The sequence below is a fragment of the Micrococcus sp. HOU01 genome, assembly GCF_035609305.1.
GTDB classification, from domain to species: Bacteria; Actinomycetota; Actinomycetes; order Actinomycetales; family Micrococcaceae; genus Micrococcus; species Micrococcus luteus.
In genome coordinates this window covers 340,141-790,340 of the sequence record NZ_CP141211.1, presented here as the reverse complement: position 1 = coordinate 790,340, position 450,200 = coordinate 340,141, and the positions used below count along the sequence as shown (strand labels likewise).

Here is a 450,200-nt window from a genome sequence, read left to right as displayed (position 1 = left end):
GTGCCACGATCCTGGGCGCCGCCCCCGAGGCGGTCTGCACCATCTGGGACGTGTTCCCGCTGCCCGCCGCCTGAGGGTGACGGTCGTCGTCAGCCCGCACCCTGGGCGTGGGCCTGGGCCTGGGCCTGGGCCTGGACGACCTTCGCGCCCTCTTCGCGCAGCTCGACCTTGCGGACCTTGCCGGAGACGGTCATGGGGAAGGCGTCGAGCACGCGGACGTAGGCCGGGATCTTGAAGTGCGCGATCCGGCCCGTGGCGAACTCGCGGACGGCGTCCACGGTGAGCGGCTCGACGCCGTCCTTCATGATCACGCAGGCCATGAGCTGCTCGCCGTACTTCTCGTCCGGCACGCCCACCACCTGGACGTCCTGGATGTCCGGGTGGGTGTAGAGGAACTCCTCCACCTCGCGCGGGGAGATGTTCTCGCCGCCGCGGATCACGAGGTCCTTGATGCGGCCCTCGATGCGCACGGAGCCGTCCTCGTCCATGGAGGCGAGGTCGCCGGAGTGCATCCAGCCGTCGGCGTCCAGCACCTCGGCGGTCTTCTCGGGGGCGTCCCAGTAGCCGAGCATCACGGAGTAGCCGCGGGTGCACAGCTCGCCCGTGGCCCCGCGCGGGACGACCTCACCGGTGGCGGGGTCCACGATCTTCGTCTCCACGTGGGGCATGGTGCGGCCGACGGTCTGGGTGCGCACCTCCAGGGAGTCGTCGCGGCGGGTCATGGTGGACACGGGCGCGGTCTCCGTCATGCCGTAGCAGATGGCGACCTCGGACATGTGGAACCGGTCGATGACCTTCTTCATCACCTCGACGGGGCACGTGGAGCCGGCCATCACGCCGGTGCGCAGCGTCGTCAGGTCCAGCTCGTCCGCCTCGGGCCGGGCGAGCATGGCGATGAACATCGCCGGCACGCCGTACAGGCTCGTCGCGCCGGTGGCGGCCACGGCCCGCAGCGCCGAGACCGGCTCGAAGCTGCGCGCCGGGATGACGGCGAGCGAGCCATGGGAGACGGTGGCGATCACGCCGATCACCATGCCGAAGCAGTGGAAGAACGGCACCGGGATCACCACGGTGTCCTCCTCCGTGTAGCCCAGCAGCTCGCCGATGTGGAAGCCGTTGTTCAGCACGTTGCGATGCGTCAGCGTGACGCCCTTGGGGAAGCCGGTGGTGCCCGAGGTGTACTGCAGGTTCACGGGGTCCGCCGGCCGGGTGGCGGCCTCGCGCGCGGCCAGGTCCTCGTCCGAGACCCGCGCGGCCCCGGCCAGGAAGGCGGCCCACGTGCCCTCGGCCACGGGATCGGCGGCGTGCAGGCCGGCCACGTCACCGTCCTGCACGTGGGCGTAGGCGTCCTCGCCGCTCCCGGCCGGCAGCATGATCAGCTGCCGCAGGTGCGGCGCCGACTCACGGGTCACGGCCCGCGCGGTGGCGGGCGGGTCCATGCGTGCGTCCGCGCAGGCCACCACCAGCCCGCGCATGTCGCACTGCTCGACCACGTACGTCAGCTCGTGGGCGCGGTACGCCGGGTTGAGGTTCACGAGGATGACGCCGGCGCGTGCCGCGCCGTAGAGCAGCGAGACCCACTCGGCGACGTTGGGGCTCCACATCCCGATCCGGTCCCCCGCCTCGTAGCCCGCAGCCATGAGCGCCTTGGCCACCGTCACGGACTCCTCCCGCAGCTGCCCGTAGGTCCAGGTGCGTCCGGTGGCAGGGTCCCCGTCCGGTCCACACTCCAGGAGGGCAGCGCGGTCGGCGAACCGGCGGGCGGTGTCGTCGAGGTTCTGGGCCAGGGTCTGCTCGAGCAGCTCGACGTCGGTCGGTCCCTGGGTGAAGGACTCGGGGGCGGTGGACTCGGTCATCGGGCGCTCCTCGCGGACGGTCGGGCGACGCCGCACGGCGTCACGATGCACGGCCGTGCCGCCGCCGGACCGCGGAGGGCATCGGGTGTGACACGGACCACAGGCAGGCTACGTCGCCTGGCGGGAGGCCGCCACCTCCCGGGGCGGGGACGCGGGGTGTGCCACGGCCCCGGACGGCAGAAGACCCCGGGACCGTACGGTCCCGGGGTCTTCGTTCCGGTGGCAGATACTGGATTCGAACCAGTGAAGGCAGTGCCAGCTGATTTACAGTCAGCCCCCTTTGGCCGCTCGGGAAATCTGCCCTGCCACCCGGCGGCTGCCGGACGTCTCGAGGACGACCGCACCGGTCGGGCGAGAGTCCACTGTACAGCATCTCCGCGCCACGCCGCCAATCGACCCGGGACCGCGTCCGTCGTCCCCGGTAGGCTGGCCCGCAGAGCGCCCGCGCGGCCCGTCAGTGGCCGTCGTCGACGGGCGCACCCCGTCCGCAGACCCTGAAGGAGAGCACCCGTGGCCAGCGATTCCACGTTCGACGTCGTCAGCAAGGTGGACAGCCAGGAGGTGTCCAACGCCCTGAACCAGGCGCAGAAGGAGATCGCCCAGCGCTACGACTTCAAGGGCGTCGGCGCCGAGATCGACTTCTCCGGCGAGAAGATCCTCATGAAGGCCTCCTCCGAGGAGCGCGTCAAGGCCGTCAAGGACGTGTTCGAGTCCAAGCTCGTCAAGCGCGGCATCTCCCTCAAGTCCCTCGACGCCGGCGCCCCGTTCGCCTCCGGCAAGGAGTACCGCATCGAGGCGGCCATGAAGGAGGGCATCGACCAGCCCACCGCGAAGAAGATCACCAAGCTGATCCGCGACGAGGGCCCCAAGTCCGTCAAGGCCCAGATCCAGGGGGACGAGCTGCGCGTGTCCTCCAAGTCCCGCGACGACCTGCAGTCGGTCATCGCGATGCTCAAGGACTTCGAGGACGCGGACCTGCAGTTCGTGAACTTCCGCTGATCCGCACGCCGTCTCCCCTCCGAGCCCACCAGGAGTCCCCATGCTGTACCTGATCGACCCTCGCGGGGCCGTGTGGTCCGCCGACACCACGATCGGCCGGGCGCGGGCCCGGGCCCGCGTGGACGGCCGCCCGGTCGACGACCTGAAGTTCACCAAGGCCGCCATGCTCCTGACCTTCGACAACCATGTGGACCTCGCGCTGCGCCACGGCGTCGCCGCCCCGCGCGGCCTCCTCCTCGACCACGGGTTCGTGGCCCAGGTGCTCGCCCCCGCGAACCTGAAGGCCCAGCGCGCCAACCAGGACGCGATCGCCGAGCAGCTCGCGGTGGTGGAGCGTCGCACGGAGGACGTCGGATCGCTGCGCTCCCACCGGCACGCGGCCGCCTACGAGGGCGCGGACCAGGATCTGGAGCGCCGCATCACGAAGGCGGAGGAGGCGGCCCGCGAGACGCTCCAGGCGGCCCCGGACGAGGACCTCGTCCGCCATTGGACGCGCCTGGGCGGCGCGGTGCCGGCCACGCTCCAGGCCGACCGCGACCGCTGACCCGCCGGCCGCCGTCGTCGTGGTGCCTCCCGCGGACGGCGGCGCAGGCCGCCGCGAGCCAGACGTTTCGGCGGTCTCGCGGCCCGATCTGCAGCAGAATCATCTGGCTCACGAGCAGAAACGTCTGGCTCGGTGCCTCTCGGCGCTCGTTGGCTCGCAGCCTCCCGCCTCGTCACCGCCACGGAACCCCGCGCCCGCTCAGGGCGTGGGGTTCCGTGCGTCGTAGCGCAGGAAGCCGGGCTGCCACCGCATCAGCGCGCTCACGCCGAGCATGCACAGCACACCGCCGGCCAGCAGGGTCGGCCCCTCCCCCAGGCCCACGGAGGCGCCGCCGGTGAGCAGCTCGCCCAGGCGCGGCCCGCCCGCCGCCACGACGACGAACACGCCCTGCAGCCGGCCGCGCAGGTGGTCCGGGGTCGCGGACTGCAGGATCGAGCCGCGGAAGACGCCGGAGAGCGAGTCCGCGGCCCCGCCCACCGCCATGCACAGCGCGGCGAGGGCGAACGCGAGCGTGAGGCGGGGATCGCCGTCGGGCAGGGACTGCGCCCACCACACCACGCCGCCGAACGCGGCCACCGCCGCGCCCCACACGAGGATCGAGACGTACACGCCCCAGCCCTGCGCATGCAGGCGTGTGAACGGCGCGGAGAACAGCCCCGCGAGGAACGCGCCCGCCGCCATCGCGGCCAGCAGCACCCCGACGGCGGCCTCACCGCCGCCGAGCACCACGGCGCCGATGGCGGGCAGCAGGGCGCGCGGGAACGCCGTCGTCATGGCCACGATGTCCGCCAGGAAGGTCATCCGCAGGTTCGGTCGCGAGCCGAGGAAGCGCAGGCCCTCGACCACCGAGGCCAGGCCCCAGCGCGCCCCCGAGGCGGGCGCGGCCTCGCCCCGCTGCGGCGGCAGGGACGGCAGCCGCCACACGGCGTACAGGGCGGCGAGGAAGGTGACGACGTCGATCGAGTAGGTCCACGCGTAGCCGACCGCCGCCACGAGCACGCCGCCCAGCACGGGGCCGACCATCAGGGCCACGGAGAACGTCATCATGTTCAGCGCGTTCGCCGCCGGCACGAGCGGCAGGCCCACGAGCGCGGGGATGATCGCGCCGCGGGTGGGCTGGTTGATGCCGGACGCGCCGGAGTGCAGGGCCACGAGGGCGTACAGCACCGGCACCGACTCGAGCCCGGCCCAGGCCTGCGCGGCGATGCCGACCGTGGTCAGCCACATGACGGCCGACGAGGTCAGTGCGACGCGGCGGCGGTCGTGCCGGTCCGCGATCGCGCCGCCGTACAGGCCCGCGACCACGAGCGGCACGAGCGCGGCGAGGCCGAGCAGGCCCACCGCGAACGAGGAGCCGGTCAGGGCGAACACCTCGAGGGACACCGCCACGAGCGTGAGCTGCGTGCCCACGTACGCGAGCGTGTTGCCGAGCCACAGCCGCCGGTAGGCGGGTGAGACCCGCAGCGGGGTGATGTCGACGAGGAGGCGGGCCACCCCGGAAGCCTAGCGCCGGGGCGGCCAGGGCCCGCCCCGGATCAGACGGTCGGGACGGAGGCCCCGTCGCGGGAGATGCGGGTCATCTCCTCCCGGTCCACGACCTTCACCCGCTCCCGCGCCACCGGACCGGCCTCCGTGGCCCGCGCACCCAGGGACTTCTCATGGTCATCCAGAGCATGCCAACCAGCCCACGTCGTGTACGGCACCTCACGGGACTCGAGCAGCTCGATCACCGACTCCTCCGACGGCTCCTGAGCCCTCCACAGCCCCGGCTCGTCCTCGATCAGATGCTTGATCGTCTCCAGAGAGTCACCCTTCGTGTGCCCGATCAACCCCACCGGACCCCGCTTGATCCACCCCGAGGCATACAGCCCCGGCACCGGAGCGCCATCCGCGTCCAGCACACGACCCTCCGCGTTCGGGATCACCCCGCGCACCTCATCGAACTCCACCCCCTCCACCGGGGACCCGAAATACCCCACCGCCCGGTAGACCGCCTGCACCGGGTAGTCCACGGTCTCCCCCGTCGGGCGGACCCCACCGGAACCGTCCAACTCCATCCGGCGCATCCGCAGACCGTCCACCCGGCCGTCCCCGTCCTCGTCCAGGAACTGCTCCGGGGCCTGCAGGAAATGCAGATGCAGCCGACGCGAGGCGCTCTGCTGACGATCCTCCTGCTCCATCAGCCAGTTCGTCAGCGTCCCGACCATGGTGCGGACCTGGTTGTTCTCCTCGATCGCCTTCTCCGAGGCCGCATCGAAGTCGAAGTCCTCCTCGTACAACACGATGTCCACATCCCGGGAATGCGCCAGCTCCCGCAGCTCCAACGGGGTGAACTTCACCTGCGCCGGCCCACGCCGACCGAACACGTGCACATCCGTGACCGGCGAGGCGGCCAGGTCCCGGTACACGTTGTCCGGGATCTCGGTGGGCAACAGGTCCTCGGCATGCTTGGACAGGATCCGGGCCACATCCAGGGCCACGTTCCCGTTGCCGATCACCGCCACCTGCGTGGCCTCCAACGGCCAATGCCGCGGCACATCCGGGTGCCCGTCATACCAGGACGCGAAGTCCGCGCCACCGAACGAGCCGGCCAACTCCACCCCGGGCACGTCCAGGGCCGCGTCCCGCACAGCCCCGGTGGAGAACACGATCGCGTCGTAATGCCGACGCAGATCCGCCAGGCTCAGGTCCGTGCCGTAGTCCACGTTGCCCAGGAAACGGATGTCGCCGCGGTCCATGACCTTGTGCAGGGCGGTGACGATGCCCTTGATGCGCGGATGGTCCGGGGCCACCCCGTAACGGATCAGACCGAACGGGGCCGGGTACCGGTCGAACAGGTCGATGCTGACACGGAAGTCCCGCTCCTCCTTGGTCAGGATGTCCGCCGTGTACACCCCGGCGGGTCCGGCACCGATGATGGCGATGCGCAACGGGCGGTCAGGGCGAACGGTCACGGCGGGTGGGTCCTTTTCGACGACGGCGGGGCGCGCCGGCAGGACGCAGGGCGGGGCCCGGCGCCGGCGCGCGGGATCGACCCCCCAGTCTACCGCCGTGACCGGGAGGAACCTGGGTGAGAGTGCTCACCCGGACCGTACAGTGGTCCGCGTGAGCCCCTCCTCCCCCGCTGCCCGGCCCGGCGCGACCCCCGACGGCGCCGCCCCCGACACCGGTGCCCTGCCCACCGTCTCCCCTGCCCCGGACGACAACCCGCGCGGGCTGGCCCTAGGCTTCACCGCCTACTTCGTGTGGGGCCTGCTGCCGCTCTACATGGCGATGCTCGCGCCCGCCGGGACCCTGGAGATCGTGGTGGTGCGCATCGGCTTCGCCCTGATCTTCTGCCTGCTGCTGCTGACCGTGATGCGCCGCCTGCGCGAGCTGGGGACGGCGCTGGCCACGCCCGGCCGCTGGGGCACCACGGGTCTGGCCGCCGGGATCATCGCGGTGAACTGGCTGCTGTACGCGGTCTCGGTCACCACGGGCAACGTGCTCCAGGCCTCGCTGGGCTACTTCATGAACCCGCTGGTGAACGTCCTGCTCGGCGTGCTCTTCCTCGGGGAGCGGCTGCGGCGGGGCCAGTGGGTGGCCGTCGGGATCGCGGTGGCCGCCGTCGTCGTGATGTCCGCGGCGATGGGGCAGGTGCCGTGGATCGCGCTCGGGCTGGCCACCTCGTTCGGGCTCTACGGCTTCGTGAAGAAGCGCTTCCCCTCCCCCGTGCACGCAGTGACCGCGATGACCGCCGAGACCGTGGTGCTGATCCCCGTGTTCGTGGTGGGCAGCGTGCTGCTGGCGCAGGCCGGGCTGCTCACCACGGTCACCGAGGGGCCCGGCCACTTCTGGCTCATGGCCGGGCTCGGCGTGCTCACCGCCGTTCCGCTCATCCTGTTCTCGGCGGCGGCCCGCTCCCTGACGCTGACCACGCTCGGGATGCTGCAGTACACGGCGCCCATCCTGCAGTTCCTCGTGGCGGTCACGGTGCTCGGCGAGCAGATGCCCGCGGCCCGCTGGGCGGGCTTCGGGCTGATCTGGCTGTCCCTGGCGGTGTTCACCGTGGACCAGCTGAACGCCTCCCGCCTGCAGCGTCGGGCGGTCCGGGCCGGGCGGGGCGCGCACGCCTAGACTGACGACATGCCCGCCAAGCCCCCCGCCCCCGTGTACCTCCCGGCCTTCCAGCGGCTCGTCCCGGACCTGCTGGGCGACGCCTGGGCCGAGGACGACGGCCTCTCCCCGGCCGACGTCGACGCCCGACTGGCCCAGTCCCCCGCGGCGGAGCAGCTCGGTGCCGGGCTCATGATCCCGGCCGCCCTGCGCGAGTTCTACCTCGCCCTGGGCAACTGCGGCGACCTCATGGAGACGGACCACTACGTGTGGGACCCCGAGGACCTCGAGGTGCGGGACGGCTTCCTCATGTTCCTGGAGGACGCGGACGAGACGGTCGTGTGGGGCCTGCCGGTGGACAACCTGGCGCTGCCGGACCCGCTGGTGTGGCGGCGCTCCGCCGGTGCCGACGCGCCCGAGGGCGAGTGGCAGGACGAGGGCGGCACCTTCAGCGAGTTCCTGACGGACCTGCTCGCGTGGACCTTCGAGGACCCCGAGGACGACGGCGAGGGGCTGGACCGATGACCACGCCCGCCCCGGTCTCCCACGCCCCGGACGACTACGTCTGCCCGTTCTGCGGGCTCGTGGCCGGCGACGTCTCCGACCCGGGCAACCGCTGCGAGCTCGGGGACACCGTCTACCAGGACGAGGACCTGCTCGTGCTGATCGCCGTGGACGGGTTCGGCGACCACGAGGGCCACGCCATGGTCTGCCCGGCCGAGCACTACGAGAACCTCTACGACCTGCCCCCGCGCGTGCTGCAGCGCATCGCCCTGATGGCCCAGCAGGTGGCGCTGGCCATGAAGCGCGCGTGGGCCCCGGACGGGGTCTCCACGCGCCAGCACAACGAGCCCGCCGGCAACCAGCACGTGTGGCACTACCACCTGCACGTGTTCCCCCGCTTCGAGGAGGACATGCTCTACCGGCAGCTGCGCCACCCGGTGGCCCCGGAGGTCCGCGCCGGCAAGGCGCGGGAGCTCGCGGCCGCGCTGGACCCCGCCCCGACCCGCCTGGACTGAGCGGCCGCCCCGGATCGAGGCGGCGACGCCGCCGACCGCGGCGTCAGGCCGAGCGCCCGACCACGTAGTCGGCGAACGCCTCGAGCGCCGCCTTCACGGCGGAGTCCGGCAGCGGGGCGAGCGCCTGCTTGGCCTGCTCCGCCCAGCCGCGGGTGATCGCCCACGCCTCGTCGATGGCGGGGTGGCCCGTGAGCGCGGCGACGGCGGCGGCCAGCTGCTCGTCGGTGTCGAGCGGCCCGTCCACGAGCGCGCGCACCCGGCGGGCGTCCTCGGCCTCCGGCCCCTCGCCCTGCGCGGCGCGGGCCAGCAGCAGCGTGGTCAGGGTGGGCACGCGCTCGCGCAGGTCCGTGCCGGGGACCTTGCCGATCCGCTCGGCGTCGCCGGTGAGGTCGATCAGGTCGTCGGCGAGCTGGAAGGCCAGGCCCACCTTCTCGCCGTATGCGCGCATCACCTGGACGGCGGCCTCGTCGGCCCCGCCCAGCAGCGCGCCGAGCATGCCCGCCGCGGCGATCAGCGAGCCGGTCTTGCCGGAGAGCACCGCGTAGTAGTGCTCGATCGGATCCGCGCCCTCGGCCGGGCCGCGGGTCTCCCACAGCTGGCCCTGCACGAGGCGTTCGAAGGTGTCCGCCTGGATCTGCACGGGCCGCGGGCCGAGCTCGGCCATGAGCTGGGAGGCGCGGGCGAAGATCAGGTCGCCGGCCAGGATCGCCGCCGAGTTTCCCCACAGTCGGTGGGCGGCGGGGGCGCCGCGGCGCACGGGGGCCTCGTCCATCACGTCGTCGTGGTACAGCGTGGCCAGGTGCGTCAGCTCCATCACGACGGCGGCCTGGCGGGCGGGCGCGTCCACGTCGGCGACCTCGCCGGAGGCCAGGGCGGGGTCGCCCAGGAGGGAGGCGAGCACCGTCAGGACCGGACGGACCCGCTTGCCGCCGGCGGCCAGCAGGTGGTGGGCGGCGGTGTCGGAGAAGAGGTTGTCGAAGCCGAGGGCGCTGTCCAGCTGCTCCTCGACCTGCTCGAGCGCGGTCAGCACGACCTCCAGGACACGGCCGTGCTCGGCGAGGGGTTCGAAGCCGGAGGGCAGGGCGAAGCCGGGGTCTGCGGTGGTCACCGGGCAAGCCTACCCAACGGCGCGCCGCCCGCGGTCGTCAGCGCGGGGGTGAGCGCCTCGAGCACGCGGACGGCCCGGTCGACGGCGTCGCCGCCCCGCGCGTCCACCGTGTTGCCCATGACCTTCACCGCGGCCCGCAGCAGCGGGGGTGCGGCCATCCCGGCGCCCAGCGCCGCCTTCATCACGCGCGGATCGCCGATCAGGCGGGCGAACCGGGCGCCGAGGGCGAAGTGGCGGCCCCACAGGTGCTGGGTGATCACCGGGTAACGGGACAGGATCGCGTCCGCGGCGCCGTCGGTCCCGGCCGCGTGCGCCTGCACCGCCAGCTCCGCGGCGAGGCGGGCCGCCTCCATCGCGAACCCGATGCCCTCGCCGTTGAACGGGGACACCATGCCGGCCGCGTCGCCCACCAGGAGCATGCCCGGCACGTGCTGCGGGGTGCGGTTGAACGCCATCGGCAGGGCCGCGCCGAGGATCCGCGAGGTGCGCGTCTGCTCGGCGATCCCCCAGTCCGCGGTGAGCGCCCCGGTCCAGGACTTCAGCAGCCCGCGGTAGTCCAGCTTCCCGAACTGCGGGGAGGTGTCCAGGATGCCCAGGCCCACGTTCACGGTGCCGTCCGCGAGCGGGAACAGCCAGCCGTAGCCGGGCAGCGGGTTGCCCTCGGCATCCGGCAGGCGCAGCCAGGACTCCATCCACTCCCCCCGGTCGCCGGGCGGGGCGGGGATCGCCCCGTCGACGGCGGCGCCGGCGGTGTAGTAGGCCCGCACGGCCACGCCCATGGGCCGGTCCTCGCGGCGGTGCAGGCCCGCGGAGACGGCGGCGCGGGCGGAGACGCCGTCGCACGCGAGCACGATCGGTGCGGTGAAGCGGGCGGTCTCCCCGGTCTTGCGGCCGTTCGGCGCGATCAGCTCCGCGTCCAGCCCGACCACGCGTCCGGCCTCGTCCCGCACGACGCCGGTGACGGCGTGCCGCTCGCGGACCTCGGCGCCGCGGGTGCGCGCCAGGTCCGCCAGGAGGGCGTCGAAATCGCGTCGGGTGCGCGTGAGCGCGTAGTCCGGCCAGGTCTGGGTGGGCGCCCACGGCACGTCCACGCTGCGCTCGCCCGCGCGCAGCCGCAGGCCGCGGATGACGCGCCAGCCGCCGTCGTCGCCGGGCTCACCCCGGTGGGGCACGCCGAGCAGCTGCAGCTCCCGGACCGCCTGCGGGGTCAGGCCGTCGCCGCAGACCTTCTCACGCGGGTGCGCGGTCTTCTCGAGCACCACCACGTCCAGCCCCGCCGCGGCGAGGTGGGCGGCGGCGGTGGCGCCGGCGGGGCCGCAGCCGGAGATCAGCACGTCGGCACGGCGCACGACGGCGGGGGTCGAGGCGGGCGCGGGCGACGTCGGCGTGCCGGTCACTGGGGGGCCTCCTCGGCGGCGAGCTCGGCGGTGGGCGGGGCGGGGGCCGGGCAGGCGTCCGGCGCGGGGTCCGGGACGGGGCACGCGGGCGGGAACGTGGCGCGCACCGCCGCGGCCAGGGCGGCGGCGACGCGCGGGCGGTCGGCGCGGTCGCAGCGGACCTCGAGCAGACGCCGGCCGCGCACCGGGTCGGACAGGGCCCGGACGAGGTCGACGCGGTCGGTGACCCGCGTGTGCGGGACGCCGTACGCGGCGGCCAGGGCGGCCAGGTCCACGCCGTGCGGGGTGCCGAAGAGCCGTTCGATGGGGTCCGCCATGCCGGGCGCCTCGGCCACGGCCCCGTGTTCGAGGCTCGCGAAGATCGCCCCGCCGTCGTCGTTGACGACCACGAGGTCGAGGTCCGGCTCGGTCTCGGTGGGGCCCACGAGCAGGCCGCCCGCCTCGTGCAGGGCGGTGAGGTCGCCGAGCAGGGCCACGGTCCGCCGTCCGCGCGCCAGTGCGACGCCCGCGGCCGTGGAGACGGTCCCGTCGATCCCGGCGAGCCCGCGGTTGGCGTACACCTCCGCGTCCGGCGCCGAGGGGGGCCGCCAGGTCAGGTCCACGTCCCGGATCACCGAGGACGAGCCCAGCACGAGCGGACCCCGGACCATGGCGGCGCTCACGTGCGCCACCGTCTGCGGGCTGAGCCGGTCGCCGGCGTCGGTGGTGACGAGCACGTCCTCCACGGCGGCCTGGGCGCGCATCGAGGCGTGCTGCCACGCGGCGAGCCAGCCGGGCTCGCCCTGCCCGGCGAAGGCGGCGAGCTCCTCGAGGGTCTCCACGGGCGTCTCCCGGCGCCGGCCCGGCTCGAACCACGGTGCGGGCTCGGGGGCGTGCAGGGCCGTGGCGACGTCGGGGCGGGCCAGCAGCGCGTTGACCGTCCGGGTGAGCGTGGGCCGGCCGAACAGCACGACCCGTTCGATGCGGGCGGCCAGGGGGTGTGCGTCCGCGTCGCGCCCGCCGGCCGCGCCCAGCAGGAGCGGGTACGCGGCGATGGCGTTGGCGGAGAACCGCGCGTTCGAGGACGGCTCGGCCAGCAGGGGCAGGCCCAGGGACAGCGCGAAGGCCGCGGCCGCGGGGCCGGCACCGTGGCAGGCCAGCACGACGGTGCGCCGCTGGTCCAGGCGGGCGACGTCCAGCTCGGGCAGCCCCGAGAGCACCGCCCCGGGCGCCCGGTAGGCCGACGCGGCGGCGGCCGGGCTCGCGCCGGTCGGGGCGACGGCCGGAGCAGGGGTGTGCGGCGCCGCGGCGGCGGCGCCCATGGCGGCCGCCTCCTCAGGGCTCGGCACGAGCGGGTCGCGGAAGTGCAGGTTCAGGTGGACGGGTCCGGCCGGGGCCTCGGCCATCGTCACCGGACCGGGCGCGCCGTCGTCGGAACCGGTCTCGGCGACGACCCCCTCGGCCGCCAGCAGGGCCCGGCGCACGGTGGCCCGCACATGGCGCAGATGCTGCTCGGCGTCCACGCCGTCGGCCGCGTCGCAGCCGAGGGAGGCGGCATGGCGGACGTGCGTGCCGAACACGTCCCTCTGGTCCGTGGTCTGGTTCGCGCCGGTGCCGTGCAGCTCGGGCGGACGATCCGCGGTCAGCGCGATCACGCGCGTGCCGGCGTGGAAGGACTCCATCAGGGCGGGCACCAGGTTCCCGACGGCGGTGCCCGACGTGGTCAGCACGCCCACCGGGCGCCCCGAGGCCAGCGAGAGCCCGTGGGCGAGGAAGCCGGCCGAGCGCTCGTCCACCCGCACGTGCAGGCGGACCTCGCCGGCGTGCTCGAGGGCCGCGAGCGCGTAGGCCAGCGGGGCGGAGCGGGAGCCGGGGCAGACCACCGCGTCCCGCATGCCGGCGTCGATCAGGGCGGTGGCGACGGCGCGCGCCACGGAGAGGGAGTCGACGGAGGTCATGGTGGCCACCAGTCTAGGCCCGGGCGCGGGCGGGCCCCGGACGCGGCGAGGCCGCCACGGTGACGCGGTGGCGCCGGCCGTGACGGCCTCGTCGAGGGTCCGCGCGGAGGCGGGGGTCAGCCCTTCGGGCCCTTGCCGTTGCCGTTGCCCTTGCCCTTGCCGTTGTTGCCCTTGCCCTTGTTGCCCTTCTCCTTGCCGGCGCCCTTGCCGATGCCGTTGTTCCCGGTGGCGTTGAACACCTGGACGACGCTCGGACGCGGGGCCGCGACCTTGTCGCCCACCTGGACCGGGCCGGTCGGGCTCAGGAAGTCCGGGAAGGAGGAGGTGTGCGCGCCCCAGGTGCCGTCCTCGCCCGGGTGCTGGACGTTGACGAACACGGAGTTGTCGCGGTCGTGGATCACGGGGCCGCAGGTCTCGGCGTCGCGCGGGACGGCGAGGAACTGCTGGACGCGGCCGCGCTCGGCGCCGTCGAGGGTGACCTTGTGCAGCGCGTCGGCGTAGCCGATGGTGCCGGGCTGGCCGTCGGTGGAGATCCAGAGGTTGCCCTCGGAGTCGAACGCCAGGTTGTCCGGGCAGGAGATCGGGGAGACCTTCTCCTTCGGGTAGCCGGCGAAGTAGGCCGAGGAGGAGACCGCCGGGTCGCCGGCGAGCAGCAGGATGACCCAGGTGAAGGCGGTGGAGGTGTGATCCCCGCCCTGCTCGGTGATCTCGATGACGTGGCCGTCGCGGTTGCCGATGACCGGGTTGGCCTCGTCCACGGCGGTGCGCTTGGTGTTGTTGGTCAGGGCCGCGTAGACCTTGCCGGTGACCGGGTTGGTCTCGACGTCCTCCGGGCGGTCCATCTTGGTGGCGCCCATCTTGTCTGCCGCGAGGCGGGTGTAGACGAGGACCTCGGCCAGGGACATGCCCGGGACGAAGGACGTCTTCTCGTCGGCCAGGGCGATCCACTCTCCGGAGCCGTCGAAGGCGCCGTCCGAGGGCAGGGTGCCCCTGCCGTCGATCTGGGCGGCCGGGGAGTCGCCGGAGAACCTGGCCACGTAGAGGGTGCCCTTGTCCATCAGGCGCATGTTGTGCTTCTTGTCGCCCTCGCGGACCTTCTCGGCCGAGACGAACTTGTACAGGTAGTCGTGGCGCTCGTCGTCGCCGGAGTAGACCACGGCGTGGCCGGACGGGGAGATCACGGCGGTGCCGGCCTCGTGCTTGAAGCGGCCCAGGAGGGTGTGCTTCACGGGCGTGGAGGTGGGGTCCTCGGGGTCGATCTCGACAACCCAGCCGAAGCGGTTGGCCTCGTTCTCGTAGCCGGGCTTGGTCAGGTCGAAGCGGTCGTGGACCTTCTCCCAGCCGCGGCGGGTGGCGGAGGTGGAGATGCCGTAGCGCTTCTCCTCGGCGGTGCCGCGGCCCTTGAAGTACTGGTTGAAGTTCTCCTCGCCGGAGAGCACGGTGCCCCACGGGGTGGTGCCGCCGGCGCAGTTGTTCAGGGTGCCCAGCACGCGGGTGCCGGTCGGGTCCTCGACGGTCGTGAGCAGCGCGTGGCCGGCGGCCGGGCCGCGGACCTCGAACTCGGTGGTGCCGGTGATGCGGCGGTTGCGGCGGCCGCCGCGGACGTACTCCCACTGGGCGCCGCGCTTGGCACGCTTGAGGTCCACGATGGACAGGCCGTGGGCCTGGAGGCCGACGTTGACGACGTCCTCGAAGTTCGAGGCGATGTACTCCGGGGAGAACATGATGTTCTCGTTGGTGTACTCGTGGTTGGAGACGAGGTAGCCGGAGCGGTCGTTGCCGCCGTCGGTGATGATGTTCAGGTAGTCGTTGTTGTAGCCGAACTGGGCGGCCTGCGACGCACCGGTCTGGTGCTCGATGTCGAACTCCGGGGAGTCGGCGAACAGCGGGTCGCCCCAGCGGATCACGGTGCCCCAGTCGTAGCCCTCCGGCACGGTCATGGTGTCCACGGTGCGGGTCACCGGGGCGATGGGCTCGAAGGGGAGCTTGCCGCCGCCGGTCGGGCGCCGGCCGTTGTCTGCGAGCGCCTCGGGGGCCTGGGCCACCTGGGAGCCGATGACGACGGCGGCGGCGAGGCCGGTGCCGCCGACCAGGGCGGAGCGGCGCGAGATGGCGGTCTCCGCGATCTGCTGGAAGGTCGGGTTCGCCGAGGTGTTGGGCACCGGGTGGGCGCACGCGTTGCCGCACTTGAGCTCGCACGTGACGGCGGAGCGGTTGCCACGGGTGTGGCCGGCCATGGGGAGGAGGCGCTTCAGCATGACGGGGTCCTTCGCGTCGTGGGGATGGTTCGGGGTCCGGTGCCGGGCCGGAGGCGACCCCGGGGGTGAGGCCGGCCGGGGCTGCCATCACCTTGGCCCCTCGCTCCGAGCGGCGAGCCACGCCCAGGTGGCCGCGAGTTGAACTCTTCCCGGCCGCCGGATTTCGTCCCGTTGACGTGCTGTAATCCGGCTCACATTCCCCGCGTCGACGGGGACCGGGCGGGCCCGTCAGCCCTGCGCGGCCAGCACCGCGTGGGCCGCGCGCAGGCGGTCGGCCCACCACGCCTGCCGCGCCCCGTCCGCCCGGACGCGGTCGAGCAGCTCCGGGTCGGGGGCGGGGGCCCGCTCCCCCGGTGCCGGGAGGGCCCCCGCGCGTGGGCGCCAGGCCGGGGCGACGACGTCGTGCTCGAAGAGGGCCGCGGTGCCGAGCCCGCATGCGTGCGGCAGGGACGGCAGGCAGGCGGCGAGCGCGGCGCCGCCGGCAATGCCCACGGAGGTGTCCAGCGCTGAGGAGACCACCGCGGGCAGCCCCGCGGCCGCCACGATCGCCGCGGCCCGGCGCACGCCCCCGAGCGGCTGGACCTTCACCACGATCAGGTCCGCGGCGCCGGCGGCCGCGACGGCGAGGGGGTCCTCGGCCTTGCGGACCGCCTCGTCCGCGGCGATCGGGGTGGGGACGCCCCGGGCGCGCAGCTCCGCGCGGACCTCCGCGAGGTCGGTGATGCCGGGCACGGGCTGCTCGGCGTACTCGAGGCCGACGTCGGCCAGCTCGGTGAGCACGTCCACGGCTTCGGCGGGCGTCCAGCCGGCATTGGCGTCGACGCGGACCTGCGCGTGGGGCAGCAGCGCGCGCACGCGCCGCACGCGGGCCAGGTCGGCCTCGCGGCCGCCGGGGACGAGCCCGCCCTCGGGGCCGTGTTCCGCCACCTTGACCTTGACCGCGGTGATGCCGTCGCCGTAGCGGGCCAGGACGGCCTCGACGTCGTCCGCGGCCACCGCGGGCACGGTGGCGTTGACGGGGACCGTCTCGCGGACCGGGGCGGGCCAGCCCTGCCAGCCGGCCTCGATCGCGGCGGCCAGCCACGCGGCGCACTCGTGCGGACCGTACTCCGGGAACGGGGAGAACTCGGCCCAGCCCGCCGGGCCGCGCAGCAGCAGGGCGTGGCGCAGGTCCGTGCCGCGGAACCTCACGCGCATCGGCAGGGCGACCGCGACGGCGTCGGCCAGCAGCTCCTCGACGCTCGGCAGGGCGGGACCGCCCGGCGCGCCGGGCAGCGGGGGCAGGGCGGGGGCGGTGCTCATGCGGCCAGTGTAGGAAGGGCGCTCGGCTCCCGTTCCGACGGGCGCCGGCGGGGTGGGACTGTCTGTGTCGGCGCCGACGCTCAGACGGCGCGGAGGTAGCCGAGGGCTCGGGCCAGGTCCACGGCGCGGTCGTGGGCGCCGAGCACCCCCTCCAGGCCGGCGACGACGGCGGCCGTCACCTCCTCGGTGAGATGCCAGTCGGCGGTGAACGGGTCGTCGAAGCGCGCCCACGCCGTGCCCACGGCCGCGAGCGCGCGGGTCATCTCGGTGAGGTCCCGGAAGACCGGTCGCGGCTCGTCCAGGCGGTCCTCCCAGCCCTCGTCTCCCGGGGCCATGAGCACCTGGCCGGTGGAGGCCGCGTGGATGAACGGGTCGGCGCCCTGCTTGGCCACCACGGTCCAGTCGTCGTTCCAGTCCACCAGCAGCGCACCGGTTCGGGGGTTCCACCGGTAGCCGGCCTGCTCGTCCCACAGGCGGTCCAGCGGGAAGAACATCACGGGCAGGCCGAGGGTGTCGATCTCCAGCCACTCCGGTCCCACGTAGCGGTAGAAGTCGGCCAGGTCCGGGGCGAGGGGCTCCTCGGCGGCCCACTCGATGGGCTCCTGCGGGCTGCAGCCGGCCGAAGGGGGCCAGGGCGTCCCGGGCGGCCAGCAGGTCCTCGGCCGAGAGACGGGGCCGGGGGCCCGGCTCGGCACCCGGGCCGGGGGCCGAGCCGGTGGAGTCGCGGAGGGCCGGGCGATGTCCGTGGGCGGGGGGCACGCGGGTCATGGCCCCAGGCTAGGCAGGCGGCTCAGAGGCGCGGAGGACGGGACGGCGACGGGGGCGTGACCGTCCGATGAAGCCTGCATGACGGCTGCGCGTCCGACACAATGGAACCCATGCCCCCCACCGCCCGCGCCCCCCGCCGCCTCCCCTCGTGGACGTGGTGGCTGGCGCTGGCCGCGTGCGTGGCCGGCGTCGTGCTGGTCTACGCCGCCCTGGTGTGGTCCTCCGCCGGCCAGGTGCTCGAGTACCAGGTGTTCCGCGCCGTCGAGGAGCGCTACGCGGACACCGTGCCGGACGTGACCTCCCAGGTGGTGCGGATCCTGCCGCTCGCGTTGGCGGTCGGCATGGCGCTGGCCTCGCTCGGCGCGCTCGCCGTGGCCCGGTGGCGGCGGCGGGGGCTGCTCGCCCTCCTCGTGCTGGCCGGGTCCAACCTCACCACGCAGCTGCTCAAGGCGGCGCTTCCGCGGCCCGAGCACGCCGACGGGGTCCCGTGGTCCGGCGGCAACTCACTGCCCTCGGGCCACATGACGCTCGCGACGGGCGCCGCGGTGGCCGCGCTGCTGCTCGTGCCCGCCCGGTGGCGACCTCTCACCACCGTCCTCGGCGCCGTGGTGAGCTCCTGCACCGGCGCCGTCGCCTACACGGAGGCCTGGCACCGGCCGTCGGACATGGCCGCCGCGGCGCTCGTTTCCGCCGCCTGGGGCCTGCTCGCCGTGCCGTTCGCCCGGTACGACGGCGCACCGCGGCCCGTACCGCGCGGCGCCCGCGGCGTGGAGGCCACGCTCTGGTCCCTGGGCGTCGCGGGCCTGGCGGCCGGGCTGACGCTGCTGGCCCTCACCCTCGACACCCCCGCGACCAGCGGCGCCGGCCCCCACCCGGCGGCCGAGCCGGCCGGGATCCTGCTCAGCGCCTCCCCCGCGGTCCTGCTGTGGGGCGCGCTCGGCACGGCCTTTCGCCGCGGCCGCGCGGACTGACCCCTCCCCGCACGCTCACCGCACCCCCACCACGCGACGAGCCCTGCGATGTGGCGGCCATCCGCGAGGTATGGCCGCCACATCGCAGGGCTCGTCCGGGGTCGGGGCGGGCGGGGATCGTCCGGATCAGATCCGGGCGAGGGCCGCCGTCGGGTCGTGGAGGCAGTCCGCCACGAACGTGAGGAACGCGCTCGCGGTGGCGCCGTCGGTGACGCGGTGGTCGAAGGTCACGGTCATCTCGGTGACCTTGCGGACCACGATCTCCCCGTCCACGACCCACGGGCGGTCGATGATCCGGCCGATGCCGAGCATCCCGGCCTCGGGCACGTTGATGATCGGCGTGGCGCCGTCCGTGCCCAGCGGGCCGTAGTTGTTCAGCGTGAACGTGCCGCGGGTGAGCTCGGCCGGGGCGGCCCTGCCCGCGCGGGCGCGGCTGACGGTGTCGTTGATCGCGGCGGTGAGCTCGTCCGCGGACAGCTTCTCCGCGTGCTCGACGGACGGCACCATGAGGCCGCGGTCGGTCTGCACGGCCAGGCCGAGGTGGACGCCGTCGACCTCCACGATCTCGTCCTGGCCGTCCGCCCCGGCCTCGATGCGCGCGTTCATCACCGGGTACCGGCGCAGGCCGGCCAGGGTGAAGCGGGCAATCAGGCCGAGCAGCGAGGGCGCGTTCTCCGGGTCCTTCGCCTTGAGCGCGGCCCGCAGCTCGAGCAGGGCGGTGACGTCGACGTCCAGCCACGCCGTGACCTCCGGGACCTCGCGGCGCGAGCGGGAGAGCTGGTCCGCGATCACCTTGCGCACCCCCGAGATCGGGGTGCGGGCGACGACGGCCAGGCCGGTCCGCCCGTCCACGGCGCCCGGCTGCGCGGTGGCCGCGGCCGCCGGGGCGGCGGCCGACGGGGCCGGGGTCGGGGCGGTCTGCGGCGCGGAGCCCTCGGCCGCGGCGAGCACGTCGGCGCGGGTGATCAGGCCGTCCGGGCCCGTGCCGGTCAGCGCGGCCACGTCCACGCCCTTCTCGCGGGCGAGCTTGCGGACGATCGGGGAGGTCACGCGCGGGGCGCCGGCCCCGGCCGTGGGGGCCGGTGTCGGGCGGGCGGCGCCGCGGCCGCGCTTGGACGGACGGCTGCGGGAGGTGGCCCTGTGGCCGGAGGTGCCGTAGCCGATGAGCACGGCGCCGGAGGCCTCGTCGTCGGAGCCGGCGACGTCGCCGTCGCCGCCGCGGGCCTTGTCCGGCTTCGGCTGGACGCCGGCCATCTCCTCCTCGCGGTAGCTCAGCGCGCCCGGGCGGGCGGCCTCGGCCGCCGCCGCACCGGTCGACGGCGGGACGGCGAGGGTCTCGGTGCCGGCGACGGGCGCGGAGCCCTCACCGGACTCGCCGGCCGCGCCGATGGTGATCAGCGGGCTGCCGACGTCCATGGTCTCGCCCTCGGCGCCGTGCAGGGTCAGCACGGTGCCGGCGTACGGGCTCGGCACCTCGACGAGGGCCTTGGCGGTCTCGACCTCGACCATGGGCTGGTCGACGGCCACGGTGTCGCCCTCGGCGACGAGCCAGCGGACGATGTCGGCCTCGGTCAGGCCCTCGCCCAGGTCGGGCAGCAGGAAGGTGTTGCTCATGCGCGGGCCTCCTCGGCGTCCAGGTCCCAGTTCAGGTCGTCGATCGCGTCCAGGTCCCAGTTCAGGTCGTCGATCGCGTCCAGGATGCGGTCGATGTTCGGCAGGTGGTGCTCCTCGAGCTTCGGCGCGGGGAACGGGATGTCGAAGCCGGTCACGCGGCCCACGGGCGCCGCCAGCGAGTGGAAGCAGCGCTGCTGGATCCGGGCCACCAGCTCGGAGGCCACGGACGCGAAGCCCTGCGGCTCGGCGACGACGACGGCGCGGCCGGTCTTGGCGACCGAGGCGGCCATCGTGTCCTCGTCCAGCGGGTTCACGGTGCGCAGGTCCACGACCTCCACCGAGAGCCCCTCCTCCGCGGCCGCGTGGGCGGCGGCGAGGCAGGTGGGGACGGAGGGGCCGTAGGAGACGAGGGTGACGTCCGTGCCCTCGCGGACGACGGCGGCGCGCGCCCAGGCCTCGCCGTGCTCCTTCTTGTCCTCGACGCGGGCCCAGCCCTCCTCGAACTCGGCGCGCAGCTGATCGAGGTCGAGCTCGGCCTTGGTCCAGTACATCTTCTTGGGCTCCATGAAGACCACCGGGTCGTCCAGGCGGATGGCCGAGCGCAGCATCATGTACGCGTCCTTCACCGAGGCCGGGGTGTACACCTTCAGGCCCGGGGTGTGCGCGTAGTAGGACTCGGAGGAGTCGCAGTGGTGCTCCACGCCGCCGATGCCGCCGCCGTAGGGGATGCGGATGGTGATCGGCATGGGCGTGGCGCCCTTGGTGCGGTTGCGCATCTTGGCCACGTGCGAGGCGATCTGCTCGAAGGCCGGGTACGCGAACGCGTCGAACTGCATCTCGATCACGGGGCGGGCGCCGCCGAGGGCCATGCCCACGGCCATGCCCGCGATGCCGGACTCGGCCAGCGGGGTGTCGAAGCAGCGCTCCTCGCCGAAGCGCGCGGTCAGCCCGTCCGTGATGCGGAAGACGCCGCCGAGGGTGCCGACGTCCTCGCCGAACACCACCACCATGTCGTCGGCGGCCATCTCGTCGGCCAGCGCCGCGTTGAGCGCGGCGGCGAAGGTCAGGGTCGCCATGCTCAGGCCTCCTGGTTCTCGGAACGGGACAGCTCCTCGGCCAGCTGCGCGCGCTGGGCCGCGAGCTGCGGGGTCTGCACGGAGTAGACGTGGTCGAACAGCTCGAGCGGATCGAGCTCCGTCTCGGCGTTCATGGCGTCACGCAGCTGCTGCGCGACGTCCTCGGCGTCGCGGGCGATCTGGGCCGAGACCTCCTCGGTGAGGACACCGGTGGACTCGAGGTAGGCGGTCATGCGGCGCAGCGGGTCGCGCGCCTCCCACTCCTTCACCTCGGCCTCGTCGCGGTAGCGCGAGGGGTTGTCCGTGTTGGTGTGCGCCTGCATGCGGTAGGTGTCCGCCTCCACGAGGAAGGGGCCCTGGCCCTGCCGGCACAGCTCCACGGCGCGGCCCAGCACGGCCAGCAGGGCGCCGAGGTCGTTGCCGTCCACGCGCTCGCCGGCCAGGCCGTAGCCCACGGCCTTGTGGGCCAGGGACGGGGCGGCCGACTGCTTGGCGAACGGCACGGAGATGGCGAACTTGTTGTTCTGCACGAAGAAGATCACCGGCAGCTTGAACACGGCCGCGAAGTTCAGCGCCTCGTGGAAGTCGCCCTCGGAGGTGCCGCCGTCGCCGACCATGGCCAGGCACACGACCTCCTCGCCGCGCAGGCGGGCGGCCTTGGCCATCCCGACGGCGTGCAGCATCTGGGTGGTCAGGGGCGTGGACTGGATGGAGACGTGGTGCTTCTGGGGGTCGTAGCCCTGATGCCAGGTGCCCTGGTAGGCCACCATCACCTCGAGCGGCGGGACGCCGCGGGCGATCACGGCCACGGTGTCGCGGTAGGTCGGGAACAGCCAGTCGTCCTCGCCCAGGCAGACGGCGGCGGCGACCTCGGAGGCCTCCTGGCCGTGCGAAGACGGGTAGACGGCCATGCGGCCCTGGCGCACCAGGGCGTAGGCCTGGTCGTTGACGCGGCGGCCGATGACGAGGTGGCGGTAGGCGGCCAGCAGCTCGTCGTCGGAGGGCAGGGGATACTCGTGGCCGGGCTCGGTGCCCTGCTCCTCCGGGGCCAGCAGGGTGCCGTCCTCGCCGATCAGCTGGATGCGGCGGGCGGCGGGGAGCAGGTACTCCTCGAGGGAGATGCCGAAGGCGGCGCCGGCGTTCGGGCGGGTCTCGGCCTCGTCGGTCCGGGCGGCCCCGGGCACGGCGGGGGTGGGGTCACTCATGGCGGGTCCTCTCGATCTGTGGCCTTCAGTGTGCCCAAGAGGGTCAATGTGTCGCGCGCTCACTCGGGATCACGAGACGATCCGGTGCAAATCAGGCACTCCATCGGACAAACTGCTATTGTGACTCGTGCCACGCAGACGGTCCGCCGCCGCGTGGCCGACCCCATCCGCCCCGCCCCAGGAGGAGCCATGGCCGCCGAGCCGCTGGACCGCGTGGACCGCGCGATCGTCCGCGAACTGACGCAGGACGGGCGGATGTCCGTCGCGGCCCTGGCCGAGCGCGTGCACATCTCCCGCGCGCACTGCTACTCGCGCCTGAACCGCCTGCAGGACGCAGGCGTGATCACAGGCTTCACCGTGCGGGTCGACCCCGTCAAGGTCGGCTTCGGGGCCTCCGCCCACGTGACCATGAAGCTGCGTCAGCACGACTGGCGAGAGCTGCGCGCCACGCTCCTGGCCATCCCCGAGGTCTCCCACGTCTCCCTCGTGGGCGGGAACATGGACGTGATCCTGCTGGTCCGCGCGCGGGACACCGCCGACCTGCGCCGCGTGATCTTCGACGAACTGCAGACCCTGCCGAGCGTCGTCGACACGCAGACGTACATGGTCTTCGACGACCAGGCCTCCGGGCAGACCATCCCCCCGGACGAGACCGCCGACTGAGCCGACGGTCCGGCGCCCCGGTCAGCGCGAGCGCACGACGACGGGCGGCGGGTCCGCCACAGCCCCCGGCCCGCGCGGCAGCACCGCGGCGAACACGACCGCTCCGACACCGCAGACGACCGCGAGGGAGCCGACGCCGACGGCCAGCCCGGCCGCGGCGGTCGCCCCGGAGAGCAGCAGCGGCCCGGCGAGCATCCCCGCGTCGGACATCGAGCGCCACAGACCGAGGAACGGGGCGCGCGCGTTCGGCGGCGAGTGGTCCGCCCCGAGGGTCATCACGATCCCCGCGCCGAAGCCGTTGCCGATGCCCAGCAGCACCGCCGCCGCCGCGAACGCCGTCGGCTCCCGGGTGAGGCTGATCGCCAGGAACCCCGCCCCCAGCAGGGTCAGGCACGGCACCGCCACAGCGCGCCGGCCGAAGCGGTCCATGAGCCGACCCGAGGGGTAGAAGAGCAGCAGGTCCGCCGCGCCGGCCAGGCCGAAGACGAGCGACGCCGTCGCCGCGTCCAGGCCCAGGTGCGTGGCCCACAGCGGGATGACGGCGTTGCGCGCCGCGCGGGCGGCGGAGACGGCCACGACACCGAAGCCGGCCGTGAGCAACGCCCCGCGCCGGGCGCGCGCCACGTCCAGCAGCCGGGGTCGACCGGCCGGGCCGGGCTCCTCCCCCGCCGCCGGATCGGACGCCGGCACCGGCTGATCCCGGATCCGCAGGCACAGCAGGGCGCCGACGGCCATGGCCGCGGCGGCCGCGGCGAACGCGCCGTCCAGCCCGAGCGGGGCCTGCGCGGCGGCCCCCAGGAACGGGCCCAGGAACGTCCCGATCCGCACGGTCCCGCCGAGCGTGGACATCGCGCGGGCCCGGTGCGTGGCCGGCACCGCCACCGCCAGGTACGCCTGGCGGGCCAGGTTGAACCCGGCCCCGGCCATGCCCACGGCGAGCACCGCGGCCAGGAACAGCGCCAACCGCCCCGGTTCGGCCACCCCCGCCGCCGACGGCCCGGAGGACACCCCGGCCGTCGTCGCCCAGGCCAGACCCGCGCCGACCGTGCCGAGCCCGGCGGAGACGACCATGGTGACCCGCTCCCCCGCCCGGGCCGCGAGCGCCGAGGCCGGCCCGTTGGCCACGAGCGAGCCGAGCCCCACCAGCAGCACGACGGCAGCCGCCCGCGCCGCGTCCAGGCCGAGGGCCAGCGCCGCCACCGCGAGCGCGGGCGTCATGGCGCCCAGGCCGACGGCGTAGACGGTGGAGGGGGCGTAGATCTGCACGGCGTCGCGCAGCGCCTCCCGGGTGCGGGCGGCGGAGGCGGAGCGGGGACGCATGCCCGCGAGCGTAGCGGGACGGCACGCGCGCGATCGTCGTGGGACCGGGTCACTACGCTGGTGCCATGGCCTCCCGCACCGCCTCTCCACCGCCCTCGCCCGCCCCGTCGCCCGCCGCTGCCCGCGGCGCCCTGGACCGGTATTTCCGCATCACCGAGCGCGGCTCGTCGGTGGGCCAGGAGTTCCGCGGCGGCCTCGCCACGTTCCTGGCGATGAGCTACATCGTGGTGCTGAACCCGCTGATCCTGTCCGGGCCCGACTCGGCCGGGAACACCCTGGGCATCCCCGCCGTGGCCGCCGTGACTGCGCTCGTGGCGGGCGTCATGACCATCGTCATGGGCGTGTGGGCGCGGCACCCGTTCGCGGTGGCCGCGGGCCTGGGCGTCTCCGCGTTCGTCTCCATCACCATCGCCACGACGCCGGGACTCACCTGGCCCCAGCTGATGGGCCTCGTCACCCTCGCCGGTCTCGTGATGCTGCTGCTCGTGGTGACCGGCTTCCGCCGTGCCGTGTTCGACGCGGTCCCGGAGGCGCTGAAGTCCGGCATCGTGGTGGGCATCGGCCTGTTCATCGCGCTGATCGGCCTGGTCAACGCCGGGTTCGTGCGGCGGCTGCCGGACGCCGCCGACACCACGGTCCCGGTGGGCCTGGGCACGGGCGGCGAGCTCGAGGGCTGGCCCGTGCTGGTCTTCGTCGTCGGGCTGCTGCTGACCGCGGTCCTCGTGATCCGCAAGGTGCGCGGCGCCATCCTGATCGGCATCGTCGTGGCGACGATCCTCGCCAACGTGCTGGAGGCCGTGTTCCACATCGGCCCCTCCGTGGACGCCGACGGGAACGCCGTGCCCACCGGCTGGTCCCTGATCGCCCCCTCCCTGCCCGAGTGGACCGCCCCGGACCTGCACCTGCTCGGCAGCGTGGACCTGTTCGGCGCCTTCACCTCCGTGGGCGGGCTGATGGCCTCCCTGCTCGTGTTCGCGATCCTGCTCTCCGTGTTCTTCGACGCGATGGGCGTCTCCGTGGGCCTGGCCCGCGAGGCCGGCACCGTGAACCCGGACGGCTCCATCCCCGACCTGAACCGGGTGCTCGCCGCGGACGCGCTCGCGGTCACCGTGGGCGGCGGCGCCTCCGGCTCGGCGCACCAGATCTTCGTGGAGTCCGGCACCGGCATCGGCGAGGGCGCCCGGACCGGCCTGGCCTCCGTGTTCACCGGCCTGTTCTTCCTCGCGGCCGTGTTCCTCTCCCCGCTCATCCACCTCGTGCCGTTCGAGGCCGTGGCCCCCGCGCTCGTGGTGGTCGGGTTCATGATGTGCCAGCACGTGGTGCAGATCGACTGGTCCGACCCGGGCGCGGCCTTCCCCGCGTTCCTCACGTTCATCCTCATGCCGTTCACCTACTCGATCGTCAACGGCATCGGCGCCGGCGTGGTGGCCTACGCGGTGATCCGCACGGGCCAGGGCCGCGGCCGCGAGGTGCACCCGCTGCTGTGGTTCGTGGCGCTCGCGTTCGTCGCGTACTTCGGGCTCGGCGTGGTCCGGGCGGCGCTCGGCCTGAACTGACCCGCCACCCCCGACGGCGGTGCACCGGACCGGTGCGCCGCCGTCGTCGTGTGCGGCGCGGGGTGTCGGCCCCGCCCCGCGCGGCGTGATGGGATGGGCCGCATGCCCCAGACCACTTCGCACGCCCCCGTCCCGCCGTCCGCCTCCGCCGAGCCCGTGACCCGCCGCCACCACGGCCACACGTTCCAGGACGACTTCGAGTGGCTGCGCGGCAAGGCGGAGCCCCGCGTGCTCGAGCACCTGGCCGCCGAGAACGCGTACACCGAGGCCGTGACCGCGGACCAGGCGCCGCTGCGCGAGGCGATCGTCGGCGAGATCAAGGCCCGCACGGTGGAGACGGACCGCTCCGTGCCCGCCCGCCGGGACGGGTGGTGGTACTTCGTGCGCACCCGCGAGGGCGCCGAGTACCCGATCCACTGCCGCGTACCCGCACGCGACACCGGCGACCTCGAGGCCGACTGGACCCCGCCCGTCATCACCCCGGACGCCGCCCTGCCGGGCGAGCAGGTGATCCTGGACGGCAACGCCGAGGCCGAGGGCCACCCGTTCTTCGCGCTCGGCGGCCTGCACATCAGCCCGGACGCCACCCGGGTGGCCTACGCCGTGGACCACACCGGCGACGAGCGCTTCACCCTGCGCGTGCGCGAGATCGCCACGGGCGAGGACCTGCCGGACGCGGTCGAGAACGTGGCCCACGGCGTCCGCTTCGACCGCTCGGGCACCCGCGTGTTCTACACCGTGTGGGACGACTCGTGGCGGCCGTACCAGGTCAAGGCCCACGTGCTCGGCACCGACCCGGCCGAGGACGTGATCCTGCACGAGGAGGCCGACCCGGGCATGTGGACCGGCTTCGAGGGCGTGGCCGACCGCACCCAGCTGCTGATCGGCGTCGGCAACTCGGAGGTCTCCGAGACCCTCGTGGTCGACCTGCCGGAGGACCCCGCCGCACCCCTGCCCGCCCCGCGCGTGCTGATCCCCCGCGCGTGGCGGATGCTCGCCGACGTCGAGCCCGTCACCGACGCCGACGGCGTCCGCCGGCTGCTCGTGGTCCACGACCGCGCCCTGGACGACGACGGCGCCCCCGTCGCCGCGCCCAACGGGATGCTCTCGGTGGTCGCCGAGGCGGACGTCGCCGACCGCGGCGCCTGGCGCACGGTCGTCCCGCACCGCGAGGACGTGAAGGTCGACGGTGTCATGGTCACCCTGACCCACGCCGCCCTGGCCGTGCGCCGGGAGACGACCCCGCGCGTCGTCGTCACCGAACTGGACGCCGTGCTGGCCGGGCAGGCCGCGCACTGGCGCGAGCCCGCGTTCGACGAGGAGCTCTACGCGTGCCATCTGTCCGCGACGGCGGCCGAGTCCCCGTTCCTGCGGCTGGCCTACACGTCCTGGATCACGCCCGCGCGCGTGCTGGACGTCTCGGCGGCGACAGGCGAGGTGCACCTGCGCCGCGAGACGGAGGTGCCCGGCTACGACCCGGCCGACTACGTGGCCGAGCGCGTGTGGGCGCCGGCCTCCGAGCCGTCGTCGGTGACCGGGGAGGACGTGCGGATCCCCGTCACCGTGATCCGGCACCGCGACGTGAAGCCGGACGGGACGGCCCCGTGCGTGGTGTACGGCTACGGCTCCTACGAGATGTCCATGGACCCCGTGCTGGGTGTGGCCCGGCTGTCCCTGCTGGACCGGGGCGTGGTGTTCGCGGTCGCGCACGTGCGCGGCGGCGGCGAACTGGGCCGGCGCTGGTACGAGGACGGCAAGAAGCTGGCCAAGCGGCACTCCTTCACGGACTTCGTGGACGCCACCCGGCACCTCGTGGACCTCGGCTGGGCGGACCCGGCGCGCGTGGCCTGCATGGGCGGCTCGGCCGGCGGCCTGCTCATGGGCGCGGTGCTGAACCTCGCGCCGGAGCTGTACCGGGCGTGCCTGGCGGTGGTGCCGTTCGTGGACGCGCTCACCACCATCCTCGACCCGGAGCTGCCGCTGTCCGCGCTCGAGTGGGAGGAGTGGGGCAACCCGATCGAGGACGCGGCCGTGTACGCGGCCATGCGCGCCTACACCCCGTACGAGAACGTGCGGGCGGTGGACTACCCGGCGATCGCGGCCGTGACGAGCCTGAACGACACCCGCGTGCACTACGTCGAGCCGGCCAAGTGGGTGGCCCAGCTGCGGCGGACGGTGACGAGCGACCAGGCCACGCCCCTGGCCGAGGGCGGCGCCCCGATCCTGCTGCGCACCGAGATGGACGGCGGCCACGGCGGCGCGTCCGGCCGGTACCAGGGCTGGGAGGACACCGCGTGGGAGTACGCGTTCCTGCTCACGGCGCTGGGGGCCGTCGAGCGGCTGGACTGACGGGGCGGACGGTCAAGCCTCGGCCGCGCCGCGGGCGTCCTCCAGGGCGTCCACGGCGCGGATCAGGCCCAGGTGGGAGAACGCCTGCGGGAAGTTGCCCGCCATCCGGTCCAGCTCGTCGTCGTACTCCTCGGCCATGAGCAGCAGGTCGTTGGCACAGTCGTCCAGGCGGGCCATGAGGCGCTCCGCGTCCTCGACGCGGCCGGATCGGGCGTACTGCTCCACGAGCCAGAAGGCGCACATGATGAACGGCGCCTCCTCGCCCGGCAGCCCGTCCATGCCGGTGGCGCGGTACCGCATCACCAGGCCGGTCTGGGTGACGAGGTCCTCCTCCACGCGGGCCACCGTGGCGAGCATGTGCGGATCGTCGTGGGGCACGAAGCCGGTGTGGGGGATCTGCAGCAGGGAGGCGTCCGTCTCCGTGGAGCCGTAGGTCTGCCGGAAGGCGCCGTCCTCGTCCACGCCCTCGGTGAGGATCTCCTCCCGCAGCTCCTCCCGCGCCCGCTCCCAGGCCTCGAGCTCGTCGTCGCGGGCCGGCAGCCCGTGGTCCCGGGCGGCGTGCAGGGCCTGGTCCAGGGCGGCCCACATCATCACGCGGCCGTGCGTGAAGAACGCGGGCTCGCCCCGCATCTCCCACAGGCCGTGCTCCTTCGTGTCCCGGTGCGCCAGCAGGCGCTCCACGAGCCGCTTCTGCAGCGTCCAGGACCACGGGTCCTCCCCCACGCCCGCGTCCCGCAGCTTCCCGAGGGCGAGCATCACCGTGCCGATCACGTCCGCCTGCCACTGGTCCGCGGCCCCGTTGCCCACGTGCACGGGGCGCGAGCCCTCGTAGCCGGGCAGGTGCTCGAGGTCCCGCTCGGGCATGCGGCGCCCGCCGGAGAGCGTGTACATGATCTGCACGTCCTGCGGGTCGCCGGCGATCGCGCGCAGCAGCCAGTCCCGCCAGGCCTTGGCGTCCTCCGTGTGGTTGTGGGCCATGAGCGCCTCGAGGGTGAGGGCGGTGTCCCGCAGCCACACGTAGCGGTAGTCCCAGTTGCGCACGCCCCCGATGTCCTCCGGCAGGCTCGCGGTGGGGGCGGCCACGATGCCGCCCGTGTCCCGGTGGGTCAGGCCCTTGAGCACCAGCAGGGAGCGGGCCACCCGGTCGGCGCGCGGGCCGGTGGCCTCCAGCTCGCCCAGCCACTCCACCCAGCCGGCCACGGTGGCCTCGAGGGCCCGCTCCGCGTTCGGGGCGGCCGGCGCCATGAACCACGAGGGGTACCAGGCGAGCGTCCATGCGGCGGACCCGCCCTCCTCCAGCGGGGTGCTGCCGCGGTGGCTCAGCCCGTCCGGGCTCAGGTCCGGCCCGTGCACGGCCAGGGCGTCGCCGCCGGCGACCACCGCGAGGAAGGACTCCCCCGCCGGGTCGGTCTGCCGGGACACCCACGGGGTCACCTCGCCGTAGTCCAGCCGGACGTGGAGCCGCTGCTCCACGCTCACGCGGCCGGCGGTGCAGCGCACGAGCCGCACCAGGTCCGCCCGGGCCTGTTCGCCCTCGCCCGTCGAGGCGAGCGCGCCGCCGTCGTCGTCCACCGCCACGCCGGAGCCGCGATGGCTGGTCAGCGGCATGAACTCGAGGACCTCCGCCTCCCCCTCGGGGCCGCGCCAGCGCGTGCGCAGCACGAGCGTGCCGGGCAGGTAGGCGCGCTCCACGACCTCGCCGTCGGCGATCCGCAGGCTCCACTGCCCGTGCTCCGGCTCGCCCAGCAGGGAGGTGAATACGGACGGGGCGTCGAACCGGGGCAGGCACAGCCACGTCACGTCCCCCTCGCGGGTGACGAGCGCCCCCGAGTGCTGGTTGGACAGGTACGCGTGGTCCTCGATGAGCGGCGGGCGGCGGGGGGTCGTCGTGGTCATGCCCTCCAGTCCATCATCCGCGACGCGCGGCGGGCCAGGGCTGAGGCCGCGCCCGGCCCGGCGGGCATGGACGGGCACGCATGGACGGGCACGCATGGACTGGATCGGCGGGCCGACGGGAGACTGGCCGGGACCGCCCGCCGCCGACGCCGAAGGACACCCATGACCTCCCCCGCCGACCGCGACGATGTCGCCCTGATCATCCTGGGCGCCACCGGTGACCTCACCTCGCGCCTGCTGCTGCCCGGCCTGGCCGGTGCGCTGGCCGCCCACGACCTGCCGCGGGTGACGCTCGTGGGCTCCTCCCACAGCGAGCACAGCACGGACGAGTGGCGCTCGATCGTGCGCGAGGGCCTCGCGGGCGCCGCCCTGGACGAGGACGAGGTCGAGGACCTCGTCGCGCGCGCCGCGTGGCACACCGCCGACGCCACGGACGCCGACGACCTGCGCGCCCTGTTCGAGACGGCCCGCGAGGCCGCCGGCCCGGACGCCGCGCCCGTGCTGTACTTCGCCCTCGGCCCCGGCATCACGCGGGAGGCCGTGGGCGCGCTCGCCGGCTTGGAAGACCTGCCGGACGGGCTGCGCCTGGCCCTGGAGAAGCCGTTCGGCGAGGACGAGGAGAGCGCCCGCGAGCTCAACGCGGTGCTGGCCGACGTCGTCGAGGAGGACCGCGTGTTCCGCGTGGACCACTTCCTGGGCGAGTCCATGGTCACCGCGCTGCTCGGGCTGCGCACCGCGAACCGGCTGCTGGGGCGCGTGTGGGGCGGGCGTGACGTGGAGCGGGTCGACGTGGTGGTGGACGAGACGATCGCGCTCGAGGGGCGCGCCGAGTTCTACGACGGCACCGGCGCGCTAAAGGACATGGTCCAGTCGCACCTGCTGCAGGTGCTGGCCATGGCGGCGCTCGAGCCGCCGGAGCGGCTGCGTCCGCAGGAACTGCACGACGCCGTCGTCGAGGTCCTGCGCGCCACCCGGGTGTGGCAGGACGACCCCGTGGCCGCCTCCCGCCGCGCCCGCTACACCGCCGGCGAGGTGGACGGCGAGCGGATCCCCGCCTACGCGGAGGAGGAGGGCGTGGACCCCGGGCTGCGGACCGAGACGCTGGCCGAGGTCACCCTCGCCGTGGACACCGAGCGGTGGCGCGGCGTGCCGTTCCGGCTGCGCTCCGGCAAGGCGCTGGGCCGGAAGCGGTGGGAGGTGGCGCTGACCCTGCGGGCGCCCGAGGACGTGCCGGAGGGCCTCTCGCCCGCGGAGGGCCGGGACCGGATCGTGGTGGGCCTGGACCCGCGCGAGGTGCGGATCGAGCTCGCCGTGGACGGGGCCGACACCCCGTTCGACGCCGAGCGGCGCACCCTCGCCGCCGACCTGGGCGAGGAGCAGGTGGACGCCTACGGGGAGGTGCTGCGCGGCATCCTCACCGGGCAGACGCTGCTGAGCGTGCGCGGCGACGCCGCCGAGGAGTGCTGGCGGATCCTGGCGCCGGTGCTCGCCGCGTGGGAGGCCGAGGAGGTGCCGCTGGACGAGTACCCGGCCGGGTCGGCGGGGCCGGCGGGCTGGGGGTGAGGGGCGGGGCCGAGAGGCGCCGTGGCACCGATATGACCCTTCTCAGCGCTCTTCAGTCCCTGAGAAGGGCCGTTCCGGTGCCGAGGATGCTGCGCGGCTGAGCTCCCGTTCCTCGAACGAGAGCGCCGCTGGGGGCTCCCGTTTCCCGAACGAAGGCGCGGGGTGGCGGGCCGCCGGTACTGTTCTGGGCATGAGCGAGCAGCACCGCCTGGACCGTGACCGCCTCCCCGAGCAGGTCTCCGACATCTTCGACCCCGTGCGCTGGCGCGTGGTCGAGGGCTTCGACTTCGAGGACCTGACCTACCACCGCCAGGTGGAGCGCGACGACGACGGCCGCTGGGTGCGCGACCTGCCCACGGTTCGCATCGCCTTCGACCGCCCCGAGGTCCGCAACGCGTTCCGGCCCGGCACCGTGGACGAGCTCTACCGCGCCCTCGACCACGCCCGCATGACCCCGGACGTGGGCACGGTGCTGCTCACCGGCAACGGCCCCTCCCCCAAGGACGGCGGCCACGCGTTCTGCTCCGGCGGGGACCAGCGCATCCGCGGCCGCGACGGCTACCGCTACGCCGAGGGGGAGACGGCCGAGACCATCGACCCGGCCCGCGCCGGACGCCTCCACATCCTCGAGGTCCAGCGCCTGATGCGCACCTCCCCCAAGGCGATCATCGCCGTCGTGAACGGCTGGGCGGCCGGCGGCGGCCACTCGCTCCACGTGGTCGCGGACCTGACCCTGGCCTCCCGCGAGCACGGGAAGTTCAAGCAGACGGACGCCACCGTGGGCTCCTTCGACGCCGGCTACGGCTCGGCCCTGCTCGCCCGGCAGGTGGGCCAGAAGCGCGCCCGCGAGATCTTCTTCACCGCCCGCGAGTACTCGGCCGAGGAGATGGTGGCCATGGGCGCGGTGAACGAGGCCGTGGACCACGAGCGCCTCGAGGAGGTCGCCCTCGAGTACGCCGCGGACATCAACCGTCAGTCCCCGCAGGCCCTGCGCATGCTCAAGTTCGCGTTCAACCTGGCCGACGACGGCATGGCAGGCCAGCAGGTGTTCGCCGGCGAGGCCACCCGCATGGCGTACATGACGGACGAGGCCGTGGAGGGCCGGGACGCGTTCCTGCAGAAGCGCGACCCGGACTGGTCCGCCTTCCCGTACCACTTCTGACCGACCACCACGGCAGGACGGAGACCCGCCCATGCTCGCACTGCTCAACGACCAGCCCATCCTCGTCCTCATGGCCACGGTCGCCCTGGGCGCCGCCGTCGGCACCATCCCCCTGGGCAAGATCAGCCTCGGCGCCTCGGGAGCACTGTTCGTGGGCCTGCTCGTCGGGGCGGTGCTGCCCGACGTCGGCGACCGGCTGGCCCTGTTCCAGAGCTTCGGCCTGGCCCTGTTCGCCTACCTGATCGGGCTCGGCGCCGGCAAGGTGTTCTTCCGGGACCTGCGCCGCAACCTGCCCCTGATGCTGGCCGCCGTCGTCGTGGTGATCCTCACCGCCTTCACGGTGCACCCCCTGGCCGCGCTGCTCAACCTGGACCTGCCGACGGCGATCGGCGTGTGGACGGGTTCGCTCACCGCGACGCCGGCGATGGCGCTGGCGAACCAGCTCACCGGCGGGCAGGCCCCGGCCGTGGGCTATGGGCTGTCCTACCTGGTGGGCGTGGTCGGCACCATCATCGCGATCACCGTGCTCGCCGCCCGCCCGTGGAGCAGTTCCCCGCGCGATCCGGCGCCGGTGACCGACGGCAAGCTGCGCTTCACCGCTGCGGTCGCCACCTCCGCGCTCGCCGTGCGGGAGATCCCCGGGATCTCCGAGGGGCTGGTGCGCGTGGTGGCGCTGCGCCGCGGCGGCGTGGCCCGGATCGCCGGCTCCGCCGACCGGATCGAACCCGGGGACGAGGTCGTCCTGGACGGCACGGAGAAGAACATCGACGCGGCCGTGCAGGCCTTCGGCCGCCGCACCGACGCCGACCCGGCGCAGGTGATGAACCCGCTGCAGACCTCCATGGTCATCGTCACGGCCCGCGCCCTGGCCGATCGCCGCCTGGGCACGCTGTCCCTGCGCGAGCGCTTCGGCACCGACGTCGCCCGGCTGCGGCGCGACGACGTCGAGTCGCTGCCCACCCCCCAGACCGAGCTCAAGGTCGGCGATCGGGTGCTCATCGTGACCACCGCGCCGCGGATGGAGGCGGTGCGCGACTTCTTCGGCAACTCGACGCGCGGGCTCTCGGACCTGGACTGGATCTCCCTGGGCACGGGCATGGCGCTGGGCTACCTGCTGGGCATGGTGACGATCCCGCTTCCGGGCGGGGCCTCCTTCTCCCTCGGCCCGGCGGCCGGGTGCATCCTCGTCGGCCTCGCCCTCGGTGCGATCGGCCGAACGGGACCCACGGTGTGGGAGCCGTCCACGGAGATCGCGCTGACGCTGCGGCAGTTCGGCCTCATGCTCTTCCTGGGCGTGGTGGGCCTGGCCGCCGGCCCGGCGTTCATCGAGACGGTGTTCACCCGGGTCGGCGGGCTGGCCATCCTGATGTCCGCCGTGCTCACCGCGCTGACCGCGGCCCTGCTCATCGCCGCGGCACGGCTGCTGGGGCAGTCCGTGGATCGCACCTTCGGGGCGTTGGCGGGCATCACGGGCCAGCCGGCGATCCTGGACTACGCGCTCTCCCGGTCCACCGACGCCCGCGTGACCGAGGGGTACGCCCAGCTGTTCGCACTGATCATGGTGGTCAAGATCGCCACCGTGCCGTTCCTGCTCTGACCGGCCGGGCGGATCCGATCCGCGGGGCGGATCCGTCCGACCGCCGGGCCTCCTACACTCGGGGCCATGCCCGCCACCGCCGACGCCCTCGCTCGCGCCACGGACGCCCTCGCCGCGGCCTTCGACGGCGGCGCCCCCGTCGAGCTGACCGCCGACGGCGCCGCGCTCCCCCGGCCCGAGGCCCGCGACCCGCGCCGCTGCGGGGACCCGGACGCCGTCGCCGTGGTGCGCACCTCCGGGTCCACGGGCACGCCGAAGCAGATCGTCCTGACCGGCGCGGCCCTGCGCGCCTCGGCCGCGGCCACGGCCCGGCGGCTCGGCGGTGAGGGGGCGTGGCTGCTGGCCCTCGGCGTGCACTACGTGGCCGGGCTCGCCGTGCTCTCCCGCTCGATCGCGGCCGGGACCGCGCCCGTGGCCCTGCCACCGGGCCCGTTCACGCCCGCGGCGTTCGCCGCCGGGGCGGCCGCCCTGCCCGATGACGCCGGCCCCCGGCTCGTCTCGCTCGTCCCCACCCAGCTCGCCCGCCTCCTCGCGGCCGACGCCGACCCGGCCGGGCGGGCGGCCCTGCGCTCCTTCGACCGCGTGCTCGTGGGCGGCGCCCGGCTCGATCCCGCGCTGCGGGCCGCGGCCGAGGCGGCGGGGGTGCGTCTCACCGCCACCTACGGCATGGCCGAGACGTGCGGCGGCTGCGTCTACGACGGCGTGCCGCTGCCCGGCGTCGCCGTCGTGGTGGCCCCGGAGGACCCCGGCGCCCCGCCGCGCGTGCGCCTGGCCGGGCCCATGGTGGCGGCCGGCTACCTCGACGACCCCGCCCGCACCGCCGCACACTTCGTCACCGCCGCGGACGGCGCCCGCGCCTTCCTGACCGAGGACACGGGCGTGCTCTCCCCCACCGACGACGGCGGCGTGCGGCTGGCCGTGACCGGTCGCCTGGACGACGTGGTCATCACGGGCGGGGTGAAGGTGTCCGCGGCGGCGGTGACCGCGGTGCTCGAGGCGCACCCGGGCGTCGCGGCGGCCCACGTGGCCGGCGTGCCGGATTCCGAGTGGGGCGCCCGGCTGTGCGCCGCCGTCGTGCCCGCCCACCCGACCGCGGCCCCCGACGAGGCCGTCCTGCGCGCCCACGTGCGCGAGGCGCTGGGTGCGGCCGCGGTGCCCAAGACGTGGCTCCTCCTCGACGCCCTGCCGCTGCTCTCCACCGGCAAGACCGACCGGCAGGCCCTGGCCGCCCGGTTCACCGCCGGCTGAGCGCCGCCCCGCCCGCGTGGGAGAATGACCCGGGCCCGACCGACGTCGGGCCCCGGCCGCGCGCCGCCGTCGACCCGGCCCGCCGCGCGCCGCTGCCCACCCCGCTCCCCAGGAGGAACCCCCGCCCATGGCCGCCACGCTCTCCCAGTGGGTCGCCGCCGCGCGCCTGCGCACGCTGCCCATGGCGATCGCCCCCGTGATCGTCGGTTCGGCCGCCGCCGCGGAGCTCGGCTCCTTCCACCTCGGCGCGGCGCTGCTGGCCCTCGTGGTGTCGCTCGCGCTGCAGATCGGCGTGAACTACGCCAACGACTACTCGGACGGGATCCGCGGCACCGACGACGAGCGCGTCGGCCCCTTCCGGCTCACCGTCTCCGGGCTCGTGCCCGCGGTCCAGGTGAAGCAGGCGGCCTTCGCGTTCTTCGGCCTCGCCGGGCTGGCCGGCCTGGGGCTCATCCTGCTCTCGGGGCACTGGTGGTTCCTGCTGGTCGGCGTCGCCTGCGTGCTGGCCGCGTGGTTCTACACCGGCGGGAAGCGGCCGTACGGATACCTCGGCCTCGGTGAGGTGTTCGTGTTCGTGTTCTTCGGGCTGGTGGCCGTCCTCGGCACCACGTACACCCAGGCCGACGCCGTCAGCGGCCTGGCCTGGGCCGGCGCGATCGGCTGCGGGCTGATCTCCACGGCCCTGCTCATGGTCAACAACATCCGGGACATCCCCACGGACCGCGAGGTCGGGAAGATGACGCTGGCCGCCCGCCTGGGCGACGGACCCGCGCGGGCGTCCTACGGCGTCATGCTGGCCGTCGCCCTGCTGCTGCCGCTGTTCTGGGTGGCGGTGCACCCGGGACTGCTGCTCGTGCCGATCGGCGGCCTGCTCGCGATCCGGCCGATCCGCACGGTGCTGCGCGCCGACGACCGCCGGGCGCTGATCCCGGTGCTGCGCGCGACCGGCGTGATCGGGATCGTCTACGCGATCACGTTCACCCTCGGCGCGCTGCTCTGAGCCGCACGGGATGACGGCGGCGGCGGCGGCATCCGCCCCGTCGCCCTGCGGGGCTCACTCGCGGAACCGGCCCTCGGTGTAGGCGTCCTCGGCGTCCGCGTCGGCGGTCTCGGTGCGGCCCCGGCGGCCCGGGCGGCCCTCCCACGCGGCGGACAGGTCCTCGGTGGCCCCCGTGCGCAGGCGGCCGAGGAAGAGGTAGCTGACCGCGAACGTCAGGATCGTGGCCGCGATCACCCCGAAGATCATCCCGAGGTCCATCACGTAGTAGAACAGCGCCCACAGGGCGACGAAGACGACCACGCGGACCAGACCGTAGAAGAAGATGCGCACCGGTCCATCCTACGAGGACGGACGCCCCGCCCGCCGACCCCCCCAGCCCGCGCCTAGACTGGAGGGATGGGCCGCTTCATCATCCCCGCCGCGATCATCCTCGCGGGCCTGACCCTCTACGCGCTGTTCGAGGCGCTGCTGACCCCCGCCCGCGAGGTGCGCAGCCTCCCGAAGGCGGCGTGGGTGGCGGTCATCGTGCTCGTGCCGCTCGTGGGGCCGCTGCTGTGGCTGCTGCTCGGACGCGCCCGACCGGCCGGCGCGGGCGGGCGCACCGCTCCCCGGCCCACCGGGGCCCCGGACGACGACGAGGCGTTCCTGCGCAGCCTGCGCGTGCAGCGCCGCCAGGACGCCCGCGAGCAGGACCTGGACCGCCGCGAGGCCGAGCTGCGGGCCCGCGAGGAGGAGCTGCGCCGTCGTCGGGAGCAGGGCGACGACGACGCCGACCCGGACGGCGACGGCCCGCGCGCCTGAGGGGCCCCGCCGGACTCAGCCGGGCAGACCCGCGTACGAGTGCAGGCCCGGGAAATACGTGTTGACGATCGTGTAGTTGAACACGATGCACAGGAAGCCCACGATGCTCAGCCACGCGGCGCGGGCACCGGTCCAGCCGCGGGTGGCGCGGGCGTGCAGGTACGCCGCGTACACCACCCAGATCACGAAGGTCCAGACCTCCTTGGTGTCCCAGTTCCAGTAGCGGCCCCACGCGGCCTCGGCCCAGATCGCACCGGCGATCAGCGTGAAGGTCCACATGACGAAGCCGACGGCGTTGAGGCGGTAGGACCAGTTCTCCAGCCCCTGCGCGGCCGGCACGAGGCGCAGGAACGCCCACGAGCGCTCGCCCGCCGCAGCGCGCTTCTCCGCGCGGTCCTGCAGCAGCTGCAGCACGGACATCGCGGCGGTCAGCGCGAACAGCGAGCTGGCCAGCACGGCGATGGACACGTGGATGACGAGCCACGGCGTCTGCAGCGGCGGCTGGAGGTGGCCCACCGGCGTCGGGAAGCCCATGGTGGCCGCGCACATCATCGCCACGACGATGCCGGTGACGAACGTGCCCACGAAGCGCAGATCCTTGCGCAAGAGGAACAGCAGGTAGACGGTCGTGATCACGAGCGCGCCCGTGGTCATGAACTCGTACAGGTTGCCCCACGGCACCCGGGAGGCGGCGAGGCCGCGGGCGACGACGGCGAACGCGTGCAGCGCCCAGCCGACGGCCAGCACGGCCACGGCCACGTTGGCGACCGGGCGGCGGCCGCCGCCCGTGTAGTCCATGTCCTCGTCCACGAGGTTGTCGTCCGCGTCGACGCCGGGCTCGGCGGCGGCCGGCCGGGCCGTGTCGGAGTCGCTCGCGCCGACCGCCGTGGACCCGCCGACGGCGGCCCCCACGGTCTCGCGGTCCGGAGCGGTGCGCACCTGCCCGCGCTGGGCCGCGAGGTCGGCCTCGAGGCGGCGGATGGTGGCCGAGGCGGTGGCCATGTCGATGGTGAACAGGATGAACGCCGCCGCGTACACGAGCGCGGCGATGAGCATGAAGAGGTCGCTGTACAGCGCCAGCTGCTCGTTCACGGGGGCCGTGGGGTTGAACACTGTCAGTCTCCTGATCGGGCGTCGGCGGGGCCGGCGGGGGTCTCGGGGGTGGTGGGGGTGGACTGGGGGGCGGCACCGGCCGCGGCGTCGTCGGCCGTCTCGGTGGCGGCGACGATGGGCCACCACTTCTCCATGGCGGCGCGCAGGGCCACGTGCTCCTCGTGGAGGCCGAACTCCTCGCCGCGGGCGAGCAGCGCGTACTCCACGCGGGTGCGGCCGTCGTCGTCGGTGCGGGCGCGCACCCACACGCGGCGGCGGCGGACGAACAGACTGATCGCCAGGCCGAGCAGGGCGGTGCCGGCGAACACGCCGACGCCCCACTTGCCCGGGTCGTAGTGGATGTCCAGGCCGACGTAGCGGCGGACGCCGTCGAAGCTGATGGAGCCCTTGCCCTCGGGCAGCTCGTACGTCTGGCCCGGGCTGAGCACGATGCCGCCGTTCTCGTTGGTGCGGCTGTTGAGCTCGGTGAGGGATGCGGTGTCCAGCACGTACACGTTCTGCGGGCGGCCGGTGTCCAGGCCGAGGTCCCCGTAGTACGAGTTCAGCTGCAGCTCCGGGTTGAGCAGCTCGGGGTCCGCGGAGAACGCGGCGCCTTCCTCGTCCTCCACCGCCGAGGGCAGGAAGAAGCCGACGAAGCCCAGCTGGTCCGGCCGCGCGTCGGGGACCTTGATGGTGGCCTGCGAGCCGTAGTTATTGTCGAACACGCGGGTGACCACGGGGCCCTGGAAGGCCACGTCCCCGGCGCCGTCGCGGATGGTCACCACGGGCGCGTAGCCGTTGCCCACGAGGTAGACGCGCACGCCGTCGATGTCCAGCGGCTGGTTGACCTTGAGGATCTGGCGCTGGAGCTCGCCGCCGGAGCCCTCTCGGACGTCCATGACGGCGGTGTAGTCCAGCGGCTGGCCGTAGTGGGTCTCGGACTCGCGGTCGAACACGGCGTCGAAGGAGTCGAGGGTGAGGGAGAACGGCTGGAGGTCGTCCGCGCTGAAGTAGGTGCCGGGGGTGAAGGAGTCGTAGGCCACGAGGTTGTTGGCGAAGCCCTCGCCCTCCACGATGATCTTCTGCCCGCCGTACTTGGTCATGCCGCCGTAGGCCATGAACACGAGTACGCCGATCAGCGAGACGTGGAACAGGATGTTGCCGATCTCGCGCAGGTATCCGCGCTCGGCGCCCACGGACGCGCCGCCGGCCTCGGGGCGGTGCTCCACGCGGTAGCGGCGCTTGCGCAGCCACGCCTGGGCTCTGGCCACGGCCTCCTCGGGGCTCGGGCCGCCCTCCTCGAGGACGACGACGCCGGAGGCCGGCAGGCGCGTCAGGTTGCGGGGGGTGCGGGCCGGGGGCTGGCGCAGGGCCTTGGCGTGCTGGATGGCGCGCGGCCACACGCAGCCCACGAGGGAGACGAACAGCAGCAGGTAGATGGCCGAGAACCAGACGGAGTTGTAGACGTCGAAGAACTGCAGGGCGTCCAGGACGGGGCCCCACACGGGGTTGTCCTCGATCCACTGGTCCACGATCTCGGGGCCGGCACGGCGCTGGGGCACGAGGGAGCCGGGCACGGCGGCGACGGCGAGCAGGAGCAGCAGCATGAGCGCGGTGCTCATGCTGGTCAGCTGGGTCCAGATCCAGCGCAGGGTGCCCGCCAGGCCGAGGCGCGGCAGGGTGACGGGCTCGGAGCGCGTCCGGGCGGCCTTGGAGCTCACAGGGGCATCTCCCATTCGTTGGCGAACCACAGCTGCAGCTGCGTGGTCCAGGCGGTCCAGACGCCGGTGACCATGAGCAGGCCCAGCGCGATCAGCAGGGCGCCGCCGAGGCGCATGATCAGCACGCGGTGCCGGCGGAAGAACCCGAGGGCCCGCATGCCGCGCTCCATGCCGAGGGCCATGAGCACGAACGGCAGGCCCAGGCCGAGGCAGTAGAGGAAGGCGAGCAGGGCGCCGCGGCCCACGGAGCCGGAGCTGGCCGTGGACATGGCCAGGACGGCGGCCATGGTGGGGCCGATGCACGGCGCCCAGCCCAGGCCGAAGGTCATGCCCAGCAGGGGCGCGCCGACCAGGCCGGCGGCGGGCTTGAAGTGGACGCGGCGCTCCTGCTGAAGCCGGCCGCCGCCGCCGAGGAACACGAGGCCCATGAGCATCACGAGCACGCCGAGCACGGGGGTGACCCAGGCGCCGTCGCGCCGCAGCCAGACCATGGCCTGGGTGAACACCACGGTGATGCCCACGAACACCACGGCGAACCCGAGCACGAACAGCACGGAGCCGAGCACGAGGCGCCCGCGGCGGCGGCTGGTGAGCACGTCCCCGCCGAGGCCGGTGACGTACCCGAGGTAGCCGGGCACGAGCGGCAGCACGCACGGGGAGAGGAAGGAGATGAGCCCGGCGAGCAGGGCGATCGGGGCCGCGAGCAGCAGTGAGCCGTCGAGGGCGATATCGGCGAAGGGGTTGCTCTGCATGGACACGGCGGCCGGGTCAGGCCGCGGCCTCGTCCACCACGGTGGTGAGCAGGGCGCGCAGGGTGGACTCCTCCACGGCGCCGAGCACGCGGGCGGCCACGCGGCCCTCGACGTCCAGGACGAGGGTGGAGGGCACGGCCTGCGGGGGCACGTAGTCGGTCATGTTCAGGAGCACGTCCCCGCGGGCGTCCTCGATGGACGGGTAGGGGATCTCGAAGGTGCGCTCGAAGGCCTGCGCGGTGGTGACGGTGTCCCGGACGTTCACGCCGAGGAACCGCACCCCCTGCGGGGCGAACTGCTCGTGCAGGGAGACGAGGTGGGGGGCCTCGACGCGGCACGGCGCGCAGGCGGCGTACCAGAAGTTCAGCAGGGCGGGGGTGCCGCGCAGGCTCGCGCCGGTCACGGGGGTGCCGTCGAAGAGCTCGGCGGCGAACTCCACGGGGGCGCCGCGCTCGGCGGGGGCGATCTCCAGGACGGAGCCGTCGCCGGCGATGTAGTTCTTGCCGTCCGCGTTGCCCGCCTGCCGCGCGAGCGAGTCGTCACCGCCCGAGCAGGCCGCGAGGACGGGCGCGAGGCCGATCAGCGAGAGGCCGGTCAGCAGGGTGCGGCGGGACGGACGGGGCGGGGTGTGCATGGCGTGACTGCCCTCCAGGGGATGCGCGGCGCTGGATTCCGGGGACCTTGGAAGTCTACTGTCCGCCCCGCATTCTGACTGAACCCTGGACGTCACACCCGCGGCCCGTGGGAGGGGCGGGGTCCGGCTCAGGCCCCGGGCAGGGAGGAGGCGTCCTTGAGCAGGGCCTGGTTGGGCTCGTGGTACTCGACGCGCGGCAGCGCGCGGCCCTCCTCGAACACGAGGGAGGTCACGGAGGTCAGGGAGCACTCGCGGCGGCGCGGGTCGTGCCACAGGGGCCGGCCCTCGACGGCCAGGCGCGTCACCCAGATGGGCAGCTGGTGAGAGACGAGCACCGCCTCGGCGCCGGGTCCGCCGGCGGCCTCGGCCTCGTCCCGCACCCGGTCGACGACGGCGAGCATGCGGGCCGCCTGCTGGCGGTAGGGCTCGCCCCAGGAGGGGCGCAGCGGGTTGCGCAGCTTGGGCCACAGGCGCGGATTCCGCTTGAGCGAGGCGGCGACCTGGGACATGCCCTCGAAGTCGTTCTCGGCCTCGATGAGGTCCGGCTCGGTGGCCAGCGGGCGCCCGAGGGCGGCGGCGATCGGCTCGGCGGTCTGCTGGGCGCGGGTCAGCGGGGAGGCCGCGACGACGTCGGGCCGGCGGCCCGTCTGCTCCGCGCGCTCGAGGAACCACGCGGCGACGCCGTCGGCCATCTGCCGGCCGAGCTCCGAGAGCCCGAACTCCGGCAGGCGGCCGTAGAGGACACGATCGGGGTTGTGGACTTCTCCGTGGCGGACCAGGTGGACGGTGGCGAGCGTCTGCATGGGGCCAGTCTGGCAGAGGCGGACCGGTGGCGCCGGCGGTAGCGTGGGGCACAGCTCGGCGCGACCGCGCCGCCACCCCCGTCCGCACCGAGACGCCGCGAGCGTCGGCGTCGCTAGGAGGCCCCATGTCCGGCACCTCGCCCACCGATCCCCACGGCAGCCAGAACCCGTACGGCACCGACCCCTACGGCGCCGCCCCGCAGGGGCCGACCCCGGGCTCCTCCGACCCGGCGGGCGCGAGCCCGTACGGCCAGGACCCCTACGGCGCACCGCCGGCGGCTCCGTACGGCGCCCCGGGCCAGGCGGGGATGCCCCAGGCCCCCTCTCCCCACGGCCCCGCCGGCTGGCAGTCTCCCGGCCCGGTCGAGCTGCCCCCGCGGCCGCGCTCCCTGACGGCCGCGTTCTGGCTGATCGTCTCGGGCGGCCTCCTGCTGCTGGCGACAACCCTGCTGGCGGCCTTCGCCATCACCCAGCCGGAGGGCCAGGCCGCGATCCAGCAGGAGCTGGACCGGTCCGTCGAACAGATGGATCTGCCCGCCGACCAGGCGGAGCAGATGCGCACCATGATGGACGGGATGCTCCCGGCCCTCGCCACGACGGCGGCCGTGTTCGGCGTGCTCGCGTTCCTCGTCTACCTGTGGGTGGCGTTCGCGATCCGCGGCGGCTCGCGCGCCGCGCGCATCGTCGGAACGGTGCTGGCGACCCTGTCCGTGCTGGTGCTGGTCTCCAACGCGGTGATGGGGGCGTTCAGCCCACTGGACCTGGTGTGGGTGGGCCTCGGCGTCGCCGGCATCGTGCTCGCCTACCGCCCGGACGCCACGGAGTACATGCGGCTGAAGGCCTGGCAGCGCTTCGCGCGCCGCTGAGCCCGCTCAGGCCCGCGGGGCGTCCAGGAGCCGAGCCAGACGGGCCGGGTCCACGCGCCAGAAGTCGCGCTGGACGCCGTCGACGAACAGCACGGGCACCTCGTCCGCGAACCGCTCGAGCAGGGCCGGGTGCGCGGCGCCGTCGACGGCCTCCCAGGCCTCGCCCCGCGCGTCGCACACCTGCGCCACCGTGGCCTCGGCCTCGACGCACAGGTGACAGCCGGGCTTCACGAGCAGCTGGACGCGGGCGGTGGCGGCGGGCAGGTCGGCGGTCATGGCCCCCACTCTACGGATCGCCGTCCACGACGAAGCCGCCGTCCCCTCGGAAGGGGACGGCGGCTTCGTCTCGTCAGCGCCCGGAGGGCGCGGGCGTCACTTCTTGTTGCGACGCTGGTGACGGGTCTTGCGAAGCAGCTTGCGGTGCTTCTTCTTCGACATGCGCTTGCGGCGCTTCTTGATCACAGATCCCATGGGGACTCCTTGAATCGGGGCGAGGGTCGGCGGTCGTGGGACCGCAGGCATCCGGGGCGCCGGACACGCCGACCCGCATTCCACCGGATGTGGAACGCCTGGAAACGTTCTCGGCCACAATACCGGCCGCACGGGCCGCGGTCGAACCGGGACGCGGGCCGGCTCAGTCGAACCAGGGGTCCAGCCCGTGCAGCGGGAACACCTCGCGGCGCGTGGCCATGATCGACTGGTCCACCGGGTCGGCCGGGTCATAACCCACCTCCCACGAGCGCCACCACACGTCCGCGTCCTCGCCCATCACGGTGGGGATCCGCTCGGCGTCGTCCCCCACGTGCACGGACATGTCCCCGGTCAGCTCGTCCGCGGTGAGGGCCCGGACGTGCTCGATCCAGGCGGCGGGGATCTCCCTCTTCACCGGGATCGGGGTCTGCAGGACGGCGGCGGTCAGGTGGGTCCACGCGCGCGGCACCACCCGCAGCGGGTTGTAGCCGCCGCCTCCGGTGGCCAACCACCGGCCGTGCGCGAACCGGTCGGCCCAGTCGCCGACGTCGAACGCGAGCTGGCGCTGGCCGTCCACGGTCAGCCGCAGGTCGGCGAGCGGGTCCGTGAGGTGGCCGTCGCAGCCGTGCTGGCTGACCAGCACGTCCGGGGCGAACGCCTGCAGCAGCGGCGGGACCACGGCGTGGGCGGCGCGCAGGAAGCCGGCGTCGCCGGTGCGCGGGGGCAGCGCGACGTTCACCGCCGTGCCCTGGGCGGCCGAGCCGCCGATCTCATTGGCGAAGCCCGTGCCCGGGAACAGGCTGATGCCCGTCTCGTGCAGGGAGATGGTGAGCACGCGGGGGTCGTCGTAGAAGATCGACTGCGTGCCGTCGCCGTGGTGCGCGTCCACGTCGACGTAGGCCACGCGCTCCGCGCCGAGGTCCAGCAGGCGCTGGATGGCCACGGCGCAGTCGTTGTAGATGCAGAACCCGGACGCCGAGGACCGGGCGGCGTGGTGCATGCCACCGGCGAAGTTCACGGCGCGGTCCACCTCGCCGGACCAGATCGCCTCCGCGGCGACGAGGGAGCCGCCCGCGATCCGGGCGGCGGACTCGTGCAGGTCCGGGAACACGGGACAGTCCTCGGTGCCCAGGCCGAAGCGGCCGTCCTCGGCCGACGACGTCGCCGCGGCCCGGCGCACGGCGGCGACATACTCGGGGTCGTGGACGAGGGCGAGCTGCTCGTCCGTGGCCACGGGCGGCTCCATGATCCGCACGTGGGGGGCGTCCAGCAGGCCGAACGCCTCCACGAGCCGGTGCGTGAGGTCCAGCCGCAGGGGCGCCATCGGGTGCTCCGCGCTGAACCGGTAGCGGAGCAGGCTGGAGTCCCACACCACAGCGGCGGGGGTGGGAGCGGGAGGGGTGGACGTGGTGCTCATCACGGTCCAGCCTAGGGCTCCGGGCGACACGGTGGCGACGATCGCCTCGGATGTCCTGCCCGCGTGACGCGCGGGCCACGGGGCGCGCGATACTGGGAACCGGTCCGTTCCCCGTCCCCCCGCGCAGGAGGTGCCCCGTGGCAGGTCTCCGTCCGACTCCGCGCGCCCGCCGCCACGGCGGCGTGCGCCGGCCCGGCGGCCTCCCCCGGCCCGGCCAGGCCTCCACGCTGGAGTCCTCGACCGACCTGCGCACGGTGCTGCGGCGCTCGGGCCGCGCCGTCAGCTCGGTGGTGGGCGGCTCCCCGGCCCGCGCCGCCCTCTCCGCCTTCGCCCTCATGGCCCTGGTGTTCACCGGGCTCCTCGCCCTGCCGTGGGCCGCGGCGGACGGCCACGCCACCCCCCTGCACGACGCCATGTTCACCGCGGTCTCCGCCTTCTCCGTGACCGGTCTGACCACCGTCAACACGGCCGTGCACTGGTCCCCCGCGGGCCAGGTGATCATCCTCGTGGCCATCCAGATCGGCGGCCTGGGCATCCTCTCGATGGCCTCGCTGCTCACGCTGGCCGTCTCCCGGCATCTGGGTCTGAGGTCGAAGCTGGCGACGCAGCAGGCGGGCATGACCTCCGGGAATCTCGGCGAGGTCGGCCGGCTGCTGCGCGTCGTCGTCGTGACGGTGCTGACCGCCGAGGCCACGCTGGCGTTCTTCCTCGTGCCGCGGTTCGCGGCCATCTCCGGCTCGTGGCTCACCGGCCTGTGGCACGGGGTCTTCTACTCGGTCAGCGCCTTCAACAACGCCGGGTTCACCCTCCACGTGGACGGCCTGCCGGAGATCATGCACGACCCGGTGATCATCACGGTGCTCGGCGTCGGCGTGTTCCTGGGTGCGCTCGGCTTCCCCGTGGTCATGGTGCTGCTGGAGAAGGGGTGGCGATTCCGGGAGTGGAACCTGCACACCAAGCTCACGGTCGAGGTGACGCTGGCCCTGCTGGTGCTCGGCGCCGTCGCCCTCTTCTTCTTCGAGGCGGGCAACCCGGCGACCCAGGCCGGCATGGGCTTCTGGCAGCGGGTCGGGCACTCCCTGTTCGGCTCCATGATGACCCGCTCCGGAGGCTTCGCGATCGACGACACGAACGCGCACCAGCCCGAGTCCCTGCTGCTCATGGACGCGCTGATGTTCGTGGGCGGTGGGTCCGCCTCCACCGCGGGCGGCATCAAGGTGACCACGCTGGCGATCATGTTCCTCGCGATCGTGGCGGAGGCGCGCGGCGACCGCGAGGTGACGGCGCACGGCCGCACGATCGCCCCCGAGTCCCTGCGCGTGGCCATCGCGGTGCTCGCACTCGGGGCCACCCTCGTGCTCGTGGCCACTCTGGCGCTGGTGCACATCACCGACGAGTCCCTCCAGCGGCCCCTGTTCGAGGTGATCTCCGCGTTCGGCACGTGCGGGCTCTCCGTGGGCGTCTCCGCGGAGAGCCCACCGGCCGGCAAGTACGTCCTGACGGCCATGATGTTCGCGGGCCGCGTTGGTACGATCACGTTCGCCGCCGCCCTGGCCCTGCGCCAGCGGCGCGTGCTCTACCGCTACCCCGTCGAGAGGCCGATCATTGGCTGACGCCCCGCAGCGCACCGATCCCAACGCCCCCGTGCTCGTCGTGGGGCTGGGCCGCTTCGGCGCCGCCACGGCGGAGGAGCTCGTCGCGCAGGGCCGCGAGGTGCTCGCCGTCGAGCGGGACCCCGTCCTCGTGCAGCGCTTCGCCCCCTCGCTCACCCACGTGGTGGAGGCGGACGCCACCGACTCCGAGGCCCTGCGCCAGCTCGGCGCGCAGGACTTCGCGACGGCGGTGGTCGGCGTGGGCACCTCCATCGAGGCATCGGTGCTCATCACCGTGAACCTCGTGGACCTGGAGATCCCCCACATCTGGGTGAAGGCGATCAGCGAGGCGCACGGCACGATCCTCAAGCGGATCGGGGCGAACCACGTGATCTTCCCGGAGCACGACGCCGGTGTGCGCGCCGCCCACCTCGTGAACGGGCGCATGCTCGACTTCATCGAGTTCGACGACGACTTCGCGATCGTGAAGATGTACCCGCCGGCCGAGTGCGTGGGCTTCACGCTCGCCGAGTCCCACGTGCGATCCAAGTACGGCGTGACCGTGGTGGGTGTGAAGACCCCGGGCGAGGACTTCACCTACGCCCAGCCGGACACCCGGGTGGGCCCGCGCGACACCCTCATCGTCTCCGGGCACACGGACCTCATCGACCGGTTCGCGGCCCGGCCCTGAGGCACACCGGAGCCGTCAGGCCCCGAACTCCTCGGCCATCTCCTTGTCGCGCTGCGCGGCCGCGTCCATGGCACGGTTCACGAGGTCGCCCATGCCGCCGTCCAGGAACGCCTCCACGGCCTTCTCGGTGGTGCCGTTCGGGCTCATCACGGCCTTGCGCAGAGCCTCGGCCCTGGCCCCCTCCTGCTGGAGCATGATGCCCGCGCCCTTGACGGTGGCCGCGGCCATGGCCTCGGCGGCGGCGGCGTCCAGTCCCATCTCCGCACCGTGGGCGGCGATCAGCTCGGCCAGCAGGAACACGTAGGCCGGGGCGGAGCCGGCGGTGGCCACCACGGCGGAGAGCTGCTCCTCGGCCACCGGGACCACCAGGCCGGAGCCCTCGAAGAGAGCGCGCACGGCGGTGGTCTGCTCCTCGGTGACGCCCGGCCCGGGGGCCATGCCGACGACGCCGGAGCCCACCGTCAGGGGCGTGTTCGGCATGGTCCGCACGATCGGCTGCCCCGCCGGCAGCACGGCGGCCATGGTGGCGGAGGTGACGCCGGCTGCCACGGACACCACCACGGTCTCGGGGCGCAGCGACGGCGCCAGGTCCGTGAGGGTGGCGACCATGTCCTTCGGCTTCACGCCCACCAGGACGATGTCCGCCTCGGCGACCGCGGCATGGTTGGCGCGTTCGTCCCGCTCCTGGGAGGTCACGGTGACGCCGTGCTGCGCGGCGGCCTTCTCGGCGGACGCGGCGGAGCGGGTGGTGGCGGTGACGTCCTCGGCGCGCACGGCGCCGGCGTCGAGGGCTCCGGCGAGGATCGCGCCGGTCATGGTGCCCAGGCCCAGGATGGTCAGCTTCATGGTCGGTCCGTCTCCTTCGTGGTCGGGCGCAGGGCGCCGTCGTCGTGGTGGTCGGTCTCGCCGGCGGCCAGGTGCTCGCGCGCGAAGGCGAGCGAGGCGGCGAGCTTCTCCTCCCGCTGTCCCGCGTACTCCACGCCGCGGGTGCCCACCTCCACGCACACCGCACCGGCCAGGCCCACGGTCGCCAGGTGGCGCAGGGTCTCGGCCACGCGCTGCGTGCCCTCGCCGGGGACCAGGTGGTCGTCCTTGCCGGAGTCGTCGCCGTCGGTGAGGTGGACGTGCCGCAGCCGCGGGCCGAGCTCGCGGACGGCCGCCAGGGAGTCCGCCCGCGCGATGGCCGCGTGGGAGAAGTCCCAGCAGATGTGCTCGTACGGCTCGGGCAGCGGGTTCCAGTGCGGCAGGTACATCTTGGCCTCGCGGCCGTAGGCCCGCCACGGGTACATGTTCTCCACGGCGATCACGACGCCGGTCTCCGCCATGAGCTCGTGGATGCCCTCGGCGAAGCGCACCGCGTACGTGCCCTGCCAGCGGAACGGCGGATGGGCCACCACGGTGGCCGCGCCCACGGCCTGCGCCAGCTCCACGGAGCGGCGGATCTTGGACCACGCGGAGCCCCAGACCTGCTGCGTGAACAGCAGGGTGGGCGCGTGGATGGAGTCGATGGGCATCCCGTGCCGCTCGGACAGCCGCGCCAGCCGCCGCGCGTCCTGGCTCCACGCGTTGTGCGTGACCATGACCTCCACGCCGTCGTAGCCGAGGTCCTCGGCGGTGGCGAACACGTCCTGGGTGCCCAGGGGGAACACGGACGAGGAGGACAGGGTCACGGGGATGTCCGCGCCGAAGCGCGCCGCGGGGGCCAGGTGCGCGGTGGAGTCCGCCATGGTCAGCGCACCCCCAGGCTCAGCCCCGGCAGGAGGGTGTCCGGGTTGAGGTTCACGTGGCCGACACCGGGCAGGCCGTCCCGGGTGAGGTGGCCCTCGAGCATGAGCGCGTCGAGGCGGTTGAGGATCAGGCCCTCGCGCAGCGCCCACGGGCAGATCTCGAGCTGGGCGATGCCGAACGTGCGCATGGCCGTCAGCGCGACGATCGCCCCCGCGAACACCTGGTGCGCGCGCACGTCCGAGACGCCGGGCAGCTCCGCCCGCTCCGCGACGGTCATCGCCGCGAGGCGGTTCACCCACAGGTGCAGGTTGTCCGCGCGCAGGTGCCGCTTCACGAAGGGGCCCGCCGCCGACGGCGCCGCCCCGGTGATCCGGGCGAGGGAGCGGAACGTCTTCGAGGTGGCGGTGACCACCACGGGCGACTCGATGCGCGGGAAGGCCGTATACGCCTCCTCGAGTCGCTTCTCCACGTGCTTGCGGAGCTTCTTCACCGCCTTGGGGCTGGGCGGGTCCTCGAGCACCCAGTCGCGGGTGAGGCGGCCGGCGCCCAGCGGCAGGGACAGGGCGTGCGAGGGCAGCTCGTCCTGGCCGTAGGCGATCTCGAAGGAGCCGCCGCCGATGTCGAAGTTCAGGATGGAGCCGGCGCCCCAGCCCTGCCAGCGGCGCACGGCGAAGTACGTCATGGCCGACTCCTGGTCCCCCGTGAGCTCGGAGAGGTGCACACCGGTCTCGGCCTGCACGCGGGCCAGCACGGCGGCGCCGTTCGCGGACTCGCGGATCGCCGAGGTGCAGAACGAGATCATGTCCTCCGCCCGATGCTCCTCCGCGAACGCGGCGGCCTCACGGACGAAGTCCACGAGCTCCCGCTGTCCCTCCTCCGTGATCGCCCCGTCGGCGTCCTGGTAGCGGATCAGCGGAAGGGAGCGCTTGTGCTCCGCGTAGGCGACGGGGCGGGCCCCCGGGTGGGCGTCCACGAGCAGCAGGTGGACGGTGTTGGACCCGATGTCCAGGACGCCGAGGCGCATGGCGCTCAGGCCTTCTTCCGCGCGGTGGTCTTCTTGGCCGGGGCCTTGCGGGCCGCCGGCTTCTTGGCACCGCCGCGGGTGGCCGGGCCCTTGGCACGCTTGTCCGCGAGCAGCTGGTAGGCCTCCTCCGCCGTGAGCTCCTCGGGCTGACGGCCGCGCGGGACGGTGATGTTGGTGACCCCGTCCGTGACGTACGGGCCGAAGCGGCCCTCCTTCACGGTGACCTTCTTGCCGGAGACCGGGTCCTCGCCGAACTCGGCCAGCGGCGGCTTGGCGGCCCCGCGGCCACGCTGCTTCGGCTGGGCGTAGATCTCGAGGGCCTGCTCCTGCGTGATGCTGAAGATCTGGTCCTCGGACTCGAGCGAGCGCGAGTCCGAGCCCTTCTTCAGGTAGGGCCCGAAGCGGCCGTTCTGGGCGGTGATGACCTCGCCCTCGGCGTCCGCGCCCACGACGCGCGGCAGGGACATCAGCTGCAGCGCCTGCTCGAGGGTCACGGTGTCCACGGACATGCTCGTGAAGAGGGAGCCGGTGCGGGGCTTCTCCTTGGCCGGCTTCTTCTTCGGCTTGGGCTTGCCGTTCTTGTAGTACTCGGTGGGCTGGGCGTCGAGCCAGGCCTGCAGCTCCTCCTCGGTCATCTCCGGGATGACCTCGGTGACGTAGGGCCCGTAGCGCCCGTCCCTGGCGACGACGGTCCGGCCCGTCTCCGGGTCCGTGCCGAGCTCGCGCTCGGAGGGCTGGGCGGTGGCGAACAGCTCCTCGGCCTTGGCCGGGGTGAGCTCGTCCGGGGCCAGGTCCTCGGGGACGTTGGCGCGCGGCGGGGTGGCGCCCGCCTCCGCGTCGGCCGGCAGCGACCGCTCCAGGTACGGGCCGTACTGGCCCACCCGCAGGGTGATGTCCTCGGTGATCGGCAGCGAGTTCACGGCTCGCGCGTCGATCTCGCCGAGGTTGTCCACCACGTGCTTGAGGCCCTCGACGCCCTTCTCCGTCTCCGCGGCGGGGGCCCCGAAGTAGAAGGTCTGCAGCCAGGCCTCGCGGCCGAGCTCGCCCGCGGCGATCCGGTCGAGGTCGTCCTCCATGCGGGCCGTGAAGTCGTAGTCCACGTACTTCGCGAAGTAGTCCTCGAGCAGTCCGATCACCGCGAACGCGGTCCACGACGGGACGAGCGCGGTGCCGCGCTTGGACACGTAACCGCGGTCCATGATCGTGGAGATCGTCGGGGCGTACGTGGAGGGCCGCCCGATCTCGCGGCGCTCCAGCTCGGCGACGATCGACGCCTCGGTGTAGCGGGCCGGCGGGGAGGTCTCGTGCCCGGTGGCCTCGATCGGGTCACCGGTGAGGCGCTCGCCCTGGGCCACCTGCGGCAGGCGGCGGTCCTTGGCCTCCGCGTTCTCGCCGTCGACCTCGGCGTCCCGGCCCTCCTCGTACGCGTCGAGGAAGCCCTTGAACGTGATGACGGTGCCCGAGGCGCTGAACTGCGCGAGGCGGCCGTCCTGCGCGGTGGCCGAGAGCCGCAGCGTGGCGGTGTAGCCCTTGGCATCGGCCATCTGCGAGGCCACGGTGCGCTTCCAGATCAGCTCGTACAGGCGGAACTCGTCCGGGCGCAGCTCGGCCTTGACCTGGGCCGGGGTCCGGAAGGAGTCCCCCGCGGGCCGGATGGCCTCGTGGGCCTCCTGCGCGGTCTCGTTGCGCTTGGCGTAGACGCGCGGCTGGGCCTGGCACGGCGTCCGCCCCGTAGAGCTCGGTGGCCTGGCGCCGGGCGGCCTGCACGGCTTCCTGCGAGAGGTTCACCGAGTCCGTGCGCATGTACGTGATGTAGCCGTTCTTGTACAGGCGCTGGGCCACCTGCATGGAGACGCGGGAGCTCATGCGGAGCTTGCGGGCGGCCTCCTGTTGCAGCGTGGAGGTGGTGAAGGGGGCGGCCGGGCGGCGGGTGTACGGCTTGTCCTCCACCGAGTCGACCGTGAAGTCCGCCCCGCGCAGACCCTCGGCCAGCGAGCGGGCGCCGGCCTCGTCCAGGTGGGTCACCTTCTTGCCGGCGGAGGCCTTGAGCCGCCCGGCGTCGTCGAAGTCGCGGCCCGTGGCCACGCGCTCGCCGTCCACCGTGCTGAGGCGGGCCGTGAACGAGCTGCCCACGGCGTCCGCGGCCTGCGCGCCCTCGGCCACCGTGAAGGTGCCCTCCACGCCCCAGTAGTGGGCGGAGACGAAGGCCATGCGCTCCCGCTCGCGCTCGACGACGAGGCGGGTGGCCACCGACTGCACGCGGCCCGCCGAGAGCCCGCGCGAGACCTTGCGCCACAGCACCGGCGAGAGCTCGTAGCCGAACAGGCGGTCGAGGATGCGGCGCGTCTCCTGGGCGTCCACGAGGGCCGTGTCCAGCTCACGGATGTTCTCCAGACCGCGGCGCACACCCTCCTGGGTGATCTCCCCGAAGGTCATCCGGTACACCGGCACCGTGGGCTTGAGGGTGTCCAGCAGGTGCCAGGCGATGGCCTCGCCCTCCCGGTCCGCATCCGTGGCGAGGTAGAGGGCCTCGGCGTCCTTGAGCTCGCGCTTGAGCTCCGCGACCTTCTTCTTCTTGTCCGGGTGCACCACGTAGTACGGGGTGAAGCCGTGCTCCGTGTCCACGGCGAACTTCCCGAACGGGCCCTTCTTCATGTCCGCCGGCAGGTCCGAGGGCTTGGGCAGGTCGCGGATGTGCCCCACGGAGGAGTCCACCACCCAGCCGGAGCCCACCGCGTTGAGGTACTTCGCGATGGACTTGCTCTTGGCCGGGGACTCCACGATGACCAGCTTCTTGCCCTCGGGCACGGGAGCGGTCACGGAAGCGGGGGGAGTGGACAACGGGTCCTCCTGGGACGGGATTGCTGCGGGTCCGGGCCGACGCGAGCCGACCCGCGTCCACCGCGGGCGGACGTCCCCACATCGTAGGGCGCGTTGACCACGATAACGCCCGGAGCCTGACAGGCCCCTGGGCGGGCCCGTCCGCCGGACACGGGCTCGGGTCCTCCTGTCCGCCTCCGGACACTCAGCCTATGCTCAGGCCATGCATCCTCGTCGGTCCCGCGCCACGTCCCACACGGTCCAGGGTGCTGCCCAAGTCGCCCAGTCCGCACGCTCCGGCCTCAGGCCTGTGGGTCCGGAGAAGGACAAGTCGGGCTCGGGCAAGTACTGCCACTACCACGGCAACAACCGCAAGCCCGAAGGCATCCACGCGTTCTACGGCGTGGCCGGGCAGGGGACGTGTTGACCGCCCCGGGGTCGACGGCGGACCTCGTCCGCCGCTGGGAGTCCGCGGCCCGGCCAAACCCCACGGCGACGGACGTGGGCTCCCTGCTGGAGGAGTGCTACCGCGCGAGACCTCTGGCACGCGAGATCCTCTCGGGCGGCCATCTGCAGCACGACGAGGAGCTGCGCAACCACACGGAGAAGGTCCTGTGGACGGTCACGGACACCGTCACCCTGCTGCACTTCGCCCGGCACGCCTTCGGCTCCCTCGACGCGTATCTCCTGCACCTCGAGTCGGAGCGGGAGGACGCGGACGCGGCAGCCGAGTGGGACGAGGGCGCCGAGCGTGCCGACGTCGCCTACTGGACAGGGCTGGAGAGTCAGGTCCCCGAGGAGGACCACCCCTACGGGCTGGTCCTCACCCAGCACGCACTGGGTCAGCGCGTCACCGCGATCCTCGAGGTCGAGGACGGGGCAGTGACCGGCTTCAAGGTGGAGGGCGTGCTCGGGCAGATGGTGGACGAGCACCTCGAGGGACTCGTGGGCTTCCCCGAGCCGGACCCGGACTTCGGCGAGGCCGTGCCGGTGATGCGCCGCGGGGATCCCGACGACGAGATGTTCGTGCGCCATCTGCGCCACGCTGCGCGGCTCGGCTTGATCTGAGGTGTGGGCCGGGCCGTCCGCTCAGCCCTCCACGAGGAACCCGTCCTCGTACAGCTCCCGCAGCGCGGCCAGCAGGCCGGCCCGGCCGACGTCGTCCAGCTCCAGCAGCGCGGCGACCGCGCCCACCAGCTGCCCAACGGACAGCTCGCCGTCGGAGGCGGACAGCACGCCCGCCGTCGCGGTGTCCAGGCGCGCCACGCGCCGGAACCCGGAGCCCTGCCGGGCCAGGATCACCTCGGGGTGCTCCGCCCCGAACCGCTGGTGGCGTTCCTCCGTGACGTCCGCGGCCACGCGCAGGTGCAGGCCGCGCAGCGCGGCCAGGGCCGGGTCCCCGACGGCGTCCCCCGCCCCGGCGCCGGCGGCGAGCCGGTCCCGGCGGGCGACGGCGGCGGCCCACGCGGTGCCGAGGGCCTCGTCCACGGGCTGGGTCAGCTCCTCGGCGACCACCCACGCCCGGCCCTGGGAGCCGTCCGCGGCGGGCCGACGCAGCCACACGTGGCCGAAGCCCACGCCCGCGACCCCGCGCGCGGCGAAGTCGTCCAGGTACCCGCGGTAGGCGGCCTCGTAGGCGGGCGGGTCGAGCTCGAGCGAGGAGTCCTGCAGCCACGTCTCCGCGTAGCCCGCGGGGTCCTGCCGGTCGCGCTGGAGCAACCAGGCCTGCATCCCCGGCGCCACCCACGAACGCGGGCGCGCGTCCCACGGTGCGGTGTCGGCGTCGGCGGTGTCACCCGCCGGGATCTCCCAGTTGGCGAGCAGCTGCGCGGTGCCGCCCTCGGCGAGCACGTCCGGCAGGGCCGCGATCAGCTCCGCGACGATCCGGTCGCCCTCGCGGCCGCCGTCGCGGTAGGTCAGCACGGGCGCGTCCGGGTCCGTGCGCGGGGTGATCACGAACGGCGGGTTCGAGACCACGAGGTCGAACCGCTCCCCCGCCACCGGCGCCAGCAGATCGCCGGCCGCCAGCCGGACCCGGTCCTCAAGCCGCTCCCGGTCGAGGCCGAGCACGTCCGCGTTGAGCAGCAGGTTGAACCGGGTGAACGCCAGGGCGCGCTCGGAGAGGTCCGTGGCGGTGACGTGGTCGGCGTGGGCGAGCAGGTGCAGGGTCTGGATCCCGCAGCCCACCCCCACGTCGAGGGCGCGGGCCACGGGACGGCGCTGCGTGGCGCCGGCGAGCGTGAGGGAGGCCCGGCCGACGCCGAGCACGTGCTCGGGAGGCAGCGGGCCGCGCCGCTGCAGGGCCGTCAGGTCCGAGGCGATCCACATCCGGCCCGGCTCGTCCGCCTCGTACGGCGAGAGGTCCACCGCGCCGCGCACGCGCCCGTCCGGCCCCTCGACGACGAGCCCGGCCGCCACGGCCCCGGCCAGGCCGAGGCGGGGCAGCGCGGCGTCGAGGTCGGCGGCGGGGACGGGGTCGCCGAGCAGCCAGGCCCCGACGGCGGCGGCGAGGCCCCGCGTGCCATACCGGTCGCCGGGGCCGGCTGCGTCGTCGGGCCGGCCGGGGCCCGCCAGGTGACCGGCGACGACGCGGCGGGCGGCCTCGGCGTGCTCGCGGTCCAGGGCGAGCGTGGCCACGGGTCCGAGCAGCCCCTCGACGGCGGCGGTGGTGAACGGCAGGGCCGCCAGATCCGCGGCGAGGGCCACGGCCGTGGCCGGGGTCAGCCGCGGGGCGGGGGGCGACGGGGGTGTCGGGACGGGACTCATGCCTCGGTCCTCTCAGCGGGGTGGGGGCGGTGGGCGCAGACAGGACAGCGGTGCTCGGGGTCGTCGGCGGCGCAGGCCGCACAGCGGACCTCGAGCGTGGTGCAGGCCGGGTCGGCGCAGTTGCGCAGCGCCGAGGTCGGTGCCTCGCACGCGACGCACCGGCCGATGGTCTCGGCGTCGGCGGTGAAGCGGGTGGACAGGCGCCGGTCGAACACGGCCAGCTCGCCCCGCCACAGTCCGGCGTCGCCACGGGCCTCGCCGTAGCGGACGATGCCGCCGTCGAGCTGGTAGACCTCGGCGAAGCCGCGGTCCTTGAGCAGGGCCGAGAGGACCTCGCAGCGCACGCCGCCCGTGCAGTAGGTGATCAGCGGCGCGTCCTTGAGGTGGTCCAGGGCCCCGGAGTCGACGGCGGCGAGCAGGTCGCGGGTGGTGTGCGCGTCCGGGACCACGGCCCCGTCGAAGCGGCCGATGGCCGCCTCGACCGTGTTGCGGCCGTCGAGGAAGCGCACGGGGTTGGCGGTGCCGGCGCGCTCGGCGACGAGCGCGTCCACCTGGGCGGGGGTGAGCCGCTCCCCCGTGCCGACGACGCCGCCCGCGTCCACGGTGACGCGCTCGGGGGCCCCGAACGCGACGAGCTCGGGCTTGAGCTTGACGGAGAGGCGGGGGAAGTCCGCCGCCGAGCCGTCCGACCACTTCACCTCGAGATCCCGGAACGCCGGATGCTCCCGCGTGCCGCGCACGTAGCGCTTGACCGCGTCGACCGGCCCGCCGACGGTCCCGTTGATCCCCTGCGGCGACACGATGATCCGGCCGGTCAGGCCGAGGGACGCGGCGAGCGTGCGCTGCCACAGCCGCACCGCCTCGGGGTCGGCGAGCGGGGTGAACCGGTAGTACAGCGCGATGCGGGAGAGGGCGGCGGTGCTCATCGAGGTCCAGGCTAGTGCGCGACCCCGGACGTGACGGCCGTGAGGGACGGGCGGGGCCTGGCCCGCACCGGCCTCACGCCTTACCCTTCAGACATGACTGAGCATCTGGATCCGGCACTGGTCGACATCTGGTTCGCGGCCTGGTCGCGATCGCGCGGCTACCGCGTCAGCCAGGAGGCGGGGCGACGCGCGGCCCTGCGCACCCCCCGCCCCGCCCACATGATCCCCGGCGGCTCCGGTCGCGCCACGGTGGATGTGCCGGCCACGTGGGAGCACGTGGTGGTGAACCCCTCCCGCGCGGAGCTGGAGGACCTGCGCGAGGCGGTGCGGGACCAGGAGCAGATCCTGCTCACCGTGTTCGGCGACGCCGGCGAGGACCCCAAGGCCATGGGTCTGAAGGCCCAGGCCGAGCCGGAGCGCTTCATGACCATGGACATGGACCCCGAGCTGCAGGACGTGGAGCCCCCGCTGCTGCCCGAGGGCTATGAGGCCCGCGTGGACCAGCCGATGGAGGGCAGTCGTCGCCTGCGCATCCTGGCCGTCGGCGCCTCGACCGCGCCGGAGGGCGAGGAGGAGCTCGCCGCCCTCGGCTGGGTCACCGAGGAGGACGGCACCGCCGTCTACGACCGGATCTGGACGTCCCCGAACCACCGTCGTCGCGGCCTCGGCTCCCTCGTGATGCGCTATCTCACCTCCGAGGTCATGAGCGAGGGTGAGATCAGCCGCGGCCTGCTCGTCGCCTCCCCGGACGGGCAGAAGCTGTACCGCCACCTGGCCTGGACCGACCTCGGCCCCGTGTCCATCTGGGGTCGCGGCCTGGCCGAGGACAACCCCACCGCCGAGCACACCGGCACCATGGGGGCGTGACCGGCCACCTCCCGGAGCACGATCCCTGGGCGGATCCCGCGGGCGGCTGGGGGCCGCCCGGCACGGCGGACGCCGCGCCGCCCGTCGACGACGCCGCCCCGGACTCCTCCGGACCGGAGCCGCAGCCCGTCGGTGAGATGGTGGCCGACGTCGTGGCCGGGCTGTCCGTCACGGCACCCGGCGACCTGCGCCCGGACATCCCGGCGGGGGCCGGACTTCGTGCGGCGCTGGGCCGGACCGGGCTGCCCGAGCAGATCCGCCACGTCACCGAGCTGCCCGCACGGCAGGCCCGGCACACGGACTGGCCCGCGGACGCTCCGGAGGGCCTGGTCAGGGCGTTCGCGGCGCGCGGCGTCGAGCGGCCGTGGCTGCACCAGGTGCGGGCCGCGGCCCTGGCCGGCGCGGGGACGCACACCGTGCTCGCCACGGGCACGGCGTCGGGCAAGTCGCTGGGCTACCAGCTGGCGATCGGCACCCGGCTGGCCGCCGACCCCCGGGCCACCGCGCTCTACCTCGCCCCCACCAAGGCCCTCGCGGCGGACCAGCTGACCTCCTGGCGCGCCCTCGAGCGGGACGGCGCCCCGGGGCTGCGCGCGGCCCCCTACGACGGCGACACCGCACCGCAGGACCGGATCTGGGCCCGCGAGCACGCCAGCGTGCTCATGACCAACCCGGACATGCTCCACGTGGGGATCCTGCCGCACCACGAGCGGTGGGCCGCGTTCTTCCGGAACCTGGCGTTCGTGGTGGTGGACGAGTCGCACACCTACCGGGGCGTCTTCGGCTCGCAGGTGGGCATCCTGCTGCGCCGGCTGCGGCGCATCGCCGCCCACTACCGCGGGGACCGGCCGGAGACCGTGTTCATCGGGGCGTCGGCGACGTCGGCGGATCCGGCCGGGCACTTCGCCCGGCTGATCGGGGCGCCGGCCACGGCCGTCACCGAGGACGCGTCCCGGCACGGGTCGGTCACGGTGGCATTCTGGGAGCCGGAGCTGACGGACCGCCGGGGCGAGAACGGCGCGCCCGTCCGCCGCTCGGCCATGGCCGCCGCCGCCGACCTGGTCACCGACCTGGCCCTGCAGCAGGTCCGCACGCTGGCGTTCATCCGCTCGCGGCGCGGGGCCGAGGCCATCGCGAGCGCGGCCAAGCGGCAGCTCGAGGAGGTCGAGCCGGGGCTCGGCACCCGGATCGCGGCCTACCGCTCGGGCTACCTGCCCGAGGAGCGGCGGGAGCTGGAGGCGGACCTGCGCTCGGGTCGGCTGCTGGGCATGGCCTCGACGCCGGCGCTGGAGATGGGCATCGACGTCGCGGGGCTGGACGCCGTGGTGGTGGCCGGCTGGCCGGGCACCCGAGCGTCGTTCTTCCAGCAGATCGGCCGCGCCGGGCGCGGCGGCCAGGACGCGCTCGCGTTCTTCGTGGCCTCGGACGACCCCCTGGACACGTTCGTGGTGGACCACCCGGAGGCCGTGTTCGACCTGGGCGTGGAGGACACCGTGGTGGACCCGGAGAACCCACACCTGCTCGGCCCGCAGCTGTGCGCGGCCGCCGCGGAGCTGCCGATCACGCCCGAGGCGTTCGGCTGGTTCGGGGAGCCGGAGCGCGTGCGCGCCCTGTTGGACGTGCTGGTCGAGCAGGGGCTGCTGCGCCGTCGGCCGGCCGGTGGTTCTGGACGCACCCCGAGCACGCCGCCGGCATGGTCTCCCTGCGGGACGACGGCGGCGGCCCCATGGACATCATCGACGCCGAGTCCGGCGCCCTGCTGGGCACGATGGACTCGCCCCAGACCCACTACCAGGCGCATCCCGGCGCGGTGTACGTGCACCAGGACCGCACGTACCTCGTGGAGGAGCTGGACGAGGACGCGCACGCGGTGGTCGTCACACGCGCCTGGCCGGACTTCACCACGCAGGCCCGGGACGTCACGGAGATCGAGATCGTGGCGGTGCACCGCCGCCTGGACGCGCGCGAGGGCACCCTGCGCTGGTGCCTCGGGGACGTGCAGGTCCGCACCCAGGTGGTGTCCTTCCAGCGCAAGGCCCTGGTCTCCGGGGAGGTGCTCGGCGAGGAGCCCCTCGACCTGCCGGCACGGGACCTGTTCACCTCCGCGGTGTGGTTCCAGGCGGCCTCGGACGAGCTCATCGCCGCGGGGCTGACCACGGATCGCCTGCCCGGCGCCCTGCACGCGGCCGAGCACGCGATGATCGGCATGATGCCGCTCGTCGCCTCGAACAACCGCTGGGACATCGGCGGCGTCTCGATGGTCCTGCACCCGGACACCGGCTCCCCCGCCGTGTTCGTCTACGACGGCCGGCCCGGCGGGGCGGGCTTCGCCGAGCGCGGCTTCGAGCAGGCGCGTCGCTGGGTCGAGGCGACGGCGGGGGCCATCGCGGCGTGCGAGTGCGCGGAGGGCTGCCCGTCCTGTGTGCAGTCCCCCAAGTGCGGCAACCGCAACAGCCCACTGGACAAGGCCGGTGCGCTGACCGTCCTGCGGTTCCTGATGGACCACGCCGATCACCTCGTCCCGGCGGACGCCTCGACCGACGGCTCGGGCGGCGCCTCCTCCGGCGGGGCCACGGACGCGGCGCCCGGGGCCTGAAACCGCGGCGGGCCCGCGACGGCGTCGGCCGTGGCCGCCGGCAGCGGGGCGCGGGTGAGCTCGACCGCGACGCGCACGGTCCCGTCCTCGCGCACCTCGCACGCCACGACGGCGGCCCCGTTGCGTTCGGCGGTCCGCCCGGCCAGCGCGCACGGCTCGTGGTCGGAGAGCCCGCGCCGGGCGTCGGAGGCGGCGAGCGCCGCCAGATCGGCGGCCCCGGCCACCCGGGCGCCGGTGACCGAGGCCTGCCCCAGCGCCGCGACCGCCAGCAGCAGCCCCGCCCCCAGGGCGGCGGTGCCCAGGACGGACACGGTGCCCGAGCCGCGTTCGCCCCGCGCGGGCGCCCTCCCGCGGGTCATGACCGGTCCTCCGGCGAAGCGGCGGGCGTTCCGGGCCGCTGGTCGGGGGCGGCGGCGTGCGCGGTGAGGGTGAGGGCCTCGGCCCAGGCGAGCGGCCCGGGGCCGGGCTGGACGACCTCGACGGTCACCCAGCCGCCCTCGACGGTGTGCGAGAGCGAGGCGTCGTCGCCGGCCATGCGTGCCACGGCGTCTCGGGCCACCGCCTCGTCGTCGCCCCGGGCGAGGATGCGGGCGGCCGACGCCGCCGCGTCCTGACCCCGCACCCGCTGCACCGCGGCGGCGCCGGCCAGCAGGACGGATACGAGCACGAATGCGATCACGGGCAGCAGCACCGCGTACTCGGCGGTGACGGCCCCGGTCTCGCCGCCCCGGAGCGCCCGGGGCCGCCCCGCCGTCCGGGCGCCCGTGCGGCGCGCGGACGGCGGGGCGGAGGTCGGGTGCTCAGTCACGCTGGAGCGCCCCGGTGACGAGGTCCACGAGCAGCGACTGCACGTCCGGGCTGGTGAGCACGACGGCCAGCACACCCGCGAAGCCCACGGCGGCGAGGGTGAGGATGCCGTACTCGGCCGTGATCGCGCCGGTCTCCTCGCCCGCAGCGTCGACGACGCGGGCGAGGCGGTCGCGGTCGCTGGGGCGGGTGACGGCGGGCTGGGCGGTGTGGGAGCGGTGGGTCATGGTGGTCCTCCTGGAGTGGGCCCCGCGGTGCGGGGCGGTGGTGACGGCCCGGCCGGGCCGCTGGTCCCAGGCTGGCCCGCTCCGGGGCCCGCGCGCCGGGGGCGATGCGGATCCGGGGATGGGCCGGGGCGATCGGGGCCCTGTGCAGGACCGGACGCCCCGGCGTCGCCACGGCCTCAGCCCGGTCCCGCCCCGAGCAGGGCCATGACGACGGGCACCACGCCCCAGCACACGAAGGCGGGCAGCAGGCACAGCCCCAGCGGCATCACCAGGCGCACGGCGAGCTCCTCGGCCGCCCGTTCGTCGGCCCGCCGGGTCTGCTGACGGACGGCGGCGGCAGTCTCGGCCAGCGTGCGGGCGCCGGCCATCCCGGACCGGTGCAGCGGTCGCAGTCGGGCGGCGGTCTCGATCCACACCGGGTCCGTGTCGAGGCCCGCCCACGCCTCGTCCCAGTCCCGGCCCCAGAGCAGCAGCGCCGCCGTGGCCCGCAGGCCGCGGGCGCCCGGCAGGGTCCGGCCGAGGTCGTCCAGCGCGGCGGGCAGGGATCGGCCGGCGCTGAGCAGCGCCGCCAGCACGTCCAGCACGACGGCGGCGCCCACGGCCGCCGGCTCGCGCGCGGCCGAACGCAGCAGCAGGCGCGTCCAGGACCGCCCGGCCAGCCAGAACAGCAGCCCCACCGCGGCGACCACGGCGCCGACGGGCGAGCGGACCAGGTCCCACGGGGAGGTGCCGAGCAGCCACGCGAGGCCGAGGCCGCCCAGGGGCAGCCACTGCAGCAGTCGGGACGTCGCGCCCGGCCCCGCCGCGGCCGAGCGGCGGGCCCGGGCCGCGTCCACGTCCGCCTCAAGGCTGTGGGCCAGCCGCCGGGCCACGGCTGCGGGAGCCGCGCCAGCCCGTTCCCCGGCCGCGAGCGCCGCGTCGACCAGCGCCCAGCCCGGGTCCGGCGGCCATGTCCGCCAGGACCGGGTCCCGCCACGGCCGGTCGCCGCCTCCCCGGTGGGCGCATGCGACGCCGGCACATCCCAGGCCAGCGCCTCGGCCCGGCGTCGGACACGGTGATGGGCACAGCACACGGTCCCCGCCTCGCCCGAGCCCGACCCGCAGGCGGGCAGGGTGCGCGCGGTCTCCCGCCAGGCCTGCTCCTCGGTCAGGCCGGCCGCGACGAGGGCGGCCCAGCGGCGCAGCACGCCGACGAGCACCTCCGTCTCCTCCTCCGGCGTCGCCCGCCCCGCCCGCCAGGGCAGCAGCGCCACGGCACGCCCAGCGCGGGACCTCCGTGCCTGCCCGGTCGCCGTCGTCGTGCTCACCGGCCGCTCCGCCCCGCCAGCCGGGCCGCGAGCGCGGGCACGCCGGGTCCTTCGACGGTCCGCCCGCCCGTCGCCTCCGTCCCGGGCCGCCACGTGAGGGCGGGCAGCAGGGCGAACCCGTCGGCGCGCGGGTCCGGGACGGCGAGCTCGACGGGGTGCCGCCCGTGGCCGTCGCGGGCGATGTGCAGCACGGCGTCCACGCCGGCGCGGGCCTGCGCGGCCACCGTCTCGGGCCGCCAGCCGGCCAGGGAGGCCATGGCCGTCAGGCGGGCGGGCACCTCGGCGGCGGCGTTGGCGTGCAGGGTGCCCCACGCGCCCTGGTGGCCGGTGTTCAGGGCGGTGAGGACGTCGGCCACCTCGGCGCCGCGGCACTCGCCGACCACGAGCCGGTCCGGCCGCATCCGCAGCGCGTGGCGGACGAGCTCGGCCAGTCCGACCTCGCCGGCGCCCTCCGCGTTGGCGGCGCGGCACTGCAGGGCGACCACGTGCGGGTGATCGGGCGCGGCCTCGGCCGTGTCCTCCACGACGACGATCCGTTCGTCCCCCGGCACCCGGCCGAGGGCGGCGGAGAGCAGCGTGGTCTTGCCCGCCCCGGTCGCGCCGCTGACCAGGACGGTGGCGCGGTCGCGCACGAGCGCCTCGAGGGCGTCGGCCCAGAGGGCGCCGTCCGGCCAGCCGTCGGCCAGCGCGGCCAGCGACGGCGTCGTCGCGGCCGGGATCCGCAGGCTCAGCAGGGTGCCGCCGCCGCTGACCGGGGGCAGGACCGCGTGAACGCGCACGCCGCCCACGCGGGCGTCGGCCAGCGGCACCGCCGCGTCGAGGCGGCGGCCGGCCCGGTGCAGCAGCCGCACCGCGAGCGCACGGGCGGTCGCGGGGTCGAGCCGATCGGGGCGGCGGACGAGGCCCTCGTCCCCGTCGGTCCACACCGCGCCCGCGCCGTCCACGAGCACGTCGGTCACGCCCGGCGTGCGCACCCAGGGTGCGAGCGGGCCGAAGCCGTCGAGCTCATCGACCAGCGCCGCCACGCGCGGGTTGTCGATCGGCGCGTCGAGGGCCTCGGCGATCAGCGGGGCCAGCGGCGGCTCCGCCCCGTCCGCGGCCGAGGCACGGGCCTCGGCCACGCGTCGGCGCACGACGGCGGCGTCCAGCCCGTCGGGGCCCGCTGCGGGTGCGGCGAGCGGCGGCGCGGCGACCTGCGTGCGTCCCGGCTCGGCCGGGCCGGTGCGGGGCCACGGGAACCGCCGGCCGCCCTCGGGCGGGGCGGGGCGGCGTCGTCGGCCCCGGGGCGGGCGGGCCGGGGCGGCGGGGACGAACGGGCGCATGGCGGGCCTCCTGCGGGTCGGGGCGGCCGCCGCGGTCCGCGGCCGCCGGCCCGTCCAGTCCACCGTCCCGCCCGGGTGCCCGCGCCCCCGGCCCCGCCGCTGGGGACACGGGCCCGCCCTCCGGCGCCTGTGCAGGAGCGGACGGCGGCGCGCAACCGTCAGTCGCGCAGGATCCGGTGGGTCCGCGCGTCGCGCACGCGGGAGTCGTCCCACGGCACGTCCCAGCCCAGCAGCGCCAGCACGCGGTCGAGCAGCGCCGCCGTGAACCCCCACACCAGGCGCTCGCCCACGAGGAAGCCCGGCGTCTCGCCGCGGCGGCCGCCGGGCCGGGCCACGCGGCACCGGTTCGCGGGGTCCACCAGGTCCGCGACCGGCATCCGGAACACGGCCGCGGCCTCGGCCTGGTCGACCACCGCCACGCGACTGGGGTCCCGCCACCACCCGAGCACCGGGTGCACCACGTGCCCGGAGACCACCACCGGCACCGCCGGCAGCACGCCCAGGACCTCCACGCCGGCCGGGTCCAGGCCGGTCTCCTCCTGCGCCTCGCGCAGGGCCGTGGCCACGACGTCGGCGTCCTCGGGGTCGACGCGACCGCCGGGGAACGCGATCTGCCCGGCGTGCTGGCGCAGGGTGGCGGCGCGCTGGGTCAGCAGCACGTCCACGTGCGGGTGCACGCGCCCGGCGTCGTGACGGGCGGGGACGTCGTCGAGGGCGCCGAACAGGATCAGCACGGCGGAGGGGCGCGGATCGCCGGACCGGGGCCAGTCGAAGCCCCACATCGGCACGGCCTCGGGCGGGACCGTCGTGAGCGACGCCGGGTCGTGGTGACCGGGCGCCTCCGCAGGGAGTGCTCCCCACCGGGCCACGAGGTCCGCCAGCTGGTCCCGCGCGCCCGCCAGGGACGCGTCGGACATCCCGACGGCGTCGCGGGAGGTCGGGCGGGGGCTCGCGGGGGTCTCAGGCATGGCCCCCACGCTAGTCGCCGGTCGTAGCCTCGGGGCATGACGGCTCCCCTGACCTCGCCCCCGGCGGCCACCGCGTCTCCGGATCCGGTGGACGTCGCGGTGATCGGCGCGGGCCAGGCCGGGCTGGCGGCCGGCTACTTCCTGGCCCGGGCCGCGCGGGACGTCGACCGCGGGCGCCGGCCGGGCCCGCCGCCGTCGTTCGTCCTGCTCGACGCGTCCGCCGAGCCCGGCGGCGCGTGGCCCAACCACTGGGACTCGCTGCGCCTGTTCTCCCCCGCCGCGCACTCCTCCCTGTCGGGCCGGCCCATGCCGCCCTCGCCCGGCCCCGGCACCCCGGACGCCGGGCACGTCGTCGCGTACCTGGCCGACTACGAGGACCGCTACGGGCTGCCGGTGCGCCGGGGCGTGCGCGTCGCGGCGGTGACGCACGACGCCGCCGGGTCCCCGCCGTTCACCCTGCGGCTCGAGGACGGCACCACCCTGGGCGCCCGCGCGGTGGTCTCCGCGACCGGCTCGTTCACCCGCCCTTTCGTGCCGGTCCTCCCGGGGGCCGATCGCTTCGGCGGCACGCAGCGGCACTCCGCCGCGTACCGCTCCCCCGACGCGTTCACCGGGCGGCGCGTCCTCGTGGTGGGCGGCGGCAACTCGGGCGCTCAGATCGCGGCGGACCTGCTGCTGGCGGGTGTCGCCACCACGTGGGCCACCCGGCGTCCGCCGCGGTTCATGCCGGACGACGTGGACGGGCGGGTGCTCTTCGATCGGGCCTCAGCGCGCGTGCTGGGCCGCTCCGAGGCGCGCGTGGGCGACCTCGGGGACATCGTCATGGTGCCCTCGGTGATCCGCGCCCGCGACGAGGCCGGGCTCCACGCGGTCCCCGCGCCCACCGCGCTCACGCCGGACGGCGTCCGCTGGGACCACGACGCCGGCGCGAGCCACGGCTGGCCCGCCGCCAGCCGCGCCGCGGCCCGGGTGCGCGGCGCCGAGCACCCGGTGGACGACGTCGTCTGGTGCACGGGCTTCCGGGCGGACCTGCGCCATCTGCGGGGCCTCGAGCTGACCCGCCGCCCCTCCGGGGCGCCGGCGACGGAGCATGCGCTGCCGACCGCCTCGGTGGACGTGCCGGGACTGCACCTGCTCGGCTACGACAACTGGTGCGGCGCCGCCTCGGCCACGCTCGCGGGCGTGGGGGTGCACGCGCGCCGCGCCGTCGACGCGATCCTCACGGGCCTCACCGCAGGCTGAGCGGGCGGGCAGGCCGGGCGCTCAGGCCTCCAGCCCGTGGCCGAGGGCGCGCAGCTCCCGGCGCGTCCGCCCCGCGCGCAGGAGCTCGAGCAGCTCCTCCCGGCCGGGCTTGAGCTCGTAGGCCAGCAGGGCGCGCGCCCGCTCGGGGTCGGTCTCCCCCTCGCCGTAGGACGGGCACCAGCGGGCGATCGGGCACGCCCCGCACGCCGGGCGGCGCGCGTGGCACACGCGGCGGCCGTGGAAGATCAGCCGGTGGGAGAGCATCGTCCAGTCCCGGCGCGGGAACAGGGCGCCCACGGCGTGCTCGACCTTCACCGGGTCGGTCTCGTCCGTGAACCCCAGGCGCCGGGCGAGCCGGCCGAAGTGCGTGTCCACGGTGATCCCGGGCTGGCCGAAGGCGTTGCCGAGCACCACGAATGCGGTCTTGCGCCCCACCCCGGGCAGCGCCACGAGGTCCTCGAGTCGGGCGGGGACCTCGCCGTCATGCCGGGCCACGAGCTCCTGGGACAGCCGCAGGATCGCGGAGGCCTTGTTCCGGTAGAACCCCGTGGAGCGCACGAGCTCCTGCAGCTCGGGCTCGGTGGCCGCGGCCATCGCGTGGGCGTCCGGGAAGCGGGCGAACAGCGCCGGCGTGGCCGCGTTGACCCGCACGTCGGTGGTCTGGGCGGACAGCACCGTGGCCACGAGCAGCTCGAAGGGCGTCTCGAAGTCCAGCTCGGCGACGGCGTACGGGTACGTCTCGGCCAGGATCCGGTTGATCCGCCGTGCCCGGCGCACCAGGGCCAGCCGGGTCTCCCCGGTCGGCGTGTCCGTCGGCTCCGTCTCCATCCGCGCGTCCTCCCGCCCTCGTGCGATCCGCTCAGGTCCGACCATCCTAGGGAGCGGGGCGCGTGCCGACGTCCGCACCGGGTCCGGCCCCCGCTTCCGGGCGCGATGCGACACACAGGACTCGAGGATTTGTGGCGGCGGGGCCGCGCGCGGCATGCTGAGGCGGGAGATTAGTGTGGGACGCGTCACATCCGCGCCGCGCACCGACCGCACCACCCGAAAGGACCCCGTCGATGGACGAGCAGATCCCCACGTTCCCGCCCCCGGCCGAGTTCGCCGCCCAGGCGGTGGCCGGAGCCGACCTGTACGAGGAGGCCGCCGAGGACCGCCTGGCCTACTGGGCCCGCCGCGCCCGCGAGATCCTGCACTGGGAGCAGGACTTCACCGACGTCCTGGACTGGTCCGACGCGCCCTTCGCGAAGTGGTTCGTCGGCGGCACCACCAACGCCGCGTACAACGCCCTGGACCGCCACGTCGAGGCCGGCCACGGCGACCGCGTGGCCATCCACTTCGAGGGCGAGCCCGGCGACACCCGGACCTACACCTACGCCGACCTGGCCGCCGAGGTCCGGCGCGCCGCCAACGCGTTCGAGTCCCTCGGCGTGACCAAGGGCGACCGCGTGGCCGTCTACCTGCCGATGATCCCCGAGGCCGTCATCACGATGCTCGCGTGCGCGCGCATCGGCGCGGTCCACTCCGTGGTGTTCGGCGGCTTCTCCTCCGACGCCCTGCGCTCCCGCGTGGACGACGCCGAGGCCAAGCTCGTCGTCACGGCCGACGGCTCCTTCCGCCGCGGCAAGCCCTCCATGCTCAAGCCCGCCGTGGACCAGGCCCTCTCCGCGCCCGGCCACACGGCCGAGCACGTGCTCGTGGTCCGCCGCAACGAGGCCGAGGTCGAGATGACCGAGGGCCGCGACCTGTGGTGGCACGACGTCGTGGACGCCCAGTCCGACGAGCACGAGCTCGTGTGGCACGACGCCGAGCACCCGCTCTACATCCTGTACACCTCCGGCACCACCGGGAAGCCGAAGGGCATCCTGCACACCACCGGCGGCTACCTCGTGCAGGCCGCGGCCACCCATCACGACACCTTCGACCTGCACCCGGAGTCGGACGTCTTCTGGTGCACCGCCGACGTCGGCTGGGTCACCGGGCACTCCTACGTCGCCTATGCGCCGCTGGTCAACGGCGCCACCCAGGTGATCTACGAGGGCACCCCGGACTCCCCGCACCAGGGCCGCTGGTGGGAGATCGTGCAGAAGTACGGCGTGAGCATCCTCTACACGGCGCCGACGGCGATCCGCACGTTCATGAAGTGGGGCCGGCACATCCCGGACGAGTACAACCTCTCCAGCCTGCGCGTGCTCGGCTCCGTGGGCGAGGCCATCAACCCGGAGGCCTGGCGCTGGTACCACGAGGTCATCGGCGCCGGCCGCTGCCCCATCGTGGACACCTGGTGGCAGACCGAGACGGGCGCCCACATGCTCACCCCGCTGCCCGGCGTGACCACCCTCAAGCCCGGTTCCGCCCAGAGGCCGGTGCCCGGCGTCGTGCTGGAGGTCGTGGACGAGCTCGGCGAGCCCTTGACGGACACGAGCGCGGGCTTCCTCGTGGTGCGCGAGCCGTGGCCGTCCATGCTGCGCGGCATCTGGGGAAACCCGGAGCGCTTCAAGGAGACCTACTGGTCCCGCTTCCCCGGCATGTACTTCGCCGGCGACGGCGCCCGCTACGACGAGGACGGCGACGTCTGGCTGCTGGGCCGCGTGGACGACGTCATGAACGTCTCCGGCCACCGCCTGTCCACCACCGAGATCGAGTCCTCCCTCGTGGCGCACCCGTCCGTGGCCGAGTCCGCGGTGGTCGGCGCGAAGGATGAGACCACGGGCGAGGCGGTCGTCGCGTTCGTCCTGCTCACCGAGGACGCCGCCGCGGCCGACCGCGACGTCGCCGAGGTCGAGGAGGAGCTGCGGCAGCACGTGGGCAAGGACATCGGCCCCATCGCCAAGCCCAAGCGCGTGCTCGTGGTCCCCGAGCTGCCCAAGACGCGCTCCGGCAAGATCATGCGCCGCCTGCTCAAGGACGTGGCCGAGGGCCGCGACCCGGGTGACTCCACCACGCTGGCCGACCCCGCGGTCATGCAGCGCATCGTGGAGACGCTCGCCCCGAAGGCCTGAGCCGGCACGACGACGCCGCCCCGGTCCGCACGCTGCGTGCGGTCCGGGGCGGCGTCGTCGGTGGGCGGGCCCGGCTCAGGCGCGGGCGGCCGCGTCCCGGCGGACCAGCTCCACGGCCTCGTCGGGCGTGTAGCCGAGGCGTCCGAGCAGGGTGTCGAGACAGCGGCGCACGGCCTGGTGCGCGGCGTCGGCGCGGGCGTCCGCCGAGGCGGCCACGAACGTGCCCGCGCGGCCCTGGGTGCGGATGGTGCCGTGCGCCTCGAGCTCCTTGTAGGCCCGGGCCACGGTGCCCGGCGCCACGCCGAGCTCGGCGGCGAGCGCGCGCACGGGCGGCAGTCGGTCCCCGCGGGCCAGGGATCCGGAGGCGACGCCGGCCAGGACCGCGTCCACGATCTGCCGGTAGGGCGGGGCCGGCAGGCTCCCGTCCACCGCCACGACCGGCAGGGAGGCGGAGACCACGCCCGCGGCCCCGCCGGCGACCGAGGCCGCGGACGGGGCCGCTGCGGACGGACCGGTGGTCCTCATCGACTCACCGGTGCCGTGCGTCGAGACGGTCGCCCTCGCGCTCCCAGGCGGCGGGGGCCAGCTCGTCCTCGATGGCGAGGTCACCCGAGGAGTCGTCCGGGTGGCGGAGCAGGTGGACGGCGGAGACCGCGAGGCCGCCCCACACCAGGAGGATGGCCAGGGACATCATGACGATCGCTGCGGTGCTCATCGGTCAGAGCTCCTTCCGGGTGGCGGCCGCGGGCACCACCGGCAGGGCGCCGGTGGGGACGGTGCCCTCGGGCACGGCGTTGTGCGGGATGAGGTCGCCGTGGATCTCGCTGTCCAGGTCCTCGGCGTAGAGGTTGGACTTGCGGGACCACGGGATCAGGGAGAGCAGGATCGCCAGGGCGACGGAGCCGAGCGCGATGCCCCAGCCGAAGACGCCGAGGAAGTCGCCCGGGTAGCCCTCGTAGCCCTCCGCGATCACCTTCATGATCCAGGAGAGCCAGATGTAGGCGAGCACGATCGGCATGAGCACGCCGATCAGCAGCACGTACCCGCGGCCGACCTTGAAGGAGGAGACGGCGTTGAGGTGCGCCGTGATGCGACGGACCGAGCCCAGCGCGCCGGTGACCAGGAGCACCGACAGGAGCGCCGCGCCGACGATGCCGAAGTTGTTGGCAAACGCGTCCATGGTGTCCAGCATCTGCAGGCCCGTGGTGGTGGAGAACAGGGCGAGGGAGACCACCCCGGACAGGCCGATCACGACGATCGTGGCCGTCCAGCGGCCCCAGCCGAGCTTGTCCTTCACGGCGGAGATGACGACCTCGAGGATCGAGATCAGCGAGGTGAAGCCGGCGACCACGAGCGAGCCGAAGAACAGCACGCCGATCAGGGCGCCGAGCGGGGCCTGCGAGATCAGGGTGGGGAACGCGATGAACGCCAGGCCGATGCCGCTGCCGGCCACCTCGGACACGGACACCCCGGAGGCCTGCGCCATGAAGCCCAGGGCGGAGAACACACCGATGCCGGCCAGGATCTCGAAGCCCGAGTTGGAGAAGCCGACCACCAGGCCGGAGCCGGTGAGGTTCGTGCGGCGGTTGAGGTAGGAGGCGTAGGTGATCATGATGCCGAAGCCGACGGACAGCGAGAAGAAGATCTGGCCGTAGGCGGCGATCCAGACGCCCGGGTCCGCCAGCGCGGCCCAGTTCGGCGTGAACAGGGCGTCCAGGCCCTGGGCGGCGCCCGGCAGGGTGAGGGCGATGCCGACGAGGATCAGGAACATCACGACGAGCAGCGGGATGCCGACCATCGAGGCCAGGGCCACCCCCCGGCGCACGCCGAAGCCCATGATGAGCAGCGTGATCACCCAGACGGCGAGCATGGGCCAGAAGACGCCCGAGACGAAGTCGAAGGACGGGGACGGGTTGTCGGCCACCTGCAGGAAGTCGCCCATGAGGAAGGTCTCCGGGTCGTCACCCCACCGCCGGTCCACGGAGAACCAGGTGTACATGATCGCCCAGCCGATGATCGCGGCGTAGTAGATCCCGATGACGACGCAGATGAGCACCTGCCACCAGCCGACGGTCTCGGTCCACCGGGACAGGCGCCGGAACGCCAGCGGCGCGGAGCCGCGGAAGCGGTGGCCGATCGCGTAGTCGAAGAACAGCAGCGGGATCCCCGCGGTGAGCAGCGCGATCAGGTAGGGGATGACGAACGCGCCGCCGCCGTTCTCATAGGCGACGTAGGGGAAGCGCCAGATGTTGCCGAGGCCCACGGCGGAGCCGATGGCCGCCAGGATGAAGGCCCACCGGCCGGTGAACTCCTCCCGGGTGCGCTTCGGCGCCGGCGCGGGCGCGGAGACGGTGCTGGACATGCAGGACCTCCGAGGGTCGGGAAAACTCGAGTGTGACGACGGCCACAATAGTCGACGTGGGCCGTTGCCGGACAGTCCGGTCCGGAATGCGGGCGTCAGGCGCGTGGCGCGGCGCCGGCTCAGCCGCCCGGGACGCAGTCCCCCGAGGGGACCGTGGCCGTCATCCCCGGGGCCGCGGCGACGACGGGGGCGATGGTGTCCGCCGTCAGGGCGTAGCCGACGGCGTCCGAGCCCGGGGCCCGGGCGAACACCAGACCGGCCAGGTTCCCGGCCGCGTCCACCACCGGGCCGCCCGAGTAGCCGTGGCGGATGTCCGCCGCGAGGGTGTAGACGTCCACCATGCTCGCGGCCCCGGTCAGGACGTCGCCGAGCGGCACCTCGCCGACGGCCTGCACGGTCGCGGGGGTGGAGGCGAACGGGCCGCCGTCGGGATAGCCCAGGACGGAGGCCGACGCGCCGCCCGTCAGCTCGGCGCCGACCGGCATGACGGGCAGGTCCGCGTCGTCGACCGCCAGGACGGCGAGGTCGTGCACCGTGTCCAGGTGGACGATCCGCGCCTCATGCACGCCGCGGGCGCGGTCCGTCACGGTGGGGGCGTCCACGCCGAGGACCACGTGCGCGTTCGTGAGCACGCGGTCCGGGGCCACGGCCACGCCCGAGCCGCTCTGCACCTGGCTGCACTGCGCGGCCGTGCCGGTCAGCCGGACGACGGCGGCCGACGCCGAGGAGGCGGCGGGAGTCGAGGGGGCGGCCGTCGACGCCGACGAGGCGGGGGCGGTCGTCGCGGCCGACGGCGCGGCGGACGTCGGGGGCGGGGCGGACGTGGCGGTGTCGGACGGGGAGGAGGCGGCCGAGGGCAGAGCCGGCGTCGCGGCCGGGGCCGGGGCGGCACGGATGCCGTCGTCGGACTCCGGGACGGGGGCGGGCAGCTCGAGCTCCGGCAGCACGTCCAGGTCGGCGACGGCGGAGCGCGAGCGGGCGGCCCAGGCCAGGAGCGAGTCGGGCATCACGGTGTCCAGCGCCGTGATCACCTGCGAGCGGTTCACCTCACGGGTGACCGCGGTGGAGCCGGAGGCCGCGATGGAGAACGCCACGAGCCAGAGGACGAGGGCGCCCGCGAGACCGGCGGCGAGCGCGCCGAGCAGGCGGTCGACGAGTCGCAGGGCCGGCAGGTTCACGCGCAGCCGGATCGCCTCGCCGATTGCGGCGCCCACGTACTGGCCCGCCGCCACGAGCAGGACGAGGGTGGCGATCAGCGCGGCCCACCGCCACTGCGGCGCGGTGACGAACTCCGCCACCTCCGGCAGGGCGTAGAACGCGATCGCGGCGCCGCCGACCAGGCCGACGAGGTTGCCCAGCACCACCCACAGGCCGCGACGGTGACCCTGGACCAGGAGCATCGCGAGCGCGACGATGAGCAGGACGTCCAGCCACGTCAGACCCAGCGGCATGGGCGACCTCCTTCGGATGTGACGGCACCGGCCACGCACGGGGACGGCCCGCGCACCCGGTGGAGGATCCAGGGTATCGGCCCGCACTGGGGTATGGGGCACAATGGACGCCAGTGAACCGGGCGGCTCCTCCGCCGCGGTGTGAGGAACTGGCCACAGAGAGGACACGCACACATGGATCTCGAGGTTCTGCGGAAGGCTCCGCTGTTCACCAACCTGGACGACGAGGTGTTCGCCATCCTCACCTCGGAGCTGACCGAGGTGGAGCTCTCCCGCGGCGCGTCCGCGTTCCACGAGGGCGACCAGGGCGATCAGCTGTACGTGATCATGTCCGGCAAGATCAAGCTCGGCCGCACCGCCTCGGACGGCCGCGAGAACCTCGTGGCCGTGCTCGGCCCCGGCGAGATCTTCGGCGAGATGGCCCTGTTCAACCCCGCCCCGCGCAACGCCACCGCCACCGCGGTGTCCGCCACGCGCCTGGCCGGTCTGCGCCACGAGAACCTGCGCCGCGCCATCGCCTCGTCGCCGGATGTGTCGGTCCAGCTGCTCCAGGCCCTGGCCCAGCGCCTGTCCAAGACCAACGAGTCCCTGGCGGACCTGGTGTTCTCGGACGTGCCGGGCCGCGTGGCCAAGGCGCTCCTGGACCTCGCGGACCGCTTCGGCCTGCCGGCCGCGGACGGCCTGCTGGTGGCGCACGACCTCACGCAGGAGGAGCTCGCCCAGCTGGTGGGCGCGTCCCGCGAGACCGTGAACAAGGCCCTGGCCGAGTTCGTCCAGCGCGGCTGGATCCGCCTGGAGAACCGCGCCGTGGTGATCCTGGACCTGCAGCGTCTGCGCCAGCGTTCGCGCTGACGCCCCCGCCGCCGTGGAGCGGGCCACCCCGGTCAGTCCCGGGTGGCCCGCTCCACGCGCATCCGGGAGGTGCCGTCGTCGCCGGCCTCGGTGACCAGGTGGTATTCCGGCACGGGGTCGCGCCGGGCACAGGGCGTGACGGAGAGCAGGAAGGCGGCGGCCGTCCGGTGCGCCGCGACCCGACGCACCATCACCTGCGTCAGTGGGGTCGCCACCTGGTCGAAGGGCGCCGTGCCCTCCGCCCCGGCGGGTCCGGGCAGCCGCAGCGGGCCGGCGAGCGCGCGACGCGCGGGCACCCACGCCTGGAGTTCGGGACCGGGTTCCTCTGCTGTCGGCGCGGACTGCAGCGGTGGGGTCGTCGTAGCGAACACGGCCGTGTCGAAGCGTCGGTGGACGTGGGGCGCGGATTGCCAGCGCATGACGGGGCGCAGCAGGTCGGTGCGCAGTCCGAGGCCGCGCGCGGCCAGCAGGCGGGGCAGGCTCTCCGAGCCCTCCTCGAGCGAGCTGCGGCCCCCGCCCCAGGTCTCGATGCGCGCCGTGGCCACGACGTCCGTGTCGGAGCGGCCGGCGAGGAGCACTCCGGCCTCGTCGTGGAGCTCGCGGACGGCGGCCACCACGTGCTGCCGCGCACGCCGCCGGTCCGTGGTCCCGAACGTGCGGGCCCACTGGGAGGGCTCGGGCCCGTACCACGGGCAGGAGTCGGCGTCGGACTCGATGAGCGCGCCGCCGGGCAGGCCCACGCGGCCGAGCGGGGTGCGTCCCGCGCGGTGGCGGAGGAAGACCTCCGGGCCGTCGTCGCCGTCGCGCACCAGGACGACGGACGACGCGGGCCGGGCCGGGCGGACCTGGCGGAAGCGCCGGTCCAGCCACTGGCGGGTGAGGTCCTCCTCCTGCCCCGGGACCGGCAGCAGCATGCCGGCCGGGTCAGCGGACACGGACGGTGATCTCCACCTCGACGGGAGCGTCCATGGGCAGCACGGCCACGCCGACGGCGGAGCGCGCGTGGCGGCCGACCTCGCCGAAGATCTCGGCCAGCACGTCCGAGGCGCCGTTCACCACGCCGGGCTGACCGGTGAACGCGGGGTCGGAGGCCACGAAGCCGACGACCTTGACGACCTGGGCGACCCGGTCCAGGTCGCCCACCAGCTCGTGCACCGCGGCCACCGCGTTCACGGCGCACGCCCGCGCGAGCTCCTGGGCGCGTTCGGGGGTGACCTCCGCGCCCACCTTGCCGGTGGCGGGCAGGGCGCCGGCCACGAAGGGGAGCTGGCCGGAGGTCAGCACGAGGTCGCCGTCCCGCAGGGCCGGGACGTAGGAGCCGACCGGCGCGGCGACGGCGGGTCGGTCGATGCCGAGCGCCGCGAGACGGGCCGCGACGACGCCGTCGCCCCAGGTGGGGGCCGAGGACTGCTCCGTCACGTTCACGCCGCCTTCGGACGCTTGAGGTAGGCCACGGGGTTGTTCCCCTCGGGGCCCGGGATCACCGTGACGAGCTCCCAGCCGTCCTCGCCCCACTGGTCGAGGATCTGCTTGGTCGCGTGGATGAGGAGGGGGATCGTGGCGTACTCCCACTGCGTCTGCTGAGTCATGGGACCCACCCTAGCCACCGGCGCGGACCCCGGAAGAGGTCCCAGGCGCCCGCGCTACACTCGCGCCCATGGCCTCCCGCACGACCCGCTTCCCCGCGCCCTCGAGCGCCCTCGGCCGCCTCCTCGCCTTCGCGGGCCTCTCGGCGGTGGCCGGCCTGCTCGTGGCGGCCCTCCTGCTGCCCGTCGCGGGCCTGGCCGGTGTCGCCGCCGCGTCGGGCCGGGAGATGCTGGACGAGTTGCCGGACGAGCTGCCCACGGAGCCGGTCTCCGTCCCGTCGCGCATCCTCTCGGAGGACGGTGAGGAGATCGCCGTCTTCTACGAGGAGAACCGCACCCCGGTCCCGCTGGACGAGATCTCGGAGCACATGCAGCACGCGATCGTGGCCATCGAGGACGAGCGCTTCTACGATCACGACGGCGTGGACGCGCGCGGCCTCATCCGCGCGACCGTGAACAACGCCACCTCCGACTCCACGCAGGGCGCCTCCACCCTCACCCAGCAGTTCGTGAACAACATGCTGGTGAACGTGCAGCAGATCCGCGGCGACTCCCGCCTCACGCTCTCCGGCTCCAAGAACATCGCGGACAAGGTCAAGGAGATCAAGCTCGCGGTCGCCGTCGAGAAGCAGATGTCGAAGGACGAGATCCTCGAGGGCTACCTCAACATCGTGCTGTTCTCCGGCCGTGCCTACGGGGTCGAGGCCGCCTCGCAGTACGTGTTCGGCAAGTCCGCCGCCGACCTGGAGAGCTGGGAGGCCGCCACGCTGGCCGGCATGGTCCAGTCCCCCACCCGGTTCAACCCGGCCCGCAATCCGGAGGAGACGACGGAGCGGCGCAACCTCGTGCTGAACGCGATGAAGGACAACGGCTACCTCTCCCAGGAGGAGTACGACCACGCCGTCGCCCAGCCGATGGAGGTGGTCATGGAGTCCCGTCCCTCGGGCTGCCTCTACGCCAAGTTCGGCACGTACTTCTGCGACTACGTGGAGCGGCAGATCCTCGCCGACCCCACGTTCGGCTCGGACGTCCAGTCCCGCCAGGCCCTGCTGCACCGCGGCGGACTCACCATCCGCACGACGATCGACTCGACGCTCCAGAAGGAGACCGAGAAGAACCTGCGCGCCTCGGTGCCCAACAACGAGTCGCTGGGCGCCGGCCATGCGCTCACCTCGGTGGAGGCCGGCACCGGCAACATCCGCACCATGGCCCAGAACACCGAGTACGCCATCCAGGACGAGCTCGGCCACACCTCGCTGAACTTCAACGTGGACAAGCAGTGGGGCGGCGGCCAGGGCTTCCAGGCCGGCTCCACGCTCAAGCCCTTCGTGGCCCTGACGTGGCTGCGCAACGGCAACCGCCTGGTCGACTCCGTGGACGCCTCCCGGAACGTCTACCCCACGGGCACGCGCTTCGCGGCCTCGTGCCGCCCGGGCGGCTACACCACGGTCGGCGGCACCTGGCAGTTCAAGAACGTGATCCCCGACATGCTGCGGCAGGTGCGCGTGGACGAGGGCCTCTTCTGGTCGGTGAACACGCCGACCGTCGCCACCGCGTACCAGCTGGATCTGTGCGACATCACGAGCCTCACCACCCAGCTGGGCATCACCCGCGCCCTGGACAGCTCCCCGCTGCAGCCGGACAACCCGTCCTTCCTGCTCGGCAAGGACTCGGTGGCACCGCTCTCTCTGGCCGGCGCGTACGCCGCCATCGCCGCGAACGGCCTGTACTGCGAGCCGCGCGCCATCCTGGAGGTCACGGACACCGCCGGCAACCAGTACGACGTCGCCGACCCGCAGTGCGATCAGGTCATCGACCCGGACCACGTCCGGGAGCTGATGCCGGTCCTGCGCCACATCGGCGGCTTCAACATCGCCGAGGAGGGCGCCGGCTACGAGTTCGGCGGCAAGACGGGCACGAACGACAACGTGTCCTCCACGTGGTTCGTCGGATTCACCAGCAAGCTGGCCACCGCCGTGTGGACCGGCCGCTACAACAACCTGAAGTCCATGACGGGCGAGACCGTCAACGGCGAGGTCCGCAACCCGTTCTACTCGACCTCCATCAACGGCCCGTCCTGGGTCGAGTACAACCAGTTGGCCAAGGAGAAGTTCCCGCCGGGTGAACTGCCCGAGTGGGACGGCCCGCAGTCGGAGGACCCGGGCGAGGCCGGCGAGCACCCGGACGGACGCCAGTTCACCATATACAACCTGGACCGGGGCGGGCCGCAGCCCCAGGCGGTCCCGGGCTTCTGACCGCGATGCGCCCCGCCGCCTCCCCCGCCCGGCGCATGTTCCGCGCCGCAGCGCCTGCCGCCGCCGGGCTGGCCGCGACGGCGGGCCTCGGCCTGGCCTGGGGCCTCGCCGAGGCCGAGGCCCGGACGGTGCGCACGCACCGACTGGCCGTGCTGCCGGCCGGGTCGGCGCCGCTGCGGGTGCTGCACCTCTCGGACATCCACCTGCTGCCCCGGCACCGGGCCAAGCGGGCGTGGCTGCGCGGATTGGATGCACTCGAGCCGGACCTCGTGGTCAACACGGGTGACAACGTGTCCGCCGCGGCGTCGGTGCCGCTCGTGCTCGACGCGCTCGGGCCGCTGCTGGCGCGGCCCGGCGTGTTCGTGCCCGGCTCCAACGACTACTACGCGCCCAAGGCGGCCAACCCCCTCCGGTACTTCGCGGGCCCCTCGCGCATGGACGCGGACCGGCCCCGGCTTCCCTCCGACGTCCTGTTCGGCGCGTTCCGCGCCGCCGGCTGGGCCGACCTGACGAACCGGGGCGCCGCTCTGGCCGTGCCGACCCGCGCCGGGACCACGCTCGAGGTCCTCGCCGCCGGCACCGACGACCCGCACCTCGGTCTGGACGCCTGGGCCGGCTTCCCCGGCGCCGCACCCGACGACGGCGCCGGGCGGCCCGGCGGCGACGGGCGGTTCCGGCTGGGCGTCACCCACGCCCCGTACCGCCGCGTGCTGGACGCCATGACCGCCGACGGCGCCGACCTGCTGCTCGCCGGCCACGCCCACGGCGGGCAGGTGTGCGCGCCGTTCCTCGGCGCGCTCGTCACCAACTGCGACCTGCCGCGCCGACAGGCCTCCGGGGTCTCGACGTGGACGGCCGCGGGGCGGACCGTCCCCCTCGAGGTGTCAGCCGGCCTGGGGACCGCGCCGTCCGCGCCCGTGCGGTTCGCGTGCCGGCCCGAGGCCGTGGTGCTGGACCTGGTCCCGCGGGGCTGAGCCGCCTGCCCCGTCCGGGGCCGCGGGTACAGTGGAACCCCGTGACCCGCACCACCTCTCCCGACGCCTCGTCCCTGCGTGACGCCCTGGGCGGGATCGCACCGTACCTCGAGGGCGTGCGGGCGCGCTGGGTGCTCGGGCTCGCCTCGGCCATGGCGGCGGGCCTCGTGGCCCTGGCCATCCCGCAGGTCATCCACCTGCTCGTGGACACCGTGTTCACGGAGACCGTGCTCGCCCGGCCCTCCTCCCCCGACTCCCGCGCGGACGTGTGGCGGGCCGCCGGCCTGCTCACCGTGCTCGGCCTCGCCGAGGCCGCGTTCATCGGCCTGCGCCGGTACTTCATCCTCCCGCCGGCCGCCGGGGTGGAGAACCGGGCGCGCATCGCCCTGTTCGAACGGCTCCAGCGCCTGCCGGTGGCGTTCCACGACGCATGGCCCTCGGGGCAGCTGCTCTCCCGGGCCCAGGGCGACCTCTCGCTGCTGCGGCGGTGGATCGCATTCGGCTCAGTCATGCTCGTGGTGGACGTGGTGACCATCACCGTCGGCCTCGTCCTGCTGTTCCTGCTGTCCTGGCAGCTGGCCCTGCTCTACCTCGCCGCGGCCGTGCCGATCATGTGGGCGTCGTTCGGGTTCCGCAACGACTTCCGCGCCGCGTCCCGGCTCTCCCAGGACCAGGCCGGGGACCTCGCCACGTCCGTCGAGGAGTCGGTGCACGGCATCCGCGTCCTCAAGGCGTTCGGCCGCGGCGCGCACGCCCTCGACGGCTTCCGCGGGCGCGCCCGCACGCTGCAGGGCACCGAGGTGCACAAGGCGTCCGTGCTGGCTCGGTTCATCGCGCTCATCGTGGCCCTGCCGGAGACGGTGCTGGGCCTGGGCCTCGCCCTGGGCCTGTGGCTTGTGGCGACCGGGGAGCTGACGGTGGGCGCGCTCGCCGCCTACTTCGCCACCGCGGCCGTGCTGGCCGGGCCGGTCGAGTCGGTGGGCCAGCTGATGGGCATGACCCTCTCGGCCCGCACGGCGATCGACCGCCACGTGGACGTCCTCGCCACGCCCGTGGACATCGCCTCGCCCACCGGGGAGGCCGCCGTCGTGCCCCCGGCCACCGGCGCGCTCGCGTTCCGCGGGGTGCGCTTCCGCTGGCCGGACGCGGACCCGGGGCGCGGGGAGCGCGACCTGCTCGACGGCGTCGACCTCGAGCTGGTGCCCGGCGAGACGATGGCCCTGGTCGGCGCGACCGGCGCCGGCAAGTCGACGCTGCTGCAGCTGGTCCCCCGGCTGCTCGACGTCACGGCGGGCTCCGTCTGCGTGGACGGGGTGGACGTGCGCCGGATGCCGCTCGAGGAGCTGCGCCGGCGGGTGTCCGTGGCGTTCGAGGACGCCACGCTGTTCTCCGCGACCATCCGGCAGAACGTGCTGCTCGGCGCCCCGGCGGACGTGCTCGCGGACGGCCTCCACTCCCCCGCGGCGGACGCCCTGCTCGACCTCGCGCTCGAGACCGCGCAGGCGGGCTTCGTGGCGGAACTGGCGGACGGCGTCGAGACCGAGATCGGCGAGGAGGGCCTCAGCCTCTCCGGCGGACAGCGCCAGCGGATCGCCCTCGCCCGCGCGATCGCGGCGCGCCCGGACGTGCTCGTGCTGGACGACCCCCTCTCCGCCCTCGACGTGCGCACCGAGGAGGCCGTGACCGCGCGCCTGCGCGAGGTCCTCGACGGGACGACCACCCTGATCGTGGCGCATCGTCCCTCCACCGTGGCCCTGGCGGACCGGGTCGCGGTGCTGGCGGACGGGCGGATCGAGGACGTGGGGACGCACCCCGAACTGCTGGCCCGCAGCGCCGTGTACCGGCACATCATCTCGAGCCGACCGGAGGAGCAGGCATGAGCGCCGCCGACGTGAGCCGCGTGCGCGGCGTGGGGGACGAAGAGGACCTCGACTACACCCGCGCGGAGCGCCGCCACATCCGGCGCCGGTCCTTCCGGCTGCTCGGCGAGCTCGCGCGGCCGGTCCGGGGGACGCTGCTGCTCACCGCGGTCTTCGTGCTCGTGTCCAACGCGGCGCGGGCGGCCGGGCCGCTGATCATCGCCTGGGCGATCGACGCGGAGCTGCCGCGCGTCGTCGAGGCCGTGCGGGCCGGCGAGTCCGTCTGGCCCATCCTCGTCCCCGTGGGCGGGGCGTACGTGGCGGCGGCCCTCGTCTCCGGCGGCCTCCTGGGGGCGTACACGTGGCTCACCGCGAGGGCGAGCCAGGCCATGCTGCTGAGCCTGCGGCTGCGCGTGTTCCGGCACACGCAGCGGCTGAGCCTCGGCTTCCACGAGCGGTACACGTCCGGGCGGGTGATCTCGCGGCAGACCTCGGACCTGGAGGCGCTGCGGGAGCTGCTGGACCAGGGCGTGTCCTCGCTCGTGTCCGGGCTGATGTTCATGTCGTTCACCGCGGCGTCCATCCTGCTGCTGGACCCGCCGTCGTTCCTCGTGCTGCTGGGTGCGGCCGTGCCGGTGGCGATCGTGACGCGCTGGTACCAGGTGCGGTCCGAGGAGGCGTACCGGCGGTCGCGGGTGTCCTCGGCGCGGTCGATCGTGCACTTCGTGGAGACCATGACCGGCATCCGCGCGGTCCAGGCCTTCCGGCGGGAACGGGACAACGACGCGCGGTACCGCGACTTGGCCACGGCCTACCGGGACGACATGGTGGCCACGCTCAACCTGTTCGGCATCCTGCAGCCGGTGCTCGTGGCGACGGGCAACCTGACGGTGGCGGCGCTGCTCGTGACCGGGGGCCTGCGCGTGCTCGACGGCGACCTCGAGGTGGGGGTGCTCGTGGCGCTCCTGCTGGCCGGGCGGCGCGTGTTCCAGCCCATGGAGATGGTGGCGATGTTCTACTCGTCGCTGCAGTCCGCGACGGCGGCGCTCGAGAAGGTCTCCGGCCTGCTCGAGGAGGAGCCCACCGTGGTGGAGGCCGCCGAGCCAACGCCGCTGCCCGGGGCCGACGCACCGGGGACGGGCGTGGCGTCCGGGCGGGTGGAGTTCCGGGACGCGGTGTTCAGCTACGGGCCGGACCGGGTGGTGCTGCCGGAGTTCGACCTCGTGATCCCGGCCGGGCAGACCGTGGCCGTGGTGGGCCAGACGGGTGCGGGCAAGTCGACGCTGGCCAAGCTCATCGCCCGGTTCTACGACGCCTCTGCCGGCTCGCTGACGCTGGACGGGGTGGAGCTGCGCGAGCTCAGCCAGGCGGATCTGCGGCGCAACGTGGTGATGGTGACCCAGGAGGCGTTCCTGTTCTCCGGGTCGATCGCGGAGAACATCGCCCTCGGCCGGCCCGACGCCACCGAGGCCGAGATCCAGGCGGCCGCCCGGGCGGTGGGGGCGCACGACTTCATCCTGGGGCTGCCCGAGGGCTACGCGACCGACGTCGCCAAGCGCGGCGGGCGGCTGAGCGCGGGACAGCGGCAGCTCGTGTCGTTCGCGCGGGCGTTCCTCGCGGACCCCGCCGTGCTGATCCTGGACGAGGCGACGTCGTCGCTGGACCTACCGAGCGAGCGGCTCGTGCAGGCCGGGCTGGAGCGGCTGCTGGGAAACCGGACGGCGCTGATCATCGCCCACCGGCTCAGCACCGTCGAGACCGCCGACCGGGTGCTCGTGATGCACGACGGCCGGATCGTCGAGGACGGCAGCCCCGCCGAGCTCGTGGCGGCCGACGGCCGGTTCGCGGCGCTGCACCGGTCCTGGGAGGACTCGCTCGCCTGATGGGCCCCGGCCCGGGCACTTTCGAACGTAAGAGAGGGCCTATCCCACGTTCGAAAGTGCCCATTCGCCCGATTTCACGTTCGAAAGTTCTGCGGGGCGGGGCCGGAGGTGGAGGCCGCCCGCACGGCCCGGTCGTGGCGGACGACGGCGGCCACCACGGTTCGGAAGTCCTCGGCCAGGTCGGCGCCCATCACCGTGATGGACAGGTGGCCGGCCTCCTGCCAGAGACGGTCCCGCCGTGCGTCGCGTCGCTGCTGCTCCGGCGTGCGGTGGTGGCCGCCGTCGTAGTGGAGGGCCACGCGGGACCGTTCGACCACCATGTCCGCGTCGGTCCGCTCCCCTGCCGGTGAGACCAGCTGCGCCTGGAGGCGCGGCTCGGGGAGCCCGGCGTCGAGGAGCGCCAGCCGCAGCCGCGTCTCCGGAGGCGAGTCCGCCCCCACCCGGATCAGCGCCAGCGCAGCCCGGGCCACCCGCACGCCCTTGAACCGGCCCGCCCGCTCCAGCGCCGCGGAGAGCCGCGACGCCGTCGTGCGCGGCGGGAGTCGGGTCCCGTCGGCCCACGGACGGTTCACCAGCGCGTCCCCCGCGACGACGGCGTCCGCCACCTGATCCGGCCGCAGCAGGGAGCAGAGGTCCACCCACGTCCGCTCGAGCGAGGTGACCGGGACCCCGTGCACCTCCACGCGGTCCTCGGCCGGCACCGTGCGTCCGTGGCAGGCGACGCCCGCGCGCCCTGTCCGACCCGTGCGGTGCGGCCGGGCTCACGTGCACCCGCATGTCCTCCTCGACCCACCACGGCAGGACGAGCCCGTGCAGCCGCGCCGCCGTCAGATGCGAGGTGACCCCACGGGTCAGAGCCACCACGACGGCGGCCTCCTCCGGCGGCAGGGCCGCCACGGGGCGGGGGTATCCGAGCGCGTCCCACGACCCCGGCACGTCGACAACCGCGCGGTGTGCCCCGTGGGTGACCTGGCGCAGGTCGAGGCTGCGCAGCCGGTCGGAGGAGAGGCGGTCCAGGGCTTCGCGCCGGGTGAAGACGCGGCCGGCGAGGGCCGGCGGAAGGGGTGCGGGGCGGCGGGGCATGCGGCCAGGATGCGGGCGCCGTCGTCGTGGGCGGGCGTCCGGCCCCCTCCTGTGCGGGGCCGGGCCCCTGTGCAGGACCCGCCCCGCCCCACCCCACCCCGGACTTTCGAACGTGAAATCGGGCGAATGGGGACTTTCGAACGTGAGATAGGGCCTATCCCACGTTCGAAAGCACGGGTCAGGCGTCGAAGGGGCGACCCGTCAGGCGCTCGTACGCCTCCACGTAGCGGTCGCGGGTCCTGGCCACGACGTCGGCGGGCAGCGCCGGCGGGGCCTCCCCGCTGGTCTTGTCCCAGCCGGAGTCGGGGCCCGTGAGCCAGTCGCGGACGAACTGCTTGTCGAAGCTCGCCTGGGTGCGGCCGGGCTCGTAGTCCTCGGCGTCCCAGAACCGGGAGGAGTCCGGGGTGAGGACCTCGTCGCCCAGCACCACCTGGCCGGTGGCGGGGTCCACGCCGAACTCGACCTTCGTGTCCGCCAGGATGATGCCGGCCTCGCGGGCGATCGCCTCGGCGCGGGCGTACAGGTCCAGGGTGAGGAACCGCAGGCGCTCGGCGGCCTCGGTGCCCACGCGCTCGACCATCTGCTCGAACGTGATGTTCTCGTCGTGCTCGCCGACCTCGGCCTTCGCGGACGGCGTGAAGATCGGCGGGTCGAGCCGCGAGCCGTCCACGAGCCCGGCGGGCAGCGGCAGGCCGGCCACCGTGCCCGACGCGCGGTACTCGGCCAGGCCGGAGCCGGTCAGGTAGCCGCGGGCGATGCACTCCACGGGGAACATGTCCAGGCGCTTGACGATCATCGCCCGCCCGGCCACGGCTGCGGGCACGTCCGTGCTCACCACGTGGTGCTCGACCGGCTCGGCGTGGGCCCCGTTGTAGCCCTCGGCCAGCTTCTCGAACCACCACAGGGTCAGCCGGGTGAGGATGGCGCCCTTGTCCGGGATCGGCGGCTCCAGCACGTGGTCGTAGGCGCTGATCCGGTCAGAGGCCACCACGAGCAGCGTCGCGGACCGTCCCGGCTCGGCGTCGGCGGGCTCGTACAGGTCCCGCACCTTGCCCGAGTAGACGTGCCGCCAGCCCGGCAGCTCGAGGGCCTCGGCCCCCGTGAACCCCACGCGCTCCCCGCTCACTTCGCTCCCTCCGTCCCGGGCACGGTGATCTCGCCGCGCTCGGCCTTGAGTCCGATGTCCGTGCGCCACTGGGCGCCGTCGAACCGGATGCGCTCGACGCCCGCGTAGGCGCGCTCGCGCGCTTGGGCCAGGTCCGCCCCGCGCCCGACGACGGCCAGCACCCGGCCGCCCGCCGTCACCACGTCCTCACCGGACACCGCGGTGCCCGCGTGGATCACGTGCACGCCCTCGAGGCCGGCCGCGTCGGCCAGCCCGGTGATCACGTCGCCCTTCGAGGAGGAGGCCGGGTAGCCGGCCGAGGCCATGACCACGTCCACGGCGACGTCGTCGCTCCACTCGAGTCGACGGTCCGCGCCGAGCCGGCCGGCCGCGGCGTCGGCGAGCAGCCCGCCCAGGGGCGTCTCGAGGCGGGCGAGCACGGCCTGGGTCTCGGGGTCGCCGAAGCGCACGTTGAACTCGATGACCTCCACGCCCTCGGCGGTCACGGCCAGGCCGCAGAACAGCACGCCCGTGAACGGGGTGCCGCGGCGGGCCATCTCGGCGAGCACGGGGCGGGCCACGCGGTCCATGACCTCGTCCGTGAAGCCCTCGGGCAGCCACGGCAGCGGCGTGTACGCGCCCATGCCGCCGGTGTTGGGGCCGGCGTCGCCGTCGTGGATGCGCTTGAAGTCCTGGGCGGGGGTGAGGGCGACGGCGGCCTCGCCGTCGCAGATCACGAAGAGGGAGACCTCGGGGCCGTCCAGGAAGTCCTCGATCACCACGGTGCCGCCGGCGGCGAAGCAGGCCTCGGCGTGGGCGAGGGCCTCGGCGCGGTCGGAGGTGACCACGACGCCCTTGCCCGCGGCCAGACCGTCGTCCTTGACGACGTGCGGGGCGCCGAACTCGTCGAGGGCGGCGGCGGCCTCCGCGGCGGTGGTGCACACGCGGGAGCCGGCGGTGGGCACGCCCGCGGCGGCCATGACCTCCTTGGCGAAGGCCTTGGACGCCTCGAGCTGCGTGGCGGCCTGCGAGGGGCCGAACACGGCGAACCCGGCCTCGCGCAGGGCGTCGGAGACGCCGGCGGCCAGCGGGGCCTCGGGACCGACGACGACGAGGTCCGCCGCCAGCTCGCGCGCGAGCTCCACGACGGCGGCCGGGTCGGTGGCCTCGACGGCGTGGAGGGTGGCCAGGTCGGCCATGCCGGCGTTGCCGGGCGCCGCGTGGAGGGCGCTGACCTGCGGATCACGGGAGAGGGCGGTGAGCAGCGCGTGTTCGCGGCCGCCGTTGCCGAGCACAAGGGTCTTCACGAGCCTCAAGCCTACGCGGTGGCCCTGGCCCGGCCTGGCCCGTGGCCCCTACGGTGGAGCGCATGACGATGCCTCCCCTCCACCACGGTCAGCCCGGCGACGACGGTGACCCCCGTGACCCACGCCACCGGCCCGGTGCGGGGCTGGGACCCGGGCTGCGCACGGCCTGGACGTTCGTCGGCGTGATGTTCACGTGCGCCCTGATCGTCTTCTGGACGCTGCGGGGGCTCGGCGTCGAGCGCGGCGACCTCAGCCTGCCCGCCGCGCTCGGCGTGCTGGCGCTGGCGGCCGTCGCCGCGGCGGTGATCACCCGGTACGTGCGGCGCCGCTGAGCGGGGCTGGGCCCTCCAGGGTCGGCCGCCCCGGCCTGTCCGTCAGCGGATGATGCGCCGTCGCCGGGCCTCGTCGACGGCGCGGGTGCGGTTGTCCACGCCGAGCTTCTGGAAGATGTGCACCAGGTGCGTCTTCACGGTGGCCTCGGAGATGAACAGCTCCTTCGCGGCCACCTTGTTCGTGGCGCCCCGCGCGATCAGCTCGAGCAGCTGGATCTCCCGCTCGGACAGCACCTCGGAGCCGCCGGACATGCGCCCCATCAGCGTGGCCGCGACCTGCGGGGCCAGCGCCTTGCGTCCCGCCGCCGCCTGCCGCACCGCCGAGGCGATCTCCTCGCTCGGGGCGTCCTTGAGCAGGTAGCCGGCGGCGCCCGCGTTCACGGCCGCCAGGATGTCCGCCTCGGTGTCGAAGGTCGTCAGGATCAGCACCTGCACCCCCGGCCACCGCTCCCGCACCGCGCGGGTGGCGGTCACGCCGTCCATGCCCGCACCCATCTGCAGGTCCATCAGCACGACGTCCACCGCGGGCTCGCCCGCCTCCAGGACGCCGATCGCCTCCGCCCCGTCGGCGGCCTCGGCCACCACGCTCAGGTCCGGGTGTGCCTCGACGACGGCCCGCACCCCCGCCCGCACCACGGGGTGGTCGTCCACCAGCATCACGCGCACGCTCATGCGGTCTCCTCGCTCTCGGTCTGCTCGGGATCAGCGCTCCGGCCGGCCCCGGCGGCGGCCAGCGGCACCCGCAGCGCCACCACGGTGCCCTCGCCGGGGGCCGACTCGACGGTGGCCTCGCCGCCCACCGCAGCGAGACGCTCGCGCACGCTCGCCAGTCCCACGCCGGTCCCCGCCCCCGGGTCGGCGCCGGAGGCTCCGGCCCGGGTGCGGGCCGCGACGACGGCCGGGTCGAACCCCGCGCCGTCGTCGGCCACGTCCACCGTCAGCTCGTCGCCGAGGTAGCCCAGCGTGACGCGGGCGCGATGGGCGCCCGCGTGGGCGCCGACGTTCGCCAGGGAGGCCTGCACGGCTCGCAGCACGGCGGTCTCCACGGCCTCGGCGACCGCGACCGGCTCGCCCACGACCTCGACGTCCGCGGCCACGGGCGTCCCCGCGGCGGCCTGCCGGTCGGCGAACCCGGCGACCGCGCGCTCGAGCGCCTCGACGAGGGACGGGGCCCCGGTGCCGCGCAGGTCGCGGACGAAGCGGCGGGACTCGGCGAGATTCTCGGCGGCCGTGGCGCGCACGGTCTCCATGCGCTGCCGGGCCAGGGCGGGGTCGGCGGCGTCGAGCGCGTCCTGGGCCGCGCGTGAGACCAGCACGATCGAGGCCAGCCCCTGGGTGAGGGTGTCGTGGATCTCGCGGGCGAGCCGCTCCCGCTCGGCGCTCACCCCCGCCCGGTGCTCGGTGCGCGCGAGCTCGGCCTGCGCGGCGCGCAGCTGCTCGGCCACGGCACGCTGGCGCTCGGACTCGGCGTGCAGGGCGCGGTACGCCCCGGAGAGCACGACGGCCACGGCGGCGCCCACCAGCGGGCCGATCACGGCCGGCACCCGCACGCCGCCGGCGCCCGCCGCCATCCCGGCCACCACGACGGCGGCCATCGCCACCACCAGGGCGGGCCCGACCACGTGGCGCACCCACGCCTGCCGGGTCACCCGGTCGACCACGTGCAGGACGACGAAGAAGAGGGGGAAGGCGACCCACGCGAAGTCGCCGTGGTGGGCCACGAGCAGGCCCCACAGCAGCAGCACCAGGGCCAGCCAGGCGACCGCCGGACCGCGGCCGACGTCGTCGCCCCGGGCCCACCGGCGCCGCTCCAGCACGGTCCCGGCCAGGTAGACGCCCGCCAGCGCGGCGGTCAGCAGCACCAGGGTGGTGGCCGGGAACGGACCGGACGCCTCCGGGGACCGGTCCGCGAGCGCGCGCGCCAGCCCCACGGTGAGCAGCGCGGCGAACGTGACGTGCAGGGCCACGCGCAGGCCGGCGAGCACGGCGGTGGTGCCGGTCTCGGTGGGCGCGGGGGGCACGGCGGCGCGGGGTGCGACGGACATGGCTCCACCCTAGGGCGCGCCCCGGACGCGACAACGGCCCGATGCCCCGGGGCCGCGCCGCCGGGATCACCCATTCGGTTGACCGAGTCCAACCGCCGTGGGCGATGTGGCGACCCCTCCCCGCGCGAGACCGTGGAGGCAACCTCAGGACAGACCTCGTCAGGAAAGGACGCGCCCCGTGTTCCTCGCACTCCGCGACCTCCGCTTCGCCACCGGACGGTTCGCCCTCATGGGCTCCGTGGTGGCCCTCATCAGCCTGCTGCTCGTCATGCTCTCCGGCCTCACGGCCGGCCTGGGCGGGCAGAACACCGCCGCGATCGACCGCCTCGGCGAGCAGGGCGTGCAGCGTCTGGCCTTCGGCGGCGCGGCGGACCAGGAGCCCACCGCGTCGTTCACCCAGTCCGAGTTCACCGTGGCCCAGCGCGACGCGTGGGCGGCCACGGACGGCGTGGCCTCCGTCGAGCCGCTCGGCGTGAGCCAGGGTCGGGCCATCGGCCTCGAGCACCCCGTGGACACAGACCCGCAGGGTCGCGCGGACGTGTCCGGCGAGCCCACCACCGGCGTGGCCACCACCGCGTTCATCGGTCTCACCCCGGGCGGCTCCGACGCGCCGGCCGGCGTCGAGCCCGGGCAGATCGTGCTCAGCCAGGACGTGGCCGACTCCCTCCACGCCCAAACGGGTGACGCCGTCGCGGTCTCCGGCTCCGTCTACACCGTGGCCGACGTCGTGCCGACCGAGTACTACTCCCACTCCCCCGTGACGTGGCTGGCGCTCGAGGACTGGAACGCCATCTCGCACACCGCCGACGACGCGGTGCTCGGCACCGCCGGCCTGGTGCGCTTCGCCGCCGACGCCGATCTCGATGCCGTGGCCGCCGCCGGCGACCACGCCGCGGGCACCGTCGCCGAGACCGTGAAGGGCTCCTACGCCGCCCTGCCCAGCTACCGGTCCGAGAACGGCTCCCTGATGACCATGCAGGGCTTCCTGTACGGCATCTCGGCGCTCGTGGTGATCGCGTTCCTGTCCATCTGGACGGTGCAGCGCACCCGCGACATCGCGGTGCTCAAGGCCCTCGGCGGCTCGAACGGCTGGGTGCTGAAGGACTCGCTCGCGCAGGCCGCGTTCGTGCTCGTCGGCGGCGTGGCCGTGGGCACCGGGCTGGCCACCGTGATCGGCGCGTTCGCGGGGCGGGCCGTCCCGTTCGAGCTCTCGTGGGCCACCACCGCGGTGCCCGCCGCCGGGGTCCTCGTGCTCGGCATGCTCGCCGCCGTCGTGGCGGTCTACCGCGTCACCCGGATCGACCCGCTGGTCGCCCTCGGCGGCAACTGACCGCCCCGACGACGGCGCCGCCCGGCGCCGTCGTCCCCCTCGGCTCCGCCTCGCCCCCGCTTGGAGAAAGGACCTCCCCATGACCACCCTCACCGCCCCGCAGGCCGACCTCGACGCCCTCCGCACCCCGGCCGCCGCGGCCGCCCACCGCGTCGCCGGCGAGCGCCCTGTCGCCGCGTCCGACGCCACCCCCGCGCTGTCCGTGCGCGACCTCGTGCTGGAGTACCCGGACGGCGAGCGCGGCGTTCTGCGCGCCCTGGACGAGGTGAGCCTGGACCTGCTCCCCGGCACCTTCACCGCGATGGTCGGCCCGTCCGGCTCGGGCAAGTCCTCCCTGCTGGCGGTGGCCGCGGGCCTCGTGACGCCCACCTCCGGCAGCGTGTCCGTGGCCGGTCGCGAGATGGCCGGGCTGTCCCGGAAGGAGCGCACCGCGCTGCGCGGCCAGGAGATCGGCATGATCTTCCAGCAGCCGAACCTCATCCCGTCCCTCACCGCGGCCGAGCAGCTCGAGCTGACCGTGCACCTGGACCGCGACGCCACCCGCGCCGACCGCAGGGCCGCCAAGGCCCGGGCCCTGGAGCTGCTCGAGCGTGTGGATCTGGCCGACCAGGCCGGCAAGCGCCCGCACCAGCTCTCGGGCGGCCAGCGGCAGCGCGTGAACATCGTGCGCGCGCTCATGGTCTCCCCGACGCTGCTGCTCGTGGACGAGCCCACCTCCGCGCTGGACCGTGAGCGCTCGGCCGCCGTCGTAGACCTGCTGGGCACGCTGACCCGCGAGGAGCAGGTGGCGACGCTCATGGTCACGCACAACCACGAGTTCCTCTCCGCCACGGACCGCACCCTGACCATGGTGGACGGGCGGCTCTCCGCGGAGTGAGCCGGTGAAGGAGAATCCTGTCAGTCACCGCCCATGGCCGAGAGGCGGGAGATCACGTCGACGATGAGGGCGACGCGGTCCACCGAGTCCACGACTCGACCTCCTGGCAGGACCTGGAAGGGCACAGGGACACCCAGGGCTCCCTCGTCCGGGGCGGGGTTCTCCCCTCGTCTGGTGAGCGGCCGCTGGAGCTGGACGACGGACTCCGGCCTGAGCCGGGACGGCTCGTCCAAATCAATCTGGAGCCCCGCGTCCCGGACCCGGATTCGGCCGGCTCCGGGAACCTCCAGCCACCTGGGGCCCGACGCATAGCCTGTGAACCACGGTTCACCCTCCGGGAAGGGCCAGTCCGGGACCGAGGCCAGCGCAGCGCTGAGGTATGCGTCGCGATAGTTGCTGTTGAGCTGAGTACGCCTCAGGGCGCAGACCTGATACTCGCTGCCGTCCTCGAGCTCGAACAGGCCGGACTCGCCCCTTCGCATCGCGGGATAGCGCGCCAGATAGTCATGGAGTCGCAGTCGGCCGTCGGCCACAGCCCGCTCCCACCTCGCCTCGGCAACGGACATGAGTCTCTTCCCGATATCGTCGCCGTTGGCCGCGTCGATCTCGTCGAGGACCTCCCCCATGGCCTCACGCAGGTTCGCAGTGTCGTCCCGCGATGCATATTGGAACAGTTCGCGCCACACTGCGGCCCGCCCCTGAGCGGAGGTCCCGCCTCGACGGCGTGATCCGCGGCGCCACAGGTCCATCGTCTCGAAGCCGACGGCCAAGAGAGCACCGTGGAATTCTTCGACGGCATCGGGATCGAAGCATCGAATGAACGCCTCGGCACGCCGCGGAAGGGTGCTCGGGTCCAGGTCGAACGCCGTAAGTGAGCCACGGAGGAGCGGATGGTTCTCAAGCCGCACCACGGTCGGCTCGATGTGAGGGCACTCCCTGAGCAGACGCCGTTTCGCCAGCTCGTCCTGCCGGTCCGCATCCCATCCGAGCATCGTGGCTTCGGACAGGTCGCCGGAGCGGACGAACTCCTCCACCTCTCGGAGGAGCTGAGGGAACTCCTCGGCACGGTTCTCTCGCTGGCCCAGCAGGTTCCGTAGGACTCGTATGCGGTCCGGGAATGACCCGGTCTTCTCCCCCCGGTGTACGAGGACTGCGTGGAGCATGAGCGTGTCCGCGATGGACACCGCCCGATCACCTCGGGCTCGGGTCTCCCAGCTTCGATAGCGGCGACAGACCGTGTGGAAGAGGTCCTCGTCGCCGTCTGTCACGAAGAGTCTGACGCGGTCGTCGACGTCGTCCGATGTCGTGAACATCCGCCTGAAGAAGGAACCGGGGTCCTCATCCGACCAGGTGTCGAAGAGGTGGAAGAGGTACTCACGGTGCCGTTCCGCATCAGGACTGTCGACCAGGACCTGACGCAGGCGGTCGTCCAGCCGTGTGCCGACGGCGGCGGTCTCGCGGCCCGTCGGGTAGCCGCTCACGGCATCGCGCCAACGGCAGATGTCATGGACGAACTCGAGGAGCCGGACGAACTCGTCGTCGATCAGCTCGTCGTCGCCCCGGTAGACCCACAGGAGGTCGCTCCAGGCCCCATCGGACTTGTCGGCGAACTCCCCGGCCCGACCGGACGGCTCGAGCATTCGTTGAAGGACGGCCTTGACGTTCTCGAACTCCGTGAGCGGCTTCCCCCGTGAGTTCATCTTGATGTACAACTCGTCGCCCTGCAGATCGCCGAGTTCATGGCCCGCGTCCCCTTCTCTCCCGATCTGGAGGAGCCGGAACGAGACAGCGGGAGAGTCCCGCCGTGCCAGGCGTCGCCAGACGTCCGCGGCAGGCAGCCCCAGCAGCCGGGCCTCGATCTCCTCGAGGACCACGAGCATCGACTGGACGGTGGCGTCGTGACGCCAGGCATGGAGATGCCAGGGCTGGTCCTCGATCCACTGTCGAAGTCCCGGGCCCCCTCCCCATTCGAGGTCGGCTCCGTGCCGGGCGATTCGATGAGTGAACATGCGAGCCGAGTCGCGGGTGTCATAGCCGAAGTCCGCCCACGCAGACTCCTGTGTCAATTCGCCGGCGCGGACGGCCGCCACCCAGTGCAGGAGGAACAGGGCCGTCAGCCGTTGTTGACCGTCAAGAGGGGACAGGACGCCGTCACGGACCGAGCCGTAGACGAAATCCAGCGAGACGGGGCCCGTCAGACCGGTCGCTGCACCACAGACCGAATCGAGGAAGTCCTGACGGATCCGTGTCGCCACGGGGTCCCGCCGCCCCTGCGCGTAGTCGCGCTGGATCTGAGGGATGACGACGGCCCGGAGGCCGGCACCCCCATCGGTGACAGCGTCGAAGAGGGCCAGGTAGCTCAGGGGCGCGGTGGCGGGATGGGTCATGAGGCCTCCTCCGCGAGATACGGGCGCAACGTGGTCCGGATGGTCGCGAGGTACTCTTGGCGGTCGTTCGGACCCCACAGGTGGGGCCTCGCGTCAGAGCTGTACGCCTTCAGGAAGACGTTCCGAGTCGCGGGCGGGATGAACGCGCCTTCCCGCTCGAGGGTGAGCAGGCGATGGCGCTTGACGCCGAAGAGCGCATTGCTCAAGGCGCTGTTCGCGGACTGGCTGAGCAGTGCGAGGTTCTCGAGCGTGTGGACGTCGGTCGCGCCCAAGAGCTCCACCACTCGGTCCTCCAGCTGTTCGAACTCGCGTCTGCGGAGTTCCGCGCTGTCCAGAGCGACACCGATGTCTTCCACCAGCCTGGCGGCGGCCGCGTGGCCCAACTCGTCTCGACGACGCGCGACTTCATCGGCGTGCTCGAGAAGCCATTGGCGCCACTGTTCCTGTCGGACCAGCCCCTCGGCGTTCTGCGCGTCGATGTGCTCCACCGACCAGGCCGTCCTGGCATGGGCGGCGAACGGGTAACGCGCCGTCTCGTCCGCCGCACGCCGCACGGTCTCGATGTTGAAGAGCAACAGCACCCGCTCCACCGAGGTGCCCCTACCGCCGTATTTGAGATCCGCCAGCCCGTCCGTCGTCACACCGATGCGTTGCCTGATCATCGCCTCGACGAGGCGTCGCACCTCAGATCGAGGGCGTCCCGCCATGGTCGCGACCAGCTCGGCGAGGGAGGTTCCCGTCGTCGTCAGGAACCCGATCTGGTGGTAGAAGTCGCGGTCCTCGAACCAGTCGACAACTCGACTGTGAAGATCCAGGACCTCATCCCAGAATCCGTCAGGTGTCGCCGCGATGCGGTGCCGCAATCGCTCGAACGTCGTGAACCGGGCGGTCACCGGGTCCGCATCGTCGGTCACGGCACTGTCCATGACTGCCATTGCGTCCAGCAGCAATTCGAGGTGCGCCGCCTGGGTCGGACGCCCACCGCTCACGAAGGCCCAGCGCGCTGGGTCCCGGAGATCAACTTCGATCGCGTCCCACTGTCGAGCCGCCACCGCCGCCCGACCGCCGGCTGGGGAAGACGCCGTCGTCTCGTCCATTCCCCGGAGCCCGGTCAGGACCGCCGCCTTCACGAGCTCCGCACTGGTCAGCGGTATCCGACCCATGTTGAGTCGACGGAAGAGCTCCAGGGCGTCCTCTTCTGGGGGGATCTCGTACCAGATCACCTTCACCCGCTCGCCCAGACGCTGATAGACGTCGATGGCGCTGAGCAACGGGTTCGGCCGGTTCTCGAACCATTTCCTGATCGCCTGCTCGGCCCGAGCCATGTGGAAGAAGTCGATGTTCCGGCCTGCCTCTGTCAGCGCAGGGTCCCGAAGGAACTCTGCGCTCCCGGGACGTGTCTCATAGGAGAGGGTGTAGGGCACGTCGTCCGCCGCGGGGAGGAACTTCCGGGCGATGTGCTGCAGCAGAAGGAAGAGCGTCGTCAGCCGTTGCTGACCGTCGACGACCTCGAAACGATCGTCCTCACTCCGTCGGACGACGATGGGCTGGAGGTAGTAGGCCGGCCCGTCGAAACCGCTGACGTCGAACAGGAGTTGGTTCACTTCGACCTCCGTCCACCGGTAGCCGCGCTGATAGGCCGGGATCGTGAATGCGCCCGAAATCTGTGTGATGGTGCGCGACTCGAACACGACGCCGGGAGGGGTGAGAGCCATAGGGCGAGGCTACCGTCGCCTCCTCTCACCCTCCACGCGACCAGCCCCCGCGACCCCCGATGACAAGACCGCGCCGGCCCCGGACGCCCGGCGCGTCCGGGGTCCTCGCTACCCTGGACGGCATGACCCACGCCACCGTCGCCCCCGCGGGTGAGACCTTCGCCCTGTCCGACGCCGTCGAGCTCGTGGAGACCGTCCGCAACGGCTTCGTCGAGTCCCGGACGGCGGGCGCCGCCGTCGTGACCGGCCCCGACGGGCGGGTGCTGGCCGGGCTCGGCCCCGCGGACGCGCTGATCTACCCGCGCTCCACGCTGAAGCCGTTCCAGGCCGTCGCGTCGCTGCGCCACGGGGCGGCGCTGGAGGGTGAGGCCCTGTCCATCGCGTGCGGCTCGCACCGGGGCACGCTCCGGCACCAGGCGCTGGCCGAGCGCATGCTCGCGGACGCCGGCCTCGACGCGTCCGCCCTGCGGTGCCCGCCGGCCTGGCCCGCGGACACCTCCGAGGTGGTCGCCCAGGTCCGCCGCGACGGCGAGGCCGCCGCCACCCCGCTGGCCTTCAACTGCTCCGGCAAGCACGCCGGCTTCCTCGCGGCGTGCGCGGCGTCCGGGCACGACGTCGCCACGTACCTCGACCCGGCGCACCCGCTGCAGCGCGAGGTGGACGCGGTGATCGCCGAGTACTGCGGCGAGCCGGTGGCCCACACCGGTGTGGACGGCTGCGGCGCCCCCGCCGCCGTCGTCTCGCTGGCGGGCCTGGCCCGCGGCATCGGGCGGGTCGCCGCGGCGCCCGGCCGCGCCGACGCGGACCCGCACGCGGCCGCCGTCGCCACGGCGATGCTCGAGCACCCGTGGGCCGTCCACGGGGAGACGAGCTCCAACACCGTGGTGATGCGCGAGCTCGGCCTGCTCGCCAAGGCGGGCGCGGACGGCGTGCTCGTCATGGCCGCGCCGGACGGCACGGCCGTGGCCGTCAAGGCGCTCGACGGCGGCACGCGGGCCGGCGACCTGGTCGCGCTCGCGCTGCTGGCCCGGTTCGCCCCGGACCACGTGGACCGGGCGACGCTGCCGGACGTGCTGGCCGCCGTCGTGCCCCCGGTGCTCGGTCGGGGGGAGCCGGTCGGCGAGATCCGCCTGGCCGCGCCGGTGCGGGACCTCGTGGGGGACGTCCTGCCGGCCTTCGAGGCGCGGGCGTGACCACCGGTTCCGTGCCCCGCCGCCGGGTGCCCGTCGTCGAGGGTCATGCGGCGCTGCTGTCGTGGGCGCGCGCCCACGCGGAGGACCCCGCGGCGGCCGCCGCGCTGCCGCGCCCCACGCGGGCCATGGCGGTGCGCTTCGCGCTCGAGGAGCTCGCGACCCGCGTGCCCGGGAACTCGGTGGAGGTGCGCGTGCCGCCCTTCGGCGTCGCCCAGTGCCTCCCCGGGCCCCGGCACACACGCGGCACCCCGCCCAACGTCGTGGAGATGGACGCCGTGACATGGCTGTCCCTGGCGACGGGGCTGACGACCTGGGAGGATGCGACGGCGTCCGGGGGCGTGCGCGCCTCGGGCGTGCGGGCCGACCTCGGCGCGCACCTGCCGCTCGTGCGGCCGTGAGCGAGGGGTGTCCGGCAGTCCTCTCGGCGGCACCGACCGTTCGAACGGCGGCACCGTTCTTCGTCGCGGTATGCCGCTGTGCCGATCCCGCCGCGGGCACGCGCGACTGGCCCCAGCGGCCGACTCGATAGACTGGCGCGCATGACCTCCGCCCCCGAGCCGACCCCCGATCAGCGCGCCTACACCGTCCGTCGCGCCCCCCGGCTGACCGCGGTGCTTGCGGTGGCGCTCGCGCTCGGCCTGCTGATCGCCCTCGTGATCACCACCGCGGTCCATGCCTCCCCCACCCCGCCCGCGGACCCGTACTCCGGCATCCCGCTCTCCTTCTCGGAGACGTTCGGCTTCGCGGCCCTGCTGAGCATGCTGGGCACCGGCGTGCTCGGACTGGTCGTGTGGCTGCTGCTGGACCGCCGCTCCCGGTCGACCGCGCGCACCGTGGTCCTCGAGCGCACCGACAACCCGGCCATGGCGGACGTCCGCCTGGACCGCGTGGACGCGGGCACCCCGCCCGCCCGCACCACGCCCACCGAAAGGACCCCCGAGCAGTGATCGCACCGCGCACCCGACGAGGCGACGGCCGCCTGACCGCCGCCCTCGACCCCCAGGACCAGGGGCCGCAGGACGAATGCGGCGTGTTCGGCGTGTGGGCGCCGGGCGAGGAGGTCGCGAAGCTGGCCTATTACGGCCTCTACGCGCTCCAGCACCGCGGCCAGGAGTCCGCGGGCATCGCCGTCTCGGACGGCGGGCGCATCGCCGTCTACAAGGACATCGGCCTGGTCTCCCAGGTGTTCGACGAGGCCACGCTCACCGCGCTGAGCGGCCACATCGCCGTCGGCCACTGCCGCTACTCCACCACCGGCGTGAACAAGTGGGCCAACGCCCAGCCCACCCTGGGCGCCACCGCCGACGACGGCACGGTCGCCCTGGCGCACAACGGCAACCTCGTGAACTCCGCCGAGCTGCTGCGCATGGTGCACGCCGAGGAGGGCCGCCACACCCACGGTGAGATGAAGCAGGGCAACACCACGGACACCGCCCTGGTCACGGCCCTGTTGCACGGCGCCCCCGGGCACCGCCTCGAGGAGACCGCCCTCGAGCTGCTGCCGAAGATCCGCGGCGCCTACTGCTTCGTGTTCATGGACGAGCGCACCCTCTACGCCGCCCGCGACCCGCAGGGCGTGCGCCCGCTCGTGCTCGGCCGCCTCGAGCGCGGCTGGGTGGTGGCCTCCGAGCAGTCGGCCCTTGCCACCGTCGGCGCCTCGTTCATCCGGGAGGTCGAGCCCGGTGAGATGATCGCGATCGACGACGAGGGCATCCGCTCCACCCGCTTCGCCGAGTCGAAGCCGGCCGGCTGCGTGTTCGAGTACGTCTACCTCGCCCGGCCGGACGCCACGATCGCCGGGCGCTCCGTGTACGAGTCCCGCGTGGAGATGGGCCGCCGCCTCGCGCTCGAGCAGCCGGTCGAGGCCGACGTCGTGATCCCCGTGCCCGAGTCCGGCACGCCCGCCGCCGTGGGCTACGCGGACGCCTCGGGCCTGCCGTTCCGCCAGGGCTTCGTGAAGAACGCCTACGTGGGCCGCACCTTCATCCAGCCGTCCCAGACGCTGCGCCAGCTCGGCATCCGCCTCAAGCTCAACGTCCAGTCCACCGTGGTGGCCGGCAAGCGCGTCGTGGTGGTGGACGACTCGATCGTGCGCGGCAACACCCAGCGCGCCGTCGTGCGGATGCTCAGAGAGGCCGGCGCCGCCGAGGTGCACGTGAAGATCTCCTCCCCTCCCGTGAAGTGGCCCTGCTTCTACGGCATCGACTTCGCCACCCGCGCCGAACTCATCGCCAACGGCGCCGCGGTGGACCAGATCGCCGCGTCCATCGGCGCCGACTCGCTGGCCTACATCAGCGAGGAGGGCATGATCGAGGCCACCGGGCAGCCGCGCGAGCGCCTGTGCACCGCCTGCTTCACCGGCGACTACCCGATCCCACTGGCCGACGAGGGCGAACGCGGCAAGGGCCTGCTGGAGCCGGTCGCCGTGTCGCCCGCGTCCACCGTGATGCTGGACGAGGACGGCGAGACCACCACCGTGACCGCCACGGGCTGCGAGCCCGGCCCGGACGCCGACGACGAGAAGCTGCTCACCGAGACGGACAGGATCCCGCTGTGACCCCGAACCAGACCCCCTCCTCCGCCGCCCCGATCACCTACGCCTCGGCCGGCGTCGACGTGGAGGCCGGCGACCGCGCCGTCGAGCTGATGAAGGACGCCGTGAAGGCCACCCACACCCCCGAGGTCATGGGCGGCATCGGCGGCTTCGCCGGCATGTGGGACGCCTCCGCGCTGCTGCAGTACCGCAAGCCGCTGCTGACCACGTCCACGGACGGCGTCGGCACGAAGGTGGCGATCGCGCAGGCGATGGACAAGCACGACACCATCGGCCAGGACCTCGTGGGCATGGTCGTGGACGACATCGTGGTGGTCGGCGCCCAGCCCCTGTTCATGACCGACTACATCGCATGCGGCAGGGTCGTGCCCGAGCGCATCGCGGACATCGTGCGCGGCGTGGCCGAGGGCTGCCGCCTGGCCGACACCGCGCTCGTGGGCGGCGAGACCGCCGAGCACCCGGGCCTGCTGGCCGCGGACGAGTACGACGTGGCGGGCGCGGCCACCGGCGTGGTCGAGGCGGACATGGTCCTGGGCGCGGAGCGGGTGCAGTCCGGCGACGTCGTGATCGGCATGGCCTCCTCCGGCATCCACTCGAACGGCTACTCGCTCGTGCGCCGCGTGGTGAACACCGCGGGCTGGTCCCTCGACCGCGAGGTCACCGAGCTCGGCCGCACCCTCGGCGAGGAGCTGCTCGAGCCGACCCGCATCTACTCCCGCGCCTGCCTCGACCTGGTGCAGCGCCTCAACGGCCACGACGGCGGCTCGGACCTGCCGGTGCGCGCGTTCAGCCACGTGACCGGCGGCGGCCTGGCCGCGAACCTGGCGCGCGTGCTCCCGCAGGGCCTCATGGCGACCGTCGAGCGCGACACCTGGTCCCTGCCGCCCGTGTTCCGTCTGGTGGGCGAGCTCGGCCGCGTCCCGCAGTCCGACCTCGAGCGCACCCTCAACCTCGGCGTGGGCATGGTGGCCGTGGTGGACCCGGAGGTGGCCGCGAAGTCGACCTCCGTGCTCGTGGACGCCGGCATCGACGCGTGGGAGATGGGCACCATCGGCGCCCTCACCGACGACGCGGCGGCCGCAGGCCTGGACTTCGTGCAGGGCGCCAAGGGCGTCGACGGCGGCGCCGTGCTGATGCGCGGCCAGTACGCCGCCTGACCCCCACGGGGCGTTTTCGTTCGGGAAACGGCGGCCTCCGGAGCGTTTTCGTTTGGGAAACGGCGGTTCACGACGCGAAGATCCGCCCGCCGAGCCGGGCCCGGTGCGCCTGCACCTCGGCGACGACGCGCCGGAAGTCGTCCCGCGCGTCGTCCACCGTGGCCCAGACCTGCGTCCAGCCCGCGCGCGCCCACCCCTCGTCCCTCCACGCGTCCACGGCGAGCTGCGCCGGGTCGAGGTGGTGGCCGCCGTCGTAGTGGACCAGCAAGCGCCACTGCCGCCACCCCAGATCCGCGTCCGGCGACCGGGCCCGGCCCGGGTGCAGCACCAGCTGGAGCTCCGGCTCGGGCAGGCCGGCGTGGAGCAGGGCCAGTCGCAGGGCTGTCTCCTGCGGGGAGTCCGCGCCCACCCGCACCAGCTCGAGGGCGGCACGGGCGGTGCGCACTCCCTTGAACCGCCCGGCACGCAGGAGCGCGGACCGCAGGGCCGCCGTCGTGGTCCGTGGTGAGCGGCGCCCCTCCGGCGACCAGGGCCGGTGGACGAGGGCGTCCCCGGCCACCACGACGGGCTCGAGCATGCCTGGACGGAGCAGTGCGGCCAGATCCGCCCAGGATCGCTCCAGGCTCGTCAGGCGGATCCCGTGAAGGACGGTGACGTCCGCGGCCGGGACGAGGCGGGCATGCGAGGTGATCTCCGGTCGGACGCTCGCCCCGCGCGGGTGCGGCCGTGACACGTGCACCGTGCCGTCCTCCGCCAGGAACGGCGGCAGCGGCACGCGGTGCAGGAGCAGCGCCGTGAGGTGGGAGGCCACTCCCCCGCTCGCCTCCACGATCGCGGCCGTCTCCTCCGGCGCGAAGGGAGCGGGGGCCTCGGCGTAGCCGAGCTCCGCCCACGAGCCGAGGTGGTCAGACCGGAGCCGATGGACCCCATGCGTCACGCGCCGCACATCACCGCCGCGGACCAGTCGCTCCGAGACCCCGGCCGCGCGCAGGTCGCCACGGGTGAACGGCCGGCCGGTCTCGACGATGTCCGACAAAGGCTGAGATGACGTGGCCATGCCCGTGACGATGGCTCAACCCGGCCGACCCCGCCCGCTCAGGAGCACCCACCGTGGACGACGACGTCGGCGGCGCCACCTGTGCAGGAGTCGTGCGTGGCCCCGGGCCACCCGGTGTCCACACCCCCGGCGCCCGCCATTTCCCGAACGAAAGCACCCCGGCGCCCGCCGTTTCCCGAACGAAAACGCCGGCGGGGGTCAGAGGCGGGCGTCGAGCCAGGCCAGCGCGTCGGCGACCGGGGCGCGCCAGCGCCAGCGGGCCTTGGGGTCGGCGCGGGTGGGGCCGAGGTTGATCAGCCCCGTCGCATGCCCGGCCCGCTCGGCCCGCAGCACGAACCGGTAGCCGCTCATCACGGCCAGCGAGGTGCCGACGGCGAGCACCGTGCCGCCGTCGTCGGCCATCGCCTCCGCGGCCGCGCGTCGCGCCGCGGGCACGGACTCGCCGAAGTACACGACGTCCGGCTTGAGCTTCACGGACCCGCACACCCGGCAGCCGACCATCGTGAACTCATCCACCCAGTGCTGGTCGAGGGAGACGTCCCCGTCGGGGTTCACGGCGTCCGGGTCGATCGCCACGCGCTCGAGGTAACCCGGATTGGCGGCCTCGAGCCGCAGGTCCAGGTCACGGCGGGATTCGGTGGCCCCGCAGTTCAGGCAGGCCACGCGCGCCAGGTCCCCGTGGAGCTCGATCAGCCGGTCCTCCGCCATGCCCGCCGCGCGTCCAGCCTCGGCGTGCAGCCCGTCCACGTTCTGGGTCAGGACGCCGGCGATGCGCCCCTCGTCCGCCCAGCGCGCGAGGATGCGGTGCGCCTCGTTCGGCCGGGCCTGGTCCATGCGACGCCAGCCCACGAACGAGCGCGCCCAGTAGCGGTGGCGGGCGGCCGGGTCGTCCCGGAACTCCTGGTACGTCATCGGCCGGTGGCGGTGCAGGGACCCGTTCGGCCCCCGGTAGTCCGGGATGCCGGAGTCCGTGGACACGCCGGCCCCGGTGATCACGAGCGGGCGGGACTCCTCCATCAGACGCAGCAGACCCCGAGACGCCGTCTCGGGGTCCTGCAGCGGTGCTGTCTCATCCACCACCCTGGCGATCGACCGCAGGGCGGCCTGATGCCCGTCCAGGGCCGGATGCCATGCGGGCGTCATCGCGCCCGCGCGTCGTCGTCCTCGTCCTCCGCGTAGAGGTCCGCGTACGGATCCTCGTACTCGGGCTCCTGGTCCTGCTCCGGGCCGCGCGTGCGTCCGCCCGTGAGCTCTCGCTCCAGTGCCGAGAGGTCTGTTCCGGGAGAGAAGTACTTCATCTCCCGTGCCTGCTTCGTGGCCTTCGCCTTCTGACGGCCGCGCCCCATGAGCGTGACCCCCTTCGCATCTCTCGCCGCCTCGGATCTGTGGCGCACAGGGGCCCGCCGAGGTCTTCACTGGTCAATACGGTTCGTGCGGACAAGGATACATGACCCGCTGGACGGCCTGTGGACGACGACGGCCGGCCCGGTCCGGCGGGGCGTGCAGTGGCGCCGGGTGCGGCGCGGGTCGATCGGTGCTGAGTCCCTGCTCGGCGCACAGCTCGACCGCGACGGCCACGCGCACCAGCCCGAGGGCAGCAACGGCCGCTCGGACTACGCGCCGTTCGTGGACGCGGGCATCGCCTCGACGGGCCTGCTCTCGATCCGCGACGACAACTACCACACGCCCCAGGACGACATCGACAACGTCTCCATCACCACGCTGACCCACACGGCCCGCGCGGTGGCGAACCTGATCGGCACCCTCCAGCAGGACGCCGACGCCCTCGGCACCCGCTGACCCGAGCGGCTCCGTCCGTCTCACAGATGCCGTCGGGGGCGGTTTCGGGTGGTATCCAGGCCGGATACCACCCGAAACCGCCCCGACGTGCCAGAGGGAGGAGGAACACGGCCCGTCGGTCCCGGCGTCAGCCCTTCCGGGCCACGGTGAGGCCGTTCTCGCCCTCGGCGCGGTCCACGACGACGGTGTCCCCCTCCGTGATCTCGCCGGCCAGCAGGGCGCGGGCCAGCTGGTCGCCGATCTCGCGCTGCACCAGGCGGCGCAGCGGGCGGGCGCCGTAGGCCGGGTCGAACCCGGTCTCGGCGAGCCACGCCTTGGCGGCGTCGGACACCTCGAGGGTGAGGCGGCGGTCCGTCAGGCGCGCCTGCAGGGACTCGACCTGCAGGTCCACGATCCGCGTCAGCTCGGCCACGGTGAGCGCGTCGAACAGCACGATCTCGTCCAGGCGGTTGAGGAACTCGGGCTTGAACGCCCCGCGCACCACGGACATCACGGACTCGCGCTTGGCGGCCTCATCCAGGGTCGGGTCCACGAGGAACTGCGAGCCCAGGTTCGAGGTGAGGATCAGGATCACGTTGCGGAAGTCCACGGTGCGGCCCTGGCCGTCGGTGAGGCGGCCGTCGTCGAGCACCTGGAGCAGGATGTCGAAGACCTCGGGATGGGCCTTCTCCACCTCGTCCAGCAGCACCACCGAGTACGGCCGGCGCCGCACGGCCTCCGTGAGCTGGCCGCCCTCGTCGTAGCCGACGTAGCCCGGAGGGGCGCCGACCAGGCGGGAGACGGAGTGCTTCTCCGCGTACTCGGACATGTCGATCCGCACCATGGCGCGCTCGTCGTCGAAGAGGAACTCCGCGAGCGCCTTGGCGAGCTCGGTCTTGCCCACGCCCGTGGGGCCCAGGAACAGGAACGAGCCGGTGGGCCGATTCGGGTCCGCGATGCCGGCCCGCGAGCGGCGCACCGCGTCCGCGACGGCGACGACGGCGTCCCGCTGCCCGATCAGCCGCTCGCCGAGGTGCTCCTCCATGGTGAGCAGCTTCTCGGACTCGGCGGTGAGCATGCGACCCGCGGGGATGCCGGTCCACGCGGAGACCACTTCGGCGATGTCGTCCGCCGTGACCTCCTCGGAGACCATCGGCTCGGTGGCCGAGCGGTCGGCCTCGCGGGCGGCGCGGTCCGCCTCCTCGAGCTGCTTCTCCAGCGCGGGGATCTCGCCGTACAGCAGGCGGGAGGCCTCGGCGAGGTCGCCGTCGCGCTGGGCCTTCTCGGCCAGCGAGCGCAGCTCGTCCACCTTGGCGCGCAGGTCACCGGCCTCGTTCAGGGTGGCCTTCTCCGCGTCCCAGCGGGCGGTGAGGGCGGTGAGCTCCTCCTCGCGGTCCGCCTTCTCGGCACGCAGGGCCTCGAGCCGCTCGACGGATGCCGGGTCCGTCTCGCCCTCGAGGGCGAGCTCCTCCATGGTCAGGCGGTCCACCTGGCGGCGCAGGACGTCGATCTCCTCGGGGGCGGAGTCGATCTCCATGCGCAGGCGCGAGGCGGCCTCGTCCACGAGGTCGATGGCCTTGTCGGGCAGCTGGCGGCCGGTGATGTACCGGTCGGACAGCGCGGCCGCGGCCACGAGCGCGGAGTCGGCGATGGCCACCTTGTGGTGGGCCTCGTAGCGCTCCTTGAGCCCGCGCAGGATGGCGATCGTGTCGTCCACGCTGGGCTCGCCCACGTAGACCTGCTGGAAGCGGCGCTCCAGGGCGGGGTCCTTCTCGATGTTCTCGCGGTACTCGTCCAGGGTGGTCGCGCCGATCAGGCGCAGCTCGCCGCGGGCCAGCATGGGCTTGAGCATGTTGCCCGCGTCCATGGCGCCCTCGGACGCGCCCGCGCCCACGACGGTGTGGATCTCGTCGATGAACGTGACAACCTGACCCTCGGCGGCCTTGATCTCCTCGAGGACGGCCTTCAGGCGCTCCTCGAACTCGCCGCGGTACTTGGCGCCGGCGACCATGGCGCCCAGGTCCAGGCTGATCAGCGTCTTGCCGCGCAGGGACTCGGGGACGTCCCCGGCCACCATCCGCTGGGCCAGGCCCTCGACGACGGCGGTCTTGCCGACGCCGGGCTCGCCGATGAGCACGGGGTTGTTCTTGGTGCGGCGCGAGAGCACCTGGACCACGCGGCGGATCTCGGCGTCGCGGCCGATCACCGGGTCGAGCTTGCCGGAGCGGGCGAGCTCGGTGAGGTCCGTGCCGTACTTCTCCAGGGACTGGAAGGTGTTCTCCGGGTCCTGAGTGGTGACGCGGGAGTCGCCGCGCACCTGGGTCAGGGCGGCGGCGAGCGCCTCGAGGCTCGCCCCGTTCGAGCGCAGTGCCTCACCGGCCTCGCCGGAGTCCGCTGCCACGCCGAGCAGCAGGTGCTCGGTGGAGACGAACTCGTCCGAGCGCTGCTCGGCCTGGGTGCGCGCGTTCTGCACGACCTGCAGGGCGGCGCGCGAGAACTGGGGCTGGGCCACCGTGCTGCCCTGGGTGGAGGGCAGGCGTCGGATGGCCGAGGAGGCCGCCGTGGAGACGGCGTCGGGGTCGGCCCCGGCGGCCTTGAGGACGGCCACGGCGACGGACTCCCGCTGGTCCATCAGGGCCTTCAGCAGGTGGGCCGGCTCGACCTGGGGGTTGCCGGCGGTGGAGGCGTTCATGGCCGCGGCCGAGAGCGCCTCCTGGCTCTTGGTGGTGAACTTGGCATCCATGGGCTACTGGCTCCTTCTCTCCCGTGTCCCGGGGTGTCGGACAACCGTCGACCGCAGGCCGTTCCCGCCGCAGACGAAGTTGAGTCTATATAGCTCAACCCTCCACGCACCAGGGCTATTCCCCCTCGCGCCGGTACGTTGGTGCCATGGCCGGCTCCCGAGCGGCGCCCCGGCGCCTCCGCACGTACACCCGACCGCGGGTGTCCCTGCTGTACGTCCTGCGCCGCACCCTGCACCGGCTCCTCGAGCTGCAGGTCTGGGACGTGGCCGCCGCCATGACCTTCTTCGGGGCGCTGTCCCTGCTGCCCACCGTGGTCGCCCTGCTCTCCGTGGTCTCGCTGCTGGGCGTCGAGGAGGAGACCGTGGACGCCGCGGCGCACCTGGCCGCCGAGATCTGGCCGTCGCTGACGCCCGACGTCGTCCGCGAGTGGATCCTGACCCTCGGCTCGGCCGGGCCCGGCACCGGCGCCGTCGTCCTGGGGGCCGTCGGCACCGTGGTGTCCGCCTCGGGCGCCGTCGCCGCGTTCCACCGGGCCATGCACCGCATCCACGACACCCGCGAGGGCCGGCCCTTCCTCCACTTCCGCCTCGTGGTCTTCGTCGAGACCCTCGCCCTCATGCTCGGCGCCGTGCTGATCACGATCCTGGTGGTCGTCGGCGGGGACCTCTCCCAGCGCCTCGGCCAGGCCGTCGGCCTGCCGGAGGAGACGGTCCAGACGTGGAACGTGGTGAAGTGGCCGGTCATCCTCGTGGTGATCGCCCTGATCGTGACCCTCGCCTACCGCCTGGGTCCCAACGTCCGGCAGCCCCGCTACCGCCCGCTCTCGCTCGGCGCCGTGGCCGTGGTGGTCCTGCTCTTCGGCGCCACCGTGGCCCTGGGCTGGATCACGGACCGGTTCGGCCAGTTCGCCGTGGTCGGGCGGATCAACTCCGCGATCGGCGTGCTCGCCCTCGCGTGGGTGGCGTGCATCGTGCTGTTGGCCGGGGCCGCCTTCGACGCGGAGGTGCTGCGTGCCCGCCAGCTGGCCGTCGGCATCGACGCCTCCGTCGAGATCCAGCTGGCGACGCGGCACACCGCGGTGCTCGAGGACTCCGAACGGTACGAGGCCCGCAACCGCCGCCTGGCCCGGCTCGTAGCCGACGCCGTGCGCGCCGGCGAGGACCTCACGATCGAGGCCACACCCCTGCTCTCCGAGGAGGGGCGCCTCCTCGCGGTCGAGTCGGGACGGCGAGGCCCGGAGGACGTCAGCTCGGGCAGCCCGTTCCACGCGGACCCGGTGTCCGACGACGGCGCCCGCCTCGAGCCGACGCCCCGGCCCGACGACTGAGAGGTCAGCGCTCCCGCTTCTCGAACGCCTCGACCTGGGCACGCAGCGTCTCGGCCGCGATCTCCTCGTCGAGGCCCACCATGCCGAGGTACACGAGCTCGTCCCCGTCCGTGACGCCGCCGACGGTCATGGTGAACACGGCCGTGTCCATGCCCGAGTTCCCCAGGGCGATGTGGACCGCGTCCGGCACGCCGGGCACCTTCGTGAAGGCCGCCTCGACGCCGTCCGGGTCGCCGAACGTGCCGCACGTGTCGGCCAGCTCGCCGAAGGGCGCCAGCAGATCGGTGCCGTCGTCGGTGACCGCGACCATGCCGAACGCCCCGGCCTGGGAGCCGGCCAGGCCGGTGACGGCGTCCGGGTCCACCTCGTACTGGGCCAGCGCACCGCCGAGCCCGGGCGCCTGCTGCGTGTTGATCTGCTCGATGAGGTCCGCGCAGGCGCCCGTGGGGGTGACGCCCGTCAGGCTCAGGCTGGTGCTGATCGGCTCCCCGCCGCCGCCGGCCTGGGTCTCCATGTCCGTGAACACGCCGTCGGGCGCGGTCTCGGGGGTGAGCAGGACGTCCTCGAGCGCCTCCACGCGCTCCTCCTGCTCGGCCGTGAGGCCCGAGCCGGCCCCCGTCGGGGCGGACTCGGACGCGTCGGCCGAGGAGGACGAGGCCTCGCCGCCTCCCCCACCGCAGCCGACGAGCGCGAGGGCGCCCACGGCGAGCAGGGACAGGGGGGCAGCGGGGCGAGCGGGGGCGGCGGTGCGGAGCATGAGAGACCTCTCAGACCGGGTGACGACGATGTGACCAGCCTGACAATCTCCACAGCGCAAGGCCAGTCTTCGTCTGCCGAGGCGGGCCGCGGCAGGGCCACCGGTCGATCGGCTCGCTCCGCGGGGACGAGTTGTCTCCCGGCGCCCGCGACGGCCCCCGACGCACTACGATGACCACCAATCACGGCGGAACACGTCACTCTGCCGGCTCCCTCCGACCCGCACGCCCGTCCTCCCGACGGCGGCCCAGAAGGCACTCCATGACCCGCATCCACTCCCGCCTCCTCGGCGCCGTGGGGCTCACCGCGTCGGCGGCGCTGCTCACCGGCTGCGCCGTCCTCGGCGGCGACGCCGGATCCGCCGGCATCGTGTCCGACGACGACCTGAGCACCTCGTACGGCCTCGTCCAGCCCGGCGTCCTGACGGTCTGCTCCGACATCCCCTACCCGCCCTTCGAGTTCGAGGAGAACGGTGAGCTGACCGGCTACGACATCCAGCTGGTCGAGGCGGTGGCGGAGGAGCTGGGTCTCGGGGTGAACGTGATCGACTCCTCCTTCGAGGCCATCGAGTCGGGTGCCTCGCTCACCGGCTGCGACGTGAACGCCTCGTCGATCTCCATCACCGAGGCCCGCCAGCGCGTCATGGCCTTCACCCTCCCCTACCTCGACGACGACCTCGTCCTGGTCGCGAAGAAGGGCTCCGGCATCACCGACGTCGACTCCGCGAAGGGCCGTCGGATCGGCGTGCAGGCCGCGACCACCGGCGACGAGTACGCCCAGCAGAACGGCCTGAGCCCCGTGCACTTCGAGGACGGCGGCATGCAGATCCAGGCCCTCCAGGCCGGCACCGTGGACGCCGCCCTGGGCAACCAGTCCGTGCTGCTCTACTCCCTCAAGGACGACGATCGCTTCGAGGTGGTCGAGTCGCTGCCCACGGGCGAGCAGCTCGGCATGGCGGTCGGCCCGCAGAAGGCGCAGCTCGGCTCCGCCGTGAACCGCGCGCTGCAGGAGCTGCGCAACGACGGCACCGTGGCCGAGCTCCAGGAGCGCTGGTTCGGTCAGGCACAGGAGGACTACCGATGAGCACGCAGGCCCCCGTCTCGCCGGCACCGGCCCTGAAGCCCGGCCGCGCGCGCCGCCGTCGTCGGCTGTCCCTGATCATCCAGGCGGCCGTCTTCGTCCTCGCCCTCGTCGTCCTGGCCGTCCTCATCGACTGGGGCGCGCTCGCCGAGAACGTCCTGAACTTCCCCGCCGTGGCCCCGATGTTCCCCAACGTGATCCTCGTGGGGCTGGGCAACACGCTGTTCTACACGGTCACCTCGTTCGTCGTCGGCCTGCTGGGCGGCATCGTGCTCGCGCTCATGCGTTTGAGCTCGTTCGGCCCGTACCGGTGGCTGGCCACCGCCTACGTGGAGTTCTTCCGCGGCGTCCCCGCGCTGCTGGTGTTCCTCGCCTTCGGCTACGGGGTGCCCTTCGCGTTCGGGGTGTCCTGGCCGATCCCCGTCGTCGTGATGGCGGCCCTGGGCATGGTCTCGGCCGCCTACATCGCCGAGACCCTGCGTGCCGGCCTGCAGGCCGTGCCCCGCGGCCAGATGGAGGCGGCCCGGTCCCTCGGCATGCCGACGTGGCGGGCCATGGTCACCATCGTGATCCCCCAGGCGTTCCGCATCGTGCTGCCGCCGCTCACCAATGAGGTCATCCTCCTGACCAAGGATTCCTCGCTGGTCTACGTGCTCGGCCTGGCCGCGCACGAGTACGAGCTCACCAAGTTCGGCCGCGACGGCATCTCCGCCCTCGACGCCGGCATGACGCCGATCCTCGTGGCCGGCCTGTTCTACCTCGTGATCACCGTGCCGCTGTCCCTGCTGGCCCGCCGGTTCGAGGCCCGTTCGACCAAGAAGGGGCACTGAGATGGCCCAGCAGAACCCCATCACCGGATCCTTCGGCGCGGTGGCCGCCGCGGACGCCGCCGGCGTGCATGTGGCCGGCCTCAACAAGTCCTTCGGCGCCAACCACGTGCTGCGCGGCATCGACCTCGAGGTCGCCCCTGGCGAGGTCGTGTGCCTGATCGGCCCGTCCGGCTCGGGCAAGTCCACCCTCCTGCGCTGCGTGAACCTGCTGGAGAAGCCCGACTCGGGCGTCGTCACGGTCGGTGAGTTCACGGTCACGGACGAGGACGTGGACCTGGACGTGCTGCGCCGCCACGTGGGCATGGTGTTCCAGCAGTTCAACCTGTTCCCGCACCTGTCCGTGCTGGAGAACTGCACCGTGGCCCAGCTCAAGGTGCTCAAGCGGGGCAAGGCCGAGGCGGCGGACATCGCCCGTCGGCAGCTGGCCCGCGTGGGCCTGGCCGAGCTCGAGGACCGCTACCCGGACCAGCTCTCCGGCGGCCAGCAGCAGCGCGTGGCGATCGCCCGTGCGCTGGCCATGGACCCGCAGCTGATGCTCTTCGACGAGCCCACCTCGGCCCTCGACCCCGAGACCGTCGGCGACGTCCTGGCGATCATGCGTCAGCTGGCCCGCGACGGCATGACCATGCTCGTGGTCACCCACGAGATGGGCTTCGCCCGTGAGGTGGCCGACCGGGTCGTGTTCATGGACGGCGGCGTCGTGGTGGAGGCCGGCCCGGCCGCCGCGGTGATCTCCGACCCCCAGCAGCCGCGCACCCAGGACTTCCTGCGCCGCGTGCTGCACCCCACCGAGATCGACCTCTGAGCCTGCCCGCCCGGTGGGCGGGCACATGCGTGAGGGGCCCCGCCCGGACCATGGTCCGGGCGGGGCCCCTCACGCGTGCGGCGGAGGCGTCAGGCCTTCTTGCGCAGCTTCTTCAGCTCGTCACGGGCCTCGCGCAGCGCGGCGACCTGCTCCTCACGGGCGGCGTGGATCGCGGCGACCTTCTCGTCCTGGGCGTCGCGGATGGCCTGCACCTTGGCGTCGCGGGCGCCCTCGATGCGGGCGGCGCGCTTCTTGGCGGCCTTGCGGCGTTTGCCGGGGCGGTTGGCCACGGAGTCGGCGGTGATGGCCAGGCCGGAGCCGACCAGGAAGATGTCCTTGGCGACGCCGGTGCCCTCCTGGGACGGACGCACACCGTCGGCCTCGGTCATCTCCGGGGTGTTCAGGTACATCGAGAACAGGCCGCCGGAGAACGCGGTCAGGGCGGAGCCGGCGAGCCAGCCCGGGACGAACGGGGCCAGCAGGGCCGAGCCCACGCCGATCTCCGTGGTCACGAGGAACTTCTTGAACTGCTCCGGCGACAGGTTGGCCAGCGCGGGCAGGCCGCGGGCGCCCATGTCGCGCAGGCCCTGGGCCTGCTCCGCGGAGATGCCGCGCTTGTTCAGGCCGGAGTTCAGGATGAACGCGCCGGAGGCCAGGCGCAGCGGAATCTGGACGATGCTCATGGAGTCTTCCTTCCAGTAGGGCCCGCGGCACGCACGTGGAGTGGGGTGTGGCGCGAACGGTCGGTGAGCGGTCTGCACCTCCGACAGTACCAACGGCAGCCCGCTCCCGCCCGCCCGGAGGCGCGGCTGTGCGCGCAGAGCGGACGACGTCGGCGCCTCCACCACGTCGCGGAGGCGGTCGATGATGGACAATGGGGCGCATGCTCCCCCTCGTCGCACCCCTGACCGTGGCCGCCGCCGCGCCCACCGACTACGGCTGGCTCGGCAACATCGTCGTGGACATCATGGAGGCGGTCGGCCCGATCGGCGTCGGCCTGGCCGTCTTCGCGGAGAACATCTTCCCGCCCATCCCGTCCGAGGTGATCCTGCCCCTGGCAGGCTTCACCGCGGCCGGCGGCGCCTTCAGCCCGCATGCCGCGCTGGTCTGGGCGACGGTCGGCTCGATCGTCGGAGCGCTGGCCCTCTACGGCCTCGGCGCGTGGCTCGGCCGCCACCGCATGTACCGCCTCGCGGACCGCATGCCGCTGGTGGACATGGAGGACGTGGCCAAGACCGAGCGCTGGTTCATCCGATACGGCTACTGGACCGTGTTCCTGGGCCGCATGGTCCCCGTGTTCCGCTCCCTGATCTCCATCCCCGCGGGCATCGAGCGGATGAACCTCGCGAAGTTCACCCTGTTCACGGCGCTGGGCTCCCTGATCTGGAACGCGATCTTCGTCTACGGCGGCTACGCGCTCGGGGAGCGGTTCCACGTCGTCTCCGAGTACGCGGACGTCTTCTCCAACATCGTCCTGGTCCTGATCCTGGCCTTCCTCGCGATCTGGGTGGTCCTGCGCCTGCGCCGTGACGCCCGCCGCCGGAACGACCCGGACTGGCGCCCGCCGACCGCGGATGAGATGGCCGCCCGCGTCGAGGCCATCCTGGAGTCCTCCGACCACCGGAAGTGAATCGCATGCACCCCGTCCTGCCCTCCCCCCGCCGTGGCCGCGCGGCCCTCGGCCTGGCCGCCGTCGCCCTGGTGGCGCTGAGCGCCTGTGCTCGCACCGAGCCGCAGCCCGAGCCTGCGCCCGCCACGACGGCGGCCTCCGCCCTGCCGTCCATGGACATGGCCCCGTTCACGGTCGAGGTCCCCTCACACGACCTCGAGCGGGTGCCGGAGGCGAGCGTCGCCGTGCTCGAGGGCGAGGACCCGGACCACCACGGGGCGTGGCTGCAGGTGTCCGGGGCGCCGGCCTGGACGGACGCCATGGCCGGGGCCGTGCGCGACCAGATCGACCAGTACCGCCGGGACACCGACCCGAGCGCGGACCCGCGCCTGGAGATCCAGCCGCAGCTCGCCGTCGTGGCCGAGGACATCGCCGCGGCCCGCCTGCTCGCCACGGAGCGGCGCGGCACGGACTCCGTGTCCACCTCGCACGTGATCTGGTACTCGGCCCGCGAGGACCGCGTGCTCGAGACCGCCGATCTCTTCACCCCCGACGGCTGGGACGCGTTCCGCGCCGAGGTGCGCCAGCGCATGGCCAACGACCCGGACGTGATCGGCTCGCGCCTGGACTCGGCGGTCGACGCCCCGGAGCAGGTGGAGAACCGTCGCGTCTGGGACGCGGTGGTCTTCCTGCCGGACGGCAGCCTGATGCTCGAGGCGGACCAGGCGTCCATGGCGCCGGCCGCCGCGGGCGTGCTGACGGTGCGGATCCCTCGGGACACGGCGACCGCCTGGCTGTCCGACCTGGGCCACGTCGCCGCGGACGCCGCCTCCGCCCCCGCCGACCTGCGTCTGCCGGACCGCTCCACCCCGACCCCCGAGGAGCAGCAGCCGGAGCCCGCCCCCGAGCCGGAGCCCGAGACGTCCTCGTGGACGGAGGAGGCCACCGGCGCACCCGTGCCGCCCCCGTCCGCGCCCGCCGACACGGCGGCCCCGACGCCCAGCGTGACCACCCCGGTGCCGAGCAGCACGGCCCCGTCCTCCTCGGCCCCCGCGCCCACCCGCTCGGCCACGCCGTCCTCCCCGTCGTCTCCCCCCACCTCGTCCTCGCCGTCGGGCACGGGATCCGGCAGTCCGACGCCGAGCACCCCCGACCCGACGCCGACCTCCGCGACGCCGACCCCGACGTCCCCGACCCCGACGTCCCCGAGCCCGTCCGGTCCGTCCACGAGCGCGTCCGGTCCGTCCACGAGCGCGCCGGCCACGGACCCTGCGCCGGACCCGACCGAGTCCGCACCCGAGCCGACCGCCACCACGGCCTCCGCGTCCGCGTCGCCCACGTCGGGGGACCGCTCCAGCAGCACCCCCTGACCCCGGCGCCGGGCGCCGTCGTCGGCCGCGGTCTGCACCGTCGACGCGCGGCCGTGGCAGGATCGGGGCGATGACTGAGCACCTCCCCCACCCCCGCCCGGACGCACCCGGCCCCGACGCCGTGCCGCCGCCCGCCGAGCGCGTCCACGCGCACGACCACAATCGGGACAAGGACCCCGCCCTCGTCCGACGGGAGCCGGTCTCCTTCGTCCGACGTGGTGCGCGCCTGAACGCGGGGCGGCAGGCCGTGTGGGACCGCCAGGCGGAGCGGGTCCTCGTGGACGTGCCTCGCGGCCGCGGCGCCACCTCGGTGGACGGCCAGGCCCGACTGGACTGGGCGGGGGTGTTCGGGCGCGAGGCCCCCCTGCTGGTCGACATCGGCTCCGGGCTGGGCGAGTCAACGGCGCAGGCCGCCGCCGACCGGCCGGACTGGAACGTGCTCGCCGTCGAGGTCTACGTGCCCGGCCTGGCCGCGCTCATGACGCGCGTGGAGCAGCAGGGCCTGGAGAACGTCCGCGCCGTGGAGGCCAACGCCCCCGAGCTGCTGGACGCCCTGCTCACGCCCGGCTCCGTCTCCGAGGTGTGGGTGTTCTTCCCGGACCCGTGGCACAAGAAGCGGCACCACAAGCGCCGCCTGGTCTCCCCCGCCTTCGCGGACCGCGTGGCGCGGGTGCTCACCCCCGGCGGGGTGCTGCGGCTGGCGACGGACTGGTCGGGCTACGCCGTGCAGATGCGCGAGGTGCTCGAGGCGCACCCGGAGTTCGAGAACCTCTTCCCCGGGCGCGCCGCGGGCGAGGGCTCCCCGCTCACGCGGGTGCGCCGCGAGGGCAGGGAGACCGAGGTGGGGGCCCAGCCGCTGCCCTCGGGATGGGAGAGCGCGGCCGAGGAGGAGCGCCCGCTGCGGGCCGGCCTGGGTGAGGCGCGGGCCGGCGCGGCGGCCGCGGACCCCGTGGACCACGCGGGCGGCTGGGCGCCCCGGTTCGAGGGCCGACCGATCACGAGCTTCGAGGCGAAGTCCCAGCGGGCCGGACGCCTCGTGTTCGACCTGGCGTACCGCCGCCGCTGAGCACGGGGCCCGACGGGGCCGCTCAGGCCGGGGCGACCGGCCCGGCCGGGTCGGCGCCGTCCGGGACGGGCGGCACCGGCAGGCCGGCGGTCACCCGCGCGGTCGCCGCGAGCGTCACGGACCCGGCGTCCCGGTAGCCCCTCGGGGCGTCCCCGGGGGCCGTCGGCGACCAGCGGGCCGTGCGGTGGCCGCGGACGGCGGCCCCCGCCAGGCCGGGCCGCGGGGCCACCGGCAGCACGGCGGCGTCCGTCCAGTCCCGACGACGGCCGACCGCGCGGCCGACCCGGGCGAGGAGATCGCCCGGGGCCAGGGCGCGGAACGTCCGCCCGGACCGCAGGCCGAGGTGCGCGGCCCGGGCTGCCAGGGCGGCGGGCAGGCCGACCGCGCCCGAGACCACGAGGGCCTCGACGGGACGCTCGGCCGGCCACGGGGCGTCGGCGTCGTCGGGCTGCAGGCCCCGGTCCGCGAGCAGGCGCAGGGCGTGCGCGGCCACGAGCGAGCCGTACGAGTGGGCCTCCACGGCCCCGTGCACGGCGGTCCCGCGGGCGCGCAGGGCCGGGGCGGCGTCGTCGTCCTCCCCCGGCCCGTGGCGCAGGAACTCCCACCAGGCCCGGACATCCGCGGCGAGCATCGCGCCGCCGCGCCGGCCGGGGCCGTCGAGCACCACCCGCCAGGGTGTGGGCGCGGGGTAGCCGAGCCACGCGATGACGACGGGGCGGGGTGCGCCGGCGGCGCGCTGGGCGGCGGCGAGGTGGGCGGCCTCCCGGGCCGTCCCCCACATGGCCGTCTGGGGGCGGATGCCCATGCCGGAGACGAGCCAGGTCAGATGCGTGGCGGTCGCGGGGTCCCCCGCGGCGACCACCGCGCGCGGACCGTCCGGGCCGTCGAGGACGTAGTCCAGCAGATGCCGGGCGGGCAGGTGCGGGTCCATGCCCTCCGGCTTGAGGGCGTGGACGATCCCGTCCAGGGCGCTGCGGGCCTGCCGGCCGAGGCCGTCGCGCCGGGCCATGTCGGCGCGCAGCCGCTCCTGCACGCGGGACCGCGCGGCCGCCCCGAACGACGCCCGGCTCAGTCCTGCTCGGACTGCCACGTGGGCACCCGTCGGAGGCGGGCGCCGCCGGAGGGCAGCCTCCGCAGGCCGCTCGGGCGGGCCTCGCCCGCGGTGTCCGCCCCGGCCCGTGCCGCGGCGTGACGGCGGGCGGCCATCCGGTCGGCGTAGCGGGCCGAGACGTCGCCGCCGGAGCCCACGGTGAAGACGCGGGCCAGGCGGGAGGCGTGGTGGAGGCGGTCCACCTGGGCAGCCAGCTCGACCACGGTGTCCTGCAGCTGCTCGACCTCGCGCTGCAGCGCGATCACGCGGCGGATGCCCTCCAGCGAGATGCCTTCACGGCTCAGGGTCTGCACGGTCTGCAGCCGCTCGACGTCGGCGAGGGAGTAGCGGCGGTGCCGTCCGTCCTGGCGGGCGGGGACCACGAGGCCGAGCCGGTCGTACTGGCGCAGGGTCTGCGGATGCATGTCCGCCATCTCGGCGGCCACGGAGATCACGAAGACCGGGGCGTGCCGGTCGGGACCCCCCTCGCGGCCCCGGTCCGCACGGGCGGCGCCGTCGCGGGCGCTCACCAGGCTGCCTTCCGGGCCAGCTCCCGCCGCGGATCGTCGCCGGCAGTGGCGGACTGCAGGGCCTCGACGGCGGCGCGGGCGTCGTCGTTGAGCGTGGTGGGCACGGTGACGCGCAGCTCCACGAGCAGGTCACCCGTCGTCTTCCCGCGCTCGACACCGCGGCCCTTCAGGCGCAGCACGCGGCCACACTGGGAGCCCGCCGGCACCTTCACCTTCACGGGGCGCTCCAGCGTCGGCACCTCGATCGTGGCGCCGAGGGCGGCCTCGGGGAAGGTGATCGGCACGGTGATCCGCAGGTCGTCCCCGTCCCGGCGGAAGAACTCGTGCTCGCGCACGTGCACGGTGACCAGCAGGTCGCCGCGGCCGGCCGGGCCGGGCGAGCCCTTGCCGCGGGCACGGACCTTCTGGCCGTCGCGGATGCCCTTCGGGATCTTCACCTCGATCGTCTCGCCGTCCGGGCCGCGCAGGGACACCGTGGTGCCCTGAATCGAGCCGCGGAAGGAGATCGTGGTGGTGGCGGTGCGGTCCGCGCCCTTCGTGGGGCGCGGCCGTGCGTAGCCGGCGTCGCCGAAGCCGCCGGGGCCGAAGCCGCCGGGCTGGCCGGCGGCGCCACTGAACATCCCGCTGAACAGGTCGGACAGGTCGGGCTCGGACTGCGTGGCGCGGGGGCCGCCCCCGCCGCCGAACATGCCGCCGAAGACGTCCTCGAAGCCTCCGCCGCCGGCACCGCCCGGGGCGGAGAACCGGGCCCCGCCGCCCATCGCGCGGATCGCGTCGTATTCCTGCCGCTCCTGGGGGTCGCTCAGGACGGCGTACGCCTCCGAGATCTCCTTGAACTTCTTCTCGGCCGCCTCGTCCCCGGGGTTCTGGTCCGGGTGGTACATGCGGGCGAGCTTGCGGTAGGCCTTCTTCACGTCCGCGTCGGAGGCGTCCTTGGACACCCCCAGGGTCGCGTAGAAGTCCTTGTCCATCCAATCCTGCGAGGCCATGGTGCCTCCTCTCGTGTGCATCGGTCAGGGGGGTCGGCCGGCGGCGGGGTGGGCCGCCGGCCGACGGGGTCACTCGTCTCCGGCGGAGACCATCACCTGGGCGGCGCGCAGCACGCGGCCGTCCCGGAGATAGCCGTTGCGGAAGACCTGGACCACGTGGTCCGCGGGCACCTCTGCGTGCGGCTGGCGCATCACGGCCTCGTGCACGGCCGGGTCGAACTCGACGCCGGCCAGCGCCTCCTGGTCGTGGCGCTCGAGGCCGAGGCCGGCCAGGGCGGTGTCGAGCTTGGTCGCGATCGCGGCGAACGGACCGTCCGTCAGGTCGCCGGCGGCGCGGGCGGCGTCGATGTCGTCGAGCACCGGCAGCAGCGCGGTCACGGCCTTGACCACACCGGCGTCCCTGGCCAGGTCGCGGTCGCGGTCCACGCGACGCTTGTAGTTCACGAACTCGGCCTGCAGCCGGCGCAGGTCGGTCTCGAGCTCGGCCTCGCGGTCCGAGGCCGCGGGCTGCGGCGCCTCGGTCCCGGCCTGCGCGCCGGCCTCGTCGAGGATGCGCTCGGCCTGGGCGAGGGCGTCGCCGTCCTCGGCCTGCTCGGCCGCGCTCTCGGCGGAGACCCGGGGCTCACCGGTCTCGGGGTCGATGCGGCGACGGTCGTTGAACACGATGGGCTCCTCCTCGGAGCCGCGCTCGGCATCGGAGGAGCCGTGCGGACGCTGCTGGTCGGCGCTCATGGTGTGTCCTTTCGAAGCGGGTGGGCGCGGCGGGTCCGCCGCGCGGGGGGGTGGTGCGGGAAGGCCGGCGGGCCGGCCCGGCAGGGGCGCTGCCGGGCCGGCCCGCCGGCGTCGTGGGCCTCCGGGCGGGGCGGGCGTGGACGCCCGCCCCGGCACCGGGGTGTCAGGCCTTCTTCTCGTCGTCCTCGTCGACCACCTCGGCGTCGACGATGTCCTCGTCGTCGTCCTGCGGGGCGGCGGACTCGGCGCCGGCGTCGGCCGACTCCGCGCCCTGCTGGGCGTAGAGGGCTTCGCCGATCTTGACCTGGGAGGCCTGGAGCTTCTTGAACGCGGCGGCGACCTCGTCGTCGTTGTCCTGCTTCTCCAGGGCGGCCTTCAGGGCGTCGACGTCGGCCTGCACCTCGGTCTTGACGTCCTCGGGCAGCTTGTCCGCGTTGTCCTGCAGGAGCTTGTCCACGGAGTACGCGGACTGCTCCGCCTGGTTGCGGCGGTCGGCGGCCTCACGGCGCTTCCTGTCCTCGTCCGCGTGGGCCTCGGCGTCCTTGACCATGCGGTCGATGTCCTCCTTGGACAGCGAGGAGCCGCCCGTGATGGTCATCGACTGCTCGGTGCCAGTGCCCTTGTCCTTCGCGGAGACGTGCACGATGCCGTTCGCGTCGATGTCGAAGGTGACCTCGATCTGGGGCATGCCGCGCGGGGCCGGGGCGATGCCGGTCAGCTCGAAGGTGCCCAGCGCCTTGTTGTCCCGGGTGAACTCGCGCTCGCCCTGGAAGACCTGGATGGACACGGAGGGCTGGTTGTCCTCGGCCGTGGTGAACGTCTCGGAGCGCTTGGTCGGGATGGCCGTGTTGCGCTCGATGAGCTTGGCCATCACACCGCCCTTGGTCTCGATGCCCAGCGACAGCGGGGTCACGTCGATCAGGAGCACGTCCTTGCGCTCGCCGGCGAGCACGCCGGCCTGCACCGCGGCGCCGATGGCGACGACCTCGTCCGGGTTCACGCTCTTGTTGGGCTCCTTGCCGCCGGTCAGCTCCTTCACCAGGTCGGAGACGGCGGGCATGCGAGTCGAGCCGCCGACGAGGACCACGTGGTCGATGTCGGAGACCTTGACGCCGGCCTCCTTGATGACGTCCTCGAACGGCTTGCGGGTGCGCTCGAGCAGGTCCTTGGTGAGGTCCTGGAACTTGGCGCGGGAGAGGTGCTCGTCCAGGTGCACCGGGCCCTCGGGGGTCACGGACAGGTACTGCAGCGAGATGTTGGTGGAGGTGGCCGAGGAGAGCTCCTTCTTGGCCTGCTCCGCGGCCTCCTTCAGGCGCTGCAGGGCGATCTTGTCCTTGGACAGGTCCGCGCCCTTGGACTTGGCCTGCTGGAGCAGCCAGTCCACGATCCGCTGGTCCCAGTCGTCGCCGCCGAGGCGGTTGTCGCCTGCGGTGGCGCGCACCTGGATGGTGGCGAAGTTGTCCTCGTCCTTGGCGACCTCGAGCAGGGACACGTCGAAGGTGCCGCCGCCCAGGTCGAAGACCAGGATGAGCTCGTCCTCCTTGCCCTTCTCCAGGCCGTAGGCCAGGGCGGCCGCGGTGGGCTCGTTGATGATGCGCTTGACGTTCAGGCCCGCGATCTCGCCGGCCTCCTTGGTGGCCTGGCGCTCGGCGTCGTTGAAGTAGGCGGGCACGGTGATCACCGCGTCGGTGACCTTCTCGCCCAGGTACTCCTCGGCGTCGTGCTTGAGCTTCATCAGCGTGCGGGCCGAGATCTCCTGCGGGGTGTACTTCTTGCCGTCCACCTCGGTGGTCCAGTCGGTGCCCATGTGGCGCTTGATGGACGCGAAGGTGCGCTCCGGGTTGTTGACGGCCTGGCGCTTAGCGACCTCGCCGACCAGGACGTCCCCGCCCTTGGAGAACGCGACGACGGACGGGGTGGTGCGGGCGCCCTCGGCGTTCGCGATGACGACCGGGTCGCCACCCTCGAGGACGGCAACCACGGAGTTGGTGGTGCCAAGATCGATACCCACTGCTCGCGACATCATGTGTCCTTTCGTCGACTGCTGCTCGAGGTGACCGCGGCCGACCGGTGCCGGCCGCCCTTGAGCGTTCTGGACTCAACCTGCCACCGGGGCGGAAGGTCTGTCAAGAAACCTGAGTCACCTCGACTCATGTTCTGGTGTCGTGCAGTGCAACCACACCCCCGTGCGCTTCATTCCCGCCCGTCGGTGATCCTCGTCACACCCTCCGTGAATCCCCCTCTCAGGCATCTCGCGGGCGCCCTGCCGAGCCCCTCTCGGTGCCGGCGCACAGGTGCTGACTAGACTTCTGGAAATCGGACCCGCAACCCAGGAGTGACACGTGCTCATCCTCTCGAGTCGCATGCGACCCAAAGAGCAGTTCGAGGGATACGCCTTCGTCGGCACGGACTACGTGCACGGGCCCGCGGGCATGACTGCGTATCGCGCGCGCACCGGCCGCACCGTCGGCCCCGGCGAGGACGGCTGCTACGTGGTCGCACGCCGGGCGGGCAGGCTCTTCGGCCGCCGTTTCGAGGTGGGCACGGACGCCAGCGGTCTGGGCCGTCTCTTCCTTTACCGCAGCGGCGACGATTGGGCGCTCGGCTCCTCCTACAGCGGGCTGGTGGAGCACCTGCGCACCGAGGGCATGACGCTCACGCCCCGGCTCGGCAGGCTCCGTCCGTTCGCCCTCCGCCAGACGCTGACCATGCAGCTGTCCATCTTCCAGACCCCGTTCGACGAGATCCGACTCCTGCCGGTCGGCACCGTCGTGGTGATCCGCGGCAGCGTCCTCTCCCTCGAGCGCGCCCCCGAGCTCCAGCCGCTCGAGTACGAGGCGGCGCTCCAGGAGTACCTCGACGTCTGGCGCGGGCGCACCCGCGCCCTGCTCGCGGACCCGCGGGTCACCTTCACCGCGGACCTCAGCGGCGGCGTGGACTCCCGCACGGTGTTCGCGTTCCTCCTCGAGTCCGGCCTGTTCCGCACGGACTCGGACCGGTTCTGGCTGCACTCGGGCGTCAACCAGAAGGAGGATCTGGCCGTCGCAAAGGGGATCGCCGAGGCCCACGGCCTGACGGTGAACGGCCCCAAGCCGCCCACCCGCACCCTGGTGTCCGGGTCCCGCGCCTACCGCCACTGGCGGGAGAACAGCCTCGGCGTGTACACCCCGGTCTACATGTCGTCGACGTTCCAGAACCCGTTCGAGGTGCATGCACACGGCGGCGGTGGCGGCACCATCAAGCAGTACTACCGGCATGCCGAGCCGCTGCGCCTGCTGGAGCCGTTCAAGGAGAAGATGCCCGCCGCCGACTTCGCCCTCTGGCAGGAGGAGATGGCCACCACGCAGGAGCAACTGAAGCAGACCGCCCCGGGCGTCGTGCCGAGCATCCAACACTACCTCGAGTTCCGGAACCGCTTCCACTTCGGCCACATCCCGAAGGCCCGCCCGCTGTTCATGCCGCTCAACTCGAAGTACGCGATCCGGGCCCTCACCTCCCTCCCCCAGGACGTGCGCCGCCGCTTCTACTTCGACGTCATGGAGTCCCTCGCCCCCGGGCTCAAGGACGTGGACTACGACAACGCCCGCAAGGCACCCACCGCGCAGGAGCTCGAGAGCCTGCTCGTCCTGCCCGCCTCGGACCGGCTCGCCGCCGGCACGGCCTACGGCGACGACACGGTCGAGACAGCCGACCCGGACGATCCCCTGTCCGCCGGCTTCCAGCGCTGGCTGCAGGACATCGACCGGGCCGCCGCCCGCCCGGAGGTGCGTCGCTTCATCATGGGCCGTGCCATGGCGCGCACAGACCGCACAGTGGAGGCCCTGCGCGCGCTGGGCAAGCCCTTCCACTCCCACTCCGGTCACTCCGTGGCGCTGTCCCACCTGCTGATGGTGGACTTCACCCTCGGCGACTGACCGACGCCCCACGCCCGCCGTGTCGGGACGACGACGGCCCGCACCTCGGCGGAGGAGGTGCGGGCCGTCGTCGGGAAGGGTCCGGGACCGACCAGGTCAGGCGGCCTTGGCCGGCCACCAGACCTTCGGGCCGATGTCCCACACGAGGGCCGGGATCAGCAGCGTGCGCACCACCAGGGTGTCCAGCAGCACGCCGAAGGCCACGATGAACGCCAACTGCACCATGAACATCAGCGGGATCACCGCGAGCGCGGCGAAGGTGGCCGCCAGCACGACGCCGGCCGAGGTGATGACCCCGCCCGTGACGGTGAGGGCGCGCAGCACGCCCGCCCGCGTGCCGTGCCGCGGGGTCTCCTCCCGCGCCCGGGTCATCAGGAAGATCGTGTAGTCGATCCCGAGCGCCACGAGGAAGACGAAGCCGTACAGCGGCACGGTGGGGTCGGCGTCCTCGAAGCCGAACACGTGCCGGAACACGAGGGCCGAGACGCCCAGGGCCGCACCGAAGCTGACCACGGTGGCCGCCACGAGCAGCACGGGCGCCAGGAGCGAGCGCAGCAGCACCGCGAGGATGACCAGCAGCATCGCGAGGATCAGCGGGATGACGACCCGCAGGTCGCGCTGCGTGGTGACGTTCGTGTCCAACGCCTGGGCCGCCGGGCCGCCCACGAGGATCTCGCCCGAGGTGGGGAGATCCGCGAGCCGGTCGCGCAGGCGGGCCACGGTCTGCTGCGCGGCGAGGGACTCGCCCGGGTCCGCCAGGGTGGCCGAGACCAGCACGCGGCCGTCCACCACGCGAGGCTGCGGCTCCGGCGCGGACGCGGCGCCCGTCCCGCCCTCCGCCTCGAGCGCGCTCGGGGGCGGGACCGCGGCGGTCCCGGGGGCGTCCGCGGTGACCTCCGCCTCGGCCACGCCGGGGTCCTCCGCGACGGCGGCGAGCACCGCCTCGGCGTCCCCGGCCGGCGCGAGGATCTGGGCGGGAGCGCCCGCGCCGGCGTCGAAGTGCTCGCTCAGCAGGGCCTGGGCCTGCCGGGCGTCGGAGTCGCCGAGCAGCACGTCCTCCTGGGCGACGCCGTCCGCGCGCAGCTGCAGCAGGCCGCCGCAGAGGGCGAGGAGCCCGACTGTCGTGGCGACCCAGACGGGGCGGGGCCGGCGCGCGACAACGGTGCCCACCCGCGTCCACACCCCGTGGTCCTCCTCGAGGCCGGCGATGGGCCGGCCCGCGCCGTCGCGCGGCGGGGTGAAGGCCCGGCCCCGGGCGGCGCGGCGCTCCGTGCGACGGCGCGCGCGCTCGGGGGACGGGATCGTGGGCCAGAAGGCGGCACGCCCGGTCAGCCGCAGCAGCGCCGGCAGCAGGGTCAGGGCGGCGAGCCACGCGAAGGCCACACCCGTGGCGGCCACGGGGCCGAGGGAGCGCGTCGAGTTGAGGTCCGAGGCCATCAGGATCAGCAGGGCGAGGGCCACGGTGGAGGCGGACGCGGTGATCGCGCCGAAGGACCCGCGCACGGCGGCCCGCAGCGCCTCCCCGACCTCCGCGCGGACCAGCAGCTCCTCGCGGTGCCGGGCCACGAGCAGGAGGCAGTAGTCCGTGGCCGCGCCGATCACGAGGATCGAGAGGATGCCCTGGGCCTGGCCGTTGAGCTGGATCCAGCCCGCCAGGGCCATCCCGTAGACGGCCACGATCGCGCCGCAGAGCGCGGCCACGGCCGTCAGGAGCACGAGGACCGGCAGCAGGACGGAGCGGTAGACCGCCACGAGGATCACGAACACCACCACGAGCGCCACGAGCAGCAGCAGCCCGTCGATCCCCGCGAACGCGCCGCCCAGCTCCGCGACCAGGCCCGCCGGACCGCCCACGTGCCACTCGGTGTCCGCGGCCACGGTCCCGGCGAGGGCGGGGGCGGCGGCCGCCGGGTCCGCCACGACCTCCCGCAGGTCGGCCACCACGTCGGCCACGGGTCGCTCAGCCCCGGCCGAGGAGTCGACGAAGGCCAGGAACTGCACCGCCGCACCGTCTTCGGAGGGGATCGGACCGGCGACGTCGACCACGCCCGGCACCTCGCCCAACAGGCCCGCGAGGTCCGCGAGCGCGGGGAAGGCGGCCGCGGGGTCCGCGGTGCTCGCCGGGCCCACGACGACGGCGGGCACGGCCTCACCGTCCTGGAACGCCGCCGCCTCCTCCCCCGCGCGGGTGGACTCGGCCGACGCCGGCAGGAAGGTGGCCTGGTTGTTCGAGGAGACGTCGCCGATCGCGCCGAACACGGGGCCGCCCAGGCCGAGCACGGCGAACCAGACCACGGCGAGCGCCGCGGCCAGGCCCAGCCGCAGCCCCCGAGAGGGACGCCCCGGCGCGGCGGGGGTGCGGAAGGCGGACAGGTCGGGCGCGGTGGGCATGCCCCCGAGCGTAGGGGATGGTTCGATGATCAAACAACCATGGGGGCTGGCTAGACTCCCGGCCATGACCACGCAGCCCCCCTCCGCCCCCGCGGAGCATCTCGCCGTGGTCCACGCGCTGCGCGTCTTCAGCGAGAGCGCGGAGCACGCCGTCGACGAGGCCGGCCGCGGCGTCGGCCTGCATCGCACGGACCTCAGAGCCCTCGCGTACCTGATGGCCCGCGCGGCGGCCGGTGAGCCCGTCACCGCCTCGGACCTCGGCGCCCACCTGCACCTCACCCGGGCCTCGGCCACCGCCCTCGTGGACCGCCTGGCCGCCGCGGGCCACGTCCGCCGCCGCCGGGACGAGGGCGACCGGCGGCGCGTGCTGGTGGAGCACACGGACACGGCCCGCCGCGACGGGCAGCGCGCGTTCCAACCGATGTCCCAGCGGCTGAGCGCCGCCCTCGAGGGGTTCTCCGTCGCGGAGCTGCGGGCCGCGGTGCGGGTGCTCGAGGCGGCCACCGCCGCGCTGACGGACCCCACCCCGGAGGACCCGTGACCCGACCGGCGCTCATCGGCCTGGACGGCCGCTCGGGGTCGGGCAAGACCGTCCTCGCCGCCGCGCTCGCGGCCCGGATCGCGCCGTTCGCGCGCGTCGAGGTGATCGAGATCGAGTCCATGTACCAGGGCTGGGACGGGCTGGCCGCCGCGGTGGGCGACGACGGCCCCTACCCGGCCGTCGTGCGCGCGCTGCGGGAGCGGGGCACGGCGACCTGGACCACGTGGGACTGGCACCGCGCCGCCCCCGGTCCGCCGCGGCGGACCGCGCCGGCCGACGTCGTGGTGTGCGAGGGCGTGGGTGCGCTCAGCACCGCCGCCCGACCGCTGCTCGACCTGGCGGTGTGGCTCGAGCTCGAGACCCCCGCGCGGCGCACGCGGGCGCTGGCCCGGGACGGTGAGACCTTCGCCCCGCACTGGGACCGCTGGGCCGCACAGGAGGAGGACTACCTGGCCCGGCACGCCCCGCGCGCCGCGGCGGACCTGGTCCTGCGCCTGCCCTCCGCCTGACGGGGGCGCCGCCCGGACCGGAGCGGTTCGCTCCGCTTAGGTGTAGCATCGGAGGCGGCGCGCCGCGTCCGGCCGCGTCCCACCCCAGCGCAAGGAGACCTCCCCTTCCCATGGCGACACTGCTCTACCGTCTCGGCCTCGGCGCCGCCCGCCGCCCCCTCCTCGTGATCCTCGCCTGGGTGCTCGCCCTGGCCCTCGCCGTCGGCGGGTTCCTCGCCTTCGGCGGCACGCTCTCCTCCACCGTCACCATCCCCGGCACCCCCACCGCCCAGGTCACGGACCGTCTCAAGGAGGAGTTCCCCGAAGCCTCCCGCGGCAGGGGCCAGGTTGTGTTCACCACCGAGGACGGCTCCCCCCTGACCGACGCCCAGCGCGAGCAGATCACCGCCCTGCTGGACGACGTCGCCGAGCAGCCGGCCGTGGAGGGCGTCGTGGACCCGTTCGAGGCCCAGGCCCAGCAGGACGACGCCCGCACCCGGCTGGACGAGGGCCGCACCGAGCTGGCCGACGGCGAGCAGCGCCTCGCGGACGGACGCCAGGAGATCGAGGACGGCCGGGCCGAGCTCGAGCGTCGCACGGCCGAGGCCGACGCGGGCGAGCAGCGCCTGGCCGAGGCCGCCGCCCAGCTGGAGGAGGGGCAGGCGAAGCTCGACGCCGCGCGCGCCGACCTCGAGGAGCGTGGCCTGGACGCCCTGCCGGCCGAGGCCCTGGCCCCGCTCCGGGAGGCCGAGCAGCAGGTGGCCGAAGGCCAGGAGCAGCTCGACGCCGGCCGCGCCGAGCTCGAGGAGCAGGCGGAGCGCCTCGAGGCCGGCCAGGCCAAGCTCGACGCACAGCGTCAGGAGCTCGAGGCCGCGCAGGCCGAGCTCGACGCCCGGTGGGCCGAGCTCGAGGCCGGGCAGGCCGAGCTCGACGCCCAGGCCGAGCAGCTGGCCGCGGGCCGCGCCGAGCTCGAGCAGGCCCGGGACGCCGCGCTGGCCGAGGCCGAGGCCGCCGGCATCCCGGCGGAGCAGGTCGCCGCGCAGTTCGCCGACCAGGAGGCGCAGCTCGCCGCCGGCGAGGCACAGCTGGCGGCCGGTCAGGACCAGGCCGACGCCGCCCGCGCGCAGCTGGAGGCCGCCCAGGCCGAGGCCGACGCGGGCGCCGAACAGCTCGCGGCCGCCCAGGCGGAGGCCGACGACGGCGCCGCCCGACTCACCGCCGGCCTGCAGCAGCTGCAGGAGTCCGAGGCCGAGCTCGAGGCCGGCCGCGAGCAGGTGGCCGCGGGACGGCAGCAGGCCCTGGACGCGGCCGAGGCCGAGCTCGACGCGCAGCAGCAGAAGATCGACGAGGGCCGGGCCGAGTACGAGCGCGGCGTCGCCGAGCTCGAGGACGGCCGGGCCCAGCTGGCCGCCGGCGCGGAGCGCCTGGACCAGGCCGAGGCCGACCTCGCCGACGGCCGCGCCGAGCTGGACGACGGCCGCGTCGAGGCCGAGCGCGGCGAGCGCACCCTGGCCCTCGCGGAGGACTTCCGCACCGTGTCCGAGGACGGCAGCACCGCCGTCGGGATCGTCACCTTCACCACGCCGACCCCGGACGTCACCGCCGAGGACAAGGAGGCGGTCACCGGCGCCCTCACCGGCGCGGACATCGACGGCGTCGCCGTGCATCCCTCCCAGGAGCTCAACGCCACCGTGTCCTCCCTGCTCGGCCCGGGCGAGGTCGTGGGCCTCGTGGTCGCCGCGATCGTGCTGGTGGTCATGCTCGGCACCCTCGTGGGCGCGGGTCTGCCGCTGGTCAACGCGCTGGTGGGCGTGGGCGTGGGCGCCGCCGGGGCGCTCGCGTTCTCCTCCGCCGTGGAGATGATCTCCGTGACCCCGGTGCTCGGGGTGATGCTGGGCCTGGCCGTGGGCATCGACTACGCGCTGTTCATCGTCAACCGGCACCGCCAGGAGCTGCGTCGCGGCACGGGCCTGCACGAGTCGATCGCGCTGGCCAACGGCACCTCCGGCAACGCCGTGGTGTTTGCCGGCATCACCGTGATCGTCGCCCTCGTGGGCCTGAACGTCACCGGCATCCCGTTCCTGGGCCTGATGGGCACCGTGGGCGCGGTCTGCGTGGCCGTGGCCGTGCTGGTGGCCGTCACCCTGACCCCGGCCCTGCTCTCCCTGGCCGGGATGCGGATCCTCTCGAAGAAGGAGCGGGCCCGCCTCGCCGACGAGGGTCCCGCCTCCGTCGCCGAGGGCTCCGCCGCCGTGCGCCGCGCCGGGCGCCGCTCGACCATGTCCACCCCGGCCGCGATCGCCTCGGCCCTGGCGGCCGTCGCCCTGCTGGTGCTCGTGGCCCTGCCGGTCGGCTCGATGCGCCTGGGCCTGCCGGACGGCGGGTCCGAGCCGGAGGGCTCCGACTCGCAGGTTGCGTACGAGCTCACCGCCGAGAAGTTCGGCGAGGGCTACAACGGCCCGCTCGTGGTGACCGTGGACCTGCCCGCCGGCCTGGACGAGGACGCGGCCGAGGACGCCCGCCTGGCGGTGGGCGAGCAGCTCGCCGGCCTCGAGCACGCGCACGCCGTGGTGCCCGCGGGCTTCAACGAGGACCGCACCGTCACCATGTTCCAGGTGCTGCCCGAGGAGGGCCCGAACGCCGTCTCCACCGAGGAGCTGGTGCGCGACCTGCGCGCCACCGAGCCGGCCGGCGAGGCCTCCAACCTCGGCGTGGCCGGCATGACCAGCGGGTTCATCGACGTCTCGGAGAAGCTCTCCGACGCCCTGCCCCTCTACCTGGGCGTGGTGGTGGGCCTGTCCCTGCTGATCATGGTGCTGGTGTTCCGCTCGATCCTGGTGCCGCTGATCGCCACCGGCGGGTTCGTGCTCTCCATGTTCGCCGCCATGGGCGGCGTGGTGGCCATCTACCAGTGGGGCTGGCTCGGCTCGGTGTTCGGGGTCCACAACCCCGGCCCCGTGCTCAGCTTCCTGCCGACCATCATGATCGGCGTGCTGTTCGGCCTGGCCATGGACTACCAGCTGTTCATCGCCTCCGGCATGCGCGAGGCCTACGCCCACGGCCTGCCCGCCCGCCAGGCCGTGCTGACCGGCCTGCGCTCGGGCCGGGCCGTCGTGATCGCCGCGGCGATCATCATGATCTCCGTGTTCGGCGGGTTCATCTTCGCCCACGACGCGATGATCCGCCCGATGGGCTTCGGCCTGGCCTTCGGCGTGCTGCTGGACGCGTTCGTGGTGCGCCTGCTCCTGATGCCGGCGCTGATGCACCTGCTCGGCGAGAAGGCGTGGTGGCTGCCGCGCTGGCTCGACCGGATCATGCCGGACGTGGACGTGGAGGGCGCCCAGCTCGAGCGCGCCCACGCCCCGGCGCAGCCCTCCGTCCCCGCCCCGGACGGCGGCGCCCACCGGGCCTGACCGCCCCCGACTGATGCCCGCCCCCGGCCCCGATCGGCCGGGGGCGGGCGTCTATCCTGGGCGGATGCGTCCCACCGCCTTCTCCCCCGCCGCCGGCTCGCCCGTCCTCGTCCTGCTCGAGACGGACGCGGACGGCGCCCCCGCCCCGCGGCTCGCGGACCCGGCCGTCCCGCACCTGAGCGTCACGGACCAGGGGGTCACGCGCGGCGACGGCATCTTCGAGACGGCGCTCGCCGTCGCCGACGGGCTCGGGACCCTGCGCATGCGCAAGCTCGGAGCCCACCTCGGCCGGCTGGCCGCGTCCGCCGCCGCCCTGCAGCTGGCCGCCCCCGAGGCGGCGGCGTGGGAGGCCGCCGTCGCGCTCGGCCTGCGGGCGTTCACCGAGGCCAACGACGTCGCGCCCGGGGACCGTCTCGCCGTGCGCCTGACCGTCACCCGCGGCCCGGACGCGGCTCCCGGCGCGGTGCCCACGCCCACCGCGTGGGCGCTGCTGAGCCCGGCCCCGGCGATCCAGGACGAGGAGCGGCAGCGGGGGCTGCGGGTGCTGCTGCTGGACCGCGGCATCGACTCGCAGGCCCCCGAGCGCTCCCCGTGGCTGCTCACCGGCGCGAAGACCCTCTCCTACGCCGTGAACATGGCCGCCCTGCGCTACGCCCGCGCGCACGGCGCCGACGACGTCGTCTTCACCAGCGCGGACGGCTACCTGCTCGAGGGCCCCACCTCCACGGTGCTGATCGTGCGCACCGGGGAGGACGGCGTCCGCCGCCTCCTCACCCCGCTGCGCCAGAAGGGCATCCTCGCCGGCACGTCGCAGGCCGTGATCTTCGCGGCCGCCCACGCGGACGGCTGGGAGCTCGGCTACGGCCCGCTCGTCCCGGCGGACCTCCAGGGCGCCGAGGGCGTCTGGCTCGTCTCCTCGGTGCGCGGCGTCCTGCCGGTGCGCGCCGTCGACGGCGTCGAGATCCCCGTGGACCACGAGCTCACCGGCATGCTGCAGGCCCATCTGGACGCCGACGGCGACCCCGGCCGGCACGTCAGCGGCGACCCGGTGCCCACCGCGGGCTAGGCTGGGGACCGGCCCGTCCGGCGTCGTCGGCCGCGGCCGCAACCGCACGTGAGATCCCCGACCACGGAAGGCGCACCATGAACACGCTCGCCCAGAAGGCCCTGTCCGCCGGCATCACGCTGGTCGGCGGCATCGTCGGCTCCCGCGTGGTGGCGGGCGGCTGGCGGCTCGTCACCGGCCACAGCGCCCCGAACGACGCGGCCGACGAGACGCTGCCCCTCATCGAGGCCCTGTCCTTCGCGTTCATCTCCGCGGGCGTCGCGGCGCTGCTGAAGGTCGCCGGCCAGCGCGGCGCCGGCGCCGCGATCCGCAAGGTGTCCGAGTCCACCGCGCACCGCGTGGACCACGAGGTCTGAGCCGCCCCGCCACCACCACGACGACGGCCGCCGCCCGGAGGGATCCGGACGGCGGCCGTCGTGCTATGCGGGGTGGTGTCAGCGGCGCCCGCGCGGCCGGGCGCCGGCGCGGCGCGGCCCGGGGTCCGCCGGGGGCTCGGCGCGACGGACGACGGCGGCCAGCTCGTCCCGGTGCAACAGCTCACGGCGGGCGTGCTTGGTGCGGTAGCCCGTACGGCCCACCAGGTGGGAGGCCACCGGGGCCGTGACCATCTGGGTGACCCACGCCAGCAACAGCACGGGCAGCCACACCCACGACCGCCACTCGATCGCCAGCCCGGCGAGCATGAGCAGCAGGCCGAGGACCTGCGGCTTGGCGGCGGCGTGCATGCGGGCCAGCAGGTCCGGGAGCACGAACAGGCCCACGCCGGCCACCAGGGAGAAGAAGGCACCGCTGACGAGCAGGAACGCGGCCAGCCAGTCCAGGAGCGTGGCGGTGTCGGTCATCGGCCCTCCTCCCCGCCCGGCACGTCCGTGGTGCCGGGCACGCGCGCCTGGTCCTCGAGCGAGTGGTCCGGGCGCCGGTCCTCCGCGAAGCGCGCCACCGTCACCGAGCCGACGAAGCCGACGGTGGCGGCCAGCACCACGAGGACCACGTGGTGGGTGTGGCGGTGCACGGCCATCTCCAGGACGAGCATCCCGGAGAACACCACGAGCAGCACGTCCGTGGCGACCGCCCGGTCCAGCAGCGAGGGGCCGCGCACGATCCGGTAGAGCGCACCGACGGCGCCGACCACGAGCAGCGCCCCGCCGGCCCACGTGGCCAGGTCCATGGGGTCCATCAGGCCTCCTCCTTCGGGGGGCGGGCGGCGGGGGGCGCCGAACTCGGGAAGCGGCGGACCAGCTCGAGGTCCTCACGCGTGCCGACGGCGCGGATGATGCCCGCCTCCACGTCGAGGGCCTTGGCGCGGAAGCCCGCCACGTCCTCGTCCGTGGTCGCGTCGAGCACGTGCAGGTACAGGACGGAGCGGACCCGGTCCACGTCCAGCACGATCGAGCCCGGCACCAGGGCCAGGGCGTGGCTGACGAGCGTGATGATGAGGTCGTCGTGGCTGCGCAGCGGGACGCCCACGATCGAGCCGCGGGCGCGGCGGCCACGCAGCAGCACCGTCCCGGCCACGTTGACTGAGGCGCGCACGACGTCGACGAGGAACCGCACCGTGAACACGAGGGACCACCAGGGGTTCAGACGGCCGCTGAACGGGATGCTCGGCATCGGGAAGAGCCCGATGATCAGCAGCGCGAAGGCGAGGCCGGTCAGGGCCACGTGCGGAGCGAAGTCCTGCCACAGGGCGCACCACACGGCCACCATCACGAGGATCAGCGGCCACTGGGCCACGATGCCCCGGATCCGGTCGGGGCGCACCACGCCGCGGCGGGCGGAGTCACTTCCGGGCATCGTGCACCTCCGTCGGGTCGACGCTGAGGGTGGCCGCGGCCCGCTCGGCCGCGGCGTCGTCGAGCACCGCCGCGATGTAGGGCGAGCGGTCGAGCATGTCCGTGGCGGCCTCGTCGGCCAGCGCGAACAGCGGACCGGCGGCCACCGTGAACACCAGCGTCAGGCCCACGAGCGCCGTGGTGGGCAGCACGAGGCCCGGCTCGAGCGGGCGGGGGCGCTCGCCACGGGCGACGGCCCGCTCGTAGGCGGCCACGAGCTGGGCGGGCGGGTGCTCCACGTCCTCGACGCGGCGCCAGAACGCGCGGGTCCACACGCGCACCACCACGAGCAGGGTCAGCAGGGACACGAGCAGGGACACGCCCACCAGCGTGTAGGCCAGGGGCGTGGCCTGCTCGACGCCGCCGCGCAGCAGGCCGACCTTGCCGAGGAAGCCGGAGAACGGCGGGATGCCGCCGAGGTTGAGCGCGGGCACGAGGAACAGGACGCTCACGAACGGGGAGACCTTCGCCAGGGACCCGAGGCGGTCGATGTTCGCGGTGCCGGCGCGGTTCTCGATCAGGCCCGTGACGAGGAAGAGCGCGGTCTGCACGGTGATGTGATGGGCCACGTAGTACACGGTGGCCGCCAGCCCCGCCTCCGTGGCCAGGCCCAGGCCGAAGATCATGTAGCCGATGTGGGAGACGAGGATGAAGGACAGGATGCGCTTGATGTCCGTCTGGGCCAGCGCGCCGAGGATGCCCACCACCATGGTCAGCGCGGCCACCACGAGCAGGAGCGCGTTGACGTGCTCCCCCGGGAAGAGCAGCGTCTCGGTGCGGATCATCGCGTACACGCCCACCTTGGTGAGCAGGCCCGCGAACACCGCGGTCACCGGGGCGGGCGCGGTGGGGTACGAGTCCGGCAGCCAGAAGGACAGCGGGAACACGGCCGCCTTGATGCCGAAGCCCACCAGGAGCAGCACGTGCAGGACCATCTGCACGTCGGTGGGCAGCTCGCCCAGCTTCACGGCCAGGTCCGCCATGTTCACGGTGCCGGTGGCCGCGTAGATCATCGCGATCGCGATCAGGAACACCACCGAGGAGAGCACGGAGACCACCACGTAGGTGACGCCCGCGCGGATGCGCTGGGCGGTGCCCCCCATGGTCAGCAGCACGTAGGAGGACGTCAGGAGGATCTCGAAGCCCACGTAGAGGTTGAACAGGTCGCCGGCGAGGAACGCGTTGGACACGCCCGCCACGAGGATCAGGAACGTGGGGTGGAAGATCGAGACCGGCCCACCCTCGTCCCGGTTGATCAGCCCCTGCGCCGAGGCGTACAGCAGCACCGCCAGGGTGATCAGCGCCGACACCACGAGCATGAGGGCCGAGAGCCGATCCACCACGAGGCTGATGCCCAGCGGGGCCGGCCAGCCGCCGAGGTGGACGGCCGCGACCCCGGTGTCCCAGACCGCGGCCAGCAGCAGCGCGTCCAGCACGAGGGTGAGCACGAGCGCGGAGACCGTGACGGTGATCTGCGCGCGGGGGCGGCGCACGAGCATGAAGGTCACGGCCGCGCCCAGCACGGGCAGCATGACGGCCAGCGGGGCCAGGTCGGTCAGGGGGACGGAACCGATGCTCATGCGCGCTCCCCGCCCTCGGGACGGCGGCCGCGGGACGCTGCCCCGGATCCGGTGGGCGCCTGGGGGGCGGGCGTGGCGTGCTGCACCTGGGGCCGTGCCTCCGTCGCGTGCTCGTAGTGGGCGTTGGGGTCCGCGGCGTCGTCCAGGAACTCGGAGGACTCCTCCACGAGCTCCGCGTCGTCCTCCGCGTCCCAGGCGGGCATCCGGGCGATCTTGACGTCCTCCGCGTCCACCTCGACCTCGTCCTCGCGGACGAGCAGCCACGAGCGGTAGATCATGGCGGTCAGGAACGCGACCACGGCGAAGCCGATCACGATCGCGGTGAGGATCAGCGCCTGCGGCAGCGTGTCCGCGTACTCGTGCGGGTCCCGTCCGCGCACGAACAGCGGGGCCAGGCCCGTGCCGCCCGAGGAGAGGAACAGCAGCATGATGGCGCCGTTGTTGATCAGCACGATGCCGAGCAGGATGCGCGTCAGGCTGCGCTCGAGCACCAGGTAGATCCCCCCGGCGAACATCACGCCCATCGCCAGGAGCAGGGCCAGGTCGACGGTCATCATCGGGCGGCCTCCGGGGCGTCGGGGGTGGACGGGGTGGGCATGCGCGGATGACGACGGCGGGCCGCGGCGCGCAGGCGGGCGCGGCGGGCCTCCTCGCCCCGGCGGTCCACCTCACCGCCGAGCGAGCGCAGCACGTCGATCACGAGCCCGACCACCACGAGGTACACGCCGATGTCGAACGCCGTGGCCGAGACCAGCTTGAGGGCGTCGCCGAACAGCGGCAGGTCGGTGAACTCCACCACATAGGACTGCAGGATCTGCCCGCCGAAGAAGAGCGGGGCGATCCCGGTGAGCGTGGCGATCGCCAGGCCCAGGCCGATCATGGGCCCGGCCGGGATCACGGAGGCCTCCTGCAGCTCGTACCGGCCGCCGGCGAGGAAGCGCAGCGTGAGGGCCAGGCCTGCGAGCAGGCCGCCGGCGAAGCCGCCGCCGGGGGTGTTGTGCCCGGCCAGCAGCAGGTAGACGGAGAGCAGCATCATGATCGGGAACATGAAGCGGGTGACGACCTCGAGGATGATCGAGCGCCGCTCGGGGGCCATCGTGTGGCCGGCCACGAGCCACTGGCCCTTGCGATCGTCCACAGCGAAGCTGCGCACGACGGACAGCTCGCGGGCCCCGAGCGAGGAGTCGGCGCCGAAGTCGCCGACGGAGCCGGGGGCGACGTCGTCGATGCTGCGGGTGCGCCCGTCGCGGTGCTGCAGGAAGATCAGGGAGGCCACGCCGGTGGCCGCGGCGGCCAGCACCGTGATCTCGCCCCACGTGTCCCACGCGCGGATGTCCACGAGGGTGACGTTCACGGCGTTCGTGCCGTAGCCGTCCGTGTAGGCGAGCTCCGGCATGGGCAGCGAGATCCGCTCCGCCGTGCGGGCGGCCAGCGCGGTGGCGGCGATCCACATCATGGTCAGCGCGAACCCGACGGCCACGGCCAGGCGGCCCAGCCGCCGCGAGCCGGTGCGGCGGTCGTACCAGTCCGGCGGCAGCACGCGCAGGCCCAGGATGAGGGTGACCAGGATGATGGTCTCCACGAGCACCTGGGTGATCGCGAGGTCCGGGGCGCCGCGCATCGCGAACAGGGCGGCGGCGCCGTAGCCGGTCACGGACACCAGCATGATCGCCTTGAAGCGGCGGCGCGCGCGGACGGCGAACACGGTGGCGACGGCGATCATCAGCACCACGACCAGCTGCGCCGGGGTCTGGAACCAGGCGACGTCCGCGGAGAGGAACGAGGTGGCCAGCGTGCGCTCGCTGCGCCCCACGGGGAAGAGCAGGAACGCGGCCGGCAGCAGGAACGCGGTGGCCAGGATGATGCCCAGGTAGCGGCGCAGGGAGCCGGTCTGGGTGCGCCCCGTGACCCAGATGGCGACCTCGTCGAGGGCGCCGGTGATCTTCCGGTACGTGCGCAGGGCGTCGACCGGGAACTCGACGCGGCGCTGGAACGCCTCGACTCCCGGCCGGCCGAGGGCGAGCAGCGCGCCGAGCACCCAGACCCCCGCGGAGAGGGCGAGGATGGGCGTCCAGCCGTGCCACAGGGCCAGGTAGGCCGGCGCCTCCTCCGGGTCCAGCGGCGGCAGGGAGCCCGTGTGGGCGGTGATGATCCCCTCCACCGGGCCGGGCAGGAAGGCGAGCACCAGGCCGGCGAGCGCGAGCAGCGCGGCCGGGGCCAGCTCGAGGGTGGTGACGCGGGTGTGGAAGCGCGTGACGGGGACCGCGGCCCCCTCCTCGTCCCGCTTGGCGGCGAACGAGCCCCACAGGAACCGCCACGTGTAGGCGAAGGTGAGCACCGAGCCCACGGTCATGAGCACGAGCGGCGTCCAGCCCCACACGCCGCCGTGGGCGGCCCCGTGGGCGGCCAGCGACTCGAGCACGGACTCCTTGGCCACGAAGCCGAACAGCGGGGGCAGCCCGGCCATGGACAGCCCCGCCGCCACGGCGACGGCGGCCAGGACCGGATGGCGGCGCCCGATGCCGGAGAGCTGGCGCAGGTCGCGGGTGCCGGTCTCATGGTCGATGATGCCGACGATCATGAACAGCGGCGCCTTGAACACCGCGTGGGCCAGGAGCATGGCGAGCCCGGCCATCGCCGCGTCCCGGGTGCCCAGGCCGTTGGCCACCATGAGGAAGCCGAGCTGGGAGACCGTGCCGTAGGCGAGCACGAGCTTGACGTCCGTCTGCCGCAGGGCGCGCCAGCCGCCGAGCACCAGGGTCCACAGGCCGACGCCGAGCACCAGGACCTGCCAGGACGTGAGGTCGTGGAACTCCGGGGCCAGGCGGGCCACGAGGAACACGCCGGCCTTCACCATGGCCGCCGCGTGCAGGTACGCGGACACGGGGGTGGGCGCGGCCATGGCGGCCGGGAGCCAGAAGTGGAACGGCGCCTGGGCCGACTTGGTCAGGGCGCCGATCAGCACGAGCGCGACGGCGACCTCGAGCAGCCCGCGCATCCCGGGGTCCGCCATGAGGGCCGGGGCCGCCTCGAGCACGCCGGAGATCCGCCAGGAGCCGGAGACGTGGGCCAGCATGATGAGGCCGGCGAGCATGGCCAGGCCGCCGAACGTGGTGACGATCAGGGCGGTGATGGCGGAGCGGCGGGCGAAGATGCGGTGGCCCGAGTAGCCGATCAGCAGGAAGGACAGGACGGACGTGATCTCCCAGAAGGTGTAGAGCACCATCAGGTTGTCCGTGGTGACGAGCCCGAACATCGCGCCGGCGAACGCCAGCAGCTGCCCGCCGAACACCGCGTTGCGCGGCTCGTGCTCCCGGAAGTAGCGGGCGCAGTAGGCCAGGACCAGCGCGCCGACTCCCAGCACGATCAGGGACATGAACGCGGCCAGCATGTCCATGCGGAACGCGAGCTCGATCTCGAGGTACGGCACCCACGGCACGGCGCGGTCCAGGCGCGCCGCCGAGGCCGGGACCGGCCTGGCGTCGAGCGCCTCCTGCAGCGCGAACACGTGCGGCAGCTGAGTGAGCAGCCAGACGAAGCCCGCCGCGGGAGCGGCGGCGAGCAGATAGAACCCCTGACGTCCCGTCCACCGGAAGAGCACCGGGGCGGCGAGCGCGACGACGAAGAGCGCGGTCAGGATGACGAGCATGCGGTCCCTTCGTCAGGCACGGGCGAGGGTCCGGTCCAGCCTAACGGAGGGATGCGCCCCACCCGGGGTCAGCGGACCGATTCCGCGCTCCGCGTGATCGGCTCCGTGACCCGGGCGAACAGCAGCCCACCGGCCACGAGCACGACGGCGATCACGGGGATGACCACCCGGTTGTCCGGGTGCAGGGCGAGCGCGAGCGTGACGAGCGCGGGCGTGATGAACCCGACCGCGCGGCCCGTGGTGGCGTACAGCCCGAACACCTCGCCAGCCGTCCGCGGCGTGGTGAGCCGGCCCAGGAACGCGCGCGAGGCCGACTGCACCGGGCCCACGAACAGGCACAGCGCCAGCCCGCCGACCCAGAACGCGAGGGTGCCCGAGGCGAAGAACAGCGCCCCGGCCACGAGGACCATGGCGGCCAGCGAACCGAGGATCACCCGGCGCGGACCGACCGCGTCGTCGAGCCGCCCGCCCACGAAGGCGCCCAGGGCGGCCACCACGTTGGCCGCGATCGCGAACAGGATCACGTCCGAGGTCGCCAGCCCGTAGACCGTGGTGCCCAGGATGGCGCCGTAGACGAACACCGCGCCCACGCCGTCGCGGAACACCGCCGAGGCCACGAGGAACCACAGCGTGTTCCGATCCTCGCGCCACATCCGGGCCAGCGTGGCCCCCAGCTCGCGGTAGGAGCCCAGCACCGACTCACGGCGCGGCCCGCCGTCCGCCGCCGGGGCGGGGGCCGGGTCCGGCACGGCCACCAGCACGGGGATCGCGAACACGAGGAACCACGCGGCGGCCACGAGCGCGACCACCCGGATGTTCAGCGCCGCGTCCTCCGTGACGCCGAACCAGTGCGCGTCACCCGAGACGAAGCCCACGAACACGATCAGCAGCAGCAGGATGCCGCCGAGATACCCCGCGCCCCAGCCGATGCCCGAGATCCGGCCGATCGTGGCCGGCGTCGAGATGTGCACGAGGATCGCGTTGACCTGCACCTCCGCGAACTCGAAGAACACCGTGCCCAGGGCGATCAGGGTGACGCCCAGCAGAAGGGAGGACTCCTCCGGGGTGACCCAGAAGCAAGCTGCGGTGCACGCGATCACGGCGCCCGTGGTCAGCGCCAGCCCCCGCCGGCGCCGTCCCGCGCCGTCCGCCCGACGCCCCAGCACGGGCGCGGTGACCGCGATGACGACGCCGGCCACCGCCATCGCCGTCGAGAGCCAGGCCGTGCCCCGCTCGTCCGGCCCGAACGCGTCCGAGGCCAGGTAGGTGCCGAACACGAAGGTGACCATGACCGCGTTGAACGCGGCCGAGCCCCAGTCCCACAGCGCCCACGCGGCCACCTGGCGGCGCGGGGCGGCGGAGGCGACCGGCGGGAGCGCGACGTCGGTCATCGCTCGATGCGGGTGAGGTGGAAGTCCCGGTGCGCCCGGGAGGCCGTGGGCCCGCGCTGACCCTGGTACCGGTTCTGGTTGGCCCCGGTGCCGTACGGCGACTGGGCCGACGAGGAGAGCCGGAAGAAGCACAGCTGGCCGATCTTCATCCCCGGCCACAGCGTGATGGGCAGCGTGGCCACGTTGGACAGCTCGAGCGTGACGTGCCCGGAGAACCCGGGGTCGATGAACCCGGCGGTCGAGTGCGTCAGCAGGCCCAGCCGCCCCAGCGAGGACTTGCCCTCGAGGCGGGCGGCGAGGTCGTCCGGCAGCGTGACCTGCTCATAGGTGGAGCCGAGCACGAACTCCCCCGGATGCAGGATGAACGCCTCGTCCGGGTCCACCTCCACCAGCCGGGTCAGCTCGTCCTGCTCCTGGCGCGGGTCGATGTGCGCGTACCGGTGGTTGTCGAAGAGCCGGAAGAACCGGTCCAGGCGCACGTCCACGGACGCGGGCTGGACCATCGCCGGGTCGAGGGGGTCCAGGCCCACGCGCCCGGAGTCGAGCTCGGCGCGGATGTCGCGGTCGGAGAGCAGCACGGCTCAGTCCATTCGCACGACGACGGCCAGCGGGGTGCGCTCGCGGCCCTGGCCCAGCGGGTTGTCCGCGAAGGCGGCCTCGAGGACGGCGGCGGAGGCCTCCGTGTCCCGGCCGAGGGCGTTGCGGCCGATGTCGTTGGCGTCCATCACGACGGTGCCGGCGAAGGATGCCTTCGCCCAGGCCGGGATGTCCGCCGCCCGGATCATCGCCGAGACCTCGGCGGCCACCCGGTCCGGCTCGGCCGGCGGCAGCTTGGCCGAGACGTTGGCCGGGAACGTGGAGTAGGTGGTGGGCCCGTCGATCGCGCGGACGTTGCCGCCCACCACGTTGTAGAACACACCGCGCTTGCCGGCGACCTTGCCGGCGGCGCCGGCCGCCGCGGAGAGCACGATGCGCGGCAGGCCCGCCTCCTGGATGGCCAGCTGCATGGTGGTGGGATCGCCCAGGCCGATGCCCGCGGGCGTGCGGGTGACCAGGCGGGAGAGGACGCGGGCGGCCACGGAGGGGCGGACCTCCCACGTGTAGTAGGAGCGACCCTGGGTGATGGCCACGATCTTCTCGGACACGGAGAAGTGCCACGGGGCGTCCTGCGGCATCGCGTCCGCGGGCAGGTCGCGGAAGAAGTCCTCGATCTCGCCGCGCAGGTAGGCCTGCAGGTCCGTGTCCCGGTCCACCAGGCCGGTCTGCACCGGGAAGCGGCGGTAGCGGCGGCCGTCCTCGGCGGAGACCAGGTCGAGCTCCTTGCCCGGGTTCGGCTCGTGGTCCGGTTTGGCCGGTGCCGGGGCGGTGGGGGCCTCGTCGACCGCGGTGGCGGGGCCGGCCGGGGCGGCGTCCGCGTCCACCGCGTCGCGCAGCCAGAGCTCGAGGTTGAGCAGGCGCCAGAAGCGCTCGGGGTCGTGCAGGCGCGGGTGGGCGAGGAAGTCCTCGAAGAGCGCGCGGACGGTGGGCGCGTCGGCGTACGGGCGGGCGGCGAACGAGTCGGAGGCGAACACCTCGCGGACCGGCTCGCGCAGGGCGAGCAGCAGGCCGGCCGCGGCGTCGTCGTCCGCGTGGCGGGCCGGCGGGAGGACGGCGTCCACCAGGCCGGCGAGCCGCCCGCGCGGCACGCCGCGATCGGCGGGGCGCTCGTCCGCGTGGGCGTCGACGAAGGCCGAGTTCAGCAGCGCCTCGACGGGCACGTCGGCGCGCTCGCGGGAGTCGGCCAGGCGTGCGGCGACGTCGCGGCGGGTCGCGGTCAGGGTGCGCGCGGCACCGCGCAGGCCGCGGGGCGCGTCGGCGGCCGAAGGCGTCGGGGCGGGGCGGCCGCACACGTGCGCGGTCGAGGCCAGGGGGCCGCCGTGGGCGCGGATCGCGGCGCGGACCGACTCGAGGTCGGCGACCGGGGACGGCGTCGCGGCGGGGGCCAGCGGTGCGGGCCGGGGACCGCCGACGAGGAAGGGGCGGTCCGCCTCCCCGAACGCGAGGTAGCGGTACACCGCCGCGTCGTCGGGGCGGGCGGGGACCTGGGCCGCGTCGGCCGTGGTGTCGCGCATGGGACGTCCTTCCGGGACAGGGGCTGCCGGACGCGTCCGGCCGCGGCCGGGCGCGGTTCGGACTCTACCAGCGGCCCCCGGCGCGCTTTCGTTCGGGAAACGGCGGCCCCTGGTGCGCTTTCGTTCGGGAAACGGCGTGGCCGGCCGCTGGCGCGCGGGTGCGGCCCTGACCATCCGCGGGGAGTTCTCCATCGTGATCGCCGGGCCGGTGCTCACGCGGTACGCGGACGCGTTCGGTCGCTCGCGCGCCCGGGCGGCGACGCGGCGGGTGCGGGCGCGCGAGGTCGCCGCAGCGGACCCGGTGCACTGACGTACGGGTCCGCGGGGCTCGATGACGACGCGGGGCCGGTGCACCGGCCGGGCTGGTGTATGGTGGTGCCCGCGCCGCAGGCGGAAGCTGAGCGGTTGCGCGGGCGTAGCTCAATGGTAGAGCGCTTGCTTCCCAAGCAAGATACGCGGGTTCGATTCCCGTCGCCCGCTCCACACCACGACGACGGCCCCGGGCCCCTCACGCGAGGGACCCGGGGCCGTGTCGGTCCACGTCGCCCCGCCACGGCCGCACCGGGAACGCGAGACGTCGGAATGCGGCCACATTCCGGCGTCATGGCGACCGCTGGCGTTCCAGGTCGACGTGCGGGGTCCCGCTCCCCTCAACGGCCCGCGCGGATCTCGCGCAGCCGGCGTTCCAGGTCGACCGGCAGGTCCGCGGCGAAGCGCGGGTCGAGGTCGGGCCCGGCGTCCGCCAGTCGGTAGACGCCGTCGGCGCGGGCGAGGAACCCGTAGTCCACGAGTTCGCGACGCAGCGTGGCCACGTCCTCGTGGGCGGGGCGCAGCAGGTCGTTGACCTCGGCCTCCGCGTAGGCGCGGCCCGCTCTGAAGCGACGCAACAGCTCGAGAAGGACGGCCACCCGCGGCTTGCGACGCGCAGGGATGGAGCGCAGCCGGTCCCCGTCGAAGAAGCGGGCAAGCACGGTCGCGTGGTAGCGCTCGGCGGACTGCCACTCGTCAGCGAGGGCCGCCGCCGCGGCGGTGTACCGCTCACCGGTGACGGCCATGCGGGCACGGATCAGGGTCTTGAGGTCGGACTGACGGGTCATGGTGCATCCTCGCCGGCGCGCTCCCGGCCATGCCGCGCCGCGGGTCGGGGACGACGTCCGTCGCGTGCGGTGGGCCCGAGGATCCGCTCCCCTTCGCGCCGGGCCGCCGGGCCCTGCCGCGCGGGGCCGGGCCGCGTGGCGCGCTCGGCGGTGGGCGCCGCCGTCGTGATCCAGGCTAGCCGAAGCCCGCCGCGTAGGATCGCGCCATGCACCTGACCCCGCCGCGGACCGCCCCACCCCGACCCGTGGAGGCCCGTCCGTGACCCAGGTGCTCTCCGGCTTCGCGGTCGTGTGGGTGATCATCCTCGTGGGCGTCCTGGTGGGGCGCACGGGGGTGCTCGGCGAGCACGGCCGCACCGTGCTCTCCCGTGCGGCGTTCTTCATCGGCAACCCGGCCCTGCTGTTCGTCACGCTCTCCCGCGCGGACGTGGGCGCCGTGCTGGGCCCCCAGCTGTGGGTGGCCACGCTGTCCGCGTTCACCGCGGCCGCACTGTACCTCGCGGTGACGGTCCCGCTGCTGAAGGGCAGGTCGGCCTCGGAGCGGATCATGTCCGCGCTCAGCGCCTCGCTCGTGAACTCGGCGAACCTCGGCATCCCCATCGCGGCCTACGTCCTCGGCGACGCCGCCCTGGCCGCCCCGGCGCTCATCTTCCAGCTGGCGATCTACACGCCGCTCTACGTGGCCGCGATGGACGCCGCCACCGCGCGCGAGGCCCGACGACGCACGACGGCGGGCCGGCGCCGGGCGGTGCGCCGCTCCCCCGGGCGCGCCGTGGCCGACCAGGTCCGCCACACGGTCACCAACCCCCTGATCCTGGGCTCGGTGGCCGGCCTGGTCTTCTCCCTCACCGGCTGGTCGTTGCAGGGCCCCCTCATGGAGTCCGTGGAGCTCATCGGCGGACTGTCCATCCCGGCGATGCTCCTGGCGTTCGGCATGTCGCTGGTCGGCTCGCGGCCGCTCGAGCGGGCCGGCGGGCGACGCGCGGACGTGCTGCTCGCCTCGGCGGTGAAGCTGGTGGTGCATCCGCTGCTGGCCTGGCTGCTCGCGCAGTTCGTGTTCGGTCTGGATGCGCGGCACGTGTTCGTCGCCGTCGTCCTGGCCTCCCTGCCCACCGCACAGAACGTGTTCGTCACCGCCGTCCGCTACGACACGGGCCTGCGCGTCTCGAAGGACACGATCCTGGTCACCACGATCGTCGCGATCCCGGCGATGATCGCCGTCGCCCTGCTGCTGGCCTGAGGCCGACGACGGCGGCGCCCGGCCCGGTGCCACGCGCCGGGCGCCTCGCCGCGGCTCAGACGTCCCGGCGGATCAGCTCGTCCAGCCCCGTGGGCGAGAGCAGGTACGGAGCGACCTCGAGCACGGTGCGCGCCCCCGTCTCCCCCTGGGCCTTCAGGCGCGCGGCGGCACGGCCGTAGGCGACCTGCGCGGCGGCGGTGAAGTCGGGGTTGGACTCCAGCTCCAGCACGAACTCGACCGCGCTGCGCGAGCCGCCGAGGTCGCCCGAGGTGACGACGTGGCCGCCGTGCGGCATGCCCTGGTGGTCGCGCTCGAACTCCTCCTCGGAGATGAAGTGCACGGTGGTCTCGTACGGGGCGAAGTAGTCCGGCATCGTGGTGATGGCCTCGGTGATGGCCGCGTGGTCGGCCTCGTCGGCCACCACGTAGCACTCACGCACGTGCGCGGAGGCGCCGGTGATCTCGGCGCCCCGACCGGCGCGGGCCTCGGCGATCGCCTCCTCGCTGGGGATCGTGTACTGCACGCCGCGCCGGACGCCGGGGACCCGCCGGACGGCGTCGGAATGGCCCTGCGAGAGGCCCTTGCCCCAGAACGTGTTCTGCTGCGGCTGCGGGAACAGCGCCGCGCCCAGCACCCGATTCACCGAGAACAGGCCCGGGTCCCAGCCGGTGGAGATCATCGCCACGTGCCCGCCCTCCCGGGCCGCGGCGTCCATCTCGGCGCGGTGCCGCGGGATGAGCTGGTGGTTGTCGTAGGTGTCCACGGTGGTGAAGTGCCGCGCGTAGCCGGCCGCCTGCTCGGGGATGTCCGTGGCGCTGCCGAGGCAGAGGAACAGCACGTCGATCTCCCCGGCGTGCTCGGCGGCCCGCTCCGCCGGGAGCACGGGCGTGTCCGTGTCCAGGCCGGTGCGGCGCGAGAAGATGCCCACCAGCTCCATGTCCGGCTGGAGCTTCACGAGCTTCTCCACACTGCGGCCGAGGTTCCCGTATCCGACGATGCCGGCGCGGATGGTCATGTGCGTCCTCCTGGTGGGGTCGTGGTCAGGTCGGTCCCGCCAGCCTAGGCCCGGCGCCGCGGGGCGCCGAGTCCGCCCGCCGGACCGCGCAGCAGGAGCACGACGACGGCGACCAGCCCCGCCAACGCCAGCATGCTGACCACGTAGATCGGCCAGGCCCACGGGCTGTGGTCGCCCCCGCCGATGCCGTAGGTGTCCGCGAGCGCCATGCCCGGCCCGAACGAGGCCATGAAGTAGGCCGGAGACGCGGCGACGAGCGAGGCGAGGCCCAGGGCGAGGACCGCCAGCGGGTCGACCTCCTCGCGACGCCACGTGAGGAACCACAGGATCGCGGCCACACCGAGCCCGGCCGCCAGGATCACGGCCGGGAGGACGAAGGGGACGCCGAGCTGGCCCGCCGCGCTCAGGTCCGCGTAGATCCTCCCGAGGCCGCGGTCGCCGGGCGCGGCGGCCAACGGGTTGAGGACGAACACCTGCAGGGCCGCGAGCGCCGCGGCGGCGGCGATGACGCCCGGGACCACCGCGCCCGCGGCGAGCCGCACCCAGCCGGGCCGGTCGGGCAGGGCGAAGGGCGCCGTCGTCGGGCGGGGCCGGGCGGGGCGGGAGGACGCGGCGGGGCGACGGGCGGAAGGGGACATGCGGCCAGGCTAACCGCTCGCCTCCGCTGCAGACACGAGAGCCTCCGGCGCCATTTCGTCAACGACAGCGGCTGTGGAGGCTCCTGCGCCCCCGCCGTCTCGTCGACGAGCGCGGCGGGTGAGGTCAGCGCACGCCGGCGCCGGAGAGGGTCTTGGCCCAGGCCTCGATGGCGTCCCAGTCGCGGAAGTCGCCGTAGTGCTCGTTGCGGGAGAGCTTGAGCTTGAGCTTCTCCAGCCGGCCCAGGCGCTCCTCGACGAGCGCCCCGCGGAAGTACGCCACCTCGCGCGGGCCGTAGGACTCGAGCTTCTCCCGCACCGGCCGGGCCAGCTCGGGCGCGCCGCCCGAGGCCAGGATCACGAACGGCAGGTCCGCCAGCTCGGCCCGACGGGTGTCGAGGAACGCCCGCGCGTCGGCGGCGAGCGAGCCCGTGTAGACCGGGGCCGCGACGATCACCGCGTCCGCCGTGGTCAGCCACGCGGCGGCGCCCTCGACGTCCTCCACCACGGTCGGGACGGCCTGCGACGTGCGCAGCACTTCCGCGACACGCTCGGCGATCTCTCGCGTGGATCCGTGGGCGGACGAGGTGACGATGAGCGTGGTCATGGTGGGGCGCAGCCTTCGGGGTCGGGGGCGAACGACGCGCTCAGTGTATCCCGCGCAGGTCCAGGTCCAGGCGGGTCTCGGCGCCCTCCGGGGCCCGGTCCGGGGTGTGCACCGTGACCGGGATGCCCCAGTCCTGCTGGTACAGGTGGCAGGCGGCGTGGTCCGGGATGGGCTGCCCCTTCTCCCCGTCGCACGCGGCGGCCCGGGCGGTGATGTGCAGGACGCCCTCCTCGACCTCGGGGTTCAGCCGCAGCGTCCGGTGCAGCCCCGTGGACGTGCCGGCGCCCTCGAGCAGCAGCTCCTCCGGGGACGAGGAGACCTTCAGCTGCGTGGGATCGCCCCAGCGGTTGTCCAGCTTCTGCCCCGTGGGCGCGGCGAAGCCGATCGTCAGGTCCAGGTCGCCGGCCACCACCGGGGTGCGGGGACGCTGCGTCTGCCGCGCGCCCTCGTCCACGGTGAGGAACTCCTCCGGCACCGCCAGCCGCGTGAGCCGGTGGGCGTTGGACTCGACCACCACGATCGCGGTGTCGTTCCCGTCCGCGTCGTGCTCCACGAGCACGTCCGAGGGCTCGAGCAGCCCGCGCGCCACCGTGGTCACCGTGGCCGGGACCGCCCGGCCCGCGGCGTCCTCGCCGGCCGGCGCGTACCGGCGGATCGCGCCGTTGTACGTGTCGGCGATCAGCACGGAGCCGTCCGGCAGGGCCGTGACGCCCAGCGCGTGCTGCAGGCGCGCGCGGTCCGCCTCCCCGTCCACGTGGCCGAAGTCGAACAGGCCCGCCCCGACGGCGGTCCCGACCTCGCGGCGCCCGTCCTCCCCGGTCCGCACCCAGCGCACCGCGGAGGTCTCCGAGTCCGCGACCCACAGCGTGCCGTCCGCGCCCACGGACAGCCCCGAGGGCTGCGCGAACCAGGCCCGTCCGGCGTCGCCGTCCAGCAGGCCCTCGAGCGCCGTGCCCGCGTGCACCGCGAGCGCGCCCGTGACGGGGTCGAAGTCGAAGAGCTGGTGCGTGCCGGCCATCGCGATCACCACACGCCCCAGGGCGGGGTGCCACACGACGTCCCACGGGGAGGACAGCGAGATCGCGGTCGGCTCCCCGGGCAGGTCCGCGAGGTCGACGGCGACGTCCCCCTCGTCGTCGACGGCGGCGGCCTCCTTGGCGCGCTCGGAGTCGATGAGCTTCTGCACGCCGTTGCCGGCGAGGGTGCTGACGTGCCCGTCCGACAGGCGCAGGCCCCGCAGCCGGTGGTTGACCGAGTCCGCCACGACGACGTCGTAGCCGACGCGCTGGGCGACGTCCTCGGGCAGCAGCGCCAGGCCCTGCGGCTCGTTGAACAGCGCCTGGTCCGGCCCGCCGTCCGCGTGGCCCTTCTCTCCGGGCGTGGGGAATGCGAGCTCGGCCTGACCCGCGTCCGCCGTGGCGGGGTCCCCGCCGCCGAACGCGCGGAGCACCGTGGTCAGGTCCTCGGCGACCTCCAGGAGGCGGTGGTGGCCGGTGTCCGAGACGAGGAACGTGCCCGGGCGGGAGCCGCGGCCCCCGAGGGACACGGCCTTGCCGGGGAACGACAGGTCCCGGGCCACGGGCGCGGGCGGGACGTAGGGGCCCGAGCCGCGGTGCAGCGTGCCCTTGGCCTCGTGCTCGGCCACGAGCTCGCGCACGAGGCCATAGAGCCCGGCCACGTGCCCCTCGCCGGACAGGTGCGCGGCGATGTAGCCCTCCGGGTCCACCACCACGAGGGTGGGCCACGCGCGCGCCGAGTACGCCTGCCACGTGGTCAGCTCGGGGTTGTCCAGCACGGGGTGCTCGATGGCGTAGCGCTCCACGGCGGCCGCGAGCGCGTCCGGGTCCGCCTCGTGCTCGAACTTGGGCGAGTGCACGCCCACCGTGACGAGCACGTCCGCGAACTCCTCCTCGAGCGGGCGCAGCTCGTCCAGGACGTGCAGGCAGTTGATGCAGCAGAACGTCCAGAAGTCGAGGAGCACGACCTTGCCGCGCAGGTCCTCGAGGGCCACCTGCTCGCCGCCGGTGTTCAGCCAGCCGCGGCCCACGAGCTCGGACGCGCGCACCCGGGTGGCCGCGCGCGGCACGGCGGCGGGGGCGTCAGCGGTCGGGGCGGGGTTCGGGGTCTGCGGTGCGGTCATGTCCACCATCATGACGCACGCCCCGGACGCGTCAGCCGTGAGCGGACGCCGGCGGCGTTACAGGGGGAAAGACGACGCCGCCGGGCGGGTCCGGCTCAGTCGGCGGCCAGGGCGGCGGCCAGCATCTCCTCGGCGATGAGGGTGAACTCCTTGCGCCCGGCCTCGGGCCGGCCCACGAAGGAGACCATCACCACGGCGTCGGAGGTGACGGCGGTGAGCACCTGGGCCGTGAGCTGGGGCTCGGACTCCGGGGCCACGGTCCGCTCCCACACGAGGGCGGACTGCGCGGGGGTGCCCTCGGACAGCGGCGCGTCGGAGACCTCGAGGCGGTAGTCGACGGTCGCGTCCCCCTCCTGCACGGTCATGGTCATCTCGCGGCAGTCGGCGCGCAGGGCGTTGACGGTCTGGAGGTGCCGCTCGACGTCCTGGCGGCCCTGGCCCGTGAGCCGGGCGACCTCCACGGTGCCCGTGCCCGTGAAGGTGTCGGCGCCGACGTCCACCCGCGTGGCCTCGGCCGCGTCGAGGGTGATCGGAGAGAAGTCCAGGGCGGTCAGCGGCGCCTTGCACTGCGCCGGCTGCACGGTGGTCCGGTCCGCGTCCGCACGCCGGTCCCGGGAGTCCTCGCGGGCCGCGTCGATCTCCTCCGCCGTGGCGGCCCGCTGCCGGACGAAGCCGAACGTGGCCGCACGCTCGGCCGCGGCCTCCGCCATGCGCTCGTCCTGACGGTCGCCCAGGCCGAGCCCCTCCGGGGCCGCCGACTCCGTGGGCGCCGCGGTGCCGGCGTCGCCGTGGACTCCGTCCGCGGGCGCGGACGCGGCGGCCGGATCGCCGTCCCCGGCACCGCAGCCCGTCAGGGCGAGCAGACCGGCGGCGACGGCGGCCACGAGACGCAGCCGACCACGCCGGGGCGCGGCCGGGCGGCCGAGGGGAGGGAGGAGGTCAGCGGACATCACGGGCCTCCTCGGGGCCGGTGGAGGAGTCGCGGGCCACGGGCTCGGCGCCGCTCGGGGCGTCGGTGGCGGGGGTGCCGTGCATGCGGGCATACATCTCGTTCCAGCGGCGCAGCTCCGCGTCGCCGTCGCGGTCGGCCTGCCGGTCCAGCCGGACCGCGTTCTTGCGGTCGCTGCGATACCAGAGCACGGCCACCATCACCGCCATCATCACGGTGGGGAACTCGCCGATGCCCCACATCACCGCGCCGCCGATCCGCTGGTCCTCGAGGGCAGTGGGGCCCCAGTCGCGGCCCATGTTGCCGAACCAGGACGCCTGCATCAGGCCGGTGGAGGTGGTCATGGCCACGCCGATGAAGGCGTGGAAGATCATCGTGGCCATCAGGAGCACGAGCCGCAGGGCGTACGGGGGCCGGCGCGGCAGCGGATCCGAGCCGATCATGACCAGGGCGAACAGGAACCCGGTCAGCAGGAAGTGGACGTTCATGAACTCGTGGCCCACGTGGGTCTGCAGCGAGAACCGGAAGAAGTCCGTGTAGTAGAACACCAGGATCGAGCCGGCGAAGTTGACCCCCGCCACGATCGGGTTCGTGATGAACCGGCCCCACGGGGAGTGCACGATCCACAGGATCCACTCGCGCGGGCCGCGCGTCCCGTCCGTGCGGGACGGCAGGGCCCGCAGCGCCAGGGTGATCGGCGCGCCCAGGACGAGGAAGACGGGGCTGAGCATCGTCAGCGTCATGTGGCCCACCATGTGCGCGCTGAACAGGACGCGGCCGTACACGGCCGGGGACCCGGAGGTCGCCCACAGCAGCACGGCCAGGCCCGCGAGCCACGCGACGGTGCGCAGCACGGGCCAGCGGTCGCCGCGGCGGCGCAGCTGCCACACGGAGCGCAGGTACCAGAGGGTCAGGAACGCGATGATCGCGACCCACAGCCAGTCGAACCGCCACATCGTGATCCACCGGGCGCCCTCGAGGGCCGGCGGCAGCTCGTAGCCGGTGAGGATGCGGGCCGGGGAGGCGTCCGGCGCGAGCTCCTCCGGCACGGGCGGGGCCGTCCGGGAGAGCACGGAGGAGACGCCCATGACGGCGCCCATGATCACGGCCTCCACGGCGATGAGCTGCCACAGCAGGCGACGCGCGGGGGCGGGGCTGGGACGGTCCGGGCCGGCGTCGAGGCGGGGGATCACCCACCGGCGGTGCAGCAGGCCGATCAGGCCGAGGCCCAGGGCCGCCAGGAACTTGGCCGACACGAGGATGCCGTAGGGGCTCAGCAGCTGGGCCGGATCGTCCATGCGGATCGACGCGTTGACCACGCCGGACAGCGCCACCGTGACCAGGCCCAGCCCGGCGAGCACGGAGTAGCGGGTCAGGACCGTGTGCAGCAGGGGCGCCGGGCCCTGCCGGCGCAGGCTGCGGCCCCGCCCCTGCGCCCCGTTGGGCCCCACGAGGGTGTCCGAGATCGCGACGAGCACGAGCAGTCCGCCCACCCACACGACGACGCCGAGCAGGTGCAGGCCGATCGAGTTCACGGCGCCGGTGTGGTCGTCACCGCCCGCCGCGTGCCCGATCAGGGCCAGGGGCACGAGGGCGAGCATCGCCAGGATGCCGGTCCAGAACAGGCCGTTGTGGGAGCGGACGGCGATCGCCAACGTGGTCACGACGGCGGCGATCACGGTGACCCAGAACCACGCCTGGCCCACCGAGATGCCGACCACGTAGGCCGCCAGGCCGTCCGTGAAGCCCTGCCCCGCAGTGACGGGGATGCCGGCGAGATCCGAGTAGGACAGCACGCCGACGGCCAGCGCGGCCACCGTCCACACGCCGGCGCTGACGGCGGCGATCCGCATCACGCGGGTGAACGCGGGGTGCTCGGGCAGCGGTGCGGCGTCCGCGTCCTCGCGCCGCTGCCGGGCGGAGCGGTGCCACCGTTCCGTGCCCGCCGCGTGCGGCGGCAGGACCCCGGCCGCGAAGATCAGCGCCGCGATGGTCAGGGACATCGCCAGGTTGGAGACGAGCTCCCCCACGGGCACGCCCCAGCGGGTGATCCACCCCGGGTCGGAGAGCTGGCGTGCGGCGGTGACCCCGGTCAGCCAGCCGGCGGCGGCGAGGCCGGCGGCTCCCGCGGCGGCCACGAGCACCCAGATCCACCGGGGCACACCGACCGGCCCCGACGGACCGGGGCGGGCGGCGTCGTCGTTCTCGGCGGGGTGGCTGCCCCGGGCGGGGGCGGTGGCGGCGGACATGGGGTCCATCCTCTCAAAGCGTGCGGACGCCCGGCGACGACGGGAGCGGCCCCGCCGTCGTCGGGCCCCTGGGTCAGGCGAACAGGGCGTCGCCCACGAACCCGCCCTCGGCGCAGCCGGGCGGGATCGCGAAGACCGCCGAGCCGACGGGCACGGTCCACAGGTTCAGGTGGTCCGACTCGGCGAGCCGGGCCTGGACGGGGACGAACTGTCGGTCCACGTCCGCCTGGTAGGCGGCGAAGATCAGGCCGGAGCCCGCCTCCAGCGCCCCGCGCGGGTTGTCGTAGTTGTAGCTGCGACGCAGCATCCCGTACTCGGGCTCCTCCCCGCGGGCCCGCCGCAGGTGCGCGATGTCCGAGATGACCGGGAAGCCCGTGGGGCCGACGGCGTCGAAGTCCGGCTCGTCGTGCTCCTGCTCCCCCGTGAGGGGGGCGCCGGTGCCGAGGCGACGGCCGATGACCTTCTCCTTGGCCGGGCGGTCGAGCTCGTCCCACGTGTCCATGAGCATCTCGATGCGCCGGATCACCACGGACGTGCCGTCCGCGATCCACGGGGTGACGCCCACCTGCTCGGCGCCCACGCCCCACACCACGCGGTCGAGGTGCGGGGTGCCCGCCGCCGGGTTGCCGGTGCCGTCCACCTGCCCGAAGAGGTTGCGCATCGTGGTGCCGGTGGGGTGGGCGCCGCGGGCGGAGCGGAAGCCCTCCTGCACCCAGCGCTCGGTGGCGAACGGCCGGGCCGCCTTGAGGAGCATGCGCCGGGCGTGGGCCACGGACATCCGGTTGTCGCCGCAGATCTGCAGCAGCAGGTCGCCGTCGCTGAACGCGGGGTCCAGGCGGTCGATCTGCTCGAACGCTGGCAGCGGGCGCAGCCAGGCCGGGGCCCGGTCCGGGGCCACGCGGCGGACGAGCTCGGGGCCGAAGCCGAACGTCACGGTGAGCCGCGCGGGGGCGGCGGCGAGCTCCGGCTCGGTGTCGGCGATCGTGGCGCGGCCCTGGGTCAGGCGCGCCGCGTCGTCGGTGAGCAGGCGCAGCATCCGCTCGATGCGCACCCGGTCCGCGTCCTCGCGCAGGTCGAGGGCGAGGAAGACGGCGTGGGCCTGGGCGGGGGTGTCGACGCCGGCCTGGCGCGGCCCGTGGAACGGCACGGTGTCCGTGCCCACGGGCGAGCTGACGGCCACCCGGGCGGCCTGGCCGCCGGGCTCGGCCCAGCCGGCCCGGCCGACGTCGCCCTCGATGCCGGTGTCGCCCATGACCTCGGACGGCGAGGCCCCCGCCCCGGGCGCGGTAGACGCGCCCGGGGCGGTCGAGGCCGACGCGTGGCCGGCGCCATAGCCGAGTGCCGTGCCCAGCAGGCCGCCGCCCACCGCGCCCGCCCCGAGGAGCAGGCCGCGGCGGGAGGGGCCCCCCGGGGCCGGGCGGGCGCCCTCGCGCCCGCCCGACCCGTGGTGGTTGTCCGGCCGGCCGGCGGGGTCAGTGGTCGGCATGGTCCTCCGATTCGTGGGACTCGCCACCGTGGTACGACTCGTTGGCGCCGGTGAAGGGCCGGACCACGGAGGTGACCTCGAGGGTGGAGCCGTCCTCCAGCTCGAGGTCGTAGGTCACGTCCTCACCCGGCTCGATCGGGTCGGTCAGGCCCAGGAACATCACGTGGTTGCCGCCCGGGGCGAGCTCGAAGCTCCCTCCGGCGGGCACGGTGAAGCCGTCGGGGCTCCGCTGCATCACCATCTGGCCGTCCTCGCCGGAGACCATCTCGTGGAGCTCGACCGTCTCACCCAGCTCCGAGCGGACGCCGACGACGTGCAGGTCCTGGTCCGAGGAGTTCTCGAGCATGCCGAAGGAGCCGGTCATGCCCTCCTCGGTGGCCTTCGTCCAGGGGTCGGTGATCGTGAGGCCGGCGGCCTGGCCGTCCGCGGTGGACGCGGCCGACGAGGAATCCGAAACCGGGGCGGCGCCCGTGGCCGGCGCGACGCTCGAGGCATCCGACGCGCTCGGGGCGGAGCCGGCCTCGTCTCCGGCGCAGGCCGTCAGGCCGAGGGCGGCAACGGCGAGCACGGCGGCGGCGCCGAGGCGGCGAGGGGCGCGGGGGGAGGAGGTGGTCATGTCTGTGGGGTTCCTTGTCAGGCGGGCGCGCGACGACGCGCGGGGCGTGCGGGCGCGCGAGGGCGGGGCCGGTCCCCTCGTGGGGCCGGCCGGGGGTCAGAGGTCAGCGGCCGTCGTCGAGGTGGCCGAGCGCGCGGGCGCGGCGGCCCATCAGGAGGAAGGCCACCACGAGCACGGCCAGGCCGGCGATGCCGGCGACCCACACCCAGGCGGGCAGCGCGTCGGAGTCCGCGGGCTGCGCGGCGTCGGAGGCGTCCGCCTGCGCGGTCGCCTCGGCCGAGACGGCGTCGCCCTGGCCTGCCGCGGCCTCCGGGGAGGCGGCGATCGAGGCCCCGGAGACGGCGGAGCCGCAGCCCTGGGGCGCGGTGCCGGCGGCCGGTGCGGCCGGGTTGTCCACCGCGAAGTCGAACGAGCGCTCCTCGGAGTGCCCGTCCGAGTAGACGACGCGGTAGGCGACCTCGTAGTCGCCGTTGGGCAGCCCCTCGCACAGCGGCGCGGAGAAGGTGGGGCCGTCCACGGTGCCGGCGGCGGACTGCCACTGGTTGCGGTCGGCGTCGCGGACCTGCAGGAGGTTCTGGATGCCCTCGCCGTCGATCAGGTCGCCGCTGAAGGTCAGCGAGACCTCCGACGGCGCCGTCGTGACGGTCTCGTCGACGGCGGGGGCGGTGCGGATGAGCTCGTCGTGCGCGGCCGCGGGGGCAGCCCCGGCGACGACGAGGGCGGGCAGCAGGGCGAGTCCGGCGGCGGCGCGAGCGGCGCGGCGGACAGGGGTGGTCTGGTGATGCATGGTGGTGTCCTCACGGGTCTGCCGCGGTCCCGGACGGGAGTCGCGGGCGGACCGTTCCGAAGGGTTGTCGGGCGCGGTCGGGCCTCGAGACGCGGACGGAGCCGGCGTCCTCAGGCCGCGAGGGCGAACGGCGGGCCGCGCCGCCCCGGAGAGCTGAGGAGGGCGAGGGACGTCGCCGGACGGAGCGCCGGCGGGACGGGGACCCGGACGCGGGCCGGCGTCGGCAGGGGGCCGTGCGCGGCCGGCGGCGGGCAGACGGCGGCCACCACGCGTTCGGCGATGGTGAGCACGAGGGCCTCGCCGCGCCGCAGCACCAGCACGGTGAGGACCGCGGCGATCACGTGGGCTGCGAGCATGCGCAGGTCGGTCAGGTGGCCGGTGGGGGCGCTGGACAGGGCCTCCCCCGGCGCCAGGAGGGCCCCAGCGCCGGGACGGGCGTGGCCGAGGTGGGCGGGGTCGACGCCGGCGGCCGGCGCCACGGCGTGGCCGCCGGCGGCGAGCCCGTAGAGCACGTGGAACAGCCCCTGGGCGATCGCGACGGCGGCGGCGGTGCGCCACAGCGAGAGGGCGCGGCCCGCCAGGGCGGTGCAGAGCGGGGCGGCGAGGACGGCCGCGAAGGCGACCACGCCGACCTCGGGGAACCCGTGACCGGGCTCGGCGGCGGTGTGGAACAGCGCGGCCAGGGCGGTCATCGCCAGGGCCCCGGCCCAGCCCCGGACCAGACGGGCCGGCCCACGCACGACGCGCGGAGGGGCGTCCTCGAGGCCGGACGGGGCCCACGGAGCGGCGGCGACGGCGCTGCGCATGCCACGACTCCTCTCCGCACGGCCCCGGCCCACGTCGGCCGGACGATCGTCCGCCCATCCTACGCGCCCGCAGACGACGACGGGCGCCCCACCCGAGGGTGGGACGCCCGTCCTGCGGCCTGCGGCGTGGGTCCGGGGACCCGCACCGCGACCGGGATCACTCGGAGGCGGCGGCCTTGAGCTTGGAGCCGGCGGTCACCTTCACGGAGTGGCCGGCCGGGATGGTGATCTCCTCGCCGGTGCGCGGGTTGCGGCCGGTGCGCTCCTTGCGCTCGGTGCGCTCCACGGCCAGCCAGCCCGGGATCGAGACCTTCTCGCCCTTCTTGACCTGGGCGGTGAACACCTCGAAGAGGGCGTCCAGCACATCGCTGACGGCGGCCTGGGTGTTGCCGGAGCGCTCGGCGACGGCGGCGACGAGTTCCTTGCGGTTCATGGCCATGGGTCCTCCCTATGGGACGTCGGTTACGGTTCCCGGGCCGTTCGGACCGGGCTGCCAGTTGTGAACGTACCACCTCTCCGCGGGCGAATCGCCCCCTGAACCGCGAGAATCCGCGATTTCCCGTGACCCGGGTGGCCCTCATCCCCGGGGCACGACGACGGCGGCGCCCCTCCTGAGGAGGGACGCCGCCGTCGCGGTGGTGCCGAGCGCCCGGAGACCGGGCCTCAGGTCACCAGGAGGACTTGGTCACGCCGGGCAGCTCGCCACGGTGCGCCATGTCGCGGAAGCGCACGCGGGAGATGCCGAAGCGCTGGAAGGTGCCGCGGGGGCGACCGTCGATGGCGTCGCGGTTGCGCACGCGGACCGGGGAGGCGTCGCGGGGCAGCTTCTGCAGGCCCAGGCGGGCGGCCTCGCGGGCCTCGTCCGACGCGTTCGGGTCCACGAGGGTCTTGCGCAGCTCGAGACGCTTCTCGGCGTAACGGGCCACGATGGCCTTGCGCTGCTCGTTCTTGGCGATCTTGGACTTCTTGGCCATCTCAGCGCTCCTCTCGGAAGTCGACGTGCTTGCGGACCACCGGGTCGTACTTCTTCAGGGTGATGCGGTCCGGGTTGTTCCGGCGGTTCTTGCGGGTCACGTAGGTGAACCCGGTGCCGGCGGTGGACTTCAGCTTGATGATCGGACGAACGTCCTTGTCCTTGGCCATGTCAGAGCTTCACTCCCTTCGCGATCAGGTCCGCCACGACGGCGTCGATACCGCGCACGTCGATGGTCTTGATGCCCTTGGCGGACAGCGTCAGGGTGACGTTGCGGCGCAGGGAGGGGACCCAGTAGGTCTTCTTCTGGATGTTGGGGTCGAACCGGCGCTTGGTGCGACGGTGCGAGTGGGAGATGCTGTGGCCGAATCCCGGCCCAGCCCCGGTTACCTGGCAGTGAGCTGCCATGATCACTCCTCGTGGCAAGTAGTAGTAAAAGGACGGGCGGAACCCGCATGGCGGCGAGCCGCGGACCTGTCCGCGGACACCTGTTGTGAGCCCCGCCCCGGGTGTGGACACCGCACTCTTACTGCGACTTCTCGAAAAGGGGGACCAGGCTGGGTGAGAGCCAACCGAAGTTCCTTATGGGATCGCTGGTGTGGACGGTGAGCCCCGGTCCGTCCTGAGGACGTCCCGGGATCCGGTCTGCGGGAGCGCGTTGCTTTTCCGACCCGCCGTCCGCCCGGTCACCTGACCGATGGAACGACGAGAACAACGCGGCGTGCGCCGTCCCACCTTACGCGAACCGTGGGCGTCGCTTCAACTCGGCGGGGGGCGCCTGTGGTATGCGCACGGTCCTCGGCCCCCAGGGCCGCTCCGCTCGTCACGGCTCGGCGCGGCCACGGGCGCTGGGCCGGCCCACCCCTCCGGCGTGGATCAGGCGACCGACGCCCCCAGCAGCGAGCCCACCGCGAAGGTCAGGCCGAGCGCCAGGGCGCCGCCGAGGACGACGCGCACGGCCGCCCGCAGCGCGGGCGCGTCGCCGAGCCGGGCCCCGACCCAGCCGGTGACGGCGAGGGCCACGAGGGTGACGCCGAACGTGAACGGGACGCGGAGGCCCACCGGCGCCAGGACGACCGTCAGGAAGGGCAGCAGCGCGCCCACGAGGAACGCGAGGAAGGACGCTCCGGCGGCGGCCCACGGGCTGACGACGTCCTCCTCCGCCATGCCCAGCTCCATGCGCAGATGCGCGGCGAGCGCGTCCTTCTCGGTGAGCTCCCGCGCGGCGGCCTCGGCCGTGGCCCGGCTCAGGCCGTCCGCCTCGTAGAGCTGCACGAGCTCCTCCAGCTCGCCCTCGGGATCCTCCTCGAGCTCACGGCGCTCCTTGGCGATCAGCGACTTCTGCGAGTCGGAGGACGAGGAGACGGACACGTACTCGCCCAGCGCCATGGAGAAGGCGCCGCCGACCACGGCGGCGGCGCCGGCCAGCAGGATCGGGGTGAGCGCCGTCGTCGCACCGGCGACACCGACGACGGTGGCCGCAACGGACACGATGCCGTCGTTGGCGCCGAGCACGCCCGCCCGGAGCCAGTTGAGGCGGGCATGCACGCCGCCGGCGGCGTGCGGCTCGTCGGGACCGCCCGGCGGGACCTGATCGGTCAGGGGCGAGGACTGTTCAGACGTGTGCGACATGTCTCCATGCTCGCGGCGCGGGGCGGGGCGCGCCAGGCAGGTGAGGCGGTCCTTCGGACGGGGACGCCACGACACCCGGTCTCGCTGTTGCCAGGATTGTTCAACAACAGCTACCGTCTCCCCCAGCGCCTCGTGACGCCCGTCACCTCGCCCGGCGCCCTCGACGAAGGTGACCACCGTGTCCCACGCAGACATCCCCTACGCCGGGCCGGACGACTCGACCCCCTCGGGCACCGCACCGAAGACGGACTCCCGTGCCGCGAGCGCCACCCGGCGCACCGCACTGCTCGGCGCCATGTTCCTCATGGCCACCTCGGCCATCGGCCCCGGCTTCATCACGCAGACCGCCACGTTCACCGTCCAGATGGGCGCCGCGTTCGCGTTCGCCATCCTGGTCTCGATCCTCATCGACATCGCCGTCCAGATGAACGTGTGGCGCGTCATCGGCGTCTCCGGCATGCGCGCCCAGGAGCTGGCGAACCGCGTCCTGCCCGGCCTCGGCTGGGTCCTCGCCGCGCTCGTGTTCCTCGGCGGCATGGTCTTCAACATCGGCAACATCGCCGGCACCGGCCTCGGCGCGAACGCCATGCTCGGCGTCGACCCCCTGATCGGTGGCGGCGTCTCCGCGCTCATCGCGCTGTTGATCTTCCTCTCCAAGCGCGCCGGCGTGGCCCTGGACCGGATCGTGGTGGCGCTCGGCGCCGTCATGATCCTGCTGATGCTGTACGTGGCCATCACCTCCGCCCCGCCCGTGGGCGAGGCCCTGCGCCAGTCCGTGATGCCGGAGGAGGTCGACTTCTTCGTGATCGTCACCCTCGTGGGCGGCACCATCGGCGGCTACATCACCTACGCGGGCGCCCACCGCATGATCGACTCCGGAGTGAAGGGCGTGGACGACGTCCAGGACATCACCCGCAGCTCCGTGGCCTCGATCCTCGTGACCGGCCTGATGCGCGCCCTCCTGTTCCTGGCGATCCTCGGCGTCGTCGCCTCGGGGGCGGTGCTGTCCAAGGACAACCTGGCCGCCTCCGCCTTCCAGGCCGCCGCCGGCGACATCGGCCTGCGCATGTTCGGCATCGTCCTGTGGGCCGCCGCCGTCACCTCCGTGATCGGTGCGTCGTACACCTCGATCAGCTTCGTCACCCGCTCCACCACCAGCGCCCGCACCCGCAACCTGCTGACGGTCGCCTTCATCGTGGTCTGCACCGCCCTCTACCTGGCGCTGCGCCAGGCACCGCAGACGCTGCTCGTGTTCGCCGGCGCGTTCAACGGCATGATCCTGCCGGTCGGCTTCGCCGCCCTCCTGTACGTGGCCTGGCGCCGCCGCGACCTGCTGCACGGCTACCGCTACCCCGGGTGGCTGCTCGTGATCGGCGCGCTCGCGTGGATCGTCTCCGTGTTCATCGCGGTGCGCGGGTTCATCCCCATGGTCGAGATGATCACCGGTGCCTGAGATGACCACGACGACGCCGCTGCCGCCGCTGGACGGCGCCACGACCCCCGCGCAGGCCCGCGAGCGCTTCCGCGCGGGGCTCGTGCGGCCGACCTCGGGGATCGCCGACGGCTACGCGCAGGCGAACCTCGTCTCGATCCCGCAGGACCACGCCTACGACGTCCTGCTCTTCGCCCAGCGCAACCCCCAGGCCCTGCCGCTGCTCGGCGTGTTCAAGGCCGGCGAGGTCAACGGCCCCGCACTGGACGGCGACGTCCGCACGGACGTGCCGCAGTACGTGGTGTACCGCGACGGCGTCGAGACGGACCGCCCCACGGATCTGCTCGACGTGTGGCGGGACGACCTCGTGACGTTCGTGATCGGCTGCTCGTTCACCTTCGAGTCCGCCCTGGTGGCCGAGGGCATCCGGATGGCCCACCAGGACGCCGGTGTGAACGTGCCGATGTACCGCACCACGCGGCGCTGCGCCTCGGCGGGCCGCCTCTCGGGCCCGCTCGTGGTCTCGATGCGCCCCCTCCCCGCCGACCGCGTGGCCGACGCCGTGCGCATCACCTCCCGCTACCCCGCGGTGCACGGCGCGCCCGTGCACGTGGGCGACCCGGCCGGCCTCGGGATCACGGACCTGGCGGCACCGGACTTCGGCGACGCCGTCGAGGTCCCGCAGGGCCACCTGCCCGTGTTCTGGGCGTGCGGGGTGACGCCGCAGGCGGCGATCATGGAGTCCCGCCCGCCGCTGGCCATCACCCACGCTCCCGGGCACATGCTCATCACGGACCTGCCGGACCGGATGTTCCAGGTCCCGTGACCGCCCGGGCCCGGGGAGGCGGTCAGTCCCCCGCGGCGGCGAGGTGCGCCAGGACGAAGTGCTCCGCCTCGTCCAGGTAATCGCCGAACATGGCGTGCACCGCGGGCAGGTCGCCGGCCAGCAGCCGCTCCACGATCCACCGGTTGCGGTCCGCGAACTGCATGTGCAGGCGCGTCTGCTCGTCCATGGGGTGGAACGCCAGGCGCACGCGGGCCTGCACCGACGCCATGAGGCGGGTGAGCTCGGGGGCGCCGGCCAGGTCCACGATGCCGACGTGGACGCGATGGTTGGCGTCGCCCAGGACCCGCGCGGGGGTGTCCGGGCCGCCCGAGAGCAGGTCCTGAGCACAGCGCAGGTGGCGCGCCGCGCCGGGGGTGAGCTCGCCGTGCTCGAGGGCGCCGAGCTGGATCACCCGACGCGTGCGGTACAGCCCACGCACGTCCTCCGGACCCGGCGCCGTCACGAACACCCCGCGGTGCGGCCGTCGCTCCACGAGGCCCTCCGAGGCCAGCATGGTGAACGCCTCGCGCAGGCTGTTGCGGCTGACCTGGAGCTCGGCGGCCAGCGCCACCTCTCCCAGTCGCTCCCCCGGCACGAGCCCGGCCGCCGCGATCCGCTGCCGCAGCTGTGCGGCCGCGGCCACGGGAGCCGGAGCCGGGGCGGACTCGCCGCCGCCGACGCCGGGCGCGAGGCCTTCCCCGGTGACACCGCCGCGCGCCGGCACCGTCACGCCCCCAGCCGGGCGATCGCCTGGCCGCGCGTCACCGAGGCCGGGGTCTCGGCCACGAGGAGCTGGATCCGGCCCGCACGCGGGGCACGGATCGGCGTCTCCATCTTCATCGCCTCCACGATCGCGACCGTGTCACCCTCGGCCACCTCGGCGCCGTCCTCGACCTTCCACGAGGCCAGGGTGCCGGTGACCGGCGAGGCCACGGCGCCGTCGTCGTCGGCCTTCCCGGCGCCTGCGGCAGCGCCGGCCGGGGCCGCGGCACCCGCGCCGCCGCCTCCGAGGAGGGCCGCGTAGAGATCGGCGGGCAGGCCCAGGCGCACGGCGCGGCCGTCCAGCTCGACGGTGACGGCGGTGCGGCCGCCGGCGGGCACCTCGGCGCCCAGGTAGGGGGACTCGGCCAGCGGCTCGGCGAACTCGGACTCGATCCACGTGGTGTAGACGCCGAGGCGGTCCCCCGAGGTGAAGGCGTCCTGCTCGAGCACGGCGCGGTGGAACGGCACCACGGTGGGCACGCCGTCGACGCGCAGCTCGGCCAGGGCGTCGCGGGCGCGGGCGATGGCCTGGGCGCGGTCCTCGCCCCACACGATGAGCTTGGCGAGCAGGGAGTCGTACTCGCCCGGCACCACGGAGCCGGTGCGGACGCCCGAGTCCATGCGGACCCCGGGGCCGGTGGGGGCCTCGAACGCGTCGATCGGGCCGGGCACGGGCAGGAAGCCGTACGCCGGGTCCTCGGCGTTGAGGCGGAACTCGAGGGCGTGGCCGCGCGGCGTCGGGTCCTCGGGGATGCTCAGCGGCTCGCCGGCGGCGACGCGGAACTGCTCGCGCACCAGGTCCACGCCGAAGACCTCCTCGGTGACCGGATGCTCCACCTGCAGGCGGGTGTTCACCTCCAGGAAGCTGATGAGGCCGTCCGGGGCCACGAGGTACTCGACCGTGCCGGCCCCGGTGTACCCGGCGGCGCGGCAGATCTCGCGGGCGGAGGTGTGGATGCGCTCGCGCTGCTCGTCCGTGAGGAACGGCGCCGGGGCCTCCTCCACGAGCTTCTGGTTGCGGCGCTGCAGGGAGCAGTCGCGTGTGCCGAGCACGGCCACGTGGCCGTGCTCGTCGGCGAGGACCTGGGCCTCCACGTGGCGGGGGCGGTCCAGGAAGCGCTCCACGAAGCACTCGCCGCGGCCGAACGCGGCGACGGCCTCGCGGACGGTCGCCTCGAACGCGTCCTCGACGTCGCCGAGCTCGCGCACCACGCGGATGCCGCGGCCGCCGCCGCCGAAGGCCGCCTTGATGGCGATCGGCAGGCCGTGCTCCTCGGCGAACGCGCGCGCGGCGGCGGCGTCCGGCACGGGGCCGTCCGAACCCGGCACGAGCGGGGCGCCCGCCTGCTGGGCGAGGGAGCGGGCGGTGATCTTGTCGCCGAGGGCGCGGATGGCGTCCGGCGACGGGCCGATCCAGGTCATCCCGGCGTCGATCACGGCCTGCGCGAAGTCGGCGTTCTCGGAGAGGAAGCCGTAGCCCGGGTGCACGGCGTCGGCGCCGGCGCGGCGGGCGACGTCCAGGACCGCGTCGATCTTCAGGTAGGTGTCCGCCGAGGACGCGCCCGGCAGGTGGAAGGCCTCGTCCGCGACGGCCACGTGCAGGGCGTCGGCGTCCGGATCCGAGTAGACGGCGATCGAGGCGATGCCGTGGTCGCGGGCGGCGCGGGCCACGCGCACGGCGATCTCGCCGCGGTTGGCGATGAGCACCCGCGTGACGGGGCGGGCGACGGGGGTGGTGGTCATGCGGGGGTCTCCTCGGAGGGCGATGCGGAGTCGACGACGGTCTCGGCGCCGGGGCGGGGATGGGGGACGAAGCGGACGCGGGCGCCCGGCGGCAGCTGGGCCGCCAGGCTGAGGTCCGCGCGGGCCACGACGCCGATCACCGGGTAGCCGCCGGTGACCGGATGGTCGGAGAGGAACAGGACGGGCTCACCCGAGGGCGGCACCTGCAGCGCGCCGCGCACGGCGCCCTCGGACTTCAGCTCACCTTCGCGCACGCGCTCGAGCGGTGCGCCGTCGTCGGGGGCCGTGAGGCGCACCCCGATCCGGTCGGTCTGCTGGCTCACGTCCCAGTCCTGCGTGAACAGCCGCTCCAGGCCCGCCTCGCCGAACCAGTCGTCGCGGGGGCCGGGGACCACGCGCAGCACGGCCACCTGGCCGGGCGCGGGCATGGGGCGCAGCGAGGTCTCCGGGTCCCCCACCATCACGACGCCGGCCTCCTCCGGGGCGGGGGTGCCGGCGGCGGTCGGGCTCGCGGCGGAGGCGCCGGCGGCGCCCCTCGCATCCGGGCCGACGCGGCGGGCGAGGCGGTCCCCCGCCGTCAGCGGGGCGGGGCCAAGCCCGGACAGGGTGTCGGTCGAGCGGCTGCCGAGCACGGGCGGCACGTCGATCCCGCCCCGGAGGCCCACATACACGCGCAGGCCGCCGACCGGCTCGTCCACCGTCAGCGTCTGGCCGTCCAGCACGACGAACGGGGTGCGGGCGGGCACCCGGCGCGTGGCGCCGTCGGCCGCGGTGATCGTCCCGCCTGCCTCGGCGCCGGCCAGGGCCATCACCTGGTGGCCGTGCGCGGTGAGGGTGAGGCCGCCCAGGACGGTCTCCAGCACCGCCTCGCGGGAGCGGTTGCCCACGAGCCGGTTCGCCTGGCGTGCCGCGTCCCGGTCGGCCGCGCCAGACGCGACGACGCCGAGGTCGCCCAGGCCCGGGCGGCCCAGGTCCTGGACCAGGGTCAGGAGCCCCGGGTCCACGACGGTGACGCCGCGGCGGCCGGCCACGGACGGGAGGCCGGCCGCGGCGTCGTCGGGCGGGGTGTCCTCGACCGCGGCGTCCGCGCCGGAGGTGACGGACGCCGTCGGGCGCACGGGGACGTAGCGGACACGGTCGCCGGGCTGCAGCAGGGCGGGCTGCTCGCGGCCGAGGTCCCACAGGGCCGCGGTGGTGTGCCCGAGCAGCTGCCAGCCGCCGGGCGAGGTGCGCGGGTAGACGGCGGAGAAGGCCCCGGCGACGGCGACGGCGCCCGCGGGGACGGCCGTGCGGGGCGAGCTGCGACGGGGCGCCTCGAACGGGGCCGCCTCGGAGGCGCAGTACATGAACCCCGGCGCGAAGCCGCCGAACGCGGCGAACCAGTCGGCCTCGCTGTGGGCCCGGATGACGCCGTCGACGCCGAGCCCGGTGAGCCGGCCGACCTCGGCGAGGTCCTCACCGTCGTAGACCACGGGGATCTCGACGACGCGGCCCCCCGTCAGCTCACCGGCGTCCGGGGTGACGGTGCTGACCCGCGGTGCGGCGTGCTCGGCGGCGGCCTGCGAGGTGAGGGTCACCAGGACGGTCGCGGCGGCGGCCATGACCTGGCGCTGGCCGCGCTCCGGGTGGGCCGTGAGGTGGGCGTGGACGGCCATGACGTCCTCGAGCGAGGCGCACTCGACGAGGAAGCCCTGCGTGCCGACCCAGCGGATCGCGCGGGCCGGCGGTGTGGCGGCGGGGTGACGTGGGGCGCTCATGCGAAGGCCTTGATGGACACGCCCGCGCCCTCGAGCGCGCGGCGCACGGCCGCGGCCATGGCCACGGCGCCGGGCGTGTCGCCGTGCAGGCAGATGCTCTCGGCGTCGACGCGCACGTCCGTGCCGTCCACCGCCGCGACGACGCCCTCGGTGGCCAGGCGCACCATGCGGGCGGCGACGGCGTCCTCGTCGTGGAGGACCGCGCCGGGCTCGCGGCGGGAGACCAGCGTGCCGTCCGGGTTGTAGCCGCGGTCAGCGAAGGCCTCGGCGACGCCGCGCAGCCCCGCGGCGGCGGCCTTGTCCAGGGCGACGGAGCCGGGCAGGAGCAGCAGCGGGAGGTCGGAGCCGAACGCCTTGACGCCGTCGACGACGGCCTGGGCGTGCGCCTCGTGACGGACGATCGTGTTGTAGAGGGCACCGTGCGGCTTCACGTAGCGGACCCGGCCGCCGGCCGCGCGGGCGAGCGCGTCGAGGGCGCCGATCTGGTAGAGGACGTCGTCGGCCAGCTCGGTGGGCGTGCAGTCCAGGAAGCGGCGGCCGAAGCCGGCGAGGTCGCGGTAGCCCACGTGCGCGCCGATCGTGACGCCTGCGGCGACCGCGTCACGGCAGGTCTGGGCGATCCCCGAGGGATCGCCCGCGTGGAAGCCGCACGCGACGTTGGCGGAGGAGACGGAGGGCATGATGGCGGCGTCGTCCCCCATCGTCCACGAGCCGAAGGACTCGCCGACGTCGGAGTTCAGGTCGATCTGCGGCGCGTGAGACACAGTGCAGTCCTCTCGGATCGGGCCCGGCTGAGGTGCCGGTCACACAATCTTGAGGCATGAGGGGGGATTGTTCAACAATCCCCGGCGCGCCCTTCTGACGCTCACCCGGTCCACTCGGCAACGCGGGTTGAGTTATCGCGGGTGTCCCAGCCCGGGACCCGCGACAACTCAACCCGCGTTGCGGGCCGGGCCGGGCGACCTCACCGCAGCGGCGTGTGCTCCGGGTCCACGCGCTCGCCCTCGCGCACGGGCCCGGGTGCGGTGCCGCCGCCCCACGGGTCGCCGCCGAACTCCTCGCGCCCGTGCTCGCTCAGCCAGCTCGCCAGCTCCGGGCCCGCGGGCACGATGCCCGTCGGGTTGATGTCCTCGTGGACCACGTAGTAGTGCTCCTTGATCTGCGCGAAGTCGATCGTGTCGCCGAAGCCCGGGGTCTGGAACAGGTCGCGCGCGTAGCCCCACAGCGCCGGCATCTCGGTCAGCCTGTTCCGGTTGCACTTGAAGTGCCCGTGGTACACGGGGTCGAACCGCACCAGCGTGGTGAACAGCCGCACGTCGGCCTCGGTGATCCGCTCCCCCATCAGGAAGCGGCGCGTCGTCAGGCGCTCCTCGAGCCAGTCCATCGCGGTCCACAGCCGCTCGTACGCGGCGTCGTACGCCTCCTGGGACCCCGCGAAGCCGCACCGGTACACGCCGTTGTTCACCTCGGTGAACACGCGCTCGATCACCTCGAACATCTCGTCCCGCTCCGGCCCGGCGTCGGGGATCAGCTGCGGGGCGCCGTCGCGGTGGAACGCGGTCCACTCCGTCGAGAGGTCGAGGGTGATCTGCGGGTAGTCGTTGGTCACGACGCCGCCCGTCGGCACGTCCACGATCGCCGGCACCGTGATGCCCCGCGGGTAGTCGGGGAACCGCGTGAAGTAGTTCTCCTGGATCCGCTCGGTGCCGAGCACGGGGTCCTTCCCGCCCTCGTCGAGGTCGAAGGTCCAGGACCGCTCGTCGTGGGTCGGCCCCGGGGTGCCCAGCGAGATCGCGTCCTCCAGGCCGAGCAGGCGCCGCACGATGATCGTCCGGTTCGCCCACGGGCACGCCCGCGCCGCCACGAGCCGGTAGCGGCCCGCCTCGACGGGCCACGCCTCGGCCCCCTCGGTGAGCCCGCCGCCCACGCGACCGACCGTGGACGGCTCGGCCACGGGCAGGGCCCGCACGGCCTCCGGGTCCGCCACGATCCGGTCCGCGATGTAGTTCGTGTCCCGCGTGAACTCCGCCCCGGACTGCACGTAGTTGCCCTTGAGCCCCTCGCGCGTGTCGATGGTGCCGCGGTCCGCGGCCTGGCCGGTCTGCTGGTTCTCCATACACTCGAGCCTATGACAACGACCACCGCCACACCCGGCCCCACGCCCGCCCCGCTGGTGCGCTGCGTGACCGCCCAGAACCCCTCCCCGATGACCCTCGCGGGCACCAACACGTACGTGGTCGCCGCACCGGACTCGGACGCGGCCGTCGTGGTGGACCCGGGCCCGGAGGACGACGTCGCCGCCCACCTCGAGCGCGTCCGCGCGGCGGCCGAGGGGCGCCGGATCGCGCTCATCCTGGTGACGCACCGGCACGCCGACCACACCGGCGGGGTGGACGCGTTCCACGCGGCCACGGGCGCCCCCGTGCGCGCCGCGGACCCGGACTGGTGCCGCGGCGGGGCCGCCGTCCTGACGCCGGACGAGCGGATCGACGTCGCCGGCACCCCGGTGCTGGCGTGGCCCACCCCGGGCCACACCTCGGACTCCTACTCGTTCGCCGTCCCGGACGCGGGCGCGCACGGCGCGGCCATCACGGGCGACACCATCCTCGGCTCGGGCACCACGATGCTCGACCACCCGGACGGCACCCTCACCGACTACCTGGCCAGCCTGCGCCGTCTCGAGGCGGCGGGCCCGCTCACGGTGCTGCCCGCGCACGGGCCCGTGCCGGAGCCGCTGGACGTCGTCGCCCGCGACTACCGGCACCACCGCGAGGGCCGCCTGGAGCAGATCCGCGCCGCCCTGGCCGAGCTGCCCGAAGGCCAGGCGGCGACGATCACGCCCGAGGACCTGGCCCCGCGCATCTACCCCGGCCTCACCGGCACCGTGGCCCGCGTGGCCGTCCAGACGGTGGCCGCGCACCTGCGCCACCTGCGCGAGGGCTGAGCCCCTCCGCGGCGGGCCCGGCCCGCACTACGCTGACCTCAGACCCGACCCCTCGACCCCGCGGAGGCACCCCATGACCATCCTCGTCGGCTACGCCCCCTCGAAGGCCGCGGACGCCGCTCTGGACACCGCCCTCGACATCGCCCGCTCCACCGGCGAGCACGTGGTGGTGGTCAATGCGGGCCCCGGCGGCGAGCACCGCACCAAGTCCCTCGTCACGGAGGAGCAGCAGCGCGGCGTGCAAGCCCGGTTGGACGCCTCCGGCGTGACGGCCGAGTTCCGCCAGTACGCACGCGGCCGGTCCACGGTGGAGGAGATGAAGGACGTGGCCTCGGAGCTGGACCCGTCCATCGTGGTCATCGGCGTGCGCCGCCGCGGCGGCTTCGGCCGGTTCGTCATGGGATCGGTCTCGGACGAGCTGCTGCAGGAGATCGATCAGCCCGTGCTGTGCGTGAAGGAGTACCGGCAGTACGGGGACCACACGCCCGAGGCCGTGAGCCACGTCGCCGAGACGGACCCGGCCGCCCACGGCCTGCCCGCGTCCGAGCCGATGGCCGAGCGGCGTCGGCTCACGCCCGTCGATCCCGGGGACCCGACGCTCGAGCGCTGAGCGCTCCCGCCGCGCCTCAGTCCTCGTCGTCCTGACGGCGGCGGGTGACGGCGTCGTCGAGGAGGCCGTCCGCGTGAGAGCCGGCACCGCTGCGCCGTCCGGCCTCGTCCGCGGCCGCGGCCTCCGCCGCCTGCTTGGCCTGCTGCGCGCGCCGCTCGGCGAACGCCTCCTCGCCCGGGCCGGCGAGTTCGCGGTTGCGCTGCACCGCCGTCATCGAGCCGGTGTACAGGCCGGAGTGGTCGCCCACGCGGGTCAGCGGTGTGGTGAGGGTGTCCGGGCGCGGATCGGCGCCGTCGACGCGCGGCAGCGGCGCGGTGCGCGGGCGCGGCTCGCGGGCCGCCACCCCGGAGCCGTTCGGGCCCGGCTCGCCCGTCCGGTCGCCACCGCGAGCCCCTGCATCGGATCCCTCGGAGGCGGGCGCCGCGTCGTCGTGGGCGGGGTGCCGGTCCACCATGCGCTGCACCACGATGCCCTCGGGGTGCTCGTGGCGCAGGAAGGCCACGAGGTCCTCGCGCACGAGGCAGCGCAGGTCCCAGAGGTCGCCGGAGTTGCGGGCGGAGACCACGGCGCGGATGCGCACGACGCCGCCGGTCGCATCGGTCACCTGCAGCGCGTGCTCGCGTCCGTCCCACAGGTCCGTGGACTCGAGCAGCTGGGTGAGTCGTGCGCGCAGCGCGTCCATGGGCACGCGCCAGTCCACGTCCAGCTCCACGACGCCGGAGACCTCGGCGCCCACCCGCGTCCAGTTCTCGAACGGCCGGGTGGTGAAGTGCGAGGACGGGTAGACCATGCGGCGGCCGTCCCAGAGCTTGAGCACCACGTTGGACAGGGTGATCTCCTCGACGGTGCCGAACACGCCCTCCATGTCCACCACGTCGCCCACCCGGATCGCGTCCGTGAAGGCGAGCTGGAAGCCGGCGAACACGTTGGTCAGCGTGGACTGCACGGCCAGGCCGGCGATCACCGAGATCACACCGGCGGAGGCGAGCAGGCCGGCCCCGAGCGAGCGCACCTCGGGCACCCCCAGCAGGACCACGGCGACGGCCACCACCACGATCACCGCGTTGAGGATGCGCCGGATCAGGATGGTCTGCGTGCGGATGCGTCGCTCGCGGCAGTGCTCGACGCCGGTCTCCTGGTAGCGGCCGAGGATCCCCGCCTCGATCACACCGACCAGGCGCCACGCGGCCCACGCGCCCGCCGCGGCCACGGCGATGAGCATCAGGAACGACGCCGGCCGGTACCAGGCCTGCTCCTCGGCCATGACCCCGAGCCAGATCCGGGAGGCCAGCAGGCCGGCGGCGACGGCGGCCGGCAGGCTCAGCCGTGCGGCGCCGTGCTGGAACGCGGGGCGGCGCACGAGCACGACGCGTGCCACCTGCAGGGCCAGGTACACGACCGCCGCGCCGATCGCGAACGCCATCAGCACGGTCAGCAGCGTCCCCCATTCCACGCCGAAGGCCCGGGTGGTGGCGGCCGCCCCGTCCTGGATGTCCCCCTCCACCCCGGACGGCACGGTCTCGCCCGCCAGGAGGCGGTCCAGGGCGGTCAGCAGGGGCGGGGTCGCGAGGGCGGGCAGCGCGGGGAAGACCATGACGACAGTCTGACACCCGCCCCCGGACGCACCCCGGAGAAGAGCACAATGGAGCCTGACCGTCCGCGCGGTCCGGGCCCGGCCGTCGTCGCGCCCCGTCCCGCCGGCCCGCCGCCCCCCTGGAGGAATCCGTGCTCTCCGTCACCGACCTGCGCCCGCTCGACACCGCCACCGCGGACCTGTCCCGCATCATCCCGCGGGCGAACGTGGACGTGTCCTCCGTGGTGCCGGTGGTCGCCCCGATCATCGAGCAGGTCCGCCACGGCGGCGAGCAGACCCTGCTGGAGCTGGCTGAGCGGTTCGACGGCGTCCGCCCGCCGGCCCTGCGCGTGCCCGCGGAGGCGCTCGAGGCCGCCCTGGCCGGGCTCGACCCGCGGGTGCGCGCCGCCCTGGAGGAGTCGATCCGCCGGGCCCGGCTCGTGCACGACGCCCAGCACCCCCAGGACTCCACGGTCGAGCTCGGCGAGGGCGCCGTCGTGGAGAACCACTGGATCCCCGTGGGCCGCGTGGGCCTGTACGTGCCCGGCGGCCGCGCCGTGTACCCCTCCTCGGTGGTGATGAACGTGGTGCCCGCGCAGGCGGCCGGCGTGGGGAGCCTCGCGGTGACCTCGCCCCCGCAGCGGGACCACGGCGGCCTGCCCCACCCCACCGTGCTCGCCGCGTGCGCGCTGCTGGGCGTGGACGAGGTCTACGCGGCCGGCGGCGCCCAGGCCGTCGCCATGCTGGCGCACGGCGTCCAGGACGACGACGGCGGGTGGCTCTGCGCGCCCGTCGACCTGGTGACGGGGCCCGGCAACGTGTACGTGGCCGCCGCCAAGCGCGCGCTCCAGGGCGTGATCGGCGTGGACGCCGAGGCCGGGCCGAGCGAGATCGCCGTGATCGCGGACGGCACCGCCCGCGCCGACTGGGTGGCCGCGGACCTGATCAGCCAGTCCGAACACGACCCGCTGGCCGCCTCCGTGCTCATCACGGACTCCGAGGACCTGCTCCGGGACGTGCAGGCGGCGATCGAGGCGCAGGTGCCCGGGGCGTTCCACGAGGACCAGATCCGCGAAGCCCTCACCGGCCCCCAGTCCGGCGTGCTGCTGGTGCGGGACATGGACCAGGCCGTGGAGGTCTCCGACCGCTACGCCACCGAACACCTCGAGATCCAGACGCGCGACCCCGAGGCCCTCGTGGGGCGCATCCGCAACGCCGGCGCCGTGTTCGTGGGCCCGCACGCCCCCGTGCCGCTGGGCGACTACTCGGCCGGGTCCAACCACGTGCTCCCCACCTCGGGGACGGCCCGGCACTCCTCCGGTCTGAACACGGTGACGTTCCTGCGCCTGCAGCAGCGCATCCGCTACACGGAGACCGGGCTCAAGGAGGTCGCGGACGGGATCGGCGTGCTGGCCGAGGACGAGCGCCTGCCCGCGCACGGCGCCGCGATCCGCGCCCGCTTCGCGTGAGGGGGCGGGCGTGAGCGGCGTCCGCATCGACGCGTGGCTGTGGGCCGTGCGGCTGTACAAGACCAGGTCCGCCGCGACGGCGGCGGTGCGCGCGGGCCACGTGCGCATCGACGGCGAGCCGGTGAAGGCGGCGACGCCCGTCGTCGTCGGGAACCGGGTGCGGGTGCGCCAGGACGGACGCGAGCGGATCCTGGAGGTCACGGGGCTGATCGCCAAGCGGGTGGGCGCCCCCGTGGCCCGGCAGCAGTACGTGGACCACTCCCCGCCGCCCGTGCCGCGTGAGCTGCTCGCGGTGCCGTACCGCGAGCGCGGCGCGGGCCGGCCCACCAAACGGGACCGCCGGCAGCTGGACGCGCTGCGCGGCCGCGACCGACGCTGAGCGACTCAGTCCTCCCCGCGCCGTCATCCGCCGTCGTGATGGCGGCCTCATGCGGAGGGTGCGGTCAGCACCATCCAGAACGGCTTGTCGTTGTCCACCGTGGCGGTGAACGTCATCGGCCCCGCCTCATCCACGGGGGGAGTCGCCGCCGACCAGCCGCCGCACAGCGCCTCCGACCCGGCCATCCAGGTCTTCGTTCCCCCGCCACCCCGTGAGGTCAGGATCTCCGTCTCACCGGTGGCATCCGAAGGACACAGCACGATGACCCGAAGGACCGCACCCTGTTGGGCGTCCACGGTGATCTGCTGTGTGCCCGTCCCGACCGCCTCCTCCAGGACGGACTCCTTCTCCGGGTCGAGATAGCCCGCATCCGGATGCCGGCGCGTGTACTCGACCAACGTCATCCCGTCCTCCTCGAACAGCGCGGCGGGGAGTGCTTCTTCACCGGCGGGTGACGACGCGGACGAACCGGTGGCGGAGGCCGACCGGGTTGCCGAGGGGGCCGCTGACGTCACGGTGACGGAGGACGCCGCAGCGGTGGATGCCTTCGCGGTGGAGGAGACGCTGCCCGGGGAAGCGGAGCATCCCGAGATGGCGATACCGAGGAGAGCCGCGACGACCACGGCGGCCGACAATGCCGCACGCTTCTTCTCGATGTCCATCCGCATGATCCGATCCCTCTCAGAGAACCGATTGCGGGGCCGCGGGCTGCGGTCTCGAGCCCCCCTCTCGAGTGGCTTGATCCTGGCTGGCGATGCACGGTGTGTCAAGCATCACATCGGGCAGCTCGGATGACGCCGCGCGACCGCCGCGCTTTGACCACCCCACGGACCCCTCCGTAGGCTGATCCCCAGAATCACGAGTTCCCGTCATTCACGGCCCTGGCCGGCGGGACGGCAACCCTCTCACGCAGTAGTGGGGTGCTCCAGGTGATGATTCGGCCCCTCGGACACCCCGACGGGCAAGTACCGCGCCTCCGCGGATCCGGGCGATCCGCGTTCCCGCCGTCTGCGGAGCCGCGCCAGTCATCGGAAGAGGACGCGCGCCATGACCCTGACCCACGAACCCCACACCGCCGCGTGGGACACCGACCTGTCCCTCGGCAACCTCCGCTCCGGCCTCTCGGCATTCCCCACCGGGGTCGTCGCGCTGGCGGGCCTCGCCGACGACGTCCCCGAGGTGATGGTCTCCTCCTCCTTCGGCGTGGGCATCTCCTGGGAGCCGGCCCTCGTGTCCTTCTCCGCGCAGAACAGCTCCCGCACCTGGCCGCGCCTGCGCCGGGCCGGGTCGATCGGCGTCTCCCTGCTCGCAGCGGACCAGACGCCGCTGTGCCGTCAGCTGGCCGCCCGCGAGGGCGACCGCTTCGCCGGTCTCGACGTGCACCGCAGCCCGCACGACGCCCTGCTGATCGGGGGCTCCTCGCTCTGGCTCGAGACGCGGGTGCACGCCGAGGTCCCGGCGGGCGACCACACGGTGGTGCTGCTGGAGGTGACGGCCTTGGCGGATCACACGGACGCCGCTCCCCCGGCCGCCCTGCACCGCAATCTCTTCCACGGCCTGCGCGCGCTCTGAGCGAACTCCAGGTGAACAATCGGGCCCCTGGTTCCCGGTCGGCGAGATCCGTGCAATGATGGAGCCTGAAGTTGATCAAGCTGTATCCCGCCATCTTCACTGCTCGTCAGCCCGGCATCGCCGGCGTCGATGAGTGTTGGGCAAGCGGTTCAGTCTCGCCGCTTCACCCGCGTCCCACCTCCGGGCCGCGGTCCAACACCGCCACCGCACCGCGGGGGCACATCGAAAGGACACCATCATGGCTGTCGGTACTGTCAAGTGGTTCAACGCTGAGAAGGGCTACGGCTTCATCGCCCCCGAGGACAACTCCGCGGACGTGTTCGTGCACTTCTCCGCCATCCAGGGCGGGGGCTTCAAGGAGCTCCAGGAGAACGACCGCGTCGAGTTCGAGACCCAGGACGGCCCCAAGGGCCTCCAGGCCGCCAACGTGACGAAGCTCTGATCTTCGCCTGACGCACGGCTTCCGACGCCCCCGGTCCGCACGGACCGGGGGCGTCGTCGTGTGCGCTTCCGTGCGTCCCGCACGCCCGCGCACTGCGCCGCACTCCGCCGTACGCCCGTTCGACCGCGGCGCTGCGACATCACCGCAGGGCTGCACTGCGGTGATGTCGCTGAGGCGCGGTCCTCCGCGGTGGGTCTCGTCCTGGCCCTGCGCGTCAGGCCGCGCCCCGCCGGCCCACGTGGCGACGCAGCAGCAGCACCACGCCCAGGGCCAGCAGATACCCGGCCGCGACGACCGCGAAGCCGGCCCGGTAGTCGCCCGTGACGTCGCGCAGCACGCCCATCAGCAGCGGGCCCAGGGCGAAGCCGGCGTACATGCCCATCGAGTTCGCCCCGGTCGCACGGCCGAGCCGCTCGGCCGGCACCTCGCTCAGCAGGCCCGCGTTGATCACCACGTTGGCGCCCAGCACCGTCAGGCCGTGCACCGCGGCGCCCACCCACAGCAGGGCCGGCAGGTCCAGCAGGTCCGCGGCGAGGAACACCACGACGCCGGCCACGGCACCCAGGCAGATCACGGCCAGCAGGGTGGTGCGCCGGTCTCCGGCACTCATCCGCCGGCTCCACCCGATCCGGGAGAGCACCCCGACCACCCCGGACACGGCCGCCGCGGCGCCGCCGGCCACGAGCGTCATCCCCAGCGTCTCGACCGCGAAAAGCGGCAGGTACGTGTTCGTGGCCTGCATGCCCAGGCCGGTGAGGAACGCGATCGCCGCGAAGAACCAGACCGTGGCCGGCAGGGGCGAGGTGTCCCGCCGTCGTCGCCCGCCGACGGGGCCGGTGGCCGGCGGCGGCGCCCCGGGCAGCGGCGGGGCGGCGACCAGCGCGAGCACCCAGAGCGCCCCGATGAGCACCGCGGCCCCCAGCGCGGCGCCCGTCCAGCCGAGGGCGAGGGACGCGGCCGGGAAGAACAGGCCGCCGACCAGCTGCGCCGCCTGCACGCCGGACTGCTTCACCCCGACCCACCCGATGCGCCTCTCCGGCGGCACCACGGTCCGGATGATCCGGTTCGTGGTGGGGTTGGAGATGGCCTGCGTGACGCCCGCGACGGCGGCCGCCGCGTACAGCACGGGCAGGGACGGGGCGACGGCGCCGAGCACGAGCGCCGCGGCGGTGCCACCGAAGATGATGCTCAGCTGTGCGCGGGCGGACAGGCGGTCGGCAGCCCAGCCGAGGCCGAGCGAGGTGACGGCGGCCGCCGCGAACACGACCGTCATCACGGTGCCGAGCTGGCCCGAGGTGACGTCGAGCCGCTCCATCACGACCGTGGAGGAGGCGGAGACGCCGTAGTTGAACAGGGGCCCGGCGCCCATGGCCGCCAGCAGCACCCACAGCAGGGCCGCGGAGGGGCGGCGAGCGGCGGGGGCGGGCGGGGTCACGGCCCCAGGCTACAACCCCTCACGCGACGAGGCGGGAAATCCATCTCATGGGCGCCCGGGGGCGTCGTGTGCGGTGGATTTCCCGCCTCGAAAGGGGCGGGGATGACTGCGGGGGCGGGTCAGCCGACGCGGCCCTCACCGCGGTGCTCGCCCTCCACGCGGCCGGTGGTCCCCCGCCGGGTGACCTCCTCGCCATCCTGGCGCTCGGGCCGCTCGCCGGCCTCCGCCGGCAGGCCGTCGTTCTCGTCGGTGGGCGTCTCGCCGGCGGTGGCGGCGGGGGCCGGATCCTGCGGGGCCCGACGGCGGCCGCCGTGCGGGGACAGCGACTCCCCTTCACTCAGCGAGCTGACGCGCGGCATCGGCGACGTGGTCAGCGGCACGGACTCGGCCCGCCGGGCGTCGACGAGCGTGGAGCCCGTCCCGGAGATGGGGGAGCCCTGCACGGGGGCGCCGGCCGCCTCGCGGCCCGGGATCAGCAGCTCGGAGCGCCATTCGGGGTCACGCTCGGTGAGGTAGTCCACGCGGGCGTGCTCGCCGAAGTGGTCCGCGTCCGCCTCCTCCCAGTCCATGGCCCAGCCGGCGGGCGGGTCGTTGAGCAGCTCGTCCGTGCGCAGCCAGTGGTAGATGGACGCGTACGAGCGGGTGCTCAGGTGGTCCACGCGGCGGCGCAGCATGCGGGTGTTCAGCTGGGACGGATGCGTCAGACCCATGGACGCCATGATCTGCACGGCCTCGCGCACGGTCAGGCGGTGGTAGTTGAAGACGCGGTTGCCCTTGTCCTCCACGTCGATGGCGCGCATCAGACGCGGGTCCTGCGTGGCCACCCCCACGGGGCACTCGTTCGTGTGGCACTTCTGCGCCTGGATGCACCCGGTGGCCATCATCATCGCGCGGGCGGACATGGTGAAGTCCGCGCCCTGGATCAGACGCTTGACGATGTCCGAACCGGTGGCGACCTTGCCGGCCGCGCCGAGCTTGATCATGTGGCGCAGGCCGGTGCCCACGAGCGCGTTGTGCACGAGCATGAGGCCCTCGGTCAGCGGAGTGCCCACGCGGTCCGAGTACTCGAGCGGGGCGGCGCCGGTGCCGCCCTCGGAGCCGTCCACGATGATGAAGTCGGGGGCGATCCGCTCCTCCCAGATGGCCTTGGTCATGGCCAGCACGTCCACGCGGGAGCCCACGCAGAACTTGATGCCGATCGGCTTGCCGTCCGAGAGCTCACGGAGCTGCTCGATGAACTTGACCATCTCGCGCGGGGTGCGGAACGCGGAGTGGGACGCCGGGGACAGGCAGTCCTTGTCCATCGGGATCTCGCGGGCCTCGGCGATCTCGGCGGAGATCTTCTCCTTGGGCAGCATGCCGCCCAGACCGGGCTTCGCGCCCTGGGAGATCTTGATGGTGATGCCCTTGACCTCGGGCAGCAGCGCCTTCTCGGCGAACTTCTCCGGGCTGAAGGTGCCGTCCTCGTTGCGGCAGCCGAAGTAGCCGGAGCCGATCTCCCAGAACAGGTCCGCCCCGTTGCCGCGGTGGTACTTGGTGAGGCCGCCCTCGCCGGTCTCGTGGATGAACCCGCCCAGGCCGGCGCCCTTGTTCATGGCGGTCACGGCGTTGGCGGAGAGGGAGCCGAAGGACATGGAGGAGATGTTCATCAGCGAGATGTCCACGGGCCGGCGGCAGTCCGGGCCGCCGATCCGCACCGTGGGGGGCTCCTCCGGCGGGTTGACCGGGGCGGTGGAGTGCAACAGGAACTCGTAGCCGATCTCCGAGGTGTCCCGCTCTGTGCCGAACGCCTTGTGGCTGTCCAGTCCCTTCGCACGGGCGTAGACGATCGAGCGGGTGTCCCGGTCGAACGGCTTGCCGTCGAAGTTGCGCTCGATGAAGTACTGCTGGATCTCGGGGCGGATCGACTCCAGCAGGTACCGCATGTGGCCGAGCACGGGGTAGTTGCGGAGGATCGCGTGCCGCTTCTGGGTCATGTCCCACACGGCGAGCACGAGCAGCGCCACCAGGAGGACCGCCAGCACCCACCACGCGCCGCCGCCGATGGCGGCCACCAGCACGACGACGAGCGCGGCCAGCGAGAGGGTCGCGACGATCAGGAGTCTGTTGTTCACCCGACCATCGTGCCCCATATCACTCGAACGTTCATCCTCGCCGCACTGTGTCGAGGTCCCACGTGTGGGGCAGGGGCGTCCGGGCCGACGGCAGGGCCACGCTGCGCCGCCACTCGTGCAGCCACTCCGGCAGCGTCGGCTCCCCCGCGAGGTCGTGGCCGGCCGCCGCCGCGATCGCCCGGACCTCGTCGTTCTCCACGGGGCGGCCGTCCTTCTTGCGCAGGCGCGTGCAGATGTACGCGCGCACCGCGACGTCGCCGTCGACCACCACGCGCTGCTCGAACCACACCGCGCGCTCATCCAGGCCGATCATCCGCGTCTCCACGTCGAACCGCTGCCCCAGGGTCACCGAGCGGCGGAACGCGATCTGCTCGGCCTGCACCACGGGCGTCCAGCCGCGACGGCGGATCTCGTCCCAGAGGCCGGTGCGGACCATCGCGTCGAAGCGGCCGAGGTCGAACAGCCCGAAGTACTGGCCGTTGTTGATGTGCAGGGCGATGTCCACGTCCGTGGGCAGGGCGCGCATCGGCAGCGTCGTCGGCTCCCAGAGCCCGGCGCGGGGGCGGCGGCGGGCGCGGGCGACGACCCAGATCGTGCGGGGGATCAGATGCATCGGAGGTTCCTCCTCGGGGTCACAGGACCCCCTCGGTCAGATGGTCCGGCGTGCCGAACCGGTGGGCGGTCACGGACACGGCCTGTTCGTGCAGGAACGGCAGCAGCTCCACCTCGCCGGCGCTCACCACGGGGCCAGCGTAGACCGCCACGTCGGGGGTGTCGCCGAGCGCCGCGTGCAGCGCGCGCCGCGCCGCCTCGGCCGCCTCCCGGTCGCCGGTCCAGTCGGCGACGAGCCGGATCCGTGCGTCGCCGCCGCCCTCCGCTGCGGGCGGGACCAGGGCCAGCCGCCGGGCGCGGTCGTGGAACGCGGCGTCATCCTCGACGACGACGTCCACCGGCGCGGCCGTGCCGGCACCCTCCGTGCGGACGGACCGGACCAGCTCCTCCACCCGGCCGCGCACGGCCTCGGCCGAGAGCCCGTCCGCGTCGGGCCCCTCCGCGGTGGGGGTCGGGCGCAGGCTCACGGTCATGGGCGCCCCGGCGCGCAGGCCGGCGGAGACGATGCGCAGCAGGTGGTCGGCGGGCCCCGAGTGCCGGCGCACGAGGACCGGGGTGGGCACGTGACGCAGCACGTTCCGCTCGGCCTCGAGCGCGGAGACGTCCGCGGCCACCCCGAACACGGTGGTCCACGCGTGGGTGTCGAGGGCGCGGGCGGTCTCGAGCCAGGACGCACCCGCACCGTCGGCCTCGGACCCGGGCCGTCCCTCTCCCCCGGCCCACGTGGGCGCGTCCTCCCAGTCCACGAGGCCGTGCAGGTAGTGCGGCCCGCCGGCCTTCGTGGTGGGGCCGACGACGGAACGCTTCCAGCCGCCGAAGGGCTGGCGGCGCACGATGGCCCCGGTGATGCCGCGGTTCACGTAGAGGTTGCCGGCGCGCACGCCGCGCAGCCACACGTCGATCTCATCCCGGTCCAGCGAGTGCAGCCCGGAGGTGAGGCCGTAGTCCACGGCGTTCACGATCCCGATGGCCTCCTGAAGCGTCTCGGCCGTCATCACGGCCAGCACGGGGCCGAAGTACTCGGTGAGGTGGGCGTCGGCGCCGGGGCGTACGCCGGTGCGGATGCCCGGGCTCCACAGGCGACCCGTCTCGTCCAGCTGCCGCGGGCGCAGGGCCCACCGCTCCCCCGGGCCGAGCTCGGTGAGCCCGCGGCGCAGCTTCTCGCCGGGGGCCTCGATGACGGGGCCCATCTCGGCGCGCGGGTCCGCGGGGTGCGCCACGTGCAGGGAGGAGGCGGCGTCCAGCAGCTGCCGGTGGAAGCGCTCGGAGGTGCCCACGGAGCCGACGAGCACCACGAGGGAGGACGCCGAGCACTTCTGGCCGGCGTGACCGAACGCGGACTGGACCACGTCCTTCGTGGCCAGGTCCAGATCCGCGGACGGGGTCACGATCACGGCGTTCTTGCCGGAGGTCTCGGCGAGCAGGTGCAGGTCGGGGCGCATCCCCTTGAACAGCCGTGCGGTGTCCCAGCTGCCGGTGAGGATGAGTCGCTCGACGGCCGGGTCGGTCACGAGCGCCGCGCCGACCTCCGCCTCGTCCTCGTCCGCCAGCGTCACCAGGCGCACGAGGTCCGCGGGGTCGTGCCCGGCGAGCGGGCCGCCGTCGTCGAACAGGCCCGAGTCCCGCAGCCCGGCCACGATCAGCTCCCACGCGACCGCGCCCGTCCGTTCGGACTGCGGGGCCGGCTTGAACACCACGGGCGAGCCGGCGCCGAGCGCGGCGAGGACGCCCCCGACCGGGATGGCCACGGGGAAGTTCCACGGCGGGATCACCAGGGTCAGGCGGACGGGCACGGCGCGAGCGCCCTCCACCGCGTCCAGGCCGCGGGCCAGGCGCGCGTAGTAGTGCGCGAAGTCCACAGCCTCGGAGACCTCGGGGTCACCCTGGTCCAGGGTCTTGCCGGTCTCGGCGGCGGCCACCTCCAGCAGGCGGGCCCGGCCGGCGTGCAGGGCCCGTCCGACGGCGTCCAGCGCGTCGGCGCGCTCGTGGCCGGTGAGCACGCCCCAGCGGGCGCCGGGGTCGGCGGTGGCGGCGATGGCGGCGCGGGCGTCGTCGGCCGTGGCGGCGCGGTGGGCGCGGACGGTGTCCGTCCCGAGGGCCGAGCCCGGGACGGCCGCGAGGATCCGGCGGGCCCACTCCCGGTTGCCGGGCAGCGCGGGGTCCGTGTCCGGGGTGTTGGCGAAGCCGTCCTCGGGGGCGGGGATCGGCCCGTCCTCCCCGCGGGACCGGTCCTGGACGCGGTTCGGGCGGGGCACGGCCGCGTCCAGGTGGCGCAGCGAGGCGCGGAAGCGCTCCTCCTCGCGAGCGAACAGGTCCGCGTCCGCGTCCAGGTCGAACACGGCGGACATGAAGTTCTCCGGGGAGGCGCCCTCCTCGAGGCGGCGCACGAGGTAGGAGATCGCCACGTCGAACTCCTCGGGCCGCACCACGGGCGTGTAGAGCAGCAGGGCGCCGACGTCGGCCCGGACGGCGGCGGCCTGGCCGGTGGCCATGCCGAGGAGCATCTCGAACTCCACCGCGGCCGGGTCGAGGCCGCGGCGCTCGATCAGCCGGTGGGCCAGGGCCACGTCGAAGAGGTTGTGCCCGGCCACGCCGATGCGCACGTGGGCCAGATGCTCCGGGGTGAGCGCGTAGTTGAGCACGCGCTTGTAGTTGGTGTCCGCCTCCTGCTTCGAGCCCACCGTGGCCAGCGGCCAGCCCATCAGGGAGGCCTGCATCCGCTCCATGGGCAGGTTGGCGCCCTTGACCACGCGCACCTTGACCGGGGCGCCACCGGCGGCGACGCGGCGCGCGGCCCACTCCTGCAGGCGCACCATGGCCGCGAGCGCGTCCGGCAGGTAGGCCTGCAGCACGATGCCGGCCTCGTAGTCGCGCAGGCCCGGCTGCTCGAGCAGGGCGGTGAACACGTTGAGCGTGAGGTCGAGGTCGCGGTACTCCTCCATGTCCAGGTTGATGAAGGTGTCCCGGTCCCGGGCGAGCTCGAACAGCGGGGTGAGCCGCTCGGTGATGTCCGCGACGGCCTCGTCGAACGCGTAGGGCGCGTGCGGGGCGGTGGCGGCGGAGACCTTCACGGACACGTAGTCGACGTCGTCGCGGCGGATCAGCGCGGCGATGCCCTCGAGCCGGCGGTCCGCCTCACCCTGGCCCAGGATCGCCTCGCCCAGCAGGTTGATGTTCAGCCGGGTGTGCTCGTCGCGCAGGGCCGCGATGGCCTTGCCGAGCTGCCGGTCCCGCGCGTCGACGATCAGGTGGGAGACCATGCGCCGCAGCACGCGGCGGGCCGTGGGGACGGCGATGCGCGGCACGAGCGGGGCGGCGCGGCCGCCGACGCCGAGGACGGCGCGCAGGGCCGGGGGCAGGAAGCCGGGGGCGCGGCCGGCGAGCTCCCGCAGCGCCCGGGCGGCGATCGCGGGGTCCTCGGGGCGGACCACGTGGTCCACGAAGCGCACGATGAAGTCGAGGCCGCCCGGCTCCTTCAGGGCGCCCGCCAGCTGGCGGGCCGCGAAGTCGGCCTCGTGGTCCCGGGACTCGGCGAGCCAGCGCCGCACCTGCACGACGGCATCGTCGGCGAGGGCGTGCAGGTCGGCGGGGTCGGGGATCCCGCCGGTCGCGCCGAGGACCCGGTCGAGATCGTCATGGTCCTGGGCGGAGAACATCGCGGTCATGGCCGCACTCTGCACGTGTTCCGGGTCACAGGTCAAACCGCCGCGGCTTCCTGTCAGACGCCTATGCTCGATGGACATCCCCTCGCCGCGCGCCCGCGCGTCGCCGCCGTCTTCCCAGGAGCCCGTCCGCCATGGCCGCCGTCGACCCCGCCCCCACCGACGCGCGGGAGCGCCGGGACCTCGTCGTGCCCGGACCCGAGGACCCGCCCGAGCGGGCCTGGCTCGTCCTGCCCCACCGCCACCCGGTGCCGACGCTGCTGGAGGAGACGCGGGACGCCGTCGTGGGCCTGGCCGAGACGCTCGCCGCCGTGCTGCCGGTCACCGTGCTCGCCCACCCGCGCGACGCCGGGGCGGCGCGGCTGGTGCCCCCGGAGGTGGACCTGTTGCGCGCGCCCGTGGGCTCGCCGCTGCTGGGCCGCACCGGGCCGAGCTTCGTCCGCCGCCCCGAGGGCCTGGCCGCCGTCGCCTGGCGCAGCGCCGCGGGACTGACCGGGACCGGGCCGCTCGACGGCGCGGCCGCGACGGCCGTGGCGGAGGCGGCGGGACTGCCGCTGCTCACGCCCCTGCTGTGCGCCCCGCGCGGGGCCTGGGTGAGCGACGGCGAGGGGACGGCCGTGGTGGCCGCGGACCCCGTGCTGGACGGGCGGATCAACGGCGCGTGGGCCCCCGGCCAGGTGGCCGCCGAGTTCGCCGCCCTGCTGGGGATCACCCGGGTGCTGTGGGTGCCGCCGGCACCGCGGCCGGGCACCGGGCCGTGGGGCGGGCCCGGCCACCTGGCCTCGTGGGTGCGGCTGGGGGGCGACGGCGAGGCCGCCGTGCATTGGCGCGGCGACCGGTTCCACCCCGAGCACCCCTACGCGGCGGCGGCGCTGCGCTTCCTGCAGGGCGCCGACGACGCCGCCGGCCGGCCCCTGCGCGTGCGCACGGTGACCGGGGCGGCGCAGCCCGCCGCGTACGACCCGGCCGAGCGGGGCCCCCGCTCCCTCCTGGACACGCTGCCGCTGGGCGCTGCGGTGCTGCGGCCGGCGTTCGAGGACGCCGCGGGCGAGGAGGCCGCGGCCGCCGCGTGTGCGGCACTGCACCCGGGGCTGCCCCAGCTGTCGTTCCCCGCCCCGCCGCTGCTGCGGCTGGCCGGCGCGCTCAACGACCTGGTGCTGCTCCAGCCTCGCCCGTGACCTCGTCCGCCGGGGCGCGGTCCTCGTCTCCACCGTCCGCCGGGGCGCGGTCCTCGTCTCCCCCGTGCGCGTCGGACCGCCAGGCCGCCGGGCGCAGCCGTTCCAGGAGCGAGGACTGACGGCGCTCCATGCCCTTCAGGTCCGAGGCGATGAGCGCGTTGATCCAGCGGGCGTTCGGGTCGGCGTCGATCAGCACGGCCTTGGCCAGCAGCGTGCAGGGCAGCGCGAGGATGGCGCCGAGCGGGCCGAGGACCCAGGCCCAGAAGAGCAGGGAGAGGAAGCTGACGGTGGGGATCACGCCGATCGCGTCGCCGGCCACCTTGGGCTGGATCACGGACTGCAGCACGAAGTTCAGCACCGAGTAGCTGACCACCACCCACAGGAAGTCGGACCAGCCGCCCGCCGCCAGGCCCAGGACGGCCGGCGGCAGCAGGCCGATGATGAAGCCGATGTTCGGGATGTAGTTGGTGAGGAAGCTGAGCACGCCCCACACGAGCGCGAGTGGGACGCCGATCAGCATGAGGGCGATCACGTCCAGCACCGCCACGATCAGGCCGAACACCGTGGTGACCACCCAGTAGCGGCGCACGCCCTGGGCGAACTCGACCAGGGCGTGGCCGAACTCGTGGCGGGCGGTGCTGAGCAGGCGGACGCGGCGTTCGACGTCCATCGAGTCCATCGCCAGGAAGAACATGCCCATGATCACGGTGACGAGCAGGCCGAAGACCGCGTAGACGTTCGTGGCGATCTTCGTGATGGCGCTGACGGCCGTCCCGGTCACGGTGCTCATGTCGATCGAGGCCAGCTGCTGGGACACCATGTCCGGGGTCACGCCGCGCTCGCTGAGCCAGTGCGAGACGTCCAGGACGATCTGCTGGAAGCGGTCCGTGTACTTCGGCAGCTCCGCCACCAGCTCGAGGCCGGACCACACCATCATGCCCCCGAACACGCCCATCACCGCGACGATCAGCAGGACGGTGGTGGTGGCGCCGAGCACGGGGTGCAGGCCCCGGCGGATGAGCCAGGCCTGCAGCGGGTAGACCACGATCACGAGGTTCAGCCCCAGGAAGACGGGCGCCGCGATGGAGGCGATCCCCTGGAAGAACTGCACCACCAGCACCAGACCCGCCAGCGTCAGGACGATCACCAGCATGCGCGGCCACATGCGGTGGGGGCGGCGGATGTCCCAGTCGGAGGCGGGACTGGACGAGGCGGACGGCGGGGACACCCCCGCGGGCTGTGCGGCGCTCACGCGGGCAGTCTATGCGCGGGCCGGACGGGGTAGGGTCGGGACCAGTCCACATCGACAGGGGAGCGCCCGCGCGGCGCTGAGAGTGCGGTCCGCCGCAGACCCTCGAACCTGCTCCGGTCCGCACCGGCGAAGGAAGTCGAGTCTCCCGGTCGACGTCGTCCCGGGATTCCGGTGGCGGCCTCGTCCCGGCCCCTCTGCCGTCCCAGAGGAGAACCGCCATGTCCCGCACCCCACACCGCGCCCTCGCCGCCCTCTCAGTGGCCGCCCTCGCCCTCACCGGCTGTTCGGTGTCCGGCTCGTCCGGCGACGGGGCGTCGTCGTCCGCCTCCGGCGCCGGCGGCGAGCCGACGACGGTGACGATCATGACGCACGACTCGTTCAACCTGCCCCAGGAGCTCGTCCAGAAGTTCGAGCAGGAGTCCGGCTACACCCTGAAGACCACGGCCCCCGGCGACGCCGGCAGCGTGGTGAACCAGCTCCTGCTGGCCAAGGACGAGCCCACCGTGGACGGCGTCTACGGCGTGGAGGACCACTCGGCGCACCGCCTCGTCCGCGAGGGCGTCGTCGCCGAATACACCCCGCAGGACCTGCCCGCCTCCGCACAGGACCGGATGGTGGAGGACCGCATGACCCCGGTGGACCAGGGCCAGGTGTGCTTCAACACGGATCCGGCATGGTTCGAGGCCCACGACGTCGAGGCCCCCACCTCGATCGACCAGCTCGACGACCCCGAGTACGCGAAGCTGACGGTCGTTACCTCCCCCGTGGCCTCCTCCCCCGGCCTGGCGCTGCTCGCGGCCACCACGGAGAAGTACGGCGACGACGGCTGGCAGGACTGGTGGCGGGGCCTGATGGAGCACGGCGGCAAGGTCGCCGACAGCTGGTCCGACGCCTACAACTCGGACTTCTCCGGCGGCGAGGGCGAGGGTCGGTTCCCGGTGGTGCTCTCCTACTCCTCCTCCCCCGCGTTCGCCCCCGAGACCGAGGTGATCGAGGACTCCTGTACCCCGCAGGTCGAGTACGCCGGCGTGCTCGAGGGCGCGAAGAACCCCGAGGGCGCGCAGGCGTTCGTGGACTTCATGCTCACCGAGGAGGTCCAGTCCGCCCTGCCCGAGTCGATGTACATGTACCCGATCGACGAGTCGGTGCAGCTGCCCGAGGAGTGGGCGCAGAACGCGCCGCTCGTCGAGGACGCCATCACCCCGGACCCCGCCCGCATCGACGAGCGCCGCGAGGACCTGCTGAAGGAGTGGACCGCCCTGGCCGAGGCCTCCCGGCGCTGATGTCCGCGCTCACCGAGGTCGCGGCCCCCGGCACGGACCTGCCGCGCCGGCGGGCCCGCGGCCGGGGGGACGGGCTCGGCCCGTGGTGGCTGGTGGCCGCCGTCCTGCCGGTCGCCTTCCTGCTCGTCTTCTTCGCGTGGCCCGTGGCGGCCATGCTCTGGCGCGGGATCGGCGGCGACGCCGACGCGTTCACCGGCGCCGTGGACCTCACCGCCTTCAGGGAGACCCTCGCCCGCGAGCGCACGTGGCGCATCCTCGGCCAGACGCTCGGGATGGCCGCCGCCGGCACGGTGGTCTCGGTGGCGCTCGGCCTGCCGACCGCGTTCGTGCTGCACCGGCGTCGCGTCCCGGGGCGGGCCGTGCTCCGCGCCCTCGTGCTCGTGCCGTTCGTGCTGCCCACGGTGGTGGTCGGCGTCGCGTTCCGCGCCCTGCTCGCCCCCGGCGGACCGCTGGGCTTCACCGGGCTGGACCAGACGACCACCGCCGTCGTGCTGGCCATGGTCTTCTTCAACGTGTCCGTGGTGGTGCGCCAGGTGGGCGCGCTGTGGAACGCGCTCGACCCGCGCCAGACCGAGGCCGCCCGCACCCTGGGCGCCTCGCCGTGGCGGGCGTTCCGCACCGTGACGCTGCCCCAGCTCGCCCCGGCGATCGCCGCGAGCGCGGCGCTGGTGTTCCTGTTCTGCGCGTCCGCGTTCGGCATCGTCCAGACGCTCGGCCGGCCCGGCTACGGCACGCTCGAGTCGGAGATCTGGGTGCAGACCTCCGTCTACCTGGACCTGCGGACCGCGGCGGTGTTCTCCGTGCTGCAGTTCGCGGTGGTGCTGGCCGCCGTCGTGGTCTCCGGCGTGACGGCGGCGCGCACCCAGCGGGCGCTGCGCCTGCGGGAGACGCCGCCGGCCCGGCTCACGCGCGCGGACGCGGTCCCGGTGGCCGTGATGCTCGCGGTGGTGGCGCTCGTGGTGGCGCCGATCCTGACGCTCGTGGTGCGCTCCTTCCACACCCGCCACGGCTGGGGGCTGGGCAACTACCGGCTGCTGTCCACGAGCGCGGGCAGCGGGTTCGTGGGCGGGTCGACGCCGGCCCAGGCGCTCGAACAGTCCCTGCGGGTGGCCGTGGACGCCACGCTCGTGACGCTCGTGGTGGCCGTGCCGCTGGCCCTGCTGCTGACCCGGTCCTTCCGCTCACGCGCCGCGCTGGCGGCCCAGCGGGCCCTCGACGGCGCCCTGCTCCTGCCGCTCGGGGTGTCCGCGGTGACCGTGGGCTTCGGCTTCGTCGTGTCCCTGCGGGCCGCGTTCCCGGAGCTGGCGGCCTCGGGCGTGCTCGTGCCGCTGGCCCAGGCGGTGGTGGCGCTGCCGCTCGCGGTGCGGGCGCTCGTGCCCGTGCTCGCGGCGGTGGACCCGCGGCTGCGGGAGGCCGCGCGCACCCTCGGGGCGGGCCCGTGGCGGGTGCTGGCCACGGTGGACGGCCCGTTCCTCGCGCGCGGCGTGGGTGTGGCCGCGGGCTTCGCGTTCGCGGTGTCCCTGGGCGAGTTCGGGGCCACGAGCTTCCTGGCGAGCCCGTCCGCGCCCACCCTGCCGGTGCTGATCGCCCGGCTGCTGGGCCGGCCGGGCGCGGACAACTACGGGATGGCGCTCGCGGCGGCCACGGTGCTGGCCGTGCTGAGCGCCGGGATCATGCTGGTGTGCGAGCGGCTGCGCCCCCGGGGCCCGGCCGGGGCGGGAGGTCTGTGATGACGCCGACGACGACGGGGGCCTCCCTCCGGCTCCGGGACGTGGCGATCCGCTATCCGGACGGCTCCACCCCCGTGCGGGGGACGGACCTGGACGTGGCCGCCGGGGAGATCGTGGCGCTCGTGGGCGCCTCCGGCTCGGGCAAGTCCACCATCCTGCGCGGGATCGCCGGGCTCGAGGACGTCGTGGCGGGCACGGTGGAGCTCGACGGGCGGGACGTGGCGGCGGTGCCGACGCACCGCCGGGGCGTGGGGATGGTGTTCCAGGACGGGCAGCTGTTCCCGCACCGGACCGTGGGCCGGAACGTGGCGTACGGCCTCGAGTCCGCCGGCTGGGACCGGGCCCGGCGGCGGGCGCGCGTGGCCGAGCTGCTGGACCTGGTGGGCCTGACCGAGCTCACGGACCGGCCCGTGCAGCGACTCTCCGGTGGGCAGGCCCAGCGCGTGGCGCTCGCCCGGTCGCTGGCCCCGGCCCCGCGGGTGCTCCTGCTGGACGAGCCGCTGTCCGCGCTCGACGCGGACCTGCGCCGGCGCCTGGCCGAGGACATCCGGGCGGTGCTGCGGGCGGCGGGGACGACCGGCGTCGTCGTCACCCACAACCTCGCGGAGGCCGCCGTGATGGCCGACCGCACCGTGCGCCTCGGCGCGGGGGGACGCATCGCGGCGGAGGAGGCCGGCCCGGCGGTAGCCTCTCAGGCATGACCCCGCCCGCACCCCGCCCCCGGCTGACCGCCCAGGACGTGGTGGACGCCGCCGTCGGGATCCTGCAGGACTTCGGCATGGGCGACCTGTCCATGCGGCGCGTGGCCGCGGTGCTGGGCGTGCAGGCCTCCGCGCTGTACTGGCACGTGCCGGACAAGCAGTCGCTGCTGGCGCGGGTGGCGGACCGGATCGTCGCCGAGGCGGAGGAGACCGTGCGCGCCCGCCGCATCACGGACCTGGCGGGCCGCGCCGAGGCCGCGGAGGCCGCCCTGCTGCGGCACCGGGACGGGGCGGACCTGGTGCTCTCCGCCCTCGCGCTCGGGCTGGGCGGCCTCGGCCTGCACCGTCTGCTCACCGAGGCGGCAGACACCCCGGAGGACGGGGAGCGGGCCCTGGCACTGCTGCTGGGCACCGTGTCCCTGCGGCAGCAGCGCGCGCAGGCGCAGGCGCTCGGCGTGCCGACCGGCCCGGACGTGCAGCGGCACCGCACGGACCCGCTCTGAGCCCCCGTCCGGCGCCGCCGCGCGGGAGGCCGAGGAGAGGAGACCTGCCTCCTCACAGGTCCGCTCGGTAAGGTCGGGCGGACAGGTCGGGACGGGTCGTCCCCTTCATCCACGGCGATCCCGCCCGACCGCCGCAGGACCAGCATGGCCCGCCGGACCCGGCTCACAGTGTCGGCGCGGTCTCCTTCGACACAGCCGGCGAAGCCATGGGAGCACGGATCAACCACCCGCGGACGGTCGTGGACCGGACGCTGCATCACGACGTCGAGCCCGCACACCCCGCGGCGCTCGTCGACGTGGGCTGGGACTTCCGTGGCCCGGGCGCCAAGGCGGAGGAGCAGCACCGCCCGCTGCGCGTGGTCCGTGCCCGCCGGCCTCGGGGCACCCCGCGGGACCGGAACGGCGTCGACCTCACGCGCACCGGCCCCGTCGTCCCCCGTCCCTCCCCGCCGCGCACCCGGATCCGCCGGGACGGCGTCCGCGTGGTGGCCAGCCCGCTGGCCATGCTGCCCGGCGTGGACCACGGCCCCGCCCTCCGCCTGGACCTGCACCCGACGACGGGGGGCATCGTCTACGTGGCCCGCGAGCTCGAGCTGCGCGAGCTCGGCGACGACGTCCGCGGCCACGTCTACACCGGGATGGTCGGCACGGCGCATCTGAGCGCCTTCTGGTCCACCGTCACGGTCGAGCTGCCGCCGGAGCGGCCGGTGATCGTGCGGCTGCGCTCGGACCGGGACGCCGAGCTGCTCGCCCTGCTCGAGGTCCTTGCCCCCGTGGACACGCGCGTGGTCTCCTACCGGCTCGACGAGTCCCCCGTGGGCACGCAGCGCTCCAGCTACCTGCTGCCGGACGTGGACCCGGAGACGGTCGCCCAGACGGGCGCGGCCCGGATCCCGCTCGAGGCCATCGAGGCCGCCCAGGAGGAGGAGGACGCGCTGCGCCGCTCCTCCGGCGTCTTCCTCTCCCGCCGCCGCACGGACCGCTTCCTGCGCCGCAACCTGCCCGGGGTGACCCACAGCCTCACGTTCGCGGACGAGGCGGACGTGACGGACGTGTACGTGGACGGCTCCGTGCTGCGCGGTTCCCGCATCGGCGGGGCGGCCGCCGTCGCCGGGCCGAGCATGTGGGCCGTGCAGGCCGTGGCCGGGGCCACGATGCCGCTCGAGGTGGAACTGGAGGCGCTCGTGCTGGGGCACGTGATCTGCGCGTGGGCGGGCACCCCCGGCGGCCGGGTCACCATCCACTCGGACTCGCGCGCCGCGCTGGCCCTGCTCAACGCCGCCCGCCGTGAGCGGCTCACCCTCGGTGGCGCCCGGGGCGAGCGCGTCCGCCGCACCCTGCGGCGCCTGCTGGCCGCCGTCGACCTGGCGCAGGCTGCGGACGTCCAGGTGGACACCACGTGGGTCAAGGGCCACGTGGGCGTGCACGGCAACGAACTGGCCGACAACCTCGCCCGGGCCGCCGCCCGCCACGCCAGCGTCGGCACCCCCGAGGGGGACCTGCCCGAGCGGATGGGGCAGCTGATCCGGCTCCGCGTCGAGGACGACGCCGCCGCCGGCTGACCCCGGCCCCGATTCCGCGTCCTCCGCCCCAGCCTCTAGGGTGGGGCTGTGGAAGCGACAGTGGAACAGATCACAGCGGCCGTCACGGCCTTCAACGACAAGTACTGGTACGTCGTGATGGCGCTGCTCTTCGTGGCCGGGGTGTGGTTCACCATCCGGACCGTGGGCGTGCAGGTGCGCATGCTCCCGGAGATGCTGCGGTCGGTGACGGCCAAGTCCCAGACCGGGTTCGAGAACGACGGCGTGAGCCCGTTCCGCGCCTTCACCATCTCGGCGGCCTCGCGCGTGGGCACCGGCAACGTGGCCGGCGTGGCGATCGCGATCGTGATCGGCGGCCCGGGCGCCGTGTTCTGGATGTGGCTGCTGGCGATCATCGGCGGCGCCACCGCGTTCGTCGAGTCCACGCTGGCCCAGCTGTACAAGCAGAAGGGCGCGGACGGCTACTTCGGCGGGCCCGCGTACTACATCCGCGACGGTCTGGGCGCGAAGTGGCTGGCGGCCGTGTTCGCCGTCGCCATCACCGTGACCTACGGCTTCGTGTTCAACGCCGTGCAGTCCAACTCGATCTCCGAGTCCGTGCAGGCCAACTGGGGCGCGTCCTCCACCACCGCGTGGATCGTGGGCCTGGGCCTGGCCGCCCTCACCGGCCTCGTGATCTTCGGCGGCGTGCGCCGGCTCTCGGCCGTGACCAACGTGGTGGTCCCCGTGATGGCCACGTTCTACATCTTCCTGGCCCTGATCGTGATGGTCGTCAACATCACCGAGGTCCCGGGCATGATCGCGCTGATCGTGGGCCACGCCTTCGGCCTGCGCGAGGCCGCGGGCGCCGCCGTCGGCATGACGATGGTGATGCAGGGCGTGCGCCGCGGCATGTTCTCCAACGAGGCCGGCATGGGCTCCGCCCCGAACGCCGCCGCCACCGCGGCCGTCTCCCACCCGGCCAAGCAGGGCTTCGTGCAGTCCCTGGGCGTCTACTTCGACACCCTGATCGTGTGCTCGGCCACCGCGTTCGTCATCCTGCTCTCCAACCCGGCCTACGGACGCGGGGAGGCGCTCGGCATGCAGGTGACCCAGGGTGCGCTCCAGCAGGCCGTGGGCGCGTGGGCCGGCCCGGCGCTGACCGTCATCATCTTCTTCCTGGCCTGGTCCTCCGTGCTGGGCAACACCTACTACGGCGAGGCCAACATCCGGTACCTGGCCGGCCGCCACGCGGGCCCGGCCATCACCGTGTTCCGCGTGCTCGTGCTGGTGTGCGTGGTCGGCGGCGCGCTCGGCTCCGTGGCGCTGGTGTGGAACCTCGCGGACACGTTCGCGGCCCTCATGGCGACCATCAACCTCGTGGCGATCATCCCGCTGGGCGGGCTGGCCGTGAAGCTGCTCCGGGACTACGAGCGCAAGCTCAAGGCGGGCATGGATCCGGGCTTCCACCTCTCCGACCTGCCCGAGGCGCGGAACGTGGCCCTCTGGCGGGACGAGCCGAAGACCTCCCCGCTCAAGGACTGAAGCCCCCTCCGGCCCGCGCGTTTCGAGGCGGGATATCGACCCCATCCGGCTGCCGCGGGCGGCCGTGGGGTGGATATCCCGCCTCGATGCGTGAGGAGGCCCGGTCTGGACACCGTGCGGGGGTCGGCGCCTAGGTTGAGGCGCACCCGACCGGCCACGCCCGAGCGGCCGGCACGACGTCCGAGGAGGACACATGGGCATCCTCTCCAGCATCACCCGCACTCTCGGCGGCGGCGGCCGCCGCTCCAGCCGGCCCACCATCGGTGCGCACGTCGGCCGGTCCCCCGGCTTCGGCCGGCAGGGCCGCGCTCAGGGACGCCGGTCCAGCGGCCTGGGCGGTGCCCTCCTGGGCACGCTCGGCGGTCTGGCGCTGCGTGAGCTCTCGCGCCGCGGCGCCGGGGGCACGACGCGCGGGCGCAGCTCCGGTGCGTACCGCGGCGGCTTCGGGCCCTCGGCCCGGTCCACGGGCGGCCTCGGCACCGGCCTGCTGGGCGGGCTGCTCGGCGGGGCCCTCGCCTCCCGCGGCCGGGGCGGCGCCGTCGGCCGACGCGCGGCGGGCGGCCGCCGGACCGTGGGCGGCGGCTTCTGACCGCTGCGCGGGCGCGGAGTCGCCGCTGAACGGCATCACCGCGGAGCGGACACGGCACGGGACGGGCACCGACGGATCGGCGCCCGCCCCGCGGTCGTGGTGGGCCGGTGGCGTGCCCCAGGCGTCTGCGCCGCGGCTCAGCCGAGGCCGGCGACGCGGCCCAGGATGAACAGCAGGACCCCGATGACCACGAGGGCGATGATCAGCCCGAGCACGATCTTGCCGGCCGAGCGCTCGCCGGTCTGCTCCACGTCCATGCCCGGGTTGTTCGGGCCGACGCCCGCGCCCTCGGCTGGGGGCGTGTCGCCGTCGAACGCGACGCCGGAGGTCTCGTCCGTCGCCTCGCGTGCGCGCCGGGCGTCCTGGGGGTCGGGGGTGTGCGGGGTGGCCATGGCCGGCTCCTCTCGTCTCGGCGGCACGGGTGCGCGCCGCTGGCCCTCACGGTAGGCCCGGGGCAGGGGGTCCTGACCAGGGCGAGGCGACGCCCGCCCCCAGCGCTTTCGTGGCCGAAACGGCGCGCCCCGAGCCGCTTTCGTGGCCGAAACGGCGCCCTCCGCGACGTCCACGCCGCCCCGACGGATCCCGTCACACTCTTGATCGTTGGACGTCCAAGCAATAGCGTGATCGGCGTCACGTCCCCGCCGTCCGGAGGAGTCCCCATGCCCGAGGCCTACATCATCGACGCCGTCCGCACCCCCGTGGGTCGCCGAGGGAAGGGGCTCGCCGGCGTGCATCCCCTCGATCTGGCGGCCGCGCCGCTGCGCGAGCTCGTCGCCCGCCAGGACATCGACTCGGCCGAATACGACGAGGTCATCCTCGGCTGCATCGACCAGCTCGGCCCACAGGCCATGGACGTGGCGCGCAACGCCTGGCTCGCGGCCGGGCTCTCCGAGGACGTCCCCGGCACCACGGTCGAACGCCAGTGCGGCTCCGGCCAGCAGGCGGTCCACTACGCCGCACAGGCCGTCATGAGCGGGACGGCGGACCTCGTCGTCGCCGGTGGCGTCCAGTCCATGTCCGCGATCCCGCTCTCCCGGTCCAACAGCGCGGCCGCCGACTTCGGCTTCCCCGACCCGTTCACCGGCTCCGAGTCCTGGGCCGCCCGCTACGGGGACGAGGAGATCTCCCAATTCCGCGGGGCCGAGATGATGGCCCGGCACTGGAACCTGGACCGTGACGCCCTGGAGGAGTTCGCGGTGCGCTCCCACGAGCGCGCGCTCGCCGCCCAGGCCGACGGTCGCTTCGACCGCGAGATCCTGCCCCTCGCCGGCCTCACCGCGGACGAGGGCCCCCGCACCCCGGACGCCGCGAAGATCGCCTCGCTCGACCCGATCGTCCCCGGCGGGCTGCACACCGCGGCCACCGCGTCCCAGATGTCCGACGGCGCGGCCGCCCTCCTGCTCGCCTCCGAGGAGGCCGTGCGCCGCCACGGCCTCACCCCGCGAGCCCGCATCCACCACCTCTCCGCCCGCGGCGCCGACCCCGTCATGATGCTCTCCGCCCCGATCCCGGCGACGGCGTACGCGCTCGACCGCATGGGCCTGACCATCGACGACATGGACCTCGTGGAGATCAACGAGGCGTTCGCCGCCGTCGTGCTGGCCTGGCTGACCGAGACCGGCGCGGACCCGGCGAAGGTCAACGTCAACGGCGGGGCGATCGCCCTGGGCCACCCCATCGGCGCCACCGGCGCCCGCCTGATGACCTCGCTGCTGCACGAGCTCGAGCGCAGCGGCGGCCGCTATGGCCTGCAGACCATGTGCGAGGGCGGCGGCCAGGCCAACGTCACCGTGATCGAGCGTCTCTGACCCATCCCCCGGAGGTTTCCATGCCAGGCCAGATCACCCACCCCACCGCCGCCACCCACCTCTCCCCCGCCCCGGAGGACACGATCGGCCGCGTGTTCGCGCGCGCGGTCGCCCGCTCCCCGCAGGCCGTCGCCCTGCGCTTCGAGGACCGGGACTGGACCTACGCCCAGCTCCGGGACGGAGCGCACCGCGTGGCCCGCCGCCTCCAGGACACCGGCCTGCCGGCCGGCACCCGGGTGGCCGCCTACGCCACCAACTCGGACGCCTACGCGCTGCTCTTCCTGGCCTGCGTCACGGCCGGCTATGTGCACGTGCCCGTGAACTTCGCGCTCAAGGGCGGCGAGCTCGCCCACGCCCTCGAGGACTCCGGCGCGGAGCTGCTCGTGGCCGACGCCGGCATGCTCGAGCGCGTCGACCAGGTCCGGGCCGAGGGCCGCGCGTCGGCTCTGCGGCACGTGTGGACCATGCTCCCCGCCGGCCACGCCGAGCCCTCCGTGCTTCAGACCGCCCGGGACGAGACGCTGGACGCCGCCGCCCCGGAGGCGGAGGTGTCGGCCACCGATCTGGCCCAGCTGCTCTACACCTCCGGCACCACCTCCACCCCCAAGGGCGCCATGATGTCTCACCGGGCGCTCGTGGCGGAGTACCTCTCCTCGATCATCGCGCTGGACTTCACGGCCGAGGACCGCCCCCTCGTGGCCATGCCGCTGTACCACTCGGCCGCGATGCACGTGTTCCTGCTCCCCTACCTGAGCCTCGGCGCCACGGTGCGCCTGCTGCCCGCCCCGGACATCCCCCGGATGCTCGAGCTCGTGGAGACCGAGCACATCGGCTCCCTGTTCCTGGCTCCTACAGTCTGGGTGCCGCTGGCGAACCACCCGGACCTGGCCACGCGCGACCTCTCCTCGCTGCGCAAGGCCCAGTACGGGGCCTCGATCATGCCGGTGACCGTGCTGCAGCGCCTACGCCAGAGCCAGCCGGGCATCGGCTTCTACAACTGCTTCGGCCAGTCCGAGCTGGGCCCGCTGTGCACCGTGCTGCGCCCCGAGGAGCACGACGCGCGGCCGGCCTCGTGCGGCCGTCCCGTGTTCCACGTGGAGGCGCGGGTGATGACGGCCGACGGCGCCCCCGCCGCGCCCGGCGAGCCCGGCGAGATCCAGTACCGCTCGCCGCAGCTGCTCTCCGGCTACTGGAACCGCCCAGATGCCATCGCGGACGCGTTCACCGACGACGGCTGGTTCCGCTCCGGCGACCAGGTCACCCAGGACGCGGCCGGCTACATCCAGGTGGTGGACCGCATCAAGGACGTCATCAACACGGGCGGCGTCCTGGTCGCCCCGCGGGAGGTCGAGGACGCGATCTACGAGCTGGACGAGGTGGCCGAGGTCGCCGTCATCGGCCTGCCGGACGATCGCTGGATCGAGGCGGTGACCGCCGTCGTCGTGCTCAAGGAGGGCGCCGAGCTGACCGCGGAGACCGTGCGCACCCACGTGAAGGAGCGCCTGGCAGGCTTCAAGGTGCCCAAGCGCGTGGACTTCGTGGCGGAGCTGCCGCGGAACCAGTCGGGCAAGCTGCTCAAGCGCGCGCTGCGCGCCGAGCGGACGCAGGAGGCCCGGTGACGCGCACGCAGAAGCCGACCTACGACGTCGTCACGCCCCTGGACGTCGACTACCTGGACGCGTTCGGGGAGGCGACGGACGAGGACCGCGCGCACTGGGACCACGCCCGTGCCTACGGCCGGGAGGTGCTCGAGCGGATCGACGGGCACTGGGACCGGGCGGAGTACCCGTTGGACCTGGTGGCGCGGGCGGGCGAGCTGGACCTGCTCACCGATGGGCTGGAGGTGCCGGGGCATGCGGTGATGTCCCCGTTGGCGGCGGGCCTGGTGGCGATGGAGATCTCCCGGGCGGACGGGTCGATGGCGGCCGCGGCGGCGGTGCAGGGCGGGCTCGTGCTGCGCGCCCTGGTGCATTGCGCGAGCCCGGAGCAGAAGGAGCGGTACCTCGAGCCGGTGGCGCGCGGCACGCTGCCGGGCGGGTTCGCGCTCACGGAGCCGCTGCACGGTTCGGACTCGGTGTCCCTCGAGACGTCCGCGCGGCCCGACGGCGCCGGCGGCTGGGTGCTGAACGGCGCCAAGAAGTGGATCGGCAACGGGGCCGCCGGGGGCATCACGATCGTGTGGGCGCGCGACACCGAGGACGGCCAGGTCAAGGGGTTCGTGGTGGAGCAGTCCACGCCCGGCTACGAGGCCGAGGTGATCACGGGCAAGGGCGCGCTGCGGGCGATCCACCAGGCCGAGATCTCGCTGACCGACGTGCGGGTCGGCGACGACGCGCGGCTGCCGGGCGTGGCGAGGTTCAAGGACGCCGCGCGCGTGCTGGTGGCCACCCGCGTGAACGTGGGCTGGTCCGCGCTGGGCCACGCGACCGCCATGTTCGAGGCCGCGCTGGCGTACGCCCGGCAGCGCGAGCAGTTCGGCAAGCCGCTGGGAGCGCACCAGATGGTGCAGGAACGGCTCGCGCAGATGCTGGACGAGGTGACCGCGATGCAGACCCGCTGCGTGGCCGTGGCCCGTCTGCAGGCGGCCGGGCGGCTGCGCGACGAGCAGGCCTCCCTGCTGAAGTACGCCTGCACCCGGGGCGCTCGGCGGGTGGCGCAGATCGCCCGGGACATGCTCGGCGGCAACGGCATCCTCCTCGAGCACCGGGTGATGCGGCACTTCGCCGACGTCGAGGCCCTGCACACCTACGAGGGCACCGAGTCCGTGCAGGCGCTGATCCTCGGCCGGGACCTGACCGGGATGAGCGCGTTCGCGTGAGCCCCGGCCGGCCGCTCTCGTGCCCGGCACCCGCCCCCACCTTCCGACCCCAGGAGCTGACATGACCACCGCACCCACCCCTTCTTCCTCCGACGACGCCCCCGCCGTCCTCGTCGAGACGCGGCCCGGCGTCGTGCGGCTGACGCTGAACCGGCCCGCGAAGGGCAACGCGCTCGGACTGACGATGGCGCGCGAGGTGCTCGCGGCGATCGCCGCGGCCGAGACGGACGAGTCCGTGCACGTGCTCACGCTGACCGGCGCCGGGCGGATCTTCTGCGGCGGCGGGGACGTCCAGGCGATGGCCGCCGCGCCCGCCGGGCCGGAGCGGCGCGCGATGATCCAGGAACTCGGCGAGGCGGCGGGCGAGGTCGCGGTGGCGCTGACGGGCTCTCGCCTGCTGGTGCTGGGCGGCGTCAACGGGACGGCCGCCGGGGCGGGGCTCGGGCTCATGCTGGGCGCCGACGTCGTGCTGGTGCGCGAGGATGCGCAGCTGGTGACGGCGTTCTCCGCGCTCGGGATGACGCCGGACACGGGCGTGTCCTATTGGCTGCCGCGGGTGCTCGGGCCGGTGCGCGCGACGCAGCTGCTGCTCGGCGGTCGGCGCCTGACCGGGACCGAGGCCGTGGAGTGGGGCCTGGCGACCGAGGCGGTGGCCGGCGACGCATTCGCGGCACGTCTGGCGGAGCTCGAGGACGAGCTGGTGGCCGGTCCGGCGCACACCTACGGGCCGACGAAGGCGCTGGCGCGCGGGGCCGACGTCGAGGCGCTGCGCGCGCACGTGCGGCAGGAGGCGGCGTCGATCGCGGCGGCGTCCGAACACCCGGAGGCCGTGCGGCGGGTGGAGGCGTTCGCGGGCCGGTGAGGGGCGGGCCGCGGCCCGGGCCGTCAGTGGCCAGGCCGGCGGCGCGCCTCCACCGGGCCGACCCCGGTCAGGCGCGCGAGGGCGTGGAGGTCACTTGAACATCTTCAGGACGTCACCCAGGCCGACCGTGGTGCGCCGGTAGACGGCGTTGTAGGCGGCGCGCTTCGGATCGCGCAGCCAGCCCATCCCCTTGCGGCCGTAGCCGGGGATGACCTTGCGCCTGATCGCACGCTTGGCGCGGCCCGTGGTGCGGGCCTTGATGGACTTCTTCAGGCTGGGCTTGCGGAGACCGATCTTCATGGGGCGAGCGTACTGGGTGGGGTGGACGGGGTGGCTGTGCGGCTCGTCAGGACCTGCCCCTGGCAGGGCTGTCAGGCACTTCTGTCGTCCTCCTGGACGGTGTGCAGGAACCACCCCAGCGCATCGAGGAACGCCTCCTGCGCTGCGGCCGGCCGAAGGGTCTGCGGCGTGATGCTCGGGCGCCGGCGGAGAGACTCAGGGCCGAATTCCAGCCCGGGGATGAGATTCAGACGTCCCCGGAATTCGTCGAGAAGCGCCTCGTCCGTGAAGGGAGGCCACTTCGCCAGGTGATAGAAGACGACCTCGACGCCGTACGTCGGGTACATGATCACCGGCCAGATGGCGCGTGCTGACGTGCGCGGGACGACCAGGAAACAACCGCCGGCGGCATTGTCCGCGAATTCCGCCCGGCCACCGCGCTCGACCCAGCCTCGTTGGACCTCGATCATTGCGCGGGCCGATTCGGGATCGTTGTGGTCGTGAAGTCGGTCGACCCAGCGGTCCCGCAGCGCAGGGTCGTTGCCCGGGGCCGCGAGCGACCGGGGATCCGTCAGGTCGATGTCGACGTCGATGAGCTCGGCGAGCTGCTCCGCCAGCAGCCGCTGGCCGCCGTCGGCACGTCCGTCCTCGGAGAAGCGCACGCCTTCGGCCGCGAGGACGTCGTGCGGATCGTCCGTGCGGTGGGCGTCGGGCCACCGGAAGGACGGAGAGACGGTGCCTCCTGCTTGCAGCACACGATGAGCGTGCGGCAGGGCAGTCCGTGCGAGGTAGGTCCCCACGGGGACCGGATGGCTTCCGATCAGCCGTGCCAGTTCGCCGTAGGAGGTCCAGGACCCGGCGGGAATGGCCGCGACGGCATCCGACAGCGTCTGCCAGGCCGTGTGAGCGACCCCGGAGGCGGCCTCTGCTGAGGGTCCCGGCCAGATACCGACGATCCGGTCCGCCAGCCGCTCGGCGCGAGCACGGATCTGCGCGGGACCCCACACCGGCTCAGCGGAGATCTCCTGGTTCATGCGGATGCCGCTTTTGGCCAGCTCCGCACGCTTGACCGCGAAGGGCCCATTGCTCAGCTCGCTGTTGTACCCGGTGAGGGTGAGGTTGCCCAAGGTGTGCAGGAGCTCGGTGTGCACCTCTCGAAGGTCCTGGTGCGCCTCAAGCTGGTCGGCCAGAGCGCGCTCCCACTCCTCCGTGAGCGTCTGCGGCATGACGTGCTCGATGGTCGCACTGTCGAGGTCCACCGGCTCCTTGCTGCCGTAGGACTCCTCGATCCACCGGAGAATCAGCTTTCGGTGGGCCGCTCGGCCCGTCGTGTAGAAGGGTGCCGTCATCACGGCCTGGCGGACCTGGTCGTCGGAGGCGAAGTGCTTCCGCCCGCTGGAGAGGAACCGGTGCAGGGCATCCGCCGGGTCGTCCTGACCCTGGATGTCGGCCGTGGCCGCGAGCAAGGTGGTGTTGAGACCGTCGGAATAGCGGCCGAAGACGAGGCGTCGGACCAGGTACGACTCGAGGTAGAGGAGCGCACGGGCCAGTTCGTCCGAGTCGATGTCCCCCAAGGACCGGCGCTCCATCAGGTGCAGTGTGATCGGGAACGTCGTCGTCGTGCGCCAGGCGCGCAGGCGTGCCAAGCGGAAGCGCACTGCGTCGTCCCGCTCCTTCTCCGGGCGGAGCATCACGTCGTAGAGACGCCCCAACGCCAGGAACCGCTCGACTTCCGCCCTGACCGGGCGTGTCAACTTGTCTGTGTAAGCGGGGTGGTCACAGGTAGGGGTTGATCCGGTCGGGGTAGGCCGCGGCGAGCTGGGCGAGGGCCTGCTTCCAGTTCGTGACGGCCTGACCTTCGACGAGCCGGCCCTGGGCTTTGCGCTGGCCGGCGGGTTTGCCCCGGTCCCGAGCGCGTTCGGCGGCGCGTTTGTCTTCGATGTTGCAGATCGCGAGCCAGAGCAGCTTCACCGCCGCCTCGGTCGAGGGGAAGTGGCCGCGGTTCTTGGTCACCTTCCGTAGCTGGAAGTTCAGCGACTCGATGCTGTTGGTTGTGTAGATGACCTTGCGGAGCATGGGTGGGAACTGCAGGAACGGGATGAACCGCTCCCAGGAGTTCGCCCAGGTCGCGGCTGCAGACGGGTACTTCGTGCCGAGCTCGGAGGCCTCGAACTCGGCCAGCGCCTTCCTCGCGGTCTCTTCGTTGGGGGCGGTGTAGATCGGCTTCAGCGCGGCGGCGACCTTCTTGCGGTCCTGGTAGGCCACGAACCGCATCGCGGCCCGGATCAGGTGAACCACGCAGGTCTGGACCATCGAGTCCGGCCACGTCGCCTCGATCGCCTCCGGCAGGCCCTTGAGCCCGTCGCAGCACACGATCAGCACGTCCTGCACGCCCCGGTTGGCGAGATCGGCGCAGACGTGGGCCCAGAACGCCGAGCCCTCGGTGTCCTGGACCCAGATCCCCAGCACGTGCTTGATGCCCTCGAGGTCCACGCCGACGGCGATGTAGGCGGCACGGTTGAGGACCTGGCTGTTCTCTCGGATCTTGATCCGGATTGCGTCGAGATAGATCACCGGATAGAACTCCTCCAGCGGCCGCGACTGCCACGCCAGGACCTCTTCGCTCACGGCGTCGGTGATGTTGGAGATCGTCTCGTGCGACAGGTCCGTGCCGATCGTGGAGGCCAGGTGGTGCTGGATGTCCCGGATCGTCATTCCGCCGGCATAGAGGCTGATGATCATGTCATCCAGGCCCCCGAGGCGCCGCTGGCCCTTGGGCACCAGGCGCGGGGTGAACAACCCGCCCCGGTCTCGCGGGACGTCCAGCTCGATCGGCCCGACCTCGGACTCCACGGTCTTCGGGGTGGTCCCGTTGCGGGAGTTGGCGTGCTTCGGCGCCTCGCTCGAGCCCTTCTCGTAGCCCAGATGGCTGGTCAGCTCGGCCTGCAGGCCCCGCTCGAGCGCGGCCTTGACCAGCGCGGGCACGAACCCGCCGTCACCGGTGAGCTCGACGCCGCCCGCGTCGATCTGCGCGAATAGGGAATCAAGCTGCCCTGAGGCTTTCAGCTGCTCGACCAGGTCCTGGCCCGAGGGCTCGCCTGGGTTCTTCTCGTCGATCATGGTCATGATTCTTACCGTTCCTCTCGGTACGGCTTACACAGACCATCTGACACGCCCCCCTGACCTGCGACTCGTCCTGCAGGTCACGCATGCGACGCTGCTGCCCCGCGTAGATCTCCGTCTGGCGGACCTTGGGATCCTGTTGCACCAGGTCAAGCCAGAACAGCGTCTCCAGTTCCTCATTGGAGAGCAGGTTCTGCAACGGGAGCCACAGGGTGGTGTAGACCTCATCCGCCCGGGTGGGCAGCTGCATGAACAGGTAGTTCCTGAGCAGGTCGCCCTGGGTGAGCTTGAGGCCGGTGTTGTTCAGCGACTCGAAGATGCGGTGGGCGTTGTCGTTCTCCCCGGTGGTCACGGACACGATCGACAGGCCGGCAACGACGGCGGACTCGACCTCCGCCAAGGTCAGCGGCTCCTCTTCACCGTCAGCAGGGGGATGGCTCAACCCGAGCAGCTTCGTCAGGAAGAACTGGTGGGCTTCGCTGATCCTGGAGCCTTCGGCAGCGTCCGGGGCGTGCTCGATCCGTCCGCGGTAGGCGCCACGGTCGGCCTGGGTGGGCAGGACCTTGTAGCGGAGATCGCCGTCCTCCCACTTGTTGACCAGGTACTTCTCGTTGACCCGATCGGCGTGCATGGGGCCTTCGTGCTCAGCCCGGTGGTCGCGGACAGCGGCGAGGAGGAGCGTCAGCGTCGTCAGCCGCTGCTGCCCGTCCACCACGAGCCACCGCTGGACGCCACCGGGCCCGTTGTCCCGGAAGCCGGCGAGAACGAGGGAGCCGATGAAGTGGGTTGCCGAAGGGTTGTCCCGCCGATGGTCGGCGACATCCACGACGTCCTCCCACAGTCGCTGCCACTGCGGGCGGCCCCAGGAGTACGTCCGCTGATAGAGCGGGACCGTGTACTGGTAGGAGCCCCCGAGGAGTTCCTGAAGGGTGACTTCACGCGCGGTGACCATGTGACGAGCTTAACGGGGGCTCTCGCTGAGGAAAGACCGCCGGTCCAACCGGGTCCACGGCCAGACCCAGAGCGAGCGGGCCCAGACAGTGACACGGACGTGAACGTGCCCGGCACCACACAGCCGATCCTTATGTGGCAGTATCACGCGAGAACGCCTAACGGTCAGGGGAGCCGACACCGTGAGGCGCGTAGTCCTGACCACCGCCGCACCGGCTGGGGCCAAGCAGGGAAAAGCGGGGAGCGTGACGCAGTGAAGCGTGCAGTGGCCCTGTCTGATCGCGGCAGTGGCGATCCGACCGCCCGATCCACGTCATATCTCTCCCGTCTACACCAGGAGGGCTGAAGATGGCGATGCCTCTCTCCGACTACCAAGCGAAGTACTTCGCCCACGAGCTGCAGCGCAGCTACGCGAACGATCACGTCGGCAAGCTGGCCGGGCTGCTGTTCGACGCGCAGGTCGAACCCAAACCGCATCAGATCGATGCGGCACTTTTTGCACTCCAGACGCCGTTCCTGCCGGGTGTGATACTGGCGGACGAGGTTGGCCTGGGCAAGACGATCGAGGCGGGCATCGTCATCTCGCAGTACTGGGCTGAACGCAAGCGGCGTATCTTGATCATCGCGCCCTCGAGCCTGCGTCAGCAGTGGAAGGAGGAGCTGTACGAGAAGTTCCTCATCCCGTCCTCGATCCTCGACGCCAAGTCGAAGGACGCGCTACTCGCGAAGACCGACACTCGTGCCGCTGAGGTGCTCATCTGCTCGTATGAGTTCGCCCTCCGCCACGAGACCTCATTACTGAAGTCGTGGGATCTGGTGGTGGCTGACGAGGCGCACCGCCTGCGTAGCTACTGGAACGGGAAGGCGAAGATGGCCGAGGCCGTTTCGCACGTCGCCCGCAGCGCGCACAAAACCGTTCTGCTCACGGCGACGCCGCTGCAGAACAAGCTCGAGGAGCTGTACGGCCTGGTGTCGATCTTCGACCCAGACTACTTCTACTCTCTCGACGCGTTCCGCGAGCGGTACATCAAGAACCGCGACCTGACGGGCGACGACGATCTGGTCGAACGTGTGGCAGCGATCTCCAAGCGCACGCTCCGCAAGGACGCCAATAAGTACATCCGGTTCACCGAGCGCATGCCGATCACAGTGGAGTTCACCCCGTCACCCGATGAAGAACGCCTGTACGACTTGGTGAACAACTATCTGCAGCGCGACGAGCTGTTCGCCTTCGCGGGCTCGCAGCGCCACCTTTCTGCCCTGATCATTCGCAAGCGTCTCGGTTCCTCAACGTATGCCGTTGCGAGCACGCTGGAGAACATCGCGAACCGTCTCGCGGACGAGGTGGCCGCGGGCAAGCTCCGTGACAATCGCGGCGGGCTGTTCCTGGCCGACTTCGAGACCGGTGACGAACTCGAGGAGGAGATCGTCGAGGAAGCCGAGGAGACGACGGCTCCGGCATCGAGTGCGCAGCTCGACGAAGAGACCCTCAAGCGTATGCGCGCCGAGGTGGAGGAGCTTCGCGAGTACGCGGCGCTGGCGCGGTCGATCACTGACAATCAAAAGGCCGTCAAGCTGGGTGAAGCGCTCGACATGGGCTTCGAGCGACTCCGCGAGCTGGGTGCCGCCGAGAAGGCGATCATCTTCACTGACTCGACGAAGACACAGGAGTACATCGCCCGCACGCTGGCCGACGCTGGTCGCGGCGAGGGCGTCGTGCTGTTCAACGGCTCGAACACGTCGCCCGAGCAGACGGCGATCTACCAGGCGTGGCTGACGGCAAACCAAGACAGCGACCTGCTCACTGGCATCCCTGCTGTCGATCGCCGCAAGGCGCTCGTGGACTACTTCCGCGAGCAGGGCACGATCATGATCGCCACCGAGGCAGCGGCTGAAGGTATCAACCTGCAGTTCTGCTCGATGCTCGTCAACTACGACCTGCCGTGGAACCCGCAGCGCGTCGAGCAGCGCATCGGCCGCGTGCACCGCTTCGGCCAGAAGCACAACGTCGTGGTAGTGAACTTCAGCAACAAGGGCAACATCGCCGAGCAGCGCATCCTCGAGCTGCTGACCAACAAGTTCCAGCTGTTCTCGAGTGTGTTCGGCGCCAGCGACGAGGTGCTCGGCGCTGTGGAGGATGGCCTCGACTTCGAGAAGCGGATCAGCGACATCCTCACCCGCTGCAAGACAGCCGGCGAGATCGATGCAGCGTTCAAGCAACTTGAGGATCAGTTCGCGGGCGAGATTTCGAAGGAAATGGCCAGCGCCAAGGCCAAGGTCTTCGACCACCTCGACCCGCACGTGCAAGATCGCCTCAAGGCATACGACGAACAGTCGGGCGACGTGCTCAACAAGTTCGAGCGCCTGTTGCTCTCGATCACGCAGCACGAGCTTCGTGACGTCGCGACGTTCGAGGGCGACGGCCGCACGTTCGTCCTGAATCAAGCGCCGACCAAGGAAGCACCGACGGGCCGCTACTTCTTCAAATCGAAGCCGCTCCCGAACGCGCACCAGTACCGTTACGCCAGCCCGCTCGCGCAGCACGTCGCAGACACCGCGAAAACGCACGAGACGCCGCAACGCGAGCTGACCTTCTCGCTTGGCCAGTCGACGCGCGCCAGTAACGCTGTCAAGGCGCTCGAGGGCAAGTGCGGCGAGTTGACGGTCAACCTGCTGACCTTCACGATGCAGGCGCGCGACGAGGACATCTCCGAGTCATACATGCTCGCCGGTGGCATGACCGACGACGGCCAGTACCTGGATGAGGAGTACGTTGCTGACATCCTCGACCTCGCCTGCCTCGATGTAGGCGAACAGCCGGTCGTAGTCGATACCGCGAAGGTCGAGCCGCAGTTCAAGGCGCGGCTCGGTGAGCTGGAGAAAGAAGTCCAGGGGCGCAACTCTCGCTACTACGACCAGCAGGAGGAACTGCTCTACCGCAACCAGCAGGATCGCAAGGCCGAGCACGAGGGCAAGATCCGCGAGTACCGCGCCAAGGAGAAGGAAGCCCGTAAGGCGGCGAAGCAGGCGGACGACCCGATGGAGCAACTCAAGCTCAAGCGCGAGGCCCGCAAATGGGAGCGCCGGGCGGACGAGGCCGACGACGACTTCCGTGACGCACGCCGCAAGCTGCAGGCCGAGATCGACGAGAAGCTCGACATGATCGAGCAATCCCTACAGGGCACCCAGGACACCGAGCACCTGTTCGCGATCCGTTGGCGCATCGTCGCGTAACGGTCAGCGTTCACAAAAGACATCACAATTGTTACACTGAGGAAAGAGAAATACCCGATGAGCGAAGAAATCCACGAAACACCATCCACCACCCCGAACTTCCAGACTGAGCTGGCAGCGCAGCTTGCCGAGCTGATGCCCGAGGTCATTGCCGACGGCAAGGTGGACGTGGAGAAGCTCAAGGAGCTGCTGGACGGCGACACCGCCGATACCAGCGAGCGCTTCGGGCTGTTCTGGCCGGGCAAGAAGCGCGCCCTGCGTGCCGCACAGGAGCCGACGACGGCGACGTTGCGCCCCGACTTCGAGAACTCGAAGGACTGGGACACGACGAAGAACGTATTCATCGAGGGCGACAACCTCGAGGTGCTGAAGATCCTGCAGAAGCACTATCACGCCAAGATCAAGATGATCTATATCGATCCGCCTTACAATACGGGTAAGGATTTCGTCTACCCGGACAACTACAAGGAAGGTCTCGCGACCTACCTCGAGTGGACGAAGCAGGTCAATGAGGAGGGCAAGAAGCTCTCAACCAACGCGGACATCGAAGGGCGCTACCACTCCAACTGGCTCAACATGATGTACCCGCGACTCAAGCTCGCGCGGAACCTGTTGACCGAGGATGGTGCGATTTTCATCTCCATCGACGACTCCGAACTGGACAACCTGAAGCGCGTCGCGAACGAGGTGTTCGGCGAGAACAACTTCGTCGGATCGATGGTCTGGGCAGCCGGTCGGAAGAACGACTCGAAATACATCTCGTCGTCACATGAGTACATCCTGTGCTACGCGCGAAGCATGAGCGCGTTGGCGAGTACTGGCGTGACCTGGCAGGTTCAGAAAAAGGGTCTTGAGCATATTCAAGCTCAGTACGGAAAGCTTCGACGCCAGTACGGCGATGACGACGTTGCAGTCGAGAAGGCTCTCAAGAAGTGGTACTCGGGTCTGCCGGATTCGGAGCCAAGTAAGCGACATCGGCACTATTCGTCTGTCGACAGCCGCGGAATCTACTTCCCGAGCGATCTTCGAAAGCCGCAGCCGACTTCAAGGTCGCGTTACGACATCCTTCATCCGGTTACTGGGAAGCCGGTCAACATGCATCCGAATGGTTGGTCATTCGCGCCGGAGCGCATGGAAGAGCTCCTCGCCGATGATCGCATCAGGTTCGGGGTCGATGAGTCGACTCGCCCCACGCTGAAGGTTTACCTTGGCGAAGCCGACAAGGAGGCGGCATACAGCGTCTTCTATCAGGATGGGCGAGGCGCCTCGAAGCGCTTGAGCGAGTTGATGGGCGGAGCCGTCTTCGACTTCCCGAAGGATGAGAATGTTATTGAGTCGCTCATCGAAATGGTGACGAGCGGTGACGATCTTGTGTTGGACTTCTTCGCAGGCTCTGCGACGACCGCGCATGCCGTGATGGCGCTCAATGCGAAGGACGGTGGAGCTCGCCGCTTCATCCAGGTGCAGCTCCCGGAGCCAACGCCGGAGAAGTCGATTGCTCGCGCGGAGGGTTACCGCACGATTGCCGAGATCTCGCGTGAACGTATTCGGCGGGCTGGCGCAGCGATCGCAACGGAGCACAAGGAGAAGCTGGGTCAGCGCGAAGCTCCACTTGATTTCGGTTTCCGCGCCTATGCCCTGGGGGAGACGAACTTCTCGAAGTGGAATGTCTCGAGCGACGTCGATCGGACTGAACTCGAACAGCACCTCTTCGATCTGCGCGAGTCGAGCAGTGCCGACGAAGCCTCTGCCGATGACCTCCTTTCAGAGATCCTCCTGAAGCAGGGCTACTCGCTGACTGAGCAGATCGCTCCTGTCGATGTGCCCGGCCTCAATCTGCGCTCGGTGGGTGACGGCATCGTGCTCGCCTACCTGGACGAGCACGTCAAGCCGACGCTCGAGCAGTTGCGTGCCGTGGTCGATGCCGACCCTGCTCGCCTGATCATCTTGGAGGATGCGTTCCAAGGCGATGACCAGCTCAAGACCAATCTGGCTCAGCTCTGCAAGAGCAAGGGCATCGAGCTGTGGACGGCCTGATCATGGGAGACAACACAGCGAGTAGCGGATTCAAGTTCGACGCCAGTCAGCCCTATCAGCTCGAAGCGATCAAGTCCGTCGTCGACCTGTTCGATGGTCAGCCGAGGGACGCCGAGAAGCTGGAGACGATGCTGCGCGGCCAGGTCGCCGCTGTCGACGCGACGGAGAACACCGCGCTCGACCTCGACCTTGCGCAGGAGGTCGGTGCCGTCGGTAATCGCCTGGTGCTCGATCGCGACACGATGCTTGCCAACTTGCAGCGTGTGCAGGACAAGAATGGGCTCGAGGTCGCCTCGAAGCTCTTCGACAACTCTGCGCTCGACTTCGATATCGAGATGGAGACGGGTACAGGTAAGACGTACGTGTACCTCCGCACCATCTTCGAGCTGGCCGCACAGTACAACTTCACGAAGTTCGTCATCCTGGTGCCGAGCGTCGCGATCCGCGAGGGCGTGAACACGAGCATCCGGCTCATGCGTTCGCACTTTGAAGATCTGTACAGGAAGCGCAACATCACCTTCGACTCGTCCGTCTACAGCGGTAAAACGGCCGAGGAGGTGCAGTCGTTCGCGACGTCGACCAACGTGCAGATCATGGTCATGACGATCGACTCGATCCGTGGCAAAGCGAACACACGCATCATCCACCAGACGCGCGACAAGCTGAACGGTCTCAAGCCGATCGACTACCTGAAGGCCACGCATCCGGTCGTCATCATGGACGAGCCGCAGAACATGGAATCCCTGCTCTCTCAGTCGGCCGTGAGCGAGCTCGACCCCGTGTTCACACTGCGTTACAGCGCGACGCACAAGAAGCTCCGCAACGTCGTCTACCGGCTCGATCCGGTCGATGCGCACGACCTCGGCCTGGTGAAGCAGATCGTGGTCGCCGACGTGCAGCAGCAAGGTGCGGACGCGACGCCGTACATCAAGCTGGTCGAGGTCAAGAACGACAAAGGCTGGGTCGCCCGGCTGGAGCTGTCCTGCCGCAAGGCCGACGGTTCGCTCGAGCGGCGCGTGGTGAACGTCAAGCAGAACCAGGAGCTGTCCGATGCTCGCCTGACGAACAACGCGAACTACGACGGCTGGCGCGTCAACGAGATGAGCATCGAACCCGCGTACGTCGACCTGACACTGCATGGCTACTTGTACCAAGGTGAGAGCATCGGCGGATCGTCGGGTGCGATCTACAAGGAGATGATCCGCGAGACGATCAAGGAGCACTTGCGTAAGGAAACGCAGTTGCGCGCCAAGGGCATCAAAGTGCTCAGCCTGTTCTTCATCGACAAGGTGGAGAGTTTCCTCGGTAACGGCTCGAACAACAACGATGCGAACGGCCAGTTCGTGCAGTGGTTCGACGAGCTGTTCCGTGAGGAGCGCGCCAAGTCACCGCAGTGGCAGGAACTGCTTCCGCAGGATCCGGCCGAGCTGCGTCGCGGCTACTTCTCTGTCCTCAAGGGCAAGAAGGGCGCGGCGGACAAGTTCCAGGACACGTCCGGCACCACCAAGGCCGACGATGACGCGTACGAGCTGATCATGCAGCAGAAGGAACGCCTGCTCGACGAGAACGAGCCGACGCGGTTCGTGTTCAGCCACTCTGCCCTGCGCGAGGGCTGGGACAACCCGAACGTCTTCCAGATCTGCACCCTGCGCGAGATGGGCGCCGAGACGGAGCGACGCCAGACGCTCGGACGTGGCTTGCGTCTGCCGGTCACGAAGAGTGAAGGCGGCTACGAGCGTGTGGCTGATCGAGGCATCGCGACGCTGACGGTGGTCGCGAACGAGTCGTACAAGCAGTTCGCCGACGCACTCCAGAAGGAATACAAGGACGCGGGTGTCGAGATCGGCCGCGTGCGCAAGGCGGAGTTCTCGAAGATCCCGCTGCAGAACCCCGACGGGTCGCTCACCGATGAAAACCTCGGCTACGAGGGCTCCGTGTCGATCTGGGAGCACTTGCTCGCACAGAAGTTCATCGATAAGGACGGCGTCGTGCAGCCGAAATTCCAGCCGAACACGCTCGATTTCAGCCTCAACTTGCCCGTCGACTTCTCGTGGGCCGAGCCGTTCGTCGTCGAGCTGGTCGGCCGCGCCAGCATCGGCACGTATGTCAAACCGAAGAGCAAGCGACACTCGCGCAAGCTCAACAAGGAGCTGTTCGCGAACCCGGAGTTCGAGAGGTTCTGGGAGACGATCAGCCGCCGGACCACGTACCGCGTCGAGGTGGAGCGCGACAAGATCATCGAGAACTCGGTCAAGGCGATCAAAGAGGCACCAGACATCGAACCGCTACGCATCCAGGTCACCCGCGCGGGCGTGAAGGTGCTCCGCGGTGGCGCGAAGGGTCAGGAACTCGGGTCACGTCAGCAGGAACTCCGAGGCAGCTACGACCTGCCCGACATCATCGGCGAGCTGCAGGAGGCCACGTCCCTCACACGCAAGACCATTGTCGACATCCTCGTCGGCAGTGGCCGGCTGGACGAGTTCATCGCGAACCCGAACGACTTCATTGCCATGGCCAGGCGCCTCATGCAGACCGAGCTCGCGAAGCTCGTCGTCGACGGCGTGCAGTACGAGAAGATCGCCGGCTCCGTCTACGAGCTGCGTGAACTGCGCAAGGACGGCGAAGAGGAGAAGGAGCGTTTCCTCGACCAGATGTACAAGCTGGAGAACGCAGACAAGTCGAACTTCGACTACGTCGTCTACGACTCCGACCCAGAACGCCAGTTCGCGGAACTGCTCGACGGCCGCGAGGACATCAAGTTCTTCATGAAGCTGCCTGACAAGTTCAAGATCGACACCCCCGTTGGGCCGTACAACCCGGACTGGGCGATCGTGAAGCACGAGGACGGCGAAGAACGGGTGTACATGATCCGAGAGACGAAGAGCACGGAGGACGAGATCAAGCGCCGGCCGACGGAGAACGCCAAGATCAAGTCTGCTGAGAAGCATTTCGAGGCCATCGGCGTGCCGAACTACGCGGTGTCGGTGCCTGGCAGCTGGAGGCTGTGACGTCTCGCCCAGGAGCCTTGCCACGGTCAACTTCGGCAGCGCCATGTGCTCGCCCGCGGTCTCGTTGGAGGCCGTGGGCGAAGCGGCGGATCGGGACCTCGAAGATGCCCCGCGGGTCGTACAGTAAGGCGAGGTGCGACGGAAGAGCAGGCCCGTGCGGTCCGCGATCACGCTGGGCAGCGTGGCCGGCAGGCCGTCTTAGCCAGCTCCCGCATGGCCTCCCAATGGGGGCATGAGCTCCTCCACGCGCCGAAGGATTGTCGGCGGGAGCACCACCATGCCGTACTGGTTCGGCTTGTAGACCCCGCGCAACTGGTCCGCGATCCCCCAGACGAAGTCGGTGAGCGAGGCGGGGGTGGTGAAAGTCCGGAGCTGACATGGGGGATTTCGGCGAGCAGGGTGGAGCTGGCTGCAGCGTTCCACGGGAGCACCACATGGTGGAGCCTGGGTATCAACGGGTTCAACTGCCCCGGGGCCTCGGGTCTCCCGGCCACCCCTGGACAAGCAGAAACCCCGGCGATATGGCCTGGGCCAGGGATCGTTCCGGGGTCTTCGCCCGCAGATTCAGCACGCGGCGGCCTGAGGCCTGGCAGCTGAGTCGCGCCCCCGGAATGGAGGGGCCGGCATCCGCCCCCCGTCACCCCTCCGACGCAGCCGCCTCCTTGCGGCCCCACATCTCGTCGGCGATGACGAGCATCCGCTCCCCCAGCGCCACTACCTGCGCGATCGCATCCTCCGGGTCGGAAAGAGGCGTGCTGTAGATGCCCGCGTAATCACCCACGTATCCGCGCGCCTGGTAGGGGAAGTCGGTCCCGTAGAGCTTCTGCATCTTCGACGCTCCGCCATGACGAGAGATCGAGAAGCGCCCCTCGGACTCCAGAGCCACCGCCGCCTGCCATGCTTGGCGGAGCGCCTCCCCCATGCACGCGGCGGCGGGGCCCGGCTCCTGCTCCTCCGGAGAGATCGTGAACCCGACCTTCGCCTGGAACTGCGGAGGAACAGCCGCTCCGGTGCGCTCCACCTGGCCGAACACCCACCCGTCCGTCGCGGTGATGTTCAGGCACGGCCAGTTACGCCCCGTCGTCCCAGCCTCGACCTTCAATCGCTCGTGCTTGACGGGCAGCAACACATGGAGCGCTCGACGCGTGACCGCCTTGGCCCCCGGATCGGAAGCCATGACTCGGACGTCCCGCTCGAGACGAGCCACCAACGGGTTCACGTCCATGAGACGGCCCAGCAGGTCCGACCACGTCACAACGGCCCAGTCACGCTGCTTCGTGGTCGCCTCCCGCACGTCCGGAGCGGCCGCGTCAGGGACGACCATGACTCGGCATGCCCCCTCGGCCAAGGCGGCGTAGCGGCCCAGCTGCTCGGCTGTGGCCTGGTGGTCCACCTTCACTTCCACGATGACTTCCTGCCCGGACACCGTGCGGAACCGCTGGTCGATGCGCTGATCCTCGCATATGAAAGTGGCGGGATCCGCTGGATCCAGAGAGAACCCGGTCAGTTCGCTCAGAGCGCGGGAGTACTCCTCTGGATGGGCGGCGCCCAGGGCCGTCAGGAGCCGGGTGGCGAGGGTCTCACTGGACCAGATCAGCGGATTCTCCGGGGTCGGAGTGGGCATGGCGCTCTCCCTTTCTTTGGTGGACGAGTATGAGACGAGGACACGGTGAATGGCGCTGTGGGCCGGGGTCGGCCGGCAGCCCTTCGCCGCTTCTGCCGGTGGCCTGTCCCTAAAATGAGGGCGCCCTGCGCCCGACTGATGAGCACCTCGATCGTCTCCGTCGCCGTCAGCTTCTGCGTGCCGGCCGCCAGGCCGCCGCCAAGCTGCACGAACGGGGCGTAGCGGGTCACGGGGTCGTCCTCCTCGAAGGTCGGGTGATCGCTCGGCTCGGCTCCTCGGTGCGCACCCGCGCGGTCTTCGGCGTCGGCGACGGCGACGGCAAGCATCGGCTCCACCGGATCGCCTGAGGCGGGGGCCGTCGTCGGGCCCGCCCGGTCGGGGCACTCCCGAGGCCCCCGTCCACCGATCAGTACTCGAGCTGCGCCATCCGGGCCCTCAAGGCGTTCTCGAGGTTGTGCGAGATTCCATGGATGTCGAGGCCGTCCATGTCAATGAGATTGCCGGCGTCGAGGTGGATCACGCTCGTGTCCCGTGACGATCCGCCGGTGCTGGAGTAGCGCGTCACACAGATCTCCGCGCGAATCCTTTCGAGAATGGAGGCGCCGTCGTCATCCCCAGCCTCGCTGTCGATGGCCTGGAGTAGCTCGCCCCTCGTCAGACAGTCGCTCAGGTCCACCGCGATGCCGAACCACGCGCATGCGGTGACCTCTTGCTGACGCCACCAGTCATCGGGACGCTCCCCCTCGGGGTGGACGCTCATGACGCCTCCGCAGAAGTCGGGCGCGACGTCACCCAGCTCCATGGCGTAGGGGAACCGGTGAAGGTTGAAGTGCACTTCGGGAGCGTCCTGCAGGTCGGACGCACGCAGGCACCACTGCTCGAGCTTGTCCTTCGCCAACTCTCGGAGCCACGAGAGGGGTGCGGAATAGGCGAGCGCTTCCTTCGGAATCCGGCGGCTCATGAGCAGCTCCTCCTGTGAGGGGGAGCAGGCAGGGACGAGCTCGTACGGGAGGTAGGTGACGGGGTGCTCGACACTCACCTCCACACCGTGCCGAGCCCGGGCAGCAAGCATGTTCAGCAGGAAGACCCCGACATGACGCCACGCTGCCGGCGGCAGGTCGAGATCCCGCAGCCGCACCAGCTCGTGAACATCACCGCCGGTCAAACCGTGGTTGCGCTTGCTGAAGTGGCTGACGGAGGCCTCCACGTATACCTTCGTGGCGAACTCATGCGACCCTCGCTCGAGCTGGGCGACGATCTCCCGCCGAGCCTCGTCGATGTCCTCCTCCTCGAAGACGGCGTAGGTCTCGGCGAGGGCGATGGCCCACACTTCCGACGGGTCGCCCTCGTCCTCGTCCCCCACGACGTAGTCGGCAATGCAGAAGGTCAGACCCGACGTCAGCTGGTGCGGCGTCCAGTCGAAGTCCTCGCTCGTCAGCACGAGGCGCGGGACGGCCTGGCCCACTCGGTCATGCTGGGGCGTCATCAGGTCCTCGACCCACCTGGCCAGACGCGCCCGCGCGACGGCCCGAGCATCGTCCAGAGAGGCCCGATCCATGGTGAACTCCGACTGCGCGGAAAACAGCTGACGTTGTTGCTGGAGATTCCACATGATTCGCCACACCCTTTTGATCTTCGGCCCATTTCACGCCGAGGGTGAGCATAGCCTGGCCCCGCCACGGGCGCCGAGAAGGGTCAGATGCGCAGAAGATTCCGACCCCGGTGCGGGGCCATGACTGCCTCCATGCGGCGCAGGATGGTGAGCGGAAGGACGAGCGTGCCGTACTGATTCGGCTTGAACACGCCCCGGAGCTGATCCGCGATCCCCCACACGAAGTTCGAGAGGTTCTGGGGAGAGGGCATGGTGGCGGAGCCTTTCGGAGCACGGCGGTGTGGCAGTCGGCCTCATTCTGGCACTGAAAAGTCGCACGCCTGATGCCTGAGAGCCGGGTTCCGAAGAATTCATCGGATGAGGAGGCCGGCACCTTTTCGACCGACCTCCGGAGGCTCGAATCCGAAGTCTTCTTCGGTTTCCCATGTCGACTCGTCACCGCAGCAGTCGAACGTCACCGATTCCGAAGAATCCTTCGGATTTCAGCTGCTCATCTGCCACGCTGGGGCCGTGGCCACCACACGCGCAGTCTCCTCCGCCGCGGCGCTGATGAAGATCAGCGACCGCGTCCGCGCCATGCGTAAAGAGCTCCTGCTGATCCAGCAGCAGCTCGCAGACCTGGCAGGAGTCTCGGATGCGACCGTCCGCCAGATCGAGCGCGGCACCGGCAAGAGCACCCTGAAGTCAGTGCTCTCCGTCATGGAGGTGCTCGGCCTCGAGCTCGAGGTCACCGGCTGACGACTCCCGCACTCGAGGACCTGAAGCGCGTCACCGCCACGGACGTCTACAAGGGCGGCGACCCAGCGGGGACGGGATCGCCCTTGCGGCTCAGTCCTCCAGGCTCAGCTCGACGTCCCCGACCCACGGCTCCGCGAATCCTTCGTACGTCCCGTCCTTGAGCGCGATGGCCAGCCACTGGTCCACGTAGTGCTTGAACACCTCGTCGCCCTGCGGGAGCATGTACCCCTTCTGGAAGTAGTCGAAGGGCTCGTCCGGGTTCGCGGCGCACAGCTCGGGATACTCGTGGTCGATGTAGAGCACCTCGGAGCGGTCCGTGGTCATCACGTCCGCCTCGCCGGCCGCGAGAGCGTCGAACACCGTGAGGTTGTCGTGCGTCAGCAGCTCGCCCTGCGGGTAGTGCTCCCGGGCGAACTTCTCGTTGGTGCCGCCCTCGGGGAAGATCGACCGCACCCCCGGCTGGTTGATCTCCTCCACGGTGTCGTACTTCTCGACGTTCTCGCAGCGGGTGATCGGCGTCTTGCCGTCCTCCTGCGTCGGCACGGTGAAGTACACCTGCTCGGCGCGCTCCGGGTTCAGGGAGATGCCCCCGACGGCGACGTCGCACGCCCCCGACGTGTAGTTGTCCATGAGCGTCTTCCAGCTGGTCTTCACGAACTCCGGCTCCACGCCCATGGTCTCGGCGAGATCGCGGGCCATGTCCACGTCGATGCCCTTCCAGTCGCCGCTCTCGGTCTGCTCGGTGAAGGGCGGATAGTCACCGGTGGAGCAGACGCGCAACGTGCCGGCCTCCTTGATACGTGTGAGTGCGGAGTCGACGACGGTGGCGGTGGCAGGTTCCGATGAGCCGCCCGCATCCTGCGCCGTGCCGCAGGAGGTGAGGGCGAGCGCCAGGGCGACGCCGAAGGCCGCCGTCGTGAGTCGGTAGTGGGTAGGGCGGAAGGTCATGATCGGCTGTCTCCCTCGACGACGGCATGTGAGTCCCGTCACCGTAGCCCAGCACCACTCGCCCCCACCGCCCCGCGTACGACAAATACACAACACTCGCCTTGCGTATCTCACTGAGGTGTGCCTTACTGGTTCTCGGACCCCCGCCGGAAGGACCCCCATGGCCCACGCCTCCACGCACCCCGCCCATCCGCTGCCGCCCGTGGCGCCCCGTCGTCTGCTGCTGGCCCAGCGACTGCTCCGCGGCGAGGGCTCCGTCGAGGTCACGGCCTTCCGCGCCGGCGAGACGCTCACCACGGCCGTGCACGGCGTGAGCGCGGACGGCCGCCTCGTGGTCGCCCACGTCCCCAACCTCCTCGGTTCGCTCGGCGCGTTCCACACGCCCGCGCCGCTGGACGTGCGCGTGGACGTCCTGCGCGACGCCCTGGACCTCACGCTCCCCACCCGCCTGGCGTCCGTGCATCTGCTCGGCACCCTGCGCTGGTGCCGGGACTCGGCCGAGGTCGCGGAGCTGGGGCTGCGCGGCCGCGTCGCGGACCTCGTGGCCGACGTCGGCCTACGGGTGCGCGTGGGCGTCGTCGAGACCCAGCGGATCCTGCTGCACGACGTCGACGGCGTCGCCGTGTTCTGCCGCCACACCCTGCCGCTCACGTCGCGGGGGCTCATCGACCAGGCCGAGCTCGCAGACCTGTGGGACGACGTGCTGGGCACCGCCCCCGAGGTGCTCGCGGACCTGGCCGACGCCGTCGCCCTGGGCCTGCTGCCGGGCGAGAGCACCCCGTTGCAGGTCGGCACCGGGCCCCTGCCCGAGTCCCCCGCCCACGCCCTCGACGCGGACGAAGCCGGGGTGACCCTGCTCCGCGTCCGCGACGGCGAGAGCACCGCGGTGCATGTGGCCCTGCCCGGCGCAGGCCGACTCGACCACAGCCCCCGGCACGCCTGGCGGCGACTGCTGGACGCGATCCCGGCGCGGGTCGCCCACCCCTGAGGGGCGGCGTCAGTCGATCGTGTAGGTGGCGCAGGTGGCCACGTCCGTGACCTCGATGCCCTCGGCGGTGCAGGCGAGGTCGGCGTTGTACGTGCACTCGAGGCGGTGGCACGCACCGACGGTCGAGGCGCCCTCGGTCACCGGGCGGCGGACGTCGAGCTGGACGAAGGTGCCGCAGCCGGGCGTGCGGTCGGAGCCGGCGACGGTGATGGCCAGGGCGTTGCAGGACGTCTCGGCGTTGAAGGCACAGGCACTGGCGGCGCAGGTGCGGACGGCGGTGGTCATGGCGTGATCCTCCCGGTTCGGGCCCGCCCCGGACTGGGACGGTGCTGCTGAAATCGAGATTACTCCGGCCCACGAATAGCACAAGAGGGGTGAGCCTTAGTCGATAGACGATTAGCGCAAATGAATTTTGCGCATTGTCGCGTGCCGTATGGACCGACGTCGTGCCCGCCGGCCGCCCGGAATCTTCTGCATCTCTGGCCCTTCTGGCGACCACGCGCCCACTCAGAAGGGTCAGATGCGCAGACGATCCGCCGTCCCCGCCTCCTGAGCAGCCCCGGCAGCTCCACCACCCTGGCCGAGTCCGCCCCGCGCTCCTAGCGTGGGGCCATGAGCACCCATCGCCTGTCCTCCACCGCCCTCGCGTTCGCCACCGGACTGGGCACCGCGGCCGCTGTCACCGCAGCCCGCAAGATCGCCCTCATGGCCGCCGTCGGGAAGGGCCACCCGCTCAAGCACCGCCTCCTGGACGCGGCATCCGGCCTGGTCCAGCCGAAGTACCCCATGGGCGCGATGAGCACCTATCTCAACGGACTGCACTTCTACGCCGACGACCTCGGCCGACAGGTCGAAGCCAGCCACTTCTGCATCCACCTGCGCCACGACCTGCACCAGTGCGTGATCTTCGACCGCAACGCGCCGGACGCACGGCTGATCGGCATCGAGTACATCATCAGCGAGGAGCGGTTCCGCAGCCTCCCCGACGAGGAGCGACGCCTGTGGCACAGCCACCACTACGAGGTGAGCTCCGGCGCCCTCACGGCCCCCGGGGTGCCCGAGCTGGCCGAGCACAGTTACTTCGAAGACCTCATCCACACCTACGGGAAGACGTTCCACACCTGGCAGTACGACCGGGACGACTTCCCGTACGGCATCCCCCAGCTGATGATGGGCCTCACCGGCGACGGCCAGGTGGACGAGGCCCTCCTGCGTGCCCGGGACGAGCGCGTGGGCGTGGACACCGCGGCCAAGCGGCGCAACCGCGCGGACATCCCGGTCCCGGACGTGGTGCCGGGGGCGAACAGCTGGGAGCGCGGGCGGGTCGTGCAGACCACGCTCGAGGAGCGCCCGGTGCGGGGCCGCGACGACTGAGGCCGGCGTCGTCGGCAGGGCGCCGTTTCCCGAACGACAGCGGTGCGACACGCCGCCGTTTCCCGAACGAAAACGCTCGGCGGGCCGGCGCCGTCATCCGGATCGGGCGGGGGCGCCCCGCGAGGGACAGTACGTCCGCCGCACGGGTCGCGGCAGCGAGAACGCTGGGCTCAGACCTTGCCCTTGAGCAGTCGGTGCCAGTAGATCCGGGGCTGGCCGAAGCGGTCGAAGGCCGCCGTGCTCTTCCGCGGCTTCGTCAGGTCCACGCCGGGGATCGACCGGTCCTCGGAGCCGTCGCGGACGTGCTCGTCCAGGACCAGCTCGTCCCGGCTGACCATCACGGGGATCACGGTGTAGCCGTCGTACTTCTGGAGCGGCTTCCCCGCGTCCGCAGCCTGGATGTTCTGGGTCAGGATCTTGACCTGCCGGCGCAGGGCTCCGCCGGAGGGCCGTGTGCCCAGGGCGGCGGCGTCGCCCAGCGCCCACACGTGCGGGTGCACGGGATGCCGCAGGGTCGCGGGATCCGCGGCCGCCAGGCCGGCCTCGCCGTCGTCCGCCAGGCCCGCCTCGGCGATGAACTCCGGGGCCCGCACCACGGGCGTGATGTACGCGGCCGCGACGTCGGTGATCCGCTCACCGGTATTGAGCACCACCTCGCGGGCCTCGTGGTCCACGGCGTTCACCTCTGCGCCGGCGTGCACATGGATGCCGTACCTCGCCACGGCCTCGGCCAGAGCGGGGTCGATGGTCTGCCGGTCCAGGATCCGGCCGTACGGGGTCACCAGGCGGACGTCCACGTCCGGCAGGATCCCCGTGCGCTCCCACGCCGCGCAGGCCAGGAACAGCGCCTTGAGCACGGTGCCGCCGCACGAGGAGGGCTCAGCCGGCACATTCGCCACCACACGGTCCCCCGCGGCCACACGCGACAGCAGCGCCCGGGCGGCGTCCACGTGCTCGGGCACGTGCGCACTCGCCGCCCATCCGGCGGCGTAGGCCTCACGCAGCCCGTCGATCGCACCCCACCACGGGGTCAGCCCCGGGCAGAGCACGAGGTGGCGGAAGCCCACGGTCAGCCCGGTGCTCGTCACCGCGGTCCGTTCCTCGGCGTCCACGGCCACGACGTGGTCCGGGATCCATTCGACCCCGTCCGGGATGACGGCCCGCATCGGCCGTTCGAACCGGGCCATGTCCGCCTGCCCGCCCGCCGCGTAGTTCAGCATCGGCCGGTAGCGGTGCAGCTGTTGGCCGTCGGCGATGGCGACCCGACCCTGCCGCTTCCGCCGCAGTGCGGCGGCCAAAGACACGCCGGCGTTGCCGCCGCCGACGATCAGGATGTCGTACTGCTCGGTCACGTGGTCCTCCGTGGGGTGACGGGGTCAAAGGAACGGTACGGCCGCCCCCGCAGACGTGCTCCGCGGCAGACGGGACGTGCCGCCCATCCTCCACTGGTGGCCGGGGCCGGCGCTAGCCCGTAAGGCCCAGCAGCCGCAGCTGGTCGGCGTACTTGCGCATCCCGACCCCCACGGCCTGCGGGTTCTGCGCGTACCAGTCCAGGTGGGTCTGTCGCAGCTGCTCGGCCGGGACGGTCTGTCCGGCCACGGTCCAGTCCTCGGTCGGCTCGGCGTCGAGGTCGAGGGCCTCGACCACGGCCGCCTCGAGGGGCGCGCGCACCCCGCCGAGGAGCACGCGGGAGGCGGGTACGGGCTGGACGGCGACGTCGCCCGGCAGGCGCTCGGCCACGCGCTCGGCCACGCGGGTCAGCAGCGTGTTGGTCGGGTGGTTCACGGTGTAGAAGCCGACGCCCCGCTCCGCCGCCACCAGATCCGCCATGGACAGCGTCCCCTTCGCCTCCTCCCGCGCCCGCAGCGCCTGCACGGACGCGGCCGCGGCCTCGCGGATCGCCGCCGGCGCCACCTCCCGACGACGGCCCGTCGCCGCCTCGGCCAGCACGCGCAGGTCGTGGTACGGCACGACGGGCGGGTCCTCCCCCGGCCGCTCGGCCGCCCCGGGCGCGAACTTCCAGTTGCGGAGGGTGACCTGCCAGGGGAAGCGCGAGACGTCGTACACCACGGGGATCCGCACCACGGCGGCGTCCTCGGGCAGCCGGGCCACGAGCTGGTCCGTGCCGATGGGCATGCCCCGGTAGTCGTGCGGGATCGGCTGGGTGACGAGCGCCTTCACGCGCGGCAGCAGCCGCTCCAGGTGCGCGACCTCGTCCGGCTGGGCCTCGAAGGCGGGCGGCACGCGCACGCTCACCAGGTCCGCCCCGTGCAGCGGTGTGCCGGGCTCCCCGCCGAGCAGCCGCCGATACAACTCGCCCTGGCAGTTGCCCCACACCAGCAGCAGGTCGTCCTCGGGCAGGTCCTCGAGCCCGTAGAAGTGCCCGTAGTGCCGGCGTCGTCCCTCGTCCTCGTGCACGCCTGCGTCCTCTCTCCTCAGCCGTCCTCGCGCCGGATCCAGTCGACGCCCGTCTTCCCGAACCACCAGGCCAGGAACGCGGAGAGCGCCGCGAAGTCCAGTTCGTCCAGCTCGCTCATCGGCCCTCCCGTGCTCCGTCCTGCCCGCGATTGTGCCAGCCCCGCCCCGCGGGCACCGGCCCGCTCAGCCCCAGCCGCCCCACCACGCCTCGAGGTCCGGCACGGCGGCCACGGGCGCCCAGCCCAGCCGGGAGGCGGGCACCCGCCACACCCGCGCCGTCCCGCCCCGCCGGTGCCGCCACCGCGCCCGCGCACACGTCAGCACGGCGAGCACGGCCCGCTCGCCCGGCTCGGCCGGCTCACCCAGCACCTCCACGCGCTCGACGCCGGCCCGTTCCAGGCGCAGCAGCCACGCGGCGACGGCGTCCGCGTCAGGCCGGGCTCCGGCCGCGGCGGGCCGCAGCGGCACGCGCACGTCCACGGACCAGTCGGGCACCGACCGCACGGCGTCGAGGTCGCCGCGCGCCGGCGTCGGCGGCAGGTCCTCGGCCACCGCCGCGCCGCCGCCGGGCTCGCCCAGCAGCCGCACGCGGGGGTCACCGAGCGCCCGCGCCGCCGCCTCGTCGAGGCCGCCTACGACGCCGACCCGCGCCCCCGGTGCCGCGCGCAGCACGGCGTCCACCGCCACCACGGCCGCCGCCGCGCCGTCCGCGCCCTCCGGCACCCGCACTCGCGCCTCGACCCGCAGCGGGCCGGCCAGGGACAGGCCGTGGCCGCGGGCCGTCGTCGCAGGGATGCGCGAGGCGAGCACGAGCGCCTCGCGGGCCTTCACCCGGGCGGCCTCGGCGGCGTCGCCGCGTCCGCCGAAGTCGGCGCCGGCCTGCCACGCCACGGCGTCCGGCGCGTGGCGCAGGGCCGCCCCCACGCGCCACAGCCGGTGCGCCAGCTCCCAGTCCTCCCCGCCGTAGCCCACGAACGCGGGGTCGAAGCCGCCGGCGTCCTCGTAGACCTCGCGCGCCACCGTGAGCACGGCCGAGATGACGTACCGGTAGCCGGTGGAGTCGGCGCGGCGCAGGTCGTCCGTGGCCCGGTACCCCTCGCGCAGCCAGGCCGGCTCGGCCAGGCGGGCGTCCGCGGGCACCTCGTCCCCGGGCCGCCAGCCGTCCGCCCACGCCCGCTCCAGCCAGGCCTCGGCCAGGTGCCGCCGCCGGCCCACCACCGCGGCATCCCGGGGCGCCTCGGCCACCGCCGCCAGGGCCGCGGCGAGGTACCCCGGCTCGGGGAGCATGTCCCCGTCGAGGAAGGCGAGCACGTCGCCGTCGGCCGCCTCCGCCCCGAGCGCCCGGGCCGCCGAGGCGCGGAACCCGCGGTCCTGCTGGCGCACAGTCACCACGTCGAACGGCAGGCCCGGGCCCACTCGGGGCGGGACGGGCGAGCCGTCGTCGGCCACCACGAGCTGCAGCCCCCCGGTCAGGCCGCGCTGGGCCGCGAGCGCGGCTGTGAGCCGGTCGAGGTCCGCCTGGGCCCGGTAGTAGGGCACCACCACGGAGACGGCGGGGCTCACGCCCACCCGTGCACGCGGCGGAGTACGTCGAAGAGCATCCGCGCGCAGTCCTCGGCGCCGGGCGCGAGGTCCACGCCGGGGTCCAGCCACGTGCGTTCGGGGGCCTCGACCGCCTCGGCGATGGCCTCGGCCATCGCGTAGGCCGGCGACCCGTTCGGGTGCACGAGCCGCAGGGTGCCCGGGCGCAGCCTCTCCATCTCCTCGGTGTACCGGCCCGCCGAGGCGATCGCCCGCCGTCCCACCGAGGTCCACGCCGCCAGGGACCCGGACGCGGACACGTTGCGGTGCGCCGCGAACGGGATGCCCGCCGAGAGCAGGGCCGCGTCCGCGAACTCGTCCGGCACGAACCCGGTGACGCGGAACTCCAGGCCGCGCGCCTCGGCGTCGCGGGTCAGCTCCGCCACGAGGTTGTCATGCCCGATGCTGACGGGTCCGAGCGCCGTCAGCCGGCGCGGCGCCCCGGAGTCCGGGCCCCACTGGCGGTGCAGCTCGGTGAGGGCCTCCAGGGCGAGGGCGTGCCCCTTGCCCGGGTAGACGAAGCCGAAGAGCACGAGGTCCCGGTCGAGGCCGGCCATGCTCTCCGGCACCACCGGCTCGGCGCGGGCGGCCGCGGCCCGGCGGTCCTCCACGGGCAGCGGGACCACGTCCGCGGCCACGTCCACCAGGTCCGCCAGCAGCGCCCGCTCGTGCTGTGAGGAGACCACGACGCCGTCCACCGCCTGGGCGAGCCGCGCGTATGCCTCGCCGCGGCGGCGGTAGCGGCCGTTGCCCTCGGCGGGCTGCGGGATGTCGTGCAGGGTGAGCGAGGTGCCCTCGGGCAGGACGTCGACGAGCAGGTCCGCGGCGGCGGTCGCGGTGGGGCCGAACAGCGCGTCCGTGACGTCCAGGTGCACGGCGGCGCCCAGCGCCCGCGCCTCCCCCAGCACGGGCACGAGGCCCCGGAACGCCGCGACGTCCTCCGCCGTGAGCAGCTCCACCTCGGCGCCCACCCGACGGAGGGCGGCGGCGGTCTGCCGGCCATGGCGCACCACGCCGTGCTCCGGCGCGCCCACGGTCACGTACAGCACACGTCCCTGCGGCTGCGAGTCCACGTCCACGATCCCCTTCACCTGCGGCGGCGCTCCTCGACGCGGCGGCGCGCCGGAACGGACAGGATGCCGCTGCTCCGTTTCTCCGATCCTGCCCTGACAGACTAGATTCCGCGACCCCCGGCCCGGGACGGGGACACGCCGCCCGCGCGGCATCGCATCCCCAGGTCAGGAGGCCCTCCCCCGTGAGCATCACCGTCCAGCACGTGCCCGCGCAGCACCCGTACACCCGCGCGATCCGCCCCCTCGACCCGGGCGCCGCGCCGGACGTGGAGTTCCTGCCGAACCCGCCGGTGCCGGGCGCGCCCGCGCACCAGTGGTGGCCGCCCCGGGCCCTGCACGCGGAGTGGCTGGCCGAGCACCGCCCGGACGTGCTGCACGTGCACTTCGGCTTCGAGCACTTCAGCCCCGCCCAGCTGGCCGCCGCCCTGGACACGCAGCACGCGCACGGGGGCGCCGTCGTCGTGACCGTGCACGACCTCGAGAACCCGCACCTGACGGACCAGGGCCCCCACCGAGACCGCCTGGCCGTGCTGCTGGGCCGCGCGGACGCCGTGCTCACGCTCACCCCCGGCGCCGCGGCGACCCTCGCCCGCGACTACGGCGTGCGCGCCCTCGTGGTCCCCCACCCGCACATCGTCCCGCTCGAGGACCTCGTGGCGCAGGGTGACGACGACGCCCCCGGCCTGCTGCCCCCCGACGCGTCCGACGACGGCGACGGCGCGGCCGCCCCCGCCCGCCTGCTGGTGCACGCCAAGGACCTGCGGGCCCAGGTGGCCCCGGTGGCGCTGCTGCCGGTGCTCGCCGCCGCCGTCGCGACGCTGGCCGACCGCGGCCTCGACGCGCGGGTGACCGTGGAGGTCCAGGACACCGTGCAGGACGAGGACGCCCTGGCCGCGCTGCGCGCAGGCTGCGCCCACCACGGCTTCGAGCTGTGGCAGCACGACCGGCTCGACGACCCCGCCCTGCACGCGCTGCTGCGCGACGTGGACGTGTCCGTGCTGCCGTATCGCATCGGCACCCACTCGGGCTGGGTGGAGATGTGCCGGGACCTGGGGGTGCCGGTGGCCGTCGCGGACATCGGGCACATCGCGGACCAGTCCGGCGCCTGGTTGACCCCCGACTCGCTCGCCGCGTTCGACCCGGAGGATCCCGACTCCCTCGCCGACGCGCTCGAGACGCTGGTGCGCGCCCGCGCGCGCACGGCCCCCGCCGACCCGGCCGCCCGGGCCCGGCAGCGCCGTCGCGTGGCGGCCGCCCACGTGGCGGTCTACCGCGAGGCCCTCGCCCGGGCGCGCGGGGTGCTGCCGAGCGTGTCCGTGCTGGTCATCACGGGGCACCGGGACGAGCACCTGGCCCGCGTGATCGCCGGGCTGGAACGCTCCCACCGCCGCCCGGACCAGGTTGTCGTGGTGTTCATGGGCCAGCCGGACGGGCGCGTCCCGGCCACGGACCTGCCCGTCACCGTGGGGCACGTGGCCGCCGACGCCGGGCTGCCCCTGGCGCAGGCCCGCAACCGCGCGGCCGAGCTCGCCACCGGCGAGATCCTCGTCTTCCTCGACGTGGACTGCATCCCGGCGGCCGAGACCGTCGGCGTGCTGGCCACCGAGGTCGCGGCCCACTCCGGGTCCGTGGTGATGGGCCGGCCCCGCTACCTGCGGCCGGGCTGGGCCAGCGCCGTCGAGGAGGCCGACCTGACCTCGCACCGCGCCGACGCCCTGCTGCGCCGCCTCTCCGTGCCCCACCGGGCGCGCGCGCACCTGACCGCCGGGCCCTCGGACGAGTGGCACCTCGTGTGGACGCTGATCCTGGCGCTGCGCCGCGCGGACCTGGCCCGCATCGGCGGTTTCGACGCGGGCTTCACCGGCTACGGCGCCGAGGACACGGACCTGGCCTTCCGCGCCCGCGACGCCGGCCTGACGCTGCGGTTCAGCCCCGCCGAGGCGTTCCACCAGCACCACGGGGTGATGACCCCGCCGCTGCACCACCTCGAGGACATCCTGGTCAACGCCCGCCGTTTCCGGCAGGTGCACGGCCGATGGGCCATGGAGGGGTGGCTGCGCGCGTTCGCGGATGCGGGGCTGATCGCGTGGGACCCCGAGGGCGAGCGGCTCGAGCTGCTGCGTCACCCCACGGAGGCGGAGCTGACGGCCGCCCGCCGCGACGACGCCGCGTACTGAGTGCCCCCACGGTCGGGGGCGAGCACGGGCCGGACTCAGCCCAGGGCGCCCTCGATCGCCGCCTCCCAGCGCCGCCGGTACTCGCCCGGCGCCACGAGCAGCAGGCCCGCGAGCCGGTCGGCGGCGGCCGGGTCGGCGAGGGCGCCGCGCACCGCGCCGGCCCAGTCGGCGTCCGGGTCCTCCCACGCGCACCACGGCACACCCGCGGCCCGGTGGATCTCGCGGACGAACACGCGCTGCTCGTCGAACGGCCGCGGCTCGGGGGCGAGCACCACGGGGCGGCCGGAGCGGGCGGCGTCCACCACGGCGTTGTGCCCGGCCGAGACCACCACGACGTCGGCGTCCGCGGCCCGGCGGGCCGGCGCCTGGACCCAGCCGTGCAGCGTCACGGTGGCGGGCATCGCCTCCGCCGCGAGCCCGCCCGGCGCCTCCGGCTCGCCCACCCCGGCGATCGGGCCGTACACCTCCCACGTCGCCTCCGGCACGGCGGACGCCGCCCGGGCCAGGTCCGCGGCCCGCACCCCGCCGCCGCCCGTCCCGGCGATCACGGCGACGCGCGGGGCGGCGCCCGCGGACGGCGTCGACGTGGCGCGGGTGCCGAGCCGGCCGGTGACGTCCGCGACCCCGAGGTAGGTGACCCGGTCCGCGTGGGCGGCGCGCCAGGCGGGGACCTCGAGCTCGGCGGCGTAGTGGGCGAAGAGGCCGTCGGCGTCGGCGTAGACGAGGGCGTGCGCGGGGTCGGTGCGCTCGCCGTGCATGCGGCGGTGCAGCACGGGCCAGCCCGCCAGGCGCAGGAACAGGGCGGCCTCCACGGACACGTCCACCACGCACACGTCCGGGTCCACCCGCTGCGCCGCCGCGTGGAGGGCGTCGAAGCGCGCCCGGATCTCGGGCCCCACCGGGGACCAGTGCAGGGGCGAGCGCGCCGGCTGCTCGTGGCCGGGCACGAGGTCCGAGGGCAGCGGGATGACGGGGACGTCCGCGGGCAGCAGTTCGGCCGCCCGGGGGTGGGCGGTCACGACCGTCACGTCGAACGCCCCGGTCGACGCCAGGCCGGCGGCGTGCCGCAGGTGCCCCGCCCCGTGCTGGTGGGCGTAGTAGAGGACCCGCCTGCGGGCCGGGGCCATCAGAGGGACTCCAGGTCTGCCGCGTCGGCGGACGGGCGCGGGACCCCCTGCGGGTCGAACCCGTACGTGTCCTCGCCGGCGGCGAGGTCGCGGGCGTCCTCCGCGGCCTGCTCGAGCAGGTCCACGTAGCCCTCCACCATGGTCTCCGCGCTGAACCGACAGGCCCATGCACGCACGCGTCCCCGGTCCTTGCGGCGGGCGTGGCGGATCGAGACCGCGAGCTCCTGCGCCGTGTGGTGCACGGCCAGCGCGCCGGCCTGCGGGGCGACGATCTCCCCCATCGCGCCGCTGAGCAGCGCGGCCACCGGCACGCCGAGCGCCATGGCCTCGACCACGGCGAGCCCGAACGGCTCGGCCCACAGGGGCGTGGCCAGGAAGACCTCGCCCATGGCGAGCATGTGCGGCAGCGTCTGGTGGTCGAGGTGGCCGTGGTAGACGGTGTCCGGGCCGAGCCGCGGCACGACCTCCCGGGCGTGGTACTCCTCGTCCGAGATCGGCCCGGCGAAGTGCAGCTCCATGCCCGCGATCCGGGCGGCGTCGATCGCCACGTGCAGGCCCTTCTCCGCCGTGATCCGGCCCGACCACACGGCGCGGCCGCGCACGGGGACGGCGTCGGAGACCCACTGGTGCAGCTCGATCCCGTTGGACACCACATCCACGCGCGGCAGCCGATGCTGCCAGGCCAGCGCGTTCGACGCGGACACCGAGGCCCACCGATGGTGGTCGGGAGCCGTCCAGCCCGGGGCGTCGACGACGGCCAGCACCTCCGCCAGCGTGGCCGGCGTGTGCAGGACGGTGACCATGGGGCGGGCGCGCAGCAGCTCGAGCGGCGCCGGGGAGAGGGAGTTGTTCAGGACGGCGTCGGAGTCGTCGTCGAGGATCAGCGCGCAGGCCCGGCGGGCGGCCGCCTCGCGCACGCGGGCGCCCGCGCGGCCCGGGCCAGGCGCCCTCGGCGGGCAGCACGGCGACGACGTCGCCCGGCAGCCGGGTGCCCTCCCGCGCGTAGACGGTGACGTCGTGGCCCCGGCGCACGAGATGCTCCACGGTCATGGCCGTGTGCATCTCCAGCCCGCCCTCGTAGGGCGAACGGATGGGGTGGAGCATGTGGGCGAGCACGCTGATGCGCATCGGCGTCCCCTTCCCGGCCCAGGCCGGGCCGAACGGCCCCGTGCGGGGCGGCAGAAGCGCGACTGACCTGCGGTGACACGACCGCATCACGTCCGCGCTGACGTACCCCGGCACTGTAGAGACCCGGGGGGTCCCCTCGGAAGCGCCGGCCCCCCTCCCGGGGGTGAGGGCAGGGCAGGCGCGCACGTCCCCGTCACGAGAGAGTCCCGGCCCGCGATCTCAGGGATCGCGGACCGGGACGGTCCGTGGAGCTAAGGGGAATTGAACCCCTGACCTTTTCATTGCGAACGAAACGCTCTACCAACTGAGCTATAGCCCCAGGTCATGCCCTCCCGCGGGAGCGCACCGGACCATCATACGCCCGACGCCCCCGATCCTCCAATCCGGCGACTCCACGCGGCGACCACGCCGAGCACCACACCCGCCAGATCCGCGACGACATCCACCGGGTCCCCCGTCCGCAGCGGCACCCACGCGTGCTGCACGAGCTCGCTCACCGGCGCGTGCACCGCGAACGGCAGCGCCCACCACGCGCTCCGCCCCCACCAGGCGGCGAGGAACGCGGGCAGCGCGAACACCGTCACGTGGATCGCCTTGTCCAGCCCCGGCACGGCGAACCCGGCCTCCGGCACCTGCTCGCCCGGCAGGTACAGCACCACCAGCTGCACCACGACGGCGACGGCCAGCGCCGCCGCCAGGGCGCGGCGCCGTCGCGGGGAAGCGGGGGCGGAGGGAGCGGCCGGGGAGCCGGAAGGAACGGTCATCCGCCCATTCTGCCCGGCTTCTTTGCCGAGCGCCCGTGATCCTCGCCACGGTGAATAGGGGATCGGTTTTTGCCATTCTTGCGCCGATCATGTGATGATCGCCCCATCCAGGGGGGCTCGTTCCGCCGGGATGCCGGTGTTGACAGCGCCGCACAGGCCGAGGGGCCGCGATGGCTTGAGCAGAGAGCTCGCCGTTCGTGGACTCGGAACCCGGCGGGTTGCCCTCCACCTCCCCGGCCCCCCTGGCCGCGACGTGATCGGTACGCCACCCTCCGCCCTGCGGAGCCGTGCCCTGACCGGACGGCGCCGGGGGATCGGGACGTCCGTAGTCACTCGTGCGAAAGGAAGTTCGATGCCGCCCTCCCAGGACGCAGCGTCCCTGACCCAGCTCGGCGTGATCGGGGTGATCCTGCTCATCGTGCTGTTCTACGGCGGGACCATGATCATGTCCGTGGCCATCTCCAAGAAGAAGGAGAACGCCGACGCCTACATGACGGCGGGCAACCAGATCGGCTTCGGCGTGTCCGCCGCATCCGCACGGTCGCACCGCGCGCCCACACCCTCGCCGAGGTGATGTACGCCCGGCACGGCCGCTCCTCGCAGCTCATGCTGGCCGGTTCCAACGTGCTCGGCTCCGTCATCTCCCTGACCTCCAACTTCATCGCCGGTGGCGCCCTGATCTCCCTGCTGTCCCCGCTGTCCTTCGGCGCGGGAATCCTGATCGTGGCCGCGGGCGTGCTGCTGTACACCCTGTGGTCCGGCTTCCGCGCCTCCGTGCTCACCGACTTCGCCCAGGTGATGGCCATGCTCGGCGCGACCGTCATCATCATCCCCGCCGTGTTCTTCGCCGCGGGCGGCCCGGGCATGTTCCAGGCCGGCGTCGAGGCCGGCCACGTCACGGCCCAGCAGCAGAGCTTCTCCTCCTCCGAGGCGTTCATGAACCAGGGGGCGCCGTACATCGCCGCCGTGCTGGCCTACGCGATCGGCAACCAGACCATCGCCCAGCGCCTCGTCGCCGTGCGTGAGGACCTCATCAAGCCCACCTTCGTCACGGCCACCCTCGGCTACGGCGGCACCGTGATCGGCGTCGGCATGCTCGGCGTCATGGCGCTCTACCTGGGCGTCGAGCCGCTCGACGGCGACGTCAACAACCTCCTGCCCCAGATGGTCGCCGACCACCTGCCGCTGGCGCTCGTGGCCCTGGCGTTCCTGATGATCATCGGCTCGCTGTCCTCCACCGCCGACTCGGACCTTTCCGCCCTCTCCTCGATCGTGATGACGGACGTCTACGGCCAGTCGGTCGGCCGCCAGAACGCCGACCCGAAGACCATGCTGCTGATCGGCAGGATCACCATGATCGTGGCGACGGCGGCGGCCCTGTACTTCGCCACCGCCAAGTGCGACATCCTCGACCTGCTGGTCTTCGTGGGCGCCCTGTGGGGCTGCCTCGTGTTCCCCGTGATCGCGTCCTTCTACTGGGGCAAGATCACCAACGTCGCGTTCACGGTGTCCGTGCTCGCCGCGCTGGCCGTGTTCCTGCCCGTGCGCTTCGAGTGGATCCCGCTCGAGGGAGCCTGGGCGTTCGTGGTGGAGACCCTCGCGATCCTCGGCGTGGGCGTCGTGCTGGGCATCATGTGCTTCGACTTCTTCGGCCTGCGTCCGGCGGTCGTGGTCGGCGCGATCGCCTCGGTCGTGATGCTGTTCCTCGGCTACGGCTTCCTGCGGGACTACGCCACCCTCACGGGCTCGCTCGTGGCCTTCGCCGTGTCCTTCCTCGTCTGCTGGGGGTTGTCCGTCCGCTCCGGCCGGGACTTCGACTTCGACCGGATCGCGCACGTGACCGGCGACTTCGACCCCGCGACCGACGACCTGCCGCAGGTCGAACGCGCCTCGGCCCCCGCGTCCTGATCCCCCGTCCCCCGACTCGCAAGGAGCATCCGCATGACCGTCGGTCTGACCCTGTACGTCCTGATGTGGCCCGTCCTCGTGCTGGCCGTCCTCGTCTCGATCGCCCGCGGCTTCGTCGCCGACTGGGCCGCGGCCCGCCGCGAGGGCCGCTCGATCATCTGAGGCATCCGCCGGGGGCGGCCCGTGACCCTGGCGGTCCTCGCCCTCGACGCGGTCGTCCGCCTGACCCCCGCCGAGACCTCGGCAGCCATCCCGGGCATCGCCGGGCTCGGCCACATGCTCATGACCGCCGGTCTCGCGCTGCTGTTCGTCGCCCTGTACGGCGGCGTACGGGAGCGTCAGGACCGCCTCGAGACGGGCCGCGCCGGCGGCGCCGTCGTCGAAGGGGCCTGACCCGCTCGATCCCCTGCCCGACCGCGCCCGCGTCAGCCAGCGCGGTCGAGCAGGATCACGTCCAGGCGACGCGGCCCGTGCACGCCTTCGACGCGCTCGAGCTCGATGTCGCTCGTGGCCGAGGGCCCGGAGATCATGGTGATCGGCGCCGTCGCCTCCACGCGGGCCAGCGCCTCCGGGAAGAGCTCCACCACGGAGTCCAGCGGCACGATGCACACGTGGTGGTCCGGGACCAGGGTGATCGCCCGGCGGCCCTCGTCCGGGCGGCCGCTGAGGAAGATCGTCCCGGTCTCCGCGCAGGAGACGGTCGACGACGTCACCACCGCGTCCACCTCGTTCAGCGCGTCCACGCTGAGGGGCTCGCGCTCGCCGTCGTGGGCGCCGCGGACCGCGGCCCGCTCCCCCGTGTGGCCCACCGCGGGCTCCGTGATGCGCTCCCGGCCGGCCCCGCGCGAGTCCGCGGGGAGCCAGTCGGGCTCCAGGCCGGCCGGCACCACGTACCGGGCGTCCGGGCCGAGCAGCTCGGCGATGGCCGCGGCCACCGTCTCCTCGGTCTCATCCCGCACGGAGGCCCGGTAGTCGATCAGCCGATCGCGCAGCATCTCCACCACCTCGGCCCGGTCCCGGGAGGAGGTCCGCCGGTAGGTGCGCTGCACCGGGTCCGCGACCGGGCCGTCCGCCGTCGCCTCGCGGATGCGCCGCAGGATCTCGGCCTTCGCCTCGCTCATCGTCCGTCCTCCTCGACGTGCTCGTCCTCCTGGCGGTCCAGCCCCGCGACGCCGTCCAGGGCGGTCCGGTGCTCGGTCTCATCCTTGTGGCGGGCCCACCAGTTGCGGAAGGACTCCCGCGGGGGCGCCGGCACGTCACGCTCGTCGGTCCACCCGCCGGCGATGCCCGGCAGCCAGCCGAGCACCCGGTCCGGCCCGGCCGCGACCCGGCCCAGCCCCAGGCCCCGCTCGGCCAGCGACATGCGCCGACCCGAGGACATCACCACGGAGGCGCCCTTCATCGCCACGTCCATCTGCGAGGGCGTGACGGACTCCACCGCCGTCTTGGCGCGGGCCAGGGGGCCGCCGGCGGCGTCCTCCTCCGTGCGCAGGGCCTTCCGGGCGGCGTGGGTGGCCTGCACGTCCTCGTCCCGGAGGTGGATGAGGATCGAGGGGATGTCGATGGCCACGGGGCACACGTCGTAGCACGCGCCGCACAGCGTGGAGGCGTAGGGCAGGGTGCCGTTCTCCCCCGCGTCCACACCGGTGAGCTGCGGGGAGAGGATCGCGCCGATCGGGCCCGGGTAGACCGAGCCGTAGGCGTGGCCGCCGGTCTGCTCGTACACGGGGCACACGTTCATGCACGCCGAGCAGCGGATGCAGTGCAGCGCGGAACGGCCCTTCGGGTCGGACAGCACCGCGGAGCGGCCGTTGTCCAGCAGGACCAGGTGGAACTCCTGGGGACCGTCGCCCTCGGTGACGCCCGTCCACATGGAGGTGTACGGGTTCATCCGCTCGCCCGTGGACGAGCGCGGCAGCAGCTGCAGGAACACCTCGAGGTCCTCGAAGGTGGGCACGAGCTTCTCGATGCCCATCACGGTGATCAGCGTCTCCGGCAGGGTCAGGCACATGCGGCCGTTGCCCTCCGACTCGACGACGGCCAGCGTGCCCGTCTCGGCGACGCCGAAGTTCGCCCCGGAGATCGCCACCTTCGTGCTCAGGAACTTCTCGCGCAGGTGTCGGCGTGCGGCCTCGGCCAGGTCGGCCGGCTCGCAGGTGAGGCTCTCGTCCGTCTCCGGCATCTCCCGGAGGAAGATGTCCCGGATCTCCTCGCGGTTGCGGTGGATCGCCGGGACGAGGATGTGGCTGGGCCGGTCGTGGCCGAGCTGGACGATGAGCTCGGCCAGGTCCGTCTCGACGGCGGCCACGCCGGCATGCTCGAGCGCGGCGTCCAGGCCGATCTCCTGGGTGGCCATGGACTTGACCTTGATCACCTCGTCCACGCCCTTGGCGGTGACGAGCTCCGTGATGATGCGGTTGGCCTCGGCCGCGTCCCGGGCCCAGTGCACGACGCCGCCGCGCGCGGTGACCTCGGACTCGAGCCGCTCCAGGAGCGCGGGCAGGTCCGCCATGACGGACTGCTTCAGCGCGGAGCCGGCGGCGCGCAGCTCCTGCCAGTCCGGCAGCTCCCCGACGACGCCGGCACGCTTGGCCCGGATGGTGTGGGTGGCCCGGCGGATGTTGGCGCGCATCTGGCCGTTCCCCAGCTGCTCGCGGGCAGACTCGGGGAACGGGGTGTTCAGCAGGATCTCGCCCTCGCCGTGGACGGGGCGGACGGTGGGCATTCCCAGGCGCACGCGGGTGGGTGCGGTGCTCATCGGCGGGCCTCCTGAACACGGGCGGACGGTCCGCGGCGGGCGCCGGCGGACGCGGGGATGGACAGTTCGACGGGGCCGTCGACCTCGAGCGGGTTCTCCCGGGTGGCCGCGAGGATCTCGGCGAGGTGCACGGTGCGCAGCGGGCGGCCGTCCTGGCCGCGCGCCTCTCGACGGTGCATGGCCCCGTCCAGGTGGAGCAGGCAGGAGGCGTCGCCGCCCGTGCAGAGGGAGGCGCCGGACGCGGTGACCTTCTCAATCTTCTCCTCCGCGATGGCGGCGGAGACATCCGGGTTCTTCAGGGCGAAGGTGCCGCCGAAGCCGCAGCACTCCTCGGCGTCCGGCAGGGGGCGCAGGTCGATGTCCGCCACGGTGCGCAGCAAGTCCTCCTGGCGCGAGCCCAGGCGCAGCAGGCGCATGCCGTGGCAGGAGGGGTGGTAGGTCACGGTGTGCGGGAACCAGGAGCCGAGCTGGGCTCCGGCGTCCGTCACGCCGAGGACGTCCGTGAGCAGCTGGGACAGCTCGAGGGTGCGGGAGGCGACGACCTCGGCGTCGCGGGCCAGACCCTCGTCCCCGCAGGAGCGGGCGACGTCCGGCTGCTGGTGGCCGAGCGAGGCCACGCAGGAGCCGGAGGGGGCGACGGCGAGGTTGTAGTCGGCCTCCATGAAGGTGCGGACATGGTTGCGCACCACGGGCAGGGCGTCCTCCACGTACCCGCTGTTGACGTGCATCTGCGAGCAGCAGCCCTGGCCAGGCGGGAAGACCACCTCATGCCCGAGTCTTTCGAGGATGCGGACGGTGGCGAGGGCCACCTTGGGGTACATCGCGTCCACGATGCACGTGGCGAACAGGGCGATTCTCATGCCGGTCTCCGTTCCGGACGGGGCGCCTGGGGCGCCGTGCGGTGCGGCAGCACACGGGTGCCGTAGTGGTCAGACCATATCATGCCAGCCGCTTGCGAGGTGACCGCCCTCACAGTATGCTCCTTGGTCTGACCACAGTGGTCCGACCATCACCGGCCCGACCGGATCCCGCCCAGTCCCCTCGCCCACCGGGAGACCCCCGTGCACACCTTCACCCCCACCCCCGATGCCGCCGGCAGCGTCGCGCTCTCCGCCGCGCTCGGCGTCCTGCCCCTGCTGACGTTCTTCGCCACCCTCCTCGGTCTGCGCCTCAAGGCCTGGCAGTCGGGGCTCGCCGCGCTCGTGGTGGCCCTGCTCGTGGCCGTGCTGGGCTTCCACATGCCGGCCCACCTGGCGGCGCTGGCCGCCGCCCAGGGAGCGACCTTCGGCCTGTTCCCGATCGTCTGGATCGTCGTGATGGCGCTGTGGTTCTACCAGGTCACCGTGCTCTCCGGGCGATTCGACGACATGCGCGCGATCTTCGACTCGCTCGGCGGCGGAGACATCCGCATCCAGGCCGTGCTCATCGCGTTCTGCTTCGGCGGCCTGCTCGAGGCCCTCGCCGGCTTCGGCGCCCCCGTGGCCATCACGGCCACCATGGTGCTCGGCCTGGGCGTGCCCCCGCTGCGGGCGGCCACCGCCGTGCTGCTGGCGAACACCGCGCCCGTGGCCTTCGGCGCCGTGGGCACCCCCATCACCACCGCCGGCACGCTCACCGGCATCCCCGCCACGCACATCGGCGCGATCGTCGGCCACCAGGCCCCGTTCGTGGCCGTGATCGTGCCGTTCCTGCTCGTGTTCATCATCGACGGGCTGCGCGGCGTGCGGCAGACGTGGCCGGCGCTGATCGTGATCGGCGCGAGCTTCGCCGTCGCCATCTGGCTGGCCTCGACCTACTTCTCCTACGAGCTCACCGACGTCGTGGCCTCCCTGGTCTCCCTCGCCGCCGCCGTCCTGCTGCTGCGCTTCTGGCGGCCGCGCGGCGCCGAGGAGGCCCGCCAGCGCCTCGACGCCCCCGCCCGCTCGGCGGCGCAGGACCTCACCCCCGGCCGGATCTTCATGGCCGTGCTGCCCTACATCGTGGTCGTGGCCGTGTTCGCCCTGGCCAAGCTGGCCCCCCCGATCACCGCGGCCCTGAACTCCGTCACCGCGAAGATCCCGTGGCCCGGGCTCGACGGGCACCTCGTCGACGCCTCCGGCGCGCCCCTGGCGAGCACCGTGTACAAGTTCGAGTGGCTGGCCTCCCCCGGCACGCTGCTGCTGATCGCCGGCCTGATCATGGCCGTGGTCTACTCCCGGTTCGACCACGACGGCCGGTTCCCGCTCTCGGTGGGGAACGCGATCGCCGAGATCGGCCGCTGCTTCGCCCGCATGCGCTGGTCCGCCCTGACGATCGTGATCGTGCTCTCGCTGGCCTACGTCATGAACTTCTCGGGCCAGACGGTCGCCATGGGCACGTGGGTGGCCGGCCTGGGCACGGCCTTCGTGTTCCTGTCCCCCGTGCTCGGCTGGCTCGGCACCGCCGTGACCGGCTCGGACACCTCCGCTAACGCGCTGTTCTCCACCCTGCAGCAGACCGCCGCCACGAACATCGGCGCCGATCCGGCCCTGCTGGTGGCCGCCAACACCTCCGGCGGCGTCGTGGGCAAGATGATCTCCCCGCAGTCCCTGGCGATCGCCGCGACGGCGGTCGGCATGGAGGGCCGGGAGTCCGAGATCCTGCGCCGCGTGGTGGTGTGGTCGCTCTTGCTCCTGCTGGCGGTGTGCACGCTCGTGTACCTGCAGTCCAACGTGCTGGCATGGATGCTGCCGGCGGCGGGCTGACCACCTGCACCACCCGAGCGGGGCGGTGTCCGTCGGTAGGATGGACGGTCGCCGCCCCGCCCCCTCGGAAGGTCTGTCCATGACCGCTGGCCCCGCCTACACCGTCGTGCTCGACTGGCTCGAGGCCGAGCTGCGCTCCGGCGCCGTGGTCGTGGGGGACAAGCTGCCCGGCGAACGCACCCTGGCCGAGCGCTTCGGCATCTCCCGGGCGTCGGTGCGGGAGGCCACCCGGATGCTCGAGGCCATGGGCCTGATCCGTGCCAGCGCCGGCTCCGGGCCGAACTCGGGGGCCGTCGTCGTCTCCGAGCCGTCCGCGGCGCTGGGCTGGGCGCTGCGCCTGCACATCGCCACCCGGGCCCTGCCGATGGCCGACGTCGTCGCCGCGCGCGTGCTCCTCGAGACCGATGCGGCGCAGGCTGCCGCCGCCACCTCCGGCGACCCCGAGAGCGTCGCCGTCCTGGCCGAGGTGGAAGCCCTGCTGGACCGGATGGACGACCCCGCGCTGCCGGAGGAGGACTTCCACCTGCTCGACACCGAGTTCCACGTGCGGCTGGCCACCCTGGGTGGGAACGTCGTGACGGCGATGATGCTGGACTCCCTGCGTCAGGCGACCATCGGCTACGTGACCGAGACCGTGGCCGGGCTGTCCGACTGGCCCGCCGTGCGCGCCGGACTGCAGGCCGACCATCGGCGGATCCTGGCCGCCTCCGCCGCCGGGGACGGCCGGGCGGCCGCGCAGGAGCTGCGGGAGCACGTCCTCGGCTTCGCCGCCCTCGCCCAGACCGGCAGGGTGCCCGCCGCCAGCTGCGCCGGCGAAGGGACCGGCGAGCGCGCAGGGGTTCCGCCGGGCGGACGGGTCCGGCGGTTCAGGCGGTGAGGCCGTGCACCAGGGCGCCCACGCCCACGGCGGTCAGCGAGCCCAGCGCACAGCAGAACTCCACGAGCATGCCCACACCCATGGCCGTGAGCGCGCCGATCGAGCTGCTCAGGGCGGTCCGGGCGTCCCGGGTGCGGGCCCACTGGGAGGCGAACAGGCCGACGGCGAAGCCGAGGAACAGACCCACCACCGGGATCACGAAGAACCCGACGGCGGCGCCGGCCACCCCCCACAGGATCGGCCCGCGGGTGACGCGTTCACGCCGCAGCCGCCGGCCGGTCAGTACCGCGGACGCGCTCAGCCCCGCCACGGCGAGACCGGCCGCGATGACGCCGAAGGTCCAGGACGCGGGGGACCCCAGCAGCGCGGCCCACCCGAGAGCCGTCACGAGGTTGAGCAGCGAGCCGGGCAGGACGGGGTACACGGTGCCCACCAGCCCCACCAGGAGCAGGAGCACGGCCACGAGGGAGATCAGCGCGGGAGTCACCGCACCAGTATGACGGGACGGGCACCGCGGTGACGTATGCATGGGCGAGCGCGCGGCGGCCCCCGTGCCCTCGCCGGAACGGGCCGGATCGGCTAGATTCGCCGCATGTTGGTCGCCGTGCCCACCGAAGTGAAGAACAACGAGTTCCGTGTGGCCCTGACGCAGGGCGGGGTCCAGGAGCTGGTGCGCGCGGGCCACCAGGTCCTCGTGCAGTCGGGGGCCGGCGTCGGCTCCGGCGCCTCGGACCAGGACTACCGCGACGCCGGCGCCGAGCTGGTCGACGACGTCGACGAGCTCTGGCAGCGCGCCGAGCTGGTCCTCAAGGTCAAGGAGCCCCAGCCGGAGGAGTACGGCCGCCTGCGCCGCGGCCAGGTCCTCTTCACCTATCTGCACCTGGCCGCCTCCCCCGCGTGCACGCGGGCGATCCTGGACGCCGGCACGACGGCGATTGCCTACGAGACGGTCACCCGCGGCCGCTCCCTGCCGCTGCTGGCCCCCATGAGCCAGGTGGCCGGCCGCCTGGCCCCCGCCGCGGGCGCCTATCACCTCATCCAGCCGCAGGGCGGCTCGGGTGTGCTGATGGGCGGCGTGCCCGGCACCCGCCGCGCCCGGGTGGCCGTGATCGGCGGAGGTGTGGCCGGCGAGGCGGCGGCCGTGATCGCCGCGGGCATGGGCGCGGACGTGACCGTCCTGGACATCTCCCTCGAGCGGCTCGCGCAGCTGGACGCCGTCCACCAGGGTCGGATCCGCACGCTGGCCTCGTCCCACCTGAACATCGGCGAGACCGTGGCGGACGCGGACCTCGTGATCGGCTCCGTGCTGATCCCCGGCGCCGCGGCCCCGAAGCTGGTGACCGCCGAGATGGTGGAGTCCATGCGGCCCGGCTCGGTGCTGGTGGACATCGCGATCGACCAGGGCGGCTGCTTCGAGAACTCCCGGGCCACCACCCACCAGGATCCGACGTACCTCGTGGGGGACAAGATCTACTACTGCGTCTCCAACATGCCCGGCGCCGTGCCGCAGACCTCCACCGCGGCCCTGACCAACGCGACGCTGCCCTACATCAAGCGCATCGCCGACCTCGGATGGCGCGCGGCGCTGGCCGCGGACGAGGGCTTCGCCGGGGGCCTCAACGCGCACGACGGCGTCCTCACCCTGCCCTCCGTCGCCACGGCCGTGGCCGACGAGCTCGGCCTGGACCCCCAGAAGGACGTCCGCGTCACCTCCGAGGTGCTCGCGGAGGCCTGAGCCCCGCGCCCGTCGCGCGCGGGGCAGGCCGACCGCTCAGAGCCCCGCGAGGAACGCCCGGTGGAAGGACCAGTCGCCGGTCACCTCGGGGTGGAAGGCCGTGGCGAGCAGGTGGCCCTGCCGCACGGCCACGGGCAGCCGCGCGTCGCCGTCGAGCCCCGGGTCCGCCGCGGGCACGGACAGACGCGACGCCGGCACGCTCGCCAGGACCTCGACGCCCTCCCCCGCGTGGAGGACGGCGGGGGCGCGGATGAACACGGCGTGCACCGGCTCCGCCGCGACCGCGGGGACGTCCAGGTCCTCCTCGAACGAGTCGACCTGCGCGCCGAAGGCGTTGCGCCGCACGGCCAAGTCCAGCACGCCGAGCCCGCCCTGATCCGGCGCCGGGTTGCGGATCTCGCGGGCCAGCATGATCAGCCCCGCGCACGTGCCGTAGGCGGGCAGGCCGTCGCGGAGGGCGGCGATGAGCGGGTCCTTGAGCCCCATGATCCGGGCGAGGCGGTCCATCACGGAGGACTCGCCGCCGGGCAGCACGATGCCGTCCAGACCCTCGAGGTCCGCGGGGCGGCGCACGGGGCGCGTGCGCGCGCCCAGTGCCTCGAGCACGTGGGCGTGCTCCCGCACGTCGCCCTGGAGCGCGAACACGCCGACGGTCTTCTGTGGACTCACCATGGCCCCGCCCCTAGGGCCTCCGGGTGCCCGGGACTCCGCGGCTCACCAGCCGCGCTCGGCCAGGCGGTGCGGGGCGGGCAGGTCGCCCACGTTGATGCCCACCATGGCCTCGCCCAGGCCGCGGGAGGCCTCGGCGACCGCCATCGGGTTGTCGAACTGGGCGGTGGCCTTGACGATGGCGCGGGCGCGCTCGGCCGGGTTGCCGGACTTGAAGATGCCGGAGCCCACGAACACGCCGTCGGCGCCCATCTGCATCATCAGGGCCGCGTCGGCCGGGGTGGCCACACCGCCGGCGGTGAACATCACGACGGGCAGGGCGCCGGTCTCGGCGACCTCGCGCACCAGCTCGTACGGCGCCTGCAGCTCCTTCGCGGCCACGTACAGCTCGTCCTGTGCCAGGCCCTGGAGCTGGGCGATCTCCTTGCGGATGGTGCGGATGTGCTTCACGGCCTCGGAGACGTCGCCGGTGCCGGCCTCGCCCTTGGACCGGATCATGGCCGCGCCCTCGGTGATGCGGCGCAGGGCCTCGCCGAGGTTGGTGGCGCCGCACACGAAGGGCACGTCGAAGTCCCACTTGTCGATGTGGTTCACGTAGTCCGCCGGGGAGAGCACCTCGGACTCGTCGATGAAGTCCACCTTGAGCGCCTGCAGCACCTGGGCCTCCACGAAGTGGCCGATGCGCGCCTTGGCCATCACGGGGATGGACACGGCCTCGACGATGCCGTCGATCAGGTCGGGGTCGGACATGCGGGCCACGCCGCCCTGGGCGCGGATGTCGGCCGGGACCCGCTCGAGCGCCATGACGGCCACGGCGCCGGCGTCTTCGGCGATGCGCGCCTGCTCCGCGTTGACGACGTCCATGATCACGCCGCCCTTCATCATGTCCGCCAGGCCGCGCTTGACGCGGGTCGTGCCGGTGCCGCGGGCGCCGTCGTCGGCGGCGGAGGCGGTGGAGGCGGAGAAGCTGCGGGCGCGCTCGTCGCTCATGGTGGTCCTTCCGAAGGGGTGGCGGCCCCGGCCGCGGGGCGGCTGGCCGGGGCGAAGACGCGGTCAACTCTAGTCCCCCGGCGGCGAAGCCCGGCCCGCGTCACGGACGACGACGTCACGCGGCCCCGTGCCGGCGCAGCGTGCGGCGTCGGCGCCAGACGACGAACGCGGCCACGGCCGCGAGGATCAGCACGAGGGCGAGGACGCCCCGGCCCTCTCCGAGCGCCGCGCCGATGACGGCCCAGACCACGGCCATCCCGACGGTCCCGTACACCACGCCCCACAGGAACGTGCCGAGCGCGGCCGCCGGCAGGAACCGGCGCCAGGGCATGCGGGCGACGCCGGCGGAGCCGATCACCGCCGTCTGGATGCCCACCGTGAGGTAGCAGAACGGGATGGCCCACACCCCGTGGCGCTGGATGAAGCGCTGGGCGCGGACATAGACGGGCCCCTCCATCACGCGGGCGAACCAGCGGGTCCGCTCGACGCCGGAGGCCAGCCCCCGCCCGAGCGAGAACACGATCAGGGTGCGCAGGATCGCCAGCATCCAGAAGAACCCGATGGACCACAGCAGCGGCAGCCCGTCGATCCACGCCATCATGGGCGGAGCCACCCGTCGGTGCGGGGACTCATGCGCGCGCCCCGGCCGTGCTCACGCGTTCCAGAGCCCGTACGAGTCCGCGAGGTCCGCGATCTTCTGGGCGCGCAGCACGCGGGGCAGGTACGAGCCGTCGCCGACGGCGGCGCCCTGCGCGTGCTTCTCGAGCAGGTCGCGGGCCCACGCGAGCTCGTCCTCGGACGGGGACATCGCCCGGTTGACCCAGTCCACCTGATCCCGGTTCAGGACGAGGCGGCCGGTCATGCCCATCGAGGCGGTGACGGCGCTGGAGTCGACGACCGCGTCTTCACCGTCCGTGTTGCCGGGCGGTCCGTCGATCGCGCCGGGCAGACGGCCCACGCGGGAGGCGATCACCATGCGGGAGCGGGCGTAGGCCATGGCCAGAGGGTCCTCGCCGACGCCGACGTCCTTGCGGAAGTCGTTCACGCCGAAGGCGAGACGGAACGTGCCCGGCGCCTTGGCCACGGCCGTGGCGTTCTCGATGCCCAGGGCGGACTCCAGCAGGGCGATCACCGGGGTGCCGGCGCGCAGCCGCATGGCGGTGAACGTGACCTGCTCCGGCTCCTCGGTCTCGGCCAGCACGACGCCGCGCACGCCGTCGAGGCCCGCGAGCGCCTCGAGGTCCCGCTGCCAGTGGTCCGTGGAGGTCGCGGAGATGCGCACCCACGCCGTCATGCCGCCGGAGAGGGCGTCCACGACGTGCTGGCGGGCCGCGTCCTTCTGCTCCTCCGGCACGGCGGCCTCGAGGTCGACGATGACGGAGTCGGCCTCGGAGGCCAGGGCGGGGGCGAACGCGTCGGGGGTGGCCGCGCTGACCAGCAGCCAGGAGCGGCTGAGCTTGGCGGGCAGGGCGGCGGCGCGACGGTTCCTCACGGGCATGGTCTCCAGCCTAGCCCGCCGCGGCCGTCCGCCCGCGGGCCCCTTCCCACCCGTGGGAGGCCTCACATCCGCTCGCGGCAGGCGAGGCGGACGGCCGTAGCATGGAGAGGCCGTCGGTCCGTCCGACGCCGCCGAGCCCCGACCGCCAGGAGTACCCGATGCGCCCGACCTCCCCTTCCCGCGCCCTGCGGCTCACGGGTGCCGTGGCGGCCGCGTGCCTGCTGGCCGGCTGCGCGGTCGCCCCCGACCTGGCCGAGGACTCGGCGTCCGACGACGGCGTGCCCCTGCCCGCGACGGAGGGGTATCAGCCGCTGACGGTCTACCTCGCCGTCGCCGAGGCGGAGGCGGTCCCGGGGACGAGCGGCCGGCCCTTCGGCTGCGGCGATCTGCTGGTGCCCGTGCAGACCGTGCCGACGGACACCGAGGACGAGGCGGACGCCGCCCTGGACTTCCTGTTCGCGGACGAGCGCGGCTGGCACGGCGACCCGTCGCTGTGGAACGCCGTGTTCGACGTGCGCGAGAGCCTCACCCCGACCGGGCACCGCCGCCAGGGCGACGTGGAGGTCTTCACCTTCACCGGCACCGTGACGCCGGAGGACGACTGCACGGCCGAGCGCATCCGCGCCCAGCTGCAGGCGACGGCCGCCGCCTTCACGTCAGCGGGACAGGTCCGGCTCGAGGTGGACGGCCGGGACCTCGACGACGTGCTGGGGCTCGAGCCGCTCCGCCTCGGCGAGTCCGTGGACGTCCCGCAGGGGGAGCCCACGCCGAGTGGGGAGCCGAGCGACGGATCCGGCGCGCAGACGTGGGCGCCGGAGGGCGAGTCGCCGGAGGACACGTGGGCTCCGGCCGAGCCCTCGGACGACACCTGGGCTCCGGCCGAGCCCTCGGACGACACCTGGGCGCCGGCCGAGGAGTCGTCCTGGGGTCCCGCCGAGCCGACCCAGGACACGTGGTCCCCCGGCCCGGAGCCGAGCGCCCCCTGACCGGGTGACCCACCGTCGTCGCCCGTCATCGGGCCTCCACCGGCGGCCGCGTCGTGCTATAGGGTGCCGAGCGTGCGGAACCTCCGAGATCACCTGTCCCAGCGCGCCGTCGGCGTGAAGCAGTCCGCGGTCCGCGACGTCTTCGACATCGCGATGGACCCGAACCTCGTCTCGCTCGCGGGCGGGAACCCGTGGCTCGCCGACCTGCCCCTCGACGAGCTGGGCCGGATCGCCTCCGACCTGATGACCCGGTTCGGCACGGAGTCCCTGCAGTACGGCCCGGGCCAGGGCACCGAGGAGATGCGTGCCGCCGCGACCGCCGTGATGGCCGCCGACGGCATCCCGGACGCGGATCCCGACCTCGTGGTCATCACCCCCGGCTCGCAGGCCGCGATCGACACCGCCTGCCGGGCGTTCGCGAACCCGGGCGACGTCGTCGTGGTGGAGGACCCCACGTTCGTGGGCGCGTTGACCACCTTCACCACCTGGCAGCTCGAGGCCGTGGCCACGGGCACCGACGACCACGGCCTGGTGCCCGCGGCCCTCGACGAGACCCTGACCCGCCTGGCCGCCGAGGGCCGCCGCGTGGCCTTCCTCTACACGATCCCCTCGTTCGCGAACCCCTCGGGCGCCCTGCTGCCCCCGGGCCGCCGCGCCGAGGTGGGCGCGATCTGCGAGAAGCACGGCGTGCTCATCGTGGAGGACAACCCGTACGGGCAGATCGCGTTCGACGGCGAGCCCGTCGCCCCGATCGCCGCCGACCACCGGGACAACGTGGTCCACCTCGGCACGATGTCCAAGATCTTCTCCCCGGGCGTGCGCATCGGCTGGGCGCTCGTGCCGACCGCGCTCAAGCGCGAGTTCTACCTGTGCGCGGAATCGGCCTACATCCACGCGTCCACGTACTCGCAGATGCTCTCCACCGCCTTCGTCACGCAGCTGGACTGGCAGGGCCACGTCCGCCACGTGACCGGGCTGTACCGCGAGCGGGCCGCGGCGCTCGTGGACGCGGTGCGTGCGCACTGGGACCCGGGGGTCGAGTTCATCACCCCGCAGGGCGGCTTCTTCCTGTGGGCCACCCTGCCCGCCGGGGTGGACACCCTCGAGGTGATGCACCGCGGCATCGAGGCGGGCGCGGTGTTCGTGCCGGGGGCGGCCTTCACCCCCGTCGAGGGCACGCACTCCACCCTGCGCCTGGCGTACTCGTTCGTGGAGGCCGAGAAGCTCGTGGAGGGCGTGCGGCGCCTGGCCCCGGCGGTGAACGAGTCGATCGCCCGGGCCCGCTGAGCCGCGGCGGGCGCCCACGACGACGTCGACCCGGCGCGTCTGCCGGACGTGCGACCTCTTCCCCGGGCCCGCGAGATCGTATACGATCTCGACCATGACGCAGAGCACACCGGACCCCACGCCCACCGTCACCGAGCACGACTTCACCGTCCGGGAGAACCGGCCGGGCAAGGTGCTCGCCGTCCACCTGAACTACCCCTCCCGCATCGCCCAGCGCGGCCGGTCCCCGCAGGCCCCCGGCTACTTCCTCAAGGCCGGCACCTCCCTCGCCCGCACCGGCGACACCATCGAGCGCCCCGCCGGCACCGAGCTGCTCGCCTACGAGGGCGAGATCGCGCTGATCATCGGCCGCACCGCCCGGCGCGTCAGCCCGGAGGAGGGCTGGTCGCACGTCTCCGGCATCACCGCCGCCAACGACTGGGGCCTCTACGACCTCCGCCACGCGGACAAGGGCTCCAACGTCAAGAACAAGTCCGGCGACGGCTACACCCCGCTCGGCCCCGCGGTGATCCCCGCCGCGGGCCTGGACCCGGCCGCCCTGCGCGTGCGCACCTGGGTCAACGGCGAGATCGTCCAGGACGACACCTCCGAGGGCCTCGTCTTCCCGTTCGGCCGGCTCGTGGCCGACCTCTCGCAGCTCATGACGCTCGAGGAGGGCGATGTCATCCTCACCGGCACCCCCGCCGGGTCCTCCGTGGCCCAGCCGGGCGACGTCGTCGAGGTGGAGGTGGACGCCCCCAGCGCCCCCGGCGCCCCGACCACCGGCCGCCTCGTGACGACGGTTGTCGAGTCGGAGCACTCCCTGGCCCCGTTCGGCGCGCAGCCGCAGGTGGACGACGTGCAGCGCGAGGAGGCCTGGGGCTCCCGCGAGGCCGCCGGCCTGGCCCCGCAGGCCGCGGCGCCGTCGTCGTCCGCGGTGGACGAGAACGGCCACTGGGTCGCGAGCGCCCCGCAGCCGGACCGCTCCCTGCTGACCCCGGAGCTGCGCGCCAAGATCGACGCCACCGCGGTGGCCACCCTCACCGCCCAGCTGCAGAAGCGCGGCGTCCAGAACGCGACCATCGACGGCCCGCGCCCGATCCACCGGGGCCGGCGCGTCCTCGGCTACGCGAAGACCCTGCGCTACATCCCCAAGCGCGAGGACCTGGCCAAGGAGTTCGGCGGCGGCTTCAACGCCCAGAAGCGGGCCATCGACTCGGTGCAGCCGGACGACGTGGTGGTCATGGAGGCCCGTGGCGAGCACGGCACCGGCACCCTCGGGGACGTCCTGGCCCTGCGCGCCCAGGTGAACGGCGCGAACGCCGTGATCACGGACGGCGGCATCCGCGACTCCGCCGCCGTCGCCGAGGTCGGCCTCCAGGTGTACGCCGGCGCCACGCACCCGGCGGTGCTGGGCCGCCGTCACATCCCGTGGGAGGTCGGCGGCACCATCGCCTGCGGCGGCACCACCGTGCAGCCCGGCGACATCATCGTCGGCGACGACGACGGTGTGGTGGTCATCCCGCCGTCCCTGCTCCAGGAGGTCGTGGACGACGCCTACGAGCAGGAGCTCCAGGACGCCTGGGCGTACGAGCAGGTCAAGGCCGGCTACCCGGTGGACGGGATGTTCCCCCCGAACGCCGAGTGGAAGGCCAAGTTCGCCGAGTACCGCAAGACCCTGCCGGACGCCCCGGCCCCGGAGGGCGACGCCTGAGCATGCGCCGGACGGACATCGGAACGGTCGGCCTCGCAGGCGCCCCCGTCTCCAAGGCGGACCGCGCCTACCAGGCGATCCTCGAGGGGATCCGGGACCAGCGCCACGAGCCGGGCGACCGGCTGGTGCTGTCCCAGATCGCCGCGGAGCTGGGCATGTCCGTGGTGCCCGTGCGGGAGGCGATCCGCCGCCTGCAGTCCGAGAAGCTGGTGGCCTACGAGCGCAACGTGGGCGCCACCGTGGTGGGCATCGACCCGGTCGAGTACCGCCACACCATGGAGACGCTGGCGCTGGTGGAGGGGTTCTCCACCGCCCAGTGCGCCCCGCACGTGACCGCCGAGGACCTCGCGGCGGCCCGCGAGGTGAACGCGGCCATGCGCGCGATGACGGAGTCGGAGAGGGCCTGGGACCCGGTGGCGTTCACCGGGCTCAACCGCCGCTTCCACTCGATCCTGTTCGAGCATCACCAGAACGAGCACGTGCACGACCTGGTGCACCGCGGCTGGAACCGCCTGGCCGCGCTGCGCTCGTCCACGTTCGCGTACGTGCCCGGTCGGGCGGTGGCCTCCGTGGACGAGCACGAGCACCTGCTGCGCCTGATCGAGGACGGGGCGCGCTTCGAGGAGATCGAGGCCGCCGCCCGCGCCCACCGCCTGAACACCCTGCACGCCTATCTGGAGCACAGCGCCGAGCCGTCCGCGTGACCGCCGGCCGGACCGGCGCCGACGTCGTCGGCGCCAGACCCCGACCATCCGCCCCCGAAGCACTCAGCGAAAGAGACACCATGACGGAGAAGACCAGCATCGAGGCCCGCACGCCCGAGGGCCTGCCCGACGTCCTGCGCCACTACATCGACGGCGAGTTCGTCGACTCGATCGACGGCGACACCTTCGAGGTGCTCGACCCGGTGACCAACGAGCCGTACCTGACGGCCGCCTCCGGCAAGGCCGCGGACATCGACCGCGCCGTCGCCGCCGCGAAGCGGGCCTTCGAGTCCGGCGAATGGTCCCAGGCCCTGCCGCGCCAGCGTTCCCGTGTGCTGCACCGGATCGCCGACATCATGGAGACCCGCGGCGACCAGCTGGCCGAGATGGAGTGCTTCGACACCGGCCTGCCGATCAAGCAGGCGAGGGGCCAGGCCGCCCGCGCCGCCGAGAACTTCCGCTTCTTCGCGGACCTGATCGTGGCCCAGCACGACGACACCTTCAAGGTGCCGGGTCGCCAGATCAACTACGTGAACCGCAAGCCGATCGGCGTCGCCGGCCTGATCACCCCGTGGAACACCCCGTTCATGCTGGAGTCCTGGAAGCTGGCCCCGGCCATCGCCACCGGCAACTCGGTGGTCCTGAAGCCGGCGGAGTTCACCCCGCTCTCGGCCTCCCTGTGGGGCGGGATCTTCGAAGAGGCCGGCCTGCCGAAGGGCGTGTTCAACATGGTGCACGGCTTCGGTGAGGAGGGCTACGCGGGCGACCCGCTCGTGAAGCACCCGGACGTGCCGCTGATCTCCTTCACCGGCGAGTCCCGCACCGGCCAGATCATCTTCGCCAACGCCGCCCCGCACCTGAAGGGCCTGTCCATGGAGCTCGGCGGCAAGTCCCCGGCCGTGGTGTTCGAGGACGCGGACCTGGACGCGGCGATCGACGCGACCATCTTCGGCGTGTTCTCCCTGAACGGCGAGCGCTGCACCGCCGGCTCCCGCATCCTGGTCCAGCGCTCCGTCTACGACGAGTTCGTGGAGCGCTACGCCGCCCAGGCCTCCCGCGTGAAGGTCGGCCTGCCGAACGACGAGACCACCGAAGTCGGCGCCATCGTGCACCCGGAGCACTTCGAGAAGGTCATGTCCTACGTGGAGATCGGCAAGACCGAGGCCCGCCTGGTGGCCGGCGGCGGCCGCCCGGAGGGCTTCCCCGAGGGCAACTTCGTGCAGCCCACCGTGTTCGCGGACGTGGCCCCGGACGCCCGGATCTTCCAGGAGGAGATCTTCGGCCCGGTGGTGGCCATCACCCCCTTCGACACGGAGGAGGAGGCCCTGCAGCTGGCCAACAACACCAAGTACGGCCTCGCGGCGTACATCTGGACGAACGACCTCAAGCGCGCCCACAACGTCGCGCAGAACGTGGAGGCCGGCATGGTGTGGCTGAACTCCAACAATGTGCGGGACCTGCGCACCCCGTTCGGCGGGGTGAAGGCCTCCGGCCTGGGCCACGAGGGCGGCTACCGCTCGATCGACTTCTACACCGATCAGCAGGCCGTGCACATCAACCTCGGCGAGGTCCACAACCCGGTGTTCGGCAAGCAGGAGCAGGCCGCGGCGAAGATCGACGGCTGACCCGCACTGACCGGCGACCACGACGGCGCCCGCACCGTCCCCGCGACGGTGCGGGCGCCGTCGTCGTGGTGGGGCCGGGCCGGGCTTCTCCCCCGGCCCACCGACGCGGGTTGAGTTGTCGCGGGTGCGGGCGCCCCGGACCCGCGACAACTCAACCCGCGTTCCTCGACGGCCTTCCCGACGGCCGCCCGGATCGTATACGATCGAGCGCGTGACCGTGTCCCAGGCCACAGCGCACCGCCCCCTCACCAAGGAGCACCGATGACCAACCTCGAGAGCCGCCAGAAGACCTCCTCCGGCTTCTTCGTCACCAAGGAAGCCCCCATCGACCCGGAGAACCCCCTCCCCACCCCGACGTCCGAGGCGCCGGACATCCTGCGCTGCGCCTCGATGGAGCTCGTGGTCACGGACCTCGCCCAGTCCCGCGAGTTCTACGTGGATGTGCTCGGCCTCGTGGTCACCGAGGAGGACGAGGAGACCGTCTACCTGCGCTCCATGGAGGAGTTCATCCACCACAACCTGGTGCTGCGCCAGGGCGAGACCGCCGCCGTGGCCGCGTTCTCCTACCGCGTGCGCACCCCCGAGGACCTGGACAAGGCGGTCGCCTTCTACGAGGAGCTGGGCTGCCGCGTGGAGCGCCGGAAGGACGGCTTCGTCAAGGGCGTCGGCGACTCCGTGCGCGTCGAGGACCCGCTGGGCTTCCCCTACGAGTTCTTCCACGACGTCGAGCACGTGGAGCGCCTGGCCTGGCGCTACGACCTCTACACCCCGGGCGCCCTGGTTCGCCTGGACCACTTCAACCAGGTGACCCCGGATGTGCCGCGTGCCGCCCGCTACATGCAGGACCTGGGCTTCCGCGTCACCGAGGACATCCAGGACGAGAACGGCACCGTCTACGCCGCGTGGATGCGCCGCAAGCCCACCGTGCACGACACCGCCATGACCGGCGGCGACGGCCCCCGGATGCACCACGTGTGCTTCGCCACGCACGAGAAGCACAACATCCTGGCGATCTGCGACAAGCTCGGCGCCCTGCGCATGTCCGACCACATCGAGCGCGGTCCGGGCCGCCACGGCGTCTCCAACGCGTTCTACCTCTACCTGCGTGACCCCGACGGCCACCGCGTGGAGGTCTACACCCAGGACTACTACACCGGCGACCCTGACAACCCCGTGGTCACCTGGGACGTGCACGACAACCAGCGCCGCGACTGGTGGGGCACCCCGGTCGTGCCGTCGTGGTACACCGACGCCTCCCGCGTGCTGGACCTCGACGGCAACCTGCAGCCGCTGATCTCCCGCACCGACGACTCCGAGATGGACGTGACCATCGGCGCCGACGGCTTCTCCTACACCCGCGAGGGGCAGGGCGAGGAGTCCATGCCGGAGTGGAAGCAGGGCGAGTACAAGCTCGGCAACCAGCTCTGACCGGCACCGCCGGGCGCCGCTTCGGGACACCACGACGACGGCGGGCACCCAACGCAGGTGCCCGCCGTCGGCGTCCGCCCTCCCTGCCACCCTCCGCGTCTCCCCGCTCCACGCCGTTCGAGGCGGAAAATCCACCTCATTCGAGCCGGGAGGGCCAGTTTGAGCTCGATTTCCCGCCTCAAAGCGTGGGGAGCAGGGGTGTCCCGCCTCGCAGACGGGCGTCGGGGGGCTGGCCTGGCTCACGGTGCACCGCCGCAAGCCCGGGCTGGGCATCGGGACGCGCGCCCCGGACTGATCCGGGGCGGTGACAGGATGGCGACGGGGCCGGGGGCAGAGCCGCGTAATCGTATACGATCAAGGTCAGGCCCCTGCCCGTCGTCGTGAAGGAGACCGCTGTGCTGGACCACGAGACCCACGTCAAGATCGCCGACGAGCTGCACCGCGCGGGCATCGACCGCGTGCCCGTGCCGCGGCTGACCGCGCGCTACCCGGAGATGGAGATCGAGGACTCGTACGCCGTCCAGCGCATCTGGGCCGAGCGCCAGGTCGAGGCGGGCCGCCGCAAGGTGGGCCACAAGATCGGCCTGACCTCCAAGGCCATGCAGGACGCGACCGGGATCGACGAGCCGGACTACGGCGTGATCTTCGACGACCAGGTGTTCGAGTCCGGCCACGTGTACGAGTGGAAGAAGTACACCCATCCGCGCATCGAGATGGAGCTGGCGTTCGTGCTGCGGGACGAGCTGCGCGGGCCCGGCCTGAACCTGATGGACGTGCTGCGCGCCACCGAGTACGTGGTGCCCGCGCTCGAGGTGCTGGACTCGCGCATCGAGATGGCCGGCCGCACCATCACGGACACCATCTCGGACAACGCGGCGCTGGGCTCCCTGGTGATCGGCGGCCGCCCCGTGGGCGTGCACGACGTGGACCTGCGCTGGGTCTCCGGCATCCTCTCCCGCAACGAGGAGATCATCGAGACCGGCGTGGCCGCGGGCGTGCTGAACCACCCGGCCAACGGCGTGCACTGGCTGGCCAACCGCATCGCCGGGCACGGAGACGCGCTCGAAGCCGGTGAGATCGTGCTCGCCGGCTCCTTCACCCGCCCGATGTGGGTGTACCAGGGCGACACCGTCTACGCCGACTACGGCCCGCTGGGCACCATCACCTGCCGCTTCGCCTGAGCCGCCCGCCGTCGTCGTCCCACCCCGCCCGCAACGCGGGTTGACCTATCACCAGTACGACCCCGCTCCACCCGCGACAACTCAACCCGCGTCGGGTGGGGGGCGCGGAGAACCCCGGAGGAACATCCCATGCCCGTCCGCCACAACCCGCAGCCGCTGTTCCGCGACCTCTTCACGCCCGAGGCCGTCGCCGCCCGTGGGGGCCGCCCCGCCGCCGGCATGTTCCTCTCCTCCGGGGACCCGACGACGGCGGAGATCTGCGCCGGCGCGGGCCTCGACTACCTGCTCATCGACGCCGAGCACGCCCCGCTGACCCTGCAGGACGTCCTCACCCAGCTGCGCACGATCGCCGGCTACCGCGTGCCCACCCTGGTGCGCGTGCCGGCGCTGGACACCGTGGCCATCAAGCAGTTCCTGGACCTGGGCGCCCAGACGCTGCTGGTGCCCATGGTCGACGACGCCGCGATGGCCCGCCGTGCCGTGGCCGCCGCCCGCTACCCGGACGGCTCCGCCGAGGGCGGGGTGCGCGGCGTGGGCTCCGCCCTGGCGCGCTCCGGCCGCTGGAACCGGGTCCCCGGCTACCTGCCCGGCGCGGCGGACCACGTCTCCGTGATCGTGCAGATCGAGACGGCCGCGGGCGTGCGGAACGCGGACGAGATCGCGGCGGTGGACGGGATCGACGGCGTCTTCATCGGCCCCTCGGACCTCTCCGCGTCCCTGGGCCTGCTCGGCCAGCAGTCGCACCCGGACGTGGTGGCCGCGGTCGAGGAGGTCATCACGAAGGTCAAGGCCGCCGGGAAGTTCGTGGGCGTCAATGCGTTCGTGCCCGCGCAGGCCGACGCCTACGCCGTCGCCGGCGCGGACTACGTCAACGTGGGCGCCGACGTCGCCCTGCTGGCCCGCGCCGCCGAGGCCCTCGCCGACCGCTGGTGCCCGGAGCCGAGCGACGCCGCGGCCGACGGGGAGGGCGCGCCCCGCACGTCGTACTGACCTGGTCATCCCCTCACTTCGGGGCGCGAAATCCACCCCATGGACGTCCGATCCTGGCCCATGACGTGGATTTCCCGCCTCGAATGGCTCGGGGCCGGCGCTTCGGGGGACGTCGCCGCCTCCTGCACAACCGCACCGGACCCCCTCGTGCATCCCCAGACCCCCGCTCGTCCGTCTCGGGACGTGGAGCGACGGGGCACGCTCACCGCATGCCCCGTCGTCCCGCCCCGCTGCCGCCGTCGATCGACCCCGCCGCCTTCACGGTCGACGACGCGCGCCGGGCGGGCGTGACGTGGTCCCGACTGCAGTCCTCAGACCTGCGTCGGCTGCGCCACGGCATCTACGGGCCGGCCCTGCGGCGGTCTCCTTCCGTGAGTGGACGATGGATGAGATCCGCGCGTATCAGCGGCGCCATCCCGACGTCGTCGTCAGCCATGAGACCGCCGCGCGCCTGCACGGCCTGACCGTGCCCGCACGGCTGTTGGCCCCCGGTGCGGTGCACGTCAGCGTCGGCACCTCGGGCGGCCGGCCGGTCCAGGCGGGTCTGGTGCCCCACCGCATCGAGGTGCCGGAGGGACAGCGGATGACGCGGGGCGGCGTGCTTGTGACGACGCCGGCCCGCACCCTGTGGGACCTGTGCGCGGCACGGGCGGCGCTCACGGAGCGGGACGTCGTCGTCGCCGGTGACGCCCTGCTCTGCCCGCCGTGGCTGCCCGGCGGCGGACGCGGGGATCCCGCCTACACCCCGGAGGAGCTCGTCCGATCGCTGGCCGAACGGGGACGTTTCCAGGGGCGAGGACTGGCCCGGGCGGCGCTGGCGAGGATGCGCGTGGGGGCGGATTCGCCGCGCGAGACACGTCTGCGGCTGGCGCTCGTCGATGCCGGGCTGCCGGAGCCCGAGGTGCAGTGCCGGCTGGACCCGTCAGACCGCCGCGCTCCGACGGTCGACCTCGGGTATCGGCCGTGGCGCCTCGCGTTGCAATACGAGGGCGAGCACCACCGCACCGCCGAGCAGCAGGCCCGGGACGTGCTGCGCGACCGCTGGTGCGCCGACCGCGACTGGCTCTCGATCAAGGTCATGTGGGCCGACGCCCGGGACGACTACGCGGACGTCGTCGCGCGGGTGCGGCGCCGGGCGGCCGAGTTCAGTGGGTGACCCGGTGAGATCCACGGCCCCCTCGGCCCGCCACGGCCCCCTCGTTTCGAGGCGGGAAATCCAGGTCATAGCACTCTGGTCCACGCCCGTGGGGTCGATTTCCCGCCTCGAAAGGACGGGACCAGTGGGAGTCGGCCCGTGAACACCCGTCCTCCCCCACGTAGCGTGGCCCCATGACCACGTCCGCCCCCACCCTGAGCTCGCATTTCGCCGACACCTTCCCCGAGCTCGCCCTGCCCTGGCAGGCCCAGGCCACGGACGGCCCGCGGCTCGTCCTGCTCAACGCCGGCCTCGCGGCGGAGCTCGGCCTCGACGCCGAGTGGCTCGCCACCGACGACGGCGTCCGCTTCCTCACCGGCGAGCAGCCCGGCCCGGACGCACGGCCGGTCGCGCAGGCGTACGCGGGCCACCAGTTCGGCCACTACTCCCCCCGCCTGGGTGACGGGCGCGCCCTCCTCCTCGGCGAGCTCACGGCTCCGGACGGTCGGCTCCACGACCTGCATCTCAAGGGCTCCGGTCGCACGCCCTTCGCGCGCGGCAACGCCGACGGGCAGGCCGTGCTCGGCCCCATGCTCCGCGAGTACGTGGTCTCCGAGGCGATGCACGCCCTCGGCGTGCCGACCACGCGGGCGCTCGCCGTCGTCGCCACGGGCCACCCGGTCCGCCGCGAGACCGTGCTGCCGGGCGCGGTGCTAGCCCGGACGGCCGCGTCGCACCTGCGCGTCGGCACGGCCCAGTACGCCGCGGCCCTCCCCGAGCAGGCGCACCCCACGGAGGTGCTGCGCCGGATCGTCGACGAGGCCATCGCCCGCCACCACCCGCACGCCGCCGACGCCGAGCACCCCGCGCTCGCGCTCTACGAGGCGGTGATCGCCGCGCAGGCCGAGCTCGTCTCCCGCTGGATGCTCGTCGGCTTCGTGCACGGTGTGATGAACACGGACAACATGACCCTGTCCGGCGAGACCATCGACTACGGCCCCTGCGCGTTCATCGACGCCTTCGATCCGGCCGCGAGCTTCTCCTCGATCGACACCCAGGGCCGGTATGCGTACGGCAATCAGGGGCCCATCGCGGCGTGGAACCTCGCCCGGTTCGGCGAGGCCCTCGTGCCCGTGCTCGACGACGACCCCGACCGCGCCGTCGCGCTCGCCCAGGAGGCGCTGGGCAGGTTCCACGGCGCTCATCTCGCGGCGTGGCGCGGCGGACTGCGGGACAAGCTCGGCCTCCCGGCGTCGGTGGCGGAGGACGACGTCGCCGCGCTCACCGACCGCCTGTTCCCGTGGCTGGCCGCGGCGCGGGCCGACTGGACCTCGTTCTGGGTGCGGCTGGCCGAGCACACGGCGGCGCCCGTGGACGACGACGCGGCGCGCACCGAGGCGGCACGGCTCGTCCCCGGCGCCCCGGACTCCGCGGGGCTCGCCGCCTGGCTCGCGGAGTGGCGGGCGATGGGTCCCGATCCGGCCCGCATGCGCGCGGTGAACCCCGTCTACATCCCGCGGAACCACCTGCTCGACGAGGCCCTGACGGCCGCGGAGGGCGGGGACCTCGCCCCGGTCCACCGGCTGCTCGAGGCCGTCACGGATCCCTTCACCCCGCGCCCCGGGTTCGAGCGGTACGCGGAGCCGGGTCCGGCGGACGGGGCCCCGTTCGTCACCTACTGCGGCACCTGACCGCTTTCGTTGACGAAACGGCCGCTTTCCAGGCCACTTCCGTTGACGAAACGGACGCCTTCACCCCCGCGCCAGCGACTTGACCGGCACGGCCGGGTCCGCGAGCGCGGCGGCGTCCACCACGATCCCCCGGTCGATGATGCGCCGGGCGGCCTTGACGGTCATGGGGTCGTCGATCGACGCGGCCCCGCGCAGGGTCCCGTCCGCGGCCAGGGCGAAGCTCGCCACCACGACGCCGCGCACTTCGCGATCCACGATCCGCCCGCCGGCCGGCACCGTCATGTCCCCCACGGCCTCCACGTGGGCGTCGTACCGGTCGGACCAGAACCACGGGGCGCCCGGGGCGTTCGCCTGTCCCCCCAGGAGCGCCGCCGCGGCGGCCGCACCGGACCGCAGGGCCGGCTCCCAGTGCCGCGACGGCGCCCACGCGGACTCCCGGGCCCGCGCGGCGTCGCCCACGGCCAGGATCCCGGGCACGGTCGTGCGGCCCATCGCGTCCGTGAGCACGCCGTCGGCCACCTCCAGCCCGGCGTCCTCGGCGAGGGCGGTGTCCGGCACGGTGCCGCCGGCCAGCACCACGACGTCGGCGTCCACGGTCCGCCCGTCGTGGAGGTGGAGCCGGTGGGCGGCCGGCAGCGCGGCGCCGCCGTCGGCGTCCCGGTGCTCGATCCAGGCCGCCCGGCCGACCTCGACAGCGACCCCGTGCTCGGCGTGCATCCGGTGCAGGCGGGCGGCCAGCGCTGGCCCGACCGCCGCTTGAGCCGGGGCGTCCGTCCCGGTCACGAGCGTCACCGCGGCGAGCGAGCGGCGCGCCGCAGCCGCGACCTCCGCCCCCGTGAAGCCGCCGCCCACGACCGCCACCTCGGTCCCGAACGTCAGGCGGTCGCGCAAGGTCTCGGCGTCGGCGCGGGTGCGCAGGGTGATCAGGTCCGGGTGGTCGGCGCCGGCGACGTCGAGGGCCCGGGGTCGCCCGCCCGTGGCGAGCACGACCGCGTCCGCGTCCAGGACCCGCCCGGAGGCCGTCTCCACCCGGTGGGGCGCGGGGCCGCCGTCGGGGTGGACACCGCCCGGCACCACCCGGACCGCCTCGTCCTCCACCAGCTCCACCCCGTGCTCGGCGAACCATGCCGGCGGGGCGAGCAGCAGGCGGTGCGCGTCCGCGTCGCCGGTCAGGAACTCCTTGCTCAGGGGCGGCCGGTCATAGGGCACGCCCTGCGGGTCCACGAGGGCGATCCCGCCCGCGAAACCGCGGCGCCGCAGCTCGCGGACCACGGCGAAGCCCGCGACGCCGCCGCCCACCACCACGACCGAGCCGGGCACGCCCGCCGGGGCGTCGACGTCGTGGCTCATGCGCCGGGGACGAGGTAGAGCTGGCCCTCGCGCTCCTCGACGCGGTGCACGCCGACGCCCTTGGTGGCGGGCAGGCAGAGCGCCTCGCCGGTGCGCAGGCAGAACTGCGCGGCGTGCAGGGGGCACTCCACGCGGTCGTCCTCGAGCCAGCCCTCGGCCAGCGAGGCGTCCTCGTGGGTGCACGTGTCGTCGATCGCGTGGAACTCGCCCGAGTCCGTGTGGAACACCGCGACGTCGTCCCTCGTCCCCGCCGTCGCCGCCGGGACGACGATCGCCTCGCCCTCCGGGACGTCCGCCGCCGCGCCGATGTGGATCGGCTCCGCCATGGTCTGCCTCCTCTGGTTCCCGGGCCGGGCGGCCCGTGGTGGTCTCCCGTCACCGTATCCCCCGGCGCGGACCCGACACCCCTCCGCTGTGCTCCGCACCGGCGCCACACCGTGCCCACCTGTGAATGGATGAACCGGACATCACGGGGGCGTGAAATCACCCGAGAGGCCCGAGAAAAAGGTCCCCGGGAATGGTCGATCACGCTACGATCACGACGGCCCTCCGGCCCTCATCCCGCCCGCACCACGTCACCGACCCGGGAAAGCGACACGCCCCGTGCCTGTCGTTCCTCGGGCACTCCACCTTCCGAAGGCATCCGCATGAAGATTCTCCCGCCGCGTTCCGCCGCGTCCCCCCGCCCGCTCGCGCCCGCCGTCGCGGTCGCCGGCGTCGCGACCGTCCCGCAGGAGGGCGAGAACCTCGTCCCGGCCGAGGAGGCTCCGGCCGGCGTCGTGCTCGGCGAGCCCGTGGTGGACCGCCCGTTCACGGTGGCCGCCGACGTGTGGGACGCCGCGGCGGACGACGCCGTCGAGCGCGTGGAGATCCGCGTGCGTCAGGACGGGGCCTGGGGCCCGTGGCAGGTCCTGGAGCGGCCCGTCCTGCCTGAGGACGCCGCCCCCGCGCGCACCGGCACGGACCCGTTCGTCGCGTTCGGCGCGGACGGCGCCCAGCTGCGCGTGACCACCGTCGACGGCGCAGCCCCGGCCGGCCTCGAGCTGTCCCTCATCGACCCGGGCACGGCCGCCACGGACGAGACCGTCGCGAGCGCGCACCCGGCGGTGGCCGCCGAGCAGGCCGCCGAGACCGCCGGCCTGCCCCGGGGCGTGAAGTCGAGCGCCGTCGTCGGGGGCGAGGAGCCCGCCGAGGCCCGCACCGTGGCCACGGCCTCGGACGCGCGCGCGAAGATCCTCCCGGACGTGATCACCCGCGCGCAGTGGGGCGCGGACGAGTCCTGGGCGGAGGACTCCCCGCAGTTCGACCAGGTGCGCGCGCTGACCATCCACCACACGGCCGGCACGAACGACTACTCGCGCGCCCAGGCCGTGGAGCAGATGCGCGGCATCTACGCGTACTACACGAAGACCCTCGGCTGGGGCGACTTCCCGTACCACCTGATCACGGACCGCTTCGGCAACATCTACGAGGGCCGCCGCGGTGCCCTGGACTCGAACCCGCTGGGCACGCACGCGGGCGGGTTCAACCGGGGCACGATGGGTGTCTCCACGATGGGCGACTACGACGTGGTCGCCCCGTCCGAGGAGGTCGTGGACGCGATGGCCCGCGCCACCGCCTACTACCTGTACCGCGACGGCATCGACGCGCGGGGCCGGGTCACCCTGACCTCGGGCGGCAGCACGAAGTACGCCGCGGGCACCCCCGTCACCGTGGACACGATCTTCCCGCACCGGGCCACGTCCGCGACCGCGTGCCCGGGGCAGCACCTGATGGCCCGCTTCGACGACCTGCGGGACCGCGCCGAGGCCATCGCGACGGCGGCCGGCCAGCCGCCGGCACCGGCCACCCCGGCTCCGACGCCGGCGCCGACGACCGAGCCGTCGACCGCCGGCACGTCCACGGTGCAGCCGAACGACGGCTGGTGGACCATCGCCCGCCGCACCGGCGTACCTGCGGCCACCCTCCAGGAGCTCAACGGCATGACCGAGTCGACCGTGCTCCACCCGGGCATGGTGCTGCGCACCGTCGCCGACCCGACCGCCCCGGAGCCCACCCCGATCACCACCGGCACCTACACGGTGCAGCCGAACGACGGCTGGTGGGTCATCGCCCGACGGACCGGCGTGTCCGCCGCGAAGCTCCAGCGGCTCAACGGCATGACGACGTCCACCGTCCTGCACCCGGGGATGGTGCTCATCACGGCCGCCACGGCGCCGGCCTCCCCGCCCGCGCCTGCTCCGGCCCCGGGCACGTACACGGTCCGCGAGGGCGACGGCTGGTGGATCATCGCCCACCGCACCGGCGTGACGATGGAGACCCTCCAGCGCCTCAACGGCATGACCGCGACCACCGTGCTGCACCCGGAGATGGTGCTGCGGACCGGCCAGACCGCCTCCGCCCCGGCGCCCTCGCCCGCCACGTACGTGGTCCAGGCGAACGACGGCTGGTGGCTCATCGCCCAGCGCACGGGCGTCTCCATGGAGCGCCTGCAGCGCCTCAACGGTATGACGGTCTCGACCATGCTCCACCCGGGCATGGTGCTGCGCACCGCCTGAGCACCCCGCCGGGACGACGTCGGCCCGCGCCTGCGCGTGAAGGTGCGGGCCGACGTCGTCGGTTGAGTTATCACCGGTCGTAGGCCGCCGCACCCGGGATAGGTCAACCGGCGTTCCTCCGAGGCACGAGTGGGACGCCGAGGACGCCCTCGTGGCGCTGCGCCGCTGAGCGGCCGTCACAGACCCGGCCTCTCCGCCCCCGGGCGCCCCCGGACCCCGCCCGCGGCCTACCCTGGAGGAGCCCGACCCGGGCCGCGACCGAGTCACGAGGAGATGAGACGAGCGCATGACCCGCCTGCCCGGTCTGCGTCCCCCGCGGTTCCTGGACCCGTGGCGTCGCCCGCTGGCCCCCCGTCTGCCCTGGCACGTGGTCCTCGCGGCCTCGATCGCGGGGGCACTGACCATCGCCACCCTCAGCCTCGGCGAGGACCTGGCCTCCGTGCCGCTGCTGGTGGGCGCCTTCGGCTCGTCCTGCGTGCTCGTGTTCCTCGTGCCGCACGGCCCGCACTCCCACCCCGCCAACGTGCTCGTGGGGCACGTGGTCTCGGCCGCATGCGGGATCGCCGTGATCTCCGTGCTGCCCCTGGCCTGGTACTCGCTCGCGGCCGGCATGGGCCTGGCGATGGCCGTCATGGCCGGGCTCCGCGTGATCCACGCCCCCGCGGGCGCCACCGCGCTGGCGGTCATGCTGAGCAACGCGGACTGGCACTACCTGGTCACCCCGGTGCTCGCCGGGGCGCTGGTCCTCACCACGTGCGCGCTGCTGTACCGCCGCCTGATGTGGCGGGTGATCGGGCCGCCGGGGTGAGCCCACGCCGGCCCGCTCACGTCAGGAAGTCGCGCGCGACCTCGAGGAAGCGGTCGTTGGCCTCCTGCTCGCCGATGCTCACGCGCACGCCCTCGCCCGCGAACGCCCGGACGGACAGGGCCCGGGCCTGGGCGGCCTCGGCGAACGCCTGCGTGCGCTCGCCGAGCGGCAGCCACACGAAGTTGGCCTGCGAGGAGGGCAGGTCCCAGCCGGCCTCGGCCAGGGCGGCGGCGACGCGCTCGCGCTCGTCGACGACGACCTGCACGCGATCGAGGACCTCGTCCAGGTGCTCGAGCGAGGCGATCGCGGCCTCCTCGGCCACCGTGGACACCGCGAACGGGGTGGCCACGGTGCGCAGGGCCTTCGTGATCTCCGGCTGCGAGACCGAGTAGCCCACGCGCAGGTTGGCCAGGCCGTGCGCCTTCGAGAAGGTGCGCAGCACGACGACGTTCGCGTGCTTGCGGTACATCTCCAGGCCCTTGACCGCGTCCTCGTCGCGGACGAACTCCACGTAGGCCTCGTCGATGACCACGAGGATGTGCGCGGGCACGCGCGCCAGGAAGTCCTCGACCTCGGCGGTCGTGAGCACGGGGCCGGTCGGGTTGTTGGGGGTGCAGAGCAGGATCACGCGGGTCCGCTCCGTGATCGCCTCCAGCATGGCCGGCAGGTCGTGGCGGTGGTCCGCCGTGAGCGGCACCTGCACGTCCACGGCACCGGCGGTGCGGACCACGATCGGGTAGGCCTCGAAGGAGCGCCACGCGAAGATCACCTCGTCGCCCTCCCCGGCCTCGCCGTGGCCGGCGAAGGCGGTGATGACCTGGGCCAGGGCGCCGAGGGAGCCGGCGCCGGTCACGACGTCGTCCGCGGGGACGTCCAGGTGCGCGGCGAGGGCCTGGCGCAGGCCGGTGGAGAGGGTGTCCGGGTAGCGGCAGAGGGTGCTGGGCGCGCCCTCCGGGCCGGTCACGACCTGACGCACCCGGTCGATCACGCCGGGCACGGGCGCGTAGGGGTTCTCGTTCGAGGAGAGCTTGTAGGGGTGCAGGCCCGGGACGGCGACCGGCGGCTTTCCGGCGGCGTACGGCGGCAGCATGCCGACCTTCTTGTGGGGCGCGACCACGGCGGGCGTCTGCTGTGCGTCATCAGTCATGGCCACCAGGGTAATGCGGGCCGCGGACGCCGTGAGCGGCACCACGGGACCCGGGCTCAGGCTGCGCCGAAGGCGACGGCGACGGCCCGGGCCGCCTCACCGAGCCGGTCTCCGAGGCGTGCCGGGTCCTCCGGCCGCGTCGCGTAGACCACGGCGAGGGCGGCGGGCAGCTGGCCGGGGACCCGCAGCGGCACGGCGACCGAGGAGACGCCGGTGATGACCTCGTCGGAGCTGACGGCCCAGCCGCGCTCCCGCACGTCGTCGAGCTCGGGCCGCTCAGGCGGGGCCTCGCCGGGCAGCCGCGCCCACTCCTGTCCGGTCAGGGTGGCGGCGATCGCCATCCCCGGCGCACCGACCCCGAGGGGGTGCCGGGTCCCCGGCCGCTGCGTGACGAGGTTGCCGCTGGGCGGCTCGGCCGTGGCCAGGGTGAGGCAGTGGGCCCCGTCCCACACCACCAGGAACGCGGTCATGCCCAGGTCGGTGGAGACGGCCGTCAGGTGCGGCATGGCCGCAGCGCGCAGATCCTGCTCCACCCGGCGGGCGAGGACGGCCAGGCCGGGGGCGGCGTGGACGCGGCCGAGACCGTCGCGGCGCAGCAGGCCATGGGTCTCGAAGGTGCGCAGCATGCGGTAGGCGACCGAGCGATGGACGCCCAGGCCGTCGGCGAGGTCGGCGATGGTGGGCGGCTCGGGCGCCTCCACGACGGTCTCGAGCAGGGTGAGCGCGCGGGAGAGCGTCTGGGAGGGTGCGCCCTCCCGGACCGGGCCGCCGTCGTGCTCCGCCATCTGTGCTCCTCGCCTCGGGTGCCGGACGTGACGCGCCCGGGGCGTGGTCGGCCCGCGCGCCGGTTGTGAACCCGGTCACGTCCGCGTACAGTCTGGCACACATGTGTTCCCAGGGAGAACACCGTGCTCTCTGAGAGAACACACCGTCGGGTGGCACGCTCGCCGCGCAGCGACATCCCCCGCAGCGAAAGGACCCCCCATGCTCTTCCACCACCACGGCTATGTCTCCACGAACCCGCGCGTCCAGGTGGCGGCCGGCATCGGCCTGGACCGCCCCGCCGAGCTGCCGGACGAGATGGACGTGCTGATCGTCGGCTCGGGCCCGGCCGGCATGATCGCCGCCGCCCAGCTCGCGATGTTCCCGGACGTCCACACCCGCATCATCGAGCGCCGCCCCCACCGCCTCGAGATCGGCCAGGCGGACGGCATCCAGGCCCGCTCCGTGGAGACCTTCCAGGCCTTCGGCTTCGCGAGCGAGATCATCGACGAGGCCTTCGACCTGACCTCCATGGCGTTCTGGAACCCGGCCGAGGACGACGCGGACACGATCGTGCGCACCTCGCTGGCCGAGGACGACCCGGAGGGCGTCTCCGAGTTCCCGCACCTGATCGTGAACCAGGCCCGCATCCTGGACTGGTTCGCCGAGTACATGAAGAACTCCCCCACCCGCGCGCGGCCGGACTACGGCTGGGCGTTCGAGGCCCTCGAGGACACGAACAACGGCGAGCACCCCGTGCTCGTGACCCTGCGCCGCACCGTGGACGCCGAGGGCAACGCCCTCGAGGACCCCGCCTCGGGCCCGACCCGCCAGGTGCGCGCCAAGTACGTGGTGGGCGCGGACGGCGCGGGCTCTCGCGTCCGCAAGGCGATCGGCCACACCCTGACCGGCGACGCCGCGAACCACGCGTGGGGCGTCATGGACGCGCTGGCCGACACGGACTTCCCGGACATCCGCACCAAGTGCGCGATCCACTCGTCCAGCGGCTCGATCCTCCTGATCCCCCGCGAGGGCGGCCACCTGTTCCGCATGTACGTGGACCTCGGCGAGGTCCCGGCGGACGACAACCACAAGGTGCGCCAGACCCCGCTCGAGGAGATCATCCGCCGGGCACAGCAGATCCTGCGCCCCTACACGCTGGACGTGAAGGAGGTCGCCTGGCATTCGGTGTACGAGGTGGGCCACCGCCTCACCTCGGGCTTCGACAACCGCGAGCGCGTGGCCCACCCCAACGTGTTCCTGCTCGGCGACGCCTGCCACACCCACTCCGCGAAGGCCGGCCAGGGCATGAACGTGTCCATGCAGGACGGCTGGAACCTCGGCTGGAAGCTGGGCCAGGTGCTCTCCGGGATGGCCCCGGTCGAGCTCGTGCCGACCTACTCGGAGGAGCGCAAGGAGATCGCCAAGAACCTGATCGACTTCGACAAGGAGTGGTCGACGCTCATGGCCAAGCCCACCTCCGAGCTGGGCGACCCGAACGAGGTGGCCGAGTTCTACACGAAGACCGCCGAGTTCCCGGCCGGCTTCATGACGCAGTACCAGCCCTCCCTCCTCACCACGGACGCCACCGGCCAGGCGCTGGCGCAGGGCTACCCCATCGGCAAGCGCTTCAAGTCGGCGCTGGTGGAGCGCTCGTGTGACACCAACGTCAAGCACCTGGGCCACCTGCACCGCGCGGACGGCCGCTGGCGCGTCTACGTGTTCGCCGACGCCGCCTCCCCGCGCGCCGAGGATTCGAAGGTCGCGGCGTGGGCGAAGGCGATCGTGGAGGACCCGCGGTCCTTCCGCAACCGCCACACCCCGTCGGACGGGCCGGAGGACGCCCGCTTCGACATCAAGGTCGTGTACCAGCAGAAGCAGACCGAGTTCGCCCACCCGGACGTGCCGTCGATCTTCCGGCCGACCACCGGCTCCCTCGGGCTGCGCGACCTGAACAACATCTTCGCCACGTGCCGGACCAAGCACGGCGAGGACATCTTCGAGGCCCGCGGCATCAGCCGTGACGGCGCCGTCGTCGTGGTCCGCCCGGACCAGTACGTCTCCGGCGTCTTCGGCCTGGACGAGGTCGACCGCCTGAACGCGTTCTTCGCGGGCGTGCTGCTCGACGCGAACTGAGCGCCCCGGCGGCGGGCGCCCCGCCGCCGGGGCGCTCACCGGGATCCCGGGGGCAGGTGCTCCCGCTCGGGCGGGGTGCGGCGCAGGCGCACCGCCCGGCTCGAGGCCACGGTCCCGGCGGTCAGCCCGGCCAACGCGGCGGAGAGCCCGGCGACCTCCGCCCGGGCCGCAGGCTCGGCGGCCTCGAACTGCCGGATCAGGTCCACCTGGGCGTCGAAGTCGTGGGCGGCGTCCAGGTCGCCCTCGACCGCCAGCGGAGAGGCGGTCCGGAAGCCGCCCCCGGGCGCGTCCCACCCGTGGCCGGCCGGGTGGAAGACCACCTCGGCCCGGCGCGACGAGACGGGGGCGGGCGCCCCGTCCGCGGCGACGGCCAGGTCCCCGTCCGAAGAGAACTCCAGCACCGCGGTCCGTCCGGTCTCCACGGCGTTGCCGGACGGCGCCGCGATCGTCATGACCCCGGCCACGGGGTACGCGGACGTGAAGTCCTCGCGACCGGCCAGGTTGACGGCGTGCACCCCGCCCTGGGAGTAGCCGGCCAGGACGAGCGGGGCGCCGTGCGGGACGCCGGCCGCCTCGAGCGCCGCCCGCACCGCCGGGGCCGTGACCTCGGACTCGGAGCCGAGGGCGTCCAGCAGTCCGCCGGCGTCCCACGGGTCGGTCGACTCGGGATCCGGGATCAGGCCGCCTCGGGTGCCCGGCAGGCCCACCACCCAGGCGCGGCTCCCGTTCTCTCGCACCACCTCCGTGACCGTGAGGTCCCCGTCCCCCTCCGCGCGCGGGATGAGAGAGGCCAGCCCCGTGGCCGAGCCGTCCAGCAGGGCGGGCGCCGTCGGCCGGTCCTGCGGCGCCCCGTGCGGGGTCACCGCGCCCCGGGGCGCCGCGCCGGCGAGGGTCAGGGCGTCCGCCGCCACGGTCCATGCCTCATCCGGGGAGACCCGCAGCGCCTCGGTGAGGTCCGACGCGGCATCCGTCCCCTTCTTCGCCGCGGTGGAGACGGGCCGCTTCAGCACGCGCCTCTGCGCCCTCGTCAGCATCTTCACGTCGATCCGCGCCAGGGCCGCGAGCAGGGGGAACCCGGCGGCCGCGAGCATGGCGGCCACGATGGCCTCGGGCACCGCCTGGACGACGTCCTGCACGAGCCGCTCCGCCTCGCGGGTGGTGAGGCCTTCATGGCCGTCCCGCCAGAGCAGCGCCGGCAGCTCCTCCAGGGAGGCGTCCTCGGCGGCCATGATGCCGGCCGCCGCGCGCTCGGCCTCCTCGTAGCGGGCCGCCGCGGAGAGCAGGTCACGGTGCAGCTCGGCGCACTGCTCCGACAGGCTCCGCACCCGACCGACCGCCTCCGCCAGCCGGTCCTGCAGCAGGGCGGCGGAGGCGAGCCACGTGGCCGACCGGCCCAGCCCGAAGGCGGCCGCGTCGACCTGCCACGAGGCTCCGGCCGCCTCGTCGGCGGCGTGCTCGTGCCGCCCGGCCACCACGCGCATCTCCTCGGCCTCCGCGTAGATCGAGCCCGGTCCGCCGTGCGTGCTGAAGGCCACCGCCCCCGGACCGGCACCCCGCCCGCCGGTCACGCCGCCACCGCCAGCGAGCGCAGGACGGCCAGCGCCGTCTCCTCGGCCGCCCGCTGCCGGGCCTCCGCGTCCCGGCGCGCGTCCTCGGCGTCCCGCTCGGCGGTGGCCCGCAGGGCGAGCCACTCCCCGGCCTCCCGTTCGAGCTCCGCCGCCAGGGTCACCGCGCGGCGCACGGCCTCCCCATAGGCGCCGGCGGCCTCCCCGCGCCATGCCGTGTGCATCGCCGAGCGCACGTCCGTGGCGGCGCTGACCAGCCCGCCCAGCGCCGTGCGCAGCTGGGTCTGGGCCACGGCGAGGTCGGCGAGGGCCTGCTCGGCGGCCTCCCGCTCGCGCCGGGCGGGGTCGGCCCACGCGGCCAGGCGGGCGGCGTCGTCGTCGAGTCCGGCGGCCCGCAGGGCCGTGGCGATCTGCTGAGGTCCGATGAGGGGTGACATGCGGCCACCGTAGGGAGGGCCCGGGTCCGGCGACCGCGGCGAGGGACGATCCGGGGATGGGGGACGCCGTCGGGACGCCTGTGCAGGAGCCAACCCTCCCGCACCGTCCCGGCGGCCGCGTCGCACCCGGGCCCCGCGCGCCCCGGCGTGTTGACCGAGGTCACACCCTGGCCTATCCTGAACGAGCGGTCAGTAATTCGGTGCGCCCCGGTGCGCCCTGACCACGGAACCAGCCCGCACTCAGCGTGAGGTGATCCCCATGACGCAGACCAGCTCCCCCCAGCACCTGGCCTCCGTCCCGTCCCCCGAGGATGCGGCCGGCCAGGAGAACTTCGATCGCCTGATCGCGGAGGACTCACGCATCGAGCCCCGCGACTGGATGCCCGAGGCGTACCGCAAGTCCCTGACCCGCCAGGTCTCCCAGCACGCGCACTCCGAGATCATCGGCATGCAGCCGGAGGCCAACTGGATCACCCGCGCCCCCTCCCTGAAGCGCAAGGCGATCCTGATGGCCAAGGTCCAGGACGAGGCCGGCCACGGCCTGTACCTGTACTCCGCCGCCGAGACCCTCGGCACCCCGCGGGACGAGCTGAACGAGCAGCTGCTCTCCGGCCGCGCGAAGTACTCCTCGATCTTCAACTACCCGGCCCGCACCTGGGCGGACATGGGCGCGATCGGCTGGCTCGTCGACGGCGCCGCGATCTGCAACCAGGTGCCGCTGTGCCGCGCCTCCTACGGCCCGTACGGCCGCGCGATGGTGCGCATCTGCAAGGAGGAGTTGTTCCACCAGCGCCAGGGCTGGGAGATCCTCTACGAGCTCTCGCACGGCACCCCGGAGCAGAAGCAGATGGCCCAGGACGCCGTGGACCGCTTCTACGGCCCGGCCCTGCAGATGTTCGGCCCGCCGGACGAGGACTCCCCCAACTCCCGCCAGTCCATGGCCTGGAAGGTCAAGCGCTTCTCCAACGACGACCTGCGCCAGCGCTTCGTGGACATGATCGTCCCGCAGGCCGAGGCCCTCGGCCTCACCCTGCCGGACCCGGACCTGAAGTGGAACGAGGAGCGCGGCCACTACGACTTCGGCGAGCTGGACTGGGACGAGTTCATGTCCGTGATCAAGGGCGACGGCCCCATGAACACCCAGCGCATGGCCCGCCGCATCCAGGCCCACGAGGAGGGCGCCTGGGTCCGCGAGGCCGCCGCCGCCTACGCCCGCCGCCAGGCCGAGCAGAACGCGCCGGCCGAGACCCACCTGATCGGAGCCTGACCCATGAGCGAGACCACCGCCGCCTCCCACGCCTGGCCCCTGTGGGAGGTCTTCGTCCGCGCCAACCGCGGCCTCTCCCACGTGCACGCCGGCTCGCTGCACGCCCCGGACGCCACCCTGGCGCTGCGCAACGCGCGTGACCTGTACACCCGCCGCAACGAGGGCACCTCCGTGTGGGTCGTCCCGGCCGAGGCCATCGCGGCCTCCGACCCGGACTCCAAGGGCGGCTTCTTCGAGTCCGCGCAGGGCAAGTCCTACCGTCACGCCACCTACTACCAGCAGTCCGAGGGGGTGCCGCACCTGTGAGCTTCGCGACCAACGACTCCGCCACGAAACACTCCGCGGGCGTGGCCATCACCGCGGAGGAGATCGCGGCGGGCGAACAGAAGGCGAGCGACGACGTCGCCCGCTACGCCCTCGCCCTCGGCGACGACGCCCTGATGCTCGGCCAGCGCCTGTCCTGGTGGATCTCGCGCGCCCCGGAGCTCGAGGAGGACATCGCCCTGGGCAACATCGCCCTGGACCTCGTGGGCCACGCCCGCTTCCTCCTCTCCTACGCCGGCACCGCGTGGGGCAAGACCGAGGACGAGCTCGCGTACTTCCGCGACGAGGAGGAGTTCCGCTCCGTCCGCCTCGTGGAGGCCGAGAACGGCGACTTCGCCAAGACCATCGCCCGCCAGCTGTACTACTCGTTCTACTCGTACGAGCTGTACACCCGCCTGCGCGAGTCCACGGACCCCACGCTCGCCGCCATCGCGGACAAGGCCCTCAAGGAGGTCCTGTACCACCAGGACCACGCCGCCCTGTGGCTGCAGCGCCTGGGCCTGGGCACCGAGGAGTCGAAGCGCCGCATGCAGCGCGGCCTGGACGAGCTGTGGCCCTACGTGGCCGAGCTCTTCCACGACGACGACGTCGTCCGCGCCCTCGCCGAGCAGGGCGTCGCCGTGCTGCCGTCCTCGCTGGAGGAGCCCACGATGACCCGCATCCGCGCGGCCATCGAGGAGGCCGGCCTGACCGTCCCGACGACGGGCACCGCCCGCGGCGGCGACCGCTCCGGCGCCATGAGCGAGTACCGCGGGTACATCCTCGCGGAGATGCAGTCCCTGGCGCGCCGTCACCCGGGAGCGACCTGGTGACCACCGCCAGCGAGCTGCGCCCCGCCGATCCCGCCGACGCGCGGGTCTGGGATGCGGCCTCCACCGTGCACGACCCGGAGATCCCCGTGCTGTCCATCGCGGACCTCGGGATCCTCCGGGAGGCACGGGTCGAGGGTGAGAGGGCCGTCGTCGTCATCACGCCCACCTATTCCGGCTGCCCCGCCATGGACACCATCACCACGGACGTCACCCGCGCGCTGGAGCGCGCCGGGTTCCCCGACGCCGAGGTGCGCCTGGTGCTCCAGCCGGCGTGGACCACGGACTGGATGACGGACGAGGGCAGGGCCAAGCTCAACGAGTACGGCATCGCCCCGCCCGTCGCGCGCGCCACGGACGGCCCGATCAGGATCGGCATGGCCGTGAAGTGCCCGCGCTGCCACTCCCTGAACACCCGCGAGATCACCCGCTTCGGCTCCACCTCCTGCAAGGCCCTCTACACCTGCCGGGAGTGCCTCGAGCCCTTCGACTACTTCAAGGTGCACTGATGACCGAGACCACCGACGCCCCCACCACCGGCAAGCGCCGCGCCACGTTCAACACCCTCGAGGTGTCCGAGCTGCGCCGCCTGACCGACAACTCCGTGGAGGTCACCTTCGCGGTGCCCGAGGAGCTCGCCGACGACTACGACTACGTGCCGGGCCAGTACGTAGCCCTGCGCAAGGAGCTCGACGGCGCCGAGGTGCGCCGGTCCTACTCGATCTGCGCCGTCCCGAAGCGCGGCGAGATCCGCGTGGCCGTGAAGAAGGACATCGGCGGCAAGTTCTCCACGTGGGCCAACGAGAGCCTCGAGGTCGGCGAGAGGATCGACGTGATGAACCCGCAGGGCGCGTTCACGTCCCGCACGCACGTCACCTCCCTCAACGACGCCCAGAAGGTGGCGGCGGAGAAGGTCGCGGAGAAGAAGGACACGCACCTGGTGGCGTTCGCGGCCGGCTCGGGCATCACCCCGATCATGGCGATCGCCAAGGCCGTGCTCGCGGCCTCCGAGTCCTCGCGCTTCGACCTGGTCTACGCGAACCGCTCCGCCATGGACGTGATGTTCGCCGAGGAGATCGGCGACCTCAAGGACAAGTACCCGGCCCGGTTCACGGTGCACCACGTGCTCTCCCGCGAGCAGCGCGTGTCCCCGCTGCTCTCCGGTCGCATCGACGAGGACAAGCTCACCACCCTCCTGGACCGCGTGATCGACGTGCAGGGCACCGACGAGTGGTTCCTCTGTGGCCCGTTCGAGCTCGTGCAGCTCACCCGTGAGACGCTCGCCGCCCGCGGTGTGTCCGAGGACGACGTGCGCTTCGAGCTGTTCACCACCGGCCGCCCGGAGAACCCGCAGGGCCACTCCGGCCGTGTGGTGGAGGTGGACCCGAAGGGCGACAACGTGACCATCGAGTTCAACCTCGACGGCCTCACCGCCAAGGTCGAGTCCCCCACGTCTGCCCACGAGACGGTGCTCAACGCGGCGCTGCGCGTCCGCTCGGACGTGCCCTTCGCGTGCGCCGGCGGCGTGTGCGGCACCTGCCGCGCCAAGGTCGTCGAGGGCGCCTACGAGATGGACGAGAACTACGCGCTCGAGAAGGACGAGGTGGAGAAGGGCTACGTGCTCACGTGCCAGACCCGCCCGACCTCCGACTCGATCACGCTGGACTTCGACGCCTGAGCGCCCGCCCACGAGACCGAAGGAGCCCCCGATGATCGAGATCACCGTCGAGAACGGCGTCGCCGAGATCGTGCTGGACGCCCCCCAGAGGATGAACGCCCTGGACGAGGCCGCGCTGGCCGAGCTCCAGGCCGCCTACGAGCGGGCCGCCGCCGGCGTCGAGTCCGGCGAGGTCCGGGCCGTGCTGCTGCGCGGCGAGGGCCGCGGCTTCTGCGCGGGCCGCGACATCTCCGCCGTGGTCCCTGCCGAGGACGACGCCACCGCCTACCTGCGGGACAGGGTCACCCCGGTGCTGCGGGCCATGTCCGAGATCCCGGTGCCCACCTTCGCGGCGGTGCAGGGCGCCTGCCTGGGCGTGGGTCTGGGCCTCGCGATCGCCACGGACGTGGTGTATGTGGCCGAGGACGCGAAGATCGGCTCGCCGTTCGCGAACCTGGGAGCCACCCTGGACTCGGGCGGCCACTGGCTGTTCACCGAGCGCCTGGGCGCGCACCGCACCCTCGACCTGATCTACACGGCCGAGCTCCTCTCGGGCGCCGAGGCCGTCCAGGCCGGGCTGTTCTCCCGGGCCCTGCCCGCGGACGAGCTGCTCGAGTTCACCCGCGCGAAGGTCGCCCAGGTGGCCTCCGGCGCGACCCTCGCGTTCCGCGCGTCGAAGGAGCTCGTGGCCCAGGTCCGCGACCACCGCGTGGGCCTGTGGGAGTCCCTCGACGCGGAGAACATCGCTCAGGGCGAGCTCTGCGGCACCGCCGACTACGCCGAGGGCTTCCAGGCTTTCCAGGAGAAGCGGAAGCCGGAGTTCACCGGCCGCGGCTGAGCCGCCGCACCCCGCCACCGACGACGGCGCCGCACCCTTTGCGTGAAGGGCGCGGCGCCGTCGTCGTCCCGGCGTGGCCGCGTCACATTCCCGTCATCAGGTGGGATCGTGGCGTGAGTCACAGAGGATCGTATACGGTGACGGGTGTCACTTCCCGACCGATCGGTCGGGAACCACACCGTCCCGCCGCCGTCTCACGGTCGGCCGCCGCCCCGCATCCCAGGAGCATCCATGAGCCACACCGTCGCATCCCCCGCGGCGCCCGCCCCCGCGCGCGATCGCCGCGAGGAGCGCAAGGTCATCGCCGGCACCGTCGTCGGCACCACCATCGAGTGGTACGACTTCTTCATCTTCGCCCAGGCCACCGCACTCGTCTTCGCCGCCCTCTTCTTCCAGCCGATGGGCGAGAACGGCTCCCAGATCGCCGCGTGGGCCACCCTCGGCATCTCCTTCCTCATCCGCCCGCTCGGCGCGATCATCGCCGGCCACCTCGGCGACCGCTTCGGCCGCAAGTTCGTCCTGTCCCTCACGCTGATCGGCATGGGCCTGGCCACCACCCTCATCGGCCTGCTGCCCACCTACGCCCAGATCGGGGTGTGGGCGCCGATCCTGCTCGTCGTGCTGCGCCTGCTGCAGGGCCTGTCCGCCGGCGGCGAGTGGGGCGGCGCGGCGCTGCTGTCCGTGGAGCACGCCCCCCACGGCAAGCGCGGCCTGTTCGGCTCCGCCCCGCAGATCGGCGTGCCGCTGGGCATGATCCTGGCCACCGGCGTGCTGTTCATCGTGCGCTCCACCATGTCCGAGGAGCAGTTCCTCACCTGGGGCTGGCGCATCCCGTTCCTGATCTCCGTGGTGCTGATCGTCGTCGGCTACCTGATCCGCAAGGCCGTCGAGGAGTCCCCGGTCTTCAAGGAGATGCAGCAGCTCAAGGTGGACGAGTCCGCCCCGCTGGGCGAGCTCTTCCGGCACCACACCAAGGAGGTCATCCTCGCCGCCGTGATCTTCGCCGCGAACAACGGCGTCGGCTACCTGCTCATCGCGTGGTTCTCGAAGTACGGCGGCCCGAAGGGCCTGGGCATGACCTCCTCCGAGGTGCTCATCGCGAGCCTCATCGGCGGCGTCGGCTGGTTCATCTTCACCCTGCTCGGCGGCTGGATCTCGGACAAGATCGGCCGCAAGCTGACCTTCGTCCTCGGCTACGGCTTCCTGATCGTCTGGGCCTTCCCGCTGTTCGGGCTGCTCAACACGGCGTCTCTGCCGCTGTTCTCGCTGGGCCTGTTCGTCCTGACCCTCGGTCTGGGCCCGTCCTACGGCCCGCAGTCGGCGATGTACGCCGAGATGTTCCCGGCCCGCGTCCGCTTCTCCGGCGTCTCCATCGGCTACGCGCTCGGCACCATCATCGGCGGCGCCTTCGCCCCGCTGATCGCCGACCAGCTCGTGAAGACCGGCTGGGAGAACGTGGCCTGGTACATCATCACGATCTCCGCGGTCTCGCTCATCGCCGTCCTGTTCGTCCCCAAGGGCATCCAGGACCGCGAGCTGCACGACGAGCAGGTCGTGGCCACGCGCTCGAACCCGGTGGTCTCGGCCTGATCCGGCCCGCCTGACGGGCTTCACCCGTCCCCACCCCACGACGACGGCGCGTCCCCCTCCGGGAGGGCGCGCCGTCGTCGTGCGCGGCCGGACCGGCGCCGAGGCCCGCAGACACGCCGCTATCTCGGGGACGAAACGGCGCGTCTGCGGGCCTCAGCGCGGGGTGCGCTGGCCCGTCACACCCGCCCCCGCAGTTGACCCCCGTCACACCGGCCCGGGATACTGAACCTGAACGCGCGGTCGGTAATTCGCCGCGCCCGCGCCCGCCCCGTCGTCGGTCACTCAAGGAGTCTCCATGTCCGCACAGTCCCAGGCCCTGCTCGTCGGCGGTCGCCGCACGCCCGTCGGCAAGTACGGCGGCGCCCTCTCCTCCGTCCGCCCCGACGACCTCGCCGCCCTGACCGTCAAGGCCGTGGTCGAGGACGCCGGCATCGACCCGTCGGTCGTGGACGAGGTCATCCTCGGCAACGCCAACGGCGCCGGCGAGGAGAACCGCAACGTCGCCCGCATGGCCTGGCTGCTGGTCGGCTTCCCGGACACCGTCCCCGGCATCACCGTGAACCGTCTCTGCGCCTCGGGCATGTCCGCGATCGGCATCGCCACCGCGATGGTGCGCTCCGGGATGGCCGACGTCGTCGTGGCCGGCGGCGTGGAGTCGATGTCCCGCGCCCCCTGGGTGATGGAGAAGCCGACGACGGCGTTCGCCAAGCCCGGCGCGGCCTTCGACACCGCAATCGGCTGGCGCTTCGTGAACCCCCGCTTCGCGGACGGCGAGTTCGGGGAGAAGTTCACCTTCTCCATGCCGGAGACCGCCGAGGAGGTCGGCGAGGTGGACGGCATCACCCGCGAGGACGCCGACGCCTTCGCCGCCCGCTCGCACGAGCGCGCGCTGGCCGCCATCGAGGCCGGCCGCTTCGCGGACGAGATCGTGCCCGTCGTCGTCACGGGCCGCAAGGGCGCCGAGACGATCGTGGACACGGACGAGGGCCCCCGCCCCGGCTCCACCCCCGAGGTGCTCGCCGGCCTGCGCCCGATCATCAAGAAGGACGGCGTGGTCACCGCCGGCAACTCCTCCTCCCTCAACGACGGCGCCTCGGCGATCCTCGTCGTCTCCGAGCGGGCCGCGCAGAAGTACGGCCTGACCCCGCGCGCCCGCGTCGTGGAGTCCACCTCGGCGGGCCTGGCCCCCGAGATCATGGGCCTGGGCCCCGTCCCGGCCACCGAGAAGGCCCTCGAGCGCTCCGGCTGGTCCGTGGCGGACCTGGGCGCCGTCGAGCTCAACGAGGCCTTCGCCACCCAGTCCCTGGCCTCGATGCGGCGCCTCGGCCTGGACCCGGAGACCGTCAACGCCGACGGCGGCGCGATCGCCCTGGGCCATCCGCTGGGCTCCTCGGGGTCGCGTCTCGTGGTCACGCTGCTCGGTCGGATGGAACGCGAGGGCGCGGACAGGGGCCTGGCCACGATGTGCGTGGGCGTGGGCCAGGGCTCCGCGATGCTCGTCGAGAGGGTCTGAGCAGATGACCGACTTCAGCCACTTCACGGCACTGCGCGTCGAGGAGCGCGAGGACCGCGTCCACGCGCGCATGGACCGCCCGGGCGTGCGCAACGCGATCGACCAGACCATGGTCGACGAGTTCCACGAGCTCTGCGCCCACCTCGAACGCGAGCCGAAGACCCTGATCATCTCGGGCACGCAGGTGGAGTCGAAGCGCGAACCGGGGACGTTCTCCGGCATCTTCGCCTCCGGCGCGGACATCGGACAGCTGCGCGAGCGCCGCCGCGACGACGCCCTGCGCGGCGTGAACTCGCAGGTCTTCGACCGCATCCACCGGCTGCCCATGCCCGTGATCGCGGCGATCGACGGCTTCGCCCTCGGCGGCGGCGCGGAACTGGCCTACGCAGCCGACTTCCGCATCGCCACCCCGGCGCTGAAGATGGGCCAGCCCGAGACGAGTCTGGGGATCACGGCCGCTGCGGGCGCCCAGTGGCGGCTCAAGGAGCTCGTGGGCGAGCCCGTGGCCCTCGAGCTGCTGCTCGCCGGACGGATCCTGGACGCGCAGGAGGCCCTCGAGCTCAAGCTCGTCACCGAGCTGCACGAGCCGGACGCCCTCCTCGACGCCGCCGACGCCCTCGCCGACCGCATCGCGCAGCAGGACCCGCTGGCGGTGCGGCTGTCCAAGCGCGTCTTCCACCTCCCTCGCGGGGCCCACCCCCACGTGGACGAGATCGCGCAGGCCATCCTGTTCGAGTCCGACGCCAAGTTCGAGCGCATGCAGGCGTTCCTGGACCGCAAGAAGAAGTGAGGACCGACATGACCGACCAGCAGCACACCCCTGATACCGTTCCGTCCTCCGTGCCCGCCGTCGTCGGCGTCCTCGGCGGCGGCCGGATGGGCGGCGGCATCGCCCACGCGTTCCTCGTCTCCGGATCGTCCGAGGTGGTCGTCGTCGAGCGCGACCCGCAGTCGGCCGAGGCGGCCAAGGAACGCATCGAGGCCGACTTGGCCGCCTCCCTCGAGCGCGGCAAGATCGACGGCGACCTGGACGAATGGGCGCAGCGCCTGACCGTCTCCGTGGACCGTGCCGACTTCGCCCGCTGCGACCTCGTGGTCGAGGCCGTGTTCGAGGACATGCAAGTGAAGATCGACGCGCTCACCGACGTCGAGGCCCACCTGCGCGAGGACGCCTGGCTGGCCAGCAACACCTCCTCCCTGTCCATCGGCGAGATCGCCACCCACCTGCAGCGCCCCGAGCGCTTCTGCGGCCTGCACTACTTCAACCCGGTGCCCGCCTCGAAGCTCGTGGAGGTCGTGATCGGCGAGCAGACCGGTGCGGAGCTCCAGGCCCTGTCCACCGAGTGGGTCCGCGGGCTCGGCAAGACCCCCGTCGTCGTCAAGGACGCCCCGGGCTTCGCCTCGTCGCGCCTGGGCGTGGCGATCGCGCTCGAGGCCATCCGCATGGTCGAGGAGGGTGTGGCCTCCCCCGAGGACATCGACGCCGCCATGGTGCTGGGATACAAGTTCCCGGTCGGTCCGCTGGCGCTGACCGACATCGTGGGTCTGGACGTGCGCCTGGGCATCGCGGAGTACCTCGAGTCCCAGCTGGGTGAGCGTTTCGCCCCGCCGCAGCTCATGCGGGACATGGTGGCCCGCGGCGAGCTCGGCCGGAAGTCCGGCAAGGGCTTCTTCGACTACCGCTGAGCCCCCGGGGCGAGCGCTTTCGAACGTGAGATAGGGCCTATCTCCCGTTCGAAAGCGCCCATTCCCCCGATATCACGTTCGAAAGTGCGGGGCCGGCGCGGCTAACGTGACTGGCATGGACGAGCCCACGCTGCTGCGCGTCGCCCGCGACCGCGCCCTCGAGCTGCCGGGCAGCGCCGCGTCGCACCCCTTCGGCCCGGACACCGAGGTCATGAAGGTGCAGGGGAAGCTGTTCGCGGTGTTCATCGACCACGACGGGCGCCGCCTCGTGAACGTCAAGGCCCGCCCGGAGGACGGCGCCCAGCTGCGCGCGGCCCTGCCCGCGGCGATCACGCCCGGCTATCACATGGACAAGCGGCACTGGCTCAGCCTGGCCGCGCACCCGGACCTCGACGAGCAGCTCGTCCGGGACCTCGTCACGGAGTCGTACCTGCTGATCGTCGCGAAGCTCCCCCGCACCCGGCGCCCCGTGGACCCCGAGACCTTCGGCCGGGCCTGATGTCGGCCGACCGCCCCTTCCGCTTCACCCACCGCTGGGCCGTCCCCGCGGACGCCCGGTCCGTGCTGGCCCTGCTCGCCGACCCGGCCGGCTGACCCACGCTGGTGGCCGGCCGTCCCGCGCGTCCGTCGCCTGGGCCCCGACCGCGCCGCCGTCCGGCTGCGCGGGTTCGTGCCGGTGCGTCTGACGATGGAGCGTCTCATCGACGACCGCGCCCGCGGCCTTCTGGTCGCGCACCTGAGCGGGGATCTGACGGGCACCGTGCGGGTCACCGTGCACGACGACGGCGCCCCGGCCGGACACGCGCCGCACTGCGTCGTGACGTGGGAGCAGGAGGTGATGCTGACCTCGCCGTGGATGCGCGCCGTGGCCCGCGTGCCGGGCGCCCGCACCGCGATGGGCCTCAGCCACGCGGCCGCGATGCGCTCCGCGCGTCGGGCGCTCGGGGCGAAGGCCGTGCCGACCGCTGATCCCGCTCGAACAACTCGTCCATGACGGCCCGGCGCCCCGGCCGGCTCAGAGCTCGGCCTGGGCCTCGTTCCATTCGCGGGACAGCGGCGGGCGGGAGAGGCCGTCGAGGAGGCCGTCGGCGGGGTCGACGCCGAGCTCGACGATCCTGTTGTCCGCGTCCACGTGGACGACCTTGGGCTGGAAGTTGCGAGCCTCGTCGTCGTCCATCTGCCCGTAGGCGATGAGGATGACGATGTCCCCCGGATGCACCAGGTGGGCGGCGGCGCCGTTGATGCCGAGCACGCCGGAGCCCCGCTCGCCCGCGATGGTGTAGGTCTCCAGTCGTGCGCCGTTGGTGACGTCCACGATGGACACGAGCTCGCCGGGGAGGATGTCCGCGGCGTCCAGCAGGTCCTGGTCCACGGTCACGGAGCCCACGTAGTGCAGGTCCGCCTGGGTCACGGTGGCCCGGTGGATCTTGGCGTGGAACATGGTGCGCAGCATGCGGCAGGACTCTCCGGATGAGGGGGGGGGTGGGGCGGGTCCGAGGGGACCGGTGCTCGATTCTACGCCGGTCCGGGGACGAGGGGCAGGGGGTCGACGCCGGCCCGAGGCTCCCGCCCCTCTCGCCGAGGCCCGCAGACACGCCGCTACGTCCTGGCCGTAGCGGCGCGTCTGCGGGCCTGGGCGGGTCAGATCCACGACGGCGGCACTCGGCCCGGCGGCGTCCGCGCGGCCACCAGGCCCCGCAGCTGCCGCACGAACAGCTCCCAGTGCCCCGGCCGGAACACGTCGGCGGTCACCCGGATCACCTCCCACCCCTCCGCGCGCAGGGCCGCGTCCCGCTCGCGGTCCTCACGCCACTGCCGGCGATCCGTGCGGTGCTGATCGCCGTCGTACTCGACCGCCACCTTGGACTCCGCCCACACCAGATCCACGCGCAGCAGCTGTCCCGTGGCGAGCCGGATGCACGGGTTCACTGCGGGCTCGGGGACGCCGTCCAGGACGAGCCGCGCCCGCAGTCGGCTCTCCTGCGGCGAGTCGGCCCCGGGGCGGACGAGCTCCAGCGCCTCCCGGGCCGCGCGGATCCCGCGCACCCGTCCGCGTTCCTCGACGGCGGCGCGCAGCTCGGCCACGTCCGTCACCCCGGGAGGCAGCCGACGGCGTCGGGCCTCCGTCGGGGCGGTCCGAACCATGCTGTCCCCGAGCGCGACGAGATGGTCGAGCGGCCCGGCGTGCGCGGCGAGGTCCACGAAGGTCCACCCCGGCGCGGTCACGCGCACCCCGTCCACGATCCGCACCGGTGCGTCGGCGCGGAGGCGGTGTGAGCGGATCCCGGCCCGGCTCGACGCGGTGCCGTGGCCGCGCGGGGTCGCGGTGTGCACGGACCGGTCGGCGGCGAGCGGCCCGGTCAGCCACAGGCCGAGCACCCGGGCGGCCGTGACGTGGCTGAACACGCCCTCGGGGTGCAGATCCTGCAGCGCCCGCAGATGGTCCATGGGGTCCGGTTCGACGCCGCGCAGGCCCCAGAGCCCCCAGCCGAAGGAGACCACGTCCCCGCGCCGCAGCCGGGCCGCGCGCACCCCCGCCTCGCGCGCGGCCGGGGTCGAGAACACGGTCGGAGCGCGGAGGCGGCCGTCCAGTCCGCAGCGCATCGGGGGCAGGGGCGCGGGCGAGCGGGGCATGCGCCGAGCGTGCCCGATCCGGGCGGGCCGCCGTCGTCGTCCGCCGGGATCTGTGGACGACGCCCCGCCGAGGCCCGCAGACACGCCGCTACGTCCTGGCGGTAGCGGCGCGTCTGCGGGCCTCGGCGCCACGGCTTGCGCCGCCAGGCCCTCTCCACGACGACGTCACCCGCCCGGCTCCCCCTCCCGCGTGATCCACGTCTCGGCTAGGGTGAGGAGCAATAACCGACCGATCGGTCGGGACTCGTCCGCGCCCCCGACACCAGGAGACCCCGTGACCGTCACCGCCCCCTCCCTCCCGGAGATCCTCCCCAGCTACGTCGCCGGCAGCTGGTGGACGCCGTCGCACCCGTCCAAGGTCACCGACGTGACGGACGCGAACACCGGCGCGCGCCTGACCGGCGTCTCCACCGACGGCCTCGACACGGCCGCCGCCATCGAGCACGCCCGCACCGTCGGCCAGCAGGCCCTGGGCGAGCTGACCATCCACGAGCGCGCCCTCAAGCTCAAGGAGCTCGCGCTCTTTCTGAACTCCCGCGTCCAGGAGCTCTACGACGTCTCCTTCGCCACCGGCGCCACGCAGCGCGACCACGCCTTCGACGTCGACGGCGGCATCGGCACCCTCTTCACGTTCTCCGGCAAGGGCCGCCGCGAGCTGCCGAACTCCACCGTGATCATCGACGGCGACGTGGAGCCCCTCTCCCGCGACGGCTCCTTCATCGGCGAGCACATCTACCAGCGCATCCCGGGCGTGGCCGTGCAGATCAACGCGTTCAACTTCCCCGTGTGGGGCATGCTGGAGAAGTTCGCCCCGGCCTTCGTCGCCGGCGTGCCGACCGTGGTCAAGCCGGCCACCCCCACCGGCTACGTCACGCAGAAGTGCGTCGAGCTGATGCTCGAGTCCGGCGTGCTGCCCGAGGGCTCGATCCAGCTGATCTCCGGTTCCGCCCGCGACCTGCTGGACCACCTGGACTACCGCGACCACGTCGCGTTCACCGGCTCCGCCGCCACCGCGGCCACGCTGAAGAAGCACCCGAACGTGCAGGAGGGCGGCGTCCGCTTCACCGCGGAGACCGACTCCCTCAACGCCGCCATCCTCGGCCCGGACGCGGACCCGGAGTCCCCCGAGTTCGAGGCGTTCGTGAAGGCCGTCTTCCAGGAGATGACGGTCAAGGCCGGCCAGAAGTGCACGGCCATCCGCCGGGTGATCGTCCCGCAGGACCGCGTCGAGGCCGTGACCGCCGCCCTCACCGAGCGCCTGGCCGCGAAGGTTGTCCTGGGCGACCCGCGCGTCGAGGGCACCACCATGGGCGCCCTGGCCTCGAAGGAGCAGCAGAGCGAGGTCCGCGGCGCGGTGCAGCGCCTGGTCGACGCCGGCGGTCAGGTCCGCCTCGGCGGCCCCGAGGGCTCGACCGGCGACGCCGACGCCGAGTCCGGCGCGTTCTTCGCCCCCACGGTGCTCACCTTCGAGGACGCACGCACCCCCGAGGTGCACAGCGTCGAGGCGTTCGGTCCGGTCACCTCGGTGATCGGCTACACGGACGTGGCCGACGCCGTGGCCCTGGCCGCCCTGGGCTCGGGATCGCTCGTGGCCACGGTCGCCACGAACGACGGTGAGATCGCCCGCGCGTTCGCCGCCGGGATCGGCGCCCACCACGGCCGCGTGCACGTCCTGAACCGCCAGACCGCCACGACCACCACCGGTCACGGCGCCCCCGTGCCGGTGCTGATCCACGGCGGCCCCGGCCGCGCCGGCGGCGGCGAGGAGCTCGGTGGTGTCCGCGCCGTCAAGCACTACATGCAGCGCACGGCGATCCAGGGCTCCCCTGACATGCTCACCGCCATCACCGGCGTGTGGCATCCGGGCGCCGCGGCCCACACGGTGACCCGCGAGGACGTGGAGGCCGGCACGGCCGTGCACCCGTTCTACAAGTCCCTGGCCGAGCTGACGGTGGGCGACCAGTTCGCCTCCGGCCTGCGCACCGTGACCCTCGAGGACATCACGGACTTCGCGGAGGAGACCGGGGACAAGTTCTACGCGCACACGGACGAAGAGGCCGCCATGGCCAACCCGTTCTTCCCGCGTCGCGTCGCCCACGGCTACCTGCTGGTCTCGTGGGCCGCAGGGCTGTTCGTGGCCCCGGATCCGGGCCCGGTGCTGGCCAACTACGGCCTGGAGAACCTGCGCTTCATCACGCCGGTGACCTACGACGACGCCATCCGCGTGACCCTGACGGCCAAGCGCATCACCCCGCGCGTGAGCGACGAGTACGGCGAGGTGGCCTGGGACTGCCGGATCCACAACCAGAAGGACGAGCTCTGCGCCCAGTACGACGTGCTGACGCTCGTGGCCAAGACCTGGCCGATGGCCCCGTCCGAGACCTCCCAGGGCTGAGCCCCCCTGCTTCGACGGGCCGTCCCGTGCGCCCGCTGCGCGCCGGGCGGCCCGTCGTCGTCCCCGGGAACAAGGAGCGTGCCCGGGACGTTCACCTGTACGTCCCATTCGGACCGCGAGAGAAGAAGGTCGACACACATGTCCGAGTTCACCCGTTTCGAGCAGGTCACCGTGCTGGGCACCGGTGTGCTGGGTTCGCAGATCATCATGCAGGCGGCGTACCACGGCAAGAAGGTGATGGCCTACGACGCCGTCCCCGCCGCCCTCGAGGGGATCGAGCGCCGCTGGGCGTGGATCCGCCAGGGCTATGAGGCAGACCTCGGGGAGGGCTACGACCCGCAGCGCTTCGACGAGGCCATCGCCCGCATCACGCCGACCTCGGACCTCGGCGAGGCCCTGGCGGATGCGGACATCGTGGTCGAGGCCGTCCCGGAGAACCTGGAGCTCAAGCGCAAGGTGTGGGCCCAGGTGGGCGAGCTCGCCCCCGCCACGACCCTGTTCGCCACGAACACCTCCTCCCTGCTGCCCTCGGACTTCGCCGACGCCAGCGGCCATCCGGAGCGCTTCCTGGCCCTGCACTACGCCAACCGCATCTGGGCGCAGAACACCGCCGAGGTCATGGGTACCGCCGCGACCTCGCCGGAGGCCGTCGCGGGAGCCCTGCAGTTCGCCGAGGAGACCGGCATGGTCCCCGTGCACGTGCGCAAGGAGATCCCGGGCTACTTCCTCAACTCCCTGCTCATCCCGTGGCTGCAGGCCGGCTCCAAGCTGTACATGCACGGCGTGGGCAACCCGGCGGACATCGACCGCACCTGGCGCGTGGCCACCGGCAACGAGCGCGGCCCGTTCCAGACCTATGACATCGTGGGCTTCCACGTGGCCGCCAACGTCTCCCGCAACACGGGCGTCGACTGGCAGCTCGGCTTCGCTGAGCTGCTAGAGAAGAGCATCGCCGAGGGCCACAGCGGCGTGGCCGACGGCCAGGGGTTCTACCGCTACGGGCCGGACGGGGAGAACCTCGGCCCGGTGGAGGACTGGAACCTGGGCGACAAGGACACCCCGCTCGGCTGACCTCCTCCGCTGACGGATCAGGGGCCGTCCGGTGCGCACCACGCATCGGGCGGCCCCGACGCATGCCCCCGCCACTTCCTTGTGGCATCCGTCACAACCCGCGTAGAGTCGGGCCATGACGACCCCCCGATTCCCCCTGCTCGGCGCCCTCGCCGTGGGCGCACTCGCCCTCGCCGGGTGCGCGGGCGGCGGCGCAGAGCCCTCCTCCCCCGCCCCGTCGTCGGCGTCGTCCACGACGACAGCGGCCTCGCCAGCGTCCACGTCACCCGCGGCCAGCGCCTCCACGGCCCCCACGTCACCCGCGGCCAGCGCCTCCACGGCGAGCACGGGCGGCGCCTCCGCCTCGGGCAGCCTGTCCCTCGAGATGCCCCCCGCGCTGGACGGGCAGCGGACCCTGGCCGTGCAGGCCGCCGTGCAGCGGGCCGCGGGGCCGAGGTCCGAGGTGGGGCTGAGCGCCGCCTCGCCGCTGGAGCGGCAGACGGAGCTGCGCCAGCGGGCCGCCGGCCTGGAGCAGACGGTCGACGCCGGCGCGAGCCCGGCTTCCACCCGCAGCGCGGAACAGCAGGCCTGCCTGGACGCCACACGCTCCGACCTGGAGCGGGACGCCGAGGCCGGGGCGGCGGACCTGGGGCTCACGGCCCAGCCGGAGACGGCCGCCACGACCGGCGGCGGGCCCACCTCGACGCCGGCGCCCTCCTTCACGGCGTCCCCCGACGCCGAGGTCACTCCGCTTGGCGTGCGCGTCACCGTGTACCCCACGGAGGAGGCCGCCCGCGCCGCCCTGGAGGACGCCCGGGCGGCGGCGCAGGCCTGCACCGGGGTGGACCTGGCCGGGCTCGGCGTGGAGAGCGTGACGCGGACCGAGCACGAGGGCGGCACCGCGTACACGGCGCTCCCGGCCCCCGGGGGGTCCGTCTACTCCCACCTGACGGCCGTGCAGGACGGCGCCCGGACCGTGGCCGTGGCCCAGGCCGACGCGGACGGCGGGGTGCCCGCGGACGCGGAGGACCGCGCGGCCTCGATCGTGGCCGACGTGCTCGCCGCGCTCGACGGCGAGGGCTGAGGACAGAGGCCCCTCAGCCCCGCAGACCCCCGAGCACCACGCCCGTGACGGCGTCGATCATCTGGCCCGGTCCCTGCTGGCCGGGGGCGCCGCGATCCGGCCGGTACCAGTCGACGATCGAGTTGATCATGCCGAGCGCCAGGCGGGCGAGGTTGCGCGGGCTCACGTCGGAGCGCACCGCCCCCGCGGCCTGGGCTGCCTCGAGCAGGTCGCCCAGACGCCGGGTGATCTCGCGCCGGCGTTCGACGGCGGCCACCTCGACCGCCGAGTTCCCGCGCAGGCGCAGCAGCAGGGTCACCTCGGGCTGCTTCTCCGCCAGCACCCCGAGCGTGCCGCGGATGGCCGCCTCGACCTGCGCGCCGGCGTCGTCCCCGCTGGCCACCACATCGTCCAGGCACGCCTCGAGGGCGTCGAGCGCCTCCGTCACCGCGTGGTCGAGGATCGCCTCCTTGGACTCCACGTGGTGGTAGATCGCGGACTTGGAGATGCCCAGGTGGGTGGCGAGCATGCCCATGGACGTCGCCTCGTAGCCGTGCCGGTTGAAAAGCTCGACGCACTCGGCCAGCAGCGTCTGCCGGTCATAGCCGGGCCGGCCGCGGCGCGGGGTGGGGCTGCTCTGGGGCACGGGGCTCCTTCGGGGGCGGGCGGACGCCGACGACGACGACGGTGCACCGGTCCACTCTACCGGGCACGCCGGCGTCGGGTTCGGCCGCGGGGACGGGATCAGGCCTGGTCGCGCAGGTCGTAGATGCGCTTGAGCTTGCCGGAGGAGCGGGCGAGGGTCTCCGGCTCCACCACGTTGATCACGCACGAGGAGCCGATCTTCGTCTTGATCTCCATGCGCAGGTGCGCGGCGCAGGCCTGGGCCTCCTCGAGGGTCGCATGATCGCGGCGCTCGATGTTCACGGCCATCTGGTCCATGCGGTCCGGGCGGGTGATCTCGAGGGTGAAGTGCGGCGACAGGGCCGGCTCCTTGAGGGCCAGCTCCTCGATCTGCGACGGGAACAGGTTCACACCGCGCAGGATGATCATGTCGTCCGAGCGGCCGGTGATGCGGCCCATGCGGCGGTGGCCCGGGTGCGTGGTGCCCGGCAGCAGGCGGGTGAGGTCGTGGGTGCGGTACCGGATGATCGGCAGCGCCTGCTTGGTGAGCGAGGTGAAGACGAGCTCGCCGTGGCGGCCGGTCTCGAGGACCTCGTCCGTGAGCGGGTCGATGATCTCGGGGCGGAAGTGGTCCTCCCAGATGTGGGAGCCGTCCTTGGTGGCCGCGGACTCGCCGGCCACGCCCGGGCCCATGACCTCGGAGAGGCCGTAGATGTCCAGGGCGTCGAGGTCGAAGGTCTGCTCGATCTCGCGGCGCATCTCCTCGGTCCACGGCTCGGCGCCGAGGATCGCGACCTCGAGGGAGGACTCGCGGGGGTCCAGGCCGAGCTTCTTGAAGCCGTCCGCGATGGTCAGCAGGTAGGTGGGCGTGGAGAGGATGGCGCGCGGCTGGAAGTCGGTGATCAGCTGCACCTGCTTCTCCGTCTGCCCGCCGGACATCGGGATCACGGCCGCCCCGATGCGCTCGGCGCCGTAGTGGGCGCCGAGGCCGCCGGTGAACAGGCCGTAGCCGTACGCGTTGTGCACGCGGTCACCGGGGCGGATGCCGCCGGCGCGGAAGCAGCGGGCGACGAGGGTGGCCCACGTGGCCAGGTTGTCGTCGGTATAGCCGACCACGGTGGGCTGGCCGGTGGTGCCGGAGGAGGCGTGGATGCGACGCAGCTCGGGGCCCGTGGCGGCGAAGGCGCCGAACGGGTAGCTCTTCCGCAGGAACTCCTTGTCCGTGTACGGGAACTTGGCGAGGTCCCCGAGCTCCGTGAAGTCCGAGGGGTGGACGCCGTGCGCGTCGAAGTGCTCCCGATACGCGGGCACGTTCTCGTAGGCGTGGTGCAGGGTCCAGCGGAGGCGTTCGAACTGGAGCGCCTCGATCTGGTCCCGGCTCATCGTCTCCTCGGGGTCCGGGGCCCCGCGGTCGGCGGGGGCGGGCAGGGGTGCCGGCGTGTACGGGTTGGGGATCGAGGCCTCGAGCATGGCGTTCTCCTGGGGATGCGGGGTCGGGCGGCGGTCGACGACGGCGGCGCACCGGCGGGTGCGTCCGCCGGTCAGCGTCCGGGGGCGGGGATGGTGCGGGAGCGGCCGCGGAAGGCGGCCACCGGGGTGCCGTCGTCGGTGGTGACGGTGATGTCATAGACGGCCGAGCGGCCGGCGGCGGCGACCAGGCGGCCCTCCGCGACGAGGGTCTGCCCGGCGCGGGTGGCCGCGAGGAAGTTGACGTCCACGCCGGAGGCCACGGTGAGGGTGGAGCCGTCCGAGGCGGGGTTGTTGCAGGTCAGCGCGAAGCACGTGTCCGCGAACGCGAAGACGGCGCCGCCGTGGGCCAGGCCGAAGCCGTTGTGCTGGTCCTCGGTGAGCGTCATCCGGATGCGCGCGTGGTCCTTCTCGGCGGCCTCCAGGGTGACGCCGAGCCACCGTGCCACGCGGTCCTCCGCGAGCATGGGGTGGTGGGCGGTCTCGGTCATGGGCGGGCCTCCCTGCCGGCAGGGGCGCGCCGGCGCGGCGGCGCAGAGAATTACTGAACGATCATTAGGTAACTCCCTGGATGTGACCCACGTCAAGTCCGGCCCGGTGTGTGACGCGCGCCGCCGCCCTGCCGCCGCCGGGGCGAGGCGCGCCGGGACCCTGTGGGCGGGCCCTGCCCATCGTGTCCGCAGCTGCTGTCTAGGGTGACGGCATGGTGACCTTCGCGCCGGACCGCGCCTCCTTCATGCTCAGCCCCTCGGACATCACCGCCGCCGCGACGTGCACCTACGGGTGGCTGCGGGGGACGGTGGACCCCGCGCTCGGGCGCGCCCCGCGGATCGGCGTGGCGGACGCGTTCCTCGAGCGGGTCTCCCGCCTCGGGGACGAGCACGAGTCCCGCGTGCTCGCGCGACTCGAGGCGGAGCACGGCGCGGACCAGGTGGTCCGGCTCGCCCGCCCGGAGCGCTACACGCCCGAGGGTGTGCGGGCCGCCCGGGAGCGCACCGCGGCGGCGTTGGCCGCGCGTCCCGCCGTCGTGTTCCAGGGGATGCTGCACGACGGCGCGTTCGGCGGCCTGGCCGACTTCCTCGTGCTCCGCACGGACGAGGAGCACCCCGAGGGCGCGTACGAGGTGGTGGACACGAAGCTGGCCCGGCATGCGCGGGTGCCGGCGCTGCTGCAGATCGCCGCGTACGCGGACCTGCTGGACGGCATGGGCGTGCCGCGGGCGCGGCAGGGCAGCCTGTGGCTCGGGGACGGTTCCCGGCACGTCGCGGACCTGGACGAGGTGATCCCGGTGTACCGGCACCAGCGCGCCCGGCTGGAGGCGCTGCTGCAGGATCATGTGGCCGCCGGGGAGCCCGCCCGCTGGGGTGACGACCGCCTGAGCGTCTGCGGCGCATGCGAGGCGTGCGAGGAGGCCGTCGCCGAGCACCGGGACGTGCTGCTCACGGCGGGGGCCACGCGATTGCAGCGCACCCGGCTGCGCGAGGCCGGCATCATGACCATCGAGCAGCTCGCGGCGTCCGTCGCACCGCCGGAGGGCATGGCCCGCCGCACGTGGGAGGCACTGCGGGAACAGGCGGCGATCCAGCTGGAGCCGGCCGGGGCGGACGGGCTGCCGCCGCATCGGATCGTGGACCCGCGGGCCGTGGCGGGGCTGCCCGTGCCGGACGCCGGAGACGTCTTCTTCGACTTCGAGGGGGACCCGCTGTGGGTCTCCGCGGACGGGAGCATGGAGGGCCTCGAGTATCTGTGGGGCTGGGTCGAGGCGCCGGGCGGGGACACCGCGCGCACCGCCTCGGCCGACTTCCGGTTCACGGGCCTGTGGGCGGACACCCGTGCCGCCGAGCGGGCGGCGCTCGAGCGGTTCGTGGCGTTCGTGGAGGCGCGGCGCGCGGCCCACCCGGGGATGCGGATCTACCACTACGCCGCGTACGAGGTCACCGCGCTGAAGCGCCTGACCGTGCGCCACGGCGTGGGCGAGCGCGAGCTGGACGACTGGCTGCGCGCGGGGCTGTTCGTGGACCTCTACTCCACGGTCCGCGCCGCCCTGCGGGCCGGTGTGCCGAGCTACTCCATCAAGAAGCTGGAGCCCCTCTACATGGGGGTGGAGCACCGGGCGGAGGACGGCGTCACGACGGCGGCGGACAGCGTCACCGAGTACCACCGGTACGTCGCCGCGCTGGAGGCCGGAGACACCGAGGTCGCGCGGGCGATCCGCGCCGACATCGAGGACTACAACCGGTACGACTGCGTCTCCACGGCGCGGCTGCGGGACTGGCTGCTGGAGCAGGTGGGGCGCACCGCCGAGCACGGCGCCACGGCACCCCGGCCCGACGACGATGAGCACCTCGTCGAGCCCGCCCCCGCCTTGGAGGGCGAGGACGCGCGCCTGGAGGCGGACCTCCTGGGCCTCCTGCCCACCGCGGACGACGCGGACGCCGTCCTGGACGACGAGCAGCGCGGCGTGGCCCTGCTCGCCGCCGGGCTGGGCTTCTACCAGCGCGAGGACAAACCCGCGTGGTGGGCCTTCTTCGACCGCGGCATCTCCCCGCCGGATGAGTGGCAGGACGCCCGCGCCAACGTCGTGGCGGACCGCGTGGACGTGGCCGAGGACTGGCACCGACCCAAGGGCGCTCGGACCTTCCAGCGGGTGCTGCGGATGACCGGCACCCTGGAGCCGGGGAGCTCGCTGCAGCCCGGAGCCGAGGCCATCACGGTGTACGAGGACGTCCCGGCGGACCGCCGCGACCTCCTCCAACCCAACGCGGTGCGCTGGGTCGGTGCCAAGGCCGTCGTGGAGGACGTCGAGGACCGCCCGGACGGCAGCTCCGTGGTGCTGCTGCGGGAGAAGATCCCCACGCAGGACGTGGAGCAGCATTCGGAGCTGCCCATGGCGGCGTTCGCCCACACGGTGGTGAACACGGACAAGCTCAAGGAGCGCCTGCGCGAGCGCGCCCGGACCGCGGTGCAGGCCGGCGGTCTGCCGGGATCGGGAGGCGACGCCGCCGCCCCGTCCACGGCCGCCTTCGACATCCTGGCGCGCCGCCCCCCGGCGACCGCCGGCCGCCCCTGGCGGCCATCTCCACCGAGCTGCGCGAGGGCGACTCCGCGCCCGCTCCCGCCCGCCAGGGCTGGGAGGCGCTCGTGGAGGCGCTCGAGTCCGCGCGGGGCTCCTACGTCGCCGTCCAGGGCCCTCCCGGGACGGGCAAGACCCACGTGGGGAGCCACGCCGTGAAGGCCCTGCTCGAACGCGGGTGGAGCGTGGGCGTCACGGCCCAGTCCCACGCCGTGGTGGAGAACTTCCTGGGCAAGCTCGTGTCCATCGGGGTGCCGAAGAAACAGGTGCTCAAGGCGGAGAAGCGCGGCAAGGACGCGCCCGAGCGCCCCTGGGCCACGGTGTCGGACGCCAAGCCGTACATCGGCCTCCCCGGCCACGTCGTCGGCGGCACCGCCTGGACCTTCGCGCACGAGGACGTGCAGGAGTTCGACCTCCTGGTGATCGACGAGGCCGGGCAATTCTCCCTGGCGCACACCCTCGCCGCGGCGGCCATGGCCCGCACTGTGCTCCTGCTCGGCGACCCCCAGCAGCTGCCGCAGGTCACCAAGGGGACCCACCCCCAGCCGATTGGCGAGGCCGCGCTGAGCTGGCTGGCCGCCGACGAGCCGGTGCTGCGCGCAGACCGCGGCTTCTTCCTGGACACCTCCTGGCGTATGCACTCCGCGCTGACGGAGGCCGTCTCCACGCTCTCCTACGCCGGCGAGCTCGGCGCGCGGGAGGAGGTCACGGACGCCCGCCGGCTCGACGGCGTGGAGCCCGGGCTGCACCCGTGGCCGGTCTCCCACACGGGCAACGCGGTCTCCTCGCCGGAGGAGGCCGCGGCCGTCGTCGAGATCATCCGGACACTGCTCGGCCGCGCCTGGTCCACCGGCCCGGACGACCCCGGCAGACCGCTCGAGCCGTCCGACGTGATCGTGGTGGCCCCGTACAACGCGCAGGTCGCCACGGTCCGGGAGGCGCTCGACGCCGCCGGTCTCGAGGGCACCACCGTCGGCACCGTGGACAAGTTCCAGGGCCGGGAGGCCGCCGTCGCGATCCTGACGATGGCCGCGTCCTCACCGCAGGAGGTGCCGCGCGGGCTGGACTTCCTCCTGAACCGGAACCGGCTCAACGTGTCGATCTCGCGCGGGCAGTGGGCCGCCTACCTCGTCCACTCCCCCGCCCTCGCGGACGCGCTGCCCACCAGGCCCGAGGACCTGCCGATGATCGGCGCGTTCCTGCGGCTCGTGCACCGCTGACTCAGTCGGTGGTCCCCTGGCGCAGCAGGAACCGCTGCAGCTTGCCGGAGGGGGTCTTGGGCAGCCGGTCCACGAAGTGCACCCGGCGCGGGTAGGCGTGCTTGGAGTACTCGTCGCGGACCTTCGCCTGCAGCTCGGCCGCCAGGGCGTCCGGGTCCGCGACGGCCCCGGCGGGCACCACGAACGCCACGACCTCCTCGCCCCGCACCCCCTCCGGGTCCGGCAGGCCGACGACGGCGACCTCCTGCACCCGCGGGTGGTCGATGAGCACGGACTCCACGTCGAACGGGCCGATCCGGTACCCGGCGGCGAGGATCACGTCGTCGTCCCGGGAGGAGAAGAAGAACCAGCCGTCGTCGTCCTGCCGGGCGGTGTCCCCGGTCAGGTACCAGCGGCCGTCCGGGGTGAAACGCTCCGCGGTCTTCTCCGGCTCCCCGAGGTAGCCGGGGAACCAGAACAGGGGCGACGCCGCGTCGATCGCGATCTGCCCGTCCCGGATCTGGGCGGCGATCCCCGGCAGGGGCACACCCATCGAACCCGGGCGGGGCGGCGCGGCCAGCTCGGGGTGCGCAAGGGTGCAGATGACCATGCCCAGCTCGGTCTGGCCGTAGTGGTCGCGGATCTCCGTGCCGAGGGCCGCCCGGCCCCACTCGAGCACGGACGGCGGCAGCGGCTCCCCCGCCGTGGACACGCGCCGCAGCCGCAGCGGGGCGTCCTCGGTGACCTCCCCGGCCTTGGCCAGCGCGCGGAACATCGTGGGGGCGCCGGCGAGGTTCGTGACGCCCTGCGAGCGGATCACCTCGACCATGGTCGCCGGGGAGAAGGCGCCGCGGTACTGGACCGAGGTCGCCCCGAGCACCAGCGTGCCGACGATCCCGTAGTACAGCCCGTACGCCCACCCGTGGTCGGCCGCGTTCCAGAACAGGTCCTCGGGGCGCAGGTCCACCGCGCACGTGAGGTAGACGGCGAACGCGGCGGCCGCGCGCAGCGGCACGGGCACCCCCTTGGGGCGGCCGGTGGTGCCGGAGGTGAACAGCAGGGCGATCGGCCCGTCCCCGCCGACGGCGACGTCCTCGGCCAGCGGCGCGGAGTCCGCGAGCGCGTCCCACTCCGGGCCGGTGCGGATGATCTCGATGCCCGGGATGTCCGTGAGCTTCTCGGCCTGGCGGGGCTCGGCGACGACGAGCCGCGCCGCCGCGCCCTCGATGCGCATCCGCGCGGCACCCGCGGCGAACGCGGTGAACAGCGGCACGTGCACGGCGCCGAGCCGCCACAGGGCCAGCAGCGTGACGACGAGCTCCTCCCGTTTGGACATCATCACGGGGACCCGGTCGCCGCGCGTGACGCCGCGGGCGGCGAGGCCGGTGGCGAGGCGGCGGGAGCGGTCGGCCAGCTCGCCGAAGGTGAGGTCGACGGCGGACATGTCCTCCGCCACGAACCGGAACGCCACGGCGTCGGCCGGCCATTGGTCGCAGAGGAGGTGGGCGGCGCAGGCGTCCGGGGTCTCGACGTCGGCGACCCACCCGGCCATCAGCCGGTCGATCGTCCCGGCCTCGCTGGCCTGCCCGGTCAGTTCCGTCATCTCGGTCTCCTCATCCCTCTCGGCACGCCGACGCCGGGCGACGGCGACGTCAGCCACGGTAGGTCCGCCGCGCCCCGGGCCACCGGGCGCGTCCGCATGTTGCACTCGATGTTGCACTCGCCACCCCGTCGCGGTCGAGGACGGACCCGGTCGTCGCCTTCGTCGGGCGTCCGCGGCGCCTGCCAGAATGGGGGCCATGACCTCGCAGCCCGCGCCCGCGTCCACCGCCCACCGCCGTTCCCTCGCCGAGGCCGGCATCGCCCTCGGCCCCCTGGACGGCCGCTACCGTGCGGCGGTGGAGCCGCTCGTGGAGCACCTGTCCGAGGCGGCGTTGAACCGCAACCGCATCCACGTGGAGGTCGAGTGGTTCATCCACCTGGCCGAGCACCGTGTGCTGCCGGGTCTCGAGCCGCTCACGGCCGAGCAGCAGGCGGGCCTGCGGGCGATCGTCACGGACTTCGACGCGGAGTCCGTGGCCGAGCTGGCGGCCACCGAGAAGGTCACGGTGCACGACGTGAAGGCCGTCGAGTACTTCATCGCCGACCGCCTCGAGGGGCTGGGCCTGGGCCGGCTGAAGCCGCTCGTGCACTTCGCGTGCACCTCCGAGGACATCAACAACCTCGCCTACGCGGTGGGCGTGCGCGACGCCGTCGAGCAGGTCTGGCTGCCGGCCGCCCGCGCCGCCGTGGCCACCGTCTCCGCGATGGCCGCCGAGGCCGCCGAGACCCCCATGCTCTCCCGCACGCACGGCCAGCCGGCCACGCCCACCACGCTGGGCAAGGAGATGGCCGTGTTCGTGCACCGTCTGACCCGTCAGACCCGGCGCATCGCCGGCCAGGAGTACCTGGGCAAGATCAACGGCGCCACCGGCACCTACGCCGCCCACCTCGCCGCCGCCCCGGACGCGGACTGGCCGGCCCTGTCCCGGTCCTTCGTGGAGCACCTCGGCCTCACCTGGAACCCGCTGACCACCCAGATCGAGTCCCACGACTGGCAGGCGGAGCTGTACGCCGACGTCGCGCGCTTCAACCGGATCCTCCACGGCTTCTGCGTGGACGTGTGGAGCTACATCTCCATCGGCTACTTCGCGCAGATCCCCGTGGCCGGCGCGACCGGCTCCTCCACCATGCCGCACAAGGTGAACCCGATCCGCTTCGAGAACGCGGAGGCCAACCTCGAGCTCTCCTGCGCCCTGCTCGACTCGCTGGGCGCCACCCTCGTGGAGTCCCGCTGGCAGCGCGACCTCACGGACTCGACGTCGCAGCGCAACATCGGCGTGGCCCTCGGCCACTCGGTGCTCGCCCTGACCAACGTCACCAAGGGCATGGGCCAGCTCCAGGTGGCCGAGCCCGTGCTGGCCGAGGACCTCGACACGAACTGGGAGGTCCTCGGCGAGGCGATCCAGACCGTCATGCGCGCCGAAGCGATCGCCGGCGTGCCGGGCATGGACAACCCCTACGAGCGCCTCAAGGAGCTGACCCGCGGCCACCGCGTGGACGCCGCCCGCATGCGCGAGTTCGTGCAGGGCCTGGGCCTGTCCGAGGGCGCCCAGGCGCGCCTGCTGGAGCTGACCCCGGCCGGGTACACGGGCCTCGCGGCGCGCCTGGCCGCCGAGTTCGGCGGGCGCTGACGGGTCTGCCGAACAAAAAAAACAAATACGATGTGAGCATGCGCGATCCCGTGCCCTGCCCAGACCAGCCGAACAGCCCCTTCACGCCGGGGTACGGGCGGCGTCCCCTCGTGTTCGGCGGCCACGAAGACCTGCTCCGCGACATGGGCAGAGTTTTCCAAGACCATGACTTCGGCGAGAACCAGTCCGTCCTCCTGTCCGGGCTGAGGGGCGCCGGAAAGACCTCCATGCTGCAGCGGATCGAAGACCTCGCCCGAGATGCTGGTTGGCTCGTGATCAGCGAGGATGCCAGCGCGGGCCTCCAACGCCGGCTGGTGGAGAGCACGTTGCCAGACGTCGTGAATTCCCTACCCCGGCAGACCAAACGTGAGCTCAAGGAACTGGGGCTCTGGCACTTCTCCGCCGCGTGGGAGGTCACAGAGCGTCCCTCTCGTCCACTCATGCGCAATGATCTGGTGACCGTTGCCCAACATGCCGGGGTGCGCGGAATCCTCATCACGATCGACGAGGTCTCCTCGGGCAAGACGCGCCTGCGAGAGGTCAGCGCCGTCGCACGGGAGATCTCCCATGCCATCAGCCGCGGAGCAGACATCGTCGTGGCATTCGCCGGCATCAAGGTCGACCTCGACGAACTCGTACGGCAGGAGCACACGACCTTTCTCCGCCGCTCCCGGACCGCCGACTTCCACCGACTTTCCCCGAAGGAGACCCGCCACGTCCTCGCGGAGACGGCACGCCTCGGCGGCCGGGAGTTCACCGCAGAAGCCCTGGAGATGCTGATCGCCGCGGCCCAGGGCTACCCCTACCTCGTCCAGCTGCTGGGCGACTACGCGTGGCGACACCGGCCGAACCAGCCCCGGATCGACCTGTCTGCCGCCGAGGCAGCCCGCGCCCGGGGGCTGCAGGCGGTGATGGACCGCGTGCTGTCAAAGGTCTTCAACGACCTCTCCGCCAAGGATCAGGAGTTCCTCCGCGCCATGGCTGTCGACGAGGAGCGATCCCGCATCGGCGACATCACCGCGCGCCTCGGCTCCTACAGCCAGTATGTGAATCAGTATCGGAACCGACTCATCGACAGCGGCTACGTGCAACCGGACGGACACGGGTACCTCCGCTTCGCCCTTCCCTACCTCGGCGCCTACATCCGCTCTCTGACCGACAGGGGCCCGGCGTCGGCTCCGGACGACGACTGGAGCGCCTACCCGCCTCCCCTGACATGACGGGCGCCGGCCCGGGCTGCGGGGACACCACAGGAGCGTCCCCGCTACCGTGACCCCATGCTGACCTGCTCCGTCGCCGTCTGGCTGCTGACCACGTCCCCCAAGAGCCCGGAAGAGCTCCAGCGCGACCTGCCCTCCGCCGTCGACGAGACCGGCCAGGTGGCCGAGGCCGTGACCCAGATCGTCACGGCGGTGGACCTGGTGGGCGTGTTCTTCTTCGCGATCTCCGGCGCTATCCTGGCCGTCCGGAAGGGGTACGACATCGTCGGCTCCCTGCTGCTGGCGCTCATGGTGGGCACCGGCGGCGGCGTGATCCGCGACCTGATCGTCAACCAGGACGTCCCGGCTGCCTTCCGCAACCCGTGGTACCTGATCCTGCCGGTGCTGGCGTCGCTGGCCGTGTTCTTCAAGGTCCTCGACGGCGAGCGCGGCAAGCACGCGGTGATGCTCGTGGACGCGGTGGGACTGGCCGTGTACTGCGTGGTCGGCACCCGGATCGCGCTGCTCGGGGGGCTCTCCCCCGTCTCGGCCGCGGTGCTCGGGCTCGTGACGGCGGTGGGCGGCGGCCTGCTGCGAGACGTGGTGGCGGGCGAGCCCCCGGCCGTGTTCGGCGGGCGCGGCTGGTACGCCGTGCCGGCGCTGATCGGCGCCGCCGCCACCTCCGCGCTGGGCCAGGCCGAGCTGCTGAGCATCTACACGATGCTCGCGGTGATGCTCGTGGTCCTGGCGCTGCGCGTGGTCTCCCTGCGCCGGGAGTGGATGGCCCCGGGCGCGGAGATCACCGGGGAGACCCAGCGCCAGCGCATGGACCCGGACGACGCCCCGCCCGTGCCGGACGTCCGGGACCAGGGCAGCCCCGACGACCCGCCGCGCGAGAGCGGCCAGGAGCCCACCACTCCCACCCCGCAGGTCGAGGAGAATGGCATGGACCGCGCCGTCGAGGGCGACGACGCCGCCTCCCGCCGCTGACCCCTCCCCCTGGAAAGGAGCCGCCGTGGCCCTGCCGCAGCTGTTCGCCGAGCTGGCCGACGTCCCCTGGCTGCTGACCGCCCTGGACCTGGTGGGGGTGTTCTTCTTCGCGGTCTCCGGCGCCCTGCTGGCCGCACGCAAAGACTTCGACCTGGTGGGCTCCGTGGCGCTGGCCCTGCTGGCGGGCCTGGGCGGCGGCATCACCCGGGACATCGTCCTGGACCGGGGCCTGCCGGCGTCGCTGCAGGACCCGATCTACCTGGCCCCGCCCGTGCTGGTGTCCCTGCTGGTGTACGTCAAGGCGATCCACCCGAACCGCCTGAACCTGACGATCACGCTGTTCGACGCGGCGGGCCTGGCCCTGTTCACGGTCTCCGGTGTGATGATCGCCCACGCGATGGGCGTGCACCCGGTGTCCGTGGTGGTGGTGGCCACCGTGGGCGCCCTCGGCGGCGGCGTGCTGCGGGACATCGTGGCCAACGAGGTGCCGTCCATCTTCGACCCCCGCGGCGTGTACGTGATGCCCGCCGTGGTGGGAGCGGCCGTGGCGGAGCTCGTGGCGCAGCGCGGCGCCCTGAACGCGTTCACGGGCTTCCTGATCGCGCTGCTCATCTTCACGGTGCGCATGCTGGCGTACCGCTACCAGTGGCGCCTGCCCGGCGCGGACGTCAGCCAGGACAGGGACCAGCTGGACCGCCTGCGCCGGCTCGCGGAGCAGGCGCACGCGCGGGCCGTCCGACGCGCGGCCCGCGCGCGGGAGCGCATGCCGCTTCCGGTGTTCGGCCCCGCCGAGGAGGACGAGGGCCGGGTGCGCGTGGCGGACTTCGACCCGGACACACAGGCCATCACGGTGGTGGACCAGGCCTCCCACCAGTCGGTCCGGTACCACCCGGAGACGGGCGTCATGGACGTCACGGACCTGCGCACCGGCCGCACCCGCTCCTACGACGACCCGGAGACGGACTGGGTGGCGGACACCGGCTCGGCCGATGAGACGGGCTATGCTGGAGGTCCATGACCGGCACCGCTGACAGCGTCCCCACCATGGCCACCGCCGCCGCCGCGGCCACCCACCCGATCGGCTTCGACCGCGCGAAATACATCGAGCTCCAGTCCCAGCACATCCAGGAACGCCGCCGCCAGATCGGCGGGAAGCTGTACCTGGAGATGGGCGGCAAGCTGTTCGACGACCTGCACGCCTCCCGCGTCCTGCCCGGCTTCACCCCGGACAACAAGATCGCGATGCTCGACCGCATCAAGGACGAGACCGAGATCCTGGTGTGCTTCAACGCCAAGGACCTCGAGCGGAACAAGGTCCGCGCGGACCTGGGCATCACGTACGAGGACGACGTCCTGCGCCTCGTGGACGTGTTCCGGGAGCGCGGGTTCCTGGTGGAGCACGTGGTGGTGACGCAGCTGGAGGACGCCAACCACCGTGCGCTGGCGTTCCTTGAGAAGCTCGAGCGGCTCGGCCTGAAGGTGGCCCGCCACCGCGTGATCCCCGGCTACCCGCACGCCATGTCCACGATCGTCTCGGAGCAGGGCTTCGGTGCCAACGAGTGGTCCGAGACCACGCGGGACCTCGTCGTCGTGACGGCCCCCGGCCCGGGCTCCGGCAAGCTGGCGACGTGCCTGAGCCAGGTGTACAACGATCGGCAGCGGGGCATCCCGGCCGGCTACGCGAAGTTCGAGACGTTCCCCATCTGGAACCTGCCGCTCGAGCACCCGGTGAACGCCGCCTACGAGGCCGCCACCGTGGACCTGGACGACATCAACCTGATCGACCCGTTCCACCTGGCCGAGTACGGCGAGCGGGTGACGAGCTACAACCGCGACGTCGAGGTGTTCCCGCTGCTGTCCGCGCTGCTGGAGAAGGTCACGGGCACCACCCCGTACAAGTCCCCCACGGACATGGGCGTGAACATGGCCGGCGCGGCGATCGTGGACGACGAGGTGTGCCAGGCGGCCGCGAAACAGGAGATCATCCGGCGCTACTACAAGGCTCAAGTCAACGAGGCCCTGGAGGGCGCGGACGACACCGAGTCCGAGCGCGTGGCCCTGGTGATGTCCAAGCTGGGCCTGAGCTCGGAGGACCGTCCGGTGGTGGGTGCCGCGCAGTTGGTGGCCGAGCGCACCGGTGAGCCCGGCGCGGCCGTGCAGCTGGCGGACGGCACCCTGGTGACCGGCAAGACCTCGGAGCTGCTGGGCTGCTCGGCGGCCATGCTGCTGAACGCGCTGAAGGTGCTAGCCGGCCTGTCCGACGACGTGCACCTGCTCTCCCCCGCCGCCATCGAGCCGATCCAGACCCTCAAGACCGTCCACCTGGGCTCGTCCAACCCGCGCCTTCACACGGATGAGGTGCTGATCGCCCTGTCCGTGTCCGCCGCGACCGACGAGAACGCGCGGGCCGCCGTCGACCAGCTGGCCAACCTGGAGAAGTGCGACGTCCACACGACGACGATCCTCGGCTCCGTGGACGAGGGCATCTTCCGGTCCCTGGGCATGCTCGTGACGAGCGACCCGGTCTTCCAGAAGAAGGGGCTGTACCGGAAGCGGTGAGGCGGGGCGGTTCTTGCGACGAGCCTTGCGATATGGCCCTTTCCGGGGCGTTATAGGGGCCATATCGCAGGGCTCATCGTCCCGTGAAGGCAGACCACGACGCCGGCGCGCGCCGCCGCCTCACTCCCCCGGTAGTCCCGGCGGCAGCACCGCGCCGCGACGGGTGGCCTGGCGACGCATGAGACGGGACAGATCCCCGACGAAGCGGGGCCAGCCGCCGCGTGTGAAGACCTCGCCCGCGACCCAGGTGACGGCCCAGTCGTCGGCTTCGAGGCCACGCCTGCGCGCCCGGTCCCGCTGCCACTGAGCCCGATCCGTACGGTGCTGGTCGCCGTCGAACTCGAGGCACAGCCGCAGTTCCTCCCAGGCCAGGTCCACGCGGACCGTCTCCCCGGAGCTCAAGCGGATCGGGGGATTCACCTGAGGCTCGGGGAATCCCGCCTCGTGGAGCCGATGCCGTAGCCGCGACTCCGGCGGAGAATCCGCGCCCGTGCGCAACAGGTCCAGCACGGCGCGGGCCCGCACGATGCCGCGGACGTTCTTCCGTGCGTGCGCGAGACGCCGCATCTGCTCCACCGTGGTGGCCCGGGGAGGCAGGTGACCGAGACGGCGCGCCTCCGCCCCGTGCGGTGACGGCAGCAGGCTGTCCCCAGCGACCACGAGGTCCTCGACAGAGAGGTGATGGGCGAGGTCCACCCAAGTCCAGGCGGGGGCGGTCAGACGCAGACCCCGGTACTCGATCACGGGTGCGTCCGGCTGGAGCTGGTGCATGACCAGGCCCGACCGACTCGTCCGTCCTCCGTGGCCGCGCTCCTTCGCGAGATGGACCCGCGGATCCTCGAGCAGCCGGCCCGGGATCCACATCCCCCAGATCCGCGCGGCCGTGGCGTGGGAGAACACCCCCGAGGGGTTCAGCGACTGGACGGCGCGCAGATAGTCCGTCCACGTGGCCTCGACATCCCGGCTCATGCGCAGGCCGTGGCCGATCGCGACCAGGTCCGGTGCGCGGAGCCGGGCGCGGCTCAGGCCGGCCTCTCGTCCCTCCGGGACGGTCAAAATCGTAGGAAGCGACGTGGCGAGAGGAGCGAGGGGTCGCGGCATGCGACCAGGCTGGTGCTCCGCGTGGGCGATCGGGGCGCGCGGAGCGGGATCTGGGGACCACGGCTGAGGTTTCCGCACCTGTGCAGGAGAGGTGCTCCGCTCGCCTCACCTCGCACCCGCGGCACCCGGGAACGAGCCCTGCGATATGGCCCCTATCAGCGGGTTTTAGGGGCCATATCGCAGGGCTCGTCACTCAGCAGGGGGGCGTCGCGTAGCCGGTCTGGGTCAGCCCAGGCGCGTCACGCCGATCGTGTGGTCGGTCGTGAACTCCTCGATGGCCCACTCGCCGTTGAAGCGCCCGAGCCCCGAGTTCCGTGCGCCGCCGAAGGCCACGTGGGCCTCGTCCTGGACGCTCATCTGATTGATGTAGGTCATGCCGGCCTCGGTGCCCTCCGCGAAGCGCAGGCCGCGGTCCAGGTCCTGGGTGAACACGGAGGAGGACAGCCCGAACTCGTGGTCGTTGGCCAGCTCCAGCGCGTGCTGCTCGTCGCGTGCCTGGAGCACCACGGTCATGGGCCCGAAGATCTCCTCGCGGGTGATCTCCATGTCCGGCGTCGCGTCCACCCAGATGAAGGGGGGCACCACGCGGCCGGTGATCTCGCCGCCCACGAGGGCGCGGGCGCCGTCGGCCTCGGCGCTGGCGATCTTCTTCTTGAGCGTCTCCAGCTGGGTGTCGTTGATGACCGGGCCCACGAGCACGCCCTCCGCGTCGGGGTCGCCCACCTTGAGCCCGCGCACGGCGGCCTCGTACTTGGGGAGGAACTCGTCGTAGACCTTCTCGTCCACGATCACGCGCTGCACGGACATGCAGATCTGGCCGGAGTGGAGGTAGCCGCCCTGCACGGCCTGGTCGACGGCGGCGTCGAGGTCCGCGTCGTCCAGCACCACGAGCGGCGCGTTGCCGCCCAGCTCGAGCGCGACCTTCTTCAGGGTGTCCCCCGAGACGGCGTTGGCGCCGACCTGCTTGCCCACCGGAGTCGAGCCCGTGAAGGAGATCAGGCGCGGCGCGGGGTGCTTGACGAAGGCGTCGCCGATCTCGGAGCCGGCGCCCACCACCACGGACAGCACGCCCGCGGGCAGGCCGGCCTCCTCGAACACGCGCGCGAGCAGGGTGCCGCCAGTCACCGGGGTGTCCGAGGCGGGCTTGAGCACGACGGCGTTGCCCAGCGCCAGCGCGGGGGCCACCGAGCGCTGGGACAGGTGGAGCGGGAAGTTCCACGGGGAGATCACGCCGACGACGCCGATCGGCTTGCGGTACACGCGCATCTCGCGGTTCGGGACGTTGGAGGGGTGGATGGTGCCGTGCACGCGGGTGGGGAACGTGGCGGCCTCGTACGTGATGGCGATGGCCGAGCCGATCTCCGCGGCGGCCTTGATGCGCGTGGAGCCGGACTCCTTCACAAGCCAGTCCGCGATCTCCTCGCGGCACTCCTCCATGATCGCGGCGGCGCGGCGCAGGACGGCGGAGCGCTCGCCGGGCCCGGTGGCGGCCCACGCCTTCTGGGCCTCGGCGGCGGCGCGGTAGGCCTCGTCGAGGTCCTCCTCCGTGGCCAGGGTGAACTCGGCCACGACGTCGTCCGTGTACGGGTTGATGTCCGTCTTGCGCTGCCCGGTGGCGCCGTCTCGCCACTGGCCGGCGATGAACTGCTGGTCCACACGGTTGCCGTGGAACGTGGCGGGGGTGGAGGTCGTGGGGGTCATGAGGTGCTCCTCGCTCAACGGGGCATTCGGGAATGGAACACCCAGTTCACCCGCATGGGTGGGGGGGTTGGCGAGACCTTGGGGCCACTGACGAGAGATAGGGACAAGCTCGAGCCCCCGGGTGCCGTCACCGAAATGGTCTCTCCCCGGCGCATCTTCGTCGCCGCAATGGTTGCTCCCCATCCCCGGCACGTCACAGCCCGCGGACCATCATCACGGCCGAGCCGCATCAGGCGACATCGGCGATGGTGGCCTCCCGGAAGCGCTCGTATGCCCACGCGAGATTCTCACGGGACGGGCGGTCAGCCCGCCGCGTGGGCAGCTTCATGAGTTTTCGCCCGTGGAGGTCCTGAAGTCCGTGCCGCAGCATCGGCCCATCTACCTCGTCCAAGAGATCTTGTCGGATCTCCACGGTGAAGTCAGGTGTGATGCCCAAGAAGTGATTGTCGAAAGCACCGTGGTGGATCCTGCACATGGCAAGGCCATTGACAACGGTCGGCAGACCATGCACCTCACGATCCGGAACAATGTGAGCAGCGTCCAGCAATTCCGGATGCGCAAAATTGCAGACCGCGCAGTGGTTGTCGTAGGCGGCCAGCACGGTGGAACGGAAATGCGGCTGGTGAACGCGGATCTTGACCTCCCGCCTCAGGTACCGCTTGAGAGACGCTTCTAGAACAGACTCATGCATGAGTTCCGGCGAATAATCCTCCGGCTCCATCGGCGCAAAGACGATTTGGTGTCGCTCATCCTCGCGTCCTACAACATAGACCGGAGCCACCACTTGAAACCGTGCCGGACTCATGCCCACGCCAACGAACCAGATCAGCGGGAGGCCGCGCTCGTATGCCCGGAAGAGCCCCTGGTTCGCTGGGAGACGGGGATTCGTGCCCTGCCACTTGTAGCGCATGAGGCCGTCGTCGCCGATTTCATCCTCGTAGGGACGGGCATGACCCTTTGGGCGATACACCGTGTAAAAGGAAAGCGCGGCATCAAACCCTGCCGGCTTGCGGATTCCGTTCTGCGTAGAGATCAGCGGGAACGGCTCCCCGTTCCACCGGAAGTCACCGATGTCCTCCCGGGTGAGCGGTACCTGGCCATCGAGCGAACGCATCTTCAGCCACTCAATGGCAGCGTCACGCAGCCCTATCGGTTCACTCATGGGGGTCCTTGCTCGCGAGCGCCTCAGACGCGGACGCCGTCTATGTCGCACCGTACCAAGCACGGCCCCGCATCGGGCTTGGCCGCACCGGGCCACGCTGCCGAGGATGGTGTCGGGCTCGAGCAGGCCGTGCCGGGTCGGCAGCCCGACGACGGCGCTGGGCCGGGCAGGTTCAGGGTGATGGTCAGGACGGAAACGCCGTCCAGCGCAGAGCTGAGGTCCATGCCCATGGTGGGCACGGGGCGCGCCGGGCTCGCGGGCCTGGCTGTGATGTGCATCTTTCTGGGTGTTGGGTCGCGGTGCCTGTTCTCAGCAGTACTCCGCCCACACCCGCTTCTCCACGCCGTCCACGGTCATCACGCCGCCGTGCGGCAGTACCCACTGCGGCCGGGTGTGGCCGAACGGGACGCCCACGCACACCACCGCGTCCGGGTTGTAGCGCCCGACCTCCTCCAGCACCACATCGGCCTGCTCCGCGCGCAGCCGCGCCCGCTCCTCCGGGCTGCGCGGCGCCTCGAAGGAGCTCGTCGGCGGGCGGGCCGCCAGCACGGCGTCCACGGCGCCGAGTACGCCGCGCTCCCCCAGGATCCGCAGCAGCCGCCGCACCTCGCCGGCGCTCGGCAGCTCCTCGCTGGTCTCGATGAGCAGCACACCGCCCTCGAGCACCGCCATGTCCGCCGGCCCGCGGCCGGCCGCCATCACCCACGGCAGCACCTCGAGGCAGCCGCCCCACGTCCGGCCGGTCACCGCGCGCCGCGGCCCGGCCCAGCGCCACGGTGAGGCGCCCTCACCGACGCCGCGCGCGCCGTCGTCGTGCGGGCCCGGCACCGGCTCGCGCGTCCCGAACTCGGTGAGTGCCCGCGGGTCCAGCCAGTCCACGCCGTGGTCCTCGGACTCCCCCGGCTCCGTGATCTCCAGCCGCCCTCCCGTCAGCAGGGCGGCCCGCAGGGACGCGGCGTGCACCTCATCCACAGCCGGTCCCGGCCCCAGGTGCACCTGGGTGGACCCGCCGTAGAAGCTCGCCACGCCGTTCGCCCACAGCCACTGGTGCAGGTTGGTGTTGTCGCTGTAGCCGAGGAACGGCTTGGGGTCCGCGCGCACGGCGTCCGCGTCCAGGTGACCGATCACGGTGATCTGGTCCTCCCCGCCCACCGTGGCGATCACCGCACGGATCTGGGGGTCCGCGAACGCCGCGTTCAGGTCCCGCGCCCGGTCCTCGGCGCTCGCCCCGAGCTGCCGGGTGGTGGGGTACTCGACCGGCTCCAGTCCGGTCATCTCGGCCAGGCGGCGCATCGCCTGCTCGTGCACCGCGGGCGCGAAGCCGGGAGCCGCGAACGACGGCGAGACGACGGCGATCCTGTCGCCCGGCTGGGCCTTGGGCGGGTGGACGAGGGGCTGAGTCATACCGGGAGCGTAGCGAGAGGCCATCTGTCCGTCGTTCCTCTCACTCACACCAGACCACCCGCGCCCAGACCGCCCGCCCCGCCCCTCACCCCTGACGCAGCTCGCGGCGCAGGATCTTGCCCGTGGCGTTCTTCGGCAGCCCGTCCAGGACGGTCACCTCCCGCGGCTGCTTGTAGCGGGCCAGCCGCTCGGCCGCGAACGCCTGGAGCTCCTCCACCGCGACGGCGCTGCCCGGGGCCAGCGAGACGAAGGCGGCGATCTCCTCGCCCAGCCGCTCGTCCGGCACACCCACCACGGCGGCCTCGACCACGTCCGGGTGCTCGTAGAGGACCTCCTCCACCTCGCGGGGGTACACGTTCATGCCGCCGCGGATGATCACGTCCTTGAGCCGGTCCACGATCATCACGTACCCGGCCTCGTCCCGGCGGGCGATGTCGCCGGTGCGGAACCAGCCGTCCTCGTCGAACGCCGCCGCCGTGTCCTCCGGGCGGCCCCAGTAGCCGGCCATGATGCCCTCGCCCCGGATGCGCAGCTCACCGGAGGTCTCGAGGTCCTCCTCGGGCACCTCGGTGCCGTCCATCGCGACGATCCGGAACTCGAAGCCGTCCACCGGCCGGCCCACGGTGCCCGGCCGGGTCGGCGCATCCACGGGGTTGAAGAAGCACGCACCCGCGTTCTCGGACAGTCCGTAGCCCTCCAACACGGGCACGCCGAACAGCTTCTCCGCCGCGCGTAGCGTCTCCACCGGCAGGCTCGCACCGCCGGAGAGGGGCATGCGCAGCCTCGAGAAGTCCGCCGGCTCGGCCCCGGCCTCACGACGGGTCCGGGCCACGGAGAGGAACGCCCCGTGCATGGTGGGCACGCCGGGCAGGAACGTGATGCCGTGGTCCTGCAGCTGGTCGTAGGCGGCCTCCGGCACGAAGCGCGGCATCAGGGACAGGGTGGACCCGGCGAACACCGCGCCGTTGAGCACCACCGAGAGCCCGAACACGTGGAACATCGGCAGCGCCGCGAACACGACGTCGTCCGGGCCGAGCCGGCCCAGACCGGTCGCCGTCGCCATGGCGTTGGAACGCAGGTTCGTGTGCGTCAGCCGGGCACCCTTGGGTCGCCCCGTGGTGCCCGAGGTGTAGAGCAGGACTGCGTCGTCGTCGGGGTCCCGCGGGGTGATCTCCGTGACCGGGGCGATGCCCTCGGCGGCGCACTCCCGCCCGACCGCTTCGAGGTCCAGGGTGACCACCTCGACGTCGACGTTCCCGGCCACCTCGTCCACGGCCGGCAGCCCGGGCATGGCCCAGAGCATGCGCGCCCCGGAGTCCTCGAGGAAGTACTCCAGCTCACGGGCGGTGAACAGCGGGTTGAGCGGCACCACCACCGCGCCCAGACGCATGAGCGCCTCGTAGACCGCCACGAAGGCCGGGACGTTGGGCAGCATCACGGCCACCCGGTCCCCCGGGCCCACCCCGCGGTGGCGCAGCCAGCCGGCCGTCGCGGCCGTGACCTGGTCCAGTTCGCGGTAGGTCATGCGGGCCTCACCGATCCGCAGGGCCACGGCATCCGGCTGCCGGGCCACGGTGGCCGAGAGCAGCTCGGCCACATGACCCCGGCGCTCGGTGGGCCGGCCGTGGGTGGTCGCGGAGGTGTCGGGGGTCTCGGAGGTGGTCTCGGAGGTGGTCTCGGAGGTTGTCACGGTGGCTCCTGATCTGGTGGGGCGGTTGTCGGAGGGGGGTCAGAGGAAGGCGGAGTGTCCGGTGAGGCCGCGGCCCACGATCAGCGAGTTCACCTCGTAGGTGCCCTCGTACGTGAAGATCGCCTCGACGTCGCAGAAGAACCGACCGAGCCCGACGTCGGCGAGGATGCCGTTGCCGCCCATCATCTGCCGGCCCAGCGCGGCCGACTCGCGGCACATCTGGGAGGTCTTCAGCTTCACCAGGGAGGCCTGCGTCATGGACACCTCGCCGGCGGCCTCGAGCTGCACCGCCCGGTGCGCCATGCCCAGGGTGGCCGCCAGGTTGGCCGCGATCTGCACGAGCAGGGACTGCACCAGCTGATGCCCGGCGATCGGGCGGCCGAACTGGGTGCGCTCCAGCGCGTAGCGGCGGGCGGCGTCGAGGATGCCCTGCTGCGCGCCCACGGCCTGCCAGCCCAGGCCGTTGCGGGAGCCCAGCAGGATCACGTTGGTGTCCGCGAAGGTGTTGGCCTTCTCCAGCTTGTTCTCCGCCGGGATGCGCACGTCCGTGAAGGTGATGTCCGCGTTCTGGACGATCTTCACCGCGGTCTTGTGCTCGATCTTGGTGGCCTCGTAGCCGGGGGTGTCGGTCTCCACGATGAAGCCCTTGACCTGGTCGTCCTCCTCGTCCCGGGCCCACACGATCGCGATGCGGGACATGGTGCCGTTGCCGATCCACCGCTTGGCCCCGTTGATCACCCACTCGTCCCCCTCTCGGCGGGCCGTGGTGGCCATGCCGCCGGCGACGTCGGAGCCGTGCTCCGGCTCGGTCAGCGCGAAGCAGCCGGTGTACTCCATCGCGTACAGGCCCGGCAGCCACGTCTGCTTCTGCTCCTCCGAGCCCAGGGCCTCCAGGGTGGCCCCGACGAGGTCGTTGTGCAGGGCGAAGTACACGCTGAGGGAGATGTCCGCGCGGGCCAGCTCGGCCATCAGGTGCCCGCGGAACAGCGGGTCCTCGGTCATGCCGCTGATGTGGTTGTAGCCCAGCTCCCCGACGCGGCGGGCGATCTCGTGCGGGAACTCGTCCCGACTCCAGGCCTCCGCCACGTGCGGGGTCACGATCTCCGCCAGGGCGGCGCGGATCTCCCCGAGCTTCTCCTGCTGCTCGGGCGTCAGGAGGCGGTGGTACTCGAGGACGTCGACGTCGATCAGCGAGCGGGTGCGGGAATCCTTGGTGGTCATGGGGGTGCTCCTCGGGGTCGTTCGTGGGTGGTGCTGAGTCGTGGGGGTCAGGCGGTGGGGCTGACCAGGGCGGTGAGCGGGATGCCCCGCTTCTCCCCCCATGCCTGCCAGTGGGCGGCGTCGTGCCGGGAGAGGGCCTCGGTGAGCTGCGCGCGGACGTCCCCGTCCGCGTCCAGCCCGAGGCCCTCGACGAGCGCGGCCGCGAAGTGCGGCTCGAGCGCCCCGACGGCCACGTGGCCCTCGGCCGCCGGATACACCCCGTAGTGGGGCAGGGCCCCGCCCAGGGGGCTGCGCGGGTCCGTCATGCGGTGCCGGTTGGGCAGGGCCAGGGCGTGCGCGGCCTCGGCGAGCGCCACCGTGGCGTGCCCGCCGTCCCCGTCCGCGCCGCGGGCCCACAGCAGGGCCAGCGCGGTGGAGACGGCCCGCTCGGCACCGTGCAGATCCGCCGCGAGGATCCGCGGCGGAGCCCCCGGCGCCAGCAGGCCCGCCGCGGCCTGGTAGTTGATGTCGTGGCCCGGCACGTCCGTGCGGTCCCCGGCGTATCCGGTGATGTCCACCTGGCAGATCCGCCGGTGGCGGGCGCGGACGGCGTCGGCGTCCAGGCCCAGCCGGCGCAGCGCCCCGGAGCGGTGGGAGGTGAGGAACACGTCAGCCTCGGCCAGGATCTGCTCCATCTCGGCGGCCCCGGCCTGGGACTTCATGTCCACCGTGCGCACCGACTGCCCGCGGTGCAGCTCCTCGTAGAGGGCCGGCACCAGGGTGGCCACGGGGTCCCCGCTGGGCGGGAGCACCGTGACGACGTCGGCGCCCAGCTCCTGCAGGCGGGCCGCGGCGACGGGCCCGGGTAGGTTCAGCGCGATGGTCACCACGCGCACCCCGGCCAGCGGTGCGGCGCTCATCGGCCCGGCCCCTCGCCTCGCTCGGCCAGCTGCCGGAGGGTGTCGCCGGGACGGAACCGCTCGCCGTAGCGGTCGGCCAGCTCGTCGGCGCGGGCCACGAACGCGGCCGGTCCGCCCTCGCGGTGCGTCATGAACGTCACGGGCCCACCGGTGTGCGGCGGGAAGCCGATGCCGAACACGCCGCCGAGGTTCGCCGAGGGGGCGTCGGTGAGGACGCCGTCGTCGAAGCAGCGGGCTGTCTCGATGGCCATGCGGTACAGCAGGCGGTCCTGCAGGTCCTGCTCGGGCACGTCCGCCCCGGTGGCGAAGTGCTCGGCCAGGCCCGGCCACAGGTGCTTGGGGCCCTCCACCGGGTACTCGTAGAAGCCGGCGCCCTGCGCGCGGCCCGGGCGGCCGAACTCGTCCACCATGCGCTCCACCACGCGCTCGCCCGGACGCACCGGACGCTCACCGCCGGCCTCGGCGACGGCCTTCTCCTCCTCGCGGCGGATGTGCTGGATCAGGGTCAGGGAGACCTCGTCCATCATGGCCAGCGGGGAGGCCGGGAAGCCGGCGTGGCGGGCCGCCCGCTCGATCCGCTGCGCGTCCACGCCCTCCTCCACGAGGGCCGCGGCCTCGAGCACGAGCGTGCCGTAGACGCGGGAGGTGTAGAAGCCGCGCCCGTCGTTGACCAGGATGGGCAGCTTGCGGATCTGCTGCACCAGGTCGTAGGCGCGCTCCACCGTGCGCGGGGAGGTCTGCTCACCACGGATGATCTCCACGAGCTTCATCCGGTCCACCGGGGAGAAGAAGTGCAGGCCGATGAAGTCCTGGGAGCGCTCCCGCGGGCCCTGCAGCAGGGTGATCGGCAGCGTGGAGGTGTTGCTGCACAGCAGGGTGTCCGGGCCGACCACCTTCTCCACCTCGGCGAACACCGAGTCCTTGAGATCGACGTCCTCGAACACGGCCTCGATCACCGCGTCCACGTGCGCGAGGTCCTGATAGTCCTCGGTGGGCTGCACGCGGGCCAGGACGGCGTCGGCGTCCTCACGGCTCATGCGCCCCTTCGCCACGCGCCCCTCGAGGAGGGCACCCACCCGCTCACGGCCGCGCTCGGCGGCCTCCAGGCTGACGTCCTTGAGCATCACGTCCATGCCGTTGAGCGCGAGCGCGTGGGCGATGCCCACGCCCATCATCCCGGCGCCCAGCACCGCCGCCGTGGTGATCGTGCTGCGCTCGCGGGAGGGACCGCCCAGGGCCGCGCCGGAGCGCACCGCCTGCATGTCCGAGTGGAACGCCTGGATCATGGCGGAGGAGGTGTGGCCCGTCACGAGGGACACGAAGTACCGGGTCTCGATGCGCGAGGCGGTGTCAAAGTCCACCTGCGAGCCCTCCACCGCGGCGCTGAGGATCGCCTTCGGGGCGGGCAGGTCCGCGCCGTGGAGCTGCCGGCGCAGGGTGGCGGCGAACGCGGGCAGGCGGGAGGCGAAGGAGGCCTGGGCGGGGGTGCCGCCGGGGATCCTGAAGCCCTTGACGTCCCAGGGCTTCGCGGCGGCGTCGGCGTCGTCGCGGTGCTCCAGGATCCAGCGCTTGGCGGCGGGCACCAGGTCCGCGGGGTCGGTCACGACCTCGTCGATGATCCCCTTCTCCATCGCGGCCCGGGCGTCGCGGGCGGTGCCCTGCAGCAGCCACTCCATCAGGGCGCGCTCCACGCCCACCATGCGCACCAGGCGGGTGATGCCGCCGCCTCCGGGCAGCAGGCCCAGGGTGACCTCCGGGAGGCCGACCTTCAGCCCCGGGTCGTCCACGGCGATGCGCCGGTGGCAGGCCAGGGCGATCTCCAGACCGCCGCCGAGCGCCGTGCCGTTGATCGCGGCGACCACGGGGCGGCCGAGGGTCTCGAGGCGGCGCAGCTGGCCCTTGACCCGCTGCGTCAGCGCGAACACGGACTCCACATCCTCGGGGCCGGCCTGGGCCAGGGAGTCCAGGTCGCCGCCGGCGAAGAAGGTCTTCTTCGCGCTGGTCAGGACGACGCCGGTCACCGTGTCCCGCTCCGCCTCCAGGCGGTCCACGACGGCGTCCATCGCGTCCTGGTACCGCTCGTTCATCGTGTTGACCCGCGCCTGCGGGTCGTCCATGGTCAGCGTGACGACGCCGTCGGCGTCCTGGTCCCAGGTGATCATGTGCTCACTCATGCCGGTGCTCTTCCTGCCGTGCTGGTCGGTCGGGTGGGTGGGGCGCTCAGACGCGCTCGACGATCGTGGCGACGCCCATGCCGGCGCCGATGCAGAGCGTGGCGATGCCGGTCCGCAGGTCGCGCCGCTCGAGTTCGTCCACGAGGGTGCCGAGGATCATGGCGCCGGTGGCCCCCAGGGGGTGGCCCATGGCGATCGCGCCGCCGTTGACGTTGGTCTGCTCCTCGGTCCAGCCCATCTCCTTCATCAGCAGCAGCGGCACGGCCGCGAACGCCTCGTTGATCTCCACGAGGTCGATGTCCGCGGCGGTCATGCCGGCCACCTCGAGGGCCTTGCGGCACGCCGGGGTGGGGCCGGTGAGCATGATGGTGGGCTCGGAGCCGACGACGGCGGCGGAGACGATCCGGGCCCGCGGGCTCATCCCGGCCCGCCGGCCGGCCTCCTCGGAGCCGATCAGCGTCAGCGCGGCGCCGTCGACGATGCCCGAGGAGTTGCCGGGGTGGTGCCGGTGCTCGATCCCCGCCAGCGAGCTGTACTTCTCCAGCGCCACGGCGTCGAAGCCCGCCTCCCGGCCCAGCGCTTCGAAGGAGGGCTTGAGTTTGGCCAGGGTCTCCACGGTCGAGTCGGGGCGGATGGTCTCGTCCCGGTCCAGCACGGTCATCCCGTTCATGTCCGTCACCGGGACCACGGAGCGGGCGAACCGGCCCTCCTGCCACGCCGCCGCAGCACGGCGGTGGCTCTGCGCGGCGAAACGGTCCAGCTCTGCGCGGCTGAATCCCTCACGGGTGGCGATCAGGTCCGCGGAGACGCCCTGCGGGACGAAGTCGGTGGCCAGGGAGGTGGCCGGGTCCATGGCCCACGCGCCACCGTCGGAGCCCATGGGCACGCGGGACATGGACTCCACGCCGCCGGCCACGAGCAGGGACTCCCAGCCGGAGCGGATGCGGGCGGCGGCCTGGTTCACGGCCTCGAGTCCGGAGGCGCAGAACCGGTTCAGCTGCACGCCGGCCACGGTCTGCGGCAGGCCCGCCTTGAGGGCGGCCACCCGGGGCAGGACCGCGCCCTGGTCGCCCACCGGGCTGACGCAGCCGAGGATCATGTCCTCGATGTCGGCGGGGTCGAGCCCCTCATGGCGGTCGCGCAGCGCGTGGGTCAGGCCGACGACGAGGTCGATCGGCTTGACCTCGTGGAGGGAGCCGGAGGGCTTGCCGGCACCGCGCGGCGTGCGGAGGGCGTCGTAGAGGAAGGCGTCCTGGGTCACGGGGTCTCCTGGGGTCGGGGTGGGTCTGGGGAGGTGGCGGGCCGGTCAGCGGCCGGAGGTGAGGGCGTCGGCGTAGTCGGCGCGCAGCTTGCGCTTGTTGACCTTCCCGACGCCGGTCCGGTCGATCTCCGTCACGAAGCGGACCTCGTCCGGCAGCTGCCAGGTGGCGAAGCGCTCGGCGAGTGCGGCGAGGACGGCGTCCTGGTCGACGTCGGAGTCCTCGTCCCGCACCACGAGGGCCAGAGGACGCTCCTCCCACTGGGGGTGGGGGACGCCGATGACGGCGGCGTCGCGGACCCCGGGGACGGTCATGATGTGGTTCTCCAGGTCGATCGAGGAGATCCACTCGCCACCGGACTTGACCACGTCCTTCAGGCGGTCGGTGACCTTGAGGTAGCCCTCCGGGGAGAGGTAGCCCAGGTCCCCGGAGCGCCAGTAGCCCTCGTCGTCGAAGCCGGCCTCGGTGGCCTCGGCGTTGTCGGCGTAGGAGGTGGTCACCCAGGGCCCGCGCAGGCGGATCTCGCCCACGTTCTCCTCGCCGGGCGGCAGCAGCTCGCCCAGGGGGTCGGTGATCTTCACGTCCACCCCGACGACGACGAGGCCCTGGAACCGCTTGAGGTTCCACCGCTCATCCTCGGAGAGGGTGTCCATGAGGCTCGGCTTCATGCGGTTGAGGGAGACGATGGGCGAGGTCTCCGTGGCCCCGTAGGCGTGGATGACCTCCGCGCCGGTGAGCTCGTCGAAGCCGCGCATCATGGCCACGGGGGGCTCGGTCGCGCCGCACAGCAGGCGCACGCCGTCCATCCGTGGGGGCGTCTCGAGGGTGCGGAGGTGGTGGAGCATCGGCATGAGGATCGCGGGCGCGGCCGGGGCCACGGTGACGCCGTGGTCCACGAGGGTGGAGGTCAGCCACGGGGTGTCCGTGAGGTTGAACCGGCCCGGCAGCACCAGGCGCGCGCCCACGGCGACGGCGGCGAACGGCAGGCCCCAGCACTGCGCGTGGAACATGGGGGTCAGCAGCAGGGCGGTGTCCGCCATGGTCATGCCCAGGGTGGACACCACGGCGTGCGCGTGCAGCCAGGTGGCCCGGTGCGAGTAGAAGACGCCCTTGGGACGGCCGGTGGTGCCCGTGGTGTAGCAGGCGCCGGAGGCGGAGCGCTCACTCACGTTCGGCAGGTCCGCTGTCTCGAGCGGCTCCTGCCCGTCGAGGAGGGCCTCGTAGGAGAGGACGTCGCCGCGACCGGCCCAGTCGGCGGGGAGCTCGCCGTCGCCGGCCACGATCCAGCGGATGCCCCCGGGCAGGTGCGGTTCGAGCGCGGCGGCGAGCTCCAGGAGGGTCTCGTCCACGACGATCGTCCCCACCTGCGCGTGGGTGATCACGTAGGCCAGGTCCGTGGGCGCCAGGCGCAGGTTGAGCTGCACCATGGTCGCGCCCAGCAGCGGGACGGAGAAGTAGGACTCGAGGTGGCGGACGTCGTTCCACAGCAGCAGGCCGACCCGGTCCCCCGGCCCGACGCCCTCGGCATGCAGGGCCGCGGCCATGCGGCGCACCCGCTCCCACACGGCCGCGTAGGTGGTGGTCTGCCACGGGGAGCCGCCGCCGCGGGTGTGGATGATCTGCTGATCCCCGAAGGTCCGGGCGGCGTCCCGCAGGAGGCGAGTGGTGGTGAGCTGCTCGTCGTCGCCCATGGTGGACGGGGTGCCGAGGACGGTGTCGGTGGTCTGCATGGGTCCCCCTGGGAGGTGTGGTGGTCGCGGAGGCGGGCGGCAGTCATCTGTGACATGCCTCACTGGGCGTGTGTTGCACACTCAAGCACGATGTTGCACTAGCGTGCAAGAAGGGTGTGGGGGGGCGTTTCGATCCCTGCCGTAGGGTTCAGCGAGCCCCCGCATCCTCGTCTCCCGACCACGGGCCATCCCATCCGCCGACCCAGCCCCGAGGACCCGATGAACACCCCCCTGCCCTTCGACCAGGACGATCTCTCCTCCCCCGCGCGCCTGCGCCTGGCGGCCCTCGAGCTGTATGCCGAGCGGGGGGTCGAGATGGCCAGCGTCCGCGAGATAGCGCAACGGGCCGGCGTCGCCCCCGGGCTGGTGCGGCACCACTTCGGCAGCAAGGCGGGGCTGACCCGCGCCGTCGATGACGACGTGCTGCGCCTGATCGCCACGACCCTCGACGAGGTCCCGCTCGTGGGCACCCCACAGGAGGTGTCCGCCGCCCGCGACGCGGCGTTCGCTGACCTGCTGGCCGACCACCCGGTGGTGGGGGCCTACGTGCGCCGCTCGCTGCTGGAGGCCGGCGGGGAGACCGAGTCCCTGCTGGAGCGCCTCGTGGACCTGACCACGGGACAGACCGAGCGCCTGCGCCGGTCCGGCTTCGCCCCGCGGCGCAGCATGCCGACGTCCGTGTTCGGCACCGTCATCCGGCAGATGGGGCACCTGATGGTCGACCCGTCGGCGGACCGCATCTGGCGCCGGATCGCCGAGACCCAGGAGGGCGCCGCCGAACAGGCGAGCCCGCGGGTGCGGCTCGTGGTGGATCCGCCGCGGTGAGCAGGATCGCCGCCCACCGCGGCGGCGTCCGCGTACGCCTGCGCCGCCCAGTCCTCGCTGACCCCGACGAGCTCCTCCGGGTCCTCCTGGGTGGCCACGACGCCGGCCCGCCCGTTCCGGGAACGCCTGCGGTCGGTATGGGCGCACTTTTCAGGCTCAAAGTGACCGCACGCGTTCCAGGTCCGCGGGCGCCCACCCCGCCCCCGCCCCGCCCCCGCACGCGCCGTTTCCCGAACGAAAACGCGAGGTGGGGCGTAGCCTGGCCGCCATGACCACCGTGTTCTACGACGACCAGGGCCGCCCCGAGCCGCCCTTCGCCGCGGGCGAGGCTGCCACCCTGCTGGGCTTCCTCGACTTCCTGCGCGCCACGATCGAGTGGAAGACGGCGGACCTGGACACGGCGGCGCTGCACCGCCGGCTGCCGGGGCACCCGTCCGCGATGACGCTCGGCGGCCTGCTCAAGCACCTCGCGTTCGTCGAGTTCTGGTGGTTCGAGGCCGTCGCCCTCGGCGAGCCCACCTCGGCGCCCTGGGTGGGAGCGGACTTCGACGCCGACCCCGACTGGGACTGGCACAGCGCGGCGCAGGACTCCGCGGCGGACCTGCGCGCCCTCTGGCAGGGCCAGGTGGAGCGGTCCCGGCAGATCGTGGTGGACCTGCTCGCGGCGGACGGCGACGACGGTGCCGCAGCCCTGGCCCGCGCCCACCGGATCCGGGAGGGGCGGGACCCGGTCTCGCTGCGGTGGATCCTCACCCACATGATCGAGGAGTACGGCCGCCACGCCGGCCACGCCGACCTGCTGCGCGAGGGGATCGACGGCCAGACCGGCGAGTGAGCCCGCCCCACCCGCAGTCCCGCCTGCGGTCGCACCCGGGTTCATCCCCTCGTCGGATGCCCGGCCCCGCGCCGGCTGGGTAGATTCTGTGCCATGGCCTCCCCCTCCCCTGCGTCCGCGCACCCGTCCGCCCCCGAGAGCGGGACGGGCCTGGGGTTCACCGGGGTGGAGGGGATCACCGGGCTCACCGCCGCCGAGGTCGCCGAGCGGGAGGCCGCGGGCCTGGTCAACGTCCAGTCGCGGGACACGTCCCGCTCGCTGGGGCAGATCCTGCGCGTGCACGTGTTCACGCTGTTCAACCTGGCGATCGCGCTGTGCGCCGTCGTCGTGATCCTGATGGGCCGCTGGCTGGACCTGCTGTTCTCGTTGGCGGCCGTGGCCAACGTGGTGATCGGCGTGGTCCAGGAGTACTCGGCCAAGCGGAAGCTGGACCGGATCGCGCTGCTGCACCAGGACGACGTCGTCGTCATCCGGGACGGGGCGCGCGTGCCCCTGCCGATGGCGCAGATCGTGCGGGACGACGTCGTGGTGCTGCGCCGCGGCGACCAGGTGCCCGTGGACGGCGAGGTCCTCGTCTCGGACGGCCTGGACATGGACGAGGCGCTGCTCACCGGCGAGAACGACCCCGTGCCCAAGACCCCCGGGGACGCCGTGCTCTCGGGCTCGGCCGTCGTGGCCGGCGCGGGCCTGGTGCGCGCGACGGCGGTGGGCTCGGCCTCGCACGCGGCCCGGCTCAGCGCCGAGGCCCGCCGCTACTCCGCCATCCGCTCGGAGCTGCGCGGCGCCCTGGAGACGGTGGCCCGCTGGCTGACGATCGCCCTGGTGCCGATCATCGCGGTGATCGTGCACGGCCAGATGACGGCGGTCGGCGGCTGGTCCCTCGCCCTCTCCCAGCCGCGCGAGGCCGCCCTGGAGCCCGCGCTGATCGCGTCCGTGGCGGCGGTGACCAGCATGATCCCGCAGGGCCTGGCGCTCATGACGACCATCGCGTTCGCCGTGTCCGCGCTCAAGCTGGCCCAGCAGGAGGTCCTCATCCAGGAGCAGCCCGCCGTGGAGGTCCTGGCCCGCGTGGACACCGTCTGCCTGGACAAGACCGGCACCCTCACCGAGGGCGGCGTCCGGTTCGACCGGCTCGCCGCGCCCGCCTCGGCGGACGCGTCCCCGGACGCCCACGACGACGGCGCCCCGGCCGAGGTCGGCGACGGGGCTCGGGCCGTGCTCGCCTGGTTCGGCGCGGACCCGGACGTGAACCCCACCGCGGCGGCCCTGCGCGAGCCCTTCACGGCCGTCCCGCCCGTGGACCCCGCGGCCCAGGTGGCGTTCTCCTCCGCACGCCGGTGGTCGGCGGTCGCGTTCGGCCCCGAGGCCGGGGCTGCGGCCGGCACGTGGCTGCTCGGCGCGCCCGAGGCTCTCGTGGACGAGTGGCACCTCGGCCCCGAGGCCGCCGAGGCCGTCCGCGCCCAGGTCCACGCCGACGCGGACGCCGGCCGCCGCGTGCTGCTGCTGGCCCGCACGGACGAGCCCCTGATCGGGGATGCGCTGCCCGCCGGAGGCGTCCCGGTCGCCGTCGTGACGTTCCGCGAGAACGTGCGCCCGGACGCCGCCGAGACCCTCGACTACTTCCACGCCCAGGGCGTGCGGACCGTGGTGATCTCCGGGGACAGCCCGCGCACCGTGGCCGCCGTGGCCCGCGAGGTGGGCCTCGAGGTGGCGGGCCAGGCCTACGACGGGCGCACCCTGCCGGACGATCCCGGGGAGCTCGCCGCCGTGATGACCGAGCACGACGTGTTCGGCCGCGTCAGCCCGGACCAGAAGAAGGCGATGGTGCAGGCGCTGCAGTCGCGCGGGCACGTGGTGGCCATGACCGGCGACGGCGTGAACGACGCCCTGGCCCTGAAGACCGCGGACCTGGGCATCGCCATGGGCAACGCGGCCCCGGCCACCAAGGCGGTGTCCCGGATGGTGCTGCTGGACGGGCGCTTCGACCGCCTGCCGCGCGTGCTCGGCGAGGGCCGCCAGGTGATCGCGAACATGGAGCGGCTCGCCCACATCTACCTGACGAAGACGACGTACGCGCTGCTGTTCGGCGTGGTGTTCTCCCTGTTCGCGTGGCAGTTCCCGCTGCTGCCGCGGCAGGCCTCCACCGTGGACTTCATCATGATCGGCGCGCCCACGTTCTTCCTCGCCCTGCTGCCGAACCCGCGCCGCTATGTGCCCGGCTTCCTGGGGCGGGCGCTGCGGTTCGCGATCCCCTCCGGCGCGGTGATCCTGCTGTCCATGGTGGCCTTGCAGACGTACGTGCGCCTCACCGCCGGCGACGTCGACCTGGCCCGCCAGCAGGCCGCGTTCATGATCACCCTGACCCTGCTGGGCCTGTGGGTGCTCAGCGTGATGTCCCGGCCGCTGAGCGCGCGCGTGGTGGTCCTCATCCTGGCGATGTACGCGGTGCTGGCCGCCGTCGTGCTGGTGCCGGCCTCCCGCTGGTACCACCGGATGGAGGTCCCGCCCACGGACGTGCTCGTGGCCGCGCTGGTGGTCGCCGCGCTCGGGTGCGGACTGATCGAGGTCATCCACCAGGTGCACCGCCGGCACGTGGCGAGGGTGCTGGCCGCCGCGGGGGCCTGAGACCCCTCAGCGGCGGGCGCGACGCACGGCGGCCCGGTAGTCGAGCCACGTCCACACCAGCACGACGACGGCGACCAGCAGGTACGCGACGTCCCACGCGCTGAGCCGCTCCCCGGCCACCACGCCCGGGAGACGGGTGGCCAGGATGAGCAGCACGAGCACGGTGACCGCCCAGGCCCGCCGGCGAGGCGGCGGGCCCAGGCGTCGTCGTCGAGGGCGGCGGGGGGCTCCCCCACGGGCCGGCGGCTGGCGGGAGCAGCCGGTGCGCGAGCCAGGCGAGGCTCGCGCAGACCGGGGCGACGGCGAGCAGCCAGAACGTGCTCCCGGTGAACAGGTGCGTCTGCGCGTTCACCTCCACGAGCCACCAGGCGAGCACCAGCACGAAGGCCAGGAGGGCGCCGCCGGCCACCAGCGTGGCGGCCAGCCGCGGGACGCGGACGAGGAGCCGCTCCCAGAGGACCATCACCGCCACCCCGGCCACGCCCATGAGCACCGGGGCCAGCAGCAGCCCCCACGTGTAGTCGGTGGTGAGCCCGTCCCGGCGCAGCCAGACCAGGCAGAACAGGACGGCGATGCCGGCGGCGACCGTGAAGCCGACCACCGGCACATCGCGCCAGGTGGCGTCGGGTGCGGCGGGGTCGGGGTGGGGGCGGATGGTCATCGGTCGGGTCCCTCCTGTGTGCTCCGTTGTGAATCCCTTCCGGCGACCCTACGGCCCGGTCGAGCACGTCTGCGCATCGGGCGCCCTCCCTCGTGCCGGCGTCGCCGTCGCTCTACCGTGGAGCCATGGACTCCACGCTCTTCACCCGTTCGGCAGACCGCGCCGCCCACGACGACGTCAACTTCCGCACCCGCAAGTGGGTCAAGCCGGAGGACCTCAACGCGAACAACACCCTCTTCGGCGGCTCGCTGCTGCGCTGGGTCGACGAGGAGGCGGCCATCTACGCGACCCTGCAGCTGGGCAACCCGCGGTGCGTGACGAAGCTGATCTCGGAGATCAACTTCCTGGCCTCGGCGAAGCAGGGCGACATGATCGAGATGGGCCTGCGCGCCACCGAGTTCGGGCGCACGTCCCTGACCATGCGGGCGAAGGTGCGGAACATCGTGACCGGCGAGATGATCCTGACCATCGACAAGATCGTGTTCGTGTCCCTGGGCGAGGACGGCAAGCCCGTGCCCCACGGCTTCACCGAGATCACCTACGACCGCGACCGTCTGCCCCTGGACAACCCCCTCTCGCCGGCCCGCCACCCGACGCGGTCCGGGGGCGGAACTCGGGGATCCCCGCCCGGAATACCGCCGAGTTCCGCCCCCAACGCGGGAGGGCCGGTGGCGGGGGCCGGGGCCGAGCCGGAGGACGCGGCCGAGCGTCCCCGGGACGTCAGAGCGGCCAGACCTCCAGGGACTCACCGAGTCGGATGCTCACCCCGGAGACGCGCCCGCGCGGGCCGAGCAGGACGTGCACGACCGGGTCCGCCCGCTCGGCCTCCGCCACACCCCGCACCACCACCGCGCGCCGACTCCCGGCGGCGTGCGGGTCTGTGGGCAACGGGACGCCGTCCAGCTCGTGCACGGTCAGATCCGCCGGGGGCGTGCACGGACCGGCGAGGTCCTGGATCTCCTGCATGGTCTGCCGCAGCACGGTCTGCGGCAGGGCGGCGCGGGCCGTACTGGTCATCAGGGCGTGCATCGCGGTGAGGTCCCCGGTGAACCAGGCGCGGACGGCACGGTCGGCGCTCCGGCGCGCCGCCTCCGGCCAGCCGCCCTGTGGTGCCGCACCGGCGGTGGGTGCCGCACCCGGGTCCGCGGCGGTCTGGAAACGACGGTGCGCGGCCTGACGGCTCACCCCGAGGGTCTGGGCGATCTCCTCCCAGGTCCACCCGGACTCACGGGCACGGTGGACGGCGTGATGCAGCCGCCGCTCGGCCGCCGCCTGGGCGGCCAGCGCGGCGGTCAGTTCCTCACAGGGATCGCGGGGCATCCTCCGAGTCTGCCTCACCGGCGGACACCGGAAGGAGGGCACCGGCGCCGATGGTCACCGCGATGCCGAAGATCACGGCCGTGGCGCCCTCGAAGATGTTGAGCACGGTCAGCACGGCCGCGACGGCGGCCCCGGCCAGGATCTGCATGGCCTTCGGGCCATCCCAGGCGGGCTGCCAGCGGCTGAACAGCGAGCCAGCCAGGGCGCCGCCGCGGGCCTGCATCAGCGGAGCGCTCCAGGCACCCACGGTGTAGGCGAGGCCGATGATGGCGCCCGTGAGCAGGGCCGGCCCCGGGTCGGCGTCGGACGTGAGGCCGTGGGTGACGAGGATCAAGATGATGGAGACGACGGTGGCGGTGAGCGTGCGAGCCATGTGACCGAGGTTATGGCCGGCATCCGGAGGTGTCAACACCGCGTTGACAGCCGGCCGGTGGCGCCGGTGGTGCCGGTGGTGCCTGTGGTGCCTGCCGACCCCGGTTCAGCCGACCCCAGCTCAGTCGATCCCGCGGGCGGCCAGGGCGTCCCCGACGTCGTCCGCGTGCTTGAAGCTGAGCACCAGCAGCGGCAGCGCCCAGGCCCACGGCGCCATCCGCACCCCGCGGGCGGCCTGCGCATGCCGGATCTGCTCGGCCAGGGCGCGCAGATGGCCGATCGAGGAGAGCACCAGGCCCATCGCCAGGCCCACGCGGTCGGCGCGGAACCCCGCCCGCGCCAGGCGCGGCCCCGCCCACGGGATCCGCTCGACCGGCCGCAGCACCGCCTCGGCCACCCCGGTCATGTCCGCGATCCGGGTGGTGCGCGTCAACACCTGCGCGGTGAGCACGAGCCCGAGCACGCGCGCCACCGTGAGTCCGGCGGCGAACGCGTCGGTGAAGATCCACTGCGCCGCGAACAGGACCACGTAGAACAGCCACAGAGCGCGCAGGTCGGAGGCGATCATCGCCGTCCCGCGCCGCAGCCCGAAGCCCACGAGATACGCGGTCACGGCGCCCACGACGGCGGCGCCCGCCGTCCACAGGGACAGCGGCAGCAGGGTCAGGGCCAGCACCCACACCGCGAACAGGCCCGTCTTGAGGCCGGCGCGGGCGTGGTGCAGGGGCGAGTCGCCGTGGACGTACAGGGAGAGCATCAGCGCAGCTCCGCCGCCACGGCGTGGTCCAGGAAGCGCTCGTACGCCTCGACCACGTCCTCGGCCGGGCCGGTCCGCTCCACACGGCCGCCGTGGATCCACACGGCCTCGTCGCACGCACGGGCCAGCTCGAGGTCGTGGGTCACCAGCAGCAGCTGGAACCCGTCCGGGGCGGAGGGGTCTGCGGCCAGCAGCCGGTCGGCCACGATCCGCCGGTGCCGGCCGTCCAGCAGGGAGGTCGGCTCGTCGGCGATCACCAGGGACGGCCCGGCGGTCATCACCGAGCACATGGCCAGCCGCTGCGCCTGCCCCGAGGACAGGGACAGGCACGCCCGGTCCGCGAGCGCGGTGAGCCGGTGCTCCTGAAGCGCCGCGGCCACGCGCGCGGCGACGTCGTCCTGGGTCAGGCGGCGGCCGGCGTCGCCCCTGAGCGACTTCACGGTCAGCTCCACGTCCTCCCGGACGGTGGGCATGACCATCTGCGCGGCCGGGTTCGCGAACACGAAGCCGACGGTGCGGCGCAGCGCCTTCACGTCCCGGACGGCGTCCACCCCGTGCACGGTCACCTCCCCGGCGACGACGTCGGCCAGCCCGGCGATCGCGCGGGCCAGCGTGGACTTGCCGGAGCCGTTCTCCCCGATCACCGCCACACGCGGGGCCGTGAGGGTGAGGTCCACGCCGTCGAGGAGCACGACGACGCCCTCGGGGCCGTCGGCCTCGACGCGGACGCCCGTGAGGGTGACGGAACGGTCCGGGCTCATCGGAAGGCGCGGGGGTAGGCCTTCCACAGGCCGACGATGAGGATGACGGCCACGACGAGCTTGATCAGGTCACCGGGCACGAACGGGGCCATGGAGAGGACGGCGGCGCCGAACTCCATCCCGGCGATCCCGACGAAGCCGAGCACGCCGAAGAAGTAGACCATCACGACGCCGCCGATCAGCCCGGCGACGGCCGCGCCGAGCGCGACCCGTCCGGCGCCGAGGCCGGGGCGGGCCCGGGAGGTGAGGGCCCAGAAGATCAGGCCGACGATCAGCGCGGACGGGATCCAGCCGAGGATGAAGCCGGCCGTCGGGCCGGCGAACACGCCCAGGCCGCCGCGGCCGCCGCTGAGCAGCGGCAGGCCGAGCGCCACGAGGCCGGCGAACAGCGCCATCGAGGCGGCCCCGCGCCACGGGCCGAGGATCACACCGGCCAGGATCACGGCGATGTTCTGCAGCACGATCGGGGCGGGCACACCGGCGACGGCGATCGGCGGCACCAGACCGAGGACGGCCATCAACGCGGTCATGACGGCGATGCGCGCGAGGCTGCCGCCGGCGGAACCGCGACGGGGGCGGCGGCCGGTGTCGGCGGGGCGGTCCGCCGTCGTGGTGGCCGCGGGGCGGACGTGGCCGTCATGGGACGAGGGCACGGAAGTGCTCATGGAGGGACTCCTGGTGCGGAAGCGAGTGCGATGGGGCGCTCAGCCGAGGCGCTGGGCGCATGGCGAGTGCCCGACGAGTTGAACAGTGTTCAGGAGTCTACTGCAGGGGCGGAGGTGTGGGCGGCCGGGGTGCGTTCCCGGGGCGACACCGAGGCAGCGGTTGTCGAGATGCAACGAAGATTTCAGAAACGCGCGAATTTGATTCATACGCCGGTCAGGCCCTGAAGGGTTGACATCGGCTCCTCCTGCCCCTCGCCTGACCAGCGCACGGGATCACGGGCGCTACGCTCGATCCATGTGTCGAGATGCAGCGAAGATTTCACAAACGCGCAAGTATGTTTCATACGACCACGAGTCACTTAGGTCTTGACCTTTGAACATCGATCGACTAAGGGTCATAGGGGACTGGTGCACGTGTAGGTGACAGCCGTCTTCACGCCGCGTCTGCGGGCGTGTGGTCCATGATCAACTCGTACTCGACCGGCGTCAATCGGCCCAGGCGCACCTGCCGGCGGCGGCGGTGGTAGGTCCGCTCGATCCAGGTGATGATCCCGGCCCGCAGCTCGTCCCGGGTGTCCCAGTCGCGTCGGTCCAGCACGTTCTTCTGCAGCAACGCGAAGAAGGACTCCATAGCCGCGTTGTCCCCGGCAGCACCGACCTGACCCATGGACCCGATCAGCCCGTGGGTGGTGAGGGCGTCCTGGAATAGGGCCGAGCGGAACTGCGAGCCGCGGTCCGAGTGCACGATGCACCCGGCCACCGCATCGGTGCCGCCGCGGCGTGCCACGGCCTGCTCGAGGGCGTTCACGGCCAACGAGGCCTGCATACGCCCGGCCATGGAGTACCCCACGATCCTGCCGGCGTAGAGATCCTTGATCGCGCAGAGGTAGAGCTTGCCCTCACTGGTGGGGTGCTCGGTGATGTCGGTCAGCCACAGCCGGTTCGGAGCTTCGGCAGAGAAGTCCCGGCGGACGTGGTCGTCGTGCACGGGTGGGCCTGGGCGGGTCCCGTACTTGCCACGCTTGGCCCCGAACCCGCAGTGCCACCCGTTCTGGCGGCAGAGCCGCCAGGCAGTACGGGCGGCCATTCGCTCCCCGGCCGCCTCGGCCTCGTCCCGCAGCAGCCGGTACCCGAACTCCGGATCGTTCAGGTGAGCGGCGTGCAGGGCGTTGGCCCGGTAGGCCTGCTCCACCTCAGAAACGGCGACGGGCTGGTCCCGCCAGCGGTAGTAGGGCTGGCGGGCGAGCTTGAGGACCCGCAAGGACACCGCGACCGGGATCTGGTCGGCGGCGAGCTCGGACACGAGCGGGTACATCATTTTTTCGGCAGGTTCGCCTGGGAGAGGTAGGCCGCGGCGCGGCGTAGGACTTCGTTCTCCTGCTCGAGGAGCCGGATCCTGCGGCGGGCTGCGCGGAGTTCTTCGGCCTCGGCCTTGGTGGTGCCTGGGATGTTGCCTGCTTCGATATCGGCCTGGCGAATCCAGTTCGTCAGGCAGGACTCGGAGATGCCGAAGTCCTTCGCGATGTCTTTCAGATGGGTGCCGGGCTCACGGTTCTGCGCGACCCGGACGACATCATCGCGGAACTCTTTGGGGTAGGGGGCGGGCATGGTGCACATCCTTCCCTGTGGTGTGGGAACACCACAGATCGTATGTCACCTGTACGTGCGTCAGTCCCTCCCTCGGCCGTCGGCCTGTGCACGATCGGCCCCTTGACCACAGGGGTCAGGAGCACCGGGGTCGGGACGCGGATATGGTCTGTCGTTCCCAGGGCCGGGGCTTCTGCTCCATCGCCGACCGGCGTCGAGGCGTGCCACCCACCTGTCGCACCGCCCCACCCCGCCAAGATCACCGTGTGGTCTCGTACAGCGCCGGCAGGTTGACTCCCTAGGGGGGACCGACTGCAGCGGGCCGCGGAGGGGAGTCCTAGTAGTGGTTATCGCGCGACGTCGACGGTGCCCCGGTCGGGCACCGTGGCGGTCAGGAGGACCGCGGCCAGCGCCCCGCCGACAATGAAGATGTCCGCGATGTTGCCGATGAACCAGTTCCCGTAGGCGAGGAAGTCCACCACGTGGCCTTGCCCGAATGACGGTGGGCGCAGGAGCCGGTCACCCAGGTGGGAAGTCACCGCGCCGCCGAGACACCCGATCACGATCGCCCAGGACACGGTACGGACCCGGAGGGTGAACCAGATCGCCGCGGCGACCGCCACCGCCGAGATGATGGTGAAGATCCAGGTCGAGTTGGCCCCGAACGAGAAGGCCGCCCCGGGGTTGTAGGCCAGCTGGAGCCCGAGCAGCTCACCCAGGAGCGGGACTCGCTCGCCCGTGGACAGGCTGTTCTCCGCCCACCACTTGGTCACCTGGTCCAGGACCACTACGCCGGCCCCGATCGCAATGGTCAAGAGCACCAGGGGGTACCTGCGCCGGTGGTTCATTCGTGTCCTTTCGCGATGCGCCCGTTTCCCGGCGCCTCAGTGGATCTGCTGACCCCGGCGCGACCTGTGAAATCGCTGGCAGGTACCGGATGGACCGGACAGGTCGGGTCTCACCGGGCCTGGGCGTCTCTGTCCCGCAGGCACGGTAGGAGCTCATCCCGTGGTGGCGGGTTGGGCTTGCCGGTCGGTGAGGGGTTCCAGGGCGGTGCGTCGGGTGGTGGCGGCGCGCAGGCCGTTGCCGATGACGATGACCTCGGCGACCTCGTGGACCAGGACCACGGCGGCCAGGCCGAGGACGCCGGTGATGGCCAGCGGCAGCAGCACGGCGATGATCAGCAGCGAGAGAATGATGTTCTGATTGATGATGGCCCGGCCGCGGCGGGCGTGGGCCAGAGCTTGGGGGATCAGGCGCAGGTCGTGGCCGGTGAAGGCGACATCGGCGGATTCGATGGCTGCGTCCGAGCCGGTGGCGCCCATGGCGATGCCGACCTCGGCGGCGGCCAGGGCGGGAGAGTCGTTGATGCCGTCACCGATCATCGCGGTGGGCCGGGTGCCGGTCAACTGGTGGACGGCGGTGGCCTTGTCCTCGGGGCGCAACTCGGCGCGCACGTCGTCGATGCCGGCCTGGTCGGCGATCGCCCGGGCGGTGCGGGCGTTGTCCCCGGTGAGCATGGTCAGGTCGATGCCCTGGCCGGTCAGGGTGGTCACGACGGTGGGGACCTCAGGGCGCAGTTCGTCACGGACCCCGATGGCCCCGGCGACCGCCCCGTCGCGGTGGATGATGACCACGGTCATGCCCTGGTCCTCCAGCCCCTGGACCTGGGCCGCCAGGGGGCCGGGGGCCAGCCAGCGGGGGCTGCCGACGGTGACGGTAGCCCCGTCCAGGCGGCCGGTGATCCCGTGCCCGGCGGTCTCGGTGACGCCCTCGGCCGCGGGCGTGTCCGGGGTGGCGGCGGTGATGGCCGCGGCCAACGGGTGGGTGCTGTGCTGTTCCAGTGCCGCGGCCCAGCCCAGCACTTGGTCCTCGGTGATGCCGGGGGCGGCGAGCACGGCGGTGACGGTGGGCTGGTTGCGGGTCAGGGTCCCGGTCTTGTCCACCGCCAGGTGGCGGATCCCGCCGAGGCGCTCGAAGGCGGCCCCGGATTTGATGACCACCCCGAACCGGCTGGCCGCGCCGATCGCCGAGACCACGGTGACCGGCACCGCGATGGCCAGCGCGCAGGGCGAGGCGGCCACCAACACCACCAGGGCGCGGGTGATCCACAGTTCAGGGTCCCCGAGCAGGGACCCGAGGGCCGCGACGAGCACGGCCAGGATGAGCACCCCGGGCACCAGGGGCTTCGCGATCCGGTCGGCCAGCCGGGCCCGGTCCCCCTTCTCGGCCTGGGCCTGTTCGACCAGGTGCACGATGGTGGTCAGGGAGTTGTCGGTGCCGGCGGCGGTGGCGTCAATCTCCAGGGCCCCGGCGGTATTGATCGACCCGGCCGAGACGGTGTCTCCCGGGCCGACCTCGACCGGGATGGACTCGCCGGTGATCGCCGAGGTGTCCAGGGAACTGCGCCCGGTACGCACGATCCCGTCGGTGGCGACCCGTTCCCCGGGCCGGACCACGAGCACCTGCCCGGGTCGCAGGTCCTTGGCCTCGACCTCCACCGTGGCCCCGCCGGCCCGGATGGTCGCGGTCTCGGGCACCAGTTTCAGCAGGGCGCGCAGGCCCGCCCGGGCCCGGTCCATGGCCTTGTCTTCCAGGGCCTCGGCGATGGAGTACAGGAACGCCAGGGCGGCGGCCTCCTCGATGTAGCCCAGGATCACCGCGCCGATGGCGCTGATCGTCATCAGCAGTCCGATCCCGAGCCGGCCCCGGGTGAACAATCCGCGCAGCGCCCCGGGCACGAAGGTCCAGGCGCCCAGCACCAGCCCGACCCAGAACACCACCGTGGCCACGAGACCGGCCCCGGACCATTCCAGGACCAGCCCGGTGAGGAACGCCAGCCCGGAGAGCGCCGGGAGCAGGATGGCTGCATCGCGCCACCACGGCCGGTGCTCCTCGTGCTCCTCGGGTGCACCGGGAGTGGGGGTCGGGGCCTCGCAGCCGCAGGCGGCGCTCACGAGGCCACCTCCGCCGTGTCGCAGCACCGGGGTACCGGGCAGCCCGGGTCCAGGCAGGGCGCGGAGGCATCCACCGCGAGGGTCACCTCGAGCAGACTGCTCAGCGCCCGGGCCAGGTGCGCATCGACGATCGCGTACCGGGTGCGGCGGCCCTGGTGCTCGACGGCCACGATCCCGCAGTCCCGCAGGCAGGCCAGGTGGTTCGACACGTTCGACCGGCTCAGCCCCAGGGCCTGGGCCAGCTCGGCCGGATACCCGGGGCCCTCCAGCAGGGACAGCAGGATCCGGGATCGGGTGGGGTCGGCCATCGCCCGGCCCAGCCGGTTCATCACGTCCAACCGTGTCGCAATCGTCAGCATGTGGTGAACTATACAGCCTGCACTGTAGTCTCTTGCGGGGTTTCGCCCGGGCCGGGCGACCCCGATCGATTGAATCAGTGAGGACCCTCCGTGACTGCCCGTTGCTGCCCCACCTTCCCGCATCGCCGCTGCCGGGGCCGAGGAGGACGGCCATGAGCCTGGGTGGGTTCTTCGCCGAGATGGTCCAGTCCGGGGCACTGCTGGTGGCGATGCCGCTGGCCGTGGTCGCCGGGCTGGTGTCCTTCCTCTCCCCGTGCATCTTGCCGCTGGTGCCCGGATACCTGGGGTATGTCTCCGGGCTGGCCGACCCGCGCCGGGCGGACAACCGGCGCCGGGTGATGACCGGGGTGGGACTGTTCATTATGGGCTTCGCCGCGGTGTTCACCCTCTACGGGGCCGCCTTCGGGGTGATCGGCGGGTGGCTGTTGCAGTGGCAGGACGCGCTGATCCGGGCCTTGGGGGTGTTCGTGATCCTGATGGGCCTGGTGCTCATCGGCTGGCTGCCGTTCCTGCAGAACACCCGGCGGATGTCCTTCCAGCCCAGGACCGGGATCGCCGGGGCCCCGCTGCTCGGGGTGGTCTTCGGCCTGGGCTGGACCCCGTGTATGGGCCCGACCCTCAGCGCCGTGCTGGCGTTGAGCACCACCACCGGGGACCCCTGGCGCGGGGCCCTGCTGGGCTTCCTCTACTGTCTGGGCCTGGGCATCCCCTTCGTGCTGGTGGCGATGGGCCTGGACTGGGTCACCCGAACGCTGGGCTTCGTCCGCCGCCACATCCGCGCCTTCAACATCATCGGCGGGGTACTGCTGGTGCTCGTCGGGGTGCTGATGGTCACCGGGATCTGGACCCTGTGGATCTACCAGCTGCAGAACCTGGCCGGCACCTTCACCACCCCCGTCTAACCCCGCCCGCACACGCCCCCCACCTCACGGATTGGACCGCTCGTGACTTCCCCTGACCCCACCGCTTCCACCCCGTCTTCTCCCACCCCGTCCCGGCAGCGCCGGGCCAAGATCGTGGTCTGGGTGCTGCTGGGCCTGGTCGTGGCCGCCGCCCTCATCGGTTACCTTGTGGCCCGCGGGACCGCCACCGCCCAGCAGCAGGACCCCAACCAGTCCACCGCCCAGTCCACCGGGCAGTCGACTGGGTCTGCCGGTCAGTTGGTGCGGGAGAATAGCCGGGTGCTCTCGCAGGCCCCCAATGAGAAGGCCGTGCTGGTGGAGTTCCTGGACTTCGAGTGCGAGGCCTGCGCGGCGGCTTACCCCTTCGTGGAGGACCTGCGCGCCGAGTATGCGGACACCGTGACCTTCGTGCACCGGTACTTCCCGCTGCCGGGCCACCCGAACTCGGTCACCGCGGCCATCGCCGTGGAGGCCGCTGCCCAGCAGGGCGCCTACGAGTCGATGTACCAGAAGATGTTCGAGACCCAGACCGAGTGGAGCCACACCACGGAGGACCGCAGCCCGGTCTTCCGGGCCTACGCCGAAGAGTTGGGCCTGGACATGGCCGCCTACGATGCCGCGGTGGCCGACCCGGCCACCCGGGACCGGGTCGAGCTGGACGTGGCCGACGGCACCGCCCTGGGCGTGGCCGGGACCCCGACCTTCTACCTCGACGGTGAGCCGCTCACCGTGAACAGCCTGGAAGAGTTCACCGCCGCCGTCGAGGCCGCCACCCAGGACTGACCGCCCGGACCATCCGCGGCCACCCGGGCCAGAGCAGAGGACCGAGAGCAAAGGACTTCCCATGACCGACCGGCTCACCGAGCCCACCGCCCCGAGCGCCGCCTCCCCAGTATCGGCAGCCGGCCCGGCGCCGGCCCCGGCGTGGTTCACCGGGCGCCGGGCCTTCGGCCTGGTGCTGCTCGTCACCGGCGCCGTCGGCTGGATCGCCTCGGCGACCCTGGTCCTCGAACGCCTCGCCCTCTACGAGAACCCCGGCCACACCACCAGCTGTGACATCAACCCCTGGGTGTCCTGCGGACGGGTCATGGGCACCTGGCAGTCCGAGCTGTTCGGCTTCCCCAACCCGCTGATCGGCATCGTCGCCTTCGCCGTGGTGATCTCCACCGCGATGGTCGTGCTCTCCGGGGCCCGGCCCGGCCGCGGGTACTGGCTCGGGCTGCAGGCCGGGGTCACCCTCGGGATAGGGTTCGTGGCCTGGCTGTGGTTCCAGGCCCTGTACGAGATCTACATCCTCTGCTTGTACTGCATGATCGTCTGGGCGGCCATGATCCCCCTGTTCCTCCTGCTCACCGCCCGCAACCTCGCCCACGGCGTGATCCCCGCCCCGCCGGGGGTGGTCCGGTTCGCCACCGGCTGGGCCGGGACCCTCATCGCCGTCGCCTACGTCGCCGTCGCCGGCTCGGTCTTCGTCCAGTTCCTCCCCGCCTTCACCGGCTTCTGACCGGTCCTGGGGCGCGACCTCGCCATTATCGACTGAAGGCGCTATCATCGTCGTATGACGATGATTAAGGAGCCGGGGGTGTCCCCGGCGGCGGGCCTGGGCCCGGCGGCGGCGCTGTTCCACGGGTTCTCCGACCCCACCCGGTTGGCGATCCTGCGGCACCTGGCCACCGGGGAGCACAAGGTGCGCGAGCTGACCGAGCACCTCGGGTTGGCCCAGTCCACGGTCAGTGCGCACCTGGCCTGCCTGGCCGGCTGCGGGTTGGTGGCCTCCCGGCCGGTGGGCCGGGCCTCGCTGTACGCCCTGGCCGCCGAGCCCGAGCTGCTTCAGGTGCTGGCCGCCGCCGAGCGGCTGCTGACGGTCACCGGGCACGCGGTCGAGCTCTGCCCACACTCCGGCACCCCGGGCCCCGACGGCCCCGCCGCGGCCTGAGCCCGGTCCCGGAGAAGGAGGACACAGTTAATGGGTGCACACCACCACGCCTCGCCGGCGCACCGCTGGCGGCTGGCGGTCGCTTTCGCCATCACCACGGCGGTGCTGCTGGCCGAGGTGGCCGGGGCGCTGATCACCGGCAGCCTGGCCCTACTGGTGGACGCGGCGCACATGCTCACCGACGCTGGCGGGTTGCTGATGGCCCTGCTGGCCTCCACCCTGATGGCCCGGCCGCCCACGGCCCGGCGCACCTGGGGGTTCCTGCGCGCCGAGGTGTTGGCCGCCCTGGCCCAGGCCGCCATCCTGCTGGCCGTGGGTCTCTACGCCTTCATCGAGGGCCTGCAGCGACTGTTCGCCCCGCCCGAGGTAGCCTCCGGCCCTCTGCTGCTGTTCGGGATCCTCGGCTTGGCCGGTAACCTCGCCTCGCTGGCCGTCCTCGGCTCCGGCCGCGGGGCCAACCTGAACATGCGCGCCGCGTTCCTGGAGGTCCTCAACGATGCGCTGGGCTCGGTGGCCGTGATCGCCAGCGCCCTGGTCATCGCCACCACCGGCTGGGCGCAGGCCGACGCCGTGGCCGGGATGCTCATCGCCGTGTTGATTGTGCCCCGCACCCTGAAGATCCTGGCCGAGGCCGCGCACATCCTGCTCGAATCCACCCCCCGGGACCTGGACCTCGCCGAGGTTCGGGACCACCTTGAAGCGGTGCCGCACGTGGTGTCCGTGCACGACCTGCACGCCTCCCAGATCGCCACCGGGGTCCCCGTGCTCAGCGCCCACGTCGTCGTCGAGGACCACTGCTTCCACGACGGGCACGCCCCCCAGATCCTGGACCAGCTCCAACACTGCGTCGCCGAGCACTTCGACGTGGCGATCGACCACTCCACCTTCCAACTCGAACCCGCCGCCCACGCCCACCACGAACACCCCACCCACCACTGACCCAGTGGGGCTGGTTGAGCAATAGACGCGTCCGCAGGAGGAACCCCCCACCGGACACACCCGCAGCCGACATGGATGAACAGTGGCACGCCACTAGGGACATCCCGCATGACCCGTCCGGTGGTCCGTCCCGCGACGGCACGTCATACGACACGCCCCCGGGTGGGTCACCATCGGCGGCACACAGCTCCGCAGCCCGCGGTGGTCATCGGCGTTGGGCCAGCACCTTCTGTCCGGCTTCGCGCAGTTCCCCGGTGGGTGAGACGTGGCGGTAGAGGGTCTGGCGGGTGATGCCCAGTTCCTTACACAGGGCACCGACGTTGGTGTCCTTGTTCCCCATCGAGGCCATCGCCAGGCGGATCTTGGCCGGGGTCATCTTGTAGGGCCGGCCGCCCTTGCGGCCTCGGGCCCGGGCCGAGGCCAGGCCGGCCTTGGTGCGTTCGGAGATCAGCTCGCGTTCGAACTCGGCCAGGGCGGCGAAGATCCCGAACACCAGCTTGCCGGAGGCGGTCGTGGTGTCAATCGCCGCCCCCTGGCCGGTGAGCACCTTCAGGCCCACGCCCCGCTCGGTGAGCTCGTGCACGATGTTGACCAGGTGGCGCAGGTCCCGGCCGAGTCGGTCCAGCTTCCACACCAGCAGGGTATCCCCGGCCCGCAGCGCTTTCAGGCACGCGGCCAGATGGGGACGGTCATCGCTCTTGCCGGAGGCCTTGTCCTCGTACAGAGCCTCCGGTTCCACGCCGGCTTCGAGCAGGGCGTCGCGTTGCAGGTCGGTGGCCTGGGAGCCGTCAGCCTTAGACACCCGCATGTACCCCACGAGCACCGCCCACCACCCCTGTCATTTATTCGATCGTTTATGTGACACGAGGCCCGCAGAGCGAGATGTTGAGAAATATTGTCACGTAACCGGTCATTTATTCTACGTCTCGCAGACGGTCACGGCGCAGCTATGGTGACAGGTAGTCCGAAGGGATGCCGAGCTCGGTGAAATTGCTCCGGACGCCTTGGATCACTTCGTCGTTGTCGCGGCGGTACATCGTGCAGAAGTTGAAGAGTTGGCGGGCGGTCTCGGGGGTGGTCCGGGCTTCCTCGACGACGGCCTGAAAGTTCTTTTTGATCTCCTGCCAACGGATGGCGGTGGGGTCCGTGGTTTGTTCGGTGCTGCCGGGGTCGCGGGAAATGTCCGGTTGGGGCAGGAACACCTCGGCTTCGCGTCCGGGGCAGGTCATGGCCCGGGTTTCGAACAGGTGTATCGCGGTGGCGGCGGCTTCCAGGGACTGGAGTTGGCGCTGATCGGAGAGTTCCTCGTAGGGGCGCCACGGGCCCTGTCCGGCGCGGACCGGGTGGCCGGTGCGGTCCCACACCTGTCGTGTCAGCCGGCCGGGTGCGCCGCATTCGATGATGGGGCCCTACCCCCGGATCTTGGACACGGGGTGTGATTACGCAGCCGTCGGCAGCGTAGCGGTGTTGCCGGTCTCGTAGAGGACCGGCGGGACGTAGCGGCACCACGAATGGCGTCGCTTGGTGTTGTAGCGGACGAGCCACCTGAAGACCTGCCGGCGGCAGACCAGTTCGTTGCTCCAGCAGGCGGCGTCTTGGAGAACCTCGCGCTTCATGGTGGCGTTGAACGACTCGGCCAACGCGTTGTCCGCGCTGGACCCGACGGCGCCCATGGACTGGGTGACGCCGAGCTTGCGACAGAGCTTGGCGTAGTCCTTCGAGCAGTAGACCGACCCGTGGTCGCTGTGAAATACGCTGCCCTTGAGGGTGCCCCGGGTTGCGGCGGCGGCCTTCAACGCGTCCTCGACGAGCTCGGTACGCATGTGGTCAGCGATGGCCCACCCGACAAGCCGACGGCTGTAGCAGTCGATCACGGTCGCCAGGTAGAGGTTCGTGCCGTCGGCGATCGGCAGATAGGTGATGTCGCCGACGTAGCGCAGCCCTGGCGCCGGGGCGGTGAAGTCGCGCTTGAGCAGGTCGGGGTACTTCTGGCCAGACGGTTCGGGGATCGTGGTCCGCACCCGCCGCTTCTTCACATAGCCCCGGATTCCTTGCAGCCGCATCACCCTGGCGACGCGCTTGTGGTTTACCCGCTCACCGGCAGGCGCGCTGTCGTTGAGCTCGGCGGTGATCCGTGGCGCACCCTGGGTGTTGTCCTCGGCATGGACAGCCCTGATCCGCTCTGCCAGCGCCGCGTCGTCAGCTGCCCTGGCTTCTCGGGCCGGGGCAGCCTTGAGCCAGGCGTAGTAGGACGAGCGCTCGATCTCGACGAGCTCACACAGTCGCTTCACCTCGAAGGTGGCGGAGTTGTCGGCGACGAACTGGAAGCGACTCACCAGCCCGTCTCCCCAGCGAAATACTTGGCCGCCCGCTGGAGGATCTCCCGCTCGGTGGTCAGCTTCGTCGTCTCGACCTCGAGCTCGTTGACCCGGGCCTCGAGCCGGGCGATCTTCTGCTCAGGCGTCTCACCGGCGGGACCCGTAGGGCTTGTCGGCGACGGCTTGGACTGCAGTGGGCTGGAGGTCAATGTCCCGTCAGCGGCGGTCTTCTTGCCGGTCCCGTAGACCTCGAGCCAGTGCCGCAGCGTGCCGCGCACGATGCCGAGATCCTCGGCGATGCCGCGGACCGTGGCGCCCGGGGTGGACTCGTACAAGTCGACGGCCTGACGACGGAACTCCTCGGAGTAGTTCTTCCTGGCCATGATTCCTGGATCATCTCGCTTCCCCAGCAGGTGCTGGATTCAGCGTGTCCAAGAACCGGGGTCAAGCCCCGATGGTTCCGAGGGCATCTGCACGCACACCACCGGGACCTGCTCCCGGTCCGGTTCGGAGCTGGGCGGGTGCTGCCGGCGGAAGCGCTCGATGATCATCGACTTGCCGTTGTTTGTCGGGCCCACCAGTAGCAGGTTGGGCATGCGCTGCTTCGCCGGCCAGCCGAGCATGGTCTCCAGACGCTCGACGGCCTCGACCGCCTTCGGGTAGCCGATCCAGCGGTCCGCGCGGATCCGCTGGACCCGCTCGGCCGCCGGCAATCGCGCCACCGGCTGCGCGGCCGGGTGCAAGTGGGACAGCTCCAGCGGCTCGTACTCGTTGGCATTCACCATTGCTCGATCTCCCCGAACCGGGCCACCACATCCAAGTCCGTTGGTACGACCGGTGGTTCCGGCACCGGGGGCGTCGGCCTCGTAGTGGTCGTCCCGGTCTGGGTGCGGCGTTGCCTCTCGCGGCGGGTGCGCTTGGTGGTCTTCTGGGCGGTCTCGGAGATGGTGCGCATCTGCTCGATCATCCGGAACAGGCCCGACTCGTCGACTTCGGTGGCCCCACGCTCGCGCAGCCGGGCCAGAGCCTGCCGGTGCTCCCACACGCTGACCGCCGGGTTCGACAACGCCCGATACGGGACCTCGATGTACGCGGTGCCCTCGGGGTCCAGCACCCAGATGCGGCTGATATCGCGCGGATCCCGCCGGATGAGGAACCGCTCCAGGGCCTCGCGGCGTGCGATCCACGGCTTGAGCGCATTGGCGAAATAGTGGACATGGTCCAGAACAAACCCGGTGCGCGTGAGCTTGCGGCGGAACACGGGCAGAAAGTCCACTAAGAACGCCGTTGGGTTGGCCGTCGTCATCGGGGTACTGGTAGCTGCGACCGACTCGACCCACCGTCCGGCCGGGGTCTGGCCCAGCGTGGAGTGCACCGTGTCGTGGTAGGTCGCCACAGCCAACACCAGCCACCGCTCCAACTCGGCAATCGTCAGTGCGGCCATCTTCTCGGCGTCGTACGCTCCACGCTCGACTGGGTTCGAAAACGTGGTCCCCGGCAGCTCGTGGATCTGTCGCATGGCCGTGCCGATGACCCGCTCGACGATCCCGCCGTAATGCGGCCGGCCCAGCGGGCGGTAGTCGAGGCTGATACCGTGCTGGTCGCACCCGCGGGTGAGCGCTTCGCTCTTGAACTCCCGAGCATTGTCCACATACAGGGCCTTCGGCTTGCCACTCATCGGCCAGGCCGCGTCGATTCCGAGCCGCTCCAGCCAGGGCCGCTTGTCACCGGCCGCATGGGCCAGGCACAACCCCACCGACACCGCCGAGGGCGGCTCCAAGGTCACCACCATTCCAACCAGACACCGACTGCACACGTCGATGGCCACCGTCAGATACGGCCGTCCGATCGGCTGACGGTCACGGTCATCGACCACGATCAGATCCATGACCGTGTGATCGATCTGCACCTGGTCCAGGATCGACTCGACTACCGGAACCTCGTCCCCGGCCGATTGCAACGGCCGGACGCTCTCGGCCCCCTCGCGCCGCCGGCCCACCTCGACCGGATTCATCCGAGCGATCCGCGCGGCCACCGTGTTCCGTGCCGGAGCCGGCAGCCCCTGCACGGCGCAGGCCCGCGTGATCTCCCGATGCAGGGAGGCAATGCTGCGCTTCTGCCGGGTCAAGTACCGCTGGCACACCAGCTCACGGATGATCTGCTCCACTGGCTCCGTCAGCCGGCCCCCACCCTTGCCACCATCCGATCGCCGGGGGACAAGATCAGTGACCAGGCCCGAGCCCCGCCGGTACCGCTCCAGCAGCACGTACACCCGGCGCCGGGAGATCCCCAGCTCCATCGCGGCTTCGTCGACGGCAGCCAGTCCCACTGGATCGTGCTCGGCCAGGCGACCGATCACCCCGGCCCGCAACCGGGCCTGCTCCCACTCACGCTCGGGCACCGCAAGCACGCCCGGTCCAGCCATCTCATCCTGGTCGCCGTCCACGCCCGCCTCCTCATAGAGAACAGGACTACTGAGCAGATGCGACGCTAGTGCACAGGACTACTGAACGACCAGGGCTCGGGAGTCGACGACACCACCCCCGAGAGGACGGGCCCGAGAGCGCAGTCGACTTCTGAAAATGACACGAGGACTGAGCTCGCTCGACGTACGGTGAAGGATCCCCTTACGGGCATGCGATCTGGGCTGACGCCTGTGACCGAGTGTTCAGTTCGCGCTGTATAGTTCAATCCATGATGACTATTGCTTCGCGTCTCGACGTGATGAACCGCCTGGGTCGTGCACTGGCCGACCCCACTCGATCCCGGATCATCTTGACCCTGCTCGACCATCCCGCTTACCCGGCGGAACTGGCCCGAGATCTGGACCTGACACGCCCGAACGTGTCCAACCACCTGGCATGCCTGCGCGATTGCGGGATCGTCGTCTCCGAGCCCGAGGGTCGTCGGACACGATATGAGATCGCCGATTCGCACCTGGCGCAGGCGCTGACGGCACTGGTCGATGCCACCCTGGCAGTGGACGAAGACGCCCCGTGCATCGATCCCGCCTGCTCGCTTCCCGGATGCGACGCAGCTGGGGAGGGCGCATGATCCTCACCTCGGTCTTGCAGGCGATGGGCCTGTTCGCAGCGACCAACATCGACGACATCATCGTGCTCTCCCTCTTCTTCGCGCGAGGGGCAGGCCAGCGCGGCACTACCGCCCGCATTCTGGCCGGCCAGTACCTCGGATTCGCCGGCATCCTCGGTGCCGCGGTCCTGGTGACCATCGGCGCCGGAGCATTCCTGCCCTCGGCAGCCATCCCGTACTTCGGCCTCATCCCTCTGGGCCTCGGCCTCTGGGCCGCATGGCAGGCCTGGCGCGGAGACGATGACGACGATGACGACGAGGCCAAGGTTGCCGGCAAGAAGGTCGGCGTGTGGACAGTCGCAGGCGTCACCCTTGCCAACGGCGGCGACAACATCGGCGTCTACACCCCTGTCTTCCTCAGCGTGGAACCTCTCGCAGTAGTCGCCTACTGCATCGTCTTCCTCGCGCTCGTCGCGGTCCTGGTGGCCCTGGCAAAGTTCGTCGCCACCCGCCCCCCGATCGCCGAAGTGCTCGAACGCTGGGAGAACATCCTCTTCCCCATCGTTCTCATCGGCCTCGGCATCGTGATCCTCGTCAGCGGCGGAGCCTTCGGACTCTGACGTAGCGGCAGCGATCCAAACGGCCCCGACCGGGCGCACCCCTCTCGGTTCAGACCGCGACACCTACCTGCAGCCAGTCCTGCGTGATCGCGGCAACAAGACCGCCACGGAGCGCTGCAAAAACCCCGCCACCAAGCGAACGAAGCCACAGGGCAGGGCGTGTAAAGGGGTATACCCGCGTGGACGTGGGTCAAGAACACTCCGTGCGACCACGCAGCCCTGTCCGAAGCGCCCGCATCCCCTCAAGAATGGCGAGGCACATTCTCGCCACGGCGCTTGCCAGGTAGATGCGGACCCGTACAGGGACAGACGACACGGGCCCGCCTGCTGGAGCAGACGGGCCCGTGCACTCCCTCATCGGGAAGGTCGGGTCACTCGCGGTGCAGCTTGTCCTGCACCGTGCCCGCCAGCTTCTCGACGCGGTTGGGCACCTCCGTGGTCCCGTAGAAACGGGAGTCCGGGTGGGTGGGCGGGGGCATGGGGACCCCCGCCGGCGGCTCGGACGAGTAGGAGAACTCGCCCTTGCCGTCCGGGGTGGGGCCTGCAGCCCACGAACCCTGCGCAGTGGCCTGACCGTCAGAGAATTCGTAGTGCGTGTACGAGTGCTCCGTGGCCTCCTTCTTCTGCGGGAAGTTGCTCGGCACCGGCATCTCCTCCAGGCCGTCCTCCTGCAGCTCCTTCACAGCCGCCGCCCACTGGTTCTGGTGCATCGTGTCCCGGGCCAGAAGGAAGGACAGCAGCTCCCGGATGCCCGGGTCATCGGTCATGTGGTAGAGCCGGGCCACCTGGGTGCGGCCCTGCATCTCGGCGTTGAGGTTGGCGGTCATGTCCGCCAACAGGTTGCCGCTGGCGGTGACGTAGGCCGCCGTCCACGGATTCCCCATGCTGTCCACGGGGCGAGCACCGGCACCGGCCACGATGGCCTGCTGCAGGTCGGTACCCCCGATGACGGCGGCCACGGCCGGGTCATCCTGGATGGCGTCGGTGGTGATCCCCACCGGGGCCTTCTCCAGCAGCTGGGCCACCATGGTGGCGAGCATCTCGACGTGACCGAACTCCTCGGCCGCCGTGCTGAAGAGCAGGTCCCGGTACTTGCCCGGAATGTGGGCGTTCCAGGCCTGGAAGCTGTACTGCATGGCCACGGTGATCTCACCGTACTGCCCGCCGATCACCTCCTGCAGCTTGCGGGCGTAGACCGCGTCGGGCTTCTCAGGACTGGAGACGTGCTGAAGCTTCTGCTTGTGGATATACAAGAGAGGACTCCCCTCGATCATGTCGGATGCGTGGAAGCCGGGCGTGTCAGATGGTCTGTGTAAGCCGTACCGAGAGGAACGGTAAGAATCATGACCATGATCGACGAGAAGAACCCAGGCGAGCCCTCGGGCCAGGACCTGGTCGAGCAGCTGAAAGCCTCAGGGCAGCTTGATTCCCTATTCGCGCAGATCGACGCGGGCGGCGTCGAGCTCACCGGTGACGGCGGGTTCGTGCCCGCGCTGGTCAAGGCCGCGCTCGAGCGGGGCCTGCAGGCCGAGCTGACCAGCCATCTGGGCTACGAGAAGGGCTCGAGCGAGGCGCCGAAGCACGCCAACTCCCGCAACGGGACCACCCCGAAGACCGTGGAGTCCGAGGTCGGGCCGATCGAGCTGGACGTCCCGCGAGACCGGGGCGGGTTGTTCACCCCGCGCCTGGTGCCCAAGGGCCAGCGGCGCCTCGGGGGCCTGGATGACATGATCATCAGCCTCTATGCCGGCGGAATGACGATCCGGGACATCCAGCACCACCTGGCCTCCACGATCGGCACGGACCTGTCGCACGAGACGATCTCCAACATCACCGACGCCGTGAGCGAAGAGGTCCTGGCGTGGCAGTCGCGGCCGCTGGAGGAGTTCTATCCGGTGATCTATCTCGACGCAATCCGGATCAAGATCCGAGAGAACAGCCAGGTCCTCAACCGTGCCGCCTACATCGCCGTCGGCGTGGACCTCGAGGGCATCAAGCACGTGCTGGGGATCTGGGTCCAGGACACCGAGGGCTCGGCGTTCTGGGCCCACGTCTGCGCCGATCTCGCCAACCGGGGCGTGCAGGACGTGCTGATCGTGTGCTGCGACGGGCTCAAGGGCCTGCCGGAGGCGATCGAGGCGACGTGGCCGGACTCGATGGTCCAGACCTGCGTGGTTCACCTGATCCGGGCCGCGATGCGGTTCGTGGCCTACCAGGACCGCAAGAAGGTCGCCGCCGCGCTGAAGCCGATCTACACCGCCCCCAACGAAGAGACCGCGAGGAAGGCGCTGGCCGAGTTCGAGGCCTCCGAGCTCGGCACGAAGTACCCGTCTGCAGCCGCGACCTGGGCGAACTCCTGGGAGCGGTTCATCCCGTTCCTGCAGTTCCCACCCATGCTCCGCAAGGTCATCTACACGACCAACAGCATCGAGTCGCTGAACTTCCAGCTACGGAAGGTGACCAAGAACCGCGGCCACTTCCCCTCGACCGAGGCGGCGGTGAAGCTGCTCTGGCTGGCGATCTGCAACATCGAAGACAAACGCGCCGCCGAACGCGCTCGGGACCGGGGCAAACCCGCCGGCCAGCGCAAAGCCCAGGGCCGGCTCGTCGAAGGTCAGGCCGTCACGAACTGGAAGCAGGCCCTCGCCCAGCTCGCCGCGGCCTACCCCGACCGGATCAACCCCTACCTGTGACCACCCCGCTTACACAGACAAGTTGACACGCCCTGGAAGCCCGAGGGGCTCCACGCCGGACATCATCGACGCTACGCGGGTCTGACCGACCCGCGTTAGTGCTGGCCCACGCCAGAACTGCATCGCTCACCACCTGGGTCATGGACGCCAGCACCACTCGGGGGGTGAGCGCTTTCGCCATCCTCCGCCTGCGGATGCGGCGGGTAGGTGACTCCCAGCGGCACGCAGTACAACCGGTCGTTTGTGGCTGCGCTTCCACGAGCACGAGAGCAGCCCCTCACACTCCGAGCGTCTCGCCCTCTCTCCACTGCGCCTCTGCACTGCTATCTTCCGAGCCATGTTCACTCTCTGACGGCATCGCGCTGAACACCCCACCATCACGAGAGGAACAACTGTGCCCACTGACCTTCTGACTCTTCACTTGCCGCAGCTCTATCCTGCTGGCCAGCTCCCTGGAGGACTCGACTTTCGAGGATTGGACGCTGGGATGGCCGACGATCTGGCCCAGTGCTATCTCATGAGCTACCCACCCGACGTCGCTGCCTCCGATCTAGACGAGGCGTGCGAGGAGATGAACGCGACCTTCCGCGGTGACTACGGAAAGCTGCGCGCCGATGCGAGCACTACAGCGTGGGTGGGTGGCCGTCTCGCCGGAGCCATCATGGTGGTCACCCACTCGATCTGGGACGAACACCTCACTGGTCCGTTCATCATCGACCTCTTCATTGATCCCCACGCACGCGGGAAGGGGATCGGGCGGGCTCTGGTCCAACACGCCATCGCAACCTGCTGCGACGCCGGTGACCACACTCTGAGTCTGCGCTTCGGACAGGGCACCTCCGATGCGGCCATGAGGATTTACCAGCGGCTCGGATTCCGCCCCGTGGGATAGGCAGATTCGGTCGTTTGCGGCGGGCCCGATCCTCGCCGCAACTCTCGCCATGGGGAAGCCGCGACACACCATCGCTCGTCGCATCCTCTTCCCCCTACGTGCCCAGATCGAGATACTCAGGCCATGCCAGCCACTCCCACAAGTTCCAGCGATTGGGCCTCCTACAACGCCGCGCGGGCAGGCACCTCGGCCGTACGCCCTCTCACCGACCGGGCGCTCACAGCACTGCGGGCCACCCACCAGAACCTCGCAGGTCTGCGCGCTGTCGAGCTGGGAAGCGGCGCCGGCATTGAGACCCGGCGCCTTCTCCAGGAGGGTTTGAGCGTCCACACCATCGACGTCGACTCGAGCGTCGAAAAGCACATGAATGAACTCACCTCGCTCGGCATCCTCGAACACCGGACGGGCCTCATCGAGGAGTGGGATCCCCTCCCGCACGCCGACCTGATCCTGGCCAATGCCTCTCTGCCATTCATCCCTCGCGCACGCTTCACCTCGGTGTGGGACCGGATCAAGCACGCCCTGCTGCCAGACGGGATCCTGGCGGTCGATCTCTTCGGCTCCGATGACACCTGGGCCTCGGACCTGGGCACCTACCTCACCGGGAAAGAGGTGGACGAACTCCTCGACACTTTGGAGGTGATCGAACTGAACGAACGCAACGAAGAAGGGCGTGCGTTCGACGGCATCAAGCATTGGCACACCTTCACCGTTATCGCCCGCCGCCCAGCCTGACCCCTCCGCGCCCGACACCTGGCGAGCGAAACCGCACAAATGGTCGTTTGGGGCGGGCGAGGTCCACGCCAGTTGGCTCGCCAGCTCACGCATCTCTCCTCCCGGCGGTGCAGGCCCTCCTATAGTCGGACGATGGGAATCTCCTGCCCCTTCTGCGAAGTCGCCGAGCGGCGCACCCCCGCCCATGTGGTCACCGAAGGTGCGCTTTCGCTCGTCTTCCTCGACCTCCATCCGGTCGCAGACGGTCACTGCCTCATCATCCCTCGGCGCCATGTCCCCACACTCTCCGACCTCCTGCCCGAGGAGGGCGCCGAGATGTTCGCCCTCGCTACGCGAGTGGCCGGCGTCATCCGTAGGACCCTGGCTCCCGCGGTGAACCTGCACCTATCAGACGGCGTTGAAGCCGAACAGGACGTGCCCCATATTCACCTGCACGTGATCCCTCGTCACCGCGACGATCAGGTGTCAATCCACCTGCCCCCGTCTTCGACCTCGACAAGCCCGGAAGCAACCGTGACGGCGCTACGGATTGGGATGCACCTCCAGAGCAGCTAGGCAGATGCGGCACAACCGGTCGTTTGTGGCGAGGGGTCCCGCCATGCGCCGTGTGCACCACCTCCGGCCCTGTCCGCCCGCCACATGACTCGCCACAATCAACCCGCCAGAGCGGCAGCCGCCCGTACGTTTCTGGCGAGCCTCGGGGCGCGCGGGGGCGCCCACCTGGACACCCAGTTTTCACGCCGATCGGATCCCGCCCGATATGCGAAGAGTTCCCCGCGCGTCAGGTGAAATCTGGGTCGCATCTCGACGACAAAGGCCCTTGCCCACCGATCCGCGTCGTGACACAGTTCACCCCATGATGCAGCAGCAGTGACCCCGTTGGGCCCGACAACCCACCACCGGCCCTCCTCGCGCGCCCGTCTCGAGCACGGCTCGACGGGTGCCTCTGCGCCCACCCCTTTCTGCAGAAAGCAGTCACCGCATGCCTGACATCATCGAATTTCCCCTGCCCGCCTCGTCGGACGACCCCCACTGGCGGGCCTACTGCCGCCTCGGAGACGAGTACAACCACGAGCTGATCGGCACGACCGAGTGGGACGAGACCCCCACGGACGCGCTCATCCAGGCCGCCGCCGAGACCGACCACACGCTGCGCCGCTACCTGGCGTACGTCGACGGCGAGGCGGTCGGCTACGCCCGTGTCCTGATCAACCACGTCGACGACCCTGACGCGGCCGCCCTCAACGTCTACGTCCACCCGCGGCACCGCGGACGCGGCCACGGCCGGGCACTGGCCGAGCGGCTCGTCCTGGACACCGCCGGCCTCACCCGTTTCGAGACCTGGCCGCTGACGCCGCCGCCGGTGGCCGGGCAACGGGCGCTCACCCCGCCCAACGGCGCCGGCGCGGTGCCCGCCGAGCATCCGGGTGTGCGTCTCGCCCAGTCCTACGGCTTCGCGCTCGCCCAGATCGAGCGGGTGAGCCGGTATGACTTCGCCGATCCGGGGATCGACCCCGCCGTCGCCCTGGCCGAGGCCGAACGCGTCTCGTCGGACTACGAGCTCCACGCCTGGGAGGGCGCGGCCGACGCGTCCCTGCAGGACGACCTCGCCGTCCTCAAGGCCCGCATGGCCACGGACGTGCCCTCCGGGGAACGCACCGTGGTGGAGCAGGTCTGGGATGCAGCCCGCGTGCGTCGCATGGACGAGCAGATCCTGACGACCGGGCGGCTCTTCCGCGCGGTGGCGCGGCACCGTGCCACCGGCCGGATCGTCGCCCTGAGCGAGCTGGTGGCGCCCCGCTCGCGCCCGGACGGGCTGATCGACCAATGGGACACCATCGTGCTGCCTGAGCACCGCGGCCACCGCCTCGGCATGCGCGTGAAGGCGGCGAACCTCATCGCCGTGCGCGACGCGCTGCCCGAGGCCCGCGCGATCATCACGTGGAACGCCGAGGAGAACCGGCACATGCTCGACGTCAACGAGGCGTTGGGCTTCCGGCCCGTGCTGGCCGAGGCATCCATGGAGGCGCCGGCACCGCTGCGACCTCGCTGACGGTCCGCGACCTCGGTGCCGCCTCACCCCCGCTCGAGCGTCCGCTGGGCCGCCTCCCGCACCGCCCGCGTGAGCCGCACCAGGCGCGTCACGGGCAATGTGGCCGCCTGCCAGTACAGGGGTACGAGGACGTCGTCGAGCCCGGGCACGCGGACCAGCCGGCCGGCGCGCACGTCCTCGACGGCCTGGGCGTCCACGAGCATCCCCCACCCCAGGCCGGCCCGGACGGACCGGTGGAACCCGTCGAACGACGGCGCCAGGTGCGTGGGCGGGGCGACGTCCAGTCCGGCGCCGCTCAGCGCGAGGCGCTGCAGGTCGTCCTTCGCGTTGTAGCGCATCATGGGCATCGCGCCGAGGTCGACGACGTCGCCCGCCGCATGCCGCGCGAGCAGGGCGGGCGCCACGAGCGGGACGTAGCGCATGCTCCCCAGCGGCTCCGCCGCGCACCCCTGCACCGGCTTCGGCTCCGTGGTGACGGCGGCCAGCACCTCGCCGCGGCGCAGCAGCCGGGCGCTGTGGTCCTGGTCCTCGACGTGCAGGTCGAGGACCAGGTCGTCCCAGTCAGCGGCCTCCGCCAGGACGGGCCCGAACCACGTGCCCAGCACGTCGGCGGGCACGGCCAGGGAGGTGACGCTGCGCCCGGCCGCCGTGCGGCCCAGCCCGGCCCACGCCTCCTGTTCGAGCACCCGCATGTGCCGGGCCACGCGCACCAGGCCGACGCCGGCCTCGGTCGGCTCGCAGGGTGTGCCGCGCCGGAGCAGCACCTGGCCCACCTCCCGCTCCAGGGCGCGGATGCGCTGGCTGACCGCGGAGGCGCTGACGCCGAGCTCGTACGCGGCCGCCTCGAACGAGCCCTCGTCCGCGATCGCACGCAGTGCCTGCAGCTGATCCAGGTTCATGAAGCAGAGCTTAGGCGTCTGCAGTTCTCTTCGTTTGGCTCAGGCCTGACCGGGCCCTAGCGTCCTCACCCATGTGGACCCTCGCCGGCACCGGCCTGCTCACCGGACTCGCCCTCATCGTCGCCATCGGCGCCCAGAACGCCTTCGTGCTCCGCCAGGGCGTGCGCCGGGAGCATGTGGGCGCCGTCGTGCTGGTGTGCATGGCCTCGGACGCCGTGCTGATCCTGGCCGGGACCGCCGGGGTGGGCGCGCTCGTGCAGGCCGTGCCGTGGCTGCTCGAGGTGCTGCGCTGGGGCGGCGCCCTGTACCTGCTCTGGTTCGCGGTCTCCTCCCTGCGTGCCGCGCTGCGCCCGCAGGGGCTCGTGGCCGAACAGGCGCCGCGCACCGCGGGTTCGGTCATCGCCACCACGCTCGCGCTGACCTGGCTCAACCCGCACGTCTACCTGGACACCGTGGTGCTGCTGGGCAGCCTCGCCAACCAGCACGGTCCCGACGCGCGGTGGGTCTTCGCCGCCGGCGCCGTCGCCGCCTCGGTCCTGTGGTTCACCGCGCTCGGCTACGGCGCGCGCCTGCTGGCCCGGGTGCTCGCCGACCCGAAGGCGTGGCGCGTGGTGGACGTGGTGATCGCGGTGGTCATGGCGGTGCTCGCGGTCCGGCTCATCGCCGGTTCCGGCGTGTGGGGATGAGCAGGCAGACTCCGGTTCTGGCGTCCGGCTGAATCAAGGTCGCTCAACGTCGACCCGCCAGAGCTGGGCTCGTGCGGCCTCCGCGAACAGGGGTGCACCGCACGGCACCAGCCGTTCCAGGACGTCACTGACGGTCAACGGAGGATTCCGTGTCGCGCCCGCTTGGGCTGCGAGAGCCGTCATCACTCGAGCCGGGTCCAGGTCGAGCTGGTTCATGAAAAACTCGTCCGGACTCTGCACCTCGATGTCGAAGGACTCAACGACCTCACGCGGGAAATCCTTCAGATTCGCCGTGACGATCAGGTCAGCACGCCCCTGGATCGCGGCGGCGACCACATGCCGATCATCGGGGTCCGGAAGGTCAATCCCGGGCACGAGCTGCTCCCACCCCTCGACCCGCGCGTCGTCGAAGGCGGCGTCCATGACCCCGGCACGGTGACGCGCCGCCCCCGACGCACGCATGTCTGGATGCATCGCTTCCAGTGCGCGCACCGTCTCGTCGAGGATCCGCCCACTCCATACCGGCCGATAGAGGCCCGCCTCGGCCAGATGCAGCAAGGTGTCCGCTTGGGCGATGGGCACGAGGACGCACGCGTCGAGCACCGCGCTGAAGCGAGCCACTACCCGCGCTCACCCCGGAGGTCGGCGCGAGCCTGACGCAACGCCTCGCGGTAGGACTCCGCCTTCTGGTCGTAGAGCCCCGCAGACGAGGCCTCCCCTACGAGGTCGCTCAGCGAGGCACGCCGCTCCCCGCGCTTCCGCTGCTGATAGGACACGACGTCTTGGAGCCGGATGCGTCGGTGCCGACCACCGGTCGTCCTCTCGTACGGCAACGCGCCCTCCTCGAGCAGCCTCACCAGCGTGGGACGACTGATGCCGAGGAAGTTCGCCGCCTCTTGTGTCGTGAGCAGCTGGTCGACGGGTGCCACCGTGATGGCCTTGCCCACCCGCATCGCCTCGACGACGTCCCGCAGGACGTTGAAAGCCTCTGGCGGCAGGGGGACCTTCTGGCCGTCAGGGCCGACCAGGGCGGCCGGCTGCGTCAGGCCGTCGAGGAACCTGCCGAGGTCGAGCATCTCCTCGAGGTCCGTCGGCGGCAGCACCGTGTGCTTGTCATTCACCGTCGCAGTCATGGAACAAGACTACCCGCGAAAAAGAAAAATTCGCAGTCCCCTCCCGCCTCCGCTTCCCCGCCCCGGGACACTGTGTCAGCCGCGCGCGTAGGCGAGCGACTCCTCGATGATCCCGACGACGACGGCCAGCTCCGCCTCGTCCCGCGGACCGTAGAGCATCCACTCCGTGCCGAAGTCCGCGTAGCCATGCGGTTCGAGCCATCCGAGCTCGGTCAGACGAACGCCGCGCTCGGGCGCCAGGACGAGGTGCACTGACGTGTCGTCCACCCCATGCAGGTGCACCGGCTCCCAGCGCCGGCCTGGTGAGAGGTTGACCTCCGGGGTGCGCTCCTCCGGCCGGCCTGTCAGGTGGACGGCGCGCGACGTTGCTGGCGAGACGGTGCTGTGGCCCTCCTCGACGCCGTCGAGGGCGAACACCGCAGCGACCAGACGGCCCCACAGCTCCGGCGATGATCGCTGATCAAGCTGTCGGTGGGGCCCCTCGGTCGACGTCGCGGGACGACTGCCCGGCCGGGGATCGTCAGCGGTGAGCCGGACACGGGGGCTCGCATCAGGATCCATGCAGACGATCCTGACGGGGCCCCGCCGGCCAGGCAAGGCCATCAGGCCCCCCTCACTCCCCGCCCAGCTCCTCCCGGAGGATCCGCGCGCCGGCCACGAGCGCGGCGGTCTTGTCCCGCGCCACGGAGCGAGCCAGCGGCGCCATGCCGCAGTTGGTGCTCGCGATCAGCTTGTCCGCGTCCACGAACTCGAGGGTCTCCCGGAGGGTCGCCGCGACCTCCTCGGGCGTCTCGATCTCGTCGCTCGCCACGTCGATCGCGCCGACCATCACCTTCTTGCCGCGCAGCAGGCCGATGAGCTCCGCCGGCACCCGGGAGTGGTGCCGCTCCAGGGCGATCGTGTCGATCGTGGACTCGCGCAGCAGCGGGAACGACGTCTCGTACTGGCGCCACTCCTCCCCGAGCGTGGCCTTCCAGTCGTTGTTCGCCTTGATCCCGTAGCCGTAACAGATGTGCACGGCCGTCTCACACGTCAGGCCCTCGGCCGCACGCTCGAGCGTCGCCACGCCCCAGTCGCGGACGTCGTCGAAGAACACGTTGAACGCGGGCTCGTCGAACTGCACGACGTCGACGCCCACCGCCGCCAGCTCCCGCGCCTCCTCGTTGAGGATGCGCGCGAACTCCCACGCGAGCTTCTCGCGGCTGCCGTAGTGGCGGTCGGCGAGGGTGTCGATCATGGTCATCGGCCCGGGCAGGGTCCACTTGATGGGCCGGTCCGTCCGCGCGCGCAGGGCCTTCGCGTCGTCCACGAACACCGGCGCCGGCCGGCCCACCTCCCCGACGACGGTCGGCACGCTCGCGTCGTACCGGTCGCGGATCCGCACCGTCTCGCGCCGGTCGAAGTCCACACCGCCGAGGTGCTCGATGAACGTGGTGACGAAGTGCTGGCGGGTCTGCTCGCCGTCGCAGACGATGTCGATGCCCGCACGCTCCTGATCGGCCACGGCGAGGGCGAGCGCGTCGAGCTTGCCCTCGCGCAGCTGCTCCCCCTCGAGCTTCCAGGGCGACCAGAGCGTCTCCTCCTCGGCGAGCCAGCCGGGCTTCGGCAGGCTGCCGACGAGGGCGGTGGGGATCAGGGTGGTCATCGGGTCTCCTCGGTGTCTCGTGCGGCGTGGGCGGCGGCCCAGCGTTCCAGCAGGTCGCGGTGCGGGCCCACGAAGTGCTCCTGCGTGTACTCCCCCTGCTCCCGGCCGAGGCGGGCCCGCTCCTCGCGGTCGTAGGCGATCCGGGTCTGCGAGAAGTCGCCGTGGTCCAGGCGCGGCCGGTAGACCTCGCCGGCCCCGGCGTTCGCGTTGTAGATCTCCGGCCGGTAGATCCGCTGGAAGGTCTCCATGGTGGCGATCAGCCCGGCCAGGGAGAGGTTCGCGTGGTCGTTGAGCAGGTCGCCCCGCGAGTAGAACGCCAGCGGCGCCACGGCCCCGCGCGGCAGGAAGCACCGGATCCCCAGGCCCATCCGGCCGAAGTAGCGGTCCGTGCGGGAGGGCTCGTCCTGGCGGTACTCGACCCCGAGCACCGGGTGCTCGTTCGTCAGCCGCCGGTAGGTGCGGCTCGTCGACACGCTGATGCAGATCACGGGCGGCTGCGGGAACCGCTCCCGGTACGCCTGCGAGTCGAGCAGGTGCTGGAACAGCCGCCCGTGCAGGTCGCCGAAGCCGTCGGGCTCCTCGGTCCCCGGCGACGTCGCCGCGTGCGCGGGCAGCACCACGGAGAAGTCGTGGTCGCGGACGTAGGAGGAGAAGTTGTTCCCCACACTGCGGCCGAGCACAGCGCCCGTCGCACGCTCGACCACCCGCACGTCGAGCATCTCCATGAGCGGGAAGTCGACATCCGCGCCGTCGTCGGCGGTGAAGTGCACGTCGATCGAGACGATCTCGATCCGTGCCGTGTAGCGGTCCCGCTCCGGGTTGTCCCAGGGGGCGAGGTTGTTGAGGCGCCCGTCGATCATGGCCAGGGCGGCGCGCAGGTTCTCCCGCCGGTCCGCACCGCGGGCGAGGTTCGCGAAGTTCGTGGTGGCGCGCGTGCTGGCGGCGGGCGTGTAGTCCTCGTCGAACGGCGTGGTGTGGATGCTGAACGTCAGGTTGTCCACGCGGGTGGGCGCGGTGCTCGGGACAAGGGTGGCGTGGCTCATCGGGTCCTCTCCGGGGTGCGGGCGTGGGTGGTGCGGTGGTGGGCGGGGGCGGGACGGGGCACCGCGGACGACGACGGCGCCCCGCGGCCGGCGGCGACGCGTGCGGCGCACTCGAGGCCGGCCTCGAGGTCCGCCTGCAGGTCGGCCACGTCCTCGATGCCGACGGAGAGCCGGACCAGGTCCGTGGGGACGGCCAGGGGCGTGCCCCGCACGGAGGCGTGGGTCATCTCGGAGGAGTAGCAGAGCAGCGATTCGACCCCGCCGAGGCTGACCGAGAGCGCGAACAGCTCGGTGGCCTCGGCGAACGCGCGGGCCGCGGCCTCTCCCCCAGCCAACCGGATGGAGACGATCCCGCCGAAGCCGTCCATCTGCCGCGCGGCGAGTGCATGGCCCGGGTGGTCGGGCAGCCCGGGGTAGAAGACCTGGGCGACCTCGGGGCGGCCCTGCAGCCAGCCCGCGAGCGCGGCGGCGTTGGCGCCGTGCCGGTCCATGCGCAGGCCGAGCGTCTTGAGGCCGCGGGCGGCGAGGTAGGAGTCCTGCGGGCCGGCGACCGCACCGGCGGCGAACTGCTGGTAGGCCACCGCCTCGGCCAGCGCCCGGCCGCGGAACTCGCGGTCGGCCACCACCACGGCGCCGCCGAGCACGTCCGAGTGCCCGCCGATGTACTTGGTGGTGGAGTGCACCACGACGTCCGCGCCGAGGTCGAGGGGCCGCTGGAGGTAGGGCGAGGCGAACGTGTTGTCCACGACCAGCAGCGCGCCGGCGTCGTGGGCGATCTGCGCCCAGGCGGCCAGGTCCGCGATGCCGAGCAGCGGGTTGGACGGCGTCTCCACCCACAGCAGCGCGGTGCGGCCGGGACGGACGGCCGCGGCGACCGCCGTCGGGTCGGTGATGTCCACGGGGGTGTTGGACACGCCCCACGGCTCGAGGACGGTGGTGATGAGGCGGTGGGTGCCGCCGTAGCCGTCGCCGCCCAGCACGATGTGGTCGCCGGGGCGCAGCACGGCCCGCAGGAGGGCGTCCTCGGCGGCGAGCCCGGAGGCGAACGCGAACGCCCGGTCGCCGTGCTCGAGGGCGGCGAGCTGGGTCTCGAAGCCGTTCCGGGTCGGGTTGGAGCCCCGGCTGTACTCATGCCCGGCGCGCAGCACGTTGATGCCGTCCTGCACGAAGGTGCTGGTCTGGTAGATCGGCGGCACCACGGCGCCGGTCAGCGGGTCGGGCTCCTGGCCGGCGTGCACGGCGGTGGTGGTGAAGCCGCGGACGGCGGGGCGGGACACGGAGCGGGTGGTGTGGTGGACGGCGGTCATCTCAGCGCACCTCCTGGGTGACGGCGGCGGTCTCGGGGACGGCGGGCGTGGCGGCGGGGACGGCCGGCCCGGCGGCGGACACCGCGGCCAGGGCACGGTCCAGGTCCGCGATCAGGTCGTCGGGACACTCCAGCCCGATGGAGAGCCGGACGGTGGTCTCGGCGATCCCGGCGGCCTCGCGCTGCTGCCGCGTCAGGCGGCAGTGCGTCATGGTCGCCGGGTGGGAGACGAGGGACCGGGCGTCACCGACGTTGACCACCAGCTGGAACAGCTCGAGCGCGTCGAGGAACGGGGCCACGGCCTCGGGGCCGCAGGCCAGGTCGAAGGAGAACACCGAGCCGACGCCGTCCGGGAAGTCGCGGGCGGCCAGCGCCGCGCTGGGATGCCCGGCCACACCGGGGTGGTGCACCCGCGCGACCGCGGGGTGCCCGGCCAGGTGTTGGGCCACGGCCAGCGCGGTGGCGGTGTGGCGGGCCACGCGCAGGTCGAGCGTCTCGAGCCCCTGGATGAACTGCGCCGCGCTCGCGGGGGCGAGGGTGGGGCCGAGGTCGTGCAGGAACTTGCTGCGGGCCAGCGTCAGGTAGGCGCCACGGCCGTGCCGCTCGACCAGCGTCTGCCCGCCGTAGCGGGCCTTGGGCCGGGCCAGCTGCGGCCACCGGTCCGGCGCCGCGCCGTAGTCGAACGTGCCGCCGTCCACGATCGCGCCGCCGAGCACCGCGCCGTGTCCGCCGAGGAACTTGGTGGCCGAGTGCACGACGACGTCGGCGCCGTGCTCCAGCGGCCGGTAGAGGGCCGGCGTCGCGAGGGTGCTGTCCACCACCACCGGCACACCGGCCGCGTGGGCGAGGTCCGCGAGCGCGGGCAGGTCCGGGAGGGTGGCGAGCGGGTTGGTGATGGCCTCGAGGAAGAACGCGCGCGTGTCGGGCCGGACCGCGGCGGCCCACGCGGGCGGGTCCGCCGGGTCCGCGAAGGTGACCTCGATGCCGAAGTCCGCGAACGTGTCCGTCAGCAGGTCGACGGTGCCCCCGTAGAGCTGGCTGGAGGCGACCAGGTGCTTGTCGCCCTGCAGCAGCGCCAGCAGGGACAGCGCGACGGCGGCCTGGCCGGTGGCCGTGGCGATCGCGCCGATGCCGCCCTCCAGTGCGGCGAGGCGGTTCTCGAACACCGCGACGGTCGGGTTGCCCGTGCGGCTGTAGGTGAAGCCGGGGGTCTCGAGCCGGAACATCGATGCCGCCGTGGCGTGGTCCGGGAAACGGAACGCCGTGGTCTGGTGGATGGGCGGGACAACCGGCCGGTGGGGTGCGGCGGGCTCGTAGCCGGCGTGGACTTGCTGTGTGGCGTGACGGGGCATCTGCTCTCCTCCATCGGTCCTGGCGGTAGCACCGGGCCTGCCGTTCCCGGGGGTCCGGGTCCGGCGGGCGGGTTGCTGCGGCGTCGTCGAGCCAGATCTCTCGGCCGCTCTGGATGGGTGGTGAGCCCATCCCACGCGGTGGGCCGCCGCGAGTCCAGCGGGCGGCCGGCTCGCGCGTCACATGAGCCGCCACCGCGCCATCCAGGACCGGCCGGAGCCTCTCCGGGGCGCGGCGGGCCGTGGCAGACCCGTGTGACGGACCGGCGTGGAGGGGGGGGTGTGTCAGACTCCCGGGCATGACGCAGAGCACACCGGGCGGACCGGCCACGGGCCTGCCCGACTTCCGTCCCTCGGGCAACCAGGGCGTGGACCCGGCGCTGTACGAGATAGAGAACGCGGCCATGGACCGTGAGGGCGCCCTCTGGGCGGCGCTGCAGGAGGCGGCGCCTTGGGCCGGGCGGACGCTGCTCGACCTCGGTGCGGGCACCGGCTTCTGGCTGCCCCGCTACGCCGACGCGGCCGAGACGATCGCCGTCGAGCCGGACGTGCGCCTGCTGGGGGCCGCCCGCGCCCGCCCCGGCGGGGCGCGCGTGCTGTACGGCTCGGCCGAGCAGATCCCGCTGCCGGAGGCGAGCGTCGACGTCGTGCATGCCCGGTTCGCGTACTTCTTCCCGCACCCGCGCTGGGACGTCCGACCCGGCCTGGACGAGGTCACCCGGGTGCTGCGGCCCGGCGGCGCGCTCGTGGTGATCGACAACGACACCGAGCGCGGCCAGTTCGCCGAGCTGCTGCGGGCGAGCACGAACGCGGCGGCGCAGGGCCAGGACACGTACGCGCGCGAGTGGTGGGCCGGCATCGGGGCCGAGACCCGTGAGGTCATGAGCTCGTGGACCTTCGACTCCCGCGCCGACCTCGAGGCCGTCCTGCGGCTGGAGTTCGAGCGAGGGGTCGCCGACGCGTGGCTCGCCGAGCACCCCGCAACGACGTCGCTGAGCTACGGCTACCTGCTCCACGTGTGGCGGTGAGCATGGACCCGCGTCGCCAGACGCCTACCCCCCGCGGCCCTGACACTGGGACGCCCCCGCCGCCGGAAGGACGGGCGCGGTGGCTGGTCGCCTCCAACGCCCTCGACGCGGGTGGCCGGTCCGCCACGGACGTCGCCTTGGATGTCCTGGCGGTGCTCCTGCTCGGCGTGGGCGCCGACGGCATGGGCGTGCTGATGACGCTCTCCGGGTTGGGATTCCTCCTGCTCGGCGTGCCCATCGGCATCGTGGTGGACCGACACCTCAGCCCGCGGCTGCTCGCGGCCACCGGCCTCGCCAAGGCGGCGGTGCTCGGCTCGCTCGTCGTGGCGTGGGCGCTCGACGCGCTCACGTTCGGTCACCTCGCCGCCGTCATGGCCCTGCTGGGCGTGCTCACGGTGCTGGCCGAGACCACCCAGACCGCGCTCGTGCCGCGCGTCGTGCCGGCCACCGCCGTCGCCCGCCTGACGGCGCGGCTCGAGTCCGCCGACGCCGCCCTCGTGTTGATCGTGCCCGCCGCGGCGGGCGTCCTCGTCGGGTCGCTGGGCGCAGGGCCCGTGCTCGGCATCGCGACGGCGTTCCTCTTCGCGGCGGCGATCGTCGCGCTCCGGGTGCGGTTGCGGCCCTCCGCCGCGGCGGACGTCCCGGACGACGACGGGGACCCCGGCGTCGCGGACGTCCTGTCCCGCTGGGCCCGGTTCGGGAAGGACGCCGCGGAGGGGTGGACGGTCCTGCGGCGCACCCCGGTCCTGTGGCTGCTGACGATGGGGTCGGTGGCCGCCAACGTGGGCATGGCCCTCTTCGCCCCGGTCGAGGCGGTCTGGATCCTGACCGACCTGCGGCTCGGGCCGGAGTTCCTGGGCATCCAGATCACCGCGGGCGCGGTCGGGGCACTGGCGGCCTCGTCCCTGGCGGGCCGGGCCATCGACCGCCTGGGCGAGCGCCGGTGCATCCTCCTCGGCTCGGTCGGCTGCGCCGTGGCCGTGGGGCTGCACCTGCTGGCCTACGCCGACCGTGCTCATGCCGGGCCGTGGCTGCTGGCCGGCGCCGCCCTCTGGGGGTTCATGGTCCTGCTCGGGAACATCACCCAGGCCGCCGTGACCGCCCGCGCCTGCCCCGAGGGCACGCTCGGGCGGGTCACCGCGATGCGGCGCACCCTCACCCGGGGCTCCGTGCCGCTGGCGACCCTCGCGGGAGGTGCGCTCGGGGCGACGCTCGGGGTCGGCTGGGCGCTCGCGGGGTGGCAGGTCCTGGCGGTGGTCTCGCTGGCCGCCGTCGTGCCGGCCGCGCGGTGGGTGGATGCGGGGCGCGACGACGTCGACTGAGGCCGAGACGCTGACGCGGACACCGAGGTTGCTTAATGTGTGGCCATGGTCACCCATCCTGCGCTCCAGCAGCCGGTGATCGACGCCGTCGACATCCGTTCCGTCGCGGAGTTCTACCGCGAGCTCCTCGGCCTCCACTACCGCGCGGGCGACGAGCTCGCGGACGGCCGCGAGCCGGACAGCGCGGACTGGCTCGTGCTGCTGGACGACGACGGCCGCCGCGTCCTGACATTCCAGCGCACCGACGAACTGAAGCCCAGCACGTGGCCGTCACCCGAGGTGCCGATGCAGCTGCACCTGGATTTCACCGTGCCGGACCGCGAGTCCCTCGACGCGGCCCACGACCACGCGCTGCACCTGGGCGGACGCCTCATCCTGGACCGCTCCGACGACGAGGACGAGCCCCTGTACGTGTTCGCGGACCCGGCCGGCCACCCCTTCTGCGTCTTCGTGGGGTGAGCGCGGCAGACCGCGGGGCGGTTTCACGCACATGTCGAAGACAAGAAGCCGGTTCAGTGCCGTCGGTAAGGTCGTCGGGTGATCCCGCAACCCACCGATCGACTCACGTTCCGGTGCATGACCGACGCTGACCTCGACGACATGTTCAGGCTCCTCGGAGACGCGGAGGTCATGCGCTACTACCCGCGAGCCAAGTCGCGCAATGAGGTGCGGCGGTGGATCAACTGGTCGAAGGACAACTACGCCACGCATGGGTTCGGCCTGTGGGTCATCGAACACTGGACCACCGGCGACTTCATCGGTGACTGCGGCCTGACCTGGCAGAACGTCGACGGCCAAGAGGTCCTCGAGGTCGGCTACCACGTCCTGCCCGAACACCAGGGACAGGGACTGGCAACCGAGGGGGCCTCTGCCTGCCTGCGATACGGGTTCGAGACCCTGGACGCAACGCTGGTCACCGCGATCATCAACCCCGACAACACGGCTTCCCGTCGCGTGGCCGAACGAATCGGCATGACCGTGTGGAAGAGCACGCGTGATCCCAGTGGGGCGCCGATCGTGGTCTACAGCAGCCACGGCCACGAGGCATGACGCACTGAACTGCCGCCATGGGTGCGTGCCCAGTGAGAAGACACGCCCTGGACCCAGCCGGCCAGGCGCTTCTGCGTCTTCGTGGTGGGGGCTGCGGTCATCTGCACGATACGGTGCCGTCCATGCATCCGGACCCGGCCGAGGCCATGCTGCGCGTCGCCCGGGCGCGCGCCGGCGGGGACCGCGTCGAGTGGCGGCGGGGCACCGCGGAGCTGATCGAGCCGGCGTCGGCGGACCTGGTGATCATGAGCGGGAACGTGGCGATGCACCTGATCGACCAGGACTGGCAGCAGGAGCCCACGGAACGGACGACGGCGGCCGGTCGCCCTACTCGAGTCCGAGGCCACGAGCACGCCGGACGCGGACGGCGTCGTCGTGCACCGATGGCGCACCGAGTACTCGGACGAGGGCGTGGACCGCGTCTGGAGCGACTGGCACGGCCGCCCATTCGACGCGGCGGAGCACCCGTTGATGATCATCGAGGCCTGTCCACAGGGGGCCTGACCCGTCCACCCGTCATGGCAGGATGACGCATGTCACACGTGATGCGAGGGGGAACCATGACGGACACGACCACGGCCCGCCCCATGCGGCCGGCCCACTTCGACGACGACCCGCCCGTCCGCGGGATCGGCCACCTCCGGCACCCGGTGGTGTCGGGCGGGCTGATCGGGGTGGTCGGCGGCGGCGCCTTCCTGTTCGGCGGGATCGCGGGGCTGCCGCCAGAGCACCAGGGCACGCTGCGGGGCGTCGCGGTCTCGCTCATCAGCTTCACCCTGGTGGTGGTGCTGCTGCGCCGGCGGATGCTGCCCACCGTGCCGACGCCCGCCCGCGGCGCGTCTACGGGATCGCCGTCGTCACAATGCTGGCGCTCCTCCCCGTGACCCGCCTGGTGGCTTTCGGACTCGACGCACCGACGGCCCAGATCGCCCTGGTGGCCGCCGTGGTGGGTGGCCACTTCCTCCCGTTCGCTCGGGCATTCCAGGCCCCGGTGTTCTGGTGGATCGGCGGGGCGATGGCCGTGCTGGGGCTCGCCGGTGCCGTACTCGCGGCTCTCGGCGATCCCGTGGCCGGGCCCGCGGGGGCGACCGCAGCGGGGGCTGCGATGCTCGTGATCGTCGCGGCACAGGGGCTGCTGGCGTCCCCGCGGCAGGACTGAGGGCCGGACCATGAACATGCTCCAGGCCATCCGCCGCTACTACGCCGGCTGACGTGCAGTTCAGCGGGCGCGCCTCCCGCGCCGACTTCTGGCTCGCGGCGCTCTACCTATGGCTCCTGCAGGCCGTCGTTCACTTCGTGTCCACCGCCCTGGACGTGTTCGTCCTCGGCTCGCCGGACCTGTCCCTCCGCGACGCGGCCGTCCTCCTGGTGGGGATCACGCACGCGCTCCCCTCGCTCGCCCTGCTCGCCCGGCGCCTCCACGATGCGGGCTTCAGCCGCGCGTGGCTGTTCCTCGGGCTGGTACCGTTCGTCGGCCCGCTCACGCTGCTCGTGTTCGCGCTCCAGCCGTCCGCCCCGCGCCTCGGACACCCCGCCGATGCGTCGGACCCGGTTCCGGCGGGGGCCACGGCCGCGCGGCGCTGACCCCCGCCGCCATGTCCGGCCCGATCAGTGGTCGTGGTCGTCGTGGTCCTCGTCACCGTGCGCGCCCTCCTCGGGCTTCACGGACTCCGGCTGGCCGGTGACCACGGCCATCTCGACCGGGGCGAACTCCAGGTCCTTCTCCAGGACGGTCTCACCGGTCTCCAGGTCCACGGCCACGAGCCTCCGGTTCTCCGCGTCCGTCACGTAGGCGGTGTTCCCGGCGACCTTCAGGATCGGACCGGGCTCCTGCCACTCGTCCTTCTCCTTCCACGGCTCGATCACCGGGTACTCGGCGGTGACCTCACCGGTCTCCTCGTCGATCACGGTGACCTCGCCGTCGTAGGTCAGCACGACCGCGGAGCCGTCCTCAGCGCGGCCGAGCGAGCGGAACCAGTAGGACGAGCCGAGGTCCACGGTGGTGAGCTCATCGGTGCGGGTGTCGATGAGGGCGATCCCCGTGGGCCGCTCGACGGCTTCCTTCGGCTCCTCCTCGACCTTGTGATCACCCAGGACGATGGGTGAGTCATGCAACCCGAACAGGTTCCCGGAGCGCTGGTACTCGGTCTCGACCTCCACCTTGTGGAACTCGCCGTCCCGGTACACGACGGGCCCGTTCTCGCAGCCCATCACGACGACGTCGCCCGCCTCCGTCGGCTGGGCCGCGGCCTCGCCGTGGCTGCCGGGGCAGTCGTCGGTCTCGGCCGTGACCTCGCCGGTCTTCGGGTCGATCACCTGGAGCGTGTTCCGGGAGTCCTCGGTGCCCTGCGTGGTGAAGAGGGTGCCGTCGGAGAGCTCGAGCGCCACGCCGTGGTGCGGGTCCTCGGTCTCGGCCTCCGTCATGACGGGCATGAGGTCCGGGGTCGCCTTGTCCAGGTGGGTCGAGTCGAAGGTCCGGATCGCGCCCGTGTCGTCCGCGAAGAGGGTGGTCTTGCCGTTGTGGGTGACGACGTGGCCGGGATGCTCACCCGGGAACGTTACGCCGGTCATGCCGGGCGCGGACTCGTAGTTGTGGACGTGATCGCCGTGGGCCTTGGCCTGGATGCCGGTGGAGAACACCTCCCAGCCCTTCCCGGTGGTCACCAGGACGTCCTTGCCGTTGCCGGCGTTGCTCAGCCGCGTGAAGCCCGTGATGTCCTGCTCCTTCACCACCTCACCGGACTCGGCGTCGAGCAGCGTGAGCCCGTCCTCGTGCGAGAGCAGGATGCGCGGCGTCACCGCGGAGACCTCGGTGGTCTGGGTCGGGTCGACGCGGTCCTCCGCGGAGACGGAGGAGGCCGCCGTCGCCTCACCCGCCGGCGACTGGGCGCCGCCCGCGGCGGAGGCGGGTGCCGACGTCGGGCCGGACGGGTCGGCGTCCGCGCCGCACGCCGTCAGGGCGATGGCCGCGGCGGCGAGGGTGGCGGAGAAGGTGGCGGTGCGCGTGGAACGGCGCTGCGGGGCGAAGTGGGACACGGGGAGCCTTTCACGAGGGCGAGAAGATGCGACTGATTCACAATAAGAACTGTTGCGGATGGTTCGCAATACTGCGGTGGACCCCGCCCCGGCATCTCGGCGGCGCCGACGGCGCGCCCCCGTCGCGGGAACCGGCACGTGACGCCCTCGACGCGGCGACCGGGCCGTCAACGGCACGCCGCTCGGGCGCCACTACCGGCTGGGCGGCTGAGGCGTCGGGCGGTGCGGCGCGCGGCGGAGCCCGTCAGGCCAGGCCGCGCGCCGCATGCCAGGCGGCGATCCGCTCGAGCGCCTCGTGGACGGCGTCCGGGCCGGCGGCGAAGGAGAGCCGGACGGACTCGGGCCCGTGGACGGCGTCGAAGTCGTCGCCGGGGGTCAGCGCGACGCCGGCCTCCTCCAGCAGGGCGGCGCAGTAGCCGACGGCGCTGCCGAACTCCGCCAGCATGCCCGGGGCGAGACGGGCCCAGAGGTAGAAGGCGCCGTCGGCGGGGGCGGCGTCGGCCCAGCCGAGCCGGGGCAGGGCGGCCAGCACGACGCCGCGCGTCGCCGTGAAGCCGCCGGCCTGCTCGGCACAGAACGCGTAGGACTCCTCGCTGAACGCGTGGACGGCCGCCTCCTGGGCCGCGGCGGGCGGGCAGAGGGCGACCGAGCCGGCGAGGCCGTCGACCGCGGCGGCGAGGTCGTCCGGCATGAGCATCCAGCCCAGCCGCCAGCCGGGCATGCCCCAGTACTTGGAGAACGAGCTGACCACGAGCGCGGTGCGGGAGGTGCGCCATGCGCAGGCGCCGAGCCCCTCCCCGTCCGTGTGCACGATGCCGTGGTAGATCTCGTCCGAGACGAGCCGCACACCGCGTTCCTCGCACCAGCGGGCGAGTTCGGCGAGCTCGGCGGCGCTGACCATCGTGCCCGTGGGATTGGCCGGGGAGGCGAGCACGAGCCCCGCGACCGGGCCCTCCGCGAGCGCCGCCTCCAGGTGGGCGACCGTGGGCTGGTAGCGGGTGCCGGCGTCGACGTCCACGTCCACCACCTCCACCCCGAGCGCCGTGAGGATGTTGCGGTACGCCGGATAGCCGGGGCGCGGCAGGAGCACGCGGTCCCCCGGGGGGAACGCCGCGAGGAAGCCGAGCATGAACGCCCCCGAGGAGCCCGTGGTGATCGCGACCTGCTCGGGGCGCACGTCGAGCCCGTACCAGCGGCGGTAGTGGCCGGCGACGGCGGCCCGCAGCTCCGGCAGGCCCAGCGCCGGGGTGTAGGCGAGGGCACGGCCGGAGGCGTGGACGGCGGCGGCCGCGGCGTCGACGGCGGGCGGGGCGCCCCCGCCCGGCTCCCCCGCGCACAGGCTGACGACGTCGTGGCCGGCGGCACGGAGTTCGGCGACCCGGCCGAGGATGCTCATCACCGTGAACGGTGGCACCTGAGACCGGGCGGACGGCGCGAAGGCGGGGGTGGCGGTGGGGGCAGGGGCGGCGGTGCTGGCGGGGTCGGCGGTGCTGGAACGGGACGGGCGACGCATGGCCCGAGGCTACCCCCCGCTTTCGTTCGGGAAACGGCGCCCCGGGGACGACTTTCGTTGACGAAACGGGCGGGCGGGCCGCCGTTTCCCGAACGAAAACGTCGCGACACGCCGCCGTTTCCCGAACGAAAACGTCCGGTACGCCTCGCGCGGCCCTCACTCCTCGGCGCCGAGCATCTCCCGGATGTCCTCGGCGGTGAGGGAGTCGGTGAAGGCGCCGGCGCCGGAGTTGTCGGACTCGTCCATGAGCGCGCCGAACAGCTCGGCCTTGCGCCGCTGCAGCTCGAGCACCTTCTCCTCGATCGTCCCCTCGGACACGAGCCGGTAGACCATCACGGTCCGCTCCTGCCCGATCCGGTGCGCCCGGTCCACGGCCTGCGCCTCCGCGGCGGGGTTCCACCACGGATCCATGAGGAACACGTAGTCCGCCTCGGTCAGGGTCAGGCCGAAGCCACCCGCCTTCAGGGAGATCAGGAACACCGGCGCCTCGCCCTCACGGAAGCCACGGATCACCTCGGCGCGCCCGCGCGTGGAGCCGTCGAGGTACGCGTGCTCGATCTCCAGGTGGTCCAGCTCCTCGGCGATCACCCGCAGGAAGCTCGTGAACTGGCTGAACACGATCACGCGGTGCCCCTCGCCGATCACCTCGGTGAGGTCGTCGAGGAACCGCTCGAGCTTCGAGCTGGGCACGGAGGCGTACTGGTTGTCGACGATCTGCGGCGCCAGCGCGAGCATCCGCAGCAGCGTGAGCGACGTGAAGATGGTGAACCGGTTGCCGTCCATGTCCCCGAGCAGGCCCAACACCTTGCGGCGCTCGCGCTGGAGCACGCGGTTGTAGAGCTTGCGGTGGGCCGGCTCGAGCTCCACCTGGAGGATCTGCTCCTGCTTGGACGGCAGGTCCTTCGCCACGAGCTCCTTGGAGCGGCGCAGCATGAACGGGCGCACGCGGCGGCGCAGGGCCGCCATCCGCTCGGGGTCCCCCCCGGTCTCGATGGGGGTCACGTAGGTCTCGCGGAACCGGCGGTGGCTCGGGAACAGGCCCGGCACGACGACGCCCAGCAGCGCCCACAGGTCGCTGAGGGAGTTCTCCATCGGCGTGCCGGTGATGGCCAGCCGGAAGGGGGCGCGCAGGTCGCGGGCCACCGTGTGCACCTTCGCGGCGCGGTTCTTCAGGAACTGTGCCTCGTCGAAGACCACCCCGCCCCAGTCGAGTCCGCCGTACTGGCCGGCGTCGATCCTCAGGAGCGTGTAGCTGGTGACCACCACGTCCGCCCCCGCCACCTCGTCCGCCACGGCGGTGCCGCGCTTGCGGGTGGTGGTGTCCAGGACGCGCACGTCGAGGTCCGGGGTGAACTTCTCGGCCTCGGCCGCCCACACGGACACCACGGAGCTCGGCGCGACCACGAGGAACGGCGGCCGCTCGGGCCGGGCCTGGCGCGCGTGGGCGAAGAGCGCGAGGGTCTGGACGGTCTTGCCCAGGCCCATGTCGTCGGCCAGGATCCCGCCGAGGTCCTGCTCCCACAGGAACGCGAGCCAGCGCAGGCCCTCCTCCTGGTAGGGGCGCAGGTCGGCCTTCAGGCCGGCGGGGCGCGGGGCCTCGGGGAGGCGCTCGACGGCGGCCAGACGCCCGACGGCGGCGGTCCACTCCGGGTCCTCGTCCACCTCGTCCGCGAGCTCCTTGAGGTCCTCCCAGAAGCCGACCTGGTGCCGTGAGACGGGGGTGTGCTCCGGGGTCCACTCCTGCAGGGTGGCGGCCTCGGAGAGCAGGGCGCGCAACCGGTCGAAGGCGGGGTGGTCGAGGCCCAGGTAGGAGCCGTCCGCGAGGATCAGCGTGGTCCTGCCCTGCACGAGCGCGGTGAACAGCTCCACGAACGGCAGCACGTGCCCGTCCACGGAGACCTGCACGCCGAGGTCGAACCAGTCGTTCTGCGTGGCCTTCGTGCCGACCTCGATGCGCGGGGCGGCCTTCAGCTCGCGGTAGTCGGGGCGGTCGCCGGTGACGTCCACGCGCACGTGGTCCGCGCGCTGCAGCAGCGGCAGCACCTGCTCGGAGAACCGGGCGGCGCCCACGCCCTCGAGGACCTGCTCCTCCGCACGGCCGGCGCGCGGCCAGAGCTCGGCCACGGCGCGCAGCACCGCGTCCTCGTGCCGGGTGTCCCGCAGGGGGTCGCCGCCGGCGTCGAGGCCGAGTTCGCGGGGCGGGTCGAAGTAGAGCCAGGACCAGCGCAGCACGAGCTCGTGGCCGGGTCGGAAGTCGGCGCGCAGCCGCAGCACGGGCGGCTCGAACTCGGGCAGCTCCACGGAGGCGTCGCCGCTGGTCACGGGCAGGGCGCCACGCAGCCGCGGGTAGATCCGGCCGAGGAACTCCTCGCGGTCCGCGGCGGGCACGCGCACGGGCCCGCCGGCGAGCACGAGCTGCTGCACGGCCTCGGGGACGGGGCGTGCGGCGGGGATCAGGTGGAGCACGGCCTCCTCGTCCGTGAGCTCCACGCGGTAGAAGCCGATGCCGCCCACGGCGTGCACACCGCTCAGCCCGGGGACGGGCGGGGCCGGGTCGAGGGCCGGGGCCACGTCCAGGCCGCCGTCGGGGGCGCCGGTGACGTCCAGCCCGACGGCGGCGGGCGCCTCCAGCACCACGTCCGTCAGCAGCCCCAGCGGCACGAGCTCCACCCCGACCTCGCGGGCCTCCGCGAGCAGCTGCCAGATCCGCGGGGAGTCGAAGACGTGCAGACCGAACCAGGCGTCGCCCGGGTAGGAGTCCTCGGCCTGGACCTGACGCCAGATCAGGCGCATCGCCCGCTCCTGGGCGGGGGCGAACTCGGCGCGCGGGAACTGGAACGCCTTCCACGTCAGCCCGCCCTTGATCCACGTCCCCTTGGCCCCGCGCTTGAGCGGGCGCACGGTCACGTACAGCGGGCGGCCCTCGCGCACCTGCTCCTCCCCGGCCGTCGCCGGGCCCCACTGCTGGAACGCGTTGCGGGAGGACTCGGCCACGAGCTCCACGCCGATCGCCAGCGCGGGCGGCGTGCCCAGCCGGCGCGGACCGTCGAGCCCGGCCAGCGGCTCCATGACCCGTCGCCAGTCCAGGCCGGCAGCGGGTGGGGGCGCCGCCCCGTCCGCGGCCGGGGCGTCGAGGCCGGCCGGGCCGCCGCCGTCGTGGCCCCGGCCGGCGGGCGCGGGCAGCGCGTCCGCCGTGGTGACCATCTCGGCGAGCTTGCGGCGGGCGTCGTCGAGGGCCTGGTCGGCGTCGAGGCGGACCACCTGGTAGAGCGCGGCGGCCACGTGCTTGCAGTCCGTCCCGACCGGGCACGTGCAGCGCCCGCCCACCGGCTCCATGAGGGCGCCGGCGCCGTCCTCGGCGGCGTCGTCGTAGGCCTCCTGCAGCTGCACCTGCACCCGGTAGGGGCTGGGCGCGGTGCCCTGGACGGAGGCGCTCAGACGGCCGGTGGCGGCGTCATAGCGCAGGCGCCCCACGGCACCCGACGCGGCCACGGCGAAGCCGCGGTCCGCACTGGTGGGCCCGACGACGGCGCGGATGGCCTCGGTGCGCAGGTGCGGCAGGACGTCTCCGGAATCTGCAGTGGCCATAGCGAGCAGTCTTTCACGGCCGTGCCGGGCCCGCTCCGACCGACGCAGGTCCGGCGGCGTGCCCACTCACGGGCCCCGGGTCCGCACACCTGAGACCTTCAGCCCGACCCGCCCCGGACCCTAGAGTGCGCCCATGGCGTCCACACAGCCCTCCCCCGTCCCCGCCGGTGCCACGCCGGCGTCCCACACCTCCCCCCTCGGCCTGTCCCTGCCGGACGGCCGGGGCCGTCGCGTCCTCGTCACCGGTGCCACCGGTTACGTGGGCGGGCGCCTCATCCCCGAGCTGCTCGCCGCCGGCTTCGACGTCCGGGCCGGCGCCGGAACCCCTCCGACCTCGCGGACCGACCGTGGTCGGACAGCATCGAGGCGGTGGAGCTCGACCTCACCGAGGCGGACCTCGTCGAAGCCGCCATGCAGGACGTGCACACCGTGCTCTACCTCGTGCACTCCATGGGCGGGGGCGGCGACTTCGTGGCCCAGGAGCAGCGGATCGCGGACATCGTGGGCACCGCCGCGGACACGGCCGGCGTGGCCCAGCTCGTCTATCTCTCCGGCCTGCACCCGGACACGGTCCCCGTCGCGGAGCTGTCCGACCACATGCGCTCCCGCGCCCTCGTGGCCGAGCGTCTCGAGCGGGCGGCGACCCCGGCACTGACGTTCGAGGCCGGGGTGATCATCGGCTCGGGCTCCACCTCGTTCGAGATGATCCGCCACCTCGCCGAGCGGCTGCCCGTGATGCCCGGCCCGTCCTGGCTGAGGAACCGGGTGGAGCCGCTGGCCATCCGCGACGTCCTGTACTACCTCCTGCAGGCCTGCGCCCTCCCGGAGCCCGTGCAGCTGCGGGCCCAGATCGGCAACGGGCACCCCCAGCCGTTCGCGAGCGTGCTGGTGGACTACGCCAAGGCCGCCGGCCTGTCCCGGCGCATCGTGATCCCCACCCCGTTGCCCTTGAAGACCCTGGCGGGCTTCTGGATCGGCATGGTGACCCCCATCCCGGTCGCGGTGGCCCTGCCCCTGGCCGCATCCCTCGCCGAGGAGGCGGTCGTGGAGGACCGCTCGGTCCGCGACCTCATCCCGGACCCGCCGGGCGGGCTGACCTCCTACATGGACGCCGTGCGGCTGGCGCTGAAGCGGGAGAAGGAGGGCCCCCTGGACGTCACCTTCGACGCGGACCTCCAGAGCTCCGCGGACCCGGCCGCCCCCCTGCCCTCGGATCCCGAGTGGGCCGGCACCACGGTCTACACGGACGAGCGCGAGCGCGAGTCCGACCTGCCCGCGCAGGAGGTGTGGCCGGTGATCGAGTCGGTGGGCGGCGCCAACGGTTGGTATTCCACCCCGCTGCTGTGGAAGATCCGCGGGCTGATGGACAAGTTGGCCGGCGGGCCCGGCCTGACCCGCGGCCGGCGGGACCCGGACCACCTGCGACGCGGCGACGCCGTGGACTGGTGGCGGGTGGAGGACGTGGAGCCGGGGCGGCGGCTGACCCTGCGGGCGGAGATGAAGGCCGGCGGGCGGGCCTGGCTGCAACTGAGCACCGAGCCGCGGGAGGGCGGAGGCTCCGTCTACCGCCAGCGGGCGGTCTTCATGCCGGACGGCCTGCTCGGACGCGCCTACTGGACCGCCATCCTGCCCTTCCACGCCGTGGTGTTCCCGGAGATGGCCGCGAACATCCTGGCCGAGGCCAGGCGCCGGCACGACGGCGGCGAGCGTCCCCGCACCCGCGGCCTGCTGCGGCCGCTGGTGGACCGGCTGCCCCTGCGTCGCAACCCGTTGGACAGGCGAGCCCGCGGCGCCGGCGGGGCTCAGTCGCGGGACTGACCGTCGGGGCCACGCCCCCAGTGGGGCCGGGGGCGTGACCGGGCCGCCCGGCGCAGCCACCGCCGCCCGGGGGACAGCCGGGCCCAGTTGACCTGCAGGGTGGTGACCGCCATCCGGCCCTGCCGCACCCGCTGGCGCAGGGAGTGGAAGATGCGCCCGGCGACCTCCACCCGCAGGTCCGGATCGAACCGGATCCGGCGGCCGGCCAAGGCCAGCTGGAAGGACAGGTCCAGGTCATCGTGCACGTCCCCGCGCTCGCGGTGGACGCGGGTCCGCACAGCCTGCCACGCCTCGGCGCGCAGGGCGCAGTTGGAGCCCCAGACGGGGGTGGCCGCCACCGCGGCGCCCGCCCCCCAGCGGTACGCGCCGGTGTAGAGCGCCGCCCGCACCTGTCCCCGGAGGCCGGGCTGGTCGTGGAAGGTCCCCGGCCCGGTGAGGGCGTCGAGCCCGGGGTCGGCGTCGAACCGGGCCACGATCCGTTCGAGCCAGTCCGCGGGCATCCGCGTGTCGGCGTCGCAGCGCACCAGCAGCTCCCCGACCGCGGCGTCCAGGCCGGCGGCCGCCGCGGCCGGGACCCCGCGGCGCGGCTCGTGCACCACCCGCGCGCCGGCGGCGCGGGCGAGCACCGCCGAGTTGTCCACGCAGCCGTTGTCCACCACCACCACCTCCAGCGCCGGCCGGCTCTGGGCGGCCAGCAGGGCGAGGCACACGCGCAGGTGCTCGGCGTCGTCGAGCACCGGGACGACCACGGAGACCGTGGGGCGGGCCGGGGTCACCGGGTGCGCTCCCGGCGCACGGCGAGGGCGGCGCCGATCCCGGCGCCGACGAGATCGGCGGCGAGGTCGCCGATGGTGTCCGTGTAGCCCACACCGATCTCGGGGGTCACCGCCGTGTGCCCCCACCATTCGGCCAGCTCCCACACCACGCCCAGGGCCACGGCGGCGGCCGCGATCCCCAGCCCGGCCAGGCCCGGGCCGAGCAGCGCCACGGTCTGCCCGGCCTCGGTCCCCCGACGCCGGAGCCATGCCCCCACCACCAGTGCCGTCAGGCAGGCGACCACGGCGGAGGCGGCGGCGTGCACGAGCAGGTCCAGCCACGGCACCCGTGGGTAGAGGCCGATGACGCTCAGCCACCCGGCCAGCAGCAGGACCGCCTGCGCGGCCCAGTCCAGGGCACCGCCCGGGGCGAGCCAGCGGGTGAGCCACTGGGAGCCGAACACGAGCAGCATCGCCGCCGCGGACGGCCATCCGGCGTGCACCGCCGCGACCGGGACGAGGATCAGGCCGAGCGCGCGCAGCAGGTCTGCGGGGATCAGCGGCAGCATGTCAGCGATCGTCCGGGTGGGGGCGGCGTCCCGGCCGAGGGCCGCGCCGACCGGCACGACCACGGCTCGTCAGCAGCAGCCAGAGCGCCGGCAGCAGCAGGGCGGAGCCGAGCGGGTAGGCGAAGTCCTCCACGGGCGCCTGGCCCACGTAGGCACCCACCAGCAGCTCACGGCCGTAGTCGAAGAGCCCCGCGGCGATCATCACGTTGTCGAAGACCGCCGTGAGGGCCCACAGGGCCACCAGGGTGGCCGCCACGGCCCGCAGGTGCTCGCCCCGCACGCGGCCGACGAGGGCGGCGCCCACGAGCACGGCCAGGGCGAAGCCCACGAAGACGAGGACGAGGTCGAGGAAGGTCACCGGCTGCCCCCGTCGGTCGGATCGGCCGGCGTCGCGGCACGGGCGTCACCTCGCCGGCCGCGCAGCAGGCGCAGCGCCCCGGTGAACAGCACCATCGTGATCTGGCTGAGGAAGAGCAGGAAGAACCCCTCCTCCAGGGGCAGCTGGGGGGCGAGCATCACCCCGGTCATGTAGGGCGACTGCCGGTGCAGGAACACGCCTTCGGCGATCCCCCACAGGTCCCAGGCGAAGAAGTAGGCCACCCCGGCGGCCAGCACCAGCAGCGCCGGGAGCGGGCGATGCCACAGGAACAGCTCGAAGCGCCGGTCCACCAGCAGCATGCAGCCGATGACACCCAGCAGGGCCAGCAGGTAGATCATGCCGCCGCCCCCCGGGTCAGCGCCCACCCGATCAGCAGCAGGGTCACGAGGAAGCCGGTCACGTAGTTCAGGGGGAGGAACAGCTGCCAGCCGCGGTGGGCCGCGCCCGAGGTGGCGTCCGTGACGCGGCGGAAGCGCAGGGTGTTCACCACGTAGGGCACGGCCAGCAGCGCCGCAAGCGGGCCCGGCGGGTCGGTGGCCAGCAGCAGCAGGCCCGCCGCCGCGTACAGGCCGGCGGCGAGCAGGACGGTGCGCCGAGCGCCCAGCACGGTGGCCACCGAGGCCAGGCCCCCCTCCCGGTCCGGCACCACGTCCTGCACCGCCCCGAACATCTGCGAGGCCATGCCCCACAGGAAGAACGCCCCCAGCAGCGCCGCCAGGGCGGGCGTGGGGGTCGCCCCGGCGAGCACGAGGCCGTAGACCGCGGGGGAGACGAAGTGGGTGGCGGAGGTCGCGGCGTCCAGGAAGGGCCGCTCCTTGAACCGCAGCCCCGCCCAGGAGTACGCCACCACCGCGAACAGGCTCACCGCCAGCACCAGCACGGCGGCCCACTCGCCCCGCACGGCGGACCAGCCCGCGAGCACGGCCACGAACGGCACGGGCAGCAGCACCGACCACGCCAGCACCCGGCGGCGCACCGCGGGGTCGCCCAGCACGGAGCCCTCCACGCCCCCCTTGCGGGGGTTGCGCAGGTCCGAGGCGAAATCGAACACGTCATTGATGCCGTACATGGCCAGGTTGTAGGGCACCAGGAAGAACACGACGCCCAGGACCACCAGCCACGCGGGCAGCCCCCCGGTCAGGATCGCGGCGGCGGCGAACGGGTAGGCCGTGTTCACCCAGCTGACCGGCCGGGACGCCCAGAAGAGGGTGCGGATCATGTGCCGCTCCCCCCGGGGCCCGCGGGCCGGGCCCTGCGCGCGTCGTTGCGCAGTTCGTCCCGGACCACTTCGGCGGAGATCAGGCACATGGGCACCCCGATTCCCGGGCGCACCGAGGAGCCCGCGTACATCAGGCCGGCCACGTCCGCGTCCCGCACCGAGGGGCGGAACATGGCCGACTGCGCCAGCGTGTGCCCGGGGCCCAGCAGCGAACCCCGCCAGGCGTGCACGTCCGCGGCGAAGTCACCGGGCCCGTAGGTGCGCCGCACCACGATGCGCTCGGCCAGGTCGGGGATCCCGGCCCAGCGGGCCAGCTGATCGAGGGCCCGGTCCGCCACGGCCTCCACCTGGGCGTCCCCGGCGCGGTCCACCCGCCAGCTCTGGCCGTCACGGACCCGGATGCCGCCGCGCCCCCACCCCGGCTCGGCGGGGGCCGGGACGAGGATGAAGAGGTTCTCGTCGCCCTCCGGGGCCACGCCCGGGTCCGTGGCGGAGGTGCGCGAGACGTAGATCGACGTGTCCGCGGCGAGGTCCTCCCCCCGCTCGATGCGCCCGAAGTTGTCCTCCCAGTCCGCCGTGAACAGCAGGGTGTGGTGGGCCAGCTGGGGCAGGGATCCGCGCACCCCCACGCACACGAGCACGCCGGAGGGACCGGGGTCGCGCCGGTCCCACGTGGACTCCGCGACGCGCCGGCCGGGAGGCAGCAGACGGGTCTGCACGTGGTGCAGGTCCGCGGCGGCCACCACCACATCGGCGTCGAGGCGTCCCGCGGCGCCGTCGTCGGACCGCCAGGCGACGCCGGTCACCCGGCCCGGGCGGCGACGTCGGCCCTCGTCCCCGCGGGCTGCTCCCGGCCTGGGCAGGCGGGCGGCCAGGCGTCCGAGGCGGCCGGCGGGGGCGGGACGGTCCACCACCTCGACGGCGGTCGCCTCGACCCCGGTGCGGATCTCCACGCCGACCTCGCGCACGACCTCCGCCATGGCGTCCACCAGGGCCGCGAAACCGCCGAGGGGGTACTGCACGCCGTCGGCGAGGTCCAGATGGGACATCAGGTGGTACATGGCGGGGGCACGGTCGGGGGACGTGCCGAGGAAGACCGCCGGGTAGCCCAGGATCTGGCGCAGCCGGGGGTCCTGGAAGCGGGCCGCGACGTGGGAGCGCAGGCCCCCCAGCAGCTGGGGCCCGAGGGCCGGCAGGGCGCGCAGGACGTCCGGGTGGGCCAGGGCGGCCGGCCGGCGGAAGTCCGTGTAGAGGAAGTGGTCCTTGGCGAGCCCGTAGATCCGGGACGCGGAGTCGAGGTAGGCCCGCAGGCGGCGCCCGGCGCCGGGCTCGAGGGACTCGAACAGCGCCTCCGCGTGGCCGGTGCGCACGTCCACGGGGGGCTCGTGGAGGTGTTCCTCGAAGTACACCCGGTAGCCGGGGTCCAGGCGGCGCAGGTCCAGCCGTTCCGCGGCGGAGGTCCCCATGAGGCGGAACCAGCGGTCGATCACCTCGGGCATCAGGTACCAGGAGGGCCCGGTGTCGAAGGTGAACCCCGCCTCGGACCAGCGTCCGGCACGGCCGCCCAGGACGGCGCCGCGCTCCAGCAGCGTCACCCGGTGCCCGTCACGGGCCAGCAGGCCCGCCGTGGCCAGTCCGGCGAACCCGCCGCCCACCACCACGGTGCGCGGGCCGGGAGCGGTGTCCCGGGCGCTCATCGGCGGCCTCCCCGGCGGCCCCGTGCCAGGACGCGGGCGGCGATCCGGGCCTTCTGGCGGTCCGGCACCCGGATACGGCGGTGGGCCAGCTCGGCCGCCGGGGTCGCCTCGATCCGGTCCACCAGGGCCGCGAACAGTCCGTGCGCCAGGGCCACGGCGCGCCCGGCCCCGGGGTCCAGGGCACGGATGCCGGGAAGGGCGGCGTCGAGGTCGGCGCGGACCTCGGCCACGAGCTCGGCCTTGCGCGCCTCGGTGAGCACGCCCGGTGCGGCACCGGGCAGGTAGGTGCGGCCCAGCTCGTGGTGGTCCGCGGCCAGGTCCCTGAGGAAGTTGACCTTCTGGAACGCCGCCCCCAGCCGGGAGGCCTGCGCGCGCAGCTCCTGCCGCTGGCCCGGGGTCCGGGCCCGCGTGCCGGGGAGGGAGAGGAAGACCTGCAGGCACATCAGTCCCACCACCTCGGCCGAGCCGTGGATGTAGGCGTCCAGGGATTCGGCGCCGTGCTCGCGGATCCCCAGGTCCGCGCGCATGGAGGCGAAGAAGGGACGGGTCAGCTCCGGGGTGATGCCGTGGCGACGGGCCACATCGGCGAAGGCGTGCAGGACCGGGTCGGTGGCGAAGCCCGACGCCATCGCGGCCTCACACGCCCGCTCGTAGTCGTCCAGGGCGGCGCGGACCCCGGCGTCGTCGAGCCCGGCGGCCACTGCGACGCCGTCGACCACCTCGTCGGCGACGCGGACCATGGCGTAGATCGTCGCCACGTCCTGGCGTGCCTGCCGGGGCAGGGTGCGGCAGGCCCAGGAGAAGGACGTGGAGTAACGGCGGATCACCTGGGCCGCTGCGGCGTGGGCCGTCCGCGTGTACAGCGCGGCAGGGCTCGGGGCGGGCGCGGCCATCTCAGGACCTCCGGGTCAGCACGGCGTGGCAGGCGTCGGCGAACTCCGCCCGGACCGTCTCGTCCAGGGGCAGGGCCGCGATGCGCTCGCGGGCGCGGACGGTGAGCTCGGCGGCGACGTCGAGGGCGTGCTCCCGGGCACCGGCCGCCTCGAGGGCGCGGCGGGCGGCCTCGATGTCCGCGGGGGTGGCCGGGCCCGCGTCGAGCAGGGCGCGGACGGCGGGGATGCGGCGGCCGTGGGCGGTGAGCACGGTGGCCTTGCCCTCGCGCAGGTCGCCGTCGGCGGACTTGCCGGTCTCCCCGGGATCGCCGAACACGCCGAGGACGTCGTCGATCACCTGGTAGGCGGCGCCGAGGTCGGCGCCGGCCTCGCCCATCGCCCGGGCGAGGTCGGGATCCGCCCCGGCCAGGAGGGCGCCGGCGCGCAGGGGCGCGCCGACCGTGTAGTGCGCCGTCTTGAGCCGTTGCATGGCGAGGATGCGGTCGGGATCGGGCTCCTCACCGGTGTGGCGGGACAGCCCCAGGAGCACGTCCTCGAGCTCGCCGGCCGCAGTCACGGCGGCGGCGTCGAAGACGACGGCGGCGGCCTCGGCGGCCCGGGCGGTGTCGGCGGCACAGGTGGCGGCGAGCCGGAACGCCTGGGTGAGCAGGACGTCCCCCGCGATGAGGGCGACGGCGACCCCGGCGTGGGCGGCGTCCGCGGCGGGCACCCCGCGGGCCTCGAGGCGGTGCCGGGCGGAGGCGTGCACGGCGGGTTGGCCGCGCCGCAGCACGTCCCGATCGATGACGTCGTCGTGGACGAGCAGCGCGGTGTGCAGCAGTTCGAAGGCGGCCCCGAGTCGGTCGACGGCAGCGCGGCCGGACGGAGGGACCGGGTCGGCGGTCGCCAGGCGCCAGCCGAGCTCGACGAGACGGGGGCGGATGAGCTTGCCGGCGCCCACATGGACGTGGAGCGAGTCGAGCAGCTCGGCGAAGGCGGCGGATCCGGGTGCCTGGGCCGCGGCATGTCGGAGCGCGGCGTCCAGCTCGGCGGTCACCCCGGAGAGCGCGGCCTCGCCGCCCGTCCTCGCTTCACCCATGGCGCCTCCTCGGTGGCGGACACGACGCGGCACCGACCGCCGCATCTGTTCGACCGTCTAACTTCTGGACGCAGAAGACACTACGGGCCGCGCCGGTCCCGCGTCCATCCGCGGCGGTCCCGAGCGGCGCGATCTCACGACGCACGGGGCCGCCGGCGGGATCAGGCGTCGGCGGACGCCGTCTCCAGGGTGATCTCCGGGTCCACGATCTGACCCTCCCACTCACCGGAGACCCCGTACACGACGCAGTGCTTCTCGTCGGTGCCGTAGTTGCCCAGCTCGGAGGAGGTCAGGACGGCCCCGTTCAGCTGGTCCTCCTTCTCCTCGCTCAGGCGCTGGGCCTGGGCGGTGCAGGTCTGGGCGGCGGCCGGGTCGGCCTCCTCACCCTCGGCCACGGCCGGCACGGCCCAGAGGTACTCCGCGGTGTGGGCGCCCTCGCAGTCGATGGTCTCGAAGGAGGACAGGTCACGGGCGCCGAGCGGGGCGGTGAAGCACGTGCCAGGCCTCGTAGTCGGCCGGGGCCGCAGACAGCGACGACGCCGAGGCGGACGACGACTCCGCACCCTGCGCGGACGCGGAGGCGGGCGCCGTCGTCGAGGCGGACGCGTCGGCGTCGGACGAGTCCTGACCGCCGCACGCGGTGAGGGCCAGCAGCGCGGCGGCGGACAGGCCGGCAAGACGGGCGGAACGGGACAGGGCGGCGAAGGCCATGGGGGTGCTCTCCTCGAGTGACGTGGGACGCGCCGGGGTGTGGCGCCGACCTCAGCACTCTAGCCACGCCCGGCCGTCGGGGTCGGGCGGAGGTGACGTGGCCCACATCCGGTGGGCGGCCCGGCTCGCCTGCCACACTGAGAGGCATGCAGACCCCGGCCACGCCCTCCCCGCACGACCGCCCCTCCCCCGTCGCACGGCCGTGGATGGCGGCCTCGGACGTCCCGGTCGCAGGCCCCGACGACGTCGAGCGCGTGGTCCTGCTGTCCCCGGAGGGCGAGGCCGTGGGCACGGAGGCCAAGGCCACGGTCCACCGCCGCACCGAGGACGGCGGCACGCCCCTGCACCTGGCCTTCTCCTGTCACGTGTACGACGAGGCCGGCCGGTTCCTGCTCACCCGCCGGGCGCTGGGCAAGGCGGCGTTCCCCGGGGTGTGGACCAACGGGTTCTGCGGACACCCCGGCCCCGGCGAGTCCCCCGCGGAGGCCGTGCTGCGCCGCGCCCCGCAGGAGCTGGGCGTGGAGGTGTCCGACGTCGTCGAGGTGCTCCCCGACTTCCGCTACCGGGCCGCAGACGCCTCCGGCATGGAGGAGCACGAGATCTGCCCGGTGTTCCGGGCCCGGATGCACGGCGACCCCGCCCCGGAGCGGGACGAGGTCGCGGAGTGGTGCTGGGTGGAGCAGGCCGATCTGGCCGCCGCCCTGGCCGCCGTCCCCCGGGCGTTCAGCCCGTGGCTCGTGGAGCAGTGGCGGCAGGGGGCGTTCGACCCGCGGTGAGCGGGCGGAGCGGCGACGCCGTGCGGGCCGTCAGCGGCCGTTGACGTCGTCGAGGTGGGCGGCGGTGGACTGCACGGCCTCGTCCTGCGCCGGCTCGGCGTCGTCCTGCTGGCCCTGCTGCTCCTCGGCCAGGCGGCGGACCTCCGCGATGTCGAGGCCCTTGACCTGGTCGAGCAGCTGCTCGAGCGCGGTGCCCGGCAGGGCGCCGGCCTGGGAGAACACGAGCACGCCGCCGCGGAAGGCCATGAGCGTGGGGATGGAGGTGATGCCGGCCATCGCCGCCAGCTGCTGCTGGTCCTCCGTGTCGACCTTGGCGAACACGACGTCCTCGTGCTTCTCCGAGGCGGCCTCGAACACGGGGGCGAACTGGCGGCACGGGCCGCACCAGCCGGCCCAGAAGTCCACGAGCACGGTGTCGTTCTCGGCGACGGTGGAGCCGAACTCCTCGAGGGTCAGGTCCTTGGTGGCCACGGTGGGTCCTTTCGTCAGCGGGGCCGACGCGTTCACGCCGGCGGTCGTCCTGCCGACCACAACGGACACCCCGCCGCACCTATTCCGCCCCACCCCGCTTTCGTTCGGGAAACGGCGGCGTGTCCCGGCACTTTCGTTCGGGAAACGGGCGCCTTCCACGCACTGTCGTGGCCGAGACGGGAGCCGTCGTCGCCGCTTCCTAGATGTAGGAGGGCATGACGTTGTTGACTCGGGCCGGGGCCAACGAGGCCGGAGGGGCGTCCCCGCAGGAGGTATGAGGCCGATGGTAGTTGTAGTGGTTCACCCACAGCGCCAGGGCCTCACGCCGAGCCTGCTCTGAGGTGTAGGGGCGGGCGTAGAGGACCTCATCGACCATCAGCCGGTTGTACCTCTCCACCTTCCCGTTATGGCGCGGGGTGTAGGGCCGGATCCGGTGATGCCGGCCCCCGAGCGAGACCACCTTGGCGGTGAAGTCCACGGCCCGGTAGTTGTTCCCGTTGTCCGTGACCACCCGGTCCACGGTGATGCCGTGGGCGGCGAAGAACGCCCTCGCCCGGCAGAAGAACCCGATCGTGGTCACCGCCTTCTCATCCTCCAACGCTTCGGTGTACGCCAGGCGGGTGTACCCGTCGATCGCCGAGTGCAGGTAGGTGTAGCCGACCCGCCGGCCAGGCCCGCGCTTGGAAGCACGGCCTGCTTCACTTTCACGTCCGTGGGTGCGCCAGCCGCCCCCGTCTGGGATCTTCCCGATCTTCTTCACATCCAGGTGCACCATGTGCCCCGGCCCTCTCGCGGTGATCTTCTGGGGTCGTTGGCGCAGGTCTTCTCCGGCCGGGGTCAGGTCCCGTAGGCGGGAGATCCCGGCCCGGTGCAGCCACCGTCCCACGGTACGAAGACACACCCGGTGGCCCTCGGAGACGAGGTGGTGATGGATCCGGCGGGCCGACCACTTCTCCCTGCGACGCAGGGTCTGGATCTGAGCCACCACCTCGGGATCGAGCTGGGCAGGTGAACGGTGCGGCCGGCTGGGCAGGTCCTGAAGGCCGGCTTCTCCCTGGGCGCGGTAGCGGGCCACCCAGGTGGCCACCGTGGGCCGGCTCACCCGGAACTCGGCGGCGACATGGGCTTGCGGGATGCCGTCGTGCAGGTGGCGGTGGACCATCCTGAGACGGCCGGTGGGAGTCAGGGGTGCATTAGCGTGAGTCATGAGTGGGGGGCGTGTCAACTTGTCTGTGTAAGCGGGGTGGTCACAGGTAGGGGTTGATCCGGTCGGGGTAGGCCGCGGCGAGCTGGGCGAGGGCCTGCTTCCAGTTCGTGACGGCCTGACCTTCGACGAGCCGGCCCTGGGCTTTGCGCTGGCCGGCGGGTTTGCCCCGGTCCCGAGCGCGTTCGGCGGCGCGTTTGTCTTCGATGTTGCAGATCGCCAGCCAGAGCAGCTTCACCGCCGCCTCGGTCGAGGGGAAGTGGCCGCGGTTCTTGGTCACCTTCCGTAGCTGGAAGTTCAGCGACTCGATGCTGTTGGTCGTGTAGATGACCTTGCGGAGCATGGGTGGGAACTGCAGGAACGGGATGAACCGCTCCCAGGAGTTCGCCCAGGTCGCGGCTGCAGACGGGTACTTCGTGCCGAGCTCGGAGGCCTCGAACTCGGCCAGCGCCTTCCTCGCGGTCTCTTCGTTGGGGGCGGTGTAGATCGGCTTCAGCGCGGCGGCGACCTTCTTGCGGTCCTGGTAGGCCACGAACCGCATCGCGGCCCGGATCAGGTGAACCACGCAGGTCTGGACCATCGAGTCCGGCCACGTCGCCTCGATCGCCTCCGGCAGGCCCTTGAGCCCGTCGCAGCACACGATCAGCACGTCCTGCACGCCCCGGTTGGCGAGATCGGCGCAGACGTGGGCCCAGAACGCCGAGCCCTCGGTGTCCTGGACCCAGATCCCCAGCACGTGCTTGATGCCCTCGAGGTCCACGCCGACGGCGATGTAGGCGGCACGGTTGAGGACCTGGCTGTTCTCTCGGATCTTGATCCGGATTGCGTCGAGATAGATCACCGGATAGAACTCCTCCAGCGGCCGCGACTGCCACGCCAGGACCTCTTCGCTCACGGCGTCGGTGATGTTGGAGATCGTCTCGTGCGACAGGTCCGTGCCGATCGTGGAGGCCAGGTGGTGCTGGATGTCCCGGATCGTCATTCCGCCGGCATAGAGGCTGATGATCATGTCATCCAGGCCCCCGAGGCGCCGCTGGCCCTTGGGCACCAGGCGCGGGGTGAACGACCCGCCCCGGTCTCGCGGGACGTCCAGCTCGATCGGCCCGACCTCGGACTCCACGGTCTTCGGGGTGGTCCCGTTGCGGGAGTTGGCGTGCTTCGGCGCCTCGCTCGAGCCCTTCTCGTAGCCCAGATGGCTGGTCAGCTCGGCCTGCAGGCCCCGCTCGAGCGCGGCCTTGACCAGCGCGGGCACGAACCCGCCGTCACCGGTGAGCTCGACGCCGCCCGCGTCGATCTGCGCGAATAGGGAATCAAGCTGCCCTGAGGCTTTCAGCTGCTCGACCAGGTCCTGGCCCGAGGGCTCGCCTGGGTTCTTCTCGTCGATCATGGTCATGATTCTTACCGTTCCTCTCGGTACGGCTTACACAGACCATCTGACACGCCCGGAGAGGCCCGCTCGTCTCATCTCAGCCCGTACCCCGTGGCAAGAACCTCATGACCCACAACACCTAGACTGGCCCCATGACCGGCGCCCCCATCCTGCCCCTGCTCGTGCTCAACGGCCCCAACCTGAACCTGCTGGGCACCCGCGAGCCCGAGGTCTACGGCACGGCCACCCTCGACGACGTCCGTGCGCTCACCGAGGCCCGCGCGGCCGAGCACGGGCTGACCGTGGACTTCCGACAGTCCAACCACGAGGGCGAGCTCATCGACTGGATCCAGGAGGCCCGCACCTCCCACGCGGGCGTCCTCATCAACCCCGCCGCGTACTCGCACACCTCCATCGCCATCCGGGACGCCCTCGCCGCCGTCGACCGGCCGATCGCCGAGGTGCACATCTCCAACGTCCACCGGCGCGAGGCGTTCCGGCACCACTCGCACGTCTCCGCCGTCGCCGACGTCGTGATCGCCGGGGCGGGCGTCCAGGGCTACGCCCTCGCCGTCGACTGGCTCGCCACGACTGTGCGCCGCTGAGCGCTGGTCAGGGCCCGCCTGGCCGTGTCTAGGGTCGGTGCTACGAGCCGGTGGCCGCATCAGGGCGCCGGCACCCGACGACGAAGGAGTCACGCTATGGGCACCCAGGATCCCCGCGCCCGTCTGCTCGAGAAGCTCGCGAAGGTGAACGTCTGCATGCTGACCACCGCTGAGCAGGACGGCACGCTCGTCACCCGCCCGATGGGCCTGCAGCAGGCCGAGGACGGTGGCACGCTCTGGTTCCTCACGCGCGCCACCTCCGACGTCGCCGCGGACGCTCCGCAGCGCCCGGTCAACGTCGCCGTGCAGGACAAGGACTTCTGGGCTTCCCTCGCGGGCCACGGTCAGCTCGTCCGCGACGACGCGCGCAAGAAGGAGTTCTGGAACCCGGCCACCGAGGCGTTCTTCGGTGAGGGCTCGAGCCCCGAGGATCCGCAGATCGTGCTCGTGCGCGTGGATGTGCAGACCGCCCAGTTCTGGGAGTCCCCGGGCGCGGTGGCCACCGCCGTCGAGCTGGTGAAGGCCAAGGTCACCGGCGGCGAGGCCCACCCGGGCGACAGCGAGACCGTCCGCTTCTGACGGCGCCTCCCGACGCCGGCCTCGCGGCTCATCCGCGGGGCCGGTGAGCGCCGCGCGCGGGGCCTCGGGACGTCAGTCCACGTCCTCGGCCGCCAGCTGGCCGCACGCGCCGTCGATCTCCTTGCCACGGGTGTCACGCAGGGTGGTGGGGATGCCGGCGGCGTTGAGCCGGTCCACGAACTCGCGCGTCACGTCCTTCTCCGAGGCGGTCCAGATGGAGCCCGGCGTCGGGTTCAGCGGGATCGGGTTCACGTGCACCCAGCCCTTGCCCCGGGCGTTGAGCTTCTTGGCCAGCAGGTCGGCGCGCCACGCGTGGTCGTTCATGTCCTTGATGAGCGCGTACTCGATGGACACCCGGCGCCCGGTGGCCACGAAGTAGTCGTACGCGGCGTCGATCGCCTCGTCCGCCTTCCAGCGCGAGTTCACGGGGATCAGCTCGTCGCGCAGCTCGTCGTCCGGCGCGTGCAGGGACAGGGCGAACGTCAGCGGCACCCCCTCCTCGGCCAGCTTCCGGATGGCCGGCACCAGGCCCACAGTGGACAGCGTGATGTTCCGCGCGGACATGCCCAGGCCCTCGGGCGAGGGGTCCACCATGCGGTGCACGGCGGCCATCACGCGCTTGTAGTTAGCCAGGGGCTCACCCATGCCCATGAACACGACGTTGGTGACGCGGTCGGCGTCGTGCCCGCCGTCCTTGCGCTTGCCGCCCAGTCCGCCCTGGGCGATCACCTGGTTGGCCAGCACGATCTGCTCCACGATCTCCGCCGTGGACATGTTGCGGGTCAGCCCGGCCTGGCCCGTGGCGCAGAACGGGCAGTTCATCCCGCAGCCGGCCTGGCTGGACACGCACAGCGTCACGCGGCCGGGGTACCGCATGAGCACGGACTCCACGAGCGCGCCGTCGAACAGCCGCCACAGGAACTTGACGGTGTCCCCGCGGTCGGTCTCCATGCGCCGGACCTCGGTGAGCAGCGGCGGGAAGAACGCCTCCGCGATCGCCTCCCGCTTGTCCTTGGGCAGGTCCGTCATCTGCTCCGGATCGGTGGTGTAGTGCTCGAAGTAGTGCACCGAGAGCTGCTTGGCGCGGAACGCCGGCAGCCCGATCTCCTTGGCCTTCTCCTGCCGCTCCTTCAGCGTGAGGTCGGCCAGGTGCGTGGGCGGCTGGGAGACGCGCGGCTGCTTGAACTGCAGCTGCGGTCGGCCGTCCGGGCCCATCGGCTGGGTCCAGCCCTCGGTCTTCGGCATCACCTGGGGGCGCTCGGCGGTGGCGGCCTCGCGGCGCTTGGGCGCGGAGAGCTGGTGGCCGACGCCGGCGCGGCGCATGCGCTCTCGGTCCTCGGCGAGCTGGCGCGCCTCGGACTCGTCGATCAGGCCGCGCTCGGGGCGGCCGAGGGCCGGCTTGCCCGCGCGGTCCCTCTGGCGGTTCGGGGTGGGCTTCGATCCGGGGCGGCGGGGCTGGTAGTCAGACATCGGCACCATTCTCCCAGACGGGGCGGACTTCGCGGCGGGTCGCCTCCACGTCGACGGCGCCGCGCGGCTTTCGCGTCCGGGGCAGCCCCCGCAGGACCCAGCGGACGACGACGCCGCGCACCGTCGCCGGCAGCGGCCGGTACACGGTGCGCGCCAGCCCCCAGAGGCGTGCCTCCCGGACGGAGTCCCGCCCGCTCCAGGACCAGCCGAGGCCGGCGCGCACGCGCCCCGGGAGGAGACCGGCGGTGACGAACCGGGCCAGGGGCAGGGCGGCTCGCAGCGGCGCGGGGACGCCCTGGCCGGAGAACAGGTCGGCGGCGACCCGCCGCGCGTCGTCCGTGACCTCGAGCCGGGCCACCCGGTTGTCCCAGTAGTCCGCGAACGCCGCGCGGTCGACCGGCCAGGCGGAGGCGGGGACCTTGAGGCTCGTGGCGAGCGGAGCGTACCCGCGGTAGAGGCGGTCGGCGTCCTCGGCGTCGAGGGCGCCCCACATCCGGCGGCGCACCTGCTCCCCCATCGCGTAGAGGGTGGCGGCCACCCAGAGCTGGGCGTCCGGGTCGGCGGCGCCGTAGGGCTGGCCTCCGGCGTCGACCCCGCGGACCGGGCGGTGCGCCGCCCGCACCCGGTCGACGACCGCGTCGCGCAACGGCGCGGCCTCGGGGAGGGTGACCGCGTAGATGTAGGCGAGCGTGTGGCGGAGCCGGCGCATCGGGTCCTCGGTGAACCGGGAGTGGACGGCGACGCCGGCCCCCACCGGCCGGTGCGCCACCTGGAGCAGGATCGCCGCACCGGCGCCGGCGAGGATCACGGCCTCGCGGGCGAGGGCGGCCGCGGAGGTCGGGGCGGAGTGGCGGTCGGGGCGCATGGTCCCAGCCTCGCACCGGACCGGGCGGAGGGGCAGGGAGCCAAGATGAACGGTGCCGTTCACCTTCTGTTCATCTTGCTGTTCGCCTGCCGCTCGTGGCACCTCGATCCGAAAACCGCATGATTGCGCTGATTTTGCGCCATCCAGGCATGTGTGGCGGAGTGCCTCAGGTCACGTTGGTGAACACGGAGTTGCACTCTGGGAGGAAATCTGTAAACTTGTTCACAAGCAGTTCACCTAGCGTTTACGGAACGCGAGGTCGGGACTCCACCGAACTCATCACCCGCGGCCCCGCCGCGACGATCCGCCGGACTCGTGGTCCGGCAACCGAAGGAGGTGCTCACCGTGAGCATCAACACGACCAGCCACCACCTGCCCACCGCCCCGAGCCCCCTCATGCAGCGCCACGTGCTCCAGCGCGTCGAGGAGACCCTCCTCCGCCGCTTCGAGGGCACCGTCACCGCCGAGACCGTCCGCTCGGTCGTCCGCGAGGTCGTCGCCGACCTCAAGCGCGGCGCCCGCATCACCACCTTCCTGCCGGCCCTCGCCGAGCGCGAGGCCACCCGCCGCCTCCAGGCCACGACGCCGGCCCACGAGGCCATGGCCGTCGCCGCCTGATCCCCCACACCGACGCGAAGACCCGTCGGCCCGCCCCGCGAGGGGCCGTGGCCGGCGGGTCTTCTCGCGTCCCAGACGCTTTCGTTCGGGAAACGGCGGGCCCCAGGACGCTTTCGTTCTGGAAACGGCGGGCCCCAGGACGCTTTCGTTCGGGAAACGGCGTTACTGCTCCTTGCTGATGAGGCCATCCGGCACCTCCGCTCCTGGGCGCCGTTCCATCGCCGCCCACGCGAATCCGGCGTGCGGCGCCGTTTCCCGAACGAAAGCACCGCGACACGCCGGCATTTCCCGAACGAAAGCGCGGGTGGCGGGGCCGGCACGGCGCGGCACGGGAGGCCTCAGTCCTCGGCGACGCCCAGCGCTCGGCGCATCGGCAGGAACTTGGCCCGGATCTCCGTGACCTCCTCCTCGGGCACCGCTCCCGGGACCATCCCGCCCCCGGCCTGCAGCCGCACCCCGCCGGGCACCTGCTGGCCGCAGCGCAGTGCCAGGGCGATCTCGCCGTCGCCGTCCTGATCCAGCCACCCGACCGGCCCGGCGTAGCGGCCGCGGTCCACGGGCTCGACCTCCGCGATCACCCGCACCGCGTCCGGCGTGGGGGTCCCGCCGACGGCCGCCGTCGGATGCAGCGCGGCCACCACGTCCAGCACGGTCCCCCGCCCATCCCGCAGCCGGCCGCGCACGGACGTGGCCAGGTGGTGCACGTTCGGCAGGGTCAGGACGGTGGGCGCGGGGTTGTCATCGGCGAGGTCGACGACGGGCGCCAGCGCGTCCAGCACCGACCGCGCGGCCCAGCGATGCTCCTCCGCCAGCCGCGGATCAGAGGCCAGCCGCTCCCGCAGCGCGGCGTCCTCCTCCTCGTCCGCGCCGCGCGGCATGGACCCCGCCAGCACCCGCGAGCCCACGAGCCCCGCGTGCCGCGTGGCGAGGACCTCGGGCGTGGCGCCCAGCAGCCCGCCGACGGCGAACACCCAGGTCTGCGGGTACTCGCGGCGCAGCTCCCCGATCGCCCGCCACAGGTCGGCGTCGTCCGCGGGGACGGTCATCGTGCGGCTGATCACGACCTTCGCCAGCTCCCCGCCCGAGTCGGCCATCCGCGTCAGCAGCTCGCGCACCCCGGCCGCGTAGCCGGCGTCGTCCCAGGCACGGTCGGCGACGCCGGCGGGCAGGGCCACCGCACCGTCGGCCAGCAGCCGGGCTCCGCGGTCCGCGGCGACGGCGGCTGCGAGCGCGTTCGCGTCCACGTGCTGGGCCACGTCCCGCACGCCGGACGGCGTGGCGCGGCGCAGATCCGCGGGGATGCGCAGGACCGCGGGCTCGGGCGAGTCATCGGAGAAGGTCGAGGAGATCCAGCCCCGCAGCGGGGCCCTCGGGTCCGGTCGCCCGGCGACGGCGGCCTGCCACAGCGCGGAGAGCCGGCGGAGCCGGTCGGTGCCGTCCAGGAGCACGGTCCAGCCGCCCTCGCCCCGCCACGCGTCGTCCCCGTGCGCCCACAGCACCGCCCGGGCGAACGGGGGGACGGCGGCCTCGGGGGTCCCGGTCGCGGGGGTGCCGAGGTCCGGGAGCAGGGAGCGGACAGACATGGCCCCCATTCTCTCCCACCTCGGCGGACCCCCGCTCCGGGCCCAGGCCTCGGCGGCCGCCCCGACGACGGCGGCGAGCGGCGTCGTCGTGCGCGGAGGGATCCCGTCAAGGCTTGCGCCGGCACACCCGACGTCGCAGGGTGGGGGCACCTGTTCACCTCGCGTTCAGCCGACCGCCTTCCCCGGAGGACTCGCACCATGGCCCCCATCCCCCCGGACCCCCACGCCGATCACGCACCGGCGGTGGACGACATGCCGCTGGACACGACGGCCGCGCCGGACATCCCCGCCGCGGTGCACCCCGTGCCGCACGGGATGGCCGCGCACGTGCTCGAGCGCGAGGTCGGGCCGCTGATGGCGCGCTTCCCCGGCGTGGCCGACGAGGCGACGGTGCGTCAGCTCCTGTTCGACTCCTACGCCGAGCTCGCCGAGACGAGCCGCCACCCGGAGATGCTGCCGACCACCTCGGTGCAGCATGCCGCCTCGCGCCTGCGCGCCAGGGCGATCAACCAGGGCAGCATCGAGTCCCGCCACCCGCGTGTGCTGTTCGTCTGCCACGGCAACGCCGGCCGCTCGCAGATGGCCGCGGCCCTGCTCGAGAACCGCACCCACGGCGAGGTCAGGGCCCGTTCGGCCAGCACGGAGCCCGCCGGCGAGGTCATCTCCACCGCGTTCGAGGCGATGAACGAGATCGGCATCCCGCTGCACCACACGTACACCAAGGGCCTGGACCCGGATGTGCTCCGGGCCGCCGAGATCGTGGTGCTCTTCGACGGCGCGGATTCGTTCGAGATCCCCGAGGGCGCACAGGTGCACAAGTGGTCCGTGCCGTCGATCCGCGGCATGAGCCTCGAGCAGGTGCGCGGCGTGCGCGACGCCCTGGACCTGGAGGTCCGCGGCCTGATCGCCGATCTGGGCGAAGCCGCCACCCCGCTGCCGGAGGAGGGCACCCGCGTCGGCCGACCCCTTGACCTATACCCCCCTGGGGTATAGAACAGGGGGTATGAGCACGGACAGCACGACGACGGCGCCCGCCGCCGCCTCGCCCCTTCCGTCCGCCGCGGCGGACGCCTGCGACGGCCACCGGCCCCCGCACGAGGTGCACCGGGACAAGGCGAAGCACCTCGCTCGACTGCGCCGCATCGAGGGGCAGGTGCGCGGCCTCCACCGCATGGTGGACGAGGACGTGTACTGCATCGACGTCCTCACGCAGGTCGCCGCCGTCACGAAGGCGCTGCAGTCCCTCAGCCTGAACCTCACCTCGGAGCACCTGCGTCACTGCGTGGCGGAGGCCGCGGTGCAGGCCGAGGCGGAAGGCCGCACCGAGCTCATCGACGAGAAGGTCGCCGAGGCGACGGCCGCCCTCGGCCGCCTGCTGCGCTGACCGGCGCCGTCGCCCACCCACCACCGCACGAGGAGCACGAGATGACCACCACCGACCTGAAGATCACCGGCATGACCTGCGGCCACTGCGTCGCCTCCGTCCAGGAGGAGCTCGGCGAGATCGCCGGCGTCTCCGCCGTGGACGTGGACCTGAACGCCGGGGGCGTCTCCACCGCCACCGTCACCTCCGAGGGCCCCCTCGACCCCGCCGCCGCGCGCGCCGCCGTCGAGGAGGCCGGCTACACGCTGGTGGGGGCCTGACCCATGACCCACCCCGCCTCCTCCACCCCGGCCGGCCCGCAAACCGAGACCACCCGCCGCGTCGACCTGGACGTCACCGGCATGACCTGCGCCTCGTGCGTGGGTCGCGTCGAGCGCAAGCTGGGCAAGCTCGAGGGCGTCACGGCGTCCGTGAACCTGCCGCTCGAACAGGCCACCGTCACCGCGCCCGCCGGCGTGTCGGACGAGGAGCTCGTGGCCGCCGTCGAGAAGGCCGGGTACGGCGCCACCGTGCGCCGTCCCGCCCCGCCGGCCGGACACGCCGGACACGCCGGGCACGCGCACACCTCCGAGCACGGCGAGGAGCACGGCGAGGAGCATGCCGCGGACCATGACGGCGTGGACCACCACGACCACATGGCCCACGGTCCGAGTGAGGACGTGCTCACACCGCGCCTGATCGGCGCGGCGGTGCTGACGGTGCCGCTCGTGCTGATCTCCATGGTCCCGGCGCTGCAGTTCCCGCACTGGGGCTGGGTCGCGTTCGCCCTGGCGGCGCCCGTGGCGCTGTGGGCGGCGTGGCCGTTCCACTCGGCGGCGTTCCGCGCGGCCCGGCACGGCTCGTCCACGATGGACACCCTCGTGTCCCTGGGCGTGCTCGTCTCCTTCTCCTTCTCGGCCGTGGAGCTGATCCTGGCGCCGGACATGACCGCCCACGTGGGCGGGACCATGGCGGAGATGGCCCACCACAGCCTGTACTTCGAGACGGCCGCGGTCATCACCACGTTCCTGCTGCTGGGCCGCTGGCTCGAGGCCCGCGCCAAGCGGGAGGCCGGCGCCGCGCTGCGGGCCCTCCTGGACCTGGGCGCGGCCCAGGCCACCCTCTACGACCCCGAGACCCACGACGAGCGCACGGTGCCCGCCGAGTCCCTCGCGCCGGGCGACGTCGTGCTGATCCGCCCCGGCGAGAAGGTGCCCACGGACGCCGAGGTGCTCGAGGGCACCTCGGCCGTGGACGCTTCCCTGCTCACCGGCGAGTCCGTGCCCGTGGAGGTCGGCCCCGGGGACGCCCTCACCGGCGCCACCCTGAACACCTCGGGCCGGCTCGTGGCCCGCGCGACGCGGGTCGGCTCGGACACGACGCTCGCCCAGATGGGGCGGCTCGTCTCCGAGGCGCAGACCGGCAAGGCGCGCGTGGCCCGGTTGGCCGACCGCATCTCCGCCGTGTTCGTGCCGATCGTGCTCGGGATCGCCGTGCTGACCTTCGCGGTGTGGATGATCGTGACCGGCGACCTGCCGTCCGCGCTGCGCGCCGGCGTGGCCGTGCTCGTGATCGCGTGCCCGTGCGCCCTCGGCCTGGCGACCCCGGTCGGCCTGCTGGCCGGCACCGGCCGCGCCGCGCAGCTGGGCATCCTCATCCGCGGCCCCGAGGTGCTCGAGGACTCGCGCACCGTGGACACGATCGTGCTGGACAAGACCGGCACCGTGACCGAGGGCCGCATGGCGCTGGCGGACGTGCTCGTCCTCGACCCCGCTTTCGTGGCCGAAACGGGCGCCTCCCGGAGCGCTTTCGTTGACGAAACGGCGCCGGACCAGGCCGCCGACGTCCTGCTGACCCTGGCGGCCGCCGTCGAGCGCGGGTCCGAGCACCCGATCGCCCGCGCGATCGTGGCCGGCGCCGAGGAGCGTGGCCTGACCGTGCCCGGCGTGGCGGACTTCGCCTCCACGGCCGGCGGCGGCGTGTCCGGGCTGGTCGCCCTCCCCCACGACGACGGCGCACCCGGCTCCGGCGCGCACGGCGCCGCCGGCCCGGATCCGGTCCGCGTGGCCGTCGGCCGCGGCTCCGTCCTCGAGACCGCCCTCGACGGCGGCATCCCCGCCGAGCACCGGGCCGCGTTCGAGGCCGCGGAGCAGGCCGGCGCCACGGCCGTGTGGGTCGCGGTCGGCGGCCGCGTGGCGGGCGTCCTGTCCGTCCGGGACACCGTGAAGGACACCTCCGCCGACGCGATCGCCCGCCTGCGGCAGATGGGCCTGCGCCCGCTGCTGGTGACCGGCGACAACGCCGCCGTCGCCGCCCAGGTGGCGGAGGCCGTCGGGATCCCGGCCGAGGACGTGGTGGCCGGCGTGCGCCCCGAGGACAAGGTGGACGTGGTGACGCGCCTGCAGTCCGAGGGCGCCGTGGTGGCCATGGTGGGCGACGGCGTCAACGACGCCCCGGCGCTCGCCGCGGCGGACATGGGCATCGCCATGGGCTCGGGGACGGACGTGGCCCGCGAGGCCGCGCAGATCACCGTGATGGGCGACGACCTGCACCAGGTGGTCCAGGCGCTCGACCTGAGCCGCCGCACCCTGGGGATCATCCGGATGAACCTGTTCTGGGCGTTCGCCTACAACGTGCTCGGCATCCCGGTCGCGGCCCTGGGCCTGCTCAACCCGATGATCGCCGGCGGCGCGATGGCGGCCTCGAGCGTGCTCGTGGTGCTGAACTCGCTGCGGCTCACCCGCTACGCGCGCTGAGCCGGGGCGGGGCTGGCCGGGCCGGGTCCACCCCGGACCGGCCGGCCGGTCAGGGCAGGCATTCGCGGGAGTACTCGAGCCACTGCTCGAGCTCGCCGGACTCCTCCCAGAGCTGGTAGAGCTCGGAGCAGGAGGGCTCGCGGATGACCACGCCGATCAGCTCGCGCAGGGTCTCGACGTCCTCGTCCGAGAACTGATCGATGAAGGCGGTGAGGTCCACCTCGTCCGTCTCCGCGTGCTCGAGCAGGGCCTCGAGGTCCGCGTGGTCCTCGTTCCGGGCGATCCGCACGAGCGCCCCGAGGGTGAGGAGTGCGGCGCCCTGGCTCGCGGTCAGGTGGCCCTCGTCCTCGTCGCGACGGAAGTTCCTGCGGAACTCGTCGAGGTCGAAGGTACCGTCGAGGACCTCGTCCACGATGTCCAGCGCCGTGTCGTTCTGGAAGACGTTTCTGCCCCATGCGCCCATGACCTGACCCTAGGGCATGTCTGACAATCGTTTTGACCATGCGATCACAGCATTCAGGACCACAGCGGCCCTGTAGATGATCGCGTACTTGTCATACCGGGTCGCCAGGCCCCGCCACTGCTTCAGGTGCGCGTACTGGCGCTCGATGACGTTGCGGCCCTTGTAGGCGGCCGCGTCGAGGCTGACGGGGCGCCCGCCGCGGGCACCGCGCCGTCTGCGGTGGCCCTGCTGGTCGGCCGGTTCGGGGATGACCGCTTTGATCCCACGGGCGCGTAGGTGGGTGCGGATCGCCCGGGAGGAGTACGCCTTATCGCCCAGCACGGCCTCGGGGCGGGTCCGGGGCCGCCCTACTGGCCGGGTCACGCGCAGCTGCTCCAGAAGAGGAAGCAGCATCGGGGAGTCCCCTGCCTGGCCGGGGGTGATCAGGCTGACCAGCGGCAGCCCGGTCCCATCGACGAGCTGATGGATCTTCGTGCTCAGCCCGCCACGGGAGCGCCCGATGCCGTGATCGGCCGGCTCCTCACGCGGATTCTTGTAGTTCGATCCATCCCCCTGTGTGGCGGGTGATGTTCGTCGCGTGCTGGTGGGCGCGGGCGATCGTGGAGTCCACCGAGACCGACCAATCGATCAGGCCTTCGGCGTCAGCGGCGGCGGTCAGCGTGGCCAGCACCGTGTCCCATGTGCCTTTTTCGGCCAAGCGCCGATGCCAGGTCCACACGGTCTGCCAGGGCCCGTAGACCTCGGGCAGATCCCTCCAAGCGATTCCGCACCGGTACCGGTAGATGATCGCCTCCACCATGGTGCGGGCGTCGGCGAACGGCCTGCCGGCGCGGCCGGTCCGGGTCGGGAGCATCGGGGCGATCAACTCCCATTGGGCGTCGGAGAGCATCTGGAACCGGGACATGTCCCCAGGGTCTCAGCTGACTCGTGCATCTATTCTCAGACACGCCCTAGGCCCGGGGCGGGCCCCCGGCAAGAGTGCTGTGGTGTCCCGCCGAGGGGGTGCCGTCGCCTCCACTTCCGGTGTCCGCGGCGGTTCCTAGACTGGGCGGCATGAACACCGAGCCGACCCCCTCGTCCGCCACCCCCGAGACCGAGTCCGCCGCCGCGCCGTCGTCGTCCGGGCTGCCGCAGGCCGCCCCGCAGGCGGCGTGGCCCGAGCGCGTGGAGACCGGCGAGCACCAGGTGTCCTACCGGGCCACCGTGGCCGCGCCGGCGCACGAGCTGTGGGCGATGCTCGCGGACCCGCACCGCCATCACGAGGCGGACGGGTCCGGGACCGTGCGGCCGAAGGTGAGCGGGCCGCACCGGCTGGCCGTGGGCGACCGGTTCCGCGTGGCCATGCGGAAGTACGGGGTGCCGTACACGATGACGCTGACCGCCACCGCCGTGGACGAGGACGAGCTCGTGGAGTGGGCCCACCCGGGCGGACACCGGTGGCGCTGGGCGTTCCAGGACAACGGGGACGGCACCACCGAGGTCACCGAGACCTTCGACTACTCGTGGGCCCGGCCGGCCGTGCGCCGTGCGTACGAGCTGCTGCGGGTGCCGGCGGACAACGGGAGGGGCATCCAGTCGAGCCTCACGCGGTTGGCCGGCCGTCACCTCTGAACCGACCCCGTCTCCGTCCGCACTTTCGTTCGGGAAACGGCGGCGTGTCGGGCACTTTCGTTCGGGAAACGGTCGGCCCTCGCGCCGTTTCTCGAACGAAAACGCGCCGGGGACCGCCGTTTCCCGAACGAAAACGGGGGGTGCGGGGGTCAGACGGCGGACCAGTGGGTCGCGGCCGGCGGCTGCGCCAGGTGCGGGGTGACGAGCGCACGCCACGCGAGGAACGCGTCGGACTCGCGGAAGGCCACGGTGTGGTCCTCGAGCGTGCGCCAGCCGATCAGCAGCCGGTAGCGCGCCGGGTCCTCCACCTGCCGGGACAGTGCGAAGGACGTCGCGCCCCCGTCCCGGAACAGCGGCTCGGCCTCGGCGACGGCGGCCTCGAACGCCGCCTCCGCCCCCGCGGCCACGTGCAGCTCCACCGACTCGATGACCGGACCGGCCGTCGTCGCGCCCTGCCCGGCGCTCACGCGTGCACCCGCGGGCTCGTGGAGTGGCCGGTGAACCAGGCTGCGAGCTGGCCGTCCGCCTCGATGCCGACCTCGATCATGCGGTCGCGACCGAACTCCACCGACTGGCGGGCGGTCGCCACGAGGTGCGCGCCGAGCCTGGCGGGCGCCACGTAGGTGATCTCGGCGCGCCGGGTGACGGGGGCGGCGCCGAAGGTCGCCACGCAGTACGCCAGCGCCGAGTCCGCGAGGTGGAACAGGAAGCCGCCGTGGCAGATCTCGTGGGAGTTCACCATGTCCGCGGTGACGTCGCGGTGCAGCACCACGCGGCCCTCGGCCACCTCGCCGAGGGTGACGCCGTGCTCGCGCACCGCGGGGTCGTTCGCGTAGATCTCCTCGAGGCGGGCGAGGATCTCGTCCCGGCTCTGGCCGGACGAGCTCTGGGGGGTCTCAGTCATGGGCCCATTGTGTCGCAGGTCGCGCCGCCCCGCGCCTAGGTGTTGTGGGTCATGAGGTTCTTGACATCCGTACCGGGCTGAGATGAGACGAGTGGGCCTCTCCCGCAGGATGGAAGTTCCTCAACAACCCACCTGCCAGAAGAGACCCACTCATGACTCACGCTAACGCACCCCTGACTCCCACCGGCCGTCTCAGGATGGTCCACCGCCACCTGCACGACGGGATCCCGCAGGCGCACGTGGCCGCCGAGTTCCGGGTGAGCCGGCCCACGGTGGCCACCTGGGTGGCCCGCTACCGCGCCGAGGGCGAGGCCGGGCTGCTCGACCGGCCCAGCCGTCCGCGCCGTTCACCTGCCCAGCTCGACCCCGAGGTGGTGGCCCAGATCCAGACCCTGCGTCGCAGGGAGAAGTGGTCAGCCCGCCGCATCCATCACCACCTCGTCTCTGAAGGCCACCAGCTGTGCCTGCGCACTGTGGGCAGGTGGCTGCACCGACTGGGCATCTCCCGGTTGCCAGACCTCGCGCCCACGGGTGAGGACCTGCGCCAACGACCCCAGAAGATCACCGCCCGCGGCCCGGGGCACATGGTGCACCTGGACGTGAAGAAGATCGGGAAGATCCCTGACGGGGGCGGCTGGCGTGCTCACGGACGTGAAAGTGAAGCAGGCCGTGCTTCCAAGCGTGGTGCCGGCCGGCGGGTCGGGTACACCTATCTGCACTCGGCGATCGACGGGTTCACCCGCCTGGCGTACACCGAGGCGTTGGAGGACGAGCGGGCGGCCACGACCGTGAGCTTCTACTGCCGGGCGAGGGCGTTCTTCGCCGCCCACGGCATCACCGTGGACCGGGTGATCACGGACAACGGAAACAACTACCGGGCTGCGGACTTCACCGCCAAGGTGGTCTCGCTCGGGGGCCGGCACCACCGGATCCGCCCCTACACCCCGCGCCATAACGGGAAGGTCGAACGCTACAACCGGCTGATGGTCGATGAGGTCCTCTACGCCCGCCCGTATACCTCAGAGACAGCTCGGCGTGAGGCGCTGGCCGTGTGGGTGAACCACTACAACTACCATCGGCCTCATACCTCCTGCGGGGACGCCCCTCCGGCCTCGTTGGCACCGGCCCGAGTCAACAACGTCATGCCCTCCTACACCTAGGGTGGCGGCGTGACGCAGACCACCTCCACCCCCGCGCGCCTCCGCGCCCGCGACGGCTTCGTGCTCGCGGCCCGCCACTTCGCCCCCACGACGGCGCCCCAGGCCCGGCCCGCCGGCGCGGTGGTGATCGCCCCCGCGACCGGGGTGAAGGCCACGTACTACCGGCGCTACGCCGAGTTCCTCGCCGGCCACGGGTTCCACGCGGTCACGTTCGACTACCGGGGTGTCGGGGAGTCCCGCGAGCCGTTCGCCGTGGCGCGGCGGGCGCGGTGGGCGGACTGGGGCGCCCTCGACGCGGACGCCGTGCTCGGCTGGGCCCGGACGCGCCTGCCCGGCCCCCTCCTGACGGTGGGCCACAGCTTCGGCGGGTTCGGCGTCGGGCTCGCGGACGAGGCGCGTCACGTGGCCCGGCACGTGGCCGTCGGCGGGCAGCACGCCCACTGGCGGGACTACCGGGCGCGGCCGGGGAGGGCGCGGATGTGGGCGCGCTGGCACGCGGCGATGCCGGCGATCACGCTGGCCCGCGGGCACTTCCCGGGGCGGCGGCTCGGCTGGCTCGAGGACCTGCCGCGCGGGGTCGCCCTGGACTGGGCGCGCAGTCGCCGCGACTTCACCGCGAGCGCCCGCACCACCGCCGGCCGGGACGAGCTGCGCCGTCGTCTGGCCGCGTTCACGGCGGACGCGCTGATCGTGGCGCCCGTCGACGACAACTTCGGCACCGAAGCCGCCCTCGACCGCGCGGACGCCTACTCGCCGGGTCGGCGGACGGTGCGCTGGCGGGTGCGGCCGGAGGAGCTCGGTGTCGCGGAGATCGGGCACTTCGGACTGTTCCACGCGCGGTTCGCGCCGACCTTCTGGCCGGCCACGCTGGAGTGGCTGCGCGACGGGGTCGCCCCGGACGCGGCCCGCTGAGGCTCGGGCGTCGGGCGCGCTGCGGCCCGCCCCGTCCCCGCGACGACGACGGCGGCCGCCCCGGCCCGGATCTCCGGGTGGGACGACCGCCGTCGCACTGGTGCGCGTGATGTGCCGATACTACCCCGCGCCCAGCCGACGCCCAGGCGACACGTCAGTCCTGCATCGCGTAGTCGATCACGACGCGGCCCTCGATCTTGCCGTGGCGCATCTCGTCGAACACGTCGTTGATCTCGGTGAGCGGACGGGTGTGGAACGTCGGGTGGATCTTCCCGGCCGCGTAGAACTCGAGTGCCTCGACCATGTCCTGCCGGGTGCCCACGATCGAACCGCGGATGGTCAGGCCCTTGAGGACGATGTCGAAGATCGGCGCGGGGAAGTCGCCCGGGGGCAGGCCGTTGAACACGATGGTGCCGCCGCGGCGGGTCATCGCGATGGCCTGGCCGAACGCCTGGGGGTGCACGGCCGTGACGAGCACACCGTGGGCGCCGCCGATCTTCTCCTGGATCTCCACGGAGGGGTCCGCGACGTTCGCGTTCACGGTCAGCTCCGCGCCGTGCCGAGAGGCGAGCGCCAGCTTGTCGTCCGCGACGTCCACGGCCACCACGCGCATGCCCATCGCCACGGCGTACTGCACCGCGATGTGCCCCAGGCCGCCGATGCCGGAGATCACGACCCACTGCCCGGGCCGCACCTCGGTCTGCTTCAGCCCCTTGTACACCGTGACGCCGGCGCACAGGATCGGGCCGACCTCCATCGGGTCCGCGCCCTCGGGGATCACGGGCGCGTAGCGGGCATCCACGAGCATGTACTCACCGAACGAACCGTCCACGGAGTAGCCGCCGTTGACCTGCTCCTCGCACAGGGTCTCCCACCCGGTGCGGCAGTACTGGCAGTGGCCGCACGCTCGCCACAGCCACGCGTTGCCGACCATGTCCCCGACCTTGAGGTTCTCGACGTCGGGTCCGACCTCCTCGACGATGCCCACGCCCTCGTGGCCCGGGATGAACGGCGGGGTCGGCTTCACCGGCCAGTCGCCCTCCATCGCGTGCAGGTCCGTGTGACAGACGCCCGAGGAGATGAGCTTCACGAGCGCTTCGTGCTGGCCGGGCGTCGGACGCTCGACCTCCGTGACGTCGGCCTCTGTGCCGAACTGGGTGACGACGGCTGCCTTCATCGTGGTCATGGGGGATCACCTTTCGTGGAGTGGGGAGGGGGTCGTGCCGTGCCGGCGTCGGCTCAGAAGAACCCGAGCTTGTCCTCGGAGTAGGAGACGAGCAGGTTCTTGGTCTGCTGGTAGTGGTCGAGCATCATCAGGTGGTTCTCACGGCCGATGCCGGAGGACTTGTACCCACCGAACGCGGCGTGGGCCGGGTAGGCGTGGTAGTTGTTCACCCACACGCGGCCGGCCTGGATCGCCCGGCCCGCGCGGTAGGCGGTGTTGCCGTTCCGGGACCACACGCCGGCGCCGAGACCGTAGAGCGTGTCGTTGGCGATCCGCATGGCGTCGTCGAAGTCGGTGAACGTGGTCGTCGAGACCACCGGCCCGAAGATCTCCTCCTGGAAGATGCGCATCGAGTTGTCCCCGCGGAAGATCGTGGGCTGCACGTAGTAGCCGCCGGCCAGCTCGCCCTCCATCTCGGCGCGAGCGCCGCCGATGAGCACCTCGGCGCCCTCCTGACGGCCGATGTCCAGGTAGGACGTGATCTTCTCGAGCTGGTCGTTGGAGGCCTGGGCGCCCATCATCACGTCCGTGTCGAGGGGGTTGCCGGTGACGATGCGCGAGGTCCGCTCCACGACGGCGTCGAGGAACTTCTCCGCGATCGACTCCTGCACAAGCGCACGCGACGGGCACGTGCAGACCTCGCCCTGGTTCAGCGCGAACAGGGTGAAGCCCTCCTGTGCCTTGTCCCAGTAGGCGTCGTCGTTCGCCATGACGTCCTCGAAGAACACGTTGGGCGACTTGCCGCCCAGCTCCAGGGTCACCGGGATGATGTTCTCCGAGGCGTACTGCATGATCAGCCGGCCCGTCGTCGTCTCGCCCGTGAACGCGATCTTGCGGATGCGCGGCGACTGCGCGAGCGGCTTGCCGGCCTCGAGGCCGAAGCCGTTGACCACGTTGACGACGCCGGCCGGCAGCAGGTCCGCGATCAGCTCGATGAACACCATGATCGAGGCCGGGGTCTGCTCGGCGGGCTTGATCACGACGGCGTTGCCCGCGGCCAGCGCGGGCGCCAGCTTCCACACCCCCATCAGCAGCGGGAAGTTCCACGGGATGATCTGGCCGACCACGCCGAGCGGCTCGTGGAAGTGGTAGGCGACGGTGTCCTCATCCACCTGGGACAGGCGGCCCTCCTGCGCGCGGATCGCGCCCGCGAAGTACCGGAAGTGGTCGATGGCCAGCGGGACGTCCGCGTTGAGGGTCTCCCGGACGGCCTTGCCGTTGTCCCACGTCTCCGCGACCGCCAGCATCTCGAGGTTCTCCTCCATGCGGTCCGCGATGCGGTGCAGCACGAGCGCCCGCTCGGCCGGCGAGGTGGCGCCCCAGGCCGGGGCGGCCTTCCAGGCGGCGTCGAGGGCGGCGTCGATGTCCTCGGCCGTGCCGCGGGCGACCTCGCAGAACACCTTGCCCGTCACGGGCGTGACGTTCTCGAAGTACTGGCCCTTGACCGGGGGTGTCCACTCTCCGCCGATGAAGTGCTCGTAGCGGGACTTGAACTCGACCTTGGCTCCCTCGGTGCCCGGGAATGCGTAGACGGTCATGGTGCTGGCTCCTTTGCCTGCGGTTGCCTCGGCGCCGGGTGGCGCCCTGCCGTGGCTGTGACCCTAGTCACAGGGAGGTTGCACGAAGGTTGCAGCCGGGCGCGGGTGAGGGGCGGGCCGGCTCAGGCCAGGTCCCGCTCGATCCGCTCGAGCGTGGCCACGGCGAGCGCGCGCCGCGGCGAGTCCGTCGGCAGCAGACGCAGGGCGGCGCCCCAGAGCTCGACGTCGTCGCGGGCCTCGGGGCGGCCCAGGTAAGCCCAGAGCTGGTCGACATCTGCGTCCTGGGCGACGGCCTCGCGCAGCGCCTCCCCCAGCTCCGCGCGGATCGAGGCGACACCGGGGGACGCCGACCGCGGCAGCACCGGCCCAACCGCCGCGTGCAGCGCACGGTCCAGATCCCCGGCGCGCAGCGCCTCCCGCGCGCACAGCAGGTCCGCGTGCACCTCCCCCACGAGCCGGTACGGCCGGGACAGCAGCTCCACCGGCGCCCCCACGTCCCGCAGCGCCCGGCGGAGTCGATGCACCTCGGCGCGCAGCGAGATGGCGCGGGCGGGGGCGTCGCCCGGCGCGGACCGGGGCCCGGCCGTCTCCTCCGGATACAGCGCGACCTCGAGCTCGGCGCCGGTCAGGCCCGGGCCGTGCCACGCGAGGAGGGTGAGGATCTCGGCGTGCCGGCCGGTGAGCTCGACCCCGTCCAGCGTGGGCGGCAGGTGGCCGGTGACGCGCAGCAGGCCCGCGGCCTCGTCGTGGCGGTGCGGCGCGCCGGCGGGGCTCGGCCCCGGCGAGGCGGACGGCGGAGCCGAGGGGCCCGGCGTCGGGACGGTGCCGCGGGGACGGCCCCGGGACGGGGCGGGCAGGTCCCGCCAGGCGGCGTGCACGGCGTCCACGGTGGACAGGAGCAGAGGCAGGGCGAGGTGGCTGACGGCGTCCTCGCCACCCGTGAGGTCCAGGACCCCGACGAGCCGCCCGGTGGCCGGGTCCGTGAGCGGGACGGCCGAACAGCTCCACGGGTGCACGCGCGGGCTCAGGTGCTCGCCGCGGCTGACCTGCGTGGGGGCGCCGGTCGCGAGGACGATGCCGGGGGCGGAGGTGCCCATGGACGCCTCGGACCAGTCGGCGCCGGCCACGAAGCCCATGGTCTCGGCGTGGCGCACCGCAGTCCGGTCGCCCTCGACCCACAGCAGGTGGCCGCGCGCGTTGCCGATCGCGGCGAGCATCCCGGCCTCGGCCGCGGGCTGGATGAGCATGCGGCGGACCACCGGCAGGGCCACGGCGAGACGCTGCTCGCGGCGGGCGGCGGCGAGGTTGTCGTCGGCGAGGGTGGCCGGGTCGGTCTGGCCGGGCACCGCGGGCGCGGCCGCGGAAGCTCCTGCGTCGAGGGCCGACCCCGCCGGGGTGAGGGCGCCGAGGGAGCGCAGCCAGGACTCGCGGACCTCCCGCCGCAGCCCCTGGAGGGCGGCGCGCAGGCCCTGGTCCGCGCCGGTCGGAGCGGTGGACGACGACGGCGCGAGCGACAGGCGGACCGAGTCGAGGGACTCGTGGGCCCGGTCCACGGCGCGTCGGTAGGCGCCGGTGGCGAGGGTCGAGCTCATCCCGAGCCGGCCATCAACCGCGAACGGATCAGGAACCGCTTGCCTTCGGGCACCTCGACGGAGAAGCCGGAGCCGCGCCCGTCCACCACGTCCAGGGTGAGGTGGGTGTGCTTCCAGTACTCGAACTGGGCGGCGGACATCCAGAACGGGATCTCCACGGCGGCCTGGTCCCCCTCGGCCGGCAGGGCGAAGGTGCCCAGCAGGACGTCGGCGGCGCCGGTCGTGAAGTCGCCGGCGGGATAGCACATGGGCGCGGAGCCGTCGCAGCAGCCGCCGGACTGGTGGAACATGAGCGGGCCATGGATCGGGAGGAGTCGGCGGATCAGCTCGAGCGCCGCGGGCGTCATGGCGACGCGGGACACGGTCTCGCCCGGCATCTCGGGGCGAGCCTCGAGCGCGGGCGCATGCTCCGCCGACGAGGACGGCACGGTCATCGCGGCCTCCTGGGGATGGGCGATCGTCGGTCCCCCCACCCTAGCCTGCAACGTGATCCACGTCACCCCACCTGGCGTCGTGGGGGGGCGCGGGGGGTGGAGAGGGGACGAGGGCTGGGGCGGCGGGCGGCTCACGCGGCCGCGCCCGGCGTCCACCCTCGTACACTCGGCACATGCTCCCCGACCCCAGCCCCACCGTCACCGTGGACGGCCTCCTGCTGCGCCCGCTGCGCGCCGCGGACGAGATCGCGGCGCGCGAGGCGGACGCCGAACTGCATCGGGAGGGGTTCGACTTCCTGATGGCCGGCACCCGCTCCTTCCCCGCGGTCCGCCGCGCGTTCGCCGCCGAGGCGCGCGGCGACGTCGAGCCCGGCCGAGTGCCCGCGTCCTTCTACGTGGGCGTGGACGAGAACGGCGAGCTGGTGGGCCGGGTGTCCGTGCGGTGGGAGCTGAACGAAGCGCTGCGGCACGTCAACGGGCACGTGGGCTACGCGGTGCGCCCCGCGTTCCGGCGGCGGGGGCACGCCGTGCGCCTGCTGCGGGGCGCGCTGACGCTGCTGGCCGCGCACGGGGTGTCCACCGCCCTGCTCACGTGCGACGAGACGAACACCGCCTCCGTGGCCACGATCCGTGCGTGCGGGGGCGTGCTGCGGGACCGGGTCGAGGCGGGCCTCGACGGTGCGCCCTTTCCCGAACCGAAGCTGCGCTTCGACGTCCCCACGACGGCGGCCTGACCGGAGGGACGGCGCGGACCGCGTCGCGCCGCCGGCCTCAGTAGGCCTTGACGCGCTGCTCCACGATCAGGTGGATGAGCGCGAACCGGCCCTCCTCCTGGACGGCCTTGAGCGCCGCGTCCACGGCCGCCGGCACGTCCGCGTCCCGCTCCACGCGCACCCCGAAGCCGCCGAACGCCTGGGCCATGGCGGCGAAGTCGGGGTTCTTCAGCTGGGTGCCGGAGACGCGCCCGGGGTACTGGCGCTCCTGGTGGGTGCGGATGGTGCCGTACTCCTGGTTGTCCATGACGATCACGAGGGGCGTGGCGCCGTACTGCGCGGCGGTCGCCAGCTCCTGGCCGTTCATGAGGAACTCGCCGTCGCCGGCGATGGTCACCACGGTGCGGTCCGGGAAGTTCAGGGACGCGGCCACGGCACCCGGCACCGAGTAGCCCATGGAGCCGTTGCGGGCCGAGATCATGGAGCGATAGCCCTCGGTCGGGAAGTACCGGTGCGCCCAGTTGGTGTGCTCGCCCGCGCCGAGGGAGATCATCGAGTCCTTCGGCAGCTTCGGCACCAGGTTGGCCATGAGCGTGGCCATCTTCGCCTGGCCCTCGGACGGCTCGGCCGGGGGCAGGGCCGCGAACTTCTCCTGCTCGCCGCGCATGCGGGAGGTCCACTCCTCCCACTCCGGCTTGACCTCGAGCTCCATGCGGACGAGGTCGCGGATGAACCCGTCCGGCTTGGCCACGATCTGGTGGGACACGGGGCCGGAGCGGCCGCGCAGGGACGGGTCGATGGTGACCAGGAAGTTCTTCTTGTCCCAGTTCTGGCGGATGGTGAAGCCATTGGTCACGACGTCGCCCGGCACGGTGCCGACGAACACGATGAGGTCGGTCTCCTCGAGCAGGTTGTAGGTCGGCTTCGGGCGGCCGTAGCCGATCGGGCCCACGTAGGACGGCGAGGAGAACGGCACGGTGCCCTCGGTGCGCCACTCGGCGGCGGCGGGGATCTTGTGCTCCTCGAGCCACGTCGTCAGGGTCTGCGCACCCTCGTCCGTCCAGTTGTTGCCACCGGTGATGAACAGCGGCTTGCGGGACTCCTTGAGCGCGGCGTGCAGGGACTTCCAGTCCTCCACGGTCATGCCGCCCGGGGCCACGGGGATCTGCGGGTGCAGGTGCGCATCGATCTCCTCACGGATCACGTCCTCCGGCAGGCCGACGACGACGGGCCCGGGCCGGCCCGAGCTGGCGGCGAACATGGCCTCGGCCACGATCTCGGAGGCGCGCTCCGGGTGGTCCAGGACCATCACGCGCTTCGCACCGGTGCCGAACCAGGCGTGCGGGTCGAACTCCTGGAAGGCCTCGCGGCCGCGGTGCTCGAACGGGATCAGGCCGACGAACAGGACGAGCGCCGTCGAGTCCTGCCACGCGGTGTGCAGGCCGACGTGGGCGTTCGCGGCGCCCGGGCCGCGCGTCACCATGGCGACGCCAGGGACCACGTTCATCTTGCCGTCGGCCTCGGCCATGTACGTGGCGCCGCCCTCGTGGCGGCACACCACGTTCTCGATGCCCGAGTCGTGCAGGCCGTCCAGGACGTCCAGGTAGGACTCGCCCGGCACGGAGTAGACGCGCTTCACGCCGTGGGACTCGAGGGTCTTGACGATGACGTGCCCGGCGGAGAGGCGACCGGTCGCCTGGGAGGTCTGGGACATGGAGGTCTCCTGTGCTGGTTCGGGGGCCCTCCGGCCCCGTGGGTGCACCCCGCCGCGCAGACGGGGCCCGTGGGGGTCAGGGTACTGGACGGGAAGGCGCCGGAGGCGACCCGATACGCGGCGTGAAGCCGGTGACGGGCGGACGGGCCCGCCGTACGATTTCCCCATGCTCTCCGCGCCGACGCTCACCCGCCTCGCCTCCCTCGCCGCGTTCCTGAACACCGCCCCCGGCCTGCGGGGCGGTCAGCCGGCCGACGAGCGGTTCACCGCCGCCACGCAGCTGCCCTCCCTCGTCCCTGAACTCCAGGAGGACGAGGTCCGCCTCCGCCTGGCCGCCGCCGCGGCCGTGCGCGGCCGCGAGCTCCGCGGCCGTCTGGCCGAGGTCTGGGCCCTCGCCGCCGTGGACGAGGCGGCCGCCGTGGAGCGCGTGAACGCCCTCCTCGCCGCGGCCGGGCCGCTGCGGCTGACGGCCGGGGGCGACGTCGTCGGGCTGGCCCCGGCACAGGTCCCCGCCGACGCGGTCGAGCGGCTGGCCGCGATGGCCGCCCTCGCGCTGGCGGAGACCGCGATGGACGGCGAGCTGACCCGCCTGCGCGTGTGCGAGGGCGAGGACTGCGAGAACGCGCTCGTGGACGCCAGCCGGAACCGGTCCAAGCGCTTCTGCGACGAGGCCAACTGCGCCAACCGCACCCACGTGCGCTCCTACCGGGCACGCCTGGCCGAGGCGGCGGAGGCCGCACCCGCGACGGATCCGGCCGGGCCGGCCGGGCCGGAGGAGGCGGAGGCGCCGGAGGCCGTCGTGGACTCCGAGGCCGCCGCCGACGAGCCCCGCCGGGAGACCGAGAAGGAGAAGAAGGAGCGCAAGAAGGCGGAGAAGAAGGCGGAGAAGAAGGCCCGCAAGAAGAAGTCGGACAAGAAGAAGGACTGACCCGGCCCTGCCCGCCAGGTGACCCGGCGCTGAACATCGGGGGACGGGGCGGCCTCTGGTTCCGTCGGCCGGCCGGGCACCCCTAGCCTGCGCGGCATGAGCGAGCACACCCCCGTCCACTCCCCCTCGTCCCTCGGACCCGCCCACCGCAAGGTCGGCGTCGTGGGGGCCGGCGGCGTCGGCACGGCGATCTGCTACGCGGCGCTGATCCGCGGCGTCGCCCGCGAGGTCGCCCTCTACGACATCGACGAGCCCAAGGTCCGCGCCGAGGTCCTCGACCTGGCCCACGGCACCCCGTTCACCTCTGCGTCCGCGATGACCGGCGGCGCGGACCCGGACGTCCTGGCCGGCTGCGAGGTCGTGGTGATCACGGCCGGCGCCAAGCAGAGGCCGGGGCAGACCCGCCTCGACCTCGGCGCGCACAACGTGGAGATCCTGCGCGGTCTGCTGCCCCAGGTGCAGGCGCACGCGCCGGACGCGCTGGTCGTGCTCGTCACCAATCCCGTGGACGTCCTCACGCTGGTGGCCCAGCGCCTCACCGGTCTGCCTGCCGGCCGGGTGATCGGCTCGGGCACCCTCCTGGACACGTCCCGCCTGCGGTGGCTGCTGGCGTCGCGGGCGCAGGTCCACGCGTCGTCGGTGCACGCGGCCATCCTCGGCGAGCACGGGGACACGGAGTTCCCCGCGTGGAGCTCGGCGCGCATCGGCCCGACGCCCCTCCTCGAGTGGCCGACGCCGGCCGACCCGCTGTTCACCCGCGCCGACCTGGACGAAGTCGCGGACACCGTGGTCAACGCGGCCTACGAGGTGATCCAGGGCAAGGGCGCCACCACGTACGCGGTCGGCGTGGCCACGACCCGCCTGCTCGAGGCGATCCTGCGCGACCAGCACGCCATCCTGCCGGTCTCCACCGTGCTCGACGGCGTCCACGGGCTCTCGGGGGTCGCGCTGTCCATGCCGTCCGTGGTGGGGCGCGACGGCGTCACGCGCGTGATCGAGCCGGAACTGGACGCGGCGGAGATGCGGGCGTTGCACGCCTCGGCGGACGCGCTGCGTCGGGAGGCGCGCAGCCTCGGGTTCTGAGGCGCCGGCCTCAGGCGCGCGGGGCGTCGCCTCCGGTGCCGCCCTGCGCGCGGCGCTCGGCGGCGGCCTGGGCGCGGCGGTCGGCGGCGGTCTTGCGGAACATCTCCTCGGAGGAGCGGTTGACGCCGGAGCCCTGGGAGAGGTGGTCCGGGTTCTCACGGGCGGCGAGCTGCAGCATGGCCACCACCACGAGCGAGGTCGTGAAGAAGACGCCGAAGGCGATCAGCGCGATGTCGATGCGCAGCGGATTCTGCGTGCCGCCGGAGGCCGTGATGCCGGCGATCACCCCACCGACCACGCCGAGCACGGCGGAGAAGACCAGCGGGCCCTTGACCGTGGTGCGCAGACCGCCGCGTGCCGGGCGGCCGGATCCGGCGCGATCGGCGGACGGGCGGGGGGACGGTGCGCTCACGGCGGGACTCCTGACGGCTGGGGGCGGCTGGGGCGGCACGGCCCGCACAGGCGCTCGGGGCTGAGGCCTTCGGGGCGCGGCGGACCGGAGCCAGTCTACGCGTCCGGCCGGCGGGTGGCCCCGCGGGGCCCCGAGGTCCTCCCCCGGCGAACGTCCGCCCCGCGGGTCAGGACGGCGACGTCGACCCGGTTCAGAGGCCCCTGGCCGTGCCGCGATCCCGGCGCACCTCGTGGTGGAAGCCGAGACCGGAGACCATCAGGAGCACCCCGATCAGGATCGCCCCGCCGCCGGCGATGCCGAGCAGGGCGTGCGGGCCGAAGCCCTGCAGGGCCGCCACGACCACGCCGCCCCCGGAGAGCAGGCCCACGAGCCCGGTCCACAGCTGGTCCCGCGCGGGGATGAACTCGCGGCGGTGGCGGGCCCACGCCACGAGCTCGGCGACCCCGCCGAGCACGAGGGCGGCGCCGGCCGCCACGCCCACCGCGGCCGGGGACCCCAGGAACAGCAGCACGATCACGCCGAGCATCCACGCGGCCGCCGCCAGCGACAGCGGGGAGCGCATGGCCACGGGCACCGGGTCGCGGCGCAGGTACTCCCACATCGCCGAACCGGAGAACGCCAGATACAGCGCGAACATGACCTTCATCCACGTCAGGCCCGGCTCGGCGACGAACACGGTGGTCAGACCGAACGCCAGCGCCACCACGGCGCGGATCAGGATCGGCTTGAACACCACGGACGAGATCTCGAGGGGGGTCTGCACGGTAGCCACCGCCCCAGTCTAGGAGCCGTGCGGCCGCGGCCCGGCCCGCGCGTCACCGCCCGGACGCGCTCACACGACGCCGAGCCGCATCCAGTCGTCGCGCCGGGCCCGCCAGCCGAGGGTGAGCGCCCGCATCCCCATGTAGACCCCCGCGAAGCCGAGCCAGAGCAGGCCCAGCTGCACGCCGGCGTCGGGCACGGCGGCGTTCGGTCCGGGCCAGACCGCGGTCCAGCCGAACCCGCCCGTGGCGAGCTGCGCGAGCACCCAGAGCGCCGGCGCGTAGACCACGAGGTTCACGAGGCCGGCGAGGGCGAGGTAGCGGGCGTCGCCGGCGCCGATCAGCACGCCGTCCAGCACGAACACGTACCCGGCCACCGGCTGCCCGGCGGCCAGCACCCACAGGCCCACGGTGGCGGCGGCCTGCACGGTCGGGTCCGTGGTGAACAGCCCCGGCAGCACCGGCGCCGCGAGGGCCAGGACGGCCCCAGTCACGACGCCGAAGCCCAGCCCCCAGTGCACCATCGTCCGGGTGAGGCGACGGGCGGCGTCCGGCCGGGCGGCCCCGAGCTCGGCGCCGATCAGGGCCTGCGCGGCGATCGCGAGGGCGTCGAGGGCGAACGCCAGCGTGGAGAACAGCGTGAAGACGAGCTGGTGCGCGGCGAGGGTGAGGTCGCCCGCGCCGGCGGCGGCCATGACGGTGATGAGGATGGCCGCGCGCAGGCTCGCGGTGCGCAGCAGCAGCCACGACCCCACCTGGGCCGTGGCGCGCATGCCCGAGGCACGGGGCGCCCACGCCGTGCCCGAGCGGCGGAAGCGCGGGGCCAGCACGAACAGGTACGTCACGAGCATCGCCCACTGCACCACGGACGTGCCGATGGCCGAGCCCGGCCACGCCCCAGCCCAGCCCGTACACCAGGGCCACGTTCAGCCCGATGTTCGCGCCGAAGCCCACACCCGCCACCACGAGCGGCGTCACGGTGTCCTGGAGGCCGCGGAGCACCCCGGTGGCGGCGAGCACGGCCAGCAGGGCCGGCAGCCCCGGCATGGACCAGCGCAGGTAGGCGACGGCATGGGCCTGCACCTCGCCCGTCGCGCCGAGGGCCGCCGTCAGCGCGGGGGCCGCGAGCCAGCCGAGGACGGCCAGCACCGCGCCGAGCAGCAGGCCCAGCCAGATGCCGTCGCGGCCGCGGTCCATCGCGGCGGCCGGGTCCCCCGCCCCGATCAGCCGGGCCACCGCCGGGGTGGTGGCGTAGGCCAGGAAGATCATGAGGCCGGTGAGCGTGTGCAGGATGGTGGTGCCGATCCCGACGCCGGCCAGCTGGGCCGTGCCCAGGTGCCCGATGATCGCGGTGTCGGCCAGCAGGAACAGCGGCTCCGCGATGAGCGCGCCGAACGCGGGGACCGCGAGCGCGAGGATGCGCCGCGTGAGGGCGCGCGCGTCCTGCGGGGCGGGCGCCGCCGTCGAGCCGGAGGGTCCCGCCATCTCAGCCCAGCAGGGCCAGCAGCGGGGCCAGCGCCGTGGTCGGGGCCGTGGGCTCGGGCAGCGTGTCCGGCAGCAGGGGGGCCACGAGGTAGAGCATCGCGATGGCGATGCCGTTGTTCACCATGTGCAGCAGCACCGCGTACCCGAACGAGCGGCCCATCAGGATGTAGGACACCGTGATCGCCACCGCGAGGGTCAGGTACGGGACGGTCTCCACGAGCCGGAAGTCGCCGCCGGTGCCGAGGAAGTGCAGGAGTGTGAACGCGAGCACGGAGACCACGGCGCACACCCACACGTTGATCCAGCGGGAGAGCTTGCCGATCAGCAGGTGGCGGAACAGGTACTCCTCCACGAGCGGGGCGGCCACCACGGTCATGAGGATCATGAGCACGGGCGGGGCCTGCGTGGTCATCTCCTCGAGCGCGGCCTGGTTGGCGCTGGTCTGCGCCTCCCCGATGAGGCTCAGCACGATCACGTTCACGACGATGCACGCCAGCCACGTGGCGGGCAGCAGCAACAGCTTCCACCACGTGCCCGTGCGGAACACCCGCAGCGACGTCACGAGCGGGCGCCAGGCCACGGCCAGCACGAGCACCACGAGGATCGCGTAGCTGACGATGTTCACCGTGAACCCGTCGCGGACCAGGTCGAACGCCTCGAGGTCACCGGGGACCAGGCCGAGCGACACCGCCAGCCACAGCCCCAGCCCGAGCACCATGAGCGCCACGTACACGAGCACCACGACGGCGTCGCCCCAGTGGAACCGACCCGGGGTCCAGTCCGGCGCGGGGCGGGCCGCGGGCCGGCGGCCGGGCCAGCCGGCGGGGACGCCACCGGGGGCGCCGGGGTGCCCGTGCAGGCTCGGGGCGACGGCGGCGCGGCGGGCGGACGGCCGGCCCGACGGCGGCCAGCCGGCGGGCGGACCGGCCGGCGGGCCGGAGGGAGGAACGCTCATGGCGGCCACGCTACCAACGGGGGCGGACGCGCCAGGCCGCGGGCGCCGTCGTCGGGAGCGGCTCCGTGGCCCACGCCACGCCCGCGCGCCCGCGACACGCGCGCGGTGGCGGCGGGCCGACCGCCTCGTCTACGGTGCTCCCCATGGCCTTGTTCTCCCAGCCGGTGTTCATCAACCTCCCGACGACGGACCCCGAGCGGATCCGTGAGTTCTGGACGACCCTGGGCGCCACCGCGATGGACGACTACTCGGACGAGCACTCGGTGTGCATCGAGCTCACCGAGTCGACGTACGCGATGTACCTCAGCCCCGGCTACTACACCGACTTCATCGGCAACCGTGAGATCGCCGACTGCCTCACCACCAACTCCGCCCTCATGGCGCTGACCGTCGGCGACGCCGCGGCGGTGGACGCCCTGGCGGACCGGGCGATCGAGCTCGGCGCCGCCGAGGTGCCCCTGCCCGAGGACCTGCGCGAGGAGATGGCCGACTCCGGCATGCACTCCCGCGAGATCGTCGACCCGGACGGGCACCAGTGGGAGTTCATCACCACGTGACCTCGGCCGGGGCCCGCGTTCGTTGCCGAGACGACGGCCTCCCGGGGCGCTTCCCTTGCCGAAACGGGAGCCCGCCGGCTAGGCGCCGAGTCGCCCGGTGAGGCGCGCGTGCATCGCCGCGGAGGCCTCGTTCAGCCCCGTCACCTCGGCGTGGATCCCGTGCCGGGCGTACTTGGTCAGCACCGAGTCGAGCGCGGCCACAGTGGAGGCGTCCCACACGTGCGCGGCACTCATGTCGATCACGACGCGCGGCGGGTCGAGGGCGTACTCGAACTGCGAGTAGAGGTTGTTCGAGGACGCGAAGAACAGGGCGCCGTGCACGCGATACGTGACGGCGTCGCCGTCGTCGTGGACCTCGCGGACCACCGTGACCAGACGCGAGACGCGCTGAGCGAAGAGCACCAGCGCAGCGAGCACGCCCACACCCACGCCGATCGCGAGGTTGTGAGTGAGCACCGTGGCCGCCACGGTCACGACCATGACGGCGGTCTCCGAGCGCGGCATCGCGCGCAGGGTGGCGGGGCGCACCGAATGCCAATCGAAGGTGGCGGCGGCCACGAACATCATCACGCCCACGAGCGCGGCCATGGGGATCTGCGCCACGAACTCGCCGAGGGCCACCACGAGGACCAACAGGAACACGCCCGCGAGGAACGTGGAGATCCGGGTGCGGGCGCCGTTCGCCTTGACGTTCATCATGGTCTGCCCCACCACTGCACAGCCGCCCATCCCGCCGAACAGCCCGGAGACCACGTTCGCGACCCCCTGCCCCCAGGACTCGCGCGTCTTGTCCGAGCGGGTGTCCGTGATGTCGTCCACCAGCTTCGCGGTGAGCAGGGACTCGAGCAGCCCCACGAACGCCATGCCGATGCTGAACGGCAGGATCAGCCACAGCGTCTCCCACGTCAGCGGGACGTCCGGCAGGCCGAGCGCGGGCAACGCGTCCGGCAGCGCGCCACGGTCCCCCACGCGCGGCACGGTCAGACCGGCGGCCATCACCAGGGAGGTGACCACGACCACGGCCACCAGGGTCGCCGGCACCGCCGTGGTGAGCCGCGGCAGCAGCACCACGATCACCAGGGCGAGCACCGTGAGCGGGTACACGAGCCACGGGACGCCGATCAGCTCGGGCAGCTGCGAGGTGAACACGAGGATGGCCAGCGCGTTGACGAACCCCACCATCACCGACCGCGGGACGAACCGCATGAGCCGGGCCACACCGAGCACGCCGAGCAGGATCTGGATGACACCGCCGAGGATGATCGCGGCAAGCAGGTGCCCCACCCCGTACGCGTGGGACAGCGGTGCGACGACGAGCGCCACCGCCCCCGTGGCCGCGGAGATCATGGCGGGGCGGCCGCCCACGATCGCGGTGGTGACGGCCATGGTGAAGGACGCGAACAGCCCGACGCGCGGATCCACGCCCGCGATGATCGAGAACGCGATGGCCTCCGGGATGAGCGCCAGCGCCACCACGAGGCCCGCGAGGACCTCGGTGCGCAGCCACCGCGGGGTGCGCAGGGTGCGCAGCACCGACTGCCGCTCGCGGGGCGTGGCGGGCGGCGTCGTCGTGGTGGTGGCGGCGGGGGCGGGCATGCCTCGAGGGTAGCGGCGGCCCCGGACGCGGCAGGCGCGGACGACGCGGAGCGTGCACTCAGCCGAGCAGCTCCTCGATCAGCGAGGACTCCTCCCGATGGAGGCGCGCCACGAACGGCAGCAGCATGAGCACGCCGAACAGCGCACCGTCCCGTGTGGTGCCGGCGGCCTCGTGATCCACCTCGACGCGGGTCAGGGAGAACATCCCACCCGAGTGGAACCGGGCGACCCGCCGTGGCCGGCCGCCGTCCTCCCCCTGTGCCCGCACCTCCACGGAGCCGTCCCAGTCCGCGCGGGCCACCACGCGACGCCCCTGGACCGTCCCGTCGACGGCGAAGTAGAGCACGTTCTCGCCCCAGATCTCCTTGAGCTCGTCATGCACGGGCGCCGGTGGCTCCCCCTCGGCCGGTGCCGTGACGTCCGGTCGATGCGTCACGGCATAGGTCGGGCGCAGCAGGCGGCCCACCGCGCTGCGCCACGTGGCCCGGCGGATCCCCACCGTGGTGGCGGCACCGCCGATCGACTCCCAGCGGAACGTGCCGGTGCGTTCGCAGCCCGCCAGCTCCCCACGGACCACCCGGCCGACGAGCTCGCCGTCGTCGCGATGCACCGCGACGGTCCGCATGCTGCGCCGGACGGTGTCCAGCGTCCCCTCCCGGAACCCGTACGTGCTGGTGCGCGTCATGGCCCTCCTCTCCGCCCGCCGCGGTCCGGCCGCATGAGGCGTGCGTCCCAGTGTTCCAGAATCCCCGCGTCCCGTGGGCAGGGCTTCGTGGGCAGGGTTCCGTGGGCAGGGTTCCGTGGGCAGGGTTCCGTGGGCAGAACCGGCGGCGATTCAGGTTCCGTGGGCGGAAGGAGTCACTCTTCTGCCCACGGAACCGGCTGACCCGCCCACGGAACCGGTTGCCCTGCCCACGGAACCCCGAGAGGCGACTCGGGCGGCATCGCCAGGGAGCACCCGCGCCGGCACCCACCCCCGCAGGCAACGGGCCACCCCCGCGCGCACCCGTCACGCCGTGCGCATCACCCGCACGGGGTCGCGGAACGCCGCGAAGGCCGCCGGGAGCAGGCTCGCCACCACGGCGGTCAGCGCGGCGAGCACGGCCACCCCCGCCACGAAGTCCAGCCCCAGCGCCCCGCCCTGCCCCACGACGACGGCGTAGCCCGTCCCCGCGCCCACCACCGCCCCGAGCACCGCCGGCGCGGCGGTGCGGACCGCCACGAGCAGCACGAGGTCCGCGCGGCCGATGCCCAGGGTGCGGCGGCGGCCGAGGTCGCGGCGACGGATGAGCACGTCGGCGAGCACCACGATCGCCACGAAGAAGGCGCCCGCCCCGAGGATGAGCAGCAGCAGGGACCGGCCGAGTCCGGCCAGCTCCCCGGTGATCGTCGCGTTCCCGGCGGCCAGCGCCCGCGCGGTCTGCACCTGCGAGGAGCGAGGGTCGGGGTCGATCACGGCCAGGGCCGAGTCCTGCATGGCGCGGGTGCCGGCGGTGTCCGGGGCCAGGACACGGACCTGCTGGACCACGAGGGAGGCCGGCGCGGCGGGCACGGCAATCGCGTAGTCCGCGAGGTCCTCGAACGGGGTGAGCGCCTCGAACGCGCCCACCACGGCCCACTGGCGTCCGTCTCCGGACTCGAGCGCTCCGGAGGGCTGGGCCAGGCCCAGCTCGGCCAGCTTCGCCTCGGGCACCACCACCTCCCCGGGGCCCGGCAGGCGGCCGCGCGTGAGCTCGACGCCGCGGTCGACGGTGCCCACCACGTGGGTCACCGCCACGCGAGTCCCGCCCGCACCGATCGCGGCGTTCACCGTGTCCACGGGCATGTCGCGGGCCAGGGCGGCCTCGGCGGAGTCGAGACCGGCGAGGGTGGCGACGGTGGCGCCGGTGAGGAAGCCGGTGCCACCCGAGTCCGTCACGGTGAGCACGCGCGCCGCGGGCCCGGAGAGCTCCGCGGCGACGGCGGCCTCCGTGGCCGCCTGACGGCCCACCGTGGCGACGGCCGCGAAGCACATGGCGGCCACCACCAACAGCACGAGGGCGGAGGGCACGGGCGCGGTGCGGGCGGCGGTGAGGGCCTCGCGCAGCAGGGTCCTCAGGTTCACGGGCGGGCCTCCGGGTTCACAGTCGCACCACCTCGTCCGCACGGGCGACGACGGCCGGGTCGTGCGTGGCCACCACCACGGTGCGCCCCTCCCCCGCGGCCTCGGCCAGCGCGTCGAGCACGAGGGAGGCGTTGTCCGGGTCGAGGTTGCCCGTGGGCTCGTCGGCCAGCACCACCGCAGGGGTGTTCACGAGTGCCCGGCAGACCGCCACGCGCTGGGCCTGGCCGCCTGAGACCTGGCCCGGCCGGTGCTCGGCCCGGTGCCCGAGGCCGAACCGCTCCAGCAGGATCCTGGCCCGGCCTTCGAGCTCGCGACGGGACAGGCCGGCGTAGAGGCCGGGCTCCACCACCGAGTCCAGGATGGGCCGGGACGGGTCCAGCTCGGCGTCCTGGAACACGAACCCCACGGACGTGGCCCGCAGCCGCGCCCGGCGCCGGTCCGGGAGGGCGGAGGCGTCGACGTCGCCCAGGCGCACCACGCCCGCCGAGGGCGTGAGCATAAGCCCCAGCACGTACAGCAGCGTGGACTTGCCGCGCCCGGACGGGCCGGTGAGCGCGGTGACGGCGCCAGGGGTGAAGCGGTGGGTCAGGCCGTCGAACAGCTCCTCCGCGCCGCGCGTGTACGCGAAGCGCAGGTCCGCCACGGAGAGCTCCGCGTTCACGGGGCGCCGTTCAGCACGCGCACGGTCTCCCCGGCGTCCACGCCGTCCACCACGGCCAGTCCGTCCGCGGAGCCGCGGACGATGACGGTGCGCTCCTCCTGGACGCCGTCGCGAACCACGGTGACCCTCGCGGCGCCGTCAGGCTGGGTGCGCAGCGCGGACACGGGGACCACGGGCCCGGTGACGGGCGGGACCACGTTGACCTTCGAGAGCAGGGAGGTGGAGGCCTCGGCGGGCAGGGAGTCGCAGTCCGCGCCGCACACCGCGCCGCCGTCGGGGGCGGTCAGGGGGATGCGGATCAGCCCTTGGTCGTCCGCGGTGGACTCGCCGGCCACGGCTTCCCACTCGTGCTCGCCGTGGGGCACGGTCACCGCGGTGCCGGCCGGGATCATGGCGGCCTGGTCCTGGTTGACCTCGATGGCGAACGTGGGCTCGTCGCCGGGGCGGGCGACGATGGTCTCGCCTCCCGCGAGCGCGCCGCCGACGGCCGTGGCCTTCGCGTCCACGCTGAGCGCGGCGGGGAGTGATTCCAGCACCACGAGCTGGCCCAGCTCCACGGTGTCCGCGGCCGGGTAGTCGCGCTCGGTGAGCCAGCCGTTCCAGGCGACAGCGGTGGCCTCGTCCCAGGTGCCGGTGACCTCCACCTTCGCCCCCGTGGCGGCGAGCATGCGCTGGAACGCGGCGACATCGCTGCCGGTGGCGCCCTCGCCGAGCGCCCGCCACTGGGGCAGCTCGCCCTGCACGGTGATCACGGGCTGCTGCGCGACGGCGTACAGCACGTCCCCGGCGGCCACCTCACCGGACTCCCCGGCCCGGGTGACGACGCCGGACAGCGCGTTCACGGCGGCGGGCGCCTGCTCGCGCGTCACGGAGACGCCGAGGGTGATGACGCGGCCGAGCTCCTGCTCGGCGACGGTGACGAGAGCGTCCTCGGACGGACGCTGCTCGGCCTGGGCCGGAGGGGTGAGCGTGGCCCGGCCGGCCCAGAAGGCCAGGACGGCCACGATCAGGAGCACCCCGGCCAGCGTGGCCCAGCGGAGCGGCCGGGTCATCCGGAGGTGCCCCAGAAGACGTCCTGCGGGGGCAGCTCCGGGCAGGTCTGGACGACCTGCGTCTGGCGCTCCTCGGGCACGCCTCTCATGGTCGCCTGCAAGGGCCACCAGTCATGGCGGCCTGGTGTGAAGAAGGCCGTCACGAAGGACTCCTTGGACGGCCGTGTGCTGGTGTCCACAGTGAACCCCTGCGCTTCGAGACAGGGGATGAGGTACTGGTCCCAGTAGTCATAGACAAGGCGAAGCTGCGGTTCGCTCCAATCCTGGGTATAGCTCGGGTCGACTGGGTGCTGGGCGATGCAGGTGTTCATCGCCAGCGCCCAGGCGCGAGCCTGCGCAGCCGGCGGCGTGGAGTATCGGAGACCGCCCGTCGGCGAGACCTCGACGGGGAATCCGTCTGCCCTCATGCACGAGGCGACCTTCTGATCTGATTCCAGGGGAGTCGTGGACCAGTCCTTCCGCTGGACCTGAGGGCGTGTCAGATGGTCTGTGTAAGCCGTACCGAGAGGAACGGTAAGAATCATGACCATGATCGACGAGAAGAACCCAGGCGAGCCCTCGGGCCAGGACCTGGTCGAGCAGCTGAAAGCCTCAGGGCAGCTTGATTCCCTATTCGCGCAGATCGACGCGGGCGGCGTCGAGCTCACCGGTGACGGCGGGTTCGTGCCCGCGCTGGTCAAGGCCGCGCTCGAGCGGGGCCTGCAGGCCGAGCTGACCAGCCATCTGGGCTACGAGAAGGGCTCGAGCGAGGCGCCGAAGCACGCCAACTCCCGCAACGGGACCACCCCGAAGACCGTGGAGTCCGAGGTCGGGCCGATCGAGCTGGACGTCCCGCGAGACCGGGGCGGGTCGTTCACCCCGCGCCTGGTGCCCAAGGGCCAGCGGCGCCTCGGGGGCCTGGATGACATGATCATCAGCCTCTATGCCGGCGGAATGACGATCCGGGACATCCAGCACCACCTGGCCTCCACGATCGGCACGGACCTGTCGCACGAGACGATCTCCAACATCACCGACGCCGTGAGCGAAGAGGTCCTGGCGTGGCAGTCGCGGCCGCTGGAGGAGTTCTATCCGGTGATCTATCTCGACGCAATCCGGATCAAGATCCGAGAGAACAGCCAGGTCCTCAACCGTGCCGCCTACATCGCCGTCGGCGTGGACCTCGAGGGCATCAAGCACGTGCTGGGGATCTGGGTCCAGGACACCGAGGGCTCGGCGTTCTGGGCCCACGTCTGCGCCGATCTCGCCAACCGGGGCGTGCAGGACGTGCTGATCGTGTGCTGCGACGGGCTCAAGGGCCTGCCGGAGGCGATCGAGGCGACGTGGCCGGACTCGATGGTCCAGACCTGCGTGGTTCACCTGATCCGGGCCGCGATGCGGTTCGTGGCCTACCAGGACCGCAAGAAGGTCGCCGCCGCGCTGAAGCCGATCTACACCGCCCCCAACGAAGAGACCGCGAGGAAGGCGCTGGCCGAGTTCGAGGCCTCCGAGCTCGGCACGAAGTACCCGTCTGCAGCCGCGACCTGGGCGAACTCCTGGGAGCGGTTCATCCCGTTCCTGCAGTTCCCACCCATGCTCCGCAAGGTCATCTACACGACCAACAGCATCGAGTCGCTGAACTTCCAGCTACGGAAGGTGACCAAGAACCGCGGCCACTTCCCCTCGACCGAGGCGGCGGTGAAGCTGCTCTGGCTGGCGATCTGCAACATCGAAGACAAACGCGCCGCCGAACGCGCTCGGGACCGGGGCAAACCCGCCGGCCAGCGCAAAGCCCAGGGCCGGCTCGTCGAAGGTCAGGCCGTCACGAACTGGAAGCAGGCCCTCGCCCAGCTCGCCGCGGCCTACCCCGACCGGATCAACCCCTACCTGTGACCACCCCGCTTACACAGACAAGTTGACACGCCCGGACCTGAAGGATCTCGGGAGTTCCCCCGCTCTCTGCCAGGCGGTCCATCTGTTCTCGGTAGGCCGCTTCCTTCTCCGGCTCCGTCGCCAGAACGGGTTCGATGACCTCGGTCGGTTTCCATGTGGCGGCATCCCACACCTTTGAGGGGGTACTGCCTGTCTCCGCGTGCGCCGACGCTCCTGCGTCCGCGCCGGAAGCACACCCCGCCAACAAGAGGGCCCCGACGAGTCCGACCATGGCACCAGCGAAACCGCTTGTCATTCGCCCCTCAGGCACAAGACACCCCAGCGCTCGCAGAGAAAATATCAGTAGGGGTAGTAGCAGTAGCCATTGCTACCCGAAAGAAGCAATGAGACCGAATCGGCCTTCCAGGTCTGGGTGCCTCGGAGACCAGGCTCCCAGTACCTCACGTAGTAGTTGGCTTTGGTACTCGACACTCCCCCAACCGACACCGTGAGGTAATCCCCGTACCGCTGCTGCTCGCCACGGACGCCGACATATCCACCTCCGGCACTGCAGTCCTGTCGCCCGGAGTCCGTCAATGCCTGTGCCGGCACTGCCCCAGAAACGGCCAACAATCCCGCGACGGCGATACCGGCCCCGACCTTTGTAACCCGCTGCTTCATACCCGTGACGATCCTCCTCAGGATTCAAGCTCAAATATGAGCCGCGTCACACACTAGGCGCTAAGGCCTCCCACGGCAAGGGATTCTTCCTGGCCTCCTCAGGCCGTCCCGATTCCCTTTGCGCTTGCTGCAGCCATCACCGGGCGTCGTCTCGTGAGGCCGCGCCGTCGTCGTCCTCCCCGCCCTTGAACTGGCTCATGTAGAGCCGGTGGTAGGCGCCCTTGGCCGCGAGCAGCTCGGCGTGGCTGCCCTGCTCCACGATGTCGCCGTGCTCCATCACGAGGATCACGTCGGCGTCGCGGATGGTGCTGAGGCGGTGGGCGATCACGAAGCTCGTGCGGTCCGAGCGCAGCGCCGCCATGGCGCCCTGGACCAGCACCTCGGTGCGGGTGTCCACGGAGGAGGTGGCCTCGTCCAGGATCAACAGGGAGGGCTGGGCCAGGAACGCGCGGGCGATGGTGATGAGCTGGCGCTCGCCCGCGGACACGTTGGAGGCGTCGTGCTCGATGACGGTGTCGTAGCCCTCGGGCAGGGTGTGCACGAAGCGGTCCACGTAGGTGGCCTTCGCCGCCGCGACGACCTCCTCGTCCGTGGCGTCGAGTCGGCCGTAGCGGATGTTCTCGCGGATGGTCCCGCCGAAGAGCACCGCGTCCTGGAGCACCATGCCGGTGGCGGCGCGCAGCTCGCTGCGGCTGACCGTGCGGGTGTCCACGCCGTCCAGCAGGATCCGCCCGCCGTCCACCTCGTAGAACCGCATGATCAGGTTGACCAGGGTGGTCTTGCCGGCGCCGGTCGGCCCGACGATCGCGACCGTCTGCCCCGGTTCCGCCACGAGGTTCAGGTCCGTGATGAGCGGCTTCTCCGGGGTGTAGGAGAAGCGCACGTGCTCGAACTCCACGCGACCGCGCAGCGGGCGCGGGAGGTGGGCGACGACGTCGCCGTCGGGGGTCTCCTCCGGCTCGTCGAGGAGCTCGAAGATGCGCTCGGCCGACGCCACGCCGGAGATCAGCATGTTGGACATGCCGGCGATCTGCCCGAGCGGCTGGTTGAACTCGCGCGAGTACTGGATGAACGCGGTGACGGCGCCGAGGGTCATCTGCCCGTTGGCCACGCGCAGGCCGCCGACCACCGCGATGCCCACGTAGCCCAGCCAGTTCACCCACTGCATGATCGGCATGATCATCCCCGAGTAGAACTGCGCCGTGAACGCGGCCTCGTACAGCTCCTCGTTGCGCTCGTCGAAGCGCGCGGCCATGTCCCGCTGACGGCCGAACACGGTCACCAGCTCATGCCCCGTGAACAACTCCTCGATGTGCCCGTTGAGCCGGCCCGTCTCCCGCCACTGCGCGGAGAACAGCGCCTGGGACTTCTTGCCGATCACGCCCACCACCACGCCGGCCACCGGCAGCGCGATCAGGGCGATGAGCGCCAGCTGCCAGGACAGCCAGAACATCATGCCGACGATGCCGATCACGGTCAGCACCGAGTACACGAGCGAGGCGAACGCCTGTTGGAGGGCCTGCTGGACGTTGTCCACGTCGTTGGTGGCGCGGGAGAGCAGGTCGCCGCGCTGCCCGCGGTCGAAGTAACTCAGCGGCAGCCGGTTGATCTTGGCCTCGATCTCCTCGCGCAGGCGGAAGACGATGCGCATGACGATGTCATTGAGCACGCGGCCCTGCAGCCACATGAAGGTCTGCGCCACCAGGTACATGCCCAGGACGATGAGGATCAGCCGGCCCAGCTCGGTGAAGTCGATCCCCTCGCCCGGCGTGAACGCCATGCCGGAGAGCATCTCTGCGGCCTGGTCCTCGCCCTGGGCGCGCAGCCCGTCGATGACCTGCTCGCGGCTCAGCCCGCCGGGCATCTGCGCGGAGACCACGCCGCCGAAGATCACGTCCATCGCCCGGCCCAGGACGTGCGGGGCCCACACGTTGAGCACGACGGCGACCAGCACCATCAGCGCGACCACCACCAGGCCCAGCTTCTCCGTGCGGAACAGGCTCATGAGCCGCTTCGCGGACGGCCAGAACGCCTTGGCCTTGCGGGCCGGCCCGCCGCCCCAGTCGTCGGTGGCGCCCTGCTCCTGGATCTCGAGGATCTCCTCGTCCGTCAGGTGCTCGCTCATGCCACGTCCTCCGCGGTCAGCTGGGAGTCCACGATCTCCCGGTAGGTCTGGTTGTCCGCCAGCAGCTCGGCGTGGGTGCCGCGGCCGACCACGCGGCCCTCGTCCAGCACGATGATCTGGTCGGCGTCGGTGATGGTGGCCACCCGCTGGGCGACGACGATCCGAGTCACCCCGGCCGCCGCGCGGTCGAGCGCCGCCCGCAGCCGCGCGTCGGTGGTGACGTCCAGCGCGGAGAACGAGTCGTCGAACACGAGGATCCGCGGCTCGGCCACGAGGGCACGCGCGATGGACAGGCGCTGGCGCTGGCCACCGGAGACGTCCGTGCCGCCCTGGGAGAGGCGCGAGTCCAGACCGGAGGCCGCCGTCTCTGCCTTGCCGGTGGTGCGGGCGCGCACGAAGTCGGCGGCCTGGGCCGTCTCGAGGGCCGCCCAGATGCGCTCGTCCGAGGCGTCCGGGGCCCCGAACTGCATGTTTTCCCGCACGGTGCCCGAGAACAGGTACGGCTTCTGCGGCACGAGGGCCACGGCCTCGGTCAGCTCGGCCCGGGCCAGGTCGGTCACCGGCACACCGTCCACGAGCACCTCGCCGGACGTCGCGTCGTACAGCCGCGGCAGCAGGCTGATCAGCGTGGACTTGCCGGAGCCGGTCGAGCCGATGATCGCCGTCGTGGTGCCGGGGGCGACGGCGAAGCTGACGTCGTCGAGCACCGGCGCCTCGGCGCCGGGGTACTGGAAGGTGACGTGGCGCAGCTCCACGGCGCCGTCGCGACGCGCGGGGGTCACCGGGCGGACCGGCTCAGCGAGCGTGGGGACGGTGTCCAGGACCTCGCCGATGCGGCGGGCGGAGATCACGGCGCGCGGGAGCATCATCATCATGAAGGTGCCCATCATCACCGCCATGAGGATCTGCAGCAGGTACTGCATGAACGCGGTGAGCGCGCCGACCTGCACGAGCCCCGCGTCCACGCGCTCGCCGCCGAACCACAGGACGGCGGCGGTGGCGAGGTGGAGGATCATCGTGATGACCGGGCCGAGCAGCACGAACAGCCGGCCGATCCGCACGGACGTCTCCGTCAGGGCGGCGTTGGCGTCCGTGAACCGGCGTGTCTCGTGGCGCTCGCGCACGAACGCGCGGACCACGCGGATGCCCTGGATCTGCTCGCGCATCACGCCGTTGACGTCGTCGATGTTGTCCTGCATCCGCTGGAACAGCGGCATGAGACGGGCGACGATCCACGCCACGATCACCAGCAGCACCGGCACGGAGACCCACACGAGCCAGGACAGGCCCGGGTCCTCGCGGATGGCCATGATGATGCCGCCGACCGCCATGATCGGCACGGCCACCATGAAGTTCAGGGCCATGAGGGTGAGCATCTGGACCTGGTTGACGTCGTTGGTGCCGCGCGTGATGAGGGTCGCGGCGCCGAAGCGGCCGAGCTCCTCCGCGGAGAACGCGTCCACGCGGGTGTAGACGGCGCGGCGCAGGTCCCGGCCGACGCCCATCGAGGCCTTCGCCCCGAACCACACGGCGGCGATCGCGGCGACCACCTGCACCAGCGCGACGCCGAGCATCACGAGGCCGATGTCCCAGATGCGGGCGGTGTCACCGCGGGCTACGCCCTCGTCGATGATGCGGGCGTTGAGGCTGGGCAGGTACAGCATGGCCAGCGTGCTGATCAGCTGCAGCACGACGACGGCCGCGACGGCGCCGCGATAGCGCCGGCCGTGACGGCGGAGCAGGGTCCAGAGCATGGGGCTCCCAGGGAGTCGGGATGGGCGCGCGGCCGCGTGGGGCCGCAGTGAGGTGGGCCGACGTGGGCCGGGTTCATTGTGCCCCAGCCGCGGGCGAGGAGGTCGGGCAGCAGCCGTCGTCGTCGGACGCCGCGGGCGCACCCCGGACAGCCGGCTGCCGAACCACCCGCTGGCGGACCCGCACGAGGACTGAGCGACGCCAGACGGGGGGCGTGAGCCAGACGTTTCCGCTGCTGAGGGTCCCTCAGAACAGCACGAACATCTGGCTCACGCCCCCGGAACGCCTGGCTCAGCGCCCGAAGAGCCTCGCGAAGAACCCTGCGGCCCCGGCACGGCCCGCGCGGGCTGCGTCGCGCTCGGCATCAGAGTGACGGCCATCGCACCACTGCGCCGCGGGGACGACGGCCTTGACGGACTCGACGTGCCGGCCGCATCCGGCCCAGGTGGCCCTGCGGCAGACGCGGCAGCGCGCAGGACGGCACATGAGGGATCCTTTCGGCGAGGGGGCTTCGGGGTGGCCGGTCAGGCCAGGGTCATGAAGAGCTTCTCGAGCTCGGCGACGGTGAGCTTCTCCTCGTCCTCCGCCTTCTCGGGGTCGGCGAGGCAATACTGCATGGCCGCAGAGACGATCGCGAAGCCGGCGCGATCCAGCGCGGTGGAGACGGCGGAGAGCTGCGTGACCACGTCCTTGCAGCGACCCTCGCCCTCGACCTCGCGGATCACGGCGTCCAGCTGGCCGCGGGCCCGCTTGAGGCGGTTGAGGATCTTGCGCTGGGTCTCGGCGTCGGCGGTGCGCACGGCGACCTCCTTTGTCACGGTGGCGGGGAGGGGAATCATATCCCCAGGGGTATCCGGCGACGTCGCCGGAGGTCACACGAGGAGACCGATGAGTTCCCGGACGAGGATCACCAGGCCCATGGCCAGCACGAACCAGCCGAAGCCCTTCTTCAGCGCCTTCTCCGGGACCCGCTTCATGAGCGGAACGCCGATCAGCGCACCGACCACGGCCACACCGGTGACCCACAGCAGCAGGTCCCACGGCAGCGTCACGCTGGTCAGGTAGCCGCCGAGGCCCGCGAAGGACTTCATGGCGATCACCAGCAGGGACGTGCCCACCGCAGCGGACATCGGCAGGCCGCCGAGCAGGACCAGCGCAGGGACCACGAGGAACCCGCCGCCGGCGCCGACGATGCCCGTGACGAAGCCGACGACGACGCCCTCCAGCAGGATCTTCCCGAGCGGGTGGCGGCGGGGCTCGACGTCAGCCGAGGCCTCCACTGAGGGGGCGGCCGCCGGCTGCGTCTTCTTGGGCCGGATCATGGCCCACGCCGTGAAGAGCATCATCACCGCGAAGGCGATCAGCAGCAGGGTCCCCGGCAGGAAGCCGCCGACGACGCCGCCCAGGAGGGCACCCACCATCGAGGCCGCGCCGAAGATCAGGCCGGTGCGCCACCGGACGGTGCCGTGCCGCGAGTGCAGCAGCACTGAGACCAGCGAGGTCACACCCACCACGAACAGGGAGCCCGCGATGGCCTGCTTCGGCTCGAGGCCGGCCACGTACGTCAGCAGGGGCACCATCAGGATCGACCCGCCGCCACCCATGAGGCCGAGCAGCAGGCCGACCACGAGGGCCAGGGCGAGGACGATCCACATCACGGGTCAGCTCCGCTTCCCCGCGCCGGTGGGGATGCGGCCGATCACGTCGCCCGCGGAGCGCTCCTGCGCGGGGCGGTTCCACGGCATCTTGGCCAGCACGGACGCCATGGCGCACGTGTTGGACACGGCGGAGAAGGACAGGCCCGCGCCGATCGCGGCGGGGATGAGGCCGAACCGCTTCGAGCCGACCTGGGAGGCCACGGCCCCGACCAGCGCGATGGACCCGGCGGTCATGCGGACCTGACGGTCCATGGACCAGCGGTTGCCGCTGCGGACGACCTCGCCGCCGGCCTCGGCGTAGGCGGAGATGCCGCCCTGCAGGACGCGCGCGGAGGTGAAGCCGGCCTGGGCCAGACGGTCCTGGGCGGTGCCGGCCCGGCTGCCGGACTGGCAGACGAGCACCGCGGTGCCGTCCAGGCGGGCGGCGACCTCGTCCGCGTGCTCCTGGAGCAGGTCCAGCGGCACGTTGTAGGAGCCGGCGATGTGCTCGGTCTCGAACTCGCCGGGGGTGCGCACGTCCAGCACGACGGCGTCGGGGCGGGCGGCCAGCTCGGCCTTCAGGTCGCGCGGGGCGACGGGGGACAGGGTGACGCTCATGGGAGGGGCTCCTCGGGGTTGGTCTGGGGGTGTGTCAGGACTGCTGCCAGGCGGCGTAGCTGCCCTCGAGCTCGATCACGTCGAACCCGGCGCGGCGCAGCGCCTGGGCGGCCACGATGTTGCGCAGGCCGGACTGGCAGAAGGTCACCAGGGTCTTGTCCTTCGGCAGCTCCTCCTGGTGGAAGAGCACCTTGCCGGCGTTCAGCTGCCGGGCGTCCGCCACGGTGCCGTGGGAGAACTCGGTCTTGTTGCGCACGTCCACCAGCACGGTGTCCTGCTCCGCGCCGACCTCGCCGGCCTCGATGCGGGACCGCAGCTCGTCGGCCTGCACGGTGGGCACCGGCTCCAACGTGAGGCCGTCCACGGAGGTGGTGAACGCGGCGGCGGCGTCGACGCCCACGCGGATCATGTGGTCGCGCATCGTGTGCGCGTCCTCGCGGTCCTCGGCGAGCAGGACGAGGGCGGCGTCGTCGCTCTCCGGGTCGTAGGCCCAGCCGGCGTGCGTGGCGACCTTGCCGCGGGACGGAAAGGCCAGCGCGCCCGGCACGGTGCCGGCGAGGATCTCGTCCACACCGCGGGTGTCCGCGAACACGGCGCCCTCGGCGAGCGTCGCCTGCACGCCCCCGGCGTCCAGCTCCTCGAGCTCGGGCAGCTCGCCCAGGATGGCTGGCCCCTGCTTGTTCTGGCGCTTCATGCGGGCGAAGTAGGCGTGGGCGTCGGGCTGGCCGTCGAGCAGCTCGTCGATGAAGCCCTGCTCGTCGTCGTTCTTCAGGTAGTCGGACCACCACGCGTACTTGCGCTCGTAGCCGACCGTGGTGGAGGGCAGCGCGCCGAGTGCCTTGCCGCAGGCGGAGCCGGCGCCGTGGGCCGGGAACACCTGCACGTGGTCCGGGAGGGTCAGGAACTTCGCCTTGAGGGAGGCGAAGAGCTGCTGGGCGCCCTCAAAGCGGGTGTCGACGCCGCCGGCGGCCTCGTCCAGCAGGTCCGGGCGGCCGAGGTCGCCGGAGAACACGAAGTCGCCGGTGAGCATGTAGCCCGGGGCGTCCGCGAAGGCGCCGTCGGTGACGAGGAAGGACAGGTGCTCGGGGGTGTGGCCCGGGGTGTGCACGGCCTCGACGGTGATGTTGCCGAGCGTCACCGTGTCGCCGTCCTTGAGGAGGTTGCCCTCGAAGCCGTAGGCCCAGTCCTCGCCGCCCTCGCCGGACAGGTGGATCTGGGCGCCGGTGGCGTGGGCCAGCTCGCGGGTGCCGGAGAGGTAGTCCGCGTGGATGTGGGTCTCGGTCACGTGGGTGATGGTCATGCCGTTCTTGGCGGCCAGGTCCAGGTACACCTGGATGTCGCGGCGGGGGTCCACCACCATCGCCTCGTTCTTCGCCTGGCAGCCGATCACGTAGCTGGCCTGGGCGAGGTCCTCGTCGTAGATGCGCTCGAGCAGCATGGTTCTCCTCCGGGTCGGGGGGTCTCGATGTCCATCCGATACCCCCTGGGGTATGTCGAGAACGAGCGTAAGGTATACCCCCAGGGGTATGCAAGAGAGAGGGTGAGCCCGGGCGGCGACGGGGAGGGACGGCACGATCAGGAGACGTCGGCAGGGGGCGTGAGCCAGATGATTTCGCTGCGGATCGGGCGTCAGAACTACAGAAACGTCTGGCTCACGCGGCAGGGGGCGTGAGCCAGATGATTCCGCTGCGAATCGAGCGTCAGAACGACAGAAACGTCTGGCTCGCGCGGCGGGGAGCGTGAGCCAGATGATTCCGCTGCGGATCGGGCGTCAGAACCGCAGAAACGTCTGGCTCAGCGCCCGGGCCCCTCAGAGCAGGGGACGCAGCGGGACCAGGAGGACCTCGACCACGCGGGCGAGGCGGTGACGGTCCTCCCAGCGCGGGGTGTCGATCCGGACGGCCCGCTGGGCGTCGAGAGCGAAGATCTCCTCCATCCGGGCGGCGAAGTCGCGGTCCACGACCACCACGTTGGACTCGTAGTTGAAGCCCAGGGAGAGGCGGTCGACGTTGGCCGAGCCCACGGTGGACCAGATGCCGTCCACGGTGGCGGTCTTCGCGTGGATCATGCTGGCCCTGTACAGCAGGATCGTGATGCCGGCCTCGAGCATCTTCCCGAAGAAGCCGCGCGAGGCCCAGTCCGCCACGATGTGGTTGGAGTCCTCCGGCACCATCACCTGCACGTCCACCCCGCGCCGGGCCGCGTGCAGCAGCGCCTCGAGGACCTGCTGGTCCGGGATGAAGTACGGCGTGTTGATGAGGATGCGGTGCTGCGCCCGCTGGATGGCGTCGAGGTAGCTCAGCCGGATCGGGTAGACCAGGAGCGGCGGCTGGTTCGCGGCCACGGTGACGCGCGGGTCCCACGTGTCCGGGGGGCGCCAGGACATCTGCTCGCCCGCGCGGTGGTGGGCGTTCCACTTGATGGAGATCGACTGGCCCAGCGCCCACACCGCCGGGCCGCGCTCACGCACGTGGGTGTCCCGCCACAGGCGGGCGTAGTCGTCGCCGATGTTGAAGCCGCCGGCGAAGCCGACCTCGTCGTCCACCACCATGATCTTCGAGTGGTTGAACCCGCTGTGCCGGACCACGCCTCGCCAGATCGGGCGGGCGAAGGCCGGCAGCCGGAACACGTGGATGCGCGGGTCCAGCTGACGGTAGAAGCGGGGCGGGACCACGAGGTTCCCGAACCCGTCGTAGGAGACGTAGACCTCCACGCCGCGCGCGGCCGCCCGGTTGAAGGCGTCCATGAACCGCTGGCCCGTGGGGTCGCCCTTCCAGATGAAGGTCTCGAACTTGATGATCCGCTGCGCTCCGTCGATCGCGGCGATCATCTCCTTGTAGAGGTCCTCACCCGAGGTGAAGATGCGCAGCTCGGAGCCCTCCACGTGGGCGTCAAACACGCCGGGGTTCGGCGCGGGTCGGCGCACTCGGCCGCGGCGCTTGACCATGTCCACGCCGGTGAGCCCGGCGGCGACCGTCAGCGGCAGTCCCACGAGACCGACGCCCGCGGCCACGGCCGCTCCCCGGAGGAGACGCCGGACCGGCAGGCGGGACAGGGAGGGCAGGGGCGGTCGGTGCATTCGCTCAGTCTACTGAGGGCCCCGTCAGCGCGGATCGGTCGAGCGGCGCGTCTCGGTCCAGGCCGCGCTCACCTCGGAGCGCATGCGCACGAGTTCGATCGCCGTCTCCTGCAGCCTCCGGGCGCTCTCGCTCTCGGGGACGTACTGCCGCACCGGCTGGGCCTGGCCCTCCGCGGAGACGTCCACCATGACGGCGATCGAGTGCGCCACCAGGCGGGACTCCGCCCCGGTGCGTCGGCTCGCGTAGACGCGCAGCGCCACGTGCATGGACCGCTCCGTGGTGTTCACCAGGAGGGCCTCCACGCGCACGAGGTCGCCCACGTGGATGTTCCGCACGAAGCGCACGCCGCCGCCGAACACCGCGACCACGGATTCATGGCCGGTCCAGCGGGCGGCGCAGACGGCGGCCGCCTCGTCCACCCAGCGCAGGATCGCGCCCGCGTTGATGGTGCCGCCCACGGTGGCCTCCGCGTTGGGGGCCAGGAACGCGAGGGTGCTCATCTCCTCGGGGGCCTCCCCGGGCGCGGGAAACGGCAGTCGGGCCATGCCGCGCTCGACGGCGCGGCGGGCCACGGTGGAGCGGCGGGCCTGTTCGTCGCGCTCGATCTGGCCGGGGGTCGAGGGCTCCCAGGCCGGCACGGTCACGGGCACCCCGTCCTCCTCCGCGGCGTAGACCACGAGGGACGAGGTGGCGACCACGGGGTCGCCGTCGTCGTCGCGGATCTCCGGCAGCAGCAGGCGGGTCTGGACGTGCACCTCGGCGCCGTCCGTGTGGACCACGCGCGCCTGCACCACGGCACGGCGGTCCACCGGCACGGGGTGCCGGAACTGGGTGTGCCCCATGTAGCGGGCACGCACGAACGTCCCGGCCCAGCTCGCCGCGACGGCGTCGCCGGCCTTCTCGATCCAGGAGACGACGGTGCCGGCGTCCACCAGGCCGGTGGGATGGTCGAAGCTGTCCGCCCGGAATTCGAGGGCGAGGGCTCCGGGGGGTCTCATGCCGTCGAACGTATCACCCGAGTCCGGGCCCTGTGCGGCCGGTCACGCCCCGTCCAGGAGTCTGCGGGGAACCTCCCGGCCGCGCCCCAGGCGGGTCCGCGCACGGGGGACAATGGACCCATGACCGCCTTCGACCGTCTCCCCCTGCCCGCGGAGCCCCAGACCCCGCACGACCGCCTGCGCCGCCGCACCGAGGCCGCCGTCGCCGAGCGCGGGGAGGCCGCCGTCGCCGGGCTGGCGGTGCGCCTGATGACCGGCGCGGCCACCCCGGAGGACGTCACCTCGGGTGCCGCCCGCGCCCTCACCGGCGACGACGGCGACCTCAGCCCCGCCGCGACCGGCGCGCTGGCCCTGATGCACGCGTGGCACCGCAGCGCGCTGCCCGCCCTGACCGGGGCGCTCACCGCCCCCGAGGCGGACGTCCGCTCGGCGGCCCACCTCGTGATCGCCTCCCGGGCCGGCTCGCTGCGCCGCGACGCCGCCGTCGACCGCGCCCTCGTGGACGCGGTGCGGGCCGGCTGTGCCGACCCGGACCCGGAGGTCCGCGCGTCGGCCGCGTCCGCGCTGGGCGCCCTCGCCCGCCCCGAGGACCTCGAGTCCGCCCTGCCCGTGCTCACCGGCATGGTGATGGACGTGGACGCGGACCTGGCCGCGGCCGCCGAGCTGGCCCTCGAGCAGCTCGCGATCCGCCTGGACCGGCCCGGCCTGCGGGTCAGCCTCGAGGGCTGAGGCGACGCCCGTGCAGTGCCCCCACTTCGACGTCGGCGAGTGCCGTTCCTGCCCGCTGATGGGCGTGCCGTACGCCCGGCAGCTCGCGGACAAGCAGGCCGCGGTGCTGGCCGCCCTGGCGGACGCGGTCGACGCGGACACGGTCGTGGGTGAGCCGTTCGCCTCCGCGGAGGCCGGATTCCGGAACAAGGCGAAGCTCGTGGTCACGGGGTCGGCGGCGGCGCCGCGGCTGGGCATCCTGGACCCGCGGCAGCACCCCCGCCATCACGACGGCGCCGGCGTGGACCTGCGCGACTGCGGCCTGTACGAGGCCGGCATGGAGGGCGTGTTCGAGGCGTGCGCGGCGGCGGTGACGGCGGCCGGGCTGGAGCCCTACGACGTCGCCGCCCGCACGGGCGAGCTGAAGAACGTGATCGTGACGCTCTCCCCCGACCGGGAGGCGATGGTCCGGTTCGTGCTGCGCTCCGCCGACCGGCTGGACGCGCTGCGCGCGGCGGTGCCGGGGCTGCTGGATGACCTCGCGGCGCGCGGGACACCCGCCGCCGTGGTGAGCGCGAACCTGCTGCCCGAGCACGTGGCCCTGCCCGAGGGCGACGAGGAGATCGTGCTCGCCGGCGGGCCGACCCTGCGGATGGAACTGAACGGGATCGGCCTGCGGCTGCGCCCGCAGGGGTTCTTCCAGACGAACACCGCGGTGACCGAGGGGCTGTACGCGACGGCGGCGGCGTGGGTCGCCGAGGGCGGTGTGCCGGCGTCGGCGTGGGACCTGTACTGCGGGGTGGGCGGGTTCGCGTTCCACCTGGCCCGGGCCGGCGTGCGGGACGTGTGGGGCATGGAGTCCTCCGCCGAGGCGGTGGCCGCGGCCCGGGAGACGGCCGCGGAGCTCGGCCTGGCCGACCGGGCGCGCTTCTCCGCCGGCGACGCCACCTCCGCGCTTTCGTTCGAGAAACGGCGGGCTCCGGAGGCGCTTTCGTCCAAGAAACGGCGGCCCCGCCCGGACGCCGTCGTCGTGAATCCGCCGCGGCGGGGCATCGGCGCCGAGCTGGCCGACGCGCTGGAGGACTCGGGTGTGCCCACCGTCCTGTACTCCAGCTGCAACCCGGCGACGCTCGCGCAGGACCTGGCCCGGATGCCGAGCTATCGGGTGGCGCGGGTGCAGGTGTTCGACATGTTCCCCCAGACCCGGCACGCGGAGGTGCTCACGCTGCTGACCCGGCGGTGACGGAAGCCGGGGCGGGGCGCGTCACCGCGGGCTCCCCGCCCGACGGTTCCGCTTCTTCAACTCGACGAAGACCTGCAGCAGCGTCAGAGCCGATGGCGCGAGCGCGGGTTGCGTGAGCACGAGCGGTTGCGCACGGGTCAACCCGCCACCCTGCAACGGCCGTCCCGAGTCCCACCGGTTGGCCTTGCGCAGACCACCCTCGTTCCACAGCCGCTCGTCCACCTTGAGCGCCACCTTCATCGTGTGCTCCGACTCTGGCGCCACAGCACGGACTTCCTTCACGTCCGCCCAGTCCACGGACCAGTCCCGCGTCCACACCCGTCGCTCATCGAACGTGACATGCCGAGGCCGGAACAGACCCATCGTCGCGGCGGGAAGCACCGCCAACGCCAGCGCCAACCCGATGAACGACGCCACACGCCACACCCCGAACCCGGCCGAGACATCCTCCGGCGGCCGGAAGATCACCCACACGAACACCGCGATGCACACCACGACGATCAGCCACAGGAGCAACCACCGCGCCGGACGCACCCGCGCCTGCACCGGCAGACTCGCCAGGATCTCCTCCCGCGTCGCCTTCTTCCGCAACCGCGTCGGCTTAGCATCCATCACTTGCTCATCATCCAGTTCATGAGCCCTTCGCCCCCCGGCCATCTCCGCCGAGTGTGTCCTGCTCGTTCCCGGGCCACGCTTCCGGCGCGCGGGGGCACACGTCCGCCCCGTCGGCACGACCCTATTCCCGGAACCCACCGCGCCGCAGCGACATCACCGCAGCTGAGAACCGCTGTGATGTCGCTGCGGTGCGGTCGGCCGGAACGACGGCGCGCTCGCTGCGGTGACCATCGCCGCGGCACTCCCCGTGCGGCCCCACTTCCCCGCCCGTAGGCTGGTTCCCATGTCGCAGACGCTCACCCCCGCCGCTCCGCAGGACCTGAACGCCCGCCGTCACCGGCTCCGCCGCTACCGCGCCGTCATCTTCGACATGGACGGGGTCATCACGGACACCGCCGGCGTGCACGCGCAGGCGTGGAAGGAGCTCTTCGACGGGGCGCTGCCCGCCGTGGGCGCGCTGCCCGCCAACGCCGCCGTCGTCGCCGCGGACCCGGACGTGCTGCGTCCCTTCGACGCCGCCGCCGACTACCTGCACCACGTGGACGGGCGCCCCCGCGAGGACGGGGTCCGCACGTTCTTCGCCTCCCGCGGCCTGAGGGTGCCGGAGGCCGACGCCCCCGAGGCGGACGCCGCCCCGGAGCTGACCGTCCTCGCCCTCGCCGAGCGCAAGCAGGGCTACTTCGAGCAGGTCCTCGAGCGCGACGGCGTCCGCGTGTTCCCGGAGGCCCAGGACCTCCTCGAGCGGCTGCGGGCCAAGGGTGTGCCGGTCGCACTGGTCACCAGCTCCAAGAACTCCCGCGCCGTGCTCACGGCCGGCGGCGTGCTGGACTTCTTCCCCGTGATCGTGGACGGGAACACCGCCGTCGAGCGCGGGCTGCCGGGCAAGCCGGACCCGGCGATGTTCTGGGAGGCCGCCCGCGAGCTGGGCGTCGACGTCGCGGACGCGATGGTCCTCGAGGACGCCGTCTCCGGTGTGAAGGCCGCCTCGGACGGCCGCTTCGGCCTCGTGATCGGCGTGGACCGCGAACCCGAGCTCGGCAAGGGCCGACTCAAGGCGGCCGGCGCCCACCTGGTGGTCCAGGACTACGGGACCCTGCATCTGGAGGACCGCACCACCACCCCGTTCGACCCCGCGTGGGTGCTGCGCTGGGACCGCTTCGACCCGGCCTCCGAGGGCACGCGCGAGGTGCTGTGCACCCTGGCCAACGGGTACTGGGGCACCCGCGGCGCCGTGCCCGGCACGCGCATCTCCTCCGTCCACTACCCCGGCACCTACATGGCCGGGGTGTTCAACCGGCTGACCTCGATGGTCCAGGGCCGGGTCGTGGAGACCGAGCACATGGTCAACATCCAGGACTGGACCCCGCTCGTGGTGACCCCGCGCCACGGCCGCCCGCTGCTGCCCGGCGAGGAGAACCTCGTGGAGTACGGCCAGGAGATGGACCTGCGCCGCGGCGTGCTCTCCCGCACCATGACCTTCGAGGACGAGCAGGGCCGGCGCACCACGGTCCACACCCGACAGTTCACCTCGCTGGCCAACCGGCACCTCGCCGCGATCGAGCTGACCGTCGTGGCGGAGAACTGGTCCGGGGACCTCACGGTGCGCTCGAAGATCGAGGGCCGCGTGGCCAACCTCAACGTCTCCGACGACCGCACCCTCGCCAACCAGCACCTCGAGCCGGTCCAGGCCCGGGAGATCGACGGCGAGACCGTCCTGCTCGAGACCGCCACCAACCAGTCCGGCATCCACGTGGCCGTGGCCACCCGCACCCGCCAGGTGGCGCCGGTGGGCCACCACGAGCCCATCCGCCGCCCCGTGGACGGCTCGGACCTGGTGGTCGGCCAGGACATCCTCCTCCACGTGGACGAGGGCGTGCCGCTCGTGCTGGAGAAGATCGCCGCCGTCGCCACGAGCCACGACCACGCCAACGCCTCCGTGTGGGAGTCGGCGGTGAAGGACGTCCAGCGCGCCCAGAACTTCCGCAACCTGCTGACCCTGCACGAGCAGCGCTGGGGCACCAACTGGGACCGGTTCTCCGTGCGCATCGACCTGGCCGAGCCGTACCGGCATCAGCGCCGCTCCACGGCGGCGGAGGCCGGCGGCGAATACGCGCCGCCCGTCGTCGACGCCGGCCACTCGGCCCCGGTGGGGTCCGCGGTCCCGATGGGCAAGGACGGCGCGTCGCTGCGCCAGCAGCTCGCCCTGAACCTGCACACGTTCCACGTGCTCCAGACGGCCTACGGCCGCCGCCGGGACCTGGACGCCTCCGTGGGGGCACGCGGCCTGCACGGCGAGGGCTACCGCGGCCACATCTTCTGGGACGAGATCTACGTCTACCCGATGCTCACGCTGCGCCGCCCCGAGATCACCCGGGGCCTGCTGATGTACCGCTACCGGCGTCTCAACGAGGCCCGCGCCAACGCCCAGGCCGCGGGCTGGGCCGGCGCCATGTACCCGTGGCAGTCCGGCGCGGACGGCTCCGAGGAGACGCCCACCGAGCTGTGGAACCCGCGCTCGCGCATGTGGATGCCGGACAACTCCCACAACCAGCGGCACGTCTCCCTGGACATCGCCTACTCGGTGCTGCGGTACATCGAGATCACGAAGGACACGTCCTTCATCTCGGACTACGGCGCGGAGATGCTCGTGGAGATCTCCCGGTTCTTCATGTCCATGACCCTGCACAACGCCGTCACGGACCGCTACGAGATCCACGGCGTCATGGGCCCGGACGAGTTCCACGACGGCTATCCCGAGACCCCCGGCTCCGGCCTGCGCAACAACGCGTACACGAACGTGCTGACCTCGTGGGTGCTCGCGGAGACCGCCCGCCTGGTCCGCTGGCTGGACACGATCGACGACGGCCTGCCCGAGCTCATGGAGATCTCCGAGGAGGAGATCGAGCGCTGGGAGGAGGTCAGCACCCGCCTGACCGTGCCGTTCTTCGAGGAGGGCGAGGAGGCCGGCATCCTCGCCCAGTTCGAGGGCTACCAGGACCTGCTCGAGTTCGACTGGGAGGCCTACCGCGCCAAGTACGGGAACATCGGCCGCATGGACCTGATCCTGCAGGCCGAGGGCGACGCCACCAACCGGTACAAGCTCTCCAAGCAGGCCGACACCCTCATGCTCGGCTACCTGTTCTCCTCCGAGGAGCTGGACCGGATCCTGCGCCGCATGGGCTACGAGCTGCCGCAGGAGGCGTTCGAGCGGATGGTCACGTACTACGAGGCCCGCTCGACGCACGGCTCCACGCTCTCCCGTCTGGTGCACGCGTGGGTGGCGGCCCGCACGGACCCGGACCGCTCGTGGGACCTGTTCACGGAGGCCCTCGAGTCGGACCTCTCGGACACGCAGGGCGGCACCACCAAGGAGGGCATCCACCTGGGCCTGATGGCGGGCACCGTGGACACGGTGATCCGCTGCTACGCGGGCCTCGAGACGCGCGACGACGTCGTCCGGCTGCACCCCCGCATGCCCGCCCAGCTGCCCGGCGCCCGCTTCACCATCCGGTTCCGCCAGCAGCCCGTGGTCATCCACATGACCCAGCGGGAGGTGACGGTGGCCGCGGGCGAGGGCATGTGGCACGACGTGCCGATGATCATCGCCGGCCGCGAGCACACCCTCTCCCCCGGCGAGAAGCTGACGGTCCCGCTGGACTGAGGGCCGCCGTCGTCGGCCACCCCACCCCGTCCCTTTGGGGGCGAAAGTGGGCGGTATCCCGCGCGGATACCGCCCACTTTCGCCCCCGGACGCGGGAGGACGCTGGAGGACACGGGAGGACGCGGCTGCCGCCCCGGCTCAGCGCAGCGGCAGCTCGGCGCGGACCACCCAGCAGCCGCCCAGCGGGCCGGCCGTGAGGGTGCCGCCGAACACGGCCACGCGCTCGCGCATGCCGGCCAGGCCGAAGCCGCTGGCCATCGCGACCACCACGCGGTCGCGGCGGGGCTCGCCCTCGTCCATGGGGCTGGCGATGCACAGCACGAGGCGGTCCGCGCCCTCGAGCTGCGAGGTCAGGCGCACCGTGCCGCGGCGCGGGGCGTGCTTGAGGATGTTCGTCACCGACTCCTGCACCACACGCAGCACGGTCAGCTCCAGGGAGCGCGGCAGCTCGTCCAGCTCGGTCAGCGAGCGCTCGACCGCGAACCCGGCCGCGTGCAGCTGGGCCTCGAACTCGTCGAGGCGGGCCGGCAGGTCCACGACGGCGTCCCCCTCCGCCGTCTGCGCGTTGCGGGAGGAGCCGCGCAGCGCGGTGAGCATGCGGCGCAGGTCCACGAGGGACTGCCGGGCGGCCTCCTCGATGGCCTTCTCCGCGGCGGCCCGTTTGTCCGGGTCCCTCTGGGTGGGCAGCATGGCGGCCTGCATCGAGATCACGGTGAGCCCGTGCGCGACGACGTCGTGCAGCTCCGCCGCGATCCGCTGCCGCTCGGCCTCCGCGGCGCAGGCGGCGGCCTCCTCGGCCCGGCGCAGGGCCGCCTCGCGGTCCCGGGCCCGATGCCGGGATCGGCGGATCATGAAGGCCGGCACCGCCACGCACAGCGCGACGATGAGCGTGATGACCATGACGCCCTTGAGGCAGTCCTCGTCCGCCCACGTGCCGTCGGTGAGGACCTCGCCCGCGACGGTGAGCAGGATGAGGGCGCCCAGGGCGAACCAGACGAACACCCGGTGCGAGTACCGCGTCACCATGGCCGCGCCCAGGACGACCCCGCCACTGAACGCCTGCGGGGTGAGGTGCGCGTGGTCCGCCTCCACGAGGCCCACCAGACCGAACGTGCACCCGAGCAGTACGAACACCGCCGCGAGGGTGGGCTGCCACCCGAACAGCAGCGTGACCAGCACGCTCGCCAGGAACAGGACCCAGCGCAGGAGCGGCTCCCGCCCCTCACCCGTCAGCCCGCCGTCCTCCTCGAGGATGCCCGCGAGTTCGGGGTCGGCGCTCAGCCCGGCGGCCACCGTGGGCCCCAGCATCAGGGTGAGGATCTCCCCCAGCACCATGAGCCCGACGATCACGTAGAGGACGATCCGCGTGTGCCGGGAGACGGGTTCCGTGCGCAGGATCGCCGGCAGGCGGGAGCCCAGGGGAGACTCGGCAGGCGGGGGCGACGTCGCCGTCGTCGTCCGAGCCGGGGCGGGCGCCGCGATGCTCATCCGATGTCCACGAGGCCCGCGCGGGCGGCGCGGATGAGGATCTGCACGCGGTCACGGACCTGCCACTTGTCCAGGACCTTGCCGATGTGGGACTTCACCGTGGCCTCCGCGAGGAACAGGGCGCCGGCGATCTCCGCGTTGGAGGCGCCCTTGGCGAGCTCGCGGACCACGTCCAGCTCGCGCTCGGTGAGGCGCTCGTGCGGGGCGAGGGGCTCGGCCGGGCAGGGGGCGGTGTGCTCGGGGGCCGCGGTGACGGCCTCCACCAGGTCCGCGGCCACGCGGGCGGAGAACACGGCGTCCCCGGCATGGACGCGGCGGATGGCGTCCACCACCTCGGCCGGCGGGGCGTCCTTCACGAGGTAGCCGGCGGCGCCGGCGCGCAGGGCGGGCACGAGGTACTGCTCGGAGGAGAAGGTGGTGATCGCCAGGACGCGCACGCCCGGGGCCTCGGCGGAGATGCGCGCGGTGGCCTCGACGCCGTCCATGCGGGGCATCTGCATGTCCATCAGCACGACGTCGGGGGCCAGCGTGCGGGCCGCCTCGAGGGCCTGGACCCCGTCCTCGGCGGAGCCGACCACCTCGAGGTCCTCAGCCTGGGCCACGAAGTGCTCGAGGGCGGTGCGCATCAACGCCTGGTTGTCGGCCACGACTACTCGGATCATGGCGTCCAGCCTAGGAGGCGCACAGGCCGCCGCGCGTCCACCGAAGGTCGACGTCGGCCCCCGCCTCGGGGCGGACCGGGCCGGCTCCCGCGCCCGGCCGGCCACCGCAGTCCCGGCGCCTCCGTGGGCAGAACCCACAACCCCGTCGCCTCCGTGGGCAGAACCCACAACCCCGGCGCCTCCGTGGGCAGAACCCACAACCCCGTCGCCTCCGTGGGCAGAAGAGAGGGCACTTCTGCCCACGGAACGCTCTGGCCTGCCGCTTCCGCCCAAGGAACCGGGCCGCCCCACCCGGGCCCCGCTCCACCCCCCGCGCGTCACCGCGGCAGCAGGAACCAGCCCATCACGGCCATGCCGAGGATCCCGGCGAGCATGGCCGGCAGCAGCACCACGAACAGGTTCCGCCGCGTCACGGCCCAGCCGGGCATGTGCGGCGACTGCGCCCCCGCGGCCATGCCGTGGGCCACCTGGATGCGGGCGGGCCCGGCGACGATGCCCCAGCCGGCGGCCGCGTTGTGCAGGCCGTTGGACCAGGGCGGGGGGACGCCCAGGGCGGCGCCCGTGTCCATCTGCAGGGGGCCGATCAGGGCCATGGCCCCGGTGTTCGAGGCCGTGATGAAGCCGGCGAACGCGCCGAGGAACGGCATCGCCACCAGGTAGGACTCCCCCATCCCGCTGAGCGCGCCCGCGAGCGCCTGCGAGACCCCGCCGGCGGAGAGGATGAGCCCGAACGCCACGTAGAGCGCGTTGGGGATGGCGGTGCCCACCCACAGCTTCCCGGCCTCGCGGGGGACGCGGCGGCGGGCGGCGGCGTCGAGGTGGAGCAGCTGCACGCCCACGCCCACCGCCACGAACGCCCACAGCGCCGGCGTCCCCACGAGGGCCGCCGCCCCCTCGAGTCCGAACGCGCCCTTCACGGTGGTGCCCAGCACGGTGCCGGCCATGAGCGTCAGGTACGGCACCACGTCCCGCCCCGGCCCGGGCAGCAGCCGGCCGCCGCGGATCACGAGGAGCCAGGCCACGGTGAGCACGAACGTGGCGACGGCGCCCGCCGGCGCGGTGCCGACCACGAGGTTCGCCCCCAGGATCAGCGCCCACTGGGCGACCCCGGAGAGCACGGCGACGCCGAGCCAGGGCAGTGTCCGGGCCGGGCCGGCGTCGACTCGCATGCCGCGCGCCCCGCGCAGCAGCAGCACCGTGGCCACGCCCGCCACCAGGCAGGCCGGCAGGTTGAACACCGCCGCGGTGACCCCGATCTCCCGGAAGTCCAGGCCGAACAGGCGGGCGCCCATGAGCGTGCCCGGCGCCATGGACCCCCACGGCCCGATCGTGAGCGCGAGGATGGAGATCAGCGCGGACCGGAACGCCGTGTAGCCCAGACCCAGCAGCAGCGGCACGCCCACGATCAGGGAGACGCCGAACCCGGTCACGGTCTCGAGGAACGGGATGACGCCGTGCACCATGAGCAGCGCGGTCGCGATCGTCGGGCCGTTGCCCGCCGAGAGCCACGCGGCCAGGCGCGCGTGCCCGCCCGAGTACTCCATGACGCGGGACAGGGTGATGCCGCCGGCGATGATCGCCAGGATCTCGAGCAGCGTGGGCACGCCGGCGCCGATCGCGCCGCCCAGGTCGCCCGGGGCCACGCCGAAGGCCGTGAGGGCCAGCAGCACGGCCACGGCCGTCCCGGCCGCCGGGGCCACCCACGCGGGCAGCCGGGTGAGCAGCAGCACGAGGGTGAGCAGGATGGGCGAGAGCGCGAGCAGCACCTCCACGACGCACCTCCCTCTCCTCGTGTACCCCGCCCCACTGTAGGCGCGGGGCGGGTCCGGGCCCTCCCCCTACGCTGGGGGTCATGACGCAGCCATCCCACGACGACGTCACCCGCGCCCGCCTGATCCCGCCCGTGCCCGTGGCGGTGGCCCCGATGGCCGGCGGCCCCTCGACCCCGGAGCTGGTGGCCGCCGTCGTGGGCGCCGGCGGCGGCGGGTTCCTCGCCGGCGGCATGCGGACGGCCGTGCAGATGCGCGCGCAGGTGGACGCGCTGCGCGCGCTGCTGGGCGCGGAGGGGCCGGACCGCTGGGGCGTGAACCTGTTCGTCCCGGACGCGGTGAACACGGCGATCCCCGCCGCCGCACGCACCGCGGCCGCACGGTCGGCGCGGACGGCGGCCGTCGCCGCGTACCGGGCGGGCCTGACGGCCGACGGCGCCGCCGGCCTGCCCACCGCCGCGGACGTCGTCCCGGACCCGGACGCCGAACGGGCCGACTTCGACGCCCTGCTCACCGCCGCCGAGGAGCAGGCGTGGCCGCTGGTCTCCTTCACGTTCGGCCTGCCGGCCGCGGACGCGTTCGCCCGGCTGGCCACCGCGGGCGTCCCGGCCGGGGCCACCGTGACGGACGCGACCGAGGCGCGGGCCGCCCTCGACCACGGGGCCGCGTTCCTCGTGGTCCAGGGCCACCGCGCCGGTGGGCACCGGGGCACGTCGGACCCGGCTGCGGAGCCGACCCGCGCCGAGCTGCCGACGGTGCTGGCGGCGGTGCGCGACGTCGTCGGGACGGGGGCCGCGAGCGCCGCGCCCGTGGTGGCCGCCGGCGGCGTGGGCACCGCCGAGGACGTGCGCGCCCTGCTCACCGCCGGCGCGGACGCCGTCGCGGCCGGCACCGCGTTCCTCCTCACCCCGGAGGCGGGCACCTCGGCGGCGCACCGGGCCGCCGTCGCGGCGTGTGCGGCCGGGACACGCTTCTCCGCCGACGACGGCCGGGCCCGTACCGCCCTGACCCGCGCCTACACGGGGCGGTGGGCGCGATCGCTGGCCACCGCGTTCATGGCGGAGCACCCGGACGCCCCCGCCGCGTACCCCGAGGTCAACGTCCTGACGAAGGGGCTGCGCGCCGCCGCCGCGGCCGCCGGCGACCTCGAGCGCGTCCACCTGTGGGCCGGCACCGAGGCGCACCGGGTCCGGGAGGCGCCGGCCGCCGACGTCCTCGCCTCCCTCGCGCCCTGAGGACCGCCCCGGATCATCCCGCGGGCTGACGCCGGCCCCTCGGCCCGCGGCCTAGGCTTGCCCGCGTGAACCCCCTGCGCCGCCTCGACCAGTGGACGCGCCTGCACCCCGTGCGCACGGACGTGATGGCCGCCGCGGCCCTGTTCACCGTGCTCGTGGCGCTCCCGTGGATCGCGCTCGGACCGATGGTCGCCCCGGACCCCCAGGGCCGGCAGACGGCCGTCTCCCTCCTGGCCGGGGCCGGCATGGTCCTGCCGTGGGCCGTGCGCCGGGTGCGCCCGGTGGCCTCGGCCGCCGTCGTGACGGCCGCGGCCGTCCTGCACCTGCTCGCCGGGCCCGAGTTCAGCCTGTCCCTGCTGATGGTGCCGCTCACCGTCTACAACCTCGCTGCGAACGCGCCCCGGAGCGTCTCCGTGGCCGGGCTCCTCCTGGGGCTGGTCGGCGGCGTGGCCAACGGGGTGAAGGTGTGGCTGTTCCCGGCGCAGTTCGTCACCCCCGACGGCCTCATCGTCCGCTCCCCCGCGGAGCCGCTGGCCATGGTCATCATGGCGATCGGCTGCGGGCTCACGGTGCTCACCGCGTGGGCGTTCGGCGACGTCGTGCGCAACCGCCGCCTCGCCGTGCGCGCCCTCGAGGACCGCGCCCACCGCCTCGAGGTGCAGTCCCGGCAGGAGCGCGAGCTCGCCGCCGCCGACGAGCGCAGCCACATCGCCCGGGAGATGCACGACATCGTCGCCCACTCCCTGCAGGTGGTCATCTCCCAGGCCGACGGCGCCCGGTACGCCGCCGCCGCCAAGCCCGCGCTCGCGGTCACCGCGCTCGAGACCATCGGCCAGACCGGCCGCTCCGCGCTCGCGGACATGCGCCAGCTGCTCGGCGTGCTCCGCGAGACCGGCGAGACCGTGGCCGGGGTGCCCGGCGTGACGGACGACGACACCCGGCGGCCCGCCTCCGAGGACGCACCCGCACGGCCTGCGGACCCCGCACCGGACCGCGCGGACCCCGCCGGGACGCGTCCCGACGTCGTCGCCTCCCCCGACGGCCGCGGCACCCGCCTACCCCCGGGCCGCCGACCCCAGCCGCGGCTCGCGGACCTGCCCGCGCTCGTGGAGACGATGCGGCTGTCCGGACTCGAGGTGTCCCTGCTGGAGACCGACACGCCCCGCCGTGCGCTGCCGGCGGGCGGTGAGCTGGCCGCGTACCGGATCGTGCAGGAGGCGCTCACCAACACGCTGCGCCACGGCGGGCCGGACGCGGATGCGTTCGTCACGCTCGCCTGGACGGCGCGCGGCCTGGACCTGCAGATCGACGACGACGGCCGCGGCGCCGCCGCCGACCCCGCCACCCGGGGCAGCGGCCAGGGTCTGCGGGGGGCCGCCGAGCGGACGGCCCTGTTCGGCGGGACGCTCGAGACGGGGCCGCGCGTCGGGACCGGGTACCGCGTGTCCGCCCACCTGCCGTACTCGGCGGTGTGAGGGGTGGCCGCCCCTGTCTCGCCCGCTCACCCCGCCCGACTTGAGAGGATGACCCCATGAGCTCCGAGGAGACCGCCCCCGTCCGCGTGGCCCTGGTGGACGACCAGGCGCTGATCCGCTCCGGGCTGGCCATGCTCGTGGACTCGCAGCCGGACCTGACGGTCGTGGCGGAGGCGGGCAGCGGGCGCGAGGCGGTGGCGTCGGTGTCCGTGGCGGGCGCCGACGTCGTGCTGATGGACGTGCGCATGCCGGAGATGGACGGCATCGAGGCCACCCGCGCGCTGCTGCGCCGGCCGGACGCACCGCGCGTCGTGGTGCTGACCACCTTCGACCTGGACGAGTACGCGTTCGACGCGATCGAGGCGGGCGCCAGCGGCTTCCTGCTCAAGGACGCCCCGCCCGAGGAGCTGCTCGCCGCGATCCGCACGGTGCACCGGGGCGACGCCGTGATCGCCCCGTCCACGACGCGCCGGCTCCTGACGCACATGGCCCCGCGCCTGCGCTCGGACCAGGTCCGCAGCGCGGAGTGCGAGGAGCAGCAGGCGGCCGTGGCGTCGCTGACCCCGCGCGAGCGCGAGGTGCTGGTGCTCATGGCGCAGGGCGCCGCGAATCTGGAGATCGCCGCCGAGCTCGTGCTCTCCGAGGCCACGGTGAAGACGCACGTCGGCCGGGTGCTGGCCAAGCTCGGCGCCCGCGACCGGGTGCAGGCCGTGCTCATCGCCCACCGCGCGGGCCTCGTGCAGTTCTGACCCGGCGCCCCTCCCCGGCCCGCTCCGGCTCCATCCCTGCCCCGCTCCTGCCCCACCCCTCGTCGAGGCCCGCAGACACGCCGCTACGCCGTCGTCGTAGCGGCGTGTCTGCGGGCCTCAACGGCCGGCCTCGGCGGTCGGCCGGGGCGGTCGGCCGGGGCGGCGGGGCCCTTCCCTGAGCCACTCCCCAGGCGCCTGCCAGCACAATCACAGGTCATACCTGGGTATGAGTCGGACGCCCCGAGGTTCATCCTCATGGCCCTGCCGGTGCGCCCACCCCCTCCGCGATGCTGGACGCAGGCCCCGCAGCGGGTCCGCCGCCGGGGTGCACGCGCCGATGGCCGCCCCGGCCCGACGCGCACTGGAGGAGAGGCACCATGACCGGCAGCATCCTGGACCACCCCACCCCGACGACGTCCCGCGCCTCCGACCCAGCCGCCGAGCAGGCGCAGCGGGACAGTGAATGCGTGGCCTTCTTCGTGGCGCTGGTGACGGCCGCCGTCGTGATGCTGGGCCTGAGCCTGTTCACGGGGGTCGAGGGGCTGCTCCGCCTGGCGCTCACCGCGGGCGCCGGCCTGCTCGCCGGCGCCGTCGCGTGGGCCACCGCCCGCCCCGTCCTGGAGGACGACGCCCCGGGCGACTGACCCGGCCGCGCCCTCAGGGCCGCAGGCCGCGCAGGTACGTGTCCAGCAGCCAGCCCCGCTGGTCCGGGCCGTGGCCCAGCAGCGCGCACTCCGGCGACCGGGTGACCATGAGCAGGCCGAACAGGTAGTCCGCCCCGGTCACGTCCGGGCCCACGAGCCCGGCCCGCCGCGCCTCGGCCACCACCTGGTCCGCGAGCTCGAGGATCACACGCTCGGCCTCGGCGATGAGGGCCTCGGGCGGCCGGTCGGCGGGGTCGAAGTCGTCCCGGGCCGCCGCGAGCGAGGCCAGGTTCACGGCCCCCAGGTCCTCCGCGAGCCTCCGCCACCGCGCCTCGGTCCCACCGCCGTGCCCGTCCCCGCCCACCCCGTCGAGGAAGGCCTGCAGGATCCCCCCGGTGCGGGCCACGACGTCCTCGAGCACGGCGTCCAGCAGATCCCGACGCGTGGGGAAGTGCCGGTACAGCGTCCCCACGCCGATCCCGGCCTCCTGCGCCACCCCGCGCAGGGACATCGCCGCCCCCTGGGTGGCGATGAGACGGCCGGCGGCCGCCAGCAGGTCCTGGCGGTTGGCGCGGGCGTCGGCTCTCATGTCCCCATCATCCCACTCCACCCCGCACCGCCCGGCGGCGGGGACCTGACGCCCTCGGGTCCACGCCTCGCCGGCCCGCCTCATCCCCGGGCATGACCCGCCGCCCGCGGAGGTGGTCCCCTCCTCCGATCCGCCCCGCCGGGTCCGCGCGGGAGAGTGGCCGCCATGGACACCTCTTCCCCCGCACACCCCTTCTCCCCCACGACCCCCGGCCCCGTCGCGCCGGGGCCGGGCACGCCGTCGTCGTCCGCCACCACGACGACGGCGCCCGCCGTCTGCGCCCGCGGCCTCACCCGCGCCTACGGGCGCGGTGACGCGCAGGTGCACGCCCTGCGCGGGGTGGACGTGGACTTCGCCTCGGGCGCGTTCACCGCGATCATGGGGCCCTCGGGGTCGGGCAAGTCGACGCTCCTGCACTGCCTGGCCGGGCTGGACGCGCGGACCTCGGGCTCCGTGAGGATCGGCGGCACGGAGATCACAGGACTGGACGACACCGCCCTGACCCGCCTGCGCCACCGCCCGCACGAGCTCTCGGGCGGTCAGCAGCAGCGCGTCGCCGTCGCCCGCGCCCTGCTCACCCGACCGGGCGTCGTGTTCGGGGACGAGCCCACCGGCAACCTGGACACCGCCACCTCCACCGAGGTGTGAGCAGGCGGGGCGCGGTGCGTGCGAGCCGCGCCCCACAGCTCGGCGCCGGTCCGCGGCCCCGGCGACGCGCCCGAGACCTCGTGACGGGGTCCCGGGCGCGCCCTACGCTGAGCCGCATGAGCGAGACCCTCCTCGCTGCCCCTGCCGCCCCCGCCGGCTCCCCCGCCTGGATCGACTACACCGCCCCCGACTTCGCCCGCCAGCAGGCCTTCTACGAGGCCCTCTTCGGCTGGTCCTTCACCGACTCCGGCGAGGAGTTCGGCCACTACCGCATGATCACCAAGGACGGCGCCTCCGTGGGCGGCGCCATGGACGCCGACCAGCTCTCGCAGATGACCGGCGAGGACGCCCCGCCCGCCGCGTGGACCGTGTACCTGCGCACACAGGACATGGACGCCACCCTCACCGCCGTGCGGGAGAACGGCGGCGCCGTGCTCGTGGACGCCATGCCCGTCGGCGACCTCGGTGTGATGGCCATGGCCGAGGGCCCGGGCCACGAGGTGGTGGGCTTCTGGCAGTCCGGCACCTTGGCCGGCCATGACCTGCCGCTCACCCCCGGCACCTCCGTGTGATTCGAGCTCATGACGACCCGCTTCGACGAGTCCGCCGAGTTCTACCGCGCCGTGGCCGGCTGGCAGCCCACCCCGCTGGGGGACGACGGCGCCCCGGAGGACACGCAGACCGCGGCCGACGCCGAGGACGCGGCCCACGACGGCCCCCGCTACGCGACGAACCACCCGTTCGACCGCGCGACCGCGGGCCTGTGCGACGCGCGGGCCTGGCTGCCGCCGAACGCGGTGGGGTACTGGCGCATGTACATCGCCGTCGCGGACACGGACCGCGCGCTCGAGGTGATCCGCGAGCACGGCGGCACGGTCCTGGACGGCCCCCAGGACTCCCCGTTCGGCCGCGTCACCACCGTGCAGGACCCCGCCGGGGCCACGTTCCAAATCAACGAGCCGCCCGCGCAGGGCTGACCTGCGCCGCGGCCCTCACTCCTGCGCGGCCCTGCGGCCGTCCGCACGGCGGTAGGCCATGGCGAGCACGGCCCCGGAGAGGTTGTGCCAGATCGAGAACACGGCGCCCGGCAGGGCCGCCGCCGGCGAGATGTACTGCGCCGCGAGGCCCGCAGCGAGGCCCGAGTTCTGCATGCCGACCTCGATCGAGACCGTGCGCGCCACGGGCGTGGGCAGCCGGAACAGCTTCGCCGCGCCGTAGCCGAGCAGGTAGCCGAGCCCGTTGTGCAGCACCACCGCTGCGAACACCAGCAGGCCCGCCGACAGCACGCGGGAGGCGCTGTTGCCGACGACGGCGGCCACCACCAGCGCGATGAACACCACCGAGACCCACGGCAGGGCGGGCAGCACGCGGTCGACGACGCGGCGCAGCAGCAGGCGCACGACGAGTCCGCCCAGGACCGGCAGGAGCACGATGTTCACGATGGACTTGGCCATGGCGCCGCCGTCGACGGCCATGTACTGGCCGGCCAGCCACAGGGTGAGCAGCGGCGTGAGTAGCGGAGCCAGGAGCGTGGACACGGAGGTCATGGCCACGGAGAGGGCTGTGTCGGCGCGGGCGAGATAGCTGACCACGTTCGAGGACGTGCCGCCCGGGGTCGAGCCCACGAGGATCACGCCCGCCGCGAGCTCGGGCGGCAGCTGGAGCACGACGGCGACGCCGAGCCCCAGCAGCGGCATGATCGCGTACTGCGCCACCACGCCCAGCAGCACGGGCAGCGGCCGGCGGGCGACGAGGCCGAAGTCCGGAAGGGTCAGCGTCAGGCCCATGCCGAACATGATGATCCCGAGGAACAGGTTCACCTGGGGCAGCAGCGTCTTCGCGGCGGTCGGGGCGAGGAAGCCCACGAGCGCGGCGGCGAGCACCAGCAGCGGGAAGACGGTGACGGCGATGCGCGCGGAGCGGTCTTCCGCGCGGCGGGCGTCGGTGGGGGCGGGATCCGGTGCGGTCATCCCGTCATGGTAGGAGCGCGACCGCGGTGCGTCGTCGCGTGACGCGGCGCCGTCGTCGGCCTTCCGGAATCTTCTGCGCCCCTGACCCTTCTGGACGTCCGCTCCCGCCCCAGAAGGGTCAGTTCCGCAGACGATCCTCCGCGCCACCGGCGTCGAGACCGCCACGCTCCGCGATCGCGGCCCGCACCAGCCCCGCCGTCTCGACGAATCCCCGCCACCGGTCCGTCCCCGCCACCCGGATGTTGAGCCAGCCCTGACGCAGGAACACCGCGTCCCGGCGGGTGTCCTTGCCGACCTGCGCGGCGCCGTCGTGGGTCTTGCCCTCGTAGTGGATCGCGATCCGCCACCGCCGGTAGCCGAGGTCCGCGCTGGCGGGGTGCCACAGCGAGTAGTCCGGGTCCCAGAGCTCGATCTGCAGGTCCGGCTCGGGCAGCCCCGCGGCCATCAGGGCCAGGCGCAGCTCGGTCTCGGCCGGGGAGTCGGACCCGGTGCGCACGAGCGCCAGCGCCTCCCGCGCCCGCACGATCCCGGCCTCGCCCGTGTGCCGCTCGAGCGCGGCACCGAGCTCGCGGCGGGTGGCCAGCGCGACCTTCCCCCGCCGCTCGTCCTCCCGTGCCAGCCGATCCCCCACCGCCACGAGCGCGTCCCGGTCCAGGACGGTGGCCAGATGGAACCAGGTGTCGGCGTGAGAGGTCCAGCGCAGCCCATGCAGCCGGTCCCGCCGCACGATGACGCGGTCCAGGTCCACGAGCCGGGTGCGCACGCCGGGCTCCCGCAGCACCCGGCGGGTGCGGGACCGCAGGACGGTGGGGCGCACCCGGGCCTTCACGTCGTCCGGGAGGGGCCAGCCCAGCAGCCGGGCCACGGACTCGCCGGTCACCACGACGTCGGGACGCATCGCCGCCAGGTCCTGCAGCCGGGACAGCTCGGTGGCGAGGGGACGTGCGGGCGGCGTCGCCCCGGTGACGGGGCCGATCCAGCGGTAGTGGCCGTGCGTGACGCGTTCGACGTCCCGGCTGCGCAGCCGCGACCCCGACACCCCGGCGACCAGCGCCTGCGCCCGCGTGAACGGGGCGTCCTGGAGGTGGGCGGGGAAGGGTCCGGGCACGCGCATGGCCCCGATCCTGCTCGCTCCCGACGCCGGCGGGCCCGGTTGTCCACAGGCCCTGCGGAGACGTCGGGGCGACGTCGTCGTGGGCGTCCTGCCGCGCGCGGGGAGTCCGTTGCGCATCTGACCCTTCTGGGCCTCCGCGGAGCGCCCAGAAGGGTCGGATCCGCAGAAGATTCCGGGATCATCCGCTCAGCCCGTACTCCTTCAGCATCTTCCGGGCCTCCTGGGTGCCGGCCCTCTGCAGCTCGAGCAGCTGCGCATAGATCCCGCCTGACTCGGCCAGCTCGGCCGGGGTCCCGATCTCCTGCACCTGCCCGCCGCGCAGCGTGACGATCCGGTCGACGGACGCGATCGTGCTGAGCCGGTGCGCCACGATCAGGCTCGACCGCCCCACCATCAGCTCCTCGAGGGCCGCCTGCACGAGCCGTTCGGACTTCGTGTCCAGCGCGGAGGTGGCCTCGTCCAGCACGAGGATCGGCGCGTCCTTGAGCACGGCCCGCGCCACCGCGATCCGCTGCTTCTGCCCGCCGGACAGCCGTAGCCCGCGCTCGCCGATCACCTGGTCGTAGCCGTCGTCGAACGCCGCCACGAACCGGTGCGCGTACGCGGCCTGCGCGGCGGCCCGGACGCGTTCGTCGGAGGCGTCGGCGTCCGCGTAGGCGATGTTCTCGCGCACCGTCCCGGAGAACAGGCTTGGCTCCTGGAACACGGTGGCGATCCGCCCGCGCAGCGCGGCCAGGTCCAGCCCGGCGACGTCCTGTCCGAACACCTCGATGCGTCCGCTCGTCACCGGGTACAGGCCCAGCAGCAGGTGCGCGATGGTCGACTTCCCGCCGCCCGACTCGCCCACGAGCGCCACCCTGGCACCCTGCGGGATGTCGAAGGACACGCGGTCCAGCACGGGGCGGGAGGCGTCGGCGTCGTAGGCGAAGGAGACCTCGTCGAAGCACACGGCCGGCACGTCCGCGGGGACGTCCGGCGCACCCGGCACGACGTCGGCCCGCGGCTCCGCCGGCACGCGCGGCTCCTCCGCACCCACCACCGCGAGCGCCGCCCCGCCGGCCCGCTCGCGCTCCTCGGCGAGCACCTCGAAGTAGTCCTTCGACCCGGCGACGGCGCGCTGGGCGGAGTCCACGAGGAAGCTCATGGAGAAGATCGGCTGCCGGGCCATGTTCATCAGCTGCAGGAGGATCACCATGTCACCCACGGAGAACAGGCCCTGCGCGGTGCGGACGAACACGATCAGGTACATCGCGCCGAAGGCCACGTTCAGGGCGAGCCGCCGCCCGGCGTCCATGCCGTGCCAGAACCGGGACTGCTGCCGGGTGATCCCCACGGTCCGCAGGAACCGGTCGCGGAACCCGGTGAGCTCGTGGTCCTGCCGGTTGTAGGCCCGCACCACGGACATCTGAGAGACCACCTCGGCGAACCGCCCCGAGGCGATGTCCACCTCCGTGTTCTTCTCCCCCTCCCACACCTGCCACTTCGCGGAGGTGCGGGCGGTGAGCCACATGTACACGGGGAAGACGACGGCCAGCAGGATCGCCAGCGGCCACCAGTAGAACGCGGTGATCACGAGCACCGCGGCGGTGGTGATGAGCATGGTGAACGCGTTGTTCGCGAAGAACTGCAGGAACTGGGTGAGCTCGTTGATGGTGCGGTTCAACCGGTTGACGACCCGCCCGGTGATCGCGGTGTCGAAGTACCGCTGGGGCAGGTGCAGCAGCTGCTCGAAGTACCGCGTGGAGAGAATGGTGCGCATGCGCGCGGCCATTACGTCGCCCCAGTAGCCGCCCACGCTCACCACCAGGGTGGTCGCCACCTCGACGGCGAGGAACGCGACCGCCAGCCAGGTCACCGCGGTGACGGCCTCGGCCACGTCGGTCTCCCCCGCGACGGCGGCGACGATCCGGTCCGTGGCCGCACCGATCAGGAACGGGGTGGCCAGGGCCAGCACCGCGGCCAGCACGGAGCTGACGGCGATGCCGAGGTAGAGGCGGTGGAGCTGGGGCGCGAAGCGCAGGATGCGCAGCAGGGATCTCACCGGCCCAGCGTAGTCAGCGCGCTGGACGCGGGGCTCAGAACACCGGGTGCGCCGCCACGTGGGCCAGCACCGGGCGCAGCAGCGGCGCCACGCCCGTCCCGGCGGGGGCGTCCGGGGCGGCGGGGTCCATCCAGTGCAGCTCGACGATCTCGTCCGTCGGCTCGGGGACCTCGTGCCGGGCGACGGGCCGCCACAGCGCGAACACCTCCGAGTGCAGGGCGGCGCCGGGCTCGTTGGCGGCGGCGGTGTCCCACGCGCCCAGGCGGGTCAGCTCGTCCGGGCGCAGGCGAAGCCCGGTCTCCTCGGCCACCTCGCGGACGGCGGTGTCCACGGGGTCCTCGCCCGGCAGGTGCTTGCCGCCGGGGAACATGAACATGGCGGTGCCGGCCTTGCGGACGGTCAGCACGCGGCGGTCCGGGCGGGCCAGCACGACGGCGGAGACGCGGATGACCTCCCCGGCCGCGACGGTCGGGGTGCGGGCGGAGTCGGAGGGGGAAGGACTCATGCCCCCATCATCCTCCCCGCGCGGCTCAGAGGAGCGTGAGCCCCACCTTCACGGCGATTCCCAGCATGAGCACGCCCACCACGGCGTCCACGATCCGCCACGTCCGCGCCGAGTCCATGGACGGGGCGAGCTTCGTGCCGCCCCAGCCGAGCGCGGTGAACCACACGAGCGAGGCCGCCACCGCACCGCCCACGTACGCCCACTTCGCCGCCCCGAACGTCTGCGCGAAGGTGCCCATCATGACCACGGTGTCGAGGATGGCGTGCGGGTTCACCAGGGAGACGGACAGCGCCAGCAGGATGATCCGCGGCAGCGGCGTCTGCGGGCGGTCCAGCGCCACGCGGCGCGGCTGCACGCGCTGCCGCACCGTCACCGACCCGCCGCCTGAGGGGGCGCCGAAGCCGGGCGCGCCGTCGTCGTGATGCCCGACGCCGGCCCCGGCCGGCTCGCGCTCGGCCAGGCGGCCGGTCGCCGGGTCGATCAGCGGCAGCTCACCGGTGAGGACCGCGAGGTCGATGCGGTCGGGGCCGTGCCCGGTCCCCTCGACGTCCGCGGCCGCGGTGGTGAGGGTCCGGTCCCCGCGCCAGGCGGAGCGCAGCGCGCCCGCAGCGAACCCGAGGAGGTAGACCACGCCGGCCACGGTCAGCGCGGGCACGAGCCACGGCCAGCGCTCGGCCACCACGCCCACGCCGCCGGCGCCGAGCACGAGCAGCGCCACATCGGCCACGAAGCACACGGTCAGGACGGTCCACACGCGGTCGCGTCGGACGATCTGGCGCAGCAGGAACAGGGTCTGCGCGCCGATGGCGACGATGAGGGCGAGGTAGGTCAGGAATCCGGTGGCGAAGATGGTCACCGAGCGAGGATAGGAGCCGTCCCACGTCCGTGCCATCGCGATCTTCTTCAGGATCTGAAGACATCCTTCATGGCCACCCCTACCCTGGACCGCATGAACTCCGACCACCTGCGCGCCCTCGTCGCGGCCGTCGACCACGGCACCTTCGACGCCGCCGCGGACTCCCTGCGGATCTCCGGCTCGGCCTTCTCGCAGCGGATCAAGGCCCTCGAGCGGCAGGTGGGCCAGGTGCTCCTGGCCCGCACCGTCCCCGTCCGGCCGACCGCGGCCGGAGAGCGCATGCTCCGTCTCGCCCGGCAGACCCTCGCGCTCGAGGACGAGACGCTCGCCGCGCTCGGACGCGGTGACGGCGGCCGCGTGCCGCTGCGCGTGGCCCTCAACGCGGACTCCCTCGACACGTGGTGGGAGCCCGTGCTGCGCGAGGCGGCGACGTGGGACGACGTCGTCCTGCAGATGCAGTCCGAGGACCAGGAGCACACCGCCGTCCTGCTGCGGGACGGCGCGGTCGTGGCGGCCGTGACGGACGACCCCACGCCCGTGGCCGGGTGCACCTCCACCCCGCTGGGCACGATGCGCTATCACGCGGTGTGCGCGTCCTTCCTGCTGGAGCTGCACCGCGACGCGCGGGGCCGGGTCGACTTCGGCACGCTGCCGATCGTGGACTACGGCCCCCGCGACGGCCTGCAGCACACGGTGCTGCGCCGCGTCACCCGCGGCCGGCCCGTGACCGACCCGCCGACCCACCTCGTGCCGTCCGTGCACGCGTATCTGCGGGCGGTGGAGCTCGGGCTGGGCTGGGGCATGCTCCCTTCGGTGCAGATCCCGCCGGGCGTGCTCGAGGGCCGCCACCCCGATCTCGAGCCGATCCCGGCCCTCGGCGCGGTCGACGTGCACCTGCACTGGCAGCGTTGGACGGCCGGGACCGCGGCTCTGGACCGCCTCACGGACGCGGTGCTGCGCGCCGCGCCCTCCGCCGGGGACACCGCGGACTGACGGGCGCATTCGAGACCCGCCCCGGACGCGCCGCGACCCCCGCCTCAGGGACGGGGGTCGCGGTCACGGGCCGCTCGGGGCGGCCGGGGTCGGGTCAGCGGCCGTCGCCGGTGCCCGGGCGGCGGGTGGCGTCGCCCTCGGTGCGCACGTCGCCGGCGCGGTCGTCCACGCGGTGCACGTCGTGGTCACGGTGCGCGCCGGCCACGTGGTGGTCGCGGCGCACGGGCTCGGCGTGCACCTCACGCTTGCGGCGACCGGCCAGGCCCGCCAGGCCCAGCAGGCCGGCCAGGCCCCACAGGCCCCAGTTGCCGTTGTCGTCCTTCTCCTCCTCCTGGGGGGCGGGCGACTCGGAGGCCGGTGCCGTGGTGGCGGTCTCGGTGGCCGGGGCCGTGGTCTGCGCGACGGCGGCGGGGGCACCGAGGCCGGTGACGACGGCGGCGCCGAGGGTCAGGGCGGTGGCGGTGCGGCGGATGTCAGTCATGATCGTGCTCCTCTCACCGGCGGCCTGCGCCGACCGGCGTCGGGGTGGATCGGCCGGAAGTCCCGGACGACCCTTTCGGTCATACACAGGCACCGTACGCACAGGGGGGGTGGGGATACGTCAACGGTTGCCGTCCCGGGGTCAGGGCCGGCCCGGGCGGAGCCGCAGCAGGAGCCCGCAGCCCCCGGCCCGGCGCGCCCCGGGGTGCAGGGCACGACGACGTCGAAACGCGTCCACCCGCCCTCGGACGCCACGGTCACGTCCCCGCCATGGCTGCGCGCGATCGAGCGCACGATGGCCAGACCCAGACCCGTGGACGGCTCCGTGCCCGAGGCGCTCGTCCGGCCCTTCCCGGGGCCGCGGACGAAGCGGTGGAAGAGGGTGGCGTGTCGGTCGGCCGGGATGCCGCCGCCGTCGTCGTGGACGCTGACGAGCATGAGGCCGGGCCGGGGCCGGTCCTCCCGCACGGAGGCCGTGACGGTGGTCCCGACGGGGGTGTGCTTGGCCGCGTTGGAGAGCAGGTTGCCGACCACGCGGGCCAGCTGCGACCGGTCGCCGGTGACGGACCGCTGGGTGCCCGGCTCCGCCCCCTCGGGCAGGTCCACCACCCATGTGTGGTCCGGCCACGCCGCGCGGGCGTCCATCACGCCCTCGAGGACCACCTCGGACAGGTCCACCTGTTCGGCCAGCGCCACCTCCCCGGAGGGCTTCAGGCCCATGGCCCGGCCGCGCGAGACGGACTCGAGCCGTTCGAGCAGGAGCATGTCGTCCACGAGGGCGGCCATCCGGTCGGCCTGGAACAGCACCCGGTCGAGCGACCGCCGGCCGGTCGCGGAGAGCTCCTCCGTCATCGCGATCATCTCGGCGTAGCCGCGCACCGAGGCGAGCGGCGTGCGCAGCTCGTGGGAGGCGTCCGCCATGAACCGGCGCATCTGCTGCTCCTGCACGCGGCGCTGCTCCAGGGCCGCCTCGACCGAGCCGGTGAACCGGTCGAGCGCCTGGGCGACGACGGCCACCTCGTCCGGCCCCTGCAGGAGCCGAGGCGGCATGCGTGAGTCCTCCGGATCGAGCCCGGCGCGGGCCATGTCCACCTGGGCGACCCGCTCGGCGACGGCGGCGACCTCGCGCAGCGGGGCCAGTCCCCGACGCAGCCACAGGGTCACCAGGATCGCGGTGGTGAGGACGGTGACGGACAGTCCGACGGCGACCGCGAGCAGCGCCTGCCGTGTGACGTCGGACATGGCGCCCGTCGGCGCCCCCACCACGAGCACCTGGTCCGCGGCCACCCAGGGGCCCGGCGCGGTCAGGGTCTGGGCCTGGACGCGATAGGAGACGTCGCCGACGACGGCGTCCAGCATCGGCCCGCCCGGCCGGTCCCGGAGGGCGTGCAGAAGGTCGTGGGCCTCCCGCGCCGTGAGCGGCACGGACTCCCCGGCGTCACCGACCCGGTGCCCGATGAGGGCGTCCTGCTGATGCTCCTCCAGACCGGAGAGCGGGACGAGCGCGACCACCGTGCCCTCGGGCTGGCCGAGGGTGCCCGGCACGCGGAGGTCCCCCTGCCCCGGGCCGCCGTCGCCCCCTCCGCCCGGCGAGGGGGCCGTCAGCTGCTCCGAGGCGCGGATCCATGCTTCGGAGGCGTCCCGGGAGGCGGATTCGGTCAGCAGGGCCTTCGTGATGCCGGCCGCGTAGAACGAGTAGGCCAGGATGGTGGCCATCAGGATCAGAAGGACGCCGGCGCCGATGCGTCGGGCCAGCGACGTGGGCCGCCTGCGGCGGGTGCTGCCGTGCCCCGACGGGACCGCGGCGGTCTCAGGCAGGCCGGATGACATACCCGGCGCCGCGGATGGTGTGGATCATGGGATCCCGGTCCGCGTCGATCTTCTTCCGCAGGTAGGAGATGTACAGCTCGACGATGTTCGCGCGGCCGCCGAAGTCGTAGCCCCAGACGTCCTGCAGGATGCGCTCCTTGGAGAGCACCGTGCGGACGTTGGCCATGAGGAACTTCAGCAGGTTGTACTGCGTGGCCGTCAGCTCGATCTCGTCGCCGCCGCGGGTCACCTCGTGGGTGCGGGTGTTCATCACCAGGTCGCCGACCACGAGCACCTCGGAGCCGCCCGAGACCACGCCGGAGCGCTGCACGAGCCGGTGCGCGCGGATGAGCACCTCCTCCATGGAGAAGGGCTTGGTCACGTAGTCGTCGCTGCCGGCGGCCAGGCCCGCCACGCGGTCCTCGGTCGCGTCCTTGGCGGTGAGGAACATGGCGGGCATCTCCGACCAGTGGGCGCGCAGGCGATCCAGGACGTCCAGGCCGTCCATGTCCGGCAGCATGACGTCCAGGATCGCCAGGTCCGGACGGCCGGCGGTGCCCAGCTCGGCGGCGGTCGCGCCGTCGTGGGCCACGATCACCTCCCAGCCGCAGAGGGTGAAGCCCATGGAGAGCAGGTCGGCGATCATCGGCTCGTCGTCCACGACGAGCACCCGCACCGGCGCGCCGTCCGGGTGCGAGAGCTCGGGCAGGACCTTCTTCAGCTCCGCCATGGATGACGGGCCGGTGGTGCTCTGGATGGGGCTCACAAGGTTCCTCTACGTTCAAGAGACGGTTCACGGTGCCCACGCGGACGTCGCGGGCTGCGGGGGACGAGCGCCTCGCGACGGAGGGGCGACGCCGTTCCGGGGGATGGCGGACGGGCGGCGACCGGAGGCCGGGGGGTGCGCGGATCCCCCCTCGACGGAGCCCCATGCTACGCGGATCAGCCGGGTCGGCCCAGAGTCTTCTCGGATTGCGGACATCAGCGTGACTCGTCACAGCCCTGACGCATCCGGCGGCGCCACCGGGGCCGCCCTGTGCTGACGCCGCGCCGCGTGGCCCGCGTCAGTCGACCGGCTTCATGGCCCAGTGCGTGGCCAGGGTGCCGAACATGTGGGTCTCGTGCCCGATGTTCACGAAGCCGGCCTCGGCGAAGAGGTCCGCGACCTCGTCCGGCGTGTGGAACGCCTTCGTCGAGGAGGACAGGTACGCGTAGGCCTCCGGCCGGTCGGCGATCAGCTTCGCCAGCTGTGGCATCACCCGGTGGATGTAGAAGGAGGAGAAGGGCTTGAGCACGTTGTCCGGCGCCGGCGACGTCTCGAGGGCCGCGACCCAGCCGCCCGGGCGCAGCACACGGAACTGCTCGGCGAGGGTCGCCGGGATGTCCGCGACGTTGCGCAGCAGGTAGCCGTGGGTCACGGCGTCGAACGAGCCGGCCTCGAACGGCAGGTCCGTGGCGTCCGCGACGACCCACTCGATGCGGTCCCCGCCCGCGCGGGCACGGCCGACCTCCATCATCTCGGCGGCGATGTCGGCGCCCACCACCTGCGCGTCGGGGTGCTGCTTGAGCACCTCGAACGCGAGGTCCCCGGTGCCGGTGGCCAGGTCGAGCACGCGGGCCTGCGCGGGGATGTTGGCCCGCGCCACCGTGCGGCGCACCAGGCGCGGCTCCTGACCCCATGTCATGACGGCGTTCATCAGGTTGTAGCGGCCGGCGATGGCGTCGAACATCGCGGAGACCCGGTCGTGGTGGTCGGCGGCGCCGCGCTGCGCGTCGCCGCGCGGGGCGGGGAGGGGGTTCTGGCTCACCAGGCCACCGTATCCCGCCCACCTCCCCCGACGACGCCCCTCACCGGGATTGCACAGGGGAGTTAGGTTGCCCTAATCTTCCAGAGTTACCTCACGTCGGTGTTTGCTAATACCGGCCCGGCAGGGCCGACGCATCCTCCGACCGCAGACCCGACCCCCTCCGCCCGGCGCCCGCGCGTCGCGACCGTGAAAGGCCACCACCATGGCACCGTCCCCCCTGTCCCGCCGCTCCCTCCTCGCCAGCGGGGGAGTCGGGCTCACCCTCCTGCTCGCCGCGTGCTCCACCGGCCCGGCCGGAGGCTCGGCCTCGTCCTCGTCGGCCGGTGCGTCGTCGTCAGACGCCGCGGGCGGGGACGCCGCGTTCCCGCGCAGCATCGAGCACGTCTACGGCACCACCGAGATCCCGCAGCGCCCGGCCCGCGTGGCCACCGTGTCCTGGGTGAACCAGGACGTGGCCCTCGCCCTCGGGGTGGTGCCGGTGGGCGTGGCCGCCGTGGAGTTCGGCGGGAACGCGGAGAAGTCCACCGACTGGTTCGACGCGAAGCTCGCCGAGACCGAGGGCGCCCAGAAGCCCGTGCAGTGGTCCGAGGCCTCCGGCATCGACGCCGAGGCGATCGCCGCCGTGAAGCCGGACGTCATCCTCGCCGTCTACTCCGGCATCACGCAGGAGGACTACGACCGCCTCTCGAAGATCGCCCCCACCGTGGCCTACCCGAAGGACGTCCCCGCCTACGGCACCTCGTGGCAGCAGTCCACGGAGGTCATCGGCCGCGTGCTCGGCAAGGAGCAGGAGGCGGAGGAGCTCATCGCGGACCTCGAGCAGCAGATCAAGGACGCCGGCGAGAAGCACGCGGGCCTCCAGGGCGCGTCCTTCGTCTACGGCACCATCGACCCCGCCGCCGCGGACCAGATCAGCATCTACACGGACGTGGACAACCGCCCGAAGTTCCTCGAGCTGCTCGGCATGGAGCAGGCGCCGGTGGTGACGGAGAACTCCCCGGAGGACCAGGCGTTCTTCTTCACGTGGTCGCCCGAGCGCGCGGACGAGCTGGAGTCGGACGTGTTCGTCTCCTGGGCCGCCCAGGACTCGGTCCGCGAGGCCATCGAGTCCGACCCCCTGCTGGGCTCGATCCCCGCGGTGAAGGCCGGCGCCCTCGTCCTGCAGACGGACGAGCAGGAGGTCCTCTCCGTCTCCGCGATCTCTCCGCTGTCCATCCCGTTCGCGCTCGAGAAGGTTGTCCCGCCGATCGCCGAGGCCGCGAAGACCGCGCAGGGCTGATCCCTCCCCATGCCGTCCACGGCCCTGGCCTCCCCGGCCCGCGCCCGCGCGGGTGTGCTGATGGGCGCCCTGCCCGCGGTGCTGCTGCTGGCGGCGCTCGTGGCCGGCGTCGCCCTCGGCGCGCGCACCGTGCCGGCGACGACGGCGCTCGACACCCTGGGCGCGGTCCTCACCGGACACCCCGTGCCGGAGGGCATCGAGGCGGCGGCCGTGGCCTCCCGCGTGCCCCGCGTGGTGACGGGGGCGCTGGTGGGGGCGGCGCTGGCCGTGGCCGGCGCGGCCCTGCAGGGGGCCACCCGCAACCCGCTCGGTGACCCGGGGCTGCTCGGGCTCTCCGCCGGCGCGGGGCTGGCCGTGGCGGCGGGCATGGCGCTCGGCGTCGCCGGCTCCACGTTCGGGGTGCTGGCGCTGGCCGCCGTCGGGACGCTGGTCGCGGCGGCGCTCGGCTACGCGGTGGCGGCGGCCGCCACGCGGAGGGGCCGGACGCCCGGCGCCCCCTCCCCCATGGCGCTCGTGCTGGCCGGCGCCGCGATCACCGCCGGCGCCACCGCCGGCACCACGGCGCTGCTCGTGCTCTCCCCCACGGTCCAGGACCGACTGCGCTTCTGGGCCGTGGGCACGGTGGCCCGCGCCGACCTCGGCGAGGCGCTCGCCCTGGCGCCCGTGATCGCCGTCGGGCTGCTCGCCGCCGTCGCCGTGGCCCCCGGGCTCGACGCCCTCGCCCTCGGCGACGACCTCGCGCACGGCCTGGGCGGGCGCCCGGAGCGGGTGCGCGCGGTGCTGCTGGGCGCGGTCGTGCTGCTCACGGCCGCGGCGGTGGCGCTGGCCGGGCCGGTCGGGTTCGTGGGGCTGCTCGTGCCCCACGCGCTGCGCCGTCTGCGACCGCCGAGCACGCGGGCCCTGATGGTCGGCTGCGCCCTGTGGGGCGCCGTCCTCGTGATCCTCGCGGACCTCGCCGGGCGGCTCGTCGTGGCGCCCGGGGAGATCCACCTCGGGGTGACCACCGTCCTGCTCGGCGTGCCCGTGCTGCTGGCGCTGCTGCGCCGCCCGGGGGTGGCCGCATGAGCGTCCAGCGCACCGCCCCGGACGACGTCGTCGCCCGCCTGCGCCGCGCCGACCGGCGCCGCCTCGGAGGGGCCTGCGCGGGCCTCGCCGTGGCCGTGCTGGTCCTCGCCCTGCTGCGCGTGGTGTGGGGCACGTACCAGGTGACCGTCCCGGACCTCGTGCGGATCCTGGGCGGGGAGACGATCCCGGGAGCGAGCTTCATCGTGCTGGAGGAGAAGCTGCCCCGCGCCGTGGCCGCAGTGCTCACCGGCGCCGCCCTGGGCGCGGCCGGCGCGCTCTACCGGCGCACGCTGCGCAACCCCCTGGCCTCGCCGGACATCCTGGGCGTCACCCAGGGCGCCGCGGCGGCGGTCGTGCTGGGGATGCTGGCGACCGCCGGGCAGACCGGCGGCGCATCGGACCTGACGCGCGCCGCCACGGCACTGATCGGCGGCCTCGCGGCGGTGGCCGCCGTGTTCGCCACGGCCCGCTCGGTGGGCGGCGAACGGTTCGTGGTGGCCGGCATCGCGGTGGCGGCGGCGGGCCAGGCCGTGGTGGCCGGGGCCATGCTCTCGCTGGCCCAGCACGACCTGCAGTCGGCCACCGTCTGGATCGCCGGCTCGCTCAACGGCGTCACGTGGGGCCGCATCGCGCTGCTCGCGGGCGTGCTCGTGGTCGCCCTGCCGCTGGCGGGGGTGCTCCACGCGCGGCTGGCCCCCGCCGACGTCGGCCCGGACCTCGCGCACGCCCTCGGCGCCCGGCCGCGCCCCACCTCGGCCGCGGCGCTGGGGCTCGGCGCGGTGCTGGCCGCCGCGGCGACCGCCGTCGTCGGGCCGCTGGCGTTCGTCGCGCTGCTGGCCACCCCGGTGGCGCGCGGGCTCACCCGCGGCCTGCCCTCCCTGCCCGCGGCGGCGCTCACGGGCGCCGCGCTCGTGCTCCTCGCGGACCTTGTGGCCGGCGAGGCCGTCCCCCTGCTCACCGGCGCCGCCCTGCCCACCGGTGTGCTCACCGGCGCCGCCGGCGCCCCGCTCATGCTCTGGCTGCTGCTGCGCCAGGGCCGGACCCCAGGAGGCGTGCGCCCCGCATGACCGCTCCCCCGCTCACCGTCCCGTCCCCCGCCGCACCGCGCGCCGGGGCCGCCGACGACGTCGCGATCCGCCTGCGCGGCCTGACGCTCGGCTACGGCCCGGCCTCGGCACCGCCGATCGTCGAGGACCTCGACCTGGACGTGCCCGCCGGGCGCGTCACCGCGATCATCGGCGCCAACGGCTGCGGCAAGTCCACGCTGCTGCGCGGCCTGACCCGCCAGCTCGCCCCGCGCGCCGGGAGCATCGAGGTGCTCGGCCGGGACGCCGCCCGCGTGTCCGCGCGCGACTACGCCCGCACCGTGGCGCTGCTGCCCCAGCATCCCGTGGCGCCCGAGGGCATGACGGTGGCGCAGCTCGTGGCGCGCGGCCGTCACCCGCACCGCGGGCTCCTGGGCGGCCGGGCCGCCGGCGACGACGCCGCGATCGCCTCGGCGCTCGAGCGCACCGGCCTCGTGGAGCTCGCCGAGCGTGAGGCCGGCACGCTCTCCGGCGGGCAGCGGCAGCGGGCGTGGCTCGCCCTCGTGCTCGCCCAGCAGACCCCGGTGGTGCTCCTCGACGAGCCCACGAGCTACCTCGACCTCAGCCATCAGGTGGAGGTGCTCGACCTGGTGCGCGCCCTCCCGGACCCGCGCGGCGGGGGCCGGGCGACCGTCGTCGCGGTGCTGCACGAGCTGAACCTGGCGGCGCGCAGCGCGGACCACATCGTGGCGATGGCCGCGGGCCGGGTCGTGGCGCAGGGCACGCCGGGCGAGGTGATCGTGCCGGAGGTGCTGGCCGAGGTGTTCGGCCTGGACGCGGACGTGGTGGCCGACCCGCTGCTGGGCCACCCCGTGGTGCTGCCGCGCGGGGCCGGGGACCGCCGATGAGCGCCGACGGCATGATCGTGGCGCACACGCGCGTGGTGTCCGTGGAGCAGCCGTGCCGCGGGTTCCGGCGGATCGTGCTGGCGGGCCCGGACCTGGAGGCCGCCAGCGGGGACCTGCTGGGACTGCTGCCGCCCGGCGTCGCCGACCTGCACGCCCTGTACCGGGGCGCGCGGCCGCGCCGGGACTCCTATGTGAAGCTGCTGATCCCCCCGCCGGGCGGGACGTCGGCGGACCCGGACCTGTCCGCCGGGTTCCGCGCCGGGTTCCTGGCCATCCCCGAGGAGGAGCGCGGTTGGATGCGCACGTACACGGTGCGCTCGGCCGGGCTCGTGCGGCTCGACGGGCGGCAGGTGCCCTCGCTGACCGTGGACGTGGTGCTGCACGGCGACCCGGACGACCCCGCCGACCCGCATCAGGGGCCGGGCCTGCGCTGGGCGCGCGCCGTCCAGGCGGGGGACGCGGTGAACGTGCTGGTGCCCTCGGCGGAGGCGCCGGCGTGGTCCGGGTGGCGGCAGACGAGGGCGCGCCGTGTGCTGGCCGTGGGCGACGAGACCGCCGTCCCCGCCCTGGTGTCCGTGGCGGAGGAGCTCGCGGACCCGTTCGGCGGGTTCGACGGCGAGGCGGACCTCGTGCTCGAGCTGCCCCACGACGGTCAGGCCGCCGACCTCATCGCCGAGCGCCTAGCCGTCCCCGAGCCGTGGGACTGGCGGGCCGTGACGGAGCTGGCGGACCGGGGCCGCGTGCGCCTGCACGTGGGCCGCCGGGCGCCGGGGGCGCCGTCGGGGTCCTGGGCGCACGCCCGCCTCGCCGCCCTGCTGGGCGTGGACCCCGACGACGCCGGCGGGCCGGTCGCGCCGCCCGCGGCCTCCGTCGAGCGCGAGTGGACCGTCGCCGCCCTCGAGGCCGACGAACGGCCCGAGGCCTACGTGTTCCTCGCCGGGGAGTCCGCGATGGTGCGCGCCCTGCGCCGGCTCAGCGTGGGCCCCGGCGGCGTGCCGAAGAAGCACGTCTCCTTCATGGGCTACTGGCGGGAGGGCCAGGCGGAGAGCTGAGGAGTGGGGTGGCGGTCGCGCGCCGCTCGTGGGAGCGCGCCATCCAGGCCGTGGCGGCTGGCGCCGGCACCGGTCAACAGGCCGGGCTCATTCCCGCTCGCGCGGGGAGCACGTGTCCTGCCGTCTCGTGAAGGATGGCACCACGGGCTCATCCCTGCTCGCGGGGGGGTGCCTCTATGGTTTTCGTCAAGCCGCGAGAGCGACTGATGATGGTGCTGGCGGGGCGGTCGGATCTTGATACAGGGTGCCATCGCGGAGCATCGCGTAGAGCACGTCCGTGCGGCGCCGGGCCAGCGCGATCAGCGCCTGGTTGTGGCGTTTGCCCTGGGCTCGTTTGCGGTCGTAGTACGCCCTGGAAGGCGGGTGTGACAGCGAAGCGAACGCTGAGAGGAACAGGGCCCGCTTCAGTCGCTTGTTCCCGCCCCGGGCTACGTGCTCTCCGCGGATCGAGGTCCCGGAGCGTCGGGTGACCGGGGCGATCCCGGCGTAGGAGGCCAGATGCCCGGCATCGACGAAGTCCTTGCCCACAACTTCAGTGAGGATGCGTGCGGCGGTCCTGATCCCTACTCCGGGCATCGAGATCAGGACCGGGTGAAGAGGGTGGGCCTCCACTGCAGCCTCCACCTGGGAGGCCAGGCCGGCCCGCTGACGGGTCAGGCCGGCGAGCTGTTCTGCCAGGATCGGGACCACGGTGGCCGCGGCCTGCGTGCCGGCCACGACCACGGACTGCTCGTCCAGGGCTTGGAAGATCTGTTCCGTGAGAGAAGCGGCCAGGCGTGGGGCGTGCTTGCGCAGCCTGGCCCGCACATGCCCCGGCCCAGCCGTTCTGAGCTGTGCCGGGGTGGGGTAGCGGCCGAGAAGGTCTGCCACGGCGGGGTGGGTGATCCTGGGCCCGAGCACGCGCTCGAGCGCGGGGTGGATCTGGGTGAGGAGTCCGCGCAGCCGGTTCGAGGTCGCGGTGATCTGCGCGGCGAGGTCGTCATCGAACCCGGCGAGCATGGCCAGCTCGGCGATCTGTTCCTCATCGACTCGGATGGAGCGCAGCGTATGGGGCATCGTGCGGGCTGCTTCAGCGATGATCGCCGCGTCCTTGGCGTCGGTCTTGGCCGAGCCGGGGTGCAGGTCAGCGATCCGTCGCATCGCCAGCCCGGGCAGGTACGCCACCTCAACGCCGTCGCAGGCCTGGGCCACGGCCACGGGCAGGGCGCCGATCGTGGCCGGTTGATCGACGACGAGCAGCGCGGGCCCGTGGGCGCGGGCGAGCTCGTCGAGGATGCCGCGTAGGCGGGTCTCGTCGTTGGGCAGGGCCTTGTCATAGACCTTTTTCCCGGCCGCGGTGAGGGCCACGGCGTGGTGCTCGGCCTTGCCGACGTCAAGGCCGATGAACACGGCCGGGTGCTGCTGTGCTGTCATGATCGTTCCCTTCTGGTGCGCCGGTGGCGTGTGCTGGCCGGCCGGGAGGTGATCACGCTCGGCATCCACGTTACGAAGGCCCTTGTCAGCCGGGTCCTGCCTCTATCAGCGATCCGTGACCACCGGACCGGTCCTGGGTGACAACACCCCCCGGATCATGGATGACTGGGGGCAAACGATCATGCCCGGGCGTGTCAGATGGTCTGTGTAAGCCGTACCGAGAGGAACGGTAAGAATCATGACCATGATCGACGAGAAGAACCCAGGCGAGCCCTCGGGCCAGGACCTGGTCGAGCAGCTGAAAGCCTCAGGGCAGCTTGATGCCCTGTTCGCGCAGATCGACGCGGGCGGCGTCGAGCTCACCGGTGACGGCGGGTTCGTGCCCGCGCTGGTCAAGGCCGCGCTCGAGCGGGGCCTGCAGGCCGAGCTGACCAGCCATCTGGGCTACGAGAAGGGCTCGAGCGAGGCGCTGAAGCACGCCAACTCCCGCAA

The 450,200-nt window shown here is 73.2% G+C and carries 401 protein-coding genes, 3 tRNA genes, 10 pseudogenes and 2 riboswitches (2 of these 416 only partly in view); of the genes and pseudogenes, 180 read left to right on the top strand and 234 right to left on the bottom strand.

All coding sequences use genetic code 11. From position 1 onward, the window contains the following. Positions 1-74: the final stretch of a hypothetical protein gene (locus SOY78_RS03660; protein ID WP_041103583.1), read on the top strand. 391 nt of this gene lie to the left of the window's left edge; 74 of the gene's 465 nt are visible here — the last part of the coding sequence; its start codon lies off the left edge, out of view; it ends in the stop codon at positions 72-74. Between the two features lie 15 nt (positions 75-89). Here SOY78_RS03660 and SOY78_RS03655 read toward each other — a convergent pair whose 3' ends face one another. Continuing rightward, positions 90-1,856: an AMP-binding protein gene (locus tag SOY78_RS03655; protein WP_324701813.1), complete on the bottom strand. Its 1,767-nt coding sequence runs from the start codon at positions 1,854-1,856 to the stop codon at positions 90-92. 220 nt (positions 1,857-2,076) lie between these two features. Continuing rightward, positions 2,077-2,158: transfer RNA gene (locus SOY78_RS03650), tRNA-Tyr, on the bottom strand. 208 nt (positions 2,159-2,366) lie between these two features. On the opposite strand from SOY78_RS03650, the gene SOY78_RS03645 reads away from it, so the two are divergent. Then, positions 2,367-2,855: a YajQ family cyclic di-GMP-binding protein gene (locus SOY78_RS03645; protein WP_210078972.1), complete on the top strand. Its 489-nt coding sequence runs from the start codon at positions 2,367-2,369 to the stop codon at positions 2,853-2,855. Between the two features lie 40 nt (positions 2,856-2,895). Beyond that, positions 2,896-3,399, top strand: a complete 504-nt coding sequence (locus SOY78_RS03640) for a hypothetical protein (RefSeq protein WP_324701812.1) — start codon at positions 2,896-2,898, stop codon at positions 3,397-3,399. Between the two features lie 198 nt (positions 3,400-3,597). Here SOY78_RS03640 and SOY78_RS03635 read toward each other — a convergent pair whose 3' ends face one another. Both SOY78_RS03635 and SOY78_RS03630 read right to left on the bottom strand, forming a co-directional pair. After that, complete coding sequence (locus SOY78_RS03635) at positions 3,598-4,893, bottom strand: MFS transporter (protein ID WP_324701811.1); 1,296 nt, start codon at positions 4,891-4,893, stop codon at positions 3,598-3,600. A 41-nt stretch (positions 4,894-4,934) separates the two neighbouring features. Beyond that, positions 4,935-6,353: an FAD-dependent oxidoreductase gene (locus tag SOY78_RS03630; RefSeq protein WP_324701810.1), complete on the bottom strand. Its 1,419-nt coding sequence runs from the start codon at positions 6,351-6,353 to the stop codon at positions 4,935-4,937. A 142-nt stretch (positions 6,354-6,495) separates the two neighbouring features. Here SOY78_RS03630 and rarD point away from each other — a divergent pair, with 142 nt between their 5' ends. Genes rarD through SOY78_RS03615 form a run of 3 tightly spaced genes read left to right on the top strand, consistent with a single transcriptional unit; the run spans position 6,496 to position 8,513 of the window. Further along, the gene (gene rarD, locus SOY78_RS03625; RefSeq protein WP_324701923.1) at positions 6,496-7,515 is read left to right on the top strand and encodes an EamA family transporter RarD; all 1,020 of its coding nucleotides are present in this window, start codon (positions 6,496-6,498) and stop codon (positions 7,513-7,515) included. 9 nt (positions 7,516-7,524) lie between these two features. Next, positions 7,525-8,019 (top strand): hypothetical protein, encoded by a 495-nt coding sequence (locus SOY78_RS03620; RefSeq protein ID WP_036337079.1) that lies wholly within the window; start codon positions 7,525-7,527, stop codon positions 8,017-8,019. Beyond that, the gene (locus SOY78_RS03615; protein ID WP_145951051.1) at positions 8,016-8,513 is read left to right on the top strand and encodes an HIT family protein; all 498 of its coding nucleotides are present in this window, start codon (positions 8,016-8,018) and stop codon (positions 8,511-8,513) included. Before SOY78_RS03620 ends, SOY78_RS03615 begins: the two co-directional genes overlap by 4 nt. Positions 8,514-8,556: 43 nt before the next feature. Here SOY78_RS03615 and SOY78_RS03610 read toward each other — a convergent pair whose 3' ends face one another. The 6 genes from SOY78_RS03610 to SOY78_RS03585 all read right to left on the bottom strand — a co-directional run bounded on the left by SOY78_RS03610 (position 8,557) and on the right by SOY78_RS03585 (position 17,210). Beyond that, on the bottom strand, positions 8,557-9,621 hold the full coding sequence (locus SOY78_RS03610; protein WP_324701809.1) for a polyprenyl synthetase family protein: 1,065 nt from the start codon (positions 9,619-9,621) through the stop codon (positions 8,557-8,559). Further along, positions 9,618-11,018 (bottom strand): geranylgeranyl reductase family protein, encoded by a 1,401-nt coding sequence (locus tag SOY78_RS03605; RefSeq protein WP_036318070.1) that lies wholly within the window; start codon positions 11,016-11,018, stop codon positions 9,618-9,620. Before SOY78_RS03605 ends, SOY78_RS03610 begins: the two co-directional genes overlap by 4 nt. Beyond that, positions 11,015-12,955, bottom strand: coding sequence for a 2-succinyl-5-enolpyruvyl-6-hydroxy-3-cyclohexene-1-carboxylic-acid synthase (gene menD / locus SOY78_RS03600; protein ID WP_324701808.1), 1,941 nt, complete (start codon positions 12,953-12,955; stop codon positions 11,015-11,017). Before menD ends, SOY78_RS03605 begins: the two co-directional genes overlap by 4 nt. 116 nt (positions 12,956-13,071) lie before the next feature. Continuing rightward, positions 13,072-15,213, bottom strand: coding sequence for a PhoX family protein (locus SOY78_RS03595; protein WP_134415773.1), 2,142 nt, complete (start codon positions 15,211-15,213; stop codon positions 13,072-13,074). 228 nt (positions 15,214-15,441) lie between these two features. After that, the gene (locus SOY78_RS03590; protein ID WP_210078979.1) at positions 15,442-16,515 is read right to left on the bottom strand and encodes an o-succinylbenzoate synthase; all 1,074 of its coding nucleotides are present in this window, start codon (positions 16,513-16,515) and stop codon (positions 15,442-15,444) included. An 80-nt stretch (positions 16,516-16,595) separates the two neighbouring features. Then, on the bottom strand, positions 16,596-17,210 hold the full coding sequence (locus SOY78_RS03585) for a hypothetical protein (protein WP_324701807.1): 615 nt from the start codon (positions 17,208-17,210) through the stop codon (positions 16,596-16,598). Between the two features lie 183 nt (positions 17,211-17,393). Here SOY78_RS03585 and SOY78_RS03580 point away from each other — a divergent pair, with 183 nt between their 5' ends. Next, complete coding sequence (locus SOY78_RS03580) at positions 17,394-18,254, top strand: phosphatase PAP2 family protein (protein ID WP_041104931.1); 861 nt, start codon at positions 17,394-17,396, stop codon at positions 18,252-18,254. A 126-nt stretch (positions 18,255-18,380) separates the two neighbouring features. On the opposite strand, the gene SOY78_RS03575 is transcribed toward SOY78_RS03580, so the two are convergent. The 3 genes from SOY78_RS03575 to SOY78_RS03565 are packed head-to-tail and all read right to left on the bottom strand — an operon-like array spanning position 18,381 to position 22,149. Then, positions 18,381-19,868: a dihydrolipoamide acetyltransferase family protein gene (locus SOY78_RS03575; protein WP_134415777.1), complete on the bottom strand. Its 1,488-nt coding sequence runs from the start codon at positions 19,866-19,868 to the stop codon at positions 18,381-18,383. Next, positions 19,865-20,944, bottom strand: coding sequence for an alpha-ketoacid dehydrogenase subunit beta (locus SOY78_RS03570; protein ID WP_269295314.1), 1,080 nt, complete (start codon positions 20,942-20,944; stop codon positions 19,865-19,867). Before SOY78_RS03570 ends, SOY78_RS03575 begins: the two co-directional genes overlap by 4 nt. Before the next feature lie 2 nt (positions 20,945-20,946). Next, on the bottom strand, positions 20,947-22,149 hold the full coding sequence (locus tag SOY78_RS03565) for a thiamine pyrophosphate-dependent enzyme (protein ID WP_324701806.1): 1,203 nt from the start codon (positions 22,147-22,149) through the stop codon (positions 20,947-20,949). 189 nt (positions 22,150-22,338) lie between these two features. Between SOY78_RS03565 and SOY78_RS03560 the strand changes: the two genes are divergently transcribed. Then, positions 22,339-22,812 carry an Lrp/AsnC family transcriptional regulator gene (locus SOY78_RS03560; RefSeq protein WP_036316705.1) on the top strand — a complete coding sequence of 158 codons (474 nt, stop codon included), beginning with the start codon at positions 22,339-22,341 and terminating at the stop codon, positions 22,810-22,812. 21 nt (positions 22,813-22,833) lie between these two features. Here the strand turns inward: SOY78_RS03560 and SOY78_RS03555 are convergent, their stop codons facing one another. Beyond that, positions 22,834-24,132, bottom strand: coding sequence for an MFS transporter (locus SOY78_RS03555; RefSeq protein WP_182488348.1), 1,299 nt, complete (start codon positions 24,130-24,132; stop codon positions 22,834-22,836). Positions 24,133-24,197: 65 nt separating this feature from the next. Between SOY78_RS03555 and SOY78_RS03550 the strand changes: the two genes are divergently transcribed. Continuing rightward, the gene (locus SOY78_RS03550; RefSeq protein ID WP_144918891.1) at positions 24,198-25,688 is read left to right on the top strand and encodes an NCS2 family permease; all 1,491 of its coding nucleotides are present in this window, start codon (positions 24,198-24,200) and stop codon (positions 25,686-25,688) included. Positions 25,689-25,790: 102 nt separating this feature from the next. Next, a complete protein-coding gene (locus SOY78_RS03545; protein WP_182488347.1) occupies positions 25,791-28,037 on the top strand; it encodes a S9 family peptidase in 2,247 nt (748 codons plus the stop codon). Between the two features lie 12 nt (positions 28,038-28,049). On the opposite strand, the gene SOY78_RS03540 is transcribed toward SOY78_RS03545, so the two are convergent. Further along, positions 28,050-29,933 (bottom strand): glycoside hydrolase family 15 protein, encoded by a 1,884-nt coding sequence (locus SOY78_RS03540; protein ID WP_010080321.1) that lies wholly within the window; start codon positions 29,931-29,933, stop codon positions 28,050-28,052. A 162-nt stretch (positions 29,934-30,095) separates the two neighbouring features. Between SOY78_RS03540 and SOY78_RS03535 the strand changes: the two genes are divergently transcribed. The 5 genes from SOY78_RS03535 to SOY78_RS03515 all read left to right on the top strand — a co-directional run bounded on the left by SOY78_RS03535 (position 30,096) and on the right by SOY78_RS03515 (position 36,503). Further along, positions 30,096-31,496 carry a glucose-6-phosphate dehydrogenase gene (locus SOY78_RS03535; RefSeq protein ID WP_010080320.1) on the top strand — a complete coding sequence of 467 codons (1,401 nt, stop codon included), beginning with the start codon at positions 30,096-30,098 and terminating at the stop codon, positions 31,494-31,496. A gap of 190 nt (positions 31,497-31,686) precedes the next feature. Beyond that, positions 31,687-32,658 carry a 1,4-dihydroxy-2-naphthoyl-CoA synthase gene (locus tag SOY78_RS03530; RefSeq protein ID WP_182488346.1) on the top strand — a complete coding sequence of 324 codons (972 nt, stop codon included), beginning with the start codon at positions 31,687-31,689 and terminating at the stop codon, positions 32,656-32,658. 31 nt (positions 32,659-32,689) lie between these two features. Then, the gene (locus SOY78_RS03525) at positions 32,690-34,255 is read left to right on the top strand and encodes an aspartate:alanine exchanger family transporter (RefSeq protein WP_324701805.1); all 1,566 of its coding nucleotides are present in this window, start codon (positions 32,690-32,692) and stop codon (positions 34,253-34,255) included. 66 nt (positions 34,256-34,321) lie between these two features. Next, positions 34,322-35,503, top strand: a complete 1,182-nt coding sequence (locus SOY78_RS03520) for an AMP-binding protein (RefSeq protein WP_141843930.1) — start codon at positions 34,322-34,324, stop codon at positions 35,501-35,503. Between the two features lie 127 nt (positions 35,504-35,630). Next, complete coding sequence (locus SOY78_RS03515; RefSeq protein WP_141843928.1) at positions 35,631-36,503, top strand: 1,4-dihydroxy-2-naphthoate polyprenyltransferase; 873 nt, start codon at positions 35,631-35,633, stop codon at positions 36,501-36,503. 54 nt (positions 36,504-36,557) lie between these two features. Here the strand turns inward: SOY78_RS03515 and SOY78_RS03510 are convergent, their stop codons facing one another. Further along, complete coding sequence (locus SOY78_RS03510) at positions 36,558-36,833, bottom strand: DUF4229 domain-containing protein (protein ID WP_010080315.1); 276 nt, start codon at positions 36,831-36,833, stop codon at positions 36,558-36,560. A gap of 66 nt (positions 36,834-36,899) precedes the next feature. Here SOY78_RS03510 and SOY78_RS03505 point away from each other — a divergent pair, with 66 nt between their 5' ends. Continuing rightward, positions 36,900-37,304, top strand: a complete 405-nt coding sequence (locus tag SOY78_RS03505) for a PLDc N-terminal domain-containing protein (protein WP_200969344.1) — start codon at positions 36,900-36,902, stop codon at positions 37,302-37,304. Positions 37,305-37,319: 15 nt separating this feature from the next. Here SOY78_RS03505 and ccsB read toward each other — a convergent pair whose 3' ends face one another. The 5 genes from ccsB to SOY78_RS03480 form a co-directional block, all read right to left on the bottom strand. Next, complete coding sequence (gene ccsB, locus SOY78_RS03500) at positions 37,320-38,417, bottom strand: c-type cytochrome biogenesis protein CcsB (protein ID WP_324701804.1); 1,098 nt, start codon at positions 38,415-38,417, stop codon at positions 37,320-37,322. Positions 38,418-38,419: 2 nt separating this feature from the next. Further along, positions 38,420-40,117, bottom strand: coding sequence for a cytochrome c biogenesis protein ResB (gene resB / locus SOY78_RS03495; RefSeq protein WP_200969345.1), 1,698 nt, complete (start codon positions 40,115-40,117; stop codon positions 38,420-38,422). Then, a complete protein-coding gene (locus SOY78_RS03490; protein ID WP_200970041.1) occupies positions 40,114-40,869 on the bottom strand; it encodes a cytochrome c biogenesis CcdA family protein in 756 nt (251 codons plus the stop codon). Before SOY78_RS03490 ends, resB begins: the two co-directional genes overlap by 4 nt. A gap of 16 nt (positions 40,870-40,885) precedes the next feature. Next, a complete protein-coding gene (locus SOY78_RS03485) occupies positions 40,886-41,503 on the bottom strand; it encodes a TlpA family protein disulfide reductase (RefSeq protein ID WP_324701803.1) in 618 nt (205 codons plus the stop codon). Positions 41,504-41,631: 128 nt separating this feature from the next. After that, complete coding sequence (locus tag SOY78_RS03480) at positions 41,632-42,306, bottom strand: histidine phosphatase family protein (RefSeq protein ID WP_225348643.1); 675 nt, start codon at positions 42,304-42,306, stop codon at positions 41,632-41,634. A 125-nt stretch (positions 42,307-42,431) separates the two neighbouring features. Between SOY78_RS03480 and SOY78_RS03475 the strand changes: the two genes are divergently transcribed. Further along, positions 42,432-43,172 carry a hypothetical protein gene (locus SOY78_RS03475; protein WP_049147929.1) on the top strand — a complete coding sequence of 247 codons (741 nt, stop codon included), beginning with the start codon at positions 42,432-42,434 and terminating at the stop codon, positions 43,170-43,172. Positions 43,173-43,178: 6 nt separating this feature from the next. On the opposite strand, the gene SOY78_RS03470 is transcribed toward SOY78_RS03475, so the two are convergent. From SOY78_RS03470 to SOY78_RS03460, 3 genes are all read right to left on the bottom strand, one after another. Continuing rightward, complete coding sequence (locus SOY78_RS03470) at positions 43,179-43,448, bottom strand: glutaredoxin family protein (RefSeq protein ID WP_049147928.1); 270 nt, start codon at positions 43,446-43,448, stop codon at positions 43,179-43,181. A gap of 96 nt (positions 43,449-43,544) precedes the next feature. Further along, on the bottom strand, positions 43,545-43,643 hold the full coding sequence (locus SOY78_RS03465; protein ID WP_005504750.1) for a 30S ribosomal protein bS22: 99 nt from the start codon (positions 43,641-43,643) through the stop codon (positions 43,545-43,547). Between the two features lie 163 nt (positions 43,644-43,806). After that, the gene (locus SOY78_RS03460) at positions 43,807-45,060 is read right to left on the bottom strand and encodes an acetoin utilization protein AcuC (RefSeq protein WP_049147927.1); all 1,254 of its coding nucleotides are present in this window, start codon (positions 45,058-45,060) and stop codon (positions 43,807-43,809) included. Between the two features lie 137 nt (positions 45,061-45,197). On the opposite strand from SOY78_RS03460, the gene SOY78_RS03455 reads away from it, so the two are divergent. Both SOY78_RS03455 and SOY78_RS03450 read left to right on the top strand, forming a co-directional pair. After that, on the top strand, positions 45,198-46,673 hold the full coding sequence (locus tag SOY78_RS03455) for a TrkH family potassium uptake protein (RefSeq protein WP_324701802.1): 1,476 nt from the start codon (positions 45,198-45,200) through the stop codon (positions 46,671-46,673). Continuing rightward, the gene (locus SOY78_RS03450) at positions 46,666-47,343 is read left to right on the top strand and encodes a potassium channel family protein (protein WP_049147925.1); all 678 of its coding nucleotides are present in this window, start codon (positions 46,666-46,668) and stop codon (positions 47,341-47,343) included. The genes SOY78_RS03455 and SOY78_RS03450 overlap by 8 nt, the downstream gene beginning before the upstream one ends. 15 nt (positions 47,344-47,358) lie before the next feature. Here the strand turns inward: SOY78_RS03450 and proC are convergent, their stop codons facing one another. The 4 genes and pseudogenes from proC to topA form a co-directional block, all read right to left on the bottom strand. Next, positions 47,359-48,189 carry a pyrroline-5-carboxylate reductase gene (gene proC, locus SOY78_RS03445; RefSeq protein WP_041104022.1) on the bottom strand — a complete coding sequence of 277 codons (831 nt, stop codon included), beginning with the start codon at positions 48,187-48,189 and terminating at the stop codon, positions 47,359-47,361. Beyond that, on the bottom strand, positions 48,186-49,070 hold the full coding sequence (locus SOY78_RS03440) for a sugar phosphate isomerase/epimerase family protein (RefSeq protein ID WP_095694894.1): 885 nt from the start codon (positions 49,068-49,070) through the stop codon (positions 48,186-48,188). Before SOY78_RS03440 ends, proC begins: the two co-directional genes overlap by 4 nt. 2 nt (positions 49,071-49,072) lie before the next feature. Beyond that, on the bottom strand, positions 49,073-50,095 hold the full coding sequence (locus SOY78_RS03435; RefSeq protein ID WP_324701801.1) for a Ppx/GppA family phosphatase: 1,023 nt from the start codon (positions 50,093-50,095) through the stop codon (positions 49,073-49,075). A 5-nt stretch (positions 50,096-50,100) separates the two neighbouring features. Further along, positions 50,101-52,915 (bottom strand): annotated as a pseudogene (gene topA, locus SOY78_RS03430) (type I DNA topoisomerase). A 420-nt stretch (positions 52,916-53,335) separates the two neighbouring features. Here topA and SOY78_RS03425 point away from each other — a divergent pair. Then, a complete protein-coding gene (locus SOY78_RS03425; RefSeq protein ID WP_231936604.1) occupies positions 53,336-53,983 on the top strand; it encodes a hypothetical protein in 648 nt (215 codons plus the stop codon). Between the two features lie 21 nt (positions 53,984-54,004). Here the strand turns inward: SOY78_RS03425 and SOY78_RS03420 are convergent, their stop codons facing one another. Further along, positions 54,005-55,681: a DUF7059 domain-containing protein gene (locus tag SOY78_RS03420; RefSeq protein ID WP_101967389.1), complete on the bottom strand. Its 1,677-nt coding sequence runs from the start codon at positions 55,679-55,681 to the stop codon at positions 54,005-54,007. After that, positions 55,678-56,607: a rhodanese-related sulfurtransferase gene (locus tag SOY78_RS03415; protein WP_101967388.1), complete on the bottom strand. Its 930-nt coding sequence runs from the start codon at positions 56,605-56,607 to the stop codon at positions 55,678-55,680. Before SOY78_RS03415 ends, SOY78_RS03420 begins: the two co-directional genes overlap by 4 nt. 93 nt (positions 56,608-56,700) lie before the next feature. Between SOY78_RS03415 and SOY78_RS03410 the strand changes: the two genes are divergently transcribed. Together SOY78_RS03410 and SOY78_RS03405 are read left to right on the top strand one after the other, a co-directional pair. After that, positions 56,701-57,474: a GNAT family N-acetyltransferase gene (locus SOY78_RS03410; RefSeq protein ID WP_101967387.1), complete on the top strand. Its 774-nt coding sequence runs from the start codon at positions 56,701-56,703 to the stop codon at positions 57,472-57,474. Then, positions 57,471-60,070: pseudogene (locus SOY78_RS03405) on the top strand (DEAD/DEAH box helicase). Before SOY78_RS03410 ends, SOY78_RS03405 begins: the two are co-directional and overlap by 4 nt. Here SOY78_RS03405 and SOY78_RS03400 read toward each other — a convergent pair. From SOY78_RS03400 to SOY78_RS03375, 6 genes are all read right to left on the bottom strand, one after another. Then, positions 59,986-60,429, bottom strand: a complete 444-nt coding sequence (locus SOY78_RS03400) for an Rv3654c family TadE-like protein (RefSeq protein WP_101967385.1) — start codon at positions 60,427-60,429, stop codon at positions 59,986-59,988. The pseudogene SOY78_RS03405 and the gene SOY78_RS03400 overlap by 85 nt on opposite strands. Further along, complete coding sequence (locus tag SOY78_RS03395) at positions 60,426-60,878, bottom strand: TadE family type IV pilus minor pilin (protein ID WP_101967384.1); 453 nt, start codon at positions 60,876-60,878, stop codon at positions 60,426-60,428. Before SOY78_RS03395 ends, SOY78_RS03400 begins: the two co-directional genes overlap by 4 nt. Then, a complete protein-coding gene (locus SOY78_RS03390) occupies positions 60,871-61,104 on the bottom strand; it encodes a DUF4244 domain-containing protein (RefSeq protein ID WP_044658881.1) in 234 nt (77 codons plus the stop codon). The genes SOY78_RS03395 and SOY78_RS03390 overlap by 8 nt, the downstream gene beginning before the upstream one ends. A gap of 176 nt (positions 61,105-61,280) precedes the next feature. After that, entirely contained in the window at positions 61,281-62,357 is a 1,077-nt protein-coding gene (locus SOY78_RS03385; protein ID WP_324701800.1) for a type II secretion system F family protein, read from the bottom strand. Between the two features lie 50 nt (positions 62,358-62,407). Continuing rightward, positions 62,408-63,733, bottom strand: coding sequence for a CpaF family protein (locus tag SOY78_RS03380; RefSeq protein ID WP_324701799.1), 1,326 nt, complete (start codon positions 63,731-63,733; stop codon positions 62,408-62,410). Positions 63,734-63,891: 158 nt separating this feature from the next. Further along, positions 63,892-64,701, bottom strand: a complete 810-nt coding sequence (locus tag SOY78_RS03375; RefSeq protein ID WP_324701798.1) for an NUDIX hydrolase — start codon at positions 64,699-64,701, stop codon at positions 63,892-63,894. A gap of 36 nt (positions 64,702-64,737) precedes the next feature. Between SOY78_RS03375 and SOY78_RS03370 the strand changes: the two genes are divergently transcribed. Continuing rightward, positions 64,738-65,943 carry an NAD(P)-binding domain-containing protein gene (locus tag SOY78_RS03370; RefSeq protein ID WP_324701797.1) on the top strand — a complete coding sequence of 402 codons (1,206 nt, stop codon included), beginning with the start codon at positions 64,738-64,740 and terminating at the stop codon, positions 65,941-65,943. 21 nt (positions 65,944-65,964) lie between these two features. Here SOY78_RS03370 and nth read toward each other — a convergent pair whose 3' ends face one another. Beyond that, positions 65,965-66,771, bottom strand: coding sequence for an endonuclease III (gene nth / locus SOY78_RS03365; RefSeq protein ID WP_135019571.1), 807 nt, complete (start codon positions 66,769-66,771; stop codon positions 65,965-65,967). Between the two features lie 233 nt (positions 66,772-67,004). Between nth and acs the strand changes: the two genes are divergently transcribed. Further along, complete coding sequence (gene acs, locus SOY78_RS03360) at positions 67,005-68,945, top strand: acetate--CoA ligase (RefSeq protein WP_324701796.1); 1,941 nt, start codon at positions 67,005-67,007, stop codon at positions 68,943-68,945. 75 nt (positions 68,946-69,020) lie between these two features. On the opposite strand, the gene SOY78_RS03355 is transcribed toward acs, so the two are convergent. The 4 genes from SOY78_RS03355 to SOY78_RS03340 form a co-directional block, all read right to left on the bottom strand. Further along, positions 69,021-69,470, bottom strand: coding sequence for a GntR family transcriptional regulator (locus SOY78_RS03355; RefSeq protein ID WP_135019569.1), 450 nt, complete (start codon positions 69,468-69,470; stop codon positions 69,021-69,023). Positions 69,471-69,474: 4 nt separating this feature from the next. Continuing rightward, entirely contained in the window at positions 69,475-69,660 is a 186-nt protein-coding gene (locus SOY78_RS03350) for a methionine/alanine import family NSS transporter small subunit (RefSeq protein WP_135019568.1), read from the bottom strand. 3 nt (positions 69,661-69,663) lie between these two features. Continuing rightward, positions 69,664-71,307 carry a sodium-dependent transporter gene (locus SOY78_RS03345; RefSeq protein WP_324701795.1) on the bottom strand — a complete coding sequence of 548 codons (1,644 nt, stop codon included), beginning with the start codon at positions 71,305-71,307 and terminating at the stop codon, positions 69,664-69,666. Between the two features lie 119 nt (positions 71,308-71,426). Next, positions 71,427-72,758, bottom strand: coding sequence for a MarP family serine protease (locus tag SOY78_RS03340; RefSeq protein ID WP_324701794.1), 1,332 nt, complete (start codon positions 72,756-72,758; stop codon positions 71,427-71,429). A gap of 174 nt (positions 72,759-72,932) precedes the next feature. Here SOY78_RS03340 and SOY78_RS03335 point away from each other — a divergent pair, with 174 nt between their 5' ends. Continuing rightward, on the top strand, positions 72,933-73,610 hold the full coding sequence (locus SOY78_RS03335; protein WP_324701793.1) for a Crp/Fnr family transcriptional regulator: 678 nt from the start codon (positions 72,933-72,935) through the stop codon (positions 73,608-73,610). A gap of 32 nt (positions 73,611-73,642) precedes the next feature. On the opposite strand, the gene SOY78_RS03330 is transcribed toward SOY78_RS03335, so the two are convergent. Genes SOY78_RS03330 through SOY78_RS03320 form a run of 3 tightly spaced genes read right to left on the bottom strand, consistent with a single transcriptional unit; the run spans position 73,643 to position 75,199 of the window. Further along, positions 73,643-74,545 (bottom strand): NUDIX hydrolase, encoded by a 903-nt coding sequence (locus SOY78_RS03330; RefSeq protein ID WP_324701792.1) that lies wholly within the window; start codon positions 74,543-74,545, stop codon positions 73,643-73,645. Beyond that, positions 74,535-75,035, bottom strand: a complete 501-nt coding sequence (locus SOY78_RS03325; RefSeq protein ID WP_324701791.1) for a RidA family protein — start codon at positions 75,033-75,035, stop codon at positions 74,535-74,537. Before SOY78_RS03325 ends, SOY78_RS03330 begins: the two co-directional genes overlap by 11 nt. Beyond that, the gene (locus SOY78_RS03320) at positions 75,032-75,199 is read right to left on the bottom strand and encodes a DUF4177 domain-containing protein (protein ID WP_010080276.1); all 168 of its coding nucleotides are present in this window, start codon (positions 75,197-75,199) and stop codon (positions 75,032-75,034) included. The genes SOY78_RS03325 and SOY78_RS03320 overlap by 4 nt, the downstream gene beginning before the upstream one ends. 68 nt (positions 75,200-75,267) lie before the next feature. Here SOY78_RS03320 and SOY78_RS03315 point away from each other — a divergent pair, with 68 nt between their 5' ends. From SOY78_RS03315 to SOY78_RS03300, 4 genes are read left to right on the top strand one after another with little or no spacing between them, the layout of a single operon-like run. Next, positions 75,268-77,451 (top strand): transglycosylase domain-containing protein, encoded by a 2,184-nt coding sequence (locus SOY78_RS03315; RefSeq protein ID WP_324701790.1) that lies wholly within the window; start codon positions 75,268-75,270, stop codon positions 77,449-77,451. Positions 77,452-77,456: 5 nt separating this feature from the next. Next, positions 77,457-78,425 (top strand): metallophosphoesterase, encoded by a 969-nt coding sequence (locus SOY78_RS03310; RefSeq protein WP_324701789.1) that lies wholly within the window; start codon positions 77,457-77,459, stop codon positions 78,423-78,425. A gap of 41 nt (positions 78,426-78,466) precedes the next feature. Beyond that, positions 78,467-80,305: an ABC transporter ATP-binding protein gene (locus SOY78_RS03305; RefSeq protein WP_141843883.1), complete on the top strand. Its 1,839-nt coding sequence runs from the start codon at positions 78,467-78,469 to the stop codon at positions 80,303-80,305. Then, on the top strand, positions 80,302-82,167 hold the full coding sequence (locus SOY78_RS03300) for an ABC transporter ATP-binding protein (RefSeq protein ID WP_141843881.1): 1,866 nt from the start codon (positions 80,302-80,304) through the stop codon (positions 82,165-82,167). The genes SOY78_RS03305 and SOY78_RS03300 overlap by 4 nt, the downstream gene beginning before the upstream one ends. 74 nt (positions 82,168-82,241) lie before the next feature. On the opposite strand, the gene SOY78_RS03295 is transcribed toward SOY78_RS03300, so the two are convergent. The 3 genes from SOY78_RS03295 to purD all read right to left on the bottom strand — a co-directional run bounded on the left by SOY78_RS03295 (position 82,242) and on the right by purD (position 85,662). Next, positions 82,242-82,868 carry a hypothetical protein gene (locus SOY78_RS03295; protein ID WP_324701788.1) on the bottom strand — a complete coding sequence of 209 codons (627 nt, stop codon included), beginning with the start codon at positions 82,866-82,868 and terminating at the stop codon, positions 82,242-82,244. A gap of 560 nt (positions 82,869-83,428) precedes the next feature. After that, positions 83,429-84,376 (bottom strand): phosphoribosylaminoimidazolesuccinocarboxamide synthase, encoded by a 948-nt coding sequence (locus tag SOY78_RS03290; protein WP_135019748.1) that lies wholly within the window; start codon positions 84,374-84,376, stop codon positions 83,429-83,431. Beyond that, positions 84,373-85,662, bottom strand: coding sequence for a phosphoribosylamine--glycine ligase (gene purD, locus SOY78_RS03285; protein ID WP_135019747.1), 1,290 nt, complete (start codon positions 85,660-85,662; stop codon positions 84,373-84,375). Before purD ends, SOY78_RS03290 begins: the two co-directional genes overlap by 4 nt. A gap of 62 nt (positions 85,663-85,724) precedes the next feature. On the opposite strand from purD, the gene SOY78_RS03280 reads away from it, so the two are divergent. Continuing rightward, entirely contained in the window at positions 85,725-85,994 is a 270-nt protein-coding gene (locus tag SOY78_RS03280; protein ID WP_324701787.1) for a hypothetical protein, read from the top strand. Between the two features lie 42 nt (positions 85,995-86,036). Here the strand turns inward: SOY78_RS03280 and SOY78_RS03275 are convergent, their stop codons facing one another. Beyond that, positions 86,037-86,666, bottom strand: coding sequence for a response regulator (locus SOY78_RS03275; protein ID WP_020624423.1), 630 nt, complete (start codon positions 86,664-86,666; stop codon positions 86,037-86,039). After that, the gene (locus tag SOY78_RS03270) at positions 86,663-88,039 is read right to left on the bottom strand and encodes a sensor histidine kinase (RefSeq protein ID WP_324701786.1); all 1,377 of its coding nucleotides are present in this window, start codon (positions 88,037-88,039) and stop codon (positions 86,663-86,665) included. The genes SOY78_RS03275 and SOY78_RS03270 overlap by 4 nt, the downstream gene beginning before the upstream one ends. 178 nt (positions 88,040-88,217) lie before the next feature. Between SOY78_RS03270 and SOY78_RS03265 the strand changes: the two genes are divergently transcribed. Both SOY78_RS03265 and SOY78_RS03260 read left to right on the top strand, forming a co-directional pair. Next, a complete protein-coding gene (locus tag SOY78_RS03265; protein ID WP_182488335.1) occupies positions 88,218-89,369 on the top strand; it encodes an ABC transporter permease in 1,152 nt (383 codons plus the stop codon). Positions 89,370-89,448: 79 nt separating this feature from the next. Next, positions 89,449-90,246, top strand: coding sequence for an ABC transporter ATP-binding protein (locus SOY78_RS03260; protein ID WP_324701785.1), 798 nt, complete (start codon positions 89,449-89,451; stop codon positions 90,244-90,246). Between the two features lie 20 nt (positions 90,247-90,266). Here SOY78_RS03260 and SOY78_RS03255 read toward each other — a convergent pair whose 3' ends face one another. Next, positions 90,267-92,633: a DUF262 domain-containing protein gene (locus SOY78_RS03255; protein WP_182488333.1), complete on the bottom strand. Its 2,367-nt coding sequence runs from the start codon at positions 92,631-92,633 to the stop codon at positions 90,267-90,269. Beyond that, positions 92,630-94,348 (bottom strand): DUF262 domain-containing protein, encoded by a 1,719-nt coding sequence (locus SOY78_RS03250; protein ID WP_182488332.1) that lies wholly within the window; start codon positions 94,346-94,348, stop codon positions 92,630-92,632. Before SOY78_RS03250 ends, SOY78_RS03255 begins: the two co-directional genes overlap by 4 nt. A 122-nt stretch (positions 94,349-94,470) precedes the next feature. Here SOY78_RS03250 and SOY78_RS03245 point away from each other — a divergent pair, with 122 nt between their 5' ends. From SOY78_RS03245 to purM, 5 genes are all read left to right on the top strand, one after another. Beyond that, a complete protein-coding gene (locus tag SOY78_RS03245) occupies positions 94,471-95,541 on the top strand; it encodes an asparaginase (protein ID WP_182488331.1) in 1,071 nt (356 codons plus the stop codon). Beyond that, entirely contained in the window at positions 95,538-95,939 is a 402-nt protein-coding gene (locus tag SOY78_RS03240) for a sterol carrier family protein (RefSeq protein WP_041103967.1), read from the top strand. Before SOY78_RS03245 ends, SOY78_RS03240 begins: the two co-directional genes overlap by 4 nt. Before the next feature lie 141 nt (positions 95,940-96,080). Further along, entirely contained in the window at positions 96,081-96,488 is a 408-nt protein-coding gene (locus SOY78_RS03235) for a hypothetical protein (protein WP_324701784.1), read from the top strand. Beyond that, positions 96,485-98,098 (top strand): amidophosphoribosyltransferase, encoded by a 1,614-nt coding sequence (gene purF, locus SOY78_RS03230; protein WP_036382238.1) that lies wholly within the window; start codon positions 96,485-96,487, stop codon positions 98,096-98,098. Before SOY78_RS03235 ends, purF begins: the two co-directional genes overlap by 4 nt. Further along, complete coding sequence (gene purM, locus SOY78_RS03225) at positions 98,095-99,252, top strand: phosphoribosylformylglycinamidine cyclo-ligase (protein ID WP_036382236.1); 1,158 nt, start codon at positions 98,095-98,097, stop codon at positions 99,250-99,252. The genes purF and purM overlap by 4 nt, the downstream gene beginning before the upstream one ends. 67 nt (positions 99,253-99,319) lie before the next feature. On the opposite strand, the gene SOY78_RS03220 is transcribed toward purM, so the two are convergent. From SOY78_RS03220 to SOY78_RS03210, 3 genes are all read right to left on the bottom strand, one after another. Further along, positions 99,320-100,309, bottom strand: coding sequence for a hypothetical protein (locus SOY78_RS03220; protein WP_041103965.1), 990 nt, complete (start codon positions 100,307-100,309; stop codon positions 99,320-99,322). A gap of 198 nt (positions 100,310-100,507) precedes the next feature. Further along, a complete protein-coding gene (locus SOY78_RS03215) occupies positions 100,508-101,452 on the bottom strand; it encodes a Sir2 family NAD-dependent protein deacetylase (RefSeq protein WP_324701783.1) in 945 nt (314 codons plus the stop codon). Next, entirely contained in the window at positions 101,449-101,655 is a 207-nt protein-coding gene (locus tag SOY78_RS03210; RefSeq protein WP_036314242.1) for a DUF3073 domain-containing protein, read from the bottom strand. Before SOY78_RS03210 ends, SOY78_RS03215 begins: the two co-directional genes overlap by 4 nt. A gap of 85 nt (positions 101,656-101,740) precedes the next feature. Here SOY78_RS03210 and SOY78_RS03205 point away from each other — a divergent pair, with 85 nt between their 5' ends. Continuing rightward, a complete protein-coding gene (locus tag SOY78_RS03205; RefSeq protein WP_230259731.1) occupies positions 101,741-102,109 on the top strand; it encodes a M28 family peptidase in 369 nt (122 codons plus the stop codon). Between the two features lie 127 nt (positions 102,110-102,236). On the opposite strand, the gene clpB is transcribed toward SOY78_RS03205, so the two are convergent. Further along, a complete protein-coding gene (gene clpB, locus SOY78_RS03200) occupies positions 102,237-104,831 on the bottom strand; it encodes an ATP-dependent chaperone ClpB (RefSeq protein ID WP_324701782.1) in 2,595 nt (864 codons plus the stop codon). A 146-nt stretch (positions 104,832-104,977) separates the two neighbouring features. Between clpB and SOY78_RS03195 the strand changes: the two genes are divergently transcribed. Next, positions 104,978-106,159 (top strand): YihY/virulence factor BrkB family protein, encoded by a 1,182-nt coding sequence (locus tag SOY78_RS03195; protein WP_036382227.1) that lies wholly within the window; start codon positions 104,978-104,980, stop codon positions 106,157-106,159. 4 nt (positions 106,160-106,163) lie between these two features. Here SOY78_RS03195 and SOY78_RS03190 read toward each other — a convergent pair whose 3' ends face one another. Then, complete coding sequence (locus SOY78_RS03190; RefSeq protein WP_228062970.1) at positions 106,164-106,916, bottom strand: hypothetical protein; 753 nt, start codon at positions 106,914-106,916, stop codon at positions 106,164-106,166. Positions 106,917-107,176: 260 nt separating this feature from the next. On the opposite strand from SOY78_RS03190, the gene SOY78_RS03185 reads away from it, so the two are divergent. From SOY78_RS03185 to SOY78_RS03175, 3 genes are read left to right on the top strand one after another with little or no spacing between them, the layout of a single operon-like run. Further along, positions 107,177-107,998 carry an ABC transporter substrate-binding protein gene (locus SOY78_RS03185; RefSeq protein WP_324701781.1) on the top strand — a complete coding sequence of 274 codons (822 nt, stop codon included), beginning with the start codon at positions 107,177-107,179 and terminating at the stop codon, positions 107,996-107,998. Beyond that, entirely contained in the window at positions 107,995-108,825 is an 831-nt protein-coding gene (locus SOY78_RS03180; RefSeq protein ID WP_052006995.1) for an amino acid ABC transporter permease, read from the top strand. Before SOY78_RS03185 ends, SOY78_RS03180 begins: the two co-directional genes overlap by 4 nt. A 1-nt stretch (position 108,826) precedes the next feature. Continuing rightward, positions 108,827-109,630: an amino acid ABC transporter ATP-binding protein gene (locus SOY78_RS03175; protein WP_036339321.1), complete on the top strand. Its 804-nt coding sequence runs from the start codon at positions 108,827-108,829 to the stop codon at positions 109,628-109,630. A gap of 89 nt (positions 109,631-109,719) precedes the next feature. On the opposite strand, the gene SOY78_RS03170 is transcribed toward SOY78_RS03175, so the two are convergent. Next, entirely contained in the window at positions 109,720-110,313 is a 594-nt protein-coding gene (locus tag SOY78_RS03170) for a hypothetical protein (RefSeq protein ID WP_113913835.1), read from the bottom strand. A gap of 200 nt (positions 110,314-110,513) precedes the next feature. Between SOY78_RS03170 and SOY78_RS03165 the strand changes: the two genes are divergently transcribed. From SOY78_RS03165 to trmB, 3 genes are all read left to right on the top strand, one after another. Beyond that, positions 110,514-111,260 (top strand): DedA family protein, encoded by a 747-nt coding sequence (locus SOY78_RS03165; protein WP_036382290.1) that lies wholly within the window; start codon positions 110,514-110,516, stop codon positions 111,258-111,260. 5 nt (positions 111,261-111,265) lie between these two features. Continuing rightward, entirely contained in the window at positions 111,266-112,609 is a 1,344-nt protein-coding gene (locus SOY78_RS03160) for a hypothetical protein (protein WP_043280891.1), read from the top strand. Between the two features lie 70 nt (positions 112,610-112,679). Beyond that, positions 112,680-113,675, top strand: coding sequence for a tRNA (guanosine(46)-N7)-methyltransferase TrmB (gene trmB, locus SOY78_RS03155; RefSeq protein ID WP_324701780.1), 996 nt, complete (start codon positions 112,680-112,682; stop codon positions 113,673-113,675). A 22-nt stretch (positions 113,676-113,697) separates the two neighbouring features. Here the strand turns inward: trmB and SOY78_RS03150 are convergent, their stop codons facing one another. The 5 genes from SOY78_RS03150 to dnaK all read right to left on the bottom strand — a co-directional run bounded on the left by SOY78_RS03150 (position 113,698) and on the right by dnaK (position 119,039). Continuing rightward, a complete protein-coding gene (locus SOY78_RS03150) occupies positions 113,698-114,765 on the bottom strand; it encodes an alpha/beta hydrolase (protein WP_235186512.1) in 1,068 nt (355 codons plus the stop codon). Further along, complete coding sequence (locus SOY78_RS03145) at positions 114,744-115,295, bottom strand: heat shock protein transcriptional repressor HspR (RefSeq protein WP_095694935.1); 552 nt, start codon at positions 115,293-115,295, stop codon at positions 114,744-114,746. Before SOY78_RS03145 ends, SOY78_RS03150 begins: the two co-directional genes overlap by 22 nt. Then, positions 115,292-116,284 (bottom strand): DnaJ C-terminal domain-containing protein, encoded by a 993-nt coding sequence (locus SOY78_RS03140; RefSeq protein WP_078026125.1) that lies wholly within the window; start codon positions 116,282-116,284, stop codon positions 115,292-115,294. The genes SOY78_RS03145 and SOY78_RS03140 overlap by 4 nt, the downstream gene beginning before the upstream one ends. Positions 116,285-116,353: 69 nt before the next feature. Further along, positions 116,354-117,016, bottom strand: a complete 663-nt coding sequence (locus SOY78_RS03135; RefSeq protein ID WP_010080231.1) for a nucleotide exchange factor GrpE — start codon at positions 117,014-117,016, stop codon at positions 116,354-116,356. A gap of 163 nt (positions 117,017-117,179) precedes the next feature. Next, positions 117,180-119,039, bottom strand: a complete 1,860-nt coding sequence (gene dnaK, locus SOY78_RS03130) for a molecular chaperone DnaK (protein WP_324701922.1) — start codon at positions 119,037-119,039, stop codon at positions 117,180-117,182. A 340-nt stretch (positions 119,040-119,379) separates the two neighbouring features. Here dnaK and SOY78_RS03125 point away from each other — a divergent pair, with 340 nt between their 5' ends. Next, positions 119,380-120,930 carry a hypothetical protein gene (locus tag SOY78_RS03125; RefSeq protein WP_153236557.1) on the top strand — a complete coding sequence of 517 codons (1,551 nt, stop codon included), beginning with the start codon at positions 119,380-119,382 and terminating at the stop codon, positions 120,928-120,930. Positions 120,931-121,026: 96 nt separating this feature from the next. On the opposite strand, the gene SOY78_RS03120 is transcribed toward SOY78_RS03125, so the two are convergent. Beyond that, positions 121,027-123,321 (bottom strand): MMPL family transporter, encoded by a 2,295-nt coding sequence (locus SOY78_RS03120; RefSeq protein ID WP_324701779.1) that lies wholly within the window; start codon positions 123,319-123,321, stop codon positions 121,027-121,029. Between the two features lie 64 nt (positions 123,322-123,385). Between SOY78_RS03120 and SOY78_RS03115 the strand changes: the two genes are divergently transcribed. The 5 genes from SOY78_RS03115 to SOY78_RS03095 all read left to right on the top strand — a co-directional run bounded on the left by SOY78_RS03115 (position 123,386) and on the right by SOY78_RS03095 (position 129,185). After that, positions 123,386-123,862: a MarR family winged helix-turn-helix transcriptional regulator gene (locus SOY78_RS03115; RefSeq protein ID WP_044658846.1), complete on the top strand. Its 477-nt coding sequence runs from the start codon at positions 123,386-123,388 to the stop codon at positions 123,860-123,862. After that, complete coding sequence (locus tag SOY78_RS03110; protein WP_044658845.1) at positions 123,859-124,371, top strand: para-aminobenzoate synthase component I; 513 nt, start codon at positions 123,859-123,861, stop codon at positions 124,369-124,371. The genes SOY78_RS03115 and SOY78_RS03110 overlap by 4 nt, the downstream gene beginning before the upstream one ends. Positions 124,372-124,481: 110 nt before the next feature. After that, positions 124,482-127,763: an MMPL family transporter gene (locus SOY78_RS03105; RefSeq protein ID WP_324701778.1), complete on the top strand. Its 3,282-nt coding sequence runs from the start codon at positions 124,482-124,484 to the stop codon at positions 127,761-127,763. Positions 127,764-127,827: 64 nt separating this feature from the next. After that, on the top strand, positions 127,828-128,829 hold the full coding sequence (locus SOY78_RS03100) for an aminotransferase class IV (RefSeq protein ID WP_036383651.1): 1,002 nt from the start codon (positions 127,828-127,830) through the stop codon (positions 128,827-128,829). 77 nt (positions 128,830-128,906) lie between these two features. After that, positions 128,907-129,185: a DUF4235 domain-containing protein gene (locus SOY78_RS03095; protein ID WP_036383649.1), complete on the top strand. Its 279-nt coding sequence runs from the start codon at positions 128,907-128,909 to the stop codon at positions 129,183-129,185. Between the two features lie 78 nt (positions 129,186-129,263). Here the strand turns inward: SOY78_RS03095 and mnhG are convergent, their stop codons facing one another. The 9 genes and pseudogenes from mnhG to SOY78_RS03050 all read right to left on the bottom strand — a co-directional run bounded on the left by mnhG (position 129,264) and on the right by SOY78_RS03050 (position 139,392). Then, positions 129,264-129,671, bottom strand: coding sequence for a monovalent cation/H(+) antiporter subunit G (mnhG, locus tag SOY78_RS03090; protein WP_036383647.1), 408 nt, complete (start codon positions 129,669-129,671; stop codon positions 129,264-129,266). Further along, positions 129,668-130,006: a monovalent cation/H+ antiporter complex subunit F gene (locus SOY78_RS03085; RefSeq protein WP_036383645.1), complete on the bottom strand. Its 339-nt coding sequence runs from the start codon at positions 130,004-130,006 to the stop codon at positions 129,668-129,670. The genes mnhG and SOY78_RS03085 overlap by 4 nt, the downstream gene beginning before the upstream one ends. Next, positions 130,006-130,623: a Na+/H+ antiporter subunit E gene (locus SOY78_RS03080; RefSeq protein WP_036383643.1), complete on the bottom strand. Its 618-nt coding sequence runs from the start codon at positions 130,621-130,623 to the stop codon at positions 130,006-130,008. The genes SOY78_RS03085 and SOY78_RS03080 overlap by 1 nt, the downstream gene beginning before the upstream one ends. Next, a complete protein-coding gene (locus SOY78_RS03075) occupies positions 130,610-132,241 on the bottom strand; it encodes a Na+/H+ antiporter subunit D (protein WP_044658842.1) in 1,632 nt (543 codons plus the stop codon). Before SOY78_RS03075 ends, SOY78_RS03080 begins: the two co-directional genes overlap by 14 nt. Further along, entirely contained in the window at positions 132,238-132,798 is a 561-nt protein-coding gene (locus SOY78_RS03070; RefSeq protein ID WP_002858374.1) for an NADH-quinone oxidoreductase subunit K, read from the bottom strand. Before SOY78_RS03070 ends, SOY78_RS03075 begins: the two co-directional genes overlap by 4 nt. Continuing rightward, positions 132,795-135,890 carry a Na+/H+ antiporter subunit A gene (locus tag SOY78_RS03065; protein ID WP_324701777.1) on the bottom strand — a complete coding sequence of 1,032 codons (3,096 nt, stop codon included), beginning with the start codon at positions 135,888-135,890 and terminating at the stop codon, positions 132,795-132,797. Before SOY78_RS03065 ends, SOY78_RS03070 begins: the two co-directional genes overlap by 4 nt. A gap of 68 nt (positions 135,891-135,958) precedes the next feature. Continuing rightward, positions 135,959-137,326 (bottom strand): annotated as a pseudogene (locus tag SOY78_RS03060) (MFS transporter); the annotation flags it as partial. Then, on the bottom strand, positions 137,278-137,859 hold the full coding sequence (gene dcd, locus SOY78_RS03055) for a dCTP deaminase (RefSeq protein WP_002858370.1): 582 nt from the start codon (positions 137,857-137,859) through the stop codon (positions 137,278-137,280). The pseudogene SOY78_RS03060 and the gene dcd, both read right to left, overlap by 49 nt. 3 nt (positions 137,860-137,862) lie before the next feature. Further along, positions 137,863-139,392 carry a hypothetical protein gene (locus tag SOY78_RS03050; protein WP_324701776.1) on the bottom strand — a complete coding sequence of 510 codons (1,530 nt, stop codon included), beginning with the start codon at positions 139,390-139,392 and terminating at the stop codon, positions 137,863-137,865. Between the two features lie 121 nt (positions 139,393-139,513). Between SOY78_RS03050 and SOY78_RS03045 the strand changes: the two are divergent. Together SOY78_RS03045 and SOY78_RS03040 are read left to right on the top strand one after the other, a co-directional pair. After that, positions 139,514-139,702 (top strand): annotated as a pseudogene (locus tag SOY78_RS03045) (cation:proton antiporter); the annotation flags it as partial. Positions 139,703-139,801: 99 nt separating this feature from the next. Then, a tRNA-Gly gene (locus tag SOY78_RS03040) sits at positions 139,802-139,875 on the top strand. A gap of 167 nt (positions 139,876-140,042) precedes the next feature. Here SOY78_RS03040 and SOY78_RS03035 read toward each other — a convergent pair. Next, positions 140,043-140,489 carry a DUF2087 domain-containing protein gene (locus SOY78_RS03035; protein WP_036317141.1) on the bottom strand — a complete coding sequence of 149 codons (447 nt, stop codon included), beginning with the start codon at positions 140,487-140,489 and terminating at the stop codon, positions 140,043-140,045. A gap of 259 nt (positions 140,490-140,748) precedes the next feature. Here SOY78_RS03035 and SOY78_RS03030 point away from each other — a divergent pair, with 259 nt between their 5' ends. Beyond that, positions 140,749-141,729, top strand: a complete 981-nt coding sequence (locus SOY78_RS03030; RefSeq protein WP_060774885.1) for an AEC family transporter — start codon at positions 140,749-140,751, stop codon at positions 141,727-141,729. A 55-nt stretch (positions 141,730-141,784) separates the two neighbouring features. Here SOY78_RS03030 and SOY78_RS03025 read toward each other — a convergent pair whose 3' ends face one another. The 15 genes from SOY78_RS03025 to SOY78_RS02955 form a co-directional block, all read right to left on the bottom strand. Then, positions 141,785-142,744: a diaminopimelate dehydrogenase gene (locus tag SOY78_RS03025; RefSeq protein WP_036385002.1), complete on the bottom strand. Its 960-nt coding sequence runs from the start codon at positions 142,742-142,744 to the stop codon at positions 141,785-141,787. Positions 142,745-142,788: 44 nt separating this feature from the next. Then, positions 142,789-143,382 (bottom strand): hypothetical protein, encoded by a 594-nt coding sequence (locus tag SOY78_RS03020; RefSeq protein WP_044658532.1) that lies wholly within the window; start codon positions 143,380-143,382, stop codon positions 142,789-142,791. A 124-nt stretch (positions 143,383-143,506) separates the two neighbouring features. Then, positions 143,507-143,986 (bottom strand): flavodoxin domain-containing protein, encoded by a 480-nt coding sequence (locus tag SOY78_RS03015; protein ID WP_324701774.1) that lies wholly within the window; start codon positions 143,984-143,986, stop codon positions 143,507-143,509. 40 nt (positions 143,987-144,026) lie between these two features. Beyond that, positions 144,027-146,126 (bottom strand): NHL domain-containing thioredoxin family protein, encoded by a 2,100-nt coding sequence (locus SOY78_RS03010; RefSeq protein ID WP_324701773.1) that lies wholly within the window; start codon positions 146,124-146,126, stop codon positions 144,027-144,029. Between the two features lie 95 nt (positions 146,127-146,221). Then, positions 146,222-147,076 (bottom strand): hypothetical protein, encoded by an 855-nt coding sequence (locus SOY78_RS03005; RefSeq protein WP_324701772.1) that lies wholly within the window; start codon positions 147,074-147,076, stop codon positions 146,222-146,224. Then, a complete protein-coding gene (locus tag SOY78_RS03000) occupies positions 147,066-149,324 on the bottom strand; it encodes a cytochrome c oxidase assembly protein (protein ID WP_324701771.1) in 2,259 nt (752 codons plus the stop codon). The genes SOY78_RS03005 and SOY78_RS03000 overlap by 11 nt, the downstream gene beginning before the upstream one ends. 73 nt (positions 149,325-149,397) lie before the next feature. Beyond that, positions 149,398-150,810, bottom strand: coding sequence for a Dyp-type peroxidase (locus SOY78_RS02995; protein ID WP_324701770.1), 1,413 nt, complete (start codon positions 150,808-150,810; stop codon positions 149,398-149,400). After that, the gene (locus SOY78_RS02990; protein ID WP_324701769.1) at positions 150,797-151,426 is read right to left on the bottom strand and encodes a copper chaperone PCu(A)C; all 630 of its coding nucleotides are present in this window, start codon (positions 151,424-151,426) and stop codon (positions 150,797-150,799) included. Before SOY78_RS02990 ends, SOY78_RS02995 begins: the two co-directional genes overlap by 14 nt. A gap of 103 nt (positions 151,427-151,529) precedes the next feature. Then, positions 151,530-152,213: a copper resistance CopC family protein gene (locus SOY78_RS02985; protein ID WP_324701768.1), complete on the bottom strand. Its 684-nt coding sequence runs from the start codon at positions 152,211-152,213 to the stop codon at positions 151,530-151,532. Positions 152,214-152,323: 110 nt separating this feature from the next. Continuing rightward, on the bottom strand, positions 152,324-153,019 hold the full coding sequence (locus SOY78_RS02980) for a hypothetical protein (RefSeq protein ID WP_063188855.1): 696 nt from the start codon (positions 153,017-153,019) through the stop codon (positions 152,324-152,326). A gap of 157 nt (positions 153,020-153,176) precedes the next feature. Further along, positions 153,177-153,458, bottom strand: coding sequence for an HU family DNA-binding protein (locus tag SOY78_RS02975; RefSeq protein ID WP_002858339.1), 282 nt, complete (start codon positions 153,456-153,458; stop codon positions 153,177-153,179). Between the two features lie 229 nt (positions 153,459-153,687). Further along, a complete protein-coding gene (gene rpsN / locus SOY78_RS02970) occupies positions 153,688-153,993 on the bottom strand; it encodes a 30S ribosomal protein S14 (RefSeq protein WP_002858338.1) in 306 nt (101 codons plus the stop codon). A gap of 1 nt (position 153,994) precedes the next feature. Continuing rightward, the gene (gene rpmG, locus SOY78_RS02965; protein WP_002858336.1) at positions 153,995-154,162 is read right to left on the bottom strand and encodes a 50S ribosomal protein L33; all 168 of its coding nucleotides are present in this window, start codon (positions 154,160-154,162) and stop codon (positions 153,995-153,997) included. A 1-nt stretch (position 154,163) separates the two neighbouring features. Further along, entirely contained in the window at positions 154,164-154,400 is a 237-nt protein-coding gene (gene rpmB / locus SOY78_RS02960; protein WP_002858335.1) for a 50S ribosomal protein L28, read from the bottom strand. Between the two features lie 468 nt (positions 154,401-154,868). After that, a complete protein-coding gene (locus SOY78_RS02955) occupies positions 154,869-155,624 on the bottom strand; it encodes a VIT1/CCC1 transporter family protein (RefSeq protein ID WP_060973850.1) in 756 nt (251 codons plus the stop codon). Between the two features lie 169 nt (positions 155,625-155,793). Here SOY78_RS02955 and SOY78_RS02950 point away from each other — a divergent pair, with 169 nt between their 5' ends. Both SOY78_RS02950 and SOY78_RS02945 read left to right on the top strand, forming a co-directional pair. Continuing rightward, positions 155,794-157,077 carry an NRAMP family divalent metal transporter gene (locus SOY78_RS02950; protein ID WP_063188857.1) on the top strand — a complete coding sequence of 428 codons (1,284 nt, stop codon included), beginning with the start codon at positions 155,794-155,796 and terminating at the stop codon, positions 157,075-157,077. Then, on the top strand, positions 157,070-157,882 hold the full coding sequence (locus tag SOY78_RS02945) for a putative hydro-lyase (RefSeq protein WP_324701767.1): 813 nt from the start codon (positions 157,070-157,072) through the stop codon (positions 157,880-157,882). The genes SOY78_RS02950 and SOY78_RS02945 overlap by 8 nt, the downstream gene beginning before the upstream one ends. 22 nt (positions 157,883-157,904) lie before the next feature. Here SOY78_RS02945 and SOY78_RS02940 read toward each other — a convergent pair whose 3' ends face one another. The 5 genes from SOY78_RS02940 to SOY78_RS02920 all read right to left on the bottom strand — a co-directional run bounded on the left by SOY78_RS02940 (position 157,905) and on the right by SOY78_RS02920 (position 164,260). Further along, on the bottom strand, positions 157,905-158,612 hold the full coding sequence (locus SOY78_RS02940) for a GntR family transcriptional regulator (protein ID WP_041104493.1): 708 nt from the start codon (positions 158,610-158,612) through the stop codon (positions 157,905-157,907). Continuing rightward, positions 158,609-160,387 (bottom strand): acetyl/propionyl/methylcrotonyl-CoA carboxylase subunit alpha, encoded by a 1,779-nt coding sequence (locus tag SOY78_RS02935; protein ID WP_060774875.1) that lies wholly within the window; start codon positions 160,385-160,387, stop codon positions 158,609-158,611. Before SOY78_RS02935 ends, SOY78_RS02940 begins: the two co-directional genes overlap by 4 nt. Beyond that, positions 160,384-162,144, bottom strand: a complete 1,761-nt coding sequence (locus SOY78_RS02930) for a carboxyltransferase domain-containing protein (RefSeq protein WP_230259741.1) — start codon at positions 162,142-162,144, stop codon at positions 160,384-160,386. The genes SOY78_RS02935 and SOY78_RS02930 overlap by 4 nt, the downstream gene beginning before the upstream one ends. Next, the gene (locus SOY78_RS02925; protein ID WP_061867671.1) at positions 162,141-162,908 is read right to left on the bottom strand and encodes a LamB/YcsF family protein; all 768 of its coding nucleotides are present in this window, start codon (positions 162,906-162,908) and stop codon (positions 162,141-162,143) included. Before SOY78_RS02925 ends, SOY78_RS02930 begins: the two co-directional genes overlap by 4 nt. Before the next feature lie 200 nt (positions 162,909-163,108). After that, positions 163,109-164,260: a glutathione S-transferase family protein gene (locus SOY78_RS02920; protein WP_036383805.1), complete on the bottom strand. Its 1,152-nt coding sequence runs from the start codon at positions 164,258-164,260 to the stop codon at positions 163,109-163,111. Between the two features lie 12 nt (positions 164,261-164,272). On the opposite strand from SOY78_RS02920, the gene SOY78_RS02915 reads away from it, so the two are divergent. Next, positions 164,273-165,088 carry an MBL fold metallo-hydrolase gene (locus tag SOY78_RS02915; RefSeq protein WP_036383807.1) on the top strand — a complete coding sequence of 272 codons (816 nt, stop codon included), beginning with the start codon at positions 164,273-164,275 and terminating at the stop codon, positions 165,086-165,088. Between the two features lie 73 nt (positions 165,089-165,161). Beyond that, entirely contained in the window at positions 165,162-165,698 is a 537-nt protein-coding gene (locus SOY78_RS02910) for a universal stress protein (protein WP_324701765.1), read from the top strand. Between the two features lie 16 nt (positions 165,699-165,714). Here the strand turns inward: SOY78_RS02910 and SOY78_RS02905 are convergent, their stop codons facing one another. Next, on the bottom strand, positions 165,715-167,292 hold the full coding sequence (locus SOY78_RS02905; protein ID WP_256998916.1) for a mechanosensitive ion channel family protein: 1,578 nt from the start codon (positions 167,290-167,292) through the stop codon (positions 165,715-165,717). Between the two features lie 131 nt (positions 167,293-167,423). Here SOY78_RS02905 and hisD point away from each other — a divergent pair, with 131 nt between their 5' ends. After that, entirely contained in the window at positions 167,424-168,740 is a 1,317-nt protein-coding gene (gene hisD / locus SOY78_RS02900; protein ID WP_135040549.1) for a histidinol dehydrogenase, read from the top strand. A 10-nt stretch (positions 168,741-168,750) separates the two neighbouring features. Next, positions 168,751-169,119 carry an RNA-binding S4 domain-containing protein gene (locus SOY78_RS02895; RefSeq protein ID WP_002855797.1) on the top strand — a complete coding sequence of 123 codons (369 nt, stop codon included), beginning with the start codon at positions 168,751-168,753 and terminating at the stop codon, positions 169,117-169,119. Positions 169,120-169,166: 47 nt separating this feature from the next. On the opposite strand, the gene SOY78_RS02890 is transcribed toward SOY78_RS02895, so the two are convergent. Next, entirely contained in the window at positions 169,167-169,781 is a 615-nt protein-coding gene (locus SOY78_RS02890; protein ID WP_225941377.1) for a hypothetical protein, read from the bottom strand. Between the two features lie 192 nt (positions 169,782-169,973). Further along, positions 169,974-170,093: riboswitch (SAM riboswitch) on the top strand. A gap of 73 nt (positions 170,094-170,166) precedes the next feature. On the opposite strand from SOY78_RS02890, the gene SOY78_RS02885 reads away from it, so the two are divergent. Together SOY78_RS02885 and SOY78_RS02880 are read left to right on the top strand one after the other, a co-directional pair. Beyond that, positions 170,167-170,691, top strand: coding sequence for a flavin reductase family protein (locus tag SOY78_RS02885; RefSeq protein ID WP_061867666.1), 525 nt, complete (start codon positions 170,167-170,169; stop codon positions 170,689-170,691). Between the two features lie 238 nt (positions 170,692-170,929). Continuing rightward, positions 170,930-171,133, top strand: coding sequence for a cold-shock protein (locus SOY78_RS02880; RefSeq protein WP_020628179.1), 204 nt, complete (start codon positions 170,930-170,932; stop codon positions 171,131-171,133). Positions 171,134-171,347: 214 nt separating this feature from the next. Here SOY78_RS02880 and SOY78_RS02875 read toward each other — a convergent pair whose 3' ends face one another. The 4 genes from SOY78_RS02875 to SOY78_RS02860 all read right to left on the bottom strand — a co-directional run bounded on the left by SOY78_RS02875 (position 171,348) and on the right by SOY78_RS02860 (position 178,959). Continuing rightward, a complete protein-coding gene (locus tag SOY78_RS02875; protein ID WP_141843343.1) occupies positions 171,348-172,568 on the bottom strand; it encodes an MFS transporter in 1,221 nt (406 codons plus the stop codon). Positions 172,569-172,687: 119 nt separating this feature from the next. Further along, the gene (locus tag SOY78_RS02870; protein ID WP_324701764.1) at positions 172,688-174,700 is read right to left on the bottom strand and encodes an FMN-binding glutamate synthase family protein; all 2,013 of its coding nucleotides are present in this window, start codon (positions 174,698-174,700) and stop codon (positions 172,688-172,690) included. A gap of 13 nt (positions 174,701-174,713) precedes the next feature. Continuing rightward, positions 174,714-175,295 (bottom strand): acyl-CoA thioesterase, encoded by a 582-nt coding sequence (locus SOY78_RS02865; protein ID WP_324701763.1) that lies wholly within the window; start codon positions 175,293-175,295, stop codon positions 174,714-174,716. Positions 175,296-175,314: 19 nt separating this feature from the next. Next, a complete protein-coding gene (locus tag SOY78_RS02860; protein ID WP_324701762.1) occupies positions 175,315-178,959 on the bottom strand; it encodes a bifunctional proline dehydrogenase/L-glutamate gamma-semialdehyde dehydrogenase in 3,645 nt (1,214 codons plus the stop codon). 131 nt (positions 178,960-179,090) lie between these two features. Between SOY78_RS02860 and SOY78_RS02855 the strand changes: the two genes are divergently transcribed. Next, positions 179,091-180,134 (top strand): agmatine deiminase family protein, encoded by a 1,044-nt coding sequence (locus SOY78_RS02855; protein WP_324701761.1) that lies wholly within the window; start codon positions 179,091-179,093, stop codon positions 180,132-180,134. Here the strand turns inward: SOY78_RS02855 and SOY78_RS02850 are convergent. Beyond that, positions 180,100-181,386, bottom strand: a complete 1,287-nt coding sequence (locus tag SOY78_RS02850) for an AI-2E family transporter (protein WP_324701760.1) — start codon at positions 181,384-181,386, stop codon at positions 180,100-180,102. The genes SOY78_RS02855 and SOY78_RS02850 overlap by 35 nt on opposite strands. Positions 181,387-181,432: 46 nt before the next feature. Continuing rightward, positions 181,433-181,538: riboswitch (TPP riboswitch) on the top strand. Between the two features lie 66 nt (positions 181,539-181,604). On the opposite strand from SOY78_RS02850, the gene SOY78_RS02845 reads away from it, so the two are divergent. The 7 genes from SOY78_RS02845 to SOY78_RS02815 all read left to right on the top strand — a co-directional run bounded on the left by SOY78_RS02845 (position 181,605) and on the right by SOY78_RS02815 (position 189,257). Continuing rightward, positions 181,605-182,669: a thiamine ABC transporter substrate-binding protein gene (locus SOY78_RS02845; protein ID WP_324701759.1), complete on the top strand. Its 1,065-nt coding sequence runs from the start codon at positions 181,605-181,607 to the stop codon at positions 182,667-182,669. Next, positions 182,669-184,399, top strand: a complete 1,731-nt coding sequence (locus tag SOY78_RS02840) for an ABC transporter permease (protein WP_324701758.1) — start codon at positions 182,669-182,671, stop codon at positions 184,397-184,399. Before SOY78_RS02845 ends, SOY78_RS02840 begins: the two co-directional genes overlap by 1 nt. Next, positions 184,399-185,100: an ABC transporter ATP-binding protein gene (locus SOY78_RS02835; RefSeq protein ID WP_324701757.1), complete on the top strand. Its 702-nt coding sequence runs from the start codon at positions 184,399-184,401 to the stop codon at positions 185,098-185,100. The genes SOY78_RS02840 and SOY78_RS02835 overlap by 1 nt, the downstream gene beginning before the upstream one ends. Continuing rightward, positions 185,097-185,603 (top strand): TetR family transcriptional regulator, encoded by a 507-nt coding sequence (locus tag SOY78_RS02830; RefSeq protein ID WP_041102654.1) that lies wholly within the window; start codon positions 185,097-185,099, stop codon positions 185,601-185,603. The genes SOY78_RS02835 and SOY78_RS02830 overlap by 4 nt, the downstream gene beginning before the upstream one ends. Before the next feature lie 206 nt (positions 185,604-185,809). Further along, on the top strand, positions 185,810-187,165 hold the full coding sequence (locus SOY78_RS02825; RefSeq protein WP_324701756.1) for an RNase H family protein: 1,356 nt from the start codon (positions 185,810-185,812) through the stop codon (positions 187,163-187,165). Positions 187,166-187,225: 60 nt separating this feature from the next. Beyond that, on the top strand, positions 187,226-188,668 hold the full coding sequence (locus SOY78_RS02820) for an alanine/glycine:cation symporter family protein (RefSeq protein WP_324701755.1): 1,443 nt from the start codon (positions 187,226-187,228) through the stop codon (positions 188,666-188,668). Positions 188,669-188,861: 193 nt separating this feature from the next. Further along, positions 188,862-189,257 (top strand): hypothetical protein, encoded by a 396-nt coding sequence (locus tag SOY78_RS02815; RefSeq protein ID WP_036384909.1) that lies wholly within the window; start codon positions 188,862-188,864, stop codon positions 189,255-189,257. A 137-nt stretch (positions 189,258-189,394) separates the two neighbouring features. Here the strand turns inward: SOY78_RS02815 and SOY78_RS02810 are convergent, their stop codons facing one another. Beyond that, positions 189,395-189,649, bottom strand: coding sequence for a DUF6480 family protein (locus SOY78_RS02810; protein ID WP_073116645.1), 255 nt, complete (start codon positions 189,647-189,649; stop codon positions 189,395-189,397). Positions 189,650-189,916: 267 nt separating this feature from the next. On the opposite strand from SOY78_RS02810, the gene SOY78_RS02805 reads away from it, so the two are divergent. The 4 genes from SOY78_RS02805 (at position 189,917) to SOY78_RS02790 (ending at position 194,745) form a co-directional block, all read left to right on the top strand. Then, positions 189,917-191,065, top strand: a complete 1,149-nt coding sequence (locus SOY78_RS02805) for an acetyl-CoA C-acetyltransferase (RefSeq protein ID WP_095346985.1) — start codon at positions 189,917-189,919, stop codon at positions 191,063-191,065. A 20-nt stretch (positions 191,066-191,085) separates the two neighbouring features. Continuing rightward, entirely contained in the window at positions 191,086-192,684 is a 1,599-nt protein-coding gene (locus SOY78_RS02800; RefSeq protein ID WP_317676559.1) for a fatty acyl-CoA synthetase, read from the top strand. Further along, on the top strand, positions 192,681-193,883 hold the full coding sequence (locus SOY78_RS02795) for an acyl-CoA dehydrogenase family protein (protein WP_141843326.1): 1,203 nt from the start codon (positions 192,681-192,683) through the stop codon (positions 193,881-193,883). Before SOY78_RS02800 ends, SOY78_RS02795 begins: the two co-directional genes overlap by 4 nt. 61 nt (positions 193,884-193,944) lie before the next feature. Further along, a complete protein-coding gene (locus tag SOY78_RS02790; RefSeq protein WP_141843324.1) occupies positions 193,945-194,745 on the top strand; it encodes an enoyl-CoA hydratase/isomerase family protein in 801 nt (266 codons plus the stop codon). A gap of 90 nt (positions 194,746-194,835) precedes the next feature. Here SOY78_RS02790 and SOY78_RS02785 read toward each other — a convergent pair whose 3' ends face one another. The 4 genes from SOY78_RS02785 to SOY78_RS02770 all read right to left on the bottom strand — a co-directional run bounded on the left by SOY78_RS02785 (position 194,836) and on the right by SOY78_RS02770 (position 199,099). After that, positions 194,836-195,045, bottom strand: coding sequence for a hypothetical protein (locus SOY78_RS02785; RefSeq protein WP_123244034.1), 210 nt, complete (start codon positions 195,043-195,045; stop codon positions 194,836-194,838). A 71-nt stretch (positions 195,046-195,116) separates the two neighbouring features. Next, positions 195,117-196,682, bottom strand: coding sequence for a GmrSD restriction endonuclease domain-containing protein (locus SOY78_RS02780; RefSeq protein ID WP_324701754.1), 1,566 nt, complete (start codon positions 196,680-196,682; stop codon positions 195,117-195,119). A 118-nt stretch (positions 196,683-196,800) separates the two neighbouring features. Continuing rightward, on the bottom strand, positions 196,801-198,144 hold the full coding sequence (locus tag SOY78_RS02775; RefSeq protein WP_324701753.1) for an IS256-like element ISMlu11 family transposase: 1,344 nt from the start codon (positions 198,142-198,144) through the stop codon (positions 196,801-196,803). After that, complete coding sequence (locus tag SOY78_RS02770; RefSeq protein ID WP_324701752.1) at positions 198,068-199,099, bottom strand: DUF262 domain-containing protein; 1,032 nt, start codon at positions 199,097-199,099, stop codon at positions 198,068-198,070. Before SOY78_RS02770 ends, SOY78_RS02775 begins: the two co-directional genes overlap by 77 nt. Before the next feature lie 347 nt (positions 199,100-199,446). Between SOY78_RS02770 and SOY78_RS02765 the strand changes: the two genes are divergently transcribed. Genes SOY78_RS02765 through SOY78_RS02755 form a run of 3 tightly spaced genes read left to right on the top strand, consistent with a single transcriptional unit; the run spans position 199,447 to position 207,377 of the window. Continuing rightward, positions 199,447-202,332, top strand: coding sequence for an SNF2-related protein (locus SOY78_RS02765; protein WP_324701751.1), 2,886 nt, complete (start codon positions 199,447-199,449; stop codon positions 202,330-202,332). A 57-nt stretch (positions 202,333-202,389) separates the two neighbouring features. Further along, entirely contained in the window at positions 202,390-204,369 is a 1,980-nt protein-coding gene (locus SOY78_RS02760) for a site-specific DNA-methyltransferase (protein ID WP_123244037.1), read from the top strand. Continuing rightward, positions 204,357-207,377, top strand: coding sequence for a DEAD/DEAH box helicase family protein (locus SOY78_RS02755; RefSeq protein WP_324701750.1), 3,021 nt, complete (start codon positions 204,357-204,359; stop codon positions 207,375-207,377). The genes SOY78_RS02760 and SOY78_RS02755 overlap by 13 nt, the downstream gene beginning before the upstream one ends. Positions 207,378-207,575: 198 nt before the next feature. Here SOY78_RS02755 and SOY78_RS02750 read toward each other — a convergent pair whose 3' ends face one another. The 4 genes from SOY78_RS02750 to SOY78_RS02735 all read right to left on the bottom strand — a co-directional run bounded on the left by SOY78_RS02750 (position 207,576) and on the right by SOY78_RS02735 (position 210,864). Next, positions 207,576-207,800: a type I restriction-modification system subunit M N-terminal domain-containing protein gene (locus SOY78_RS02750; protein WP_123244038.1), complete on the bottom strand. Its 225-nt coding sequence runs from the start codon at positions 207,798-207,800 to the stop codon at positions 207,576-207,578. A 214-nt stretch (positions 207,801-208,014) separates the two neighbouring features. Beyond that, on the bottom strand, positions 208,015-209,001 hold the full coding sequence (locus SOY78_RS02745; RefSeq protein WP_123244039.1) for a hypothetical protein: 987 nt from the start codon (positions 208,999-209,001) through the stop codon (positions 208,015-208,017). A gap of 406 nt (positions 209,002-209,407) precedes the next feature. Further along, entirely contained in the window at positions 209,408-210,613 is a 1,206-nt protein-coding gene (locus SOY78_RS02740; RefSeq protein WP_324701749.1) for a hypothetical protein, read from the bottom strand. Positions 210,614-210,696: 83 nt separating this feature from the next. Continuing rightward, on the bottom strand, positions 210,697-210,864 hold the full coding sequence (locus tag SOY78_RS02735; RefSeq protein WP_204327552.1) for a type I restriction-modification system subunit M N-terminal domain-containing protein: 168 nt from the start codon (positions 210,862-210,864) through the stop codon (positions 210,697-210,699). Positions 210,865-211,123: 259 nt separating this feature from the next. On the opposite strand from SOY78_RS02735, the gene SOY78_RS02730 reads away from it, so the two are divergent. After that, a complete protein-coding gene (locus SOY78_RS02730; RefSeq protein ID WP_233569917.1) occupies positions 211,124-211,351 on the top strand; it encodes a helix-turn-helix domain-containing protein in 228 nt (75 codons plus the stop codon). Positions 211,352-211,441: 90 nt separating this feature from the next. Here the strand turns inward: SOY78_RS02730 and SOY78_RS02725 are convergent, their stop codons facing one another. Next, positions 211,442-212,299 (bottom strand): transporter substrate-binding domain-containing protein, encoded by an 858-nt coding sequence (locus SOY78_RS02725; RefSeq protein WP_324701748.1) that lies wholly within the window; start codon positions 212,297-212,299, stop codon positions 211,442-211,444. Between the two features lie 160 nt (positions 212,300-212,459). On the opposite strand from SOY78_RS02725, the gene SOY78_RS02720 reads away from it, so the two are divergent. After that, positions 212,460-213,287: a hypothetical protein gene (locus SOY78_RS02720; protein WP_324701747.1), complete on the top strand. Its 828-nt coding sequence runs from the start codon at positions 212,460-212,462 to the stop codon at positions 213,285-213,287. Between the two features lie 9 nt (positions 213,288-213,296). Here SOY78_RS02720 and SOY78_RS02715 read toward each other — a convergent pair whose 3' ends face one another. Continuing rightward, positions 213,297-213,572, bottom strand: coding sequence for a DUF1540 domain-containing protein (locus SOY78_RS02715; protein WP_020624892.1), 276 nt, complete (start codon positions 213,570-213,572; stop codon positions 213,297-213,299). A gap of 327 nt (positions 213,573-213,899) precedes the next feature. On the opposite strand from SOY78_RS02715, the gene SOY78_RS02710 reads away from it, so the two are divergent. Continuing rightward, positions 213,900-214,661 carry an OBAP family protein gene (locus SOY78_RS02710; protein WP_163721510.1) on the top strand — a complete coding sequence of 254 codons (762 nt, stop codon included), beginning with the start codon at positions 213,900-213,902 and terminating at the stop codon, positions 214,659-214,661. A gap of 170 nt (positions 214,662-214,831) precedes the next feature. Here SOY78_RS02710 and SOY78_RS02705 read toward each other — a convergent pair whose 3' ends face one another. From SOY78_RS02705 to SOY78_RS02690, 4 genes are all read right to left on the bottom strand, one after another. Continuing rightward, a complete protein-coding gene (locus tag SOY78_RS02705; RefSeq protein ID WP_036339621.1) occupies positions 214,832-216,013 on the bottom strand; it encodes an NAD(P)/FAD-dependent oxidoreductase in 1,182 nt (393 codons plus the stop codon). 112 nt (positions 216,014-216,125) lie between these two features. Continuing rightward, positions 216,126-217,079: a WcbI family polysaccharide biosynthesis putative acetyltransferase gene (locus SOY78_RS02700; protein ID WP_324701746.1), complete on the bottom strand. Its 954-nt coding sequence runs from the start codon at positions 217,077-217,079 to the stop codon at positions 216,126-216,128. Between the two features lie 183 nt (positions 217,080-217,262). Then, complete coding sequence (locus SOY78_RS02695; protein WP_324701745.1) at positions 217,263-218,642, bottom strand: glycosyltransferase; 1,380 nt, start codon at positions 218,640-218,642, stop codon at positions 217,263-217,265. After that, positions 218,639-219,751, bottom strand: a complete 1,113-nt coding sequence (locus SOY78_RS02690; RefSeq protein WP_324701744.1) for a hypothetical protein — start codon at positions 219,749-219,751, stop codon at positions 218,639-218,641. Before SOY78_RS02690 ends, SOY78_RS02695 begins: the two co-directional genes overlap by 4 nt. A 164-nt stretch (positions 219,752-219,915) precedes the next feature. Between SOY78_RS02690 and SOY78_RS02685 the strand changes: the two genes are divergently transcribed. Continuing rightward, positions 219,916-221,910, top strand: a complete 1,995-nt coding sequence (locus SOY78_RS02685) for a glycosyltransferase (protein WP_324701743.1) — start codon at positions 219,916-219,918, stop codon at positions 221,908-221,910. Positions 221,911-221,945: 35 nt separating this feature from the next. Here the strand turns inward: SOY78_RS02685 and SOY78_RS02680 are convergent, their stop codons facing one another. The 4 genes from SOY78_RS02680 to SOY78_RS02665 all read right to left on the bottom strand — a co-directional run bounded on the left by SOY78_RS02680 (position 221,946) and on the right by SOY78_RS02665 (position 224,929). After that, positions 221,946-223,037, bottom strand: coding sequence for a glycosyl transferase (locus SOY78_RS02680; protein WP_324701742.1), 1,092 nt, complete (start codon positions 223,035-223,037; stop codon positions 221,946-221,948). After that, complete coding sequence (locus SOY78_RS02675) at positions 223,037-223,954, bottom strand: glycosyltransferase (protein WP_324701741.1); 918 nt, start codon at positions 223,952-223,954, stop codon at positions 223,037-223,039. The genes SOY78_RS02680 and SOY78_RS02675 overlap by 1 nt, the downstream gene beginning before the upstream one ends. 457 nt (positions 223,955-224,411) lie before the next feature. Next, a tRNA-Ala gene (locus tag SOY78_RS02670) sits at positions 224,412-224,484 on the bottom strand. A gap of 34 nt (positions 224,485-224,518) precedes the next feature. Beyond that, positions 224,519-224,929: a VanZ family protein gene (locus SOY78_RS02665; RefSeq protein ID WP_324701740.1), complete on the bottom strand. Its 411-nt coding sequence runs from the start codon at positions 224,927-224,929 to the stop codon at positions 224,519-224,521. Positions 224,930-225,281: 352 nt separating this feature from the next. Between SOY78_RS02665 and SOY78_RS02660 the strand changes: the two are divergent. The 3 genes and pseudogenes from SOY78_RS02660 to SOY78_RS02650 all read left to right on the top strand — a co-directional run bounded on the left by SOY78_RS02660 (position 225,282) and on the right by SOY78_RS02650 (position 227,230). Further along, positions 225,282-226,837 (top strand): annotated as a pseudogene (locus tag SOY78_RS02660) (sodium:solute symporter family transporter). A 33-nt stretch (positions 226,838-226,870) separates the two neighbouring features. Further along, on the top strand, positions 226,871-226,999 hold the full coding sequence (locus SOY78_RS02655) for a putative transporter small subunit (RefSeq protein ID WP_036383231.1): 129 nt from the start codon (positions 226,871-226,873) through the stop codon (positions 226,997-226,999). A 21-nt stretch (positions 227,000-227,020) separates the two neighbouring features. Continuing rightward, positions 227,021-227,230, top strand: coding sequence for a DUF2871 family protein (locus tag SOY78_RS02650; protein WP_052007045.1), 210 nt, complete (start codon positions 227,021-227,023; stop codon positions 227,228-227,230). Between the two features lie 32 nt (positions 227,231-227,262). Here SOY78_RS02650 and SOY78_RS02645 read toward each other — a convergent pair whose 3' ends face one another. Genes SOY78_RS02645 through SOY78_RS02635 form a run of 3 tightly spaced genes read right to left on the bottom strand, consistent with a single transcriptional unit; the run spans position 227,263 to position 230,455 of the window. Next, positions 227,263-227,958 carry a LutC/YkgG family protein gene (locus tag SOY78_RS02645; protein WP_036383235.1) on the bottom strand — a complete coding sequence of 232 codons (696 nt, stop codon included), beginning with the start codon at positions 227,956-227,958 and terminating at the stop codon, positions 227,263-227,265. Further along, the gene (locus SOY78_RS02640) at positions 227,955-229,595 is read right to left on the bottom strand and encodes a lactate utilization protein B (protein ID WP_324701739.1); all 1,641 of its coding nucleotides are present in this window, start codon (positions 229,593-229,595) and stop codon (positions 227,955-227,957) included. The genes SOY78_RS02645 and SOY78_RS02640 overlap by 4 nt, the downstream gene beginning before the upstream one ends. Next, positions 229,592-230,455: a (Fe-S)-binding protein gene (locus tag SOY78_RS02635; RefSeq protein WP_324701738.1), complete on the bottom strand. Its 864-nt coding sequence runs from the start codon at positions 230,453-230,455 to the stop codon at positions 229,592-229,594. The genes SOY78_RS02640 and SOY78_RS02635 overlap by 4 nt, the downstream gene beginning before the upstream one ends. A 201-nt stretch (positions 230,456-230,656) precedes the next feature. Here SOY78_RS02635 and SOY78_RS02630 point away from each other — a divergent pair, with 201 nt between their 5' ends. Next, positions 230,657-232,318, top strand: coding sequence for an L-lactate permease (locus SOY78_RS02630; protein WP_036383244.1), 1,662 nt, complete (start codon positions 230,657-230,659; stop codon positions 232,316-232,318). Positions 232,319-232,397: 79 nt separating this feature from the next. Then, positions 232,398-233,195 (top strand): FadR/GntR family transcriptional regulator, encoded by a 798-nt coding sequence (locus SOY78_RS02625; protein WP_324701737.1) that lies wholly within the window; start codon positions 232,398-232,400, stop codon positions 233,193-233,195. On the opposite strand, the gene SOY78_RS02620 is transcribed toward SOY78_RS02625, so the two are convergent. Beyond that, the gene (locus SOY78_RS02620; protein WP_002857916.1) at positions 233,185-233,682 is read right to left on the bottom strand and encodes a DUF456 domain-containing protein; all 498 of its coding nucleotides are present in this window, start codon (positions 233,680-233,682) and stop codon (positions 233,185-233,187) included. The genes SOY78_RS02625 and SOY78_RS02620 overlap by 11 nt on opposite strands. 105 nt (positions 233,683-233,787) lie before the next feature. On the opposite strand from SOY78_RS02620, the gene ald reads away from it, so the two are divergent. Further along, on the top strand, positions 233,788-234,930 hold the full coding sequence (gene ald, locus SOY78_RS02615) for an alanine dehydrogenase (RefSeq protein WP_036383247.1): 1,143 nt from the start codon (positions 233,788-233,790) through the stop codon (positions 234,928-234,930). A 36-nt stretch (positions 234,931-234,966) separates the two neighbouring features. Here the strand turns inward: ald and pdxT are convergent, their stop codons facing one another. The 4 genes from pdxT to SOY78_RS02595 form a co-directional block, all read right to left on the bottom strand. Continuing rightward, complete coding sequence (gene pdxT / locus SOY78_RS02610; RefSeq protein WP_324701736.1) at positions 234,967-235,602, bottom strand: pyridoxal 5'-phosphate synthase glutaminase subunit PdxT; 636 nt, start codon at positions 235,600-235,602, stop codon at positions 234,967-234,969. Positions 235,603-235,644: 42 nt separating this feature from the next. Continuing rightward, on the bottom strand, positions 235,645-236,589 hold the full coding sequence (gene pdxS, locus SOY78_RS02605; RefSeq protein ID WP_416383415.1) for a pyridoxal 5'-phosphate synthase lyase subunit PdxS: 945 nt from the start codon (positions 236,587-236,589) through the stop codon (positions 235,645-235,647). A 115-nt stretch (positions 236,590-236,704) separates the two neighbouring features. Next, complete coding sequence (locus tag SOY78_RS02600; RefSeq protein WP_036383252.1) at positions 236,705-237,190, bottom strand: DedA family protein; 486 nt, start codon at positions 237,188-237,190, stop codon at positions 236,705-236,707. 51 nt (positions 237,191-237,241) lie between these two features. Then, the gene (locus SOY78_RS02595) at positions 237,242-238,087 is read right to left on the bottom strand and encodes an HpcH/HpaI aldolase/citrate lyase family protein (protein ID WP_036383255.1); all 846 of its coding nucleotides are present in this window, start codon (positions 238,085-238,087) and stop codon (positions 237,242-237,244) included. A gap of 158 nt (positions 238,088-238,245) precedes the next feature. On the opposite strand from SOY78_RS02595, the gene SOY78_RS02590 reads away from it, so the two are divergent. The 10 genes from SOY78_RS02590 to SOY78_RS02545 all read left to right on the top strand — a co-directional run bounded on the left by SOY78_RS02590 (position 238,246) and on the right by SOY78_RS02545 (position 250,807). Next, positions 238,246-239,073, top strand: a complete 828-nt coding sequence (locus SOY78_RS02590) for a hypothetical protein (RefSeq protein ID WP_324701735.1) — start codon at positions 238,246-238,248, stop codon at positions 239,071-239,073. A gap of 72 nt (positions 239,074-239,145) precedes the next feature. Further along, the gene (locus SOY78_RS02585; protein WP_324701734.1) at positions 239,146-240,360 is read left to right on the top strand and encodes a PLP-dependent aminotransferase family protein; all 1,215 of its coding nucleotides are present in this window, start codon (positions 239,146-239,148) and stop codon (positions 240,358-240,360) included. Between the two features lie 94 nt (positions 240,361-240,454). After that, a complete protein-coding gene (locus tag SOY78_RS02580; RefSeq protein ID WP_324701733.1) occupies positions 240,455-242,053 on the top strand; it encodes a fumarylacetoacetate hydrolase family protein in 1,599 nt (532 codons plus the stop codon). A gap of 2 nt (positions 242,054-242,055) precedes the next feature. Then, complete coding sequence (locus SOY78_RS02575; protein WP_324701732.1) at positions 242,056-242,757, top strand: GntR family transcriptional regulator; 702 nt, start codon at positions 242,056-242,058, stop codon at positions 242,755-242,757. Positions 242,758-242,837: 80 nt separating this feature from the next. Further along, the gene (gene hpaE, locus SOY78_RS02570; protein WP_036383626.1) at positions 242,838-244,382 is read left to right on the top strand and encodes a 5-carboxymethyl-2-hydroxymuconate semialdehyde dehydrogenase; all 1,545 of its coding nucleotides are present in this window, start codon (positions 242,838-242,840) and stop codon (positions 244,380-244,382) included. 261 nt (positions 244,383-244,643) lie between these two features. After that, positions 244,644-245,810, top strand: coding sequence for a 3,4-dihydroxyphenylacetate 2,3-dioxygenase (gene hpaD, locus SOY78_RS02565; RefSeq protein ID WP_324701731.1), 1,167 nt, complete (start codon positions 244,644-244,646; stop codon positions 245,808-245,810). Between the two features lie 395 nt (positions 245,811-246,205). Next, on the top strand, positions 246,206-246,991 hold the full coding sequence (locus tag SOY78_RS02560) for a fumarylacetoacetate hydrolase family protein (RefSeq protein ID WP_324701920.1): 786 nt from the start codon (positions 246,206-246,208) through the stop codon (positions 246,989-246,991). A 129-nt stretch (positions 246,992-247,120) separates the two neighbouring features. After that, positions 247,121-247,981, top strand: coding sequence for an HpcH/HpaI aldolase family protein (locus SOY78_RS02555; RefSeq protein WP_324701730.1), 861 nt, complete (start codon positions 247,121-247,123; stop codon positions 247,979-247,981). Positions 247,982-248,363: 382 nt separating this feature from the next. Beyond that, positions 248,364-249,137 carry a hypothetical protein gene (locus tag SOY78_RS02550; RefSeq protein ID WP_324701729.1) on the top strand — a complete coding sequence of 258 codons (774 nt, stop codon included), beginning with the start codon at positions 248,364-248,366 and terminating at the stop codon, positions 249,135-249,137. Positions 249,138-249,310: 173 nt separating this feature from the next. Further along, positions 249,311-250,807: a protein adenylyltransferase SelO gene (locus SOY78_RS02545; protein ID WP_324701728.1), complete on the top strand. Its 1,497-nt coding sequence runs from the start codon at positions 249,311-249,313 to the stop codon at positions 250,805-250,807. Positions 250,808-250,867: 60 nt separating this feature from the next. On the opposite strand, the gene SOY78_RS02540 is transcribed toward SOY78_RS02545, so the two are convergent. Together SOY78_RS02540 and SOY78_RS02535 are read right to left on the bottom strand one after the other, a co-directional pair. Next, entirely contained in the window at positions 250,868-252,157 is a 1,290-nt protein-coding gene (locus SOY78_RS02540; protein WP_182488702.1) for an NAD(P)/FAD-dependent oxidoreductase, read from the bottom strand. Further along, the gene (locus tag SOY78_RS02535) at positions 252,154-252,483 is read right to left on the bottom strand and encodes a bifunctional 3-phenylpropionate/cinnamic acid dioxygenase ferredoxin subunit (RefSeq protein WP_324701727.1); all 330 of its coding nucleotides are present in this window, start codon (positions 252,481-252,483) and stop codon (positions 252,154-252,156) included. The genes SOY78_RS02540 and SOY78_RS02535 overlap by 4 nt, the downstream gene beginning before the upstream one ends. 321 nt (positions 252,484-252,804) lie before the next feature. Here SOY78_RS02535 and SOY78_RS02530 point away from each other — a divergent pair, with 321 nt between their 5' ends. Further along, positions 252,805-254,715 carry a LysM peptidoglycan-binding domain-containing protein gene (locus SOY78_RS02530; RefSeq protein WP_324701726.1) on the top strand — a complete coding sequence of 637 codons (1,911 nt, stop codon included), beginning with the start codon at positions 252,805-252,807 and terminating at the stop codon, positions 254,713-254,715. Between the two features lie 286 nt (positions 254,716-255,001). Continuing rightward, on the top strand, positions 255,002-255,523 hold the full coding sequence (locus SOY78_RS02525) for an HPP family protein (RefSeq protein ID WP_324701725.1): 522 nt from the start codon (positions 255,002-255,004) through the stop codon (positions 255,521-255,523). A 16-nt stretch (positions 255,524-255,539) separates the two neighbouring features. Here SOY78_RS02525 and SOY78_RS02520 read toward each other — a convergent pair whose 3' ends face one another. Together SOY78_RS02520 and SOY78_RS02515 are read right to left on the bottom strand one after the other, a co-directional pair. After that, positions 255,540-256,670 (bottom strand): histidinol-phosphate transaminase, encoded by a 1,131-nt coding sequence (locus SOY78_RS02520; RefSeq protein ID WP_324701724.1) that lies wholly within the window; start codon positions 256,668-256,670, stop codon positions 255,540-255,542. A 56-nt stretch (positions 256,671-256,726) separates the two neighbouring features. Next, on the bottom strand, positions 256,727-257,455 hold the full coding sequence (locus SOY78_RS02515; RefSeq protein ID WP_095347250.1) for an IclR family transcriptional regulator: 729 nt from the start codon (positions 257,453-257,455) through the stop codon (positions 256,727-256,729). Positions 257,456-257,654: 199 nt separating this feature from the next. On the opposite strand from SOY78_RS02515, the gene SOY78_RS02510 reads away from it, so the two are divergent. Next, the gene (locus SOY78_RS02510) at positions 257,655-259,568 is read left to right on the top strand and encodes an FAD-binding monooxygenase (RefSeq protein WP_324701723.1); all 1,914 of its coding nucleotides are present in this window, start codon (positions 257,655-257,657) and stop codon (positions 259,566-259,568) included. A gap of 35 nt (positions 259,569-259,603) precedes the next feature. Here SOY78_RS02510 and SOY78_RS02505 read toward each other — a convergent pair whose 3' ends face one another. Both SOY78_RS02505 and SOY78_RS02500 read right to left on the bottom strand, forming a co-directional pair. Next, entirely contained in the window at positions 259,604-261,103 is a 1,500-nt protein-coding gene (locus tag SOY78_RS02505) for a hypothetical protein (protein ID WP_324701722.1), read from the bottom strand. Between the two features lie 29 nt (positions 261,104-261,132). Beyond that, positions 261,133-261,570 carry a hypothetical protein gene (locus SOY78_RS02500; protein WP_141843030.1) on the bottom strand — a complete coding sequence of 146 codons (438 nt, stop codon included), beginning with the start codon at positions 261,568-261,570 and terminating at the stop codon, positions 261,133-261,135. 259 nt (positions 261,571-261,829) lie between these two features. Between SOY78_RS02500 and paaA the strand changes: the two genes are divergently transcribed. The 12 genes from paaA (at position 261,830) to SOY78_RS02440 (ending at position 272,248) form a co-directional block, all read left to right on the top strand. Further along, a complete protein-coding gene (paaA, locus tag SOY78_RS02495; RefSeq protein WP_324701721.1) occupies positions 261,830-262,837 on the top strand; it encodes a 1,2-phenylacetyl-CoA epoxidase subunit PaaA in 1,008 nt (335 codons plus the stop codon). Positions 262,838-262,840: 3 nt separating this feature from the next. Continuing rightward, positions 262,841-263,143: a 1,2-phenylacetyl-CoA epoxidase subunit PaaB gene (gene paaB / locus SOY78_RS02490; RefSeq protein ID WP_020624884.1), complete on the top strand. Its 303-nt coding sequence runs from the start codon at positions 262,841-262,843 to the stop codon at positions 263,141-263,143. Continuing rightward, positions 263,140-263,973, top strand: coding sequence for a 1,2-phenylacetyl-CoA epoxidase subunit PaaC (paaC, locus tag SOY78_RS02485; RefSeq protein ID WP_134377425.1), 834 nt, complete (start codon positions 263,140-263,142; stop codon positions 263,971-263,973). Before paaB ends, paaC begins: the two co-directional genes overlap by 4 nt. After that, entirely contained in the window at positions 263,970-264,479 is a 510-nt protein-coding gene (gene paaD / locus SOY78_RS02480) for a 1,2-phenylacetyl-CoA epoxidase subunit PaaD (protein ID WP_036316651.1), read from the top strand. The genes paaC and paaD overlap by 4 nt, the downstream gene beginning before the upstream one ends. Further along, positions 264,479-265,648, top strand: coding sequence for a 1,2-phenylacetyl-CoA epoxidase subunit PaaE (gene paaE / locus SOY78_RS02475; RefSeq protein WP_324701720.1), 1,170 nt, complete (start codon positions 264,479-264,481; stop codon positions 265,646-265,648). Before paaD ends, paaE begins: the two co-directional genes overlap by 1 nt. A gap of 31 nt (positions 265,649-265,679) precedes the next feature. Continuing rightward, entirely contained in the window at positions 265,680-266,465 is a 786-nt protein-coding gene (locus SOY78_RS02470) for an enoyl-CoA hydratase/isomerase family protein (protein WP_049146507.1), read from the top strand. 231 nt (positions 266,466-266,696) lie between these two features. Then, positions 266,697-268,055 (top strand): MFS transporter, encoded by a 1,359-nt coding sequence (locus SOY78_RS02465; protein ID WP_270618357.1) that lies wholly within the window; start codon positions 266,697-266,699, stop codon positions 268,053-268,055. 295 nt (positions 268,056-268,350) lie between these two features. Continuing rightward, positions 268,351-269,568 carry a thiolase family protein gene (locus SOY78_RS02460; protein WP_225348709.1) on the top strand — a complete coding sequence of 406 codons (1,218 nt, stop codon included), beginning with the start codon at positions 268,351-268,353 and terminating at the stop codon, positions 269,566-269,568. A 4-nt stretch (positions 269,569-269,572) separates the two neighbouring features. Beyond that, entirely contained in the window at positions 269,573-270,358 is a 786-nt protein-coding gene (locus tag SOY78_RS02455; protein ID WP_324701719.1) for an enoyl-CoA hydratase/isomerase family protein, read from the top strand. 8 nt (positions 270,359-270,366) lie between these two features. After that, a complete protein-coding gene (locus tag SOY78_RS02450) occupies positions 270,367-271,254 on the top strand; it encodes a 3-hydroxyacyl-CoA dehydrogenase family protein (RefSeq protein ID WP_036340749.1) in 888 nt (295 codons plus the stop codon). A 115-nt stretch (positions 271,255-271,369) separates the two neighbouring features. After that, positions 271,370-271,753 carry an MmcQ/YjbR family DNA-binding protein gene (locus SOY78_RS02445; RefSeq protein ID WP_036340752.1) on the top strand — a complete coding sequence of 128 codons (384 nt, stop codon included), beginning with the start codon at positions 271,370-271,372 and terminating at the stop codon, positions 271,751-271,753. Between the two features lie 189 nt (positions 271,754-271,942). After that, positions 271,943-272,248: a hypothetical protein gene (locus tag SOY78_RS02440; RefSeq protein ID WP_324701718.1), complete on the top strand. Its 306-nt coding sequence runs from the start codon at positions 271,943-271,945 to the stop codon at positions 272,246-272,248. Between the two features lie 21 nt (positions 272,249-272,269). On the opposite strand, the gene panD is transcribed toward SOY78_RS02440, so the two are convergent. Both panD and SOY78_RS02430 read right to left on the bottom strand, forming a co-directional pair. After that, complete coding sequence (gene panD / locus SOY78_RS02435; RefSeq protein ID WP_036318106.1) at positions 272,270-272,707, bottom strand: aspartate 1-decarboxylase; 438 nt, start codon at positions 272,705-272,707, stop codon at positions 272,270-272,272. A gap of 188 nt (positions 272,708-272,895) precedes the next feature. Continuing rightward, entirely contained in the window at positions 272,896-273,888 is a 993-nt protein-coding gene (locus SOY78_RS02430; RefSeq protein ID WP_324701717.1) for a DUF559 domain-containing protein, read from the bottom strand. Positions 273,889-274,162: 274 nt separating this feature from the next. Here SOY78_RS02430 and paaZ point away from each other — a divergent pair, with 274 nt between their 5' ends. The 3 genes from paaZ to SOY78_RS02415 all read left to right on the top strand — a co-directional run bounded on the left by paaZ (position 274,163) and on the right by SOY78_RS02415 (position 278,417). Further along, positions 274,163-276,283, top strand: coding sequence for a phenylacetic acid degradation bifunctional protein PaaZ (gene paaZ / locus SOY78_RS02425; protein WP_324701716.1), 2,121 nt, complete (start codon positions 274,163-274,165; stop codon positions 276,281-276,283). Between the two features lie 138 nt (positions 276,284-276,421). Continuing rightward, a complete protein-coding gene (locus SOY78_RS02420) occupies positions 276,422-277,354 on the top strand; it encodes a 3-hydroxyacyl-CoA dehydrogenase (RefSeq protein ID WP_061866831.1) in 933 nt (310 codons plus the stop codon). Positions 277,355-277,469: 115 nt separating this feature from the next. Further along, positions 277,470-278,417, top strand: a complete 948-nt coding sequence (locus tag SOY78_RS02415) for a hypothetical protein (protein WP_225348712.1) — start codon at positions 277,470-277,472, stop codon at positions 278,415-278,417. A gap of 13 nt (positions 278,418-278,430) precedes the next feature. Here SOY78_RS02415 and SOY78_RS02410 read toward each other — a convergent pair whose 3' ends face one another. From SOY78_RS02410 to SOY78_RS02400, 3 genes are all read right to left on the bottom strand, one after another. Then, positions 278,431-279,042 carry a TetR/AcrR family transcriptional regulator gene (locus tag SOY78_RS02410; RefSeq protein WP_070708798.1) on the bottom strand — a complete coding sequence of 204 codons (612 nt, stop codon included), beginning with the start codon at positions 279,040-279,042 and terminating at the stop codon, positions 278,431-278,433. 98 nt (positions 279,043-279,140) lie between these two features. Beyond that, a complete protein-coding gene (locus SOY78_RS02405; protein ID WP_324701715.1) occupies positions 279,141-280,490 on the bottom strand; it encodes a phenylacetate--CoA ligase family protein in 1,350 nt (449 codons plus the stop codon). Between the two features lie 71 nt (positions 280,491-280,561). Then, positions 280,562-280,978 carry a PaaI family thioesterase gene (locus SOY78_RS02400; protein WP_324701714.1) on the bottom strand — a complete coding sequence of 139 codons (417 nt, stop codon included), beginning with the start codon at positions 280,976-280,978 and terminating at the stop codon, positions 280,562-280,564. Between the two features lie 212 nt (positions 280,979-281,190). Between SOY78_RS02400 and SOY78_RS02395 the strand changes: the two genes are divergently transcribed. Next, entirely contained in the window at positions 281,191-283,719 is a 2,529-nt protein-coding gene (locus SOY78_RS02395; protein WP_324701713.1) for a TM0106 family RecB-like putative nuclease, read from the top strand. After that, entirely contained in the window at positions 283,629-284,780 is a 1,152-nt protein-coding gene (locus tag SOY78_RS02390) for a DEAD/DEAH box helicase (RefSeq protein ID WP_324701712.1), read from the top strand. Before SOY78_RS02395 ends, SOY78_RS02390 begins: the two co-directional genes overlap by 91 nt. Before the next feature lies 1 nt (position 284,781). On the opposite strand, the gene SOY78_RS02385 is transcribed toward SOY78_RS02390, so the two are convergent. Then, a complete protein-coding gene (locus SOY78_RS02385; protein WP_324701711.1) occupies positions 284,782-286,362 on the bottom strand; it encodes an AMP-binding protein in 1,581 nt (526 codons plus the stop codon). 196 nt (positions 286,363-286,558) lie between these two features. Between SOY78_RS02385 and purB the strand changes: the two genes are divergently transcribed. Genes purB through SOY78_RS02360 form a run of 5 tightly spaced genes read left to right on the top strand, consistent with a single transcriptional unit; the run spans position 286,559 to position 292,740 of the window. Then, the gene (gene purB, locus SOY78_RS02380) at positions 286,559-287,992 is read left to right on the top strand and encodes an adenylosuccinate lyase (RefSeq protein WP_324701710.1); all 1,434 of its coding nucleotides are present in this window, start codon (positions 286,559-286,561) and stop codon (positions 287,990-287,992) included. A gap of 38 nt (positions 287,993-288,030) precedes the next feature. Then, positions 288,031-289,212: an ATP-binding protein gene (locus SOY78_RS02375; protein WP_010080078.1), complete on the top strand. Its 1,182-nt coding sequence runs from the start codon at positions 288,031-288,033 to the stop codon at positions 289,210-289,212. A 57-nt stretch (positions 289,213-289,269) separates the two neighbouring features. Next, the gene (locus SOY78_RS02370; protein WP_020625000.1) at positions 289,270-290,181 is read left to right on the top strand and encodes a trimeric intracellular cation channel family protein; all 912 of its coding nucleotides are present in this window, start codon (positions 289,270-289,272) and stop codon (positions 290,179-290,181) included. Positions 290,182-290,206: 25 nt separating this feature from the next. Then, positions 290,207-291,199, top strand: coding sequence for a trimeric intracellular cation channel family protein (locus tag SOY78_RS02365; protein ID WP_010080076.1), 993 nt, complete (start codon positions 290,207-290,209; stop codon positions 291,197-291,199). Next, positions 291,196-292,740, top strand: coding sequence for a DUF1846 domain-containing protein (locus SOY78_RS02360; RefSeq protein WP_061866822.1), 1,545 nt, complete (start codon positions 291,196-291,198; stop codon positions 292,738-292,740). Before SOY78_RS02365 ends, SOY78_RS02360 begins: the two co-directional genes overlap by 4 nt. A 120-nt stretch (positions 292,741-292,860) precedes the next feature. Here SOY78_RS02360 and SOY78_RS02355 read toward each other — a convergent pair whose 3' ends face one another. The 10 genes from SOY78_RS02355 to SOY78_RS02310 all read right to left on the bottom strand — a co-directional run bounded on the left by SOY78_RS02355 (position 292,861) and on the right by SOY78_RS02310 (position 307,081). Then, entirely contained in the window at positions 292,861-293,796 is a 936-nt protein-coding gene (locus tag SOY78_RS02355; RefSeq protein ID WP_141843403.1) for a hypothetical protein, read from the bottom strand. Positions 293,797-294,066: 270 nt separating this feature from the next. Further along, the gene (locus SOY78_RS02350) at positions 294,067-295,542 is read right to left on the bottom strand and encodes an aldehyde dehydrogenase family protein (protein WP_061866820.1); all 1,476 of its coding nucleotides are present in this window, start codon (positions 295,540-295,542) and stop codon (positions 294,067-294,069) included. Between the two features lie 229 nt (positions 295,543-295,771). Next, on the bottom strand, positions 295,772-296,704 hold the full coding sequence (locus tag SOY78_RS02345) for an HNH endonuclease (protein WP_061866819.1): 933 nt from the start codon (positions 296,702-296,704) through the stop codon (positions 295,772-295,774). 309 nt (positions 296,705-297,013) lie between these two features. Next, positions 297,014-298,108, bottom strand: coding sequence for a S66 family peptidase (locus SOY78_RS02340; protein WP_141843401.1), 1,095 nt, complete (start codon positions 298,106-298,108; stop codon positions 297,014-297,016). Positions 298,109-298,193: 85 nt separating this feature from the next. Next, positions 298,194-299,798, bottom strand: coding sequence for a long-chain-fatty-acid--CoA ligase (locus SOY78_RS02335; RefSeq protein WP_237069492.1), 1,605 nt, complete (start codon positions 299,796-299,798; stop codon positions 298,194-298,196). Between the two features lie 39 nt (positions 299,799-299,837). Further along, complete coding sequence (locus SOY78_RS02330; RefSeq protein ID WP_041104687.1) at positions 299,838-301,019, bottom strand: acyl-CoA dehydrogenase family protein; 1,182 nt, start codon at positions 301,017-301,019, stop codon at positions 299,838-299,840. A gap of 47 nt (positions 301,020-301,066) precedes the next feature. Beyond that, positions 301,067-301,918, bottom strand: coding sequence for a CoA transferase (locus tag SOY78_RS02325; RefSeq protein ID WP_237069493.1), 852 nt, complete (start codon positions 301,916-301,918; stop codon positions 301,067-301,069). Then, positions 301,915-304,092: a 3-hydroxyacyl-CoA dehydrogenase NAD-binding domain-containing protein gene (locus tag SOY78_RS02320; RefSeq protein WP_237069494.1), complete on the bottom strand. Its 2,178-nt coding sequence runs from the start codon at positions 304,090-304,092 to the stop codon at positions 301,915-301,917. The genes SOY78_RS02325 and SOY78_RS02320 overlap by 4 nt, the downstream gene beginning before the upstream one ends. 46 nt (positions 304,093-304,138) lie before the next feature. Continuing rightward, positions 304,139-305,353, bottom strand: a complete 1,215-nt coding sequence (locus SOY78_RS02315) for an acetyl-CoA C-acetyltransferase (RefSeq protein ID WP_141843391.1) — start codon at positions 305,351-305,353, stop codon at positions 304,139-304,141. A gap of 45 nt (positions 305,354-305,398) precedes the next feature. Further along, positions 305,399-307,081, bottom strand: coding sequence for a long-chain-fatty-acid--CoA ligase (locus tag SOY78_RS02310; protein WP_073117266.1), 1,683 nt, complete (start codon positions 307,079-307,081; stop codon positions 305,399-305,401). 219 nt (positions 307,082-307,300) lie between these two features. Here SOY78_RS02310 and SOY78_RS02305 point away from each other — a divergent pair, with 219 nt between their 5' ends. The 3 genes from SOY78_RS02305 (at position 307,301) to SOY78_RS02295 (ending at position 311,366) form a co-directional block, all read left to right on the top strand. Further along, entirely contained in the window at positions 307,301-307,906 is a 606-nt protein-coding gene (locus SOY78_RS02305) for a TetR/AcrR family transcriptional regulator (RefSeq protein WP_324701709.1), read from the top strand. 268 nt (positions 307,907-308,174) lie between these two features. Then, positions 308,175-308,741, top strand: coding sequence for a DinB family protein (locus tag SOY78_RS02300; RefSeq protein WP_010080071.1), 567 nt, complete (start codon positions 308,175-308,177; stop codon positions 308,739-308,741). A 93-nt stretch (positions 308,742-308,834) separates the two neighbouring features. Continuing rightward, on the top strand, positions 308,835-311,366 hold the full coding sequence (locus SOY78_RS02295) for an HAD-IC family P-type ATPase (RefSeq protein WP_324701708.1): 2,532 nt from the start codon (positions 308,835-308,837) through the stop codon (positions 311,364-311,366). Positions 311,367-311,372: 6 nt separating this feature from the next. Here SOY78_RS02295 and SOY78_RS02290 read toward each other — a convergent pair whose 3' ends face one another. Further along, a complete protein-coding gene (locus SOY78_RS02290; RefSeq protein ID WP_181743488.1) occupies positions 311,373-311,528 on the bottom strand; it encodes a hypothetical protein in 156 nt (51 codons plus the stop codon). Positions 311,529-312,152: 624 nt separating this feature from the next. Between SOY78_RS02290 and SOY78_RS02285 the strand changes: the two are divergent. Continuing rightward, positions 312,153-312,587 (top strand): annotated as a pseudogene (locus SOY78_RS02285) (acyl-CoA thioesterase); the annotation flags it as partial. Positions 312,588-312,747: 160 nt separating this feature from the next. Here SOY78_RS02285 and SOY78_RS02280 read toward each other — a convergent pair. The 9 genes from SOY78_RS02280 to cmtR (SOY78_RS02240) all read right to left on the bottom strand — a co-directional run bounded on the left by SOY78_RS02280 (position 312,748) and on the right by cmtR (SOY78_RS02240) (position 320,805). Continuing rightward, the gene (locus tag SOY78_RS02280) at positions 312,748-313,347 is read right to left on the bottom strand and encodes a helix-turn-helix transcriptional regulator (protein ID WP_010080065.1); all 600 of its coding nucleotides are present in this window, start codon (positions 313,345-313,347) and stop codon (positions 312,748-312,750) included. Then, the gene (locus tag SOY78_RS02275) at positions 313,328-313,720 is read right to left on the bottom strand and encodes a hypothetical protein (protein WP_141843388.1); all 393 of its coding nucleotides are present in this window, start codon (positions 313,718-313,720) and stop codon (positions 313,328-313,330) included. Before SOY78_RS02275 ends, SOY78_RS02280 begins: the two co-directional genes overlap by 20 nt. A 120-nt stretch (positions 313,721-313,840) precedes the next feature. Then, positions 313,841-314,476: an energy-coupling factor transporter transmembrane component T family protein gene (locus SOY78_RS02270; protein ID WP_141843386.1), complete on the bottom strand. Its 636-nt coding sequence runs from the start codon at positions 314,474-314,476 to the stop codon at positions 313,841-313,843. Next, positions 314,476-315,237: an energy-coupling factor ABC transporter ATP-binding protein gene (locus tag SOY78_RS02265; protein ID WP_098094186.1), complete on the bottom strand. Its 762-nt coding sequence runs from the start codon at positions 315,235-315,237 to the stop codon at positions 314,476-314,478. The genes SOY78_RS02270 and SOY78_RS02265 overlap by 1 nt, the downstream gene beginning before the upstream one ends. After that, positions 315,234-315,902: a biotin transporter BioY gene (locus SOY78_RS02260; RefSeq protein ID WP_036381852.1), complete on the bottom strand. Its 669-nt coding sequence runs from the start codon at positions 315,900-315,902 to the stop codon at positions 315,234-315,236. The genes SOY78_RS02265 and SOY78_RS02260 overlap by 4 nt, the downstream gene beginning before the upstream one ends. Before the next feature lie 433 nt (positions 315,903-316,335). Then, positions 316,336-317,510 (bottom strand): IS3 family transposase gene (locus SOY78_RS02255; protein WP_102708792.1). Its coding sequence is split into 2 segments (ribosomal slippage): positions 316,336-317,223 and positions 317,226-317,510, totalling 1,173 coding nucleotides; the frame shifts between segments, so codons are not numbered across the junction. A 326-nt stretch (positions 317,511-317,836) separates the two neighbouring features. Then, positions 317,837-318,310: a signal peptidase II gene (locus tag SOY78_RS02250; protein WP_230297579.1), complete on the bottom strand. Its 474-nt coding sequence runs from the start codon at positions 318,308-318,310 to the stop codon at positions 317,837-317,839. A gap of 180 nt (positions 318,311-318,490) precedes the next feature. Beyond that, complete coding sequence (locus SOY78_RS02245) at positions 318,491-320,446, bottom strand: heavy metal translocating P-type ATPase (RefSeq protein ID WP_170721174.1); 1,956 nt, start codon at positions 320,444-320,446, stop codon at positions 318,491-318,493. After that, on the bottom strand, positions 320,443-320,805 hold the full coding sequence (cmtR, locus tag SOY78_RS02240; RefSeq protein WP_036313923.1) for a Cd(II)/Pb(II)-sensing metalloregulatory transcriptional regulator CmtR: 363 nt from the start codon (positions 320,803-320,805) through the stop codon (positions 320,443-320,445). The genes SOY78_RS02245 and cmtR (SOY78_RS02240) overlap by 4 nt, the downstream gene beginning before the upstream one ends. Positions 320,806-320,957: 152 nt before the next feature. Between cmtR (SOY78_RS02240) and SOY78_RS02235 the strand changes: the two genes are divergently transcribed. The 5 genes from SOY78_RS02235 (at position 320,958) to SOY78_RS02215 (ending at position 324,582) form a co-directional block, all read left to right on the top strand. Continuing rightward, complete coding sequence (locus SOY78_RS02235) at positions 320,958-321,707, top strand: cytochrome c biogenesis CcdA family protein (protein ID WP_036313837.1); 750 nt, start codon at positions 320,958-320,960, stop codon at positions 321,705-321,707. 42 nt (positions 321,708-321,749) lie between these two features. Next, positions 321,750-322,490, top strand: a complete 741-nt coding sequence (locus SOY78_RS02230) for a DsbA family protein (protein WP_036313834.1) — start codon at positions 321,750-321,752, stop codon at positions 322,488-322,490. Positions 322,491-322,551: 61 nt separating this feature from the next. Beyond that, complete coding sequence (locus SOY78_RS02225; RefSeq protein WP_036313831.1) at positions 322,552-323,211, top strand: vitamin K epoxide reductase family protein; 660 nt, start codon at positions 322,552-322,554, stop codon at positions 323,209-323,211. A 54-nt stretch (positions 323,212-323,265) separates the two neighbouring features. Beyond that, complete coding sequence (locus tag SOY78_RS02220) at positions 323,266-323,643, top strand: ArsR/SmtB family transcription factor (protein ID WP_036313828.1); 378 nt, start codon at positions 323,266-323,268, stop codon at positions 323,641-323,643. 30 nt (positions 323,644-323,673) lie between these two features. After that, positions 323,674-324,582 carry a cation diffusion facilitator family transporter gene (locus SOY78_RS02215; protein ID WP_036313825.1) on the top strand — a complete coding sequence of 303 codons (909 nt, stop codon included), beginning with the start codon at positions 323,674-323,676 and terminating at the stop codon, positions 324,580-324,582. Between the two features lie 205 nt (positions 324,583-324,787). Here the strand turns inward: SOY78_RS02215 and SOY78_RS02210 are convergent, their stop codons facing one another. The 5 genes and pseudogenes from SOY78_RS02210 to SOY78_RS02190 all read right to left on the bottom strand — a co-directional run bounded on the left by SOY78_RS02210 (position 324,788) and on the right by SOY78_RS02190 (position 329,346). Next, a complete protein-coding gene (locus SOY78_RS02210) occupies positions 324,788-325,405 on the bottom strand; it encodes a recombinase family protein (protein WP_036313821.1) in 618 nt (205 codons plus the stop codon). Between the two features lie 124 nt (positions 325,406-325,529). Next, complete coding sequence (locus SOY78_RS02205) at positions 325,530-325,946, bottom strand: hypothetical protein (RefSeq protein WP_113914460.1); 417 nt, start codon at positions 325,944-325,946, stop codon at positions 325,530-325,532. A 75-nt stretch (positions 325,947-326,021) separates the two neighbouring features. Continuing rightward, a protein-coding gene (locus SOY78_RS02200) for an IS3 family transposase (RefSeq protein ID WP_094449642.1) occupies positions 326,022-327,283 on the bottom strand; the annotation gives its coding sequence in 2 pieces (ribosomal slippage) (positions 326,022-326,932 and positions 326,932-327,283; 1,263 coding nt in all). A gap of 69 nt (positions 327,284-327,352) precedes the next feature. Beyond that, positions 327,353-327,685 (bottom strand): annotated as a pseudogene (locus SOY78_RS02195) (TniB family NTP-binding protein); the annotation flags it as partial. Beyond that, positions 327,679-329,346, bottom strand: a complete 1,668-nt coding sequence (locus SOY78_RS02190; RefSeq protein WP_102708790.1) for a Mu transposase C-terminal domain-containing protein — start codon at positions 329,344-329,346, stop codon at positions 327,679-327,681. The pseudogene SOY78_RS02195 and the gene SOY78_RS02190, both read right to left, overlap by 7 nt. Before the next feature lie 248 nt (positions 329,347-329,594). Between SOY78_RS02190 and cmtR (SOY78_RS02185) the strand changes: the two genes are divergently transcribed. Then, the gene (gene cmtR / locus SOY78_RS02185; RefSeq protein WP_017488126.1) at positions 329,595-329,954 is read left to right on the top strand and encodes a Cd(II)/Pb(II)-sensing metalloregulatory transcriptional regulator CmtR; all 360 of its coding nucleotides are present in this window, start codon (positions 329,595-329,597) and stop codon (positions 329,952-329,954) included. Further along, positions 329,951-330,553, top strand: coding sequence for a cadmium resistance transporter (locus SOY78_RS02180; protein WP_002854802.1), 603 nt, complete (start codon positions 329,951-329,953; stop codon positions 330,551-330,553). Before cmtR (SOY78_RS02185) ends, SOY78_RS02180 begins: the two co-directional genes overlap by 4 nt. A 371-nt stretch (positions 330,554-330,924) precedes the next feature. Here SOY78_RS02180 and SOY78_RS02175 read toward each other — a convergent pair whose 3' ends face one another. Beyond that, complete coding sequence (locus SOY78_RS02175; RefSeq protein ID WP_113914441.1) at positions 330,925-331,806, bottom strand: manganese catalase family protein; 882 nt, start codon at positions 331,804-331,806, stop codon at positions 330,925-330,927. 96 nt (positions 331,807-331,902) lie between these two features. Here SOY78_RS02175 and SOY78_RS02170 point away from each other — a divergent pair, with 96 nt between their 5' ends. The 5 genes from SOY78_RS02170 to SOY78_RS02150 all read left to right on the top strand — a co-directional run bounded on the left by SOY78_RS02170 (position 331,903) and on the right by SOY78_RS02150 (position 336,926). After that, positions 331,903-333,246, top strand: a complete 1,344-nt coding sequence (locus SOY78_RS02170) for an IS256-like element ISMlu11 family transposase (protein WP_324701753.1) — start codon at positions 331,903-331,905, stop codon at positions 333,244-333,246. A 487-nt stretch (positions 333,247-333,733) separates the two neighbouring features. Then, the gene (locus SOY78_RS02165; RefSeq protein WP_102708789.1) at positions 333,734-334,138 is read left to right on the top strand and encodes a GNAT family N-acetyltransferase; all 405 of its coding nucleotides are present in this window, start codon (positions 333,734-333,736) and stop codon (positions 334,136-334,138) included. 123 nt (positions 334,139-334,261) lie between these two features. After that, on the top strand, positions 334,262-334,873 hold the full coding sequence (locus SOY78_RS02160; protein ID WP_102708788.1) for a class I SAM-dependent methyltransferase: 612 nt from the start codon (positions 334,262-334,264) through the stop codon (positions 334,871-334,873). 132 nt (positions 334,874-335,005) lie between these two features. After that, positions 335,006-335,428, top strand: a complete 423-nt coding sequence (locus SOY78_RS02155; RefSeq protein WP_070708679.1) for an HIT family protein — start codon at positions 335,006-335,008, stop codon at positions 335,426-335,428. A gap of 427 nt (positions 335,429-335,855) precedes the next feature. Next, positions 335,856-336,926, top strand: a complete 1,071-nt coding sequence (locus SOY78_RS02150) for a GNAT family N-acetyltransferase (RefSeq protein WP_170080074.1) — start codon at positions 335,856-335,858, stop codon at positions 336,924-336,926. A 23-nt stretch (positions 336,927-336,949) separates the two neighbouring features. On the opposite strand, the gene SOY78_RS02145 is transcribed toward SOY78_RS02150, so the two are convergent. Then, the gene (locus SOY78_RS02145; RefSeq protein ID WP_170080075.1) at positions 336,950-337,825 is read right to left on the bottom strand and encodes an ArgP/LysG family DNA-binding transcriptional regulator; all 876 of its coding nucleotides are present in this window, start codon (positions 337,823-337,825) and stop codon (positions 336,950-336,952) included. Between the two features lie 71 nt (positions 337,826-337,896). Between SOY78_RS02145 and lysE the strand changes: the two genes are divergently transcribed. Beyond that, complete coding sequence (gene lysE / locus SOY78_RS02140; RefSeq protein WP_036314948.1) at positions 337,897-338,511, top strand: L-lysine exporter; 615 nt, start codon at positions 337,897-337,899, stop codon at positions 338,509-338,511. A gap of 33 nt (positions 338,512-338,544) precedes the next feature. Here the strand turns inward: lysE and SOY78_RS02135 are convergent, their stop codons facing one another. From SOY78_RS02135 to SOY78_RS02105, 7 genes are all read right to left on the bottom strand, one after another. Next, positions 338,545-339,132, bottom strand: coding sequence for a PIN domain-containing protein (locus tag SOY78_RS02135; protein WP_123244356.1), 588 nt, complete (start codon positions 339,130-339,132; stop codon positions 338,545-338,547). Beyond that, complete coding sequence (locus tag SOY78_RS02130) at positions 339,132-339,644, bottom strand: helix-turn-helix domain-containing protein (protein WP_134416925.1); 513 nt, start codon at positions 339,642-339,644, stop codon at positions 339,132-339,134. The genes SOY78_RS02135 and SOY78_RS02130 overlap by 1 nt, the downstream gene beginning before the upstream one ends. Before the next feature lie 75 nt (positions 339,645-339,719). Further along, complete coding sequence (locus tag SOY78_RS02125) at positions 339,720-340,061, bottom strand: luciferase family protein (protein ID WP_060973795.1); 342 nt, start codon at positions 340,059-340,061, stop codon at positions 339,720-339,722. Between the two features lie 196 nt (positions 340,062-340,257). Then, the gene (locus tag SOY78_RS02120) at positions 340,258-341,289 is read right to left on the bottom strand and encodes a methionine synthase (protein WP_036314939.1); all 1,032 of its coding nucleotides are present in this window, start codon (positions 341,287-341,289) and stop codon (positions 340,258-340,260) included. Then, positions 341,286-342,332, bottom strand: a complete 1,047-nt coding sequence (locus tag SOY78_RS02115) for a putative oxygenase MesX (RefSeq protein WP_324701707.1) — start codon at positions 342,330-342,332, stop codon at positions 341,286-341,288. Before SOY78_RS02115 ends, SOY78_RS02120 begins: the two co-directional genes overlap by 4 nt. After that, positions 342,329-343,639: a cystathionine gamma-synthase gene (locus tag SOY78_RS02110; protein WP_041103384.1), complete on the bottom strand. Its 1,311-nt coding sequence runs from the start codon at positions 343,637-343,639 to the stop codon at positions 342,329-342,331. The genes SOY78_RS02115 and SOY78_RS02110 overlap by 4 nt, the downstream gene beginning before the upstream one ends. Position 343,640: 1 nt before the next feature. Further along, on the bottom strand, positions 343,641-344,990 hold the full coding sequence (locus SOY78_RS02105) for an O-acetylhomoserine aminocarboxypropyltransferase/cysteine synthase family protein (protein ID WP_020626562.1): 1,350 nt from the start codon (positions 344,988-344,990) through the stop codon (positions 343,641-343,643). 296 nt (positions 344,991-345,286) lie between these two features. Here SOY78_RS02105 and SOY78_RS02100 point away from each other — a divergent pair, with 296 nt between their 5' ends. From SOY78_RS02100 to SOY78_RS02070, 7 genes are all read left to right on the top strand, one after another. Continuing rightward, on the top strand, positions 345,287-346,015 hold the full coding sequence (locus tag SOY78_RS02100; RefSeq protein WP_041103385.1) for a class I SAM-dependent methyltransferase: 729 nt from the start codon (positions 345,287-345,289) through the stop codon (positions 346,013-346,015). 137 nt (positions 346,016-346,152) lie between these two features. Further along, positions 346,153-347,337, top strand: coding sequence for an MFS transporter (locus tag SOY78_RS02095; protein ID WP_134416924.1), 1,185 nt, complete (start codon positions 346,153-346,155; stop codon positions 347,335-347,337). Positions 347,338-347,382: 45 nt separating this feature from the next. Then, positions 347,383-347,796 (top strand): VOC family protein, encoded by a 414-nt coding sequence (locus tag SOY78_RS02090; protein WP_036381449.1) that lies wholly within the window; start codon positions 347,383-347,385, stop codon positions 347,794-347,796. 117 nt (positions 347,797-347,913) lie between these two features. Beyond that, on the top strand, positions 347,914-348,387 hold the full coding sequence (locus tag SOY78_RS02085; RefSeq protein ID WP_052006977.1) for a GNAT family N-acetyltransferase: 474 nt from the start codon (positions 347,914-347,916) through the stop codon (positions 348,385-348,387). 560 nt (positions 348,388-348,947) lie between these two features. Next, on the top strand, positions 348,948-349,271 hold the full coding sequence (locus tag SOY78_RS02080; RefSeq protein ID WP_036381347.1) for a hypothetical protein: 324 nt from the start codon (positions 348,948-348,950) through the stop codon (positions 349,269-349,271). Continuing rightward, positions 349,268-349,546 carry a DUF7010 family protein gene (locus SOY78_RS02075; protein WP_230594461.1) on the top strand — a complete coding sequence of 93 codons (279 nt, stop codon included), beginning with the start codon at positions 349,268-349,270 and terminating at the stop codon, positions 349,544-349,546. Before SOY78_RS02080 ends, SOY78_RS02075 begins: the two co-directional genes overlap by 4 nt. A 53-nt stretch (positions 349,547-349,599) precedes the next feature. Continuing rightward, entirely contained in the window at positions 349,600-349,971 is a 372-nt protein-coding gene (locus tag SOY78_RS02070; RefSeq protein WP_324701706.1) for a DUF805 domain-containing protein, read from the top strand. Between the two features lie 24 nt (positions 349,972-349,995). On the opposite strand, the gene SOY78_RS02065 is transcribed toward SOY78_RS02070, so the two are convergent. From SOY78_RS02065 to SOY78_RS02055, 3 genes are all read right to left on the bottom strand, one after another. Then, positions 349,996-351,423, bottom strand: coding sequence for a PQQ-binding-like beta-propeller repeat protein (locus SOY78_RS02065; protein WP_324701705.1), 1,428 nt, complete (start codon positions 351,421-351,423; stop codon positions 349,996-349,998). 244 nt (positions 351,424-351,667) lie between these two features. Further along, positions 351,668-352,936, bottom strand: coding sequence for an aminotransferase class I/II-fold pyridoxal phosphate-dependent enzyme (locus tag SOY78_RS02060; protein ID WP_324701704.1), 1,269 nt, complete (start codon positions 352,934-352,936; stop codon positions 351,668-351,670). Positions 352,937-353,092: 156 nt separating this feature from the next. Then, on the bottom strand, positions 353,093-356,524 hold the full coding sequence (locus SOY78_RS02055; protein WP_324701703.1) for an SNF2-related protein: 3,432 nt from the start codon (positions 356,522-356,524) through the stop codon (positions 353,093-353,095). 133 nt (positions 356,525-356,657) lie between these two features. Between SOY78_RS02055 and SOY78_RS02050 the strand changes: the two are divergent. Next, positions 356,658-358,342 (top strand): annotated as a pseudogene (locus tag SOY78_RS02050) (SDR family oxidoreductase). Here SOY78_RS02050 and crtX read toward each other — a convergent pair. From crtX to SOY78_RS02000, 10 genes are all read right to left on the bottom strand, one after another. Further along, on the bottom strand, positions 358,327-359,118 hold the full coding sequence (gene crtX / locus SOY78_RS02045) for a C50 carotenoid glucosyltransferase CrtX (protein ID WP_324701702.1): 792 nt from the start codon (positions 359,116-359,118) through the stop codon (positions 358,327-358,329). The pseudogene SOY78_RS02050 and the gene crtX sit on opposite strands and share 16 nt — an antisense overlap. Beyond that, the gene (locus SOY78_RS02040; protein ID WP_180949560.1) at positions 359,115-359,666 is read right to left on the bottom strand and encodes a hypothetical protein; all 552 of its coding nucleotides are present in this window, start codon (positions 359,664-359,666) and stop codon (positions 359,115-359,117) included. Before SOY78_RS02040 ends, crtX begins: the two co-directional genes overlap by 4 nt. Position 359,667: 1 nt before the next feature. Next, positions 359,668-360,024, bottom strand: a complete 357-nt coding sequence (crtYh, locus tag SOY78_RS02035) for a C50 carotenoid gamma-cyclase subunit beta CrtYh (protein ID WP_036384348.1) — start codon at positions 360,022-360,024, stop codon at positions 359,668-359,670. Further along, positions 360,021-360,410, bottom strand: coding sequence for a C50 carotenoid gamma-cyclase subunit alpha CrtYg (gene crtYg / locus SOY78_RS02030; RefSeq protein WP_036314902.1), 390 nt, complete (start codon positions 360,408-360,410; stop codon positions 360,021-360,023). Before crtYg ends, crtYh begins: the two co-directional genes overlap by 4 nt. Continuing rightward, positions 360,380-361,264 (bottom strand): prenyltransferase, encoded by an 885-nt coding sequence (locus tag SOY78_RS02025; protein WP_036384345.1) that lies wholly within the window; start codon positions 361,262-361,264, stop codon positions 360,380-360,382. The genes crtYg and SOY78_RS02025 overlap by 31 nt, the downstream gene beginning before the upstream one ends. After that, positions 361,261-362,961, bottom strand: a complete 1,701-nt coding sequence (crtI, locus tag SOY78_RS02020; RefSeq protein ID WP_036384342.1) for a phytoene desaturase family protein — start codon at positions 362,959-362,961, stop codon at positions 361,261-361,263. The genes SOY78_RS02025 and crtI overlap by 4 nt, the downstream gene beginning before the upstream one ends. Next, on the bottom strand, positions 362,958-363,854 hold the full coding sequence (locus SOY78_RS02015) for a phytoene/squalene synthase family protein (RefSeq protein ID WP_324701701.1): 897 nt from the start codon (positions 363,852-363,854) through the stop codon (positions 362,958-362,960). Before SOY78_RS02015 ends, crtI begins: the two co-directional genes overlap by 4 nt. 1 nt (position 363,855) lies before the next feature. Then, positions 363,856-364,932 carry a polyprenyl synthetase family protein gene (locus tag SOY78_RS02010; RefSeq protein ID WP_010079993.1) on the bottom strand — a complete coding sequence of 359 codons (1,077 nt, stop codon included), beginning with the start codon at positions 364,930-364,932 and terminating at the stop codon, positions 363,856-363,858. A 161-nt stretch (positions 364,933-365,093) separates the two neighbouring features. Continuing rightward, positions 365,094-365,327 carry a hypothetical protein gene (locus SOY78_RS02005; RefSeq protein ID WP_324701700.1) on the bottom strand — a complete coding sequence of 78 codons (234 nt, stop codon included), beginning with the start codon at positions 365,325-365,327 and terminating at the stop codon, positions 365,094-365,096. 70 nt (positions 365,328-365,397) lie between these two features. Next, a complete protein-coding gene (locus SOY78_RS02000; protein WP_324701699.1) occupies positions 365,398-365,643 on the bottom strand; it encodes a hypothetical protein in 246 nt (81 codons plus the stop codon). A gap of 146 nt (positions 365,644-365,789) precedes the next feature. Here SOY78_RS02000 and idi point away from each other — a divergent pair, with 146 nt between their 5' ends. Continuing rightward, positions 365,790-366,419, top strand: coding sequence for an isopentenyl-diphosphate Delta-isomerase (gene idi / locus SOY78_RS01995; protein WP_324701698.1), 630 nt, complete (start codon positions 365,790-365,792; stop codon positions 366,417-366,419). A 30-nt stretch (positions 366,420-366,449) separates the two neighbouring features. Here the strand turns inward: idi and trxA are convergent, their stop codons facing one another. The 3 genes from trxA to SOY78_RS01980 form a co-directional block, all read right to left on the bottom strand. Further along, entirely contained in the window at positions 366,450-366,890 is a 441-nt protein-coding gene (gene trxA, locus SOY78_RS01990; RefSeq protein WP_095695070.1) for a thioredoxin, read from the bottom strand. Between the two features lie 199 nt (positions 366,891-367,089). Then, on the bottom strand, positions 367,090-368,097 hold the full coding sequence (locus SOY78_RS01985; protein WP_324701697.1) for an IS481 family transposase: 1,008 nt from the start codon (positions 368,095-368,097) through the stop codon (positions 367,090-367,092). Between the two features lie 40 nt (positions 368,098-368,137). Continuing rightward, the gene (locus SOY78_RS01980) at positions 368,138-369,481 is read right to left on the bottom strand and encodes an IS256-like element ISMlu11 family transposase (RefSeq protein ID WP_042752856.1); all 1,344 of its coding nucleotides are present in this window, start codon (positions 369,479-369,481) and stop codon (positions 368,138-368,140) included. Between the two features lie 134 nt (positions 369,482-369,615). Here SOY78_RS01980 and aroQ point away from each other — a divergent pair, with 134 nt between their 5' ends. Further along, positions 369,616-370,068, top strand: coding sequence for a type II 3-dehydroquinate dehydratase (gene aroQ, locus SOY78_RS01975; RefSeq protein ID WP_036384308.1), 453 nt, complete (start codon positions 369,616-369,618; stop codon positions 370,066-370,068). Between the two features lie 96 nt (positions 370,069-370,164). Further along, complete coding sequence (locus SOY78_RS01970; protein WP_036384307.1) at positions 370,165-370,647, top strand: pyridoxamine 5'-phosphate oxidase family protein; 483 nt, start codon at positions 370,165-370,167, stop codon at positions 370,645-370,647. Between the two features lie 72 nt (positions 370,648-370,719). Here the strand turns inward: SOY78_RS01970 and rlmN are convergent, their stop codons facing one another. Both rlmN and SOY78_RS01960 read right to left on the bottom strand, forming a co-directional pair. After that, complete coding sequence (rlmN, locus tag SOY78_RS01965; RefSeq protein WP_036384305.1) at positions 370,720-372,117, bottom strand: 23S rRNA (adenine(2503)-C(2))-methyltransferase RlmN; 1,398 nt, start codon at positions 372,115-372,117, stop codon at positions 370,720-370,722. Next, the gene (locus SOY78_RS01960) at positions 372,110-372,982 is read right to left on the bottom strand and encodes an oxygenase MpaB family protein (protein ID WP_324701696.1); all 873 of its coding nucleotides are present in this window, start codon (positions 372,980-372,982) and stop codon (positions 372,110-372,112) included. The genes rlmN and SOY78_RS01960 overlap by 8 nt, the downstream gene beginning before the upstream one ends. Before the next feature lie 345 nt (positions 372,983-373,327). Between SOY78_RS01960 and SOY78_RS01955 the strand changes: the two genes are divergently transcribed. Then, entirely contained in the window at positions 373,328-373,600 is a 273-nt protein-coding gene (locus SOY78_RS01955; RefSeq protein WP_223247481.1) for a three-helix bundle dimerization domain-containing protein, read from the top strand. A gap of 338 nt (positions 373,601-373,938) precedes the next feature. On the opposite strand, the gene SOY78_RS01950 is transcribed toward SOY78_RS01955, so the two are convergent. Further along, entirely contained in the window at positions 373,939-375,183 is a 1,245-nt protein-coding gene (locus SOY78_RS01950; RefSeq protein ID WP_324701695.1) for an isochorismate synthase, read from the bottom strand. Between the two features lie 198 nt (positions 375,184-375,381). On the opposite strand from SOY78_RS01950, the gene SOY78_RS01945 reads away from it, so the two are divergent. The 4 genes from SOY78_RS01945 to SOY78_RS01930 are packed head-to-tail and all read left to right on the top strand — an operon-like array spanning position 375,382 to position 379,302. Next, a complete protein-coding gene (locus tag SOY78_RS01945) occupies positions 375,382-376,176 on the top strand; it encodes a low molecular weight phosphatase family protein (RefSeq protein ID WP_324701694.1) in 795 nt (264 codons plus the stop codon). 10 nt (positions 376,177-376,186) lie between these two features. Next, the gene (locus SOY78_RS01940; RefSeq protein WP_002856860.1) at positions 376,187-376,567 is read left to right on the top strand and encodes a metal-sensitive transcriptional regulator; all 381 of its coding nucleotides are present in this window, start codon (positions 376,187-376,189) and stop codon (positions 376,565-376,567) included. A 41-nt stretch (positions 376,568-376,608) separates the two neighbouring features. Further along, positions 376,609-376,827: a heavy-metal-associated domain-containing protein gene (locus SOY78_RS01935; RefSeq protein WP_069941384.1), complete on the top strand. Its 219-nt coding sequence runs from the start codon at positions 376,609-376,611 to the stop codon at positions 376,825-376,827. A gap of 3 nt (positions 376,828-376,830) precedes the next feature. After that, positions 376,831-379,302: a heavy metal translocating P-type ATPase gene (locus SOY78_RS01930; RefSeq protein ID WP_095347739.1), complete on the top strand. Its 2,472-nt coding sequence runs from the start codon at positions 376,831-376,833 to the stop codon at positions 379,300-379,302. A 49-nt stretch (positions 379,303-379,351) separates the two neighbouring features. Here SOY78_RS01930 and SOY78_RS01925 read toward each other — a convergent pair whose 3' ends face one another. Both SOY78_RS01925 and SOY78_RS01920 read right to left on the bottom strand, forming a co-directional pair. After that, entirely contained in the window at positions 379,352-379,765 is a 414-nt protein-coding gene (locus SOY78_RS01925; RefSeq protein ID WP_036384294.1) for a DUF4259 domain-containing protein, read from the bottom strand. Between the two features lie 9 nt (positions 379,766-379,774). After that, a protein-coding gene (locus SOY78_RS01920; RefSeq protein ID WP_119217202.1) for an IS5 family transposase occupies positions 379,775-380,669 on the bottom strand; the annotation gives its coding sequence in 2 pieces (ribosomal slippage) (positions 379,775-380,311 and positions 380,313-380,669; 894 coding nt in all). 149 nt (positions 380,670-380,818) lie between these two features. Between SOY78_RS01920 and SOY78_RS01915 the strand changes: the two genes are divergently transcribed. Continuing rightward, on the top strand, positions 380,819-381,376 hold the full coding sequence (locus tag SOY78_RS01915; protein WP_063189317.1) for an SRPBCC family protein: 558 nt from the start codon (positions 380,819-380,821) through the stop codon (positions 381,374-381,376). 149 nt (positions 381,377-381,525) lie between these two features. On the opposite strand, the gene SOY78_RS01910 is transcribed toward SOY78_RS01915, so the two are convergent. Together SOY78_RS01910 and SOY78_RS01905 are read right to left on the bottom strand one after the other, a co-directional pair. After that, on the bottom strand, positions 381,526-381,843 hold the full coding sequence (locus tag SOY78_RS01910) for a putative quinol monooxygenase (RefSeq protein ID WP_095347676.1): 318 nt from the start codon (positions 381,841-381,843) through the stop codon (positions 381,526-381,528). Then, positions 381,840-382,280: a hotdog fold thioesterase gene (locus tag SOY78_RS01905; protein ID WP_036316750.1), complete on the bottom strand. Its 441-nt coding sequence runs from the start codon at positions 382,278-382,280 to the stop codon at positions 381,840-381,842. The genes SOY78_RS01910 and SOY78_RS01905 overlap by 4 nt, the downstream gene beginning before the upstream one ends. Positions 382,281-382,432: 152 nt before the next feature. Between SOY78_RS01905 and SOY78_RS01900 the strand changes: the two genes are divergently transcribed. Beyond that, positions 382,433-383,440, top strand: coding sequence for an IS481 family transposase (locus SOY78_RS01900; protein ID WP_324701479.1), 1,008 nt, complete (start codon positions 382,433-382,435; stop codon positions 383,438-383,440). A 9-nt stretch (positions 383,441-383,449) separates the two neighbouring features. Further along, positions 383,450-384,352 carry an alpha/beta fold hydrolase gene (locus SOY78_RS01895; protein WP_324701693.1) on the top strand — a complete coding sequence of 301 codons (903 nt, stop codon included), beginning with the start codon at positions 383,450-383,452 and terminating at the stop codon, positions 384,350-384,352. 154 nt (positions 384,353-384,506) lie between these two features. Here the strand turns inward: SOY78_RS01895 and adhP are convergent, their stop codons facing one another. From adhP to SOY78_RS01875, 4 genes are all read right to left on the bottom strand, one after another. Continuing rightward, positions 384,507-385,538, bottom strand: a complete 1,032-nt coding sequence (gene adhP, locus SOY78_RS01890) for an alcohol dehydrogenase AdhP (RefSeq protein ID WP_073117416.1) — start codon at positions 385,536-385,538, stop codon at positions 384,507-384,509. 53 nt (positions 385,539-385,591) lie between these two features. Next, positions 385,592-387,115 carry an aldehyde dehydrogenase family protein gene (locus tag SOY78_RS01885; RefSeq protein WP_041103406.1) on the bottom strand — a complete coding sequence of 508 codons (1,524 nt, stop codon included), beginning with the start codon at positions 387,113-387,115 and terminating at the stop codon, positions 385,592-385,594. A 122-nt stretch (positions 387,116-387,237) separates the two neighbouring features. Continuing rightward, on the bottom strand, positions 387,238-388,707 hold the full coding sequence (locus SOY78_RS01880) for a helix-turn-helix domain-containing protein (RefSeq protein ID WP_324701692.1): 1,470 nt from the start codon (positions 388,705-388,707) through the stop codon (positions 387,238-387,240). Next, a complete protein-coding gene (locus tag SOY78_RS01875) occupies positions 388,704-389,141 on the bottom strand; it encodes a DUF779 domain-containing protein (protein ID WP_036339549.1) in 438 nt (145 codons plus the stop codon). Before SOY78_RS01875 ends, SOY78_RS01880 begins: the two co-directional genes overlap by 4 nt. Positions 389,142-389,314: 173 nt before the next feature. Between SOY78_RS01875 and SOY78_RS01870 the strand changes: the two genes are divergently transcribed. Next, entirely contained in the window at positions 389,315-389,875 is a 561-nt protein-coding gene (locus SOY78_RS01870) for a GNAT family N-acetyltransferase (RefSeq protein ID WP_317677100.1), read from the top strand. A gap of 37 nt (positions 389,876-389,912) precedes the next feature. On the opposite strand, the gene SOY78_RS01865 is transcribed toward SOY78_RS01870, so the two are convergent. Beyond that, complete coding sequence (locus SOY78_RS01865) at positions 389,913-391,568, bottom strand: thiamine pyrophosphate-dependent enzyme (protein WP_324701691.1); 1,656 nt, start codon at positions 391,566-391,568, stop codon at positions 389,913-389,915. 166 nt (positions 391,569-391,734) lie between these two features. Here SOY78_RS01865 and SOY78_RS01860 point away from each other — a divergent pair, with 166 nt between their 5' ends. Continuing rightward, positions 391,735-392,496 (top strand): CGNR zinc finger domain-containing protein, encoded by a 762-nt coding sequence (locus SOY78_RS01860; RefSeq protein ID WP_041103413.1) that lies wholly within the window; start codon positions 391,735-391,737, stop codon positions 392,494-392,496. A gap of 96 nt (positions 392,497-392,592) precedes the next feature. Beyond that, the gene (locus SOY78_RS01855) at positions 392,593-393,579 is read left to right on the top strand and encodes an L-lactate dehydrogenase (protein WP_041103415.1); all 987 of its coding nucleotides are present in this window, start codon (positions 392,593-392,595) and stop codon (positions 393,577-393,579) included. A gap of 10 nt (positions 393,580-393,589) precedes the next feature. Here the strand turns inward: SOY78_RS01855 and SOY78_RS01850 are convergent, their stop codons facing one another. From SOY78_RS01850 to SOY78_RS01835, 4 genes and pseudogenes are all read right to left on the bottom strand, one after another. After that, positions 393,590-393,991, bottom strand: a complete 402-nt coding sequence (locus tag SOY78_RS01850; protein WP_036317513.1) for a hypothetical protein — start codon at positions 393,989-393,991, stop codon at positions 393,590-393,592. 190 nt (positions 393,992-394,181) lie between these two features. Further along, positions 394,182-394,763, bottom strand: coding sequence for a hypothetical protein (locus SOY78_RS01845; RefSeq protein WP_010079963.1), 582 nt, complete (start codon positions 394,761-394,763; stop codon positions 394,182-394,184). A 60-nt stretch (positions 394,764-394,823) separates the two neighbouring features. Beyond that, a pseudogene (locus tag SOY78_RS01840) lies at positions 394,824-396,237 on the bottom strand (MATE family efflux transporter). 1 nt (position 396,238) lies between these two features. Further along, the gene (locus tag SOY78_RS01835) at positions 396,239-397,192 is read right to left on the bottom strand and encodes a CPBP family intramembrane glutamic endopeptidase (protein WP_012751117.1); all 954 of its coding nucleotides are present in this window, start codon (positions 397,190-397,192) and stop codon (positions 396,239-396,241) included. A 143-nt stretch (positions 397,193-397,335) separates the two neighbouring features. On the opposite strand from SOY78_RS01835, the gene SOY78_RS01830 reads away from it, so the two are divergent. After that, on the top strand, positions 397,336-397,749 hold the full coding sequence (locus SOY78_RS01830) for a VOC family protein (protein WP_041103417.1): 414 nt from the start codon (positions 397,336-397,338) through the stop codon (positions 397,747-397,749). Positions 397,750-397,827: 78 nt separating this feature from the next. Here SOY78_RS01830 and SOY78_RS01825 read toward each other — a convergent pair whose 3' ends face one another. From SOY78_RS01825 to SOY78_RS01800, 6 genes are all read right to left on the bottom strand, one after another. Beyond that, positions 397,828-399,345: a SulP family inorganic anion transporter gene (locus SOY78_RS01825; RefSeq protein ID WP_324701690.1), complete on the bottom strand. Its 1,518-nt coding sequence runs from the start codon at positions 399,343-399,345 to the stop codon at positions 397,828-397,830. 58 nt (positions 399,346-399,403) lie between these two features. Further along, positions 399,404-400,030: a hypothetical protein gene (locus SOY78_RS01820; RefSeq protein ID WP_010079958.1), complete on the bottom strand. Its 627-nt coding sequence runs from the start codon at positions 400,028-400,030 to the stop codon at positions 399,404-399,406. Positions 400,031-400,354: 324 nt separating this feature from the next. Further along, complete coding sequence (locus SOY78_RS01815; RefSeq protein WP_010079957.1) at positions 400,355-401,449, bottom strand: permease; 1,095 nt, start codon at positions 401,447-401,449, stop codon at positions 400,355-400,357. Between the two features lie 16 nt (positions 401,450-401,465). After that, a complete protein-coding gene (locus SOY78_RS01810) occupies positions 401,466-402,110 on the bottom strand; it encodes an ABC transporter ATP-binding protein (RefSeq protein WP_010079956.1) in 645 nt (214 codons plus the stop codon). Further along, entirely contained in the window at positions 402,107-403,162 is a 1,056-nt protein-coding gene (locus tag SOY78_RS01805; protein ID WP_036384988.1) for a hypothetical protein, read from the bottom strand. The genes SOY78_RS01810 and SOY78_RS01805 overlap by 4 nt, the downstream gene beginning before the upstream one ends. After that, the gene (locus SOY78_RS01800) at positions 403,159-403,569 is read right to left on the bottom strand and encodes a hypothetical protein (protein WP_230956245.1); all 411 of its coding nucleotides are present in this window, start codon (positions 403,567-403,569) and stop codon (positions 403,159-403,161) included. The genes SOY78_RS01805 and SOY78_RS01800 overlap by 4 nt, the downstream gene beginning before the upstream one ends. Before the next feature lie 121 nt (positions 403,570-403,690). Between SOY78_RS01800 and SOY78_RS01795 the strand changes: the two genes are divergently transcribed. Continuing rightward, the gene (locus tag SOY78_RS01795) at positions 403,691-405,034 is read left to right on the top strand and encodes an IS256-like element ISMlu11 family transposase (protein WP_042752856.1); all 1,344 of its coding nucleotides are present in this window, start codon (positions 403,691-403,693) and stop codon (positions 405,032-405,034) included. 796 nt (positions 405,035-405,830) lie between these two features. Here SOY78_RS01795 and SOY78_RS01790 read toward each other — a convergent pair. The 8 genes from SOY78_RS01790 to SOY78_RS01755 form a co-directional block, all read right to left on the bottom strand. Continuing rightward, a complete protein-coding gene (locus SOY78_RS01790; protein WP_324701689.1) occupies positions 405,831-407,819 on the bottom strand; it encodes an ABC transporter ATP-binding protein in 1,989 nt (662 codons plus the stop codon). Next, positions 407,816-409,573 (bottom strand): ABC transporter ATP-binding protein, encoded by a 1,758-nt coding sequence (locus SOY78_RS01785; RefSeq protein WP_036384543.1) that lies wholly within the window; start codon positions 409,571-409,573, stop codon positions 407,816-407,818. The genes SOY78_RS01790 and SOY78_RS01785 overlap by 4 nt, the downstream gene beginning before the upstream one ends. Positions 409,574-410,095: 522 nt before the next feature. After that, positions 410,096-410,371 (bottom strand): metal-sensitive transcriptional regulator, encoded by a 276-nt coding sequence (locus SOY78_RS01780; RefSeq protein WP_036384544.1) that lies wholly within the window; start codon positions 410,369-410,371, stop codon positions 410,096-410,098. Between the two features lie 72 nt (positions 410,372-410,443). Beyond that, on the bottom strand, positions 410,444-411,226 hold the full coding sequence (locus SOY78_RS01775; RefSeq protein ID WP_080696032.1) for a sulfite exporter TauE/SafE family protein: 783 nt from the start codon (positions 411,224-411,226) through the stop codon (positions 410,444-410,446). A 6-nt stretch (positions 411,227-411,232) separates the two neighbouring features. Next, a complete protein-coding gene (locus tag SOY78_RS01770) occupies positions 411,233-411,826 on the bottom strand; it encodes a rhodanese-like domain-containing protein (RefSeq protein WP_052007121.1) in 594 nt (197 codons plus the stop codon). Between the two features lie 34 nt (positions 411,827-411,860). Next, a complete protein-coding gene (locus SOY78_RS01765; protein ID WP_036384546.1) occupies positions 411,861-413,264 on the bottom strand; it encodes an MBL fold metallo-hydrolase in 1,404 nt (467 codons plus the stop codon). Positions 413,265-413,636: 372 nt separating this feature from the next. After that, positions 413,637-414,905, bottom strand: coding sequence for a phospholipase D-like domain-containing protein (locus SOY78_RS01760; RefSeq protein ID WP_145951466.1), 1,269 nt, complete (start codon positions 414,903-414,905; stop codon positions 413,637-413,639). A gap of 24 nt (positions 414,906-414,929) precedes the next feature. Further along, positions 414,930-415,904 (bottom strand): acyl-CoA thioesterase, encoded by a 975-nt coding sequence (locus SOY78_RS01755; protein WP_324701688.1) that lies wholly within the window; start codon positions 415,902-415,904, stop codon positions 414,930-414,932. A 120-nt stretch (positions 415,905-416,024) separates the two neighbouring features. On the opposite strand from SOY78_RS01755, the gene SOY78_RS01750 reads away from it, so the two are divergent. Together SOY78_RS01750 and rlmC are read left to right on the top strand one after the other, a co-directional pair. After that, positions 416,025-416,633: a HEAT repeat domain-containing protein gene (locus SOY78_RS01750; protein ID WP_049147044.1), complete on the top strand. Its 609-nt coding sequence runs from the start codon at positions 416,025-416,027 to the stop codon at positions 416,631-416,633. A 10-nt stretch (positions 416,634-416,643) separates the two neighbouring features. Next, positions 416,644-417,855, top strand: a complete 1,212-nt coding sequence (gene rlmC / locus SOY78_RS01745) for a 23S rRNA (uracil(747)-C(5))-methyltransferase RlmC (RefSeq protein ID WP_324701687.1) — start codon at positions 416,644-416,646, stop codon at positions 417,853-417,855. A 21-nt stretch (positions 417,856-417,876) separates the two neighbouring features. On the opposite strand, the gene SOY78_RS01740 is transcribed toward rlmC, so the two are convergent. After that, complete coding sequence (locus SOY78_RS01740) at positions 417,877-418,467, bottom strand: hypothetical protein (protein ID WP_036316210.1); 591 nt, start codon at positions 418,465-418,467, stop codon at positions 417,877-417,879. Positions 418,468-418,753: 286 nt separating this feature from the next. Between SOY78_RS01740 and SOY78_RS01735 the strand changes: the two genes are divergently transcribed. Continuing rightward, entirely contained in the window at positions 418,754-422,131 is a 3,378-nt protein-coding gene (locus SOY78_RS01735) for a beta-phosphoglucomutase family hydrolase (RefSeq protein WP_095695086.1), read from the top strand. A 138-nt stretch (positions 422,132-422,269) separates the two neighbouring features. Here SOY78_RS01735 and SOY78_RS01730 read toward each other — a convergent pair whose 3' ends face one another. The 3 genes from SOY78_RS01730 to SOY78_RS01720 form a co-directional block, all read right to left on the bottom strand. Then, positions 422,270-423,619: a sensor histidine kinase gene (locus tag SOY78_RS01730; protein WP_113914248.1), complete on the bottom strand. Its 1,350-nt coding sequence runs from the start codon at positions 423,617-423,619 to the stop codon at positions 422,270-422,272. Further along, the gene (locus tag SOY78_RS01725; protein ID WP_324701686.1) at positions 423,616-424,281 is read right to left on the bottom strand and encodes a response regulator transcription factor; all 666 of its coding nucleotides are present in this window, start codon (positions 424,279-424,281) and stop codon (positions 423,616-423,618) included. The genes SOY78_RS01730 and SOY78_RS01725 overlap by 4 nt, the downstream gene beginning before the upstream one ends. A 317-nt stretch (positions 424,282-424,598) precedes the next feature. After that, the gene (locus tag SOY78_RS01720; protein ID WP_095695088.1) at positions 424,599-426,053 is read right to left on the bottom strand and encodes an L-lactate permease; all 1,455 of its coding nucleotides are present in this window, start codon (positions 426,051-426,053) and stop codon (positions 424,599-424,601) included. An 80-nt stretch (positions 426,054-426,133) separates the two neighbouring features. On the opposite strand from SOY78_RS01720, the gene SOY78_RS01715 reads away from it, so the two are divergent. From SOY78_RS01715 to SOY78_RS01700, 4 genes are all read left to right on the top strand, one after another. Continuing rightward, positions 426,134-427,285: a nitronate monooxygenase gene (locus SOY78_RS01715; protein ID WP_095695089.1), complete on the top strand. Its 1,152-nt coding sequence runs from the start codon at positions 426,134-426,136 to the stop codon at positions 427,283-427,285. 65 nt (positions 427,286-427,350) lie between these two features. Beyond that, positions 427,351-428,760 (top strand): DUF7134 domain-containing protein, encoded by a 1,410-nt coding sequence (locus SOY78_RS01710; RefSeq protein ID WP_182488572.1) that lies wholly within the window; start codon positions 427,351-427,353, stop codon positions 428,758-428,760. 56 nt (positions 428,761-428,816) lie between these two features. Next, entirely contained in the window at positions 428,817-429,509 is a 693-nt protein-coding gene (locus tag SOY78_RS01705; protein WP_012751126.1) for a response regulator, read from the top strand. A 377-nt stretch (positions 429,510-429,886) separates the two neighbouring features. After that, complete coding sequence (locus SOY78_RS01700) at positions 429,887-430,153, top strand: hypothetical protein (RefSeq protein WP_020625619.1); 267 nt, start codon at positions 429,887-429,889, stop codon at positions 430,151-430,153. Between the two features lie 13 nt (positions 430,154-430,166). On the opposite strand, the gene SOY78_RS01695 is transcribed toward SOY78_RS01700, so the two are convergent. Beyond that, entirely contained in the window at positions 430,167-430,742 is a 576-nt protein-coding gene (locus SOY78_RS01695; protein WP_041105146.1) for a TetR/AcrR family transcriptional regulator, read from the bottom strand. Positions 430,743-430,907: 165 nt separating this feature from the next. Here SOY78_RS01695 and SOY78_RS01690 point away from each other — a divergent pair. The 3 genes and pseudogenes from SOY78_RS01690 to SOY78_RS01680 form a co-directional block, all read left to right on the top strand. Further along, positions 430,908-431,387: pseudogene (locus SOY78_RS01690) on the top strand (ABC transporter ATP-binding protein); the annotation flags it as partial. A 119-nt stretch (positions 431,388-431,506) separates the two neighbouring features. Then, the gene (locus tag SOY78_RS01685; protein WP_231866301.1) at positions 431,507-431,962 is read left to right on the top strand and encodes a VOC family protein; all 456 of its coding nucleotides are present in this window, start codon (positions 431,507-431,509) and stop codon (positions 431,960-431,962) included. A gap of 9 nt (positions 431,963-431,971) precedes the next feature. Beyond that, a complete protein-coding gene (locus SOY78_RS01680) occupies positions 431,972-432,367 on the top strand; it encodes a VOC family protein (RefSeq protein ID WP_228070611.1) in 396 nt (131 codons plus the stop codon). 15 nt (positions 432,368-432,382) lie between these two features. On the opposite strand, the gene SOY78_RS01675 is transcribed toward SOY78_RS01680, so the two are convergent. The 5 genes from SOY78_RS01675 to SOY78_RS01655 all read right to left on the bottom strand — a co-directional run bounded on the left by SOY78_RS01675 (position 432,383) and on the right by SOY78_RS01655 (position 437,876). After that, the gene (locus SOY78_RS01675; protein WP_095695092.1) at positions 432,383-433,360 is read right to left on the bottom strand and encodes a bile acid:sodium symporter family protein; all 978 of its coding nucleotides are present in this window, start codon (positions 433,358-433,360) and stop codon (positions 432,383-432,385) included. A 118-nt stretch (positions 433,361-433,478) separates the two neighbouring features. Next, positions 433,479-434,474 (bottom strand): hypothetical protein, encoded by a 996-nt coding sequence (locus SOY78_RS01670; protein WP_145951460.1) that lies wholly within the window; start codon positions 434,472-434,474, stop codon positions 433,479-433,481. Between the two features lie 178 nt (positions 434,475-434,652). Further along, entirely contained in the window at positions 434,653-436,515 is a 1,863-nt protein-coding gene (locus SOY78_RS01665; protein ID WP_145951459.1) for an ABC transporter ATP-binding protein, read from the bottom strand. A 34-nt stretch (positions 436,516-436,549) separates the two neighbouring features. Further along, entirely contained in the window at positions 436,550-437,020 is a 471-nt protein-coding gene (locus SOY78_RS01660; protein ID WP_145951458.1) for an NUDIX hydrolase, read from the bottom strand. Positions 437,021-437,045: 25 nt separating this feature from the next. Further along, a complete protein-coding gene (locus tag SOY78_RS01655) occupies positions 437,046-437,876 on the bottom strand; it encodes a LysE/ArgO family amino acid transporter (RefSeq protein WP_256748726.1) in 831 nt (276 codons plus the stop codon). Between the two features lie 69 nt (positions 437,877-437,945). On the opposite strand from SOY78_RS01655, the gene SOY78_RS01650 reads away from it, so the two are divergent. After that, positions 437,946-438,869, top strand: coding sequence for an ArgP/LysG family DNA-binding transcriptional regulator (locus tag SOY78_RS01650; RefSeq protein WP_145951457.1), 924 nt, complete (start codon positions 437,946-437,948; stop codon positions 438,867-438,869). A 94-nt stretch (positions 438,870-438,963) separates the two neighbouring features. On the opposite strand, the gene SOY78_RS01645 is transcribed toward SOY78_RS01650, so the two are convergent. From SOY78_RS01645 to SOY78_RS01630, 4 genes are all read right to left on the bottom strand, one after another. Beyond that, positions 438,964-439,350 (bottom strand): WGxxGxxG family protein, encoded by a 387-nt coding sequence (locus SOY78_RS01645; protein ID WP_145951456.1) that lies wholly within the window; start codon positions 439,348-439,350, stop codon positions 438,964-438,966. Further along, positions 439,347-441,065 (bottom strand): sensor histidine kinase, encoded by a 1,719-nt coding sequence (locus SOY78_RS01640; protein WP_324701685.1) that lies wholly within the window; start codon positions 441,063-441,065, stop codon positions 439,347-439,349. Before SOY78_RS01640 ends, SOY78_RS01645 begins: the two co-directional genes overlap by 4 nt. A gap of 94 nt (positions 441,066-441,159) precedes the next feature. Continuing rightward, entirely contained in the window at positions 441,160-441,888 is a 729-nt protein-coding gene (locus SOY78_RS01635) for a response regulator transcription factor (protein WP_036314541.1), read from the bottom strand. A 334-nt stretch (positions 441,889-442,222) separates the two neighbouring features. Next, positions 442,223-442,966 (bottom strand): ubiquinone/menaquinone biosynthesis methyltransferase, encoded by a 744-nt coding sequence (locus SOY78_RS01630; RefSeq protein WP_324701684.1) that lies wholly within the window; start codon positions 442,964-442,966, stop codon positions 442,223-442,225. Positions 442,967-443,168: 202 nt separating this feature from the next. Here SOY78_RS01630 and SOY78_RS01625 point away from each other — a divergent pair, with 202 nt between their 5' ends. Genes SOY78_RS01625 through SOY78_RS01605 form a run of 5 tightly spaced genes read left to right on the top strand, consistent with a single transcriptional unit; the run spans position 443,169 to position 448,295 of the window. Beyond that, complete coding sequence (locus SOY78_RS01625) at positions 443,169-444,245, top strand: ABC transporter substrate-binding protein (RefSeq protein WP_036314491.1); 1,077 nt, start codon at positions 443,169-443,171, stop codon at positions 444,243-444,245. Positions 444,246-444,254: 9 nt separating this feature from the next. After that, on the top strand, positions 444,255-445,310 hold the full coding sequence (locus SOY78_RS01620) for a FecCD family ABC transporter permease (protein ID WP_063189400.1): 1,056 nt from the start codon (positions 444,255-444,257) through the stop codon (positions 445,308-445,310). Further along, positions 445,307-446,377, top strand: coding sequence for a FecCD family ABC transporter permease (locus tag SOY78_RS01615; protein ID WP_063189398.1), 1,071 nt, complete (start codon positions 445,307-445,309; stop codon positions 446,375-446,377). Before SOY78_RS01620 ends, SOY78_RS01615 begins: the two co-directional genes overlap by 4 nt. Next, positions 446,374-447,243, top strand: a complete 870-nt coding sequence (locus SOY78_RS01610) for an ABC transporter ATP-binding protein (RefSeq protein ID WP_063189396.1) — start codon at positions 446,374-446,376, stop codon at positions 447,241-447,243. Before SOY78_RS01615 ends, SOY78_RS01610 begins: the two co-directional genes overlap by 4 nt. Next, entirely contained in the window at positions 447,240-448,295 is a 1,056-nt protein-coding gene (locus SOY78_RS01605) for a siderophore-interacting protein (protein WP_063189394.1), read from the top strand. Before SOY78_RS01610 ends, SOY78_RS01605 begins: the two co-directional genes overlap by 4 nt. Before the next feature lie 186 nt (positions 448,296-448,481). Here the strand turns inward: SOY78_RS01605 and SOY78_RS01600 are convergent, their stop codons facing one another. Next, on the bottom strand, positions 448,482-449,708 hold the full coding sequence (locus SOY78_RS01600; protein WP_010078639.1) for an IS110 family transposase: 1,227 nt from the start codon (positions 449,706-449,708) through the stop codon (positions 448,482-448,484). Between the two features lie 244 nt (positions 449,709-449,952). On the opposite strand from SOY78_RS01600, the gene SOY78_RS01595 reads away from it, so the two are divergent. Continuing rightward, positions 449,953-450,200: the start of an IS256-like element ISMlu11 family transposase gene (locus SOY78_RS01595; protein WP_324701919.1), read on the top strand. The gene runs 1,096 nt beyond the window's last position; only the first 248 of its 1,344 coding nucleotides appear in the window; the start codon lies at positions 449,953-449,955; its stop codon lies beyond the right edge, outside the window.

What these genes read in the sequence shown, in the direction of transcription:
- SOY78_RS03140 (WP_078026125.1), bottom strand. Translation starts at nt 116,284, where the DNA reads ATGGCCTCGCAGGATTGGATGGACAAGGACTTCTACGCGACCCTGGGG.
- SOY78_RS02835 (WP_324701757.1), top strand. Translation starts at nt 184,399, where the DNA reads ATGACGCCGACGACGACGGGGGCCTCCCTCCGGCTCCGGGACGTGGCG.
- SOY78_RS01940 (WP_002856860.1), top strand. Translation starts at nt 376,187, where the DNA reads ATGAGCACGGACAGCACGACGACGGCGCCCGCCGCCGCCTCGCCCCTT.
- SOY78_RS01645 (WP_145951456.1), bottom strand. Translation starts at nt 439,350, where the DNA reads ATGACTGACATCCGCCGCACCGCCACCGCCCTGACCCTCGGCGCCGCC.
- SOY78_RS02515 (WP_095347250.1), bottom strand. Translation starts at nt 257,455, where the DNA reads ATGGCGGAGCACGACGGCGGCCCGGTCCGGGAGGGCGCACCCTCCCAG.
- SOY78_RS01765 (WP_036384546.1), bottom strand. Translation starts at nt 413,264, where the DNA reads ATGCTGCTCGAGCGCATCTACGACGAGGACCTCGCCCAGGCCAGCTAC.
- SOY78_RS02555 (WP_324701730.1), top strand. Translation starts at nt 247,121, where the DNA reads ATGCCCGTCCGCCACAACCCGCAGCCGCTGTTCCGCGACCTCTTCACG.
- SOY78_RS02345 (WP_061866819.1), bottom strand. Translation starts at nt 296,704, where the DNA reads ATGAGTGAACCGATAGGGCTGCGTGACGCTGCCATTGAGTGGCTGAAG.
- SOY78_RS02300 (WP_010080071.1), top strand. Translation starts at nt 308,175, where the DNA reads ATGACCACCGTGTTCTACGACGACCAGGGCCGCCCCGAGCCGCCCTTC.
- SOY78_RS02085 (WP_052006977.1), top strand. Translation starts at nt 347,914, where the DNA reads ATGACCGACGCTGACCTCGACGACATGTTCAGGCTCCTCGGAGACGCG.
- SOY78_RS01605 (WP_063189394.1), top strand. Translation starts at nt 447,240, where the DNA reads ATGAGCGCCGACGGCATGATCGTGGCGCACACGCGCGTGGTGTCCGTG.
- SOY78_RS01860 (WP_041103413.1), top strand. Translation starts at nt 391,735, where the DNA reads ATGCTCTCCGCGCCGACGCTCACCCGCCTCGCCTCCCTCGCCGCGTTC.
- SOY78_RS03620 (WP_036337079.1), top strand. Translation starts at nt 7,525, where the DNA reads ATGCCCGCCAAGCCCCCCGCCCCCGTGTACCTCCCGGCCTTCCAGCGG.
- SOY78_RS02225 (WP_036313831.1), top strand. Translation starts at nt 322,552, where the DNA reads ATGACCGACCGGCTCACCGAGCCCACCGCCCCGAGCGCCGCCTCCCCA.
- SOY78_RS02145 (WP_170080075.1), bottom strand. Translation starts at nt 337,825, where the DNA reads ATGAACCTGGATCAGCTGCAGGCACTGCGTGCGATCGCGGACGAGGGC.
- SOY78_RS02760 (WP_123244037.1), top strand. Translation starts at nt 202,390, where the DNA reads ATGAGCGAAGAAATCCACGAAACACCATCCACCACCCCGAACTTCCAG.
- SOY78_RS02550 (WP_324701729.1), top strand. Translation starts at nt 248,364, where the DNA reads ATGGATGAGATCCGCGCGTATCAGCGGCGCCATCCCGACGTCGTCGTC.
- aroQ (WP_036384308.1), top strand. Translation starts at nt 369,616, where the DNA reads ATGACCGGCGCCCCCATCCTGCCCCTGCTCGTGCTCAACGGCCCCAAC.
- SOY78_RS03615 (WP_145951051.1), top strand. Translation starts at nt 8,016, where the DNA reads ATGACCACGCCCGCCCCGGTCTCCCACGCCCCGGACGACTACGTCTGC.
- SOY78_RS03380 (WP_324701799.1), bottom strand. Translation starts at nt 63,733, where the DNA reads ATGCGCCCGTTCGTCCCCGCCGCCCCGGCCCGCCCGCCCCGGGGCCGA.
- SOY78_RS03560 (WP_036316705.1), top strand. Translation starts at nt 22,339, where the DNA reads ATGGCCGCCGAGCCGCTGGACCGCGTGGACCGCGCGATCGTCCGCGAA.
- SOY78_RS02720 (WP_324701747.1), top strand. Translation starts at nt 212,460, where the DNA reads ATGGCCCACGCCTCCACGCACCCCGCCCATCCGCTGCCGCCCGTGGCG.
- SOY78_RS01865 (WP_324701691.1), bottom strand. Translation starts at nt 391,568, where the DNA reads ATGTCCCAGACCTCCCAGGCGACCGGTCGCCTCTCCGCCGGGCACGTC.
- SOY78_RS03115 (WP_044658846.1), top strand. Translation starts at nt 123,386, where the DNA reads ATGACCACGCAGCCCCCCTCCGCCCCCGCGGAGCATCTCGCCGTGGTC.
- hpaD (WP_324701731.1), top strand. Translation starts at nt 244,644, where the DNA reads ATGACCAACCTCGAGAGCCGCCAGAAGACCTCCTCCGGCTTCTTCGTC.
- SOY78_RS02530 (WP_324701726.1), top strand. Translation starts at nt 252,805, where the DNA reads ATGAAGATTCTCCCGCCGCGTTCCGCCGCGTCCCCCCGCCCGCTCGCG.
- SOY78_RS02915 (WP_036383807.1), top strand. Translation starts at nt 164,273, where the DNA reads ATGACAACGACCACCGCCACACCCGGCCCCACGCCCGCCCCGCTGGTG.
- SOY78_RS01740 (WP_036316210.1), bottom strand. Translation starts at nt 418,467, where the DNA reads ATGGATGCTAAGCCGACGCGGTTGCGGAAGAAGGCGACGCGGGAGGAG.
- SOY78_RS02990 (WP_324701769.1), bottom strand. Translation starts at nt 151,426, where the DNA reads ATGACCACCTCCTCCCCCCGCGCCCCTCGCCGCCTCGGCGCCGCCGCC.
- SOY78_RS02725 (WP_324701748.1), bottom strand. Translation starts at nt 212,299, where the DNA reads ATGACCTTCCGCCCTACCCACTACCGACTCACGACGGCGGCCTTCGGC.
- SOY78_RS02645 (WP_036383235.1), bottom strand. Translation starts at nt 227,958, where the DNA reads ATGAGCGAGGCGAAGGCCGAGATCCTGCGGCGCATCCGCGAGGCGACG.
- SOY78_RS01880 (WP_324701692.1), bottom strand. Translation starts at nt 388,707, where the DNA reads ATGAGCTCGACCCTCGCCACCGGCGCCTACCGACGCGCCGTGGACCGG.
- SOY78_RS03490 (WP_200970041.1), bottom strand. Translation starts at nt 40,869, where the DNA reads ATGCAGAGCAACCCCTTCGCCGATATCGCCCTCGACGGCTCACTGCTG.
- SOY78_RS03390 (WP_044658881.1), bottom strand. Translation starts at nt 61,104, where the DNA reads ATGACCCACCGCTCCCACACCGCCCAGCCCGCCGTCACCCGCCCCAGC.
- SOY78_RS02885 (WP_061867666.1), top strand. Translation starts at nt 170,167, where the DNA reads ATGACCCTGACCCACGAACCCCACACCGCCGCGTGGGACACCGACCTG.
- SOY78_RS02635 (WP_324701738.1), bottom strand. Translation starts at nt 230,455, where the DNA reads ATGAGAATCGCCCTGTTCGCCACGTGCATCGTGGACGCGATGTACCCC.
- SOY78_RS02710 (WP_163721510.1), top strand. Translation starts at nt 213,900, where the DNA reads ATGAGCACCCATCGCCTGTCCTCCACCGCCCTCGCGTTCGCCACCGGA.
- SOY78_RS02455 (WP_324701719.1), top strand. Translation starts at nt 269,573, where the DNA reads ATGACCGACTTCAGCCACTTCACGGCACTGCGCGTCGAGGAGCGCGAG.
- SOY78_RS03300 (WP_141843881.1), top strand. Translation starts at nt 80,302, where the DNA reads ATGAGCGCCGCCGACGTGAGCCGCGTGCGCGGCGTGGGGGACGAAGAG.
- SOY78_RS01680 (WP_228070611.1), top strand. Translation starts at nt 431,972, where the DNA reads ATGACGACCCGCTTCGACGAGTCCGCCGAGTTCTACCGCGCCGTGGCC.
- SOY78_RS03020 (WP_044658532.1), bottom strand. Translation starts at nt 143,382, where the DNA reads ATGTCCCCTTCCGCCCGTCGCCCCGCCGCGTCCTCCCGCCCCGCCCGG.
- SOY78_RS03095 (WP_036383649.1), top strand. Translation starts at nt 128,907, where the DNA reads ATGAACACGCTCGCCCAGAAGGCCCTGTCCGCCGGCATCACGCTGGTC.
- cmtR (WP_017488126.1), top strand. Translation starts at nt 329,595, where the DNA reads ATGATGACTATTGCTTCGCGTCTCGACGTGATGAACCGCCTGGGTCGT.
- SOY78_RS02310 (WP_073117266.1), bottom strand. Translation starts at nt 307,081, where the DNA reads ATGCAGACCACCGACACCGTCCTCGGCACCCCGTCCACCATGGGCGAC.
- SOY78_RS03535 (WP_010080320.1), top strand. Translation starts at nt 30,096, where the DNA reads ATGACCTCCCCCGCCGACCGCGACGATGTCGCCCTGATCATCCTGGGC.
- SOY78_RS01600 (WP_010078639.1), bottom strand. Translation starts at nt 449,708, where the DNA reads ATGACAGCACAGCAGCACCCGGCCGTGTTCATCGGCCTTGACGTCGGC.
- SOY78_RS02430 (WP_324701717.1), bottom strand. Translation starts at nt 273,888, where the DNA reads ATGCCCCGCTCGCCCGCGCCCCTGCCCCCGATGCGCTGCGGACTGGAC.
- SOY78_RS02520 (WP_324701724.1), bottom strand. Translation starts at nt 256,670, where the DNA reads ATGACTGATGACGCACAGCAGACGCCCGCCGTGGTCGCGCCCCACAAG.
- cmtR (WP_036313923.1), bottom strand. Translation starts at nt 320,805, where the DNA reads ATGCTGACGATTGCGACACGGTTGGACGTGATGAACCGGCTGGGCCGG.
- SOY78_RS03270 (WP_324701786.1), bottom strand. Translation starts at nt 88,039, where the DNA reads ATGTCCGTCGCACCCCGCGCCGCCGTGCCCCCCGCGCCCACCGAGACC.
- SOY78_RS02000 (WP_324701699.1), bottom strand. Translation starts at nt 365,643, where the DNA reads ATGGCCTTCGCCGCCCTGTCCCGTTCCGCCCGTCTTGCCGGCCTGTCC.
- SOY78_RS02120 (WP_036314939.1), bottom strand. Translation starts at nt 341,289, where the DNA reads ATGACCACCCTGATCCCCACCGCCCTCGTCGGCAGCCTGCCGAAGCCC.
- SOY78_RS01670 (WP_145951460.1), bottom strand. Translation starts at nt 434,474, where the DNA reads ATGCGCGTGCCCGGACCCTTCCCCGCCCACCTCCAGGACGCCCCGTTC.
- SOY78_RS02540 (WP_182488702.1), bottom strand. Translation starts at nt 252,157, where the DNA reads ATGAGCCACGACGTCGACGCCCCGGCGGGCGTGCCCGGCTCGGTCGTG.
- SOY78_RS03335 (WP_324701793.1), top strand. Translation starts at nt 72,933, where the DNA reads ATGGATCTCGAGGTTCTGCGGAAGGCTCCGCTGTTCACCAACCTGGAC.
- pdxS (WP_416383415.1), bottom strand. Translation starts at nt 236,589, where the DNA reads ATGAGCGACGAGCGCGCCCGCAGCTTCTCCGCCTCCACCGCCTCCGCC.
- SOY78_RS02680 (WP_324701742.1), bottom strand. Translation starts at nt 223,037, where the DNA reads ATGGCCCCGGCCCGCAGGCGGGTCCTCTACTACGCCCACCAGCACGGG.
- crtI (WP_036384342.1), bottom strand. Translation starts at nt 362,961, where the DNA reads ATGAGCGCCCGGGACACCGCTCCCGGCCCGCGCACCGTGGTGGTGGGC.
- SOY78_RS01700 (WP_020625619.1), top strand. Translation starts at nt 429,887, where the DNA reads ATGACCGGCAGCATCCTGGACCACCCCACCCCGACGACGTCCCGCGCC.
- trmB (WP_324701780.1), top strand. Translation starts at nt 112,680, where the DNA reads ATGACTGAGCACCTCCCCCACCCCCGCCCGGACGCACCCGGCCCCGAC.
- SOY78_RS03485 (WP_324701803.1), bottom strand. Translation starts at nt 41,503, where the DNA reads ATGCACACCCCGCCCCGTCCGTCCCGCCGCACCCTGCTGACCGGCCTC.
- SOY78_RS02405 (WP_324701715.1), bottom strand. Translation starts at nt 280,490, where the DNA reads ATGCTCGAGGCCTCGATCCCCAACCCGTACACGCCGGCACCCCTGCCC.
- SOY78_RS01755 (WP_324701688.1), bottom strand. Translation starts at nt 415,904, where the DNA reads ATGAGACCCCCCGGAGCCCTCGCCCTCGAATTCCGGGCGGACAGCTTC.
- SOY78_RS03475 (WP_049147929.1), top strand. Translation starts at nt 42,432, where the DNA reads ATGTCCGGCACCTCGCCCACCGATCCCCACGGCAGCCAGAACCCGTAC.
- SOY78_RS02235 (WP_036313837.1), top strand. Translation starts at nt 320,958, where the DNA reads ATGAGCCTGGGTGGGTTCTTCGCCGAGATGGTCCAGTCCGGGGCACTG.
- SOY78_RS01985 (WP_324701697.1), bottom strand. Translation starts at nt 368,097, where the DNA reads ATGACTCACGCTAATGCACCCCTGACTCCCACCGGCCGTCTCAGGATG.
- SOY78_RS03105 (WP_324701778.1), top strand. Translation starts at nt 124,482, where the DNA reads ATGGCGACACTGCTCTACCGTCTCGGCCTCGGCGCCGCCCGCCGCCCC.
- SOY78_RS02740 (WP_324701749.1), bottom strand. Translation starts at nt 210,613, where the DNA reads ATGTGGAATCTCCAGCAACAACGTCAGCTGTTTTCCGCGCAGTCGGAG.
- SOY78_RS02855 (WP_324701761.1), top strand. Translation starts at nt 179,091, where the DNA reads ATGGCCGCCGTCGACCCCGCCCCCACCGACGCGCGGGAGCGCCGGGAC.
- SOY78_RS03655 (WP_324701813.1), bottom strand. Translation starts at nt 1,856, where the DNA reads ATGACCGAGTCCACCGCCCCCGAGTCCTTCACCCAGGGACCGACCGAC.
- SOY78_RS01970 (WP_036384307.1), top strand. Translation starts at nt 370,165, where the DNA reads ATGGGCACCCAGGATCCCCGCGCCCGTCTGCTCGAGAAGCTCGCGAAG.
- SOY78_RS01685 (WP_231866301.1), top strand. Translation starts at nt 431,507, where the DNA reads ATGAGCGAGACCCTCCTCGCTGCCCCTGCCGCCCCCGCCGGCTCCCCC.
- SOY78_RS03135 (WP_010080231.1), bottom strand. Translation starts at nt 117,016, where the DNA reads ATGAGCGCCGACCAGCAGCGTCCGCACGGCTCCTCCGATGCCGAGCGC.
- SOY78_RS03015 (WP_324701774.1), bottom strand. Translation starts at nt 143,986, where the DNA reads ATGACCACGCTCATCGTCACCTCGTCCGCCCACGGATCCACGCGAGAG.
- SOY78_RS02470 (WP_049146507.1), top strand. Translation starts at nt 265,680, where the DNA reads ATGATCGAGATCACCGTCGAGAACGGCGTCGCCGAGATCGTGCTGGAC.
- SOY78_RS03565 (WP_324701806.1), bottom strand. Translation starts at nt 22,149, where the DNA reads ATGAGTGACCCCACCCCCGCCGTGCCCGGGGCCGCCCGGACCGACGAG.
- SOY78_RS02395 (WP_324701713.1), top strand. Translation starts at nt 281,191, where the DNA reads ATGGTGACCTTCGCGCCGGACCGCGCCTCCTTCATGCTCAGCCCCTCG.
- SOY78_RS02770 (WP_324701752.1), bottom strand. Translation starts at nt 199,099, where the DNA reads ATGGTCACCGCGCGTGAAGTCACCCTTCAGGAACTCCTCGGGGGCTCC.
- acs (WP_324701796.1), top strand. Translation starts at nt 67,005, where the DNA reads ATGGACGAGCAGATCCCCACGTTCCCGCCCCCGGCCGAGTTCGCCGCC.
- SOY78_RS02910 (WP_324701765.1), top strand. Translation starts at nt 165,162, where the DNA reads ATGACCATCCTCGTCGGCTACGCCCCCTCGAAGGCCGCGGACGCCGCT.
- SOY78_RS03435 (WP_324701801.1), bottom strand. Translation starts at nt 50,095, where the DNA reads ATGCGCCTCGGCGTCCTGGACATCGGGTCCAACACCGTCCACCTGCTG.
- clpB (WP_324701782.1), bottom strand. Translation starts at nt 104,831, where the DNA reads ATGGATGCCAAGTTCACCACCAAGAGCCAGGAGGCGCTCTCGGCCGCG.
- SOY78_RS01830 (WP_041103417.1), top strand. Translation starts at nt 397,336, where the DNA reads ATGGCCTTGTTCTCCCAGCCGGTGTTCATCAACCTCCCGACGACGGAC.
- SOY78_RS02590 (WP_324701735.1), top strand. Translation starts at nt 238,246, where the DNA reads ATGCGCCCGACCTCCCCTTCCCGCGCCCTGCGGCTCACGGGTGCCGTG.
- SOY78_RS02080 (WP_036381347.1), top strand. Translation starts at nt 348,948, where the DNA reads ATGACGGACACGACCACGGCCCGCCCCATGCGGCCGGCCCACTTCGAC.
- menD (WP_324701808.1), bottom strand. Translation starts at nt 12,955, where the DNA reads ATGACCTCCGTCGACTCCCTCTCCGTGGCGCGCGCCGTCGCCACCGCC.
- SOY78_RS01825 (WP_324701690.1), bottom strand. Translation starts at nt 399,345, where the DNA reads ATGCCCGCCCCCGCCGCCACCACCACGACGACGCCGCCCGCCACGCCC.
- SOY78_RS01650 (WP_145951457.1), top strand. Translation starts at nt 437,946, where the DNA reads ATGGCCACCCCTACCCTGGACCGCATGAACTCCGACCACCTGCGCGCC.
- SOY78_RS01695 (WP_041105146.1), bottom strand. Translation starts at nt 430,742, where the DNA reads ATGAGAGCCGACGCCCGCGCCAACCGCCAGGACCTGCTGGCGGCCGCC.
- SOY78_RS03465 (WP_005504750.1), bottom strand. Translation starts at nt 43,643, where the DNA reads ATGGGATCTGTGATCAAGAAGCGCCGCAAGCGCATGTCGAAGAAGAAG.
- SOY78_RS01715 (WP_095695089.1), top strand. Translation starts at nt 426,134, where the DNA reads ATGACGCAGCCATCCCACGACGACGTCACCCGCGCCCGCCTGATCCCG.
- SOY78_RS02415 (WP_225348712.1), top strand. Translation starts at nt 277,470, where the DNA reads ATGACGACCCCCCGATTCCCCCTGCTCGGCGCCCTCGCCGTGGGCGCA.
- SOY78_RS01785 (WP_036384543.1), bottom strand. Translation starts at nt 409,573, where the DNA reads ATGCTCTGGACCCTGCTCCGCCGTCACGGCCGGCGCTATCGCGGCGCC.
- SOY78_RS02440 (WP_324701718.1), top strand. Translation starts at nt 271,943, where the DNA reads ATGGAGCGTCTCATCGACGACCGCGCCCGCGGCCTTCTGGTCGCGCAC.
- SOY78_RS03025 (WP_036385002.1), bottom strand. Translation starts at nt 142,744, where the DNA reads ATGACCATCCGCGCCGGCATCGTCGGATACGGGAACCTCGGCCGCAGT.
- SOY78_RS03320 (WP_010080276.1), bottom strand. Translation starts at nt 75,199, where the DNA reads ATGACTCAGCAGACGCAGTGGGAGTACGCCACGATCCCCCTCCTCATC.
- SOY78_RS02830 (WP_041102654.1), top strand. Translation starts at nt 185,097, where the DNA reads ATGACCCCGCCCGCACCCCGCCCCCGGCTGACCGCCCAGGACGTGGTG.
- SOY78_RS03125 (WP_153236557.1), top strand. Translation starts at nt 119,380, where the DNA reads ATGCGACCCAAAGAGCAGTTCGAGGGATACGCCTTCGTCGGCACGGAC.
- SOY78_RS01870 (WP_317677100.1), top strand. Translation starts at nt 389,315, where the DNA reads ATGCTCCCCGACCCCAGCCCCACCGTCACCGTGGACGGCCTCCTGCTG.
- pdxT (WP_324701736.1), bottom strand. Translation starts at nt 235,602, where the DNA reads ATGGTGAGTCCACAGAAGACCGTCGGCGTGTTCGCGCTCCAGGGCGAC.
- SOY78_RS02295 (WP_324701708.1), top strand. Translation starts at nt 308,835, where the DNA reads ATGGCCTCCCCCTCCCCTGCGTCCGCGCACCCGTCCGCCCCCGAGAGC.
- SOY78_RS02270 (WP_141843386.1), bottom strand. Translation starts at nt 314,476, where the DNA reads ATGCTCTCCCTGTACGTCCACGGCGACTCGCCCCTGCACCACGCCCGC.
- SOY78_RS03275 (WP_020624423.1), bottom strand. Translation starts at nt 86,666, where the DNA reads ATGAGCGTGCGCGTGATGCTGGTGGACGACCACCCCGTGGTGCGGGCG.
- SOY78_RS02040 (WP_180949560.1), bottom strand. Translation starts at nt 359,666, where the DNA reads ATGCTGCCGCTGATCCCCGCAGACCTGCTGCGCGCGCTCGGCCTGATC.
- SOY78_RS03530 (WP_182488346.1), top strand. Translation starts at nt 31,687, where the DNA reads ATGAGCGAGCAGCACCGCCTGGACCGTGACCGCCTCCCCGAGCAGGTC.
- SOY78_RS02775 (WP_324701753.1), bottom strand. Translation starts at nt 198,144, where the DNA reads ATGATCGACGAGAAGAACCCAGGCGAGCCCTCGGGCCAGGACCTGGTC.
- rpmG (WP_002858336.1), bottom strand. Translation starts at nt 154,162, where the DNA reads ATGGCCAAGGACAAGGACGTTCGTCCGATCATCAAGCTGAAGTCCACC.
- SOY78_RS01610 (WP_063189396.1), top strand. Translation starts at nt 446,374, where the DNA reads ATGACCGCTCCCCCGCTCACCGTCCCGTCCCCCGCCGCACCGCGCGCC.
- SOY78_RS02955 (WP_060973850.1), bottom strand. Translation starts at nt 155,624, where the DNA reads ATGTCGCACACGTCTGAACAGTCCTCGCCCCTGACCGATCAGGTCCCG.
- ald (WP_036383247.1), top strand. Translation starts at nt 233,788, where the DNA reads ATGTTGGTCGCCGTGCCCACCGAAGTGAAGAACAACGAGTTCCGTGTG.
- SOY78_RS02845 (WP_324701759.1), top strand. Translation starts at nt 181,605, where the DNA reads ATGTCCCGCACCCCACACCGCGCCCTCGCCGCCCTCTCAGTGGCCGCC.
- SOY78_RS01835 (WP_012751117.1), bottom strand. Translation starts at nt 397,192, where the DNA reads ATGAGCGTTCCTCCCTCCGGCCCGCCGGCCGGTCCGCCCGCCGGCTGG.
- SOY78_RS02655 (WP_036383231.1), top strand. Translation starts at nt 226,871, where the DNA reads ATGACCGTCGGTCTGACCCTGTACGTCCTGATGTGGCCCGTCCTCGTG.
- SOY78_RS03350 (WP_135019568.1), bottom strand. Translation starts at nt 69,660, where the DNA reads ATGAGCACCGCAGCGATCGTCATGATGTCCCTGGCCATCCTCCTGGTG.
- SOY78_RS01625 (WP_036314491.1), top strand. Translation starts at nt 443,169, where the DNA reads ATGGCACCGTCCCCCCTGTCCCGCCGCTCCCTCCTCGCCAGCGGGGGA.
- SOY78_RS03590 (WP_210078979.1), bottom strand. Translation starts at nt 16,515, where the DNA reads ATGAGCACCGCCCCCGCCCTGCCCCCGCTGCCCGGCGCGCCGGGCGGT.
- SOY78_RS03050 (WP_324701776.1), bottom strand. Translation starts at nt 139,392, where the DNA reads ATGCGCGACACCACGGCCGACGCGGCCCAGGTCCCCGCCCGCCCCGAC.
- adhP (WP_073117416.1), bottom strand. Translation starts at nt 385,538, where the DNA reads ATGACCACGATGAAGGCAGCCGTCGTCACCCAGTTCGGCACAGAGGCC.
- SOY78_RS03640 (WP_324701812.1), top strand. Translation starts at nt 2,896, where the DNA reads ATGCTGTACCTGATCGACCCTCGCGGGGCCGTGTGGTCCGCCGACACC.
- SOY78_RS03245 (WP_182488331.1), top strand. Translation starts at nt 94,471, where the DNA reads ATGACCCACGCCACCGTCGCCCCCGCGGGTGAGACCTTCGCCCTGTCC.
- SOY78_RS03340 (WP_324701794.1), bottom strand. Translation starts at nt 72,758, where the DNA reads ATGCCGCTGGGTCTGACGTGGCTGGACGTCCTGCTCATCGTCGCGCTC.
- SOY78_RS02975 (WP_002858339.1), bottom strand. Translation starts at nt 153,458, where the DNA reads ATGGCCATGAACCGCAAGGAACTCGTCGCCGCCGTCGCCGAGCGCTCC.
- SOY78_RS02545 (WP_324701728.1), top strand. Translation starts at nt 249,311, where the DNA reads ATGACCACGTCCGCCCCCACCCTGAGCTCGCATTTCGCCGACACCTTC.
- SOY78_RS01615 (WP_063189398.1), top strand. Translation starts at nt 445,307, where the DNA reads ATGAGCGTCCAGCGCACCGCCCCGGACGACGTCGTCGCCCGCCTGCGC.
- SOY78_RS01950 (WP_324701695.1), bottom strand. Translation starts at nt 375,183, where the DNA reads ATGTCTGTCCGCTCCCTGCTCCCGGACCTCGGCACCCCCGCGACCGGG.
- SOY78_RS01820 (WP_010079958.1), bottom strand. Translation starts at nt 400,030, where the DNA reads ATGACGCGCACCAGCACGTACGGGTTCCGGGAGGGGACGCTGGACACC.
- SOY78_RS02265 (WP_098094186.1), bottom strand. Translation starts at nt 315,237, where the DNA reads ATGAGCCCGGACCGTTCCGTCACCCTCACGGGCGTCCGCGTCGAGGCC.
- SOY78_RS03280 (WP_324701787.1), top strand. Translation starts at nt 85,725, where the DNA reads ATGACGATGCCTCCCCTCCACCACGGTCAGCCCGGCGACGACGGTGAC.
- SOY78_RS02765 (WP_324701751.1), top strand. Translation starts at nt 199,447, where the DNA reads ATGGCGATGCCTCTCTCCGACTACCAAGCGAAGTACTTCGCCCACGAG.
- SOY78_RS01980 (WP_042752856.1), bottom strand. Translation starts at nt 369,481, where the DNA reads ATGATCGACGAGAAGAACCCAGGCGAGCCCTCGGGCCAGGACCTGGTC.
- SOY78_RS02340 (WP_141843401.1), bottom strand. Translation starts at nt 298,108, where the DNA reads ATGACTCAGCCCCTCGTCCACCCGCCCAAGGCCCAGCCGGGCGACAGG.
- SOY78_RS02375 (WP_010080078.1), top strand. Translation starts at nt 288,031, where the DNA reads ATGCGCGATCCCGTGCCCTGCCCAGACCAGCCGAACAGCCCCTTCACG.
- SOY78_RS01905 (WP_036316750.1), bottom strand. Translation starts at nt 382,280, where the DNA reads ATGACTGAGACCCCCCAGAGCTCGTCCGGCCAGAGCCGGGACGAGATC.
- SOY78_RS02715 (WP_020624892.1), bottom strand. Translation starts at nt 213,572, where the DNA reads ATGACCACCGCCGTCCGCACCTGCGCCGCCAGTGCCTGTGCCTTCAAC.
- purB (WP_324701710.1), top strand. Translation starts at nt 286,559, where the DNA reads ATGACCTCGCAGCCCGCGCCCGCGTCCACCGCCCACCGCCGTTCCCTC.
- SOY78_RS03065 (WP_324701777.1), bottom strand. Translation starts at nt 135,890, where the DNA reads ATGCTCGTCATCCTGACCGCGCTCTTCGTCGTCGCGCTCGCCGCCCCG.
- mnhG (WP_036383647.1), bottom strand. Translation starts at nt 129,671, where the DNA reads ATGACCGACACCGCCACGCTCCTGGACTGGCTGGCCGCGTTCCTGCTC.
- SOY78_RS02130 (WP_134416925.1), bottom strand. Translation starts at nt 339,644, where the DNA reads ATGACTGCGACGGTGAATGACAAGCACACGGTGCTGCCGCCGACGGAC.
- SOY78_RS02260 (WP_036381852.1), bottom strand. Translation starts at nt 315,902, where the DNA reads ATGAGCACTTCCGTGCCCTCGTCCCATGACGGCCACGTCCGCCCCGCG.
- SOY78_RS02805 (WP_095346985.1), top strand. Translation starts at nt 189,917, where the DNA reads ATGCCCGAGGCCTACATCATCGACGCCGTCCGCACCCCCGTGGGTCGC.
- SOY78_RS03315 (WP_324701790.1), top strand. Translation starts at nt 75,268, where the DNA reads ATGGCCTCCCGCACGACCCGCTTCCCCGCGCCCTCGAGCGCCCTCGGC.
- SOY78_RS02535 (WP_324701727.1), bottom strand. Translation starts at nt 252,483, where the DNA reads ATGGCGGAGCCGATCCACATCGGCGCGGCGGCGGACGTCCCGGAGGGC.
- SOY78_RS03545 (WP_182488347.1), top strand. Translation starts at nt 25,791, where the DNA reads ATGCCCCAGACCACTTCGCACGCCCCCGTCCCGCCGTCCGCCTCCGCC.
- SOY78_RS02510 (WP_324701723.1), top strand. Translation starts at nt 257,655, where the DNA reads ATGCTCTTCCACCACCACGGCTATGTCTCCACGAACCCGCGCGTCCAG.
- SOY78_RS02400 (WP_324701714.1), bottom strand. Translation starts at nt 280,978, where the DNA reads ATGACCGAGACCGCCCACCACCCCATGCTCGCGGAGGACCGCGTGGCA.
- SOY78_RS03520 (WP_141843930.1), top strand. Translation starts at nt 34,322, where the DNA reads ATGCCCGCCACCGCCGACGCCCTCGCTCGCGCCACGGACGCCCTCGCC.
- SOY78_RS03470 (WP_049147928.1), bottom strand. Translation starts at nt 43,448, where the DNA reads ATGACCGCCGACCTGCCCGCCGCCACCGCCCGCGTCCAGCTGCTCGTG.
- SOY78_RS02015 (WP_324701701.1), bottom strand. Translation starts at nt 363,854, where the DNA reads ATGGCCGCGCCCGCCCCGAGCCCTGCCGCGCTGTACACGCGGACGGCC.
- SOY78_RS02640 (WP_324701739.1), bottom strand. Translation starts at nt 229,595, where the DNA reads ATGAGCACCGCACCCACCCGCGTGCGCCTGGGAATGCCCACCGTCCGC.
- SOY78_RS03355 (WP_135019569.1), bottom strand. Translation starts at nt 69,470, where the DNA reads ATGAGGACCACCGGTCCGTCCGCAGCGGCCCCGTCCGCGGCCTCGGTC.
- SOY78_RS02985 (WP_324701768.1), bottom strand. Translation starts at nt 152,213, where the DNA reads ATGCATCACCAGACCACCCCTGTCCGCCGCGCCGCTCGCGCCGCCGCC.
- SOY78_RS01705 (WP_012751126.1), top strand. Translation starts at nt 428,817, where the DNA reads ATGAGCTCCGAGGAGACCGCCCCCGTCCGCGTGGCCCTGGTGGACGAC.
- paaE (WP_324701720.1), top strand. Translation starts at nt 264,479, where the DNA reads ATGACCGAGACCACCGACGCCCCCACCACCGGCAAGCGCCGCGCCACG.
- rlmN (WP_036384305.1), bottom strand. Translation starts at nt 372,117, where the DNA reads ATGTCTGACTACCAGCCCCGCCGCCCCGGATCGAAGCCCACCCCGAAC.
- SOY78_RS03220 (WP_041103965.1), bottom strand. Translation starts at nt 100,309, where the DNA reads ATGGCCACGTCATCTCAGCCTTTGTCGGACATCGTCGAGACCGGCCGG.
- SOY78_RS01775 (WP_080696032.1), bottom strand. Translation starts at nt 411,226, where the DNA reads ATGTGGATCGTCCTCGCCCTGGCCCTCGTGGTCGGCCTGCTGCTCGGC.
- SOY78_RS01795 (WP_042752856.1), top strand. Translation starts at nt 403,691, where the DNA reads ATGATCGACGAGAAGAACCCAGGCGAGCCCTCGGGCCAGGACCTGGTC.
- SOY78_RS02600 (WP_036383252.1), bottom strand. Translation starts at nt 237,190, where the DNA reads ATGATGGCGTGGATCGACGGGCTGCCGCTGCTGTGGTCCATCGGGTTC.
- SOY78_RS03250 (WP_182488332.1), bottom strand. Translation starts at nt 94,348, where the DNA reads ATGGCTCTCACCCCTCCCGGCGTCGTGTTCGAGTCGCGCACCATCACA.
- SOY78_RS03160 (WP_043280891.1), top strand. Translation starts at nt 111,266, where the DNA reads ATGCACCCCGTCCTGCCCTCCCCCCGCCGTGGCCGCGCGGCCCTCGGC.
- SOY78_RS03070 (WP_002858374.1), bottom strand. Translation starts at nt 132,798, where the DNA reads ATGATGACCGTCGACCTGGCCCTGCTCCTGGCGATGGGCGTGATGTTC.
- SOY78_RS02305 (WP_324701709.1), top strand. Translation starts at nt 307,301, where the DNA reads ATGAACACCCCCCTGCCCTTCGACCAGGACGATCTCTCCTCCCCCGCG.
- SOY78_RS02220 (WP_036313828.1), top strand. Translation starts at nt 323,266, where the DNA reads ATGACGATGATTAAGGAGCCGGGGGTGTCCCCGGCGGCGGGCCTGGGC.
- SOY78_RS01935 (WP_069941384.1), top strand. Translation starts at nt 376,609, where the DNA reads ATGACCACCACCGACCTGAAGATCACCGGCATGACCTGCGGCCACTGC.
- SOY78_RS03310 (WP_324701789.1), top strand. Translation starts at nt 77,457, where the DNA reads ATGCGCCCCGCCGCCTCCCCCGCCCGGCGCATGTTCCGCGCCGCAGCG.
- SOY78_RS02625 (WP_324701737.1), top strand. Translation starts at nt 232,398, where the DNA reads ATGACCGCTGGCCCCGCCTACACCGTCGTGCTCGACTGGCTCGAGGCC.
- SOY78_RS02350 (WP_061866820.1), bottom strand. Translation starts at nt 295,542, where the DNA reads ATGACCCCCACGACCTCCACCCCCGCCACGTTCCACGGCAACCGTGTG.
- SOY78_RS01855 (WP_041103415.1), top strand. Translation starts at nt 392,593, where the DNA reads ATGAGCGAGCACACCCCCGTCCACTCCCCCTCGTCCCTCGGACCCGCC.
- SOY78_RS02575 (WP_324701732.1), top strand. Translation starts at nt 242,056, where the DNA reads ATGCGCCGGACGGACATCGGAACGGTCGGCCTCGCAGGCGCCCCCGTC.
- SOY78_RS03260 (WP_324701785.1), top strand. Translation starts at nt 89,449, where the DNA reads ATGACCACCCTCACCGCCCCGCAGGCCGACCTCGACGCCCTCCGCACC.
- SOY78_RS02215 (WP_036313825.1), top strand. Translation starts at nt 323,674, where the DNA reads ATGGGTGCACACCACCACGCCTCGCCGGCGCACCGCTGGCGGCTGGCG.
- SOY78_RS02870 (WP_324701764.1), bottom strand. Translation starts at nt 174,700, where the DNA reads ATGGGGCACGATGGTCGGGTGAACAACAGACTCCTGATCGTCGCGACC.
- SOY78_RS02275 (WP_141843388.1), bottom strand. Translation starts at nt 313,720, where the DNA reads ATGGCTCGCACGCTCACCGCCACCGTCGTCTCCATCATCTTGATCCTC.
- SOY78_RS03595 (WP_134415773.1), bottom strand. Translation starts at nt 15,213, where the DNA reads ATGCTGAAGCGCCTCCTCCCCATGGCCGGCCACACCCGTGGCAACCGC.
- SOY78_RS03100 (WP_036383651.1), top strand. Translation starts at nt 127,828, where the DNA reads ATGCGTCCCACCGCCTTCTCCCCCGCCGCCGGCTCGCCCGTCCTCGTC.
- SOY78_RS02090 (WP_036381449.1), top strand. Translation starts at nt 347,383, where the DNA reads ATGGTCACCCATCCTGCGCTCCAGCAGCCGGTGATCGACGCCGTCGAC.
- SOY78_RS02360 (WP_061866822.1), top strand. Translation starts at nt 291,196, where the DNA reads ATGACCGGCACCGCTGACAGCGTCCCCACCATGGCCACCGCCGCCGCC.
- rpsN (WP_002858338.1), bottom strand. Translation starts at nt 153,993, where the DNA reads ATGGCCAAGAAGTCCAAGATCGCCAAGAACGAGCAGCGCAAGGCCATC.
- SOY78_RS01805 (WP_036384988.1), bottom strand. Translation starts at nt 403,162, where the DNA reads ATGACCCGGCCGCTCCGCTGGGCCACGCTGGCCGGGGTGCTCCTGATC.
- SOY78_RS03120 (WP_324701779.1), bottom strand. Translation starts at nt 123,321, where the DNA reads ATGCCCACCGCGCCCGACCTGTCCGCCTTCCGCACCCCCGCCGCGCCG.
- SOY78_RS02860 (WP_324701762.1), bottom strand. Translation starts at nt 178,959, where the DNA reads ATGACCGCGATGTTCTCCGCCCAGGACCATGACGATCTCGACCGGGTC.
- SOY78_RS02525 (WP_324701725.1), top strand. Translation starts at nt 255,002, where the DNA reads ATGACCCGCCTGCCCGGTCTGCGTCCCCCGCGGTTCCTGGACCCGTGG.
- SOY78_RS01945 (WP_324701694.1), top strand. Translation starts at nt 375,382, where the DNA reads ATGGCCCCCATCCCCCCGGACCCCCACGCCGATCACGCACCGGCGGTG.
- SOY78_RS01885 (WP_041103406.1), bottom strand. Translation starts at nt 387,115, where the DNA reads ATGACCGTCTACGCATTCCCGGGCACCGAGGGAGCCAAGGTCGAGTTC.
- SOY78_RS03195 (WP_036382227.1), top strand. Translation starts at nt 104,978, where the DNA reads ATGGCCGGCTCCCGAGCGGCGCCCCGGCGCCTCCGCACGTACACCCGA.
- SOY78_RS02010 (WP_010079993.1), bottom strand. Translation starts at nt 364,932, where the DNA reads ATGGGTGAAGCGAGGACGGGCGGCGAGGCCGCGCTCTCCGGGGTGACC.
- SOY78_RS02980 (WP_063188855.1), bottom strand. Translation starts at nt 153,019, where the DNA reads ATGCGCAGCGCCGTCGCCGCCGCTCCGTGGGCCCCGTCCGGCCTCGAG.
- SOY78_RS02180 (WP_002854802.1), top strand. Translation starts at nt 329,951, where the DNA reads ATGATCCTCACCTCGGTCTTGCAGGCGATGGGCCTGTTCGCAGCGACC.
- SOY78_RS02280 (WP_010080065.1), bottom strand. Translation starts at nt 313,347, where the DNA reads ATGCCCCGCGATCCCTGTGAGGAACTGACCGCCGCGCTGGCCGCCCAG.
- SOY78_RS02330 (WP_041104687.1), bottom strand. Translation starts at nt 301,019, where the DNA reads ATGACCACCAAGGATTCCCGCACCCGCTCGCTGATCGACGTCGACGTC.
- SOY78_RS03075 (WP_044658842.1), bottom strand. Translation starts at nt 132,241, where the DNA reads ATGAGCATCGGTTCCGTCCCCCTGACCGACCTGGCCCCGCTGGCCGTC.
- SOY78_RS02320 (WP_237069494.1), bottom strand. Translation starts at nt 304,092, where the DNA reads ATGAGTGAGCACATGATCACCTGGGACCAGGACGCCGACGGCGTCGTC.
- SOY78_RS03035 (WP_036317141.1), bottom strand. Translation starts at nt 140,489, where the DNA reads ATGACCCGTCAGTCCGACCTCAAGACCCTGATCCGTGCCCGCATGGCC.
- SOY78_RS01770 (WP_052007121.1), bottom strand. Translation starts at nt 411,826, where the DNA reads ATGAGCGTCACCCTGTCCCCCGTCGCCCCGCGCGACCTGAAGGCCGAG.
- SOY78_RS02810 (WP_073116645.1), bottom strand. Translation starts at nt 189,649, where the DNA reads ATGGCCACCCCGCACACCCCCGACCCCCAGGACGCCCGGCGCGCACGC.
- SOY78_RS01635 (WP_036314541.1), bottom strand. Translation starts at nt 441,888, where the DNA reads ATGGCGGAGCTGAAGAAGGTCCTGCCCGAGCTCTCGCACCCGGACGGC.
- SOY78_RS02465 (WP_270618357.1), top strand. Translation starts at nt 266,697, where the DNA reads ATGAGCCACACCGTCGCATCCCCCGCGGCGCCCGCCCCCGCGCGCGAT.
- SOY78_RS03190 (WP_228062970.1), bottom strand. Translation starts at nt 106,916, where the DNA reads ATGCTCCGCACCGCCGCCCCCGCTCGCCCCGCTGCCCCCCTGTCCCTG.
- rpmB (WP_002858335.1), bottom strand. Translation starts at nt 154,400, where the DNA reads ATGGCAGCTCACTGCCAGGTAACCGGGGCTGGGCCGGGATTCGGCCAC.
- SOY78_RS02385 (WP_324701711.1), bottom strand. Translation starts at nt 286,362, where the DNA reads ATGACGGAACTGACCGGGCAGGCCAGCGAGGCCGGGACGATCGACCGG.
- SOY78_RS01925 (WP_036384294.1), bottom strand. Translation starts at nt 379,765, where the DNA reads ATGGGCGCATGGGGCAGAAACGTCTTCCAGAACGACACGGCGCTGGAC.
- SOY78_RS03480 (WP_225348643.1), bottom strand. Translation starts at nt 42,306, where the DNA reads ATGCAGACGCTCGCCACCGTCCACCTGGTCCGCCACGGAGAAGTCCAC.
- SOY78_RS03575 (WP_134415777.1), bottom strand. Translation starts at nt 19,868, where the DNA reads ATGAGCAACACCTTCCTGCTGCCCGACCTGGGCGAGGGCCTGACCGAG.
- SOY78_RS02580 (WP_324701733.1), top strand. Translation starts at nt 240,455, where the DNA reads ATGACGCAGAGCACACCGGACCCCACGCCCACCGTCACCGAGCACGAC.
- SOY78_RS03345 (WP_324701795.1), bottom strand. Translation starts at nt 71,307, where the DNA reads ATGTCCAGCACCGTCTCCGCGCCCGCGCCGGCGCCGAAGCGCACCCGG.
- SOY78_RS02735 (WP_204327552.1), bottom strand. Translation starts at nt 210,864, where the DNA reads ATGCCCTCTCCCCAGAACCTCTCGAACTTCGTGTGGGGGATCGCGGAT.
- SOY78_RS03170 (WP_113913835.1), bottom strand. Translation starts at nt 110,313, where the DNA reads ATGAGCATCGTCCAGATTCCGCTGCGCCTGGCCTCCGGCGCGTTCATC.
- SOY78_RS03165 (WP_036382290.1), top strand. Translation starts at nt 110,514, where the DNA reads ATGCTCCCCCTCGTCGCACCCCTGACCGTGGCCGCCGCCGCGCCCACC.
- SOY78_RS03525 (WP_324701805.1), top strand. Translation starts at nt 32,690, where the DNA reads ATGCTCGCACTGCTCAACGACCAGCCCATCCTCGTCCTCATGGCCACG.
- SOY78_RS02165 (WP_102708789.1), top strand. Translation starts at nt 333,734, where the DNA reads ATGGCCGACGATCTGGCCCAGTGCTATCTCATGAGCTACCCACCCGAC.
- SOY78_RS01750 (WP_049147044.1), top strand. Translation starts at nt 416,025, where the DNA reads ATGACCGCCTTCGACCGTCTCCCCCTGCCCGCGGAGCCCCAGACCCCG.
- SOY78_RS01730 (WP_113914248.1), bottom strand. Translation starts at nt 423,619, where the DNA reads ATGAGCATCGCGGCGCCCGCCCCGGCTCGGACGACGACGGCGACGTCG.
- SOY78_RS03540 (WP_010080321.1), bottom strand. Translation starts at nt 29,933, where the DNA reads ATGACCACGACGACCCCCCGCCGCCCGCCGCTCATCGAGGACCACGCG.
- SOY78_RS01760 (WP_145951466.1), bottom strand. Translation starts at nt 414,905, where the DNA reads ATGCACCGACCGCCCCTGCCCTCCCTGTCCCGCCTGCCGGTCCGGCGT.
- SOY78_RS02055 (WP_324701703.1), bottom strand. Translation starts at nt 356,524, where the DNA reads ATGGCCACTGCAGATTCCGGAGACGTCCTGCCGCACCTGCGCACCGAG.
- SOY78_RS03420 (WP_101967389.1), bottom strand. Translation starts at nt 55,681, where the DNA reads ATGAGTCCCGTCCCGACACCCCCGTCGCCCCCCGCCCCGCGGCTGACC.
- paaA (WP_324701721.1), top strand. Translation starts at nt 261,830, where the DNA reads ATGACGCAGACCAGCTCCCCCCAGCACCTGGCCTCCGTCCCGTCCCCC.
- SOY78_RS02840 (WP_324701758.1), top strand. Translation starts at nt 182,669, where the DNA reads ATGTCCGCGCTCACCGAGGTCGCGGCCCCCGGCACGGACCTGCCGCGC.
- SOY78_RS01960 (WP_324701696.1), bottom strand. Translation starts at nt 372,982, where the DNA reads ATGCGCCCCGACCGCCACTCCGCCCCGACCTCCGCGGCCGCCCTCGCC.
- SOY78_RS02460 (WP_225348709.1), top strand. Translation starts at nt 268,351, where the DNA reads ATGTCCGCACAGTCCCAGGCCCTGCTCGTCGGCGGTCGCCGCACGCCC.
- SOY78_RS01790 (WP_324701689.1), bottom strand. Translation starts at nt 407,819, where the DNA reads ATGAGCGAGCACCTGACGGACGAGGAGATCCTCGAGATCCAGGAGCAG.
- SOY78_RS02905 (WP_256998916.1), bottom strand. Translation starts at nt 167,292, where the DNA reads ATGGTCTTCCCCGCGCTGCCCGCCCTCGCGACCCCGCCCCTGCTGACC.
- SOY78_RS02935 (WP_060774875.1), bottom strand. Translation starts at nt 160,387, where the DNA reads ATGACCACCACCCCCGTCGCCCGCCCCGTCACGCGGGTGCTCATCGCC.
- SOY78_RS03555 (WP_182488348.1), bottom strand. Translation starts at nt 24,132, where the DNA reads ATGCGTCCCCGCTCCGCCTCCGCCGCCCGCACCCGGGAGGCGCTGCGC.
- SOY78_RS01915 (WP_063189317.1), top strand. Translation starts at nt 380,819, where the DNA reads ATGAACACCGAGCCGACCCCCTCGTCCGCCACCCCCGAGACCGAGTCC.
- SOY78_RS03000 (WP_324701771.1), bottom strand. Translation starts at nt 149,324, where the DNA reads ATGTCCGCCGCCACCGCCCCCGCCCGGGGCAGCCACCCCGCCGAGAAC.
- SOY78_RS02115 (WP_324701707.1), bottom strand. Translation starts at nt 342,332, where the DNA reads ATGAGCCACGCCACCCTTGTCCCGAGCACCGCGCCCACCCGCGTGGAC.
- SOY78_RS03515 (WP_141843928.1), top strand. Translation starts at nt 35,631, where the DNA reads ATGGCCGCCACGCTCTCCCAGTGGGTCGCCGCCGCGCGCCTGCGCACG.
- SOY78_RS03215 (WP_324701783.1), bottom strand. Translation starts at nt 101,452, where the DNA reads ATGACGCCCGCATGGCATCCGGCCCTGGACGGGCATCAGGCCGCCCTG.
- SOY78_RS03460 (WP_049147927.1), bottom strand. Translation starts at nt 45,060, where the DNA reads ATGAGCACCACGTCCACCCCTCCCGCTCCCACCCCCGCCGCTGTGGTG.
- SOY78_RS02665 (WP_324701740.1), bottom strand. Translation starts at nt 224,929, where the DNA reads ATGACCGTTCCTTCCGGCTCCCCGGCCGCTCCCTCCGCCCCCGCTTCC.
- SOY78_RS01725 (WP_324701686.1), bottom strand. Translation starts at nt 424,281, where the DNA reads ATGATCCGAGTAGTCGTGGCCGACAACCAGGCGTTGATGCGCACCGCC.
- SOY78_RS03180 (WP_052006995.1), top strand. Translation starts at nt 107,995, where the DNA reads ATGAGCACGCAGGCCCCCGTCTCGCCGGCACCGGCCCTGAAGCCCGGC.
- SOY78_RS03005 (WP_324701772.1), bottom strand. Translation starts at nt 147,076, where the DNA reads ATGTCCGCTGACCTCCTCCCTCCCCTCGGCCGCCCGGCCGCGCCCCGG.
- SOY78_RS03375 (WP_324701798.1), bottom strand. Translation starts at nt 64,701, where the DNA reads ATGCCTGAGACCCCCGCGAGCCCCCGCCCGACCTCCCGCGACGCCGTC.
- SOY78_RS03255 (WP_182488333.1), bottom strand. Translation starts at nt 92,633, where the DNA reads ATGACCCATCCCGCCACCGCGCCCCTGAGCTACCTGGCCCTCTTCGAC.
- SOY78_RS03400 (WP_101967385.1), bottom strand. Translation starts at nt 60,429, where the DNA reads ATGACCCGCGGGAGGGCGCCCGCGCGGGGCGAACGCGGCTCGGGCACC.
- hpaE (WP_036383626.1), top strand. Translation starts at nt 242,838, where the DNA reads ATGACGGAGAAGACCAGCATCGAGGCCCGCACGCCCGAGGGCCTGCCC.
- dnaK (WP_324701922.1), bottom strand. Translation starts at nt 119,039, where the DNA reads ATGTCGCGAGCAGTGGGTATCGATCTTGGCACCACCAACTCCGTGGTT.
- SOY78_RS02890 (WP_225941377.1), bottom strand. Translation starts at nt 169,781, where the DNA reads ATGGACATCGAGAAGAAGCGTGCGGCATTGTCGGCCGCCGTGGTCGTC.
- SOY78_RS03085 (WP_036383645.1), bottom strand. Translation starts at nt 130,006, where the DNA reads ATGGACCCCATGGACCTGGCCACGTGGGCCGGCGGGGCGCTGCTCGTG.
- SOY78_RS02920 (WP_036383805.1), bottom strand. Translation starts at nt 164,260, where the DNA reads ATGGAGAACCAGCAGACCGGCCAGGCCGCGGACCGCGGCACCATCGAC.
- SOY78_RS02595 (WP_036383255.1), bottom strand. Translation starts at nt 238,087, where the DNA reads ATGCCCGTGAGGAACCGTCGCGCCGCCGCCCTGCCCGCCAAGCTCAGC.
- SOY78_RS02930 (WP_230259741.1), bottom strand. Translation starts at nt 162,144, where the DNA reads ATGAGCGCCCCACGTCACCCCGCCGCCACACCGCCGGCCCGCGCGATC.
- SOY78_RS02105 (WP_020626562.1), bottom strand. Translation starts at nt 344,990, where the DNA reads ATGCCCCGTCACGCCACACAGCAAGTCCACGCCGGCTACGAGCCCGCC.
- SOY78_RS01735 (WP_095695086.1), top strand. Translation starts at nt 418,754, where the DNA reads ATGTCGCAGACGCTCACCCCCGCCGCTCCGCAGGACCTGAACGCCCGC.
- SOY78_RS02815 (WP_036384909.1), top strand. Translation starts at nt 188,862, where the DNA reads ATGGGCATCCTCTCCAGCATCACCCGCACTCTCGGCGGCGGCGGCCGC.
- SOY78_RS03410 (WP_101967387.1), top strand. Translation starts at nt 56,701, where the DNA reads ATGACTGAGCATCTGGATCCGGCACTGGTCGACATCTGGTTCGCGGCC.
- SOY78_RS02370 (WP_020625000.1), top strand. Translation starts at nt 289,270, where the DNA reads ATGCTGACCTGCTCCGTCGCCGTCTGGCTGCTGACCACGTCCCCCAAG.
- SOY78_RS02025 (WP_036384345.1), bottom strand. Translation starts at nt 361,264, where the DNA reads ATGATCCGCACCCTCTTCTGGGCGTCCCGGCCGGTCAGCTGGGTGAAC.
- SOY78_RS03570 (WP_269295314.1), bottom strand. Translation starts at nt 20,944, where the DNA reads ATGGCGACCCTGACCTTCGCCGCCGCGCTCAACGCGGCGCTGGCCGAC.
- nth (WP_135019571.1), bottom strand. Translation starts at nt 66,771, where the DNA reads ATGGAGACGGAGCCGACGGACACGCCGACCGGGGAGACCCGGCTGGCC.
- panD (WP_036318106.1), bottom strand. Translation starts at nt 272,707, where the DNA reads ATGCTGCGCACCATGTTCCACGCCAAGATCCACCGGGCCACCGTGACC.
- SOY78_RS01620 (WP_063189400.1), top strand. Translation starts at nt 444,255, where the DNA reads ATGCCGTCCACGGCCCTGGCCTCCCCGGCCCGCGCCCGCGCGGGTGTG.
- SOY78_RS03505 (WP_200969344.1), top strand. Translation starts at nt 36,900, where the DNA reads ATGGGCCGCTTCATCATCCCCGCCGCGATCATCCTCGCGGGCCTGACC.
- SOY78_RS02110 (WP_041103384.1), bottom strand. Translation starts at nt 343,639, where the DNA reads ATGACCGCCGTCCACCACACCACCCGCTCCGTGTCCCGCCCCGCCGTC.
- SOY78_RS01900 (WP_324701479.1), top strand. Translation starts at nt 382,433, where the DNA reads ATGACTCACGCTAACGCACCCCTGACTCCCACCGGCCGTCTCAGGATG.
- SOY78_RS03550 (WP_144918891.1), top strand. Translation starts at nt 24,198, where the DNA reads ATGGCCTCCCGCACCGCCTCTCCACCGCCCTCGCCCGCCCCGTCGCCC.
- SOY78_RS03210 (WP_036314242.1), bottom strand. Translation starts at nt 101,655, where the DNA reads ATGGGGCGCGGCCGTCAGAAGGCGAAGGCCACGAAGCAGGCACGGGAG.
- SOY78_RS01675 (WP_095695092.1), bottom strand. Translation starts at nt 433,360, where the DNA reads ATGACCGCACCGGATCCCGCCCCCACCGACGCCCGCCGCGCGGAAGAC.
- SOY78_RS02995 (WP_324701770.1), bottom strand. Translation starts at nt 150,810, where the DNA reads ATGCCGACCACTGACCCCGCCGGCCGGCCGGACAACCACCACGGGTCG.
- SOY78_RS03175 (WP_036339321.1), top strand. Translation starts at nt 108,827, where the DNA reads ATGGCCCAGCAGAACCCCATCACCGGATCCTTCGGCGCGGTGGCCGCC.
- SOY78_RS03370 (WP_324701797.1), top strand. Translation starts at nt 64,738, where the DNA reads ATGACGGCTCCCCTGACCTCGCCCCCGGCGGCCACCGCGTCTCCGGAT.
- SOY78_RS01875 (WP_036339549.1), bottom strand. Translation starts at nt 389,141, where the DNA reads ATGACCGTGCCGTCCTCGTCGGCGGAGCATGCGCCCGCGCTCGAGGCT.
- SOY78_RS01640 (WP_324701685.1), bottom strand. Translation starts at nt 441,065, where the DNA reads ATGGCCACCATCCTGGCCTACTCGTTCTACGCGGCCGGCATCACGAAG.
- SOY78_RS02155 (WP_070708679.1), top strand. Translation starts at nt 335,006, where the DNA reads ATGGGAATCTCCTGCCCCTTCTGCGAAGTCGCCGAGCGGCGCACCCCC.
- SOY78_RS03235 (WP_324701784.1), top strand. Translation starts at nt 96,081, where the DNA reads ATGACCTCCGCCCCCGAGCCGACCCCCGATCAGCGCGCCTACACCGTC.
- SOY78_RS02500 (WP_141843030.1), bottom strand. Translation starts at nt 261,570, where the DNA reads ATGTCACCCCTCATCGGACCTCAGCAGATCGCCACGGCCCTGCGGGCC.
- SOY78_RS01930 (WP_095347739.1), top strand. Translation starts at nt 376,831, where the DNA reads ATGACCCACCCCGCCTCCTCCACCCCGGCCGGCCCGCAAACCGAGACC.
- SOY78_RS02325 (WP_237069493.1), bottom strand. Translation starts at nt 301,918, where the DNA reads ATGAGCGCCGCACCGCTGGCCGGGGTGCGCGTGGTGACCATCGCGCTG.
- SOY78_RS03010 (WP_324701773.1), bottom strand. Translation starts at nt 146,126, where the DNA reads ATGACCGCACCGCAGACCCCGAACCCCGCCCCGACCGCTGACGCCCCC.
- SOY78_RS02445 (WP_036340752.1), top strand. Translation starts at nt 271,370, where the DNA reads ATGGACGAGCCCACGCTGCTGCGCGTCGCCCGCGACCGCGCCCTCGAG.
- SOY78_RS02450 (WP_036340749.1), top strand. Translation starts at nt 270,367, where the DNA reads ATGACCGACCAGCAGCACACCCCTGATACCGTTCCGTCCTCCGTGCCC.
- SOY78_RS03185 (WP_324701781.1), top strand. Translation starts at nt 107,177, where the DNA reads ATGACCCGCATCCACTCCCGCCTCCTCGGCGCCGTGGGGCTCACCGCG.
- SOY78_RS02060 (WP_324701704.1), bottom strand. Translation starts at nt 352,936, where the DNA reads ATGCGTCGCCCGTCCCGTTCCAGCACCGCCGACCCCGCCAGCACCGCC.
- SOY78_RS02150 (WP_170080074.1), top strand. Translation starts at nt 335,856, where the DNA reads ATGCCTGACATCATCGAATTTCCCCTGCCCGCCTCGTCGGACGACCCC.
- SOY78_RS02825 (WP_324701756.1), top strand. Translation starts at nt 185,810, where the DNA reads ATGGGAGCACGGATCAACCACCCGCGGACGGTCGTGGACCGGACGCTG.
- SOY78_RS02790 (WP_141843324.1), top strand. Translation starts at nt 193,945, where the DNA reads ATGACCACCGCACCCACCCCTTCTTCCTCCGACGACGCCCCCGCCGTC.
- SOY78_RS02745 (WP_123244039.1), bottom strand. Translation starts at nt 209,001, where the DNA reads ATGCCCACTCCGACCCCGGAGAATCCGCTGATCTGGTCCAGTGAGACC.
- SOY78_RS02880 (WP_020628179.1), top strand. Translation starts at nt 170,930, where the DNA reads ATGGCTGTCGGTACTGTCAAGTGGTTCAACGCTGAGAAGGGCTACGGC.
- SOY78_RS02100 (WP_041103385.1), top strand. Translation starts at nt 345,287, where the DNA reads ATGACGCAGAGCACACCGGGCGGACCGGCCACGGGCCTGCCCGACTTC.
- lysE (WP_036314948.1), top strand. Translation starts at nt 337,897, where the DNA reads ATGTGGACCCTCGCCGGCACCGGCCTGCTCACCGGACTCGCCCTCATC.
- SOY78_RS02420 (WP_061866831.1), top strand. Translation starts at nt 276,422, where the DNA reads ATGTCCGAGTTCACCCGTTTCGAGCAGGTCACCGTGCTGGGCACCGGT.
- SOY78_RS03580 (WP_041104931.1), top strand. Translation starts at nt 17,394, where the DNA reads ATGCCCCCCACCGCCCGCGCCCCCCGCCGCCTCCCCTCGTGGACGTGG.
- idi (WP_324701698.1), top strand. Translation starts at nt 365,790, where the DNA reads ATGCAGACCCCGGCCACGCCCTCCCCGCACGACCGCCCCTCCCCCGTC.
- SOY78_RS02865 (WP_324701763.1), bottom strand. Translation starts at nt 175,295, where the DNA reads ATGCATCTGATCCCCCGCACGATCTGGGTCGTCGCCCGCGCCCGCCGC.
- SOY78_RS01800 (WP_230956245.1), bottom strand. Translation starts at nt 403,569, where the DNA reads ATGAGGGCAGACGGATTCCCCGTCGAGGTCTCGCCGACGGGCGGTCTC.
- SOY78_RS02170 (WP_324701753.1), top strand. Translation starts at nt 331,903, where the DNA reads ATGATCGACGAGAAGAACCCAGGCGAGCCCTCGGGCCAGGACCTGGTC.
- proC (WP_041104022.1), bottom strand. Translation starts at nt 48,189, where the DNA reads ATGAAGCTGACCATCCTGGGCCTGGGCACCATGACCGGCGCGATCCTC.
- SOY78_RS03080 (WP_036383643.1), bottom strand. Translation starts at nt 130,623, where the DNA reads ATGCCCGGAAGTGACTCCGCCCGCCGCGGCGTGGTGCGCCCCGACCGG.
- SOY78_RS03440 (WP_095694894.1), bottom strand. Translation starts at nt 49,070, where the DNA reads ATGGCGGACTCCACCGCGCACCTGGCCCCCGCGGCGCGCTTCGGCGCG.
- SOY78_RS03415 (WP_101967388.1), bottom strand. Translation starts at nt 56,607, where the DNA reads ATGAGCACCGCCGCCCTCTCCCGCATCGCGCTGTACTACCGGTTCACC.
- SOY78_RS02160 (WP_102708788.1), top strand. Translation starts at nt 334,262, where the DNA reads ATGCCAGCCACTCCCACAAGTTCCAGCGATTGGGCCTCCTACAACGCC.
- SOY78_RS02800 (WP_317676559.1), top strand. Translation starts at nt 191,086, where the DNA reads ATGCCAGGCCAGATCACCCACCCCACCGCCGCCACCCACCTCTCCCCC.
- SOY78_RS02785 (WP_123244034.1), bottom strand. Translation starts at nt 195,045, where the DNA reads ATGAAGATCGGTCTCCGCAAGCCCAGCCTGAAGAAGTCCATCAAGGCC.
- paaB (WP_020624884.1), top strand. Translation starts at nt 262,841, where the DNA reads ATGAGCGAGACCACCGCCGCCTCCCACGCCTGGCCCCTGTGGGAGGTC.
- SOY78_RS01660 (WP_145951458.1), bottom strand. Translation starts at nt 437,020, where the DNA reads ATGAGTCCTTCCCCCTCCGACTCCGCCCGCACCCCGACCGTCGCGGCC.